This is a genomic window from Cryobacterium sp. AP27, from assembly GCF_056680495.1.
In genome coordinates this window covers 1198887-1654241 of the sequence record NZ_CM155285.1, presented here as the reverse complement: position 1 = coordinate 1654241, position 455355 = coordinate 1198887, and the positions used below count along the sequence as shown (strand labels likewise).

Genomic DNA, 455355 nt, shown 5'->3' with positions numbered 1-455355 from the left:
AGCGGTTCGGGCCCCGCGTTGTCGGTGTTGACCGGCGAACCGCCCGAGCATGGGACAATAGACGAACTATGTCACCGAGAGCCCTTCACGCGCTGGAACCGGCCGCCACAGCCCCCGAGTTCATCCGTAACTTCTGCATCATTGCCCACATTGACCACGGCAAATCCACGCTGGCCGACCGCATGCTGCAGATCACGGGAGTGGTCGAGGAACGAGCCATGCGTGCGCAGTACCTGGACCGCATGGATATTGAGCGTGAGCGCGGCATCACCATCAAGAGCCAGGCCGTGCGCATGCCCTGGGAAGTCGACGGTGTCACCTACGCGCTGAACATGATCGACACGCCAGGTCACGTGGACTTCACCTACGAGGTCTCGCGCAGCCTTGCCGCGTGTGAGGGGGCGATCCTCCTCGTGGACGCGGCGCAGGGCATCGAAGCCCAGACCCTGGCGAACCTGTACCTCGCGCTGGAAAACGACCTCACGATCATCCCCGTGCTGAACAAGATCGACCTTCCCGCGGCCGACCCCGACAAGTACGCCCGCGAACTCGCGAGCCTCATCGGCGGCAAGCCGGAGGACGTGCTGCGCGTTTCCGGTAAAACCGGCATGGGTGTCTCTGAGCTCCTCGACCTCGCGGCGCGGTCCATTCCCGCTCCGATGGGCGACCCGGACGCTCCCACCCGCGCGATGATTTTCGACTCGGTCTACGACAGCTACCGCGGCGTTGTCACCTACGTGCGCATGATCGACGGCAATCTCGGCCCGCGCGAGAAGATCCAGATGATGTCCACGCGGGCCACGCACGAGATCCTCGAGATCGGCGTGATCTCCCCGGAGCCGACGGTCAGCAAGAAGGGCCTTGGTGTCGGCGAGGTCGGCTACCTGATCACCGGTGTGAAAGACGTGCGCCAGTCCAAGGTCGGCGACACGGTCACGACCGCGCTGCGGCCGGCCACGGAGGCGCTCCCCGGCTACACGGAACCTCAGCCCATGGTGTTCTCCGGGCTGTACCCGATCGACGGCAGCGACTACCCGGCGCTGCGCGAGGCGCTCGACAAGCTCAAACTGTCGGATGCCTCCCTCGGCTACGAACCCGAGACATCCGTCGCCCTCGGCTTCGGCTTTCGCTGCGGCTTTCTCGGCCTGCTGCACCTCGAGATCATCACGGAGCGCATCGACCGAGAATTCGGCATCGACCTGATCACGACCGCGCCGAGCGTGCCGTACGAGGTCACCACCGACGACAAGAAGACCGTCACGGTCACCAACCCGAGCGAGTTCCCCAACGGCAAGATCGCGTCGGTGATGGAACCCATCGTGAAGGCGGCCGTTCTCGCGCCGAAGGACTATGTCGGTGTGATCATGGAACTCTGCCAGAGCCGCCGCGGCACCCTGCTCGGAATGGATTACCTCGGCGAAGACCGGGTCGAGATCCGCTACACGATGCCCCTCGGCGAGATTGTCTTCGACTTCTTCGACAACCTGAAGAGCCGCACCGCCGGCTACGGCTCGCTGGACTACGAGCCCACCGGTTCGCAGGAAGCCGACCTGGTCAAGGTCGACATTCTGCTGCAGGGCGAGCAGGTCGATGCGTTCAGCGCCATCGTGCACCGCGACAAGGCGTACGAGTACGGGGTGCTGATGACCGGCCGGCTGCGCAAGCTCATCCCGCGCCAGCAGTTCGATGTGCCGATCCAGGCCGCGATCGGCGCCCGAATCATCGCCCGTGAATCGATCAGCGCCATCCGCAAGGACGTGCTCGCCAAGTGCTACGGCGGTGACATCTCCCGTAAACGTAAACTGCTCGAGAAGCAGAAAGAGGGCAAGAAGCGCATGAAGATGGTCGGTCGCGTTGAGGTTCCGCAGGAAGCCTTCATCGCGGCGCTGTCCGGCGACGAGCCCCCCAAGAAAGAAAAGAAGTAGCCGGATGCGTCGATCCACGTTCACTGATGCTGCCGTGACCTATGGGGCCATCGGCGGCACGCTTGCCCCCGACCTGATGCAGTACCCGCCGAAGGGCCACCGGCCGCTGGAACGCAGCGTACGTCTCGGCAGCGGCGACGAGCGTTTCGACGTCGCGTCGAAGCTGCTCATGACCTGGGGTGTGCAACGGGGCAGTGGGATGAGCGTCACCGACCTGGAAAACGGCACCGGGGTGCAGTACACGCCGGTGGAGTTCGAGCCGGACGGCACGCCGATTCCCGCCCGCCAGGCGCCGGACGGGGAGGCCACCTTCGCTGAAGACGGTACGCCGTACATCATGAACGGGATGACCGCGCAACTGGAGATCCACGTCGGCCCGATGCGGGTCAAGGCACCGGTGCGCGTCGTGTACGTCATCGCCGAGAAGACTCGTGTCGGCTTCGCGTACGGCACCATGAAGGGGCATCCCGAAAGCGGTGAGGAGTCGTTCATCGTTGAGAAGCGGGACGACGACTCCGTCTGGTTCACGCTGCGCGCGTTCTCCCGCCCGAGCACCTGGTACTACCGTCTCGCGTCCCCGCTTCTGCGCATTCAGCAGGAACGCTTCACCCGTCGGTACCTGAAGGCGCTTCACCCGGTTGGGGCGCTGTAGGTCCGTGGCTGGTGCACTTCCCCTCGGCGACCCGGCCCCGGCCGATGGCCTGATTCCGGCGTCGGCATCCGTCGGCGCGTCGGAACGCGACTTCGGCGTCTACCTGCACGTACCGTTCTGCCGCGTGCGGTGCGGTTACTGCGACTTCAACACATACACGGCGACCGAACTCCGCGGCGTCAAGCAGAGCGACTACGCGAGCCAGGCCGTGCTCGAGGTCGAGGCCGCCGGTCGCATTCTGACCGAATCGGGCCTTCCGCAACGGCACGTGTCCACCGTGTTCTTCGGCGGCGGAACACCGACGCTGCTTCCGGTGACCGACCTGGTGAAGATGCTCCAGGCCGTGCGCACCCAGTGGGGGATCGAGCCGGGGGCCGAGGTCACGACCGAGGCCAACCCCGACTCCGTCGACGCCGCGTACCTGCAATCGCTGGCCGACGCCGGTTTCACCCGGGTGTCCTTCGGCATGCAGTCGGCCGTTCCGAGCGTTCTGGCCACTCTGGAACGCACCCACGACCCGGACCGGGTTCCCCTCGTCGTGCGCTGGGCGCGCCAGGCGGGGCTGGACGTGAGCCTCGATCTCATCTACGGCACCCCGGGGGAGACGATCGCGAACTGGCGCGCAAGTCTGGAACAGGCCATCGGCCAGGCGCCGGATCACCTGAGTGCGTACTCGCTCATCGTCGAGGAGGGCACCAAGCTGGCCCGGCAGATCCGTCGGGGCGACGTCGTACCCATCAACGACGACCAGCAGGCGGAATTCTACGAGCTGGCCGACGAGCTCCTGGCCGAGGCCGGATATCACTGGTACGAGGTGAGCAACTGGGCAACGGATGCGGCGCACGAGTCGCGGCACAACCTCTCGTACTGGCGCAGCCACGATTGGTGGGGCGTTGGTCCCGGAGCGCACAGCCACGTGGGCGGGGTGCGCTGGTGGAACGTGAAGCACCCGGCGGCCTACGCCGAGCGGGTGCTGTCCGGTGTGTCACCGGCCGTCGGACGGGAAGCGCTCGATGAGCCGACCCGGGAGCTCGAACGGGTGCTGCTGCTCAGCCGGATTCGCACCGGGATCCCGATCGCATCGCTGGCCGAAGCCGGGCGGCACGAGGTCGCCGGTTTGATCGCCGACGAACTCATCAATGCCAGAGCGGCCCTGACCGGGTCCATCGAGTTGACCCTGAAGGGGCGACTTCTGGCGGATGCGGTCGTGCGACGCATCACCCCATAGGGTCGCCCGGCGGGTCAGCTGACGAACTTGAACGAGAGCGGGTATGTGTATCCCTCGCCGCGGTTCGCGGCGAGGCCCGCCAGAATGCTGAACACGATGACCAGCGCCCAAATGGCGAATCCGAGCAGGTAGCCGACGAAGATGGCGGTGAGTACGGCCGACACGGCGTAGCCGATGGCCGCGGTGATCTGAAAATTCAACGCCGTCGCGCTGTGCGCGCGGATGAACGGTCCGCGCTCCTTTAACAGCAGGTAGCCGAGCAGCGCCGGCACAAACGAAAAGAAGATGCCGGCCACATGGATGAGCGTGGCCCAGAGTTTCTCGTCTGCGGGGCTCAGCGGCGCGGCGGGCGAGGAGCGGTACGGATCGCTGGGCGGGGTGGCATCAGACATTCGGTCTCCTGTATCAACGACCGGCATTCTGGCGCTCTGCCACCGGCCCTCCCAGCGTACCCGGGCTACTTGATGAAGCGCACGGACACCGGATACCGGTACGTGCCGCCGTCTTTCACCGCCAGGAAGCCCATGATCGAGAACACCACGGTCATGATCCACACGACCAAACCGAGGAAGTTGAACAGGAGTCCGATCCCGAGCGTGATCAGGGCAAGGAACGTTCCGATGAAGAACACCGCGAACCAGGCGATGGTGACCGTGATCTGAAAGTTCAGTGCCTCTTTGGCCTCGATGTTGGTGCGCCGACCGCGGTCCTTGAATACGAGCCAAATGATGAGGGAGGGAAGAATCCAGAGGATCCCGCCCAGATGGGCCAGGGAGGCCCATTGTTGATCTTCGGCCGCCGTGAGCGGCGCCGCGGCGGCCGCGGACGGGTACGAGGACTGTGGCTGGTTCTGGCCGGGGTCGGGGTCGCGGGGAGCCTGCGCGTTTGGATCGCTCATGATCATGCCTTTCACAATGAATGTGTATGAGACCGCGTATATGCATAAGTTACTGCGACCCCCCTGCGGGAGCAATGGGCGATATTGTCCCTGGCGCGATATGATTGGCACTCAGGCAATGTGAGTGCCAGTGTTGTGGTGCGTACGACAGGTAGGGAGGCGTGACGATGGTTTCTGATCGTGGTCTCGACGTCTTACGCGTCATCGTGCAGGATTACGTGGCATCTCGCGAACCGGTCGGGTCCAAATCCATCGTCGACCGGCACTCCTTCGGAGTCTCGGCTGCGACCATTCGCAATGACATGGCCCTCCTCGAGGAGGAAGACCTGATCGCAGCGCCGCACACGTCGTCGGGGAGAATCCCCACCGACAAGGGCTACCGGGTCTTCGTCGATCACCTCGCGGACCTGCGGCCTCTAACGCCGGCTCAACGACAGGCCATCGAGACGTTCCTCGGCCAGTCGGCGGATCTCGACGAGGTTCTCGTGCGCAGCGTGCGTCTACTCTCTCAACTCACCCATCAGGTCGCACTGGTGCAGTACCCGTCGCTGTCCCGCGCCAAGGTGCGGCACATTGAACTTGTCTCGCTCACCCAGACCCGGGTGCTCTCCGTGCTCATCACGGATTCCGGCGCCGTCGAGCAGCGTGTCATCGACCTGCCGCTTCCCGTCGACGAGCCGACGCTCGCTCAGGTGCGTTCGCACCTCACCGCCGCGATTGTCGGACTGACCATGACGGATGCTGCGGCGGCGTTGACGGGCGCGCCGTTGCTTGTTGCCCCGGGAAACCGAGACGTCGATGCCGTGACCGAGCTGATCACGTCGACGCTCCGGGAGCAGGTCGGCGCCAACGGCCAGACCAAACTGGTGATGGCCGGAACCGCCAATCTGGTTCGAACGGAAGAAGATTTTTCCGGCAGCATCTACCCGGTGCTCGAGGCGATCGAGGAGCAGGTCGTTCTCCTGCGCCTGTTCGGCGAGATGGCCACTGACCAGCACGGGGTCTCGGTCAGCATCGGCCGCGAGAACGCGCCGTTTGAACTGGCCGAAACCTCGGTTTTGACGAGCGGATACAGCTCAAACGGCAACCTGGCCCGCCTTGGCGTACTCGGCCCCACCCGCATGGATTACTCCAACAACATGGCGGCCGTCCGCGCCGTCGCACGCTACCTTTCCACCCTCCTGGGCGAGAGCTGATCCATAGCGCACCTGACCCAGACAGCACCGACAATCACCTACTTCCGTAACAACAGAGCAACGAGGAGAGCCACCTTTGGCTGACCACTATGAAGTTCTCGGCGTGAGCCGCGACGCAACCACCGACGAAATAAAGAAGGCGTATCGACGCCTGGCCCGCCAGCTGCACCCGGACGTCAACCCCGGCGCAGAAGCGTCCGAAACATTCAAAAGCGTCACTCACGCCTACGACGTGCTGAGCGATTCCGCGCAGCGGCAGAAATACGATCAGGGCGGGCAGAACGGCGGCGGATTCGACGGCCAAAACTTCGGCAACTTCGGCGACATTTTCGAGACGTTCTTCGGTGGTGGCGGCGGATCAACGCGCGGTCCGCGCTCCCGGCGGGAACGCGGCCAGGACGCGCTCATTCGCGTGGAACTGGACCTTGCCGAGGTCATCTTCGGAACACACCGCGACCTCGAGGTCGATACGGCTGTGCTCTGCGGCACCTGCAAGGGATCGTGCTGCCAGCCCGGAACCGCACCCGTCACCTGCGACATCTGCCACGGCAGCGGCAGCATCCAGCGCGCCGTGCGCTCCCTGCTGGGCAACGTCATGACGAGCAGCCCGTGTGGTTCCTGCCGCGGCTTCGGCACCATCATCGCGACGCCGTGCACCACCTGCTCCGGCCAGGGACGCGTTCGCGCCCGCCGCACCGTGCCCGTGGACGTTCCCGCGGGCGTGGACACCGGCCTGCGACTGCAGATGCCCGGAAGCGGCGAGGTCGGCTCGGCCGGCGGCCCGAACGGCGACCTCTACCTCGAGATGAAGGTGCGTCACCACGACGTCTTCAGCAGAGACGGCGATGACCTCATGTGCGCCCTGGAAGTTCCGATGACGTCCGCGATTCTCGGGACCACGGTCAAGCTCAAGGCGCTCGACGGCGACATCGAAGTGGAACTACGCGCCGGTGTGCAGAGTTCTGAGATTCTCACGATCAAGGACCGTGGCATCACGAAGCTGCGCGGCAATGGCCGCGGAGACCTGAAGATCGGCATCCAGGTCATCACGCCCATGAAGCTCGACCACAAGGAGCGTGACCTCATCGAGCAGTTCGCTGCGCGGCACTCCGCGCCCGCGCCCGCGCTCAGCCACTACCAGCAGGGTCTGTTCGCCAGGCTGCGCGACCGCTTCCTCAGTTAGCGGACAACGACCGTGGCCAATTTCTACCTGGCGCCCGAGCTGCGGGCGGAGGACTCCGCGAGCGGTTCCGTCGTGAGCGTGACGGGTTCGGAGGCCCGGCACGCCGTGACGGTCAGCCGCATTCGCGCGGGCGAACGGTTGCTGATCGGCAACGGTGCGGGACTCGTGTTGTCGGGCACCGTCGTCACGGCGGGCCCGGCGGAGTTCACCCTGCTCGTCGACTCGGCGACGGAGACGGCGGCTCCCACGCCGCGCATCCGTCTCGTTCAGGCCCTCGCAAAAGGTGACCGCGACGAAATGGCTGTGCAGGCCGCGACTGAGCTCGGGATCGACGGTGTCATCCCCTGGGCCGCGGCGCGCTCCATCTCCCGCTGGGAGGGGCCGAAAATTGCGAAGGGTGAGGAACGGTGGTCGAGCATTGTGCGCGAGGCCACCAAGCAGTCGATTCGGCCCTGGCTGCCCACGATCGGCGCGCTGGCCGGCACCAGGCAGCTCGCGGTTCTTGCCACGACGACGCGAATGCTGCTGCTGGAACCCACCGCCTCGGTGCGGCTGACGGCCGTGGCCGCGCCGAACGATGACCGCGACATCGTGCTCGTCGTCGGACCGGAAGGCGGAATCTCACCGGGGGAGCTGAGCCTGCTCGAACAGGCCGGCGCCACCCCGGTGCGCCTCGGCGACACGGTGCTGCGCACGTCAACGGCCGGTCCCGCCGCTCTCGCAATCCTGAATGCGACCCTCGGCCGCTGGTAGTCGCGCTTAAGATAGAGACATGTCTTCTCCCGGCGCAGAACCGTCCATTTTCAGCCGCATCATCGCCCGCGAAATCCCGGCGACCATCGTGGCGGAGACCGACCGCATCATTGCCTTCGAGGACATCGCCCCGCAGGCCCCCGTGCACATCGTCATCACCACGAAGGCGACGCGGTACCGCAACGTCGTCGAGCTCGCGGCGGGGGACCCGGCGCTCCTGGCCGAACTCGTGCACGTGGCTGCCGGCATCGCGGACGACCACACGCGCGGCGAGTTCCGGCTCGTATTCAACACCGGCGCCGCCGCCGGCCAGACCGTCTTCCACGTGCACGCGCACGTGATGGGCGCCGGCGACCCGTCGCAGCCGCTCGGTGAGGGGTCCCTTGGCTCCCTCTGATCCGAAGGATACGCCGCGGCGGGAACTTCGGCTCCGCGTCGATGGGATCGCCATGGTGCGGTTGCTCGGTCCCGAAGACCGCTACCTCTCCACCATCGAGCGGCAATACCCCGATGTGAGCGTGCACGTCCGCGGCAACGACATCACCCTGATCGGGCGCGGGGATGACGTCGAATCCGTGCGGCGTCTCATTGAGGAACTGCAGCTCATGCTGCGGGACGGACAAGACCTCGGAGAGGCCCAGGTGGCAGCGTCGGCACGCATGCTCGACGCTGACGCCGTCACGAGCCCGTCCCAGCTGCTCGGCGCCCCCATCCTCACCGCGCGCGGCAAGAGCGTGCGCGCCAAGTCTGTCGGGCAGAAGGAATACATCGACGCGATTGACGCCAACACCATCGTCTTCGGCATCGGACCGGCCGGCACGGGCAAGACCTATCTGGCCATGGCGAAGGCCGTGCGCGCACTGCAGAACAAAGAGGTCGAACGCATCATCCTCACCCGCCCGGCGGTGGAAGCGGGGGAGCGCCTCGGATTTCTCCCGGGAACCCTCACCGACAAGATCGACCCGTACCTGCGCCCGCTGTACGACGCCCTCGGGGAAATGCTCGATCCGGAGTTGATTCCCAAGCTTCTCGCGGCTGGAACAATCGAAGTCGCGCCGCTCGCCTACATGCGCGGACGCACCCTCAACTCCTCGTTCGTCGTGCTCGACGAGGCGCAGAACACCACCCCGGAACAGATGAAGATGTTCCTCACCCGCCTCGGGTTCGGATCGAAGATGGTCGTCACCGGCGACGTCACCCAGATTGACCTTCCCGTGGGCACCAGCGGGCTGAAGCTCGTGACGCGGGTTTTGGACGGAATCGACGACATCCACTTCTCCTACTTCACGAGCAAGGATGTGGTGCGTCACACCCTGGTCGGCCGCATCGTGGACGCGTACACCGCATACGATGCGCAGCGGCAAGCGCTGCGCCAGGAGACAGCCGAGGCCCGTGATTTCGCGGCCAGAGGCCCCCAACGTTCCGGCGGCCCGCAGGGCCGCCTCCCGAAACGGAGTCAAAGTTGAGCATTGAAATAAACAACGAGTCGGCCATCGAAGTCGACGAAGCAGCCATCCTGCGACTGTCGGCCTTTGCACTGGACACGATGCACGTGCACGCCGACGCCGACCTGGCGATTGTGCTCGTCGACGAGGGTGCGATGGAACAACTCCACGTGCAGTGGATGGACGAGCCGGGACCCACCGACGTGTTGAGCTTTCCGATGGACGAGCTGCGGCCGGGTACGGAAGAGGTGGAAACCCCGCCGGGACTGCTCGGCGACATCGTCCTGTGCCCGCAGGTGGCCCAGGCGCAGGCGGAAACGGCCGGGCACCCGACCCTGGACGAGCTCCTGCTCCTCACCACCCACGGCATCCTGCACCTGCTCGGCTTCGACCACGCCGAGCCCGAGGAAGAAAAAGAGATGTTCGGTATCCAGCGCGATATCCTGCTCGGCTTCACCATGCAGGAACGACACCGCGGTTGATGGTGTGGTTTCTCGCGGCGGCGATTCTCCTGATCGCCTTCGCCGGTTTGATGGCTGCCGTCGACGCCGCCATCACCGCGCAGTCGCGGGCAGACATCGCGGGCCTGGTGCAGACGGCGCGGGCCAAGCGCTCCCTGCGGGCGATCGCGGCCGACACGGGGGCCCACCTCAACGCCATCAACTTCATGCGCATCATCGCGGAAACGACGGCCGCGGTGCTCGTGACCCTGGTCTTTGCCACCAGCATCCAACGGCTCTGGCTGGCCCTGCTCCTGTCCGCGTTCATCATGACCGCGGTGTCTTTCGTGCTGGTCGGTGCCAGTCCGCGCAGCGTGGGCCGGGCGCACCCGGTCAACCTGCTGCGTTCCAGCGCGCTGCTCGTGCACTTCGTGCGGGTGCTGCTCGGCCCGGTGGCCAATGCCCTCGTGGCGCTCGGCAACCGCGTGACACCGGGCCGCAGCCGCCTCGCCACCTTCACCTCGGAGGATCAGCTGCTGAGCATGGTCGACGAAGCCACCGAGCTGGAGGTCATCGAAGAGGCGCATCGGGACCTGATCCACTCCATCTTCGAATTCAACGAAACCGTGGTGCGTGAGGTGATGATTCCCCGTACGGACATGATCACCATCGACGCGGCGGCCAGCATCGACGCGGCCATGGGCCTGTTCCTCAGCACGGGAACATCGCGGGTCCCCGTTCTGGACGGCGAGGTCGACGACGTCACCGGCATCCTCTACCTGCGCGACGTCGCGCGTGTGGTGTACGAACGCGCCGTGAACGCCGAGTCGCTCACTGTCGCGGAACTCGCCCGCCCCGCCGTCTATGTGCCCGAATCCAAGAAGGCCGACGCGACCCTGCGGCAGATGCAGGCCGAATCCAACCACCTGGCCATGGTCATCGACGAGTACGGCGGCATTGCCGGCCTGGTCACGCTCGAGGACCTGATCGAAGAGCTCGTCGGTGACATTTCCGATGAGTACGATCGAGAGTCGATCGAGGTTGAAGACCTCGGAGACGGACATTTCCGTGTCAGTGCACGACTCCCGGTCGATGAACTGGGAGAATTGTTTGACCTTGAACTGGACGACGACGACGTGGACTCGGTCGGTGGTCTCCTCGCAAAGGCCCTGGGCCGGCTTCCGATCGCCGGATCTGTTGCCGGGGTCAGCGGCTTGATCCTCACCGCCGAACGAACAGAGGGTCGGCGAAAGCGCATCAGCACCGTGCTGGTGGAACGAGACGAAGCATTGATTGATGCGCAAACGGCATTCCTTGGAACGTCGGACGATGAAGGAGCAAACCATGACCAGAACAAATGAAAACTCGGCCGGTGCGTACCGTGCCGGATTCGTCTCGTTCGTGGGGCGTCCCAACGTGGGCAAGTCCACCCTCACCAATGCGTTGGTCGGTGAGAAAGTCGCCATCACCTCGTCGAAACCGCAAACCACCCGCCGGGCCATCCGCGGAATCGTGCACCAGAAGAACGGGCAGCTGATTCTGGTGGACACCCCCGGCATTCACAAACCCCGCACCCTGCTCGGTGAACGTCTCAACAGCCTGGTGACCGCCACCCTCGCCGGCGTCGACGTCATCGGGCTCTGCATCCCGGCCAACGAGCCCATCGGCCCCGGCGACAAGTTCATCAACGAACAACTGGATGCGTTCCCTCGCGCCCGCAAGGTCGCCATCGTCACGAAAATCGACGCGTCGTCGAAAACCAACGTGGCCAATCAGCTTCTCGCCGTGTCGCAGCTGCGGGACTGGGAGGCGATTGTGCCGATCTCCTCGACCAGCCGCATTCAGCTGGACACGCTGTCTGTCGAGCTGCTGCGCCTGCTCCCTACGTCCGAACAGCCGCTGTACCCGGCCGATACCGTCACCGACGAGACACTCGAATCACGTATTTCCGAGTACATTCGCGAGGCCGCGCTGGAGGGCGTGACCGACGAACTGCCGCACTCCATCGCCGTGACAATCGACGACATCATCGAACGCGACGACCAGGACCTCGTGGAAATTTACGCCAACCTCTTCGTCGAGCGTGACAGCCAGAAGGGCATCATCATCGGTAAGTCAGGAAGCCGCCTGAAGGATGTCGGCATGCGGGCACGCAAGGAGATCGAACCGCTCGTGGGCAAGCGCGTGTTCCTGTCCCTGCGGGTCAAGATCGCCAAGGAATGGCAGCGCGACCCCAAGCAGCTGGGACGCCTGGGCTTCTAGTCCGCGGGTTCCCTTTTGGGTGAGCCATCCGCGCGAAACGGTGCTAGCCTAAAATCGTGTTGTTCGGTGAGCTCCTCCTTAGCTGCCGCGACGAGTCCTAATCTAAGGCCTCCCTCGTCGCGGCGTTTGTCGTTGGCTGCTGACACTCGTAGAGGGATCACAGATCATGAAGAATAATCAGACCGCGTCCAACCTCCCGGTTCACCGCTACCGCCCGTATCACGAGCAGTTCGGCGTGAACCTCACGGACCGCACCTGGCCGTCCAAGCACATCGAGGTGGCTCCGCGATGGTGCGCCGTTGACCTCCGGGACGGCAACCAGGCGCTCATCGACCCGATGAGCCCCGAACGCAAGCGCATCATGTTCGACCTGCTTGTGCGCATCGGGTACAAGGAGATCGAGGTGGGCTTCCCGTCCGCCAGCCAGACGGACTTCGACTTCGTGCGCAGCCTGATCGACGAGAACGCCATCCCCGACGACGTCACCATCCAGGTGCTGACCCAGGCGCGGGAACCGCTGATCAAGCGCACCTATGAGTCCATCAAGGGCGCCAGGCAGGCCATCGTGCACCTGTACAACTCCACGAGCGTGCTGCAACGCGACGTTGTCTTCCGTCAGGGAAAGCAGGGCATCATCGACCTCGCGCTCCAGGGGGCGCGCATCTGCCGCGAGCAGGAAGCATCCGTGCCCGGCACGACGGTCTACTACGAGTACTCCCCGGAGAGCTTCACCGGCACCGAGCTCGAATTCGCCGTTGACATCTCCAACCAGGTCATCGAAATCTTCGAACCGACCCCGGAGCGCAAGGTCATCATCAACCTGCCCGCGACCGTCGAAATGGCAACGCCCAACGTCTATGCCGACTCCATCGAGTGGATGTCGCGCCACCTGGCCCACCGCGAGAACGTGATCCTGTCCCTGCACCCGCACAACGACCGGGGGACCGCGATCGCGGCCGCCGAGCTCGGCTACCTGGCCGGCGCCGACCGCATCGAGGGCTGCCTGTTCGGCAACGGAGAGCGCACCGGCAACGTCGACCTCGTCGCACTCGGCGTGAACATGTTCACGCAGGGCATCGACCCGCAGATCGATTTCAGCAACATTGACGAGATCAAGCGCACGGCGGAGTACTGCAACCAACTGCCCGTTCCCGAGCGGAGCCCCTGGGCCGGCGACCTGGTTTTCACCGCGTTCAGCGGCTCCCACCAGGACGCCATCAAGAAGGGCTTCGAGGCGATGGACGCCGATGCGGCCGCACAGGAGTGCACGACCGACGACCTCGTCTGGGCCGTTCCGTACCTGCCCGTTGACCCCAAGGACCTGGGCCGCAGCTACGAGGCGGTCATTCGCGTGAATTCCCAGTCGGGCAAGGGTGGGGTCGCGTACCTGCTCAAGACCGATCACTCGCTCGACCTGCCCCGCAAGCTGCAGATCGAATTCTCCGGCGTGGTGCAGGCGAAGACCGACAGCGAGGGCGGCGAGGTCACGAGCGCCCAGATCTGGGACATTTTCAACGACGAGTACCTGCCGGCGAGCATGAAGGCACCCGACGCCAAGTGGGGCAGGTTCGAGCTCTTCTCCACGCGCACGTCCAGCGACCTGGCCGGGCATGTCGACCTCGCGGTCGATCTGCGCGACGGGGAGGATGTGGCCAACGTGACGGGCCAGGGCAACGGCCCGATCAACGCGTTCCTCACGGTGATGGCCGCGCGGGACATCCAGATCACCCTGTATGACTACGTGGAGCATGCCCTGTCCGCCGGCGGCGACGCACTCGCCGCCGCCTACGTGGAGCTCGACGTCAACGGCAAACGGTACTGGGGCGTCGGCATCGACGAGGACATCTCCACGGCCTCGCTCAAGGCCGTCGTCTCCGCCGTCAACCGGGGCGTGCGCCTCGAGGTCAGCGACCTCGAACTCAGCGCGGTCTAAACTCAGCGCGGTCTAACCCCGCGCAACGCCGCACGGAGCACGGCCCGCCACAATGGCGGGCCGTGCTCCGAATCGGCTACCGTACCCGGCGCGATGCGACCGCGAAGGCTTCGGCGGCCACGCTGGCATCCGAGATCCCCGTCGACAGCGGATCCGGAACCAGCACCGCGCGGCAGTCCGCTATCGCCCCCGCCAGCACGTCATGGAGCCGGGCGTCCGGGTCGGGCGAGCAGGCCTCGGCGATGCCCTGAACGGACACCCGCAGGATCGAATCCGCCGTGCGTGGCGTGAACTTGGAGTGCGACCACGACCGCACGGACACGATGAAGTCCCGCGCCCACTTCTCGGCGTCGGGCGCCTGCCGGAGCGCCCCATGAATGCGTTCCGACGTCTCTGGGGTGTCGATGCCGAGCCGCTTGAGATTTCGTTCGCACGACAGGATCCCCACGGCCAGCGCGCGTTGCCGGTCGACACTCACCACCGGCAGCGCCGCGGCAGCCGCACGCAGCGAAACCAGAGTTTCGATCTGCGGCCGGTCTCCGCGCAGACCGATGACCGACGGAATCAACACGGCCAGTCGTGAGCGGCCGTCATCACTCGTGCAATCGTTGACCATGCGTGCCAGCGAGGCAAGCACCGGATGCGTGCACGCCGGGTGGTCACTCCACGATTCGCCCGCCAGATACGAAGCAAATTCCATGAAGCAGCCGCCGCTGCGCGGGTTGCGGTGCTTACCCCGAGACAAGACGGGCATTCCGTCTGGCAAAGCTATCTGAACCGGTTTCATAGTGACCTCCACGCCACGAGAGAGTTTCCCTTTCAGTCTCCCCCCGCCGCGCGCGAATTACCAGTGCCAGAAGTGGGAGAATCAGGTGTGCCTGTCTACCGAGATGAAGCCGTCGTGCTGCGAACCCACAAGTTGGGCGAAGCGGACCGCATCGTCACCCTGCTCACCCGAGCCCACGGCAAGGTGCGGGCCGTCGCCAAGGGCGTGCGGCGCACGGGGTCCAAATTCGGGGCACGGCTCGAGCCCTTCATGGTCGCCGACGTGCAGCTGTACGAGGGGCGGAGCCTCGACATTGTCACCCAGGCCGAATCGCTCGGCTCCTACGGTGCGCTGATCACCGCGGACTACGACAGCTACACCGCCGCCAGCGTCATGGTGGAAACGGCCGACAAGCTCACCGAATCCGAGGGGTCCCTGCAGCAATACCTGCTCCTGGTGGGCGCGCTGCGATCCCTCTCGCGCCGGGAACACGGCTCGCGCCTCACCCTGGACTCCTATCTCCTGCGCGCGGTCTCCATGGCCGGCTGGGCACCCAGCTTTCAGGACTGCGCCCGCTGCGCCGCCGTCGGGGAGCACTCGTCGATCGTGGTTCAACTGGGCGGGGTCGTCTGCGATGACTGCGCGCCACCCGGGTCCCCGCGCCTCGAGCGCACAACCATTGTTCTCCTGAGCGCCCTGCTCACCGGCGATTGGGACCACGCCGCGTCCACCAGCGAGCGCACGCAGAGCCAGGCGGGTGGCATCGTCGCGGCGTACACGCAGTGGCACCTCGGACGCGGACTACGATCTCTGGAACACGTGAATCGATGACATCCCCCGAACAAACCCGGCGCGGATTCCTGCGCAAACCCCGCGCGGACACGCCCCGTACCCACAAAGACGCCATGCCGTTCAAGGCGCTCGACTGGACCGGGCTGTACCCGCCGGTCATCGACCCGAAGGCCGTTCCCGAGCACGTCGCCGTCGTGATGGACGGGAACGGCCGCTGGGCGAACGCGCGGGGACTCAGCCGAATCGAGGGGCACAAAATGGGTGAGGCCGCGCTCCTCGACGTTGTCGCCGGCGCCATCCAGCTCGGCGTCAAACACCTCAGCGTCTACGCCTTCTCCACGGAGAACTGGAAGCGTTCGCCCGAAGAGGTGCGCTTTCTCATGGGGTTCAACCGCGACGTGCTGCACCGTCGCCGCGACCAACTGAACGACTGGGGGGTACGCGTTCGGTGGGCCGGTCGCAAGCCGCGGCTGTGGGCATCCGTCATCAACGAACTGCAGTTCGCCGAGAAACTCACCGCCGGCAACGACGTGCTCACCCTGACCATGTGCGTGAACTACGGTGGCCGCACCGAGATCACCGATGCCGTGCGGCAGCTGGCCGAAGACGTCGCGGCCGGCCGGCTGAAGCCGTCCGGGATCACCGAGAAGGCCATTCAGCGGCACCTGTACACAAGCGACCTCCCCGACGTCGACCTGTTCCTACGCAGCTCGGGGGAGCAACGCACGAGTAATTTTCTGCTGTGGCAGAGCGCCTACGCGGAGATGGTCTTTCTCGACACGCTCTGGCCCGACTTCACGCGCGTTGATCTCTGGCACGCCGTGGAGCTCTATGCCGCGCGCAATCGCCGCTACGGCGGGGCCGTCGACGCCCCCACCGCATAGCTACGGTGTCATTAGAATCAGATTCTCGTGACTGGAACGTGTTTCTGATCTACCGCCGGGGAATATTGCGGGCGGCTGCGGCCGTTGCGTCAGAGTGACCGATACAACGAGTGTGAACGCAACGACAACCACGGCCGACACCATCAAGGTGGACATCTGGTCGGATGTCCAATGTCCCTGGTGCTACATCGGCAAACGAAAATTCGAGGCGGGGACGGCCCTGTACGGCGGGCCGGTTGCGGTGGAATACCACAGCTACGAGCTCTCGCCCGATACCCCGGTCGACTACGCGGGAACGCCGACTCAGTACCTCAGTGAGAAGAAGGGCCTGCCCATCGCTGAGGTCGAGCAGATGCTTGAGCGCGTGACGGGCATTGCGGAGAGCGTCGGACTGCACTACGACTACGACGCCATCCACCAGACCAACACGGTCATCTCGCACGAACTGCTTCACTACGCCAAGGCCAAGGGACGCCAGCTCGACATGAAGGAGCGCCTGCTGAAGGCGTACTTCGTGGAGGGCGGTCACGTGGGGCGCATCGAAGACCTCGCTGACCTCGCGGCCGAAATCGGTCTGGACCGGGCCGATGTGGTTCGGGTGCTGACCGAGCACGTATATCTCGCCGATGTGAAGGCAGATGTCGCCCAGGCCGTCGAGTACGGCATTCAGGGAGTTCCGTTCTTCGTCATCGACGGGAAATACGGAGTGTCCGGGGCGCAGGACCCTGATACGTTTGCCCAAGTCTTGAACCAGGTACGAACCGAGAAATCTGAGGAGAACATCGCATGAGCGACGCAACCACCACGAGCACCCCCGCCGACGCCACGCCGCGCCCGACGATCCAGCTCCTCGAGCAGCCGGGTGAAGAAGCCGGATCGTGCGGCTGCGGTTCCTGCGGCTGCGGGGCCTGAGGCTCAGCCTACGAATCCCTCTTGTCGTGCGACCGGTGTGGTGCCCTTCGGGGGTGCCACACCCGTTGTATTTCGGGGCGGATTGTTCTGGAAGAATTGACCTACACATGACTCTCACACACGCGTCTCCCGCACCACTCAAGATCGGGCCCCTCACGCTCGACGTACCCGTCGTTCTCGCGCCCATGGCCGGAATCACGAACACCGCCTTTCGACGCCTCTGCCGCGAATTCGGTGCGGGCCTCTACGTCAGCGAAATGATCACGTCCCGCGCCCTGATCGAGCGCACGCGCGAGTCGATGCGGCTGATCACCCACCATCCCAGCGAGACCACCCGGTCCATTCAGCTCTACGGCGTCGACCCCAAGACCGTGTCTGAAGCCGTGACCATGCTCGTGGCCGAGGACCGTGCCGACCACATTGACCTGAACTTCGGCTGCCCGGTGCCCAAGGTCACCCGCAAGGGCGGGGGAGCGGCGTTGCCGTGGAAACTCGGTCTCTTCCGCCAGATCGTCGAGGCTGCGGTGAACGCGGCCGGTGATGTGCCCGTTACCGTGAAGATGCGCAAGGGCATCGACTCGGATCACCTCACGTACCTCGAAGCCGGTCGCGCCGCGGCGGGCGCCGGTGTCGCCTCGATCGCCCTGCACGCACGCACGGCAGCGGAGTTCTACTCCGGTCAGGCCGACTGGGCGGCCATCGAAAAGCTCAAGAACACCATCACGGACACGCCGATCCTCGGCAACGGGGACATCTGGTCGGCCGGTGATGCCCTGCGAATGGTCGCCGAGACCGGATGCGACGGCGTCGTCGTCGGGCGTGGCTGCCTGGGCCGCCCGTGGCTGTTCGGCGACCTCGCTGCGGCGTTCCGCGGGGAGACCGTGAAGGCGGAACCCACCCTGGGGCGGGTGAGCGCGACGTTCCGTCGGCACGCGGAACTCTTGACGGAGTTCTTCGAGAGCGAGGAACGCGCCTGCCGCGACATTCGCAAACACGTCGCGTGGTACTTCAAGGGTTATCCGGTGGGCGGTGACCTGCGCGCCCGACTGGCCTCCGTGGAGTCCCTGGCCATGCTCGACGACCTGCTCGGAACCCTCGACGGGGACCAGCCGTACCCCGGTGAGGGTGCCGAGGGACCCCGCGGGCGGGCCGGAACGCCCAAGAAGCCGTCCCTGCCGGAGCGGTGGCTGGACTCGCAGGAGCTCGCCGGGGTCGAGCGACAGCACCTGACCGAGGGAGAAGGAGACACAAGCGGTGGCTGACTCAACGGAACACGGCACGCCCCCGTATAGCGAACACGACGAGGAACGCTGGTTTCCGGAGGAGCACTACTCACGGCGCAGCGACTTCGCCCGGGACCGCGCCCGGTTGCTGCATTCCAGCGCTCTGCGGCGCCTCGCCGCCAAGACCCAGGTGCTCAGCCCGACCGCCGGCCTCGATTTTGCGCGCAATCGGCTCACGCACTCGCTCGAGGTGGCCCAGGTGGGCCGCGAACTCGCGAATCGGCTCAATGCGAACCCGGACATCGTCGACACGGCCTGCCTCGCGCACGACATCGGACACCCGCCGTTCGGCCACAACGGCGAGAAAGCCCTCAACACCTGGTCGCTGGACATCGGCGGCTTCGAAGGAAATGCCCAGACGCTCCGGCTCGTCACCCGCCTGGAGCCGAAGATCTTCGGCCCCAACGGGGAAAGTTACGGACTCAACCTCACTCGAGCCAGCCTTGACGCGAGCTGCAAGTACCCGTGGCCGGAAAGCTCGTCCGTGCGCGATCCCAGCGGACGCGCCAAGTTCGGGTTCTACGACGCCGACATCGCCGCCTTCAAATGGCTGCGCCGCGGTGCCCCCGACCGGCAGCTGTGCATCGAGGCAGAGATCATGGACCTCTCCGACGACATCGCCTACTCCGTGCACGACTTCGAGGATGCCGTCGTGAACGGGTACGTGGACGTGGCGCTGCTCGGCCGCCGCACCAACCACGACGACCTCCTCGCCACCATGTCGGAATGGATCGGCAACGAACTCTCCGAGGAAGACCTCTCCCGGGCGTTCAACCGTTTGGACTCCCTCGACTACTGGATGTCCGAATGGTCCGGCGGACGCCGCGACCAGGGCCGGCTCAAGAATCTCAGCAGCCAGCTCATCGGACGCTTCAGCGGCTCCGCGGTGCGCGCCACGCGGCTGGCCTACCCGGGCCAGAATTTCACCCGATTCGCCGCGCACGTCGTCGTGCCCCGGGAAACGCAGGCCGAGATCGCCGTGCTCAAGGGCATCGTCGCGGCATTCGTGATGACCCGCAACACGCGCAAACCGATTTACGTGCAGCAGCGGCAGGTGCTGACGCTGCTCGCCGACACGCTCCTGGCGAGCGGTGACGAGCATCTGGATCCGGGTTTCACCGAAGACTGGGCGGCCGCCCGCGACGACGCGGCCCGCAAGCGCGTGGTCGTCGACCAGGTCGCGAGCCTCACCGACCAATCCGCATTGGCCTGGTACGAACGACTCGTGCAGGGTTAGTGCGCCGGCGTGACAGGTAGAATTCAGTCATGGCAGGACTGATTCGACAAGGCGACATCGAAGAGGTCAAGGCCCGCACCAACATCGCCGACATCGTCGGCGACTATGTGCAGCTGAAATCGGCCGGGGTCGGTTCGATGAAAGGACTGTGCCCGTTCCACGACGAGCGCACCCCGAGCTTCCACGTGCGCCCGCAGGTGGGGTTCTACCACTGCTTCGGCTGCGGCGAGAGCGGCGACGTGTACTCCTTCCTGCAGAAGATGGACCACGTCACCTTCAGCGAAGCCGTCGAGCGCCTCGCCGGACGGGCCGGTCTGGAACTGCACTATGAGGACGGCGGGGGAGCCGCCCCCGATCACGGCAACCGCGCCCGACTGCTCGCCGCCAACCAGGCGGCGGCCGACTTCTTCGTCGACCGCCTCGGCAGCGCCGACGCGCAGATCGGCCGCGACTTCCTCGGCGGACGGGGCTTCGACGCGCAGGCCGCGGCGCACTTCGGTGTTGGGTTCGCCCCGAAGAGTTGGGACGAACTCACCAAGCACCTGCGGGCGAAGGGCTTCACAACCGAGGAGCTGACTCTCTCGGGCCTCGTGTCCGCCGGAGACCGCGGCGTCTACGACCGCTTCCGCGGCCGGCTGGTGTGGCCCATCCGCGACATTACCGGGCAGACCATCGGCTTCGGGGCCCGCAAACTTCTCGACGACGACAAGGGGCCCAAATACCTCAACACCCCCGAAACACCTGTGTACCACAAGGCACAGGTGCTCTACGGGCTCGATCTGGCCAAGCGCGATATCTCCCGCAATCATCAGGTCGTCGTCGTCGAGGGGTACACCGACGTCATGGCCTGCCACCTCGCGGGCGTGACGACCGCCGTCGCAACGTGCGGCACGTCCTTCGGCGTCGATCACATCAAGGTGCTGCGCCGGGTTATGGGGGACGACAGCGGGGTCGGCGAGGTCGTGTTCACGTTCGACCCGGATGCTGCCGGGCAGAAAGCCGCCATGCGCGCCTTCAGCGAGGAACAGCGTTTCAGCGCCCAGACCTTCGTCGCGGTGGCGCCGGAGGGCTTCGACCCCTGCGACCTGCGGCTGCACCGCGGGGACGACGCCGTTCGTCGCCTCGTCGATTCGAAGAAGCCCATGTTCGAGTTCATGATTCGCCAGCTTCTCGCCCAGTACAACCTGGAAACCGTCGAAGGCCGCATCGGTGCCCTTCGCGCGGCTGCGCCCATCGTCGGGGACATTCGCGACCCGGCGCTGCGCCCCGGCTACACCCGTGAACTGGCGCGCATGCTCGGTGTCGATCTCGGCGAGGTGCGCAAGGCCGTCTCTGCGGCCCAGGGCCGCTCGCGCACGCCGGAAGCGCCCGGTCGCCACCCGGTCAACGGCGCGGTCGAGGCACCGCCCGAACGTCCCTTCTCACTGCTGGAGTTACCAACCGACCCGGTCACCCGGATGGAACGTGACGGCCTCATGGCCATGCTGCAGCATCCAACGCTCGTGGGCCCCGACATCATGGCGCGAGCCGTGCAGACGAGTTTCTCCAACTCGAGCCTCGCGATTGCCCGCGACGCGATTGCGGCGAGCCTGCACCATGCCGGCAACGCGGATTGGCTCGAAAACGTGCTCGCGGCCGTGCCGGACACCCTCGCCAACCTGGTTCAGCAGCTCGCCATGGCGCCCCTGCCGGAACGGCCCGGCCGGGAAATCACCGGCTACGTGCGCGACGTCAGCATCGCGCTGATCGAGAAAGACCTGCTGCGCCAGAACGCGGAACTGCGCGGCCGCCTGCAGCGAACCGACCCGGCCAACCGTGACGTGTACGTCACCCTGCAGCGAGAAATCATGCGCGTCGAGGCCGAACGACGCAGCCTCCGCGACGAATAACAGTCGGCAATGTTGCAGCTCTGTAAAGAAGCTGCGGCAGGCTAGGGCAAGCTGCGAATTCTGTGCTAACTCTGTTCCTATAGTTAAACCGTTCCGACGCACCATCGCGTGCCGGCGTACCGGTTCTCCCAACAGGAAGAGGTTTACGGATATGACATCCGCACACACCCACGGCAAGCGGACTCTCGCTGCCGCAGCAGGACTGTCCATAGCGGCGCTCGTGCTGGCCGGCTGCTCGGCCGGAGGTTCCTCCGACGGCGACGCCGCCTCGGGCGGGCCGATCACAATCGGCACGACCGACAAAATCACCACTCTTGATCCCGCCGGCTCCTACGACAACGGTTCATTCAGCGTTCAGACGCAGGTGTTCCCGTTCCTCATGAACAGCGAATACGGCAGCTCGGACGTTGTGCCCGACATCGCCAGCAAGGCCGAGTTCACCTCGCCGACGGAATACACGGTCACCCTCAAGCCCGACCTTAAATGGGCCAACGGCAACGACCTCACCGCCTCCGACGTGAAGTTCAGCTTCGACCGCCAGCTCTCCATTGCCGCCGACAACGGTCCTTCCTCGTTGCTGTACAACCTGGACAGCACCGAGGCCGTCGACGACACGACCGTCGTCTTCACGCTCAAGCAGGCCGATGACCAGATTTTCCCGCAGATCCTGTCGAGCCCGGCCGGCCCGATCGTCGACGAAGAGGTCTTCTCGGCCGACGCCATCACGCCGGACAGCGACATCGTCGACGGCAAGGCGTTTGCAGGTCAGTACGAGCTCGCCAGTTACGACTTCAACAACCTGCTCTCCTACAAGGCCTACCAGGGCTACCAGGGTCTCCTGGGGCCGGCGAAAACCGATGTCATCAACGTGAAGTACTACGCTGACGCGTCCAACCTCAAGCTCGACGTGCAAGAGGGCAATATCGACGTGGCGTGGCGCAGCCTGTCGGCGACCGACATCGACGACTTGCGCGGCAACGACAACGTCAAGGTTGTTGACGGCCCCGGTGGAGAGATCCGCTACATCGTCTTCAACTTCAACACGCAGCCCTTCGGCGCGACGACTCCCGAGGCCGACCCGGCCAAGGCCCTCGCCGTTCGCGCGGCAACCGCCGACGTCGTGAACCGCTCCGAACTGGCCGACCAGGTCTACAAGGGCACCTACACGCCGCTGTACTCCTACGTTCCGGACGGTTTGACCGGTGCCACCGAATCCCTCAAGGGGCTTTACGGCGACGGATCCGGAGGACCGGATGTCGACAAGGCCAAGGCCACGCTCGATGCCGCCGGAGTGGCAACGCCCGTTGCCCTCAGCCTGCAGTACAACACGGATCACTACGGCCCCGGTTCCTCTGCCGAATACGCGTTGATCAAGGACCAGCTGGAAGCGTCCGGACTGTTCACGGTCGACCTGCAGTCGACCGAATACGTGCAGTACGTGAAGGATCGCACGGCGGACGTGTACCCGCTCTACCAGCTCGGCTGGTTCCCGGACTACTCCGATGCGGACAACTACCTGACGCCCTTCTTCCTCACGGAGAACTTCATCAAGAATCACTACAGTGACCCCGAGGTCAACGACATGATCCTGCAGCAGGCCGTCACGCCTGATGCGGGAGAGCGTACGGCGTTGATCGAAGACATTCAGGACAAGGTCGCGGCCCAGCTGCCGACCCTGCCCCTGCTCCAGGGAGCCCAGGTCGCCATCACCGGAACAACCATCGATGGCACGAGCGACACGCTCGACGCCTCGTTCAAGTTCCGATATGGCGCACTCACCAAGGGTTAAGCAGTTCAACGGCTAGAGTTCTCTCTAGCTTGATCGCGGGGGCATCCAGCACAGCTGGATGCCCCCCTCATTTTGGAATCGTTAGGTGAGTATGTCCACTGTGGCAATGAAGCCGCCAACCCCGGCCACCCGGTCGACTCGGCGCAAGAGAACAAGTGCCGGCGGGGGGATAGGTCGCTATCTTCTGACCCGCTTCCTGCTCATCATCCCGACCATTTTCATCCTGGTGTCGATGGTCTTTTGGTTGATGCGCACCACCGGCGACCCCATCACCGCAGCGCTCGGCGGCCGGCTCAGCGCCTCCCAGCTCGCGGAAAGAATCAGCGCGGCCGGCTACGACCGGCCCATCTTCGTTCAATACATCGAATACCTCGGGCAGGTGTTCACCGGCAACTTCGGCACCACGATCAGCACGAATCGCCCGGTGTCCGAGGTGCTCACCACCTATGGTCTGGCTACGGGCGAGCTCGTGTTCTACTCGCTCGTCGTTGCATTCATCGTGGGGATCCCGCTAGGGATGGTCGCCGCCTACTGGCGCGACAAGGCCCCGGATGCCTTCCTGCGCGTCTTCGCCATCCTCTGCTACGCCACGCCGGTCTTCTTTGCCGGTTTGTTGCTCAAACTGGTATTTGCCGTTTGGCTTCAGGCCCTGCCGGTGAACGGCCGTGCCACCATCGGTTCCGAGTTGCAGATGCAGCTGCTGCCGAATAAGACTGGCATTTACACCATCGATGCGATTCAAACCGGCAGTCCTGCCGTGCTCGGCGATGTGCTTTCCCACGCTGTGCTCCCGGCCCTCGCCCTCGGCCTCCTCACCGCGGGCGTCTTCCTGCGCCTCGTGCGCACGAACGTCATCGGCACGCTCGGCACCGACTATGTGGACGCCGCCCGGTCCCGCGGTGTCAACGAATTCCGTCTGGTGCGCATGCACGCCTACCGTCCCGCTCTCATCCCGATCATCACCGTCATCGGGTTGCAGGTTGCGCTTCTACTCGGCGGGGCGGTGCTCACGGAGACAACCTTCGAGTGGAAGGGACTCGGTTTCATGCTCATCCAGTTCATCCAGGCTCGTGACTTTGTCGCCGTTCAGGGGATCGTGGCCCTGCTCGCCGTGATCGTGGCTCTGTCCAACTTCATCGTGGACATCATCGCCGCCGTGATCGACCCGAGAGTGAGGTATTGAGATGAGTTCCGTCACCTCGACCGCCGCCCCCAAGGCCCCCTTGTGGACCAGACTGCCCGTCGTGCGCCAGCTCCGACAGAGCGTCGGCCTGCAGCGCGGCATGTTGGTCGCCGGGCTGATCATCACCGGCACCTTCATCCTCACCGCTTTCTTCGCGCCTCTGCTGGCGCCATACGGCTTCAGTGAGCTGCGCGACGCGAGTGGCCCCTTTGGTGCGCAGCAGCCGCCGAGCGCGGAACACTGGCTCGGAACGACGGTCGGTGGCTACGACGTGTTCTCGCGCGTGATCTGGGGTTCACAGACAGCCCTGGTCGTGATGATTGTCGCCGTGTTGCTGTCGATATTTGCGGGAGTAGCGCTCGGCCTCGTCTCGGGCTATTTCGGTGGCTGGCTCGACCGCGTGCTGGTCGTCATCGGCGACGCAGTTTACGCCTTCCCGTCGCTCTTGCTCGCGATCGTGATGGCCATTGTCATCTCGGGCGGACGATCCGACCTGATCGGCGGCATCCTCGCAGCGGCAATCTCGATTACCGTCGTGTTCATTCCGCAATATTTCCGGGTGATCCGGGCCGAAACCGTGCGAATTAAGGCCGAGGCGTATGTGGAGTCCGCGCGGGTGCTCGGTGCGAGCAACTTCCGCATCATGTTCCGTCACGTTCTGCGAAACGCCACTCGTACGCTGCCGCTGATTTTTACCCTCAACGCGTCAGAGGCAGTCCTCACGCTCGCCGGATTGGGCTTCATCGGATTCGGGATCGAGCCCTCGGCGGCCGCCGAGTGGGGTTATGACCTCAACAAGTCCCTGTCGGACGTGACCAGTGGTATCTGGTGGACCAGCCTCTTCCCCGGTCTCGCCATCGTGCTCGTCGTTCTCGGAATCACGCTCGTTGGGGAAAGCCTCAACGACCTCGCCGACCCTCGCCTGCGCAGTCGGCGCAGCCCTGGCGCGTCCGACGGTACGGCTGCGCAGACATCCATCGTGCCCGGCGGCACTCTCGACGCCGGTCCCGGCGGCCTCGGCAATCTCGAGCGCCCCGCATCATCACCCATCGACGGAATCGAGGCTCGAGAATGAGCGCCCAACCCGTGAAGAACGTCGTCACGATCTCCAACCTCGACGTGGTTTTCGCCACCGATGCGGGCGACGTCAAGGCCGTCGACGGTGTGAGCCTCACGGTGGCTCCCGGCGAAGTTCTCGCCATTGTGGGCGAGAGCGGGAGCGGCAAAACCGTGACGGCGAAGACCATTCTGGGCCTCCTGCCCGAGACGGCGACCGCTCGCGGGGCCGTCATCCTGAGCAGCAAGGACGGTGCGCATTCCAACGATGTGCTGTCCGTGAGCAAGCAGAAACTGCGGCAGCTGCGCGGCACGGATGTGGCGATGGTTTTCCAGGAGCCGTCAACGGCGCTGAATCCGGTGTATACCGTGGGGTGGCAGATTGCGGAGGGCATCCGTGCCCATGGCCAACACAGCAGGGCCGAGGCGCGCGTCAAGGCGATTGAGATTCTGGGCAAGGTCGGCATCCCCGATCCGCAGACTCGCGTGAACTACTATCCCCACCAGTTTTCCGGTGGGCAGAAGCAGCGCGTCGTCATCGCCATGGCGCTGGTCCTCGACCCGGGGCTGATCGTTGCCGACGAACCCACGACTGCGCTCGACGTCACCGTCCAGGCCGAGATCCTCGACCTTCTCAGACAGTGCCGCGACGAATTCGGCACGGCAATCGTGCTCATCACGCACAACATGGGCCTTGTAGCAGACCTCGCCGACCGAGTTGCCGTGATGTTCGAGGGCAAGGTCGTGGAAGAGGCCGGAGCCCGTGAGCTCTTCAGCGCTCCCCAACACGAGTACACGAAGAAACTGCTCGGCGCGGTGCCCCACGTGGGCCAGGGAATCGTTCGTGCCGAGGAGCGCGCTGCCGCGCGCGAACCGAGCTGGCTGCTCGAAGCGCCCGTCGTTGTCGCCGAGAACCTCAAGATCAAGTATCCGGGGCGTCTGGGCAAACCGGGCTTCACCGCAGTAGACGGGGTGAGTTTCGTCATTCGCCCCGGTGAAGTACTGGGGCTGGTGGGGGAAAGTGGATCGGGCAAGACCACTATCGGTCGCGCCATCGCGGGTCTCACCCGTGTCACGGACGGTTCGCTCACGGTTCTGGGGCACGAGATGCGCGGTTTCAAGGAGCGTCGCTTCAAACCCCTGCGCAGCGACATCGGATTCGTGTTTCAGGACCCCGCGTCGAGTTTCAACCCACTACTGACGATCGCGGAGTGCGTGGCAGAGCCGCTCGTGGTGCACGGACGCGCCGACAATCCGCAGGCGGCGCGCCAGCGCGTGAACGAACTGCTCGAGGCCGTGCAGTTGCCTCGCAACTACGGGGACAGGTACCCTCACGAACTCAGCGGCGGCCAGCGACAGCGGGCCAGCCTCGCCCGAGCACTCGCCTTGAAACCGACGCTGCTCATCGCCGATGAGCCGACCAGCGCGCTGGACGTGTCGGTCCAGGCGCGGGTGCTCGAACTTTTCGCGGAACTTCAGCGTGAATTCGGGTTTGCCGCCCTGTTCATCAGTCATGACCTCGCTGTCGTCGATATCCTCGCCGACAGGATCGCCGTGCTGTACAAGGGCAAACTGGTCGAGGAAGGCACGGGCGCCGAGGTGCTCGGGGCACCCAAAGACCCGTATACGCAGCGACTCTTGGCGTCGCTGCCCGTGCCGGATCCGGTGGAACAGGCCGAGCGTCGGGAGCGCTTGCGTCAATTGCGTGCGGCAGGATAGGAGACATGACTTCTGGCGCGGCATCCGTTCCCCCGATCGTGACGAGCGACCTGACCATCGAGTACGCGCCGCACGGGGCCAGTCCCGCCTTCGTGGCGGTGCACGGTCTCAACCTGCGCATCGAGGCCGGGGAGGTCATCGGACTCTTGGGGGAGAGTGGCTCGGGAAAGAGCACCCTTGCCCGAGTGCTGTCGGGAACCACAGCCACCACGGACAGAAACGGTGTGCGACCACAGATCACCGGTGGAGAAGCGACCGTCCTCGGTATTCCCCTGCGCCGGATCAGCCGGCGGAAGCAACGCCGGCTGACGTTCGGCGTGGGAATGCTGACGCAGGAGGCCGCTGAGACCCTGCCGTCCACTCTGACCGTTTCAGAGATTGTGGCCGCACCCGTCATCGAGCGCGACCCGCGCTACAACCACCGCGCCCTGGACGCCACGGTGGCGACGATGGTGGATGCGGTGCGTCTGCCGCTCGCCGTGCTCGGCAAGTACCCGTACGAGCTTTCCAGCGGCCAAAGGCAACGCGTGGCGCTTGCTCGCGCCCTCGTCTTCGGGCCGAGCCTGCTCATCGCGGATGAGCCAACGGCCGGCGTTGACGTCATGGTGCGAAACGCCGTGACCGACCTGATCGGGGAGCTGCAGCGGGAGCGCGCCTTTTCGGCCCTCGTGATCAGCCACGACCTCGCGGTGCTGCGCCGGGTCGCCAACCGGATCGGTGTCATGCACCAGGGTGTGCTCGTGGCCCTCGGCACCATCGATGAGGTGTTCGACGATCCGTGGCATCCCTATGTTGCGGGGCTGGCCGCGGCGCTGTCGGCTGACGAGCCCGCCGGCGACCGTGACCGCGTGACGACGGATGGTCCGGGATAGGCGCCGGACACTGCGGGCGACACGCCCGAGCTGACTCTCGAGCCGGGACCGGTCGACGCTTCGAAGCCGCGTCTTTTCGGGCCACCCGGGGTATTCGGGGGGTCGCCGGTTCCCGAGTGGATTTGCGGAGGTGCCGTGACTTGGTAGAGTAATAAAGTTGCGCCGGTTAGCAAAGCGCAGGTATTCCCCGATAGCTCAATTGGCAGAGCAGCGCACTGTTAATGCGCAGGTTCTTGGTTCGAGTCCAAGTCGGGGAGCGAAAGGTCACTCAGGGCTCCACCCCGGGTGGCCTTTTTTGTTTAACGGTTTCTGGAGAGCGGAAAGCATGACGTCCAGCGGTGACTCAGACGACGACAACGTCGAACGTCGAAACCAGCGACTCGCGGTGCGCAGCGGAATAGCCGTGGGACTGGCCACTGCCGCCTACGGGATCTCGTTCGGCGCTCTCTCGGTCGCGGCCGGCTTGTCCATCGCGCAGACATGCTTCATGAGCCTCGTCATGTTCTCTGGTGGATCCCAATTCGCGTTGGTCGGCGTGCTCGCCACGGGCGGCGTGGCGTCCGGGCCTGCCGCGATCGCCGGCGCCACACTGCTGGGGGTGCGCAACGGAATCTACGGAATCAGGACGTCACCGTTCATCGGGCGCGGATGGTGGAAACGAACCGCAGCGGCGTGGGTGACGATTGACGAGTCCACCGCGGTGGGTTTGGCCCAGCCGACACAGCGCAGCCGCCGTACCGGCTTCTGGGTGACGGGCCTCGCCGTCTTCATCGGGTGGAACCTCACCACCCTCCTCGGTGCAGTGATCGGAGACTCCATCGGCGACACGCGCGCCTACGGCCTCGATGCGGCGGCCGCGGCGGCCTTTGTCGGACTGTTGTGGCCGAGGCTGAAGCACCTGCAGCCGATCGTGGTCGCGGTGCTGGCCGCCGTCGTGGCGGCGTCCGTCACGCCCGTGCTCATGCCCGGGCTTCCGGTGCTGGTGGCCGCCCTCGTGGCGGTGCTGGTGGGATGGTTCAACTGGTTCGGCCGCGCGGCCGACGTTGCGCCCGAGGCGGAGCCGAGCTCGTGACGGTCTGGCAGATCGTCATTGCCGGGTCGATAGCCGTGCTCGCCATCAAATTCGCCGGCTACCTCGTTCCCATCTCCGTGCTGAGCCGGCAGGCACCGGCGCGCATCGCCGATCTGCTCACGGTCGCGCTCCTCGCCGCTCTCATCGCGGTGCAGACTCTCGGCGACGGGCAGTCCGTTGTCCTCGACGCGCGGGTGCCCGCCGTTCTCGTCGCCGCAGTGCTGTTCTGGCTCAAGGTGCCGTTCATCGTGGTTGTGCTGGCAGCGGCCGTCGTGGCCGCCGGCATCCGCGCGCTCTCGTAGCGGCTCGGTTACCCCTCGAGGTTGTCGACTCCGGGAACCCAGCTGCGTCCCGGCTGACCCCAGCCGCGCTTGCGGCTGACCTTGCGCGCCATTTTGGAGTAGATGTGTTCCAAACGGTCGACATACAGTGTTCCGTCCAGGTGGTCGAATTCGTGCTGGAGAATGCGGGCCAACCACCCGTGCGCACGAATCTCGAACGGCTTGTTGTCGAGGTCCACGGCCCGCAGAATCGCAGACTCGGCCCGGCGCAGCGGGAAGCGCTCCCCGGGGAACGACAGGCAGCCTTCCTCATCGTCGAGGTCCTCTTCATCGTCACCGTCGGGCTCGACGATGCCGGCGGGGACAGGGGTGATCCACAGCTCGGGGTTGATGGCGACGCCGCGCCAGCCGACGCCGTCATCGTCGTGAAAACTGTAGGTGAAGACCCGCAATCCCACTCCCACCTGGGGGGCCGCGAGGCCGACGCCGGGCGCCGCATCCATTGTTTCGAACATGTCCTGCACCAGAATGCGCAGATCATCGTCGAATTCGACAACGGGAACGGCGGGGGAGTGCAGAACGGGGTCACCTGAAATTACTATTGCGCGTACGGCCATTCACCAAGAATATCCGCATGGATCTCGGTACAGTCGTCAGGTGACCACTGACCTGACAGATCTGGCAGCGGAGATCACCATTGACCCGCGGCAGGCCATCGGGATTCCGCTGGCCCTGATCGGTGCGATCTTTCTCTCTCTGGGGGCGCAGTTCCAACACCGGGGCGTCAACAAGATCGAGGCCGCCGCGGGCGTGTCGAGCGGGCTGAACCCTCGGCAGCTTTTGCTGCTGCTCGGCCGGCCCTCCTGGGTGTTCGGCACGCTCATGCTCGGACTGGCCATCGTATTTCAATTGACGAGTCTCGGATTCGCGCCCATCATCGTCGTGCAGCCGCTCGGCGCCGTCGCGCTCGTGCTCACCGCGATTCTGAACGCGCGGGTCAGCAAAGTGCCGATCAATGATGCGTCGAAGGTGGCGATTGCCATGTGCGTCGGCGGAGTGGGGCTCTTCGTCACGGTCGCCGCGTTCACCGCCGTTGACAAGCCGGTGACCGACATTGACCTGATTACCATCCTCATCGTGCTCGGTGTCGTTTTGGCCCTGTTCGGATCGGCGTTTGTGCTGCTGCGCTCTAATTTCCAGGCCATTTTCTACATCCTCGGCGCCGGAGTGCTCTACGGCTTCGTGGCCACCCTCGCGAAAGTCGTCATCACGCGCACGAAGTATGGCGACTTTGATTGGTTGACGCTTGTCTGTGTCGTTGGTCTCGTGGCGGCGGCCATTCTCGGCGGATATTTCGTGCAGAACGCGTATTCGTCCGGCCCCCCAGACCTGGTGATTGCCGGACTCACCGTGATCGACCCGCTGGTCGCCGTTGGAATCGGCATCGTCGTTCTGGGCGAGACCTCGCAGGCCCCCGCGTGGGCAGGCGTGGCCTTCGTGATCGCCGGAGCTGTCGCAATCTGGGGGGTATTCCTGCTTGCCCGGTATCACCCGCAGTTGGACCGTTGACGCGGGCAAATCCGGGGCGCGCCTGCGATCCGGGATTTGAAGCGCAAGGTGCGGTTTAGAATGGAGTGCTAAGACACCTCGTCTCCACCCGACAGATACCAGTTTTCTAGCCGGACGAAGCTCCCCGGCACACCAACGTAGGGACCTCGCCTCTTGTCAGATTCGCCCGACGTGCAGAGAAACTCGGCACCGGAAGTTGCGCCCCAGGCGGCCAAGAAGCCGATTCGCGTGCTGATCGCGGCCGACACATTTGCGCCAGACGTGAATGGCGCGGCTAAATTCGCCGAACGCCTCGCAGCCGGCCTGGTGTCCCGCGGGCACGAGGTTCAGATAATGGCGCCGTCGACGTCGCGAAAGTTCGGCACGTGGACAGAGATGCATGAGGGACAGCCGATGGTTGTTCATCGGCTCCACAGCTGGCGCTGGTACCCGCACGATTGGCTCCGGTTCGCTCTCCCGTGGATCGTCCGCCGTGAAAGTCGGCGCATCCTTGACAGTTTTCGCCCGGATGTTGTGCATTTTCAGTCGCACATCAACGTAGGCCGCGGTGTCACCATCGAGGCCGAGAAGCGCGGACTGCGCATCGTCGGCACGAATCACTTCATGCCGGAAAACATGGTCAAGTTTTCTCTCGTCCCGGTCGGGCTGCAGGACCGGGTGATCAAGGCGGCCTGGCGTGCCGCCCGCCGAACGTTCGGCCGGGCCGAGGCCGTGACGACGCCGACGCGTCGCGCCGCGCAGTTCCTGGAGAAGTACACGGGACTCACGGGAGTGCATGCCATTTCCTGTGGCATCGACGCAGAGAACTATTCACCCAACTTTGAACCGCGCACCGAGAACCGAATTCTTTTCGTCGGTCGGGTAACCGGAGAAAAGCAGATCGATGTCCTTCTGCAGGCCGCGTCCCGTCTCGATCCGGCCCTGGATGCGCACATCGAGATCGTCGGTGGCGGTGACCAGAAGCGCAACCTGGAGCACCTCGCCGACTCGCTCGGCATCAAGGCCAAGGTGACCTTCGCCGGGTATGTGACCGACGAGGAGCTGCGGGCCTCGTATTCGCGGGCCACCGTGTTCGCCATGCCGTCAATCGCGGAGCTGCAGAGCATTGCGACGATGGAAGCGATGGCATCGGGGCTCCCAGTCGTCGCCGCCGATGCCATGGCGCTGCCGCATCTCGTGCACGACAACCAAAACGGCTATCTGTTCCGTCCGGGCGACGCACAGGACCTGGCGGACAAGATCACCCAGGTGCTGAACCTCCCCGTCGCTGAGCTGGAGGCGTTCAAGCGCGAGTCGCTCAGGTTGATCGGTGCACACGACATCCGGCGCACCTTGAATACCTTCGAATGCCTGTATCGTGGAGAGCCGGTGACCGATACGGTCGCCAACGGCGCTTCGACCCGCGCCTCAGACTGAACACTGCGGGGTAGTCGAAACGTTCGGGGCGGTAGCTCAGCTGGTTAGAGCACCGGGCTCATAACCCGTCGGTCCTGGGTTCAAGTCCCAGTCGCCCTACTGTAAATGTGGTTTAGTCAGGTTTTCTTCCTTTCACCGAAGGGGCGAGACTTGATGTATTGGACGTTTATTAGACGTTTATTGAAAAATATCCGCCAATAATCAGCGTCTAAAGACTAGGTGCACGACCCGGTTCGAGTGGTTTGGAATGGCCTCGAACACCTATGGGTTATGGACATGCAACGACTCTCAGGGCTCGGTCTCGAGCCCGTATTAACGACACGCGAACTCGCTGAGTACCTCGGCGTGAACGTGCAGGCCATTTACGATCTGCGCACCGATGGCCGCGGCCCTTCCGGGATTCGAGTTGGCCGGGAGATCCGCTACCGCGTCTCTGATGTTCTTCGGTGGCTGGATGGTCTCCACGAGCCGGCGAAGGCGATGAGGGAGCGCGGGGGTGAGCGGTGATGGCCGGGCGGCCACGCTTGCCGATCAGCACCTTCGGCACCATCACGACGCTGAAAGTGGGTCCCGGGATTTTCCGATCAATCACTCGCTTCCGGGACTGGGATGGTCAGACGAGAAAGGTCACCGCGACCGGCTCGAGCCGGAACGACGCTGAGGCGACCCTCAAGGCCGATCTGGCCGCGCGGTTGCGTTCCGGTGGCGCCGGCGACCTGCTGAATGCTGGCTCGCCGTTCCCTCTGCTCGCCCAGGCGTGGTTGGACGACGTGATGCTCGACGTCGACCGTACCCAAGGCACGAAGGACACGTACCAGCGCGAGGTGCGCGGACTTGTGCTCCCTTTCTTTGAGAACTTCACCATTCGCGAGGTGACCGTCGGGCGCATTGAACGATTCTTGAAGTTGCAGCGGGAGAAGTCGTACACACGGGCGAAGCACTCGCGTGCTGTCCTCGGCATGATCATGACGTTTGCCGTACGCCGGGAGATCATTCCGCGTAATCCCGTGAAGGAGACCTCGCGGATGAAGGCGCCCCCGCATACCCCGAAGGCGCTCACGCCGGAGCAGATAGCGGCGATCCGGCTCGCGGCCCGTGAATGGCGCACGGGGGAGGGAACGATGGGTCCGCGATCTGACGGGCAGGTGCGGGACATCATCGAGGTGATGCTCGGCACGGCCACACGAATCGGCGAGGTTCTGGCGATTCGGCAGTGCGACGTCGACCTGGACGCCGATCCGCCGCAAGTGAACATCACGGGGACGATCGTCGTGCATAACGGCACCGGTGTTATCCGTCAGGCGCATCCGAAGACGCACGAGTCGAACCGGGTCATCGGCGTGCCGCAGTTCGCGGCCGACGTGATTCGTCAACGGTTAAAGCTGATCGATCCGGAGGACACGGAGCACCTGCTGTTCTTCTCCCGGAAGGGCACTCCGCTGACGCCGTATAACGTGAGGCGAACGTTCCGCGGGATAGTCCAAAGCGCCGGCCTGGAGGGCCTGAACATCACGCCGCACTCCTTCCGTCGAACGGGTGCGACGCTGCTGGCCAACGAGCTGGGAATGCAGGCCGCGGCCGACGTACTCGGGCACACGTCCACGTCCACGACGAAGGCCCACTACGCCGAGCCCGACCGCACGGTGAAGCCCGGCCCTGCGGCTGTGCTGCAGAAGCTCGCGCCGCCCAAGTGAGGGTTTCTGAGGGGAACGGCCAGCGGACATCAGGAACGTGAGCCGCAAGTGAAATGGACAGTCATTCCTCAGTGCGCATCGGCTCGTAGCCGCATATCCAGGGTCGGTGGGGCGCGCCATGATCGGCCAGTTCCTGTTTACGTATATGGTTCGACGGGGGGCTAGACGCGGCGATCTGTTGCGGTGGTTCCACACCGCGAAATTCCAAGGGCGCTTCGACGTCGAACGAAACTGGGGACCGAAACGTCATGAGATTTTTCAAAGCAAGGGTTCTGCTGTGGCCGCTCCTGCTGATCACCGTACTGGTTGTCGCGGGAACGGGAACCGCTTTCGTATTCGGTGGACTCAACGCTCTCGCTCTCAGTTCGCTGTTCACTAGCAGCTCGAGCGAACGCGATTCGCAGGTGGTTCAGTCCGTCACGCGTGTGCAAGAGGTCGCCTTGCTCAGCCTTCACATTGAGGGTGTCGCGAGGAACGAAAGCAATGGAGAGATCTTCGGCGTGGCCGTACCCGCGAGCGAGAGAACGACGCTGATCCAGTACAAGTTCGACGCAAAATTAGGCATCGATGGGTCACAGGTGGCGATCGAACCCACCGGCCCAGAGTCGTTTCGGGTGACTATCCCCGATTTTATCGGCATCGGTTTTGACGATCCCGTGTTCGAGGACCCCCTGGAAACCAACCACGCGCTTGGCTGGCTGGCACCGCCAGCCGTTCAAACTCGCATGATCAACAACATTCTCAGCGACGAGAGCAAGCAGGAGTACATCAGCCAAAACGCGGCAGCGCTGAAAGAGCAGGCCAAGGTGTTCTACTCCGGAATCATCGCAAGCGTCGATCCCGAAATCACCCTCGACTTTGAGTTTGCCGGGTAGGTGCTCGCAGCACTCAGCCCTCGCCGCATCGATCGGCTCCCCGTTCCGGCAGTGAGCTGGGGCGTCGTCGCCAACGCCTGCTGGCAGGCTGTTGCCGTCATCCCGGTGTAACGCCGGGTGGCGGCGCTCCTGGGAGCGCCGCCACGTCGGCGCCCGACCGGGTGCCCAGAGCTCCGGGCCTAACCGGTTTTCGTGAACGGCGCGCAGCGCGAGGTCTTGATCAGGCCGTCGGAGGCCTGCACGGTAACTACGGCCGGGCCCGAACCGATGTAGTTGTCGATGGTGTCGTCACCCGCGGCGTTCATCCTCGACCAGTAGCAGCTCTCGCCGCCCTCGGAACGATACTGGCCGGGCTGAACATCCGTCCCCACCATGAACGTGCCATCGCCGGCGAACGTGTTGGCGGCGACGACATCCTCGGCACCCTTGACGGCCGCCTCGCGGGCGTCAAGCTCCGTCGCCCGCGTGGATTGCGCGGTTTCCGCCGCGGCCAGGGCCGACTCGCGCTTTTCTGAGGTCTTCACCGTGGATCGCAGGGTGCTGACTTCGCTGCCGAGGTCCTGCCACGCGGACTTCATCGAGTCATAGTTGCTCGATTTCGTGGCCAGTTCGTCGGCCAGAACGTCGGCGCGCTCTGTCGCGGTGCCCAGGGCGCCCGCCAGGGTCGCCGCGAGAATGGTCGCGGCGACCCCCGTGAGGAGCAAAGCGGACACGGGAATGCGCGCGGCCAAACCTGACCGCAGTCCCGTCAGAACACGTGAGCCCAGCAGTTTCCGTGGAACAGACGGCGGATTCGACATCATCATTCTCCTCTTCGCATTCTCTGCCGGGTCGCCTACTCGGCGACCATGGTCCAGTTGCCGTCAGCGCTGATGACGATGGCAGACGGGCCCGAGCTGAGCGGCACCGTCCCCGAGTAGGTGCCGATATCGTTCACGAGGAGTCCCATGCTGAAGGCCTTGTTGGTCTCCTCGACAATCGCGAAGTTGCTCGAGCCGTCGTGGGTGGCCGTGAGTTTTCCGGCGCTGCCCTCGTACAGGAACACTCCGTCACCGGCACCGGATGCTGCGAGCCCGGGTGCGGCAGAGATGGGAGCTATGGTCAGGCTCCAGTTTCCGTCGGCCGTGATCTGCAGGGTTGATCCAGAGTCGCCCATCGAGTTGAAACCGTATTCGGTGGTGCCGGTGTAGGCGCCGATGGTGTTCACGAGCAGCTGGCCGGTGGAGGCATTGGCCGCGTCGAGCACGGAGATGGAGAAGTTGCTCGAGCCGTCGTGTGTGGCGGTGACAATGCCTGCGGTGGCACCGGCCGGGAGGGTGACGAGGTTGTCGCCGGCTCCGGTCTGGCTGACGGGCGCGAAGGTTCCGAACGCGTCATCGGCCCAGGACTGAACCGTGTCGGTCTCAACCGGAGGTTCCTCGACTACGGGAGCTTCCTCGGCAACCGCGGCGTCGTCCACCGCGCCGGCCGGCGCATCCACTGCCGGGGCGACGGCGGACGTGGTGTCGGGGGAGTTGCCGCCGCTCGAGATGCCCCCTACGAGCATGCTCAGCGCGGTGACCGCGAGAGTGACGATGATGGCGACCTTCTTGTGCTGCCGGTAGCCGGCGAGCTTTCTGCCCCGCTTGTCGTGCTGCGCGCCGCCGAGGGTGAGCACGATGTCGACGAGCCACCAGATGCCGAAACCGGAGAACGTGACCAGCTTGAGCAGTCCCGTGCCGATCTTGCCCAGGTAGAAGCGGTCCACAGCGAAGAAGCCAAGCAGCCAGGCGAAGAGCCAGGTGACCACGAACGACTTCTCGGAGACGGGCACAGGCTCGTCCACCGTGTTCTGCGATACCCACGGGTGTGAGGCGAGGAACTGCTCGTGCTGCTCGGCGGGAACGCCGGTGGGAATGGGGCGCTGGTTGGTGTCGGTCATGATGTGTCCTGTTCTGCTGGTGGTGGAAATGAGTGGAAGGAAGTTCTACTGGTTGGAAAGTTCGATCACGATGTCGAGACCGTTGTCGGGGTGGTAACCCCAGGAGGCGGAGAGCTCGTTCCAGTCGGCTGACTGGCGTCCGTCGAGTGCCCGGGTGCTACTCATGCGGGTCAGCACGCTGTCGGGCACATCGAGCTCGCTCAGCACGCAGACGACATCGGCCACATCAGCGCCGGCCGACTCTTCACCCTCGGTCTGCATCGACAGGCTCTGGCCTTCGTCACCGAGTTCGATGAACGGGTCGGCCTCCACCTCGCAGGCCTGGGTGGCATCGGCCATGGCCGATGAGGGCATCAGTGAGCCGATGCCTCCGGCGGCGGATGCAACGAGCAGCGAGCCGACGATGCCGACGACGAGACCCAGCCCGCCGCACACGCCACCGATGGTGAGTTCTCGCTTGCTGAACGCCGGTGTCGGTGCAGCGGGTGCCGGCTGGTTGTCGGCGGTGGTGGTGGTCTCGTCGGTCATGTCCTGATCTCCTTGTCGTGTGCTGTGGGCAGGTGGGGCGCGGCCATTCCCCCCATCACAACGGCCGATCCCCACCTGCAGGTGGCCGGCGCATTCAGCAACCGGGCACAACGTCAAGGTAGGGCGATGGAGGTAAGTCATGCAGGTTGGCACTTGATAAGAGGGGTTATCAGGCATTGGCCACGACACTCGTCGAGAAGCCATAGCCTGTACTCATACACGAGAAGGGAATGCGCATGACCACCACCGAGCCCGGCCTGCTGATGACTATGTCCGACATCGCCGCCCTGGCCCGTGTGCAGCGCCCGGTCGTCTCCATGTGGCGCAGCCGGTCCGCACTCACCGACGCACCCTTCCCGGCGCCCATCCTTCGCCAGCGCGGGGTCGACCTCTTCGACGCCCATCAGGTGGGCAGTTGGCTCCGCGACACCGGCCGCGGCAACAACCCGGAGGCCACCGCGGATGCCGCAGCCCACGCCGTGCTCGACGCCCCGAACAAGTCGGACGAGAGCGCCTTCCGGGGCGTCACCGCCCTGATCGCCCTCCGCGCAGCAACCGACCAGTCATTGGGCGGCCTTACCGCGGCCGGACTGATCGACGCCGCCGACGAGCACGACCCCGACGACGACATGTTCTTCCGCGAGATCGACGCCCTCGGCCAGAGTCTGCTCGCCGTCGCCGGCTACGTCGACGCCCTGATTGAGGCTGCCTTCGGCGCGGCCCCCGCCTTCGAGCGGATGCTCGCCGACCGCGCCAAGCGCGACCTCGCCGACGAGGGCGACCCGGTGCTCAGTCGCCCGGCCCTGGATCTGATGGCCGAAACTGTGATGGCGCTGCGCCTCACCCAGCCCGCCGAATCGGCGCTCGTGGATCCCACGGGCAGCGCGAGTGACGTGCTTCTGGGCATTCACGCAGGGCTGGCGGGCGAGCTGTGGGTCACCACCGCGAACGATCACCGCCCTGCCGCCCGGCTGCAACGCCGCCGACTACTGGTGCACGGCATCCTGCGCACCAGCCTTGACGTACAGCCCTCCGGCGCCTTCGCCGTGTCGGGGCCGGCCGTTCACGTGGCCCAGTACCCGTCGGCGACAGACCCCGCCATGACTCCGGTCGATATGCTCTCGTCCATCGAGCAGATCGAGCTGCAGATGACGGACGAACAGCTTGCCGTGGTGATGGCGCCGAGCGCCGTGCTCAGCGACGCCGGGCTCAGCCGAGAAGCCGAGCAGCTGCGCTCCTCTCTTCTGCGCTCCGGCCGGGTGCGCGCGATCGTGCGTCTGCCCGCCGGGTTGCTCACCCGCAAGCCCCAGCAACTGCAGGCCCTCTGGGTGCTCGGCCCCGCCCACGCCCAGATTCCCCTCGCCGACCGCTGGATAATGGTCGCCGATCTCTCCGCCACTCCCCTCGATGCGGCGGCGATCGACGACCTCGTGGGCGACCTCGCCGCCTCACTCGGCGACCGCGGCACCGTGCGCGCCCACGCCTTCCGCTTCGCCCGACTCGTGCTCACCCGCAGCCTGCTCGCCACCCGAAAGTGGCTCGTAGCGGGAGCGCACACCGTGACGCCGACCGCCGCTCTGCCCGCGGCGGCAATCGCCGTGGACATCGACCGGCTCGCTGCCGTGCTCAACGCCGACACGATCGACACCCTCGACCTGTCCGTGCAGCCGGCCGCCGGCGACGAGGCCGACTCCTCGACGGTGGAGCAGCTGCTCATGACCGGGTACCTGCGCTATATTCCGGGCAATCGCATCGACGACGCCGACGTGATCGAGGGGGCAACGGATGCCGCGGGCATCCGCCTGATCGGCCCCGCCGAAGTCTCGGGAGAAAGCGGGCTCGGCCGCCGACGCATCGACCGTCTGCAATTTGCGGCCGCCTACAACGCGGGGCGGGTGACCGAGCCGGGCGACGTGGTGTTCTGCACCTCCCCGCGACCGGCCGCCCTGGTGGACACCCAGGGCACCTCGGTCGTGGAGTTCCCGGCCCGAATCCTGCGCATCAACCCCGCAGACCCGAACGGCCTGCTCGGCGAGGTGCTCGCCGCCGACATCGCGGCGCTCCCGCCCGGGCACCGCCGTTGGCGGGCCTGGCCCGTGCGCCAGGTGGGCCGCTCGCAGCGCACCGCACTCGCGCACGCTCTGACCTCGATACGGTTAGAGCAGAAGCGTGCGCGCGACCGCCTGGCTCATCTCGATGAACTCAGCTCTCTGCTCATGGCCGGCGTCACCGCCGGCACCCTCACGCTCGCTTCCGAAACACCCGCTCCCGAAAGAGGAACACGCTAATGGCACCGAAAGTCACAGTCGCGGCACTCCCGTCGACGATGAAAGAGCTCAAAGACACCCTGTGGAAGGCCGCCGACAAGCTGCGCGGCTCGATGGATGCCTCCCAGTACAAAGACGTGATCCTCGGCCTGGTGTTTCTCAAGTACGTGTCGGATGCCTTCGACGAGCGTCGCGAGCAGATCCGCACCGAGCTCACCGCGGACGGCCTCGACGAGGACAAGATCGCCCAGTTCCTCGACGACGTGGACGAGTACACCGGCCGCCGCGTATTCTGGGTGCCGGCGCGGGCCCGCTGGCCCTACATCGCCGAGAACGCGAAGGGTGTGCAGGCCGCGGCGGGGGAGCCGGCCAAGCAGGTGGGCCAGCTGATTGACGAGGCCATGGACCTGATCATGGGCGCCAACCCCACCCTCGCGGCCACCCTGCCGCGCATCTACAACCGCGACGGCGTCGACCAGCGCCGCCTCGGCGAACTGCTCGACCTGTTCAACTCCGCCCGGTTCACCGGCGAGGGATCCACCAAGGCCCGCGACCTGCTCGGCGAGGTGTATGAGTACTTCCTCGAGAAGTTCGCCAAGGCCGAAGGCAAGCGCGGCGGCGAGTTCTACACGCCCGCCGGCGTGGTGCGCGTGCTCGTGGAGATGCTCGAGCCCACCCGCGGCCGTGTCTACGACCCGTGCTGCGGTTCGGGCGGCATGTTCGTACAGGCCGAAAAGTTTCTCGAGAACCACCACAGGGAGGGCTCGGAGCTGTCGGTGTTCGGGCAGGAGCTCAACGAGCGCACCTGGCGCATGGCCAAGATGAACCTCGCTATTCACGGACTCAACGGCAATCTGGCCAGCCGCTGGGGCGACACTTTCGCCCGCGACCAGCACCCCGACATGCAGGCCGACTACATTCTGGCCAACCCGCCCTTCAACATCAAGGACTGGGCACGCAACGAGCAAGACCCGCGCTGGCGCTACGGCCTTCCGCCCGCCGGCAACGCGAACTACGCCTGGATCCAGCACATCATCTCCAAGCTCGCCCCCGGAGGCACCGCCGGCGTGGTGATGGCCAACGGCTCCATGTCGTCGAACTCCGGCGGCGAGGGCGAGATTCGTGCCCAGCTCGTGGAGGCCGACCTCGTCACCTGCATGGTAGCCCTGCCCACGCAGCTGTTCCGCAGCACGCCTATTCCAGTCTGCACCTGGTTCTTCGCCAAAGACAAGACCGCCGGCGAGAAGGACAGCATCGACCGAACCGGCCAGGTGCTCTTCATCGACGCCCGCAACCTCGGCACCATGATCGACCGCGCCGAGCGCGCCCTCTCCGACGAAGACATCGCCAAGATCACCGGCACCTACCACGCATGGCGTGGCAGCAGGGCCTCCGCAGTGGATGCTGAACTGAAGTACGCCGACGAGCCCGGCTTCGCCTACTCCGCGACCCTCGCCGAGATCAAAGCCGCGGACTACGCGCTGACCCCGGGGCGTTACGTCGGAGCCGCCGAGGTGGAAGAGGATGCCGAGCCGATCGAGGAAAAGATCGCCCGTCTGAGCGCCCAGCTCTTTGCCCATTTCGACGAGTCCGAGCGCCTCTCGGCGGTCGTGCGTGAGCAGCTGGGGCGAGTCGATGTTTGACTCACGGCATGAGTGGGAATACAGGATGGTCGGGGAAATCGCCCGAGTCACGCGAGGGGCGTCCCCGAGGCCAATTCAGGAGTGGATTGCCCCGGCTGGCACCCCCTGGGTCAAGATTGCCGACGCTACTTCTACCCCGTCGCGCGTGATCACATCCACCCGCGAGTTCATCCGTGACGAGGGCCGGGGAAAGAGCGTGATAGTCCGCCCGGGCGACCTGATCCTGTCGAATAGCGCAACGCCAGGCATTCCGAAGTTCATGGGAATCGACGCTTGTATCCACGATGGATGGCTGCTGCTGCGAGACCTGCGGGATGTCGATCCACTTTTTCTGTACTACACGTTCTTGAATGACCGACCATATCTGGCCGGGAAAGGGAACGGATCCATCTTTACAAATCTGAAGACGGACATTGTCAAGCGTCACCGGATACTTCTGCCTCCGATGATGGCACAAAAGGCGATCGCGGAGGTGCTGGGGGCGCTCGACGACAAGATCGCCGCCAACACACACCTCGCAAAGACAGCCGATTCGCTTATCCGCGCGCAATTCGCCGCCCTCGGCGCCCAGAGTCTGATCTCAGTGGGGGATCTCTATGAATTACGGCGAGAACCGGCCGACCCGACAACTACCACCCGAGACACTATTTATGTGGGACTTGAGCACATCCCGCGCAGGAGCATTTGGCTCGATGCTTTTGGAACAGCTGCGACTGTTACCAGCGGCAAGAGCTTCTTCAGCGATGCGGACGTACTCTTTGGAAAACTGCGACCCTACTTTCACAAGGTCGTGAGCGCCGGGTTCAATGGTATTTGCTCCACTGATGTGATGGTTCTGCGACCCATGCAGGACGCCGTCTCCGGATTCGCTCTTGCCGCAGTATCGAGTGAAGCAGTGGTGGATGCCGTGACGGCCGCAAGCGAGGGCACGCGAATGCCGAGAACTAGTTGGAAGGACCTGGCAGCTGTTAAGATTCCCTGGCCAGGTGCGAAACTGGCAAGAGAATTCAGCGCTGACGTTCGTGCTTTGGAAATGGCCGTCAAACCCCTGATCTTCCAGAACCGAACCCTCGCTGCGACGCGCGACGCCCTGCTCCCGCAGCTCATGTCGGGCAAGCTGCGCGTCAAAGATACTGAGAAGTCGCTTGCGGGCGTCCTGTGATGCGCGCAGTGCCTCTGCGCAACGGCCCGTTGCCGTATTCGTGCAGCACTCTGCACAACTAGCTTTCACCAGCGTCAATGTATTGAGGGGATAGGCAATGACGATAACGACATCGGCTCCAGCACTCGGGCTGTCCGAGGCGGCCTGGGAGATATTCGCGCTCGACCAGCTGGGGGAGCCGCTCGGCTGGAAGCCGGTGGCGGGAGCGAGCATCGCTCCGGGTACGGGGGAGCGTGAGTCGTGGAGCGAGCTGCTCATCCGTCCGCGCTTGCTGGAGGCGCTGCGCACGCTGAACCCGACCGTTCCGGTGGAGTACCTGCGGCAAGCCCTCGCCGAGCTCACGTCGCCGAAGTCGATGGACGCGATCACCGAGAACGAGCGCATCCACAACTTCCTCGTGCGCGGGTTCCCGTTCAGCTACCTCGATGCGAACGGGGCAGAGGCGAATCCCAGCATCCGTTTGATCAGCACCGAACCCGATCAGAACGACTGGTTGGCGGTGAACCAGGTCACGCTCGTTCAGGGCGACGTGACGCGGCGCTTCGACCTCGTGCTGTACTGCAATGGCATGCCGGTGAGCGTCATCGAGCTGAAGAAGGCCGGCAGCGAACGGGCCACCGTCGCTTCCGCGTACGCGCAGCTGCAGACGTACCTGCGCGAGTTTCCGATGGCGTTTCGGTTCTGCGTATTCACCCTCGCCTCCGACGGGCAGTCCGCCGCGTACGGCACGCCGTTCACCCCGCTGAACCACTTCTCGCCGTGGAATGTGGATGACGACGGCAAGCCGGTTCCTCCCGGCGCGACCACGGTCGACGGCGATGCGGTCACCGGGCTCGACACCGCGCTGGCCGGCCTCTACAACCAGGAACGGTTTCTGCAGCTACTCACGTCGTTCACCGCGTTCGACGAGGGCGACGACGGCCTCACCAAGCGCATCGCCAAACCGCACCAGTATTTCGCCGTGAGCAAGGCGGTCGGCAGCACGGTGCAGGCCGTGGCGAGCAACGGCAAGGCCGGCGTGGTGTGGCACACGCAGGGCTCGGGCAAGTCCATGGAGATGGAGCTGTACACCAACCTGGTGGCGCGGAATCCGAAGCTGAAGAACCCGACCGTGGTGGTGATCACCGACCGCAACGAGCTCGACGGTCAGCTGTTCAGCTCCTTCGACCGCAGCCTGCTGCTGCCGAGCAAGCCGCAGCAGATCAAGCGCCGCTCCGAACTCCGCTCGGAGCTGAGCGACCGCACCACGGGCGGCATCTACTTCACCACCCTGCAGAAGTTCGGAATCAGCAAGGCCGAGAAGGATGCCGGGGCGGAGCATCCGCTTCTCTCCGACCGCCGCAACATCATCGTGATCGTGGATGAGGCGCACCGCAGTCACTACGACGACCTCGACGGGTACGCCCGCCACCTGCGCGACGCCCTGCCGCACGCGACGCTGATCGCGTTCACCGGCACGCCCATCTCGTTCGACGACCGCAACACGCAAGACGTGTTCGGCGACTACATCGACGTGTACGACCTCACACGTGCGGTCGACGACGGCGCCACGGTTCCGGTGTACTTCGAGCCGCGGCTGATCAAGGTGGCCCTCGCAGCGGATGTGACCGAGGAGATACTCGACCAGTCCGCCGACGAAGCCACCAAGGGGCTCGACGAAACCGAACGCGCCCGGATCGAGCAGAGCGTCGCCGTGGTGAACGCGGTCTACGGCGCGCCCGAGCGCATCGACGCCCTCGCGGCGGATCTGGTGGCGCACTGGGAGAACCGGCGCAGCCGCATGACCAAGTTCATCGAAGCGCCGGGCAAGGCCATGATCGTGGGCGGCACGCGGGAGATCTGCGCGAACCTGTATGCGGCGATCGTGGCGTTACGGCCGGACTGGCATTCGGATGCACTCGATAAGGGCGTCATCAAGGTGGTCTATTCCGGCGACGCGACCGACCAGCCGCCGGTGAGCACGCACGTGCGGCGCACCTCGCAGAACGATGCGATCAAGGCCCGGCTGAAGAACGTGGACGACGAGCTCGAACTGGTGATCGTGAAAGACATGATGCTCACCGGCTATGACTCGCCGCCGCTGCACACCCTGTATCTGGACCGGCCACTCAAGGGCGCGCTGCTGATGCAGACGCTTGCGCGGGTGAACCGAACCTTCCGCGGCAAGGAAGACGGCTTGCTGGTGGCGTATGCGCCGCTGGCCGAGAACCTGTCGAAGGCGCTGGCGGAGTACACGGACTCTGACCAGAAGGGCAAGCCGCTGGGCCGTGGGATCGACGAAGTGATCGCCCTCACGACCACTCTCGTCGACACCCTGCGCGGGCTCGTCGCCGGGTACGACTGGAAGGTCGTTCTGAACAAGGGCGGGCCGAAGGCATACCTGAACGCGGTCACCGGCGCCACGAACTACCTGCGGGCACCGACGACGCCCGGCAACCACGTGATCGACGGTGAGGAGACACTCGCGTCGAAGTACCGCCGGTACTCCGGGCAGCTGTCGCGGGCGTGGGCGCTCTGCTCGGGGTCTCAGAACCTGGCTGAGCTGAGGCCGGAGGTGCAGATCTACGAGGAGATCCGGGTCTGGATGGCGAAGTGGGACGCCAACGATCGCAAAGGCCGCGGAGAGCCGATCCCGGAGGAGATCCAGCGACTGCTGGGGGAGCTGATCGCCTCGGCGACGTCGTCCGGCGACGTACTCGACATCTACGAGGCGGCCGGCATGCCAAAGCCCTCGCTGAGCGATCTCACGCCGGAGTTCGTCGCGAAGACGCAGCAGGCGCGCAACCCACACCTGGCCATTGAGGCGCTTCGCAAGTTGCTGACCGAGGAGGCGACGGCATCCACTCGCAACAACATGGTTCGGCAGCGGGCGTTCTCCGAGCGCATCACGGAGCTGATGAACAAGTACACGAACCAGCAGCTGACCTCGGCCGAAGTGATTGCCGAGTTGGTGGAGATGGCGCGGGAGGTGGCCGAGGAAGCCAACCGAGGGTCGAAGTTCACGCCGGCGCTGACCAGTGACGAGCTCGCGTTCTACGACGCGGTGTCGCAGAACGAGTCCGCGGTCGACCTGCAGGGCACCGGCGTGCTGGCAGACATCGCGCGCGGGCTTGTCGAGGTGATGCGGAAGGACGTGCGCACCGACTGGACCGTGCGCGACGATGTGCGGGCGAAGCTGCGCTCCTCGATCAAACGCTTGCTCGTGCTGAACGGCTACCCGCCCGACAAGCAGCCCGAGGCGATCAAACTCGTTATGGAGCAGATGGAGTCGATGGCCCCGCGCTTCGCGGAGGCGCGGCCCTAGCTGAGCTGGAGTCGGCGCGAGCAAAGAACTCGGCTTCGGCATGTCGCCGGTTGGCGACGTCGTCACCGACGAACTGCGCGAAATCCCTGTCACGATTGCTGATCGGGAGATCCTCCACGACGTCGGGGGGTTGTTCTCCCGGCCAAGCCGTCTGGCGTGTGGGTCGGTCTCGGTCGAGGCGCGTTCCCGAGGTGGCGACCCAGTCGTGGAGGCGTTGGCGAGCGTCGGCGAAATCGCGGTGCCATCCGAAGGGGGCAGATCCGTGCTGATCGGGGTCGTAGGCGCAGAGCCAGTGCAGGTGCAGCGCTGAGAGCTCCCAGACCAGTTCGGGGTGACGGTGCCAGAACGGGGGCACGACGGACGCTGGGAGCCCATACGTGCGTCGTAGCCAGTTCACCCATCGGTTGAGTTCGATCCATTCGGTTTCGGCCTCATCGGCGGTGAGGAGGTTCCAATTGATCGGATGCGGCGGCTCTGCAACGAGTGGCCCGTCGAGGTCGTCTGATTCCTCGCCGGGATGGGCATCGTCACCGCCGGGCGGCCACTCAATCGGAAGTTCTACCATCGCCGCACTCAGATCCCGAGTACGGCGGAGCCGGTGCTAACGGGTGATGTCTCTTGGGAAACGACCTGCTGGACGGCCGACAAATCCGTCTCGATAGCCGCGGCTGCGCGGCGGGCTCGGTCGACGTCGTAGTTGGTACGGGCGAGGTCGTGGCCGATCTTTTTCGCGACGAACTCCTCGCGTTGGATAATTTCGCCCGCGCGCTCGAACTCGAAATTGCGCACGTAGCCTTCGGCGACGAAGCTGTCGCCCTTGACGAACCGAGTGAGCGCCCGTTCGGCTGTGGCGCGGTAGGCGACGAGGTCGTGAAAGCTCGGCTCGAGAACGGTGAAGCTCCCATTGTCTTCGCGACGGAAGTGCGGTTGGCCGACGCGGACGTAGAAGCGGGTTTCGCCGTTCTCGGTGACCGATTGCTGCGGCTCTGAGGTGATGAAACCTGACAGCGATTGCTGTGTGTGAAGGGGCATGGGACTCAACCTCCTGCATGGGCGGACCGCCTTGATCCGCGTTCACTACGAGGTGCGCCACGTGCTCCACAGATTGCGACCAGACACGGTGGAAGGGAAATACGCGTCATTCCGTTTGGCTGACCGGCCGCTCCGCCAGGTTTTCGTGACCGGGCTTGCGCATCAGTCCTTCGATTTCCTCGCGGTTCGTACGAAGGGCCTTGGCGTCGGGGCGTGCGGTCCACATGCGCAGACTCGCGATGATGGGTGGGGCCGCGCGGAGCATGATCAGGCCGGTACCGAACGGGAGGGTGCGGATGGTGTCTGGCGGCAGGATCGGGACGCGCCGGATGGAGCGCTGGGCCGAGCGTGAACCCCGGTCGCCGATGGTTGTGGAGTCGGTGGGTTCGTCGCGGTCGCCGATCAGGGTGGAGAGGTCGTGGAGGTCTTTTGAGTTGGATCCTCCGCCGAGCACGATTTTGACGATCGAGGAGTCCCAGATTGCGCCGGCCGCGTTGTCGCTCCACGTCGTTCGTGCCTGCGACAGTGACTGAAGCACGGGCATGGTCGTGATGCCGGTGCCGCCGCCCTCGGCCATGAGGTTGGGCAGCGACGGAAGGGGCGCGAGGTTGCCGATTTCGTCGAGGGCGAGCAGGAGTGGCGGGTCGAGTCGTGCACCTGCGCTTCGTGCGGCGATGCGCCTTGCGGTCTCGACGAGGTCCTCGACGAAGGCGGACACGAGGGCCGCAGAGTTGTTCGACCCGGCGCCGGTTGCGAGCAGGTACAGCGTGCCGTTGCTGCGCAAGAACGCTTCGGGGTCGAACCCCTCGCCAGTGCCGGGTGAGACGGCATCCAATACTCGGGGATCAGCAAGCGCACCCAACGACAGGGAGACGCCCTGCCAGATGGAGTCTCGCGTGCGCGGGTCGGCCTCGAGCATCGCCTGCAGGGAGTCGCCCCAGCCGGTCGCCGCAGCCGGGGTGCTCATCAGGATGGAGACCGCGTCATGGGCGGCGGCAGGGTCGAGGGTCCAGCGAAACAGCTCGGCAGGTCGGCAGCCATCGAGCGCCGCGGCGTGCAGCAGGCACTGCAGGGCGGTGCGGGTCTTGGCTTCCCAGAACCCGCCCCCATCGACGCCGCCTGCAGCCAGTCCCGTTCCGGCGGCGAGCCCCGACGCGCGGATCATCGCCGTGAGCGGGTCTTCACAACCGCGGATCGGCGACCACCGCAGTCCCACAGGTACGCCCGCTGCAAGGCGCTGCGGATCGAAGACCGCAACGGGGCCCATCCGCTGCCGTGCCCGAAGGGTGGTGGTGAGATTATCGGGGCGGGTGGAGGTGGTCACGACCGGGCCGGGGGCATCGAGGATGGCATTGATCACGATGTGCGCCCCCTTACCGGAGCGCGGCGGACCGATGACCAGTATGGAGTCCTCGACGCTCGCCCAGACCGTGGTGTGGCGGGATCGGCCAATTCGATAGCCGACGTCGCTGGGGCCGGCGTTCGTGAGGGACGGCCGAAGGTGCGCCGCGCGCTTCATCAGAGCCGAGTGCGAGGCGGCTCGCGATACCTCGTCGCTGGTCGCGATGCCGAGGATGCGGTGTGGGTCGACCTTGGCTGCGCGGCCCAGGCCTCTGAACATCCGCCACAACCAGAGGGCCGCCGCCACGGCCAGAACGAGCAGTAGAGTCGTCGTCAACCAATACGCGACCGGGTTCAGACCAGGTGCCTGCAAGGCCGCCGACGGATGCCCCGGGTCCAGGAGCACGGCGAGCCCGGTCGCAGGGCCGCCTGCAGGTTGCCTGATGCCGGTCGCCCACGTGGCGACAGCACCCGCGGCGCGGAGCAGAAGGGCCAACACCGTCGTGCTGATCAGCAGTGCGATGCCGAGGTTCGAAAGCTCGTCGCCGAGCCCAGCGTGCGGTCGCGGAGTGTTCATCGGTACGGTCTCCGTTCGGCGCGAATCGTTAGAACGTGAGGTGAGGACCAGTTCGGGTGAACCGTCTCGTGGGGGAGTAGGCGAATGTTCGGTCTCCGGAGAAGCCTGCCGTGGAGTCCAGCAGGTCCGTCACATCCTGGGCGTCGACGACGAGGCTCCCGATCCCCTCCTGGATCAGCCGATGGCACCCGGCGCTCGCCGGGCTCGTGACCGGGCCGGGAACGGCGCCTACCGGTCTCCCGAGGGCATGGGCCTGTGCGGCGACGTTCAGGGAGCCAGATCGGTGCCCTGCCTCGACGATGACTGTCGCGCCTGACAGGGCCGCGAGGATTCGGTTGCGTTGGAGGAACCGCCACCGGGTGGGGGCGGAGCCGGGCGGGAGTTCGCTGACGAGCAGGCCGCCGCTGTGCTCTATGCGCTCGAAGAGTTGCTCGTGCCCGGTGGGGTAGAGCCGGTCGAGGCCGCTGGCGAGCACGGCGATCGTCGAACCCGGGTAAGACACGGTGGCTGCGCGATGCGCTGATTCGTCGATGCCGTAGGCACCGCCGGACAGGATCGAGCGGCCCTGCGAGGCGAGATCGGAGGCAAGTTCGGTGGCCACTTGGCTGCCATAGGCCGTTGCGGCGTGGGCGCCCACGATGGTGACCCGGGCGGGCAGTGGAGCCGACAGTTGACTTGGGTCACCCTTCAGCCAGAGTGCGATCGGTGCGCTGGTGTTGAGCTGTTGCAGTTCGCCGGGCCAGTCGATGTCCTCGGGTGTCAGCAGTCGCAGGCTGTGGCGTTCCATGTCGGAGCGGATGCGGTCAATCTGGCCGGGGTTGATGCGCGGGGCAAGTCGGCGTCGCCACAGCTCGCCCTCGGCCGGGTCGATGCCGTTCGGAAGGCGAACGCCTGAAGTGATCAGCTGCACGGTCTCGGCCGCGCCGAACCGGGCAATCAAGCTTCCGGTGATGGTGTCGCCGGGCTCGGACAGCGCCGCGAGCATCATCCTCGCCTCGCGCTCGTCGCTGAACATATTCTCGGGCATCGCACTCCCTCCTCACTCTGAATGACAGGTGCGCTCCAGATCCCGCATCGCGCCTACTGGCCTGACGTCATCCGGGCCGTCGTGTCGAAGGCCGCGAGCTCATCGGGATGCAGCTGGTGTTGCACTACGAAACTGCGATCCTTCACCCGCCAGAGCCCCTGGCCGGTGCCAAGTGCGGGGAGCAGTTTCTGCTCGGTGCGACTGAGGCCGAGCGCGGTCGCGGTCGACCCGAGCTGGTCCGGTTCCTGCCGGTAGACGATGCGCGTCTCGGCGTTGGCCAGCAGCGACGACGCGAGAGCGCGCATCGCGGAGCCGGAGTCGCCGACGTTGTCGAGGTCGCTGAGCTTGTGGAAGACGAGCATGTTCGCTATCCCGAAGTGCCGGGCCAGGCGCCACTGGGCATCCATCCGGCGAAGCAGCGCCGGATAGGCCATGAGCCGCCAGGCCTCGTCGTAAATGACCCAGCGCTGGCCGCCATCCGGATCGGCGAGCGCGGACTCCATCCATGCCGATGAGCACGTCATCAGCACCGAGATGAGCGTGGAGTTCTCGGCCACCCGTGACAGGTCGAGGGAGAACATCGGCAGGGAGGGGTCGAAGCGCACGGTCGACGGTCCGTCGAAGAGGCCGGCGAGGTCGCCGGCCACCAGGCGGCGCAGGGCATGGCCGACGAGGCGACCGTCTTGCGCGAGGCGGCCCTCGTCGTCCTCGGGGTTCGGGGAGAGGATGCGGTCAACGACCATGGGCAGGATCGGCACCGGTGAGCTCCGGACGGCATCCGCCAGTGCGAGGTCGATGGCCGTGTGCTCGAGCGGGCTGAGGGGGCGGTCGAGCACGGTCTCGGCGAGGGCGCCGATCAGGTCGCGGCGTCGCGCCGTCAGTTGTGCCGACCATTCGGCATTCGAGGTGGCGGCTGCCCGGTGTCCTTCGTCGAGTGGGTTGAGTCGGTTGCGGAGTCCGTGGCCGAGGATAATCGCCTTGCCACCGACGGCCTCGGCCACGGCCGTGTGCTCGCCCTTCGGATCTCCGGGTACGTAGACGCGGCGGCCGAAGGGGAGGGAGCGTGTGTAGAGCGATTTCGCCAGTGAGGATTTGCCGGAGCCGACAATACCGGCGAGCACGATGTTCGGTGCGGTGATGATGCCGCGTTGGTAGAGCACCCAGGGGTCGTAGACGAATGAGCCGCCCGAGTAGAGGTCCTGTCCAACGAAGACGCCGGCCGAGCCGAGTCCGGCCTCGGCCAGAAACGGGTAGTGACCGGAGAGCGTTGCCGAGGTGTCCTGGTGTTTGGGGAGCCGGAGCGGGCCGGGCATCCGCAATTGGGCGGGACCAGGTTCCCCGCCTGGGGCCAGGTACGCCGCTGATCGTGACTCGTCTCGTTCGGTGCGCCAGCGAGTGCGGGCTTCGAGATGCTTGGCCTGGCGGGCATCCGCTTCGATCTTCGCGGCGGCGTGCCGTCTGTCGCGGCGGTCGCGGCGGTGCTCGCCGTGTGGTTCGACCAGCGCGGCCGTGTGTAGCCGCTCGTTCACGTCAGCGATTCTCACAGCGAGACCGTGTGCCCTGACATGGGAGACCGGTCTCGGGTGGGCGCCCAGATCTCGGCGCCGCGACGCGTGCGAATCGTGGGCTCGGTCGGCAGGGGCTCCCATTCAGCGGCGACCGTATACCGCCGCAGGAGCGAGACGTACCGGAACTGGGTGCTGTAGGTCACTGCGTACGGCGAGGCGTCCACCAAGGTTCGGTCGGTCGATCCGGCCGGAATGTGGTCGTAGACGTATCCGTTCGTGAGCGCGGCGTCGGTGGTCTCCACGCCGTGGTCCCACTGCCGGAGGTACTGACTTGCCGCGGTGGCTCCGCTGCGGTCGATCATGCCGAGCACTGCGTCGGCTTCCTTGCCCTGTAGGAAGATGACGCTGATCCATCGGCATTCTGGTGTTGTCTGGCGTTCGGTGAACATGTCGGCTCCAATCGGGTTGCTCTGCACAACAGGAGCGCAGCAGTCACACGCTGCGGCAAAGGGGGAGCGCGGCTGCGGTGAAGGCCTGCGCTTGCTGGCCCACGAGCCGGCGGGTTTCGCAGGATGCCTGGATTGCGGCCTGCTCGATGGAGGCCACGGCGGCGTCGAGGTCGTCGAGGGTGGGCGCGCTCACGCACACCAGACCGGTCGTGCGCAGTACGCCATGGCCGGCGGTGAGGTCGGCCTCCTGGTGCAGGAGGTCGTCGTATTCGGCGGTGGCGCCGGCATCCGCTATCTGGCCGATGCGGGTGCGTTGGTGGGCGTCGCTGATCAGCTCGGTCTTCTTCTTGCGCAGGTCCCGCGCCGCCTGATCCGAGCGGACGGGCACGTAGTGCAGCGCCACGGTGCGGAGGATGCCGTTGGTGAATACCAGGGGAGAGAGGAAACCGGGGAAGACCTGCGCCCTCGGCCATTCGCTGATCCACAGCACCGCGTGGAAGCCGCTGTCGGTGCGGAGGTGATCCCAGCTCTCGGCCACGGCGACGGGGCCGGCCGTTTCAAGCGAGCGCCCAACGTCAGGGTGTCGTTCCAGGTCGACGCCGACCTCGGGGTCGTACGCCGTGCGGAGTATTCTCGCGAGCTCGTCAGCGGCGAGCCAACCACCCACGGTGAGGTCCGCGGCGCGCAGGGCCGCGGTGAGGGCGGTCATTTCCTGGCGCAGCACGGCCGCCGCGCCGCGCATGCCGCCGCCCTGCGTGCGAACTTGGCGGGAGGCCGCCGTGAGGTCGAGGGAGAGGCTGATCGTGGTCGCATGGCGTTCGTTGGTGGGGCCGGCCCGGGCGATAAGTTCGCGGTAGGTGGCGGCGGCCCAACTGTCGTCGTTGGTGCCGTGACGCTCCCACCATTCGGCCAGTCCGGTGCCGGAATCGGGCAGCGTGCGCTCCGACACTTGCAGGCGGGCGATGCGCCCCGAGCGGCATGCACCGGCGAGTACTCGCCCCCACCCGACGACGCGGCGGTGCTGTTCCCCAGGGTCGAGCAGGGCGAATGCCGGGTGTGACACGGCCACGATCGCGGTGAGGGTGCGCGCGTGCGGGTCGTGGATCATGACCGCGCCCGATTCCGGGTCGTTCCATTCGCGTAGAGCGGAGGCGTCACCCGGCAGCGATAGTGTGCCGACCGGGCGTGGGCGCACGATGCGGCGCCGGTAGGTGAGCTGCTCCGTGCCTGCCCGCAGTATCCACCGGCTGACAATCGGCACCCACTCGACGATCTTGCGGCCGCCGAGGGGGATGCAGGCGATCAGTGCGGCGGTACCCCACAGCGGTGTCGTCCACGGGATGCCGGAGGCGCCCGTCGTATAGAGCACGGTGACGATGGTGAGCGTGCCGATTGACAGGGCGATCAATTGCGGCAGCGACAGGCCGAGCATGATGCCTCGTTTGGTGAGGCGCGAGAACTGCACAGGTGGCAGTGAGTAATCGGTGTGGTTCTTGTCCATGACTAGACGTCCTTGCCTGGTCGTCCGCCTGGCGGGGAGGCAGAGTCTGGTGGAGATTTGGGAGCGCTGGGTTGGGAGGGTCCGGGTGACGGCGGAGTTGTGGTGGGTGCGGCTCCGCCCGAGGACTGGGTGTGGGCATCCGCTGTCTGACCGACCGTGCTGCCCATCTTCGGGCCGGCCTGGGCGGCAGCTTTGATCACTGCTGCGCCGACGGCGACGCCCGCGGTGGCCGCGCCCGCTGCTGCACTTGCGCCGGCCGTGGCCGCCTTGGCCGATGCGCTCTTGCCGGCGGCACTGGATGCACCCGGTCCGCCGCCCGACGATGTGGGACCAGGTCCGCCGCTGCCCGATGGGGACGTCGGTGCGGGGCCGCCTTGCGGTGCCTTCCCGTTCCCGCCATCGCCGCCCGGCTCCAGGATCTTCTTCGGGTCGTCGACCATCGGTGCTTTCGGCACGGGAACGGGCCGGTTCATCGCCGACTTCGCCTCCTGCTCGCTGGACATCGCGTGGTACATGTCGACCCCCAGGAAGTTGAGGAATTTGTACGTGATGTACGGGGCGAAGGCCGCGATGAACATCAAAACGATTCCGGCGATCGGATCGCTGATGGAGGCAAGATCCGCATCGATCGGGGCGGAGACTTGCGCGACCGCCACGAGAAAGATCACAACGAGAACGAGCTTCGACAGGATCAAGGCCATCACAAACGCGACCCATTTCGTGAACCATCCTTTGGCGGCATCCCAGGTCGCGCCCGCGAGCGCGATCGGTCCGAAGACGATCGCCACCAGCAGCAGTGTCTTGCGGATGAGGAGCGAGAACCAGACGATCGCAGCCGCGGTGATCGCGAGGGAGGACAGGAAGATGGTCACGATCGCGCCCACGCCGGGGGAGGCGAAGGTCACGCCCGTGAGGCCAGTGGCGAGGAGCGCGATCCGGTCGCCCATCCCCTTCATGGTGTTGCCGCTTGCTTCGACCACCCCGATGGTCAGCTGATCGGTGATCTCGAGCAGCAGGCCGGTGATAGTGATGATGACAAAGGATCCGAGCACCGACTTGGCAACGCCGATCGCCGCTCGGGACAGCGCCGTCGGGTCGCGATGCACGAGGCCGGTGAGAAGTTGCAGGCAGAACAAAATCAGCGTGACGAAGACGGCGACACCGAAGAGCACGTTGTAGACGTCGACGTACGCCGGATCGGTGAGGTCAACGAACGTGGTCGAGTCGAAGACAGCCCAGACAGACTCGAAGAGCCACGCGGCAGCGGAGCCCATCGCTTGCGCGAGCCAATCGAACGGCGCCGCCACCAACGACGCCGCGCCTTCCCCGACGGTGCCGCATACGTCGGCGATCACCGGCACGTGGCACACGCTCATCTGAGCCCCGTTCACGTGGGAATCGGGCTCAGACGGCTTGGCCGACGGTCCAGAAGAAGTTGACCAGGGTGACGGCTGAGCCGCAGATGATGGCTGCGCCGCAGGCCACAAGTACGCCCACCTTGCCCCGCGAGGCGAGGTGTGGGTTGGACGAGTTGGCCCCGAAGCCCCAGACGATCGCCGCGATGATCAGCGCGAGCACGCTCAGGATCAGCCCCACGGTCATCACCGCACCGACGATGACGCGCAGTTGCTCGATGCCAGGAAGGCCCGTCCCGTTCGGAACAATGTCAACCACAATCAGCTCCCTCAGTCGGATGATGCGTACGAGAGGGAGGTGCGCGGGTGCTCCCGTGTTTATGGAGGTGGATGCCGGGCACTCCCGATCTCCTGGCAACAGACGAAGGACAGGATCGCTAAGAAGTAGCCCGCACGGCTACGTAGAAAGAGGGCCCAACCGGGAAAGACCAATGCGTTTCACCCGCCCGGTGAAGTCGATCGGTGGACACCGCGCGGCAAAAGCCCGGAGGGTCGTCAGGGCGTGTCGAGGTGATCGGTGGCATCCAGTCGGCCCTCACCTGGCCTGCGTAACGTTGATGGGGCGGAACCGGCCTCGACGATATGATGCCGGGCGGCCGCCTCGATGTTTCCCTTGTCGCGCTCGCCTGGCCCAGAGGCAATCTCTGGGTGCCTGTAGTGGCTCGAGCCGAGCCAGGAGGCAGGAGGTAGCAGATCGATGGGCTGAGATCTGGCGGAGTTGGCGAACACGGATCGTCACCTGTTAGGACGGAACAGACGTTTCAACCCCGTCATGGACCACCGTGTCAAACCACCTTTGAGCTCGCTACGGGCCTGGCCTATCCTGACTGGGACGACTGGGGTTAGACGCTACGGCGTAGCGTCTGCATCCTGAATGAATGACTCCGGCAGCTGTCAGAGTCACCGCAGAACTCAACCGCACACGCGAACGAGTCGCTCGTGGATCAGTCAGACAAGCGCTCGGCGCTTCGCCGTAAACCGAGTGCTGTGGCTCCGTGGTCGTGCGCCTTCTGACACGCCAACTAGGCGCCATGCGCAACCCGGTGCCCGGAACACGCCCCCAGGGCTTGGCTGCCGAGCGTGGTTCAGTATCGCTGGCCACTTGGGCGGACCTACTGTAGCGTTCAAGTGGTCGTGAGCCGCTACTTGGCTAGACCGTCTGAACCAAAGTAGGCCGAGAGGATCTCATTGATATCGCTTGGGCTGTCAGTCGTCTGCGATCTAGGTGGTTTTCGTGCTTTCTTGGGCTTTTGAGGAGGCATGGGCGCTCTAGGACCATAGGGATCTTCAATAGTCCCGTCCATGTGAGCGAGGATAGGGTACAGGGAAGAAGGCGTGTCCGCTCTCGGTGGAAGCTCCCATTTGCAGTGCCGCATGACAATTTCGTTCAAGCGGAACGGCTGGATGCGCGGAAATATAGCGTTGAGTTGGACAGCAAGAGCCGCGAGGACCCTGTCCTCATCCGGAGCAACAAAGGTCCACGCTGTCCCCTCAGGGAAATCGTCCAGGCCATCAATGATTCGTAGGGCACCGTCGGGGATGCTCCCGTTCCCGGAAGACTCGCCATAGAGAACGACGCGCGCGCCATGTGCCGTCATACTTGTCCCCCATTCATAGGGTTGATGGCTTGCCTTGTGATCGAGCACGGCACGAAACCGACGCGCCTCCTGCAGCAGCGGGATGCTTATCTCAGGAAGCAGCGCGTGTGTATCGAGCCAAGTCAGGAACTTCTGATTTGACCCGTGCGGCACATCGCCCAGCTCAACTCTGAACCTTGTCAAGACGCTGACGAACGACGAGAGCGTGGCGTAGAAGTTCAAGTAGAAATCTTGTGTGGTCTCATAGAGCGAGACCTGTACCTCGTCTCGGGGTTCTGCATCTGTATCGAGACTAGACGCCGGCGCAAACGCCCGTCGCGCAGTCTCAACGTCGTTTCGCTTCCCAATGAGTCGTCGAAGGGCCTCATCAAGATCAGCCAAAGCTCGCTGTTCTTTGTCTGACACCGTCCAATGTTGCGGTTCGTGCATCCAATAGTCGATGTATCCCAGCCCAATACGAAAGAGGCCCTGCTTCTCGGTCATAGTGCGAGTATGACGCATGCCTCAGACGCCCCCGGCCGGACTGGGGCCGGCTATTGGTGCAATGCTGCAGGTAGCGACCATTTGCCTCCCTCGAGAGCGCCAAATTCTTTAGCGTCGCAATCCTTCGGTCCTGCGATTCTCGTAACTCCGTGCTCAAATAGAAGCTCGCGGTGAGACACATAAATTGATGAAGTAGTCCTCGGATTCGCGTGTACAGCCTTGAAATTAGCCGATTATAGGTTCGCGCCGACGCCGAGCAGGAAGTTAACCCAGGCGACGCCGGCGCCCGCGAGGGCTGCTGCGCCGCAGGCGACCCACAGTCCAACGCGGGCCCGGGAAGCGGTCTGGACGTTGCCGTTCGCGGCGGCGAGCGCCCAGGTGACCCCGCTGATGATCATCATGAGCACGGAGATGATCAGGACGAAGGTCAGCATCGCGCCGACGATGTTCTGGAGTTCTGCTGCGGCGCCGACGGCGCCAAAGTCGGGGAACACGTCCACGTCAGTGCGCCGTTCCGCATCCGGCCGCCGCGATCCCCGCGCCGCCCATGCCCGCGGCGCCGTGCTGAATGAGCCAATCCACGGCATTGACGGCAGGCTGGCTCGCGCCCCCGGGGTGGATCTCGAGGTGCAGGTGTGGGCCGGTGGACTTGCCGGCGGATCCGACATCGCCGATGTGTTGGCCGGCGGCCACGGTGTCACCGGTGGCGACGTGGATGCCGTAGTCGTAGAGGTGGGCGTAGTACGAGGTAACGCGCTGGCCGCCGACCGTGTGCTCGATGGTGATCAGCCCGCCGTAGGTGCCGCGTCGTCCGGCGAAATTGACCACCCCGTCGGCGACCGCAAGGATCGGAGTGCCCAGCGGTGCTGCGAGGTCGCTGCCCGCGTGGAACCTTCGGGTACCGCTGTACGGGTCGATGCGCCACCCGAAGCTATCCGTGTTTGTGTACGTGCCCTCAGGTAGCGGGAACACCACGCGCGCGGTCTCCGCAATGGTCAATCCGGAGCCGGCCGCGCTCGCCGAGGGCGATTGGGTCAGCGCGGCGAGGATCGCGTCCGCCACGGGTTGGTAGTTTTCGTACCGATCGGGATAGGCGCTGACCTCGACGGTCTGCGCGACGGCTCCCGGGTCGAGCGCCTGCCAGCCTGCTATGTCGAGCAGCCCGCGTGGCGAGCCGGCGTTGGGGCCCGATGGTCCGCCGAAGAATGCCTGCGCCTGGTACTCCGGGCTCATGAGTTCGGCAACGGTTCCCCAGCCCGAAACGGGGCGCATTTGGAAAAGGCCCAGGGAGTCGTGATCAGAGCCGATACCGTCGTTCGGGAACGCCGCGGACTCCGGATATGCGCTGGGGTTGGCGAGCATGCGAAGCGTCGATTCCGTGAGGGCGGCCATCAACGCGATGAGCACCCCCGGCCGGCCCACGTCGGCGTGGCGCGTGCCGACCGTCATGATCGTTGCGGCATGGGTTAGCTGGGCCCGATTCAGGGTGATCGATCGGCCGTCTCGGGTTCGGGCGGTCAGTGACTCGGGGATGCTGCCGACGACGAGAGATCCCGATCCGCAGGAGGCCGCGGCAGGATTGGTGAGTGCGGCCACGCCCACCAGACCGACCAGCGGACCAACGAGCACAAGCACGGACACGAGACCGATGAGCTTCTTCATCGTTGAGGTCTCACTCCAGGGGGCGGTCCGGCTGGGACAGCCGCAAGAGCCTGCACGTCTCCTCGGCCGGGCACACGACGAAGACCGTGAACGTCACGCTGCGCTCCGTCCGGAGGGCATCCGTATTCCAGGTGCCGGCTCGATGACGGGTTCCCACCACTGTGAGTGCCGTGGAGTCCTGTGGTATCTGCCCCGGCGCTGCCTGTTCGAGCGCGGTCGCCCATGCCGCGGGCACAGTCACAGACTCGATTTCGATCCATTGCCGAGTGCCGTACGTACTGAGTTGCTGCCACATCGCAGCAGCCGGGAAGTAGTCCCGAACATCGGAGGCCACCGCGGGTGCTTCATCCGTGTCGGCGACGTCGACCACCACCTGCGCCCAGTCGGAGAGGCCCGCTCGGTCCCGCGTGTCCCAATTGAACAGGGCACGGGCGACGCTGCGTGCGAACAGGTCGGGGTCTGTCGTCGCCAGAACAGGCGGCGGCTCGTCGAGGTTGGAGGTGGTCGTCGGTGAAGCGGATGCTGCAGGCGTCGGCCGCGCTTCCTGGCCCGCCTTGTCAGGGCCACGGAGAAGTCCGAACACGCCGATACCGATGAGTACGATCAAGGCGACGCCGCTGCTGACGATCGCGATAACGAGGCGGCGCCGGTGGGCGAAATGCATGGTGATCTCCTCACGGTCAGGGCAGCAGGGTGCCTCATCGGGAAAGTGAGCGTGCCGGCACCAGAGCGACCCGGGGGGAGTCGTCACGCAGGGAGCGCATCCGCTCAGCGAAGGCGATGGTGCCGGTGAGCGTCTCTTCAAACTGCTCCCATTGCTCATCGGTGAGTTCGGCAACGATCTTGGCGTAGTCGTAGTGGAGCCACCATTCGTGCAGGTCGTTCCAGAGGAAGACGAACGAACGCACGGGCAGCTTGGAGTCGTTGGGGACAGCCGCCCTGGTGCGCTTTGCCTTCGTCGCGGTCTTGGCGCGGGAGAGCGCTTCTCTGGCCAGTTGTTCGAGCTCGATCTCGGATCGTGTGTTCTCGACGGCATGCACCCGTGAAACTCCCGCCGACGCCTCTTGGCGGATGCCCGCGGGCTTCTCGGCAGCCGCTGCGAGCTGTTCGAGTTCGGCGAAAGCAAGCTGCGTCTTGATGCGACGGTGCGCAGATGCGACCGAGCCTCCGTTGCCAATGAGGTCGAGCTCAGTCGACGCGAGACGGCGGAGTGCCTCGTCGAGACTTTTATCGGCGACGATGCCCTGCAGGTAGCTGACGCGTTCGAGAGTCGTATATGAGCGTCGCCCGGTCACGAGGAGAGCGGCCTGCGCCCGGGCGTAGCCATTGAGCGACGTCACCGGTGCTGCCACGGTGGCAGCACCGTCTGATCTGGGATTTCCATGCTCGGAACCGAATCGTGAGGCTACTTGACGACGCCGTGCGTCTTCGGCCATGAGCATCTTCACCTCGCGATACAGGGTGGCGGCTTCGGTCGGGCTCAGCGACTTGTGGAGCGCGTTGTCGTCCTGCTCCGCGAGCAGCTGGGCAAGTTGGTCCGAGATGCCGGAGCGCACCCAGACGTTGAGCTTTCGTACCCCGAGCTGCCGAAGAGCGGCCAGGCGACGGACACCGCAAACGAGGGTTCCGTCGGGCGTGACCGTGATCGGCTGGAGGAGGCCCTGCTGTTCGATCGAGGCCGCGAGGGCTTCGATGTCTCCGAGGTCGGTGCGATGGCGCGAACCGATCCGGATGGAGTCGATCGATCGCTCCAGCTCGATGTGACCCGGAGTGCTGGTCATACGAGCACTCGCGGGGCGTTGACGGCAATGTCTGACACGAGGTCGTCGTCGCGGAGGAGCACGCGAAGTGGCTCGCCGATGAGCAAACGCAGCAGGATGCCGCGACCTGCCGCCGTGTGTGCCTGCAGCGGATTGTTGCATCCCAACAGGGTTCGGAGCATGGCCGTCCAGGCGCGCTGTGGAAGATCGAGGAGCGCACGGGCGGCGTAGTCTCGGCGCAGGGACTCGTAGGCGGAGGCGCGCGACGGGGCATCCGCGAGCCGGGCGCAGATGTACTCGACGCCGCATCGGGCGCGATCGGCGGGCCAGTCGAGCAGGGTGAACATCATGATCGCGTCCTCGACCGCCGCCTGCACATCGACCCGTGGTGCTTCCGCGGTCGGCACGGCAGTGGTGCTGAACGCGGGGTGATAGTCCGTCAGGGCGTGCTCCCGATCGCTGAAGCGTTCGGCGTCGTGGAATGCGGAGACCCTGGGCCGGCGCGCCTGATGTACCGAGCACAGGAGCCCTTGGGCGCGTTCCTCCGCGATGCAGGTCACTTGCACTGCTCGCGTCACCATCGCCCACGGGTCATCCGCGCGAAGGGTCGACGGCGCCCGCATTGCATCGTAAGCAGCTGCGGCGGCCTCCCAGGGATCGAGACGGTGTTTTCGCGCCAGCCCGGCGTAGCGCCGGGCCGTGAACTGCATGAGTTCGGACGCCTCGGGGTCCGTGCGCCACCGGGCGCCGCCATCCGCTTGAAGTCTCGCCAGCAGAGTTCGCAGGCCCTCGGAATCGCGGAACGACTTCGAAGCTCTTGGCCCCTGAGCGTGCCAGTCCATCGGCGTACCTCCCGTCAAATAGGTGCGTGTTGCCGTCCTCAACAGGATGCTCATGGTCAGCTCCGCCCGAGCCCGTGCCGCGACATCGGTGGACGCGCGCTCGACTGTCCGAACTCGGAGAGGGGAGGGAGTCGGTCGGCGCGTTCGCGCATCGTCCGCCGGATGGCGGACGGCGCTCGCCGTAGCCGTCGAGCGAGCTCGGTCTGAAAATCGATGCCACGACCAGCGACACGACCGCCGCCGATGCTGAGCAAGTCCGAGGTCCGGACCCATTCAAGGCCGGGTCGGGTGCCGCGCCTCTCGGGCATCGCTACCCGCGGGCGACGTGGATCGGCGATGTCCCCGTGGGCCAATGCCCTGTGAGGCGAGGCCTCCCCATCAAAGTCGATGCTCGGTGCGCGGCGTGACTGCTCGAAGTCGTCTTCGTCCATTTCTATCGCTCTCCCTCACGTTGGTTGTCTGAACAGCAGGAGCGACGACGCTTACCAGCGTCGACACCAGCCCGCCGCATGCTGAGCGGATGGTTCGTCACGCCAGGCATGGTCCGTCGCCTCGTCGGCGTCCTGGGGTTTGGTCGCGCCATTGCTCTCCTGAATGACCGGGGTGCCCTTCGGCAGTACGTCGGTTCGCGGACCTGATCGTGGCGGTGATCTCCATCTCCGGGAGGCCGGCGCTCGCCGCGGCCGGCGCGAGCGCTGCCTCGACGGCTGCGGATGCGAAGCCGGCCTCGGTGAGTCGGCAGGCGGCCCAGAACAGTCCGCTGTTGCGTTCACCTTCCTGCAGCTTGCCCACCCACTGCGCCAGCCGCGTCGGTTCGGGGACGCCTGATGTCCCCGGCCGCCCTGCGGCTCGAGGCGCGTGCGGGTCGATGAGATCACGCAGGGCCACGGCATCCACTGGCTTCGCGCCGGCAGCGGAGAGCATGACGAGGCGATAGCCAATCCGGCCGTTGCTCCTGAGGACGGTCGAGGGAGGCACGATCACATAGCCGCCGGTGCCACGAAAATCGATGTGCGCGGCCGCAGCCTGCCAGCAGCGTTGCGGTCGGGCGGCGGATGCGGGGAAGTAGACGTGCATGCCTCCGGATGGAGTGCGCACCCGGGCAAGATCCCCGTCGACGAGCCCGGCCGTGCTGGCACGCTCGAAAGCGTCGAAGCCAGAAATGGCCTGTGCCACGTCGATGTCGACGACGTCGACACCCGACACGCTTCCGGTGGGCATGCCGACGTTCGCGCCAGGCCAGCGAGCCCACCACGCGGCGACCTGGTCGACGTCGCCGCTGGCGTCGTTGAATCCGGCAGGGGTGAGCGGGCGTTTGCCGCCGCGTACACACGGGAAGATCGGGATGCCGGAACGGGCGAACACGAGGGCGGCGTCCCGTGTTGTGAGTCGGTTCGTGTTCATGAGCACCTCGGCGATATCCATCAGAAGCTCCTGACTGCGAGCCGAGCCGCAGATATCTCGGGTGCAGCCATCCTGGGAGCGGGGAGATCTTGGCCGGGCTTCGCGCGCTCGATCATCAGCGGAGCGTCGGCCCCGATCTGATCGGTCGGCAGCTGGTCGAGGATCGCCACGGCCACCCGACGCACCCGCTCGCCCGTTTCCTGGGCGACCTGAGTTGCGGTCTTGCCCGGCACTGAACTCGCCCACGCGGACACGTACGGGATCGTGTAGTCGCGGGTATCCATGCCGTGGGCGGCGCCGATCATCAGGGCGACCGACTCTGCTTCGACCTCACCGATACCGCGATGCAACACAGGGCCGGCGTCGGGCTTGTGCATCCGAATGTGTGCCAGCTCGTGCGCGAGAGTCTTCGCCTGGGCGGCGGCATCCATGTCAGCGCGCACCGATACCGTTCTGCTTCCGAAGTCGGTGCGTCCGTTTGCTCCGTCGAGTGACGCGGCATCCGCTTTCAGCTGCAGAGTGAAGCCATCGTCGCGTGCCAGCGCTGAGAGCCCATCCCAGAGACCACTGGGCGCCTCGCCTGTGAGCAGCCTCGGGGCGGGGCGTTCCTGGAACGGCTGCCCGGCGGTCTGCGAAACGTCCCAGACGTAAGCCGGCCGGGAACCGACCATCTGCTGGCGCACAACCTCACCGGCGCGAGGTCGCTCATTTCGGTCGAGCCTCCGCCACGACCTCACGTCAGTGGGGGAGAAGGTGGCAAAGCGGGCGGTGACAGGCGCGAAGATCATGTAGCCCTTCCGACCGGCGACCACGTGCCGCCCGAGGGCATTCCACTGCCGGAACCCGGCGACGTAGCTGGGGAGCGCGCTCGCCACCATCCGATTTTCGTGCGCCGCAGAATGCTGCGCCCAGATCAAGAGGGTGTTATTGAAAGACCGAGTGCGAAATCGGGCGGCGAACTCGAGCGCCTGCTTCCACTCATTGCCGGCAACCAGAGCTTCGACAGACGCAACCAGGCGTTCGTGAAGTTCGGCGAGCTTCGTATCTCGCTCGTGCTGCGAGTGCGGTTCCGTAGACATAGTGATCACCTTCCCGAGTGGATGCCACGCGCTCGTGGCTGACAGACAGGTGCGCTCGCCGTGCCGGTGCGCTCGGCGAGGGAAACAGCGTTTGAGCATGCTCAATTTGTGATTCAATCTTGTTTTACCACCGGATTTGAGCATGCGCAACCCTTGCGTTGGTCATGCTCAACGAGTAGATTGGGCACTCTCAACAACCCGCATCCGTTCATCGCCAAGTGGGTGAAAGGTTTCGCATATGACCGAAGTCGAGAACACGACAGCCGCGGAGGATCTCGCGAAGCGCCTCCGCCTGCTGCTCGACGTCGCGGAAGTCGAGACGGGCAGCGAGCCGACGTTCACGCAGATCGCGGCGTTCCTGGAGGAGCGAGGCACGAACCTCTCAAGGTCGAGATGGACATACATGGTGAACGGCCACCGGTACGTACAAGACCCCGCAATTTTCGATGGCCTCGCCACATTCTTCGACGTTGACCCGGCGTTCCTCGCCGGTTCGGCGGCCGCGAAGACCCCGGCCAAGGTAACCGCACAACTCGACTTGGTGCGGGCAATGCGTGCAGCGCGCGTGAAGACATATGCGGCCCGCACTCTCGGGGACATTTCCCCCAACGCGCTTCAGGCGATCAGCAGATTCCTGGATGCGGAGATGTCACAGGACTTACCGGTAGCGCACGAGCCCAGCGACGCAGATAGCGCCACACAGAGGTCCGGAGGGAAGTGACAAGGCAGTGAACAACGAAGTGACCGTGCTGGAGGCCGTCGATCGACTCGCTTTGGGCGAGACCTTTACCTTCGACCAGCTCGTCGGAGCAGTGCAACGCAGCCGGCAGCGCGGATTGCGAATCGTCGAACTCGCGGACCTCGCCGATCACGACGGTTTGTGCGCCGTGTGGCTCATGACGGATAACGAGGATCTGATCCTCCACGCGCGCAGCGATTCCCCACTGCATCGGCAGCAGTTCGTGCTGCACGAGCTAGCCCACATGATCCTCGGCCACGATATCGACGACGATCCCGAGGGTCCAGACTGTCTGCTGCCGGACATCCCGCCGCAGACTCGACGACGGCTGCTCAGGCGCCAAGATCTGGACACCCGCGAGGAAGTCCTCGCGGAGACGCTCGCCGACAATCTTGCCGCGGCGATTCGAGGATCGACCATGCGTTCGTCGCGGTATCTTGAGATCTTCGGATGATCACCGCCCTCGTCTCCGCCCTCATGTGGCTGCTCGTCGCGAGCTTGCTGATCTTGCGGCGGGGTCGAGCCGAGCGCAACATCACCTATGCGGCCCTGACGATCGCGATCGCCATGACCCTGAATGCCGATGCGCCGTATCAGGTGCTCGACAGTCTTGCCGGCGGTACAAATCTGGTGACGCTTGCTGCGGACGGTGCGTTGATGATCGGTGTCTTCTTCCTGGGACGCGGAGTGCTGAAAGCGTCCGAGCATCAACCACGGTCCGTCCGGCTTGCTCTGAGCCGTTCCGCGCTCGTGGCCGCACTGGTCGGTGTGGTCGTCGCGTTCTTCTTCATTGATCGTGGCGCCACCACGACCACCTTCATGCTCGACCTCGGTGAGCAACCTGCCGCGGCCGCCTACTCGATCATCCAATTCGCATATTACGGGCTCGTCCTCTCCGCGATGGGCGTACTCGCTGCGCGGCAGCTCCGGAGCAGCACGGGCGCCCAGCGGTTGCCACCGGCATCCTTGTGCCTCGGAAGCATCTTCGGGGTTCTGCTGAGCGTTGTCGTCATCAGCATGGATGTCGCCCATGTGGTCGGAAATCTTCACCTCATGGCGACAGCCGCTGTCGCATATGAACCGCTACTCCTGTTGACGTTCTTGCTCCTCGTCCTCGGGTTCGCCGGCCAGCCCGCCGCCCGCACCGTCCGGGCGCGATCTCGCGCACGGAAGACCCGGACGCTCGTCGATGAACTCAACCCAATCTGGGCTGAAGCGACCAAGGCGCGACCGGGAATCAGCCAGAACGAGATGATTTCGTTCCATACGGATGATCCAGAGACGCTGCTCCATCGCCAAGTCGTCGAGATTCGAGACGCGATGATCGACACGCGGGTGTCCTTCGAGGTGACTGAAGAGAACAGGGAACTCGTCGAGCGAGCCGAGCGACATCTGCTCGGACCCGGGCCGAGCGACACGGTACCCGTCGTGTCTCGGGCGGCCACCCGGCAGCGGCAATGAGAGCCGATTGGGTGGCAGCCGGAGCGGTGGCCGCCGCTGGCGCGGCGCTCGGGGGACTCGGCTTGGTGATCGCAAGACGCCTGACTGCGCCAGTAAGTCGGCGAAGGTACGACCTCCTGATTCGAGGCGTGGACAACTCAGGGGAGCGACCCGTCGTCATTCTTGATCGGACGCAGCACACCGCCGCACCCGGCGACTACTGCATCATCCTCGAGAACGGCGAGTTGGTTCGGCTGTCCCGCGACGTCGAGAACCGCGGGCCGCGTCTCGTTGGCCGCGAGGTCGTGGGGGAGTCCTGGCAAGGCCTAAGCGCTGGTCAACGAGCATCCTGGAGCGGCATCTACTTCTCGAGCCCAGCGGATGCCGGACTTCAGTCAACCGATGTTGTCGTGCCAACGGCTGTCGGCCCGGCTCCCGCATGGCTCATCGCTCCTCGCGGCGAACCGTCGACCACGTGGGCCATCCACATTCATGGTCTCGGAAGCACGCGCGCTGGAACACTTCGGGGCGCTCAAGTCGCCTCGGAAGCCGGTTTGACGTCACTCGTCGTGACGTATCGGAACGACGGTGAAGGCCCCAAGGTCGGAACCGGACGATCTGAGCTCGGTGCCGCCGAGGCCCACGACGTGCGCGCGGCCGTGGCCTACGCCCGCGAGCACGGCGCACGCAACGTCATCCTCTTCGGCTGGTCGATGGGCGCGGCCATCGCACTGCAGCTCGCCGCAGAGCCCGAGCTTCACGGCATTGTCACCGGCCTCGTGCTCGATTCACCCATCCTCGACTGGGTCGCGACAATCAAGGCGAACTGCGCGAGGTCGGGCCTACCTCCCCGGACCGGCGCGCTCGCCCTGCCCTGGCTCGACATCCGGCCGCTGGCGCGACTGACCGGTCTCGCCAACCGCGTCGGTCTGCGCCGCTTCGATTGGATCGCTCACGCACGTGAGCTGATCATGCCGACACTCATCCTTCACGGCACTCTTGACACATCATCGCCGTTCGTGCTCTCTACCGGCCTACGAGCGCTGCGCCCGAACATCGTGACCCTCAAAGCATTCGCGGCAGATCACACGATGAGCTGGAACTCGGATCCCGAGCGCTGGCGGGCAGTCGTCTCGGCGCAGCTGGCATTCCTCGCAGCGAAACGGTGAGGCCGGTCCGCATACGGAGTGCTGTAATCCGGCCCGGAGCGGACTGTTCAAACTAAGCCGCGTTGCGCTCGTCTCGGTAGATCGCGCGGCCAATGATGGCGATGATCCTGGTGAGCTTGTCGTCGCTCGTGAGAGCCTCGGCAACCACGGACATGAAGTTGGTGCCCGACGAAGCGATTGCGTTTGTCACCGGGCTTCCCCGCATATGAAGCAGTTCCGGCGACTCGGCGTGGTTCTGTGTCATCCGGCGGTGCGGCGGTGCGGCGGTGCCCCGGTCGACCAACTCCGAATTGGCGCCTACGATCTGAGCATGGGCGGTAACTCAACGATCGACGTAGCACTGGCCCGAAGGCCGTGGTCAGAAGTGAGTGGGCCGACACTACTGCGCGCAGTAGGAGCTCTTCAAGTAATTTCGCAAAATCAGTCTTTCGCCTTGAAGTTGCACGCCCTGGCTTCTGTCGCCGTCAACCTCCCAGAGCGACAGAACGGGCGACCGATAACAGCTTCAATGTTGAGGGGCATGCTCAAGGATCCTCTGCTGCAGGATCCGGATGGCAACGGGCGGTTCCTTCTGACTGATCTCTTTTGCAGCGAAGTCGAACTTGCAAGGATGCCGTATCGAGTCATCGCAGGATCTGCAGACTCTTCACACGCCAAAGCGCAAGCGCTCGTCCAAGCAGTCATAACGAAGACGGGATCGACGCTTCCTGCCGAGTTCGCCCGCCACGCCTACAGGCTAGCTATGACTATTTTTGGCATTAGCGAAGAAATGTGTCGGCGTGCTGGTGTCGAACGAACACGTCCACCACTTCCGTCCCCGCCTGAGCGAGTGGAAGTGCCGGCAACGTCACGCATCCGCGACCTCGAGCATTGCGTGCAGTTTCGTATCACTGAACTTCCAAGCGGTACCCTTGAGCTCATTCGGCCAATGTGCACGACCGCGGATGAACGAGTGGATATCTATCCAAGCGAGACTTGGGAGACTCTCGCCGTGAAGCCGTTCCATCTATCCGATGAATATCTGACCATTTCTTGCCCAGGTGAGCTAGCTGGGGCTTTGATGTGCGAGCTGCAACGACTCGCCGTCGAATCAGATTGTCTTGAGGAACTGGGACGAGTTCACCAACGCTACCTTGCCCTTCATCTCGGGCGTACCGCCGGATTGAGCGATCTGGAGGTCGAAGCACCTGTCGAGCTCGTAGACGCGGCGGTGTCCCTTGTGACAGCACGAATCCAAGGACAAAGAATTGTCTTCGCAGTGGTGGCCGACACCTACAAGGATTATTCCGTCCATGATCCTTTCGGAATGTGGCTGTCGACGGATGGTCTCGAGGCGATCGAAGCGGCGCTCCAAGGTGATGGCGAAGATGTCCCCGTTGTAGTTCTGACCGCTGGCACGACTACCCGCGGTTACATGGGGCTCTTGCCCGCCGCCGACGGCGCTCACTGGCTGATGCTCGACCCTCACAATTTGGCCATGCTGCTTAAGCTTGTCTGGAATAACGACCCCTGGGAGCTCGTACGCTTCGCTCGAGCGTCGACTGCTCTCGCCAGAACTTCCAGGGTGATTTCCGAGAGCACCCTTGGCGAGTATGGCCTCTACAGAGACAATTCAGACAGCTTCTATCTTGGCGACGAGGTCCTTCCCTCCGCGATCATGGTGGCCGGCGATTACGACCTGTCCATGAGATCAGAGTTGAGGGTGCGACTCGACGAGCACCTAGTCCCGACCGCACAAGGAACTCTTACGTCAATCTCCCTTTCAGGCACGGATTACGCCCCCGTCTATGTGCTCCTGGGCGACAGCGTGCGGTCCTTGTCTGTAGAGCTTCCGAACATCTTCATACGGATACGCGCCGGGCAGATGCAGGGGAATCACTCCCATGCCTTTTTAGAGGGGGTGGCGTATTGGCTTTGGCAGGTTTTTGCCGAGGCGGCCGTTGAAGTTCCCGGGGGTCGGGAACTACGGGTGCTACTTGACATCGAAGACGGAACGGGAAGTGCAATCACCGTGGTCAGACAGGGGGTCGTCCAGTTTGGGATCACTATCCGACCCGATGTTGCCTTTGCGTCGTTACCCGACAGCAACACTTTTGACCGCATCGTCGTGGATGCAATCCTGCGCTCGATTGTGAAGCCCCTCTCGGGTCACGATATTCACTGCGATCGGTTGCTGGAGGAGATTGCACCCTTGGGGAACAAGAAGATGTTCCTGGTCGGGTCGGCTTCGATCTCGCAACTTTACGATCCAAAGTTGGCCAGGCACTCGAGACTGATCGCGAAGTCGGTTTTCTCAGCCGTTCTCGATGATTTGGGAATGAGGCTTTTCGGAGCCCTTGCGTTCGAGGTGGGAGAAATCCCTGACGAGCGGACTGGCGAGGTGCTGAACAAGTCGGTCGCTCTCATGTTCGAGCGCCTCGCCGGCCTCTGCAGCAGTTTCAATGGGGGCGCTATGTTGACACGGCTCATCGCCCAATCGGAAGGTTTGGAGGTGGCTGGTCGACTCGATGGAATCCGTCGGATGACGCGAATCGCATGTTATGGGGAGCAGCATTACCCGGCTACTTTGCTTCGCGAGGAGCAGAGTCGGCGAGTCGAGACCTCCATAGCCGTGCGTTTCCTGATCGAGTATGTGAGCGCCATAGAGGCGAACGGGAACAAGGTCCCGTCTGATGATGATCATGACACGATGTGTGCTTTGGCCGTCGAGATAACGACCATGGGCATGCTTTCGGACGCTCGTCACTACGGGCTTTCGGCCGTGAAAGTTAGCAAGCTCGGTTCCGGACGGCTTGGCACATCGCGAGACGATCGTTTCGCAACTGGTTTGATCTCCCACAGTGAGCTTGAGATCTCACGCGAATTGAGAGGTGAACCCGACGCAAGTGATGCAGATGACGACTGGAACTTCACAAGAATGGAAGACGCAGCATTCACTGCTGAGTATGGCTTCACGGTTCAAGAAATTCAGATCGGCCTCGTGGCGCTCTACGAGGAGCTATCCGCTGACAAAGTGTCTGGTGTGGTGGAGATCACAAGGCAGATCGCTCACCAGCTTGTTGCACGCCGTACAGGCTGGCCGATCAGTCGCGCGGTGGAGCTCGTGGAGCTGTTCTCGCTCGGGCCGTCGACATCGTTTGTGCTCGGTCCTGACACGGCACCTTGGCGGTTTGGGCGCTCGCGCTCGTATCTTCGGAGGCCGATCGTGGTGACAGGTTCGGGCGCTTCAGCAGTCCTGAGATGGGGTCAGGGGCGCTTGTTGGCGGCCTTAATGGACTTGGTTTCGCTTTACCGAACTGGGCGTCTGAAGGCGTCGTCAAAAGAGATGGCGGCGCTTCTCGGCTCCGTTCGTCAAGAGAAGAACAACGCATTCGAAAAGAAGGTGGCCGCGCGTTTCCGCGCTCAAGGATTCGACGATGTGCGAGAGCGAGTTCGGGAACTGGGCGGGAGAAAATTGGTGAGTGCAAAGGGTGACGACCTTGGCGATATAGACGTTCTCGTTGTCGATGCGGCGCGCCGAAAAGTGTTGGTGGTCGAGGCAAAGGACTTTGAGACTGCCCGCACGCCCATAGAAATGAGCCGGGAGATGACCAAGCTGCGGGATGACGCCGTACGTAAAAACCATCGTCGGGCCGAATGGGTGAGGGAGAATATCGAAACTCTATTTCCCCGCGGGCTCAATTCGAGACAGCCTTGGGTCGTCAAGGAGGTCGTTGTGACCAGTCGCCGGTCAATGGCAATGGCCACGGGCAATGGACACGAGGCTGTTCTGTCCGTCCACGATCTTTAGAGGCTATTCTGACCTAGGCTCAAGGCACTCGTGACGGGCTAGGAGAGCCAGGATGGCTGGGCCGTGCCAGCAGAGACATCCATTCCTCGAGCGTCGGCCTGTTCCGTAGGCAGGACACAGGGTCGAACGCGAACGTCACGCGCGCGGTCACTTGGGCCGGCTGCCCGCGGCAGGCGGCCCACATTGAACTCAGTCCCACGCCTCTTGCAGATCGAGGCCGAAGATGACGAATCGCGTTGGATGCGATCTCGTCATTGTTGTTGGCTGACTTGCTAGGTGCGTTCTTCCGCGGAATCACGGACTCCGAAAAGCGCGTCGAGTGGGGGCGTCGGTGCCTGGTCTGGGGTCGCTTTGTGTCTTCGGTTGCTGATGGCTGTTAGCGGCCATGCCAGTTCGGATTGGCCATTGACACGCCCAGGTGCGGCCGCGTCCCGAGAGGTTGACGGCGCTCAGCGAAATTCCCCAGTCTTGCTCGTCGAAGTTCCCCGGGTCGCGGGGTTAGATTAGCGGAAGTTTGTGCCGGTTGTCACGCGGCGCAGCTCGTCGGATGCGGCGGCGTGGTTGCGGAGCCGGTAGGAGGCTCCGTCGAGGGTGACGACGACGGATCGGTGCAGGAGCCGGTCGAGCATCGCGGCGGCGACGGTGGTGTCGCCGAGGATCTCGCCCCAGGCGCCGACGGGCCGGTTCGTGGTGATCACGATCGACGTTTTCAGGTAGCGCTGGTTGATGACCTGAAACAGCGCGGACGCGGCCTCGGCAGGCAGCGGAAGATAGCCCAGCTCGTCGATCACGAGCAGGGTCGGGACGGCGAAGAACCGCATCATCGTGCCCCACTTCCCCTCGATCGCGGCGCGGTGGCAGCGGGCGGCGAGGTCGGCGGCGGAGGTGAAGTAGGTGCGGTAGCCGGCCGTCACGGCCGCATGGCCAAGACTCGTCGCGATGTGGGTTTTCCCGACCCCGGGCGGTCCGATCAGCAGCACGTTGGTCGCGGTCTCGAGGTCACGGCAGGTGCCCAGCTCGGCGAGTAGGTTGCGGTCGATGCCTGCGGCGGCGTCGAGGTCGAAGTCCTCCAGGGTGGCGCCGGTAGGCAGGTTCGCGAAGCGGAACCGCCCCGAGAGGCGGCGGGCGTCGGTCGCGGTGACCTCGATGGAGAGCAGGCGCTCGAGGGCGTGGGTGAGGCTCCATCCCTCGGCTTGGGCCTGGTCCAGGACGCTCGGCAGGGCGTCGGCGGCATCGGCGAGCTTGAGCTCGGTGAGGTGGCCGCGCAGCTGCTGATAGACGCTCGCCGGCGTCGACGCGGTCACGGACGTCGCGGGCGTGACGGTGAGTGGTGTGTTCATCGGAGGGTGTTCCTGTTCTTCGCAGCCTGCTCGTAGGCGGCCAGGCTGATCACGGTGGTGGGTTCGGTGGCGCCGGTCAGAGCCATCACGGCGCGGCGGGCCGCGGTGGATGCGTTCCTTCTTCCGGTGCGGTCGGCCAGGAGCCGCGGCGGCCATCGCGATGGTCTCGAGTGCGGTGACGTGTCCGCTGTCGCGGATCGTGACCCCGAGGCCCGCTTCAGCGACGGTGCGCCGGGCGATGACCACCCCGGAAACGGTCGCAATGTCGATGGTCGTCGCGCCCAGGCGTTGGTGAACGATCACGCGCGCCGCGGCCGGTTCCGGCGGGACCGAGTAGCGATTCCCGCGCCAATCGATCAACGCCTGCCGGGTCGCGGTGCGCTGCTCGGTCACGACCACCGGGAACAGTGTCGGCGGCAACGGTCGGAGCCGTTCCGCGCTGAACATGACCGCGGCCGTCGTCGACCCGTCTCGCCCCCTCGCGACGCCGGTCTTCCTAGCTCCTCGCGAACGCGGTGAGGCGTTGCTGGGCCTGCACGAGGGTGACGTCGTCGGGAAGGTTGCGCCACCAGCGTTGCGCTGCGGTGTGGTTGTTCTTCTCGACGACGCCCTTGCGGTTGCCCGACCGGGGCCGGCAAGCGACGACGCTCACGGCGTGGTGCTTGGAGAACGCGGCGAACATCGGCGTCAGATCACCGGTTCCGGCCTTCAGCACCGTGCTCATCCGGTCGAACCGCCAGGTCTTCGTCACCCCGCCCAGCAGCCCAAGCAGGACCGTCATCGCCGCGAGCAGATGCGGCAGATCCATCGACGGGGAGATCACCGCCCGACACACCCCCGAGTGCGCCAGCGACCCGACGAGAACATAGGCGCGTTTGGTGGGGAACGCCCAGTCGCCGGGTGCGTCGGGCAGCTCGACCCAGTCGAACTGAGTCTCCTCGCCCGGCGGGTGCTCGATGATCGCGTTGAGCCGCTTCGTCACGTGCGCGCAGGCCGTGCAGGCCAGCCGCAACCGGCGGTCCCGGATCTGGCGGGTCAAGGTCTGATACGACCCCGTGAAGCCCAGCGGGACGAGCTCGTCCAGCACCGTCGCCGCCCAGAGATGCGGGTCCTCGGTGAGCCTGGCCGTGACGTAGTCGATGAACGCGTCGAACGGGTCCGGGGCAGCTCGTTGACGCACTCCCGGTGTGCGCTGCCCGGCCAGATAAGCCCGGATTGTCTTGCGGTCGTGATCGGTGCGGCGGGCGATCTCACTGATCGTCATCCCTTGCCGTTTGAGCGCGTGGATGTCCACGTCGTCCTCCTCTGAAAGCATAGGAGTAGGGCCTTTCTTGGAGCTGGAGTGTGGTCGCAAACCACCAGCATCGAGAAAGGCCCGCTTCTATGCGCGGAAGCGACCCGGAGTGGGGAATTTCAGTGAGCAGAACTGGGGAATTTCAGTGAGCGCCGTCAAGGTCACCGGTACGGTGGTTATCGCCCGCTGCAGCCTGCCGAGTCCGTACCCGAGCGGGTCGTCCGGCCGCAGGAAAAGTTCGACGATGTGGTTGAGATCCGCCGGACCAACCCGCAGATTCTCTATCGCGGGCGGATCTTTAAAGGTGCCAACGAATCTGGTGGGCACGTATCAGCTGGTGACCAGCGAGGCCGAATTCACGCTCGACATGACCGACGGGACGGTTCAGTCTCCCTTCTTTCCGCTACCCGTGCGCGCGTGGCCTCCAGCAAGCGATTGTTGCCAGACGTGACCCAGTTCCCGCTGATGATCGACCTGCTCAGCGCCCCGCCACGCCGCCCTCGCCTGGTTCCATCCCACCATCCGTCGTCGCTGACCTACTTACCCTGCCCGCGAGCGACCGCCGCATCGTCGATAAGTGCCTTGGTTTTACTGCGACCGCCCCACCCAGTGAGGGCCCTCCGCCTCATCGACGAGTCCGAGAACACAGACATCAAAGCCTTGAGGCCCAAGGAACGGCGGCAACTGACCTCCACGTGTGGCTGGCCGACCGGCTCATACGGGACCTAGTCTTGGCCCGCGACGGTTCCGTCGCGAATGAGCATCAGCCGCAAAGTGCGGGCCGTCTCCATGTGCGAGCGCGCGATCCTGCGCGCGTCCTCCACCTGGCGATCGGCGATCGCCTTAACCAGGGTGGCGTGCTCGTCCAACGCCTCGGACCATCGCCCCGCAACCGACAGCGTGGAATGCGGGGAGTGAATGAGATGCGTCGACAGGCGATCAAGCAGATCTTCCAGCACCGCGTTATGTGTGGCAGCCCACACCGCCGCATGAAAGGTGAGGTTTGCCCTCGTGCGCAGCTGGTCATCGGGCTCCACAAGCGATCGGTCCCGCTCTACGAGGGCTTCCAGCCTAATCACATCGGCGGAACTCCGACCTGCGGCCGCCTGACCGGCGGCCTCCTCCTCAAGCATCACTCTCAAATCGTAAATCTGGATGACCTCCTGCGGGTCAACGCGTGGCACCTGCAGCCCCCGGACACCGCGCTCCAAGAGCCTCTCCTGCTGCAGTCGGGTCAGGGCCTCCCGAACCGGCGTGCGTGAGACCCCGAAGCGGGAGGCGAGGACCGTCTCCCGCATTGCGGTGCCGGGCGCGTGCACGCCTTCAAGAATTTCCGATCTCAGCACACGAAAGATTTCATCGCCGTCGACACGTCGACCTTCATGCACGACTTGTTGCATTGTGATTCTCCTGGCTTTAGACGAGAGACCGCTGCGGGCACAGGAGCGCGGCGGGGCCGACCCGGCCCTCCCCACTCTAGATCGCGCCCGCTATGCCAGCGACCCGGCCCGACGACCAAACACCATCCCCGCGGCAAGTCCGGAGCCCCCCGGATAGTTTTCGCTAAAGAGGCCACCCAGCATTTCTCCACAGACGTAGAGGCCTGGCAGGTGCTCGCCTGCAGTGTCTAGAACCCGTCCGTGGGGGTCGGATTTCAGCCCACCAAACGTGAAGGTTATTCCGCAGGTCACGGCGAAAGCATAGAACGGGCCTTGTTCCAAGGGAGCCGCCCAGTTGCTCTTAGGCGGTGTCACGTTCGCCCGGCGTCCGTCCTTTACGGTGGGGTCCCACAAAATGCTCTGGTCGATGGACGCGTTGAAGACATGCACCGTTTCTACGAGGCTGTCAACATCGACGCCGATCTTTTCGCCGAGTTCCTCCATCGTCTCAGCACTCTGCACCGAGATGCCGGGCATGTCATACTCTTCGGCCCGCAGCAGCGCCCGGTGCTCGGCGTCAAAGACCTGGTATGCAATGGAACCGGACTGCTTCAAGATCTCCTTGCCGTACTTGGCATAGGTGTAGTTGCGGTAGTCCGCTCCCTCATCCAGGAACCGCTCGCCCTCCCGGTTGACGATTATCCCCAGTGGGTACCCGCCCCGCGTCAGCCTGTTGGTCAGTTCACGATTGCTCTCATTCTGGTCCGTGAAGGCATCCCACTGCACGCTGTGGCAGGTGCTCCAGTCCCCACCCGGAATCGCCCCGAGGTTCAGAGCCGCTTCGAGCACAGCGCCGTCGTTGTATGGGGTGCCGCGCACTTTGGCATGCTCCCAACCGGGGCCGAGGTATTTGCCCCGCAGCTCGGCGTTCGTCTCGAATCCCCCGGCGGCGAGCACGACGGACGCGCTGTTAATCTCCCCCGTGCTCGCGTCCGTATCGCTGTAAGTCACGCCGGTGATTGCGCCGTCTGAGGACAAGAGTCCGGTCACGGTGACCCCGTACCGTACGTCAACACCAAGCCTGGCAGCAACGGCAGTGTGGTCGGCCATCAATCCTTCGCCGCCGCCGACATTGCCCACATGCAGCCCTCCCCAGAACAGGAAGGACCCGTCCGGACGCTCATACGCCTGACGCTCATACATGAGCCGGTATTTCAACCCGAGCTGGCTCAACCATCGCAATGTCGGCCCGCTCTCCTGCGTGAGAACGCGGGTCAAATCGGGGTCGTTCTTGCCGTTCGTCACTTTTACCAGGTCGGCCGTGTACTCCTCTGGCGAATAGGCGGGGACCTCCGTCACGCCGTGGCGGGCATCCGCCTCGATGAAGTCGGCGATGTCGTCGAACCCGCCGTGGCTGATCCGGGTGGCGCCAGCGGTGTAGAAGCTGTTCCCGCCGGACATGTCAGGGGTGCCGCGTTCCAAAAGGAGAACGGACCTGCCGCGCAAGGCCGCCGCGTGGGCGGCAGAGAAGCCCGCGTTGCCCCCGCCGACGACGATGACGTCGACGTGTGAGGGCAGGGCCGGACTCGGTGCGATGTCGTGAGCTGTTGACGCGTTCATATGACTCCCAGTTGTTTTATGTATCCCATTGTATACAGTGGGATACATGGAGGGCAAGAGGCGCACGATCCCGTAGCGTCACCGACGCCCACCACCATGACCATGGAGCCGCTATGACACGCCATAACTCATCCGACCCAGCACCTATAGCCATCGCCGTCATACCTGGCGACGGTATTGGTCCTGAACTCATCGACAGCGCCGTCACCGTCATGCAGAACGCAGCGACGCTGCTCAGCATCCCGTTCACCGTCGTTGAAGAGTTCGCCGGCGCCGGGACCTTCGAGAGCACAGGTGCCGCGCTGCTACCAGGCGCTCTGCCGCGACTCCGAACCGTCGACGGCGTACTCAAGGGGCCCGTCGGGCTGCCCCACGTGCGTAATCCCGATGGCACAGAGGCCGGCCTGCTCGGCGGTCTGTTGCGTATCGGGCTCGACACTTTTGCCAACATTCGACCGATTCGTCTGCTCAAGGGTGTTACGTCCGTAACGCGTTTCGAGCCCGGCTCAATCGACTACGTGATCGTGCGCGAGAATACCGAAGGCCTCTATCTGTCCCGTGGCGCTGGCGTGCGCAACCACCACGCCGCGGTCGACCAGCTGATGATTACCCGAATGGGCACAGAGCGCATCGTTCGCTTCGCTTTCGAAGCCGCGCTGCAGCGTGAGGGGGCCCCCAGCGACGGAGTGCGGCGTGTGACTTGTGTCGATAAGAGCAATGTGCTGCGCAGCTATGCTCTGTTTCGCGAGGTCTTCGACGAAATTGCCCAGGATTATCCCGACATCGTTGCGGACCACATGTACGCCGACGCGGCGGGCCACGCGCTGGTCATGCACCCGGACCGCTTCGACGTGCTCGTCATGGAGAACTTTCTCGGCGACATTCTCAGCGACGTCGGCGCCGCAACCGTCGGCGGTCTGGGCATGTGCCCGTCGGGAAATATCGGTGCGGATGCCGCGTACTTCGAACCTATTCACGGCAGCGCGCCGCTCCTCGCGGGAAAGAACCTGGCCAATCCCACCTCACAGATCCTGAGTGCCGCGATGCTGCTGCGCAATTGTGGCCGTGACGCTTGCGCCCAGTTGATCGAGAACGCGGTGGGCCGCGCCTTCGCAGAAGGCGCCGTATCCATCCTGCCGAGCGGCGAGCCTGCCGGCGGCACTCAAGCCGTTACTGCCGCCATCGTGCACCGCCTGGACGCCTAGCTCGCTGCCGGATCCCGAGGCTTCCCGCCGCGCCAGCGGCTGGCCCAGCGTATGAGTAGCGGCAGAGTCCAGAGGCTGACCAGAAGTCGCACGACGTGAATGCCGGCAACGAGTGCACTGTCGGCGCCGACACCGGATGCCGCGGACATCATCTCCCCAACGCCGCCGGGAATCAGGCCGAGTAAGGCCTCGGGCGCATCCAGAAACCCGAGGAGGCCAAGGATCGTAGCGAAGCTCAGACCTGCGCCCACCAGGGTGAGCACCACCACGAGCACCGGCGCCAGCATGTGACGCACCTGCTTCGCGAAGCCCGGCAGGACGGTGGATCCGACTGCCGTGCCCACGAGCACCTGCGCCACGAAACTCAATTCGACAGGAACATCGGTGGAGCTCTGCAGAACTATGTTCACGACCGATGACCCCACGAGGGCGCCGGTGATCGGCCACATCGGCAGGCGCAGCAGATAGCCGGCGATCGCTCCGAGCCCACCGCTGGCCAGCAGAGCGATGAGTTCAAGCATCCCGACGCTCACCACGTGCGCAGGACCAGAAGCACGAGTGGTAAGACCAGAAGCACCACGAGCAGCACCCGGAACAGGTGGAATGCGAGCACGACATGCATCACCGCCCCCTTGAGCTGCGCGGTCACGGCCAACTCGCTAAGGCCGCCAGGGGCTGCGGCCATGACGGCGGTCACGGGGTCGACCCCGTGCCGCAGGAAAAGGTATCTAGCGAGGGTGAGCGTGAGACCGAGCAGCATGATGACGGCTGCGATAATCGGCAGAATGGATCCCGCCAGCAGCGCGAGAGTCTGCGCGTCCAGTCGTGCCCCGGCCACCACGCCCAGCAGCACCTGGCCGACGATGCGAACCAGGGCCGGCAGCCGCCAGCTACTACCCTCGGACACAGGGCCGGCAAGGGCGGGTGATATGGGCCTGAGCTCAGCCGCGGGGGGATGCGTCGGTGGCCTTTTGTGAGACCGCCAGACGTCGGTCATCTTGTTGACCGACATGCTGCCGAGCACGGCACCGATCAATGCCCCCGCCGGCACGTGCATGACGGTGAGCATGGTCGCGCCCCCGAAGCCGCTCGCCAGCAGGAGGAAGGCGCCCATGAACACGGGCGGGCGGTTCGGTGACCCACCCGTCGTTCGAGAGCGCCGCATCATGACTGCGCGAAACCGCGGCCGCCTGCCTCAGTCACCGAGCCCGCCGAACTGCGCGCCCGAGGGCTGCACGTGCGCATCGAGCAACTGACGGCACGGAAGCCTTCCGGCAAGATATGCCTCAAGCTGCCCAGCTGCTGTGTCGGCGAATTCCGCAAAAACCTCTTCGACGGTCCATCCGATGTGCGGCGTGAGGATCACGTTCGGCAATGACCGCAGCGGCGACGATGCCGGAAGGGGTTCTTCCGTGAACACGTCCAGGCCGGCAGCTGCGATCGGGCCCGACTGCAGGACTCTCGCCAGCGCATCCTCGTCGATGATCGCCCCGCGCGCCGTGTTGATGAGCACTGACCCCGGCTTCATACTGCGCAACCTGGCTTCGGTGAGAAGCCCACGCGAATCGTCACTGAGCTGAAGGTGCACGGTCACGATGTCGCTTACGGCGAGCAGCGCGTCGAGCGACAGTCGCTCCGGCCACGCATCGCCCACAGCGCCCATCGAGGGACGACCCCTGTCCCACACCACCACGTGCATGCCGTAGGCCTCAGCGATTCGCGCCACGTTGCTACCGTGCCGCCCCAGCCCGAGGATGCCGAGGGTGCGACCGCTGAGGTTGCGCCCCAGAAAGGGCCGCCATTCCCTGGCCATTACCGCGAGATGAGCTGCGGGAATCATGCGCATCGCGGACACGGCCAGGGCGAACGTCAGCTCCGGAACCGCGGCCCGGGCGGCCATTCCGCCACGCCCCAGCGCAACCGGCAGGCCGCGGCGTGCGGCACAGTCCCCATCCACGTGGTAGGCGTGGCCGCCTGATTGGAGCAGCAGCTCCAGGGCGGGCAACGTCGCCAAGGTTGCGGCATCGAAGCGCGTGCGCTCCCGCACAGCCATGAGCATGTTCACTCGCTCACGGTCGGCGGAGCTCAACTGGTCGAGCGACCCGGTGAGTACGCGCACGTCCGCGAACGCCCGCATCCGCTCGACGCCCGACGATCGGGCAAGCAGACCCTCCCAATCGTCGAGCACGACCACCAAGGGGAGTGCCTGGTTCACGATCGGATTCACCGGAGCGCCCTTCCTATCTGTCTCGCCGCGGTGGCCTTACAGCGTCACGTCGTACTGCGCGGCGAGCATGTCGAGCGTGTACTTGCGCACGGCCGGCGGGATGCTGAATGCCTCGGCGAGCGCGTCAGCGGCCACGTCCCCGGGCAGCAACGGGTAGCCGCCGAGAATATCCTCACTCGAGGCGATGAAGTCGGCATCCGTGGCGATGGCACTAGCGGCAGTCCGGTAGGCGTCTACGATTGCATCTGGCGTTCCTTCGTTTGCCCAGATTCCCTTCTGGTACACATAACCCGGAACCAGGAACGCCTTGTACGCGGCATACGAGTCACCGGAGGGCTGCTCGCCCTTCACGGCTTCGTAGGCTTCCTCCAAAGTCGGCAGGTCGGGCAGCGCCGGGTCACGCACGATCTTCCCATCTTCGAGCACGCCGAAGGAGAACAGCGGCACGACAGTGCCGGCATCCACGGCGGGCTGAACCTGGCTGAGGAATGCGGACGTCGTCTGGTAGTCCAGCGTGGTCTCTCCACGCTCAAGCGCGAGCCGGGCAGGTCCTCGCCCCTCGAACCCGAACGTTGCATCGATATCGATGCCGAGCACATCGAAGGCCTGCAGCATCGTGAGGTCGAGGCCGGTGGCACTGATGCCGCCATAAGCCAGGGTCTCGTCGTAGTTCACGAGATCCTCAACACCGGTGATGCCCGTAGCCGCCGAAACGTAGACGACACCGCCGGTGCCGTTCAGCATGAGCGGTTGCATTTTGGCAAAGTCGAACTGGACCTCTGAGCGCCCGAGCAGTGCCTGGATGTACGTCGTTCCCGAGGTAACCAAGACGGTTGTCCCGTCGCTACCGCCGCTGTTCACGAAATGATTAGACCCGGTGATGGATTCGCCGCCGGGAACATTTTGGACGAGTACGGTCGGTTCGCCGTCCATATTGGTCGAGAGGTACGGCGCTATGAAACGGGCCCAGGTGTCCGTTCCTCCGCCGGGCGAGTAGGGAACCGACAGCGTGATGGCGTCCGGTAGTCCGACGTCCGCGCTGGCTACACTTTGAGTTGGTGTGGCGCAGGCGGCGAGTGCCATGATCGAGACCGATCCAATGGCGGCGAGGGTAGCGCGCTTAGCGCGTGAACGGACAGTAGTTCTAGTGGTCATGGCGTCATTGCCTTCGTGTGAATGGTGCTGTTGGTTGGTTGGGTGGTTTGGTTTGGTTTGGGTGGTTTAGGTGAGGGCCGTTTTTTCGTCAGACCGCAAGATGCTGGTCGGGTACGAGAACGTGCCCTTCCATGAGCCGGCGCGACGTGCGGAAGCCGGAGACGCTCTTCACCAGCCAGCCGGAGACATCCACATCTATGTCGGCGAGCATCGGCAGCAGACCGGCGGGATGGCCAATCATGAAGGCGTCGTCGGCGTCGGTCGCTACATCGTGCACCAGCGTACCGGGAATGTTGGCGGCGACAGTCGTGGCGATGGCCCCTGAGAGCGGATAAGAATTATGCATCCGGCCCATCGACATCATGGCCGCGCGCAGGTTCGTCGACGGTCCGGCTATGTCGTCACCGTTCGAGGCGCGATAGTCGCGGGGAGCCCCGACGAGTGCGAGCTTCGGCACGGAGGGGCTGTGGCTGGTGGCACCGTCGATATCGTCGGCGATGCCGGCCAGCACCGAGGCGTGCGCGCGAATCGCTTCCAAGCGGCGCAGCAGAGTCTCATCCGCGTCCACACCGGCCGGCAATTCGAGGCCGCGCAGGCCCAAGTCTTCCCACCGCACGAAGACGAGCGGATTCGCCGCGTCGACGATCGATATGGGAATTGTTCCGAGGCCGGGCACGGTGAGATCGTCGACCACGTTGCCGGTCGGCAGCAGCTTGCCGGTGACGGCCCCGGACGGGTTCAGGAAATCCAGTTGGATGCTCGACCCGGTGCCGGGTACTCCCGGCAGAATCGTGCCGCCGACAGGGTCGAATTTTCCGCCACGGGTGGGGACATGGGCCACGATCACTTTGTTCGTGTTCAAGTTGAGGAAGGTCACAAGGGTGATGGGGTCGGTCGCTGCAACCAGACCCTCGTCAACGGCGAACGGTCCAACAGCGGAGGAGATGTTTCCGCAGTTGCCGCGCCTGTCGACGAGAGGCAGATCGATGCCGACCTGGCCGAATTCATACGTGACATCAACGCCGTACGGCGCTCCGTCGCCAATGATCGCTATCTTGCTCGTGGTCGAGACCGCGCCGCCGAGGCCGTCGACCTGGCGACGGAAGGGATCGGGGCTGCCCATTGAGGCGAGAATGAATTCATCCCGCAGCTCCGGGTTTTCGGGAAGATCCCGTTCGTGATAGAAGATCCCTTTACTGGTTCCGCCGCGCATCACGACTGCTGGGATTCGCATACTGACTCAATTCACATTTGGTAATCGGCTCTGATTCGGCAACTCGTCAAGTTTGTGTCAGACGAAAAACTTAAGCAATACCGCACTACTTCAGTCCTAGTGAAGTTATGCTTCACTCATGTCGAAAATTTCTACTGAACGCATCCTGCTGCTCGGTGATGTCGCGCGGTGTGGCACCATGACCCTTGCCGCGGAATCACTGGGCTATTCCGTTTCGGCGATCTCGCAGCAACTCCGCAAGCTTGAGCGAGAGGCTGGTCAATCGCTCATTGAACGCCATAGTCGGGGGATCGTTCTGACGGACGCCGGGCAGAAGGTTGTCGAGCATGCCGAGCAGATACGAGGCCGCCTGAAGTCGCTTGAGTACTCCCTTGACGACATCGCCGGCGTGCGGGCCGGCTCTCTGCGTATGGGCACCTTTCCCACGGCAGGTTCATCGCTATTACCCCTGGCCATCAGTCGTTTCCGGGTCGCGCATCCGAAAATTGTGTTGTCCGTCAATAGCGTGCGCTTGGATGCCCTGCTGCGCATGGTGAATAACCGCGAGGTTTCCATGACCCTGTTGTGGGACTACCCGTGGTCAGTGCTCGACAACGACGACATGCACTTTCTGCACCTCATGGACGACCCCACCGACCTCATTGTGTCGGTGACGCACCCGCTCGCCGGACGAGACAGCATCCGCATGACGGAGCTCCTCGACGAACTCTGGGTGGTGCGGGACGATGATCACCCCATGATTGAGGTGCTGCGACGGGCAGCGAACAGCGGGGGATTTCAACCACACGTGGCCTACGTGGCCAACGACTATCAGGAGGCGCAAGCCATGGTCGCTGTGGGAGTCGGAATCGCCCTCGTCCCGAGGCTGGCCCTCACCGTGTTGCGTGACGACGTCCGGGTAATTCCGGTGTCGGGCACGGCGACCCGGCGGCGCATCCTCCTGGGGCGCATGAGGAACAGCATCGCGAGCCCCGCGGAAGTCTCCATGACCGCCATGCTCGTCGACGCTGCCCGACTTCTGAAATGAATCAGATCCCGAAGTACAGGTACCCGATCGGCATCACGATCTGGGCGAATTCCTGCAGGGCGAGCATGAACCCGAGCACGACGATCGGGTAGATGATGATGGTGCGCAGGCGAGCCTTGGCCACGAGCCAGAGGAAGACAGGAACATACACGGCGGTGCCGATGATCATGCCGAAGACGTAGACGCAGACGACGTAGCCGAGAATCCACAGCAACGACGACACCACCGTGCGCACGAGTGCGTGCCAGGCGACCAGGTCGGGCTCGATGCGCGCGCGCTTGGCGGCGCGGTATTTCCTAACGTCAACGAAGAGGGCCACGAGGCTGATCGCGATACCGAAACCGGTCGCAAGGCGTGGGAACAGACCGCCGGCGTCGGAGAAGGACTGGGCGAGAACAAAGCCCCCGATGAACAGGGCCAGGAAGCTCGCTGTCATGACGATGCCCCATGATTTCGGGGCGATGTCGTCCGATACGCTACTTTCACCGAGCACCGGTTCCTGAACGCCGCGGTGGCGCAGCCGCCTGACGAGTGCCAGGACCAGCGGAAGAACCAGGATGCCCATCATCACAAGCACGGCCGGGCGCGTGATCCAATCACCGAGTTCATAGAGGTTGGACGTCAGGAAATAGTACCGTTCGAGGGGAACCGCAAGCACGAAACCAATCAGGAACGGAGCGCGGGGCACGTTGAAGGTCTTCATGAGCCAGCCGAGAATGCCCAGGATGATCATCACCGAGAATACCTGCAGCTCGAGCGGATCCTGAAAGCCGCTCATGAAGAGAACAGGGATGATCGCCGCAGCGAGAAGGGGAAAGCGGATGAAGCTGAGCTTTGCCAGCGGTTTGGCGAGGACGAAGCAGAACGCGGCACCGAGCACGCTGGCGATGGCGAAGCTCCACACGATGACGTAGACGGTGTCGAGGTGATCGGTGAGGATTCTGGGGCCGGGCTCGATGCCGAAGATGAGCAAAGCGCCGAGGAGCAGCGCGAACGGCGCTGCACCCGGGATGCCGAACAACAGAGTCGGAATGAGCGCGCCGGCTTCGACGGAGTTGCCCGCGGCCGACGGAGCGATCACGCCGCGGGGGTCGCCGCGGCCGAATGACTTCTTGCTGTCACCGCGGGCCGTGGCCTGAGCCTGCCCGTAGGCCATCCAGGAGCCGGCGGTGGCGCCAACGCCGGGCAGGATGCCCATGAGAACACCGACGGCGGAGCCGCGGATGACGTGGGTCCAGTTCCGCAGCACGTCTTTAGCACCTTCGATCCAGCCAGAGCCGAGGCCGGCAACGCTCTGGGCGATCGCCTGCTTGCGGGCGACGAGCGCGATGATCTCGGCTACGCCGAAGATTCCGAGGGCGACGGCCACGAGGCCCAAGCCTTCATTGAGGTAAAGGGAGCCGAAGGTGTACCGGTATTCGGGGGACGTGGGTGCGCCGCCGATTTGGGCGAGAAAGATGCCAAAGACGCCAGCCATGAGGCCTTTGATGATGTTGCCTTTGCTGAGCAGGGCGGTGAGCGATACGCCGAGGACGGTCAGCATGAAAATTTCGGGCGACCCGAGCATAAGCACGAGCGGCCGGGCCACGGGTATGGCAAAGGTCAGGGCGACGACGCCTATGAGGCCGCCGATCATTGACGCTAGGAAGGACGCGGACAGTGCGCGGGCGCCTTGCCCCTTCTTGGCCATTTCATGGCCATCGAGGAGCAGGACGGATGCCGAAGCGGAGCCCGGGATGCCGATCAGGATGCTCGTGACGGCGTCAGAGGTATGCACCACGGCGACGGCGCCGATAATCATTGCCATGGCCTGGGCTGGCTCGAGAATGAAGACGAAAGGCAGCAGGACGGCGACGGCGCCGGTGCCGCCGAGCCCCGGTATGACCCCTATTACGAGACCGGCGATGACGCCGATTAACAGGAAGATCAGCATGCTCGGGTCCAAAAAGGTGCCCAGGGCAGCGAATGCGGCATCCCACATGGGTGGCCTTCTTTCAGCTTGGGGTGACTGGCGTTACGACGACGATGGTTGTGCGGCTCCGCCGTGGGCGCGTGCGCTCCAGCGGGTCGCGTCGGCAGTCAGGATGGGAAATTCAGTTGTGCCAGTGCCGATCCCGGGTGGCGGGAAAGGCTGCCGAGACAACCTCCGGAAAAGCAGCCATTCCGAAATGGGTCTTCACCATAACGGTGTGGGTTTCATAAGTCCCGCTGAAGGGGCTCCCTGCGTGATCTTCAGCTGATTGGCGACTTGCATAACGCTAGCCGCGTTCGGCGGCGTCCACCACGTTAAGCGTTGCCGAGTTTCTGAAATGCGAGTGAAGTACGGCTTCAAGTGCACGTCGCCCCGGCCCTGCCCGTTAGCAGGCGCGCTGCGCGCTTCGTGGACTTGCCCAGCTGCTGGCTTCGCGGCTCGCCGCGGCGTCGGCCGCGGAAGCCGGGTAGCAGCGACATCCGCTGGGTCTCGCCCGGGCCGCCGGTCGGGGACGGTCGCTGGGATTCGCGCTGAGCAGGAGGCGTATTCGCTGCCGGCAGGCGATTGACCGGGCTAGGCGGAAGCGCTCGGCCCGCGGGCCAGGAGTCTCTTCACGGCCGCCGCCAGTGCAGGCACTTCGCTGGACGCCGTGGCGCGCACGATCGAATGCGCGGTATCGAAATTCCGGTGGGTGAGCTGGGCGCGCATACGTGCGATGTCGGCCCAAGGGATGCTGGACTCACCCGCAAAAACCGACGGGTCGACGTCTTCGACCGCTTCCCCGATCTCAATCAACCTAACTCGGTTTGCGTCGAAAGCGATGTCTCCGCGACATCGATGCGCGATGTACGAGGTAATCGCCTCGCACGCCGCCTCGATGTCCAGAAGCCGGTCGGAGTCGGAACGGCTCAGCCCCGCTTGGACCTCCCGTCCAAGCAGGAGCGGCCCGTCACGCTCCTCACCCAGCGGGAGCACATTCAGCCGATCCGCCGCATCCACGACGGCGACGGCATGGAGCTGACAGACCGGGTGCTCGCGCTGCCCGTCCCGATCTACGCCCTGCCCCTCGTGCGCATCCAGCAGCTCACCGTCGCCGACATCGTCACCGGCGACGACGGGCGACTGCTCATCCGGCTCGGCGACCCGCCCACGCCCGTCCCGGCCCCGTTCGACCAGATCATCCGCCAGCACGTCGCAGAGCGGAGGAAGGAGATGAGGGCCGCGAACATGACGATCCCCTGGCTGTTCCCCGGCCGCGCCTCGGGACAGCCGATGCACACGACTTCGCTGCGGATGCGCCTCCATAACCTCGGCATCCCGAACCTGGCCAACCGGAGCCGAGGGATCCGCGAGATACTCTGTCAGGCACCCGCGATCATCATCGCGGGCATGCTCAGCTACAGCTCCGCCGGCGCGGAGAAGATCGCCGCCGAATACAGCGCCCCCTGGCAGCACTACGCCAGCCCCGCCGCCCGCCCCGGCTCACCGAATAGGGAACTCGTCACTCCAGTTCACGTCAGAGCACCAGTTGCGCACCTTCGTGACGAAAGCGGAGGTGCGCGCGATGACGGTGTCGATGCGGGTCATGAGTGCCGGCGACGGGTACAAGTACCTGCTGCGAACGGTCGCCGCGGGTGACGGTATCCGCTCGCTGTCGACGCCGCTGACTCGCTACTACAGTGCGCACGGCACGCCTCCAGGCCGGTGGATGGGCGGTGGCCTTCCGGGTCTCGGCAGGGGAGTCGTTGTCGTCGGCGACGTGGTTACGGAGGATCAGTTGCAGCTGCTCATCGGATCGGGCCGTGACCCCGTCACGGGCGAGGCCCTCGGGCGGGGCTACCCGGTCTATCGGACCGTCGCCGACCGAGACGCCGTTGCTGGACGTGAGGACGATGTCGAGCCGGACCCCAGCGGGGGAGCATCCGCTGCCGCGCCATCCGCTGAGGCGGAGCCCGCCGGAAGACGGCGTCGCGCCGTTGCCGGGTATGACTTCACGTTCTCGATTCCGAAGTCAGCGAGCGTGCTCTGGGGCATTGCCGACGCACCCACGCAGGTGCGCATCGCGGAGGCCCACCACGCGGCGGTTGCGGAGGTGGTCGCGTTCGTGGAGCGCGAGGTCGCGGCGACCCGCACCGGCGCGACGGCGCAGGGCGGTGCCGTTGCGCAGGTCGATGTGACCGGCCTGATCGCGACCGCGTTTGACCACTTCGACAGTCGAGCCGGCGACCCCCATTTGCACACGCACGTCGTGATCAGCAACAAGGTGCAGACCGTGCTCGACGGCAAGTGGCGCTCGCTCGATGGCCGGCCGATGCACGAGGCCGTGGTGGCGCTCTCCGAACTGCACGAAACCCTGTTCGCCGACGCACTCACCCGATCGCTCGGCGTGCAGTGGGAGAAGCGGGAGCGGGGGCGCGATCGCCATCCCGCGTGGGCGATCAGCGTTGTTCCCGAAGCGCTCGTCGCGGAATTTTCGTCGCGGTCCCGGCACATCGATGTGGAGACCGACCGGTTGATCGAGGCGTACGTGGCGAGCCACGGTCGGCGTCCGAATCCGGTGACCATCATGAAGCTGCGCGCCCAGGCCACGCTCTCCACTCGGCCGGCAAAGCACGTGCACTCGCTGGCTGAGCTCACGGCGGCATGGCGAAAAAGCGCCCACCTCGTGCTCGGGCGCGACGTGTCGGTGTTGGTGAGCGCGGCATCCGCTCACCCATCGGCGCCGGTGCTGCGCGCAGAGGACGTGCCGCGCGAGGTGATCGTTGCGTTGGCGTTGAGCGTGATGACGGCCGTCAGTCAGAAGCGAGCAATCTGGCGGCACTGGAACCTCACGGCCGAGGCCGCACGCCAAACCATGAAGTACCGCTTCGCATCCGCGTCGGATCGAGAGGCTGTCGTCGGGCTCATAACGGATGCCGCCGAGCGCGCATCCTTACGCATCACGCCACCCGAGCTCGCCGTGAGCCCCACCGCCTTTCAACGTGATGACGGCACGTCAGTCTTCCGCCCGAAGCACTCCGTCGTGTTCACCTCGACCGAGTTGATCGCCGCGGAGTCGCGGCTGCTCGAGCGCGCCGCCAATCAGACCGGGCCGCGAGTCGCGGCGACTACGCTGCGTTCGGCCGCGCGCACGAAACTGCCAGGCGGGGGAGTGCTCGCCGACGACCAGCTCGCGGCACTTGCATCGATCGTCGACTCGGGCCGCATCGTTGATGTTCTGGTGGGGCCGGCCGGCGCCGGAAAGACAACAGCGATGAGCGTGCTTCGGCACGCCTGGGAGGAAGCGCACGGTGCGGGCTCCGTCGTCGGACTCGCACCCTCGGCGGCCGCCGCGACCGTACTGGCGACGGACCTCGGAATCACAACCGAGAACCTGGCGAAATGGTGGCAGACCCATCTCGACCACGGAACCACGTTTCGGGCCGGACAGCTCGTGATCATCGATGAGGCCTCGTTGGCCGGCACTCTGCCCCTGGATCGGATCACTGCGTTGGCCGCGAATGCCGGCGCGAAAGTTCTGCTGGTGGGCGACCACGCCCAGCTTCAAGCCATCGATGCCGGCGGCGCGTTTTCGATGCTGGTGCATGATCGAGTCGATGCCCCCGAACTCATTGACGTACACCGCTTCGTGCACGAGTGGGAGAAGACGGCATCCCTCGGATTGCGCCAAGGCAACCCCGACGTAATCGACCTGTACGGCGCGCACGACCGCCTGCGCGACGGCACCACCGATGCGATGGCCGATGCCGCCTACGAGGCCTGGCGCGCAGATATTCAAGCGGGCAAGGAGACCGTGTTGATCAGCGACTCGAACGAGGCGGTCGCATCGCTGAACGTGCGTGCGCGCACGGAACTGATCCTGGAGGGTCAGGTCGATGCGCTGCGCGAAGTCGCCCTGCACGACGGAACTCGCGCCGCCGTCGGCGACACGGTCATCACCCGCCGGAACGATCGCCGCCTCTACGCCTCCCGAACCTGGGTGCACAACGGCGACCGGTGGGCCGTTATCGACGTGCACCGGAACGGCTCGGTCGAGGTGCGACGGCACGGTCGACGGTGGGGGAGCACGGTGTTGCTGCCCGCTTCGTACGTCGCTCAGCACGTCGAGCTGGGCTACGCGGTCACCTCGCACCGGGCGCAGGGAATCACGACCGACACCGCGCACGTTGTCGTCGCGCCGAGCATGCCGCGAGAGAACCTCTACGTCGCGATGACGCGGGGTCGTGAGGCGAACACCGCCTACGTCGCTGTCGACCGGCCCGATGTGGCCCACGTCGGGCCGCGCCCCGGTGACGATGGAGACGTGACGGCGCGCAGCATCCTCTTCGGCATTCTGCAGCACGTCGGCGCCGAGCTATCCGCACACGAGACGATCGCGGCGGAGCATGACGCATGGGGATCTGTGGCGCAACTCGCGGCGGAGTACGAGACCCTTGCGGCGGCCGCGCAGCACGACCGGTGGGTGGCGGTGGTGCGCGCGTGCGGCCTCTCGCCCGGCCAGGCCGACGCGGCTATCAACTCGGATGCCTTCGGTCCGTTCACCGCCGAACTGCGGCGGGCTGAGGCTCACCACTTCGACATTCCTGGTGTGCTTTCACACGTGGTGGCGGCTCGCGGGTTCGAGGATGCGCAGGACATCGCGGCCGTGCTGCGGTCCAGGGTGGCCTCGGTTGTTTCTCGGGACGGGGGAGCGGGTCGCTCGCGCAGCGCTCCGCGTCTCGTCGCCGGGCTCATCCCGAGGGCGCTCGGGACGATGGATGCCGAGATGCGCCGCGCTCTCGTCGAGCGCAGCGAGCTGATCGAATCGCGGGCGAGCGCCGTGCTCGACGAAGCCGTGCTGGCGGGGGAGCCCTGGACTCGAGCACTCGGGGTTGCCCCGCGAGGGTCGGCATCCGCTGTGTGGCGACGGCACGCGTGCACCGTCGCGGCCTACCGGGACCGATACTCCATCGTCGGCGCACGATCGCTCGGGGTGGCACCGGAATTTACGGCACAGAAGCTCGATGCTACACGCGCGCGAGCCGCCCTCGAAGCGGCGCAGCGGCTCGCGGAGGGACGCCACACCTACGATGCACCCCGACCTACCGCCAGGACGGGGCTTCCGCCCGCGGGCATCCGGTTCTGACGTGTTATTACGCAACCTCATAAATACCCGGTCGGTGGCAGCGTTCGCTCGCGGACAGATGCCGTGAGCCGGAACTTCGGTTAGGTCGCGACGACGTCTGGCCTGGTCCGCTTGAGAAGACCCGATATTCCGTAAATGATCCCGACGATGATCAGACCAAGGATGAGGCCGAAGACAGCCGACATCGTTGTGTCGGTAACCCAGACGAGGACAGGTCCGGCAGATTCGACCACCTGAGTCACGGCGTGCAGCACGTCGTAGGGGGCGTTCCAGAACGTCTCGGCCAGGTTCAGGATCACCAGGTGGCCGCCCACCCACAACATGGCGACCGTGCCGATGATGCCGATCACTCGGAAGACGGTGGGCATCGAACGCACGATATGTGCGCCGGTGCGTCGGACCCGTCGTTCTGAGTTCTTCATCAGCGACAGCCCGATGTCATCAATCTTGACCAGCAGGGCGACGGCGCCGTAGACGAGTACCGTCATGCCGAGGCCGATGACCACTAACGCGCCGAGCGTGTTCCAGAGGCCAAAATCGGGGTCGAGACTTGCCAGCGCGATCAGCATGATCTCTGTGCTGAGGATGAGGTCGGTGCGAATAGCGCCGAAGATGAGCTTGCCCTCATCCCGCGATTCAGTCTCGTCCGTGCCGTGATGCGCGCCGAACCATTCGGTGACTTTTTCCGCGCCTTCGAAGCACAGGTAGGTGCCGCCGAGGATGAGCAACCACGGCAACACCCACGGTGCGAACGCGGATAGGAGTAGTGCGAGCGGGATGATGATGACGAACTTGTTGAACAGACTGCCCAGGGCGATCCGCCAGACGACGTGGAGCTCGCGCGCCGGCGATAGCCCCTGGACATACTGCGGGGTGACGGCCGCGTCGTCGATGACGACGCCTGCGGTTTTAGCACTCGCCTTGAGGGCGGCGGTGAGTATGTCATCGACTACGGCGAGCAAACCGACCGACATCTGGTTCTCCTCGGATGGGGCGTCGTCCTCGTGAACGGCAACGGCAGTGGTGTCAACCGTACCGCGGGGCAGCTGACCGCGAGCCGTGGCAACAGGGCAGGCGGGAGCATCCGCTCGAGAGGGGCGGAGGTCTCTGTGGGGTTCCGTCCGCGGGCATCCGGTTCTAAACTGTTATCAGGCGACCTCTATACGCGCCATCGCTTGTCGCGATGGTATGACTCCCGTTCAACGGCGGTCCTTTCAGGTTCTTGTTGCTGAACTTCTGGAAGGCTGCATCATGTTCGGACTCATCTTGGGTGCCACCGTCCGCATTCACTACGCGCTGCGCGGGTTGATGCCGACCAACATCCTGCTCGACGCGATCTACACTCGCCGCGGTCTCAAGTGGGGCGTGCCGGCGATGCTTCTCGCGGTCCCGTACGCACTCGCCGCCGTGTTCTGCAGCGGGCAGGCCGAAGCCGGTGGCTCCGGATGGTTCCACTTGCTCGCACTGATCTTCGCGTGGAACGCCCTGAAGTTCCTCGTCGCCGGACCCGTGACTTTGGCGCGGCTGCTGTGGATGCTTGGTCGCGAGACCAACGTGCGGCGCCAGGCGTCGCGGGCGATTCTCAGAGACGGCAATGGCCCGGAACGCCTTGCGGAGCCGGAGCTTGCCTCGCGGCGCGGCTGAGTCGCCACCGTTGCGTGCACAGCCGGAAACTCGGTGAGGTTCGCGGCCAGTCACCGTCGGCGTACCTACTGTTCGCGGCAAGATGGGCTCACACACGTCCGCCGGTAGGAGGCTTCACCATGACAATCCCGCAAGAACAGTTCGACGACCTGCTCAGTCGCGCCGCGCTCGCCGCGCTCTTCTACTATCCGGAGATCGCGGTCGACGACGACGAGTACAGCCTCCAGAATGACATCGCGTACTGCCTGGAGCCCGTCTCTGCGATCGGCGACGAGGATGCCGAACGGCTCCGCACCGTCATCGGGCGCGTGATCACGAATCCGACGGCGCATCGCTCCGAACTCCTCGCGCTCGTCATCGAGCTGGCGCGACCACCCGCGTAGCAGCGATCATGAACGGCCTCCCCGATGAGAATGCCGCGGCGCACCAGGCGCTGGGGAATCCGCCGTCTCTCCACGACGATGATGCCAAGTACAAGGCGAGTCGAGGGAGTCACCCTGATCGCAACCCGGACACCCGCCACCGGTGGGTGGCGGCGAACCGCGACCGGGTTCGCGAGATGAATCGGCGCTGGCGTGCGGAGCACCTCGAGCGATCACGGCAGCTCAATCGCGACTCGATGCGCCGCGTCGCGGACCGCAAGCGGCACGAGGAAGACGTGCGGGCGCAGGGGAGGGAGCGTGCCAAACGCTGGCGGGAAGCGCACCCCGATCGCAGGCGCGAGTACCAGCGAGAGTGGGTGGAGGCGAACCGCGAGAAGATCAGGGAGTACTACAACCGCTACTACGAAGCCCATCGCGACGAGGTGAGCGCCCGGGCGGCGGCCAGACGCGACCAGAATCCCGAGCGTACCAAGCAGGCCAGCAAACAGTGGGCAGAGCGCAACAAGGAGCGCCGTGCCGAGTCGCAGCGCAACCGGCGCAGCGACCCGGAGACCTACCAGTCGGAACTGGAGGCCAACGCCGCCGCGAGACGCCTCAAGCGCACGCTCACCAGGGCCGGTCTCCCGCCGAAGCTCCTCCACCCCGCTACGGCCGCAGAACGCCGTGCACACGAGCGCGAAGCCGACACCTATTTCAAAGATCCAGCTCTGCCCGAGCATCTGCGGCAGTTCACCGTGTTCGCCGAGTCCCTGACGGAGCACATGCTCAAGAGCGGCGCCCGCATGCGTGAGTTCGCCGAGGCCTACGTGGCGACCAGAGCACACATGGGGCTCCCGCCGGTTCCGGTGGAGAACATCGTCTACGCCCGAGCCGCCGAGATCGTCACAGAACGGATGCGCCGATTCGATCTGCTGACCAGCCACGACGTCGCTGCGGCAGTGCGGGGCACACAAGCCGAGGTCCGACGCGAGGAGCGCCGGCGGCAGTTCGATCAGCTTGTGAAAACTGTCGTGATGCAAGTGAACCGCAATAGTGCGCGTTATGCCGTCGACGCGGAGATGGAGAACCAGGCACGGGCGCACAGAGGGAAACCCCGTGCATCCGTCGAGTCACTCGTCGTGCAGCTCGCGATCCAGGAGGCCATGGAGGGCATGCCAACAAACACGCTGGTGGTCGAGGATGTTCGAAATGCTGCCCGCGTCGCGAAGCTGCGAATTGGGGTGCATTTTCGCGGTCGCCCGGACAACGCGGGGGAGCCTACGCACCGCCGGTCGATCGGATAGCTGACCGGCGGTTTGTCGCGTCTCGCATGGTGGAAGACTGTGTCCCACGCACCCTGACACTCATCTGAACTACCTCGCTCAACCGCGTGTCACTAACCTTGTGGCTCCGGCCTTGCCCCCGTTGAATGGACACCTCACTTATGACAGTCCCGAAATCACCCACAACACCAACGTAAGGAATGTGATTTCATGTTGGGGTCAACCTGTCTATCGGCCATCGCCACGCTGGTGGAGCGACCCGCTTCACGATGTTGGTCCATTTGCCCGGCGACCATAGCGCCATCACCGTGCGCGATGGCCTGTTAGTTTCCATCAAAACTCTGCCCGAGCGTCTGGCTGAGACGTCGACTGGGATCAAGCTGGCCGTCTCGACGAACGCGACGCTCATTGGAAGCCCATGGCGTCGGAGCGTCTGGAATTGCCGCCGCAGCACTCCGGCCTGAGCGACACGATTCGGGTCCGTGACCGTCAACGCTCGGGCCCATTCCCGATCGTGTGTGGTGACATTCACGCCATTGTGGGTGACGCTCACCGTGTCGAGGCTCGCCGTCACATCCACGAGTCGGCCAATCATCGCCGGAGCGACGGAGTAGTCGTTGGAGGGCACCCTCACGTAGTAGTCCCGCGGTAGCCGCACTGTGTTTCGAAAGAGCACGTCCGGAGCCACCGGCGATAGCGGGCGCATGGCCGCGCGGTCCTGCTCGATCAGATCGACCGGTCGCGCCCGCCGTGAGCGGGAATGATGCGCGTTGGCCAGCGGCAGCCACTGTTCCATCTGCTCGTTGAAGTCCTGCGGTGACACGAAATGCCGCCCCGGCATGAAGGACGGGCGGAAGAACCGGTTGCGGCGCTCGACCATGCCTTTCGACTCCGGGTCACGGGCCTTGAGCAGTTTGATCTCCGTGCCCAGCGTCTCGGCGAAGGCGGCGGTGCGCTCAGTCAGTTGGCCCTTGCCGATGCCGGTCTCGTTGTCCCAAATCAAACGCGGCGGGACGGCGCCGGCGGCCTGAAGCAGCGACCACATTCCGCCGAGCAGATCCGGTGTTGACCGGGACGGCAACATGATCGCTTGGAAGAATCCTGAGAACGTCGACGTCATCATCAATACCGGCGGCATGCCCTCCTGCCCGTGACCCAAAGGCCGGGGCTCGCGCGGGAACCACAGATCACACTGCACTTGCTTGCCCGGTTCATGCACCACGCGATCCGCCGGGTCCGGCGGCACATACTCCGGCCGGATTCCGGCGACCTTGTCCCGGAACACCGACGCTGACCCCGACCACCCAACACGCTCCGCCAACGTGGACGCCGCCATCCTCGGCGTCGCGGCCAACAACACCCGAACCTGCGCCGCATACGCGTCAAGGCTCGAACCAGTGGCCGCCCGCTGGTACTTCGGCAGCCGATCCGTTTCTAACGCCCGCTCGACCGTTCCTCGCGAGACGCCGACAAGTCGTGCGATCTTCCATTTCGAGTGCTGGCCCGTTGAAAAACAGCTGGCGTATCTTCGCCCAATCATCCAAATTGATCACCCTCCATATTGGTTGGTGGCCCTGTTTTGAGCGGCGATACTGGCCCTCTTTTCAGTCGGCGTTAACACGCAAAGAAGCACCCGCGTCGTGCTTGCCGTGCAGTCCGGTTCCATTGAACTCAGATAGCGGTCCTCATCCCTGTCGCCAAGCGTCGATCTCTTGATCGATACTTCGCGTCCACCGTCAGGATTATCTTGCTGACAGAGACGCCTCCGGCAGCCAGGTGCGCGTGGGACGAGCTGGGAACCCGCTCAAGTGCACTTCGATAGGCTCAAGAAACAGCCCCCAATTTGATCGAGTGTTCCGACGTTGGGTAGAAACTGCCCACTTTTGATTGGCCATTGACACTGCTTCAGGGGTGTCGGGTTAGCAATCCCACTCTAAAGAACCGGCGGGCGAGTGCTCAGACACAGCTTCTGTGGCTCCCTCAGCGAATCGCGATTCCTAGCCAGCGTTCAGCGCGGCTCGCTGGGCACTACGATCGTTGTCAACAGTGGCTTCCCTCTGTGACATGTGCCCGAGCTGTTCCTTGCGCCACTTGTAGTCGAAGTTGAACCCTTCAGGGAAGTTCACTTCAGGATCTTGCAGACGATCGAGGCCTTCACTCAGGTCGAATCCGAGCGACGATCCGAATCTGATGTGACGATTGTGCGGATGTTTGGTCGGCCGCCAGTCCACGCCAACGATCTCCAAGGTGGAGATATGCCCCGATCCGGGGCGCCAATAACGCGAGATCATGGTGGCGACATTTGAGGCAGTTGTTGGAACATCGTCCTGCCCTAGCCCTCCGTAGATGACGACCCGAGCACCAAGGGGAGCGATCTCGTCGAGCTTCTGGAGGAACCAGATCAGGTGTTCGGCGCGGGCGCGCTGCCCAGATCTTGCGTCACGCCTCGCCAATTCGTGGAATACGTACCGATCAAGAATAGTCACTCGTTTTGACCGACTCCCGAGAGTTGCGAAGAGGTCAGACCAGATCTCTTCTCTCGAAGTGCCTCGAGCGTACATTTCACGGTCGGCGAGAGCCCGGAGGCGGCCCATGACGTCGGTCTCAGAGGCTGATTCCGCGGTTGCCAACGCAGTATCACGATCGAGCGTTTCGGTGCCTTGGGTGTTGCCAGGGCAGAGCCGCGCGAAGGCATCGCTTCCTAGAACGGCGAGGAGCGGCAATGTGCTTCGCAACGCTGACACGCCGTCGACGGCCACGATCTCATCGATGCTTGAGCCGAGGCCCGGATCTGCGATGCGAACCCGATCTTCCCGCTTCAGGCGCTCAAGCATCTCCCGCCACCGTTTCTTTTCGTCAGGGGAGAGCTGAACGTCAGCGAGCACTTCGCGTAGGAGTTCGAAGTCATCACGGCAGGCAAAGACGAGTGAACCGTGCGCCTGAACGGATTCCAACAGGGCTCGTGCGAGAGCCTTAGACCGAAAGCCTTGCTTCGCGGCGGAAATATCTAGGAAGGCAAACGGAGACAGGCCGAGCTCCAAGATCACGCGAAATCGCCAAACAATTCTTCGAAGCGCTCGACGAAGAATCCGTGCGGCCAATCATCTAGGAACTCTCCGTCGGCATCGATTCGGAGGTTACGGATGATGGCGGACCCTTCCGGGTCCTGATCTACGTATAGGATGCACACGGTGTCGGCGTCGATCACTCCTTCACGGATTCGTCGCTGGACGCGCAGGATGAGGTTTTCACTGTGGGTCTCGGCAATGACTTGGTTGGCGCGACCCGACTCATCCACTGATTCAATTAGCAGATCGCCCAGGTCGGCTTGCATTGCTGGGTGCAGGTGGATCTCGGGCTGCTCTATCACAATGACGGAATCCGTACGCGCTGAGAGCTCGACGACGATAGGCAGCACCTGCGAGACTCCGAAGCCCACATCGGCCGTGCTGAGCTGCACACCTGACCTGCTATCAGTCAAGATTATCGCCGCAAAGTCGCCGAAGACGTGTGTTCTCTCGCTATTGCCGAGCCTGATTGCATCGAGAGCGTATGGCATCCCGAGATGTCTGAGATGGTCTGATACCAGTTCGCGTTCCGAAGTGTTGTCGAGGAGGAAATATGGGATATCGATTCCGCTTTTCGCAGACGCCCGGCGGCTGAATCTCTTCGGGGGTTCCCGCAGCGGTCCAAGGTAGACGAGGCCTTCTAGCAGTTTGCGGGCTTCATCGGATACCCCTTCGACTAGCGCGCTGGCAGTTCGCAAGGCGCCTTCGGCTAGACCCTTTCGATTTGTGCCCGACGTCAGATGTGAGATTTCGGTCAGGATGTCGGAGGTGACGCGACCTGGGAACAGCCGGTCGGCAGCAAAGGGGATGAGTTCGATTTGGCACTTGTCTAGGACTCTCTCGACAGTCTGGCCTTGCCGGCCCGACGAGGGGCGCCTCGGCGGGAATGTCGAGTCGGTTGTGTAGGCGTGAGTGATCAATCGCCTGATGTCCGGGACTTCGAGTGTGTAGAGTTCGCCTTCCTCGGCCGTCGTTCGCATGAATTCGAAGGATATGTCACCAAAGGCCGTCCGAGCCATTTTCGGGATGCCTTCGCCGGTCGATTGCGACATCCCGAAGTGGATATCAATGGAACGGAGACCGCTGGGGTTGGGGACCGAAGCGGCGGAATCGAGTGTTGGAGACGAAGCGAATGACACGCCGATGTGAATATCCTTGTCCACTTCGTGGCGGTTGACGAGGCTCGAGTAGCTGCCTACATCTACCAACGGTCCGGCGGTTTCGAGGTGAGGTGACGTAACGCTTTGCTTTAGTAGGAGAAGCGACTGCAGCAGCGACGACTTGCCAGCCGAGTTCTTGCCGAAAATGAGAGTCAGGGGCTTGAGAGGGATTTCGATGAGATCGTCGATGCTCTTAACATTCTTGATGCGCAACTCGGTCAGGAGTCTGCCGGGCGCTGCCGGACGCGGCTCGAGGATCTCGGGTGCCGGGGGAAGGTGCCGCGAAGGGTTGGCATCTCCGCTCTCGATCAACGTGTGGGTGTCGACCAACTTCGCCCGCCACGGTTCCACATTGGACAGCATGCTTCGCTCTCTCCATCCCCCGCAGATCTCCCTAACCGAATGCCAGACGTCCGACGAGGTAGCTCCCGAGGGGGTCGTGGATACCGCGCAGTTGACGAACAGGACGTGTCCGTTTTTGCGTGGATCATCGCTTCCGCGCAGGACCCACAGACATGTCCCGATCATCGATCCCAGCGCCGAACCGCCAGGTAAAGCGATGATTGCCTCGACACGACCCGAACGAAGAAGGTCGTTTCGGATTTGTTTCTCAGTCCCCGATCGAAAAGTGCTACCAACTGGGAGGAGCACGGTCGCTTTTCCGTCATGCCGCAGGGCGCTGGCGGCAGCGGTGAGCCAGACCATGTCTGTTGTTGGGGTCTTGGGGCCCAGTCTGCATTCACGAGACGAACTCCGAAGGGGGGTTCAAGGACGATGGCGTCCCATTCAGGATTCGGGCGCTCACGAAGCCAGTCGTGGCTCTCGATTGAGATGTTTTTGATTCCCGCCAGCTCCAAGCGCATCCGGGCCAGTTGTGTAGTACTTTGCGAAATATCGACGCCATGCACGACGCTGCGTGGTGAGATCTGCGACGCGGTCAGCAGACTCCCTCCCATTCCGCAGGCGGGGTCCAGTAACCGGGGGCCGTCACCCACGAGCGCTGCCATGAGATCAGCAATGTTGGCCGCGGTCGCTCGACCGACGCCGGCTCGCCCTAGTTTTTCATTTCGGATTCGCAGTAACGCCTCGAACAGGTCGTGGTGGCGCTCTCGGCTGGCACTTTCTGGAAGATACGTGTGAAAAGAATCTGCAAGGTCATTCGCTGAACTCTTGGAAATTGTTCGGAGATCTTTGGAGGATCGAACATCGTCATCAACTTGCAAGAAGGGAACGGTATCTGCGATGTGATTTGGGCCGAACCTCCAGCGTGAATACGTGAACAGGCAGGCTGCCTCGATGGCTGCTTCCAACGGTTCACCGCGAATCACGTTGAGGAGCGATAGAGCGAGGGTTGAGTACTCATTGTCTGACTGCTTTTCCGGGATCACGTCCGCAGTCTATTGACCAACGTGGGCGCCGGACGCCATATCCGGAAGCTGAGTCGGCCAGTTGGCTACTAGTGGCGGCAGATAAAGTCAGTTCAAGCTGCCTCGTTATGAATCACTCACGGACGAGTGATGAGACCTAGGAAGATAACCCGTGCCCCCATTACCTTGCTCGTATCCTCGGATTGTGAATATCTGAGGGTGTTGGCCCGTCGGGTCCGGCATGATTGTTGCCCCCAGCCGTTCATGATCCGGGGGTGTTGTCACCGGACTCGGTTGGTGTCGGGTGATCGCTGATAGGGGCTCGACTGGGCCCAAAGCCGAGGTCGTTCGTAACGTGGATGCCGAGACTTGACGCCGTAGACCAGGCCACTAAAACGAGTGGACGGGAGCAGTCATGATCGAAAGCTACGACAGCGTCGACGTATTCGTCGGTGTCGACGTCGGCAAAGGCGAACACCACGCCGTCGCCTTGAACACGGCCGGCAACGTCCTCTTCGACAAGGAGCTGCCGAACGGCGAAGCCAAGATGCGGGCGGTGCTGCAGAAGCTGAAACAGTCCGGCACCGTGCTCGTCGTCGTCGATCAGCCGGCAACGATCGGCGCCCTACCGATCATCGTCGCCCAGGCGGAGAACGTCCTCGTCGGCTACCTCCCCGGCCTGGCAATGCGCCGCATCGCTGACCTGCACGCTGGAGAGGCGAAGACCAATGCCCGCGACGCGGCCATCATCGCGAAAGCCGCCAGGATGCTGCCGCGCGCATTGCGGTCGATTCAGCTCGCGGACGAATCTGTTGCAGAGTTGTCGATGCTCTGTGGTTTCGACGATCATTCGGGCGATATTTTAGAATTTTGGCCATGCTCAATCTCGAAAAGGCGCCAGGCTGTGGTGGCCGTTCGTGCGGAGATTTGATGCGCGCACGTTTATTCAACGTTTATTGCCTCGAAATAGGCCGAAATCAGCCCAGATGTTCCGAGAGAACGGAGGTGGCAAGACCAAAGAACTCCTCGTCAGGTCGAAATTACTCGAGGTTTTGACGCATCCTCCGCCAGCTCAAAAAAGAATCCGGCGCAAACCGTCGGTCCTCAGTTTAAGTCTGAGTCGCCCCACAATAAAATATCGTTTGATCAGGGATTTTCTTCTCTAAAAATCGCCGAGATTTGATACTTTTCGGGGGTGTTTTGGGGTCGATTCTTTGGTGTTGCCCAAAAAAAATGCCCTGATCGGCACTTCTTCTATCGCGATCTCCACGTAAATTCGATGATTTCGGTTCAGTTATGGGTTCAAGTCCGCACTCCGTCACTGATATCGAACTTGATCAGGTATTTTACATAAATCTACGTGCCTCAGATTTCGTGCAGTTGACGTTTATTCAACGTTTATTCACCAAAATGGCCGAATCTCAGTCTTTTCTTCACAGAGTGCAAAATCGCGCTCGGTTGGTCTGGGTCCGCCTTGAGGAGCTTCGGGTCGTTGAGGCTCGGTGGCTCTTGCGTTCGGTGGTGAGCTCGGTAGGCGGCGATTCAGCTCGGCACGCAAGTCCAGGTTCAGGCAAGAACGGAGCGGAGATCATCCTCCATTTGCGCAGGATAGCTGCGGGATGGGTCCGCACTCGAATGGCAGAGGAATCGCGGGGGAGAGGACGACGGCAGGTCTACTGGACCTGCTCCGGCGACGCCGCTCAGTGTTCTGAGTGGTGCGTGCGGCGCGTCTGCGCGAGCCGCTCGCGGTCCAACGTTGCGGAGAGATATTGGGTGTCCAAGGTCTCTCTGGCCTGAAATGGTTGTTGCGTATGAGCCAGGTCAGCGGGAATCTCTTACGTGCAGGGCAAACGGGACTCTACTGTCTGCGCGGGCCGTATAGCCCAGTCTCCGTGGGATCATTCCCGTTTGAGGTCCGGCTTGCGGGCCGAGGATTGGTCCGTTACGAGAATGCTGACGGATAGCGTGGGAAAAATTACGCTTACATCGATTACAATGTTTACATGAAGACTAAAGCGCCACTTGGGCGACCCATCTCCGTGCGGCTTCCCGAAGATCTGCGCGAGCGTGTCGAAGCGCTCGCCATAGCGACCCGGCGAAGCCAGGGTGATGTTGTGCGCGAAGTGCTAGAGCGAGACCTGTCGGAGTTGGAATGGGAGCACCGCATCATCGCCCGCGCTGCGGACCTTCGCTCGAGTCGGGTGCAGGCCGTGCCGCTCGCTGTTGTTGAGCGCGAGCTGGGGCTGAGCGATGCCTCGGTCGATGCCAGCATCCTGGATGAGATCGAGTGAGTTGGGACGTTGAGCTATCACCCGACGTCGTGAAGTGGTTTCGGAAAGCTGATCCACAAACCGCCCGACGTGTCCGTGACGCACTCCGAGCAATCACGACACTCGACACCCCCCGGGACCGAGGCAAAGCCCTCACCGGAGGCCTCTCAGGTCTGTGGCGATATCGCGTCGGAGATTATCGCGTTGTTTGCGACCTTCAAGACGCACGCCTGATCGTTTTGGTGATTGACATTGATCACCGCAGCAGCATCTATGGATGATCGAAGGATCACTGGCTTGCGGCAGTCCACGGAGTCCAACTGCGTCAGCTGGGCGCGATGCCTGACGTCGGCACATCCAATACCAGCCCGCCCCGCAGAGGGTCCGGCTTGCGGGCGGCGTTCGGCGCAGCACTCCGGGCTGCGACGTTACTCGGGGCGATTGAGCACGTCGCCATCCCACGTCAGGTCGGCGTCGGTTCGGATCGGGAGGACCTCGAGACCGGGAGTCTGCACGAGCTCACGGATGAGCGCCGTCGTCCCGGCAACGAGCGTCGAGTCAAAGTCGATTTCGGTGGCGAGCACCCAGGACTGATCGTCAGGCCACAGGATGCTTGGCGATTGTGCCCACATCACGCCGTCCACCCAAGGCGCACGACCGGGCCACGCAGCATCCGCGAAGGTGTTAGCGCCGGCCTCGAATAGAACGTAGTGCCGTCCCGTGCCTCCGTGGAGGTCGAAACGTGGCCCGGCTGCTGCTTCACGAGTGAGCACGCCTGAGCCTGGTTCCGGCTCTGGGCGGGCACGGTCAGGAAGAGCGTCGATGACGGAACGCGCCCCGGCGATCCCCTGCCGGGCGGCCGTGAAAAGTCGCTCCCGAAGCGTCGGATCAGCGATGTGCGCTGCATCCTCTTCGGTGTAGCGGGTGGACGCTTCGCCGGTTGATTCGGGCCCGAAGTGTGCGATCCCCGCCGAGCTCACGAGACCGCCCCACCCCTCCCAGATCGCGGCGATACCCGCATCCGGAGTCGTGGTGTGACGGGAAAGAACCGTGGATGCCGTCGTCAACGAGGCCGCATCAAAACACCCCTCAAACGTGCTTCCGTAGCGCCAACCGTCGGCCCCGATCGCGCCGTCGGCATTGCCATAGTCGCGCCGCACCAGCCGCGCGTACTGTGCCTCGGCGTGCATGGTTGTGCGGAACGATGCCGCAGCCTGTGCCCACGTGCTGCGCTCCCTCTCAAGCGACGCCTCGATGTCATCGACAGCCTCGAAGTGCGTCGCGGCATCGACACTCTGCCACGTCTTCGTATCGCGCGGGCGATCGCGATCGACAGGATGAAACACGCGCGCGTACGCCTCGAAACCGCGAGGAACAATTGACAGGAGGCTGCCAAACGGCTCAGCTTCCAGAGGGCGAAGCCACTCACCCCGCCCGATGTCGGGCACCCACTCGAATTCTTCCGGCATACACCCATTCTCCCCGGACGAAACAGCCCGGCTTCCTCGCTCGATGCCTTGAACTGAGTTGGTCAGCGTTCCCCTCGCGCGTCCCTGTCCCCAGACCGCCGATGGTTGTAGGCCCTCGGGTCAGTCGCGTGGGTTCTCGCGGTTGATCGTCATCCTCGATCGAATTAGCTGAATGCCCAAGAACAGCACGGCTGCTACCGCGAGGACGCCGAGACCGCCCAGCACATAGCCGACCGAGGCGACGTTTCCGCTTATTTCCGCTTGCAGCACTGTGGGTATGAGCATGGCATCCACGCTAGCTACCGGCGCGGCGAGAAACAAACAAAAGACCGACCACACTGTTCGGAATTGGAGTGAACGCCTGGTCCGGGGTCATAGCCGCAGTTCGCGCAGAGGGTTCCCCCTCGACACAGCTGGCGTCGATCCTGATCCATCGTGCCTCCGCACGGAAATGTCACAGTGGCCGTCCGGTTTGCGGGCACCAGCTAAGGTCACGGCACATAGGAATATCGATGCGCGCTTCACGGGCTTCTTCGAACAGATGCGAGAATGAGGCCTTCACGCTCGGTAAAAGGGGGACGCCAGGTCATGACCAATACGACTTCGGGCAAGTTTGCGCCCGGTCTGTGGTTCGATCAGATATGAGCCGTAGTTTTCAAGTTGGTCTGGCCGTGATCCTCATCTCCGTCGCCTTGCTGTGTGGTGTTCCCGTCGCCGCTGCCGCCTATGAGGCACGAGCTCCTGGGTATCAGTGTGCGGTCTCCCAACCGGTACCGGCCGAGGCCCTACTTGAGCGAGGGGCCACGGGGACCTTTTCAATCTGGCCTGTCGGACTTGAGTGCCGCTATCTAAGCGCGAGTGACACCGAGCTGATCGTGTCACCCGGTTGGTTCCTCTCTGGACTCGCCATTGGAAGCCTGACGGCGTTGTTGGGGTTGTTCGTCCTGACTGCCCTGTCGATGGTTCAATCAGCTCAATTGCACAGGCGCACGGTCGACTCCTAGCACCGGTCCGAATCGTCCCGTGGCGGGTTCCCAAGTGACGAGGAGCGCGGCCCTGCCCCTGCTCGGCATGAGCCCCACCCTGCAACGCTCCCGGTCTCCGTTTCGCTCGCAGCACAGCCGGCCAGAATGTTGTTGCCACTGTGAATCCTGCAACTGGACGGAATTCGTCCCGGGCCGCCGGAATTGGAGCGGCGGTCCCTGTGAACAAATCATTGACAAGCACAAAAACGTTAATGTAGCATCGGTCCATCGCAACAAAAACGTTTTTGGAGATGGTTCGATGGGGAACATTCGTGTGGGCATCAAAGATGTCGCTGCGGCGGCGGGCGTATCTGTCACGACCGTGTCTCATTCGCTCAGTGGCGGCGGAGTGCTCCCTGAAGCAACGCGCAAACGTGTACAGCTCATCGCCCGTGAGCTCGGGTACGCTCCGAACCGGTTGGCGAGCGGCTTGCGCAATCAGCGCTCACAGACCATCGGCTTCGTGAGCGACGAAATCTCCACGACCCCTTTCGCTGGTGCCGTTGTCCTCGGCGCCCAGGACGCGGCTGCCGAACACGACTGGGTTCTGATGGTCGTCAATTCCAATATGGACACCGATCTGGAGAGCCGCGAGATTCGGGCGCTCCTCCAACATCAGGTGGACGGCATCGTGTACGCCAGGATGTATCACCAGAAGGTTGTCGTTCCGAGCACGCTCGGGAGCATCCCCACTGTTCTCCTGGACGCGGAAAGTAATGACGACCGATTCGCATCGGTTGTTCCCGACGAGGCAGGGGCGGCTGTGACGGCCATGGAATACCTGTTGCGGGCCGGTCATACCCGGATCGGCTACCTTGCGAACGAGGATGACATCCCGGCCGCGGGCAGCCGTTTGGCCGGTTATCGCGACAGCCTTCGCTCCCACGGGCTAGTCGTGGACGAGTCGCTCATCTCGACCACGTCGCCGTCGGCGACGGGCGGCCGGACCGCGGCCCTGGCATTGCTCGGTCGCGCCGAGCGTCCCACCGCGTTGTTCTGCTTCAATGACCAGATGGCCATGGGCGCCTACCAGGCGGCTGCTTTGAAGGGTCTGTCAGTTCCAGAAGATCTCTCAATCATCGGAATCGATAACCTCGAGCTCATCGCGGGATCGCTGTTCCCCGGCCTCACGACCGTCGCGTTGCCACACTACGAGATGGGACGCTGGGCCATCGAACGCCTGCACGCGGAGATCAACGGCGACACGGCGAATGACCCGCGGCATCTTCAGCTCCACTGCCCGCTCGTAGAAAGGGCATCGGTTGCCCCGCCCCCGCAATACGCGGAGACGAGACAACCGCACTAACGTCGCAGTCGCTCTAACGACTGCGTTGATCGGCACGCCGATTACTCACCCAATAAAATCCCTCGCAAGCAACCACCCACAGAAGGAATCACGAATGAGACACGCAAAGACGCGCCTTTTCACCGCCAGTTTAGCCGTAGCGGCGCTCACACTTGGTCTCGCGGCCTGTTCGACGACGAGCGGCGGTGGCACGGACGGCACGGATGGCAAGCTCACGCTCTGGACCCACAACGCCGGCAACAAGACCGAATTGGACGCCATCGAGGCGATCGTCAAGGACTATAACGCGAGTCAGAGCAAGAACACGGTGAAGGTCCAGGCTTTCCCTCAGGCGTCCTACAACGATTCGGTGGTCGCCGCTGCTGCCGCGGGGAAATTGCCCTGCATCGTGGACATCGATGGCCCGAATGTGCCGAACTGGGCGTGGGCGAAATACCTGACGCCGCTCGACCTGAGTGTGGACCTGAGCGAGAACCTGCCCAGCACCTTGGGTGTCTGGAACGATGAGACATACTCCTTCGGCTACTACGACGTCGCTCTGGCGATGTTCGCCAAGAAGTCTGTGCTAGCCGATGCTGGCATCCGTGTCGCGACAACGGATGCACCTTGGACGAAGGCGGAACTCGACAGCGCGCTCAAGACGCTCAAGGCCGAGGGCAAATGGGACAACCCGCTCGACCTCGGGACGGCTGGCACGGGGGAGTGGATTCCCTACGCGTACTCGCCGTTCCTGCAGTCCTTTGGCGGCGACCTCGTCGACCGCTCGAATTTCCAGAGCGCCGACGGCGTCCTCAACGGGGACAAGGCGGTGGAATGGGGCGAGTGGTTCCAGGGACTCATTAAGGACGGATACGTCGCCGCAAAGAGCGGGAAGGACTCGACGCTCGATTTCCAAAATGGGAAGAGCGCGATCCTGTACACGGGAAGCTGGGCGGCGGACAGTACTCGCCAGGTGCTTGGTGATGACCTCGCTGTCATGCCGACCGTTGACCTCGGAACCGGCCCGAAGATCGGCGGCGGATCCTGGCAGTGGGGCGTGACCACCGGCTGCGCGAACCCGGAAGCAGCCATGGACTACCTCTCCTTCTCGCTCCAGCCGAAATATGTCGCAGCAGTTGCGAAAGCCACCGGGACGATCCCGGCAACCGCGGCGGCGGCGGCCCTCATCCCCGGCTACGAGGAGGGCGGTGAACTCGCCGCATTCCGCGACTACTCCGAGAAGTTCGCGGTGCTCCGCCCGGAGACGCCCGCGTACCCGTTCATCTCATCGGTCTTCGCCAAGGCGACGCAGGACATCATCAGCGGCGGAGACGTGCAGAAGACCCTTGACGACGCCACCAAGTCGATCGACGCCAACATTAAATCCAACGGCGGATACACGCAGAAGTAGCTGACCGCGGGTGGGGTGCATCCTGAAACAGGACGCACCCCACCCCCAGCCAACGGAGGAATCATGACGTCCACGCAATCTCCCTACCTCGCGCCCCCAGAGGGCGTAATCACCGCCGGTAGACGGGTCAAACCGGCCCGTCGCCCCCGCAATATCTCCCAGCGCCGGGAAGAATTCGCGGGCGTGACAATGCTCGCACCCGCAGCCGCATTGCTCGTGCTTTTCATCTTCGTGCCGGCCCTGCTGGCCTTCGGGCTCGCCTTCACGAACGCCCGCCTCATCTCGCCCTACCCGGCATCTTTCGTCGGGCTGGACAACTTCTTCCGATTGTTCGCCGATGAAACCTTTTACCGGGCGCTGCTCAACGTGGCCTATTTCGCGGTTGTCGTTGTTCCCCTTCAGGCAGGCCTCGCTCTGGTCATGGCGATTTTGATCAACACCCGGGTCCGGGGAACGACTTTTTTCCGCACGGTCTACTTCCTCCCCGTCGTCACGTCGATGGTCGTCGTTTCCCTGTTGTGGCTGTTCATGTATCGCCAGGACGGCCTGATCAATGTGATCCTCGATCGCGTCACGTTCGGGCTGGTCACCGGACCGGACTGGCTGAACGACCCGGCCACGTCGATGCCCGCGATCATCCTCATGTCGGTATGGCAGGGCGTCGGGTTCCACATGATCATCTGGCTCTCCGGCCTGCAGACGATCTCGGCCGAACTCTACGAAGCCGCCGACATCGACGGCGTATCCAAATGGCAACGATTTCGCTACATCACGTGGCCGGGCCTGCGAGCCACTCGCAGCCTCATCCTGGTGACCATCACCATCGGCGCACTCAGCCTGTTCACCCAGGTGAGCGTCATGACCCAGGGCGGACCGCTCGACTCGACGACGACCGTGGTCTACGAAGCCGTCCGATCGGGGTTCCAGCAACAGGAGACGTCCTACGCCTCCGCCATTTCGCTCGTATTCTTTGCCATTGTGCTCGTAATCGCAGCGATCCAGCGCTTCCTAACCAGAGAGAAGGCCTGACATGGCCATCGAAATCCAGGCCCCTCCCGCCGCCATTGTCACTCGATCGTCCGCGCGTCGCCGGGGTCGCCGGGGATCCCGAGTCGGCGCCCTCGGCTGGATCGCCCGAATCGCTCTGGCGGTGCTCTTCTCCTTCCCGATTCTGTTCATGTTCGTCTCCTCACTGAAACCAGATCAGCAGATCTTCGGCGACCTTTCATCCATTGCCGCGTTCCTGCCCATCGGTAATATTTCGATGGACAACTACGCAGCAGTCTTCGACCGAGTGCCGGCGGCACGGTTCCTCATCAACTCCATCGGCATCTCCGTCATCACCGTCGGTCTCGGTGTCATCGTCAACAGCCTGGCCGCATTCGCCCTATCCCGGATGCAGATTCGCGGCAAAGGAATCATCCTCACTCTCATCATCGCGACCCTCATCGTCCCCTTTGAAACGCTCGCACTTCCCCTCGTGTGGTGGGTCAACCAGCTTCCCTCCTTCGTCGTCGATGGGTTCAACATCACCTTCACGAAGGGATGGCTGGACACGTATCAAGTGCAGATCATCCCGTTCATCGCCAACGCGTTCTCGATCTACCTGTTCCACCAGTACTTCGAATCAATACCAAAGGAGCTCGACGAAGCGGCCCGGATGGACGGTGCTGGCTGGTTCCGGATCTACCGCAAGATCATCATGCCGCTGTCCGGTCCAGCCATCGCAACGGTGGCGATCCTCACGTTCCTGCCAGCGTGGAACTCCTACCTGTGGCCCCTAATGGTGGTGCAGACGGAAGAGCTCCGGCCCGTGATGGTTGGCGTGCAGTACTTCTTCCAACTCAACGTCTCCTGGGGTCAGGTGATGGCATACGCCTCATTGATCACACTTCCCGTGGTCGGCCTGTTCATCGCGTTCCAGCGTTCCTTCATCAGCAGCATCGCCTCGAGCGGCGTGAAGGGATGATCGGGGAACGTGCGCTGACGGAACCGGATCAGGAGAGATTCCGGCCAGCGATCCACTACACCGCAGACCGGAATTGGCTGAACGACCCCAATGGACTGCTCTTCTACAGGGGCCTCTACCATCTCTTCTACCAATACAATCCGAGCGGCAACGTCTGGGGCAACATGTCCTGGGGCCATGCGTCATCCCCGGACCTGACAACCTGGACCGAACAACCCGTGGCCATTACCGGGGACTTGAACGAGGACATTTTCTCGGGAAGCATCGTCGTAGACGCGGACAACACCAGCGGATTCGGGTCCGTCACTACACCCCCACTCGTGGCCATCTACACGAGCGCCTTCACCGGCCGGTCGTCTTATGCCGGGTTGCAGGCGCAGTCCCTCGCGTTCAGCCTCGACGAGGGCCGAACGTGGACGAAACACCAAGGCAACCCCGTTCTCAACCGACACTCACCCGACTTCCGGGACCCCAAAGTCTTCCGATATTCCGCGGGTGGCGAGGACTATTGGGTGATGGTCGCCGTCGAGGCGCTCGAGCACAAGGTCGTAATATATCGCTCAGCGGATCTCAAGGACTGGACATATCTCAGCAGCTTCGGTCCTGCTAACGCGATCGGGGGCGTTTGGGAATGCCCTGATCTGTTCCCTCTCGCAGTGGACGGCGACGTCGATAACCTGAAATGGGTACTCATTGTCAACCTCAACCCAGGCGGTGTCGCCGGAGGATCGGGTGGACAGTACTTCCTCGGCGACTTCGATGGCACCAGCTTCACCTCAGAGACCACCGTTCCCGAGGACGGTCACGATGAGGCAATTAGGCTCCGTAGCTACAGCTGGCTGGACTGGGGGCGCGACTACTACGCAGCAGTGTCATTCAGCGGGGTTCCGGGCGGCAGACGGATCATGATCGCGTGGATGAATAACTGGGACTACGGGAACGACATCCCCACCAGCCCGTGGAAGAGCGCGATGTCTCTTCCCCGCGAAATTCGGCTCGAAACCATGGATGACGAACTCCATCTCGTCCAGACCGCCATCGACGACCGGCCTCCTGCCCCTGCGGCCTTCTCAGTGGTTGACCAGGAGATCAGTGAGGGCGCTGTGCTGCTCCCGGAAGCAGCGTGGGGCTCGGTGCTCCGAATCGACGCGACCATTACTCCCGGAACGGCGGGCGAGATCGGCCTCATCATTCGCGGCGGGTCGAACGAAGGAACATCCATCGGATACAACGCTTCGACCGGCTGTCTGAACGTAAACCGCAAGCGCTCCGGGGAGGTCGACTTTCACTCGGCCTTCGCGTCGACGGAATCAGCACCCGTCACTCTGATTGGAGGCAAAGTCAGGCTCCGCATCTACGTCGATCGTTCTTCAGTGGAAGTCTTCGCTCAGGACGGCATCGTCACCATCACGGATCAAATATTCCCGAAGACGGCCAGCCGGGAGATCTCGCTGTATGCGACACACGGCGGGGGCCACCTTGATTCGCTGGCGATCCATGATCTTCAGCGCTAACGACGTCACCAACCCGGCGGCGCGCACCGACCCGAACTTGCCGATCGTCGGCAGTCCCATGGTCGGTCGGCTCACGCCCGATTCCGCGGCCAAGAGATGGTTGACGGCTAGCGTGGGACACGACAGAGCATCGACGCCCCACGCTCCCGGCGGATCTCTACAGTCGAAGTGAGACTGCTGGCAAGGCTCCGGGCGAGAGTGCGGCGGATGCAGCGGGTGAAAACAGCGAGCGGGGGGCGTTCATCGTGCACCGATGCGGCGACGAGGTGCGTCTCGCGTGCGCTCACTCACCCGCCCCGCACCGCGGCAGCCCTGGCGAGTCCTTTACCCACTTCTGCTGATTGCCCAACGCATCGCGCGTAGACGCTACCTGCGCTCACTTCGCTGAGCCGCAGGCCACCTGACGGCAATAAGGCCCTCGCTCCAGTTGACGGTGATAAAGCCGTCAGGTAGCCTGAAGGGAATAACACCGTCGCAAGGGGAGGGCCATGGCAGCACGTGGAGAAGTGAAAGGCCCTGAGGGCTTGGGGCGCATGCTGCAGCAAGGGCGCCTGGTGAGCGGGCTCACGCAGCGGGAGCTCGCCGAGAAGCTGGAGACGGACCAGAAATACATTTGGGGGTTGGAGTCCGGCAAGAACACGATTGTGCTCGAGCGCATTTTTGCGATCATGCGCGAGACCGGCATTCGCATGTATATGGAGGTCAACGACCGGGAGGATGAGCCCCGTCCGGGCGGTGAGGACGAACGCCGTGGGTGACCTGCGCGTGGAGCTCTACGGCCAACTCGTGGGTCACCTGGTCGGCACGGAACGCCGCACCTTCGACTTTGTCACCGCGAAGAATGCCATCAACACGTTTGGGCTCGGCAGCACGATCCTCTCGGAGTCGGTGCCGTTCGACCTGATCAGCAACCGCAGCAGGGCGGCGCGTCGACGAAATTTCTTCGCCGAACTCCTGCCCGAGGGCACCGCGCTGGACACGCTCGCGGCCGAAATCAGGGTGTCCAGTGACGACGTCATCGCCCTATTGGCCCAGTTCGGCCGGGATGTTGCCGGTGCCGTTCAGATTTTCGACCCGGAGGCGCCGGGGGAGCCTCGCACTCCTGCCCTCGCCCCCGTTGAGGCGGCCGAGGTCGGTCGGATGCTCACCAACACGCAGGCCGCGCCGCTGGGAAACCGGCCCAAGTCCGGCCGCACGTCCCTGGCGGGCGTGCAAGACAAGATCGTGCTCGCACGACAGGACAATCAGTGGTTCCAGGTTCTCGAAGGGTATCCGTCGACGCACATCGTTAAGCCGCCGTCGGCGCGCTTCCCGACAATCACCTTTGACGAGGAGGACGGCTTTCGTGCGGCCAAAGCTGCGGGCCTGACCACGCTCGACGCGTGGATCGAAGACTTCGCCCGCATCCCCGGTCTCGTCATCGAGCGGTATGACCGATCGCCGGAGGCACCGCAGGGGCGCATCCACCAGGAAGACATGAACCAAGCCCTGGGCGCATCGAAGAACGAGAAGTATCAGGAGTTCGGCGGGAAAGTGTCGCTCAAACGAATAGCGGATGTCCTCGGTCGCGACGGCGACCGGGCCTCCGTTGAGCAGCTCCTCCGACTCCTGACCGTCTCGCAGGCCGTGGGCAACCTCGATATGCACGGCAAGAACATCAGCATGCTCCACCTCCCCGACGGCAACACCAGAATCACCCCGGCCTACGACGTTGTCCCGCAAACTCACCACGATAGCGACGGCAAAATGGCTCTCGCCATCAACCGAAAATATGCCCACGCCGCCATGACCATCGACGATCTCATCGCCGAAGGCGAGTCGTGGAACGTGCACACACCGCGCGCGATCATCACGTCAGCGCTTGATGCTGTGGACCAGTTCGTCCGCTCCGAGACTCCCGTCGAGCAGGCGTATGCCGGGCTTCAGGAGGACATTGCCCGGTTCACGAGAAATCTTCTGAATGGACGTCCGACGGGCGCCATCCACTAGCAGGAACTCCGCCCCGGGCTGTAATCGAGTGGCCCCGCGAGTTGCACCCTTGACGACATTCGTGCCATATTTTAGAACTTTGGCCATGCTCAATCTCGGGAGGGTGACTGGCTGCGGTTGCCGCGGTCTGGAGATTTGATGCGCGCACGTTTATTCAACGTTTATTGCCTCGAAACAGGCCGAACCCAGTCCAGACATTTCGAGAAATTGGAGGCGGATAGAACAAGGAACTCCTCGTCAGGTCAAAACTACTCGAGGTTTTGACGCATCCTCTGCCGGCTCGAGAAAGAGTCCCGCGCAAGCCGTCGGTCCTGGGTTCAAGTCCCAGTCGCCCTACTGTAAATATGGTTTGATCAGGGTTTCTTGTTTTGTCCTCGGGGGCAAGACTTGATGGAGTTAACGTTTATTCAACGTTCATTCAGAATAAACGGCGTGTTTCGAGCCTTCGAAGAGTAGGTGCACGACCCGGTTCGAGTGGTCTGGAATGACCTTGAACACCTATGAGTTATGGACACTCAGCACCTCATCGGGCTCGGTGTTGAGCCGGTATTAACGACAAGCGAACTCGCCGAGTATCTCGGCGTGAACGTGCAGGCCATCTACGATTTGCGCAACGACGGGCGTGGCCCGTCCGGCTTTCGGGTTGGCCGGGAGATCCGCTACCGCGTCTCCGATGTTCTCGGCTGGCTCGATGGTCTCCACGAGCCAGCACAGTCTCTGCGTGAACGCGGGGGTGGGCGCTGATGGCTGGACGACCACGACTGCCAATCAGCACCTTCGGTTCCATCACGACGACCAAGGTCGGCCCAGAACGATTTCGGGCGACGACGGTCTTCCGGGACTCTGATGGTCAGGTGCGGCAAGTGGGCGCGACGCGTCCGTGCCGCAACGCGGCGGTGGCAGCGCTGAAGGAGGAGCTGGCGACTCGCTGAATGCGGGCTCTCCGTTCCGGCTGCTCGCCGAGGCGTGGATGGAGGATGTGCTTCTCGACGTGGATCGTGCCCAAGGGACAAAGGACGTCTACGAGAGTGAGCTGCGCCGGCTCGTGCTGCCATATTTTGAGAACTTCACTATTCGTGAAGTGACTGTCGGTCGTATCGAACTGTTTCTCAGGATGCAGCGTGCGAAGACGTACACGCGCGCGAAGCATTCCCGCAATGTCCTGGGCATGGTGCTGGCTGCGAAGGGAGATCATTCTGCGCAATCCCGTCAAGGAGACGTCGCGGGGGAAAAAGCCCCCTCACACGCCAAAGGCGCTCACGCCCGACCAGATAGTGGCCATCAGACTGGCGGCCCGCGAATGGCACACAAAGGAGGGCCGGATGGGGCGCCGGTCCGACGGTCAGGTGCGGGACGTCATCGAGGTGATGCTCGGCACGGCAACGCGTATTGGCGAGGTCCTTGCGATTCGGCAGTGCGATATCGACTTGGACGCCGATCCGCCTCGGGTGACCGTGTGCGGAACGATCGTCGTGAATAGGGGAGCCGGTGTGGTCCGCCAGGAGCATCCGAAGACGCACGAGTCGAACCGGGTCATTGGCGTGCCGCAGTTCGCGGCCGATGTGATTCGTGAGCGCTTAAAGCTGATCGACCCGGAGGACTCCGAGCATCTGCTGTTCTTCTCGCGGACGGGTACGCCGCTGACGCCGTATAACGTGAGGCGAACATTCCGCAGGATACTGCGAGCCGCCGGTCTCGAGGGTCTGAACATCTCCCCACACTCCTTCCGCCGAACCGGTGCAACACTCCTCGCCAACGAGCTCGGCATGCAGGCTGCGGCGGACGTTCTCGGACACACCTCGACGTCCACGACGAAGGCCCACTACGCCGAGCCCGACCGCACGGTCAAGCCGGGGCCCGCCGCGGTGCTACAGAAGCTCGCACCGCCCAAGTGAGGTGTCGCAGTGGGGAACCTCAAATGGCACGACAAGGAAAACGTTTCCGCTTCTCGTTGCCTTTGTGACGCAATACAGTCAGGTTGGGCGCACGACCGCCCCTACGGCAGACGGCGATATTGACAATCTTCCCGGCTGGTTGACGACGGTTTCTACCCGATTGTGTTTGGACCGGCTGCGCGCCCGCGTCCCGGTCGGTCAGCGGACGCTCGCGCCCGCTACCCCCATTGACACCCGCCTCAAGCAGGAGGAAGCTTCAATACAGGCAATAAGCCTCGCCGGTCGGAGCCTTGAGGAAGCATCACCCATGACGATTCGCATTCGTCCCGGATTCAAGTCCATAACCGCGATATTGCTGCTGGCGGTGGCGGTGTTGGCACCTAGCTCCGCCGCGTACGCGGCAAAGCCGACGCGGGCGACGATAGTTCCCGAGGCCATGTTCCTCCCCGCCGGCCAAGGCTGCGCGTTCGCCTTCACAGAATCCCCGAACGCGGATGCTCGGGTCACGGTCACCGAGTTCTCCGACGGTCGGGTTGTGACCAAGGGGCGCGCGTACCCGACCCTCACGAACCCCGAAACGGGCCTGTCGGTCGTACACCACACGGTCGGGAACATCACGGAGTATCCCGAAGTGGACGGCCAGATCGAGGTGAAGATCAGCGGTCAGTTGTGGATCACGTTCTGGCCCGGGGACCAGGGCCCATTCGGGTTGGTGGAGTACCCGGGGCTGTCGCTCGCCGTTAACGGCCATTCGCGAGCCACAATCGACACCTCAAATGGGCTATACACGTCCTTCGCGCTGAACGGGACAGCCGAGGACCTCTGCGCTCCTCTGGCGCACGAATAGCCAATTCAGCCGTCCGATGATCCGGGCGTGCACGCAAGGGTCGTTGAGCGGGCGGTTGACGCCGACATTGTGGGTGAGTGGCCAGGATGCCGGCCCTTACCTGGGCCGGATCGCTGGTGCATGGAAGTAGCGCTAAGCGGCTTCAGAGTGCCGAGCGCCTTCGGCGGGGGAAACGATCGGAGCGGTGAATCCGCGCGCTAATTCCCCTCTGCCAGCACGGCACAGACGTCTGCCAAGACTTTGCCGTCGAGGGAATAGGCGGTAATCGCATCGGTATCGACGTCGTACGTGAAGGTCTGGTGTCCGGCGACGCTGTACGTCTGAGTCTCGGTCACCGGGCCTGCTAGCCCGATGTCGCCGGCGTAGAACCCGATCAAGTATCGGCCATCGATCGTGACGTTAAAGTCGTTGGTCGCTTCGTCGTAAGTCGCGACGGACGCGTAACGGGACCGTTGTGTGAACGTTTGGCCAGTTTCGGCATTCGTCCATACGCCGGTGCCAACATTGTGTTCCCAGAATCGGTCCCCAGGGAGAGTTTTTTCCGAGCCTTTTACCGTGATGTCCCCCAACACGGCGAACCCTGGGCAGAAGTCGCCCGCCGGGGACTCGACCTCAAATTCCTCAGCATTGGCGCTCGAAACGGGTCCGAACCCCACCGACAGGATTGATGCCGCAACCAGGGCGCGGCGTAGCTGCATGGGCATCGTGGCCTCCAAGGGTTAACTCTGTGATGCGGACGCTACGCGCCATTGTCGGCGACCGCAACGGTATGCCGCGCCCGCAGCAGCGCACTTGCCGCCGCGGCGCTCACCAACTCAACCACCGCTCGATGATCCCCATGCCGCCACTCGGCCATCGATGGCGCGGCTCGTAAACCGGTGGGTGGAGCGGGCTTACGTCGAATAGTCGGGCGCCGATATGCGTCGATGCGGAGACCCCGGCAGCGAGTTGAGCGTGAGAAGCGGGTCACGTCCCGCCGGGTGGTGTAATTCATCGTCACCGTGCGGGTCAGTTGTTTTAGTTTAGGCGGCAGCGAGTTCTGGGAGGATCACCGCCTCGTCGATGACCTCGGTTGGGTTGTTCATTGTGGCCAGCTCGAGCATCGAGGCTTCGGAGAAGTAGCGTCGTTCGCCGGCTTCCCACTCGTCGTGTTGCTCGATCAGGACTGCGCCCGCGAGGCGGAGGAGGGCGGCGGAGTTAGGGAAGACGCCGACGACATCGGTGCGGCGTTTGATCTCCTTGTTGACCCGTTCCAACGGGTTTGTCGACCAGATCTGTCGCCAGTGACGCCGCGGGAACGCGGCGAAAGCGAGCAGGTCGGGTTGGGCATCGGTGAGCATCGCCGCGACCTTCGGGTGGGACCGGCTGAGCATCGTGGTGACCTCACGGAATTGCTTCTCGATGTGCTCGCGGTCGGGCTGGGCGAAGATGGTGCGGATGATCGACGCGACCATCTCCTGGGATCCTTTCGGGACCACGGCGAGGACGTTTCGCATGAAGTGCACTCGGCATCTCTGCCAGCCGGCGCCTTGGAAGACCGTGCCGATGGCCTTCTTCAGCCCGGTGTGGGCGTCAGACATGACCAGCTTCACCCCGTCGAGACCGCGGGTCTTCAACGACCGTAAGAAGCTGGTCCAGAAGCCTTCGTTCTCGCTGTCGCCCACGTCGAACCCCAGGACTTCCCGCCGTCCGTCGGCGGCGACGCCGATCGCGACGACGACGGCCTGGGACACGATGCGGTGCCCGACGCGCGCTTTGCAGTACGTGGCGTCGAGGAACACGTACGGGAAGTCCTGAGCGGCCAGGGTCCGGTCCCGGAACTCGGCCACTTCCGTGTCGAGGCCGGCGCAGATCCTGGACACTTCCGACTTGGATATCCCGGTATCAGCGCCGAGCGCCTTGACGAGGTCGTCGACCTTTCGGGTCGAGACGCCGTGGACATAGGCCTCCATCACGACGGCGAACAGGGCTTGGTCGACGCGGCGGCGGCGCTCGAGCAGGGCGGGGAAGAACGACCCGGCGCGCAGCTTCGGGATCTTCAGATCAAGGTCCCCGGCGGTCGTGCTCAAAGTCCGTGGCCGGGTGCCGTTGCGGTACGTGGTGCGGTCGCCGGAGCGTTCAAACGGGGCGGCGCCGATGAACGCGCTCGCTTCCGCATCGATGAGTTCTTGATACAGAGTTTCGGTCGCGACGCGGATGCGGTCGGTGACATCGGTGAGTTTGAGTTCTCCCAGCAGGTTGAGCAGGGCAGACTGGTCTAGAGCCATCGTGTGGTGTCCTTCGTGAGTTGCTTTAGTCGGTACTCACTGACCATCGCACGATGGCTCCTTGCGTTGACGAAGCAACGCTCAAAGCGGGGAAACCACACCACTCAATGGGACATGACCGAGAAGCGCGAACGATTGTGACCCTGGTGATTGCGGAGAGATGAGGCGCAGGGGGCTGATACACAGGCAGGTTGGTATGACGACGGAACGGGGACGATGAGGTGGTGCGACGGTGAGAACTGGACCGACTCGGTGCAGCCTGCCGCGCCGAAAGCGCCTGGCATCGACAGAATGATCAGCCGAGCCCAAGCCGATGCTGTTGCCGGCGCGCCACCACGTCCTGCACCGTCCGGCTGGAGCTATGTGGTTCTGCAGGTCGTCCTCAAGGAAAAGTTCTTCGGCAATGGTTCAGGGAACCTCACGGGGCTGGAGAAGGTGATCAACAAGCAAGCCGCGCTCGGGTTCCGGTTGCACACCATCAGCACGGCGGCCGCAGGCAGCAGTGGGTTCGGCGGGGGTGACCGCATCCAGGCGACGATGGTTTTCGAGCGCATCTCCTGACCCAGTCCTTCCGACCTCCTCGATCAGGCTTGCCGCTGCGTGGCAGACCGTCCGCACCCGCGAATTGCGATTTGTCGGACGGCAGGGGTCACGCTAGAAGACGGGCAGTCTCGATACTCTCGCGAACGGTGCCGTTCACCGCCTGACTCAGACTGACGCTTCATCTGTTCCTGTGCCATCCCAGAACTCGCGCAAATCCTTTTCTGTTGCAGACTTGATTTCGGTCAGGCTGGTCAGCAGAACCTGCTCTTGAACGGTTACAGGGGGCCGACTTCATCTTGGACATCAATTCGCAATGCCCTTTGACAGAACTTCTCTGCAGGTAGTCGCTGCCTCGTCGAATCCATCACGGTACATCTCTTCGTCATGTTTGTTGACGACCGTATCTCTGATCTCTCGTAGTCCCTCGCGGGCAATCCGAGCGATATTGGTCCAAATTGACATGTTGCTCCGCGTGCGCGTCGTGGTCGATACTGCCTTGTCCGGGGTGCCGTCGGGTGCGGGTTGCGGAACGTCTCGTAACTCATGGGGTTTGAGGCACTTCGGTTTTGCGACACATTCGGATTCGCGCGGCGGAATTGCAAGGCGGTCCATTGATACGAACCTCGGAGTGGGGATGCTAACGCTCCCCGTTAGCGACCTCCTCGATCCAGTCCGCTTCTTCATCGGTCAAATGAGTTACATCTGAGACTTTTCGGCCGGACCATGAAGCGTTCGGCCCGACCTCACCGCTCGCGGCTTCGAGCGTGGCGATGATGTCAGCAGAAAGCGCATCGCCGTTGTTGGCGATCAACCAGCTTTGTGTCGCCGCGTCCAGCAGGGACCACCACTTTTCGATGGGCATGTCTACCGGAACTTCCTGCGGTAGGCATTGATTGCCAGGGCGTAGGCCGCGACGGAGATGCCGACGAGCCACGCGAGGGCAATCCAGGAGTCGCTACCGACGGGTTGTTGAGTGAAGAGCGCTCGGATGACGTTGACGATTGACGTGACGGGTTGATTGTCGGCGAACCAGGCAACCGGGCCGGGCATCGTGTCCGTGGGCACAAATGCGGAGCTGATGAACGGAAGGAAGATCAGCGGGTAGCTGAAGGCGCTGGCACCGTCGACACTCTTAGCCGATAGGCCGGCGATGACGGCGACCCAGGTGAGTGCGAGGGTGAACAGGATCACAATGCCGGCGGTGGCGAGCCAAGAGGTCGCAGGTGCAGCTGTGCGGAAACCCATGATGAACGCGACACTGATGACGACTGCGACCGACACCAGGTTTGCCGCGAGGGAGGTCAGGACGTGTGCCCAGAGCATGCTTGATCTCGCGATCGGCATGGATTGGAAGCGCTCGAAGATGCCGCTCTGTAGGTCTAGGAACAGCCGGTAGGCCGTATATGCGATACCCGACGCGACTGTGATGAGGAGAATTCCCGGGAGCATGTAGCTGAGATACGAGTCGGTGGAGCCTGTGCGGATGGCACCTCCGAGGACATAAACGAACAGCAGCATCAGCGCGACAGGGGTGACCACCGTCGTAATAATCGTGTCTGGGCTCCGCACGATATGGCGAAGCGACCGGCCGGTGAGGATGCCAGTGTCGCTGAGGATGTTGGTGCTCATCAGGATTCCTTTCTCGGTTCGTCACCGATGAGGGCAAGGAAGACGTCCTCGAGTGAGGGTTGTTTCTGGACGTATTCCATCGTTGCCTCGGGGAGGAGTTGTCGGAGTTCTGCGAGGGTTCCGTTTTGGATGATCGTGCCCTCATGAAGGATCGCGATGCGGTCGGCGAGGTATTCGGCTTCATCGAGGTACTGCGTGGTGAGCAGGACTGTGGTGCCGCCTTTCGCGAGTTGCTTGACCGTTTGCCATACCTCCACGCGCGACTGAGGGTCGAGCCCCGTCGTCGGTTCGTCTAGGAAGATGATGGGAGGGTTGCCGATGAGGCTCATGGCGATGTCGAGTCGGCGTCGCATGCCACCTGAGTAGGTTGATGATGCTCGATTGCCCGCGTCGGTCAGAGCGAAGCGGGCAAGTAGCTCGTCAGTGATGGCCCCTGGGCTTTTCAGGCGACGCAGCTTTGCCACGAGCACCAGGTTCTCTCTTCCAGAGAGCACCTCGTCGACCGCAGCGAATTGACCGGTGAGGCTGATTGACTCGCGTACGTTACTGCCCTGCGTAGCAACGTCGAACTGATTCACCGTCGCCGAGCCCGCATCGGCTTTGAGAAGCGTCGACAGGATGCGCACCAGCGTGGTCTTACCAGCTCCGTTGGAGCCCAACAGCGCGAGGATGCTTCCCGCTTTGACGTCTAAGTCGACCCCGCGGAGCACGTGCACGTTTTTGAACGACTTTTCTACGCCGCGAACGCTGATAGCTGGGGTCTCGAGTACGGGGATCATTATTTGGCTTGCTCATCGATCGCGCGGTCAATCGAGTCCGCCAGGCGGGCGCGCTCTTTGCGGATCCAGCTGCCACCGGCGTAATTATCGAGGAACGTTTCCGCGAACTCCGCAGGGTCGTCTCCGACCAGCAAGCGAATCGGCGTAGCATCGGCCGCGCTCTGTTCAAGCAGATCGGCTAGATCACCAAGCATGGTGACGAGGGCTTTACCGTCGTCGCTTGGGCCCATGTACATCAGATACCGCTCGAGGGCCTTCGCCGCCTCCCGGTATCCCGCGGGAAGCTTCTTCACCCGGGCCTTGTACTCCAGATAACTCTTCTTATCGCCGAGATCTCCGACGAGCTTGTCGATCCACATGGTCACTTACCTTCCTGGCGGAGCCGTTCCAGTCGTTCTGTGAGGAAGCTCCAAGTCCTCCAGAAGTCGTCGAGGTAGTCGACGCCGGATGTGTTGAGCGAATAGACCTTGCGGGGCGGACCCTTTTCCGACGGCACTTTCGACACGTCGACGAAACCGCGCTGTTCGATCCGAACAAGCAGCGCATAAACGGTGCCTTCAGCGATTTCGGTGAAGCCCTGGTCGCGCAGTCGCGCTGTGATCTCGTAGCCGTAGGTGGGCTGCGCTCCCAGCAGAGCGAGCACGATGCCTTCCAGGGTGCCTTTGAGCATCTCTGTCATCTGTTTCGCCATGAAGCCCCTATTTGCTACTCGGTGGTGCTGACTACCACTAGATAGTAACACCGAATAGCGCATGTGCAAGAAGCAAAACCGCCGATCGGACCCAGTCGCAGGAGCAGGCGATCAGTGAGGTTCACGACATAGCAACGACGAAGCGATCAAGGGCCGCTCATCGGCGCATGGCTGCGGGACGAGTCGCGTCCGATCGAACACGAGGAGCCGCGAACCGAGGCCGCGCCGTCGCAAAACCCTATGGAAACGAGACGTCGCACCCTCCTTCTGCCGCGATTGTGTTGATGTCATTTTCCGTTCACGTCTGCACAGGATGCCGCATGTTTCCGGGGTTGTGCAGGCGAGTGTTGAGCGATGGCTTTTCAATACTCCTCTGCCCTAAAATCGTTTTTGCTTAGTACTCCTCTGCACAACAGGGAGGTAACGGGGTGGACGCAAGACGTGAGCGCATTGGAGTGTTTGGCGCGGTGACGATGCCGGATGCGCTGTGCATCTTCGCTCCGTGGGGATCTGGCAAGACGCCGCTTCTGCGAGCGATACCCAGAGTTTCAAGGAGTTCGGTCGCGGGCTGCACCTCCGGGTCGAGGACCCCTGCCCCGCGTGCGGCCTGGTGTGCCGTCAGGAGGTCTGTCTCTACCGCGCTGCCGCCGGCGACCGCATCGCCTCCGGAGAGCTCACCGGTGCCTCGAGAGTGGAGGCGCGTCAGGATTTCCGTGCCGAGTCACCACGCAGGACCAATGTCTGGCAGGTGGCCCAGGACGGCGGCTATGCCCTCATCGCGCTGCAGCCAGTACTCGGTGGACCTACGACCGCCGATGGGGGCTCGCGGCGGGCCAGCCTGCGCTTCGCCCAGCAGACGCTCCACTCCGAGCGGCGAATCCGCCCACGAAACGCGCTCATCGCAATGGGCGAGGTTCTCCAAGGGGCCACTGGTGTCGCGGGATGAGCTCAGCAAGGCCTCGTGGGACGTCGGCGATCAGCTGTCGGCCGGCGCCTTCCTCCTGTCGGACGCAGGTCAGGCCAGCCTGGCCGCGGCCCGATGAAGAAGGCAAAGACCGTCAGTGAGGTGGAGGACCGTGCCGGTGGATGATCCTCCGTCGGGCCAGGGACAACCGCAGAACCCCACGCGACCGACGACCCCTCGGGCGGACCCTCCGTCGAGCGCCGCGGGAGCGCCGCCTCGCGCGATCGCTTCCCCACGTCGCCAATTTGGTGACGACCATCGTCGACGGGCGTGGGCGGGACGAGTACTCCGATGGCTGCGCGTTCTTTCCAAGAGTTCGGTGCGGTGGGCGATCGCGGCCGTCAGCATCGTGACGTTGGCCTTGGTGGGCTGGAACCTCGGCACGGCCGCGACCGACCGCCCGCACACGCCGCTAGGTAATGAACGCGACGGCATCTACGCCTGGGTGACGGATCCAGAGTCTGACCTGAGCAGCCTGTGCGGGCGAGCTCAGCTGCGAGGGACTCCCTACGCACAGTGGTCGGACGAGGCTGCGGGAGAGCGGGTCTCGCACGCACCGTCTATGGTTGTGGGCACACCCACATTGAGCGCGTACTTCGACGATAAGGCCTACCACGAGCCGCGTAGCGCGATCATCACGACGACTCTGTACGGTGGAGATACAGAAGTGCTTGAGTCTCAATTCCCCACTGTCATAAGGCCCGGGTTGGGATCCAAGGGGGACGTCAGCAACGAGGAGGACGGGTCGGGGTATGCCGTCGGACCGTCCGTGACCTGGCGCACCAACTGGTCAGCCGAGGAAATGCGGTCACGGAATCATCGCTTCCCTAATGTCACCCACACCTCCGCCACGGCGCGCTGGTCTGATGCAGCGGCAATGGCACAGGCACAGCAGTGGCTGCTGCTGTCCGGCGTCTTCCTCGGCATCGTGGGTTCCGTTGTCGTCGAGGGGCTCTTCTCATGGGCGGCGCGTCGGTCGCAACCCGAGCGCCCTGGTCCCGCAGTCGCGCCTCCTCGCGACGGCGTCTACGAGTAGCCGCACCGTGACCCACCGAGCAGGTCACTCCAAGGCTTAGGTGTTCTCCCCGCTGACGTTGTGAACGCGGTCGATGGGTGATTTGCCGCCGATGCCGGTATGGGGCGTGTGGTGATTGTTGCTATGAATCCAGTCTTGGTAAGTTGCACCCACCCGTCCTCGACGACAAGTGCGACGAGTTCGCGGCGCCCCGCCCGGGTACTTTCCGAAGTTGCGTCTGTCGCCGAGTTGGATGGGAGCGACATCGAGGCCAGGATTTTGGCGCTCCTCGACGTGCCTTCGGGCGTATTTGAGGAACTAGCCCCGCCTTCCGTGGTCGTTGCCGATGGAAACGTGGGTGTGGCGATGGGGAACACACCGCGTAACTGTGTTCTCGTTGCCCGTGTCGATGGCGTCGTGTCACGGGTGATGCCGGCGCCCGTGCGGCTTGAGCCCGGAGAACTCGGCTGCCGGCCCGAAACCGCACTCATGGATCCGGAGTATTTGGGATCACCGCATTGATCTGCCCCCGCAGCCGACAGGATGCAAGGGCCGGTGCAGCCACTCGCTGCATAGCTCCGGCCCGGAGAACGTTCCCATCTGACGCACAATCGGCGAACTCTGTCGTCGGGAGGATTAGGCCCATATCTGTCGCGCTGGCCGTCCGGCTTGCGGGCGGGACCAGAACGAGGCGCAGGGTTCTGGGCCGACCGCGCCCGCCTTCGAGAAGTAGTGTGGAACGCATGATGCCTGCGTTGCCGATCCTCATCTCCGCGACATCGCCCACCTCCACTGAAGCCACGGATGTGTCGTTTCGGTACTACGAGGACATTGTGGGTCGGTACCACGGACGTCCCGCGTCCCGGCAGGAGATTCTGGCTGCCCAGGACGGGTACCCCAGTGATGACCTCCTCGAACCATTGGGGATCCTCCTACTCGCCCGCCAGGGACCCGCGGTTCTCGGGTGCGCGGGAATGCGGGTTCGCCCCGGTGAGATCGGCGAGGTGACCAGGGTCTTCGTGGAACCGGCGGCACGGGGCAAGGGCGTGGGACGGCTTCTCATGGAGGAGCTTGAACGCATATCCCGCGAACTGGGAGTCGATGCGTTGCGTCTGGACACGCGAACCGACCTCATCGAGGCACGGAGCCTGTACGCGTCCTTGGGCTTCATCGAGGGGCAAGCGCACAACACGGACCCCTACGCGAACCACTGGTTCCGAAAGGAAATACGGTGAACTCATGACGGCCAGAGACAGCACGCCGAGTCCCGGCCTGGTCCCGGAACTCCTTGTCACCTCTCTCGCGGAGAGCCTGGATTTCTGGTGCCGTCTCTGCGGGTTTGACGTGCTCTACGAGCGCCCCGACGAGGGTTTTGCGTACATCACCAGTGGCACGGCGCACATCATGCTCGAACAAACGGGCGTGGGACGAAACTGGATGCCTGCGGCGTTGGAGCCGCCTTTGGGCCGCGGCATCAATTTCCAGGTCTCGGTGGCGTCGATTGACCCGCTCGTCTGTGCTCTCCGCGGTGCCAGCCGGACGCTGTTCATGGAGCCGGAAACGAAGTGGTACCGGACAGGCACGACCGAGGCTGGCGTGGTTCAGTTTCTCGTACAAGACCCTGATGGGTACTTGATCCGATTCCAGGCGTCGCTGGGCCGAAGGCCTGTCAACCACGTCGCATAACGGGTTGGGCTCGCGGGCGAAGCAGTGGGACCTTTCAGTTGCCTGAACTGCCCGCGTCGGGCAATCGTCGCTGGCTCGCAGCTTGACGTTGCCCGAGCATCCAGCCGGCACCGAATGCGAGCACAGCCAGACCGACAATGAACAGCCCGATCCCGATCTGACTCCGTGGCGAGAGTTGTAGGCCTATTGGCGAGAACGTCGTGTTGCTGAGCGGCGCGTAGGCGAACCAGCCGAAGCTTGCTTGGTCACTCGGCACGAGAAGGAGCACGAGTCCGATGACGGCAGCCGCGGCGCCGAGGACGACTATGGAAACGCTCACCGGGCGTGAGGGGTCTGAGTTGAAAACTCCGCCTTGGCCAGCTTGTGTCTCGCCCATGTGGCCAATGCTAGATGACCCACCGGTTCCAGGATATGACAAAGCCCACAGAGGGTTGGTTGTTGAGACCCTATACGGGTATCTCTGTAGGGTGTGGTCATGGTGCAACGCTGCACGTACCTTGCTTGTCGTCCCTGCCGATTTGGTTGACACGCTCAAAGGGTGGAAGCCTCTCTGGCACAACCAGAGCGCGCTGCGTGATGAGTACGTCTCCTTTGTTGGCGCCTCTCCTGGGGCTGCGCTGGACCGCGACGGGGGTGCCGAGCACGTTACTGCGAGCTGTTTCGTCTTCACCCCCAATCTCGAGCAGGTTCTGCTGTGCTTCCACAAGAAGGGTCAGTTCTGGGTTCAGCTCGGCGGCCACGTCGAGGCAACGGACATATCAGTTGCCTCGGCGGCCCTCCGCGAGGCCCGTGAGGAAGGCGGCATCAACGACATCAGCCCGGTCGGCGCCATCCTCGATGTCGACCGACACGCCCTGGGTGGTGGCTTCACTCATTGCAGGGTTCATTGGGACATCGGCTTCGGCGCGATCGCGAGGACAGACCCGGCCCCGTCGACCAGCGCGGAGAGCGAGGATGTTGCGTGGTGGCCAGTTACAGAATTGCCCGATAACGTGCCTGCGAACTTTGGGCACCGCATACGAAGGATTCTTGACGAAATCAGACATCAAAGTGATGTCGCATAGCCGACGTTCGCGGCAACTACTGCTTTCGCTGGACTTCATGATGCGCGGGCTCGTGCACAGACCCTACCCGCGAATGTCACCCACTAGCTGATCGCAAAACTGCCGCGACGCACCGAAGGAAAGATCCAGAGCCAGAAGCTCCTCGTCCCGCTGATGGTTCCCCTGTGACACCGCAGGTCGGCCCGCCGCTTCCTCCACTACTCGTTCTCGATCTGCGTCGCTCAACGTCCGGCCTGTGGGACGGCAGATTTCACGACTGAGAGCACTGGCTCCGTGCAGGCCTTCGTCGATCAGAATTCGTAGATCGTGACGAGTTCATCCGACAGCAGCACGGTGTGCGGAAGATCGCGCAGTGCCTCGGCGTCAACCGAGATTCCCCTCAGCTGCGCGGCCTCCGCATATGCTTCCCACGGAAATGAATCGGGTTTCGCAGCGTCATCGCCACGCACCAGGTTGAGAACTTCTGCGATCACGTCGGCTGCGGAGCGTTTCCAGGAGACAGGCCGGACGTTCCCATGCTTGGACGAGGCCACTCCACGATCCATGTCGAGACGAATCATCGATTCGTCGGATAGGCGCAAATACTGGGTCATCGTCATCGTCATGGTCATGGTTGGCCTGACGTTTTCCGGAACCGGATCACCGAGTTCGCAGATGATGACCAGACCGGTCACTGACAGGCTGGAAATGTCGAGCGGCAGACGCTGAGCGCGCTCAATACCCACCGATCCTCGTTGCATCGGTACGCATCGACCCCGCTCATCGCTATCCGTCATGCTGGCAGCCTAGGTCCTTCGCTGTTCCCGGGCGACGCAACTGGCGAGCCACCCTGCGACCCGTCAATGCGACGTTGACCTGTTCCGCTCACCGTTTGTCACCCGAGCGAATGCTGGCGAACGACCGAGTTGGCCCCGAGGAACATCAGCAAAGCGACGCCGATGATCAGGGCAACGAGCCCTCCAGCGATGAGTCCGAGCATCGCCGGGGTCGAGTACCCCATCAGGCTCAGAGCGATGAATGCTGACGCTACGAGCACGACGAACGCGAGCAGGAAGCCGACGATCGCTCGTAACCATCCATAGGAGGACGAGCCGAATCCGTGGTCGCGCACCAAGACGACCAGTCGCAGGCCGATGACGGCAACAGCCTGCCAGCAGGCAATGGCGACGACGCCCCAAATGACGGCCGGAACGGCGAGCCGAGCGACCTCCGGGAATACCGCTACCACGCCCACTACCGCAGACGGGAGAACCCACACCTGCACAAACAAGCACGCGAGCAGCACAACGACGAGGACCGCCGTCAGCGCGAATGACATTCCGCGTCGCATCTGAAACCTCCCACCTCGGTTCAGGTTGATAAGAAAGTACCCGACCTCCATCACACTATCGACATCGGCATGGACCCTGAAAGACGTCATATCTATCGGCACGGACCACCGGACTCTCGCGCTTTCCGACCACGAACGCCGGACGACCTTGCCGGAGGGATCACTGTCCGACCCACCTGCGGCTCACGTTTATGTGTCCGCTGACCATTGAATTCGCGTTCCCTCGGCGGACACTTCGTTAAGCGGGAATGGGTATCCAATCACCGGGCTGCGGCGACGTGGTAGTCGAGGTTTCGTGCCGTGCGCACCGGCGTGCCACGCCACCTTTCACGTGGCCGTCGCGGGCCTCCCGGCGGTCGCGCTAGGCTCGGGTCATGTTCTCCGCTCGTGATTGATGTGGTCGCGCCTTTTCTCGGCAGCTTGACCCGTCTTTCACTGCGCCCGTTTGCGCCTTTCAGCTTGGAGCTTTCCCATGCCTTCCGCCCGGAATGCACGTTATGTCGACGTGCTCAAATTGCCTCATGTTCCGCGGACTTTCCTGGGCGCACTGGTCGGACGCTCGGCGTATGCCCTCGTGATCCTGCCTCTCCTCTTCGCTGTACAAGCCACTACCGGATCCATCGCAACCGCGGGGATCGCCGTCGCCGCGTACGGCGTCACTGCCTCATTTCTGGCGCCCTTGCGCGCGCAACTCATCGATCGGCACGGACGCCGACCGGTACTGCTCCTCCTTTCGGTGGCCTTCGGCGGGGTTCTCATGGCACTGGCGGTGGGTGCTTTCGCTGCGTGGTCGGGCGTCACGATGGTGGTCTTGGCCGGGCTCGCGGGTTCCGTGGCTCCGCCGTTGGGGCCGGCGATGCGCGTCGCGTGGTCCGAGCTGGCCCGGGAGCCTGCCCTGCTGCGGAAGGCGCTCAGCTTCGACTCCGTCGTGGAGGAGGTCCTCTATCTGGTGGGCCCGGCTGCCGCGGGTCTTGCGCTCGTGGTCATCGAGCCCGGCCTGGTCTTGCTGGTCCCTGCGGTGCTGGTCGTCCTCGGCACGGGACTGTTTGTGTCATCCCCGGCCATCCGGAATACACCGCATCGTCAGAATGCAGCCGAATCGACGTCTGCGCCCTCCGCCGTTCACGGCCGCGCGTTGCTCGGGAACACGCATTTCCTCGGGCTTCTGCTGCCGGCTCTGGTTGCGGGACTGGTGTCGGGCAACCTGACTATTGCGATTCCTGCCGCTTTTCCGGGCACCGAGGGTGCCGGCGCAGCCGGGATCGTGCTCGGTCTGTTCGCCGGTGGGAGTGCCGTGGGTGGGCTGATTTTTGGTGCGCTGCGGGTACCGGGGCGCGCACGCTTTCAGGTCATCGTCATCGCCGTTATCCTCGTGGTCCTACAGTCGGCTGTCGGCCTGACAGGCAACGCCGTGTGGATGGCCTTGACGGTCGTGGCCGCTGGCGCGTTCTTTTCACCGGTGATGATCGTGGCGTATTTCGCCGCCAATGATTTCGGCGGTGAGGACCGCAAAACTGAATCGACAACGTGGGTCAATACCAGCCACAACATTGGCGCCGCGGCGGGAAGTGCACTGGCCGGAATGGTGATTCAGGTAGCCGGGGTGAACGCATCGTTCCTAGCCATCGGCGGGATCGCAGTGCTTCTTCTCGTGGCGGCATTCGTTCTGGGCTCCCGCCGGATCGAAGAACTATCGCCGCGCCTGCACAACTGATTCACGACTGGCCCAGTGACACTCAAACGTCCCTGGGCTGGTCGATTCCGGCCCGCTCAGGGTTCATCAAGGAAGCTCACTATCGCGAGGGCTGGCCGGTGACGGGCGTGCACCCGTTGGCATCAGTCGCCTTCGCGATTCTTCGTCGAGATTGGGAAACGGGCGAGACCACAAACTTCGTTTGTCGCTCGACGTTGATCCACAAGTCCCGGCCATACTGGACCTCCCACACCGGTGCCGACGTGCACACTTCGCGAGCCCACGCCCAATGAACCATGTTTGAAGGTTGTTCACACTGACGCGGGACGACCCAGAACAGCCGCGGCCCGGGAAGGGTACCGCTTTGAGATGCCGCCGACTGCCGGAGATTTCCTGAGGGTAAACGAGGTCAAAATGATGCACACGAGATGACGCCCCTCGGGTGCCCGCACTATTGGCGTCTTTCGACATTTCTTCTTGTCTGGGAGAGTAGACGAGAAGTCCTGCTGGTCATACGGCAGGGCGCAATAGCTGTTGAGCCCTGCCGGATGACCGCTACTCCGGCCGTTCACGAAAACGTTAGGTCCAGAGTCGTCATGAAGAAGACAAACCTCAGAGCTTCAGGTCTTGGAGCTGCGGCGGTGACACTCGTCCTGTTCGCCTTGGCAGGTTGCTCGGCGGCGCCGGAGCCGATGGCGGGCGGAAGCACGCCAGCCACCAGTACATCCACCCCGGCCAGCACCCCGCGTCCTGGTGAGGCCGCTATCAGCACGGATCACGTATGCGGACAAGTGTCGACCCTGGCCACTTTAGAATCAAACACGGTCCACGGCTTCGCAGCAGAGGCCGTCAGCGCAGATGAATACGTCGCTCAAATGAACATGGTCGCCACCGGCTACGAGCACGTGCTGGTCAATGACTCCGACGTCGGGGACCGCGTGGCAGACGCCGTAGCGTTCCTGAAGTCGGCTGCACCATCTGCTGACGGTGCGCGCTTAGATCATGACTCGGCCGGGTGGCAAAACGCCGTTTCTGCACTAGGACTGGCGTGTAACAGCGCCGGTTCCTCCATCGCGGTCCTTGCAGATTTCGGCGGATAGGCGAGAAGCGAAGTCCGCCGACTGCCGAATCCCGTCCAGTCGCGAGGATGGTGGGGGACATGCGCGCTGGATCAACAATTGGAATGGCACCATATGGTCGACCTGGTCCCGGGGCTGTCCAACAGTTATGGGTGAGGCAGACCGCACTCTATGTCATTAGCCGCATCGCTTCTACGTGACATCATTGAAACGTCAGACGAGACTTCTACCGTATCCACCATCGGCGCGGCGTCTTTGGCTGCCACGTACAGCGCCTCGCAAAGTTCATGTGCCTCTTGTGAAGTGCTCGCACTCAGGCTGATAACCGAAAGAGTGGCGTCCGCCACGGTCACTTTCTCCAAATCATCGTAGAACAGTGACCCTTGCGGTCCTGCCTTCAGACTGTCAATGATTTCTTGGGAACCTGGGCCGTTCAGAGCCACCTGCGGTGCACCCGGACCCGCTCGCCCTGGGCCGGGGTCCGAGACGCGAACGGTATCCCCGAGGACCTCACCATGAACCGTGTTGTGACTGTTTGCACGGCTGACTATGCGGCTGACGAACTAACAAACATCACCACTAGCGGGTGTGGGCGATGATCGCTTCGGCGATAGCCACCGTGTCGCTATTCGACTGGACCTGGTAGGCCGACTGTCCGAGTGAGAAGATCACGATGCAGAACGGTGTGTGGTCGGCGCAGCTCTGCACGGCATGCTCGCCCTCGACCGCGCCCTTCAGCGCAACCGTCTGCAGGGCCCGGCTGTCTGGCGTGGAGACCATCGTGTCGACGAGTCCGGCCAGGTCATTGCCGACCGTGACCGACGTACCTAGAAGCCCAGCGGCGATCAAGTCGACCGGGACGCCCTCGGGCTGCACGGCGCAGCTGAATACCCCGGACCGTTGCGCCACGTAGTTCTCGAAATACGTGGAGCCGACGGTCGATTGGGACCGGACTTCGTATTCGAAAGAGTCGACGCCGAGGGCCGTGGCGATGCCCTGCGACCCGAGCGCGCCGGTGCAGTCCGGTTCGCGTTCGACCAGCTCGACCGCTGGCCAAACCAACTGGCCGGGCTCAGCATCCGTCAGAGCCGTGAAAACGGATGCCGCGAGCGGCTCCATCTGCGTCAGGATCGCGTCGGGCGTCAGCCCGGAATAATATCCACCGTCCAGGGTATTCCAGCGCGTGCTCAGCACGATTTCGACCCAGTCATCGCCGACCGGTGCGCTGATGAAGCAGCCAGATTCGGTGCCGCACCCGGTCGCCGCTTCAATGCCCACGATGGTCATCGGGGTGCCGGAGGGGCCGTCGCCGAGCGCGAAGCCGTCGCCCACCACGTAAGGTGCCCAGGAGTCTGCGCCGCCGGGAACGACCTTGACGCTGACGTACGCCCAGTCGGAATCGACGGAGTCTTTCATCGGGTCGGTCACCGCGGGGCCGACCCGCCAAGAGCAGGACAGACCACCCAGAGCAGGTACGGTGTACTCGTCAAGGGACAAGGCTGGCTGGATCGCGGCTACCGGGGTCGGCGCCGTTCCGTCGGCGGTGACGAAAACGGGGGCAACGTCATCAAGGGCGACAACGTCGTTGCACGTGTAGACGCTCGCTGCCGCTGGTGTCGGTGCGAATGACGGCGACGGTTCTATCGGGGGCCCCGCAGTGCATCCGCTGAGGACCACGATGGCGAGCAAAACGGTTGGCGTGATCAGGCTGCGGCGTAACATGCGCTCAGCCTAGCAGTGGGCATTTTGCCCTTTTGACCGGCGCTTTCCTCGGCAACAGCACAGGCGAGTACGACCTTTTCCGCTGCCACGGGACACTATGGGAGACTGATGTGTGACCGAAGTCGATGGCCGAGCCGAACTCTCGGAGGATCGAACGTATCGTTATCGTCGCTCCAGAGTTTGGTCTGACGGACCGCGCGCGACGTGCGTGATGCTGAACCCGTCTACCGCAGATGAGTACTCGGATGATCCGACGCTTCGCCGGTGTATCGGATTCGCGCGGCACTGGGGCCTCGGCGGGCTCAACGTCGTGAACCTTTACGCGTTCCGGGCACCGAAGCCGGCCGACTTGTGGACGGCAACGGATCCCGTCGGTCCCGAGAACAACCGCTACCTGGAAGACGCTGCCGCGAGCGATGAGGTACTTGTCGCCGCATGGGGCGCGCACGCGAAGCAAGAGCGCGTCCAAGAGGTGCTTTCGATTCCCGGATTTGACAGGCTCACCTGCTTGCGGACGACGGAGCGAGGGTATCCGAGTCATCCGCTCTACCTGCCAAAAGAACTCTCACCGGCGCCCTGGCCCGCCTGACGGCAAGGTCTGCAGCGGCCCGTGACGCAGGCATAGGGCCAGCGATCTGAGTGCGCCTCCTCGGACTCCAGTCGGGTCACGATGACGAGAAGCATGCTGAGCCGGTAGCTGACGTCGTCAGCTCTGGCTTTCGTCTATTCCGGGGCGGAGGGGAGAACGCCGACGACGGTGCCACCGAGGTTGGCCTCGCCCATGTGGCACTCGTGGCCGTCCACGGTGACGATGCCACTGCGGGTCACCAGCTGGTCCGAGCCCTTCATTCTCGATGGGTTTGTCGGCTGGTTTGTTGATCCATGCCGTCGTCGGAATAGACAGGATCTGCCGTGCCTGGGTCGTACTGAATCGTGCAGGGAAGCGTGCGCGTGCCACGGTCTGCGTCCGTGCCACGGTTTTCGCCTCTGCGAGGCCGTAGTGGACGTCCTCCGGCGTGTTGAGGCCGATCCCCAAAAAACGATGCTCGTGGTTGTAGCCGTCGCAGTAGGCGCCGGGGGAGCCGCGCACTCCTGCCCTCGCCCCGTCAACGTGACCGAGGTCGGTCGGATGCTCACCAATAAGCAGGCCGCCCGGCCGAAGTCCCGCCGCACGTTTCTCGCCGGGGTGCATGATCGCGGATGTGCTCGGGCGCGACGGTGACCGGGCCTCCGTTAAGCAGCTCCTCACGCCTGAAGGTCTCGTAGGCCGTGGGCAACCTCGATATGCACGGCAAGAACATCAGCGTGCTCCGCCTTCCCCGGCGGCACGACGAGAATCACCCCGGCGTACGATGTCGTCCCGCAAACGCACCACGATAGCGACGGTAAAATGGCCGTGGCAATAAATCGAAAATATGCCCACGCTGCCATTCCCATCGACGACCTCATCGCCGAAGGCGAGTCGTGGAACGTAGGCACACCTCGCACGATCATCACGTCAGCGCGTGATGCTCCGTGCACTTCGGCCCCCTGTTCCTCGTCTACGTCGGGGTTCTGGGACTTGTCTTTTACAGCATGATCGTTTTGGTGGCCAGGGGACGGCATCGCTCTGCATGCCCGCGCGGCGCACCACGCCTGTTCGCGGCATGGGTGCTGATCGGAACCGGCGCGATTTTTGCCCTGCTGTGGATGAGCGAATTAATTCCAGCGACCGTTACCGGTCAGGCGCCGCCTAGTCTTGTGGCAGCCGGGCTGATCGTAAACCCCATCCATGTCATCGACCTTTCCGTGGTTCTGCCAGGCATGATAGTGATCGGTGTGCTCGCTTTGCGGGAGAATTGGGTCGGACTGGTGCTGATGGTGCCTGCGCTGGTCTTTTCTGCGTTGATGGGATCGAGCATCATCGCTGCAATGGTGCTGATCTTCGCGACCGGGGACGCCAGCGGACTGGTCCCGATGGTGATGATCGCTCTTATTGTCGGGGCCAGCCTCACAGCCGCCATCGCATACGCGCGCCCGATGCGGGACGCATAAGCCGTGAAATCCCAGCTCCCCGCGATGCTGTCCACGGGAACCGGTGCGATAGTCAATGTCGCCTCCGAAGCAGGGCCGCGTGGCAATGCCTCCGGCAACGCCTACACGGTGTCCCAGCACGCCGTCATCGGCCTGACCCGCAGCGCTGCGTTTATGTACGGACCACAGGGAATCCGCGTCAACGCGGTAGCCCCCGGCGGCGTCGCCACCGGCATCGCATGAGTAGTCTGCATATTTCGACATTCTGTGGCTCCGCAGTTCGGCCGTAGGGACGTTGTTACTGCGCTGCCTTTTCAGGACGAGCGCAGGGTGCTAGCGGTGGCGACGCTCGGACACGAGCCCGCGCACCGGATCGGCCGTGACCGGAATCGGGTCGCTGAGTGTGCCGACGAACTCGCCATCGACGACATTGATGAAGCCGAGCAGTACCCAGCAACCGTCGGTATCCCGCAGCAGCCGGGCGGCGTAGAGCTCGGTGCGCTCGAACAGCACCGAGCCGGTGAAGTCCACCTGCTCGAGCCGGGCGTCCACAGGCACGCTGTAGACCCCGCCCCGTTCGCCGGCCCCCTGGCGTTCCGGTGATAGCTCGGCGACGCCGCAGCAGAACAGCAGGATCGGCACGCCGTCGACGATCTCGAACTGGAATACCTCGAGCTGGCCGAAACCCTGGCCTGGTTGGCTGAGCGGCGACTGCACTGTCCAGTCGCGCAGGTTTTCGCTGGTGGCGTGACCGAGTACTCCGCGCACCCGCGGGTCGCCGGATGCGGCGCGGGCGGTGATCAGCATCTGCCAGGTGCTCTCGCCGGGAAACCTGAACACCCAGGGGTCGCGCCAGGCCTGGTCGTGCCAGAGCGACGGGTCGAGAGTCTCGTAGAAGGCCGGGTCCGCCTCCACGAGCGGCTCGGTGGACACCTTGGCCCAGGTGAGCAGGTCGGGGGAGGTTGCCGCACCGACCCGTTGCACGAGGGTGTCTTCGGCGCGGGACGTGCCGGTGTAAAACATCCACCAGAGTCCGTCGTCGGCCCGCACCACCGAGCCGGTCCAGGTGGTTCCGTCGTCGAACGCGGGGGAATCCGAGATGATCAGGGCGTCTTGCACGACGGTCCAGTTCGTGAGGTCGGTGCTGACGGCGTGGCCCACGATCGGATGCCGGTGCCGGCGTTCGGGATCGCCCAGGGCCTTGCTGGCGTGCAGGTAGAAGGCGTGCGTGACGCCGTCAACCTGCACATACCAGGAGTCCCAGATCCACTTATCGGGCAGTTGGAGCGACATAGAACCGGCCTAACCTTTCACACCGCTGGACGCGATGCTGTTGACGAATGAGCGTTGCATCGGGCAGCCTCGGTAGCTCATCGAATCAGTCCATGCCGCTGAAGCCGAACCACACGGTGGCCTCGCCCGGGAGGGTCCCTGCTTCCAGCGTGTGGCTGGCGAGCAGGACGTCGTCGCGGTCGACCGGGTACGGCTCAGTGCCGAAGTTGGTCACGACCTCCCAGCCGTTGGGGCGCCGGTAGCGAAGCACGTCGGCGCGGCCCGAGGGAATCCACTCCAGATGTTCCCCGGTCTGCAGGGTGCGTCGCAATGCGAGGCCACTCCGGTACAGCTCGAGGGATGAGTTGGCATCGACGCTCTGGCTCGCCACCGCGTAGTCCGCGAACCACGCTGGCTGTGGCAGGTGTGTGCCTCCGGTTCCGAAGCCGAACGCTGAGCCCGCGTCGCTTCCAGGTTCCCACGGCAGCGGGACGCGGCATCCGTCTCGGCCGAGATCGGTGCCTTCGCTGCGGAAGAATGTCGGGTCCTGCCGTTCGGCGGCCGGAATTTCGGCGACCTCGTGCAGGCCGAGCTCCTCGCCTTGGTAGAGGTAGCTCGAGCCCGGAAGGCCCAGCATGAAGAGGGTCGCGGCCCTCGCGCGCCGCTCACCGGCCGCCCGGTCAAGTGCCGGCGAGACTCCGCCGGAGAGCACCCAGTCGACGCCGTGTTTGCGTGTCGGATTCCCGTCTTCGTCTCGGGCCGGCTGGGGAAGTCCGTAGCGGGTGGCGTGCCGGACGACGTCGTGGTTCGAGAGCACCCAGGTGCTTGACGATCCTGAGGCTTCCGCGAGCGTGAGGTTGTCCCGCACCACGGCCTCGAACTGCCCCGCGTCGAAGTCGGCTTCGAGCAGGTCGAAGTTGAAGGCCTGGCCGAGGCTGTCAGAGCTGGCGTAGAGAGGCACTCGCGCCTTGTCCACCCAGGCCTCAGCCACTGCAGTGCGCGCGGGGTCGTAAGAGTTGAAGACCTGGCGCCACTCGGCGTAGACCTCATGCACGTCGTCTCGATCGACCAGCGGGTGACTGCCGTCCCGGGGGAGTGCGTCCAGCTCCGCTTGCGAGGGGAGCGGGTCGGTGAGGTCCTTGGTGAGCATGTGGGCCACGTCGATGCGGAACCCGTCCACGCCGCGGTCCGACCAGAAACGGAGCGTGGTCACGAAGTCGGCGCGCACCTCGGGGCTGGCCCAGTTGAGGTCCGGTTGCTCAACGGCGAAGCTGTGCAAGTACCACTGGCCGTTGGAGACCGGTTCCCAGGCCGAGCCGCCGAAAGCGGAGACCCAGTCGGTGGGCGGAAGCGCGCCATCCGGTCCGCTTCCTTCCCGGAATATGTAGCGTTCGCGTGCGGCTGACCCGCGACCGGAGGCGAGCGCTTCCTGGAACCAGGCGTGCTGGTCAGAGGTGTGATTGGGTACGATGTCGACCACGACCCGGATGCCGCGCGAGTGCAGGGCGTCGAGCATGGCATCGAAGTCGGACAGGGTTCCGAGCCGCGGATCGACGTCACGGTAGTCGGCGACGTCGTATCCGCCGTCGGCCAGCGCCGAGGGGTAGAACGGGCTCAGCCATACCGCGTCGATGCCCAGCCCTTGGAGGTACCCGGCCTTCGAGGTGATGCCGGGGATGTCGCCCAGACCGTCGCCGTTTGCGTCGGCGAAGCTGCGGGGGTAGATCTGGTAGACCGTTGCCTGGCGCCACCAGGGTGCTGGCTCGATCACCGGGCTCTGGTCGGGGGCTTTTGTGACGTCGACGATGCTCACTGGGTTGATTCTCCTTGGGGTAGAGGTGGTGGTGATCGGGGTTAGGTCTGTGGGAGTCAGCCCTTCACCGCACCTTGGGTGACGCCATCCATCACCCAGCGCTGGGTGAACAGAAAGACGATGATTGCGGGCGCCATTGCCATCAGGTACGAGGCGAAGGACACGTTGTAGTTATTGCTGAACTGGGTCTGGAAGATGCTCTGCACGACCGGCAGGGTCTGCAGCGCCGGGTTGGAGGTGATCAGCGACGGCATCATGAAGTCGTTCCAGGAGGCGAGGAAGGCGAAGATGCCGACCGTGGCGCTCATCGGCGCCAGCAGGGGAAAAATCAGCCGCCAGAAGGTCTGCCAGGTGGAGGCGCCGTCAATGCGGGCGCTCTCCTCGAGCTCCTTCGGAATCGAGCGCAGAAACGCGGTGAAAAGCAGGATGCTGAAGCTCAGCTGAAACATGATGTGCAAAATCGTCACGCCGAGCGGGTTATCGAGGCCGAGCAGCCCGGTCAGCTGGATCTGCGGCAGCGCGACCACAGGGAAGGGGATGAACATGGCCGCGAGCAGGTATAAGAACGAGTAGCGGAACAGCTTGCGCTCCCAGTTGCGGGAGATCGCGAACGAAGCGAGGGCGCCGAGCAGCACGGTTCCGACGACGGTTCCGGCCGTGATGAGCACCGAGACGGTGAAGGCGGCCGGAAAATTCGTTAGGTTCCAGGCCGTGACGAAGCCCTCGATGCTGAACGGTGCCGGCAGCGAGAAAGCGTTGCCGTCGACCGCCTGCGACTGGGTCTTGAACGCCATCGAGATCGTCACGTAGAGCGGAACGATCACGGTGATGGCGCACAGGACCAGCACGAGTGTTGTGGTCCAACTCGACCTGTCGCGACGGATGCGTCCGGCGCGGGCGGGCCGGCTGGCCCGGCGGACAGTGTCGCTCTGGCGTGTCACGGTGGCTTCGATGCCCTCGTTTGCGAGGGTGGGCTGCATTGACATCAGACTGCGTTCCTTCCACGCGAGATGCGGAGTTGAATCAGTGAGATGACCACGACGATGACGAAAAACATTGTTGCGTTGGCCATCTGGTAGGCGTAGTCGCCTCCGGTGAAGCCCGTGACGATGGTCATCGGGATGCTGCGGGTGGCGGTGCCCGGACCGCCGTCGGTGAGGCCGACGATCACGTCGTAGGCGTTGAGGAAGTTCTTGAAGCCGAGCAGTACGTTGATCACGACATAACCCGCAACGAGCGGCAGGGTGATGCGCAGCAGTTGTTGCCGCTTGCTCGCCCCATCGAGGCCGGCCGCCTCGTAGACCTCGCCCGGCACCGCGAGCAGTCCCGCGATGTAGATGAGCAGCGTGCCTGGGATGGCCTGCCACGCGGTGACGATCACGATGCCGACCCAGGCGAGGTCGGGATTGGCGAGGATGCTCTCACTCAGCCAGCCGATTCCGGTCGTCTGGCCGAACCCGGGGAGCGAGTTGGAGAAGAGAAAATTGAAGACGAACGCGATGATGATGCCTGACACGACCATCGGAATCACGAACACCGTGCGAAGGGCGGTCTTTAGCTTAATCTGGGCCGTCAGCCCCACCGCGAGCAAAAGCGCGATCACGTTCACGAGCACCACCGTGACGGTGGCGAAGCCGAACGTGAAGAGGTAGCTCGAGAGGATCGCGGGGTCGGAGAACATGGCGACGTAGTTGATCAGGCCGATGAACTCCCAGTCGCCGAAACCGATCGAGTTCGTGAAGCTGAAGAAGATGCCGATGATGGCTGGCACCGTGATCGCGAGGGTGAAGAGAACGAGGCTCGGCACCAGGAAGGCGTAGTAGATGCCCTCGACCTTGCGCCTCGGGCGCCGGCGGGCGGTCGCGGTCGCTTCGGTCTGAGTCGGCGCCGTAGGCGCAGTCGTCATTGTCATGGACTGTTCCTTTCGTGACATTGGTCGGCCCGCCTAGCGGCGGAGCGCGAGCCGCGCCCAGTCGGCATCGAGGGTTGCGAGGGTGCTCTGCACGCTGCTGCCGAGCGCGAGGCCCTGCAGGTAGTTGTCGACCGGAATGGTCTGCGGAATGGCCTTCGACGCGCCCTGGTAGAAGTCGGCACTGGCGTAGTACTCGTTCATCCCGACGATGCGCGGGTCGGTCACCGGGGCCGAGTCGGCTGTGGTGCCGTAGCCGAGCTGGGCCGCGTTGTAGGCATCCATTACGTCCTGCTGAAACAGGAAGGTGAGAAAGTCGCGCGCCCCCTCCTTGCTGTTCGAGGCCTCCGGGATCCAGGCCGCGAGGTCGATGTTCACCCGTACTTCGAGGTCGTCGGGATCGTCGGTCATGGGCAGCGGAAAAGTGCCGAGCTCGAGGTCGGGCGAGGTCTTCGCGATCTCGCCGAGTGCCCACGGGCCCTGCAGGTACATGGCGGCTTTACCCTGGGCGAAGGCTAGGTTGCCGTCGCCGTATCCCTTGCTCGCGGCATCCGCGTTCGCGTAGCTGTCAATGAGAACCTTCATGCGGTCGACCGGTTCGGCCATCGTCTTCTCGAACGAGACCGGCGAATTGGGGCCGACCTCGGTGCCGAGTTCGTTCATCTGGTCATAGAATGCCGCCACGTCGACCTCGCCACCGACGGTGTAGTCGAACCAGCCCTGCGCGACCGTCCACGGATCTTTGAAGGTGCCGTAGAACGGGGTGATGCCCGCGGCCTTCAGCTGTTCGCAGACGGCGATGAGCTCGTCGTAGGTCTCGGGAACGTCGAGCCCCTGCTCGTCGAACATCGCCTTGTTGTAGATGACGGATGCCGCCATCACCGAATACGGCAGCACGCTGGTGCGGCCCGGGTAGGCGGCGTACTGGCCGACGAGGTCCTGCACCTCTGGGAGTACCCGGTCCGCCTCAGGCATGTCGGAGAGATCGCTCAGCGCGCCGCGTTCCATGAAGCGGGCCATCTCCATGTTGTAGTTGAGCAGTCCGAGGTCGGGCGGGTTGCCGCGCAGAAAGCTGGCCTGCAGATTCGACGACGAATCGAGGACGACTTCTACGTCGTCCTGCGTGGAGTTGTACTCCGTGATGAGATCACGGAAGTATGGAATGGCCTCGGGTTTGGTGAGGTAGAAGCGCACGGTTTCGGGAGCTTTCCCGGCGGTACAGCCAGTGAGCGTCATGCCAACCATCAGGAGCCCCAGGGTGACAGCCAGCACCCGGGGTGTGCGGCGAGTGTGTCCATGCACGTCATCGTCCTTTCAAAAACCGTCATTGGTATTCGTCTGATTAGTTTGACTATTAGATTTAGATAGCAAATCAACAGGTCTGCGACAATAATGCAACAAGAAGAATCAAGAGTCAAGAGGTGCGCAGACCATGTTGAACGCAGTTGCTCCCGAGTCACGCGCCAGCGTGCACGCGATGCTCGACTTCGCGTGGAACGCCGGCGCCTTCGTCAGCACCGATGCGATGGAGTCGACCGGCTTGACCCGGTCGACAGCCATCGACGCGCTCGATGAACTCATCGACGTCGGCCTGCTGCGCGAATTGCCGAACGCCCGAGCCGTTGGACAGTACAGCAAGGGCAGGCCTGCTCGTCGCTTCGAGCTATGCTCCGACGCGGCCGTCGTCATCGGCATGGATGCCGGCCACTCGCACCTCACCACGACAGCGGCCGACCTCCGCGGTGAACCGCTCGCGCAGCAGACTATTGAGCTCGACGCCGGGCACCAAGGCGGGGCGGAACGGCGCGCAGCTGTGCTTGGAGCGATCGACTCCATTCTGCGGGCGGCGGGTCGTTCCCGAGCAGAGGTGCTCGCCGCCTGCATCGGAGTGCCCGCGCCGGTGAACTCCCACGGCAGTTCGCCGAAGCAGCGCGACGGCTTCTGGCGGAGGATGAATCCCGACCTGCGCGAGCTGCTGGAGGAATGGGTGCCGATCGTACGGATTGAGAACGACGCCTCCCTTGCCGCTGTGGCCGAAGGCACCGTCGGCGCGGCCGTCGGCCTGCGGAATTTCGTGGTTCTCCTAGCCGGCGACCGTTTAGGCGCCGGAGTCGTCGTCGATGGGCACCTGCTCAGGGGTGCCCATGGAGGCGTTGGCGAGATGAAGGCATTCGACTACGTATTCGGGGTCGAGTCGGCCGCGGGCATAGGGCTGAAACTCACTGATTGGGTATTGCAGGCAGCCGAAGCCGGGCACATACCGTCAGATCACCCCCTCGCCGGGCTGCCCGCCGACCGGCTCACCGGTCGCGCTGTCCTCGAATTGGCACGGTCGGGTGACGCGTGGTCGAGAAGCCTTGTTGATCGAGCGGGCGCTTTGTTGGCACGCATCACCGCCGTGTTCGGCAGCCTCTACGATCCCGAGCGAGTGATTGTGGCGGGGGCGGTAGCGGACGGACTCGCCGAGGTACTTGACGTGGCTCGCACTCGCTTGCCGACGGAGCTGGACCTGCCCGCTCCCGATTTGACGCTCTCCGCGCTCGGCGCAAGCTCAGTCGCGACCGGAGCGATATCGGCCGCGATCGAGGCGGCTCGAGCGGATGTGCTTCGCCTCGGCACTGGCGCACTGCGTTGGCGTCGCGACGCCAGCTAGATGATTGTCGCGGTGTGAGCACGGGGGAGGAGGAGTGGCCGGCCATTCGCGATCGCGCTGGCGAATTTCGGTGCTTTTTTCTTGGTTAGTTCCGTCCGACGGAGAGTCGGCCGCTGACGGTGATCTCGAACGCGTTGAGGGCACCGTACCTTGTCTGGGTCCAGCGGGCTCTGCCTTGTCCGGTGGGGTCCAGGCTCCATGACCGCGAGGTACACGCATTTGAGGGCGGACTGCTCGTTGGGAAGTGGCCTCGAGCGCGGACGGCCTTGCGGGCGCATGTTCGACGTCTCACCGTTCGCCATAGCCGGAGCCCTCCTCCTCATCCTCGTGGCGATCCTCGCCCTGGTAACGTTCGTGCACAATCGGCGCTGGCCACAGCCGGCCGTGAACCTCGACACGTCCGAACTCCGAGCCGGCACAAAGGTCGTACCACTCGCGCACATCGACAGCGCCTCGCTCGGAGTCACCCCCTTGAAGAGGACCCGCGTCGTGATCCGGCGGATCACGGCCGGAAAAGAGGCACGAGCCGAGTTGGTCCTGCGCGACCGAAAAGACAGAACACCCGGCACCACCACAACCCGGCTCCTGGCAGAAGCACTGCGACGCACGACCGCTTTGCGCCAGCTGCAGCACACCGTCACTCGCAGTGGGTCCGATGGGCGGTCCCTCTCCCCGCTAACGGCCCCGCAAGCGGTCCGGCTTACGGGACGCACAGTAGACGCACGGCCCTCCGTCCGGCGCAGACGCTCATCGCATGAGCCACGTGCACCTGAGTGGGCAACTCGTCTGCCTCGATCAGGATCAGGCGTCCGTCGTCGCTGAGCATCTCTGATCACGCGGTTCGAACGCGTGCGGAGCATGGATGCCTCTCGTTCAGCGTAGTGTCGACCGACGATGGTGTGGCAGGTCGACGAGCGTTTCCAGGACAGTTCTGCGCTCAAAGCACTTCAGGACCGCGTTGCGGAAAGCGCTTGAGGACGGGCCACAGCCGGGATCGCACGTCGCTACGCGATCGACGGGCTTTGGTCGCTTCGTCTTGTCCGGCCTTTTACTTGGCCACGCTGACCGGTGAATCGAGGCTAAGTGAGATCAAGGCATGGCACGGAGAGCACAGCCAGGGCGGCCAGCGCTTCGGCGTACATGCGCGAAATCACCGGGCCAGCGGGGCTGCGCTGCGCACGGAGGCGACGACGTCGAGAACCGAACGGGTGGTGACCTTGGCGTACTGCTCGTCAAAGATCAGGCCCGCGTGGCTGGCGCCGTCGACGACGCGGTGTGAGCTCTCGGTCGACAACGTGACCAGCTTGGTCTGCGCCGCGTCGTGGGTGGCGTCGGTCTCGGCGCCGGCGGTAAGGACGACCAACGGCTTATCACCCAAGTCGGTGAGCATGGCGGCTTCCGCCCCCGAGGCGTTGGCCTGGACGAACTCGTCGATCCAGCCGGACGCGTAGTTGGCGGTGGCGGTGCCGGCGCGGACCTCGTCACGCGACTGTGCGGGCAGGTCGCCGTAGCTAAAGCTCCCGATCAAGCGCACCAACCCGACTCGGGAAGCCGCCGCGCCGAGAGCTGCAACCCGGTCCGTGACGGCGTCATAGGAGCCGCCGTCGTACGCCGCAGCTTTCCCTGGGTCCGCCTCGGTGGCCGGGTTGGTGGAGTCGACCAGCACCATCCCGGCGACCTCGTCGGGGTAACGGTCGACGTAGGTGAGGACGTAGAGGCCGCCGAAGGAGTGGCCGGCCAGCACGTAAGGCCCGGGCACGTTCCCGCGTTGCAGCAACGTGTGGAGATCGGTCGCTATCTGGGTGGCGTCCTGGGGGCTCTCGGCGGGCTCGCTCCAACCGCGACCCGCGCGGTCGTAGACGCAGACCCGGGTCTCGCTGGCGACGGCTGGCGCTATCCTCGCCATGGCCGAGGAGAAGTCACCTGCTCCGGGTTGGAGGACGACCGTCGGACTGCCGGCGCCGGTACAGTGCAGATGAAGGCGGTGTCCGCCGACGTCGATCAGCTGACCCGGCATCGGGTACGCGTTGGCGTCCACTGCTTCCTGCACGGTCTGGTAGCCGCCGCCGACCGCTGCCAGCAGCAGCACCGCGAACACCGGGTACAGCAGCCAGTGTCTGCTTCGGCTCCGCAGCTGACGGTGGGCTTGGACGGTCATCCAGGCCACCAGCGCCAGGAGGGCGACTGGCCATAGCCAGTTCAGCACCCCACGGATCGTCTCGCCGAACCCAATGAGAAGCAGACCACCCACTCCCATGAACACGGCAGGAACTGCTGCCCATGGCTGGGGTTGGTTGGTGAACCGCATCGAGAGCAGCGTCAACGTCGCCCAACCCAGGGCGAACCCGCACAGAACTGCGCCGGTGACGTCGTTCTCTTCCGGGCTGATGAACGGGGCGGCAGCGAGGAGGAGAGCTGCGAGCAGTCCGACGGCCAACGAGCTGGCCACGACCCAGCCGATGTGGCCGCGCGACACCGAACTCGCGGGGACCGGATCCGGGCCCTTGTCCGGGGAAGTGGGGGGAGGAATCGGAGTAGGGGTGGTGGTCACGATCGGCTCGATTCTAAGCGCCGCTAGCGTCGCGCGAGTACAGTGATCTGCACTTGTTACACGTGCCGTCGCTGTGACAGTACCCGCCGAAAGCCTGCAGCGATAGGTCCTAATCGGACCGGGACCTTGATGTCGGGGACGCCGCGGCGTCCACTCCGACAGTGCGCGTAGGCGCCCGGGTGGAGTCTCCTCACACGAGTCGAAGATTCGTTCGGCGAGGATGCGGACCAGATCATAAAAAACGGATTCAATCGTCAGGGCGGCGCTCGCGTCGTCGCATGATGCCGAGGCACCAGTTAGACATTCGCTCCATAGCCTCCACAAAGACATCTCTTCGGACCTCTTGAGAGCGGCGCTCGATCACTATCCCGAGGATGCTCCCAAGATCGTTTTCCAGGTCAACGCACCAGTCACCGCACTGCGATTAAACCCGTTCAACTTGCCTCCCCCAACTACATTGACCGGTATCTCACCGGGGGACGAGTGGATGCAGATTGATCGCGAGTATTTCGTTCAATCCCCAAGACGTCCGACACCGCATTCCTCACGCTGGATGCCCTGATGCGAACCATCTCCCGCTGAGGGTTCCGCTGACGGACATCGGGCGTTGTCCTGTCGGTGCCGGGTGGCATGATCGCTCCTGTGACAGGAGCTTAACTTCTGGCCGCGATAGAAGGGGACGAAAGATGAGCCTCCCTGCAGAGCGCCAAAGTCTCATGCAGCTCCAGGAGTCTCCTGGGTCACGTCCCGCCGGGTGGTGTAATTCATCGTCACCGTGCGGGTCAGTTGTTTTAGTTTAGGCGGCAGCGAGTTCTGGGAGGATCACCGCCTCGTCGATGACCTCGGTTGGGTTGTTCATTGTGGCCAGCTCGAGCATCGAGGCTTCGGAGAAGTAGCGTCGTTCGCCGGCTTCCCACTCGTCGTGTTGCTCGATCAGGACTGCGCCCGCGAGGCGGAGGAGGGCGGCGGAGTTAGGGAAGACGCCGACGACATCGGTGCGGCGTTTGATCTCCTTGTTGACCCGTTCCAACGGGTTTGTCGACCAGATCTGTCGCCAGTGACGCCGCGGGAACGCGGCGAAAGCGAGCAGGTCGGGTTGGGCATCGGTGAGCATCGCCGCGACCTTCGGGTGGGACCGGCTGAGCATCGTGGTGACCTCACGGAATTGCTTCTCGATGTGCTCGCGGTCGGGCTGGGCGAAGATGGTGCGGATGATCGACGCGACCATCTCCTGGGATCCTTTCGGGACCACGGCGAGGACGTTTCGCATGAAGTGCACTCGGCATCTCTGCCAGCCGGCGCCTTGGAAGACCGTGCCGATGGCCTTCTTCAGCCCGGTGTGGGCGTCAGACATGACCAGCTTCACCCCGTCGAGACCGCGGGTCTTCAACGACCGTAAGAAGCTGGTCCAGAAGCCTTCGTTCTCGCTGTCGCCCACGTCGAACCCCAGGACTTCCCGCCGTCCGTCGGCGGCGACGCCGATCGCGACGACGACGGCCTGGGACACGATGCGGTGCCCGACGCGCGCTTTGCAGTACGTGGCGTCGAGGAACACGTACGGGAAGTCCTGAGCGGCCAGCGTCCGGTCCCGGAACTCGGCCACTTCCGTGTCGAGGCCGGCGCAGATCCTGGACACTTCCGACTTGGATATCCCGGTATCAGCGCCGAGCGCCTTGACGAGGTCGTCGACCTTTCGGGTCGAGACGCCGTGGACATAGGCCTCCATCACGACGGCGAACAGGGCTTGGTCGACGCGGCGGCGGCGCTCGAGCAGGGCGGGGAAGAACGACCCGGCGCGCAGCTTCGGGATCTTCAGATCAAGGTCCCCGGCGGTCGTGCTCAAAGTCCGTGGCCGGGTGCCGTTGCGGTACGTGGTGCGGTCGCCGGAGCGTTCAAACGGGGCGGCGCCGATGAACGCGCTCGCTTCCGCATCGATGAGTTCTTGATACAGAGTTTCGGTCGCGACGCGGATGCGGTCGGTGACATCGGTGAGTTTGAGTTCTCCCAGCAGGTTGAGCAGGGCAGACTGGTCTAGAGCCATCGTGTGGTGTCCTTCGTGAGTTGCTTTAGTCGGTACTCACTGACCATCGCACGATGGCTCCTTGCGTTGACGAAGCAACGCTCAAAGCGGGGAAACCACACCACTCAATGGGACATGACCGTCTCCTGTTCCGTAAGAACTCACGACTGACAGAACCCCGAGAAGAGTCGTCTAGTCGATGGGCTCCACCCATTCGGCCCGCCATCCGGGTGCCTCCGACTTTTGCGTGTAATAGCGTGTATCGCGGATGATCGACCCGTCCGCTCCGAACTCCAGGATGACCACCACGTGCCACACGTCCCCGGCATAGTCATTCATCCCCTCGACGATCCAGATTTTCCCTGACCCCACGACTCGGCGCAGGGTGATCGAGGGGGCACAGGAAAAGCCTCCTGCGTTGCCCGCATTGCCCGCATGGCCTCACGTCCAGGGATGCGCTCCCCAGACTGAGGCATCTCTATCACGTAGCTTTCGTCACGAAGCCGAAACTCAGCGTCAGGTGAGAGCCCCTCCCCTGTGAGGCCGAACAAGCGCTGGAGGCCCTCGCGCATGGCCACCGGATCGTTGTCCGTAATTGCCTGCAGAAATAATTCGCGCACATCAAGGTCGCTCATTTATCCTCCTGGTCGACGTTAAAACTCGATTACGCACATTCTGCTCCTCCGCACGATGGAAGTGTCAGTGCCAGCGGACTACTTTCAACCCGCGTCGTCAGGCGCGCCACTTGGTAGTGTCTGGCGGGTGGGACAACTCAGAGTTCGTTCGATGATCACGTGCAGCGTGTCCGCTCAGGCATTGGCGCCGCACGGAGTCTTGGGTGCAGTTACGCGCGAACGGAACAGAGATGCTCTGGAGTTCGAGTGTTCCCGGGCCCGCCAGGCGCCGCTCCGGGGACGATGGATGGATGACGCGGCTTCTCAGTCAAGACAAGCGCGAACGCAGCGCGCGACTGCCGGACGGATCTCGGCGTCCGGATCGACGGTCAGTCTGTGGAACAGGAGCCCGTTGCCGCACGCTAGCAGTGTTCGCGCCGCCTCGTCGGCATCCTGGGCACCGGCTTGCCGAAGAAGCGCCGCTGTCCACTCGACCATGACGGCGCGCTGGCGCAGCAGTGGCGCGAGGATATCTGCGTCGTGCGCAGCCTCAAGGGAGAGCGCGAGGCGCACTCGAGTGCGAGCTGCTTGAGCACCGGAAGCGGTCTCAATCAGCGAGCAGACGAGGTCGACGACGTCCCGCTCAGTCGTCGTGTCCCCGGTCGGCGCGATCGGCGCATCCGCCCGCTCGGCGTCGGCGATGTGCTCGACCAGCCCGGCGAGGAGTGCGGCGCGAGTGCGAAACCAGTTCGACGTCGATCCCTTGGGGAGCCCGGCGCGGGCGTCGACGCGGGCGTGTGTGAGGGCTCGGATACCGTGGTCGCCGACTTCGTCAACCGCTGCGCGAAGGGCGCGTTCTCTCCTGGTGATCACACTAAGAATTTACACTACTGACGTAGTGACAGTGCACTATGAACGTAGTAAAATGTCTCCATGGTGATGGAATATGTGGTCCTCGCCGCGTGGCTGATACAAGCGGCTGTGGGAGTCTCGCTCTTCGTGAGCTGGTGGCGCGGCGGGCGCACGCGCGCACCGACCGTCGTGACCCATGCCGCGGCAGGAGTCCTCGGACTCGCACTGTGGGCGGCCTTCCTGCTGACCGGCAACGTGGTGTGGGCGTGGCTCGCGTTCGTGGTAATCACGGTGGGAAATGGCTTCGGCGACGCGATGCTACTCGGGCGATCGCGGGGCTTGCACGGCGTGACGACGTTCTGGAAGGGGTATGTGGGCGCCGTTGGCGACACCTTCCGAGGCCGGATGCCTCCACGCGTCACCTTCCACGCGTTGTTCTCTGGCCTGGTCTATTTCACGTGCCTCGGCGTGTGCATCGGAGCTACTGTCGCGGGCGCGGCGTGATGCGGGGAACTGGCCGAGTCTGTGCAGTCTTGCGACTACTTGCGCTCCGCAGAGGGTTCCCAAGTGACACGGCATCAGCGCACTCGGCCGCCGGGTGGTTTTGCCTCAGATCTGTCGCGTTGGGCGTCCCCCCTTGCGGACAGGTGACGGCCGGGCCAGGGCGTCACGGTCGTCGGTGCCGTGGTCGTCCGCGCTCCGCGTCTGCTTGGCGACCAGCGCTCGTGGCCCCTGTTCGGCACGTTGGCACGTGTCCGAACCAGGGCCAACTTCCCAAACAGGTGCCACGAAGGCGTGGCGGCGAAGAACACTCGCTGACGTCGCGCGCGAAGGTTCCGGTTGCGGAACACCGCCGAGAGCCGGACTCGCTGTGCAGGCGACTGTTGACATTTGTGCAGGCGACTTCAGGAAATGACTTCGGGCGTGGGCGCCCGCGCGCGCCAGGTGCTGATGCCGAACAGGGCCCAGCCGATGCCTGTCCCGAGGTGAGCGAAGGCCCCGTAGATTCTGTAGCCGCCGATGGGGTCGGTGAGCGGGTTCGGCAGCAGTGCCCACGCAAAGGCGATTGCGAGGAGAACTCCGATGCACAGCAGCAGTAGGCGGCTCGGCCCGCTCACCCGCGGGTGGAGCCGGGTTCCCCACAAGAGCAGGGCCAGCCCGATCGCGGCGAAGGGGAGAAAGAAAGGCGCCCCCAGTGCCTGGATGCTCAGATCGATGAGCGCTGGAACGATTAGGCCGATCAGTAGCAGCACGTAGCCGACCCGCGCCATCCGGCCGGTTGCCAGCGGCAGGCGCGATTGGAGAATGACCAGCCCCGCCGCGATCAGCAGATTCGGAATACCACCGAGCAGCATGCCCCAGAACAGCATCGAGCCGCCCAGAACGGCGCGGTCCTCGTTGAATGACGTCGGGCCGTGCACCGTCGTAAAGATCAGCCAGAGCCCGGCCATGAGCAGGCCGCCCATCACCATGAAGACGCTCGCCCAGCGAACTCGAGCGGCGGCATCCGTGTTCATGTCGCCAACAATAGACCCGGAGGTCACCTTCACAATCGTGGGACGCGCCCGTAGAGGGTTTCCAAATGACACGGCATCGGTGTGCTCGGCCGCCGGGTGGGTTGGGCCTGTCTCTGTCGCGTTGGTCGTCCGACTTAAAGGAGATCGCGAGCAGGTGCACTGCAGGCTCAGCAGGCTGTCTCGGTATCATGCGGACTATGCCAATCAAGCTGGAAAATGTAGGGATTGCCGTCCGCGACATCGACGCCACTATCGCGTTCTTCACCGACCTCGGGCTCGAGGTCATCGGTCGTGACACCATCAGTGGCGACTGGGCCGACACCGCCGTCGGCCTCGACGGCAACCACGCCAAGATCGCGGTGCTCACAACGCCGGACGGTCATGGTCAGATCGAGCTCTTCGAATACCTTCACCCCGACGCGATCGAGACCGAACCCACTCTCCCCAACGAGATCGGCATGCACCGCGTCGCGTTCTCCGTCGACGACATCGAGACAGCGCTTGAAATTGCTGCGCGGCACGGCTGCTACCCGCTTCGCGGCGTGGCGACCTATCAGGATCTCTACCAGCTCACATATCTACGCGGGCCGAGCGGAATCCTCGTGATGCTCGCCCAGGACCTGAAGAAGGGCTAGCGGCCGTTCGCTCCAATTGGGCTGCGTCACTGAACTCGATCTTGGCGCGTTCGCGACCGTCGGTGTGCTCTCTGTGTCCAGCGGAAGTTCCCCTGCGACACGGCCGGCGTCGGTCCTAGACCATCGCACTGGCGCGCTGAAAATGTCGCACTGGCTGTCCGGCTTGCGGGCGTCAGAGCGCGTGGATGATCACGACCGACGCAGAGTTCGTACCGAAGACAGCTGCACCTCATGGGTGCGTTGCTTCCTTCCCTCCGCCCGGTCAGTGTAGCGGCGATGTCGAACCGCTGATAGAGATGGTGTTGCCCTCGCGCTCGCCCCTGAATCGGTACTCGCCCCAGCGGATCGTTTGCGACTGCTCGTGCTCGACCGCGGCCCAATCCCACCCGGTCATAGCAGGGGAGTCGGCGCCGCATTGGGGCGGGTAGGACTCCATGATCGTCGTGCAGAACACCGGTCCGTCTCCGTCATCGAGCACCATGCCGGCGAACGATTCCTCGGCGGGGCCGCTCAACGCGATCAGCAGCGCGAGGATCGCGAGCGCGAGGGCGACCGGTGTCATCGCATACCGCTCCGGTTTGGACCGGGAGATCGCATTCATCACCACGCCGAGGGTGAGGTATCCAAAGACCACCCAGATCCCCACTTGCGAGAACGCGTTCGGAAACACGTCAGCGACACCCGCCCGGTCGAGGGCGAGCAGGGCGATGAACCCGTAGATCAGGATGGAGACGCCGGAGGCGATCCGATACCCGAGCGGCAGCACGCCGGGATGCTGCCCGCCCCACGCGAATCGTCCCCACGGCGCGCCGGAGGCGAGGGAAAGCTGGAAGAGAACCAGCAGGCCAATCAGAGTGACGAAGGCGATGGCGGCGATCACGGATGCAAGCATACGGGGCGGGCAGGTAAACCCACCCTTGCCGGCAGGGAGCACCTCTGCCGCGCTGTGCTAGCCGAGATCGATCAGCTAACTTATGCCAACTTACTAATGCGTGGCGAGAAGAGGGCACCCGGTCTATGGCGGTGCGATTGAGCACTACGCCGACGCGATCACTGTCCCACAGTGGTCACCAGCGTTCGTCCCGGTGAGGGTTCCCTTGTGAAAACGCCGATCGAGCCCGGCCCAGGCTCCGCGAACTGTCGCAACCTGTGTCGCTCAGGGTCCCTCTGACGGTCATCGGGCCGCAAATCTTGTTGTGGACATGTGCGGAACGTGAGCTGTGCCTCTTGGATGGCCTCGACGGGCTCGCGACCGGGGCATCCATCCTTGCGGTCGGCTCGTACATGCTCATCGGCTTCTGGCAGTTCAACCAGTCCTGCTTCAGCCCACCATCAACCCGGGTCAACGCTCGTTGAAAAGTAGGCCGTTACTACATCGACCGCTTGAAACTGTCAGCGCTACTGGTCTATTTTTCGAAGAGCGCTGACAAACCCGGACGATTTGGACAAATGCTAGACAACGAACGATCCGTTAGCGCTTGCGATCGTCGCAGCGGCGATCTGTGGTGCTCTCGTCTTATTCCTGTGGTGGAACACCAGTCCAGCCAAGATCATCACGGGCGACAGCGACACCGCCTCCCTGGGTCGGTGGATCACTTTCCGCCCTTGCCATCGAGACCCGCACCGAACTGCTCCTCATTCTGATCCGCGGTAGTGGGCCCGCGGCTCTTCAGTCCACTGGTCTTGCAACTACTAGTGCATTGGAATGCACTGAAGGTGCATATACTGATCTGCGATGAGCCGAAAAGTCTAGCCAGGGCGACGTGTTTGGCGAAGCCATATCCGTCGGCAACCCCGCGGTGAATACCGGCCGATAGACGTTGCCCGCCCCCTCAGCTTCAAGAAGAACGAGAGGAACACCCATGCACGCGGATACAGTTACTCTCGCCTCGACGATCGGCGCGCGAATCCGCCGGGAGCGGCTGGCGCGTGAGTGGACACTTGATCACCTCGCGGAGACAGCCGGCGTCAGCCGCCGCCAACTGGTGAATATTGAGCAAGGCGAAGCGAACCCCAGCATTGGCACGCTGCTGAGCATGAGCGACGCTCTCGGAATCGCCCTGTCCGAGCTCGTTGAGCCACCATCGGCACGCTTAGTGAATATCACTCGCGCGGGAGACGGCGCAGAACTGTGGACCGGAGAACACGGTGGCCGCGGCGTACTGCTCGTGAGCACGCCGTTTCCCGATGTGGTGGAGCTGTGGGACTGGCGGATGAATCCCGGCGAGCGTCACGAAAGCAAACCGCACCACCTGGGTGCCCGCGAGCTGTTACGAGTCACCATCGGTGTGGTGACAGTTGAAGTCGGGGGCGATCGCAACGAGCTCGAGGCAGGTGACGCGATCATGTTCTCCGGCGATGTGCCGCACGCGTACGGCAATCAGGGCACCGAGCCCGCGCAGTTCGCATTGACCGTCTACGACCCGGCCGACTCTCGCGCCTCGGGCCGGAAGCTGCCTCACAACGCGGCGGACGCCGCGCCAACATCATCCACCATGACCCCGTCTCCGAGACAGGGCTAGCCTGAGAAGGAGAACGCTGTGTATACCCCGCGACACAATCTCATCAAGGACGAGGCCACCATCCGCGACATGGTCGCCGCAGTCCGCACCGCATGGTTCGTCACCGCCGACTCGGACGGAATCCCGCAAGCGACGTTCCTGCCGATCATCTGGCGGGAAAACTCCGTGATCATGCACGTGGCGCGCGCCAACCGGCACTGGCGGGCACTGACGCCCGCCAGCGCGGCACTGCTGATCGTAACCGGCCCCGACGCCTACATCTCCCCGAGCTGGTACGAGCAGAAGCACATCGACGGTCGTGTCGTGCCGACCTGGGACTACACAGCCGTCCACCTCATCGGCACCGCCACTGTCCATGAGGACCCCGAATGGCTGCGCACCGCGGTCACCGAACTCACCGACGCGCACGAAGCCAGGCGGGAGCATCCCTGGGCGGTCTCCGACGCGCCAGCAGACCACATCGACTTCGAGCTCAGCGGCATCGTCGGCATCGAAGTCACCGTCACCCGAATCGAGGGCAAGGCGAAACTCAACCAGAACTACTCCGAGGCCGACCGACGCGGCGCCGTGAGCGGCCTTGCCCGCGAGCCATTCGCCGACGCGACGGCCGTCGCCCAGGAGATCGCGGCCACGCTTCAAGACTGAGGATCGACGCGCCTGGCCTGCAGCCCACTGATAGTTGCGTCGGTTGTTGAGGTCGTGGGGAACGCGTGCCGGGGCTGCGGCCGAGGTCACTCGCGGCATGCAGGGGCGTATGGTCGAGTCCCCAAGAGCTCCGCCCACTCCTTCTCGGTGAGTGCTCGTCCCGCGATCCGACAGGCGCGTTCCTGCCACACCTCCGGCTCGGCGACGACCTCCTGCCAACGCCCGTCGGACTGCTCGAGCATGACGGTGCGCTCGTTGGGTTCGGCCGACGCCTGGTCCCGTAGGCGCAGATCGCTGGGAAAGCGCGCCGACCAGTCTCCGAAGTCCCACGTGATGATCGCGCCGTCATCTCCGGCCGTCACCAGCTCACCGGTCGGTCGGAACTCGACGGCGGTGACCCCGCCGTCAAGATCCCGGAGCGTCTCCGCGATCTTGCCGGTTGAGGTGCTGGCCACTACGACGCCGGTGCCGGCGGCGATGGCTAGCTGATGGCCGTCTGGGCTGAAGTCGGCCACCGTTGGAAAGGACGACAGCGAGACCGTGATGGGCGCTGTTTGCCCGGAGGGGTCGACGATCCGCACCGCGAGCGAGCCATCTCGGACGGCGATCCGGCGGCCATCCGGACTGACGGCGAGAATCCCGGTGCCGGGGACCCGATGGAGCTCCCTGCCCGATGCCGTATCGAGTACGACGGTCGGTCCGAACCCGCTGGCGTATATGCGCGAACCGTCCGGTGAGAACTTCACCGCACTGTATTGCCATGCCGGACCGGGCAAGGCCTGACCGGGCTGGGAAGTCGGATCGGCACTGATCACGCCGAGCTCCACGAGTATCGGGCCGGTCCCGTCTCCTGCGCTGCCTCGCCACAGGGCGACGCTCGCGGATGACTCAGGCTGCTGCGTCGCCGCGAGCGCTGCGAACAGGGATCCGTCGGCCGAGAACTCGACGTCTATTGCCGTCCCGCCCATCCCCTCGTAGGTTGTCACGCCAGAGCGACCCTGCTGTGCGAGATCGAGCGTCCCCGTCCGCCGGGCAGGGCAGTGGACGTCGTTACAGGGGTCGGATGTCTCGCTGAATGCGACGGCGCCGGAGACGGGATCGACGGCCGATGTCAGCATCATCCTCCCGAACGGGGAGTACTCGCCGAGCTGCGATCGGGCGTCCAGATCGAACAGGCGCACGTCGTGGTCGCTGTCGATCACCGATGCCCGGGTCCCGTCCTCTGCAAGCGACATGCCCACGGCGGCTACTCCGTCTTCCGGGATCCGGATCACGCTCGTGAGACGGGGTGCGCGCGAGATGACGCGTACGAGGTTGACACGAGTCTCGGAATCGTCCCAGATGTGGATGGCCTCCACAGCGAGTAGCAGCGCACGGTCGAAATCCGACTCCTCCAGCGCCAGCCCAGCGACCCGTCGGGCCTCTGCGACCGTCGCGCGCTCGCCTGCGAGGTTCGCCTGGAAACCGGCAACGAGGCTCGCCGTCACCGCAAAGATCGCAAGAGCGGCCGCGCCCACAGTCACCCAGGAGAGCCGCCGCACCATGCGGCGCTCCTTGCGAAGCTGGTTCTGCGCGGCAGCGAGTCCCGCGGTCGCATTCGCCGAAGAGGCCTCGAGAAACTCGCTTTCGACCCCCGTGAGCGCGGGACCGACCGCATCGCGCCACTGCTGAGCCGCCGTCAGTCGGCCGCCGCGATAGAGCTCGCTCTCGGGTCGTGCCATCGCATCCCAGGCGACCGCGGCGGAACCGAGGTGTCGCATGATCCGCTGGCCCTCGACATCATCGGCGAGCCATTCCTTGAGCCGTGGCCACTCCCGTGCGAGCGCTTCATGCGAGACCTGCACCGATTCCTCATCGGTCGTCAGTAGCCGCGCATCGACAAGCCGACCGACGATCTGCGCATGGGCGTCGTCGATCGCGATCCGCGTCCGCTCCACCCGACGAGCTATCACCGCCCCGTCCGCGGAAGCCTCGACCAGACGAAGGAGGATGTCGCGCAGCAGCCGCTCCCCATCGGGGGAGAGCGTCGCGTAGACCTCTTCGGCGGTCTTCGCGACGGCACCGGAGATTTCACCGGATGCCCGATACCCGTCGACGGTCAGAACGCGGCCCTCACGACGTAACCACACCTGACGCAGGGCATGAGACAGCAGTGGAAGTGCCCGCCCATCGGCGTCGCGAACCAAGATCTCCACGAGGCCCGGCTCGAGGATGAGCCCGGCCTGTTCTGCAGGCTTCTCGATCACGGTTCGAACTCCGTCGGGGCCGAGCGCGGTGAGCATCAGCATGTGCGACTGGATGATCTGGGCGAATCCTTCGTGATGGGCCAGGTCTCCGAGGCGGTCGGCGCGGATCGCGACGACGAGCATGCCGCGGTAGACCATTCGCGACAAGGCGTCGAAGAACTCCTCGACCTGGGCGGGGTCGTCTGCGGCGAAGGCTTGCTCGCATTGATCGACGATCAGCAGCGATTCTCCGACTGGAAGAACGACATCCCGAAGGGAAGCTGCCGGATGCTCGCCCACCGTCACGATGGCGACCTTGGTGCCACGCGCGAGGAGCTGGGCACCGATCCCGGCCCTCACGAAGGAGGACTTGCCCACACCCGATGAGCCCGCGACGAGGAGCACACCGTGCTTCTCGAGTGCCCGCAGTGCCCCCGACAGCTCCTGCTCGCGACCGAAGTAGCGCTCGGCATCCACCACGCCCGCGGAAGGCAGGCCGAAGTACGGACACTCCGTGCTCTCGGCCCGGAACACCCGGTCGGACAGCAGAGCGGGATCCTGGCGCAGGATCGCCTGCTCCAGCTCGGCAAGCTCCGTACACGGGTCCAGTCCGAGCTCGGCAGCGAGCAGCCCACGCGCCCTGCGCACCGTGGCGAGCGCGTCCGCTTGCCGACCCTGCCGGTACTGCGCCACGCTCAGCACGACCCAGCGCCGCTCGCGCAACGGTGCCTCGGCGACGCGGGCCCGCGCCACCGCGGTCACCTCCTGAACCTCTCCCGACTGGAGCTGTGCGTCCAGAAGCAGCTCCTCGACCCCGAGACGCATCTCCTCCAGATGTCCGGACGCGAGCCGAGCCGGCTCCCAGTCGAGGAGTTCGACGTAGGGCTCCCCCCGCCACAGGGCGAGCGCCTCCGAGAACGTGTGCGCAGCCCGCTCGGGCTCGCCAAACTCCAGCTGCTGCGTACCCCGCGTGACGAGTCGTTCGAACCGCTCGGCGTCGACCTCGAAATGCACCGGTATCAGTCGGTACCCGAGCGGTGTGGTCTCGATCTGCGCCGGCGCGATGAGCCGGCGCAACCGCATGACGCATCCCGGAATGATCTTCGACCACGAGGCGGGCGGATTGTCGCCCCAGAGCGCCGCCGCGAGGGATTCGACCGACAACGATGCGCCCAGCCGGACTGTGAGCGCACCCATCACCGCTCGATCCCGCCGAGCCAAAGGGACCCGGCCGTCGTCAAGCGTCAGCGCTCCCAGTACGCGCACCTCCATGACGCCACTGTGACCCCGACCCCGACATCCGTCAAGACCATTGATATCGCACCGATACCGAATCGGCGGGTGCCGATACCCTGCTGATACCGGCGTGTCCTTCACTGATCAAACAGCCATCGCGCTGCCCGGGCCGAACGAAAGGACCAGACATGTGGACTTCAATGCGGCGCTCCCGCGCCGCCCACGCGACACGCTCATGGCGGGTGGGTGTTGCCGTTGCTTTACTGGCGTGCGTCGGCCTCGCCGCGTGCACCGCGACCGATCCGCCGTCCCCCGCATCGACCGCGCAGGCTGACACGATCGCACCGTTCCCGAAGCGCGGCGTCATCGACGCCGGCACATACCTCGTCACCGGCTACCCGGTGCCCTTTGAGATCACCGTCCCAGACGGCTGGGTGACCTACTTCGGGGATAGCCTGGGCAAGGACGACCCGGATCTCCCGAATGAATGGAATGCCACCGTGACTTTTTGGCCGCCCACCTCTGTCCCGACGGACGCATGCGCCTGGATGGGTGCGCTCGTCCAGATCGATCCAACGGCTGAGGCGTTCATCGATGCGATGACGGCGCAGGCGTCATCGGTAAGCACCCCTCCCGTCAAGGTCGTGGCGGGCGACTACTCCGGCTTCGAGTTCGACCACGCCGTCGCGAGCGACGTCGACATCCCCGCCTGCGACGACGGCGAGTTCTGCGTCTACTCGGATTCGACGCTGGACTGCACCGGACGCATGTACTCAAATGTAGGCGAGCGCGAAACCTTCCTGGTGGTCGGCCTGAACGGCGAGCGCGCTGTGATCTCGGTGGGCCAATCCCACGAATCGATCGATCCGGAGCTGATAAGGGAGGCCCGCGCCATCTTCGACTCGATCGAGTTCGTCAGATCCGACGAATGACGGACGGCCACGTCCTCGCCGTCAGCGTGAGTAAGAACGAGCAACAATCGGCGTTGAGAACCCGCACGCGCGGAAAGGCGATTGTTTGAGACCGGATACAGCCGGGGTGACCTCTCCCGCGGAAAGGCGAGTGCTCGGCAGGTCACGCTCACGCGAAGCGGAACACCAGCGGAAAGATCATGATCACGACAAGGGCCCAAACCCCGTAGGCCGGTAGGAACCTTGTCTGCCAGCGTTCGAGCGAGGTGAACCGGCGCCGACCACGAAGGAACCCGATCGTGAGCCAGGCTGCGCGCACCAAGTGCACCAGCAACAGCAGGTTGAGCCCGAGCGCGGCAATCTTGTTGGGGCTGAAACCGAACTCGGTGATTCGCGCCAGCATGGCAGTCAACATGACTGCGTCGACCGCGATCGCCACCACAACCAACACCAACTGGATAGCGTCGAACAGCCCGGGGCGGGCGAGAGAGTCCCGGGCCGATAGCGAGTAGAGCAAGAGGCACTGCACGAGCACCAGGATGGCGTCCATCAGGATGAGCAGGTCCCGGTCGACGGCCTTCAGGCCGCCGGCGGTGGCTACCACAGCGAGCACGGCTAATAGCATGATGATCGTCAGCGGGGTGAATACGCGGGTGAGCACCGGGGCGATATTCTCGACCACGTTCTGCTTGGCCTCCACCAGCCAAGCAGCCACGACGAGGGCGCCGGGCACGGCGATGGGCAGTATCCAGCCAGCCAGCACCGGTTCGGGGTCAACGCCTACGGCGGTCAGCACCGCGACGGTGAGGCCGACGAGCACGGCGCCGCCGAGGGCTAGCAGCGTGTAGTAAATCGCAAGCTCGCCGGTGAACCGCACGAAGTCCATCCGTCTGGCGTCGGAGCGCCAGCGGCCGCCGATGTAGGCCACGCCAACCAGAATCCAGAGCATGACCGGGGCGTGCAGCGCGGCGAGCAGGGCCGTGGAGCCGTCGACGGCGAACGGGTAGACGTTGAGCAGTACCGCCAGCGCGGCGAACGAAACGAGGAGCGCTGCCGCGACCGGCGCGGTGAGCCTGCGCTTCCAACCGAAGTAGGCGGCGAGGAATGGAAAGACGAGGAGGCCGAGGTTGCGGATCAGGCCACCGCTACCCTCGAGCAAGGTCAGGCCTGCCTTGACGGCCAGGCCCGTACCGAGGGCGAGGCCGAGCACCATGGCGAGTTCACGCCAAGCCGGCGTGCGGGTATCGTCGCCGTCATCCCGCACTATCACGAGCTGCTTCCAGAGCCGATCGGAGTGCTCCTCGGCGAATTCCCGGGAGACGGCGTCGAGGTTGCCCAGGCGCTTGATCGCAACGAGGAAAGCTTCGTCGTGGTCGAGTCCCGTGACCAATAGATCGTCGACCTGATCGCGCAGGTGGTCTTCCAGCTCCTCCGCATCGATGGTGGCGATCGCCTGGCGCCGCAGCACGTAGCCGCGCCACAGGTCGATCTGGGTCTCGAGGTCGCTGTCGAACGCCATCAGGCCCACGCTGCCGCCGCCGCGGGCGGTCGCGGATCGGCCTGCCACACCTGGCGGAGGGCCTCCACAACCACGGTCCACTGTTCCTGCCGCTCGGCGAGCTGCTCCCTGCCCAGGTCTGTGATCGTGTAGTGCTTCCGGCGACGTCCTGCCTCCGAGGTGCTCCACAGCGCGGTCACGTAGCCGAGCCGTTCCAGCCGGTGCAGCAATGGGTAGAGCATCCCGTCGGTCCACTGCATGCTGCCGCCAGAGAGCTCGCCGACTCGCTTGAGGATCGCGTAGCCGTACAGATCGCCGTCCATCAGAATCCCCAACACGAGGGGGGTGGCCGTGGCGGCGACCAGGTCTTTCTCGATGCGCATGGCGCCTCACTTCTATACCTAGAACTGCAATGTCTTGAACCCTAGCACCTCTAGGTATAGCGGCAGGCCAGCCAGGTGGGGCGCGCGTTGAGCGCATTCTCCCCGACTCTCGAAGCCGTGCGATGCGGCAAACGCGCACTGGCACCAGCGCTGGCGGTGACAAGATCAACGCCTGACACCGGGCAGTAGACGAAAGCAACAAGGCAAACGTCTGCCAGTCGCCGTGATAAACGTGACCAGACGTGGGTCAGGGTCGGAGGGGCCGAGTGGGCTCCTCCGATGGCAACACTCGTGATCCGGATAAGTCAAGTTGTGGCTAACTTTCCCCGGAGGCAAGCTCTGCAAGGGCAAGCCTCACCGGAACAGACAGGGCCGTCGGCCTAGCGCTCTCCCCGAACTGATGCTGATGGCAATGTCGCCGGGGTGCGCGGAGCGAGCCAGCCAACATGCGGAAAATGGTGCGCTCGTGGTCGAGTCTGCGGCGATGCCCAGTAGGTCCGCGTCGGGCGTTGAGCAGACGCCCATCCAGAGTCACCACTCGTTACTCGGGGCCGAGTCCGTGGATGCGGGCCCGCGGGGCGCTAGTCCATCGGGGGCGGCGGGAGCTCCTCGGTGTACATGCCGTAGGTCGTTGTACCGAGGATGTCACGCGATCCACAGTGGATGCGCTGGCCGACTGGACCATTGCCGCCGACAAGCTGCTCGTCTTCTAGCCCACGCAGCCACTTGTCACCGTTGGCTGTATAGTCAGTGCATGCTGACTATTGCTTCGCGTCTCGATGTCATGAACCGGCTCGGCCGGGCGATGGCCGACCCCACCCGATCGAGGATCCTGCTCAAGCTGCTCGCGCAGCCCGGCTACCCCGCCCAGCTGGCGCGCGACCTCGACCTCACCCGCTCGAACGTGTCGAACCATTTGAGTTGCCTGCGCGGCTGCGGCATTGTTGTCGCTGTTGCCGAGGGCAGGCAGACACGGTACGAAATTGCCGACCGGCACCTCACCCGAGCGCTGACGTTGCTCTTCGACGTTGTACTCGCCGTTGATGACGGCGTCGACTGCTCCGACGGGCACTGCGACATTCTGTTCTGCTGCGGGACCGGAGCATGACCGCCACAACGAATGGAGTTGCGCGCGTCGTCGACCCCGTCCGGAAACTGATCCTGCAACGCCGGATCCGGATCATCGTCACCATCACCATCACCTACAACGTGATCGAGGCGATCATCGCCCTGGCCGCCGGCACCATGGCATCCTCCGCCGCCCTGATCGGCTTCGGTCTCGACTCCATCGTCGAAGTCCTCTCCGCCGCCGCGATCGCCTGGCAATTCGCCGCCCCGGCCCCGGAGAAGCGCGAGAAAGTCGCGCTGCGCGTCGTGGCGTACTCCTTCTTCAGCCTGGCCGCCTACGTGATCGTCGACGCGGGCCTGTCGGTCTTTGGTCTTCGCGAACCGGAACACAGCCCGGTCGGGATCGCGCTGGCCGCCGTCAGCCTCGCCATCATGCCGGTTCTGAGCTGGTTCGAACGTCGCACCGGCCGTGAGCTGGGTTCGGCGTCGGCCGTAGCGGACTCGAAACAGACCCTCATCTGCAGCTACCTGTCTGCCGCGCTCCTCGGCGGGCTCTTGCTCAACTCACTTCTGGGGTGGGCGTGGGCGGATTCGATCGCCGCTCTCGTGATTGCCGGGTTCGCCATCCGGGAGGGCATGGAAGCATGGAAGGGCGACACCTGCGCCGTGCCGGTCAGCGCGCTCACGGGCGAACGAACCCTCGACGCAGACACCTGCTGCTAACTATCAGCTGGCCCGCTCATCGCACTACGCCGACAAGGAAAACCATGGTCACCACCAGCAGAAAAATCAGTCGCAACACACCGAGGCTTAGGGTGGCTATGTTCACGGCAGTTGCAGTGGCGACCGCCCTCACCGGCTGCTCCGTCCCGACTGAGGGCGGGCAGGAACACGCGGCCGAGAGCGGTGACGCGTTCGGCCACGTCCATGGAATCGGCATCAACCCGGCCACCGGCGCCGCCTTCGCCGCGACCCATGCTGGGGTCTTCGAACTCCCCACCCTGGATGCTGACACGGTTCGCGCCGACGACCTCGAGGGCCCCATCGCCGGCCGAGCGCAGGACACGATGGGTTTCACGATGAGCGGGGACATCATGTTCGGGTCCGGGCATCCGGACCCGGCCGAAGAACCGGATCTAAGCCCACCAAATCTCGGACTGATCACCAGCACTGACAACGCCTCCACCTGGGAATCGATCTCTTTGCGCGGTCGAACCGACTTCCACGACCTTTCCGTGACCCAGGACGGCAACAAAACCCGCATCTATGGGTACGGCGAGTCAGCCGGCATCGTCTCGATCAGCCAGGACGGCGGAAGCACATGGGCCGCCGGCGCCAGCCTTGCCCTGCGAGATCTAAGCGTCGACCCATCGACGCCGAGCACCGTCTACGCCACCACCGCTGACGGGCTGATGGTCAGCACCGACAGCGCGCACACGTTCACCCTTGTCTCGGACGCGCCACCCCTCTATCTGCTGGATTCGCTCAACGACAAGACCGGCGGGCTGATCGGCGTAGCCGTTGACGGACGCGTTTGGGTCCAATCGGGGATCGAGCCGTGGACATCCACCGGAAACGTGGAGGGCGAGACCGAGGCTCTCACTTACGCAGCAACGCCGACGTCTCGACTCGTTGTGGCCACCGGTCGAGGGATCATGGCCAGCGATGACCTCGGCACAACGTGGCGCGACGTGGTGCTGAACGGATGATGCAGATGAGGGTGGAGATCCTCCATATCGAGGACTGCGCGAACTGAAAGGAAGCCGCCCTCCGCGTGCGTACCGCGCTGGCAGTCACCGGGCACGAAGATGCCACGATCATCACCACGACGCTTCGAGCCCTTCACGCCGTCAGGCTTGGCCGGTCTCCCCACGGTCGGTCAATTGATGGGAGCCATTGGACATCGTTTCCCGCCGCCCCGTGACGGCCGGGCCGCGCAGGTCACGGGGCGGCGGCTGGATCAGTACTTCCGGTGCCGCTGTCACGGGCTCTCCGGCCACGGTCAGGGTCGCCAACGAGGCGCGTCCGGCTCGAAGGTATCGGCGGAGCCTCGCGGGCCAGCATCGTCGGGGCTGGGTCGTCATTATTTGAGGCACGGATCGGTCGCGCCACGATTGACTGTCTCACGCGCCGTCAGTGTTCTTAGACACATCAAGAAGGCCTACCGGCCATGGGACATGACCCTCGATAGTTACGTCCCAGTGTTGGTGTCTTTATCCAGGCTGTGCGCGCGTCACCGAAGGACCACGATAGCAGCCTGATGAAGATATCCGCCCCCCACGAAGCAGAAGCTCGGGGCCTTCGCTCCTACCGTGACCTCGCGCCCGCGCCTACCCTGACAGCAAACGACACGAGAGGACGACCATGTCGAACCCCAGCGCTCCCACCGCCACGCCCGTCCCCGCAGCCCCAGACCAAGGCCGCCGGTCTCTGCGCCGGGCGTGGATATCCGTGGCCGTCATACCCGTGGCCTTCGTCGCGGCCATGTTCATCGGTGAGGGGCTCCTGTCCATGCAGGGATACGAGTCTTATGGTGCGGAGCTGCCGCCGATTGGGGTTGTCATGCTGGCAAGTCTCCCGGCCATGTTGGTCATGATCGCTCCGGACCTCTTTTCCATCTGGTTCGGTTTCCAGGCCAGACGGCACGGAACCAGGAACGGCCTCTTTCCGGCCGCGATCGGGATTATTCTTGCGACCTTTGCGGTCCTCACAAACATCCTCCCCCTCCTGCTCAGGGTCTGAGCGACTCATCGGTCCCTCTGGCCCGCACGTCGCCGCGCTGGTGAAGCCTGCAACGTCCACCGATCTCACCGCACGGCGCCGAACCACTGACTAAGCCAGGGCAACTGTGCGCGTCAGCAACACCGTCGCGCTAGAGGTTCCCTTGTGAAAACGCCGATCGAGCCCGGCCCTGACTCTGCGATTTGTCCCATATCAGTGTCGCTCAAGGCCCGGCTTGCGGGCGCGAGGTCACCCCTTTGCGTGGCGTGGCACTGATCGTTGCGTGGCGCCTATCCGGCTTGACCATTACCGTGACCCCACCGCGTATTCAGTGATTGTCGACACGCGCTGTAGGTGCGTGGCTAGTGTAAGCACATGAGCAGCAGAACGGATCGAGCAAGTCTCCTCATTCACGCCGACAGGGACCACGTGTTTGCCGCCCTCACAAGTCCCAAGGCGCTCGTGCAGTGGTTACAGCCGAAGGGTATGCGCGGCCGTTTCGAGCGGTTCGATATGCGCGATGGCGGCTCCTACCGCCTCGTACTCACCCATGACAATGCATCTGGCGCGCCTGGCAAGACCTCAACCGACTCCGATGCGTCCGAGGTGCGAATCGCGCGAATCGTTCCGGGAGAATGTGTCCTGCAGGAGGTCAATTTCGAGTCGGACGATACTGAATTCAAGGGGACGATGCGAATGGGGTGGAGCCTGCGCAGCGAGAGTGACGGGACAGCGGTCGAGTTCGAGGCGCGAGACGTTCCGGAGGGGATTCGGGTACGCGACCATGCCGAGGGTCTCACTTCCTCGTTGTCGAACCTAGCCGCCTACCTCGAAGCGTAGGTTGCGGGTCCGCCATACGGGCGGCCGACCAGCAACGCTGTCGCGTCCGGGAGCTCTTCGGCGGTGGCGGTCTTGAAGCCGGTGAAGCCGTCCAACCGTGACCACGTCCACGGCGATGGTCCGGTCTGAGTCGTTGGCCGGTGACGGCCCGGCCGAGCTCATCGAGCCGGCAGAACCTGGTCAGGTCAGGACAGGCAATGGTAGCGTCAGACAAGTCGAGGCCTGCGAATCTGGAAGACCTCGACTTCCATCCCGGGGCAGCGATGCACAAACGCAGCCGGAGGCCCCGCCTCGTGTCACAGTCGCAGTGGACTGCGAGCGTACCCACTCAGATTGGTCAAATGCGCACCCGATAGCACAGGTGAAGCACCCGGTTACCCTGAACAAGTACGTCGGGGTCCTCCAACAGGTGCTGCGCGTCGACCGACCCGAAGTAGCGCTTCCCGGACCCAAACACCACGGGTGCGACGTCCATGCGCACCTCGTTGACCAGGCCTGCAGCAAGCGCCTGTCCACCGACGTCGCCGGCGGCGAACTCGACGATGCGGTCGCCCGCGAGCTCCTGTGCCGTGGTTACGGCTGCTTCGATGCTGTCGACGAAGTGGAACGGCGCCTCGGGGTCCCAGCCCTCGGGCGCCGGTCGGTGTGTCACGACGACGACGTGGTCGATCCCGCTCGGCGGCGCCCCGTCCCAGCCGTCCGTGATATCGAAGGCGTGGCGGCCCGCGATTGTCACCCCGACCTGGTCCCAGTAGGGCCGGATGTGGTCGTAGGACGCCTGCGACACCTTCAGTACGCCGCTGTCGTCCAACGGCACATCACCGCTGACCAACCACTCGAACAGCGGACCGGGATCGTCGTTCTCAGCGGCAATGAAACCATCCACGGAGACCGACGCATTTATGACCACTTTTCCCATGGATTCCTCCTCTGTTTGAGTCCCAAGTATTGCGTATCCTGCGTGGTCGCTCTTGTAAGAAATCATTCGGCTGGCAGTGGCCACCCGTCCAATACGTGACCGGGATGCTCGCGCAGGAATCGCCGCCGGACTTCGACATACCGGGTCGGCGTGAGCCCGGTGAACTCCCGGAACTCGTGGACGAAGTGGGCCTGGTCCAAGTAGCCCGCGCGGGCGGCAACCGCGGCCCAGTCGATCGGTGCAGCGACGTCAGTCGGGAGCACGGCGGCGCACCCTCCAGGTAGTAAAGATCGTCGATCAGCCCGTCGAGCGGCACCCTGGGCACATACTCCATGCTGACATCATCGCAGACGGCCCATCTGGCATCACGCGCCCGCGCAAGCATCGAGCCGGCGCCGATCCCTGACGGGTGCCCAGGCGCCGAACGAGTCGGCTAGAGGCAGAAGCCGCCGTCTATCTGCGCTCACTTCGCTGAGCCGCAGGCCCACTGACGGTAATAAGGCCCTCGCTCCAGTTGACGGTGATAAAGCCGTCAGGTACCCTGAAGGTGATAACACCGTCGCAAAGGGGAGTGTCGTGGCAGCACGTGGAGAAGTGAAAGGCCCTGAGGGCTTGGGGCGCATGCTGCAGCAAGGGCGCTTGGTGAGCGGGCTGACGCAGCGGGAACTCGCTGAGAGGCTGGAGACGGACCAGAAGTACATTTGGGGGTTGGAGTCCGGCAAGAACGCCATCGTGCTCGAGCGTATTTTTGCGATCATGCGCGAGACCGGCATTCGCATGTATATGGAGGTTGACGACCGCGCGGATGAGTCCCTGCCCGACAGTGGGGAGGCTCCCCGTGGCTGACCTGCACGTGGAACTCTACGGCCAACTGGTGGGTCATCTCGTCGGCACGGATCGCCGCACCTTCGACTTTGTCACGGCGAAGAATGCCATCGACACGTTTGGGCTCGGCAGCACGATCCTCTCGGAGTCGGTGCCGTTCGACCTGATCAGCAACCGCAGCAGGTCGGCGCGTCGACGAAATTTCTTCGCCGAGCTTCTGCCCGAGGGCACCGCGCTGCACACGCTCGCGGCCGAGATCAGGGTGTCCAGTGAGGACGTGATCGCGCTGTTGGCTCAGTTCGCCCGGGATGTCGCTGGTGCCGTTCAGATTTTTGACCCGGAGGCGCCGGGGGAGCCTCGCACTCCTGCCCTCGCCCCGGTTGACGCGGCCGCGGTCGGTCGGATGCTCACCAACACACAGGCCGCCCCGCTCGGAAACCGGCCGAAGTCCGGCCGCACGTCCCTGGCGGGCGTGCAAGACAAGATCGTGCTCGCACGACAGGATGATCAGTGGTTCCAGGTTCTTGAAGGGTATCCGTCGACGCACATCGTCAAGCCGCCGTCGGTGCGCTTCCCGTCGATCACCTTCGACGAGGAGTACGGCTTTCGTGCGGCCAAGGCAGCCGGACTGACCACGCTCGACGCGTGGATCGAAGACTTCGGCGGAATCCCCGGTCTCGTCATCGAGCGGTATGACCGATCGCCGGACGCACCGCAGGGCCGCATCCACCAGGAGGACATGAACCAGGCCCTGGGCGCATCGAAGAACGAGAAGTATCAGGAGTTCGGCGGCAAAGTGTCACTCAAACGCATCGCGGATGTCCTCGGTCGCGACGGCGACCGGGCCTCCGTTGAGCAGCTCCTCCGACTCCTGACCGTCTCGCAGGCCATGGGCAACCTCGATATGCACGGCAAGAACATCAGCATGATCCACCTCCCCGACGGCAACACGAGAATCACCCCGGCTTACGATGTTGTCCCGCAAACTCACCACGATAGCGACGGCAAAATGGCGCTGGCCGTCAATCGAAAATATGCCCACGCCGCCATCACCATCGATGACCTCATCGCCGAAGGCGAGTTGTGGAACGTGCGCATGCCTCGCACGATCGTCACGTCAGCGCTTGATGCTGTGGACCAGTTCGTGCGTTCCGAGAGTCCCGTCGAGCAGGCGTATGCCGGACTTCAGGACGACATTGCACGGTTCACGAGAAATCTTCTGGATGGACGCCCGACGGGCGCCGTCCACTACGTCGGGTAACGGTCAATAGTCGGGGCGGGATCAGTCCTGAACCCGTGACGAGATTCGTGCCACCTTTTACGATTTTGCTCATGCTCAATCTAGGGGTGGCGCAGAATGACGTCTGACGTCGCCTGGAGATTTGATGCACGCACGTTTATTCAACGTTTATTGCCTCGAACAGGCCGAAGCTGGTCCATATGTTTCGAGAGATTGGAGACGGATAGACCAAAGAACTCCTCGTCAGGTCGAGATTCCTCGAGGTTTTGACGCATCCTCTGCCGGCTCGAAAAAGAGTCCGGCGCAAACCGTTGGTCCTGGGTTCAAGTCCCAGTCGCCCTACTGTAAATATGGTTTGATCAGGGTTTCTTGTCTTGTCCGGTCATGTCCCATTGAGTGGTGTGGTTTCCCCGCTTTGAGCGTTGCTTCGTCAACGCAAGGAGCCATCGTGCGATGGTCAGTGAGTACCGACTAAAGCAACTCACGAAGGACACCACACGATGGCTCTAGACCAGTCTGCCCTGCTCAACCTGCTGGGAGAACTCAAACTCACCGATGTCACCGACCGCATCCGCGTCGCGACCGAAACTCTGTATCAAGAACTCATCGATGCGGAAGCGAGCGCGTTCATCGGCGCCGCCCCGTTTGAACGCTCCGGCGACCGCACCACGTACCGCAACGGCACCCGGCCACGGACTTTGAGCACGACCGCCGGGGACCTTGATCTGAAGATCCCGAAGCTGCGCGCCGGGTCGTTCTTCCCCGCCCTGCTCGAGCGCCGCCGCCGCGTCGACCAAGCCCTGTTCGCCGTCGTGATGGAGGCCTATGTCCACGGCGTCTCGACCCGAAAGGTCGACGACCTCGTCAAGGCGCTCGGCGCTGATACCGGGATATCCAAGTCGGAAGTGTCCAGGATCTGCGCCGGCCTCGACACGGAAGTGGCCGAGTTCCGGGACCGGACCCTGGCCGCTCAGGACTTCCCGTACGTGTTCCTCGACGCCACGTACTGCAAAGCGCGCGTCGGGCACCGCATCGTGTCCCAGGCCGTCGTCGTCGCGATCGGCGTCGCCGCCGACGGACGGCGGGAAGTCCTGGGGTTCGACGTGGGCGACAGCGAGAACGAAGGCTTCTGGACCAGCTTCTTACGGTCGTTGAAGACCCGCGGTCTCGACGGGGTGAAGCTGGTCATGTCTGACGCCCACACCGGGCTGAAGAAGGCCATCGGCACGGTCTTCCAAGGCGCCGGCTGGCAGAGATGCCGAGTGCACTTCATGCGAAACGTCCTCGCCGTGGTCCCGAAAGGATCCCAGGAGATGGTCGCGTCGATCATCCGCACCATCTTCGCCCAGCCCGACCGCGAGCACATCGAGAAGCAATTCCGTGAGGTCACCACGATGCTCAGCCGGTCCCACCCGAAGGTCGCGGCGATGCTCACCGATGCCCAACCCGACCTGCTCGCTTTCGCCGCGTTCCCGCGGCGTCACTGGCGACAGATCTGGTCGACAAACCCGTTGGAACGGGTCAACAAGGAGATCAAACGCCGCACCGATGTCGTCGGCGTCTTCCCTAACTCCGCCGCCCTCCTCCGCCTCGCGGGCGCAGTCCTGATCGAGCAACACGACGAGTGGGAAGCCGGCGAACGACGCTACTTCTCCGAAGCCTCGATGCTCGAGCTGGCCACAATGAACAACCCAACCGAGGTCATCGACGAGGCGGTGATCCTCCCAGAACTCGCTGCCGCCTAAACTAAAACAACTGACCCGCACGGTGACGATGAATTACACCACCCGGCGGGACGTGACCGCTTGTCCTCGGGGGCAAGACTTGATGTATCCATTGTTTATACATTGTTTATTGCAAAATAGTCGCTTGTTACGGGTGCTCATAGTGAAGGTGCACGACCCGGTTCGAGTGGTCTGGAATGACCTTGAACACCTATGAGTTATGGACACTCAGCACCTCATCGGGCTCGGTGTTGAGCCGGTATTAACGACAAGCGAACTCGCCGAGTATCTCGGCGTGAACGTGCAGGCCATCTACGATTTGCGCAACGACGGGCGTGGCCCGTCCGGCTTTCGGGTTGGCCGGGAGATCCGCTACCGCGTCTCCGATGTTCTCGGCTGGCTCGATGGTCTCCACGAGCCAGCACAGTCGCTGCGTGAACGCGGGGGAAAAAGCCCCCTCACACGCCAAAGGCGCTCACGCCCGACCAGATAGTGGCCATCAGACTGGCGGCCCGCGAATGGCACACAAAGGAGGGCCGGATGGGGCGCCGGTCCGACGGTCAGGTGCGGGACGTCATCGAGGTGATGCTCGGCACGGCAACGCGTATTGGCGAGGTCCTTGCGATTCGGCAGTGCGATATCGACTTGGACGCCGATCCGCCTCGGGTGACCGTGTGCGGAACGATCGTCGTGAATAGGGGAGCCGGTGTGGTCCGCCAGGAGCATCCGAAGACGCACGAGTCGAACCGGGTCATTGGTGTGCGGCAGCCCGACCGCACGGTCAAGCCGGGGCCCGCCGCGGTGCTACAGAAGCTCGCACCGCCCAAGTGAGGTGTCGCAGTGGGGAACCCTTTACGGGAAGCGCCGAGGAACAGGTAGCGTCAGGTTCAGCGTCGGCACCAGGCCGTCGAAGGGGGAAATGCTTTCTGGCTTGAGTGGTCCGCATGTACTGGTCATCCTCGGGGTGTTCGCCATCATCGCACTCGTCGTGATCGCCATCATCGTTGTCGCGATTCGACTCTCACGAAAAAGCGATATCCGTCCACTGCCTTCATCACCTGATCCTGTCGAACAGATTCAAAGACTTGCCAAGCTGCGTGACGATGGCTTGCTTTCGCAAGCAGAATTTGAAACGAAACGGGCGGAACTTCTGGGCCGAATCTGACCTAGGACCGCCGTCGCAGTGCGGTTCCAAGAACTTCCACGCAGTCCCGAAAGTCGGACGGCCACTGCGACACTTCAGCGTGGAAGTTCGATGGACCGGTTTAGCTGACTCCTGTGGAGATTCGTCTTCGCTGGAAAGATGTCATCATACCCAAGCCCTACCCACCCGAATTCCGACGCGATGTTGTCGCGGTCGCCCGGAAGCACGAAGCCCCGCTTAACCAAATCGCGAAGGACTTCGGCATCTCCTGTCTGGCGATCTGGCTCAAGAAAGCCGACGTCGAAGAAGGCGTCAAGCCGGGCGTGACGAAAAAGGAATCCGCCGAGCTCCGCGGAGCGAAGAAGCGCATCCTTGAAGCCGACCGAGCTGGACCGGGCTACCATGTCGCTGGAGGGCTCATGGACGCAGACGATGTGGTGCGCGAGTTCGGCACCGAGCTCGCGAGGGATGCCGTCTCTGCGGCGTCGCCCGGAGAGTTGGAGCTGTTCGATGAGGTCGCCGACGAATACTGGGCCGACCCAGTGGCCGCAGTCGCAACGGATCGGCGCGACGAGCGTCTCGGATTCGGCATCGACCTCGCACTACTGGCGCCCTACGCCATCGCCATCGCGGTGTCCGTCGGCCAATACCTTTTGGGAATCCTCACCGACGCATTCGCCGGCGAAGCGAAGTCCATCGTCGCATCCAAGCTCGGCACATTGCTCCGGAGAAAAACGGGGCCAGGGGCCCCGCAGCTGACGTCGGTACAGTTCGCGCAGGTGCGGTCCGTCGCTCTCGACGCGGCAGTTCGTCTGGGGCTCCCGACAAACACCGCGCGACTGCTGACGGACGCGATCGTCGGCGGGCTGGTGCAGATGCCGGGTACCCCGGGCGGGGGATCCACCGATGGACGTGCCGCTCCCTGAGCCGGACGCCGGCGAGCTTCCCGCTACGCGCGGCCTCGCTCTCCGCCCGAATGTAGCTGTCTTCGCCGCCTCAACCTATGCCGCCTTCCTCGCCCTCGTCCTCGCCGAGGTCGCCGTAGGGGCGTTCCTCGGCAACTGGCTGTTCAACGAGATCCTCGGCGGAACGTGGGCGCGTGTGCTTGCCGCATGCCTGCAATCCACTCAGAATGATCCGCAGACCACCTTCGCCTGCTATTCGGGCATCGAGCGGACTCGCGGCGTGTGGTCGGTCGCGGGCGCAGGTGTCGTCGGGGGACTCGGCCTCATCGCCATGGCGTACGCGCCGCGCTGGATCAGGCGGCGACGTGCACTCCGTCCGCTCGGTGAAGCGCATCAGGCGCTCCAGGTCCGCTTCGCGGCGGCGAGCGCGGCGATCGGGCTCCGAACGCCGCCGAAGCTCTTGCTCGGTCCGCTGCGGCAGCGCGACGCGTTCTCGTTCGGTGCATACGGTCGCTACGCCATCGCGATCCCTCGTGCACTCGCCTGCCGGGGGAACTCGGCGGCTTTTGATGGCGTGATCCGGCACGAGCTCGCTCACGTCCGCAACCGCGATGTCGGGTTCTCCTGGCTGGCGAGGTCGATCTGGTACATCGTGGGTCCGCTACTCGTGGTTCCCGTCGTCTGGGGCGTGATTACGCTCGAGCCGTCCCTGCTCCCGGGCTACATCCCACGTGCCCTGGTCATAGCCGTGGTCGTGTGGGCCGCGGCGCGCAACCTGATCCGCGTGCGCGAGTGGGAGGCCGATCTCACGGCCGCGCGCGGAGGGCCGGACGAGCTCGCGCTGGCCGAACGCACGGTCAGATTGGCGACCGCCACCGCCACGCACCCCCTTCGTCGATCCTTGGCAGCACATCCGTCGGTCGCATCGCGGCTGGCCGCGCTCCGCTCGCCCGAACGGGTGACCATTGTCAGGTTCGGGGATACTGCGGTCGTGGGCCTCCTCGTCGCCTTCGCGGTGCCGATGATCGAGCAGGCCTCGCAGTCGAGTCTCTCGGGAGGAGAGACGCTCTGGTCGATCACCTTCTCGGCGCTCGTCGCCGGTGCGATCCTCGGGTCATCCGTCGGCCTTGGCATCTGGCGCAACGTCCACGCCGAAACCGCGGCGAGCCTCGCGGACCCGGCGGCGCGCAGATCGCATTCGCGGCTCGCCGCCGCAGCTGGGCTCGCCGTGGGCATGCTCGTCGGAGAGGTGCTCTCTCTCCGGCACGTCGGCATCCCGATAGGGGATTGGCTAACCCTCACCGGCCTCATCCCCGCCCTCGCAATGGGGTCAACCGTGGCGGTCTCGGCGTCGCTCGCGTCGGCGTATATCCTCGGCGTCGGACGGCGAGGGCCTCGCATCGTCGGCCTATTCGTAAACATCGCGCTCTTTGGCCTGGCGTGGTGGCTTTCGCGCTCCATGCAGACAGCCTGGGACCTCATGGGATGGGATCTGTTCGCTCCTAGTGCCGCCCTCTTGTTGGGGGCGAACGGAGGCTGGTTGGCGGCGGCGGTCATCGCGACAGTCGGCGCGGCCGGCATGATCGGACTCGCGATCCGCCGGGCGACCGTGCCGCAATGGTGGTTCGAAGGCGCTCCCGCCTCGCCCCCGCCGGCAGCGCCGGCCTCTCGGTCGATGCTCGCGCTCGCCGTCATCGGAGGAGTGGCGGTCGGCCTGGGCTGTGCGGTCATCGCGCTCCTCCGGTGGCCGACGGACGAATCGGTCAGGGCCGCCGGACCCGGAGCTATCGAAACGGTCATCCTGATCGCTGCGGTGGGGGCCGCATGCTGGAGCCTCGGGGCAACGCTCGCGTTACGCGCGGACGGACCAACGGTTGGCCTCGTCGGCGGACTGATCGCTGCGGCCATAGGCTCGGCGGGCGGCGCGGCAGTCGTGGGCATCTCGTCGGGAGTGGTGAATCCGGCATCGCTATGGACCCTCGTGGTGGAGACGGCGCTGACCTGCGCGCTTCCGCTCGGCGCGCTCGGCATCGTGATCGGGGCCGCGCCCGGTGTGCTCACTCCGGCCAATCCGATCGCTCGCCCGCGGTGGCGTATCGCCGCACCCGCCGTTGCGGCGGTTGTGGGACTGATCCTGGCCGGAATGCTGATTCCGGCGCCTGCGGATGCGACCGCGGGCCCGGCCACCGTAGTCGAGGCCGCACTGTCATCGGCAATGGAGGAGGCGGCAGGTAAGTGTGAAACGGGGGTCACGAGGGGGTCGTGAGCAGTCGAGCGCGAGCTCGGGGTTGGCCGGCCAGACGGCGGATGGCCACCGCATCGGTAAGACTAGCGACAGGGATCCGGTCGTCACCAGTGCGCCTGCGCGCCGCGTTCACCACGCCGACCCGCCCTGACGAGAAGCAGTTGGGCGCCTCGAATCGTCCGTTAGGCTGCACCTAGCGGATCGGGGGAGAATATGGCGACTGCGCTCGAAGAAGGCGCCGACATTCTGCGTCGCGCATTTGGTCGGTCCCTCTCCGGGCCGCAATGGCTCCTCGGGTTCGCTGTGGCGAGTTACGCGGTCGCGCTGATGCTGCATCGATCCGGCGAGTTCAACCCGCTCGTGGACGGCGGGTTGCGACTGATCACAGTGTGGCTTCCCACCGCCGTGTGCGCGCTGGCCGCCTATCGCACGCGGTTCCGGCGCCCCGAGGTTCTCCTGGCAACGGCTGCCGTTGCCGCCTTCGCGATCGGCGACACCTACGCCGTGCTGACGACCGCGGCGGGTATGGAGCTGCCGCACCCCTCTCTTGCCGACATCGGATACCTGGCCTTTTACCCGCTGATGGAGGCGTCCCTGATCGTGCTCCTGGGTCGTGCGACGCAGGCAATGACGTGGGCACTGGTTCTGGATGGCGTCCTGGCTTCGTTGGGCGCGCTCGCGGTGCTGGCGGTGTTCTTGGATCCACTTCTCAAGGGGGCGGCAGAGGGGCCGGCGTCCTGGACTACAGGAGTCGCCATCTCCTATCCGCTCCTCAATCTCGCCCTTGTGGGTGCGTGCGTCGGCGTTCTGGCGGCGCAGGGCCGCAATGTTGGCCGCCGGTGGGGGCTGCTTGTGGTCGGATTGATGCTCTTTACGGCCACGGACCTCATCGACGCTTCGCTGGACTTGAACGGCGCCGATTCCGTGGGAATTCCCCTCGCTGCGGGCTCGGTGGCCGGGATCTCGCTGGCGACCCTGTGGGTCCACGCAGCTCTATTCCCTTCGGCACCGCGGAACGCATCACCGTGGTCCATTCCGGCGACGACCGTGCCCGTTCTTGCCACCGCAGCGTCGCTCGGAGTCTTGATCTTCGCCAGTCGGGTGCCGGTCTCGGCCTTGGCCCTGGTCCTCGCGAGCCTTACTCTCGTCCTGGCCGGGCTGCCGCTCGTGTTCCGCCAGCGGATCCGGCTCGCCGAAATGCGCGTCCAGGCGATGACCGATGAACTCACCGGCCTGCCGAACCGGCGGGCTCTCTACGCCGACGTTCCGCCGCGCCTGACCGCGAGCGCGCGGCGCCGCAGCGCCCTGCTTCTGCTCGACCTCGACAGATTCAAGGAAGTCAACGACAGCCTCGGCCACGACGTCGGCGACCTTCTCCTCGTGGAGGTCGCCAAACGCCTCTCCGGAGAACTCCGCGACACCGACATGCTCGCCCGCCTCGGCGGCGACGAATTCGCCATCCACCTTGCCGACTCCGATTCGCACCAGGCCGAGGCCGTGGCCGCCAAACTCCGCAACGCGATGTCCGAATCGTTCATCCTCAACCGCATCCGAGTGCAGTCCAGCGCCAGCATCGGCATCGCCGTCTACCCGGAACAGGGTGAGAACCTCACCGTGCTCCTGCGCAAAGCCGACATGGCTATGTACAAAGCGAAGACGACCCACTCCGGGCACCACGTCTACACCGCCGCCGACGGCGACGGACACGGCGAAGATCGCCTCCGCACGCTCCAAGAACTCCGCCTCGCGCTGAGGGAAGACCAGCTGGTGGTGTACTACCAACCCCAGATCAACTTCACCACCGGCGAGGTGAGTGGCGTGGAGGCCCTGGTGCGCTGGAATCACCCCACCCGGGGCCTGCTCAACCCCGACGCCTTCCTCGCCCTGGTCGAAGAAGCAGGGCTGATGTACCAGATGACACAGATCGTGCTCGAGAAGGCCCTCGACCAGGCCGCGGTCTGGAAAGCCAACGGCCGACCCCTGTCCGTTTCCGTCAACCTCTCCGCCAGCTCACTCGTGGACGCCGAGCTCCCGGAAACGGTCGGCAGGCTGCTTGCCTCCCGCGGGCTGTCTCCCTCCCTGCTCGTGCTCGAAGTCACCGAGGACTTCCTGATGGCAGACCGTGATCGTGCCCGGGACATCCTGACGCGGCTTCGGTCCACGGGCATTGGGATCTCCGTGGACGACTTCGGTACGGGATACAGTTCGCTCGCCTACCTGCGCGACCTGCCCATCGACGAGCTCAAACTGGACAAGTCCTTTGTGCTGCCGATGTCCTGCGACCCCCGCGCGGCTGCGCTCGTCGCTTCCATTATTGACCTCGCGCACAGCCTCGGCCTGCGCATGGTCGCCGAGGGCGTCGAGGACGACATCGCCTACTGGGATCTGGCCCACCTCGGTTGCGACATCGGTCAGGGGTTCCTCATGTCACGCCCGATCCCCGCCGCTGAGTTCGACGAGTGGCTGGCCAATCACGATCCCGTGCGAGTCACTGCCGAGTTCAAAGCGATGTGAACTACACGCTCCTGCCGGAAGTGCCTGGCGAGCGGAAGAACCTTCGGCGGGCAGTATCTGGGTATGTGCCAGCGGCCGGAGGCCCGTCTCGCACCTCGTTGTACGGAGCCATCACGTTGGGGGGGCACGCGGTTGAGCGGGGTCGTTCCGATGCCCGCATGGATACGTTAATGCCGTAGTAGTTGCGCCAAGGATCAAGGGCCCGGGTCGGCTCCGTCGTGCTGGTGCTTGCTTGGCGGTAGATCCATTCGGCTTTGAGAGTGCGGTTGAAGCGTTCGGCCTTCCCAAATTGACACAGCATCGGCACTCTCGGCCGCCGGTGGATTGGCCGCAGATCTGTCGCGCTGGTCGTCCCACTTGCGGGCCCGCAAAAATTGCGTCGCGGGTCAGATCGACAGGTACTTGTGTGAATCAGAACGTCTTGTGGCTGCTGTTTCGCAACGATCAATGACGCATCCGCGAGTTGCGGTTGATCGTCCCTTTTCTCTCGGGTGCCATGTCCGTGAGGCGCCGGCCGTCGTCGAGGTTGGCCTGCGGACTCGTGCCGTGTGGCCGTGGCCGTTGGACTGTGAGTGCGACGAGGCTGTCGACGATGAGACGCACTCCGGCTCAACTGAGGGGTGCGAGTTGCTCGCCAACGATGGCAACCGCCAGGAGCGCCGAGACGGCGGGGCCGAACAGTGTGAGTACGATGGCGGTGCAGGCCCAGGCCGAAGAGAACGTAGCCGGCGAACATGGGGACGAGGGCCATGTAGATCCCTACGGATTCGTTAGCCCATGAAGTCAGTAGTGTCGAGCCCCTCACCAGCACGACGGGCATGAGCGCTAGCCCGGCAGCCCCAAGAATGGTGCCCATCGCCGCTCGAGCTGGCACGCCGGTCGCGATGACCCGGTGTGGGCAGACGGATGCGGCACAGGGCGTTGACGAGAGCGAGAGCGAGTTGTTTGGCGACTACGAGTTTCCGGCGCTCACCCGCGAGACCGGCCAGAGCCATCGACCCTTCCAGAAGGAACGAGAGGTGAAGCGCCACAGCGTCGACACGCTCAACGTCGACGAGCCCAACCAGAAGCGAGCGAAGGATCCCCTCGACCTCGTCTTTGTGACGTCCAACAAGAGCCCGGCCGGGATGCCCCGCGGGGAGTTCGGCAGCGGCGTTGAGGAGGCCGCATCCGCGAAACCCGTTCTCGTACGCCAATTCGGCATGGTCCAGATAGGCATCGAAGACGGCGCCGATGAGAACCCTACTGTCCGATGCTGTTCTGGCGCGATCGGCATAGAGTCCCAACCACTCGTCGTGGCGGGCTTGGAGGTAAGCCTCCACCAGGTCCGCCTTGGAATCGAAAGTTGTTGTAGAGACTCATCTTGGCCACACCCGCATCCGCGGTGATGGTGTCGATCCCGGTCGCAGAGATCCCGTCCGCGTAAAAGCGGCGCGCAGCCCCGTCCAACAGGTGCCCGCGCGCCGAGCCCCGCCGCCGCCGACGCGCGCACACATGACCACCTCACGAATTGATCATGGTGTCCGTAGACGACCGTCCATGAGACGGCACGGAGGGTAGGTCTCAAGTCCGGCGTGTTCTGTCTCATATTCCGTGTCCATTCAGGTGCAACCGCGGTGTTCACCAATCTGGATTGGGATAGTCCTACGTTTATCAGATCACGCACTTGCGACCCTAAACCGCCCGGTGAGGGTTCCCCTGTGAAACCTGCAGCGAGCCCGGCGCTTGCTTCTGCAGCTCGCCCCAAATCCGTGTCGCTCAAGGTTCCTGCGGGACAGCCATGGCCCGTCGCTGATAGCCTCTCGCCATGACCTGGCCGGTGCTTCACATCTCACAAACCGTCGATGTCGACCTTGAGACGGTCGTCGCGTTGGCGGGCGAGCCCCGAAATCTTCCGCTGTGGGCTGCAGGGCTGAGTGACGGTATCCGGAATGAAGCCGGTCGGTGGGTCTCAGATTCGCCGATGGGATCCGTCGAAGTCCGATTCGTTGGTCCCACCGAGTCGGGCATCCTGGATCATGACGTGACCTTGCCCGACGGCACCGTGGTTCACAACCCGTTTCGCGTGCTCCGGAATGACCAGGGCAGCGAGATCGTGTTTTCGCTCTTCAAACGGCCGGGTGTGACCGACGACGAGTTCGAGGGGGACGCTCGACTCATTCGGGAAGACCTTGCTCATCTAAAGCTCCTCCTGGATCAGGGCTGAGATTCGGTCAGAGTTGGGCATGCTGGGTGAATGGGCGGCGCGGCGATCTATGTTGAGATCGAGATCAAGGGAGATGTCGACCGTGTCTGGCGACTGACTCAGGAGCCGGATCAGCACTCACGGTGGGATCTGCGTTTCAGCAGCATCACCCCGGTCGCGACGCTCCCGACTGGCGGCAGCCGATTCACCTACCAGCGCCGGATGCTGGTGCACACGATCACGGGGTCCGGCACCTCCCTTGGAGAGAAGCAGCGTCCCGATGGAACGCGCACGTCGTCGCTGCGTTTCACCACGGATGACCGCCTTTCGCCTATCCGATCCCGGCGCGGGTACTGGCGGTACATTCCCACGCCGCACGGGACGACGTTCATCACCGCGAGTGGCCCTCAACCGAACACCAACACGCCCGTGCAGCGCACGCCTGTGTCGGAGGTGGATGGAACACTGGGAGCAAAACTCAAAGGAGTCCGATATGAACAATCGTCCACTGCCGGTTGACCCCCCGAACCTCTTCCGGAGCACTGCATTCGCTCAGGGCATGATTGCTCCCGCCGGCCGAACTCTCTACGTCGGCGGTCAGAATGGCGTGGATAGCTCCGGCACCCTCTTGGAGGGCCTCGGGGCACAGACTGAACAGGCTCTTCGTAATGTGCTCGCCGTCCTAAACGCCGCTGGCACTGACGCGGAGCACGTTGCGAAGTTGACGATCTATCTGTCGGCCGGTATCGACCCGACCGACGCCTACTCCGCCACGCGCTCCGTCTGGGGCGATCGTCGAACAGCGGTCACAGTGCTCGCCGTTGACCCGGCAAAACGGGGTGCGCTCGTTGAGATCGACGCGATTGCGGCGCTTCCGGAAGTCTGATTCGAGCACGATGGCCGTTCTCTTGCGACACAGCATCGGCGCTTGGCAATCGGGCCGGCTGGCCACGGAACTGTCGCGCTGACGGTCCCGTTTGCGGGCAGACAGGTGTTCCAAGAACCCATTGTGTGCACTCTCTCCCGCGCTAGCTTGTCGGTGCTATGCGGCAGGGAGCAGTGTGAAACTGTCGGGCACAGTTGGGGCAGTCCCGACCCCGCCTGGTCCTGCCAAATTATGGAAGTGTCCTGGGACAGAGTGCTCATGACACCGATCCTTTCAGGGACCCGACGCGATCGCCGTCAACCTAAGGGAGGCCGCCCGCAAACGGTTCGGGGCGTTCAATCAAAGAGACGCCGGAACACGTTCGTGTCGGCCAAGTCGATCAACTCGTCACCACCGCCGGACATGATCGTGCGGATCGCATAGAGCGTGAAACCTTTCGCTTGCTGTGCCGTGACGGTGGGCGGAATGGCAAGTTCTTGACGCGACGTCACCACATCGACGAGGGCGGGGCCGTCATGATCGAATGCGGCGCGGAGTGCCCCCTCGAGGTCGTCGGGCTTCTCGACGCGCTGAGCGTGGATGCCCATTGCGGTTGCGACGTCGGCGAAGTTCGGGTTGTCAAGTTCGGTGCCGAAGTTCACGATGCCCGCCGCTTTCATTTCCAACTCGACGAAATTGAGGGACGAGTTGTTGAACACCACGATCTTCACCGGCAGTTTGTTCTGCCTGATCGTCATGAGCTCGCCAAAAAGCATGCTCAGGCCGCCGTCGCCGGAAAGGGCGATGACTTGCCGGGACGGGAACGCCGATTGCGCACCGATGGCATGCGGCACGGCGTTGGCCATTGTGCCGTGGCTAAACGATCCGATCAGTCTGCGTGAGCCGTTCATTTTCAGATAGCGAGCCGCCCACACGACCGGGGAGCCCACGTCGGGGATGAACACAGCGTCGTCTGTTGCCAATTCGCTCACCAGCCGCGCGACGTACTGCGGATGGATGGGTTCCCGGTTGTGATCGTTATCGGCCAGATTTTCGAGCTCTAAGCGTGCTTTGGCATAGTGGGCGAGTGCCGAGTCGAGGTGGCGGTGGCTGGACTTGGCTTCGAGCAGCGGCAGCAGAGAGTCGATCGTGTCCCCGACGTCGCCGACAAGTCCAAGGTCGATCGGTGTGCGAGCGCCGAGCCGTTCGCCCCGAATATCGACCTGAACGATTTTCGCTTTCGATGGATAGAACTGCGGGTACGGGAAGTCGGTGCCCAACATCAGGAGCGCGTCACAGTCCTCCATGGCACGGTAACCCGATGAGAACCCGAGAAGGCCGGTCATCCCGACGTCATACGGGTTGTCGTATTCGAGGAATTCCTTCCCGCGGAGGGCGTGCACGATCGGCGCTTGGAGTTTTTCGGCGACCGCCAGCAGTCGGGCATGCGCGCCCTCCGTTCCGGCGCCGCCGAGGATCGTCACTCTCTTCGCACCGTTCAAAATGGCTGCCGCCCGTGCCAATTCGGACGCACCGGGCCGAATTACGCTCGTCGTGGCCAGGATGGGAGCGGATTTCTTACGACCTACGTTCTCCTGGAGGAAAATTTCGCCCGGGATAACCACCACGGCGACACCGCGACGTTCGACCGCTGCGCGCATCGCGATCTCCAGTACCCGTGGCAACTGCTCCGGCACGCTCACAAGCTCGGTGTAGACACTGCATTCACGGAACAACTCTCGCGGATGTGTCTCCTGAAAATAGGTACTGCCGATCTCGGCTGCAGGGATATGGGCCGCGATAGCCAGCACCGGCACACGGCTGCGATTCGCATCATAAAGCCCGTTGATCAAATGCAGATTTCCTGGCCCGCAACTGCCTGCGCAGACGGCCAACTCGCCCGTCAGACTCGCCTCCGCGGCCGCCGCGAGCGCGGCAGCTTCCTCATGTCGGACGTGCTCCCAAGTGAGACCGTCAGACTTCCGGATTGCGTCTGTGAATCCGTTGAGCGAGTCTCCCGGCAGCCCATAGATCCGCTTAATGCCTGCATCCCTGATGATCTCGACCATGGTTTCAGCAACAGTGTTCAAGATATCTGTCCTTCCCGAGGCGCGACGCTTTCAGAGTTCCTCATGTCGTGTCCGTTGAGCCGGCAAGTACTAACCCGACCATGGCAGCACTATTAGGTGTCGCCATAATGCTCGCGGGATTGCTTGAAAGAACAATGGATCGATTGATCAACCCGGCAATAGTTCACCATAAGATGCGCAGTCCCACCAGATGCTGGTGCAGCGGCCCGGTGCGGACCTTTCCGCGGCGCTTGCTGGTCGACTTGTTGGCGAGCTGGCTGCGACGTGGTGCCGGCTTGACGCAGCTTCGGAACGGCCATTCACATCGCGAAGTCCATTCGCGCTCAGGGTTCCTCCTGCGGGCCTCTCTGTTTGTTCGGACCGCAGCCCAAGGTCACGGCGCAGGTTGAAGAGCCTGCATCAGGGCCGCGGCCCACGCACAGACTCCGCACACGACCGCAACTGTCGTATTGTCTAACGACCTTGGGCAGTGCGAAACTCAATCTGAAACAGTGGGTCGTCAAGGCGCAGCTCGACGACATCATCTCAACACGGAGTAGCCGATAAGCACCAAGGGGACTCTATGAAACGTGTGACATTTGCGAAACGTGCGACATTTGTACTGGCCGCAGCGACGGGGGCGGCTGTTGCCTTGTCAGGCTGCCAAGCACAGCAACCGGTCGCACCTGATTCATCATCGTCTGCTACCTCGACTCCCGCCCAGACGAATGAAACCACTGCGCAGGAGTCTGCTCAGGCGTGGGCGGATGAGACGTTCGGGTCGTTCGAGGCTTTCACCGTCACTGGTAGCGGCGCTGATGAGATTGTCCTTCCCGAAGACGCTAAATCTGGCTTTTACACAATCATGTGGGCACCCGGCCATTGGGCCAATGAGGACTCCTATGCGCAGGTTTATGGCGAGGACAGCACCTTCCATGAAGCCGGAACAGCGGATTACCAGGGCGATTCCGCCAGCGTGGCCTATGGCTTGGACGCCACCGTTGGCCCGGCGGGCTGGATAGGCATTGAGGCCGGCGCGGGTGACTGGTCCATTACTGTGTCGCCGATTTCGGCGCTTCCCGCGCTGCCGGAGACCGGCGGCTACGATTCCTATCTGTATGCGGGCACTGAGCAGCCGGTCGTCTTCTCGTCCACGAACTCGGGGCGGGTCAACGTTCGACAGTTCAATGGCGTCGATCCGACCGACAGCATTCTCCCTCAGCAAGACTTCACGGCAGTTGGCACTCTCCTCGCCGGTCCCAGCGTTGTCAACGTCCAGCTGGAAAGCGTGAGCCCCTGGACGCGATCCACGAACTAGGCAAGTCAACCCGAACTGATCAGCGGCCGGTTCCGTCTATGGGGCCGCGAATCAGGCGCGACAGAGGGTATTCAGCTATCCAGTGAATGGTGTCCCGCAGAGGGTTCGCTAACTGGGCGAGCAGCTGTATCTCAGTCAGGGCCTGGCTCGTATCCGATAAGCCAATGAAGACCAAAATGATCGACAACCTGGCCATCCGAAGCGCCCCAAGGCTTGGGGGCAAGGTAGTCAACGACCCTGCCGCCGACGGTGAGCTTGTCGAACCACTCATGAAGAACACCCGGCTCCGCGGTCCCCAGCAACGAAAGCCTGACACCTTCGGACCGGACGCTTTTCTCGCCCGCTGCGGCATCGGATCCCATCAATGCAACTGCGCCCTCGAGCACCCCGTGAGCTATGGCATGTGGCGGGCCGTCGGTGCGACCGAAATCCTCGTAGGTGTGCAGGGAAAGCTCTCCACCGAAAACAGCCGCATAGAAGCCGAGCGCTTCGCGCGCTGTACCGGGGAAGGTGACATAGATCTGCGGCGCCATCATGTGCAGATCATACAGAGAAATCAACTACGGATCGTATGAACGCTGTATGGGTTCCCGTGTGAAACGAGGAGCGAGGCCACCCGACTCGGTGATTGGGCCCTTCGACGAGGAACCACTGGATCATGTCAGCGGCCTCCCAGATCTGAAACCTCAGGAGTGGCCTGTCGATCTCCTGCGGCCAGTTCGATATCCACGGGATCCGAAAATTCCGGTACTTCGACCCGTGCGGTCAAGAATTCGGGCGGACGTCGGCGTCAGCATCGTCAGGTTGCCAGACCAGACGTCTCGACGACGTGCGGGACCGTAGGCGGGGAGGCGGGCTCGCTCAACCAACGCTGCAGTCCTTTGTAAGTCTCGTCACCGGGAAGACCTCGAACGGTTCCCCTTGTGAAGAGCCCGGCCGAGACGATGCATGACACGTGCGCATGACCGTCAGGCGACACACTGGGCGGCGTCTCAGGGCGCTGATAACCTACCGCCATGACTTCCTCGCTCGATTCGCTGCCAAAGGTTGGAGCACCCGCAGCGCGGGCACTTCAAGCCGCCGGCTACATCGGGCTACGGCAAGTGTCCGCTGAGCGTTCCCGTTGCATTATGGACGACATCACGCTCGTGGTGCGTGAGCGGTTGAACGTCGTCGTCGGCTGATCCGCAAGGGTGCTCTATCGGGATTCGTAGACCTTGCGACGACGGGGCCGGCGATCCCGCGCACGCTATGGGATTATGCAGTCATGAGGATATCTGGGGCCGCTCGAGTGTTGACTGTGGTCGCGATTGCGTTGACCGTGAGCGGGTGTCAGGCGGTGCTTGAGCCTCGTTCGACGATGGGGGTTGATGATGTGGTGGAAGCTTTCACAGCGCAGCCGACCTTCCCGTGACGAATCCACGCGACATTACCGCCGATGCCTGTGCCGCAAACGACGCCTGCTTAGCGGCGGTGCGGTCGAAGGAAGTCTCCATTTATCGTTTTGACTCGCCAGACGAAGCAGAGAAATTCGCAGAAACCCTTGGGGAGAACGGCTATCAGTCCGGCTGGGTTGTCTTGGAGTATCCAGGAGCCAATTTCGACACCGATCCCACGAAATCGTCGTATGCCGGCATTATCGATTCCATGTGGAAGAGCGATTGATGACCCCGGCGAGTTGACCATCATCATTTAGCGAGTCCCGGTCGCGGTTCAATAACCGCGACGGTTACAGGGTGAGTGAGAGGCGCATCTGTGGGAAGCAAGACTGACCGGCTCGACGTGGGACCCGATCAGGTTAATTGAGTTTCTCGACCGAACACTCGTGCCGGCACCTTCGGGAAATGACATCGGACCGTATACAGGCGACCGGTCACGGTGCACAATGCACTTCATGGGCACACAAGGGGAGACGCTTCAGATCGAGCTTGAGGACGTCGGGGGGACGTCGTGGTGGGCAGGCGTGCTCTCCACTCTGTCATCGCAGTACGGCAGCATGACCCTCCGATTCGTCGGCCGGATCGACGGCGAAGTGCGGTACAAGAGTGACTCGTTCGCGTCGCCCCGTGCGGTCACCCCGATGGCTCCGGAGGAGGCTCTTTCACCCGGGATGACCGAAAGCTTGATGAAACTCCGGCGTGAGATCGAAAAAAATGGCCGGGTGGAGACCGGCCGAGGACCTGAGTCGTGGGCGTTCAACTTTGCGCGGTCGGCGAAATGACCACGGAACAGTAACCGGCCTGTCATCCAAACTCGTGTGGGCGAGCTCCGGGGACGTTCCCCTCTGAAACACTAAGGGCACCCAGTTTTGGCTCTGTCATGTGGCCGTCCCTGTGTCACTTAACAGCCGGCTGCCACACGAGGACTCAGCAGTCGAGTTGTGGAACCACGTAGTCGCTGTGCCACGCTTGCCCAGGATTTGCAAGAAGACTGGCACGGCGGCAGCCGGGGGCAGAAGAAGTGCCCCCTCCGTTAGGGTAAACGCATGAGTAAGACAAGCATCCTCAGCCACCAGGAATCCATCATCGTCGAGGCGTCGGCCGCGTTTCTCTACGATCTGCTCTCCGACATCACCCGCACCGGCGAGTGGAGCCCGGTCTGTACGTCATGCTGGTGGGATGACGAGGCCGACGCCGGTCGGGTCGGTGCCTGGTTCACCGGGCACAACGAGCTCCCGCATCGGACCTGGGAGACCCGGTCTGAGGTCGTGACGGCAGAGCACGGTCGTGAGTTTGCCTGGGTGGTGGGCGGTAGCTTCGTCCGCTGGGGCTTCAGCTTCACCGCCGCGGAGACCGGGACGATACTCACCGAGTCTTGGGAATTCCTGCCCGACGGGATCGCCATGTTCGAGGACAAGTTCGGCGAAGACGCCCAGGCTCAAATCACCGACCGCACCCAGCAAGCCCTCGATGGAATCTCGAAAACCCTCGCCGCGATCAAACGGATCGCCGAGGTCTCCACCGACGCACGGGCACAGACCCAGTCATGACCGGGCCGCTCGGGGAGGGCCGTCTCTGCAACGGTCTTTCCAGAATTTCGACGAGCCACCTAAACTCCCACTGGCCTCATCGACCTTGACAAGTTTCTTCTCGGCACCGCCGGGAACCCAATAGACGACGATGATTCGTCGGTGTCCCGGTCGCCGTCCGGCCATACGCGGCACTGGTGGCTCCTGGCGGGCTGACGGCGCGAACGAGGCCGAGAGTCCGTTCGAGACCGTTGCAAGGTAACCTCTCCGCGTAGTGGGGACAACATGGATCGGTTCGAGGCGGAAGCACTGACGCACATGCTGGTCGTGGCCGATGCTGCAGCCAGTCGTGACTGGTATGTCGATGTCCTGGGTGCCTCGGTGTTCGGAGAGTATGGCGGCACATGGGTAGTGCTGGATCTCATGGGGACCTGGCTGCTGCTCGTCACCGGTGGCGAGCCGACGCCGGACAAGCCGAACGTAACCCTGGCGGCGCCCGACGATCCCGATCGGGTCAGCGCTGAGATTATCTTCCGGGTGGGCGACTGTCAGCGCGCCTTCGAGTTCCTCAGCAAGCGAGGAGCCGAGTTTCTGACCACGCCACTCGATCGCGGTGGTGAGATCCGGGCTTTCTTTCGAGACCTCGACGGTCATCTGTTCGAGATCTCCGAGCTGACCTGAACCGCGAGCCGCCACCGCGCCTCGGTTGATGCCCGCTGGCCTCGTGCGACCCTTGAGTGACGGCAGCCCGGACGGCCGGGGCGACCTTCGGCCTCGAGGGGATGTAGAACTTTCGGGTGACGTCGGGGGACTTGTGTCCGAGGATGACGGGTGACAGGTCCCCTTCCGAGCGCGCAAAAATTGCGTCGCGGGTGAGATCGACAGGTACTTGTATGAATCAGAACGATTTTTTGGCTGCTTTTTCGCCACGACAAGTGACGCATCCGCGGGCAGCTCGGCAGGGGTGTTGAGGAGGCCGCATCCGCGAAACCCGTTCTCGTCGGCAAGTTCGGCATGGTCCAGATAGGCATCGAAGACGGCGCCGATGAGGGCCCTAGTGTCCGATGTTGTTCTGGCGCGATCGGCATAGAGTCCCAACCACTCGTCGTGGCGGACCTGAAGGTAAGCCTCCACCAGGTCCGCCTTGGAATCGAAGTTGTTGTAGAGACGCATCTTGGCCACCCCCGCACCTGCGGTGATGGTGTCGATCCCGGTCGCAGAGATCCCGTCCGCGTAAAAGCGGCGGGCGGCCGCGTCTACGTTTATCAGATTACGCACTTGCGCCCCGAAAACGCCCGGTGAGGGTTCGGATTACGGGCGGATCACTCAGAACATCAACCAAAGTAAATGCCAGCACGAGTCGCGTCTAGACCATCTTGTTTGCGTCGGGGGACATCCTCGCTATTCGTGCTCTGGGATCTAGGAATGTCTGACGATTCTGACGAAAACCACAAGTGCCCAACGAGAAGCGCAAATGCCGCCAATCAGAACAGCCACACCGTGGGCGCGCGCGGTCAGGGCGTGGGGCGCCGGCTCATGCAGGAAGTGGAACGAAAATCCCACGAACTGGGACTCGATGCGATGCGATTTGACACACGAACCGACCTCGTCGAGGCGCGAAGCCTGTACTCGTCGCTCGGTTTCATCGAGGGCGAAGCGCGCAATACGGACCCACACGCGAACCACTGGTTCCGCAAAGAACTGCGGTGAAGTTGTGACAGGTGCGGACAGCATGGCGGGCCCCGGTCTGGTCCCGGAGCTCTTGGTCACGTCTCTCGAGGCGAGTCTGGATTTCCGTTGCCCACGGTGTCCCGCGGCAGCTGATCAGCGACAACTCGCGGCCCCGGCACCCGCAGGCGTGCGGGAGGCTCGAACGATATCACCGCACTTGCAAAGAGTTCTGTGCCCACCACGGTCCCGCCTCAACGGTCGAAGAAGTGCATGAGCTGTGTGAAGGTGCGGTGGCTCATAAGTGGACTACTTTGCAACGGGCGCGGATCGCTGAATAGCCCCGAGGTTGGCGCCGAGAACGCGGCACTCGTTCGCCAACAGGCCCGATTTGCAACCGCATATTCGTGCCGATAACTTAGTGACGCGCCCCGTACGGGGGTGGAACGACCGTTTGGGGCCTCCGTCAAAACTCTGCGAACACTCATCGACCGGGCCAAGGGCGACGATGCGCGACTGGGCTTCCAGCCGGGCATATTAGACGCCCCGGCCGCCGCCGGGATGGCCGTCGGCGCCATCACCCTCCTCGGCGGTGGCACCGTTCTTCTCCACGCCCTCATGATCGAGCCGTCACCAGAGGGAACGGGTTACCAGATCGTCGCCGCGGTGGGCATGCTCCTGGGGGTTCTCTTGATCGTCGGGCGCGCGCGCGTCAGCCGACCCGTCCGGCATGGGGCACTGGTCATGGCGGGTGCGCTCATACTTGCCTGTATCGCCCTCGCGGTCGACGCACCGACCGCGCTCGTCTTCGCTCAGTGCGGCAGTATGCTCGTCATCGCTGCGTACGCGCTCGTGCCCGTGCAACAGTCGGTCTGGTACCTGCCAATGACCATTTGCGCCGTATTTCTCGTCCTTGCCACGACCCAGTCCGACCTGGCGCCGCCGGTGCTGATCGTCTCGCTCGTGATTACCGTAGTCTCCGCCACTCTGCTGCATTGGCTGGCCCTGGGTGCGCTGAAGTCCGAAACGGATCCCCTTACCGCAATCGGAAATCACAGCGGCTTCCGGCGCCGCCTCACCGCGCATCTCAGACACTCATCGCAGACCGTCACCACCGTGGTGTTCCTGGACCTCGACCACTTCGCGCTCACGAACGACCGCTGCCCGATCGACGGCGATCAGGTCCTCATCGATTTCGCCATTCGGGTGAGCCGTGACCTGGGCTCCGAAGCGGCCGTTTGCCGCACCGGCGGTGACGAGTTCGCGCTCATGCTGCCGGGCACCACAGCCGCTGAGGCGGTCTCGTTAGTGGAGCAACTCCGACCGGACGTTCATGCGTTCTCCGCGGGGATCGTCGTGAGCGAGGCGGGGGCATCCGTTTCGGAAATGATGACCCATGCTGCTGATGCGCTGTCGGCCGCCAAGCGTGGCGGTCGCGGAGTGAGTCGTCAGCACAGCGGGCACTATGCCGGGGTCGCGGCGATCCGCCGGGCCATTGACGACGGCGAGTTCTTTCTCGAGTATCAGCCCATCGTCGACCTGCACACGCGCGGCATCATCGGAGCGGAAGCGCTTGTGCGCTGGCAGCACCCCACCCGAGGGCGCATCGCTCCCGACGAGTTCATCGGGCACTGTGAGGCCAGCGGGAGCATCGTCTTACTCGGCGAATGGGTGATGGGCGAGGCCCTGCGCACGGCGGCGAGCTGGAACATTCCCACGGTGACCGGCTACCCGCCGTTCGTCATGTCGGTGAATGTCTCCGGCGTGGAGTTCGCCGATCCGTCCTACGTTGCCCGCGCTCTCGCGGTCGCCTCCGCCGCCGGACTGTCGGCGGGCGCCTTCGCCCTCGAGCTCACGGAGACCGCCTACGGAATAGAAGCGGATGTCGTCGCGCGCAACATGGCGCTGCTGCACGAGGGCGGAATCCGCGTGGCCATCGACGACTTCGGAACCGGCTTCTCCAACCTCGAGCGGCTCAGTACACTGAGCACAAGTGTTCTCAAGATCGACCGCCGGTTCGTCTCCGAGATCGAGTCGGCAGCGGATGCCGCCCCGCTCGTACAGACAATCCTGAGCCTCGCCCAGGCCATCTCCAACGGGGTGGTCGCCGAGGGCGTGGAGACCGAGGTTCAGGCAGTGTGGCTACTGGAGCACGGCTGCCATGTGGCTCAGGGGTACCTGTTCTCACGGCCGGTACGCGCTGACGCTTTCGAGGCGCTCTGCCGGTAGGCGCGAGGTGCGCCCGCAGGCGAACGATGCGCGCGGGAAGCCACCCCTATGGCTAGATCTTCTTGTCCTCATGCCTTCTTGAGGTTGGAAGGCGCGGTCGCCGGACACGCTACGCGTAACGGCCGTCGTCCCTGTTGTGATACGGGGATTATTCCACCATCTTTACGCCGGCGTCGAGGCTAACCGGGCGTCACTCACTGGTGATTCAGCGAGTGGGCAGATCGGGGTAATCGCAACGCTGGGGTGTTGGCCTGTCAGGCCCGGCATGATTGTTGCCCCCAGTCGCCCAGGATCGGGGGTGTCTCGGCAACGGTGTTTCCGGCTTTCATTAGGAGGATTCTGCGTTCGGCCAGCGGTCACGGAAGGCAATGGCGAACGCGTTCAGAGCTGGCTTCCACATCATCGTCCATCGCATTCGGCCGACCCCGGTGGGTCGAGACTGCGAGTGACCAGACAAAGGACTTAGAGCCGCCTGCTCGATGGGGAAGTTCCGTTGAGCAACATTCGATTCAGCTCGTGGTTAATTCCGGCCCTGCGTTCTCGGGGTGTGCCCGCAGCATCGCGGCCACGGCGATCGCGTCGCCCTCCGGTTGGTGCGAGGCGCTGTGCGGCTTGGCGATGAACAGGTAGAGCAGCCCGCTGCCCATCACAATGATGAGACCGATCAGCACGATCCAGTCGTCGAGGAACACGCCGGTCGTGCCCGGCCTCGCCAGCAGCACCATCGCGAAGATCCCGTAGGTGAGTGCGATCACGTTGATTGCGAAGCCGAAGCGGCCCAGGTTGAACGGCCCGGCGGGTCGCCAGCCCTTGATCCGCTGCCGGAGCGCGGCGAGCACGACGGACTGGAACGCCACGTAGATGCCGATCACCGCGAAGGCCGTGATCCTCGCCAGAAGCGTACTGCCGCCCACGTAGATCAGTAGGCACAGCAGCAGGGGAACCGTGCAGGCCACGATGAGGGCGTTCACAGGCACCGCGGTGCGGTGCGAGACCCGGGCGAGCCAAGTGTGGCCGGGGATCATTCCGTCCCGCGCGAAGGAGAACAGCAGTCGGCTGGCGGCCGCCTGCAGGCTCAGCACGCAGGAGAGGAATGCCGTCAGGGCGACCACGAGGAAGATCTTCGCGCCGACCGTACCGAGCGACGCGTCGAGGATCGCGGGAATCGGGTCGATGTCCGTGCCCTGGACAATGGCCTGGAGGTCAGGGGCCGCCAGGACGTAACCTCCGAAGGAGAAGAGGGCCGAGACCCCGCCGACGAGAATGGTCAGGATCATGGCGCGCGGGATTCCCCTGGCTGGGTTCTCGACCTCCTCGGCCACGTCTCCGCAGGCCTCGAAACCGTAGAACAGGAATAGTCCGGCGAGGGCCGCGCCGAGGAACGCCGCCACGTAGCTGCCGTTCCCCTGCACGCCCATGGAGTCGAAGAAGACGCTGAACTCCTGCTTGCGCTGGAAGATCAACAGGTAGAGGCCGAGGCCGACGACGCCGACGAGCTCGGCGGCGAGACCGATCCTGGCCACCCGGCTGAGCGTCTTCGTGCCGGAGAAGTTCAGCCCGAAGGCCACCACGAGGAAAAGCACGGACAGGCCGAGGGTGACCTCGTTGGTGACCGGCGCATTGATCAGGCTGGTCAAAAAGCCAGAGCCGAATTCGGCGACGGCCGTGATGGTGACGATCATCGCGCAGATATACACCCAGGCCGCCATCCAGGCGTAGCGCTTGCCCCACAGCCTGCGGGTCCACGGGTAGATCCCGCCGGCGATCGGATACTGCGAGACGACCTCGCCGAAGACGAGGGCCACGAGCAACTGCCCGGTGCCAACGATGATCAGCCAAAAGATCGAGGGTGGACCGCCCGTGCTGAGCGCGAGCGCGAACAGCGAATACACGCCCACCAACGGGGACAGGTAGGTGAAGCCGAGGGCGAAATTACCCCAGAGACCCATGGAGCGGTGGAAGGAGTCGTCGTATCCGAGGGCCTGGAGGTGCTCGCTGTCGCCGAGCCCTTTCCGCGGGGACGCATTGTCGTTCATGTTGTAACCTTTCCGATCAAGCCGGAGGAACGCGCGGCCACCCACCCGGCCGTGAACACATCATTGTGTGTGCTCAACCTAGTGGACCGGAAACCGTGAGCGGTAAAGAACCGAAAGATTCCCTCTTGGGCGTGTTGCCGCCATCCTGAAGGTCATGTGCGGTTCGTGACCCGGTGACGGCCGGTGTTCCGGTCGCTCGGTGTCGTTGTCTTGTCGTTCTAGCTGTCGGTGTCAACCTGGCCGGGCCTCAACCCACGAGACCGGGACTAACAGAGCCTCCATATAACCCGGGGGCTTGACACTTTCCGCGGCCTGATGTCGTTTCTGTCTCCTTAGGAGACAGTTCGTCTCTGTCCTTGAGCGGTTCCCGTGGACAGGTGACGGCTTTCCAAACGCAACTCGAGTTCGCCGATCACGAGCGCGGCCAGGTCGTTCAGTGTTGCCATTTGCGCCGGCGTCGCTGCGCGCGGCACGTAGTCCAACACGCACAACATGCCAAGGTTGTGTCCGGACGTGGTTCGCAGCGGTATACCGGCATAGAACTGCACGCCCAGCTCACCGACAACGAGGGGGTTGGCCAGTGCGCGTGGATCGATTCGTGCGTCCTCAACGACCCACGGTTTGTCGTGCAGAATCGCCGAGGCGCACAGTCCGGCGTCGCGGCCAACCTCGACGACGTCAAGTCCAGGGTGGGACTTGAACCAGATCCGATCGTAATCCACGATGCTGACAATGGCGATCGGCACCTCGAAGGCACGCGCAGCCAGCGCGGTGATCCGATCAAAAGCACCGTCGGGTGGCGTGTCGAGGATCCGGTAGCGCCGCACCTCGGCCAAGCGGTCCGTTTCGTTGGGAGCCATGATCGAGCTCTCGAGCAGACGGTGACGCGGCGCATCCGATCGGGCCTCATCGCGAAGAGTCAACACAATATCGCGGACAAGAGGTCGATCTGCCGGGTTTTCAGCCGTCATCGATGACAGGAGATGACGCCAGACGGGGGGCACATGGCTGGGGATCTCGGGTTCGCGGCCGAGCCGGGCGAGCGCCGCGGCAAAGGACTGTCCCGGGAATTCAAGGTGGCCGGAGAAGCACTCCAGGAGCACCAATCCAAGCGAATAGATGTCGCTGGCCGCACCGACCTCATCTCCGCGAATTTGCTCCGGGCTGAGGTACGGCGCGGTGCCACGCGTCGAGGTTTCCAATGCTTCCTGAGCGCTCGCCCGCGCCGATGCCACACCGAAGTCCGAGAGTTTCGCTCGCGGGCGGCGACCGCTGCCCGGGTAGACCACCATCAAGATATTGGAAGGCTTCACATCGCGATGCACTACGCCCTGCTCGTGGACATATTCAAGCGCCTCGGCCAGATCGGACCCGATCTCGGCCGCCTCCCGCGGGGTTATTTTGCCTGCATGCAGTTTGGCGCGCAACGTGTCACCGGTGAGGAGCTCCATGACCAGGTACATCCGGGACTGCGCAGGGTCAACGAACCGTTCCACGCCCGCATCGAAGAGTGCCACCAGATTGGGATGGTTGAGGCTGGCAAGGATTCGCAGTTCGTTGCTCTGGCGATCGGCAGTCGCCTCGCCATCGAATGCCGGGAACAACTTCACGGCGACGTCGCGGTGAAGCAACTCATCCCTCGCGCGGTACACGGAAGCCATACCGCCCCGGGCAATGAAATCCGTGATCCGGTAGCGGCCCTGCAGGATCGAATACTCCAACGTGTCCGACGGGACCGATCGCCGCGCCCCGTCGTCCACCTGGGTTTCAGCCGCATCGTCCTCCCGCTCGGCCTTGTCGGTCATACGAGTCAGCGGCTGCGTCCCGACATGCTGCGGACAGCCCATGCGATGACTGCGATGATCAGGAGGACGGCGCCCACCCAGAGCAGGAACTGCAAGGCCTGAACGAAACCACCGACGAGCAGCAGGATAACGGCGACGATGGCGACGATGACGAAAATATTCATTTATTGCTCCCTTGGCGTGATGAGTGACAGCGGCGCTACCGGGGTCCGGGGCAACAAAAGCTTCGATTGAATTTATTCAGAGAACGATGCGAAAGTCAAAATGCCCTAGCGTCAGACCGCCGCAACTAGTCATCTATCGCCACAGTTGCGGGGCTTTCAAGCCGGGAGAGAAGGGCTGCGAGCGCCCGGGCGATATCCATGGCGATGGCGGTCGCGGCGCCCATCGACGTCGCCGGAGCGGAGTCCTTCCTGTCGTCCAGCTCGGCCATGAGGGACGCAAGCGAATCCGCGGCAGCGGAGTGCGCCGCCAGATCCGTATTTCCGGAATCCCAATCACGCAGCGCCGTAGCGAACGCGTCCAGGGCCAGGCTCACCGACGGGCGCAACTCCTCTCTCAGTGGCACCTCGATCGGGGTGCCCCACACGGCCCCGGCGAGTACTTCCGTGAGATCCCTCACGTGAAAGGCGATGGTTTCGAGGGCAGCCAGGTCCTCGTAGTCGGCGCTCAGGTCTCGGCGGTGGATTCGAGCCCGCGGATTGACCTTTCGGCTTTCGTCGGCCGCTTGCAGCGCAGTTCGCAGCTCGCCGGACAGGCCGATGAGCGAGTCTTTACGCGATGCCCAGCCGTCCCGCTCCGGCGGCCAGTTCTCGGCAAGGGCTTCGGCGATCTCGGACAGGTGATCGGCCAGCGCCGAGCGGTAGTTCGAGAGCTTCTGGTCGACGCCCTTGAGGTTCAGCGCGGGGAAGACCAGCATGTTGATCAGGAGCCCGATGACGATGCCGAGGCTGATTTGCACGACATAGCCGATGGAGTAAGAGTCGGCGTCGGGGCCGCCCACGATGAGCACGAACAAGACCGTGACGGGGATGTATTCGCGGTTGTTTCCGAACCACCCGGTTGCGGCGATCAGAGCGCCGACGCCGACGGCGACCGAAATCGTCACCACGTTGGGCTGGCTGAAAACGAGCACTGCAGCGGCGAGCACAATTCCGACTGCGAGACTACCGAGGGTCTGCAGGGCATTCCGAACCGAACCCATGAGCGTGGGATACATGCTCACGAGGGCGCCGAGCGGCGCGTAGTAGGGGTAGTTGTCGGCGACGCCGGGCAAATACGGAGCGATCGACCATGAAATGCCGACGGCTACAGCGGCTTTGCCGGCCTGCAACATGCGCGCCCTGGTTATGTGCGATTTCAGCTGCCGCGCCGTGTGTATAACTGGTGCCAGCGTGGTGCCTGTCATTATTGTTCCATTCGACTATGGTGCCCACCGGGCGTTCGTTGCTTCGTTACCGTACTGACCGAACCGGGGAATTCCCCGGCAGTGCACTCCGTTTGAGTTGCCCCGTCGTCGGTGCACGTCGGTCGACAACAAATATCTGCGAAGTTTCGAACCGCGCCGCTCAGCGTCGCCCCCGAATGCACGGGAGAATGAGTCCGTGACCCCACAGATAAAGACGGCCCCAGCAGCTCTCGGCATCCGTCGGAACCTCCTCCGGCCCAACGATTCCGAGCGCGCACACAACGTCGCTTACATTGAGCTGTTCTTCGACCTGATCTTCATTCTCGCGCTCACTCAGCTCTCCCGGCACCTCTTCGACAACCAGTCGCTGAGCGGGGCGCTCGAATCCGCCGTGCTTGTGCTGGCCTTCTGGTGGATCTGGATCTACACGACGTGGGCGACCAACTGGCTCGACCCCGTGCGATTGCCCGTGCGTGGCGCAATCATCGGCCTCGCACTCATCGGCCTCGTGATGAGCACGTCTATCTACGAGTCGTTCGGCGACCGGGGGCTGGTCTTCGCCGTCTCGTATGTGACCCTGCAGCTCGGACGCACCGGGTTCGTGCTGCTGGCGGTCGCCCGGCACGACCGTGCGCTGCACCGCACGCACCTGAGAATTTTCGTCTGGCTCACGGTGGCCGGGACCGTGTGGATTCTCGGCGCCGTGCTCCCGCTCGAATGGCGACTTCCGCTCTGGGGCATCGCGCTGGCCATCGAATACCTCTCCGCCGGCCTTGGCTTCCGCATGCCTCGTCTGGGGAAGTCCACGGCGGACGACTGGGACCTCTCCGGCCCCCACATCGCCGAGCGCAGCGCTCTATTCGTAATCCTCGCCATCGGCGAGTCCTTTCTCGTGACCGGGTTCGCGTTCGTCGACCAGGACATTTCAGTTGACGGCGCCCTTGGCCTGCTCGTGGCCTTCGTCATCGCCGTGACGATGTGGTGGCTCTACTTCGATCACGGGGAACGCGTCGGGAGCAAGGCCATCACGTCGGCATCGAACCCCGGCCGGCTGGCCCGCCTCGCCTACACGTATGTGCACGCGCTCATCATCGCGGGGATCGTGCTGAGCTCCGCTGCCGATAAGGAGGTGCTGAAGCATCCGGATGCCGCGGTGAGCGTCTGGACCGCTGCCGCTCTCCTCGGTGGGCCGGCACTCTATCTCGTGGGGCTCATACTCTTCCGCTGGGTCGTCGCCCGGGAACTGCTTATCTCCCATCTGGTCGGCGTCGCCGTATTCTTGCTGCTCTTCGGGCCGGCATTCCTGCTCTCACCCCTCGCGCTCGCAGCCATGACCGCGGCGGGGCTTGTGGGTGTCGCCGTGTGGGAAACGATCCTCCGCGTGCACACCGGCACCGACGAGCCGGAGGCCGGCTGACGTGCTCGCTCGGCCACAGGATGCGCCGGGTCAAGCGGCACGGCCAGCCCGGTCGCCGGTACGCGCAGATGGCACCGCCGCACGTGGCCGGCGTATCCCGGCAGCCCACGCACCTGAACACTTCCACGCTGTGCGCGGAGCGTCCACAGCTTGGTGGCCGCGGGGGTGCGGTCGCCGGACTCGCGGGTTCTACTGGAGGGCGGATACCCAACCGATTAACCGGGCAGTCGTAGTGACAAGCCGGCGCCCCGTCTTCCTGTGGGACTCCCAGCCGGTCGCGGGCTGGATTCTGATTGCCGCCAACCTTGTTGTCGGTGTCGGATGGATCATCGCGCATGCCCGCTATCTCCGGGGACTGGATGAGCTGCAACGGAAGATCATGTTGGATGCGATCGCCGTCGCACTGGGGGCGGGACTGGTGGGCGGATTCGCCTATGCGGCCGCGAACAGCATTGGCCTCGTCATCTTCGACGCCAATGTCGCCTTCCTCTGTGTCCTGATGGCCGTGGTCGATCCTGTCGCCATGGTTGTTGGAAGCCTGAGATACCGGTGAAGAACCATATGAAGGCCCTTCGAGCCGAGCACGCCTGGACCCAGGCGGATCTGGCGGAGCGCGTGAATGTGTCACGACAAACGATCAACGCGATCGAGAAGGAGAAGTTCGACCCGAGCCTCCCGGTCGCCTTCCGCATCGCCAAGGTCTTCGACAGAACGGTTGAGGAGATTTTTCTCGACGAACAATGACCGGTGCGATGGGGGAGAAGGCGATCTATGTTGAGCATGAGATCAAGGCTGATGTCGAGCGTGTGTGTCAATTAACGCAAAATCCGGCCCTGTATCCGCGGCGGAACCTCCGGTTTAGTGCCATTGCCCTCGTCGGGGAACTCCCGACGGGCGGAAACCGATTCACGTACCAACGGCGGATGCCTTTTCACACGATCACCGGAACCGGAACCTCGCTCGGAGAACGACAGAGGCCTGATGGAACACGTAGCTCGGACGCGTGGAAGTAGGTGCCGCATGACCAGTCCCGAACGTCGTTAATAGCCGGTGAGCGACCGTGGATATCGTCGCTCGGAAGTGTCGGCCGTCTTAGGCCGCGGTGACGCCGTGTGGGAGCGCGCCGCCCGGGACGTGCTTCGGTGGCGGGTGAAAACTGCGAGCGGGTTTAGCGTCGACTCCACGGCATCCGGCGTATTCTCGAACGTGTTACCGAGGAGGATTTCTCATGCGCAAGGTGACCTATTCAATGGGCATCTCACTTGACGGCTACATCGTCGGGCCAGACGGCAGCTTCGACTGGGCCGAGCCCAACGAAGAGGTCTTTCGATTCTGGATCGACGACATTCGAGAGGTGGGCGTGCACCTATTGGGACGGCGACTGTACGAGACGATGTTGTACTGGGAGACCGCTGATCAGGATCGATCTCTCGACGACGCCGAGCTCGAGTGGGTCGCGCTCTGGAACCCGCTCCCGAAGGTGGTGTTCTCAACCACGCTGTCCGCGGTGCAGGGCAACGCCCGCCTGGCCTCCGGCGACATCGCGGAGGAGGTCAAGCGTTTGCGAGCCGAGCCGGGGGAGGGCGACATTGCCATTGGCGGAGCGACTCTCGCGGCCGAGGCCGCCGAAAAGGGTCTGATCGACGAGTACCAAGCCATTGTGTACCCGGTGCTGGTCGGCGGCGGTGTACCGTTCTTCCCCCAACGCGAGCGCCGGGTAGATCTCGAACTCGTCGAAAGCCGCACCTTCGCTTCGGGAGTCATCTACCTCCGGCACCGCGTCGTCCGATAACCGGACTTCTCCGCATAGAGTGCGTGGTCTCTGCAGCGTTGTCATGATCCGTTGCGGTGGGATGCTGGTTGTGTGGAGTTGATCGGGAGCACCGCCAGGCCGTCGGTTGTCATTCGTCCGTATGGTCGCGCGGACGCCGCCGACACCCTGGCGATCTTTCTCGCTGCAGTCACCGAGACCGCTGCCGCCGACTACTCGCCGGAGCAGATTCAGGCGTGGGCTCAGCCAGAAGCGCGCGGGCTGCCGGCCTGGCATGCGGCGATGCGGGCGCGGAACAGTTATGTCGCCGTCGTGGATGGTGCGGTGGCAGGCTTCTCTGACGTGGACGCTGAGGGGCATATCGACATGATGTTCGTCACCCCTCGCTTCCAGCGACGCGGAATAGCGCGGAAACTGATCGGTCATGTTGAGGCTCACGCGCGTCAGGAGCAGCTGACAGAGCTGACAGCCGATGTCAGCATCACGGCCCGACCCTTCTTCGAGCGGTACGGATTCGCCGTCGAGGCCGAGCAGCACCCGGTGCAGGCGGGCGTCCAGCTCACCAACTACCGGATGAAGAAGCGGCTGGTGGCGCTTCGCTCCAACGGCTGACGGACGGCCCCTTTCTCTGCCCGAACGGCAGGACACGGCCTCAGCTGATCGTGCGCCGATAGATGGTGATCGCGACGGCCTAGGCGACGACGAGGATGCCGTTCCGGCGTGTTCATGCCTCGTTGGCGACGGCCTTGGCGATGGCATCGACCAGGTTCTTGCGCTCCCTGTTGATCCACTGGCCGTCCGCGTAATTCTGAACAAAGGTGTCTGCGAAGTCCACGGGGTCGTCTCCGAAAACGGTGCGCAGGGGGCTGCCGTCGACAGCGGCGCGCTCGATCAGGTCGGCGAGGTCTTCGAGCATCTGCATAAAGACATCGCCCTTGACGACGGCGCCGGAATACATGAGGTAGCGTTCAAGCCCGTCGATCGCGGTCCGGTAGCTTGCGGGGAAGTCTTCCTTGCGGGCCTTGTACCGCCGCCAGCGCTTCTTGTCTTCGAACGATCCCGTGATCTGCTCGATCCATCCTGCGGCCATTGTTACTCTCCTTCTCTCAGTGGAGTTCTACGTGGTCGCGGAGCTGCGTGATGCGTGCGTCGAGAAAACTCCACGCCTTCCAGAACTCGTCGAGGTACCTGCTGCCCAGCGGGTTCAGCGTGTACACCTTGCGCGGCGGTCCCTGCTCCGACGAAACCTTCGCAACGTCGACGAGCCCACGCTGCTCAACTCTGACCAGCAGGGCGTATACGGTGCCCTCGACAATGTCGTCGAAACCCTGCTCCCGTAGCCGCGCTGTGATTTCGTAGCCGTATGCCGGGTGTACGGCCAGAGTCGCGAGCACGATTCCCTCGAGAGTGCCCTTGAGCATCTCGGTCATTTGCTTACCCATGGAGCCGCTCCCTCCCGCTACTCAGCGCGGTTTACTACCGCTAGATAGTAGCACTAGATAGCGATCGCACAAGAGTGCCCACAGCGAAAACTTCCGCTGTGGGCAGGGGGACTGAGCAAATGGACGAGTGGACTATGCGAGAGTCGGCTGCAACAGTCCCTCGAGGCGCCGGTAGCTCGTTTCCATTCCGTCCGTCATTCCGGTGGCCAGAACAGCGTCACGCTGCTCGGCATTCGCATACGTGATGACGAGGGAGAGCAGGGTTCCCCCCTCGACCCCGGTGAGGGTCAGCTCGTTGAGCGTTGCCGGGAAGTCCATCCCGATCATCGCCTCGGTCGTGACCGCGCGGTAGGGCGCTTCCGACTCGAGTAGCTCGCCGGTGAAACCGAATCGCTCCTCGCCGCCATCCCGCTGCCACTCGTAGCGGTAGCTGTCGCCGACGGCGGTCGCGACCTCACAGACGGGCATCGACCAGCCGTCCGGTCCGAGCAGCCACCGCTGCATGAGCCCGGCATCGGTGTGTGCACGCCACACCTGGTGCACGGTGCCGCGGATGACCCGGGCCACCCGCACCTGCGTGTCGCTGAGGACCTGCGCTTCTGCCGCGCGTTCGGCGGCAAATGACGCCAGATCAGCCAACACCGTGTCGATCTGGGCCATGGCTTGGCGAGTGCCCTCCAGCATGCCCATATCAAGGAGCTGCTGCATGTGCTCGAGGGAGTCGAAGTACGAGGTCGTCCTCAGACGGCTGCCTTCCTTCGTCTCCTCGAAGGCGAAATCCATGCGTGTGGTCGGGAGGTCGGGGTTCGGCACCCCCTCTGCATCCGAAAACCTGTCGAGTACTTCGAACGCGCAGGGAGCATCGGCCGAAGTCCAGTCCCAGCAGCCGTAGACCACGTCGCCCTCCGGGCCGGTCATCGAGTACACGCTGCGTCCGCCGGCCACGGCGTCGTGCCGTACGAACTTTGCCGGATAGGTGGGTGGCCCCCAGAACCGTTCGATCTGGCGGGGATCGGTGTACGCATCCCAGAGCCGGCGGAGGGGCGCCGCGAAGTCGGCGACGATCGTGATGGTGAGCTGGTCGAGGTCCTTCTCGACGGAGGTGACGGGCATGATGTTCCTTTCGGTTTAGGTGTCTGGTCGTGCTGCGGGATCGTCTTCAGTGAACAGGATGTCGAGGCGGTCGATGCGCGAACGCCAGACCTCCTCGAAGTGATCGAGGAGGTGCTGCGCCTGGCGGATGCGATCAAGGTTTCCCCGCACCATCCGCTCACGGCCTCGAGGTTCTTTGGTCACAAGCCTCGCCTCCTCCAAAACGGCAACGTGCTTCTGGACCGCCGCGAAGGACATCAGGTAGGAGTCCGCCAGCTGGGACACCGAAACATCAGCGATGAGCGTGCGGCGCATGATGTCGCGCCGCGTCGTGTCTGCGAGGGCGCGGAAGATGCGGTTCACATCCTGATCTGAAAGCTCTGATACAACCATTTGATTGTATGTTAGTCGGTGTGGACGACTCTCGCAATCGTTGTGCAGAAGATCTGCGGACGGGGTGTGAGCTCTGGTCAGGCGGGCAGGCCGTGTGACATGCTGCTCGCATGGATCTCGGATCGAAGCTCTGCCGCGGATGGCTGTTCGCGATCAAGCACAGCCTGAACCGGCTGACCGGCTGACCGGCTGACCGGCTGACCGGCCGCATGGCCCGCCGGGGCAGCGAACACTTCTCGATTGTGCGAACGGTGGGCCGCAAGAGCGGCAAGACGTTCGAGACACCGATCATTGTGCAGCCGATCGAGGGCGGCTTCGTGTGCGAGCTCACGTACGGGCCCGAGGTCAATTGGTATCGGAATCTGATCGCCGCCAACGGCGGTGAGATAGTGCGCCACGGCGTGACGACGAAGATCGTCGGGCTCGAGCCCGCGACGACCGCCGAGGGCATTGCCGCGTTCACGCCGCTTCAGCAGCGTGCGCTCAAGGCGCTCAAACGCACCCATATCGTGAAGCTGATTGCCGCACAACAGCCTGACGCGTGAGCGTCGCGGGGCCGGCCGCACCGGGGGTGCCGTCGGCTGTCACCCGATCAGTTCTCGTCCAGCAACGCGGCCGCGTACATCGGCCGGGCCGCGTCGGCGCTCGGGGGGTGGAAGAGACTGGCCGTGGCATCCCGGAGCAGCCGGCTGAGCTCGTGTCCGTTGCCGAATCCGGTGCCGCCGGCGCATATCAGTGCCGTCTCGGTCGCGTGCCGCGCAACGTTCGATGCGTTGATGCGTGCGCTGACCAGCCGCAACGGCCATCCGTTTCCGTGATCGACGAGGTCGTCGACATCGCGACTGTAGGCGTCTAGTTGCGCCGGCACGGCCATGTACTCCATGTGTGCGTCGGCCAGGCGTGCTCGGAACTCCGGCACCTCGGCATACGTCGTGCCACTCCTGGCCGATGTCCGACTCTGCAGACCCTGCGCGGCCAGATCGAGCGCACGGCGCGCAACCCCGGCGTAGACCGACCCGATCAGCAGCTGAAAATGGCTCGCGATCGCGAAGGTCAACAGGTCGGGCTGTCGCCCCGTCGGGATCATTCGGGCAACCTTCTCTGGCCGCATTCGCACGTTTGTCAGGATAGTCGCGCGGCTCTGAGACGCGCGCATGCCGAGCACATCCCACTGGTCCGACACCTCGATGCCGGCGGCCGAGCGCTCGAGGAAGCCGTATACGAGCGTCGGGTTCGCGGGGTCCGTGCTGTCCAACCCGTGGGTAATCAGGCGTGTCCACACCGGTGACAACGACGTGAAGATCTTCACCCCGGTCAGCAGATATCCACCGTCTTCCTGCGGCTGCGCGACCGTGTTCGAGTCCTGCAGCACCCAGTCATTCGCGGGTTCGCTCACCCCGAACGCGAAGATCTCGCCGGTCATCGCTTCGGCAAACACGTACGTCAGCGATCGGTCGCCGCGCTCGACCATCGCTCGCACAACGCCGGTACACATGAGATGCATATTCACCGCGAGGGCCGTCGCCGGAGCCGCCGTCGCCAGGCGCTGCTGTAGCCGGGAGACTTCGTTCAGGGTCAGCCCCGCGCCTCCGAATTCTGTCGGAACGAACATGGTGAAATACTGGCGCTCGCTGAGCTCGGCAAAGTCCTCGTCGAAGAAGCGGTTTTCCCTGTCGTACACGCCCGCGCGCTCGCGGAACCGCTCCAACAGGCCGTCGGGAAGATATGTCTCGGCCAACTCCGCGTGTCGGGCTTCCCGATCCGGCATCTTCGCTCCTTCGTCGTTCATTCCTGTGTGAAATCACCATGGCACCGGTGCGTCCGCCGAATCCGAGGAGACCGGTCGGCCGCTCCGGAACGTCAAGCCGCACTGCGGGCGCGAGCGGCTGCCCACTTCTCGGCTCCTTGCGTGTTGATCTCGAGGATAGCCTTCAGCGATCAGGTGGATGCATCCTGTCCGTCTGGAGCGCCCTCCACCCGTCGTGTTGCTCGGCGTCGTTCGTCGCGTGGGGCCGCTGGGAGGTCTGAGGCCCCGGGCGTGGAAGATAAGGCATCCGCCCGATGCCCGTGGGCCACCTTAGGGAGGAATCTCAATGCTGTGCACGAACGCACGAACGCACGAACGCACGAAAAGAGGCAGCATGCTCATCTCCGAGGATTCGTTCTACCGGCTCTACCAGCAACGTGAAAGGGAACTCACCCGCGAACTCGAATATCGCCGCATCGCAGCGGCGAGGGCACTCGATGCACCGCCGCGGGTGCGGCTGACGATGGCGCAGCGGCTTGCTCGTCGGATGCGCGGAGTTTGGCAACATTCGCCGCTGGGCGTGGTGTCGCCGAAACGACCGCATCCATCACCGTGAGCGGCACGGCCGTCGAAGCGGATCCGCCCCGGGGAGCTCGACCGTTGGAGCCCCAGGAGTGGCACCATAGAGAGGTGCAGACCACGACGTGCCCGTCACTGATCGGCCGCGAGAGCGACCTCGAAACGCTGCGCAACGCCTTCCGCACGGGCATCGCGGGCACGACCAACACCGTTGTGCTCGGCGGCGAGGCCGGGATCGGCAAGACCCGGCTCGTCGAGGAATTCGTCTCCGGCCTTGCCGCCGACGCGATCGTGCTGCGCGGGCAGTCCGTCGATCTCGATCGGGATGCGCCGCCGCACGCCCCGATCATCGCCGCGCTCCGAGCCCTTGCGCGTGAGGTCGGGGAACGGACGTTGCTTGAGGCGTCGGGCCCGGCCCGCGACGCGTTGCTCGTGCTGCTTCCGGAACTCGGCGATCAAACCGAAGCAGGCGATCCCGCGGGGCGAGGGGGCGCCGACCGACTCTACGACGCGGTCGCCGGCACTCTTGAAAACGTGGCACGCACGCACCCCCTCGTGATCATCATCGAAGACCTGCACTGGGCCGACCACGGCACCCTCGCCCTGCTCCGTTTCCTTGTGCGGGTGATCGAGCGGGCCCGCATGCTCTTCGTCTTCACCTTTCGAAGCGACGAGCTCAGTCGTGGCAGCGACCTCCGCGCCTGGCTGCCCGAACTCGACCGAAACCGCCGCGTCGAGCGGCGCGAGCTGTCACGGTTGAACCGCAGGCAAGTCAAGCAGATGGCTACCGTGCTCCTCGGTACGACACCCAGCGAACGCGAGCTTGGCGTCGTCTACGAGCGCACGGACGGCGTTCCGTTCTTCATCGAGGAACTCGTCGGCTGCGAACGCTATGCGGGCGTCGACAGCGTCCCCGAGACGCTGCGCGGCCTGCTCCTCGCCCGGTATGAGCAACTGAGCGACCCGACCCAATGCATCCTGCGGCTCCTCGCTGCCGGCGGCGTGCGGGTGGAACATGAACTCCTTGCCCTCGTCACCGATGCGACCGCCGACGAGATCGACGACGCGGCGCGGGAGGCCGTTTCCTTAAGCGTGCTCGTCGTCGACGACACCGCCTACGCCTTCCGTCACGCCTTGGTACGCGAGGCGATTCACGAGCAACTGCTGCCCGGCGAGCGGGTGCGGTACCACACGCGGTACGCACAGGCCCTTGACGCTCGGCAGGGCGATCTAAAGGCCGATGCGACCGCGATCTCGTACCACTGGATGGCCGCGCACAGCGTGACGAATGCCTTCTCGGCGTCGATCGCTGCAATGATCCAGGCGCGCCAGTCCTACGCCTTCTCCTCTGCTGCCCGCATGGGGGAGCGCGCGATCGAGTTGTGGGAGCAGGTTCCGGATGCCGAGAACCTCGCCGGCCGTAGCCGCGTCGAACTGCTCGCCGAGACCTCTTACATTCTGCGCAATGCGGGCGAGAGCGACCGTGCCATCGCACTGATCGACGAGGCCATCGCCGCGTCCGGCCCGGCCGACACCGAACTGTACGCCCGCATGCTCCGCGACAAGGCTTCCTACCTTGCGAACGTCGGCCAGGTCGGTTCGATCGCCCTGCTCAGACAGGCACTCCTCGTGCTGAGTGACGCGTCCCGGAGCGTGCTCCGGGCGAATATTCTGGGCGAGCTCGCCGCCCGGCTGATGCTCGAGGCACGCTTCGACGAGGCCGTGGATATGGCCGACGCCGCCTACGCCGAGGCTCTGGACGTGGGCTCCCGGCCGCGGATGTCCGTTGCCGCGAACATCCGTGGGTTTTCCCGCCTGTCCGGCGGCGAGATCGACGCGGGCCTGGTCGACCTCGCCCTCGCGGGTGAGCTCGCCGACGGCAACGATTCGGCACGACTGCGGTACTGGGTTAATCAGTCCGACGCCATGTATCTGCTGGGCCGTTACGACGACGCGATCCGCATCGCCGAAGAGGGCGCCGAGCGTGCCCGCTCCCGAGGTGTCGAGCGCACCTCGGGCGTGATGCTGATGTCCAACGTGATCGGCCCGCTGCTGGCCCTCGGTCAGAGCAGCCGCGCCGACGACCTGCTCGACCGTGCGCTTGAACTCGACCCTCCGATCGGATTCAGCACCCACCTCCAACGACTCAAGTTGCAGTCGGTGCTGTGGTCCGGCGACGCGCGCCGTGCGGAGCGGATGCTGCGCGGCTGGCGTGGTGGGCTCAACCTTCAGCTTCGGATAGACGCACAACTGCGCCTCTCCCTCGCCGCGACCGCCGGCGAGATTGCGCTCGCCCGGGGTGACGTCCCCGGCGCGTGGCGGGAAGTGAGCATCGTGATCGAGCCCGAGCACCGATCCTTTCCCGCGTACGACCTGCCCCTGCTCGTGATCGCCGCGCGCATCGCCACGACCGCGCGGGCGACCGGAGTGGCTCTGGCCGTCCCCGGGTGCAGCGCAGCCGAGGCCGACGCTGACGCCGACGGCATCGAGGGGCGACTGCGTGCCGCCCTGGCAGCGTGTTCTGCGTGGCCGACCGCCCCGGCCCACCTGGCAATCTTCAACGCGGAGTTCGGCGGATCACGCCGGACCGGTAGCGATCCGCACCTGTGGATGCTCGCGGTGACAGCAGCCGCCGACGCGTCGGCACCGGCACAGCTTGCACCCTACGCCGCCCTCCGCCTGGCCGAGGCCCACGCGGCCGGTGGCGACCGGGCAGCGGCGCGTCTATGGGCGGAAACGGCGCGGCAAGACTCTGAGCGGATCGCAATGGGCCTCGTCGCCCTGCGGGTCATCGAACTCGAACGCCGGGTCGGCGGTGTGAAGGCGGGATCCGGTGATGTCGACTCGCGGCACTCCGGCGCCGCATCGCTGGAGGCGGTGCTGACCACGCGCGAGATTCAGGTTCTGGACCTGATCGCCCAGGGCCTCAGCAACCGAATGATCGCCGAGCGGCTCTTCATCAGCGTCAAGACGGCGAGCGTGCACGTGTCCAATATCCTGCGCAAAACCGGAGCGGCGACGCGTACCGAGGCGGCCTACGTCGCCCGCAGCTTCGCGGCGCCCCCGGCCGAGCCGCAGTCGGCCGGGGGCGCGCTGCTGCCTTAGGCGGGCCCGGCCCTCAAGCCCACAGATAGGGCATTGGCCGGATGCGACACGCCCCTCTTAGAGAGAAATCTCGGTTCTACCGAAACCACTTCTCACGACAGGCGGCACTGATGTTCATTCTCCTCATCGTCCTCGGCGCGATCGCCCTCGCAGCGATCGGATCGACCCTTGTCCAGGTCGTCCGCGACGGCTACGGGCGCATCGCCGACCGACCCGAACTTTTCCGCCCGAGGGAGCGAGACTATTTCCTCGAGCGGGGACTCGCGCGCGACCCGGGGCGCTAACCAGTTGCGGGTGGCGTCGACCGCGGCCGTGATCGCGATTGGCGCGGCTCACGCCAGAAGGGTTCTCCCGCCGGTCACCGTCTTGTCGCCCCGGCACGACGTCAGTCCTCTCGGATCTCGGCAAACAGCTTTTTGGTGGACGAATACCACTCCATTGATTGCTTGGGGTGTTTCCAGCGCGACTTCATCTCCGTCAGGGCTTGCGCGTGGGTGCTGTCTCCGGCCTTCACCGCGTCGCGGAGATGACGATCCTGAGCCTTGATCACGTCATCGGCGGTGGTGCCGCGCAAGAGTTCTTCGCACGCGCCGCCCAGCTGGCGGCAGGTCATTGTTTTCATCGACTCGAATCCTCACTGTGATCGAGCGGCCTCTGTCTGAGGTCCGCTACAGGTATGACGGTCGGGCGCCAACGATTGTGACCGTGGACGTGCTCGGTACGGCAGGTCAACTCCGGCGCTCGCCAGCGTCACGGCGGATGATGTGTTCCAAGGTTGCCGGGTCGGCGCGGAAATCGATCCGAAACACGACACTGTCGACGATCGTGAAATCGAACGCAACCCGTGGCGAGCCACGGTGAAACCACGCGGCACCCGCACGGCCGTCGATGAACACGGGCAACGCGGCCTTCGCAGCGCCGTTGAACATAGCCGCGACCGCGCTCCGTCCTTCTATCCGGGTCGCAGTGCCCACCGCAATCGCCGCCTCATCACCGGCGACCACCACACCCGGTGCCAGCAGCTCCAATAACTGCTCAAAATTGCCCTGCCGTGCGGCGGCAAGGAACGCATCAACAACTTGCCAGTCTGCTCTCCGATGAGCGACATCAAGCGGGCGGATCTTGCTGCGCGCACGCGAGGCGAGCTTACGCGCCGCGGCAGGAGTGGTGCCGAGGATCATTGCCAGAGTGGGAAAGTCAACGCTGAAGCTGTCGTGCAGCACAAAGGCGACACGCTCGTTCGGTGTGAGGCGATCCAAGACCACCTGGAGCGCAATCCCGACCGTGTCGGCCAATGCGAGTTCGTCGGCCGGGTCCGTGGCTCCCGACGGGAAGGCCATGTCGTCAACGAGAATCGGCTTCTCCACCCGCAGCCGGTCCAGGCAGAGGCGCGTCGTGACGGTGGTCAACCACCCGGGTAGGTTGTCGATGACGGCTTCCGTGCCGTGAAGCCGGAGCCAGGCCTGCTGGACCATGTCTTCGGCCTCTCCGTTATCCCGCAGCAACCGCCCCGCGATACGCAGCAGTCGTGGACGCTCCCGCTCGAAAACGGCCGTCTGGTCCATAAGCGTCACGTCCCCATTCCGGATTTCATACTAAGGATGACGTATCGACGGCGCCCCGTGTGACGGGGATGTCGATCAGGTTCCCTGACGTCACCGCGTGGTGTCGCCGGGCTCCACCCTGCACCGGGAAGAGAACACCCGTCCTCGAACCCTTGCAGCCACAGCGACGGCGGGTCACACTAGTCGGGACAAACGACGAGGGGAAGCACCCATGCCGCACGGAGACATCACCCACATCGACATTCCCGTGAGCGACCTCGCCAAAGGCGCGAAGTTCTACTCGGGACTGTTCGGCTGGCAGATCGCCGAAATGCCGGGGTTCGAGGGCTACCCGATGTGGCAGGCGCCGAACAAAGTCAGCGGCGGGGGACTGGCGCCACGAAGCGAGGATTTCACTCAGCCTCGGTCCTATGTCGAAGTCGACTCGATCGACGACACGCTCGTTGCCGCTGTCGCCGCGGGCGGCTCGGTCGCAATGGAAAAGGAAGCGATCTCAGACACCAGCTGGTGGGCGATCATTCGCGACCCGGATGGCAACGTGATCGGGCTCTACGAGGGATTCACGGACACGGAGGCACAGTGACACCACGCCACCCCTCGACGGCGTGAGCATCTAATCGATCGGCTTGAGTCGGAATCCGAGCTTCAGGTGGGCCTGGAAATGATCGATGCTGCCATCCACGAGATGGCCCCTGACCTGAACGACTTCGAACCAATCAAGGTTTTCCATGGTCTCGCTGGCCCGACGGATCGCGTTGGCGATGGCCTCGTCCGTGCCAATGGGCGACGTTCCAACGACGTCGATGACTCGATAGGTATGTTCAGACATGGTGTGCTCCTGAGGGCTCGTCAGTGAACGGATTTGAGGAATGCTACCGCATGCATCGGCCAGGCCACCAGAGCAAGCAGAAGTCTCATCCTGCAAATGACCTGATCCTCGGTATATTCCACTGCTCTTGCCATGATTGTGTTCGCAAGGCCTTGCCTTTGCCGGCGCGTGGGCGTTAGATACTTGGGTGAATACGTCTGTTCCCCTCCGGCAGGGCGTGCGGTCCCTCGTGCGCAAGTCCCTCGCGGTGATCGGCGTGGCCGTTCTTGCCTCCGCGTTGTCGGCCTGCACGGCCGCGTCACCGGCGATTCCCGCCTCTGCTACCCCGGTCCCGTCCGAGTCGTCGTCGGCCTCCGAACCCATGAGCATCCTGATCGGGGCGGAGACGACGGACATTCTCGACCAGAACGGCGCCGTCCTTGTCTCACTCCGGTACTCCGAGGACGGAGACGCCGCGGTCGCCGCCGCGATCGCCGTACTCGGACAACCGCAGGACACCCGTCACCAGGACCGGTCGAATCACTACCCGGAAGTGGATGGGAGTTCCTGGGGCGGTTTCGACATCGTGGTGAACCGGTACGCAGATGAGGCCCTGCTCACGGGCGATGCGGCCCGGTATCAACCCGCATTCAGTGTGCAGGCTACCGCTGCCGCCACACCCGCAAACATCACCATCGCCGCGGCCGACCACACGCGGGTCGGCGACGATCTCGACGCGGTCGCCGCAGGCCGGCCCGCGAACCGCGTTCACCTCCTCGACGCGCTCGGTATACGCTCTGTGACGCTCGAGCTCCCCGCATCTTTTTCCGGAGTCATCACTGACGCCGGGGTGGACATGACCTACGGAGTTATCGCCCATGCCGATCCGGGCTCCAGCACCATCACCGACATCGCCGCACCGACCTATCTCTTCTCGCTCTCCTAGGTCCCGCCGCACGTTGGACCACGCCGAGTGACCACAAAGCCTCGCGCTTGACGCGAAAGCGGGTGCACTATGGGCGCATGAGCAGCTACGTGTTTGACTTCGCCAGCGGCAATATGAGCCAGAAAGACCTCCTCGGCGGCAAGGGAGCCAACCTGGCCGAGATGACCAACCTGGGACTGCCCGTGCCGCCGGGTTTCACCATCACCACCGTGGCCTGCAAGGCCTATCTGGAGCACGGCACCCATCTCCCGGGCCTCACCGAAGAGGTGGCGGTCCATATGGCGGGGGTTGAGAAAACTGTGGGACGACGGTTGGGCGACGCGGAGGACCCCCTCCTGGTCTCGGTGCGTTCGGGCGCGAAGTTCTCCATGCCCGGGATGATGGAAACGGTGCTCAACGTCGGCCTCAACGACGACTCCGTGAAGGGTCTGGCGCGGCAGTCCGGCGACGAACGCTTCGCCCTCGACTCCTACCGGCGCCTGCTACAAATGTTCGGCGACACCGTGCTGGGCATTGAACGTGATGTGTTTTCCGAGGCCCTGGACCAGTTGAAAGACCGGGTCGGGGCCACTCGGCCTGGGAATCGCGGAATTGGGTGAATTGGTGGCAACGTTCCAGCGGCTCATCCGCCAACACGCGGGGCGGGAATTTCCCCAAGACCCGAATGAGCAGCTTGAACTCGCGGTGCGGGCCGTTTTCGACTCGTGGAACACCGAACGAGCGGTGCTGTACCGTCGCCAGGAACAGATTCCCGACGATCTGGGAACCGCCGTCAACGTACAGGCGATGGTGTTCGGCAACCTCGGTCCCGAGTCCGGTTCCGGGGTCGCGTTCACGCGAGACCCGGCCAGTGGTTCGCAGGGAGAGTATGGCGACTACCTGCAGAACGCGCAGGGCGAGGACGTCGTCGCCGGCATCCGCAACACGGTGTCCCTGGCGGACCTCGGCGAGCTGGACCAGACATCGCACGACGAGCTGCTCGCCATCATGCGCACCCTCGAAGATCATTATCACGACATGTGCGACATCGAATTCACCATCGAGCGGGGCAAACTGTGGATGCTGCAGACGCGCGTGGGGAAGCGCACGCCTGAGGCGGCCTTCCGGATCGCCGTGCACATGGCCGACGAAGGACTGATCGACCTCGATGAGGCGTTGCGCCGGGTGACCGGCGCCCAGCTGGCTCAACTGATGTTCCCTCGGTTCGACGTGGACGCGAAACGCGAGTTGATTGCCACGGGAATGAACGCGTCCCCCGGGGCGGCGGTCGGCAAGGTGGTCTTCGACTCCGACACCGCCGTGGAGTGGGCCGAGGAGGGCCTGGACGTCATCCTGGTACGCAAGGAGACCACCCCCGACGACCTGCACGGAATGGTCGCCGCCCGCGGCGTTCTCACCAGCCGGGGCGGCAAGACCTCCCACGCTGCCGTGGTCGCTCGCGGAATGGGGCGCACCTGCGTCTGCGGTGCCGAGTCCCTCGACGTTGACATCCCCGCGCGGGAGTTTCGACTGCGAGATGGGCGCGTTGTTCGCGAGGGTGACCTGATCTCCATCGACGGCACCACGGGGGAGGTCTTCGCCGGTGCTGTCCCCGTCGCGCCGTCATTCGTGGTGCGCCACTTCGAAGGAGAGACGGTCGAGGAAGACCTGGTCTACGCGGTCGCCCGGCTCATGGACCACGCCGACAACACTCGGCGCCTTCAGGTGCGGGCCAACGCGGACACTCCGGAAGACGCGAACCGCGCCCGCCGGTTCGGCGCCCAGGGGATCGGTCTGTGCCGCACCGAGCATATGTTCCTCGGAGATCGGCGGCAGCTCGTTGAGAACCTGATCGTGGCAGAAGACGAGGCGGCCACCCAGGCCGCCCTCGACGAACTCCTGCCATTGCAGCGCCAGGACTTCACCGAAATTCTGGAGGCCATGGACGGACTTCCTGTCACGATCCGGCTCATCGACCCGCCGCTGCACGAATTCCTGCCGAACTACACCGAGCTGTCGGTCCGGGTGGCACTGGACGAGTTGCGCGGCAAAACGAAGAAGCGTCGAATCCGGCTCCTGGAAGCCGTCAAACGCCTGAACGAGCACAACCCGATGCTGGGCCTGCGCGGTGTGCGCCTCGGCATTGTGATCCCTGGCCTGTTCACCATGCAGGCCCGCGCGATCCTGGAGGCCGCCGCCGACCGGAACGCCGCAGGCGGGGACGCCCGGCCGGAAATCATGATCCCGCTGGTCGCCTCCGTGCGCGAGCTCGACCTGGTGCGGGCAGAGATCCTCGCGGTGGCCGAGCAGGTGGAGGCTGAGAGAGGCGTCGACATCCACTTCGAAATCGGTACGATGATCGAGCTGCCCCGCGCCGCGATCACCGCGGACAAAATTGCCCGATCGGCGGAGTTCTTCTCGTTCGGCACCAACGATCTCACCCAGATGACGTGGGGCTTCTCCCGCGACGATGTGGAGGCGGCGTTCTTCTCGACCTACCTCGAACACGGCGTCTTCGCGGTGTCTCCGTTTGAATCCCTCGATACCGAGGGGGTCGGAGAGTTGGTACGCACCGCCGTCGAACGCGGGCGCAGCACTCGGCCGGACCTGCACCTGGGAGTCTGCGGCGAGCACGGCGGTGACCCCGCATCGATCCACTTCTTCGACGACGTCGGCCTCGATTACGTCTCCTGCTCACCGTTCCGGGTGCCGGTGGCCCGGCTCGAGGCCGGCCGGTCGGCGCTCGGCGCCGCCTGAGACTCACAGGTGTCATCTGCCGGCTTCACCGCCCTGAAGCGGGGGAGCACGGGGTCGAGGTCCGGCACGAGTGTGGCCCGCGCCCATAGCCAACGGGCATCGTCGAGGCTACATTGTCATCACGTCCCTCGATGTCGAAAGGCGGCAGCCGTGATCTTCCTGAACAGGAGTGAAGCAGGACGGCTGCTGGCCGAACGCCTGGCCGAGCTGGATCTGTTTGAACCGATCGTCTACGCCCTGCCGCGCGGAGGCGTCCCCGTGGCCGCCGAGGTGGCCCGAATGCTCAAGGCTCCTCTCGACCTGCTGATCGTACGCAAGATCGGAGCCCCCGGATTTCCCGAACTGGCGCTCGGCGCCGTTGTCGGCGGAGCGGCGCCTCAGCTCATCATCAATGACGACGTGTACGCCGCCACCGGGTCGGATGCCGCCAACCTCGAACGCACCAAGCGAAGCGAGCTCGACGAAATCGCCCGCCGTCGCAAACAGTATCTCGGGGATCGCCCCGTACAAGACCCCGCCGGCCGGGTGGCCATCGTCGTCGATGACGGGATCGCCACCGGAGCAACGGCCAGGGCGGCGCTCGCGGCGCTTCGGGCTCTGGGAGCGAAAATGACGGTTCTTGCGGCACCGGTCGCGCCGGCGCATGCCCTGGAAGAGCTCAAGTCAGAGGCGGACATCATTGCCGTGTTGCATGCACCCAACGAATTCTGGGCGATCGGCCAGTTCTATCGCGACTTCCACCAGCTGAGCGACGCAGAGACCATCAGCTATCTGCGATCAACCTGGGATACCGAGTGAAACGATCGGGTATCAGACAAGGGCAGAATTGACGTGTGTATGAAGTGGTCAGTCAATCCGGTACGGATGACTTTGTCATCGTTTCCTGCGACCGGTCGGGTCTCCAAACCGCGCCCTCCAGGTCGCTGTCAACGAGCGAGTTCCTGGCGTATGTCTCGCGCGTGGAACCCGGGGCGCCGCGATGGGTGTGGGCGGACACCTCCGCTGTGTATCCGCTGCTGCTCGAGCGCGGAGTTCGTGTGCACCGATGCCACGATTTGCGCCTGTGTCACGTCATTCTCCGCAATTCCGCGCTGAGCGTCGACAGCGACCTGGCCCGCCGCGCACCGGACGCATGGGACGGCGCACAGCCGCGTGACACCGAGCGGATCGACCTCGGGGCGACCCTGTTCGATTTCGACGAAACGGTCCCACCAGGCGACTCGATCGAGAAGCGCTCCCTTGACGAACTTCGCAGCCAGCTGGCCGCCGTGGCCGAGTCGCGCGACCCGGGACGCCTTCGCCTGCTGCTCGCCGCCGAGTCAGCGGGTGCCCTGATCGCTGCGGAGATGACGCGGGCCGGGCTGCCGTGGCGAACAGACCTGCACGAGCGGCTGCTGACATCCGAGCTTGGACCGCGGGTCGCCTACGGTGTGCGCCCGGACCGCCTCGAAGAGCTGGCCGGAGTGATCCGCATCCATCTCAACGATGCGCAACTCAACCCGGACTCGCCGACCGACATGCTCAAGGCGCTGCAGCGCGGGGGACTGCCCGTCACCTCAACCCGAGCCTGGGCGCTGCAGGAGCTGGAGCACCCCGTGATCGAACCGCTCCTGCGGTACAAGAAGCTCTACCGACTCCTGAGCGCCAACGGCTGGACCTGGATGGACACCTGGATCGTCAACGGGCGATTCCATCCGGAGTACGTACCCGGAGGTGTCGTCACCGGGCGATGGGCCGCGCGTGGCGGGGGCGCCCTCCAGCTGCCCAAACAGATTCGCGGCGCGGTGGTCGCGGACGAGGGCTGGACCTTCGTCGTGGCCGATGCCGCCCAGCTGGAACCGAGGATTCTCGCGGCGCTGTCCGGGGATCTCGCCATGGCGGATGCGGGCCGGGACACCGACCTGTATGCCGGCATCGTCGCCAGCGGCGTCGTCGACTCCCGCGATCACGCCAAGGTGGCCATGCTCGGCGCCATGTACGGGGCGACAACAGGAGAGAGCGGGCGCCTGCTCCCGAGCCTCGCCAGAGCGTACCCTCGCGCGATCGGCCTCACCGAATCCGCGGCCCGAGCGGGGGAGCGGGGCGAAATCGTCACGACGCGCCTCGGTCGCTCCTCACCCATACCGGCGCAGTCCTGGCACGACGCCCAGGCGCAGGCCTACGATCCGGGCGCCACGAGTTCGGATGAGCGACGAGCCAGGGCCCAGGCGCGGGACTGGGGCCGATTCACCCGCAACTTTGTGGTGCAGGGAAGCGCCGCGGAGTGGGCGTTGTGCTGGATGGCCGAGGTGCGCAAGCAACTGTGGCTGCTGCACGATACCGACGCCGGGTTCGACCGCGCGCCTCACCTGGTGTTCTTCCTGCATGACGAGATCATCGTGCACACACCACGCGCCCTCGCCGAACAGGTCGCCGCGGTGGTTCAGGAGGCCGCAGCAACGGCGGGGCGTCTCCTCTTCGGCACCTTCCCCGTTGACTTCATGCTCACGGTCGCGACGGTCGACACGTACGCCGATGCGAAGTAGCGGCAGGACGCCGCCGCAACAGTGCACGATGAGCCGGGATGGTCTGCTCCACGGACCCGGGCGCGGTCTTGTGGTTTGTCGGATCGGTGGGGCATAATTCAGCTAACGGCAGCAGTGTCGTGCAGTTCCGTTCAGAGGTCGTTGGGGAAGACGCCCCTCACACGAACGGAGAGAAAAGATGACTGCTACACAAACCCGTCGGGCTCCGACCGCGCGGGGTGTGCTTTACGTGCACTCCTCACCGCGCGCGCTGTGCCCACACGTTGAATGGGCCGCAGGTCGGGCCCTCGGAGAGGCTGTGAACTTTGACTGGGCCGACCAGCCCGTGCTCAAGGGTGCCCAGCGCGCCGAATATTATTGGGAGGGCGACCGGGGCACCGGGGCAGCGCTCGCATCTGCGCTGCGCGGGTGGGAGCACCTTCGATTCGAGGTCACCGAAGACGCCGGTCTCGGGACCGACGGCGGTCGCTGGCTGAACACGCCTGACTTGGGCATCTTCTATGCCCAGACCGACACCGTCGGCAACCTGGTCATCTCCGAGGACCGACTCCGATACGCGATGGAGGTGGCTGGATCAAATGTGCTAGAACTGCATCGGGAACTGCGCCTGGCCCTGGGGCAGGCGTGGGACGACGAACTGGAGCCGTTCCGTCACGCCAGCGACACGAATTCCGTCGTCTGGCTGCACAAGGTCGGCTGATCGGAGGAGGGCGCGGCCTGCGCGGTTCGAGCGCGCCGGTCCGGCTACCCTTGATACATGACTGCAGAAGAAGTGCCCGCTCTGACCGATGACGCCCTCGCGTTCGCCGAGACCGTCTTCGATCTGGCCCGCGACGGCCACACCGACCGACTCACCGCGCTGATTGAGCAGGGAGTCCCCGTCGACCTGACGAACGCTCGGGGCGACAGCCTGCTGATCCTGGCGGCGTACCACCAGCATGGCGACACGCTGACGGCGTTGCTGCGGCTCGGAGCCGATACCGCCCGGGTGAACGACAACGGCCAGACCGCTCTCGTCGCGGCCGTCTTTCGCAACAACGCTCCTATCGCCCTGGCTTTGCTGACGGCGGGCGCCGACCCGGAACTGGGCGCGCATCCGGCCCGTGCCGTAGCGCGCCAGTTCCGGCTGGCGGAGATGGAGCAACTGCTCAATTCCGCGTCGACAGCCTAAACGGACCGGAAGGCCACGACGGCGTTGTGGCCACCGAAACCGAAGGAGTTGCTCAGGGCGAGCAGGTCCCCGGCCGGCAACGTGCGCGGCGTGGTCACGACGTCAAGCGGAATCTCCGGGTCCTGATCCACGAGGTTGATCGTGGGGGGAGCCGTGCGCTCTGCCAGAGCCTGAACGGTGAAGAACGCTTCCAGCGCCCCGGCACCGCCCAGAAGATGTCCGGTGGACGCCTTCGTGGCGGAGACGGGAATGCCGTCGAGCAGGTCGCCGAAGACACGACGAAGCGCCTTGTACTCGGCGATGTCGCCGACGGGGGTGCTGGTGGCGTGGGCATTGATGTGGGATACATCCGACAGCTGCGCTCCGGCCCGCTCGACCGTTGTGGTCATGGCGCGAGCGGCGGCGGATCCTTCCGGGTCCGGAGCGGTGATGTGGTACGCATCGCTGTTCACCGCACCGCCGACGAGCTCGGCGTAGATGTGTGCGCCGCGCGCCTTGGCGTGCTCCTCGGTTTCGACGATCAGGGCCGCGGCGCCCTCTCCCAGCACGAAACCGTCGCGGGACAGGTCGTAGGGGCGGCTTGCGGTGGCCGGGGCGTCGTTGCGGGTGGAGAGCGCGTGCATCGCGGCAAAGGCCGCGATCGGCAACGGGTGAATGGCCGCTTCCGAGCCGCCGGCAATGACGACGTCGGCCAGTCCGGCCTGGAGCCGGTTGTAGGCGTTGACGAGAGCCTCGGTGCTCGACGCGCACGCGGAGACCACGGTTGTGATGCCGGCTCGGGCATGGAGATCCATGCCGATGGCGGCTCCGGGGCCGTTCGGCATGAGCATCGGGACGGTCATGGGCAGGACGCGCCGCGGGCCACGTTCACGCAGGGTGTCCCACGCGTCGAGCAGGGTCCAGACGCCGCCGATCCCGGTCGCCCAATCCACAGCGACACGGTCGGGCTCAACCTCGGGGGAGCCGGCGTCTGCCCAGGCCTCGCGGCCGGTGATCAACGCGAACTGGCTCGACGGGTCCAGGCGTTTGACTTCAAAGCGCTCAAGAACCGTGCTTGGGTGCACTCTTGCCTGAGCGGCGAAGGTGACGGGGATCTTGGTGTCGGCGACCCAGCCGTGATCGAGGGGGGTGGCGCCCGATTCTCCGGCCAGCAGTGCCGTCCAGGTATCTGACGCGTTGCCGCCGAGCGGCGTGGTTGCACCGATGCCGGTGATAACGATTTTCTTGGTCATAAGTCAACTCTCCATGAACGACAAACTTGAGGGCCGGAGGTGATTCACGGGTGCGGGAAAGCGATCGATCGCGATGCGCACCATGTCACAACCCGGTGAGCAGGCCGGTCGACGAGTGTCGGCCGGCCTGTTCGCAGGCTGGTGTTCTAGTCCTGTGCCTTCACAATGAAGTCGACAGCGTCGCCGACAGACTTGAGGTTCTTGACCTCTTCGTCGGGGATCTTCACATCGAATTTTTCTTCTGCGTTGACGACGATGGTCATCATCGAGATGGAATCGATGTCCAGGTCATCGGTGAACGACTTGCCGAGCTCAACCGTGTCGGTTGCGATTCCGGTCTCGTCGTTGATGAGCTCGGCCAGGCCGGCCAGAACTTCTTCGGTAGACAATGCCATAATGTTTTCTCCTTGGGGGGTTGACTCGGTTGACCGAGACCTAGTTTAGAGGGGTAGCGAGCGGGAGCCGCGCAGCGGCGGCCGGGCGGCGTGGCCTACGGCAGCACGACGACCTGGGCGCCGAAGACGAGACCGGCGCCGAAACCGATCTGTAGGGCGAGGCCACCGCTGAGTTCCGGGTGTTCTTCCAGCAGCCGGTGCGTGGCCAGTGGGATCGATGCCGACGAGGTGTTTCCCGTGGTGGCCACGTCGCGAGCGATCACAACGGACGCCGGCAACTTGAGCTGCTTGGCGAACTCGTCGATGATGCGCATGTTTGCCTGATGCGGGATGAAGGCGTCGAGCTGGTCGCTGGTGATGCCGGCAACCTTGAGGGCCTTCTTCGCGACCTTCGCCATGTCCCACACGGCCCAGCGGAAGACGGTCTGACCTTCCTGACGGAGCGTCGGCCATTCCGCCTCACCACGACGGTATTCCTGGAGCGTGGCGTTGGTGGAAATCGTGTCGGCCTTGGACCCGTCGGATCCCCACACCGTGGTGGAGATCCCCGCGAAGTCGCTCGGGCCGATGACGACGGCGCCGGCACCGTCGCCGAGAAGGAAGGAGATGCTCCGGTCCGTGGGATCGACGAGGTCCGAGAGCTTTTCCGCACCGATGACGAGGGCATACTGCGCCGCTCCGGCGCGGATCAGTGCGTCGGCCTGGGCAATTGCATACGCATAGCCGGCGCACGCCGCGTTGACGTCGTAGGCGGCGGCGGGGTTGGCGCCGACCCGGTCCGCGACAATGGCCGACACGGACGGGGTCTGACGCCCGTTGCTGATCGTCGCCACGATGACAGCGTCGATCAGGGCAGGGTCGATGCCGCTGCGCTCGATCGCTTCGCGGGCGGCATCCGTGGCCAGGTCAACCGTGTCGATGTTCTGGCTGGCTCGAGTGCGCGTGATGATTCCGGTGCGCTGCTGAATCCACTCGTCAGACGAATCGATGGCCTCAACGAGTTCATCGTTGGCGACGACGCGATCGCCGCGCGCGGCACCGACGGAGAGGATGCGGGTGTACTTCGGTCCGTGGGACTGCTGAAGCGTTGGCTTACTCATTCATCTCTCTCTAACTCGCGGCTGCATGCAGCGCGGTTCATGACTGCTGATCGATAAGGTCGAATGCGGCGGGGAGGTCGTCCGGTGTCTTGATGGCGACGCTGGGAACCCCCTTGAGCCCGCGTTTTGCGAGCCCGGTCAGGGCTCCGGCCGGTGCGAGCTCAATGATGCCGGTGACGCCGGCGGCGGCGAAGGACTCCATGCACCGATCCCACCGCACGGGCGAGGACACCTGGCCCACGAGCAACTCCACAAACCTGGCACCGTCGGTGACCCGGCCCCCGTCATTATTGGACCAGACGGGGATCGTCGGCGCGTTCGTGGACAGCGTCTGGGCGACGTCGGCGAGATGGTTGCGTGCCGGACCCATGTAGCGGGTGTGGAAGGCGCCGGCGACCTGCAACGGTATGACCCGGGCCCGGGTCGGCGGAGCGTCCGACAGCGTGGCGAGTGCGGGGAGTGCCCCCGCCACCACGATTTGCCCACCTCCGTTGAAGTTTGCCGGTTCGAGGTCCAGCGTGGCGAGAAGAGCAAGCAGCTCATCCTCGTTGGCGCCGATGACGGCGCTCATCCCGGTCGGTTCGAGTGCCGCCGCTGACGCCATGGCGAGCCCTCGTTCGCGAACGAAGCGGAGCGCATCGGTGGAGCTGAGGATGCCGGCCCCTGCGGCGGCGGTGATTTCACCGACCGAGTGCCCGGCGATGCCCGAGATGCGGTCGCGCCGACCGTCGGCCAGAAGTGCCTTCAGCGTGAGCAGTCCCGCCGCGACGATGAGCGGCTGGGCGACGGCGGTGTCGCGAATCACATCCGCCGTGCTGGTCGTGCCGTGCTCGAGCAGGTCGAGGCCCACCGCGGCCGACATCGCCTCCAGATCGGCCTCGAAACCGGGAAGGGACAGCCACGGCGTGAGGAAACCGGGGGTTTGGGAGCCCTGACCTGGGCAGACGACAACAATCACCTATTTAGTCTTCCAATCTCGAGTCGACGACGAGCGTGCATATCGTATGAAGAATTCAAGAAACCTTTGTGTGATACCGCAAAACGTGCAGATTAGCGGCGGCGAGAGGAGCCGTCGTGGTCGCTGATGGATCCCAGAATGAGCGCCGCCTGCAATATCAGGGCTTCGCGGGCCCCGGTCGCATCGTACCCGATGACCTCCGACACCCGCTTGAGGCGGTATCGCACCGTATTCGGGTGTACGAAGAGTTCGCGGGCGGTCGCCTCCAGGGAACGGCCGTTGTCGAGGTAGCACCACAGGGTGGTCAGAAGCTCGGTGGAGTGAGCCTGGAGGGGACGATAAATGCGATGGATGAGCGTCGCCCTGGCCAGGGGATCCCCGGCCAAGGACCGCTCGGGGAGCAGATCGTCGGCTCGCACCGGACGCGGAGCGTTGCGCCACGATCGGGCGACGGCGAACCCGGCCAGGGCGGCCTTGGCACTCTTGGACGCGTCGACCAGATTGGGAACCTCGTGGCCGAGCACGAGGTGACCCGAACCGAAACTCGGCTCCAGCTGCACGGCGATCTCCATGAAGGTCAGCGCAGCCGCGGTGCCGACGGGCTCATCCTGCTCCACCGGGGTGGGGCGGGCCCGACCGATGACCAGGACGAGACGGTTCCCCTGCACGCCGATGAGGACGTCGGCGGCCATGTGCCGCGCTGACCGGCGCAACTGATCGACGTCGAGCATCTTCGGCGTGGTGCCGACCAGAACGCAGACTTCACCGTGCCCGTGCCAGCCGAGTGCCGCGATCCGGCTCGGCAACTCGTCGTCGTATTCCCCGCTGAGAATAGAGTCAACGACCAGGGCTTCCAGACGCGCATCCCACAAGCCTCTGGCCTCCGCCGCCCTGGCGTAGACATCCGCGGACCCGAAGGCGATTTCACGCGAGTACAGCAGGATCGCTTCGCGGAGCAGCTCCCCGCCATCCTTGACGCGTTCTTCAACAACTTCCACGGTCACCCGGATCAGCTGCAGCGTCTGCTGCAGGCTGACCGAGCGAAGAAGCTCCCGTGGGGCGGCGCCAAAAACGTCGGCCGCGATCCACGGAGTGGAGCGCGGGTCCTCAAACCAGGAGATGAAGGATGTGATCCCGGCCTGGGCGACGAGGCCCACGGCCGACCGCCGCCCTGGTGGCATATCGCCATACCAGGGCAGCGTGTCCTCGAGACGCTTGAGCGTCGCCGTGGACAATTCACCCGAAATCGTTCGAAGCCAGTTGAGGGTCTGCTCTTTTGTTTTGGGCGCCGGTGCCACGGTTGTTTAGCTCTCGCCCCCGGCAGAGCCGGTGGTTCCGGCCGTCACATCGTGCAGCTGATATTTCTCGATAGCCTGGCCGACCACGCTCCGGTCGATCTCACCACGGCGAGCCAGCAGCTCGAGGGCGCGCACCACCATCGACGGGCTGTCGATCTTGAAGAAGCGTCGCGCGGCCGGTCGAGTGTCCGAGAAGCCGAAGCTGTCGGCTCCGAGCGTCGCGAAGTCGCCCGGGACGAACTGCCGGATCTGGTCGGGAACGGCGTGCATGAAGTCGGACACCGCAATGAACGGTCCGCCGGCTTCGGCGAGCTTCGACGTGACGTATGGCGTGCGCTGTTCGGCATCCGGGTTGAGGAAGTTGTGTTCCTCCACGGCCAGGCCGTCGCGGCGCAATTCGTTCCACGACGTGACAGACCAGACATCGGCCGAAACGCCCCAGTCATCGGCGAGGAGCTGTTGTGCCTCGAGTGCCCACGGCACGGCGACTCCCGATGCGAGCAGCTGGGCCTTCGGGCCGGTCGTCGAAGATTCGCTGACACGGTGGATTCCGCGCAGAATGCCCTCGACGTCCACGCCTTCCGGCTCGACCGGCTGCACGGCCGGCTCGTTGTACACCGTGATGTAGTACATGACGTTCGGGTCGGTGTGCTCGCCGCCGTACATGCGCTCGAGGCCGTCGCGAACGATGTGCCCGATCTCGTAGCCGTACGCGGGATCGTAGGACACGACCGCCGGGTTCGTGGAGGCGAGCAGGGGGGAGTGGCCGTCAGCGTGCTGCAGGCCTTCGCCGGTGAGCGTTGTGCGTCCAGCGGTGGCGCCGATGATGAAGCCGCGGGCCATCATGTCGCCGGCGGCCCAGAAAGCGTCCCCGGTGCGCTGGAAGCCGAACATGGAGTAGAAGACGTAGACCGGGATGAGGGGCTCGCCTTGGGTGGAATACGACGTTCCCACGTTGGTGAATGCGGCGGCCGCTCCGGCCTCGTTGATCCCGACGTGAAGGATCTGGCCCTGCGGGCTCTCCTTGTAGGCGAGCAGCTGGGCGTGGTCAACGGACGTGTAGTGCTGGCCGTTGGGGTTGTAGATCTTGGCGTTCGGGAAGAACGCGTCGATGCCGAACGTGCGGGCCTCGTCGGGAATGATCGGAACGATGCGGTTTCCGAAGTCGGGCGACCGCAGCAGTTCCTTGAGCAGGCGCACGAACGACATGGTCGTTGCGATTTCCTGGGTTCCGGAACCCTTCTTGGCGATGGCATACGTCTTATCGTTCGGGAGATTGAGCTTGGTGTGCTTCGTGCGGCGTTCGGGCAGGTAGCCGCCGAGCGCGCGCCGGCGCTCGTGCATGTACTGGATGGCCTCGTCATTCTCGCCGGGCGAGTAGTACGGCGGCAGGTACGGGTTTTCCTCAAGCTGAGCGTCCGTGATCGGCACATGCATGCTGTCGCGGAACGTCTTCAGGTTCTCGAGGGTCATCTTCTTCATCTGGTGGGTCGCGTTGCGGCCCTCGAAGCTCGGACCGAGGCCGTAGCCCTTGATCGTCTTCGCCAGGATGACGGTGGGCTGGCCCTTGTGCTCTGACGCCGCCTTGAACGCGGCGTAGACCTTGCGGTAGTCGTGGCCACCGCGCTTGAGGTTCCAGACCTCGTCATCGGTGTACCCCTCGACCAGCTTCAGGGCTCGCGGGTCGCGGCCGAAGAAGTGCTCGCGCACGTAGGCGCCGCTCTCGGCCTTGTACGTCTGGTAATCGCCGTCGGCGGTGATGTTCATCAGGTTGAGCAGGGCGCCCTCGGTGTCGCGCTTGAGCAGGTCGTCCCACTCGCGGCCCCAGACAACCTTGATGACGTTCCATCCGGCGCCGCGGAAGAAGCTCTCCAGCTCCTGGATGATCTTGCCGTTGCCTCGAACAGGGCCGTCGAGGCGCTGGAGGTTGCAGTTCACGATGAAGTTCAGGTTGTCGAGGCCCTCGTTCGCGGCGACCTGCAGCTGGCCGCGGCTTTCGACCTCGTCCATCTCGCCGTCACCGAGGAACGCCCAGACCTGCTGGTCGCTGGCATCCTTGATGCCACGGTTCGTGAGGTAGCGGTTCGTCTGCGCCTGGTAGATGGCGTTGATCGGGCCGAGGCCCATCGATACGGTCGGGAACTGCCAGAAGTCAGGCATCAACCGGGGGTGCGGGTACGAGGAGATGCCGTTCGGCCCGTGAGACTTCTCCTGCCGGAATCCGTCGAGCTGGTCCGTGCTCAGGCGGCCCTCAAGGTACGCGCGGGCATAGGTGCCGGGGGAGGCGTGGCCCTGGATGAAGATCTGGTCTCCGCCACCCGGGTGGTCCTGGCCGCGGAAGAAGTGGTTGAAGCCGATCTCGTACAGTGCGGCGGACGACGCGTAGGTCGAGATGTGGCCGCCGACGGCGATTCCGGGGCGCTGGGCGCGGTGCACGAGGACCGCAGCGTTCCAGCGGATCCAGGCCCGGTAGCGACGCTCAATGTCTTCGTCGCCCGGAAAATCCGGTTCGTTCTCCGGGGCGATGGTGTTCATGTAGTCGGTTGTGGGGACCATCGGAACGTTGAGGTGAAGTTCTTTCGAGCGCTTCAGCAGGCTGAGCATGATTTCACGGGCGCGCTCGTGGCCATGCGCGGCAACAAGTGAATCCAGCGATTCAGACCACTCCATCGTTTCATCCGGATCGGAATCGGCGTTGTTCGTCGAGTACGGGTCCTGGTCGTTGACCGTCACAGTCGACCTCTCTCTGTTCTTCACACGGCACCGACTACACAGCGCGAATTCGGCCGGGCTGTCGGCAGGTCGTGTCTAATTAGGCGTGCCAGCAGAGGACGGGTCAGATTATGACCATCGGCACCCCGCAAGCCTACAGATTCTCTCCGCGCTCTGTGTGCGAGACACTCGCGGGGTTAGGCTGATGGACTGTTGTAACGCGAACCCTCGCGGCGGAAAGGAAGCGCACTATGGCTCTGGAGAATGACACCCAGGCACCGGACTTCGAATTGGTCAATCAATTCGGTCAGCACGTGCAGCTGAGCCAGTTCCGTGGTTCGAAATCTGTGGCCCTGGTCTTCTTTCCGCTCGCCTTCTCCGGCATTTGCAGCGGCGAGCTTTGCGAACTGCGGGACAACCTCGCGCTCTTCTCCGACAGCGCCGTCGAACTCATCGGAATATCCGTCGATTCGAAGCACGCCCTGCGCGTCTGGGGTGAGCAGGAGGGGTACTCGTTCAATCTGTTGGCCGACTTCTGGCCTCATGGCGGCGTGGCCAAGGAATATGGAGTCTTTCTCGAGGCCAAGGGCTTCGCCAACCGGGCGACCTTCCTTATCGATCAGAGCGGAATCATCCGCGCCAGCTTCATCACGGCGCCCGGGGAAGCGCGTTCCCTGGACGCATACCGGGCTGCCCTCGGCGAGGTTCAGCCCGCCTAGCGGCAAACACGGCGTCCCGGAGCAGGTAGAGTAGAAACATCCTGCTCGTGGGTAACACGCGCCGCAGGGGCCTTTAGCTCAGTTGGTAGAGCGCCACGTTTACACCGTGGATGTCATCGGTTCGAGCCCGGTAGGGCCCACACTATAAATCCCGATCAACGCGGTCGGCCACGTCGGCGAGGCGGGAAGCAGCGCACGGCTCGGCGACGAGCGCGACGAGCGTACGCATCCGCTGCTCGCGCTCCGTGTCGGTCACAGCAGTCATACCGGGGCATGTCCGGCAGGGCGCGGGAATTTCACGACCCAGGCGGCGTGGCGCAACGAATGCGTGGGCCTCGACTAGAGTTACCTGCGGTCCGAATGTAATACCACAACACACCCGGCAGGTAGCGCCGGCAACGTCATGAAATCGTGAGGCGCGATGCCCAGCAGGCACCATGGCGAGTAGGCAGGCGTTCGGACAGGCCGTCGCGGAACTCACCGAGGCCCACGAACGGAAGACCAGTCTGTGTGCGCCGTTCCTGAGCGTCATCTCCGCCGACTGTGCCGTCGTCTCGACGTTCGGCTCTGCATTCGGATCCGAGACCGTGTGCGCGAGCGACCCGCGGGCCGCCCGCTTTGACGAGATGCAGTTCGATCTCGGCGAGGGACCGGGGTGGGCCTCCCTCCGCCTGAGAGCCCCCGTCTCGGTGCATGATCTGCAGTCCCCGGCGGTTGCGGTGTGGCCGGCACTCCTCAAAGCCATGGACACCGACGGCGTGCGCGGCGTCAGCGCGTTCCCGCTCATGCTGGGCACTCTGATGATCGGCGCGGTCGGGTTGTATACGTGGATTCCGGGCACCCTGACCGAGCCCGAGAAGATCGACGCGGGGATGCTCGCAAGTATCGTTGCCCGACAGGTGTTGCGCCGCGCATTGACTGCACAGACACTTAAGGCGGGCGCAGGGGATAATGAGAGCTACTCTCGACGCGTCGTGCACCAGGCGACGGGGATGGTTCTCGCTCAGCTCAACCTGTCAGCGGCGGATGCGCTGCTGATTATTCACGGTCACGCCTTTTCGAACGGTCGTACGGTTCGCGAAGTCGCCGCCGATGTTGTGGCACGGCGGCTGGACCTCTCGTCGATGCTGGATTCGTAAGATTGGAATATCGTGCCTCAGACGCGTGAAGGTCAGCTCCTGGATACCTTCGTCACCCTCGCTGACACCCTGGTTGCCGACTACGACGTCGTCGACCTGTTGTGTACCCTCGTGGACAAGTGCGCTTCGCTGCTCGACGCCGCGGCCGCCGGAATCATCCTCTCGGCCGGAAACGGTGAACTGGAGGTCGTCGCCTCCACGAATGAACGCAGCCGCCTGGTGGAGATTCTGCAGCTCCGGGCCGGCAGCGGTCCCTGTGTGGAGAGTTTCACCACGGGACGTGCCGTCGCCGTGCCGGACATCGACGCGGTCGGCACGAAATGGCCGCAGTTTCGTGCGGGCGCGCTGCAGCAGGGTTTCACCTCGATGCACGCCGTCCCGCTGCGACTGCGCGCCACGACCATTGGCTCGCTCAACCTGTTCTGGGGCCGTACCGGGGGCCTCAGCGAGGCCGACACACAAACCGTGCAGGCCCTCGCGGACGTCGCAACCATCGGTATCCTGCAGGAACGAGCCATTCGGGAGAGCGACGTGGTGCGCCGGCAGCTGCAGCATGCCCTGAATAGCCGGATCCTGGTCGAGCAGGCGAAGGGCGTGCTCGCGTACACGCACAACATCCACATGGGGGATGCTTTTGCCCTGCTCAGAGAGCATGCGAGGAACCACTCCATACCTCTTGCGGATGTCGCCGAACAAATTGTGCAGCGCAAACTGGCGTTGTAGTCCCGCGTGCGCCGCGAAGGCACGACTGCCAATTCTGACAACTCTCTAGGCGGACTTTCGACCGTAGGCGTAGACTGGCACTGCAACCCCAGACCCCGGTAGCGCATCTATTTGTGAGCCAGCTAGGGGACACGATGAAGCAGATCTATTATCCAGGCGGTTCGGTGGTCACGGGGAGCCAGCTGGCGGATGCGCTCATGCTGTACGCCGAGGCCCTCTGCAATCGCCGTCAGGTCGACGTTGTGGATATTCCGGTGCTCGGCTCGCGTGGAGAACTCCTTCGCGCACAGTTTCTGATCGGCGCGGCCACTCAACTTGTGAGCGTCGGCGCCGAACCTCTCTCTCCCGAACTCGTAGAACCGGAAACGCTGGACTTCCTGCACCGCAAGGCCCAACCCGGTGCCATGATTCCCGCCTCCTGGACGAGGGAGGACGTTCCCGCGGCACAGTTCGACGATTTCGACTACTAATCGCGCGGGACGCTCGGGTCGGAGGATTGTTCGGGTGCGTGCGACCGAGCCGCGAACGTTCCGCCACGGTAGGCTGGCGCTGTGCCTTTTTCGCTCGCCGATGTCAATCGAGTCGCCCACGAACTGTGGCCGCTCTCTGGAGCCGAAGCATGGGACGCCCCTGGTCTGGTCACCGGGGATCTGTCCCAGGACATCAGGTCCATCCATCTCGCCGTCGATGCCGTCGCGGACAGCGTCGATGAAGCCATCGCCGCCGGCGCCGACCTGCTTCTCGTTCACCACCCGCTGCTGCTGCGCGGCGTGGTGTCTATCGCTGAGGACCGCTACAAGGGTGCGCTGCTGAGTCGCCTGATCCGTGCGAAGTGCGCGCTGTTGGCCGCTCACACGAACGCCGACATCGTCACCGACGGAGTCTCCGACACATTGGCGACCAAGCTCGGCCTGCGCAACGCTCGGCCCATCGTCCCGGGAGCCACCCCGGAAGTCGGGCTCGGGCGCGTGGGGGAACTGAGCGACCCGGTCAGCCTCGGCCACCTGGCCCGCCGTCTCGGGGATCTTCTCCCGGCAACGGCATCCGGAATTCGAGTGGCCGGCGACTACGGCACCATGGTCACACGCGTGTCGCTGTGCGGGGGAGCGGGAGATTCTCTCCTGCGCGAGTCGGCCGTGCTTGGCTCCGACGTGTACATCACCTCAGACCTCCGTCACCACCCCGCGTCCGAGTCCCGCGAACAGTCACGTCTAACCGGCGACAGGCCGGCCCTCATCGACGTGTCGCACTGGGCGAGCGAATGGCTGTGGCTCGACGGTGCCGCCGAACAGCTGCGCACGGCGCTGCCGGGCACGCAGGTCACGGTGAGTGACGTGCGCACGGACCCCTGGGATTTCGTCATCATGCAGTGATGGTCACCGCACCCGCTATTCTTTTCACCCCACTAACTCCACAGAAGCAAAGGTCAGACACGTGAAGGCAACTCCCCTCCAGCAGAAGGAGCTTCTCCGGCTCCAGGCCCTCGACACGAAGGTGCTCCAGGTCACCCATCAGACGACGGCGCTGCCTCAGCACGCCGAAGTGCGCGGCCTCAAAAGCGAAGCGGATGCCGTCCGGGCGAGGCTGACCACGGAAGGCGGCGCCCTCGACGACGTGCGCACCGAACTCGGTCGGATCGAGTCGGATGTCGCGGTGGTGGAAAAGCGGATCGCGCGCGACACGGACCGCGTGCAGCATACCTCGTCGGTCAAGGATGTGCAGGCGCTCGAAACGGAGTTGACCGCACTACGCAAGCGTCTCTTCGACCTCGAAGAGATCGAGATCGCCGTGATGGAACGCCTCGAGGAACATGAGGCGGCTGTGGCCGTGGTGGTCGCAGAGCGCGACGCCGTGGCCGAGCGCACGGCCGCGGCGGAGGCATCGCGCGACGAACTCCTCGTCGACCTGGAGCGTCAGCTCGGCGAACTCCGTCGTGACCGTCTGACGGTGGCGGGAACGATTGAGGAGGAGCTGGTCGCGCTCTATGAGAAGCGTCGCGTCAGCGGGCGGGGCAACGCAGCGGCGCTGCTGCGGGCGCGCACGTGCAGCGGCTGCACGATGACCCTCACCGGCAGCGACCTGGCCGAGGTTCGGTCCGCCGCCCCCGACGAGGTGATCTTCTGCCCCGATTGCGGTGCGATTCTGGTGCGCACCGAAGAGTCCGGCATCTAGGAGCCCGATAGGGCTGTAGGCTTGGTCTCCGGAATGGGTCGGCAAGACGGTCGCGTCGTTCGTGGGTTTTGGGACGTGTCCCAGAGCCCCTGAACGCCGAGGAACGTCCGGGCTCCAGAGAGCAGGACGGTGGGTAACACCCACCCGGGGCAACCCGCGAGACAGTGCCACAGAAAGTAAACCGCCACCGGGCCCGGCCTTCGGGCTGGACCGGGGGGTAAGGGTGAAACGGTGGTGTAAGAGACCACCAGAGGCCAGGGCGACTTGGTCGGCTAGGTAAACCTCGTCCGGAGCAAGGTCAGACAGAAAGCGCTAAGGCGGCTCGCCGAGCTTTCGGGTAGACCGCTAGAGGGCTGCGGCAACGTAGTCCCAAGATAGATGGCCGTCCACGGTGCTTCGGCGCCGAGACAGAACCCGGCGTAATAGCCGACCCATTCCACACCCCGCCATTGCGCACGGCGCGGCAGCCCCCGGGCGCTCCGGCCCAGGCTGCCTCACCCGGGGGTCAGCGAGGCTGCACGAGATCGGCCCCGATGGTCAACGTCTGCACCCGCGGCGGATGCTCCGGCGTGAGCCGAATCTCCACACGCAAGCGACCCGCACGCCCGGGCACGTGCCACACAAGGTGGGCCGGTGACGTCGACAGTTCGCCGGCGCCGAGACCGGGACCGGAGCCATCTGCCGTCGCCGGTGCGAGGCCCCCGATACGCCCCACGGCCTGCCCCAACGCGGCACGTCTGCGATCCCACGCGTCGTCGAGGGCCACGTTGGGGGAGAATATGTCGGGCGAGGGTTCGTCGGGCCAATCCCTGATCAGCTCGTTCACGCTGCGCTGCGCGGCCCGGGTGGCCGGCAGTACCGTCGTCGGCCTCGCGGCGACACCCGCGTTGAGGCGATCGAAGGCCTGCGTCGTAGCCACGGCCAAACGCGAGTGGGTCGCGTTGCCGAACGCGACGATGCCGTGCCCGCGGGAGACGGACCACCGCATGTGCGCGGAAAAACCGGGATAGCCGCCCGAGTGCGACACGACCGTCCCCGTGTGGGGATACTCCTCAACGAACAGCCCGAAGCCGTAGCCGGTCGGATGCTTCGGGAGGGCGGGAACGAAACGGTACGCCTGCTGCATCTCGCGTCTGCTCGCCCGGGACAGCGGGGCCCCCGGTTCAGCGACACCGTCGGTGTCGTGAGCAGCCGCGAGCCAGGCGGCCCACCGGCTGAGATCGGTGACCGTGCTGAAGAGACCGCCGATGGGGGAGAAGGTGCCCGGCGGGGAGAACGGCAGCGCGTGCCAGTCATCGTCGAGCCAGCGGTTGCCGACAGCGACCCCGCCGGATGCCGGAACGGACGCGTCCCATCCCGTTCCCGTCAGCCCGAGGGGCTCCAGGAGGAGCTCGGTGACCACATCACGGTAGCCGCGGCCGCTCGCCTCTTCGATGACCTGCCCCAGCAGAGCGAATCCGAGGTTGGAGTAGGCAAAGCGTGTCCCCGGGACCGACTCGAAGGTGAGGCCACGTCGAAGCAGCGAATCGAACGCCCCGGCGCTCAGGCCCTCCTGCCGGTCCGCCCACGGATCGTCGGTGGGCAATCCCCCCGACATGGTGAGCAGCATCCGCACGGTCGGCACGGGGGCGTCGCGGCCCGGCAGCGTCACGGCGGCGAATGCCGGCACGAAACGCGTCACCGGCTCGTCAAGGTTCAGCCGCCCGGCGTCACGGAGCGCGAGCACCGCCGCAGCGGTGAAGCTTTTGGTGCAGGACGCGATGCGGTACGCGGTGTCGGCGCCGGGGCGGACTCCGTGCTGGTCACAGCCGACCGCCCCGGTGCGCACAAGCCCGCGTCGATCAAACGTTCCCCAGACCAGGCTGGGTGCGGAACCCCGCGCGTGGTGCTCGGCGAAGACCTCGTCGACCTCGTCGTGCGCCACGGGACCGCCTAGTCCTGGTGCTTCACCGCGAGTGCGGCGGCCCCGAGGATGCCGGCGTTGTTGCGGTGCACGGCCGGGATGATCCGGGTCTTGAGCTGCAACAGCGGCAGGAAGTGTTCGTGGTGCTTGGAGACGCCGCCGCCGACGATGAAAAGATCGGGGGAGAAGAGCATCTCAAGCGTCGAGTAGTACTTCTGCAGTCGTGAAGCCCACTTCTCCCAGCTGAGATCTTCACGTTCCTTCGCGGAGTACGCGGCCTTCGTCTCGTAGTCTTTGCCGTCGATTTGAAGGTGCCCGAGTTCGGTGTTGGGCACGAGCAGACCGTCGTTGAGCAGCGCGGTACCGATCCCGGTGCCGAGGGTGGTGAGCAGAACAACGCCGGGTACGTTGCGGGCCGCGCCGAACTGAGATTCGGCGTAACCGGCAGCATCCGCGTCATTGACGAAATGAATCGGAAGCATGAGCGCCTTTTCAAAGAGCGCCTCGGCGGCCAACCCAATCCACTTGTCGGACACGTTCGCCGCCGACATCGTGTGACCATTCTTGATCACCGCCGGAAAGCACACCCCGACCGGCAGGTCGTCAGTGCCTGTCGACAGTTTTGCCAGCAGGTGCTTCGCGGTGTCGATGATGTCCTGGGGGCGCCCGCCCTTGGGCGTGGGCAGTTTGACCCGGTCGGACAGCAGGGCACCGGTCGTCAGATCGACAATCGCTCCCTTGATGCCGGTTCCGCCGATGTCGATGCCGATGGCCGTCGTTGCGCTCATTGTTAAAACCTACCGGTTAGGGGAGCGTGAGAATCTCGGCGCCGCGCTCGGTCACCACGAGCGTGTGCTCGAACTGAGCCGTGATGCTGCGGTCCCTGGTGAGAACGGTCCAATCGTCACTCCACATGTCCCAATCGGCGGATCCGCCGAGGGTCAGCATCGGTTCGATCGTGAAGACCATCCCCACTTCCATCACGGTGTCGTACTGCGCGGCATCGTAGTGGGGGATGATCAGCCCGGAGTGGAACGCCGTTCCAACGCCGTGGCCGGTGTAATCACGAACGACGCCGTAGTTGAAGCGCTTGGCATAGGACTCGATGGCGCGGCCGATGACGTTCACCCGGCGTCCGGGTGCAACCGCCTTGATTCCCCGATTGAGGGCTTCGCGGGTGCGCTCAACCAGCAGGGTCACATCCTCGCTCGCTTCACCGACAACGAACGTGACGTTGGTGTCGCCGTGTACGCCGTTCTTGAACGCGGTGATATCGATGTTGACGATGTCACCGTTCTCGAGCACCGTGTCGTCAGGGATGCCATGGCAGATGACCTCGTTGACCGAGCTGCACAGGGACTTGGGGTAGCCGCGGTATCCGAGGGTCGAGGGATAAGCGTCGTGCTTGATGATGTACTCGTGCCCGATGACGTCGAGCTCTTCGGTGGTGACCCCGGGGCGGATGGCGTTTCCCACGGCTTCGATGGCGCGGGCCGCGATAAGTCCTGATTCGCGGATGAGCGCGATCTGCTCCGCCTTGTAGACATCCGATCCCGTGAACGGGGTCGGAGCCTTCTTTCCCACGTATTCGGGGCGCGCAATGTGGGAGGGGACGGAGCGCATCGACGACACGTTTCCAGGGACGAGGTGACCGGTTGAATCCTTAGGCATAGGATCAACCTTATGGCCGAAGACACCGAAAACCAGTACTGGTACAACATGCGCACCGGGGCCGTCGAGAAGGGCTTCCAATCAGCCTCCCTCGATCGGGTCGGACCGTTTGCCACCCACGACGAGGCGACACACGCCCTCGAGAAGCTGCGAGCGAACAGCGCGAAGTGGTCAGAGGACGACGCGCGCGACGCCCGCTGACCACGTCGTGGCCGACGGTAGCGGCCCGCGACTGAGGTGGGCCGCTACTCGTAGTTGTGCTCAGGCGCCGGGTAAGCGCCCGAGTTCACGTCGTCGCGAAAGTTGTGCACGGCATCCGTGAGGACCTGCCGCACGTTCGCGTACTGCCGTACGAAGCGGGGCACCCGGCCCTCGGTCATGCCGGCGAAGTCCGTCCAGACGAGCAGCTGGCCGTCCACCGACGGCCCGGCGCCCACGCCGATCGTCGGGATCTCGAGCGCCGCCGTCACCTGGGCCGCCACGGAGCCCGGCACCATTTCCAGGACGACGGCGAACGCGCCGGCGTCCTGCACCGCGAGGGCATCGGCGATCAGGTTTTGCGCGGCCTCGCCACGCCCCTGGATGATGTGGCCGCCGAGGCCGTGTTCGCTCTGCGGTGTAAAACCCACGTGACCCATCACCGGGATGCCGGCGGAAACGATCCGTTTAATCTGCTTGTGACTGCGCGTGCCGCCCTCAAGCTTCACTGCGTGTGCCTGCGCCTCCTTCATGAAGCGCACGGCCGTGGACAGCGCCTGGTCGGCGCCGCTCTCATAGGACCCGAACGGCATGTCTGCGACGACAAGCGCTCGGGTAACGGCCCTGGCCACGGCACGCGTGAGCGGAATGAGCTCGTCCACCGTCACCGGGAGCGTGGTTTCGTAGCCGAACACGTTGTTGCCCGCCGAATCGCCCACGAGCAGAAAATCGATGCCGGCCTGGTCGAAAATCTGGGCGGTGAGCATGTCGTAGCTCGTGAGCCCGGTGATCGGGATGCCTTGACGCTTGGCGTTGTTGAAGTGGCGGGTGCGCACCCTCTTCGGGCCGTCGGGGGCATGGCCGTAGGGGTGCTGTTCGGGGGCGGGCGGTGACGAGTCTGGCGCAGTTGACTTCGGCGCGGTCGATTCTGACATGCCACAAGTGTAGTCAAGCCATCAATCGGGCCGATGAGACAGTACCCTAGTAAGGAACCAGAAGGGGCTGAATGGACAAGCAGCGCGATTTCGTTCTCCGTACCATCGAAGAGCGAGGAATCAAGTTCGTTCGACTGTGGTTTACCGACGTCGTAGGAACCCTGAAATCGGTGGCGATTGCACCCGCCGAGGTTGAGGGCGCCTTCAACGAGGGCCTGGGCTTTGACGGCTCCGCGATCGAAGGCCTCACCCGATCGTTCGAAGCCGATGTCCTCGCGCACCCGGACCCCACCACGTTCCAGATCCTCCCGTGGCGCGGCGAGGTCGACCCCACCGCACGCATGTTCTGCGACATCACGACGCCCGACGGCCAGCCGGCCGTCGCCGATCCGCGCAACGTCCTCAAGCGCACGCTCGCCAAGGCGGCCGATCGCGGCTTCACGTTCTATACGCACCCCGAGATTGAGTTCTACCTGCTCAAGTCCTCGAAGTACGGCAAGAACGGGCCTGTGCCAGCCGATTCCGCCGGATACTTTGACAACGTTCCCGGCGGTACGGCACACGACTTCCGCCGCCGGTCCGTGCGCATGCTCGAAGACCTCGGCATTTCCGTGGAGTTCAGCCACCACGAGGCCGGTCCCGGCCAGAACGAGATCGACCTGCGGTACGCCGACGCGCTGACCACCGCCGACAACATCATGACCTTCCGCACGGTGGTGAAGGAGGTGGCGATCGAGCAGGGCGTCTATGCGACGTTCATGCCCAAGCCCATGTCCGAGCACCCGGGTTCCGGCATGCACACCCACATGTCACTCTTCGAGGGTGACACGAACGCGTTCTACGAGCCCGGCGCCCAGTACCAGCTCTCGAAGATCGGTCGCCAGTTCATCGCCGGGCTGCTCAAGCATGCCCCGGAAATCACGGCCGTCACGAACCAGTTCGTGAACTCGTACAAGCGGTTGTGGGGCGGTGACGAGGCCCCGAGCTTCGTTTGCTGGGGTCACAACAACCGGTCGGCGCTCATCCGCGTTCCGCTCTACAAGCCCAACAAGGGCCAGAGTGCTCGGGTCGAGTACCGCGCGATCGACTCCGCGGCGAACCCCTACCTCGCCTACTCGCTAATGCTCGCTGCCGGGCTCAAGGGCATCGAAGAGGGCTACGAGCTGCCCGCGGAGGCCGAAGACAACGTGTGGAGCCTGAGCGACACCGAGCGTCGCGCGCTCGGCTACACGCAGTTGCCCGCGAGCCTCGACCACGCCATCCAGTTCATGGAAGAGTCCGAACTGGTCGCGGAAACTCTCGGCGAGCAGGTCTTCAACTTCGTTCTGCTCAACAAGCGGAAGGAATGGAAGGACTACCGCTCCCAGGTCACCCCGTTTGAGCTGCGCAAAAACCTCGAAATGCTCTAGGAACCGGGGAACCGGGCGATGACGCGCGAATCGCTGACTCTGACCGAGTTGGCCAGGCTGGGCTTCGTCGACCTCGGTGAGGTGCGACTGCGCCTCACCGAGGTGACCGAGCTCGGCGGCCCGGACGGCCGTGAGCTGCTTCCGCTGCTCTCCCGCGCCGCGGATCCCGATGCGGCCCTCGGCGCGCTCGTCGACCTGCTCCGGCAACGCTCCGCGGAGATCTTCGCCATCCTGTCGGACACGGATGCCGCCCAGCGTCTCATCCGGGTGCTGGGAGCATCCAGCGGCCTCGCCGAATTCTTCCTGCGGCACCCCGACGAGCTCCCGGTACTCGCTGCGCCGTTGATGGCGTTGCCCTCGGTCGACGAGTTGAGTCAGGACCTGTTGGACTCTGTCGGCGCCGTCGACGGTTTTTCGGCCCTCGTCGACGATGCCGCCTGGGCGGCACTGCGAGTGCGCTACCGCCGACGGCTGGCCGCGGTCGCGGCCTTCGATCTCGAGCAGGCGGACCCGGTCGCCGGCGTCGACGGCATCGCCGACGCACTGGCCGACCTGGCGACCGCTGCTCTCGAGGCGGCGCTGGCGGTTGCGCGCAGCATGTCCAGCGGTGAGGTGGCGGGCCGGGGCGTCTTCCCGCGCGAGCAGGTGAGCGCCACGCGGCTTGCCGTGATCGGCATGGGCAAGGCCGGTGCGCGTGAGCTCAACTACGTGAGCGACGTCGACGTCATCTTCGTGGCCGACGGCGATCCGGAGGCCGGCCTCGAATCGACGCGCGCCGTCGAGATCGCCATTCGACTGGCCATCCTCATGATGCGAGGAATGAACGAGACCGCGGTCGAGCCCGAACTGTGGGAGGTCGATCCCAACCTGCGCCCCGAGGGGAAGAGCGGTGCGCTCGTGCGATCGATTGAGTCCCACCTCGCCTACTACGACCGGTGGGCGAAAAGCTGGGAGTTCCAGGCCTTGCTCAAGGCCCGCACCCTGGCCGGTGACCTTGAGTTGGGCGCTCGGTACATCGACGCGGTTTCCCCCAAGGTGTGGAGCAGCGCCAGCCGGGAGAACTTCGTTGACTCCGTGCAGCGGATGCGGGAACGGGTCACCGACAACATTCCCGACGGGGAAGTCGATTTCCAGCTCAAGCTGGGACCGGGCGGCCTCCGCGATATTGAATTCACCGTGCAGCTGCTGCAGCTGGTGCACGGCCAATCCGATCCCGCCGTGCGGCAGAGTGGAACGCTGCCGGCGCTGGCCGCCCTCGCGCACGGGGGGTATGTCGGTCGAGCGGAAGCCGCCGAATTCGCTCAGGACTACCGCACGCTTCGCCTGATGGAGCATCGTCTGCAGTTGGAGAAGCTGCGCCGCACCCATCTGATGCCCCGGGATGAAGCGAACCTCCGCGTGCTTGCTCGGGCGACCGGGCTTGCCACGAGCGCCGCCGGCCTTTCGAGTCTCTGGGGCGACACGAAACAGCGGGTGCGCGGACTGCACGAGCGGCTGTTCTACCGGCCCCTGCTGAGCGCCGTCGCGGCGCTGCCCGCCGAGGGCCTCAACCTCACGAACGCCCAGGCGCAAGCCCGCCTCGCCGCGATCGGCTTTCTCAATCCGCAGGGCGCGCTGGGTCATATTGCGGCGCTGTCCGGTGGCGTGTCGCGTCGCGCGACGATCCAGCGCCACCTGCTCCCCGTGATGCTGCAGTGGTTCTCGCAGGGCGCCGATCCCGACTACGGGCTACTGGCCTTTCGCCGGCTGAGCGACAACCTGGGCTCGACGTACTGGTTCCTGCGTATGCTCCGCGATTCCTCGGGGGCCGCAGAACGCCTCACCCGGGTGCTGTCCGGCTCTCGGTACGTGGGGGAGCTGCTGGAGAAGATCCCGGAAGCGGTCGCGTGGCTGGAGAACGAGGAAGACCTGCGACCTCGGCCGCTGACGGCGCTGCTCGACGAGACGAGAGCGGTACTGGCTCGGCACGAGAGTCCGGATGCCGCCGCCTCCATCCTGCGCACGGCACGACGCCGGGAACTGCTGCGCCTGGCCTTCGGCTCCATGCTGGGCCAGATCTCCATCGACGAACTCGCCGTCGGGCTCACCGACATCACGGCCAATTTCATTCGCGGCGTGATCGCCGCCATCCGCGGTCGAGAACTCAACGAACCCGGCGTCGGCGTGCCCGCCGGGCCGCAGACTCCGGACGGCATCGAGTTCGCCGTGATCGCGATGGGACGTTTCGGCGGCTCCGAACTCGGCTTCGGCTCCGACGCCGACGTGATGTACGTCTTCCGCAACGGCGCGCTCGAGGGCGAACCGGCCCACGAGCGCGCGCGCTTCATCGTCAAAGAACTGAACCGCCTCACCGACGATGACCGTCTGCCCCTGGACCTCGATACCGGCCTGCGTCCGGAAGGCAGCAACGGCGCCATTGTGCGGTCCCTCGACTCCTACGCGGCCTACTACGGCCGCTGGTCGCTCACCTGGGAAGCGCAGGCGCTGCTGCGAGGCCGCGGAGTGGCCGGCGACCTCACGCTGCAGAGCGACTTTGAACGACTCGCGGACTCCGTGCGCTATCCGGCCGCGATCGCCGACAAGGAGGTTCGCGAGATCAAACGGATCAAGGCCCGCGTCGAAAACGAGCGTCTGCCCCAGGCCGCCGACCCGAAACGGCACCTCAAACTGGGTCGCGGTTCCCTGAGCGATGTGGAGTGGTTCGTGCAGCTCCTCCAGCTGGAGAATGCGGCCACGGTCCCGGGGCTGCGGACCACGTCGACCCTCGTCGCACTGACGGCGGCGGTCGACGCGGGCCTGGTGAGCAGAGCGGACGCCGAGACGTTGCGAATCGCGTGGCTCTTCGCCTCGCGTGCCCGATCGGCGATCACGCTGTGGACAAACAAGACCGCCGATGTGCTTCCGGTCGACCGTGCCCAGCTCGAGGGCATCGCGCGAATTCTGGAATATCCCCCAGGTTCGGCAACGGAGTTGGAAGATGACTACCTGTCGGTGACCAGACGCTCCCGGTCCGTCTTTGAACGGCTCTTCTACGGCCCTGCGGAGCGCTCAGGCGCCAACGACGGCTGAGGCCTCTGCGCCCCGCGGGATCTTTAGGGAACCCGCCCGTGGGCATTGGGCACGAAAGAAGGACCGCACCCGTTGGGTGCGGTCCTTCGTGTCAGCCGAGGGGCTTAGACGCCGTAGTACAGTTCGAACTCGAACGGGTGCGGGCGCTGGGCGAGCGGCTTGATCTCGTTCTCACGCTTGTACTCGATCCAGGTCTCAATGAGCTCCGGCGTGAACACGTTTCCGGCCAATAGGAAGTCGTGGTCGGCTTCGAGGGCCTGCAGGGCGTGCTCGAGGGACGCGGGAACCTGAGGAATGTTCTTGGCTTCCTCAGGGGGCAGCTCGTAGAGGTCCTTGTCGACGGGCTCGTGCGGCTCGATGCGGTTCTTGATTCCGTCCAGGCCGGCCATGAGCTGCGCGGCGAAGGCGAGGTACGGGTTGCCGGAGGCGTCCGGTGCACGGAACTCCAGGCGCTTCGCCTTCGGGTTGGTGCCCGTGATCGGGATACGGATGGATGCCGAGCGGTTACCGGCGGAGTAAACCAGGTTGACCGGAGCTTCAAAACCCGGAACCAGGCGGTGATAGGAGTTCACGGTGGGGTTGGTGAAGGCGAGCACGGCGGGGGCGTGCTTGAGCAGGCCTCCGATGTACCAGCGAGCCACATCGGAGAGCCCGCCGTAGCCGGCCTCGTCGTAGAAAAGCGGCTTGCCTTCGGCCCAGAGGGACTGGTGCGTGTGCATGCCGGAGCCATTGTCGCCGAAGAGCGGCTTGGGCATGAACGTGGCCGTCTTGCCCCAGTCGTGTGCCGTGTTCTTGACGATGTACTTGAACTTCAACAGATCGTCGGCGGCGTGCACCATCGTGTCGAACTTGTAGTTGATCTCACCCTGACCGCCGGTGCCGACCTCGTGGTGGCTGCGTTCCAGGATGAGGCCCGCGTCCATGAGCTTGAGGCAGATATCGTCACGCATGTCGGCGTGCTGGTCGACGGGGCTGACCGGGAAGTAGCCTCCCTTGAACGGAGTCTTGTTGGCGAGGTTTCCGCCCTCTTCCTTCTTGCCCGAGTTCCAGGCGCCTTCGCTTGAATCCACGGAGTAATAGCTCGTGTGCTGGTTCACTTCGTAGCGCACGTCATCGAAGATGTAGAACTCGGCTTCGGAGCCGAAGAAGGCGGTGTCGCCGATGCCGGTCGAGGCGAGGTACTTCTCGGCCTTCTTGGCAACCTGGCGCGGGTCCTTGGAGTAGATTTCCCCGTTGCGCGGGTTGTAGATGTCGAACAGCATGATGAGCGTGCGCTCGGTACGGAAGGCGTCGATGTATGCGGTGGAGACATCGGGGATGAGCTGCATGTCGGACTCGTGGATCGACGCGAAACCGCGGATCGACGAACCATCAAACATTTGGCCGACGGTGAAGAAGTCTTCATCAACGGTCGAGGCCGGGATGTTGAAGTGCTGCTGCACACCGGGCAGGTCGGTGAAACGGATGTCAAGGAACTTGACGTCGGTGTCCTTGATGTACTTGAGCACTTCTGACGAATCGCGGAACATACGGGTTTACTCCAAACGAAGTGGGCGTGGATCACACAGTGCTGCACACTGCGATTCCCTTGAGATTAGCGTCGGGGCGTTACCTGAGGGTGACGCTTATGTTTCACACATGTTACAGGCGGGCACGCTCGATAGACTCATCGAGTGCCCGCATCTGACTCGCAAACCCGACCCTCCGGCCCTCCCGCCCCGAGCATGTGGCCCGGCGAACGCCTGGGTCTGCCTCGCACCGGTCGCGGCTCGATTGCTCGACCCGGCAGGCGACTGGCGGGCGTTGCCATCGACTGGTCGATCGCCGTTGGGGTTTCACTGATCTTCTTCGACTACAACGCCGTTGCCAATTCGGTGATTTTCGTTCTTCTGCAACTGATCTTCATTCCCACGATCGGCGGCAGCATCGGCCACCGCCTCGTCGGGATGCGCGTGGTTCCGGTGCAGGGCGGATGGATCGGCCCCTGGCGCGGAATCGTGCGCGCTGTCCTTCTGGGAATTGTGTTCCCCGCCCTGGTCTGGGACTCAGACCAACGAGGCTTCCACGACAAGGTGGCCGGAACGGTACTGATCCGCGCGTAGCGCACACGGCGTGCCAGAACGAGAAAAGGAACGGGCACCTGATTGCATCAGGTGCCCGTTCCTTTTCTCGTTCTGGCGTGAGCCTAGCCGCGCTGGGGCCGAGCCTTCATGGGGTCGACGCCCTTGGGGATGGGGAGCTTCGTGGTCATCGACGACAGGCGGTTGTTGACCGCGAGCACTTCAGCCTTGGTGAGTGTCGGCTTAATGCGGGTGAGGCGACGCGCGAGCTTGTGCAGCGGCACGGCATCGGCGTCAGGGCCGACAGCGATGACTGTGACCGTGACGTTGCCGCCGACCTTCGCGACGCGGCGACGCTCGTCGTCGACCATGCGCTGGGTGCGCGTCTTGGGTCCCTCGCTGATGAGCACGACCCCTCCGCGTCCCACCGCACGATAAACGGCATCCTGCGTCTTGCCGTTGACCGCGACAGGCATTTCGCTTCCGACCCAGCCACGTTTGAGCGAACTTCGGAGGACAGCGCCAACGGCACCGGGCTGCCCCTCGATCTGGGAGTACGCCGCCTTTTCGGCGCGACGCCCCAGAACGACGAGCATCACCAGCACTCCCGCGAGCACCCCGGAGACGGCCCAGAGAATGATTGTCAGCACGTTACCGGGCGACAGGATCAGCGCCAGGGCGACGCTGATCAGAACCGGAACCAGGAAGCCCAGAATCATGATCCAGACAATATTGGAGTCGTAACGCCGAGTCATCTGGAACACTTGCCACATTTGTTTGATGCGGCCGGTCTTCTTGGGGGGTTTTGGAGTCTTGTCCTTGCTGCGTGCCATGAACCAAGACTACCCAGTCACCAGAATGTTTCGTGACCGATCTTGGAGCTAAACGGCCTGGGCGAAACCGAGCTGGGCATCCGCGAGCGCGCGCAGTTCCTCGGGGACCTCACGCCCGGTCGCTTGCATCGACTGTGCCCACAGGCGTCCGGCGCGGTAGGAGGAACGCACCAGGGGGCCGGACAGCACGCCGATGAACCCGATCGCCTCCGCTTCCTGCCTCAGCTCCACGAATTCCTCGGGGCGAACCCAGCGTGCCACCGGCAGGTGGCGGGCACTCGGCCGCAGGTACTGGGTGATGGTGATGATGTCCGTTCCGGCGTCGTAGAGGTCCTGCAGGGCTTGCGTGACCTCGGCGCGTTCCTCGCCCATGCCCAGAATGAGGTTCGATTTGGTGATCATTCCGGCGGCCCTGCCCTGCGTGAGTACGTCGAGGGACCGGTCATACCGGAAGGCCGGACGGATGCGTTTGAAAATGCGCGGGACGGTCTCGACATTGTGTGCGAAAACCTCGGGTTTGGCGTCAAAGACCTGGCCGAGATGGTCTGGATTGCCGGAGAAGTCGGGCACGAGTATCTCGACGCCGGTGCCCGGGCTCTGCTCATGAATCTGCCGAATGGTCTCGGCGTAGAGCCAGGCTCCCTCGTCGGGCAGATCGTCACGCGCGACCCCGGTGACCGTGGCGTAGCGCAGGTTCATCGTCACCACGGATTCGCCGACGCGACGCGGTTCGTCCGTGTCGTAGTCGGCGGGCTTGCCCGTATCGATCTGGCAAAAGTCGCATCGGCGGGTGCACTGTGAACCGCCGATGAGGAAGGTGGCTTCGCGATCCTCCCAGCATTCGAAGATGTTCGGGCAGCCGGCCTCCTGGCACACCGTGTGCAGCCCCTCACTCTTGACGAGGTTCTGCAGTTTGCGATACTCGGGGCCCATCTTCGCGACTGTTTTGATCCACTCGGGCTTGCGCTCAATGGGGGTCTCGGCGTTGCGAATTTCGAGTCGAAGGAGCTTGCGCCCCTCGGGTGTGGCGCTCATGCTGAAACCTTCACTGTGTTGGGGAGCCCGGAATACTGCAGGCCGGACTGGAGAAAATTGGCGGTAACGGAAGCGATGACGTCTTTCGGTTCGACGGCACGCCCCAGCACGACGGACATGGTCGTGACGCCGGCGTCCTTGATGCCGCACGCGATGATGTGTGTGTAGGGTTCGAGGGAATTGCTGCAGTTCAGGGCGAAACCGTGCATGGTGACCCCGTTGGAGACGCGGATGCCGATGGCTGCGATCTTCTCCTCCCGGCCGGGAGGACCGACCCAGACCCCGGAGCGACCGTCGACCCGTACTCCGGTGATCTCGAAGTCGGCGAGAACGCCGATCAGGATCTCTTCGAGCTGCCGCACGTAGCCGACGACGTCGACAGGTTCCGCGAGGGTGAGAATCGGGTAACCGACCAGTTGGCCGGGGCCGTGCCAGGTGATCTTGCCGCCGCGATCGACGTCGATGACCGGCGTATCGTCCACCGGCCGTTCTTCGGGCAAGGTGCGTTTACCCGCCGTGTACACGGCGGGGTGCTCAAGGAGCAGGACGGTGTCCGTTTTCTCTCCGGAAGCGACGGAACGGTGGACTGCGCGTTGGAGCTCAAGGCCCTCAACATACGGCACGGAGTTGGCGCTTAGCCCCGCGACGACAAAGTCGAGCATGGGAGGAAGTCTAACCCAGCGTGCGAGGGCGCGATCCCTCCACAGCCCGTCGCGGCGTGTGGTGCGCACCCTGCGGTGGCGCATCGGTGCGAGTGAGCGGATGAGGGGGGAATCTGGTGTGGTGGAACACCGAAGGAGGAGGGCTGCCGTGATGAGAGCGCGAGGTCGATCGCGGCGAACGGCCGCTGCTTCTGCCGCGGAAGGGTCGCGCCTGGTGCCGTCGGTTCCAATGCACGATGACGCGGATCTTGCCGGCTACCGGGTTGTTCGCCGACTCGCCGCGGGGGACCATTCCGATGTCTATCTCGGATACTCCGCGACACCGGGAATGGTGCCCGTCGCCCTCAAAGTATTCAGACCCGACGCCGACGCCGACTCCATAGAGCATCAGATTCGGGTGCTCTGCCAGAGTCCGGAGAACCACATGGTCAGGCTCATCGACGTGGCGACGTTGTCGGACGAACGCGTCTGCCTGGTGCAGGAGCGGCTCGACGGGCGCACGCTCGCCCGACTGCTGACGGACCGCGGAACCATCGCAACCGGCGAAGCCGTGACGCTACTCGCCCCGGTTGTTGCGGCCCTGGCCGCCCTGCATGATTCGGGCCTGCGCCACGGGGCAATCGGACCGGCCGCGATCCTCCTGCACCCGTCCGGGCGTCCCGTGCTCGGCGGGCTGAGCGCTGTGCGTGACCTGCCCGACGTCCCCACCGCGCGGCTCCGCGTTCTCCGCGACGACTACGCCGGGGTCGCCGGCCTGCTGCGGGACGTGTTCGCTCATCTGGACGCCGGTGCGGAGGCGGGCGGCAGCACGCGGGAGGCCGGGCTACTCGTCGACAGGTTCGAAGCCCGAATCGCCCTCACTCCCTTCCGACCCGGCCTGGCCGAGCTCGAACGGGACCTGTTTGGTTGGGCAACAGCGACCCCCGTGCGGCTCGGCGCTCCCGAAGCCGCCGACGCTCCACGCGCCACGGTCACGCCGGCCCGCGTACCGGTTGTCGTCGGGGGCGTGCCCGGCACCCACCGAACGGGGCGACATCGGGTCACCGCACCGGAACGTGTACGGGCCAACCTCAGGCAGCGCCATCGGGCGGGCGGCGGTGCAACCGACGCTTACACCTCCGGCGAGCTGTTCCCGGACGGTGCCGGGTCTGCCGGGCGGGAGGCATTCCTCGGCCTGCCGAGGGATGCGATCGCGCTCGTTCGTGGCCTGAGCGGTTCGGCCTGGAAGTTGCTGGACGGCCATCCGGTTGAGCGGCTGCGGGCGCGCATAAGTGCCGCCCTTCGCGTGCGGCGGCGTCCGGTGCTCGTCGCGGTTCTCGTGGGCCTGTCGGCGGTGGTACTGGCGCTGACCCTGCTTCCGCCCGGCGGCCTGTCCAGTCGGGGGCAGGAGGACCCGATCCCCGGTGCCCCCGCGATGGCTTCGCCACCGGCCACGGCGGCTTCGGGCGCCCCGACAGGGGCCGCAAACCCGGCAGCATCGGACGACACGACGAACGGGGAGTCGGCCGAACGCACGGGAGACGACCCGGTGCTCGCCCTTCCCGCGTTACTGCAGGCCAGGGCGGACTGCCTCGCCCAGGCTTCCGTCATTTGCTTGGATGCCGTCGACCAGTCCGGTTCTGCGGCGATGGCCGCCGACAGCTACGCGGTGCGGATGCGCCAGGAGGGCGGGGCGCCCACGATCGAACCCGACTACACGGCGCTGACGGCGTCACTCGTGGAGCGCACCGGCGATGTGGCCCTCCTGGAGCTTACGGGAAACAGCAAACCGGCCTCGGTCCTTGTGGTCAAGGGCGAGGCCGGTTGGCTGTTACGCGAGATATTTACGTACTAGGCGGTGTCGAACCCAGGCCGTGTCGAACTCACATGCCGAGGTTGCCCTCAAACGCGCCGGCTTCAAGACGGGCCTTCATCGTGGTGAGGAAGAGCGCCGCATTGGCGCCGTCAATGATGCGGTGGTCGTAGGACAGTGCAAGGTACACACTCGAGCGGATCGCAATGGAATCCAGTCCGTCGTTGGTGACAACGAGCGGCTTCTTGTAGACGATTCCGGTGCCGAGGATGGCGCTCTGCGGCATGAAGACGACCGGGGTGTCGAAGAGGGCGCCACGTGAACCGGTGTTGGTCAACGTGAACGTTCCACCGGACAGCTCGTCGGGCTTGAGCTTGTTGTCGCGGGTACGCGTCGCGAGGTCGGCGATCTGAGCGGCGAAGCCGGCCAGATCGAGGTCTCCCGCGTTGCGTACGACGGGCGTCAGCAGCCCACGTTCCGTGTCAACGGCAATGCTCATGTTCTCCTGCGCCGGGTACACGATGGTGTCCCCGTCGATCGTCGCGTTGACGATCGGTACGGCCTGGAGGGCCTCGGCCGCGGCCAGGGCGAAGAACGGCAGGAACGACAGCTTGTTGCCGGTCTTGGCGTGGAAATCGACCTTGACACGGTCACGAAGCATGGCGACGCGAGTCACGTCCACCTCGATCACGGTCGTGAGCTGAGCGGACGTCTGCATCGAGACGACGGCGCGCTCGGCAATGACCTTGCGCAGTCGCGACATCGGCTGCGTGGTTCCGCGCAGCGGGGACACCTCGACGACGGGAGCGGCCGAGGACGAAGCGACGGCCGAGGAGGCCGCGGCGATGTCCTGCTTGCGGATGCGTCCGCCGACACCGGTGCCACTGATCGTGGACAGGTCAACGCCGGCCTCGTTCGCGAGCTTGCGCACGATCGGAGTGACGTATCCGCTGGTTCCGGCGTGCGAGCCACGAGCCGTGGGAGCGGCAACGGGCGGCGCCACGGCAGCCGGTGCTGCAGCGGGTGCTGCTGCGGGTGCGGGTGCTGCTGCGGGTGCAGGTGCCGCGGCGGGTGCTGCTGCTGCTGCGGGTGCTGCTGCGGCAGGTGCCGCTTCTGGCTCGGGTGCGGCTTCGGGCTCGGGTGCTGTTTCGGGCTCCGGTGCCGCTTCGGGCTCGGGTGCGGCTTCTGGCTCCGGTGCTGCTTCGGGCTCCGGCTCGGCAGCGGCCGGCTCGGGGGCAGCTTCAGCAACCGGGGCTTCCTCGGCCGGTGCCGCCGCGGATCCGTCGCCGATCTTGACGAGCGCGGTGCCCACCTCGACGGTTTCGTCTTCCTGAACCAGAATTTCTTCGATCACGCCGGCAATGGGCGACGGAATTTCCGTGTCCACTTTGTCGGTCGATACCTCGAGCAGTGGCTCGTCGACCTCCACGCGGTCGCCCACGTTCTTGAGCCAGCGGGTGACCGTTCCCTCTGTAACACTCTCACCGAGTGCCGGGAGGCTGACGGATTCGCTCATGCGCATGTCTCCTTCAAAACCATTTGATTATTCATAAGATACTGAGTTTCTAACTAGTAGCCGGGATGCCGGCTACATGGCGTGCAGGGGCTTGCCGGCGAGAGCCAGGAAGGCCTCCCCGAGTGCCTCGTTTTGGGTGGGGTGCGCGTGCAGTAGAGGAGCGATGTCCTCGGGGTACGCCTCCCAGTTGACAATGAGCTGGCCTTCGCCGATGAGCTCACCGACGCGAGCGCCGATCATGTGCACACCGACGACGGGGCCGTCTTTGACCCGAACGATCTTGACGGAACCGGCCGTGCCGAGGATCGAGCTCTTGCCGTTGCCACCGAGGTTGTACTCGTAGGTGGCGATGTCGTCCTTACCGAACTTCTCCGCGGCCTTCGCCTCTGAGTAGCCGACGGAGGCAATCTCCGGGTCGCAGTACGTGACCTTGGGGATGTTGATATCCTCGACGATGATCGGGTTTAAACCGGCGATTTCTTCCGCAACGAAGATTCCCTGCTGGAAGCCACGGTGCGCGAGCTGGAGTCCGGGGACGATGTCACCCACGGCGTAGACGCCGGGAATGTTGGTCGCGAGGCGCTCGTCGGTGATGACGAAGCCGCGGTCGACGGTGACGCCGACCTCTTCGAAGCCGAGACCGGCCGTCGCGGCGCCGCGACCCACGGCCACGAGGAGAATGTCAGCTTCGATCGTGGTTCCGTTTTCGAGGGTGACGACAACACCGCTGTCGTTCTGCGTGACGCTCTGGAAGCGCACGCCGAGGGAGTACTCGATTCCGCGCTTGCGGAATGCGCGCTCGAGCTGCTTGGAGATGGATTCTTCCTCCATCGGAGCGAGGTGGGGGAGAGCCTCGATGATGGTGACGTCGGAGCCGAAGGACTTCCAGACGCTGGCGAATTCGACACCGATGACGCCGCCTCCGAGGACGGCGACCTTCTTCGGGACGTAATCCAACTCGAGCGCCTGCTCGCTCGTGATGACGCGTCCGCCGAGTTCGAGGCCGGGGAGCGAGCGGGAGTAGGAGCCGGTGGCCAGAATGACGTTCTTACCGACGATCGTGTCGTCGCCGACCTGAACGGTGTTGGGGGAGACCAGCCGGCCCTCACCCTGAATGACCGTGATGCCGCGAGCCTTGATCAGGCCCTGGAGTCCCTTGTACTTGCTGGTGACGATTCCTTCGCGGAACGCCGTGACGGCCGCGATATCGATGCCGTCGAACGTGGACTTGACTCCGTACTTGGCACCCTCACGGCTGACGTCGGCGACCTCCGCCGAGTGCAGGAGAGCCTTCGTGGGAATGCACCCCACGTGAAGGCAGGTGCCCCCGAGCTTGTTCTTTTCGATCAGACCGACGGTGAACCCCAGCTGAACGGCGCGCAGCGCTGCTGCGTAACCGCCGCTTCCGCCACCGAGAACAACAATGTCAAAGTTTTGTTCGGACACTCAACGACTCCCTCGCGCACGACACCCTGCAGCCGCTGTCACGCGCTTGGCGCGTCAGCAGGCAACAATGGCAAGCTTTTCTTGCCCCTACGACTGTACTACGGGCGTGAAAAGTCCTCAGCCAGTCTGATCAGGGCCCGAACGGATACTCCGGTGGGTCCGACGCCGGTGAATCCCCAGGGACTGCCGGAGTTTTGGGACGGTCCGGCGATATCCACGTGGGCCCACGGAATGTTCGGCGCCACGAATTCCTTGAGGAAGACGCCGGCCAGGAGCATGCCCCCTGCCGTGCTCCCTATCTTGGCATTCGCGATGTCAGCGACATCGGAGTTCAGGGTGGCGCGCAACTCTGCGGGGAACGGCATGGGCCAGGCCGGCTCGCCCACACTCGTGCTGGCGCTGATCACCTGGGCAACGAGCTCGTCATCGCCCATGGCGGCGTAGTAGCGGTTTCCGAGGGCGACGATCGCCGCACCCGTCAGGGTCGCCACGTCCACGATCGCATCCGGTGCTTCCTCGCCCGCCGCGACAAGGCCGTCGGCGAGCACGAGCCGGCCCTCGGCATCCGTGTTCAACACCTCGACCGTGCGCCCGCCCCGAATACGCAGAACGTCGTTGGGACGAATGGCCGATCCCGACGGCATGTTCTCGGCAATGCACATCCAGGCGGTGAGGCGCACGGGCAGGTTCAGTCGAGCTGCGGCTGCTATCACGGCGAGAACTGTGGCCGCGCCCGTCATGTCGTACTTCATACCCACCATGGATGCCGGCGGCTTGAGGGAGAGTCCGCCGGTATCAAAGGTGATTCCCTTTCCCACGAGGGCGAGGTGCTTCGTCGCGGTTTCGGGAGCGTAGCTCAGTTTCACCAGCCGCGGAGGCCGCGTGGAACCCTGACCCACCCCGGCAATGCCACCAAACCCGTCGGCGACGAGCTGCTCTTCGTCCCACACCGTGACGTCGATGGGCAGCCCGTCCACGGCCTCAACGGCCTGCGCGGCCAGCGAGGCCGGATACAGGTCGATCGGCGGCATATTGACAAGATCCTTGACCAGCCCGATCGCTTCCGCGATCGCCTCCGCACGGCTGACCGCGTCCGGCGCCACCACGTCGGTGTGCACGGTCAGCTGACCGGCCGGCACCTTCGTGGCGGCGAGCGAGCTGTGCCGGTATTCCGTGTACGAGTACCCGCCGAGAGCCGCACCCTCCACGATGGCTTCGACCTCGAGGGCGGTCTGCACGGGGATCGCGAACGAGACGGCGGTCACGCCGGTGAGCTGGCGCACGGCCGACCCGGCCGCGTGGCGGAGGGAATCCGTCGTGACCTCCCGCCCGAGTCCCACGATCGCGACGGTGCGCATGGTCCCGACGCGGGCCGCGACGCGCACAATTTCGTCGGCGGCTCCGGTCACGGCGAGTGCGGCGAGCTGGTCGGAGATGAATCCGAGAGACGGATCTGCGAGCAGGGTGGGAGCGTCATCCGTTTGCACGGCGCCCACCACGAGAATGTCGGAGCTTGAGTCGAGAACGGGCTGGTTGGACACGAAAAGGCGGGGAACAGTCATGAACCGATCGTACGTCCCGGCGCCCTGTTCGCTGTCGGCACCACGCATGTGTACAGGAATCGAGCCCATGTGACAAGGGGCGGAATAGAGTTAACACATGCGGGATCCTTCTGAACTGTACAAGCTGACCGCGGACGCCGACGGCGTACCCGACGGTTTGAACCTCGTTGCCGGTCTGACCGGCTTCGCAGACGCCGGTGGCGCCGTTGCGCAATTCAACGAGTATCTATTGGGCACGCTTGAGCACACGGTGATTGCCGAATTCGACGCCGATGAGCTGTTGGACTATCGCGCTCGTCGCCCCATCATCTACTTCGACAAGGACCACCTCACGGACTACCAGCCGCCGTCACTGCGGTTGTACCTCACCCATGATGAGATCGGTCAGCCATTCCTGCTGTTGGCCGGCTTCGAACCCGACTTTCGGTGGGAACACTTCACGGCAGCCGTGCTGGAACTCACCCGACGTTTCGCGGTGACGTCCACAACCTGGGTGCATGCGATTCCCATGCCGGTGCCACACACGCGTCGCATCGGTGTGACGGTAAGCGGCAATCGATCCGATCTCATCGGCAGCATGTCGGTGTGGCGCCCACACACTCAGGTCTCCGCCAACGTGCTCCACCTGGTGGAATTCCGACTTCAAGAAATGGGGGCTTCAACGGTGGGGTACGTGCTGCTGATTCCGCACTACCTCGCGGATACGGAATTCCCGTCGGCTGCCCTGGCCGCGCTGGAGAGCACGAGCGCCTCGACAGGACTGATCTTTCCGACCGATCGGCTGCGGGAAGCGAATCGCGAATTCGTGGCGCGGATCGATGATCAGGTGCGCGACAACCCGGAGCTGGCCAAGCTCGTCGGCACGTTGGAAGAGCGGTACGACGCGTATATGGAGGGCAGCCCCCTGCGTTCCCCGCTCACGGATGAGGATGGCGAGCTCCCCACGGCCGATGAAATCGCCGCTGAACTGGAAAATTTCCTGGCCATCCGCCGAAGTAAGGATGATGGCGGCCTGAGCTGATCGCGGGGGAGCCGGGTTCGCCCCGGGCAACCGGCCGCAGGTAGATTGGGCAAGTGAACTCCCGTCGATCCTGGTTAGTCTTTTACATCGGCTCGTTCGCGTACCTTTCCGCGGTGCTGCAACGCACGTCCCTGGGTATTGCGGGCGTGTCAGCGGCGGAACGATTCGGCGGTTCGGCCGCCGTGCTGTCGAGTCTCGCCGTGATCCAGCTGGTCGTCTATGCCGCCATGCAGATTCCCGTGGGCGTCATGGTCGATCGTTTCGGTCCGCGGATGCTCATGGTCACCGGTACGGCGCTCATGGCGGTCGGCCAGCTCACACTCGCCTTCGCGCCCAACATCACGATCGCCGTCATTGGACGCATTCTCGTCGGCGCAGGCGACGCGGCGATTTTCGTCTCCATGATTCGTTTGATCAGCTTGTGGTTCTCTGGCCGGATCGTTCCGCTCCTGTCGCAGTGGATGGGAAACATCGGCCAGCTGGGTCAGGTGATGTCCGCTGTTCCGCTCGCCTGGCTGCTGCACATCTGGGGTTGGACGCCCGCGTTCGTGTCTGCGGCCTCCGTCGCCGTCGTTGCGCTGATCGTTCTGCTCGTGTTCGTGCAGGACCGACCCGTCGGCGCCATCGAACACGTGCGCGCGAACAGCTGGCGCGAAGCCCTGGTGCAGTTGCGGCACAGCTTCAAACGGCCCGGAACTCAGTTGGGGTTCTGGTCCCACTACGTCACCCAGTCGTCCGGTACCGTTTTCAGTCTGCTGTGGGGCTTCCCCTTCATGGTCTACGGGCTGGGCTACGACCCGGCCCGCGCCGCGGCAATGCTCACGATCGTGGTCGGCGCCGGGATGGTGTTCGGTCCGGTGCTCGGCCTGTTGACGGCGCGGCATCCCCTGCGTCGCAGCAACATCGTGCTGGGCATCGTCACGTCGATCGGCATCGCGTGGGCCGTTGTTCTGCTCTGGCCGGGCACACCGCCCGTCGGGGTGATCGTCGGACTCCTCATTGTGCTCGGCATCGGTGGCCCCGGCTCGCTGATCGGGTTCGATTTCGCCCGCACGTTCAATCCGCAGCGCAACCTCGGCTCGGCCAACGGCGTCGTCAACGTCGGCGGTTTCACCGCCAGCTTCACGACCATGTTCCTGATCGGGGTGCTCCTCGACCTGCAGGACAAGGTGCGCGTGGCCGGGGGAGCAGCCAGTGACCTCTATTCTCTGGAGTCCTTCAAGGTGGCGTTCGCGGTGCAGTACCTGGTCATCGGCACCGGGGTGTTCTTCCTCGTTCGCGCGAGGTCACGCACGCGCACGCAGATGTCCCGCGATGAAGGAATAACCGTGGCCCCGGTATGGGTTGCACTAGCCAGAGCGTGGAAGCGGCGTAAGGGGAGAGGGTAGTCGACACAATGGCTTGCCGTCCAGACAAACCGTGCAATAATTAACAACAGGACCCGTTCTGGTCTTGGGAGTGTCGGCGAAACGCCGGCACGGTTATCCCGGGACTTGACATGGGTCCTAGTACTGCCCGAAATCCCCGGAACTGTGGGGAGGTGGCACGTGCGAATAACTCGGCATGAGAGGTGTTCGAATGGCAACCCCCGTAAAGACTGAGGTGACCGGAGAGGTCACAACGGCGGACACTGCGGCTTCTGCGGCTGTGGAGAGTACGCCAGCGAAGGTCGTCAAGCCAAAGACGGCGACGGCGAAGACCGCCGCGGCGAAGACCGCCGCAGCCAAGACGGCTGCGGCGAAGACAGCCGCCGCGAAGCTCGCCGCAGGCACGGGCCCGGCCGCGGAAAAGGCCCCGCCCCGCAAGCGCGCCGCCGCGAAGAAGGTTGGCGTCAAAGTTGAAGACGTCCCCGATTCGGTCCCCGCCGAAGACGACGACGAAGAGTCGAAGCGCACCGCGCCGACCGAGCCGCTGCCCAAGGGCGCACTCGTACTGTCCCTCGTGGACGACGAGGATGAAGTACCCGTCTATTCCAGCGCCATCACCGGTGCCACCGCCGACCCGGTCAAGGACTACCTCAAGCAGATCGGTAAGGTCGCCCTGCTCAACGCGGCCGAAGAGGTTGAGTTGGCGATGCGCATCGAAGCGGGCCTCTTCGCCGAAGACAAGCTCTCGGAGATGTCGGACGTGGAGCGCAAGACGGCCCTCGGCCGCGAACTCCAGTGGGTGGCCAAAGACGGTGCCCGCGCGAAGAGTCACCTCCTGGGCGCGAACCTTCGCCTGGTCGTGTCCCTCGCCAAGCGCTACACGGGGCGCGGGATGCAGTTCCTCGACCTGATCCAGGAGGGAAACCTGGGCCTGATTCGTGCGGTCGAGAAGTTCGACTACACGAAGGGCTTCAAGTTCTCCACCTACGCCACCTGGTGGATTCGTCAGGCCATCACTCGTGCCATGGCCGACCAGGCCCGAACGATTCGTATCCCCGTTCACATGGTCGAGGTCATCAACAAGCTCGCGCGTGTTCAGCGTCAGATGCTGCAGGACCTCGGTCGCGAACCGACTCCTGAAGAGCTCAGCCGCGAACTGGACATGACGCCCGAGAAGGTCGTCGAGGTACAGAAGTACGGACGCGAACCCATCTCGCTGCACACCCCGCTGGGTGAAGACGGCGACAGCGAATTCGGTGACCTCATCGAGGACACCGAGGCCGTTGTCCCGGCGGATGCCGTGGGCTTCACCATGCTGCAGAAGCAGTTGGAAAGCCTGCTCGACTCCCTCTCCGAGCGTGAGGCCGGAGTCATCCGGATGCGTTTCGGGCTTGGTGACGGCATGCCCAAGACCCTCGACCAGATCGGTGACACCTTCGGCGTGACCCGTGAGCGGATCCGTCAGATCGAGTCGAAGACGATGGCCAAGCTGCGTCACCCCTCCCGGTCGCAGTCACTACGCGACTACCTCGAGTAGACGTGCCGGTGCGTTATGTCCCGGCGGTCCTCGTTGGCAGGATCGTCCGGACGCTCGCGCGTTGGCGCAAGCCGGGCGGAGGTTCGGCGATACCCGGACTCATTGTCAATCGGGTTGCCCCGGGCTTTCTGACGACGACCCTCAACGGGTTCCCCCAGGGGCTCGTTGTCGTGACCGGTTCGAGCGGCAAGTCCACGACCACGAAGATGCTCGTGGCTATTCTGCGCGCCCATGGCACGAGCGTGTTCACGAACTCGTCCACCGCGAACATCAGCCAGGGTCTGACGTCAGCGCTGCTCGAGCAGGTCAGCCTGACCGGACGCATGAGCGACGACATCGGCGTCCTCGAAATGGATGAGGGGCACGGCGCCCTGATCTCCGGTGGGTTGACACCCCGGGTGGTGGCACTGACGAATGTGATGGTCGATCAAATCGACCGTTTCCACGACTCCGACATGGTCGCGGCGCTGCTGGCCAAGATTGCCGCGCGCGCCACGGAAACCGTCGTGCTCAACGCCGACGACCAATTTCTCGTAGAGCTGGGCGCCGGGCTCGCGGCGACGGTGTCCGTCGCGCCGTACGGGGTCAGCGCCGAGGTGCTGGCTGCCAACCCGCGCGGTCTCGGCTATGCCCGAACCGCCCGCGAACGCCTGACACCGGGTACCGGCACCCTCATCACCCGGTGCGCCGGTCGGGTCGCGGATGTTTCGATGCCGCGTGCCTCTTCTGGTCCGGTCGAGCCGACAGACTCGACTCCGGCCCTGACGATCGAGCTTCCGGCGCGTGGCACGCACTACGCCGTTGACGCTGCCGCCGCGTTGGCGACGGCGCGTGCGGCACTCGGCGACCGCTTCGACTCGACGGTTGCGGCCGCAGCGCTCTCCACGATCCCCGCCGTCTTCGGTCGCGGCGAGATCGTGACGGTGCGCGGTCAGCAGGTCGAATTCGTCCTCGTGCAGAACCCGGCCAGCTTCCAGCTCAACGTGGACGCTCTCGAGCCGCACACCGAACAGATTCTGATCGCCATCGGTTCGGATGTGCGGGATCCCTCGTACTTCTGGCCCGTTGACACATCGGGCCTGGAACACGTGCTCATCGCGTCGGGCTCGAAGGCGCACCAGATTGCGCTGCAGCTGGCCTACGACGATGTTCGGGTCGACCGGATCGAACCGGACGTGCCGACGGCCCTCGACGCCTTCCTCGCCCTTCCCGCCCCCGAGCACGGGCTCAAGACAATCATCTTCTCGGCCGACGGGATGCGTCGGACCCGCGCCCACCTCGGGCTGGCCACAAATGACGAGGAGCAGTCATGACGCCGAACCTCACCATCATCTCGGTGCTCCCCGACCTGCTGAACACGAACGGGGACGCAGCGAATGCCCGAGTCCTCGCTCAGCGGGCGCGCTGGAGCGGTCATGAGGCATCCATCGTCGAGGTGCGGTCCAGGGCCGACGTTCCCGAAACCGTTGATGCGATTGTGATCGGTTCCGGCTCAGACGCCGAGCTCGTCCAGGCGCGTGACGTCTTGCTGACCATGCTCGACGAACTTCGCGACTGGACGACCGCCGGTGTGCCGTTGCTCGCCGTCGGAACCGGTTGGGAACTGCTGAGCTGGGGGATTGAGCTACAGGACGGCACCGTCGTCGAGGGCCTCGGGCTTGTCGCCGGCCGGGCCGTTCCCCGCGCCACGAGGGCCACTGACGATATCGTCGTCACCAGCAAGCACGGTCGTCTCGTCGGATTTGAAAACCACGCGCGCGACTATGTCGGTGCGGAAGCCTCGCCCCTCGGCCGCGTCGCCTCGGGAACCGGCAACGGAAACGGCAGCGAAGGCCTGGTCATGGGCGATGTGATCGGAACGCATCTGCACGGCCCCGTGCTGGCACGCAACCCGGGCCTGGCCGACCAGATGCTCCGCGCCGCGTTCGGCCGTGTCGGCGAGTCTTACGAGCCGGGGGAGCGATCCGTGGCTGTCGACGCGATGGCTCACGCCGTCCGCGATCAGATTTCGACGGGCCTGTCGCTCTCCGCAGAATAGGCACGCGGAACAGGCACGCCGGCTGGCAACGACAAACGGCCCGGGAATTCGTCTAAGACGATTTCCCGGGCCGTGCTGCGACGGCGTACGTCGTTGTTACGAACGCTGGTCTTCGAGCAGTCGGCTCGACTCGTCGTGCCAGCTCTCGGCGATTGCCGATAGCTTCTCCTGATGCTTGCGACCGTGGTGGGCACAGAACAGCAGTTCGCTGGTGTTCACGACGACGCGAATGTAGGCCTGGGCGCCACAAGCGTCGCAGCGGTCCGCCGCGGTCAGCTGGTGGGGGGTGCCCTGCTGCTCTGCTGCACCAGTTTCGGTGGCGATCTTGGACATATGTTCCTCCTCCAGACAAAAAACCTTATTGCCTCTTGCTCAATGTTTACACGCCTTGGCCCGGTTATCGAGCACAATACGGGCTGTTTCGCTGGAGGCGTACCGCACCGCGGCGGGTGTCGATTGCCGGGGGCGCCCCTCGGGCCGGTAATCTAGGGCAGTGAGTTCTGATTATTCTGCGCGCCATCTGTCCGTCCTCGAGGGGCTCGAGGCGGTGCGCAAGCGGCCGGGAATGTATATCGGGTCGACGGATTCCCGCGGCCTCATGCATTGCCTCTGGGAAATCATCGACAACGCCGTCGATGAGGCCCTCGGTGGGCACGGCAGCAGCATCCACATTGAGCTTCATCCCGATGAGAGCGTGGAGGTGCGTGACACGGCTCGCGGCATTCCCGTCGACATAGAGCCCAAGACCGGTCTTACCGGTGTGGAAGTGGTTTTCACCAAGCTTCACGCCGGGGGAAAATTCGGCAGTGGCTCGTATGCCGCATCGGGCGGACTTCACGGCGTCGGCGCATCCGTCGTCAACGCGCTGTCCGAACGACTCGACGTTGAAGTCGACCGAGGCGGCAAGACATGGGCGATGTCGTTCCACCGCGGTGAACCCGGGGTGTTCGCCGACACCGGCGACAAGAGCCCTGACGCACCCTTCACGCCGTTCGAAGACCAGAGCGTGTTGCGCGTTGTCGGTAAGGTCGCCAAGGGCGTCACCGGCACCCGTGTGCGCTATTGGGCCGACCGCCAGATCTTCACCAAGGGCGCCGCCTTCCAGGTGGACGACGTGCTCAACCGGGCACGTCAGACGGCATTCCTGGTACCGGGGCTGGCCATCGAAGTCGCCGATCGGCGCACTTCCGACGAGGTCGTGAGTGCGTTCCAGTTCGACGGCGGAATTTCCGAATTCGTCGACCACCTCGCTACCGACACCCCCATCACGGATACCTGGCGGCTGACCGGAAACGGAACCTTCAAGGAGACGGTGCCCGTTCTCACCGAGAAGGGCGCCATGGTGCCCACGGAACTGGAACGTACCTGCGAGGTGGACATCGCCCTGCGATGGGGAACCGGCTACGACACCATCGTGCAGAGCTTTGTGAACATCATCGCCACACCGAAGGGCGGAACACACCAGGCCGGCTTTGACACCGCGCTGCTGAAGTTTCTCCGCGGCCAGGTGGAGCAGAACGCGCGCCGTCTGAAGGCAGGGTCGGACAAGCTCGACAAGGACGACGTCATGGCCGGTTTGACGGCCGTGCTCACCGTTCGCCTCCCCGAGCCGCAGTTCGAGGGTCAGACGAAAGAGGTGCTCGGGACGCCCGCCGTTCGCGCGATCGTAGCCGCCGTCGTTGCTCGCGCGATGAACGAGCGTTTCGTCTCGCCGAAGCGCGACGACAAGGCACAGGCCGCCGTGGTGCTCGACAAGATCGTCGCCGAAATGAAGTCACGTATTTCCGCGCGGGCACACAAGGAGACCCAGCGCCGCAAGAACGCCCTGGAGAGTTCGTCGCTTCCGGCCAAGCTCGTGGATTGCCGCAGCAATGACGTATCCACGAGTGAGCTGTTCATCGTGGAGGGTGATTCGGCACTCGGCACCGCGAAGCTCGCGCGCGACAGCGAACACCAGGCCCTCCTGCCGATCCGCGGAAAAATTCTCAACGTGCAGAAGGCCTCCGTTTCCGACATGCTCTCCAACACCGAGTGCGCCTCGATCATTCAGGTGATCGGCGCGGGCTCCGGACGCAGTTTCGACCTCTCGGCCGCGCGCTACGGCAAGGTCATCATCATGAGCGACGCCGACGTGGACGGCGCCCACATTCGCACGCTCCTGCTCACGCTGTTCTTCCGCTACATGCGCCCGATGATCGCCGAGGGTCGCGTGTTCGCCGCCGTGCCGCCGCTGCACCGAGTCGTGGTGATGAACCCGGGAAGCAAACCCAACGAGACGATCTACACCTACTCCGAGGTAGAGCTCCACGGCGTGCTCAGCGCGCTCGAGAAGAAGGGCCGCCGCTACCAGGACCCCATCCAACGCTACAAGGGACTCGGCGAAATGGATGCCGATCAGCTTGCGACGACCACGATGGAACGCGCCCACCGAACGCTGCGTCGCGTGCGCGTGAACGACGCGGACGCCGCCGCGAAGGTTTTTGAGCTGCTGATGGGCAACGAAGTGGCCCCGCGCAAGGAATTCATCGTCGACAGCTCGGACAAGCTCAGTCGGGAACGCATCGACGTCTAACGCGTCCGGGTTCCTTTCACCGGCCGCCGGCGCGACGACGACGGGTACCATGCCAGCGCGGCGGTGACGAGGTCTTCGCGGTGTGAACGTGTCGCTTCAGGCGTTCAGGCGTTCAGGCGTTCAGACGTTCAGACGTTCAGACGTTCAGACGGAATGGTGACCGTGGCTTCAGCGCTGACGTGCCGGCCAGCCAAATGGTCGTGCGGGTGGGGTCGGCGGCCAACGGTGGGATCAGCCAATACTCGGTGCCGGTGCCGATGCGGGTGATCTCCCAGCCGTCGTTGTGCAGGCGCAGATGGTCGCGGGCGCAGAGTAGGATGCCGTCGTCGAGGTTGGTGAGTCCGCCGCCGTCCGCCCAGCCGTGCAGATGATGCGCTTCGCAGTGGCTAGGCGGGCGGTGACAGTCGGGCCAGAGACACCCGCCGTCGCGAAGCGCGAGTGCCGCGCGCTGTGCCTGCGAAAAGAGGCGCTGTTCCCGGCCTACATCCAGCACGGTGCCGTCCCGCCTGAACAACACCGGTATGAAACCGGCGGTGCAGATCGACCGGTCGATGGTGGTCGTCGGGACAGCGTCCGGGGTTCCTTCAATGAATCCGTCTGTCAGAACCAGTTCGCTCGAGGTACCCCGCGAGGGTGTCGGTGCTGGAGTGCCTGTCGCAGTGACGACGAGCTTCACCGACGGGCGAATTCGGCCGAAGAGGGTGCCGGGGTCGGCGGCCGCGGCGACCTTGATCACCTCGATCAGTGCCTCGGCGGCGATCTGGTCCGTGGATCGCGGGTCGTCGATGATGCGCTGCGCGCGTTCCTTCTCGCCCTTTTCCACAAACCGAGGTCCGCCGGTGCGGGGGCCGGTGATCTGCAGCAGGAAGTCCTTGAAGTAGGCACCGTTTTCCGGGTCCAGCTCAAAGTTGCCGTGCAACATGCCGTCCGGCTTGTCCCACACCCGCAGGTACTGCCGGGCGCGCATCGCGTCGGCCCGGGAGGCGACCCCGGCGGCGTCGATGGAGTCCCGGCACTGCCGGGCCGCCTTCGCCGCCTGGTCCGCATTACCGGAGCGGCACGTCTCGATGAGGCCGACGACGGCGTCGGTGAGCATCGCCTCCGTCACCCCGATCGCCGGTTCGCCGAGGCCCCGCCGGATGGCCGTCGCGGATTCCGTGCTGAGGGTCCCGTCCTTGACGGCCGCGCCCAACGGCGCGAACCAGGGCACGTGCACGCCAACCGTTGGCCGCTCCGGGAATTCCCGGGCCAACCGGTCGGCCTGCTGCTGGCGGTCAAGGGCTGCTTCGGCCTCGGTGGCCATGGTGCCGGCCTCGATCAGGCGGCGGGTGTCGGCCTTCGTACCGCCGCCTCCTCCGCCCAGCGATTGCACATAGTCCTCAGCGCTGGGATAGCCCTTTTTGCGGGCGAGGCCTTCGCGGCCGAGCGTCCAGTCGGAGCGGGCGGCGACGTTCGCCGCCGACAGGGCGAGGTACGTGGCGACCTCACGCATGTGTCGGGCAATGGCCCGGTGGGTGTTCTCCGACTGATCGTCGGAGAGCTCCGCGAACGACGCCGCGGATATACCCGACCGGGCCAAAGCCACGGTCAGATCAACGAAAACACCGTCAATGGTGGTTGTCATGAGATAAGTGTGACAGCGACCACTGACACTGACACTGTGGCGGTGGCGCCCTGGGCGCCTGTCATCAGACCTTCAGGGGCAGACGTCCGCCCGGATGGTCTCTTCCGGACGGCGCGTGGGCGGCGAGGGGACTACGGCGACGTGGCGGAGTACCGCTAGATCTCGCTTCCGATGACGCCGATGATCGCGTCGAGCATGACACCGGACGCGTCCCGACGCGAGCCGGACTCCGGAAGCGGCCGAGGCACACCCTCCGCAGAGGTGGCACGGGCGGGAGCATGCCCCACCCAGGCGACGGCGATGGCGTCTTCGCCCTTGAGGAAGCGCTGGCACCGCACTCCACCGGTGGCGCGGCCTTTCGCGGGATATTCCGTGAACTCGGAGACCTTGGCACTGCCGGGATCGGTGCCCGGCAGCGACTGGCTGCCGACGGCGACGGTCGCCACGACCGCGTTCGCGGCGTCTGTCGCAGCGAGGCTGGTGAAGAACACCACGGTGGCGCCGGGGGAGAGCTTGATGCCGGCCATGCCCCCGGCAGCGCGGCCCTGCGGCCGAACACCGGCGGCCGGGAACCTCAAGAGCTGCGAATCTGAGGCGATGAAGACGAGTTCGTCATCTTCGCCGCCCTGCGCCACACCGACGACCTCGTCCTTCGGTTTGAGGGCGATGACCTCAAAGTCGGGCTTGTTGGCCCAGTCGCCCGGCGTGAGCCGCTTCACCACGCCCTGCCGGGTGCCGAGCGCAATCGCGCGATCGGAGTCCAGCGAGACCAGGGCGAGCACGCGCTCTCCCCGGCTGGACAGCACGAGGTAATCGTTGATGCGAACGCCGGCGGCGAGCTGAATAGACGTCGCCGGCATGACGGGCAGGTCGACGGGGGAGAAGCGGATGAGTCGACCATGGCTCGTCACCGCGCCGATCTCCGTGCGACTCGTCGTTTCGAGCGACGACAGGATGGCGTCGTGTTTGCTGCGGCGTTGCGGGGGAGTGATGCGCGCGGTACCGGAGTCATCGGCCGCCGAAAGATCGACGCGCGCGATGCGGCCCGTGGCGCTGAGGAAGATGCGGGTGGGGATGTCCTGCACCTCGAGGATCGCCGCCTGACGTTTCGCCGCTGCGGCGGACATCCCGGCGATGCTCGGCTTGGCCTCGGTCAGCACGGTGCGGCGCGGGGTGCCGAATTTCTCGGCGACGGCGGCGAGCTCGGTGGAGACGAGCGTACGAATGGCCGCCTTGCTGGAGAGGAGAGCCTCCAACTGGGCGATTTCGGCCAGGAGCTGGTCGCGCTCGGCCTCCAGCTCGATTCTCGAGAACCGGGTGAGGCGACGCAGGCGCAGTTCCAGAATGTATTCGGCCTGCACCTGGCTGAGGTCGAAAACGTCGATGAGCCGGGTCCTGGCCATGTCCGTGTCGTCGCTGGCGCGGATGACCTGAATCACCTCATCGATGTCGACGATGGCCACGAGAAGTCCTTCCACGAGGTGGAGGCGTTCCTTGCGTCGCGCAAGCCGGTAGGCGGAACGGCGGGTCACCACCTCGATGCGGTGGTTCACGTAAACAAGCAGGAGCTCGCGCAGCCCCAGGGTCTGAGGTGCGCCCTCCACGAGGGCGACGGCGTTGATGTTGAACGAGTCTTCCAGCGGGGTGTAGCGGTACAGCTGCTCGAGTACGGCATCCGGGCTGAAACCGGTCTTGATACCGATCACGAGGCGCAGGCCCTTGGTGCGGTCGGTGAGGTCTGTGACGTCGGAGATGCCGCTCAGCTTCTTGGAATTGACGCCGTCCTTGATCTTCTCGATCACCTTCTCCGGTCCCACGAGGTAGGGCAGTTCCGTCACGACCAGGCCGGTCTTTCGTGCGCTGATCGACTCCACGGCAACGCGAGCGCGCGTCTTGAAGCTGCCGCGCCCCGACATGTACGCGTCCTTGATGCCGGAGAGCCCCACGATCGTGCCGCCGGTGGGCAGATCGGGCCCGGGAACGAACTCCATCAGGTGCTCCAGGGAGGCCTCGGGGTACGAGAGAAGGTGCCGCGCGGCCCCGACAACCTCGATGAGGTTGTGCGGTGCCATGTTCGTGGCCATTCCCACGGCGATGCCGCTGGCGCCGTTGACCAGGAGGTTCGGGTAGGCGGCCGGGAGCACGTCGGGCTGGGTGAGCTGGTTGTCGTAGTTGGGCACGAAATTGACGACGTCTTCGTCGAGGTGCTCGGTCATGGCGAGGGCCGGGGGCGCGAGCCGGGCCTCTGTGTAGCGCGGGGCGGCCGGGCCGTCATCGAGCGAGCCGAAGTTTCCGTGACCGTCAATCAGGGGAACGCGCAGGGAGAACGACTGGGCCATGCGCACGAGCGCGTCATAGATCGCCGTGTCGCCGTGCGGGTGCAGCTTGCCCATGACCTCGCCGACCACGCGGGCCGACTTGACGTGGCCACGGTCGGGTCGCAGGCCCATCTCATTCATCTGGTACAGGATGCGACGTTGCACGGGCTTCAGCCCGTCCCGGGCGTCGGGAAGCGCCCGTGAGTAGATGACCGAGTAGGCGTACTCGAGGAACGACCCCTGCATCTCGGTCGATACGTCGACGTCTTCGATTCTCTCGGTGTCGATCGCGGTGCGGGCGGCGGGTGGGGTGCTGTCTGCGCGGCTCATTCGTGAATTCTGATTCAGTCGTGTCGGCCCCGAACGTCAATTCGGTCGGGGAGGCACTGGTTTCACGCACTCTCGGGAGTGCGCTGGAAAGTTCGGGCGCGGCCTATGTCAGACTTAGCCCGATGTCAACCATGCTACCGGCCCGTCAATTCAGCTCTCCGCGCCTTGCCGATGTTCTGACAAGTTCACTCCTCGCCGTGCGGAACGAGCCGAACCGACTCGGCCTCCCGGCCGTCTCGAAGGCCGTCGTCGTTCTGGCCGACGGCCTCGGCGTCAGTGCGCTGCGAGCGCGAGCGGGCCACGCCCGTTTCCTCGCCGGCCGGCTGACCAAGGCCGATGTCATCGACGGCGTCTTTCCGGCCACCACGGCCGCGGGGATCGCCACCCTCACCACCGGTGTCGAACCCGGGGAGCATGGTCTGGTCGGGTATCAGGTGCTTGACGCGGACCGCGACCGGATGATCAACCAGCTCACCGGCTGGGATGAGGGAATGGACCCCGCCACATGGCAACGTGCCCGCACGGTCTTCGACCAGGCGGCGGATGCCGGCGTGCCGAGTTTCGCTATCGGACCCAAGCGTTTCGTCGACTCCGGCTTCACCCGGGCCGTGCTGCGGGGTGCACGCTACGTGCCCGCCGAAAGCATTGCGGACCGGTTTGAGGCGGCACGGGACATCCTGGCCTCCGAGCCGACCGCGCTCGTCTACCTGTATGTCGCCGAACTCGACGTGGCGGCGCACGCCCACGGCTGGGAATCCGGGCGGTGGCTGGCGCAGCTGGAAACCCTCGACGCCGAGATGGCCCGGTTCGCGGGCGGCCTGGCCGCCGATGAGGGACTGCTTCTGACCGCAGACCACGGCGTCATCGACGTGCCACAGACCAAGCATGTGCTCTTTGACACCGCACCGGCCCTCGTGGACGGCGTACGTCACATCGGGGGAGACCCGCGGTGCCTCCAGCTGTACATCGACCCCGCACGCCCCGACGTGACAAGCGCATCCCTTGCTGCGGCCTGGCAGGAGGTGGAGGGCCAGCGCGCCTGGGTGTACACCCGCGCGGAGGCCGTTGCCGCCCGGCTGTTCGGGGACATCGCCGCAGAGGTGCTTCCTCGTATCGGCGACGTCATCGTCGCGGCGAGGAAAGGCATCGCGTACTACGACTCGCGGCCGTCGAACCAGAACGCACGCTCAATGATCGGCCAGCACGGCTCCCTCACCGATGAGGAAGTCCGCGTACCGCTCATCCGGGCCGGGGCGTTCTCGCGCTGACCCGAATGAACGATCGACCCGGACGTTAGACCGGGTATTGTCCGCGCTTGACCTGAGGCTTCGGCAGACGCATCGGGCGAAGCTGGAGCGCACGCATGGCGACGTACCAGCGCACCCGCTCAACCTTGTCCGCACCGAACTTCGTCTCCATCTTCTTGATGACGATGAAGCCGAGGACGACGCAGTCCACAATCGCCACGATGAAAAACGCCCAGAGGGCGATGATTCCGTAGGTGGCGATTGACGGGATCGTCGAGAGCAGAATGACGAGGAACATCACCGGGATCATCAGCTCACCGACATTGAACCGAGCGTCAACGAAGTCGCGGGCGTAACGCTTCTGAGGCCCACGCTCACGAAGCGGGAGATACTTGTCCTCACCGTTCGCCATGCCGACTCGGGCTCGATCGCGGGACACCCGCGACTTGGCACGGGCCTGCTGCGCTGCGAGCTTGCGGTCGTTGGGAACGAGGGGCCTCTTATTCGCTGCTTCCTGCGTTCGGCGCGTCGGAGTCGGCTGCCCTTTTCCGGCTGGAGTGCCGTTCAGGCGAGCGGCCGTCTCGGCTGCGCTTTCGGTCGACGGCTCTGCGTCGGGGTTCACTGGTTGTTTAGCCACATCAAGTCCTTGCAATTGGGTGCCTTAAGATTACCCGTATGACAGATATCCCACTGACAATTGCCGACGAAAGCACAGTCGACGACGCATCCGTGCGTACGGCGGTCGAACTCGGACTGCCCACCACCATCGCCGAACTGTGCGCGCTGGTGCGCATTCCCTCGGTCGCGTGGTCTGCTTTCGACCGAGCGACCGTGCTGCGCAGCGCCGAGGCCGTGGCGACGATGGCCCGGGACCTGCACGTGTTCGACACGGTGGAAATCAAGCAGGCCGGCATCCCCGGCAGCAGCGAACTCGGCCAGCCCGCCGTGCTGGCGACCCGGGCCGCCCGGAACGGACGCCCAACAGTGCTGCTGTACGCCCATCACGACGTGCAGCCTCCCGGCAAAGACGAGGACTGGGACTCGGCAGCCTTCGAGCCGACCGTGCGCGGCGACCGCCTCTACGGTCGCGGTGCGGCCGATGACAAGGCCGGGGTGATGGCACACATTGCCTCCATTCGTGCGCTTGTCGACGCCGCGGGCCCCGACTTCGATCTCGGCCTGGCGCTCTTCATCGAGGGTGAGGAGGAATTCGGCAGCCGCTCCTTTGCCACGTTCCTCGACGAAAACATCGACGCCCTGCGAGCGGACGTGATCGTCGTCGCCGACTCCAACAACTGGGATGTCTCGACGCCGGCGCTGACGACCGGGCTTCGCGGCAACGTCACGCTGCGACTCGGCGTACGAACGCTTGACCACGCCTCACACTCCGGCATGTTCGGGGGAGCCGTTCCGGACGCCATGATGGCGACGATTGCGCTGCTCGCGACGCTCTACAACGCCGATGGCTCCGTCGCCGTCGAGGGGCTGACGAGCGACGCCGGCGACACCCCCGACTATTCGGAAGCCCAGCTGCGCGACGAGACGGGCCTGCTCGACGGAGTCACTCCCATCGGGCACGGATCCATCCTCAGCCGGATCTGGTCGCAGCCCGCCATCACCGTCACCGGCATCGACGCGCCGAGCGTCGACAACGCCTCAAACACCCTGTCGCCCTCAATCACCGTGCGGGTGAGTTGTCGCATCGCACCGGGCCAGCGGGCTGTCGACGCGGCCGTAGCGCTCGAGGAGCACCTGCGAGCGAACGCACCGTTTGGTGCCCACATCGAGATATCCGAAGTGGACTGCGGTGAACCCTTCCTCGTGGACACGAGCGGCTGGGCCGTCACCGAGGCACGTCGCGCCATGACGGATGCCTGGGGAACGCCGCCGGTCGACATCGGCGTCGGCGGTTCAATCCCGTTCATCGCCGACCTGGTTCGAGTGTTCCCCGAGGCGCAGATCCTCGTCACCGGCGTCGAGGACCCTGACTCGCGGGCGCACAGCCCCAACGAGTCCCTGCACCTCGGCGTCTTCAAACGTGCCGTGCTCACCGAGGCGCTTCTCTTGTCCCGACTGAACCACCGCAGCGGGCAATAGCCGGCGGCGGGCATCCTCCGCCGTTTCTCGTCCTCGGGAATGAATCAGGCCGACCCACGGTTAGACGGGGTAGAATTACCGTGACTTCCGAGCTGTCAGCTGACCGCTCGACACGACCACTTGATCCGGCCGCGCCTTGCGACCACCAAGGAGAAACATGACTGACGCCCTGATTGACACAACCAGCACCGCAGCTCACGGCGTTGGCCTCAGCGATGCCGCCGCCGACAAGGTTCGAAGCCTCCTCGCCCAGGAAGGACGCGAAGATCTTCGCCTGCGCGTCGCGGTACAGCCCGGCGGGTGTTCCGGCCTGATCTACCAGCTCTACTTCGACGAGCGAGTCCTGGAGGGCGACGCGGTCGTCGATTTCGACGGCGTCGGCGTCGTAGTGGACAAGATGAGCGTTCCCTACCTTGATGGTGCGAACATCAACTTCGAGGACACGATCGAGAAGCAGGGCTTCACGATCGACAACCCGAATGCCGGCAGCAGCTGCGCCTGCGGAGATTCCTTCAGCTAGGCAAAAACCCCGCTGAAACGCGAATTTCAGGAGATCATCCCCCGGGGATGATCTCCTTTCGCAGTTAATTTCCCGGTTCCGCCGGTGTCATGCGCGGTTCGGAAGCAACTTGGCCGTCTGAGTGCACGGAAGACGGTCGAGCTCGGAGTAGGCTAGGAATCGGTCACAGCACTTCCTGAGAAGTGTCCTCGAATCCCCCGAAAGGTCCCCGGTGCGCATTAACCACCGTCTCCGATGGGCTGCATTTCCGCTTGCAGCGACACTTGTAATAATTCTGGCCGGCTGCACGCAGGCCGAGTTACACGGCTATCTCCCCGGCTTTGTAGAAGGTCAACCGGCGGTGACGAACCAGACCGACCGAATTGCCGGTCTATGGACCACCTCGTGGATCGTTCTCCTCATCGTGGGAATCCTCACGTGGGGCCTCACGATCTGGGCTGTCGTCGTCTACCGTCGCCGCAAGGGCCAGACCGGCCTCCCGGTGCAGCTGCGCTACAACATGCCGATCGAGATCTTCTACACAATCGTCCCGCTCATTCTGGTCATCGGCTTCTTCGCCTTCACCGTTCGCGACCAGGTCGCGCTCGAAAGTCGCTTCGACGCCCCGGACGTCATCGTCGAGGTGCAGGCCAAGCAGTGGGCGTGGGACTTCAATTACGTCAACGAGGATGTCTACTCGGCCGGTGTTCAGGCACAGCCCGACCTTGAAGGCGCTCCCGGCGCCATCATCGACTCCGAGCTTCCGGTGCTCGTGCTGCCGGTCGACCAGAAGGTTGAATTCAAACTCGAGTCCCGCGACGTGATCCACTCGTTCTGGATCATCGACTTCCTCTACAAGAAGGACGTCATCCCCGGCAAGACCAACTACATGTCGGTCATCCCGGAACGGATCGGAACGTACTCGGGCAAGTGCGCCGAGCTGTGCGGTGAGTATCACTCCCTCATGCTCTTCAACACGGAGGTCGTTTCACAGGCGGACTACGACGCCTACATCGCGTCGCTGCGTGCCGCCGGCAACACCGGCCAGCTCGATAATAACTACGATCGCAATCAGACTCAGCCGGGTACGGACGCCCCGACGGCTCAGGAGGGTAACTAAGCCATGAGCACGACCATCACCCCCCAGGCACCGCGCAGCGCGACTCCGGTCTCACCGACCGCCGAACGCAAGGGCAACGTCCTCGTCAAGTGGATCACCTCCACCGACCACAAGGTGATCGGGTACATGTACCTCATCACCTCATTCATCTACTTCTGCCTCGGCGGGGTCATGGCGCTCATCATCCGCGCCCAGCTCTTCGCACCCGGTTTGGAAATCGTCCAGACCAAGGAGCAGTACAACCAGCTGTTCACGATGCACGGCACGATCATGCTGCTCATGTTCGCCACCCCCCTGTTCTTCGGGTTCGCGAACTTCCTCGTCCCGCTGCAGATCGGTGCCCCCGACGTCGCGTTCCCCCGCCTCAACGCGCTGGCGTACTGGTTCTTCAACTTCGGCAGCCTCATCGCCGTGGCCGGCTTCCTCACCCCTCAGGGCGCCGCGTCGTTCGGCTGGTTCGCCTACCAGCCGCTTGCCAGCACGACCTTCTCGCCGGGAGTCGGCGGAAACCTGTGGATGGTGGGCCTCGGCCTGTCCGGGTTCGGTACCATCCTCGGCTCCGTGAACTTCATCACCACGATCATCACGATGCGAGCCCCCGGCATGACGATGTGGCGTATGCCCATTTTCACCTGGAACTCACTCATCACCGCCTTGCTGGCCCTGATGGTGTTCCCCGTCCTGGCCGCCGCCATGCTGGCTGCCGCGTCAGACCGCATCTTCGGTTCGCACATCTACGACCCTGCCAACGGCGGTGCCATACTCTGGCAGCATTTGTTCTGGTTCTTCGGACACCCCGAGGTTTACATCATCGCGCTGCCGTTCTTCGGGATCGTGTCGGAAGTGTTCCCCGTCTTCAGCCGCAAGCCGATGTTCGGGTACAAGACGCTGGTCTACGCGACCATTTCGATCGCGGCCCTGTCCGTGTCGGTCTGGGCGCACCACATGTACGTCACCGGCTCGGTTCTCCTGCCCTTCTTCTCGCTCATGACCATGCTCATCGCGGTCCCCACCGGGGTGAAGATCTTCAACTGGATCGGCACAATGTGGCGGGGTTCCGTCACCTTCGAGACGCCGATGCTGTGGGCCATCGGGTTCCTCATCACCTTCACGTTCGGTGGGCTGACCGGAGTAATTCTCGCCTCGCCGCCGCTTGACTTCCACGTGTCGGACACCTACTTCGTGGTGGCGCACTTCCACTACGTCGTCTTCGGTACCGTCGTCTTCGCCATGTTCAGCGGATTCTACTTCTGGTGGCCGAAGTTCACCGGCAAGATGCTGAACGAGAGCCTCGGCAAGTGGCACTTCTGGTTGCTCTTCATCGGTTTCCACACCACGTTCCTCATCCAGCACTGGCTGGGAGTCGTGGGGATGCCCCGCCGTTACGCGACGTACTCACCCGCCGACAATTTCACCTGGATGAACCAGGTGTCCACTATCGGTGCGATGGTTCTGGCAACGTCGATGATTCCGTTCTTCCTGAATGTGTACATCACGGCCCGCAAGGCGCCGCTCGTCACGGTCAACGACCCCTGGGGCTACGGTTCGTCGCTGGAGTGGGCCACGTCGTGCCCGCCGCCGCGCCACAACTTCACGTCCATCCCGAGAATCCGTTCTGAGCGTCCCGCGTTCGACCTGAATCACCCGGAAGCGGGTCTCCCGGTTGGCATCGGTCCCATGAAGGACGCACCGGATGCCCCCACCTACGACGCATCATCGAACAAGGTGAAGTAAATGAGAACCAACGCCCGTCTGTTCTGGGGCCTGGCGGCCTTCTTCGGTGTCATGACTGTTGTGTACGTTGTGTGGAGCCTGCTGGATCCCACCCAGGGAAGCGTGGAGTGGGCAGGAACGTTCTGCCTCGGCCTCAGTGCTCTGCTCGCCGCGTTCATCGCCTTCTACCTGGGCAAGGTCTACACCGCCCAGGGCGGCGAAGCTCCCGAAGATCGACTCGATGCCAACATCGATGACGGTGACCCCGAGGCAGGCTTCTTCAGCCCGTGGAGCTGGTGGCCCATCGTGCTGGCGGCAGCCGCTGCGCTCGTCTTTCTGGGCCTCGCTATCGGACCGTGGATCGCCTTCATTGGGCTCGGGTTCGGTGTCATCGGGCTCGTGGGCTGGGTGTACGAATATTACCGGGGACTTTTCGCCCGCTAACCCTGTGCAGCGCCACCGGCCGGTCTCCCTTGCGGAGGCCGGCACGGTTGTTTAACCGCCAGTGAATTCGCCTCCACGCCCAAGTATGTGCATTTCTGCACTCCCCACCTGTGCGAATCGACATTGACAGGCATTAAGTCAGCACACATGCTGAGACAAGCCAAACGACCTGCTCGGCGGTTCCGACCACGTCCTGGCCGCCGATCACGTTGTGTCAAGGAAGACACCAGGGGGAATCCCATGAGCACAAGTTCCAGCACCCGAAGCGGTGTGCAAGAATCCGGATTGAAAAAGGTCGTCGCGGCCTCCATGGCCGGCACCGTCGTCGAATGGTACGAGTTCTTTCTCTACGCCTCCGCGGCAACTCTCGTCTTCGGTACCCTGTTCTTTCCGAATATCGGCACCGAACTCGAGGGCATCATCGCAGCCTTTGCCACCTACGCCGTCGGCTTTCTGGCCCGCCCCGTCGGTGGCATCGTCTTCGGACATTTCGGTGACAAGTTCGGGCGCAAACGCCTGCTCCAGTTCAGCCTCGTGCTCGTCGGCATCAGCACCTTCCTCATGGGTTGCCTGCCCACGTTCGATCAGATCGGCTACCTCGCACCGGTCCTGCTCGTTCTCCTGCGTTTCGTTCAGGGCTTCGCCGTCGGCGGCGAATGGGGAGGCGCCGTATTGCTCGTCGCCGAGCACAGCCCCGCGACGTCGCGCGGATTCTGGGCCAGCTGGCCGCAGGCCGCCGTTCCCGCGGGAAACCTGCTTGCCACGGCTGTGCTCTTCGTACTCGCCTCCACCCTCTCCGACGCCGCGTTCCTCAGCTGGGGATGGCGTGTTGCCTTCTGGCTATCCGCCATCATCGTGCTCGTAGGGTACTACATTCGTACCAAGGTCAGCGATGCCCCCATCTTCCTCAAGGCACAGAAGGAGGTCGTCGCCGGCGAGAAGAACTTCGGTATCGTCGAGGTCTTCCGTCGCTACCCCCGTGGCGTGTTCACCGCAATGGGCCTGCGCTTCGCCGAGAATATCCTGTACTACCTCGTCGTCGTCTTCTCGATCACGTACCTGAAGATCATTGTCGAGATGGATACGTCCCGTGTTCTGCTGCTCCTGCTGGTCGCCCACGCCATCCACTTCATTGTGATCCCGATTGTCGGTCACCTCTCCGACCGGATCGGCCGCCGCCCGCTGTATCTCACCGGTGCCCTTCTGGCCGGCACGTGGGGCTTCTTCGCGTTCCCCATGATGGACACCGCGAACGACATCGTCATCATCATCGCCATCATGATGGGGCTGCTTTTCCACGCCCTCATGTACGCCGGTCAGCCGGCGATCATGGCCGAAATGTTCCCCACCCGCATGCGCTACTCCGGTGTTTCGCTCGGCTACCAGGTCACGTCGGTGATCGCCGGCTCGATCGCCCCGATCATCGCCGTGAGCCTGCTGTCCACCTTCAACTCGTCGGTGGCGGTGGCCATCTACCTCGCGTCCGCCTGCCTCCTGACCGCCATCGTCGTGCTTACGCTCAAGGAAACCCGCGGCGTCTCGCTGCACGACATTGACGCAGCGGACGCCGCCGAGTCCGCCGACCGCGCCGAGTCCGCCTCAGAGCTGGCAGACACGACGAGTCGCTAACCCCCCGGAAACCGACGGCGGCCCGATCACACCGATCGGGCCGCCGTCGCTGTGTCTGCACAGCGCCGTGTCTTTGCCTTGCTCTCCTGTGCTCCGCGACAGTGTGCGACCACACCACGCTCAATCGGCGAATGCCCCCGGTCGGTACGAGATCTCGAGGGCTATGGCGTCGATCGCGGCGCGCACAACAGGTGATCTCAACGATTCGGATCGCACGACGGCCCAGATCGGCAGCTGCCGCTGAAAATCGTCCGGAAGCACCGGAACGAACTCCGGCCGGTCGTGTACGAGAAAATTGGGCAACAGTCCGATTCCGGCGCCGGCCTGCACCGCCTCGAGCTGCGCGAACAGGCTCGTGGATTGAAAGGTCGTGGCGGGTTCTGGCAACTGCGATGACCGGAAACCCAGGTCGGTCACCAGCAGGGCACTTTCGACATACGACACGAAGCCGTGGGACTGAATGTCGTCGATCGACGAGGGCGCGCCGCGACGGTGCAGATAGTCGCGGCTCGCGTAGAGGCGCAAGAAGTAGTTGGTGAGAAACATCGCCTGGGCGTTGTTGACGTCGTTGCGCCCGGCCACGATCTCCAGATCGACACCCGACCGGTTTTGACTCACCTTGCGGGTCGCACTGAACATTTCGATATTGATGAGCGGGTGTTCGCGCTGCAAATTCACGAGTGCCGGCGTGACGATCTCGGCTCCGAATCCGTCGATGGTACTGATGCGCAGCAGCCCCGAGAGTGGGTCCGTGCGACTGATCGCCGTCGTGAGGGCGCCGAGGCGGTCCTCGATCGCCTCGGCCGCGCTGACGGCGTGCCGGCCCAGTTCGGTGAGTTCCCAACCATGCGGGCTGCGCTCGAGAGTGCGCCCGCCCAGCTCCTGGTCGAGAGAGAGGATTCGTCGCGAAATGGTCGTGTGGGTGGTGCCGAGGGCCTCGGCGACCGCGTTGAAGCGGCCCAACCGGGCCACGGTGAGCAGCACGAGTAGGTCATTCGGGCTGGGGAGCTGGTGTGACGTCACGTCCGGTCCTCTCGGGGTTGTGCATCCATGCACATACCCTCTGTGAAATATTGGCTTGATTGCACTCTATCGGGCTGCGACGCTGGGGGGAGCGCACAAGCAAAGGAGCTTCGATATGTCAGTAGTCGCATGGATCGGGTTGGGCAACATGGGTGGACCCATGTCAGCGAATATGGTGGCCGCCGGCCACGAGGTTCGAGGATTCGATCTGAATCCGGATGCCCTCGCCACGGCCGCCCAAACCGGCGTCGCCGCCGCCGGGAGCATTGCAGAAGCCGTGGCCGGCGCCGACGTCGTCTTCACCATGCTGCCCAAGGGCGAGCATGCCCGGGCCGTGTACTTCGGTGATGACGGCGTCCTGGCCGGCGCAGATACATCGACCCTGCTCGTAGATTCGTCCACGATCGACATGGAGACGGCGCAGACCCTGCACGACGCTGCCGCGGCAGCGGGCTTCCGTTTCGTCGACGCGCCCGTCTCGGGCGGCATCAGCGGGGCAACCGCCGGAACGCTCACCTTCATGATCGGGGGCGAGGCCGGGGCGGTCACGGATGCCTCGGCATTCATTGAGCCGATGGCCGCGAACATCATTCCGACCGGCGGAGCCACGACGGGTCAAGCCGCGAAGATCTGCAACAACCTCATGCTGTTCATCAACCTCGCCGCGGCCGCCGAGGGGGCCGTGCTCGCCGACAGGCTGGGACTGGACAAGCAGGTGTTCTGGAATATCGCATCCGTGTCATCCGGCGACAGCTGGGCGCTGCGCACCTGGTACCCGATCAAAGACGTGGTCGAAACTGCCGCGGCCAACCGGGACTTCGCCCCGACGTTCACGACCTCGCTCGCGAGCAAGGACATCGGCCTCGCCATCGCCGCGGCCAAGGCCACCAACACCCCGCTTGAAATCGGCGAGCATGTCGCCGAACTTTTCCAACGTCTCATCGACGAGGGCGAGGGCGGTAAAGACTGTTCGATGATCGTCAAACTCGTCGACGGCACCCTGCAGCCTCACGTCTGAACCCCGTTACCCGGTAGAAAGAGCACTCTTATGCAAACAGTTCCCCACTTCATCAACGGCCGGCGCGCCGAGTCGGCCGAACGATTCGGCCCCGTCTTCAATCCCGCCACGGGTGTGCAGGAGAAGCAGGTCGTGCTGGCATCCCGTGCGGTCGTGATCGACGCCATCGAATCAGCCAAGACCGCACTGCCCGCGTGGCGGGCCAGCAGCCTGGCCACGCGCACGGCCATCTTCTTCAAGGTGCGCGAGCTGCTCGCCGAGCGTACGAACGAGCTCGCCGCGATCCTCACGAGCGAGCACGGCAAGGTGCTTTCCGACGCGGCGGGCGAGATCACCCGCGGTCTGGAGAACATTGAATTCGCCACCGGCCTGGCCCAGATGCTGAAGGGTGACTTTTCGCAGCAGGTTTCCAACGGAATCGACGTGCACTCCGTTCGCCAGAGCGTCGGCGTCGTCTCCTGCGTCACCCCCTTCAACTTCCCTGCCATGGTTCCGCTATGGATGATCGGCAGCGCAATCGCCTGCGGCAACACCGTGCTGCTCAAGCCGAGCGAAAAGGATCCGTCGTCGGCCATTTTCATCGCCGAGATCTTCGCGGAGGCCGGTCTGCCGGCCGGCGTGCTCAACGTCGTGCAGGGTGACAAGGAAGCCGTCGACGAGCTGCTCGACAACCCCGACGTGAAGGCGATCAGCTTTGTCGGTTCCACTCCGATCGCAAAGTCCATCTACAGCCGCGCGGCCGCGAACGGCAAGCGGGTACAGGCACTGGGTGGGGCCAAGAACCACATGGTAGTGCTGCCCGACGCAGACCTGGATATGGCCGCGGACGCCGCGATCAATGCGGCGTACGGTTCCGCCGGGGAGCGCTGCATGGCGGTGAGCGTGCTCGTTGCCGTCGGCGGGATCGCCGACGACCTGGTTGCCGCGATCCAGAAGCGCATGAAAACGCTCCGTGTCGGCCCCGGCACCGATCCGACATCGCAGATGGGCCCACTCATCACCGGCGAGCACCGCGATCGAGTCGCGGCTTACCTGGCCGGCGCGGAGGCCGCCGGCGCCACCATGGTCGTCGACGGGCGCGAGCAGAACTTCGACAACGACGGCTTCTTCCTCGGAGTGAGCCTGATTGACCACGTGGCTCCCGGGATGAAGGTCTACGACGACGAAATCTTCGGTCCGGTGCTCTCTGTCGTACGCGTGGACACCTTCGACGAAGCCGTCAAGCTCGTCAATGATCACGAGTTCGGCAACGGTGTCGCGCTGTTCACCCGCGACGGCGGCGCGGCGCGGCAGTTCGAGTTCGACGTCGAGGTCGGCATGGTGGGCATCAACGTGCCGATACCGGTGCCGGTCGGGTCGTTCTCCTTCGGGGGATGGAAGAACTCGCTCTTCGGCGATGCACACATGTACGGACCCGACAGCATCCGCTTCTATACCCGCGGCAAGGTCGTCACCACCCGCTGGCCGGACCCGGCCACGTCCGAGATCGACCTCGGCTTTCCCCAGATGGCCTAGGCTGCCACGAAAGCGGGTTCCCGAGAATCGGGAACCCGCTTTCGTCGTTAGGGCAGCGCGGTCCCTTCGGGTTCCCGCATCACCGCTGGTTGGTCAGCCGCGGCGTCGGCGGAAGCTGAACAGGTCGAAGGCGGCCGTCACGGTCCGCTCCGAGCCGCCGGCCGAGTCGGGCACGCCCCGGCCCATGTGGTGAGCCGACGGCCCCATGCCGATCAGCGCAGCGATATCCGTGGGGGAGAGGGTGAGTTCCATGGAGATGGCGCCTTGCGATTCGAGCTCGAAATGGTCGGCGAGCCCCGCGGCCAGGTGGGTTGCCTTGTCCGGCTGCAATTCCAACGCGAGTCCGTCTGCGCGCAGCTCTCGGAGGTGGCTGCCGTGCGGCACCACGACAAGCAGGAGTCCCCGGTGAGCAAGTACCCGGTGGAACTCCGCCGCATTGCGCGGGGCGAAGACATTGAGAATCACCTGAGCCGACGCGTCTCGGATCGGCAGGGGAGACCAGACATCCGCCACCAGGCCGTCGATGCGGTCGTGCACTCGCACCGTGCGCGTTACGGCGACGGGGGAGAGGTCCATCCCAAGCGCCCGCACGGCGGGCAGGCTGGCAACAGTCGCTCGGAGATAGTACCCGGTGCCGCAGCCGACGTCAAGCACGCGCTGCGGGCGCTCCGCCTGGATCGTCTCGGAGATCGCCTGCCGGAGGGGCTCATACCATCCTGCCGCCTGAAACCGGTCCCGAGCGTCGAGCATGCCCGCGCTGTCGCCGATGAACTTGCGGGGACCGGCCAGCATGGTGGCATACCCGCGCTTGTTAACGTCGAAGGCATGTCCGCTCGAACAGCCGAGAGCGAGGGTGCCGCGAGGTTCGAGTGGGAGAAAGCAGTTCGGGCACCGAAGCCACTCCGATAGCGTCTGGAGTGACATCGATGCCCGTTCTGTTGTGGTGACGATTACTTCTCGGTGATCTCCGCCTGGTGTCCGTCATGAGCGTGGTGGAGTTCGCTCTGGCTGACCGGAGTGACCCTGTCTTCGAAGAACCAACGGGACAGTCCGGCGCGGAGTTTCTCTGCGGCGGTGATCTTGCCCCGTGAGTTGGGCCGGGTCATGAGCGGCTTGAAGTCGTTGTAGCTGACCAGCTTCCAGCGCTCATACTCGTCAACGGGCTGGTGGACTTCCACGTACTCGCCACCGGGCAGTCGCACAATCCGACCAGACTCATAGCCGTGCAGCACGATCTCGCGGTCCTTCTTCATGAGTGCGAGGCAGACTCGCTTCGTGATGAAGTAGGCCAGGACCGGTCCCAGGATGGTGATTGCCTGAAGGGCGTGGATGACTCCCTCCATGGTGAGGTGGAAGTGCGTCGCAATGATATCCGAGGACGCTGCGGCCCACAGCCCGGCGTAGAACGTGACACCGGCGGCGCCGATGGCGGTGCGGGTCGGAGCGTTCCGTGGGCGATCGAGCACATGGTGCTCGCGCTTGTCACCGGTGATCCAGGCTTCAATGAACGGGTACACCATCACGAGAACGATGAAGATACCGATCACGATCAGCGGTGCCAGAATGTTGAAGGAGTACGTGTGGTTCAGGAACACGAACTCCCACCCCGGTGGAACCAGTCGAAGGGCGCCATCGGCAAAACCGATATACCAGTCGGGTTGGGTACCGGCGGACACCGGTGATGGGTCGTACGGGCCGTAGTTCCAGATCGGGTTGATGGTGAACAGCGACGCGATCAGCATCACGACACCGAAGACGATGAAGAAGAACCCGCCGGCCTTGGCCGCGTAGACCGGGAGAACGGGGTAGCCGACAACGTTCTGGTTGGTGTGACCGGCCGACGGGTACTGCGTGTGCTTGTGCACAACGACGAACAACAGGTGCATTGCGATGAGCGCCACGATGATGGCCGGCAGCAGCAGAATGTGCAGCGAGTACAGACGCCCGACGATGTCGACGCCGGGGAATTCCCCACCGAAGAGCAGGAAGGAGATCCACGTTCCGGCCACCGGGATGCCCTTGATGATCCCGTCGATGATCCGCAGGCCGTTACCGGACAGCAGGTCGTCGGGGAGGGAGTAACCGGTGAATCCCTCGGCCATGGCGAGGATGAAGAGGATGAAGCCAATGACCCAGTTCAGCTCGCGGGGCTTGCGGAAGGCGCCCGTGAAGTAGATGCGGAGCATGTGCAGGCCGATGGCGGCCACGAACAGCAGGGCCGCCCAGTGGTGCACTTGGCGCATAAGGAGTCCGCCACGCAGGTCGAAGGAAATATCGAGAGTGGAAGCCATGGCGGCCGACATCTCGATGCCCTTCAACGGTGCATAGGAACCCTCATAGTCCACCGGCGCCATCGATGCCTGGAAGAAGAAGGTGAGGAACGATCCGGACAGCAGGATGATGACGAAGCTGTAGAGCGCCACCTCGCCGAGCAGGAAGGACCAGTGGTCCGGGAAGATCTTACGACCGAGCTCCTTGACCGCACCGGAAATGCTGGTGCGCTCGTCTATGTAGTTCGCGGCTGATGCCGTGAATCCGCCGGACTTTTTTACTTCAGCGGTTTTGCGGGTGTCTAACGAGGTCATTTGCGCTCCCAGAAGCTCGGACCGACCGGTTCAGTGAAATCGCTCTGCGCGATGAGATAACCTTCGGCGTCCACCGTGATGGGCAACTGCGGGAGCGGCCTCTTGGCCGGTCCGAAAATGACCTCGCAGTGATTCGTGACGTCGAATTGTGATTGATGGCACGGGCACAGCAGGTGGTGCGTCTGCTGCTCGTACAGAGCAACAGGGCACCCGACGTGCGTGCAAATTTTGGAATATGCCACGATGCCCTGGTACGACCAGCCCTCGCGCTCCGGAGTCTCTACGAGTTGTTCCGGCTTCAGACGCATGACGAGAACCGCTGCCTTCGCCTTCTCCTCCAGCCGACCGTGGCCCATTTCGGCCAGGCCTTCCGGAATCACGTGGAATGAGGAACCAAGCGTGAGGTCGGATGCCTTAATCGGCGTTCCGGAGGGGTCAAGAGCCAAACGCGTGCCCTTTTTCCACAGGGTCTCCCGCAGCAGCTCAACCGGGTCCTGGTCCTGCGGGCCGAGGCCGCGGAAGAGAACGACAGCCGGGAGCGGGAACGCAATGAGCGCACCGATGAGGCTGTTGCGAATGAGGGTGCGTCGACCGAAGCCGGACTCGTCATTAGCCTGCTGGAAGATCTCCACCGCGCGGGCGCGTACCTCGTCGGTACCGCGAACGGGATGACGCTCGTCGATTCCCTCGTGGTCGGACATGAGGGCCTTGCCCCAGTGCACAGCCCCGATGCCGATCGCGAAAAGCGCGAGGGACAGGCCGAGGCCGATGAAGAGATTGTTAAGCCGAACCGAACCCGGATCTTCCGCAGAGATCGGGAACGCCATGTAGGCGGCGATAGCGAACACACTGCCGACGATGGACACGTAGAACAGGGTGTACACGGTGCGTTCCGCCCTGCGCTCCTCTTTCGGATCCAGATCCGTGATGCGAGGGCGGTGCGGCGGGAAGCCGGGATTCTCGAGCGAATTGCGCGCGACGACGGCGGTACCTGCAGGGGTACCTGCGCGTACAACGCTCGACGAGTCGGCGGCGGGGACATGCTCCGCGCCGTTATCGTCCTTGGCCATTGTTCTCCTTCTTACCAGCTGTCAATGTATTGCTGTGTCGCACGGGTAATCGATCAGTTCGATTTGGCAGTGATCCACACGGTCAGGGCCACGATGGCGCCTAGGCCGAAGATCCAAATGAACAGGCCCTCTGCAACGGGTCCCAGGGATCCGAGGGCAAGTCCGCCGGGTGACGGATTGTTTTCGATGTACTTGAGGTACGTGATGATGTCGCGCTTGCCTTCGGCCGACACGTTCATGTCATTGAAAACGGGCATGTTCTGCGGGCCGGTAATCATGGCCTCATAGATGTGAGCCGCGGACACGTCCTTGATCGCGGGGGCGAACTTGCCCTCCGTGAGTGCTCCACCGGCGCCGGCCACGTTGTGGCACATGGCACAGTTGATGCGGAACAATTCGGCACCCGTTGCGGCGTCCCCGCTTGCATCGAGGACTTCGCCCTCGGGAATCGCGGGGCCGGGAGCCTTCGACGCCACATAGGCGGCCAGGGCCGCGGTCTGGGCTTCGGTGAACTGGACGGGCTTCTTCTGCGCCTGAGGTCCCTGCATCTGCATCGGCATGCGGCCAGTGCCGACCTGGAAGTCAACGGATGCCGCTCCCACGCCGAGCAGGCTCGGGGCGACGTCCGAGCCGTCCAGGGCGAGGCCGTGGCACGTGGCGCAGTTCGCGGCGAACAGTTTTTCGCCCTCGTCGATGGTCTGCTGCGAGGACGCGTCGGTTGTCGCCGAGGCCGTGCTGGTGCTCAGCGCGGCATAGGCGGCCCCGGTGAAAAGCAGGCCGATGGCGATGAGGGCAACGCTGGCCAGGGGGTGGCGACGACCGGTCTTACGGGGCGTCCCACGCCTGCGCGGCGTCGAGGCTGAGGGGGTTTTATTCGTGGTCATGCTGAAGGTGTCCGCTCCTGAATCTTATTTAAGAACGTAGACGACCAGGAAAAGCCCGATCCAGACGACGTCGACGAAGTGCCAGTAGTAAGAGACCACGATGGCGCTGGTGGCTTCCTTGTGACCGAAGTTCTTGACCGCAAAGCCGCGACCAATGATGAGAAGGAATGCGATGAGGCCGGCCGTCACGTGGATGCCGTGGAAACCGGTCGTGATGTAGAACGCCGAGCCGTAGGCGTTGGAGCTGAGCGAAATTCCCTCAGACACCAGGGTCGCGTACTCGAAGACCTGACCGATCACGAAGATCGCGCCGAGAGCGTAAGTGAGGAAGAACCACTCGACCATGCCCCACTGGCTGAGCTTCCAGCCCGTTGAACGAGCCTGCAGCCTCTCCGCGGCGAATACGCCGAATTGGCACGTCACCGAGGAGGACACCAGGATGAGCGTATTGATCAACGCAAAGGTGAAATTGTGTTTGTCTGACTCGAAAAGCCAGAGCTCCGGGGACGTGGATCGTAGCGTGAAGTAGATGGCGAAGAGTCCCGCGAAGAACATCACCTCGCTACCCAGCCACACGATGGTGCCCACAGCCACGCTGTTAGGCCTGTTCACAACGGGTGCTGTCGCCGTCTGAGTAATTGAGGTGCTGGTCACCCCTCCATTATGGCCGATAACCGCACAGCTTTTTCTCAATCAGGCGTGCAAGTCGCCGTTTGGTGGCGGTATGCGTACCCCTTTTCCGGGCTGGATCCCTTGCGGATACGGGGAAACAGGGCCATCTCAGTAGAATTACGGTCATGCTTGAATCCCAGTCATGGCCAAATATTCTTACTGCTCTTCTTGACGGCGAAGATCTGAGCGTGGCTGACGCCGCCTGGTGCATGGAACAGGTTATGTTGGGTACCGTGACGCCGGCCCAGCTGGGCGCGTTTCTCGTTGCGCTGCGGGCCAAGGGCGAAACTGTCGATGAGATCGTGGGGTTCCGCGACGCGGTCCTGGACCACGCGGTGCCGCTCGACGTTGACTCCATGGGTCTTGACATCGTGGGTACCGGGGGCGACCGTTTTGGAACGGTGAACATTTCAACCATGGCCTCGATCGTGTGTGCCGCGGCGGGCGTACCGGTCGTCAAGCACGGCAACCGCGCGGCGAGTTCGGCGTCCGGCTCCTCCGACGTGCTGTCGGCGCTCGGGATCGATCTGACCCTGTCGCCGGAGCAGGTTGCCGCGGTGCTCGGCCGAACGGGCATCACCTTCGCCTACGCGGCAGCGTTCCACCCGGGATTCGGCAACGCGGCCAGCACACGCCGGGAGCTGGGAATTCCCACGGTCTTCAACTATCTCGGTCCGCTCTGCAACCCGGCCCGGCCGGAGGCCTCCGCCGTGGGGGTGGCGAGCCTTGATCGAGTGCCGCTGTTCGTCGGGGTATTCCAGACTCGAGGGGCGACCGCACTGGTCTTCCGTGGTGATGACGGCCTGGATGAGCTGACAACGACCGGCCACAGCCATGTGTGGGAGGTGTCCCGAGGCCTCGTGACGGAACACGACATTGATCCGCGGGACCTGGGCATCAAACGGGCCCAGATCAGTGAGCTGGTAGGCGGGGACGCCGAGCACAACGCCGCCGTCGTGCACGCCGTGCTGTCGGGCGAATCAGGCCCGATTCGGGACATCGTACTGCTCAACGCCGCTGCCGGCCTGGTGGCATTCGATCTGGCCAACAACCCGGCCCAGGTGCAGGTTGCCATACTCGACCGGTTCAGGGACAAGATGGTCGTTGCCGCTACGGCGATCGATTCCGGGGCCGCCGCGGCCAAACTTGCCCAGTGGGTCGCCGCGACGCGGATGTGATTCTGTGTCGATGGCGCGTATGTTGAACGTGTCAGAGCCGACAAAGCCGGCTGCGCCGGAATCGATCGAGTGAATGGATGACCGTGAAGAAACTCATCAATGATCCAAGCAATGTTGTTGCGGAGGCCGTGGCGGGGTTTGGGGTGGCGCACGCCGACCTCGTACGGATATCGAACGACCCTCTGTTCATCGTGCGCAAAGACGCTCCCGTGCGAGGCAAGGTGGGAATCGTCAGCGGTGGCGGTAGCGGTCATGAGCCGCTGCACGGCGGGTTCGTCGGAGCGGGAATGCTGGACGCCGCGGTCCCCGGCCCGGTGTTCACCTCGCCCACGCCCGATCCGATCCTTGCCGCGACCCAGGCCGTCGACGGGGGAGCGGGGGTTCTGCACATTGTGAAGAACTACACCGGTGACGTGCTCAATTTTGAGACGGCGGCTGACCTGGCCCTGATGGAAGACATCGAGGTGCGCTCCGTGATCATCAACGATGACGTCGCGGTGAAGGATTCGCTGTACACGGCCGGCCGCCGGGGTGTGGCAGGTACCGTACTGGTGGAAAAAATCGCGGGCGCGGCCGCCGAGCGCCTGGACGACCTCGCCACGGTTGCGCGGATTGCGGAAAAGGTCAATGGGGGGGTCCGGTCAATGGGGGTCGCGCTCACACCGTGTGTCGTGCCCCACGCCGGCGAGCCAAGCTTCGTGCTTGCCGACGATGAGGTCGAGATCGGTATCGGCATCCACGGTGAGCCGGGCCGGGAACGCATCAAACTGGAACCGGCCGATGCCATCGTCGACCGTCTGCTGGCCCCGATCCTGGACGATCTGCCCTTCGCACGCGGCGACGAGGTGCTCCTGTTCGTGAACGGCATGGGCGGTACCCCGCAGATCGAACTGTACATTCTCTTTCGTCGGGCGGTAGAGGTGCTTGCGGAACGGGGGATCACCGTGACGCGTTCCCTCGTAGGCAACTTCACCACGAGCCTGGACATGCAGGGCGCGTCGATTTCAGTGCTTAGGCTGGATGCCGAGCTGACGGATTTGTGGGACGCCCCGGTGCAGACATCTGCCCTGCGTTGGGGACGGTAGACACGGGATGAATCTGAGCACAGCATGGGCGCTTGCCTGGGTGCGCCTCTCGGCGCAGGTCATCGCGGAGCACCGCAGCGAACTCAATACGCTCGACCGGGAGATCGGAGACGGCGACCACGGTGAGAACATGGACCGCGGATTCAGCGCTGTGGTGAACAAGCTCAACGACGCCCCTGACGCACGCGAACCGTCGGTAGTGCTCAAACTGGTGGCGGGCACCCTCATCTCCACGGTCGGCGGCGCGGCAGGGCCGTTGTACGGCACCGCCTACCTGAAAGCGGCGGTCGCCGTGGCCGGGGCCGCCGACCTCGATGCCGCAGCAACCGTCGCGCTGATCACGGCCGCGCGAGATGGCATCGTGTTGCGAGGAAAGGCCGAGAGCGGGGACAAGACCATGGTCGATGCCTGGACGCCGGCCGTCGACGCGGCAGTCGCACGACTGGCGGCCGGCGGTACCCCGCTCGACGTCCTGGCCGCGGCCGCCGACGCCGCGGACCTCGGCGCGATTGCCACCGAGCCGCTCGTCGCGCGGAAGGGCCGTGCGAGCTACCTGGGGGAGCGCGCCCGGGGCCACCGCGACCCCGGTGCAGAGTCCACCCGGTTGCTTTTGCGGGCGGCCGTGGACGCCGCGGGAGCTTGATGGGGGACAGTGCGGAGGGAGCCGGCCGGCAGGTCGGCCTCGTCTTCGTGTCACACAGCGCGCTGATCGCCGAGGGATTGGTGGAGCTGGCGCGACAAATGGCGCCACATGCCGTACTCCTGCCGGCAGGGGGAACCGACGAGGGTGGAATCGGCACGAGTTTCCTGAAGGTCTCCGAGGCGATGCTCGCTGCAGTCGGCACGGGCGGAGCCGTCGTCTTCTGCGACCTCGGTTCGGCGATACTTACCGCGGAGACGGCACTCGAGTTCCTGGACGATGACGTGCGCGCGCGCATCCGTATCGTGGATGCGCCACTCGTGGAGGGTGGCGTGGCTGCGGCCGTCGCCGCCGAAATCGGGGGAGACCTCGGCAGTGTCGTCTCCGCGGCGCTGACCGCTGCGGGTGCGAGCAGCACAGAGGCCGTGCCGACCAGTGAGCCGAACGGCTCGGTGACCCGATCGGTGACGCTCATCAACCGAGACGGGTTGCATGCCCGGCCCGCCGCGGATTTCGTCACCCTCGCGAGCACCTTCGATGCCCGTGTCACCGTGAATGGCGTCGACGCCACGAGCCTTCTGGGGATCATGGCGCTGGGCCTGTCCCGGGGGATGACGGCAGAGCTCTCGTCATCGGGGCCCGAGGCCATCGAGGCGGTCGATGCGCTCTCGTCTCTGCTCGAGTCCGGATTCGGAGAGAAGGACGAGTAGCACTTAGCACGTTCTGTATTTCTTGTCGAATCGCGCGTACTCTGTACGCATGTCTGTAGACGGCACTTCCGAAGAGAAAGACGCTCAGCATTCTCCCGCCTGCCCCGTGTGTGGGCACGCCATGCGTGAGCACTTCATCGATCACTCAACGAACAACCCGATACTGAATTGTCCGGTTCCGCACCCGGGCGTCTGGGACCGGGATGCCTATGAGCCGGTCAACGAACTCGGAATGGTGATCCACACCGATCCCCGACCGAAGTCTTCCTCGCGTTAGCCCGGCTCTCACCGGGTCCACGGCGCTATTAATCACGGAAAAGCTATTGATATTTGCCATGCGGCTAAGTAGATTAGCCGTATGAACAATCCTCACCACGCACCGCTTCCGACGACGCGCTACCTCGTACGGCCGCAGGGAAGGATCGCCTACGACATCCAGGGGGCCGGGCCGCTCGTTCTCCTCGTGCCCGGCATGGGCGACCTCCGATCCACCTACCGGTTTGTCGCTCCCAAGCTCACCGACGCCGGGTACACCGTCGCCACCGCCGACCTTCGCGGCCACGGGGACAGCGACACCTCATTCTCCAGCTACGGGGACGCCGATACCGCCAGTGACGTGGCGGCGCTTCTGGTCGAGCTGGGCAGACCCGCTGTTGTTGTCGGAAACTCGATGGCCGCCGGTGCGGCCGTGATCGTCGCGACGGGCCGCCCCGAATTGGTCAGCGGTCTTGTCCTCGTGGGCCCTTTCGTGCGTGAGCCGGCATCCAGCCACCTGGTCAGCCGCGTGTTGTTCCGCCTCCTCATGGCGCGGCCGTGGGCCGTGGCGGTCTGGAAGGCGTACCTGCCCAGGCTGTATGCGGGAACGCCGCCAACCGACCTTGCCGGCTACAGAGCGGACGTCATCGCGAGCATCCGACGCCCGGGGTACACACGTGCGTTCATCCGCACCACGCGGACGAACCACAGGCAGGCGGGGGCGAGGCTCAAGCACGTCACGACGCCCGCTCTTGTCATTATGGGCGAGAAGGATCCCGATTTTCCGAGCCCGCGGGCGGAAGCCGACTGGATCGCCCGCGCGCTCGGGGGAACCGCCGTGATGGTTGCCGACGCCGGTCACTACCCGCAGTCGCAACAGCCGAAAGCCACCACGACCGCTATCGTTCGGTTCCTTGGGACGCTGAAGAGCGATGAGTAGGACACCACTGAGCACGGTCACCGTCGTTGATCGTGCGGCCGTGATGCTCGACGAAAGTGGCCCGGCCGGGCTGAATCTGGCTTCCCTGGCCGAGGCCCTGAATGTGCGGGTACCGTCGCTCTACAAGCACATTGATGGCATGCCCGGCCTCCGCCGGGGCATCATGATCCACGCCAAAACGAGCCTTGCCTACGCCCTCGGGGGCGCGGCCGTCGGACGTTCCCGGGACGACGCCATCAAGCGGATGTCTGTCGCCTACCGCCGCTGGGCGCTCGAACACCCCGGGCAGTACCCGATGACGATGCACGCGCCGATTCCCGGAGACGACGAAGATCTGACCGTGTCGTCATCGATCACCGAGGTCGTCTACAACGTGCTCTCCGGCTACGATCTGCGCGACGACGACGCCGTCGACGCCACCCGGTTTCTACGGTCCGCGTTGCACGGCTTTGTCGCACTGGAAACAAGCGGCGGCTTCGAGCTGCCGGTCGACCTGGAACGCAGCTATCTGAGGCTCGTCGCGAGCGTCGTGACCGCCTTGGCCGACTGGTCGCGGGAATGACCAGCGTACGACAGCGCACCGGGCAGGCACGCGACGGCGCACAGCATCAGCGCCGGATCGGCGGGAGAGTCGCCTCAAGCGCGTCCACATCCTCCGGGCGGCACAGGTCGGTAGCCGGCGTCTGAGCGGCGGCGCTACCGGCGGCTACGGCGTAGCGGAATGCCGCGTCTGTATCGCCGCCCGCTGAGAGCCGCAGCACGAACGCGCCGAGAAAACTGTCGCCGGCGCCGACCGTGCTCAGCACCTGGATTGTCGGCACCGCCAGACGCACGGCTCCCGCGGCGGAGGCGAGCACGGCCCCTTCCGCGCCTCGCGTCAGAGCGACCAGTTCTGCCGAACCTGCCGCGATCAGATCGGATGCGGCGGTGACCTGGCTCTGTTCCGTGTCAAGCGTCGCACCGACGAGCTCGCCGAGCTCCCGACGGCTCGGCTTGACCAGGTACACCCCCTCGGCCAGGGCTTCCCGAAGGGGAACGCCGGACGTATCCAGCACACAGCGCGCCCCACTGTCACGAGCCAGCCGCGCGACCCGGGCGTAGAAGTCCTCGGGCACTCCCGGCGGCAGGCTGCCGCTGGCAACCAGGTATCCAGCGTGTGGGGCTGTCTGCCGCACGGCAGCGAGACAGGCCTTCCACTCGGTCTCGCTGAGTTCGGGCCCTTGCAACACAAAGCGAAATTGTCTGCCCGTGCCTGATTCATCCACGGTGAAACTCTGGCGGGTGGTGCCTGAGATCGGCACGGCACGACTCGACACACCCTCGACGTCGAGCATGTGGCGCAGGGCCGCGCCGGTCAGTCCGCCGACCGCGTAGATGGCCAACGATTCCCCGCCGAGCAGATGAACGACCCGCGAGACGTTGATGCCGCCGCCGCCCGGATCCAGGCGAGTCGTCCCGCAGCGTAACTTGTGATCGCTCACCACCCGATCGGTCGATGTGCTGAGGTCGAGCGCGGGGTTCATGGTCAGGGTCACAATCGAACCCCTGGCGTGCCCCACGCTTTCGCGGGCGCTAATGGTGGTGCTCCTGCGGTCCGCCGGTCACCCGGTGTAGCCACTGGCCAATCGTGTCGATCATCTCAGCGTCGCGCTCCATCATGAGCTTCCCTCTCGCTCGGATCCCCATCCTGCACCAGGTCGAGGGCCGTGGATAGGGACGACGACCTGTCAGGGCGTACCCCGGCCCTGTGCACGATGTCGGTGTGCTACCCGGTGTTGAGCGGCTGGCGCGCGATTGCGATCATGTCCTGTGCCAGTACTTCGGACGGCTGTCGACCGCTGGCCCACACCGCTGTGAGCGTTCTCGTGAGAGTGATCCCGGTGACGTCCACGGCGACCAGGCGGCCGAGAGCGAGGTCATCGGCGACCGCCATCGAGCTGAGAACGCCAGGCGCCACTCCGGACCTGATCGCCGTACGAACGGCAGCGGTGCTGGAATATTCCAGGCGTGGAGCGGCCAGAGTTCCAGTGACGCCGGGGACCCATCCGAGCAGATGATCGAGAGCTTTGCGGGTTCCCGAGCCCTCCTCGCGGGTGATCAGCGGGGTATCGGCCAATTCCTGCGCGGACACAGGCCTGCGGCGCCGGGCCCAGACATGACCGGGGGAGACAACGACTATCAGCCGGTCCAGACCGATAGTCGTGGTGCGCAGGTCGCTCGGGATCTCGGGAGTCTCGATGAATCCGAGGGGTACCGTGCCGGCACGCACGAGAGCGATCACCGCTTCGCTGTTCGCCGCGGTGAGTCCGACGTTGGTCGCCACCTGGCCGGCGGACTCCTGCCGGCCACGCAGGGTGCCCAGCCAGCGCGGCAGGAGGTACTCAGCGATGGTCAGACTCGCCGCCACGTCGAGTCGGTGCAGGGCTTGCGAGCGTATCTCCTCGATCCCGGCTTCCATTCGTTCGGCGGCGGCGAGCACCTCGACGGCCCAACCGGTGACCAGGACCCCGGTCGCGGTCAACGTCGATCCTCGCGCCGACCGCACGATGAGGGAGGCCCCGATCTGGCCCTCCAACGCACGAACCCGTGATGACACGGCCTGCTGGGAGACGCCGAGACGCGCGGCGACGCGACTGAGGCTGCCCAATTCGCCCACGGACATCAGCATCTGGAGCCCCCCGAGGTCGGGCATATGTGGACCGAGCACGACACACCTCCCACAAGCCTCACTTGTGCCCCGCCAACGATACGCCCTCTACCGGCCCGTGTCCGCCGGGACGAGACTGGGTTCTGTGAGTTCAACAGAAATGCCTCCCGCCCGTCCCGGGCGCCTGCCCGCGGAGTCAACGCCCGCCCCTCGGCATTCCGATCGTGAGCGGGCATGGCTGGGCGGGTCCCGGAGGTGGATGCCCGGGGTCACGGTCGCGGGCGCGGCGGCGCTGAGCGCGTGGGGCATCCATTCATCGGTGCCGGCGATCCCGTTGCTCACCGTCGCTGTGGTTCTCGGAATCCTGGTCGCACAGATACCGGTCGCCCGCCCGGCTTTGTCGGGCATTCTCGCTCCCGGCCTCAGAGTCGCCGCCAAGGCATTCATGCATCTGGGCATCGTGCTGCTCGGCCTCAAACTGAGTCTGGTCGACATCGCACACCTCGGCTGGAAATCGATCGTCACCGTCCTCGCGGTGCTGGCGGTCACGTTCGTCGTGACATTGTGGCTGGGCCGCCTCTTCAAACTGCCCGGTCAACAGCCTTTGCTGATCGCGACCGGCTTCTCAATCTGTGGCGCATCCGCGATCGGCGCAATGAGCCATGCTGTCCATGCGAAGGAAGAGGACTCTGCCGTACCGGTCGCACTCGTCACCCTGTGCGGGACCCTGGCCATCGTCGTGCTGCCGCTCCTCTGGCATCCACTCGGCTTCAGCGCACTGCAGTTCGGGCACTGGGTCGGAGCGAGCGTGCATGATGTCGGTCAGGTCGTCGCGACCGCGCAGGTGGCCGGCCCTGCGGCGCTGGCCGTCGCCGTTGTGGTGAAGCTCACCCGCGTGTTGATGCTCGCCCCGATGGTGGCCATCACATCGCTGGTCGTGCGACGGAGACGCGGCACCAGGGAGTTCGGGCCGAAACACCCGCCGATCGTGCCACTGTTCGTCGCCGGTTTCATCTGCGCCGTGCTGGTGCGCACATTCGCGCCGCTGCCGGTCGCGGTCACGGGCGGCGCCGACACCGTACAGACGGCGTTCCTGGCGATGGCTCTCTTCGGGCTGGGAACGAGGGTCCGGCTCGGCCGGCTCGTGCGCACCGGATGGCGCGCTCTTCTGGTCGCCATGCTGTCCTGGGCGCTGATCGCTGCCCTCGCCTGGGTTGTCGTGCAACACGGGTGAGGGCCGCGTTCGGCGCATGGTCCGAGGCCGGTGTCGCCCGCGCCCATTGATGCGTCTAGTGCGAGAGGGGCTCCAGCGGGACGAGGACGCTATCGTCCCCGTCGGTCGCCCCGGTCCCGGCGATGCGTGCCGTGCGTCCGCGGCGCGGCCACTCCACAACGACCATGGCGGCAATCATGAACGCACCGCCGATGACGGTCTTGACCGCAAGTACTTCCTGGCCGACTCCCACAGCGATGAGCGCGGCAAAGACGACCTCGAGGGTGAGGATGATGGCAACACGGGACGCCTCTACGCGTGCCTGCGCCCACGTCTGCACGAAGTATCCGAATACCGTTGCGAACACGGCCGTGAACAGAACGGCCACCCAGACGTTCCCGCTGGGGGGCGCCTGATAGCCGTCGGGCACAGCGCCGATCCAGCAGACGACGGCGACGGCACACAATTGCACGAACGTGAGCGCGTACGCGTCGAGGCCCCTACTGAAGCGACTCAGGCCGACAATATGAAGCGCAAAGAATGCGGCGCACACGACGCCCCAGATCTGACCCACTTCAACGGTCATGCCCGTGATCGAGATGAGGCCCAAACCGACCAGGGCCAGCAGGGCGCCGATGGCCAGCTTGCCACCGATTCGGTGCCGGAACAGGAGCCAGCCGAGGACCGGTGTGAGCACCACGTAGGTTCCGGTGAGGAAGCCGGTAATTGCCGCGGTCGTCATCTCCAGCGCGATCGTCTGGGTGATGTAGCCCAGGCCCAGCAGGATGCCGAGCGAAGCGCCGACGACCCACATACGGGAGCCGAGTGCCCGCACCATCGTCGGCCGTGCCACGAGCATGATCAGGGCCGCGATCGTGAAGCGAGTCGCCAGGAAGTCGAAGAAGGGCTGCTGTTCGATGGCGGGCTTCATGATGACGAAAGCGCCACCCCATGTCGCCGCGACGAGTACCAGGGACCACACCGCCAGACGGGACTTCTTCACCTGACCAGCGTAGTCGAGGGGCGCCGTCACGCTCTCGTCCGGTGCCGTGAGCGACTCAGGTGCTGTCGCCTCCGTCGCGCCGGCTCAGCGCCGCCAAATTGTCGTTGTAGGCGCGCAGGTCTGCGTCGTCGGTGAGATCGGCCCGGCGATCGAGACGCCGCGCCACGCGTTCGTCTGATGCGAGCCATTGGCGCATGAGAACGAGGGCGGCGAGCACGGTGGGAAATTCACCGGCGCCCCACGCCACTCCGCCGCCGATGCGCTGATCGGCCAGCAGGGCTACGTCGTCCGTGAATTGCAGGGCGTGCCACCAGTCGATCGCCAGCACCTCGGTGCCGCTCATGATGCTCAGCCCGAAGAAGGCGTGGAAGGCCAGCGTGGATATCAGAAGGATGAGGCGCAGCGGATGACTCGGACGCGTCGGTCCCGGATCGATTCCGATCAGCACCCAGAAGAACACGTATCCGCTGGCCAGGAAGTGAACGCACATCAGAACGTGGCCGGTGTGTGTACGCAGGGAGAACTCAAACCAGCCCGTGTAGTAGAACGCCACCAGGCTGCCGGCGAAGAGCACGCCGGCGACCGCCGGGTGCGACAGCAGGCGCAGGTAGCGCGAGTGCACGATGATGAGTATCCACTCGCGGGGCCCGCGGCTGTGGTCCCGCCTCTTCGGCAAGACCCGCAGGGCGAGAAGCACGGGGCCCCCGAGCACCAGCAGGGGAGGAATGAACATCATGAGGCCCATGTGCTGGAGCATGTGGGTGCTGAAGCTCGCGGCGCCGTAAACTCCCGGCCCGCCGCTGGTGAAGTAGATCAGGGCGACGCATCCGGCGATCCAGGCCACGGTGCGGTTCACGGGCCAGGCATCACCGCGGCGGCGGAGTCGCACGACACCGGTGATGTAGAAGCCGGCCATGAGCACGCCCATCGCGAAGAAGAGCAAGTCCACGTGCACGGAGGTCAGGATCCGTCCGAGGGTCAGGGGCTCCGGAAACGGAAAGCCGATCAGGGCGCGGCGCACATCGAGCTCGGCCACCGACTGCTGGGATACGGGCGGGGCGCTGCGGGAAAGGCCGACGGACAGCCCGATCGCGGTCGACATGAGAACGACCTCGACGACCGCGAGGCGGGCGAAGGCTCTGGTGTCGGCGGGCGCGCGTACGAGCAGCGGAATGATCCGTCGGCGATGCCGGTAGCCGGCAAGTCCCAGCAACACCAGGATGACGCTTTTCGCCAGGAGCAGGAGCCCGTATCCGGACAGCAGGTCGGCGGGGGAGGAGATGCGCAGCCCGGCGTTGACGGCGCCGGACACAACCACCCCGAGGAATGCCCAACCGGCGAAGACCGAATACCGGGCCACGACGACCGGCAGGGCGGCACCGAGGCGCTTGCGCATGAGAATCAGGGCGACGAGTCCTCCGACCCAGACCGTGACGCCGACGAGGTGGATCGCCATGCTGTTGACCGCGTTGCCGTGCTCGTCTGATCCGGCCGCGTGACCAGACAGTGCCAGTGGCAGGAGAGCGAGAATGCTGAGCACGGTCGCCGTCGCAATCCATGACACCCGCGTTGTGACCAGCACGATCACGAGCAGGGTGACAACGCAGCCGATCGAGAGCAGGAGCGTTCTGCCGAGGTCCAACTGGGTGGCGAAGCACACGAACTGCGTCGCGAACAGACGGCTCGTCACGGGCACCCCGATCGTGCTGGCTGCCGTGAACACGAGGACAGCGATTCCGGCGGCCGCCCAGACGCTGGCCGCCCAGACGGCCCACCGGGAGGCACGCCACTGGCTGTAGCTGGCGCGCCCGGGGACGATGGACTGGCCCGGAAGGGCGAAGGTCGCGAGAACCAGGAGTCCGATCGTGACGGCGGCGGCGCCGTCGTGCAGGACGCGAGCGATGGGCAGGCCGCGGGTCACCAGATCTCCGGGGTCAATGAGCACGAGGCCGGAAAAGGCATCCGTCATGATCATGGCGAGGATTGTGAGCGTCACGGCGAGAGGCACACAGAGTGCCAGCACGACCGGGACCAGGGTCGGGGCGCGCACCGTGAGGATGCGCGACTCGAACCGGGTTGTGTCGTTGGTTTCGCGAGGGGAGTGCACGATGGAGCTTCCCGTCTCCGAGGCCGCGAACAGTCGCGACGACGAGGGGTCGGTACCGAGTCGGAGCAGCCGGCGTCGGGTGTGGGGAGGTGAAGAATGTGGCGGAGGTGATGGCCGCAGGCGGCAGCGTGTGCCGCGTGCGCCGACTGTCGCGGCACGGTCGTGGAACGAAGCGCCTGGAGGGCGACCACGTACGCGGGGGTGCGGGGGCTAGTGCGCGAAAAGGGCGGCAGGCGGACCGCGGTGTCTCATCGGTGACAGCAGAACATCCAGATCCGTGGCGATGAACCGGTGAGCGAGCAGGGCCATGACGTGCGCGCGGTAACGGGGCAGGGTCACGATGATTCCCACGTTGCGCGCAATGGCGACCAGGGCCAGCCGCGCGAAGTCGAGGAGCGACCAGAATGTCTGCTCACCGCGACGGAGGGCGAGGATCGTGATGAGCGCAGCCACGCCGTGGGCGATCCACATCCAACCCATGCCATGTACACCGGCCGTCGCCGCAGCGGAGGCCGTGTCGGAGGCGACGATGACGACGGCTGCGGAGCCGTGGTGGCTGCTTGCGGTCATGGTGGCCGCGCTCGTTCCGTCGAGTCCGAACAGGGCGTGGAACGAAACCTGACTCAGGACGACCGAGACAGCGAGTTTGGCGAGGGAGAGGTTCTTGCCGGCCAAGACGACGCAGAGCATTCCCGAGAAGGCGACCGCAAGCGACAGACTGATCGGTCCGGGGGAGGCGCCCCCACCCGCAACGTGCGACAGCGCGGCGACCAGAACGGCGACGGATGCGGTGAGCCAGCCGCGCACAAATCTCGCCCACCTGGTTGCCATGTCACGCCTCAATTCCTCTCATCAGGCTACCCGACACGCCCGCCGACTACGTTCACGCGTTCCACCTCAACAGGCACGGGGCATCATATTCAGTCGGGTGACAAAATCAAGCGCCCGACGTGATTTACAGAAAAGTTCCGCGCTTGTGTGACTATTTACGCATGAGCGCGACCAGTGGATTCGAGTTACGACCGGTGATTCTTCCGTCTGGCGCGACCTCCACGGGGACCGACGTGCCCTACCTGACCCGGCTGGCGGAATCGGCCCACAACGTCGACGGGGACGCCGCCCGAGCCGTGGATTTCGCCCGGACCATCGGTGGCCAGGTCGCGCGCCCCGGTGACGGCCAGACGCGGCGGCTGTTCGAGACCATGGCCACGCTCGCGGCGGCCGACCTCACCGCCGCACGGGTCGTCGAAGCACATGCGGACGCCCTGTCCATCCTCACCCAGCATTCCCGCCTGGGGGACGACACGTCGCACGCGCCCGCGTCGAACGAGCAGACCTGGGGCGTTTTCGCCGCGGAGGGCCCCGGGATGAGACTGAGCGCAACGGAGTCTGAGACGGGATGGACGCTCAGCGGCACCAAGCCGTGGTGTTCCCTGGCGGGCGTGCTGTCCCATGCGCTCGTGACGGCGCACACCTCGACATCGACCCGACGACTCTTCACCGTCGCACTCCGCCAGCCCGGTATCCGCGTGCGGGACGTGGACTGGGTGGCGCGCGGACTTGCCGCCGTTCCGAGCGTCCCGGTCGACTTCCGTGACGTGCCCGCCGGCCCGATTGGAGAAAACGGTTGGTATCTGGACCGGCCGGGGTTCGCTTGGGGCGGCATCGGCGTGGCGGCATGTTGGTGGGGTGGCGCGATCGGCCTGGCACGCCAGGTCTGGGCAACCGGTCGCGACCGGGAACCGGACCAATTGGCGCTGGCACATCTGGGGGCGCTCGACGTGGCGCTGACGGCTGCCGGCGTCGCCCTGGCGGGCGCCGCGGCCGCAATCGATGCCGGCCTGGCAAACGGGCCCGCCGGCACGCTCCTCGCCGCACGGATCAGGGGCATCGTGGCGCGCACCGTGGACGAGGTGATCCTGCGCACGGGCCATGCCCTCGGCCCGGCGCCGTTGGCACTCGATGAACGCCACGCACGCCGCGTCGCCGACCTGCAGTTGTACGTGCGACAACACCACGCTGAAAGAGACGACGCGTCGCTGGGGAGCCTCTTGGCGAGCGGTGACGGTGCGCCGTGGTGACCTTCAACCACGCCGCCGTCGGTACGCCGCCGAGCGCCTGGGACGAGTCGGGTTGGCGGGAATCCGTGCGGGTGCTCTCGTGGGAAAACGTCACGCGAGTGGTGGTCGTTGCCGCGCACCCCGACGACGAAACGCTCGGGGCGGGCGGCCTGATTGCCCGTTCGGCCGAGCTGGGGCTCGCGGTGTCCGTGGTGGTCGCGAGCAACGGTGAGGCCTCGCATCCGGAGTCGACGACCCATCCGCCCGCGCGCCTCGCGGCAATCCGCCGTCAGGAAATGGTGCAGGCCGTCGAAGAGCTGGCCCCCGCCGCGCCGGTGCGCTTTCTTGGGCTTCCCGACGGGGGATTGGCCGAGCATGAGGAGGAGTTGGCCGCAATCCTCGCCGCTGCGGTCGGTGAGGATGCGGCGTCCACATGGATCGTCGCCCCCTGGCGGTCAGATGGGCATCCCGACCATGTGGCGGTGGGTCGGGCCTCCGCCACGGCGGCGCTGAGCACCGGCGCAATCCTGTGGGAGTACCCCATCTGGGCGTGGCACTGGTCCACGCCGACCCACGAGATCTGGGACCCGAAACGCCTGCGCATTCTCGAGCTGTCATCGTCAACCCGGTCCGCCAAATCCCGCGCGATGTCGGCGCACAGCAGCCAAATGAACGCGCTGTCCGACAAGCCGGGCGACGAGGCGATCATTCAGCCGCAGTTCGGTGCGTATTTCGAACGCTTGTTTGAACTTTTTGTGGGGCCGCCAGCAGCGCCGGCGAGCGGCGCGGTCGGTGGGAACAGCCTGGCCGTCGCCTTCTTCGACCAGTTCTATTCGGGTGCCGTCGACCCTTGGGGATTTGAAACGCGCTGGTACGAACGGCGCAAACGTGCCTTGACGCTTGCAGCCCTGCCGCGGGAAAGGTATGCGTCGGCGCTTGAGCTCGGCTGCTCGATCGGTGTTCTCACGGAGCAACTGTCACTGCGCTGTGACACCGTGCTGGCGACGGACATCAGCGAACGCCCCCTCGAAACGGCACGGGAACGCCTGTCGGGCCGCGTGGGCGTCACGTTTCGGCAGCTCGCCTTTCCTGGGGAGTGGCCCGACGGAGAGTTCGACCTGGTCGTACTCTCCGAAGTCGGGTACTATTGTTCCGACGCTGACCTGACCCGGCTGGTGGAACGCTGCCGATCCGCGCTGGCGCCGGACGGCGTGCTGGTCGCCTGCCATTGGCGGCATCCGGTTGCCCAATATCCCGGTTCGGGGGATTCCGTGCACGCTGCCCTGGCCGGCGCCGCCGGCCTGGTGCGCACGGTGCAACACCGTGAGCGGGACTTTCTGCTTGAGGTCTTCGAGCCGGTTCCGGCTTTTTCGGTGGCCCAACGCGAGGGGCTCGCTCCATGACGAGACATGGTGGGATTCAGACGATAGCGGTCGTGGTCCCCGTTCGTAATGAGGAGGAGTGCCTCCCGCGTGCACTCGCGGCACTCACGGACGCCATTGACTTCCTGGGCACCTCGCTCGGGGCCGACGCCCCCGCCGTGCGCGTCGTGGTCGTGCTCGATCGGTGTACGGACGACTCGGCTGCTCTCACGGCCCGGTATGCGGATTTCAGCACCATCGTCATCGATGCCGGGGCCGTCGGCGCCGCCCGGCGGGCGGGGGTGCGTTTTCTGCTCGGCGGGGCCGCGCACGCGCCGGAGAATGTCTGGGTGGCGACGACGGATGCGGACTCGACCGTGCCGTTGACCTGGCTCACGACCCAGTTGGCCTGTGCTCACGCCGGTGTCGGTCTTGTACTCGGAACCGTGCTTCCTGACCTTCCTGAGGAGCACCCGCAGCACCGTCGGTGGGCGAGTGAGCACCGAATCGTGGAGGGACACCCCTACGTGCACGGGGCGAACATGGGTGTCCGTGCGGACTGCTACCTTGCGGCGGGGGAGTTCCCCCCAATCGTCACGGACGAGGACGTTCTTCTGGTGTTGGCGTTGCGGGCGCTCAAGGTGCGAGAGCGCCGCATCGCGACCATTCCGGTCTTGACGTCGGGTCGGTTCGTCGGTCGCGCGCCGGCTGGGTTCGCCGAGTATTTGGGGCGGATGGACGCGTCGCCGGTGAGCCTGCAGGCCTCCGTGGCCACAAGAGTGGGGTGACCGGCATCCTTGCTCCGCCGGGGTGGTCAGGCTAACGTGTGGCATCGACTACCGAAGGGCGTGTATGACGGCCCAGCCCAAACCCTTTGAGGCCCACGAATCGGGGGCCCTGTTTCACGGCACGAAGGCGCACCTGACGGTGGGGGACCTCCTGATGCCGGGACGCGCATCCAATTTCGAAGAGGCACGCACGGCGACGCATGTTTATGTGACGGGCACCTTGGACGCCGCGACGTGGGGAGCCGAATTGGCCACGGGGGACGGTCGCGGGCGGATCTACATCGTGCGACCGACCGGGACCGTCGAGGATGACCCCAACGTGACGGACAAGAAGTTTCCGGGCAATCCGACCCGGTCGTACCGCACCCGCGAGCCGGTGGAGATCATCGGCGAACTGGTGGGTTGGGTAGGTCACTCACCCGATCAGGTGCGGGCCATGCGTGACGGGCTCGCCGACCTGAAGCGTCGCGGCCTCGCAATCATCGACGATGACTAGCCTCCCGGGAGCCAACGACAGCCGGGGCGGAAGACGCGGATGGTGGTCCTCTGCGGAGTGCGTCCATCCGCTTGTTGACATAATGTGCATTATCGGTCACCCGGGTGGTCCGCTCGCACAACCGCGTCGGCGCGCTATTCGGCGAGGAATCCGGTGATGTCTCCGACGTAGCGCGTGTGGTCTTCCGGCACGCTGTTCTGAGGCACGGGCTCCACGGCGGCCTGGACGATCTCGGCGGCGAACTCGCTCACGTTGTACAGGCGTCCGGCAGCCTCCTTGCGCGCGCCGAGTGCGCCAGGGTTCGAGCGTTCGAGCAACGTTGCGGTGATTGTTCCCTCAATCATGTCGCCGGAGACAACGACGAAGTCGACACCGGCGGCGTCAAGCTCCGGGATCATGGACCGCAGGGCGTCTTCACCGGCACGCTTGCTGAGGGCGACCGGTTCGTACTCGGGCATCGTGGGCGTCGTCGCGACGAAGTGCGCCTGGTGGCTGGTCACAAAGACCACCCGCGAGTCTGCTCCCAGCAAAGGCAACGCGCTGGTCAGCAGGTTCACCTGGGCATCGCGGTTGAGCACCATGGCGTAGTCGGCGGCCATTCCGCTCTCCATGCCACCGGAGGCGTTCATGACGAGGATGTCGAGGCCGCCGTACTCCGCGCGGATGGTCTCAAACATGGCCGTGACCGATTCCGGATCGGTCAGATCGGCGCCGACGGTGATGGCCGTTCCGCCGGCGGCACGGATCGAGTCGGCGAGCTTCCTGGCACGCGCCTCCTTGTTCCGGAAGTTGATCACAACCGACGCGCCCGCTTCGGCAAAATAGCCGACGGTGTCCGCGCCGATCCCCCGCGATGAACCGGTGACCAGAACACGCTGGCCCTTGAGTGATCCTGCTGCAAGTGGATTGTTCACGCGAGCTCCTCATAAGGTCGTCGGGTCGAAATTCGCACGACCACAAGCTTAGAGACTACCAACATCCCCGTAAAACAGGCCTCCACCTGCTAGTTTTGAAGCAGAAACCCGTTGGAAAGAGGGGACGCAATGGACGCTTTCATCGCCGATTACGCGTGGATTGTCTGGCTTGTGATCATTCTGCTGTTCGTCACCATCGAGATGATGACCCTCGAACTCACCTTCCTGATGCTGGCCGTCGGAAGCGTGGGCGGCCTGGTATCCGGTCTTCTCGGTGCACAGTGGTGGCTGCAGCTCGTTCTCGCGGCGGTACTCGCCGTCACCCTGCTCCTCGGGATCAAGCCGCCGCTGCTCCGCCGCCTCAAACGCGGCGGAGACCCGACCAGATCAAACGTCGACGCCCTGCTCGGGGTGGAGGGCCACATCGTCAAGTCCCTGGAGTCCCCCGGCGGCCTCGTGCGGTTGGCCAACGGCGAGACCTGGACCGCCCGACTCTCCCCCGCCGCTTTGTCGAGACGCCTCGACCCGGGCGATCGCATTATTGTCACCGAGATAGACGGTGCGACTGCCGTGGTCATCCCTGCTGCCGAAAGGACAACGTCATGAACGATTCCGGAACGATTCTCACCCAGATCATTGTGATCGTGGTGCTGCTCGCCCTGATCATCGCGGTCATCGTCACCCTCTCTAAGGCCATCCGGATCATTCCCCAGGCGAGCAACGGCGTCGTCGAGCGACTCGGGCGGTACCACAAGACTCTCACTCCGGGACTGAATATCCTGATTCCGTTCATCGACCGCCTCCGCCCGCTCATCGACATGCGGGAACAGGTGGTCTCGTTCCCGCCGCAGCCCGTCATCACTGAAGACAACCTCGTCGTGTCCATCGACACGGTCGTCTATTTCCAGGTGACGGATGCCCGCGCGGCGACGTATGAGATCAACAACTACCTCGGGGCGGTCGAACAACTCACCACAACCACGCTGCGTAACGTCGTCGGCGGGCTGAACCTTGAGGAGGCCCTCACGAGCCGCGACAACATCAACGGCCAGCTGCGCATCGTGCTGGACGAAGCAACCGGCAAGTGGGGCATCCGGGTCGGCCGCGTCGAACTGAAGGCGATCGACCCGCCCATCTCGATCCAGGACTCCATGGAGAAACAGATGCGAGCCGAGCGTGACCGCCGGGCCCTCATCCTGACGGCCGAGGGAACAAAGCAGTCGGCGATCCTCACCGCCGAGGGCGCCAGGCAGGCCTCCATCCTCGAGGCCGAAGGCTACGCGAAGGCAGCCGTACTGCGCGCACAGGGCGAGGCGGAAGCCATCACGACCGTGTTCCAGGCCATTCACGAAGGAGATCCCGATCCGAAGCTCCTCGCGTACCAGTACCTGCTGACCCTGCCGAAACTGGCCGAGGGCAGCGCCAATAAGCTGTGGATTGTTCCGAGTGAACTGACCGAGGCCATGAAGGGCATCGGTAAGGCCTTCGGTCCGCACGGAGCCGGCCCCGAGGCCGACTCCCCCGCGGCCACTCGCCCGGCACCGCGGGCCTAGACGGTGTCAGAGCCGTCCCGCTCCGTGTTCCTGGAGAGCCCCGGAATACGCGTCTTCGCCCACCGCGGATTGGCCGGCGAGGCGCCGGAGAACACGCTTCTGGCGTTTCTCACCGCCCTGTCGGCCGGGGCGACGCATCTCGAAACCGATGTTCACGCGAGCCTCGACGCGGTGGCCGTGATCAGTCACGACCCCGATCTGGCCCGGGTGGGGCGTGACGTTCGCGTGAATCAGCTGACGATGGCCGAGCTCAAGCGCATCAACCTGGGTAACGGGCAGTTCGTGCCCTCCCTGTCGGAGGCCCTCGATGCCTTCCCGGAGGCACTGTTCAATATCGACGTGAAGTGCGACGAGGCGATCGTTCCCACGGCGCAGGCGATTCTTGCCGCACGCGCGACCGAACGCGTGCTCATCACCTCCTTTTCGGAAGAACGCCGCCGCCGGGCCTGCGATCTTCTTCCCGGCGTGGCCACATCCGCGTCGTCGCAAGGGGTTGTCAAGGCCCTCCTTGCCGCCTCCCTCGGACCACCCGAGGTGCTTCAACGCGTGCTGCGCAGTATCACAGCCGTGCAGGTTCCGGAACGGGTGGGTCCCCTGCGTATCGTCACGCCCCGTTTTGTGCGCCGGATGCATGCGGTCGGCGTCGAAGTGCACGTGTGGACGGTCAATGACGTGTTGGCCATGCGCCGCCTGCTCGACATCGGCGTGGACGGACTCGTGACCGATCGCACCGAGGTCGCCGTGGCCCTTATCGCCGAGCGAACCTGAGAATTTGCCCCCAAAACAGGGGTTGCGGAAGGGTAACGCACAGGTTAATGGTTTACAACTGTGTATGCATCGCGAGAACTGTGATTGCATCGCGAGAGGAGACCACACGATGGCTGACCGCAGTTTGCGTGGCATGAGATTGGGCGCACAAAGCCTTCAGAGCGAAGAGGGCGTGACCTTTTCCGCACGAGTAACCCACACCTACCGGTGTGCGACGTGCAGCAAAGAGACCGTCATGATTTTTTCGGCCGAGGCCGAAGCCCCCGACGAATGGGAGTGCAAGTACTGCTCCCGCGTTGCAACGCGTCTTGAAGACTCGACCCCGGTGATCGTTGATCACTCCGGAGAGAAAATCGCTCGAAGCCACTGGGATATGTTGCTTGAGCGTCGCACGCGTGCAGAACTGGAGGAACTCCTTCAGGAGCGCCTCACCGTTCTGCGTGAGCGTCGCGGACAGCAGAAGGTCGGCGCCTGAATCAATAGGTGCATGAACCAATAGGTGCCTGAGCCACGGCTCAGAACACGATCGGACGGTCCCGAGCCCTGGTGGCTCCGGGACCGCTGCTCGTTAAGGCCGACGAAGCCGAGTGTTGCGCCGAATCGTCCTCGTGCGCACGAGGCAAAGCACGAAGCCGAACACCCCCAGCCCGGACGCGAGCCATTCGATCTGCCGCCCCGCGAGCATGGCGGGCGTCATCGTTGAGCTGAGGGGCACGGTCTGCACCATGGCGCCCGGCTCCCACGTCGGCAGACGATCGATGGTTTCGCCGTTCGGCGTGATGATCGCGCTCGTGCCCACGGTGGAGATATTCACGACGGTCCGCCCGGTCTCGACGGCTCGCAGCCGGGCAATGGCCAGCTGCTGCACGCTCTCGTCGGTATGGCCGAAGTCGGCGTTGTTGGTTTGGCCGAGGATGATTTGCGCGCGGTCGTCGATCATGTTGTGAATGAGCTGATCGTCGGCGATGTCGAAGCAGATCGCAATTCCGGCGATCACGCCGTTGATGTCGAAGACGTTGTCGCGCGTGCCGATGCCGTAGTCCCGACCGATCAGGTCGATGAGATCCGGCGCGAAGGGGCGCCAAAAGGCCCGGTCGGGCATGTACTCGGCAAACGGAACGGGGTGCACCTTGTCGTAGACATCGACCGCGCCCCGACCCGCCTCCCACAGCAGGGAGCTGTTGAAGTATGTTCCGTCGTTGAGGGTGATCGTGCCTGCCAGAAGCGGGGCGTTCATCTCCCGGCTGATGTAGTCGAGAGTCTGCGCCGAACGCGGGTTCTGCAGCGGGTCGATGTCGCTGGCGTTCTCCGGCCACACCACGAAGTCGACATCCTCGCCGATCAGCGGCAGAGTGGCCGACACGTGATCATCGAGAATCTGCCCCGGCGCGTATTGGGCGAACAACCCGGCATCGGATGCGCCCTGCACCGCGGCCAGTCGGGTGCTGCCGCTGAGCACGACCGGGAACGCCGGCACCAGCAGGAGCAGCACAACAACGGTGACCACGATCGACGCGCGCTGAAGAAGCCCGAACCGCACATCGCGCAGCAGCTGCAGGGTGAGTGCGCTCAGCCATACGACCAGGAAGCTGAGGCCCGACACACCCACCCAGGCGACGAGAGAGCTGAACGGTCCCTCCGACTGGCTGAGCGCGACGCGACCCCAGGCGAAACCGCCGTAGGGCCACACGGCCGAGATGGCCTCGCGTGCGGTCCACAACCCGGCGACAATCACCGGGATTAGCCCCAGGCGGCCCAGACGACTGGGCCACAGGCGCGGGCCCACCCGCAGCACAACCGCGGTGAGGGCCAGGCCGACGGCGAAGAAGATGCTCTGCAGACCGCCCAGGGCAATCCATGGCACGGGCCCGAGATACAGGGTGATCCAGTAGATGTGTGTAAGCCAGAAGGACAATCCGGCCGCGAACCCGACCGCGAGGCCGGTCCACGGCCCCCGGCCGAGCAGGGATACGAACATGAGCAGGGCGCCGACCGGCGCGAGAACCCACCAACCCCGATCGGGAAACCCGGCGTCGAGCAGCACGCCGGCCAGGCCGGCCAGCACCAGGGCGGCCCAGACGGGCAGACCACGCGCACGCTCGATGACAGGATCGCGCGCCGCGCGTGGGCTCCGGGTGCGGGGGCTCTCGGTGCGTCGGCTCCCCATGCTCATCGTCGACATTCAGGAGACCGAGGAATAGGCGACGATTCCTCGGCGTACGTCATCCATCGCCTGTCGTGCCGCGCGTCCGACGGGACCGTCGGCGACAACGGACAGCTGATCGAGCAGGTCTATGGTCTGTTTGGTCCAGCGTACGAAGTCCCCCGCCGCCATTTCCGCCTCGAGGAGCACATCGCCTAGCGACGCACCACGCGCCCATTGCCACATGGCCAGGCTCAGGCCCACCGAGAGCGGCTTACTGCCGGGCAGCTTGTGTTCTCGCTCCAGATCGTCGATACGACTCCAGAGATCCTGGGTCTCGTCCAGGGCGCCGCGGAACGCACCGCGCGGCAGGTAGCGGGCGTCCAGCAGCCCCTCCTCCCGCCTCGGTTCAAAGACCAGGGCACACGCCATGGCTGCGAGGCTTGCGGGGTCGAGGTCGTTCCACAGCCCACGACGCAGGGACTCGGCAACGAGCAGGTCGCGTTCGGCGTAGATGCGACGAAGGATGCGACCGCTGTCACTGAGTTCGACGCGGCCGTGCTCGTTCTGCGTGAGGTAACCGTAGCCGAGGAGCACATCGCTCACCCGGTCGAAGACCCGCGCAATCGCACCGGTGCGGGCGCTGATCTGTTGACTGAGCTCCTCGGTCTGACGCGACAGCTTCCACCAGCGCTCCGCCCAGCGGGCATGCTGCTCGCGCTCCGGGCAGTGATGGCACGCGTGCGCCCGCATCGTTTTGCGCAGGTGCGTGATCTGCCGCTGACGTTTGTCCCGTTCTCCGCGCCGCGAGTTGTCGCTCTTGGACCCGGCGCGTTCGCACTCCGTGAGCTCGCGCCGAATTCTGGTGTACTCGGCGAAGTCACCAAGATGGCACGTCATGGCCTCAGCGAAGCCGGCGAGGGACTCCTCCTGCTGCCGCACGGTGCGCGCCAGTTCCACGACGGACCGGTCGGCCTGAAACTGGGCGAAAGAAGATTCGAGCACGGCCCTCGTGCGTTCTCGACCGAACTGGTCGATGAGGTTCACGGCCATGTTGTAGGTCGGCTTGAAGCTGGAGTTGAGCGGATACGTGCGGCGGGATGCAAGCGACGCCACCGCGTGCGGGTCGAGGCCCTGCTGCCATTGGATCACCGAGTGACCGAGGGTGTCGATGCCGCGGCGTCCGGCGCGTCCGGTCAGTTGGGTGTACTCCCCCGGCGTGATCGGAACCCGCGCCTCACCATTGAACTTCTCTAGCTTGTCGAGAACAACGGTGCGCGCGGGCATGTTGATTCCGAGGGCCAGCGTCTCGGTCGCGAAGACCGCCTTGACCAGCTTTTTCTGGAAAAGTTCCTCGACCACCTCTTTGAAGGCCGGAAGCAGCCCGGCATGATGCGCGGCAACGCCACGCTCGAGGCCGTCGAGCCACTCAAAATACCCCAGCACGCCGAGGTCCTCGTCGAGCAGCGTCCGGCAGCGGTCGTCGACGATTTCACGGATTTCACGGCGCTCGTTCTCGTCGGTGAGGCGCACACCCGCCCGCAGCACCTGCCGAACGGCCTGGTCGCAACCGACCCTGCTGAAGATGAAGAATATCGCGGGGAGCAGGTGTTTGCCCTGAAGCATGCGCACGATCCCGGCACGGTCCATGCGGGCGGTTTCGGTACGTTGCGGCACGAAATCCGGGCGCTTGTTGTTGCGCCCGCGGTAGTCGGTTCTGCGGTCATCCCCGCTGCGGCCGCCCCGCCCGCCGGAGCGTGCTCCCGCCTGAGACAGCCGAACGAGTTCCGGATTGACGCGGTGGGTTCCGACCAGGCCCGCCGCATCGAAGAGGTCGAGCATATTGTTCTTCACCAGCACGTGCTGCTCGAGCGGCACCGGGCGTTCCTCGGAGACGATGACCTCGGTCTCGCCGCGCACCGCCTGAAGCCAATCGCCGAACTCCTCGGCATTGGACACGGTGGCGCTGAGGGACACCATGCGCACGCGCTGGGGCAGGTGGATGATCACCTCTTCCCAGACCGCGCCCCGGAATCTATCGGCGAGGTAGTGCACCTCATCCATGACCACGAAGGCCAGGTTTGTCAGCAGATCCGAGTCGGCGTAGAGCATGTTCCGCAGTACCTCGGTGGTCATCACCACAATCCGAGCCTTCGCGTTGATGTTCGTGTCGCCCGTGAGCAGTCCCACCTCGTCGGCACCGTATTCGGTGACGAACTCCTGAAACTTCTGATTGCTGAGCGCCTTCATGGGCGCGGTGTAGAAGACCTTCTTCGTGGGGTCCTGCATCGCCAGGTATATGGCAAACTCGGCCACGATAGTCTTACCCGCCCCGGTGGGCGCCGCAACGAGCACGCTGTTTCCGGATTCGATCGAGGCACAGGCCTCGATCTGGAACGGATCCAGATCGAAGGGTCTCGCCGCCTGGAACTGCTGGAGAACCGGATGCGCGACGGTGCTGCGTGATGCGGCGTAGCGCTCGGCCGGAGATTGGATGTGAGTCACGTGATCCTAAAGCGCCAGGTCTGTTTCCCGGGCGCGAGCGCGTTTGGCTGCTCGTCGGTCGTGCAGGAAGGCGATGCCGTAGGCGGCGAAGTACAACACCACCATGGGGATCGCGAGAAGGAACATCGAGACAACGTCGGCCGCGGGAGTGGCGATAGCAGTGAACAGGGTGATGACGAGTACGGCGATGCGCCAGGACTTGATGATCGAGGAGGCGCTGATCACCCCGGCGAAGTTGAGCAGCACGATGAAGACGGGGAGCACAAAAGCGATGCCGATTGCCAGGACGAGTTTGAGCACGAAGTCGAAGTAGCTCTGCGCATTGATCAGAGCCGCATCCTCGGCCGGGGCAAAACTCGTCAACAGTTCGACCACGTTGGGCAACACAAACCATCCAGCCGCACAGCCGGCAAGAAAGAGCGGAATGGCCGAAAGGAAGAATCCGAAAGTGTATGCCTTCTCTTTGCGCGTCAGTCCCGGCACGAGGAAAGCGAAGATCTGGTAGAGCCAGACCGGACTCGAAATGATGAGTCCGACATAGAAGGAGATCCTCAGCTTGAGATCGAACGCGGAGGTCATGTCCGGGTAGTTGATCTGGGCGTTTCGCGACTGCGCTTCCATGATCTGCGTGATGGGTGCCCGGAGCTGATCCAGCACGAAATCAGCCTGGAACCATCCGACGACGGCTCCGACCAGGATGCCGGCCGCGGCCAGGAACAGACGTTTCCGCAGCTCGATCAGGTGCTGACCGAGCGACATTTTGCCTTCTGCCGTCGTACCGCGTCGGCTGCGCACCGCCATCTATCTAGGGCTTGTTCGCTGGGTCGACCGGACCGTCGGACGTCGGGCTTTCTGCGGTCGGCTCATCGCCCTTGTCGCCCTTGATCTCGGTCTTGAAGATCTTCATCGACTGGCCGAGGCTTCGAGCCAGGCCGGGCAGTTTCGGTGCCCCGAAGAGGAGAAGGATGATGAACAGGATGATCACGAGGTGCCATCCGCTGAATGCGTTACCGAACATGAGGTGTGGTCCTCTGAATTGTTTGAGCGTGTCGCAACAGTTTACCGCGCGTGATCAGCGGATCGCGACGTCGCCGCGCTCGGTCCGATGGGGACTTCAGGGCTCCGGGTACTGCTCGGCGCCCGCGGCCGCCCAATCGGCGACCGCCTGACGCGCCTGTGGCGGTCCGATCACGGTGACGAGTCCCGCGAGACCGGACACGAGCCGGATGAGCGAGTTGTAGTGGGCGACGCGCAGCGTGACGCGCACCATCGACGCATCACTCGGTGTGGCCCTCCCGATACGTTCCGGCAGGTAGTCGGCCACCAGGGCAATGGCGGCTTCCGGCATCTCCAGAACGACGGTGAAATCGTCGATCGACGGCTCGAAGAGCGCATCCGGCACCGTCAGATCGGCGGCATGCGGAACGGTCGGCCGCGTGGTCACCGCGACGTCACTCATCCGGTCCAGACGAAACGTGCGAACGGCACGTCGGAGGTGACACCACCCGCGCAGGTACCAGTCTCGATCAACGGATTCGACGCGCAGCGGGTCGACGTGCCGCAGCACTCGTTCCCCGCGAGCATTCAGGTAGTTGAATTCGATCTGCACATGTTCCCGCACGGCGGTTTGCATCAGGGTGATGATCTCCGGGGAGTCTCGGTTGGCGACGACCACCTGGCTCGGGGCGGCTGACGCTCCGCGGGTCAGCTTGGCCATCAGCGACGCGATCGCGCCACGGTCTGCGTTCTCGGGCAGGGCCGACAGATACTGGAGCCCGGCGATCAGCGCCGCTGCTTCCCTGGCCGAGAAGCGCGGAGAATCGTCGATGGCCACCCGGTGGGTGAGCACGATCCGGTCGTTGTCCTCGAATTCATCCCACAGAATGTCGAACAGGTCTCCATGCAGGTATTGACGGGTCTCCCCCGGTACTCCGGAGACCGCAATGAGTCGCACTGCGGAGCGCACACGCTCGGCCGGGACGCCGAAACGCCCGGCGACATCCGCGACGCTCACGTCGTCATGATCGATCAGGTACGGCACGAGCGACAACAGGAAGGTCAGCTTGTCGGCGGCGACCGGGGCGGGCGATTCACTCATTCTCTTCTCCGTGCACCTCGGCGACGTCGAGCAGGCGGGCACGAACCGCGGACAGCAGCAGTGGCGGCGTCAGCACCCGAATCTCCGGGCCGTAGCCGGCGAGCTCGTCGGCGAGGATGTTCAGGTCGGTGTAGTGCAGGGAGATGGTCGTGCGTCCGGTGCGTGACGGGGGTTCGGCGCCGATGTCGCGTTTGCCGAGACGAACGGCCGCATCACTGTCGGCCAGGACCGAGAGCGTCGCGGTCTGCGCAGTCCAAAGCGCCTCAAGCTCGTCGAGCGCATCCTGGCCCGGGTTCCTCCCGGGCCTCACCTCGGCCGGAGCGCCCGGTGCGCCGCGCACCGGCAACACCGGCCCGACAATGCGGGACAGCAGAAACGTACGCGCCGCACCGCGGGCCTGGTCGGTTGCGAACAGGTGCCAGCGGCCGTCGTGCAGCACGATGGCGTGCGGGGTGACCCGACGCTGCTGCGGGGCCCGTTCCCCCGGCTTCAGGTAAGGAAACGAGACGACCTGGTTCCTGTCCATGGCCTTGCTCAACGGTTCGAAGGAGGCCTCCCTCGCCCGGAGCGACGGCGCGTAGCCGAGAACGGGGTCGCGGGAGTCGATGCCGAGTGAATTGAGCTTGGTCAGCGCGCGACGCGACTCCGCTGACAGCGACCCCTCCCGCCACACGGTCGACGCGAGCTTGAGCAGCATCAATTCGTCGGGAGAAAACGTGACATCGGCCGGAAGATCGTACAGTCCCTTGGGAATGCGATACCGCAGGTGGTGGTTGCTGCCGGGGTCATCGGGCGGTTCGATGACCTCGAGGGGAATGCCCAGCTCCCGGATGTCGTCTTTGTCCCGTTCAAACTGCCGTTCGAGGCTCGCGTTGCTCTCGCTCGCGGAATACCGCTGCCGGTAGCCCTGAACGGTGGCGAGGATCTCGGCCTTCGTCAGACCGATCTCCGTCGCCAGGAGAGCAAGCACCAGGCTGAAGAGGCGTTCCTCAACAGTCACGGGTCGTGGGGGCACTGGTGCTGCGGGGGGCTGATCAGAAAGAGGCGGCACCGTGCGATTCTATCGCGCGGCGCCGCCTCGGTTGACCTGGCCGAAGGCTAGCCGATTCCGAGGATGTCCACGACGAAGACGAGAGTTGACCCTGCCGGAATGCCCTGCACAGCCTGATCGCCGTAGCCCTGGTCGGGCGGAATGACGGCGAGAACCTGGGATCCGACCGGCTGCCCGATCATTGCCTCGGCGAAGCCGGGAATGACACCGCCCTGAACCTTGGAGCCGTCGGCCGCGATCAGCGATGCGGGTGCGCCGTTCGTCCACGAGGAGTCGAAGACCTCCTTGCTGGCCCAGGCGACGCCGGTGTATGCCACGGTCACCGGGTCACCCTCCTTCACGGTGGCACCGTCGCCCTTCTTGAGCACGGCAACCTTCAGGTCGGTCGGAGCTGCGCCGGAGGGGATGGTGATGCCGGGGGCACCGTTCTCGGCCAAAACGACTCCGGGCATCCCGTTGACGCTCGGCTGGTCGGCTCCGTCGGCACGGGTCAGGTAGGACTTGACGACGTCGATCACGAAAACGAGCGTATCGGTGGCGGCGATTCCCAAGTCGGCGTTTCCACCCTGGGGGCCGAAGGCGTCTTCCGGCGCCACGGTCACGGCGAGGCGCGAGCCGACCTGAGCGCACAGCAGAGATTCGGAGAGTCCCTTGATGGTTTGGTCGTTGACGACGAGGCTGGCCTGCGACGTGCCGTCATAGGGCGATTCCTGTACAACCGCACCCGTGGTGCCGTTGTACACGCTCAGGTCGACCGTGACCTTCTGGCCCTCGGCGACCGGTGTGCCCTCGCCGGGAACAACCACGTTGAGCTGCGTCGTCGCGGTTTTGATCGGGGTCGGAAAGTCGACAACGGGCTTGGCGCCGAAGGCACCGGTGACGCTGAGGAGCTCCGACGCGGGGCCGGAGGTCACCGGCGGCGTGCAGTCATCGGCGGTGACGCCAGGGGTGCTGCAGGCTGTCAGGGACGCCACGAGTAGTCCGGCGGTAACGATCAGCGCGGATGCTTTGCGCACAAGTCCTCTTTCTGAAAAACGGGGTGCCGCGTATGCGACGGAAACCGGCCGGGTCGGCGACCGAAAGTCAGTCTATCTGGGGTTCTACCGGCGACTCGAGGTCACGGGCCTTGGACAGCTCTGCACTGGTGCTGGCCGCGCGAACACGTTTTCGCATGCTCTTCGAGCTGACGTTGCGTTCGCCGAGCGCGCCCGGGGTCCATGCTTCCACATCGGCGTCGTCGAAATCGGTCTTCGATGGTCGACGTTTGAGCTCGGGCAGTACAGCGCCCGGCGCGAGTCGGCGGGCCGTGATCAGAAAACCGGTGTGCCCGATCATGCGGTGGTCCGGGCGAACGGCGAGGCCTTCCACATGCCAACCGCGAATCATTGTCTCGTTCGAGTCGGGATTGGTATACATCCCCGTGCCGCGAATGGCCTCGGCCACGCGAGAAAGCTGGGTTACCGTGGCCACGTAGCACAGCAGCACACCGCCGGGCTTGAGGGCCTCCGAAACGACCTCGAGGCATTCCCACGGTGCCAGCATGTCCAGCACCACCCGGTCGACGGTGTGCGGTGCCGCAATCTCCGGGAGGGTCTCGGCCAGGTCGCCGAGCGTGATCGTCCAGTTGTGCGGGTCCGACCCGAGGAATGTTGCCACATTGTCGCGGGCGACATCGGCGAACTCGGCACGGCGTTCGAAGGAGGCGAGCCGGCCGGCCGGCCCGATGGCCCGCAGCAGCCAGAGCGACAGGGCGCCGGAGCCGACGCCGGCCTCGACCACCGTGGCGCCCGGAAAGATGTCGGCCTGCCCGATGATCTGCGCGGCGTCCTTGGGATAGATGATCGCGGCGCCTCGGGGCATCGACATGACAAAGTCGCTCAGCAGCGGACGCAGCGCGAGGTGCTCGACGCCCACATTGTTGGTGACCACGGAGCCATCGGGCTGACCGATGATGTCATCGTGCGACAGGATGCCGCGGTGGGTGTGAAAACCCTGGCCGGGGATCAACGCGATCGTGTTCATGCGACCCTTGGGCCCGGTGAGCTGCACCCGGTCGCCGGCGCGGAACGGTCCACTGTTCTGTACGACCTGGCTGCTCGTGTCTGTTGCACTGGTGTTCATGTGACTACTGGATCCTCATAGTTGGTGGGCTCGACGGCATTAGGACTGCAGCGTACGAGTCGGCGTCAAGTCTAGGTCGATCTCGGCGAGGCGAGCGCGGAACAGCGCCGCCACATCCTCCACGGTGCGCCCCTCGAGCGTGGACCAGCGCGTGTAGGCAGCGCTCTCCGGCAGCGGAATTTGATGCGGGACGGCAATGGTGATCGTGCCGGCCGCGACGGCGCTCGTGACGCCGGGAACAGAGTCCTCGATGGCGACGCAGTGTGCCGGATCGACGCCGAGGGCGGCGGCCGCCGTCAGGTACGGCTCGGGATGCGGCTTGCTGTTGCTGACCGTGTCGCCGGCGATGATGAGGTCGAAGGCGGCGAAGTCGATCAGTCCCGCGATCTGATGCGCCATGCGTTTCACGGACATCGTGACCAGAGCGGTGGGGATCCCCGCGGTCTTCAGCTCGGCGAGGAGTTCACGGGACCCGGGACGCCACGGGATCCCGTGCTCGGCGAGTTGTTCCTGCACGCGATCGGTCAACCACTGCACGATCGCGTCGGCGTCCATGTCGACGCCACGCGCCTGCAGAACGCCGGCGGAGTCCCACAACCCGGAACCCACCACGAGCATGCAGTCGTCATGGGTCCAGACCCCACCGTACGATGCAACGAGCTCGGTCTCGGCACGCATCCAGTACGGCTCGGTGTCGACGAGGGTCCCATCCATGTCCCAGAGAACGGCGGCGGGCAGGGGGGAAACTTTCGGGAACGCAGTCACGGAGTCCAAGTGTAGAGGGCACGGCCTATCCTTGACTGATGGTGCACGACACGGGCACACGAAATCGAGGTTTTACACGGTGACAGACGGAACAGAGTTTCTGGGCGGACGGCTTCTGGTCGTGGCGTTCGAGGGTTGGAATGACGCGGGCGAGGCGGCCACGGGCGCTGTGCGGGCGCTGAAGGAGCTGCTCGACGTCCGCGAGATCATGACTGTGGACCCGGAACTGTACTTCGACTTTCAGTTCAACCGGCCGACGGTGTCGACGAATGACGAGGGCCAGCGTGTCATCGAGTGGCCGAGCGCCACACTTCACGCCCCCGTTTCTCCCGGAACCGGAGGCGTTCCCCTCGCCGAGGACGCCGAATTGCACGTGAGCGGCACCAACGCCGGCAACATCTATCTTCTGCTCGGCACCGAACCGTCCCGCAGCTGGAAGAGCTTTGCGTCAGAGATCATCGACGCGGCCCTGGCGGCCGACGTGGCGGGCGTTGTGTTCCTCGGGGCCATGCTCGCTGACGTTCCGCACACTCGCCCCATCTCCATCTTCGTGACCAGCGACAACGCCGATGTTCGCGGAGAGTTGCAGATCGAACGCAGCAGCTATGAGGGTCCGGTCGGGATACTGAGCATTCTCTCCGATGCAGCGGAAGCGGTGGGCATTCCCACACTTTCGATCTGGGCCTCCGTGCCGCACTACGTGCACAATGCGCCGTCACCCAAGGCGATGCTGGCCCTCATCGACAAGCTCGAGGAGGTCATCGACGTGTCGATACCCCGCGGAAATCTCGTGACCGAAGCGGCCGAGTGGGAGGCGGGCATCGACACCCTCGCCGCCGAAGACGAGGAAATGGCGGCTTACATCGCTCAACTTGAGCAGGCACGCGACACCGTGGACTCTCCCGAGGCCAGCGGCGAGGCCATTGCGCAGGAATTCGAGAAGTATCTCCGCAAGCGCAGCGACGGCCGGGACGGTCACGCGGACGGACGCTCAGGTCCCGACGGGCCCCGGCAGTAGCCTCAGCAGTGCAGTAGCCTCAGCTGTCGCGCAGGTTGACGCCGAGCAGGGCGTCAACGGCGTCGGCGAGCAGTTCGGGGTCGTCGACACCGCTGACGGCGGCATCGAGCGCGAGCAGCGCGGCGGGCGTATTCAGGTCTGCCCGGAGGCTCTCCCGCATCTTCTCAATCACGTTCGCGCTCGACGTCGGCCGGGCGATCGGAGACACCGACGCGGAAGCGAAGGCCGCCCGGTAGCGGGCGAGCCGGTGCTCCGCCGCGCTCAACAGCTCGTCCGTCCACGCCCAATTCGTGCGGTAGTGCTGGGCCAGCAACGCCAGCCGAATGGCTCGGGGGTCGACGCCCTGCGTGCGCAAACCGGACACCAGAACCAGGTTGCCGAGCGACTTGCTCATCTTCTCACCCTCGTACGCGACCATGCCCGTGTGGCTGTACACGCCGGCAAGCGGATGTCCGGATAGCGCGGACGCGTGCCCGGCGCTCATGTCGTGGTGGGGGAAGACGAGGTCCGAACCGCCGCCCTGCACGGTGAAGTCGGTGCCGAGTTCCTTGAGCGCGATAACGGAACACTCGATGTGCCACCCGGGACGGCCCGCACCGACGCTGGAGGGCCACTGCGGTTCTCCGTCGCGCGCCGCGCGCCACAGCATCGGATCGAGGGCGTCCCTCTTGCCCGGCCGGTCGGGGTCTCCACCGCGCTCGGCGAACAGGGCGAGCATCGTGTCACGGTTCAGGTTGCTCTCGTCTCCGAGACGCCAGTCGGTGCGCGCCTCGGCCGCCGCGATGTCGAAGTACAGGTCGGAACCGGTGATGCCGTCTGCCCCGGCGACGGCGTCAGCGGTCTCGACCTCGTAGGCGAGACCGGCCGCGCGCAGCTGAGCGACGGCATCGGCGACCTCGTCGATGACCTCCGTCACAGCCACGTAATCGTTGGGCGGAATGATGCCGAGCGCCTCCATGTCGGTGCGGAAGAGTTCCACCTGGGACTGCGCGAGTTCCCGCCAATCCACGCCGGTCTCCGCCGCTCGTTCGAGGAGGGGGTCATCGATGTCCGTCACGTTCTGTGCGTAGTGCACCTGGAAGCCCGCGTCGAGCCAGACCCGCTGAAGCGTGTCGAAGGCCAGATAGGTTGCCGCATGCCCGAGATGTGTGGCGTCATAGGGCGTGATTCCGCACACGTACAGACGCGCGACATTGATGGGGCGCGCCTCCACGAGTGCGGCCGTCGCGGTGTCGTGCAGCCAGGGCGCGTCTGACGCACCGGGGACAGACGGAATTTCTGGTCGCTTCCAAGCATGCATGCAGCAAGCCTAACTAGGCCGTGATGGTGTTCGTTGCCAGAAGTATGAAGACGGTGACACCGAGCAGGACCCGGTAGATGACGAACGGCAGAAAACTGCGTTTGGAGATGTAGTTCATGAAGAAGCCGATCACGAACAGTGCGACGACGAACGCGACGCTGGTTGCGACAAGTGTCTCCAGCGGGCCGAAGATCTCCGGCTTGCACCCCACGGCGCCATCGATACACGGCTTCGCGATCGATTTGTAGACCTGGTAGAAGCCGCTGCCGAGAACGGCGGGGATGGCCAGCAGAAAGGCGTATCGCGCCGCGGCACGGCGCTCGTAACCCATGAACAGTCCCAGCGTGATGGTTCCACCCGAGCGGGAGACGCCGGGGATGAGCGCGAGCGACTGGGCGAAACCGTAGATGACGCCGTCTCGAACCGTGAGGTCTTTGAGCTTGCGGTTCTTGGCACCCACATAGTCGGCGATGCCCAGGAGTATGCCGAAGGCAATGAGCATGGTCGCGGTGATCCACAGGTTTCGCAGCACGGTTTCGATCTGGTCCTGGAACAGCAGACCGAGAATCACGATGGGCAGCGACCCGATGATGATGAGCCAGCCCATGCGGGCGTCCGGGTCGTTGCGAGGCACCCGGCCCGAGAGCGACCTGCCCCATTGACCGATGATGCGCACAATGTCGTGCCAGAAGAAGATCACCACGGCCAGTTCCGTGCCGATCTGGGTAATCGCCGTGAATTGTGCTCCCGGGTCCGCCCCGGTGCCCAGGAACTGGCCGACGATCGCGATGTGGGCACTGGACGAGACCGGGAGAAACTCGGTCAGTCCCTGTACCAGGCCCAGAATGATCGCATTAATGAAGTCCACGTGCGTCGCTTCCGCTTGGTGTGTGTCGAGCGCTGATTAGTAGCTCGAGAGCAGGTCCGTCAGAACCCGCCTGCCAAACACTAATGCGTCAAGCGGAACGCGTTCATCCACGCCGTGGAACATGGCGGGGAAATCCAGGTCCGCCGGGAGCTTGAGCGGGGCGAAGCCGTAGCCCTTGATCCCGAGGGTGCTCAGCGCCTTGTTGTCGGTCCCGGCCGACAACAGATACGGCAGCACGGGTGCGCCGGGGTCGTGTCGCCCGAGGGTGTCCACGACGGCTTCCACGAGCGGGCCGCCGAATTCGGTTTCCATGCCGATGTCACGGTGCATCGTGACGATCTGGATGTCCGGTCCCACGATCTCCGCGATCTCGGCGAGCACGGCGTCCTCCTCACCGGGGAGCGACCGAATGTCGATGAGCGCCTCCGCCGTGTCGGGAATCACGTTGTGCTTGTACCCGGCGGTGAGGCCCGTGGGGTTGGTCGTGGTGCGCAGGCTCGCCTGGATGAAGCCGGAGGCCGTGCCGGTGGCCAGGGCGAGTTCGTCGGGGCCCACCTGCTGCGGGTCGACGTCGAGAATACGCGCCACCTCTACCAGAAGCTGCGTCGTCGTCTCGGTGAGCCGAATCGGCCACGTGTGTCGGCCGACCTTCGCGACGGCCTCGGCGAGGCGGGTGATGGCGTTGTCGTGGTGCACGCGGGAGCCGTGGCCGGCACTGCCCGTTGCGACGAGCTTGACCCAGATGAGTGCCTTCTCCCCTGTCTGCAGCAGGTACGCGCGTTTTCCGGCGAGGGTGATCGAATAACCGCCGACTTCGCTGATGGCCTCCGTGGCGCCTGTGAAGAGCTCGGGGCGCGTCCTGGCGAGGTATCCGGAGCCCAGCACTCCCCCGGCCTCTTCGTCGGCGAAGAAGGCAATCACGAGGTCTCGCTCCGGGACGCCGCCCGAGCCGATGATGTCGGTGAGGGACGCGAGGATCATCGCATCCATGTTCTTCATGTCGACGGCGCCGCGACCCCAGAGCAACCCGTCCTTGATGACACCGCCGAACGGGTCCACGGACCAGTTCGCCGCATCGGCGGGAACCACATCGAGGTGACCGTGAACCACGAGTGCGCTTCGGCTGCTGTCCCGGCCGCGGACGCGAGCGACAACGCTCGTGCGTCCCGGTTCGGAATCAAAGAGTTGCGGCGTGAGGCCGAGGCCGGTCAGATGGGCCGCCACGTACTCGGCGGCCTCCGTTTCGCCGTTGGATCGACCCTCGCCATAGTTCGTCGTGTCGAAGCGAATCAGGTCGCGCGCAAGGCGTGCTGTGAGGTCAAGGTCGCTGTCGGTGGGGTGGTCTGGAACAGTGGGGGCCATGCCCTCACGCTACCGGCATCGCCACAATAGCGGCGCGCGTGAAACACGCTCCATAATCCGTGCTAAGTTATTACCTCGGCAGCCGGTTTTACACGGAGGCCGGATCACCCAGTCCGGGTGGCGGAATTGGTAGACGCGCTGGCTTGAGGTGCCAGTGCCCGTTAAGGGCGTGTGGGTTCAAGTCCCATCTCGGACACATTGATTGCTCCTGAAGCGATCAACGAGGACTGGTTGAGACAGTTCATAAGGCCGGATCTTAGGATCCGGCCTTATCTCGTTAACCGTCGCGGAGCGCCTTGGAATAGGTGGTCAACGGAACCGGCTATTTTTGGTCCTGATTCGGAAAGATGACTTTCTGGATGATGATGATGGCCGAGGCGGCGAGTGGAATCGCCACCAACGCGCCCAGTACGCCGCCAATGGTGCCGCCGGCGACCGCGCCGATGACGACGATCGATCCCGGAACCGCGACGGCGCGATTCATGATGCGTGGACTCAGCACATATGCCTCGACCTGCATGTAGGTGAGGTAGTAGAGCGCCGCCACCAGTCCCGTGAGCGGCGATGCGAGCAGGCACGCGAGGACGATGATGAACGACCCCGTCAACGTGCCCACCAACGGAATCAACGACAGTAGGAAAGCGATGAACGCGAGCAGTCGCGGGAGCGGAGCGCCGATGATGCTGAGAAAGATGAGGCTCAGCACGCCGTTGACCGCCGCGAGCGACACTTGTCCGACGACATAGCGCCCGACGGCGTGCACGATCTGCTCGGAAATCTCAATGAACGTGTCCCGTCTGCTCTTCGGAACGAAACGGTAGACGAGCCCCTTGATGGAAGACAGGGACGCGAGAAAATACAGGGTGAGGATCAGCACGATCACTCCGCCGGTGAGACCGCTGGCGATGCCGGCACCGACCGCGAGCAGTCCGCCTCCGAGCGTGGCCAGATTCTCGGCGTTCAGCAGGTCTTGGGCGCTTTGCACCAACTCATCGATATTGACGAATTCGCCGAACTGCCGGTCGAAGGTGTCGACCCAGTCCGCCTGCGAGAGGTTCGCGACGGTCTCCGGCAAATGCGTGATGAAGGCTGTGGCCTGCGCGACCACGACGGGCACGATCGTGACGAGCAGCCCGGCGAAGACCAACAGGACGGCACCGAACACAATGGCGATGGCGAGTCCGCGCTTCATATGCTTCGAGATCCAGGAGACGAGCGGATCCAGCCCGAGCGCGAGGAAGAGGGCGATGCCGATGTAGATCAGAACGGTGCCGAGCTGGGCGACGACTCCCCCGAGCACCAGGGCGAGGAGCACCCCTATGCCACCGACGAACCCGATCTTGAACGCATGGATGCGGGCATAGCGCACGGGGCCCTGTTGGGTCAGCTGAACGTCCGGACTCGCGGTGACGGGGGCGGTGGCTCGACTCGTCGAGCCGTTGTCATCACGTCGGCGTCGTCTCCTGGAAATCACGGCGTACATCCCCTTCTCGGTGCCACGGAACGAGCCCGGTCTCCGCTGCGGAGAGCATAGTGGATTTCCTGCGCACGGGGCGAGAACACGTCGGATCCCCCGCGGCGGGCGCGCAAAAGGGCCGCCGGAAGAACTTCTGGCGGCCCTGTGCGTACGGTCGGCTCCGCGGCGAGTCAGATCCGGGGTGGATCAGTTCCGCGGCGAATCAGGTTGGATCAGACGGCGACGACGGCTTCCTCCTCGGCGGGGGCAGCGACCTCGGCGGGTCCGACCGTGAGGATCTCCTGGAGCAGCAGATCGCTCGCCTCCTGGTCGGTCAGGCCCTGCGCGAGGGCGAGCTCCGAGACAAGGATCTGGCGGGCCTTTTCGAGCATGCGCTTCTCGCCGGCGGAGACGCCCTTGTCCTGATCGCGGCGCCACAGGTCGCGAACGACCTCGCTCACGCGGTACACGCTGCCGCTGGCCATCTTCTCCTGGTTGGACTTGTAGCGACGAGACCAGTTGCCGGGCTCTTCCGTGAACGGGTTCTGCAGCACGGCGTACACGGCCTGCACGCCCTCGGCGTCAATCACGTCGCGCACTCCGACGAGTTCGACGTTGTCGACCGGCAGCTGGATTGTGAGCGCGCTCGTGTGCACGTTGAGGGTCATGAACTGCTTCTCTTCGCCCTTCACGGTGCGCGAGGTGAGTGCCGTGATCGTGACCGCACCATGGTGCGGGTAAACGAGTGTTTCGCCGATTTCAATGTTCATAGGGAATACGCCTTGTCTTCAATTGGATTGAGCATTCTGCAGAGGTCAATGTGTCTGGAGTTCACGGGGTGGGGAGTCGATCAGCCATTCGGGCAGGAGGGTCACGAGTTGGTCGACGAGCTCGTCGTCTGACACGTCAATATGACCCCGCATCCAGGCGCTGATCAGTGTGAGGGCCCCGCCGGCCACATAGGTCGTCACGAGCTCCGCGTCTACCTGGGGCGGCACAACCTCGCCCTCGAAGACCGACTGGAGCATGCGGCTGGCGTACGCGTCGACGATCTGGTCAAAGGCGCTGCGCGTCAGCGGCAGTTCGGCCACGCTGGAGTACAGGGGAAAATTCTCGAGCATGTGCCCGACGAGCCTGGCGTAACCGAGTCGCGCCGCGCTTCGCCCCTCGGACGGGTCGTCTCCGCGCAGGTTCAGTCCGGCGGCGCTGATCTGAGCGAACTGCACGCGCAGCAACTCCGCGGCCAGGATGTCGAGGCTCGCGAAGTGGGCATAGAACGAGCTGCGGCTGATTCCGGCCGTTCGAACGATATCCGCCACGGAAACGGATGCCGTCGGGTCGGCCATCAGCGATCGCGTCGCGGTGAAAATAAGCTGACGCGTACGTTCGGCGCGAGGATCATGCGTTGACCAGCGAGTTTCCGGCTCCTGTACCTCGGAACCATTCGCTACCGTCATTCGACTATCATACCACTTCTCGGACACGTGTCGGAGAACACCTGTGAGCTCGAGATCCGGATCGGCTCGCCCGCGCACCTGCTCGACAACGCCGGAAAATGCGCGAGACTGGAATCTTCACTCACGACGAGGACACGACATGATCACGCTTCAGCAGGACACCGACGGTTTCATCCGCATGAACAGGCACTTTCCGGCGGGCGCGAGCATCACCGTCACCTTTACCTCCGGCGTGCCCGAGGAGTTCACCGGTGCCGCGCTCAACGCGATCTTTGACAGGGCCGTCGCCGACTACCGCGCCCGGAATCGACTCGACGCCAAGGGCTTTTCACGCGGCCCGGCCGTGACCGTGCAGCGAATGAAGGGTATCCAGTTCGTGGCCGTCCACCCAGGAATGACGAGGTAAGTCCCGCGGTCCCGATCAGGAGAGGATGTCCTTGGTCGTGAACCGACCGTAGGCCAGTGCCCCGAAGACGAGCACGTACCCGCCCTGCAGCAGCGCATTCGAGGCGAACGACGACAGGTCGAGGGGTTGGCGCAACAGATCGCCGAAACCCAGCCAATAGTGGCTGAACAGCCACGGGTGCAGCCACGCCAGCTGCGGGAGCACGTCGAGAATCTGCGCGACCACGGACACGACGACCGTCGCTGCCATTGCTCCCACTGGCACGTCGGTCAGCGTGGAGATGAACAGTCCGATCGCGGCCAGCCCCAGCAGGGAAACCGTCACGTAGGCCGCGATCAGCGCCGACCGCAGCAGCGACTCCGGCACCGAGATCGTGTCGCCGGACAGCAGGGTGACGGGTCCCACCGGGAAGAGCACCGCACCGATCAGCGCCCCGGTCACGGTGAGCGTCAGGGTGGCGACGAGGCAGAAGGCCGCGGCGCCGAGGTACTTCACCAGCAGTAGCCGCACCCGGCCGGCGGGGGCGACGAGCAGATAGCGGAGCGTGCCAAGGCCGGCCTCGCCCGCGATCGTGTCGCCGGCGACGACGCCGACGGTCAGCGGCAGAAATAGCGGAATCGCCACGACCATGGCCGTGAACCCGACGAACAACCCGTTCTGCGTGACCCGGTCAAGAAAGGGCGGGCCTTCCCCGGGTGAGAGATCGTTGGAGGACAGCCGGACGGCAACCGCGAGCAGTATCGGGATCAACGCGACCGCGACGAGCATGGCCCAGGTTCGACGTCGGCGGAACAACACGGACAGCTCGGAGCCGAGCAGGTCCCACCCGGCCGACGCCCGCCGAGGGGCGGGGCTCTCTGTCACAGGGCCGGCGGGTTCCGGGCTATTGGACGACATCGAAGCCTTCTCCGGTCAGCGCGACAAACCGCTCTTCGAGGCTGGGTTCCTCAAGCACGAATCCGCGAATGCGAACGCCTGCCGCCACCAGCGCCGTCACGATGGCTTCCGCGGGCGGCTGATCGGCGGGACATGCCGCCGTGACCGAGGCATCCCCCCGTGCTGCGTCCCGACTGCTCAGGGGCTCGGGCAGGAGACCCAGCTCGGCGAGCACGCGGACGGCAGAGTCGACGTCGGGTGTGGTGATCCGGACCCGGGGTTCGCTCCCCCGGCCGAGGTCGGCGAGCGTGCCCTGCGCCACCAGGGTCCCTGCGCTCATCACGGCCGCGTGGGTGCACATCTGCTCGACTTCGGCGAGCAGATGGCTCGACACGAAGACGGTGGTTCCTTCCGCGGCGAGCGAACGGATCAGACTGCGCACCTCCCGGGTTCCCTGTGGGTCAAGCCCGTTGGTGGGTTCGTCGAGCACGAGCAATTCTCGGGGCCGCAGGAGCGCATTGGCGATGCCGAGCCGCTGCTTCATTCCGAGCGAATACGCGTGCACCTTCTTATCGGCCGCGTGGCCGAGACCCACCCGTTCGAGCGCCAGGGCCACCCGGCCGGCTCGGGTAGCGGCCGCCGCATTCCGGTCCGCGGTGTCGAGTCGGTGGAGGTTGGCCGTGCCCGACAGAAACGGGTAGAAGGCGGGGCCTTCCACGAGAGCTCCGACCCGCGGAAGCACCCCTCGCAGGTGCCCGGGCATCGGCTCGCCGAGCACGGTCATCTCGCCACTCGTCGCGGCGGTCAGGCCCAGCAGCATACGGATGCTCGTGGTTTTTCCCGAACCGTTGGGGCCGAGAAAGCCGAACACGGCCCCGCGCGGCACCGTGAGGTCGATGCCGTTGACCGCCGTCTGACGCCCGAAGCGTTTTGTGAGGCCGCGGGTGGCGATCGCCGGATCGGAGGCGGACGCGTCGTCGGTACTCGCCGGAGCCGTGCCCTGGGCTGACCCGACGTTCGTCACGGAGCGGTTGCGACGGCCTGCAGCCGCTCGAGTGACACGGAGCCCGCCAGCATCCGACCGTCGGTGGTCACCAGCACGTTGAGAAGCGATGTGGAGAGCGCCCGACCTCCCGCCACGCGTGTGGTGAACTGGGTGAACAGCGGCGAGGCGGTGAGTTCCTCCGGAACAGATGCCGGGTTCAGTTCCACGACCGCGTCCCACCCGCTGCCCGTGACGACGGGACCTTCGCCGGGCGACGACGCCGGGCCGTCCCCCGCGGTCATGCGACCGGAGTGCCCGGCGACCGGAAGGCTCTGTTCGGTCACCGTGGCGTTGGCCGGCGGCGTGAAGGTGAAGAGGTCGGCGGACGGGGCGCTGAAATCGACCGTCGTGAAGCCCACCTCGAACGCGGGATCGGTCTGCCCCGTGGCTCGCACCGTGACCCGCAACGGCACACCGGTTTCGGCGTCGACGGCAATCGAAATCGACTGCACGAGGGTCTCGGTGGATGCGGGCGTGAGGATCAGGTCGTACACGCTGCGCCCGGCGACTGTGCCGTCGCTGCCGACGGAGACGGTCGTGCTCGGGTCTACGGCGCTCAGGAAGCGATCCGCGACCTCGGCCGGACTGCTCAGGCCCCCGGGGGCGAACCGCTTCAGGGCCGCCGCCTTGTCTCGGGCCGTGGCATCGTCCGGCGTGGGAATGGCGACGTGGGTGACGGCGTTCGTCTGGGACTCGTAGTACCAGGCGTCGGTGCCGTTGCTGATCAGATTTCGCTCCGCGAACCGGTCCAGAACCTGCACGCGCACGTTGCCCGGGCCGTGCGCGTACACCCGCGCCGTGTGTGACCCGGTCAACAGCTCGAGCGCGGCGGTGACGGCCTGCGCCGAGGGATCTGTCGCGGGCCCGGCGGGAGCCTCGGATGAGGAGGACATCGTTGCGCCGAGGTCCACGTCGGGCAGGCCGATGTCGGACGACTGCTCAATCGTGCCGGAGAACGACCTCACGGTGCTGTCGCTCACCATGAGCAACACCTGCTTCGGTGTCTTGTCGGGGAGGTCGACGGCGGCACCGGCCTGCAGCGGCACCGTGATCACCCCCACCGCAATCACGGCGGGCACCACCACGGCCGGCAGCCATTTGAGCGCTTTGTTCGGCATGATCATCGACCCATCTCACGAGGACTCATGACCGTGATCTTACGCCGACAGGCTGGGAATTGTCCCGGTCGTACCGTCAAAGTCTCGGAACGCGCGGGCCTAGGAGCCGTTCGGCGCGGCGTCTGAGATGCCGATGAACTGACTGCCGATCCCGTCGCACTCCGTGCGTCCCAGTCCGGCCGCCGGTTCCGGAATCTCATCAAAGCCGTGGTGTGCGCAACTGATATACGTGAACACGGGCCACCATTTCTTCGGGCGAACGGCCTCGGTGAACCCACACACGTCGCAGGTGAGCTGCACCCAGACCGGCTTCTTCCCGGTGCGGTTGGCCCGTGACTGCAGCAGCCAGGCGGGAGGGTCTTCTTCGAGCCTGGCCAGTTGCGCTTCGCCCATGCGCGTGGGGATGCCGTGACGCACCGCCATTTCCAGCGGGATGTCCAGGCGCAGGGCGACTTCTCGTCTCGTAATCATCAGGTCAAGAATACGCGGTGCACGCGCGCCCGGCATCCCCGCACGCCCTCGCGGCGATGTGCGGGTCATGGAATACTGAACCATGCCAAATTCTTCCTCACCGCTCGGACTGTTGCTCGATGTCGACGGCCCTATCGCCAGCCCGGTCACGCGAACCATAGCGACCCCGAGCATCCTGACCGATTTGATCGCCCTCGCCGCCGCCAACGTGCCGATCGCGTTCATCACCGGCCGTTCCGCCGCCTTCATTCGGGAACAGGTCGTCGCCCCGCTGCTCGAGGAGGGCCTGCCGACGAGGTTTCGAATGTACGGCGTCTGCGAGAAGGGCGCCGTCTGGTTCCCCATCGGCGGTGACGGCATGGGCGACGTTGTTGTCGACGCGAGCGTGGCGCTGCCCGTCGCGGTGGTCGATGAGCTGCGGCAATTGGTGCATGACGACTTTGCGGACACGATGTTCTTCGATGAGACCAAGCAGGCGATGGTGTCCGTGGAACAGCGAACGGATGTCGACGGCTCGGCGTTCAAGGCCCGGCAGCCGGCCTTCAACGAGGCGGCCTTCTCCGTTTTGGTGCGGCACGGACTCGGCGTGTCCTTCGACGACCGGGTCTCCGTCGATGCCTCGGGCGCGGCGCCGTACCGGCTCGATGCGACGATCATCTCCACGGACATCGAGTCCGTGAAACTTGACAAGAACCATGCGGCGAAACGGGCGCTGGCGTTCTTCGCAGAAGGCGGACCTCTCCCCCACCTGTGGCGCTCGGTCGGCGATTCTCGAAGCGACTACCTGATGGCCGACCATCTGCACGAAGAGGGCTACGACGTGGCGCATGTGGACGTTCGCCCCCTCGACGGCATGCTCGAACGCCCCTATCCGATCATCGTGATGGGCGAGCAGATCCACGACGAGGCGGGCGCGAGCTTCCTGGACTACTGGGTCGCCAGGCTCGGCCTGCGCTAACCCCCTGGGCGGGTGCGACGCCTTAGGTCGTCACGAAGCGGATCCCGTTCTGCAGGGTGCTGCGAAGCTCGAACACCTTCTCAAAGCTTCCGCGGTCCATGCCGGGAAACCCATCGCGGAGCAGCCCGTTGAGGCGCGAGCGTGGGATGACGATCACCATGGGGTGACGTCCGCGCTTCGGGACGGTCAGCGGGGCGTCGAGTGCGTTGTCGGGGAGCACGACGATCAGGCCGGTGAATCGCACCCGCACCTGCCGGGTGAACGCCTTCGCATTGACCTGCAGGCTGCGCAGCGGGTCGTCGCCGACGGTGATCTCGTCGCCGGCGAGCTCACCGCGACGCAACTGCACCGCGCCGCCCCAGTCCTCAGACAACACGGCGAACAGACCGGCCGGGCCCAGCACAACGTGATCGAGCTTGCCGCTCCCGTTGCCGACATCGACGTCATGCCAGGCGGTGAAACCGATTCCGAGGCCGGAAACCAGTTGCGCCGTCGCTTCCTCGGCCAGCGCCTTCGCCAGCGTGTGCCGGATGCCTCGGGGAGCGGATCGCACGAGCGACGGCGCGTACGGATCGTCGATGACCGTTCCCCGACCGGCCCACTCCCGAATGAGGTTCAGATACTGCTGGCGCACGCGTCCGCCCGGGTGCCCGTGCATGCGTGTCTTGAGACCGGTATTCGAGGCGCGGCTCGACGCCGATGAACCCGGTGTCGCGGACGTTCGGAACGGATCGGCCGGCATCGCAGGCTCCGGATCGCCGATACGCGTGCGGTCATACGCGGCGCGGCTCTCGGGACTGCCGATGCGTTCCCACGCGGCCTGCACCGCGTGGAACTGCGCGGCGCTGCCACCGACGTCCGGGTGAGTCCTCCGCAGCTGCAATCGGTATGCGCGGCGCAGGGCGTCATCGGTCGCCGAGGGAGCGACTCCCAGGACTTCGTACGGGGTGGACGCGGCGGGGCTCTCGTGCATCCGGGGATGTACCTTTCCTGCGATCAGACAATCTGTGGGTCAATTGGACAACATACCGCGATTGGCTGGAATACCGCCGAACACGCAGCCTCCGCGCCGGAATGTGCGACGATCAGCGAGTGAAGAATCCGGCTATTGTGCGTCCGCTGCACCGCTCCAGCACCCGGCTGGTCGTGATGGGCGTCGTCGGCGCTCTCGCTGCCCTTGTTCCGGCCGTTCAGGGAGCATGGGCCGTGGCACTCATTGCGGGCTGGGCAGCCGCGTGCGTGACGTATATCGGGTGGGTTTGGCTCGCAGTCGGGCGGCTCGACGCCAGCGGAACGGCCGCTCATGCCACCCGGGAAGACCCGTCTCGACGGGCATCCGAGTTGCTCGTACTGCTGGCGAGCGTCGTGAGCCTGGGCTCCATCGTCTTTCTCCTCTCGGCCGCCGAGAGCACCTCATCGGGCGCACGGGGTGCCCTGGCCGCGACCACCGTCGCGAGCGTTGCGCTGTCCTGGGTGCTCATCCACACGCTCTTCACGTTGCGCTATGCGTCGCTTTACTACCGGGGCGATGACGGCGGCGTCGATTTCAACCAGACCGAACCGCCCACGTACGGTGACTTCGCGTATCTTGCGTTCACCATCGGCATGACCTACCAGGTGTCAGACACGAGCATCCGCAGCCATCGCATTCGGATGGCCGCTCTGCGTCACGCGCTGCTGGCCTTCCCCTTCGGGGCGGGAATTCTCGCCGCCCTGATCAATCTGGTGGCCGGGCTGTTGCCCTAGGCCCCAGCGGGACGTCAGTTGCGCAGCAAGTGGAACGGGATGGCGAGAGACAGCGAAATCGCGAGGATTCCGGCAATGAAAATCGCGCCCTGGAAGACCGTGACCGAGAAGGCGAGGCCGAAAAGGAACATGCCCAGGATGAAAATCGCAAACGCGATGATAAAGGGGACGATGTTCATGGTGTGATCCTCTCGACGTGGCGCCCGCGCAAAATCTCCGGACGCCTCCCTTGAGCGTACCGGCCCCGATGGATTAAGCTTAACCAAACGCGGCCGGGAGAGCAGAATACCGCCCCGGATGGCCGCGACCTAGACCGAATCACCCCTGACAGGCTCGATGAGTTCGGGCCCGTTCCCCACCAGGGGTGCGACCTCGTAGAAGCGCAGCGTTTCGGCGAGGTCACGAGACGCGGCAACGGCGGCGTCCACGAAACCCTGGTCGCCCCGGGTGTGCGGATCCAGCCACTGGTCCCAGGCCTCGTCGGGAAGCGCCACGGGTATCCGGTCATGGATCGCGGCGAGCGGCCCCTGCGCGTCGGCCGTGAGAATGGTCGCCGAGAGCACCCACCGCGCCGGGTCGTCTTCGGCCAGCGCGGGGTTGCGCCACCACGAGTAGAGTCCGGCGAACGCCAGCGGGAGTCCGTCATCGGACTGCACGAAATACGGGGTCTTCCTGCTGCCTTCGGTGTGCCATTCGTAGTATCCCGTCGCCGGGATGAGCGCACGACGCGCCTCGACGGATTTCTTGAACGTCGGCTTCTCGGCCGCTGACTCCGAGCGTGCATTGAAGGTGGGAAACGTGGATTTGGGGTCGGTCGCGAAGGACGGGATCAACGACCAGCGCGCCGACTCGAGGCGGCGCACCGCGGGTTCTTGTTTTGCGGACTCCAGCACGATCGGAATCTGGTCCGTCGGCTTGATGTTCCACGAGGGCTCCGGCAGATTCGCCCCCTCGTGCTCCACGTCGAACATGGCGGCGAGATCCGCTGCCGTATCGGTAATGATGTATCGACCACACATACACACCAGATTACTCCCCTGCACCGTCGTGGCGTCCGGGACCCCACGACGCGGGTGAGCTAGCGTCAATCCTATGGACGACCGATACAGCGCAGACGTACTCTCCCCCGGCTGGCAGAAAGCCGGCCGCATCATCATCCCTACCCAGGAAGCCACCAGAGACCTCGTCATCGAAGAGGTCGCGACCGGGTTCTGCGGGGCGGTCATCCGCGTGGAGAAAAGGATCGTCACGCTCGAAGACCGGCACGGCAAGCTCCGCCTGTTTCCGCTCGGCAGCGGGTTTCTGCTCGAAGGCAAGCCCGTGGTGCTCGTGCCCCCCACCATGACGTCCGCGGTCGGCCGTGCCCGAACGGCATCGGGTTCGATGGCCGTGGCCGATGCGCCCGCGCGCGTCGCCCGGGCCAGCCGCATCTTCGTTGAGGGCCGCAACGATGCGGAGCTTGTGGAAAAGGTGTGGGGCGCTGACCTGCGCATCGAAGGCGTTGTCGTGGAATACCTCGAAGGCATCGATCACCTCGAGGAGATTCTGGCGGAGTTCGGCCCCGGCCCGACACGCAGGGTGGGGGTGCTGGTTGATCACCTGGTCCCCCGGTCGAAGGAAAGCCGCATCGCGGAGGCGGTCGCCCGCGGTCCGCACGCCGAGTCCGTTCTCGTGGTCGGGCATCCGTACATCGATGTGTGGCAGGCCGTGAAGCCCGCACGGGTGGGCCTGGCCGAATGGCCCCAGGTGCCACGCAGCATCGAATGGAAGCACGGTATCTGCGCCGCTCTCGGCTGGCCGCACGAGGAACAGGCCGACATCGCGAGGGCCTGGCAGCGCATCCTCGGGCAGGTGCGCACCTACGCCGACCTCGAACCAGATCTTCTGGGTCGTGTCGAGCACCTGATTGATTTCGTCACCGCGGATTGACCGCGCGGGTGGGCATCCGGGCGAACCCTCATGTCGAGAAGACCACGAGTTTTGTGGCAAAAGGCGGCAGGATTTAGCGTCACCGCCACATGTGGGCTAGTGTGGGTTCTGAAGTTGTAGTGCTTGCACGTCTTAAACGTATCGACCTCGGTTGATGCGCCACATTCCTTTCGGAAGCGGACGACGAATACCGCGACGAACGGCCCCGACAGTCGGGGTCGGTCTAACACTCCTGGAGGAGTTTTACAAATGGCAACAGGTACCGTAAAATGGTTCAACGCTGAAAAGGGCTTCGGCTTTATCGCACCCGACGACGGAAGCGCCGATGTTTTCGCGCACTACTCCGCGATCGCGTCGAATGGCTACAAGTCCCTCGATGAGAACCAGAAGGTCGAGTTCGAGGTAACCCAGGGCCCCAAGGGTCCCCAGGCCGAGAACATTCGCGCCCTCTAAATAGAGCTCAGTAACGCCCTCGCCCTTGTGGCGGGGGCGTTACTTCGTTAACGGGTCGGTTGCCGGTGCGGTCGCCTGCCCGGAGTGGCTCCCGGCCACAAATCGTTCCAGGCGCCGGTCCGGTACCAGCCAGATGAGCGCGACAACGCTGAACGTGGCCACGCCCAGCAGCGGGTCCACGATTGCCAGCGCGATGCCGACGACGTAGATGAACGGCGATCCCCTGCCCTTCCAGTCTCGTCCCAGAGCCCGGGCGAGCGGCCCGTCCCTCCCCTGATTGCGCCTGATCGAAAGCTGCAGCATGTAGAAGGCCAGCGACGCCAGGAGCAGGTTGATGCCGTAGACCATGACCGGCACCTGCGAGAGATGCGACTCGTCTGACCAGCGCGTGGTGAACGGAATCAGCGACAGCCAGAACAGCAGGTGCAGGTTGGCCCACAGGATTGCGCCGTTCACGGTCGCCGCGAGCTGGATCAGGTGATGGTGGTTGTTCCAGTAGATACCGACGTAGAGAAAGCTCAGCAGGTAGCTCAGCAGGGTGGGAACCACCGAGAGCAGCCCCCGCCAGCTCGGGTCTTCCGGCATTCGGAGTTCCAGAACCATGATCGTGATGATGATGGCGAGCACGCCGTCGCTGAACGCTTCCAGTCTGGTGGTGCTCATGCGATGCCCCTTTCTCAGAGCATCGTAGAACTACTTGACCAGGTCCTGCCAGCCGTCGCCGTCGACGTACTCAAAGATGAGGTTGGTCTCTGTGTGCGCCACGGCCGGATGTTCGGCGAGGTGTTCCAGCACGAAGTCACGCAGGTCGGACGCATCCGCCGCCGCGACGTGCAGCAGGTAGTCGTCTGCTCCCGCGGTGTGGAAGAGCCCAATGACACCGGGCCAGTGCGGCGCTGCGTCGCGGAAGTCATCGATCTGGACGCGGGCGTGCTTGGCCAGCCGTACGGAGATGAGCGCCTGCAGGGATGCGCCAAGCGCCGCGAGGTCGATGTTCGCCCGGTAGCCGCGGATGTGCCCGAGCTGTTGCAGCCGTCGCAGCCTGAGCGACACCGTGGATTCGGCGACGCCGATCTCGGCGGCCAGCGCGGCTCCGGATGCTCGCGCGTTCACCGATAGCGCACGCAGCAGTGCACGGTCGACGCGGTCAAGTTCTGGCTTCTTCGATTCCATCGGCGTGCTCCCTCGTTGCCGAGCAGCTTATGCGATATTCGCGCCAAATTGTGACAGAGTCTGCACGGCCACTTGCGAGTGCGGGCAGAATCTGCTTCTGTCGAATTATGCTGCCATCGTCGTCACACATCGAAACCCGTGCGGTCCACTCCGGCATGAGTGGAGTCGCCGACAGCGGATCCCACGTGCCCGCCATCGATCTCTCCACCACGAATGCCCTGTTCGGCGTCGAATCCGGGGGCGATTCCTACGAGAACCTGGCGACGGGAGGCACTCTCCGCCCCGGGGACTCGGCGGTCTACCAGCGACTGTGGCAGCCCGGCGTCGCCCGCTTCGAGGAGGCCCTTTCCTCACTGGAGGGGTCGGAGGCCACGGTCGCGTTTGCCACCGGGATGGCTGCCCTCACGGCCACCCTCATCGCCACGGTCACCGCCGGCAAGCCGCACATCGTGGCGCTGCGCCCGATCTACGGAGGAACGGACCATGTGCTCGCGACCGGACTGCTGGGGACCGAAATCACCTGGACCGACCAGGACGGTGTGGCCGCCGCCATACGCCCCAACACCGGACTGGTCATCCTGGAGTCCCCGGCCAACCCCACTCTGCAGCTGACCGACATCCGCGCGGTCGTCGACGCGGCCGGGACGGTACCGGTGCTCGTGGACAACACCTTCGCCACGCCGGTGCTGCAGCGGCCACTCGAATCGGGCGCGACCCTCGTGCTGCACAGTGCCACAAAGTACCTCGGCGGACACGGCGACGCCATGGGGGGAACCGTTTCGGGCCCGGAGGACTGGATGGTGCGGCTCCGGCAGGTGCGAGCCCTCACCGGAGGACTGCTGCATCCGCTGAGCGCCTACCTCCTGCACCGCGGGCTGCGCACCCTCCCGGTGCGCGTGCGCGCCCAGCAGGAGACTGCCGGTCTGATCGCCGGCCGACTCGTCGGCCACCCCGCGCTGAGCCGGGTGCTCTACCCCGGGCTTCCGGGGCAGGATCCGCAGTCGCTGATCGGGCGTCAGTGCGACGGTGCGGGTTCGCTCATTGCCTTGGACTTCGGCGACTACGACGCCGCGGCGCGGTTCGCCGAGGCACTCCAGCTCATCACGCACGCCGTGTCGCTCGGCGGGGTCGACTCGCTCGTGCAGCACCCGGCGTCGCTCACGCACCGTCCGGTCGAGGCGACTGCACGCCCTTCCGCCGGCGTTGTGCGCATCTCGGTGGGGCTGGAACACGTCGATGACCTTATGGCCGACATCCTCGGCGCGTTCGAGACCGGCGGTGAGTCGGACGCCGTGCCGGCGGACGTTCTCCTCGGCGCCTGACGACCGCACGAATCAGCACGAACCGCCTCGGCCGCCGCGCTAGCTGCGGCCGAGGCGGCGGCGCAGCAGGTCGATGCGCATCTGCAACTGGGTGACGCTGGCCTGGGCGACCGCGGGTCCACCGCAGAGTCGACGCAGTTCCGCGTGGATCATGCCGTGAGGTTCTTCGGCGAGTTTCGACCACATGCCCACGAGGCTCGCGAGCAGGGTCCGTTGCTCCTTCAGCGTGCGATACAGCGGCGGGGGGTCCTCCGGGGCAACCTCACCCGTTACCGGGTCCTTGCGGCGGTCTGTGGAGCGTTTGGCCTGCCTGGACTGGTGGTGCCGCAGCAGTTCGGAGACCTGTTCCGGTTCGAGCAGGCCCGGGATACCGATGAAGTCGAACTCCTCATCGGTGCCCGGTTCGGCGAGTTCGCCGAACTCGTCCCCGTTGAACATGACCATGTCGAACGTGGCCTGGGAGTCCAGTGCCTGCCAGGTGAAGTCGTCTTCGCCGAGCTCGTCCGAGGCCTTATCTTCCTTGTTGGCGGCGGCGACCATGGCGTCTTCGGGGTTGAACATGCCGTCGTCGCCGTCGTCACGGTTGCTGCGGTCGAGGGCGTGGTCGCGTTCGAGCTCCATGGCGTTGGCGAGGCTGAGCAGTCCCGCGACGTTCGGCAGGAAGATCGATGCGGTCTCGCCACGGCGGCGGGCGCGCACGAAGCGGCCGATCGCCTGGGCGAAGTACAGCGGGGTCGCGGCGCTCGTGGCATAGACGCCCACCGCGAGGCGCGGTACGTCGACGCCTTCGGACACCATGCGCACGGCGACCATCCACCGCCGGGTGTTCTTGGAGAATTCGTCGATCCGGTCGCTGGATTCCTTCTCGTCCGACAAGACGATCGTCACCGGCTCCCCGCAGATCTCCTCGAGGATCACGGCATAGGCCCGCGCCGTCGTCTGGTCGGTCGCGATCACGAGGCCGCCGGCATCCGGGATGCCCTGACGCACGGCGGTGAGGCGCTGGTCCGCCGATCGCAACACGGCCGGAATCCACTGCCCGGTCGGCTCGAGCGCGGTGCGCCACGCCTGGCTGGTGATGTCCTTGGTGTTGCCTTCGCCGAGCTTGGCTTCCATCTCGTCGCCGGCGCGCGTGCGCCACTTCATGTGTCCGGCGTAGACCATGAACATCACCGGTCGCACCACGCCGTCCGCCAGCGCGCGGCCGTAGCCGTAGGCGTAGTCGCTCTGCGACATGCGGATGCCGTGCTTGTCGGGCAGGTAGCTCACGAACGGGATCGGCGAGGTGTCCGAGCGAAACGGGGTTCCGGTGAGGGACAGTCGGCGTGTCGCGGGGCCGAATGCCTCACGGATGGCGTCGCCCCAGCTCAGGGCGTCGCCGCCGTGGTGGATCTCGTCCAGGATCACCAGGGTTCGGCTCGACTCGGTGAGTCGCTTGTGCAGCGCCGCCCGGGCGGCGACCTGCGCGTAGGTGACCACGACGCCGTGATAGTGGCTGCCGTAGATGCCGTCGGCGTTCTTGAACATCGGGTCGAGACGGATCCCGGCGCGCGCCGCGGCATCCGCCCACTGGTTCTTCAGGTGCTCGGTCGGGGCGACGACCGTGATGCGGTCGATGGTGCGGCGGGAGCGCAGTTCGGCGGCGAGGCGCAACGCGAACGTGGTCTTGCCGGCCCCCGGCGTGGCCGCGGCGAGGAAATCCCGCGGTTCGTGCCGGAAATAGGCTTCGAGGGCCTCGGCCTGCCAGGCCCGCAGCTTGCTCGCGGTGCCCCACGCGGCCCTCTCCGGGAAAGACGGGGACAAGTGTTCGGCTGCACTTGTTCCCTGCGCGGGACCGAAGGCAGATGGAGTATTCACTTCTCCCCAAGATATCAAGTTGTGCGGCCGCGTGTATGTCACGGCACAATGACAGCATGACGACTCCGCAACATCCGTGGTCCCGCTACGTCGCCGTGGGCGATTCCTTCACCGAGGGAATCGGTGACCCCGAGCCGTCTGCCCCGGGCGGGAACCGGGGATGGGCCGACCGTCTGGCGGACGTGCTCAGCACGGGGACCGAGGATTTTGCCTACGCGAACCTGGCGGTACGGGGCAAACTCATTCGGCAGATCAGCCACGAGCAGATTGAATCGGCGCTCGCCCTGCGACCGGACCTCATCACGTTCTCGGCCGGCGGCAACGACGTGATCAGGCCGGGCACCGACCCGGACGAGATCGCGTCGCGCTGCGAGGAAGCGGTGGGACAGCTCCGCCGCGACGGGGCGACCGTCGTGCTGTTCACCGGCGCCGACGTGGGCTTCTCCCCCGTCTTTCGCGGTATCCGCGGCAAGGTCGCGATTTACAACGAGAATCTGCGCGCCGTCGCCGCCAGGCACGACTGCATCGTGGCCGACATGTGGTCGCTGCGGGAAATTCAGGATTCGCGAATGTGGGCCCCCGACCGGCTGCACCTGAATGCGCTGGGTCATCACACGGTGGCTCGGATGGTGCTCTCGGCGCTCAACGTGGAGAACGCCCTGCAGCCGCAGATTCCGGAACCGATGCGCGAGATCACCTGGCGCCAGGCCCGCACGGAGGATCTCGCCTGGGCCAGGGAGTACCTGGTGCCGTGGGTGCTGCGCCGGGTGCGGCACCAGTCGTCCGGGGACAACGTGCTGCCCAAACGCCCGGCTGCCGGACCCTTCCTGCTGCGGGAGTAGTCAGGGCCGCCGCGAAGAGGTCGTGGCGGGCGAAGGCCGCGGCAGGTTCCGGTGCCGTCTCCTGGTAGCCGGCGACGGCTTCGGCGACGATCCTCCAGGGCCCGCTATCCCGCCGCGAGCTCGCCCGGGTGGCTGAACCGCCAGCCGGCGCCCGGGTCGGTGAGGGGTTCGCCGAGGACCAGTGGCACGCTGACCGACCGGTCCCCCACCGTGAATTCCACGTCGCCGACCTCGTCGCCGGCGTTGCCGAGCGTGACGCTCCGTGCCGTGGCCGCGCCGGTGATCGGGGTGTCCGACCAGACGAGAACGGAGGCGTCCTCCCCCGCCACAGCCTCGGCCGTCTGCCCCCACGCGGTCGTGTACGAGCCGAAGGAATCGCCCTTCACGGCGAGGTCCACGTTCTGGAAACCGGGCTTGACGCTCGCGATCAGCGCGGCGATGGCATCGTTGAGTTCACCATGCGTGTTGCCGCCGAGCACGACGCCCACGAGGGTGACGGTCTCACCGTCCACGGTGAGGTCCGTCGAGAACAGCAGGCACGCGCCGGCCGCATCGGTCGTGCCGGTCTTGATCCCGTCGACGCCCGCGGTGCCGAGGAGCTTGTTGGTGTTCGTGACCGCACCGACCGTGGGGAGCACTGCGCTGGGCATGGCCACGATCTCGGTCAGTGCCGCGTTGCCGGCAACAAGTTTGGCGAGCTCCACGAGGTTCGCCGTGCTGCTCACACTGTTGGACGAGATGCCGCTCGTGTCGGCCACGACGGTGTCGGTGAGGCCCTTCTCCGCCAGCCAGGAGTTGGCGGCCTCGAGGTACGCGCTCTCGCTGCCATACGCCCACACGGCCAGGGACGCCGCGTAGTTGTTGGCGGACGGCAGCAGCATGGCCTCGAAGGCCTCGCGTTCGCTCAGCACGAGGCCGGAGACGACCGGGGCGACGGAGCCGTTCTCGGCAAGTGACTTGTAGTACAGCTCAATATCAGCATCGGTGAACGTGATGTCAGGCCCGGACTCGCCGGCACCGAGCGGCTTGGCGTCCAACACCACGAGCGCCGTGACCATCTTCGTGATGCTCGCGATCGGAACGGATGCCTGTTCCCCGTGGGCCGCGAGGGCGCCGCTGAATCCGACGGCTCCGATCGCCCCCTGACCGTAGCTGGGCCAGGCCGGTTCCGTGGGCGGCTGCGTCAGATCCGTGGGCGTGCCGATCTCGGCGGCAGACGCCGGCACCGGGGCGAGCCCTGTCGCTCCGAGGTATCCGATGCCCAGCAGGACAACGAGCAGGGTTCCGAAGACGGCGAGGCGCCTCCGACGAAGGGTCACGCGTCGGCTCTGTGGCATCCGTCAATCGTACCGGGCCGATCCGGAGCCCGGCCCGAGCGGCACCCGTGTGTTGCTGTGCGCCGGCGGCGCCCGGAGGCTCAGACGCGCAGGGCGTAGAGCGCGACGGCGCTCGCCGAAGCTACGTTGAGCGAATCGACGCCGTGCAGCATGGGAATGGTCACCACGGTGTCCGCTGCCGCGAGGGCGTGGGTGCTGAGACCGTCGCCCTCGGCGCCGAGCACGAGGGCCACCCGTTCCGGCGCGTCGGCGGCGAAGCGATCGAGCGAGACGGCCTCGTCGCTCAGCGCCAGGGCGGCAAGGTGGAAGCCGGCCTCCTGCAGCAGCGGAGTCGCCTCGCTCCATTCGGGGAGTCGCGTCCACGGCACCTGCAACACGGTGCCCATGCTCACGCGCACGCTGCGCCGGTAGAGCGGGTCAGCGCAGCGCGGCGTGATGAGCACGGCGTCGGCGCCGAGGCCGGCCACCGACCGGAAGATCGCGCCGACGTTCGTGTGGTCGACGATGTCTTCGAGAATCACGATGCGGCGCGCCCCGGCGATGAGCTCCGACACCGACGGGAGCGCGGGGCGATGAATCGCGGCCAGGGCGCCGCGGTGCAGGTTGTAGCCGGTGAGCTTCTCCAGCACCCGAGACTCCCCCACGTACACGGGAACATCGGGCCAGTCCTGCAGCAGCCGCTCCGCGTCGGGCAGCCACTGCTCCTGCACCAGGAGGGACCGCGGCCGATGGCCTGCCGCAAGAGCCCGCGCGATCACCTTGGGAGATTCCGCGATGTAGAGGCCGCCGGCGGGTTCGGAGACCCGGCGCAACGCAACGTCGGTGAGGCGGGAGTAGTCGCTCAGGTCGGGCAGATCGAGGTCGGTGATGGGAATGATCTGCACGAGACGAGCACCTTTCGAGGGAGAAGAACGTTCATCCTGACAGGTCTGCATTCATTACTGAAAACAGACGAGTTTAGAATCGACGTGTGGCCGATTGCGCGCCTGCGGTTTCCCCGGTCCGGGTGGAACCCTTCAGATCGAGACGGGAGCCTCAATGACAGCCGATCTGTTCCCGCCTGCCGGCACACTGATCGACGCCGGGGTGCCCGATCAGGCTCCGGGAGACCCGGCCGACGAATCGGCGGCACGGGCCCAGCTCGACGCCCTCGCCGACCTCCTGCGCGGGCGGCGGACCGTCGTTTTGACCGGCGCCGGGCTCAGCACCGACTCCGGCATTCCCGATTATCGGGGCGAAGGCGCCCCGCAGCGCACGCCCATGACCTTTCAGACGTTCGTGAGCAACGAGCGCGCCCGCAAGCGCTACTGGGCGGGCAGCCACCTCGGGTGGCGGCATTTTCGCGCGGCCCAGCCGAACGTCGGTCACGCCTCATTGGTGCGGCTGGAGTCCGCCGGAGCCATTTCCGGCGTCGTCACGCAGAACGTCGACGGGTTGCACACGCGCGCCGGCTCGCGTCACGTCGTGGAACTGCACGGCTCGATGGATCGGGTCATCTGCCTCGTCTGTGGACAGGCGTTCGGCCGGGACAGCGTTGCGGAACGGCTGGAATCGGCCAACCCCGCGCTCCGAACCCCGGAGGCCGTGCGCATCGCCCCGGATGGCGACGCCGACGTGGACGACATCGACAAGTTCAGCGTTCCGGCCTGCACGGTCTGTGACGGGATGCTCAAACCCAATGTGGTGTTCTTCGGCGAGCTGGTGCCCACCGAACGGTTCACGGCGGCGCAGTCGCTCGTTCAGGCCGCCGAGGCGCTCGTCATCGCGGGATCCTCGCTCGCGGTGAACTCCGGCATCCGGCTGCTGGAGCAGGCGCGTCGTCGCAAGCTTCCCATCGTGGTTATCAACCGCGGCGCCACGAAGGGCGACGGACGGGCGGTTCTCAAGCTCGAGGCCGGCGCCTCCGAGACCCTCGCCGGATTGGCGGACCGGCTGTGCTGAACCCTGCGGACCTGGGCGGTGCGGATTCCGCGCCCACGACTCGCCTGTCCATCGTGCGACACGGCCAGACCGATTGGAACCTGCACCAGCGCATCCAGGGGAGCACGGACATCCCGCTGAATTCCACCGGCCGGGCGCAGGCCGCCGAGTCGGGCGTGCGCCTGCGCGAACGCCAGTGGGACGTGGTCGTCAGCAGTCCGCTGCAGCGCGCCGAGGAGACCGCCCGGATCATCGCCGGCGAGCTGGGACTCACCCGCCCCGAACTCCATGACGACATGACCGAACGCCACCACGGCCTGATGGAGGGGCTCACCTTCGCGCAGCGGCAGCAGCGCTTTCCCGACGGGGTACCCGTCCCGGGCCTCGAAACCCGCCAGCACGTCCTGGGCCGGGTGCTGCCCGCACTGGAGCGTCTGGCCAGTGTCCACGAGGGCCAGTCCGTGCTGATCGTGAGCCACGGCGGCATCATCGGCACGCTGCTGCGTCACTTCACCGACGGGGAACGCCCACGCCACGACGAAATCATTGCCAACGGTTCGGTACACGATTTCGTTTGGCAGCACGGCCGCATTGAACTCGTGCACTTCGATGCGACGCTCCGCACCGTCAACGAGTCGTTCGACGTGCTTCGCTGAGTGCGGGGCGGAACTGCCGCTGACGCGAGGCGAGCGGTGGCTCAGTCCCTCGCGCCTTGCTGAACCTGTTCGGTGAGTGCCGCGAGCAGCTTGACCGCAGACGCGCGCCAGGTGAAGCGGGACGCCGCGACAACCGACCGATCGGATCGGGCCGCCCACTCGCCCGGCTCGGCCAGCGCGTTCACGGCCGCGACAAGCGCCGCCGGGTTGCCGGGCTCGAAATACCGCGCGGCGTCGGCGCCGATTTCCCGAAAAATGGGGATATCGCTCACCACGACCGGTATGCCGAGGCTCATCGCCTCCACGAGCGGAATGCCGAAGCCCTCATCCAATGACGCAGTCACGAGCGCCGTCGCCGAGCGGAGCACGGCGGTGTACTCCGCGTCGCTCGCCCCGTTGTGGAAGACGAGTCGAGCCTGTGGAGCAAGACTCGTGAGCCGGGCACGCTCGGCGTCGGACACGCGGCTCATCAGGTGCAGTTCGTGCTCGGGCAGCTCGGCGACAGCGCGCACGAGCGTGTCCACGTCCTTGTACGGCATGAAGGAGCCCATGTAGACCAGTCGGCCGGTTTCCGGTGCGAGGCGGGCCGCGCGTCGCCCGCTCTCGGTGGGCGCCGTCGCGGCGTTCGGGACCACGCGCACCGGTCGCAGGGTGAGCCGGTGCGCGGCGATGAGGGAACTGGTCGTCTCGGAGACCGTGACGACGGCGTCGGCACGGTTCAACAGCATCCGTTGGGGCCACCAGGAGAGGTGGTACAGGCGCCACAACAACCGAATCGGCAGGGAAAACTCCCGCGGGGGCGTGCGATTGCGGTAGTAGATGAGATCGTGCACCGTCAGCAGCAAACGATAGTGGCGCCCCCAGGAGCCCATCGTCTGCATGGGGCTGAACACGACGTCGGGGTGCAGCCGATTCACCTGACGCGCCACCAACGGTTCACGGATGCTGGTGGGTGCGCTCACGAGCTGCCACGGCACGTTCGGGAGCATCGCCAGCTGGCGGTGGTCGCTGATGAGCATGGTGAGCGGATGCAGCGCGGCGAGTTCGGTGACGAGCCCCGCCGTGTAGCGGCTGATGCCGTCGTGACGATCGGTGCGGGTGTATCGGCAGTCGAAGACGATCTTCACGGCGTTCCAGCCAGGTCGAGGAAGGCGCGCACCTGCGAGGCGGCGGGTGCCGGCATTTCGTAGTGGATGAGATGGCCCACGTCGTGGATCACCGCGAGCGACGCATCCGCGAACAGGGTTTGCAGCCGGTACTGGGCCGCGAGGGGGGTGATGTCATCATTTTCGGCGGCGATGAGCATCGTGCGCTGGGGAATACGGGTCGCGAACTCGCTGACGTCGTGTCCGACCGAGGCGCGGAACGCGTCGAGGACGACACGGCGGTCGGAGAACGCCGAAAAGTATCGGTCATGCTGGTTGTGGATCCACCGGCGCAGTGCCCGGTCGCGCGTCTTCGTCATCGTGACGCTCATGATGCGTACGATGGCCCCGTTGCGCAGCAGCGCGAAGCCCAGCCTTTCCGGAAGGGTGGCCGCCGCCCAGTAGTAGAAAACGGCGAGTCGGGCGAGAACCCCGCGCGGCCCGGACAACGCGGGTGCGGCGATCGGGTTCACGAGAACAACATCGTCGGCGGGCATGCCCCCGGCCAGCGCCGCGGCGACGACAATCGACCCGAACGAGTGCCCGAGAATGACGACGCGACCGGTCGGAGCCAGAGCTTCGAGGAAGGCCGCCAACCAGAACGAGTAACCGTCCAGGTCGTGACGTCGGCCGGCGAGCGGTTCGGAGTCTCCGAAGCCGGGCAGGTCCGGTGAGACGATCCGCACGCCCGGGAGGTACGCCACGACCGGTTCCAGCCCGTGGTGATCACCTCGAAAGCCGTGCACCATCACAATGGTCGTGGCCGATTCCGGGTCGCCGTACTCCCAGAACGCACTCAGGCTGCCGCATATCGGGAGGGTGCGCGCCGTCACCGGAATCGCCTCGAGCAGGTCGGCGTAGGGAGAAGGAACGATCATTGGGGAAAGTTTATCCGCCAGACTTGCCTTCCTCTGGACCGACATAGCCCGGGTCGCCCTAGACTCGGGTCTAATCTGGCATTCACATCGACTATTTGCTGACCAGCGCCCTGTTGGGCCGGGAGGATCGCCGTGAGTTTTACCGCACCCATTCAGCTGCCCGGGTTGAGTCTGGACCCGCTCTGGTACCGTCGCTCGGTTTTCTACGAGGTGATGATTCGCTCCTTCGTCGACAGCAATGCCGACGGGTCCGGAGACCTCGCGGGACTCGTCTCCAAGTTGGACTATCTGCAGTGGCTCGGCATCGATGCTCTCTGGCTCCCACCGTTCTTCACGTCGCCGCTCCGGGACGGTGGGTACGACGTCTCGGATTTTCGCACGATCCTGCCCGAATTCGGCACGCTGGAGGAGTTCAAGGACCTGGTGACGAAGGCGCATGAACGCAACATGCGCATCATCATCGACCTCCCTTTGAACCACACCTCCGACCAGCACGAATGGTTCCAGCAGTCCAGGGAAGACCCGGAGGGGCCCTTCGGCGATTTCTACGTCTGGAATGACACCGACGACAAATACCCCAACATCCGCGTCATTTTCATCGATACCGAGGAATCGAACTGGTCGTTCGATCCCGTGCGTCGTCAGTTCTTTTTTCACCGCTTCTTCTCCCACCAGCCGGACCTCAACTTCGAGAATCCGGCCGTGCATGAGGCCATATTCGACGTCATCCGTTTCTGGCTCGACCTCGGCGTCGACGGGTTTCGACTGGACGCGATCCCCTACCTGTACGAGTCGGATGACGGCAACGGTGAGGGCGAGCCGCCCACGCACGAGTTCACCCGGCGGCTGCGGGCCATGGTCGATCGGGACTACCCCGGTCGGGTGATGATCGCCGAGGCCAACCAGTGGCCGCGCGAGGTCGCCGCGTTCTTCGGCACGGAAGACGAACCCGAATGCCACATGGCCTTCGATTTTCCGGTGATGCCCCGAATCTTCTACTCGCTGCGCTCGCAGCAGGCCAACGAACTGGTGCGGGTGCTGTCCGAGACGACTGACATTCCCGACGGAGCCGGCTGGGGCGTGTTCTTGCGCAACCACGACGAGTTGACGCTGGAAATGGTCAGTGAGGAATACCGCCAGGCGATGTACGGCTGGTACGCCTACGACCCGAGGATGCGCGCGAACATCGGCATCCGTCGGCGGCTGGCACCCCTGCTCGACAACTCCCGCTCCGAGCTCGAGCTCGCGCATGCCCTGCTGTTTGCCCTCCCGGGAAGCCCTTTTCTCTACTACGGCGACGAGATCGGTATGGGCGACAATATCTGGCTTCCCGACCGGGATAGTTCGCGCACGCCCATGCAGTGGACGCCCGACCGCAACGCCGGCTTTTCCTCCGCAGACCCCGGAAAATTGTTCCTGCCGGTCGTGCAGTCCCTCGTGTACAACTACACACAGACAAACGTGGAAACGCACCTCGCCCAGTCGGGGTCGCTCCTGCACTGGATCCGCAACGTGATCCACGTGCGCAAAGCGCATCCCACGTTCGGTCTCGGCGCGATCACGGTGCTCACCACGAACCACGACTCGGTTCTCGCATTCACGCGCACCTACGCCGGCACCGGAAAAATGTTCGGTGACCAGCCGGAGACGGTCCTGTGCGTTTTCAGCTTCTCGCACCACCCGGTCGCGTTTCAGATCACCGCCCCGGAGTTGGCAGGTACGCGACTCTACGATCTGTTCGGTGGAGCCGTTTTTCCGAGCTTCGACGCCGAGGGAACGCTCACCCTGACGTTGGGGGCCCAGAGCTTCTTCTGGCTGCACTGCGGTTAGCGCGAGGGCCGGACTGTCTGCCGGGCAGTGTCGGTGGTCGCCCGTAGGGTGGGGGTATGAGCAACTGGAGCGATCGACTCGCCGTCTTTGATTTGGAAACCACCGGAATCGACGTGGAGTCGTGCCGCATCGTCTCTGCCACGGTGGCGGTGCTCGACGAGGGCGGTGAGGTGGAACAGCGCATTGACTGGCTATTGGACCCGGGAGTCGACATTCCGGCCGGGGCCACGAACGTGCACGGCATCACGACCGAATACGCCGTCGTGAACGGGCAGAACGCGGCCGAGGGCATTGCGGAGATCGTGGCGGCACTTCGTGCGCACCTCGCCGACGGGCTGCCGGTGGTGGCCTACAACGCCCCCTACGACCTCACGCTGCTCAATCGCGAGGCCATGCGATACGGGATCGCCCCGTTGCTGTCCCCCTACCCGGTGATCGATCCGCTCGTCATCGACAAGGGCGTCGACAAGTACCGCAGGGGCAAGCGAACCCTCGAGGTCACGTCGGCCTTCTACGGGGTGACTCTCGCCGACGCGCACGATGCGGGAGCGGACGCCATCGCCGCGGGTCGGGTGGCGCAGGCCATTCACCGGGCGCATGTGAAGGCCCTGCCGAGCACTCTCCCTGAGCTGCACGCCGCGCAGGTCGCCTGGTACCGCCAACAGGCGGAAAGCTTTCAGGATTACATGCGTCGGGGCAGGGACCCGGAGTTCGTGGCCGACGTGCTGTGGCCGGAGCGCTGAACCGCCGGCTCGGCGGCCGTTCAGTTCGGGACTGAGGTGCCCTGCGCACGAAAAGGCGACCAGCAGAAGCTGGTCGCCTTTTCTGTGTGGCAGCTGCGGACTCGGAGAACTGCTGCGAGGAGGCGGTGCCGATCGAGCGGGGTGTGGCTGTTACTTGCCGAAGCCCTTGTAACGCGAGTTGAACTTCTCGACGCGTCCGGCGGAGTCCATGATGCGCTGCTTGCCCGTGTAGAACGGGTGCGACTCGGACGAGATTTCGACGTCGATGACCGGGTAGGTCGTTCCGTCTTCCCACTCGATGGTCTTCTTGCTGGAGACCGTGGAGCGGGTGAGGAAGGTCGCGCCCGATGCGAGGTCGCGGAAAACGACGGCGTTGTACACGGGGTGGATGTCAGACTTCATGAAGAGTTCCTTATCGCACTTCAGGTGAACAGATTTTTAACTGGTCACAGTGCTGTCTAGTGGTGCAAAACTATGCGGCCAAATGGCCACCGTCTACGTTAGCAGAAAGCCGACTCCGAGTGAGCAGGCACAGGTGAATTCAGAGTGACCGCGCGGCGTAGCGACCGTCGGTTTCGATGAGCTCGATGTTCAGGCCGAAGGTCTCACTCAGCGCCTCGGCCGTCAGCGCTTCCGAGATCGGCCCCGAGGCAACGATGCCGCCGTTCTTGATGAGGAGAACATGCGTGAAACCGAGCGGGATTTCTTCCACGTGATGCGTGACCATGATGATGGCCGGGGAGTTCGGTTCTTTGGCGTAACCGCTCAACAGCTGCAGGAGCGCCTCGCGTGCACCGAGATCGAGGCTCGCGGCCGGTTCGTCGAGCAGCAGCATCTCCGGATCGGTCATCACGGCCCTGGCGATTTGGACGCGCTTCTGCTCGCCGTCGCTCAGGGTGCCGAACTTGCGCTGAGCCAGGTGATCGAGCTTCCATTCGCTGAGCACGCGCTGGGCGCGCCGCTCGTCGATCGCTTCGTATTCTTCGTTCCAGCGGCCGGTCACGGAGTACGCGGCCGTCATGACGGCGTCGAGGACCTTCTCGTCGGCCGGAACTCGACGAGCCATGGCGGTCGACGCGAACCCGATGCGCGGACGAAGCTCGAACAGGTCTGTTCCGCCGAGCGGTTCCTCGAGCACCTCGGCCGTGCCGCTCGACGGGTGCGTGATCGCGGCGGCGATCTGCAGGAGCGTCGTCTTGCCTGCGCCATTGGGACCGAGAATCACCCAGCGCTGATCATCGTCGACGCTCCAGTTCACTGAGTCGAGGATGGGTGTGCCGGCCCGGACGACGGATACGTCGGTGAATTGAAGAACGTTGACCATGAGGCCATGTTATCGGGCGTCGCCCGGTCGCCGTGTACAGCTCGACCGGGCGATTGCCGATCTACAGCAGGGAAGCGTAAATCTCGCGGGTACGCGTCGCAATTTGCGCCCACCCGAATTCCTTCTCGGCACGGATGCGCCCCTGTCGTCCCATCTCGGCGGCGCGCAACGGATCGGCCACAACGTCGGTGAGAACGCGGGCCAAATCGGCGACGAACCGGTCGGGGTCAAGCGGGGTTCCCGTGCCGTCCGTCATCTGGTCGATGGGAACGAGGCGCCCCGTCTCACCGTCCGCGACGACCTCCGGGATGCCGCCCGTGGCGGTTCCCACGACCGCAAGACCGCAGGCCATGGCTTCCAGATTCACGATGCCGAGCGGCTCGTAGATGGACGGGCACACGAAGACGGTCCCCTGGGTCAGGACCGCGGAGAGCTCGTGCTGGGCGAGCAACCGGTTGATCCACACGACCCCGGAGCGTTCCTTCTGCAGCGCCTCGACCCCGGCGGTGACCTCGGCAAGAATGCCGGGAGTGTCCGGCGCACCGGCGCACAACACGAGCTGAACATCTGCTGGCAATTCCGCCGCGGCCCGCAGCAGGTACGGCAGGCCCTTCTGGCGGGTGATGCGCCCGACGAAGACGACCGACGGACGGTCGGGGTCGATTCCGAGCGATCGAACGAAGTCGAGGTCCGTGGTCGGCTTCCAGCGGTCGAGGTCGATGCCGTTGTACACGACGTGCACGCGGTTCTCGTCGAGGGACGGATAGCTGCGCAGGATGTCGCGGCGCATGCCGCCGCTCACGGCGATGACCGCATCCGCTGCCTCGAAGGCCGTCTTCTCGATCCAGCTGGACACACGATAACCGCCGCCGAGCTGCTCCGCCTTCCACGGCCTCAGCGGTTCGAGGCTGTGCGCCGTCACCACGTGCGGCACGCCGTGCAGGAGCTTGGCGACGTGCCCCGCCCCGTTCGCGTACCAGGTGTGGGAATGCACCACGTCCGCTCCACCCACGTCCTGAGCCATCTGCAGGTCCACCCCCAGGGTGGCGAGCGTCGGGTTGGCGTCCGCCAGCGTGGGCGGTACGTCATATGCATAGGTGTCCGCATCCGTGCGCGGCGGGCCGAAGCACCGCACCGTCACATCGATGTCTTCACGCAGCGCCTTGACAAGCTCCGTCACGTGCACTCCGGCACCGCCGTAGATCTCCGGCGGGTATTCCTTGGTCAGTATGTCCACTCGCATGGAGCAAAACTAGCGCAGGGTGGCGCGCAACACAGACACTATTGGTGCAGAAACCCCCCGATTGCCCCTACTCTTTACACATGAAGGCCAAGAAGATCTTTGGAATAGTTCTCGCTGGTGGTGAGGGAAAGCGGCTGATGCCGCTCACCGAAGACCGCGCAAAGCCCGCCGTTCCGTTCGGCGGGCACTACCGTTTGGTGGACTTTGCGCTCTCCAACCTCATCAATTCGGGGTTGACGCAGGTCGTCGTCCTCACCCAGTACAAGTCCCACAGTCTCGACCGTCACGTGTCGCAGACCTGGCATGTGTCTGGAGGACTGTCGAATTCGTACATCGCATCCGTACCGGCGCAGCAGCGACTCGGTAAACGCTGGTTCAGCGGCTCTGCCGACGCCATCCTGCAGAGCCTCAACCTCATCCATGACGAGAAACCCGACATCGTTGTCGTGGTCGGTGCCGACCACGTTTATCGCATGGACTTCAGCCAGATGATCCAGGCCCACATCGACTCCGGCGCGCAGGCCACCGTCGCCGCCATCCGGCAGCCGATCGGTCTCGCCGACCAGTTCGGCGTGATCGAGGTCGACGCCGCCACTCCCGACCGGATCAAGGACTTCCGCGAGAAGCCCAAGGATGCCGTCGGCCTCGCCGACGCGCCGCACGAGGTATTCGCTTCCATGGGCAACTACGTCTTCAACACCGACGCGTTGATCGAAGCCGTTCTGCGCGACGGAGAAAAGACCGACTCCAGCCATGACATGGGTGGCGACATCATCCCCGACTTCGTCGAGCGCGGCGAGGCCGGCGTCTATGACCTCAAGCGCAACGACGTGCCCGGCTCCACCGACCGTGACCGCTACTACTGGCGCGATGTGGGGACGATTGACTCGTTCTTCGAAGCGCATCAGGACCTGATCTCCGCCTTGCCTGTTTTCAACCTGTACAACCAGGAATGGCCGATCTTCAGCCAGCAGCAGAACTCGCCACCGGCCAAGTTCGTTCGGGACGCGCACGGTGCCCTCGGCACCATGATCGACTCCATCGTGTCGCTGGGTTGCGTCATTTCGGGAGCCCATATCGAGCGCAGCGTGCTGGCGCCGTGGACGGTCATCGGTTCTGCCGCGGAGGTTGTCGACTCGATCGTCTTCGACCGCGTGCAGATCCTGGCTGGTGCCGTGGTGCACCGGGCGATCCTGGACAAGGAGGTCGTCGTTGAGGCGGGCGCGTCGGTCGGTGTCGACCGCGGCCGGGACCTGGCTCGTGGCTTCAGCGTGACGGATTCCGGGATCACCGTCGTCGGCAAGGGCGTGCGCGTCCACCCGTGACCCCTGCAACTCGCTTTCTCGTCGTTCTCGACGTGGACTCCACACTTATCCAGGACGAGGTCATCGAGCTGCTGGCGGATGCCGCCGGCTCTCGTGAACTCGTCGCCGAGGTCACCGAGCGCGCGATGCTCGGTGACCTCGACTTCGCCGAAAGTCTCCGGGCGCGCGTCGCCACGCTCGAAGGGCTTCCAGAGAGCGTCTTCGCGGAGGTGGGGCGGAGCATCCGTCTCACGGAGGGCGTACCGGAGCTGATCACCGGCCTGCACGCCAACGGGTGCCGCGTCGGCGTCGTGTCCGGAGGGTTCCACGAGTTGTTGGATCCGCTCGCGGCAGAGCTCTCCATCGACCATTGGCGTGCCAACCGGCTCGAGGTCGTCGGAGGCCACCTCACCGGGCGGGTCCAGGGACCGATAATCGACGCCGCAGCCAAGGCGTCGGCCCTGCGCGAGTGGACGCTCGTCGAGGCGGTGCCGCTCCCCCGCACCGTTGCGGTCGGCGACGGGGCCAACGACCTGGACATGATGCATGCCGCGGGTCTCTCGATCGCATTCAACGCGAAGCCCCGGGTGAAGGCCGCCGCCGATCTTGCCATCGACGTGCGCGACCTCAGCCAGATTCTTCCGCTGCTCGGGCTGCGCGGCTGAGCCGCGGGGCTTAGTGCCCCATCCCCAGGCCGCCGTCGACCGGGATGACCGCGCCGGAAATGTACCCGGCATCGTCGCCGGCGAGCCAGCTGACGACCCGGGCCACTTCGGTCGGGGTGGCGAATCGACCGGCGGGGATGGACTTCTTGTAGTCGGCCTGCGTCGCCTCGGGCAGTGCCGCCGTCATATCCGTCTCAATGAAGCCCGGCGCGACGACGTTCGCCGTGATGCCACGTGCGCCGAGTTCGCGCGTGATCGATCGCGCGAGCCCGACCAGCCCGCTCTTCGACGCGGAATAGTTCACCTGGCCGGCGGACCCGTAGAGGCCGACAACGCTGGAGATCAGCACGATCCGACCGAAACGAGCCTTGAGCATGCCCTTCGACGCGCGCTTGACCACGCGGAAGGCGCCGCTGAGATTGGTGTCGACAACGGAAGTGAAATCGTCGTCGGACATACGCATGAGCAGCATGTCCCTGGTGACTCCCGCGTTGGCAACGACGACGTCGACGGGGCCGTAGGCCGCTTCGATTTCGGTGAACGCGGCGTCGATGCTTGCCGCATCGGTCACGTCGGCGCGCACGGTGAGGCTGCCGTCCGGCCCGTGGCCGGACCGCGACGTCACGGCGACGCGATGTCCGCCGGCCAGAAACTCCTCCGCAATCGCGTAGCCGATGCCTCGGTTGCCTCCGGTAACAAGAACGGTTCGTATCGTTGTCATGCACATTCCTTCAGTCGTGGCGCGGCAAAACTTTCGCCCGTCCATTCTCAGCTTAAGGCGTCTTCGGTATGTCGCCGTGAGACGTAAACTGGACGCAGCGGACAGTTACCCGCCGTAGTGGAGCGCATTCCGACATGAAGCAGCAGCAGTCGATCACCTCGCTTCCTCTCTCCCCCGAGGAGGAACGACGCAGTCGCATGATCAAGTACACGGTTGCCATGGGCATTCGCGTGGTGTGCATTGTGCTGATGCTGTTTGTGCACGGTTGGTGGCTTCTCGTCTGCGCGATCGGTGCGATCGCCCTTCCCTACTTCGCGGTGGTCATGGCCAATGTGCATTCCGATCCACGCGGAGGCCAGGTTCTGCGCCCCGGCAGCATCGAGCCGTATCGCGGCTCTGCACCGCCCACGGATGCTCCGGCTCCCGGCAGCGCCGGTCAGGACGAGCAGTGATAGGTCTGGGCGCGCCGCTCGACTCGGCTACCTGTTCCAGGGCCGACTGTCGCGACGCCGCAGTTTGGCGCCTGGATTGGCGCAATCCCAGAATCCACACCGAGGACCGGGTGAAGACCTGGCTCGCCTGCGACGATCACGTCGAGTACCTCCGCGAGTTCCTGTCTGCGCGTGACTTTCCCCTGCGGGTCTCGCCACTCACGGCAACGGATGAGTCGTCGTGAGCGCGTGGAAGTTCGCGTTCACGCGTCGCTGGGCCGGTTATCTGGCTCTGACGATCGTGTTCGCCGCCGTGTGCTCCGGCCTGGGAGCCTGGCAGCTGGCCCGCCGCACGGAAGCGCTCGTCGAAGTGTCCAAGATTGACGCGAACTACGACGCGTCGCCGGTGCCGCTCGCCGAGGCGCTGCCCACCCTGGACTCATTCTCCGAGTCTCAGAAATGGCTTCCCGTCACCATGACCGGTACGTACCTCGCGGACGATGAGCTGCTGGTGCGAAACCGCCCGCTCAACGTCCGTCCCGGTTTCGAGGTGCTGACCCCGCTTCGACTCAATGACGGGACGGTCTTCGTCGTCAATCGCGGCTGGTTGCCCACGGGAGACCGTCAGGATGCCCCGGATGTCGTTCCGGCACCGCCTGCCGGTCAGGTCACCGTGGTGGCGCGGCTGAAGGCCGCCGAGCCCACGTTCAACAACCGCACGGCCACCGGGAACCAGATCGCCACAATCAATTTGACGGACGTTGCCGGGCGCCTCGAACAGCCCACGTACACCGGGGCCTACGGATTGCTGGATTCTGAGAACCCCGCGCCGACCGAGTCCCGCCCGACCGCTGTGCTGAAACCAATCAGGGACGAAGGCCCTCATCTGTCCTACGCGCTGCAGTGGTTTGTGTTCGGGCTGATCGCCTTCTTCGGTCTGTCCTGGTCGCTCAGGGAAGAGTACCGCAGCGTGAACGCGGCGGACCCGGCGGAACGTGAGCGTGCGGACGTCCGTGATCGCAAGCGCGCCGCGAAGCCCCGGGATGATGCCGAGATCGAAGACGAACTCCTCGACCGGCAGGGCCGCTAGCACGGGGAACAACCGGCCGAACCGGCCACGCGATCGCGTGGGTCCGATTCGACCCTGTGCGCTTGCCGTTCGACGGTCTAGGAGAGCTCGATCAGGTCGAGGTAATCCTTGTTCCAGTGGTCCTCGGTACCCTCGGGCATGATCAGCACGCGTTCCGGGTTCAGGGCCTGCACCGCTCCCTCATCGTGGCTGACCAGAACCACAGCACCGGCATAGTGAGCCAGGGCGTCGAGGATCTCTTCACGGCTCGCCGGGTCCAGGTTGTTGGTGGGCTCATCGAGCAGCAGAACGTTGGCGCCGGAAACGACGATCATCGCAAGGGCCAGACGCGTCTTCTCTCCTCCGGAGAGGACACCCGCCGGCTTCTTCGAGTCATCGCCCGTGAACAGGAACGAGCCGAGCACGCGTCGAGCTTCCATTTCAGTGATGCTCGGCGAGCTGGAGACCATGTTCTCCAGCACCGAGCGCTGCACGTCGATCGTCTCGTGTTCCTGAGCGTAGTAGCCGATACGCAGGCCGTGCCCGGGCTCGATGCGTCCGGTGTCCGGCTCGTCGACTCCGGCGAGCATCCGCAACAGCGTGGTCTTGCCCGCACCGTTGAGGCCGAGAATGACGACCTTGGAGCCACGATCGATCGCGAGGTCCACGGCGGTGAAGATTTCGAGTGAGCCGTAGCTCTTCGACAGGTCGGTCGCCATGAGCGGCGTGCGTCCGCACGGCGAAGGCTCGGGGAAACGCAACTTGGCCACACGTTCGACCGCGCGCACCGCGTCGAGGCCGGACAGCAGCTTCTCGGCACGGGCCACCATCTGGTGGGCCGCCGCTGCCTTACTCGCCTTGGCTCCGAACTTGGCGGCCTGCAGCTGCAGCGTCGACGCCTTCTTCTCGGCGTTGGAGCGCTCCTTCTTGCGGCGCTCGGCGTCGGCCGTGCGCTGCAGGAGGTAGTTCTTCCAATTCATGTTGTAAATGTCGATCATCATGCGGTTGGCGTCCAGGTAAAAGACCCGGTTCACCGTCTCGCCGACCAGCTCGATGTCGTGGCTGATGATGATACATCCGCCGCGATAATTCTTCACAAACTCACGCAACCACGCAACCGAATCGGCGTCGAGGTGGTTGGTCGGCTCGTCGAGGATCATCATTTCGGCGGCGGAGAAAAGGATGCGGGCCAGTTCGATGCGGCGACGCTGACCGCCCGACAGGGTGCTGAGCGGCTGATCGAGAATGTGATCGGGCAGCTTGAGGTTGCTCGCGATCGATGCGGCCTCCGCTTCCGCCGAGTAACCGCCGAGCCCGTTGAACTCATCCGTCAGGCGCCCGTACTTCTTCATGGCCGAGGCGGCGATCTTCGGGTCGGAGCTCGCCATTTCGAGGCTGGACTCCTGCATGCCGAGCGCGATCGTTCCGAGCCCGCGGGCGTCGAGGATGCGGGTGCGAGCCAGCATGGACGGGTCTCCGGCACGGGGATCCTGGGGCAGGTAGCCGATTTCGCCCGAGTGGCTGATCGAGCCCTTGGTGGGGTTGGTCTCGCCCGCGAGCGTCTTGGTCAGCGTCGTCTTGCCGGCGCCGTTGCGTCCGACCAGGCCGATCTTGTCGCCGTGTGCGACACGGAAGTTCACGCCCTCCATGAGCACGCGAGCTCCAACGCGAATTTCGAGATCTTGCACGTTGAGCACAGCAATAGTCCGTTCAGGGGGGTGGTGGGAGTGTATGGATCAAGTGGTCCAACTAATCAGTATATTTGTCTTCCGAGCGTGGTGGCGCACACTGACCTATTGAAGCGCCCCGTGGAGGCTCTTTTCGAGCCATTCCCGGTACGCGTCGACGGACCAGCCGACCTCCAGGACGAGCGTGCGGTACACCTGCGGATGCCCGATGGCCCAGATCGCGGCGGCCCCTTCGTGATCGCTCAGGCCCGTGCGCAGGCCCCGCTTCATCCGCAGCACCGTGGCGACGTCGCCGTACCCCCGGAGTCTGGTCACATCCTGTCGGCGGGCGAAGTCGCCGACGTCGGGATCGATCACGGCGGCCTCGGTGACAACACGCAGAATGCCGGCGGTGCGCTCGTTCACGACCGTGCACCAGGCCGCGAGGATTCGAATGATCTCCGAGGGGTTTCGCGCGTCGTCGATCTTCTGGCGCATCGACGCCGAAACAATGTCGGGGGCATCCGCCTGCTCGGCGACGCGGTCCAGAATGGCGGCGAGGATCTCGGCCTTCGACCCCACGGAGTTGTAAATCGTCTGCACGGCCACATTGGCCTCGGTGGCGATGTCACCGATCGACACCGCGACGTAGCCCCGGCGCATCATGAGACGTCCGGCGGAGGAAACAATGTCTTCGCGTGTGGCGAGGGTCTGCCGCGCTCGTCGGGACAGGCCGGTAGCGGTTGTCATAAACTTAGAATACCCTTCCACTCAATGGAATGGCAATACAGCTCAGGGATGTGACCGATCAGCTGGGTTAACCGCCGCTACCCCGGTTGCCTGGGCAACCGGGGTAGCGGCGTAGATCGTGCTGGCGTTGACCAGGCCTACATCGAGAAGCCGAGCGCGCGCATCATGTCGCGACCGTCATGGGTGATTTTCTCCGGCCCCCACGGCGGCATCCACACCCAGTTGATGCGGAACTGGTTGACGACCCCGTCAAGCGCCTCGGCGGTCTGCTCCTCGAGAACGTCCGTCAAGGGGCAGCCCGCGGACGTCAGCGTCATGTGGACGACCAGCGCGTCGTTTTCGTCATCCCAGCCGAGGTCGTAGATCAATCCGAGATCAACGACGTTGATGCCGAGCTCTGGGTCCATGACGTCTTTGAGCGCCTCTTCGATCTCGTCGTAGCGCGTGGGGCTGAGTGTCGAAACCATGCCTCTAGCCTACGTTCGAAGGCGTCAGAAAGCGATCGTAGCCTTCATCTTCCAGACGATCGGCCAGCTCCGGTCCACCCTGCTCGGCAATGCGGCCGTTCACGAACACGTGAACGTAGTCCGGGGTGATGTAGCGGAGGATTCGCGTGTAGTGGGTGATCAGGAGCAGGCCGAGACCGGTGTTCTCCTTCGCCCGGTTGACGCCCTCCGAAACGACCTTGAGCGCGTCCACGTCGAGTCCGGAGTCGGTCTCGTCGAGAACGGCGAACTTGGGCTTCAAAAGCTCAAGCTGCAGGATTTCGTTGCGCTTCTTCTCTCCACCGGAGAAGCCCTCGTTGACGTTGCGCTCGGCAAAGGTCTTGTCCATGCGCAGCGCGGCCATGGACTCACGGACATCCTTGATCCACTTGCGGATGGGGGGCGCTTCGCCCTCGATCGCGGTCTTCGCGGTGCGGAGGAAGTTCGTGACGGTGACGCCGGGTATTTCCACCGGGTACTGCATGGCCAGGAACAGACCGGCGCGGGCGCGCTGGTCCACGGTCATGGCGAGCACATCGGCGCCGTCGAGGGTGATGGATCCGCTCTCGACCGTGTACTTCGGGTGGCCCGCGATTGTGTAAGCGAGCGTGGACTTGCCTGACCCGTTCGGGCCCATGATGGCGTGGATCTCGCCCTCGTTGATGGTGAGGTCGACGCCGCGCAGGATCTGCGTGACGCCCTGCTCGGTCTGGACGCTGACGTGCAGGTCTTTGATCTCAAGAACTGACATGAATGTTATTCGCTTTCTGAAGTGACTTTAGCTGTGACGGCGCCGCGGGTGAGGGCAGCGCCAGCTGACAGATGGGGAAAACTGTTAGACGGCCACGATGACTGAGGGATCGATGTAGATGTCGCCACCGATGATTTCAACCTGGTAGACGGGCACCGGCTCGTAGGCCGGCAGCGTGAGCGGCTTACCGGTCGTGAGGGAGAACATGGACCCGTGGGCCCAGCATTCCAGGGTCTCGCCTTCGACGAACCCCTCGGAGAGGGAGATGTCGCCGTGCGTGCAGGTATCGCCGATGGCGAAGACCCCACCGCTGGAATCGCGCACGAGCGCGATCGCCACACCGTCGATGTCGACCTTGACGGCCTGATTGGGTTCAAGCTCGTCGAACGCACAGATCTTCGTGGCTGCCATGATTACTTCCCGTCCGTGGTGAGAAGCTCAGCTTCGATGGCGAGCAGGAGGCGAGCCTCGAGCTCGGGTGAACCAATTTTCTGCACAATCTCCGTGAGGAATCCGCGAACGACGAGCCGGCGCGCTTCCTCCTCTGAGATTCCGCGGGACTGCAGGTAGAACAGCTGCTCGTCGTCGAAACGTCCCGTGGCACTCGCGTGACCGGCACCGACGATATCGCCGGTTTCGATCTCGAGGTTGGGAACGGAATCGGCGCGCGTGCCCTCGCTGAGCACGAGGTTGCGGTTCTGCTCGTAGCTGTCGGTGCCGGCGCCCTTGCTTCCGATCAGGACATCGCCGATCCAGACGGTGTGAGCGGCCGTCCCCTGCAGGGCGCCCTTGTAGTTGACGCGGCTGCGGCTCCGCGGTGCGTCGTGGTGCACGTACACCTGCTGTTCGAGGTGCTGGCCCGCGTCGGCGAAGTAGAGTCCGAGCAGGTCGGTGTCCGCTCCGCTTCCGGCCAGGCGCACCGACGGGCTCACCCGTACGATGCGACCGCCCAGCGATACGACGACATGCTTGAGCCGAGCGTCGCGACCAACGGATGCGAAGTGGTTGCTGAGGTGTACCGCCTCGTCGTCCCACTCCTGCACGGTCACCACGGTGAGGTTGGCCGACTCGCCGAGGATGATTTCAACGTTCTCGGTGAGGCGAGCCTCACCGGAGTTCTGCAGGATGACCGTCGCCTGGCTGAAGGGCTTGGCTTCGATGATCGTGTGTGCGGCCCGAGCGCCGGAGCCGAGCGCAGCACGCGACACGGTGATCTCCTTGGCTTCTTCACCGCTGACGGTGACGGCCAGTGCCTTCTCGAAGCCGGTCCAGGCGTTCGCGGAGGCCCGCTCTTCCGGAGCCCCGGCGAGGCCGATGCGACGGTCGGAGCGTTCGACCCATTCCACGCTGACGTCGGCGTTGTCGGTCGACTCGATCTTGTACGGGGAACCGTCAAGGTCGCCCGACAGGAGATCGGTGAACTTCGCGACCGGGAGGTATTTCCATACCGCCTCGCGACCGGTGACGGTCTCGAAGTCGGCGACGTTGGTGCTCTTGAATCGGCCCGAACGGGTCTGTACGGGTATGTAGGCGAACCGTCCGTCGGCGTGTTTGCTCGTTTTGACACTTGTGGCAGGTTCGATGGTGGCTGCCGTGGGCATGGTTGTTGAAGCGCCCTGGGTTGGCGCGGTGGCTGCGGACATTTAGCCGACAGATCCTTCCATGCCCATTTCAATGAGCTTGTTGAGTTCGAGGGCGTACTCCATTGGGAGCTCCCGGGCAATGGGTTCGATGAAGCCGCGCACGATCATGGCCATGGCCTCGTCTTCGGGCATACCGCGGCTCATCAGGTAGAACAACTGTTCTTCGCTGACGCGGGAGACGGTGGCCTCGTGGCCGAGCTGCACGTCGTCGACACGGATGTCAATGGACGGGTACGTGTCTGAGCGGGACTGGGTATCGACCAGGAGTGCATCACAGCGCACGGTGTTGGCCGAGTGGTGCGCGGTGGCATCCATGCGGACCTCACCACGGTAACCGCTGCGGCCGCCGCCGCGGGCGATGGACTTGGACACGATAGACGACTGCGTGTTCGGAGCCATGTGAATCATCTTGGCGCCGGCATCCTGGTGCTGCCCGGGACCGGCGAAGGCCACGGAGAGCGTCTCGCCCTTGGCGTGCTCGCCCATCAGGTAGATGGACGGGTACTTCATGGTGACCTTGGAGCCGATGTTGCCGTCGATCCATTCCATCGTGGCGCCCTCGCCGGCCGTGGCCCGCTTGGTCACGAGGTTGTAGACGTTGTTGGACCAGTTCTGGATGGTCGTGTAGCGAACGCGGGCGTTCTTCTTCACGACGATCTCCACCACGGCGGAGTGCAGCGAGTCGGACTTGTAGATCGGGGCGGTGCAGCCCTCGATGTAGTGAACGTAGCTGCCCTCGTCGGCGATGATCAGTGTGCGCTCGAACTGACCCATGTTTTCCGTGTTGATGCGGAAGTAGGCCTGCAGCGGGATCTCGACGTGCACGCCGGGCGGCACGTACACGAACGATCCACCGGACCACACCGCGGTGTTGAGCGCGGCGAACTTGTTGTCGCCGGACGGAATGATCGTGCCGAAGTACTCTTCAAAGAACTCCGGGTGCTCCTTGAGCGCCGTGTCGGTGTCCATGAAGATGACGCCCTGCGCTTCGAGTTCCTCGTTAATCGTGTGGTACACGACTTCGGACTCGTACTGGGCCGCGACTCCGGAAACGAGGCGCTGACGCTCCGCCTCGGGGATGCCCAACTTTTCGTACGTGTTCTTGATGTCGTCCGGCAGGTCTTCCCAGGTCTGGGCCTGCCGTTCCGTGGAGCGCACGAAATACTTGATGTTGTCAAAGTCGATCTCGGAGAGATCAGCGCCCCAAGTGGGCATGGGCTTGCGCTCAAACAGCTGCAGGGCCTTCAGGCGTCGCTGCAGCATCCATTCCGGTTCGGACTTCAAGTTCGAAATATCCGTGACAACCTCGGGCGAAATCCCGCGGCGGGCGGATGCCCCGGCCTTGTCCGAGTCGGCCCACCCGAATTCGTACGTGCCCAACCCCTCAAGATCGGGGCGGTCTAGCAGAACATCCGACATACTTACCTCTTCCCTACCCACAACAACCCGGATATCAGTCCGGTCATTCCCGAATTGTTCCCCGTCTACTGATTGGACTGGGGAACAACACGCAAATGGATTGCGTGGACAGCTACATTGCGAACCTAGAATATTCACGGACCACGCTTTCGTAAGCGCGGCCAACCGGCGTGCACTCATGAATTTCCGTGGAACCACGATTCTACAGGCTGTTCGCAGCGATTGTCGTGCTTGCCGGGGTATTCACATGCGCGCCGTTCGCGGAACGCAGAAACAGAAAGCTGAAACCGTGAAACGTATGTCGTCCTGGTTACCCGCCACGATCAACGCCCGCACGCGGGTGATCGCCTGGACCTACCTTGTGGCGCAGATCCTGCTCGTGGGTACGGGCGGCCTCGTCCGGTTGACGAGTTCCGGACTCGGCTGCCCCACGTGGCCGAGCTGCACGGCGCAATCGCTCGTGAACACCCCGGAGATGGGCATCCACGGGGTCATAGAATTCGGGAATCGCCTGCTGGGTGTGGCGCTCGGCCTGTTGGCCATCGTCGCCTTCCTCGCCGTGATTCGGCTCCGACGCGAACGCCGGGACCTGTTTCGGTTGACGCTTCTGGCCGGTCTCGGGATTCCGGCTCAGGCAGTCATTGGCGGCATCAGCGTGCTGACGCAGCTGAACCCGTATGTGGTGGGCATCCACTTCGTCATTTCGGTGCTACTCGTCGCGCTGTGCACCGCATTCGTGTACCGGGTGATCACCGGCAACGGACCCCGCTCCGTCGCCGTGCCCCGCCGGGTACTGATCACCGCCCACGTGACGAGCCTCGTTGTGTTGGTGACCATCGCGGTGGGAATTCTCACCACGGGTTCCGGCCCGCACGCCGGCGATGCCGATGCGCCGCGGAACGGGTTGGACTCGGAGCTTCTACAGCACATTCACAGCTGGCCCGCCTACCTGACCTTGGCCCTCACCGTGACGCTCCTCGCCTTCGCGTTCGGCGCACGCGTGCCCATGCGGCGCTGGGTGTTGCTCCTGCTCGGCGTCGAACTGTTGCAGATCGCCGGCGGCCTCGCGCAGGCCAACCTGGGCCTGCCGCCGTTCCTCGTCGGCATCCACATGGTGCTCGCCTGCGTGCTGGCGGCCTCGATGACGGCGGTCATCCTGCACCTCAAGCAGCCGGAGGCCGTGACGGCGGTCCCCGCCGACACAATCGGCAGCGGCGCATCCGCCCACAGGTAGGCTGCAAGAATTCGCCCACATCGGGCCGAGAACTCGGACACTCAAGACCGGTCCCGGTGTATTCTCCATGCATGCATCTCGTAGAGAGAGCCGTGTGGGAACCGCCGGACGATGAGGCCCGTCTGGTGGAATTCGGGCCGCCCATTTTCGGATTCGTGCCTCAACCGCGACTTCAGGAGCGCGGGTGGGACTGGGTCACGTCCCACGGCGTCACGCTGGAGGCGGAAGCGCACTACTGGCTTGCCGATCGGACAGGCAACTTCTGGTTCGACGATTCACCGCTCGGACCGGTCGGGCTCGCCGAACTGCGCGGATTCGTTTTCACCGACCGACCCGGGTCAACCAACCGCGGCGGCGATCCGATCCGGGATGCGCTCAACCAGCACCTCCAGTACGTGGTCATGAACCACACCAGGAACCCGCACGAGTTCGGGTCCAAGGAATGGGCGGACCTGCACACGAGCCAACAGCACCAGGTGGAGCAGTCCCTGGCTCGCACGGCGGAGCTGCAGGTCGACCACAAGCTCTACCCGGCCATGGCCGTCACGGTGGCGCAGTTCCGAGCCACCACGGCGGCGATCAGCGGGCGAATCGTCACGGTCGTGCTGCACGAGGCCGACTTCGACAAGATCGAAGCCGTGCTCACTCGTCGTCTGTAGGGCGCGTCGTCTGTAGGGCGCGTCGTCTGTGGGGCGCGTCGTCTGTGGGGCGCGTCGTCTGTAGGGTGGCCAGCGCCGCTAAGCGGGATCGGTGACGAACCCCTCGGACTGCATCCACTCGAACGCCACGTCCGCGGGTTCTGCTCCGTCCACATCCACCTGGCGGTTGAGGGAGCGCAGAACCTCATCCGTGAGGCTCGGCGATATCTGCGCGAAGACGTCCATCAGAGCGGGGTACTCCTTCAGAGTCTCGGTGAAGAACACCGGGGCGACGTTATAGGCCGGGAAGAACCCGAGGTCGTCCTCCAACACGGCGAGGTCGAGGGCATCGATACGTCCGTCGGTTGTGAAGACCTCGCCGAAGTTGCAGGCGCCGGTGTCCGTTGCACTGTAGATCGCACCGGTGTCGTAGATTCCGATGTTGCCGTCCGGTACCCCGTCCGCGGTCCCCCGCGACAGCCCGTACTGCTCGAGCATCGGGTTCAGCCCATCGGGCCGGGAGTTGAACTCCGACTCGACACAAAAGGTGCGCTCTTCGACCGGCAGAGCGGCGAGTTCGGACATCGTGGTGATTCCTCCGAGCTCGGGGACCGCTTCGCTGCGCACACCCAGCGCATAGGTGTTGTTCATGGGCGCCCGAGCGCCCCACGTCACACCATTGTCGAGGTCGAGGTCGTGCACGGCCTGCCATTGCTCCTGCTGGTCCGGAATGGCCGTGGTCTGTCCCAGGTATGTGAGCCAGGCCGTTCCCGTGTACTCCCACATGAGGTCGGCCTGCCCCGACAAGACAAGTTCACGAGCGGGCTGGCTGCCGGGAACGTTGCTCAGGTCGGTCACCGTGAATCCCGCAGCGGATGCGGCAAGCACGGCGATTTTTCCCAGGATGAGCTGCTCGGTGTAATTCTTCGATGTGACGGTCAGGGCCGCGCCGTCCACACCCGATATCGGCGTGATCGAGCCCGGCCCGAGTGCCGGAACGTAGGCGGTCGCCGGTTGCAGGCCACAGCCGGTCAGCGCCAATCCGGCCACGGTGAGAACACCGGCCACGAGCGAGAGGCGACGGAACTTCGAAGACATCAGATTCCCTTCGGGCGGGCGACGTGTTCCACGACGCGCCCCACCCAGTCGATCAACAAGGCGAGCAGGGCGACCAGTACGGCACCGGTGATGAGAACCGCGGTCAGATTGAGGTTGACGCCGGTGATGATGAGGATTCCGAGCCCGCCGCCGTTGATGAACGTCGCCAGTGCCGCCGTGCCGACAAGCAGAACCAGGGCCGTGCGAATGCCGGACAGCATCACGGGCACGGCCAGGGGAAGCTCGACCTTGAAGAGAACGGCGCTTGCCGTCATCCCCATGCCGCGCCCCGCTTCCACCAGACGGGCATCCACCTGCTGCAGGCCCACCATGGTGTTGCGGAGCACCGGGAGCGCCGCGTACAGCACCAGGCCAACGGTGGCGGCCCAAAATCCGAAACCGAGCCAGAAGGCCAGGAGCACGACAACGCCGACCGCCGGCGCGGCCTGCCCGATGTTCGCGAGGGCGAGAATCGGTCCGGTGAAACGGCGCAGGGGTCGGCGAGTCAGCAGGATGCCCAGGGGGATGGCGATGGCCAACACGATGACGGCGGACATCAGGGTGAGCTGCAGGTGCTCGACGGTGTAGCCCCACAGCGCAGCGGGTGCCAGCGTATTGAGCTCCACCGGTGTGAGATCGGCGGTGAGCAGCCAGATGACGAGGGCCAGAAAGGCGAGGGCGATTCCGGCGAGCTGGAGGACGAGGGCCCGCCACGCCAACCAGCGCCGGCGCGCGATCGTCGGGACACCGGTCAGACGTGCTGCCACCGACGGATCATTCACCACGGTGCTCACGGCCGGGCCGGCTCAGTCGCGGCGGCGGCCTGAAACACGCCGGTGTTAAGGCCGACGGGCGCATTCGCCGACTGGACGGCGGCGTCGCCCTGCGCCTTCGTAATCGCGTCCATGATCGTCTTAACGTTGATGACGCCCTTGAACACGTCGCGCCGCCCGATCACGAGGGCAGCCCCGGCGCTCGATACCAGCATCGTGTCGAGCGCGTCATTCAACGTCGCCCGACTGCCGACCACGGGGAGCTTGGGGTCTGGCACGTTCGTAATGGTGTCCAGACGGTCAAGCTGTCGAAGGGACAGCCACTGGATCGGACGCTCGCGTTCGTCCACGATGACGGCGTGGCCGTGGCCCGCCGTCTTCGCCCGACTGAGCACGTCTGCGGCCCGCTCCCCCGGTTTACCCACGACGGCCTCCGCCAGACCGACATCGGCCACGCGTGTGAGGGTGAGCTGCTTGAGCCCGGCGCCGGCGCCGATGAAGTTCTCGACGAATTCGTTGGCGGGCTCCGCCAGGATACGCTCCGGCGTGTCGTACTGCACGAGCTGGGCGCCCTCGTTGAAGATGGCGATCCAATCGCCCAGCTTCACCGCCTCATCGAAGTCGTGCGTGACACAGACGATGGTCTTCTGCAGCTCCTCCTGAATACTGAGCAGTTCGTCCTGCAGGCGCAGCCGGGTGATCGGGTCGACGGCGCCGAAGGGCTCGTCCATGAGCAGCACGGGCGGGTCTGCGGCCAGGGCACGCGCCACACCCACGCGCTGCTGCTGTCCGCCGGACAGTTCGTTGGGGTACCGGTCGCGGTAGGCGGCGGGGTCAAGCGTCACGAGTTCGAGCAGCGCGTCGACGCGGGCCGCAATGCGTGCCTTGTCCCAGCCCAGCATCTTGGGGACCATGCCGATGTTGGTGGCGACGGTCATATGCGGGAAGAGTCCGCCGGCCTGGATGACGTAGCCGATGCCGCGTCGGAGCTCGTCACCGTTCATCTTGGTCACGTCATCCCCGTCGACGACGATCTTGCCCTCGGAGGGTTCAATCAAACGGTTGATCATCTTGAGCGTCGTGGTTTTGCCGCAGCCGGAGGGCCCGACCAGCATGACGATCTTGCCCGCCGGGATTTCCATGGTGAGGCCGTCGACGGCCGGTTTAGCCTGCCCGGGGAATCGCTTCGTCACCGTGTCAAGCAGAATGCTTGCGCCGGTGACCTGTGCGGTGGGGGTGGGTTCTTGGAGTGATTCAGACACGGATACCTCGCGGAGTTGTCAGTCGGCCGACGCCGACGAGAAGAAGATCAAGAAGGAGGGCAAGCACGATGACACCGATGACACCGGTCAACACCGATTCCAGGGAATTAGCGCCGCCGAGACGGGACAGCCCGGAGAAGATGAATCCGCCCAGTCCCGGACCGAGGGAATACGCGCTGATCGCCGCGATGCCCATGACCATCTGGGCCGAAACCCGCACTCCGGTCAGAATGACGGGCCACGCGATGGGGAGCTCAACCTGCAGCAAGGTACGGAACCGGCTCATCCCGATCCCACGGGCCGATTCGACGATGGCGGGGGCAACGCCGGAGAGGCCGACGACCGCATTGCGCAGGATGGGGAGGGTGGCGAAGAAGGACACCACGATCACGGCCGGTAAAACACCGAACCCGAACGGGGCGATGAGGAGCCCGATGAAGGCGAAGGACGGAATCGTCAGTCCAATGGCCGAGACAGAGTTCGCAACCGCGCTGAGCGCCTTGCTCCGGTACACGAGCGCGGCGAGGATGATGGCGAGCACACTGGCCAGCAGAAGGCACTGCACCACCAGACTGAAGTGCTGCCAGCCCGAGAACAGGATTTGATTCAGCCTGTCCCCTACGAAATCCAACACATTCAAACCCACTTCGCGTCGTTGACCCTGGGTCACCGACGCCGACACGGGCGATGAAAGAATCGCCGCGCCGAGCTATGCGCAGATACGGGCTCCGGTCCTTGGGCGAAGGTGTGATCTCAGTGTAGGCGTTCGCCCACGTTTAGGGGGGTTGACAAACTCGCCCAGGCCGGAGATAGCACCCGCGCCGGTGACTAGAACGGCAGGAGCGGGTCGACGCCGACGGCGACGAAGAGCAGGGTGAGATACGCGATGGACCCGTGGAAGACTCGCATGGGTGAGACGTGCTCGTGACGGATGGCGAGGTTGTAGAGACGGTGCGTCTCGTAAATAAACCAGCCTCCCGTGACAATCGCGACGAAGCTGTACGTGAGCCCCATGCCGGCGACCGGAATGAGCAGCATCGAGCAGGCGACGGTTGCCCAGGCGTACAAGATGACCTGGAGACCGACCTGGGCGCGGCCGCGCACGACCGCGAGCATCGGAACGCCGGCGGCCTGGTAATCCGCACGGTACTTCATGGACAGCGGCCAGTAGTGCGGCGGCGTCCAGAGGAAAATGATCATGAACAGGATCATCGGCGGCCAGGAGAGGTCCCCGGTGACGGCCGCCCAACCGATGAGCACCGGCATGCAGCCGGCCACGCCGCCCCAGACGATATTCTGCGCCGTGCGACGTTTGAGAATGATCGTGTAGAACACGACGTACAACAGGATCGCGCCGAAAGACAACGCCGCGGCAAGCCAGTTCGTGAAAATCCAGAGCCAGGCGATCGAGGCGACGCCGAGCGCGTACGCGAAAATCAACGCCTCCCGGTCGCTGAGTTCCCCGGTGACGAGCGGACGGTTCTGTGTACGGTGCATCAGACGGTCGATGTCGCGGTCGATGTAGCAGTTGAACGCACCGGCCGAACCGGCGCTGAGCGCGCCGCCGATCAGCGTCGCGAGCACGAGCCACAGGCTCGGAATCCCACGCTCCGCGAGAAGCATGGTGGGAGCCGTCACGACCAGGAGCAGTTCCACAACCCGCGGTTTGGTCAACGACAGGTATGCCTTCAGCGTGCGCTTGATCGTACGCGGAGTTCTCTCGATGGTCTGAAGGGCGACGTCCATTAATCCTCGAATGCTAGGCAGTTCTACCAATTGTAGATCACGGCATGACGCTTCCCTGCAAATGACATGTCACGTCATTTAGAGCGACCCCGGTCATTCGTCCCTATACTGGGTACTGCTCCCCACAGTGAAACAGTAGTTCGGCGAGCCCCCGGGTGGGAGATGGCCGCATCAGCAGGCCAACTCGCTGGGGGTGACATTCCACATGCGGTCCCGCGTCAATACGCGGCACCGCGGTGCAGGGATGTTTGCCGACAATTGCACAACTATTCCAGGATGGGTTGAGCTCAACCCGCCCTCGCTTGAACGAAGGGTTACGTAACGTGGCAGCTTTCCAATGGGACTCCATTGACGATCAGGCGGTTAATACCGCACGAATTCTCGCGGCAGATGCCGTCGAAAAGGTGGGCAATGGGCACCCGGGAACGGCGATGAGCCTCGCCCCCGCCGCCTACCTACTCTTTCAGAAGGTCATGCGCCGTGACCCGGCCGACAACGACTGGCTCGGACGGGATCGTTTCATCCTGTCCGTGGGACACAGCTCCCTCACGCAGTACGTGCAGTTGTACCTGGGCGGCTACGGCCTGGAACTCGACGATCTGAAGGCGCTGCGCACCTGGGGTTCCAAGACCCCCGGCCACCCCGAATTCGGCCACACCGCCGGTGTGGAGATCACCACCGGCCCGCTCGGCCAGGGCCTCGCGTCAGCCGTCGGCTTCGCGTACGCCTCCCGCTTCGAGCGCGGGCTGTTCGACCCGGACGCATCCGTCGGCTCGAGCCCCTTCGACCACTTCGTGTACGTCGTCGCCGGCGACGGCGACCTGCAGGAGGGCATCACCTCCGAGGCCTCCTCAATCGCGGGACACCAGCAGCTGGGCAATTTGATTGCCATCTACGACAGCAACCAGATCTCGATCGAAGACGACACGAACATCGCCTTCACCGAAGACGTCGCCGCTCGCTACGAGGCGTACCACTGGCACGTACAGACCGTGGACTGGAAGAAGACGGGCGAGTACGTCGAGGACGTCGCCGCCCTGAACGACGCCATTCTGGCCGCCCAGGGCGTGACCGACAAGCCGTCGCTCATCATTCTCAAGACCATCATCGGGTGGCCGAGCCCGAAGAAGCAGAACACCGGCAAGATCCACGGATCCGCCCTCGGTGCCGAGGAACTCGCGGGAGTGAAGACCGTTCTCGGCTTCGACCCCGAGAAGACGTTCGACGTCGCCGACGACGTCATCTCCCACACCCGTGAGGCCCTCGTGCGCGGTGCGCAGGAGCACGCCGACTGGAATGTTCGATTCGACGCCTGGGCTGCAGCGAACCCCGAGCGCAAGATTCTGCTTGATCGCGTTCTCAGCGGCGACCTACCCGACGGCGTCGAGGAAGCCCTCCCGGTTTTCCCGGCCGGCACCGCGGTGTCGACGCGTGCGGCCTCCGGCAAGGTCCTGAATGCCCTGGGCCCCGTCATCCCCGAGCTGTGGGGGGGCTCGGCCGACCTCGCCGAGTCGAACAACACCACCATCGCCGGCGCGGCATCGTTCGTCCCGAGTGAGCACTCCACCGCAGCGTGGACCGGAAACACCTACGGTCGCGTTCTGCACTTCGGAATCCGTGAGCACGCGATGGCCGCCATCCTCAACGGCATCGTGCTGCACGGGAACACGCGCGCCTTCGGCGGCACGTTCCTTATCTTCAGCGACTACATGCGCCCCGCGGTGCGTCTAGCCGCACTCATGAAGGTGCCCTCTATCTTCGTCTGGACCCACGACTCCGTGGCCCTCGGCGAGGACGGCCCCACCCACCAGCCGATCGAGCAGCTCGCCACACTGCGCGCCATCCCCGGCCTCGACGTGGTGCGCCCCGGCGACGCCGCCGAGACGGCATGGGCGTGGAAAACGATCCTCGAACGCCGAAGCGGCCCCGCCGGCATCGCCCTGACGCGGCAGAACATTCCCGTGTTCGAACGCGGTGACGGCGACGCCTCCGGCGACACCTTCGCGTCCGCGTCACACGTCGCCCGCGGCGCCTACGTGCTTGCGGAGGCGGCCGGCGGAAGTCCCGACGTCCTGCTGATCGCCACCGGCTCAGAGGTGCAGCTCGCCGTTGAGGCGCGTGCGCAGCTCGCAACGGAGGGCGTCAACGCCCGCGTGATCTCGGCCCCGTGCCTCGAGTGGTTCGACGAGCAGAGCGCCGAGTACCGTGAGTCCGTTCTTCCGGCCGGTGTCACGGCCCGGGTATCGATTGAGGCCGGGATCGCGTTGACCTGGGATAAGTACGTCGGTGACCGTGGTCGGAGCATCTCCATCGAGCACTTCGGTGCGTCGGCGGACTACCAGACCTTGTTCCGTGAATTCGGCATCACCACTGAGGCCGTTGTGGCCGCCGCCAGGGACTCCATCGCCAATTAGCGGGCACCGGGCACGACCGAACGACCGTGAGATCGCAGAGCAGTGAAAACAGCACCGATATCGCAAGCAGAAACGCCTACAGAGGAGATTTACGACTATGACTGAAACCACCACCCCCCTCGCCCAGCTCTCGGCGGCCGGAGTCAGCATCTGGCTCGACGACCTGTCCCGGGACCGGATCGTCTCCGGCGGGCTTCAGCAGCTCATCGACAACAGCAACGTCGTCGGCGTGACGACGAACCCCACGATCTTCGCGGGCGCGCTCGCCAAGGGCGAGGCGTACACGGAGCAGGTCGCCGCATTGGCTGCCGCCGGGACCAGCGTGAGCGACGCCGTCTTCGAGATCACGACGGATGATGTCACCGCGGCGAGCGACATCTTCCGCCCGGTCTACGACCGCACGAACGGCGTCGACGGCCGCGTCTCGATCGAGGTCGAGCCGGGACTGGCCAGGGACACGGCCGGCACGGTCGCGCAGGCCCGTCAGCTCTGGGCCAAGGTCGACCGCCCCAACGCGATGATCAAGATCCCCGCGACCGTCGAAGGCCTCGACGCCATCACCGCCACGATCGCGGCCGGCATCAGCGTCAACGTGACGCTGATCTTCAGCCTCGAGCGTCACCGTCAGGTCATCAACGCCTACCTGACCGGTCTTGAGCAGGCGAAGGCTGCCGGGATCAATCTGTCCACCATCCACTCCGTGGCGTCCTTCTTCGTCTCCCGCGTCGACACCGAGATCGACAAGCGTCTCGTCGCCCTCGGAACGGACGAGGCAATCTCGCTGAAAAGCAAGGCCGGCGTCGCCAACGCACAGCTCGCCTACGAGGTCTTCGAGCAGGCGTTCGCCTCGGAGCGCGCCCTCGGGCTGCTCAACGCCGGTGCCAACAAGCAGCGTCCGCTGTGGGCGTCCACCGGAGTCAAGGACCCGAGCCTGCCCGACACCCTGTATGTGACCGAGCTGGTCGCGCCCGAGGTGGTCAACACGATGCCGGAGAAGACCATGCAGGCCGCGGCGGACCACGCGGTCGTACCGGCCGACTCGATCACCGGATCGTATGCCGCGGCCAACGCTGTCCTCGATGCCCTCGCCGCCCAGGGAATCTCCTACGACGACGTCACCCGCGTGCTGGAAGAAGAAGGCGTGTCCAAGTTCGTCGTGTCCTGGGACGAGCTGCGGCAGACGGTCTCCGCTGCCCTCGCCGCAGCCGAGACCTCGGTAGTGCGATGAGCTTCCGCATCGGCGTCAGCGGCTCGGCCGCTGACGCCGTACGCCGCGTCGTCCCCACCCTCGTCGAGGATTTGGTGGCATCGAGCATCACCTCGCTCGACCCGTCGCTCTGGGGCCCTGACGCCGAGGCGGAAGCGGCCAAACGTCTCGGCTGGACCGAGTCGGTAGCCATTTCCCGGCCCCTCGTCGCCGAGATCAACGCACTGCGTGACTCGCTGCGCAATGCCGGAGTGACCCGGATCGCGCTCGCGGGAATGGGCGGCTCTTCGCTCGCCCCGGAGGTCATCACGAACACCGCCGGCGTCAACCTCACCGTTCTCGATGCCACCGACCCCGGACAGGTGCTCGCGGCATTGTCCGACCACCTCGACTCGACCGCGCTTGTCGTGTCGTCGAAGTCCGGGTCCACCGTCGAAACGGACAGCCAGCGTCGCGTCTTCGAGCGCGCTTTTGTTGACGCCGGCATCGACCCGGCCGAGCGCATCATCGTGGTGACCGACCCCGGCTCGCCCCTTGAGGCATCCGCTCGCGCCGCCGGTTACCGTGTGTTCAACGCCGACCCCAATGTCGGCGGACGCTACTCGGCGCTGACCGCGTTCGGCCTCGTGCCGTCCGGGCTCGCCGGCGTCGATATCGGGGAACTGCTCGACGAGGCCGAATCGGTGCTCTTGTCGCTTGCCGTTGATTCGCTCGACAACCCCGGTCTCATTCTCGGTGCGGCCATGGCCGCGGCGCAGCCGCGCCGCGACAAGCTCGCCATCGTCGCCGACGGAACGCATATCGTCGGCTTCGCCGATTGGGTTGAGCAGCTGATCGCCGAGTCGACCGGCAAACTCGGTACCGGCATCCTTCCCGTCGTCCTCGACTTGGACGCCCCGGAACTGACGGCGAACCTGCCCGACGTTCAAGTTGTGCGGGTCGTCGCGGATGCCGGCGTCAACGTTTTCGCCGATCAGGACGGACGCGATGAGATTCGCGTCAGCGGCACGCTCGGTGCCCAGTTCCTGGTGTGGGAATACGCGACCGTGGTCGCCGGACGACTCCTGGGGATCAATCCCTTCGACCAGCCGGATGTCGAATCAGCGAAGATCGCGACCCGCGGCCTGCTGGATTCCCGCCCGGCTCCCGAGCCGGCCGCGTTCATCGCGGACGGCATTGAGGTGCGCGGAACCCCGCACGTCATTGGCGCCGCGAGTGACCTCGCGTCGGCTATCGACGCCCTGCTTGAAGAACTCGGTCCTGACGGGTACGTCGCCGTGCAGGCGTACGTCGACCGCCTTGCACTCCCCCAGCTGGCTGACGTTCGCTCGAAACTCGCGACGCTGGCCAAGCGTCCCGTCACCTTCGGCTGGGGACCTCGGTTCCTGCACTCCACAGGCCAGTTCCACAAGGGCGGCACCGCGACGGGCGTGTTCCTGCAGATTCTCGCCACACCGGCGGAGGACCTCTCCATCCCGGATCGTCCGTTCACGTTCGGTGAGCTCATCCAGGCGCAGGCCAGCGGTGATGCGAGCGTCCTGGCCGAACACGGTCGCCCCGTCCTCACCCTGACCCTCACCACACCCGCAGAAAATCTCGGTACGCTCTTCGAGGCGCTGGGCTAGCCCGGCACCCGAGCGTTCTTCCGCTTCCCGCTTTCGTCCCTTAGGAGCTGCATGTCCCCGGTGGAAATCACCCCGGAGTCCAATCCGCTGCGTTCACCCTCCGACTACCGTCTGAATCGCATTGCCGGGCCTTCCAGCCTCGTGATTTTCGGCGTGACCGGAGACCTGTCGCGGAAGAAACTCATGCCCGCCGTTTACGACCTGGCTAATCGTGGCCTCCTCCCGCCGGGCTTTGCGCTCGTCGGCTTTGCACGCCGCGACTGGGACCACGAGGATTTCATGCAGGTCGTGCATGACTCGGTGAAGAAGTATGCGCGCACCGAGTTCCACGAGGATGTGTGGGCGCAGCTCGCCGAGGGCATCCGGTTTGTTCCGGGTACCTTCGACGACGACGCCGCGTTTGAGCAGCTCAAGGAGACGATCGCCCAGCTCGACCGGGAACGTGGAACCATGGGCAATCACGCCTTCTACCTCGCGATCCCCCCGAAGGCCTTTCCGCTCGTCACCGAGCAGTTGCGGCGTTCGGGGCTCGCGGAGCAGAAGGACGGCCAGTGGAGGCGTGTCGTCATTGAGAAACCGTTCGGAAGCGACCTCAAGACCGCGCGTGAGCTCAACGACGTGGTCGAATCCGTGTTCCCGCCCGATTCGGTCTTCCGGATCGACCATTATCTCGGCAAGGAAACCGTCCAGAACATCCTGGCGTTGCGTTTCGCGAACCAGATGTTCGAACCGCTGTGGAACGCCAATCAGGTGGACCACGTGCAGATCACCATGGCCGAGGATATCGGCGTCGGCGGACGGGCCGGGTACTACGACGGCATCGGCGCGGCTCGCGACGTCATTCAGAACCACCTTTTGCAGCTGCTCGCCCTGACGGCGATGGAGGAACCGATTTCCTTCGCCGCGGCGGACCTCCGCGCTGAGAAGGAAAAGGTTCTGGCATCGGTGCACCTTCCCGAAGATCTGGGTCTGGGCACCGCGCGAGGGCAGTACACCGGAGGCTGGCAGGGCGGCGAGAAGGTCGTCGGCTTCCTCGATGAGGACGGCATGGACTCCGAGTCGATCACCGAGACCTACGCGGCCCTGCGCCTCACCATCGACAATCGTCGCTGGTCGGGCGTACCGTTCTACCTGCGCGCCGGCAAGCGTCTGGGCCGACGGGTCACCGAAATCGCCGTGGTCTTCAAGCGTGCGCCGCAGTACCTGTTCGCGGAGAGCCAAACCGCCGAACTCGGCCACAATGCACTCGTCATTCGCGTGCAGCCCGACGAGGGTGTCACCATTCGTTTCGGTTCCAAGGTTCCGGGCGCCGGCATGCAGGTGCGGGACGTGACCATGGACTTCGGATACGGGCATGCCTTCACCGAGGCGAGTCCGGAAGCGTACGAGCGGCTCATCCTCGATGTGTTGCTGGGAGACCCGCCGCTCTTCCCCCGCCACGAAGAGGTCGAGTTGTCCTGGAAGATTCTCGACCCGATCGAGGAGTATTGGGCCACACAGGGTCAGCCGGAACAGTACCGTCCCGGCACGTGGGGCCCGTCGTCCGCTGATGAATTGCTGGCCCGTGATGGCCGTACCTGGAGACGCCCATGATCGTCGATCTGCCTGACACCACGACCGCCAAGATTTCGAAGGCGCTCGTGCGGATTCGTGAGGAGGGCGGGGCCGTCGCCCTCGGACGCGTGCTCACCCTCATCATCTCGTCCACGCTCGGTCAGGAGGAGGAGGCCATCACGGCGGCCAACGACGCCTCTCGTGAGCATCCGATGCGGGTCATCGTGGTGTCGACCGAGCGTGTTGACGTGCCGAACTCCGCGGGGCCTCCCCGCGTTGACGCGGAGATTCGTGTCGGCGGCGACGCGGGCGCGAGTGAGGTCATCGTGCTGCGGGTGTACGGGGAGGCCGCGAGCGACCCGGAGAGCCTTGTCACGGGGCTTCTCCTGCCCGACGCGCCCGTGGTGGCCTGGTGGCCCGGCGCAGCCCCCGCCGTGCCCGCCGACTCGCCCCTGGGCCGGATCGCCTACCGACGGATAACGGACGCCTCGGCGCAACCGGACCCTCAGGGCGCGCTTCAACGCCTGCGGTCCAGCTACCGTCCGGGTGACACTGACTTCGCGTGGACTCGCCTGACCCTGTGGCGCACGCAGCTCGCTGCGGTGCTCGACCAGCCGCCCTTCGAGCCGGTCACCGGCATCCAGGTCACCGGCGCGGCGGATTCCCCCTCCACGACGCTTCTGGCGGCGTGGCTGCACCTGCAACTGGAGGTACCGGTGACGTGCGACCTGACCAGCGGCCCGCATGCGAACGGCATGTACGGGGTCAAGCTCACCCGCGCGGCCGGTGTGATTTCCCTCGAACGTGAGCACGCCGGTGTGGCCACTCTGGTCCAGCCCGGTCAGCCCGTGCAGGATCTGGCCCTCCGTCGACGCAGCCTGCGCGACTGCCTCGCCGATGAGCTCCGCCGCCTTGATCCGGATGACCTGTATGGTGAGGTCATCACGCGCGGCCTCCCGCTCTTGGAGGGCGCGGTGAATTCACAGACCGGAGTACCAGCGTGACGAATGAACGACGAGTTTTGGTCCACCAGAACAAGCAGGCGTTGGCCGGCTCTGTTGCCGCCAGGTTCATCACCAAGATGGTCGACATTCTGCACGAGGAGGGCGAGGCGAATGTGGTCCTCACGGGCGGTTCGGTAGGCATCGCCGTTCTGGAAGCGATCAACGAGTCGGCGGCCAGGGACACAATCGAGTGGCCCCGTGTCAGCTTCTGGTGGGGCGATGAGCGCTGGGTGGCGCGCGCGGATGCCGACCGAAACGAACGCCAGGCCCGCGAGGCCCTTCTCGACCACATCGCGGTGCCGGAGGCGAACATACACCCGTTCGCCGCAGCCGACGATGACATCAGCCTCGACGACGCCGCGCACAGGTACGCTGCCGAACTGGAGGAGCTGGCGCCCTATGGGGCCTCACTCCCCCGGTTCGACATCACCTTCCTCGGCGTCGGCCCCGACGGACACGTAGCGTCGCTGTTTCCGCACGGCAGCGGAATCCGGGAGAATGCGGCCAGTGTCATACCGGTGCGCAACTCGCCCAAGCCCCCCGCGGAGCGACTGTCCCTCACCCGGCCCGTGCTGAATTCGTCGGACCGGGTCTGGATGGTGCTGGCCGGGTCGGACAAGGCGTCAGCGCTCGGATTGGCTCTGGCAGGCGCGAGCCGGGACGAGGTTCCCGCTGCCGGCATCAAGGGGCGCAAACGCACGGTCTTCTTCGTGGACGATGAGGCGGCCGCCGAAGTGCCGGCGAGTCTCATCGCCCCGTCCTACTAGGGCTCCTGGTCCCAAACGAAGAAGGGCTCAACCACCGCGGTGGTTGAGCCCTTCTTCGATACGCGGCTACTTCGTCGGGCTCAATTTTCCGCGGCGAACCCGCAGCTGAGTGAGCGCCTCTTCCAGAAGAGACTCTGCCTCTTCCTCGCTGCGGCGCTCCTTGACATAGGCGAGATGCGTCTTGTACGGCTCCAGTTTGACGACGGAGGGAGGATTCTCCTTGTCGCGGCCGGCCGGTAGTCCGGAGGACGGGCAATCGATGGTGGCGGGAATCTCCTCATCCGGCAGGGTCGCCGCGAAATACCGCACGGTCTCGTTTCCGAGGGCGTCCCAGTAGGACACCTTGATCCGATCAGCGTGGAAACCGCGGTCCTGCTCGCCCATGGGGCCAGCTCCAACACGTGATCCCCGAATTGCACTACCACCAGATGCCATTTTATTCCTCCCATTGAAAAGCAACTCAGCGTGGCGCACACACCGCGTGCGCCGACTCTTACTACAACGTACGCCTGTGGATGCTAGGCGCCCGTATCAAACTTGGTGATCAACCCGAGCACCACGATGCATGTGATCCACAGTAGGCCCAATATGACCGTTATGCGGTTGAGGTTGCGTTCCGCAACACCCGACGCGCCCAGGTTCGATGTGACTCCACCGCCGAACATGTCGGATAGCCCCCCGCCCCGACCCTTGTGCAACAGAATGAGCATGGTGAGCAGAAGACTCGTAATTCCTACGAGGACCTGCAACACAACCTGGAGAATCTCCACACGAAACCTTTCACAAATGCGGTGGGCGCAGTTATCCCCACCAAGACCTTGCCAATTATAGCCCGAAGGGACGCCGCCCAGTGGGTGCCCACGCGGGCACCCACTGAAGGGCTACTGACCGACGTGCTTCTGGAACCGTACGATGCTCGAGAACTCGGCGATGTCCAGGCTGGCACCGCCGACGAGAGCCCCATCCACGTTGGGCTCGCGCATGTAGGCCGCGATGTTCCCGCTCTTCACGGAACCGCCGTACAGGATGCGCGTCTTGTCGGCGACATCCTGTCCGAGACTCTCCTGCAGCACCGACCGCAGCTGGGCGGCAACCTGCTCTGCCTGCTCCGGTGTGGCGGCCTTGCCGGAGCCGATGGCCCAGACCGGCTCGTAGGCCACGACGATGTCGGCCGCGTTGCTGACGCCGGCAAGCGCGGCGCGCAACTGGGCGACGGGAACGGCGCTCGGGCCGTGCTCTTCGAGGTCCGCGGCGGTTTCGCCGACGCAGATGATCGGAACGAGGTTGTGCTTCAGCGCCGCGCCGATCTTGGCGGACACCTCGGCATCGGTTTCGTTGTGCAGCGTGCGCCGCTCGGAGTGACCGATGATCACGTACTGGCACTCCAGCTGGGACAGGAACGCTCCGGAAATTTCGCCGGTGTATGCGCCCGACTCGTGTGCCGACACGTCTTGCGCTCCAAAGCCCAGCTCGAGCTTGTCGGCGGAGATCAGGGTCTGGACCGACCGGAGGTCGGTGAAGGGCGGGAAGACAGCGGCTTCAACGGCCGTGAAGTCGTGACCGGCGTCCTTCAGGTTCCACGCCAGTTTCTGCACGAAAGCGATGGCCTGAAGGTGATCCAGGTTCATCTTCCAGTTGCCGGCGATGAGCGGTGTGCGCCGAACTGTTGGGTTTACTACCATCCGAGGACCTCCAGTCCTGGCAGACGCTTGCCCTCGAGAAACTCGAGGCTCGCGCCGCCACCGGTCGAAATGTGACCGAATTGGTCATCTGTGAATCCGAGGATGCGTACGGCAGCGGCTGAATCTCCGCCGCCGACCACGCTGAGGCCGGATACCTCGGTCAGTGCCGAAGCAACCGTGCGGGTGCCCTCGGCGAAGGCGGCGATCTCGAACACGCCCATCGGACCGTTCCAGAAGACGGTCTGCGACTCGCGTATGACCGCCGCAAATGCCTCGGCCGTCTCCGGGCCGATGTCGAGGCCAAGGCCCGCGGCACCGAACGGAGTCTGCTCGATCGCGTCGGCGGCGGTGACCACGTGTTCAGCGTCGGCCCCGAATTTGGAGGCCACAACGATGTCGGTGGGCAGCACGATCTTGACGCCGAGGCGCTCGGCTTCGGCGAGGTATCCTCGCACCGTCTCGAGCTGGTCCGTCTCGAGCAGGCTTGCACCGACCGCATGTCCCTGCGCGGCGAGGAACGTGAAGAGCATGCCGCCACCGATGAGCAGCGAGTCGACTCGTGGGAGCAGATGTCCGATGACTCCGAGCTTGTCGGAGACCTTCGAACCACCGAGAACCACCGTGTAGGGCGCCTCAGGCTTCTCCGTGAGTCGATCCAACACCTCAAGCTCGGTGGCGATCAACAGGCCAGCCGCGCTCGGGAGGATCGCGGCGAGGTCGTAGACACTCGCCTGCTTGCGGTGTACGACGCCAAAACCGTCGGAGACGAAGGCATCGCCCAGGGCGGCGAGTTCGGCGGCGAAGGACGCGCGCTCGGCGTCGACCTTGCTGGTCTCCCCCGGGTTGAACCGAAGGTTTTCCAGTACGACGATGTCGCCGTCAACCAGGCCGGCCACGGCATCCGTGGCGGAGTTTCCGACGGTGTCGGTCGCGAAGGCCACGGGCCGGCCGACAAGCTCGCTCAGTCGAACGGCCACCGGGGCCAGGCTGTACTTGGCGTCAAAGGCCCCGTCGGGGCGCCCGAGGTGAGAAACAATCACCACACGGGCGCCCTGCGCCAGAAGCGCGTTGAGAGTGGGCAGCGACGCCCGCACGCGGCCGTCGTCGGTGATCTGTCCGTCTTTCAACGGCACATTCAGATCGAAGCGGACGATGACCCGCTTGCCCCGGAGCGCGCCCAGGGATTCGATCGTGCGAAGTGTCACTGCGCGGCCCGTTAGAGGCGCTCGGCGACGAACTCGGTCAGGTCGACCAGGCGGTTCGAGTAGCCCCACTCGTTGTCGTACCAGGATGCAACCTTGACCTGGTCGCCGATGACCTTCGTGAGGCCGGCGTCGAAGATCGAGGAATGCGGGTCGCCGACAATGTCGCTGGACACGATCGGGTCTTCGGTGTAGCTCAGGATGCCCTTGAGGGGACCCTCCGCTGCGGCCTTGTACGCGGCGTTGACCTCGGCGACGGTCACGGGACGAGAAACGGTGACCGTGAGGTCGGTGATCGACCCGGTCGGGACCGGAACGCGCAGCGCGTAACCGTCGAGCTTGCCGACGAGCTCGGGGATGACGAGGCCGAGGGCCTTGGCGGCACCCGTCGACGTGGGGATGATGTTCGCAGCGGCGGCGCGGGCGCGACGAAGGTCGCTGTGCGGGCCGTCCTGCAGGTTCTGGTCCGCCGTGTACGCGTGCACCGTGGTCATCAGGCCACGCTCGATGCCGAAGTTGTCCAGCAGCACCTTGGAGAGGGGAGCAAGGCAGTTCGTGGTGCAGGAGGCGTTCGAGATGATGTTGTGCAGGGCGGGGTCGTACGTGTTCTCGTTGACACCGAGAACGAGCGTGGCGACGTCCGCGCCAGTGGCGGGAGCGGAAACGAGAACCTTCTGGGCCCCGGCTTCGATGTGCTTCTGCGCGTCGACGGACTTGGTGAAACGACCGGTGGACTCGATGACGATTTCGACGCCCAGCTCGCCCCAGGGCAGGTTCGCCGGGTCGCGCTCGGCGAGTACCTTGATGGGCTTGCCGTCGACGATGATGAGGTCGCCGTCCACTTCGACCGTGGCGTTCAGGCGGCCGCCGACAGAGTCGTACTTGAGCAGGTGAGCGAGCGAGGCGGGGTCGGTGAGGTCGTTGACAGCGACGATTTCAATGTCGCTGCCCTTCGCCAGTGCTGCGCGGAAATAGTTACGGCCGATACGGCCGAATCCGTTGATACCGATCTTTACGGTCACGAAAAACTCCTGAGATACTGAGGGCGCGGTGCGCCGGGTGGGGAAATGCGGGTGAGAAGAGTACCGGTGAGCGGTGGCGCCTCCGCTTTCGAAGGCGCCGGCTCACGAGGTGGCCAGCACGCTACGAGAGTAGCAGCAGGCCGTTCGTCTTCTCGCGGGCGACCGTGAAACGGTCCTGGACGTTGGCCCAGTTCGCGATGTTCCAGAACGCCTTGACGTAGTCCGCGCGCACGTTGCGGTAGTCGAGGTAGTACGCGTGCTCCCAAACATCCAGCATGAGCACCGGCACGATGCCGGCGGCGAAGTTGGACTGCTGGTCGAAGAACTGCTGAATGATCAGCTGCTCTCCAATGGAGTCCCAGGCCAGGACGGCCCAACCTGACCCCTGCACGCCGAGCGCGGCAGCCGTGAAATGAGCCTGGAACTTCTCGAACGAGCCGAAGAAGTCGTCGATCGCCGACGCCAACTCGCCGACCGGCTTGTCGCCGCCGTTGGGCGACAGGTTGGTCCAGAAGATGGAGTGGTTCACGTGCCCACCGAGGTTGAAGGCGAGGTCTTTCTGCAGCTTGTTGACGTTGGTGAGGCTGCCCGAGTCGCGTGCTTCGGCCAGCTGCGCGAGTGCGGTGTTCGCACCCGTCACGTAGGCCTGGTGGTGCTTGCTGTGGTGCAGCTCCATGATCGTCGCGCTGATGCTGGGCTCAAGCGCCGAGTAGTCATAGTCGAGCTGGGGAAGGGTATATTCGGCCATTGCTTATCTCCTCTGAGTGGTGTCGGGGGACGATTGCGCCCCTCGACGTTGTAAGCGACTTTTTCAGTCTAGTCAGCTGGTTTGAAGGGGCACTGAATACGTCATCAGACGTCATCCGGGTGCGCGGGAAACGGAACGTCCGTTCCCGGAATCCCGAGGTCGACGGCCTTTTTATCGGCCATCGCGAGCAGTCGACGGATTCGACCGGCGACGGCATCCTTCGTCATCGGCGGATCGGCGTGGTGGCCGAGTTCGTCGAGGCTGGAATCACGGAAGTTGAGACGAAGCTCGCCGGCGTAGCGCAGGTGCTCCGGGATCTCCGTGCCGAGGATGTCCATGGCACGCTGAACGCGAGCGCAGGCCGCGACCGCCGCTTCGGCGGAGCGACGCAGGTTGGCGTCGTCGAAGTTGACGAGTCGATTGGCCGTGGCACGCACTTCGCGGCGCTGGCGCAGTTCTTCCCAGTTCAGAACCGTGGTCTCGGCGCCCATGTGCACGAGCATGGCACCGATCGCGTCACCGTCGCGGATGATCACCCGGTGAACGCCGCGAACTTCGCGGGCCTTCGCGGCGACTCCGAGCCGACCAGCGGCCCCCACGAGCGCCATGGCGGACTCGTTGCCGGGGCAGACAACCTCAAGGGCGGCGGACCGGCCGGGATCGGTGAGCGAGCCGCTCGCGAGGAACGCGCCACGCCACACCGCGGCAATCTCGTCGCGGGAACCGGTGGTGAGTCGGTTCGGCAGGCCGCGGATCGGACGCCGGCGGGCGTCCAGCAATCCCGTCTGGCGGGCCAGGGTCTCGCCGCCCTCGATCACTCGAACGAGGTAGTGGTTGGTGCGGCGCAGCCCGGAGGCGGCGATGACCTGCACGTCACTGCGCACACCGTAGAGCTCGGCAAGGTCTTTGCGCACGCGCCGTGCGAGGATGGCGGTGTCGAGTTCCGACTCGATGGCGATGCGGCTGCTGATGAGGTGAAGTCCTCCGGAGAACCGGAGAATTGTTGCCAACTCTGCCGCGCGCACTGTGGTCTTCGAGACCTCAACGCGGGAGAGTTCGTCTTTAACGTCGGCGGTGAGTGCCAATCGTATTTCCATTCTGTTATTCGGGCGTGCGATTGGGATGGGCCGCCTGACAGCGGCCGGCGGAGCGTGTGCGCCTGGGTTATTCGCGTCCGAGGTCGCGGTGTTTGATGTTCACCACAACGCCGGGAAGTTCTTCGAGTCGGGAGGCGAGCTCCGTGGCCATGGCGACGGAACGGTGCTTTCCGCCCGTGCAGCCAATACCAATCGTCGCATGCCGTTTGTTTTCGCGCTGGTAGCCGGCGAAGACGGGTGCCAGCGCGGCGGCGTAACCGTGAATGAATTCCGTCGCCCCCTCCTGGGCGAGCACGAAGTCGCGCACCTCGGAATCCTGCCCGGTGTGGCCGCGGAGCTCCGGGATCCAAAACGGGTTCGGGAGGAACCGCGCGTCGGCGACCATGTCGACATCCGTCGGCAGACCGTACTTGAAGCCGAAACTCATCAACGTCACCTGAACGCCCGCCGTTCCCTCGGCGGCGAACAGGTCGGTGGCCGTCGTGGCGAGGTTGTGCACGTTCAGGTCAGAGGTGTCGATGACGATGTCGCTCGACTCGCGAACGCTGAGGAGCCGGGCCCGCTCAGCGGCGATACCGTCCAGAAGCGTTCCCTCTCCCTGCAGCGGATGGGGTCGCCGTACGGATTCGAACCGGCGCACGAGCACGTCGTCCCGCGCCTCCAGGAACACCACCCGCACCTCGATGCCGTGCTGAAGGGACTGCACGGTCTCCCGGAAATCGCCGAACAGGTCCCGGCCGCGGATGTCGACGACGGCAGCGATTTTCGGCAGTGTCGTGCCGGCACGTTCGACGAGTTCCACGAGCGGGCGCAACATCTGCGGCGGCAGGTTGTCGACGACGTACCAGTCGAGGTCTTCAAGCGCGTTCGCGACCGTCGATCGGCCCGCCCCGGACATTCCCGTGACGATCAGCAATTCTTGCTTGTCGGGATCCGTTGTCATTCTAAAATGCGCCTTCTGTCGGTGTTGATCAGACATCAAGCCTACCGACCCGCGGACGCCTTCAGGCCCGCAGGTGCCGATATATCGTGCCGGCGAGCTGGGGACCGATACCGCGAACCTCGGAAATAGCCTCCTCCGGTGCCGACTTCAACCGCGCGACGGAACCGAAGTGCTGCAGGAGCACCTTCACCCGCGCCGGGCCGAGTCCGGGGATTTCGCCCAGGACGCTGGAAATGTCACGCTTGCGCCTGGCTCTCTGATGCGTGATCGCAAAGCGGTGCGCCTCGTCACGTATGCGTTGGATGAGAAAGAGCGCGTCGCTGTTGCGTGGGAGGATCACGGGGTAGTCCGAGTCGGGAAGCCAGATCTCTTCCAGCCGTTTCGCGATCCCGCACAGCTGGATGCCCGTCACGCCGGAGTCCGCGAGAGCCCGGGCGGCCGCCGCCACCTGGGGCTGGCCGCCGTCGACAATGAGCAGATTCGGCGAGTACCGGAACTTCCTGCGTTTCTGCTCGATCTCCTCGGATGGCGCCCCGCCCGACGGCACCTCCCCCAGGACCGACGCCTCCGGTGTCGACGTCGACACGTCGGCGGCCGGTGCCAGATAGGTCAGCCGTCGCATGAGCGTTCGGTAGATCGAATCGGTGTCGTCGGTGGATTCGGGGATGCTGAACCGGCGGTAGTCGTCTTTCCGGGGAAGACCGTCTTCGAACACCACCATTGATGCCACGATGTTCGTGCCACCGAGGTGCGACACGTCGTAGCATTCCATCCGCAGTGGCGCTGACGCCATGCCGAGGGCCTCCTGAATGTCTTCGAGCGCCTTGGATCGTGCCACGAAGTCGGAGCTGCGCCGAGTCTTATACAGCAGGAGCGCCTGTTTCGCGTTCTGCGTGGCCGTCGCCAGGAGCGCGGCCTTTTCACCGCGGTGCGCGGTCACGAGCCGCACCTTGCGGTTCGCGATCTCGGCCAGCCACAGTTCAAGAGCCTCGGCGTCGTCGGGCAGTTCAGGGACGATGATCTCGCGCGGGGGAACCGAGCTTCCCGTGTACGCGGTCTGCATGATGGAGTCGATGAGGTCGCCGGTGGACACGTCCAGTTCCTTGTCCAGCATCCATCCGCGCACGCCGCGGATGCGTCCGCCACGCACATGGAACAGCTGAACCGCGGCAGCGAGTTCGTCCTGCTCGAGGGCGAACAGGTCGATGTCCACGGTGTCGCGAAGCACAACGGCGCTTTTCTCGAGGATGGCCGTGAGCGCCATGACCTGGTCGCGCCGCTTCCCGGCGAGTTCGTATTTCTGCTCGGCCGCCGCCTCCTTCATCTCGGCGGTCAGCGTGTTGATGAGCTTGCGATCCTGGCTGCCCATGAAGCTCACGAACTGTTCCACGCGTGCCCGATGATCCTCGATCGAGACGTTCTGGGAGCAGGGTCCGAAGCAACGCCCGATCTGACTGGCGAAGCAGGGCTTGCCGCTTGTCATGGCGCGTTTGTAGTTTGCGTTGTTGCACGTACGGATCGGAAAGGCCTTGAGCATCAGCTCGATGGTCTCGTAGACGGCCCACACCTTCGGATACGGTCCGAAGTATCGGGCGCCCTTGATGCCCTCGGTACGGGTCACGAGCGCCCGCGGTGCCTCGTCGGCGAGCGTCACCGCGAGGTACGGGTACGACTTATCGTCCTTGAACTGCACGTTGAACGGCGGATCGTATTCGTTGATCCACGTCCACTCGAGCTGCAGGGCCTCCACCTCGGTGCCGACGACCGTCCACTCGACGGACGTCGCGGTGGTGACCATACGCCGGGTGCGTTCGTGCAGGCTCGGAAGCGGGGCAAAATAGTTGGCGAGGCGCGCGCGCAGGTTCTTCGCCTTGCCTACATACAGCACGCGACCGGTGTCATCGAGAAAACGATAGACACCGGGGGTCGTCGGAATCTCACCCGACTTGGGGCGATAGGTCAGGGCGTCAGACACGATGTGATCCGTTGGGGTCGTCGCGGAACCGGTTCTCGGTCCGGCGGGAGTCAGCCCGCGGCAAGGACTTCCTTGAGGAACCTTCCGGTGTGGCTCTTCTTGACCCCGGCCAGCTGCTCCGGGGTGCCCGTCGCGAGGATCTTGCCGCCGCCGGAGCCGCCCTCCGGTCCGATGTCGATGACCCAATCGGAGGACTTGATCACATCCAGGTTGTGCTCGATCACGATGACGGTATTGCCCTTGTCGACGAGGCTGTTGAGCACCAGCAGAAGTTTGCGCACGTCTTCAAAATGCAGCCCGGTCGTCGGCTCGTCGAGGACGTACACGCTGCGGCCGTTGGAACGCCGCTGCAGCTCGGTCGCGAGCTTGACCCGCTGCGCCTCACCGCCCGAGAGCGTTGTGGCGCTCTGTCCGAGGCGAACATAGCCGAGGCCGACCTCGACCAGGGTCTTGAGGAAGCGGTAGATGGAGGAGATGGGTTCGAAGAACTCGGCGGCTTCGCTGATGGGCATGTCGAGCACTTCGGCAATGTTCTTACCCTTGTAGTGCACCGTGAGGGTGTCGCGGTTGTAGCGCTGGCCCCCGCACACTTCGCAGGCAACGTACACGTCGGGCAGGAAGTTCATCTCGATCTTGATCGTTCCGTCGCCGGCGCATGCCTCACAGCGTCCTCCCTTGACGTTGAAGCTGAAGCGTCCCGGCAGGTAGCCGCGCGCCTTCGCTTCGATGGTTTCCGAGAAGAGGTTGCGAATCTTGTCGAACACGCCGGTGTATGTCGCCGGGTTCGAGCGCGGAGTGCGGCCGATCGGGGCCTGGTCCACGTGAATGACCTTGTCGAGGTGGTCGAGCCCGGTCACCCGGGTGTGTTTGCCCGGCAGCTTCCGTGCCCCGTTCAGCCGGTTGGCCAGCACGCGGTAGAGGATGTCGTTGACGAGAGAGGACTTGCCCGAGCCGCTCACACCCGTGACCGCCGTGAAGGTGCCCAGCGGGAACGTGGCGGACACCTTCTGCAGGTTGTTTGCGGCCGCTCCCGTGACGGTGATCACCCGCTCCGGGTCGATCGGTCGGCGTGTGGTGGGCGTCTCGATCGATTTGCGGCCGGCGAGATAGTCTCCGGTGAGCGACGTCGTGTTGGCGAGCAGGTCCTCGTAAGAGCCGGAGTGCACGACGTTGCCGCCGTTGATGCCCGCGCCGGGTCCGATGTCCACGACCCAGTCAGCGGTTCTGATCGTGTCCTCGTCATGTTCGACAACGATGAGGGTGTTGCCGAGGTCTCTCAGGGCGATGAGGGTCTCGATCAGACGACGGTTGTCACGCTGATGCAGTCCGATGCTCGGCTCGTCGAGCACATAGAGCACGCCGGTGAGCCCCGATCCGATTTGGGTCGCCAGACGGATGCGCTGCGCCTCGCCACCCGACAGGGTCGCGGCCGCGCGGGCGAGGTTGAGATAGTTGAGTCCGACCCGGATCAGGAAGTCGAGACGGGACCGGATCTCGCGCAGCACCTGCGCCGCGATGGCCGCCTCGCGATCGGTGAGGGTGAGCTCATCCATGAACGTGCGAGCCTCGCTCAGGCTCAGCGCGCAGACCTCGGCGATGCTGGAACCGTGCACGGTGACCGCGAGGACCTCCGGCTTGAGCCGGGTGCCGTTGCAGACATGGCAGTCCACCTCCCGCAGGTACTCGGCCCAGCGCTGTCGCTGGGTGTCGCTCTCCGCCTGCAGGTACTGTCGCTCGATGTAGGGAACGACGCCCTCGAACCCGGACGTGTAGCTCATTTCGCGCCCGTAACGGTTCTTCCACTTGACCCGCACCTCGAAATTGTCGCCGCGCATGACCGCGTTCTGCACGTCGGAGGTGAGCCCGGACCACGGGGTGTCCAGCGAGAAGTCCAGGTCGCGGGCGAGGCCGTCGAGCAGCTTCTCGTAGTACTGGAACAGGCCCTTGCCCTGGGTTGTCCACGGCAGCACGACGCCCTCGGCGATGCTGAGATCGGGATCGCCCAGGAGCAGGTCTTCATCGACGGACATCCGTGTGCCGAGGCCCGAGCATTCGGGGCACGCGCCAAACGGTGCGTTGAATGAGAACGTGCGCGGCTCGATTTCGGTCAGCTGCACGGGGTGGTTGTTGGGGCAGGACAGCTTTTCGGAGTAGCTCTGCCACGCCGCGTCGCCCTCGTTGTCGATGAAGTTGATCCGCACCAGACCGTCGGTGAGTTTGAGCGCGGTTTCGAGGGAGTCGGTGAGCCGACTGAGCAGCTCCGGACCGGCAACGAGGCGGTCGACGACGACGGAGATGTCGTGTTTCTGCTGCTTCTTCAGAGTCGGCGGTTCGCTCAGCTGGATCTGCACACCGTCGACGATGGCTCGTGAGTACCCGCTGCCGGCGAGTTCCTGGAAAAGGTCGACGAACTCGCCCTTCTTCTGCGAGATCACCGGGCTGACCACCTGGTAGCGGATGCCGGCGTCGAGTTCCATCAACTGGTCCGCGATCTGCTGCACCGTCTGGGACTGAATGATTTCACCGCACACCGCGCAGTGCGGGACGCCTATGCGTGCCCAGAGCAGGCGCATGTAGTCGTAGATCTCGGTGATCGTGCCCACGGTGGAGCGGGGGTTGCGGTTGGTGGATTTCTGGTCGATCGACACCGCCGGGCTCAGTCCCTCGATGAAGTCCACGTCGGGACGGTCGACCTGGCCGAGGAACTGTCGGGCGTAGGCCGAGAGCGACTCGACATAGCGGCGCTGGCCCTCGGCGAAGATCGTGTCGAACGCGAGCGACGACTTTCCGGAACCTGAGAGGCCGGTGAACACCACGAGGGAGTCTCGCGGGATCTCCAGATCCACGTTGTGGAGGTTGTGCACGCGGGCACCGCGAACGCTGAGTTTTGGACCGGACGTAACCTTCGTAATCGACACCTACCGAGTCTACGCAACGCCACCGACACCGACGTGCGGCCGCGGCCGCGGCCGCCCACAGCGAACAGGCACCCGAACAGATACCGTTTCAGGGTATGCATATACTCGGTAGTTATTAGCCGCTTGAGTTGCCGGAGGTCGTATGTCCGTTCGCCAGAGTCTGCTTGCCATCCTGAACCAGGGGCCCTGCTACGGCTACCAGCTGCGGGCCGAGTTCGACCGGCGCACCGGGTCGACCTGGCCGCTCAATGTCGGCCAGATCTACAACACCCTCGATCGCCTCGAACGCGACGGGATGGTGCAGAAGGCCGACATCGACGCCGACGGGCAGAACTATGTGGAGATCACCGAGGCCGGGCGCGGCGAGGTCGCCGACTGGCTCGGCACGCCGGTGGTGCGCACGATGGCCACCCGCGACGAACTCGCCATCAAGCTCGCCATTGCCGTGACGCTGCCGGGCGTGGACATCGCCCAGGTGATCCAGGTGCAGCGCTCCGCGACGATGCGCACCCTGCAGGAGCTGACCCGCACGAAGAACGCGACCGCCGACCCGGAATCGTCCACGCAGCTGGCCTGGCTGCTGGTGATCGACTCGCTCATCTTCGCCGCCGAAGCCGAGGCCCGCTGGCTCGACCATTCGGAGAGCACGCTGGCCCGTGCCCGTGCGGCCGGCGTCGCCGCTCCCCTGCCGCTCAACACCGATGTTCCCAAGCGCGGCCGCCCGGCCAGGACGGTGCCGGCAGGCGTCTGACCGACTCCGATGTTCTGCTGCGGCTCGACGGGGTCTCCATGCAATACGGCCGCGGCCCGGGCATCCGCCCTCGCGGCACTCGTTTGCCAGCGTGGCACTCGTTTGGACGAGTGCCAGGTGGCCAAAGGAGTGCGGCGAGGGTGCTACTGCAGGTGCCCGGCCTTCTCCATTTGACGCAGTTCGCGCTTGAGCTCGGAGAGCTCGTCCCTCAACCGCGCCGCGAGTTCGAATTTGAGTTCGCCGGCCGCCTCGAGCATCTGCGAGTTGAGGTCGGTGATGATCGATTCGAGGTCGTTGGCACCGTTGGCGGCCAGCCCCACCCTGCGTGTGGGCGTGGTGCCCTTGCGGCGCGCGTCGCGGCCGGCGAGCAGCTCGGCCGTGTCGGCCTCCTCACGGGCGAGGACGTCGGTGATGTCCGCGATGCGCTTGCGCAGCGGCGTCGGGTCGATGCCGTGCAGGGTGTTGTACGCCACCTGCTTCTCCCGCCGGCGGTCCGTTTCGTCGATCGCCTTCTCCATCGACGCGGTGAGTCGGTCCGCGTACATGTGCACCTCGCCCGAGACGTTGCGGGCGGCGCGGCCGATAGTCTGGATCAGCGACGTCGACGAACGGAGGAAGCCCTCCTTGTCGGCGTCGAGGATGGCCACGAGCGACACCTCGGGCAGGTCGAGGCCCTCCCGGAGCAGGTTGATGCCGACAAGCACGTCGTAGATTCCGGCGCGCAGTTCGGTGAGCAGTTCCACGCGGCGAAGCGTGTCGACGTCGGAGTGCAGGTAGCGCACCCTCACCCCGGCTTCGGTGAGGAAGTCGGTGAGCTCCTCCGCCATCTTCTTGGTGAGCGTCGTCACCAGAATCCGCTCATCGCGTTCGGTACGCAGCTTGATTTGTTCGAGGAGGTCGTCGATCTGGCCGGCGCTGGGCTTCACGACGATGTGCGGGTCGATGAGACCCGTCGGTCGAATGATCTGCTCGACGATGCCGTCGGCGATGCCCATCTCGTACTTGCCGGGCGTGGCCGAGAGGTAGACGGTTTGCCCGACCCGGTTTTTGAACTCGTTGAATTTGAGCGGGCGGTTGTCGAGCGCGCTCGGCAGTCGGAAGCCATGCTCCACGAGTGTGCGCTTGCGCGAGGAATCCCCCTCGTACATCGCGCCGATTTGCGGCACCGTCACGTGCGACTCGTCAATCACCATCAGGAAATCGTCCGGGAAATAGTCCAGCAGGCAGTGCGGCGCCTCCCCCGCCTGCCGCGCGTCAATGTGCCGCGAGTAGTTCTCGATACCGGAGCAGAACCCGATCTGCTCCATCATCTCGAGGTCGAAATTCGTGCGCATGCGCAGCCGCTGCGCCTCAAGAAGTTTGCCTTCCCGCTCGAGCTGCTCGAGGCGCTCGGCGAGTTCCTCCTGGATCGTACCGATGGCGCGCTGCATCACATCGTTGCTCGCGACGTAGTGCGAGCCCGGGAAGACCGCGACCGAGTCGAGTTTGCGCACGATGTCGCCGGTGAGCGGGTGCAGGCTGTGCAGCGCTTCGATCTCGTCGCCGAACATTTCGATTCGAATGGCAAGCTCTTCGTACATCGGGATGATCTCAATGGTGTCGCCGCGCACCCGAAAGTTGCCGCGCGAGAAGTCCACGTCATTGCGCTGGTACTGCATGGACACGAACTTGCGCACCAGCCAGTCACGGCTGACCTTCTGGCCCACCTGAAGGGCCACCATCGCCTCCATATACCCCTCCGGGGTGCCGAGGCCGTAAATGCAGGAGACCGTGGACACGACGATGACGTCGCGACGGCTGAGCAGGGCATTGGTCGTGGAGTGACGCAGCCGCTCGACCTCCTCATTGATGGACGAGTCCTTCTCGATGAAGGTGTCCGTCTGCGGGACGTAGGCCTCGGGCTGGTAGTAGTCGTAATAGGAGACGAAATATTCGACCGAGTTGTTGGGCATGAGCTCGCGGAACTCGTTGACCAGTTGCGCGGCCAGGGTCTTGTTATGGGCCAGCACCAGGGTGGGACGCTGCACCTGTTCGATCAGCCAGGCCGTCGTGGCGGACTTACCGGTTCCTGTCGCACCGAGCAGCACGATGTCGGTCTCGCCGGCGTTGATGCGCCCCGCAAGATCGGCGATCGCCGTCGGCTGGTCTCCACTCGGCGTGTACTCACTGACGACCTGAAACGGGTTGACCGAGCGGGTAGGTTCCATGCGTCAATTCTACGGACGTGCACCGGCATCCGCTCGCGCGGTGGCCTTACGGCGTGCACGCGGCGGCGCTGGCGGTCTGCCACAACCGGTCGACCTGGGCGAGCGTGGCCTCGACGGCGCCGGTGTTGTCGATGACCGTGTCCGCGATGGCGAGCCGTTCGGCGTCCCCGGCCTGGGAGTTCAGCCGCTGCGTGGCCTCCGTGCGAGTAAGGCCGCGCCGGGTCATCATGCGTGCGATCCGGGTGGCGGTATCCGCGTGCACGACGACGATGAGATCAAACGTCATCCGGCGGGCCTTGACCGCTTCGACCAGCAACGGGACGTCGTAGACCACGACCGCGTGCGGATCGCGGGCATCCGCTTCGGCGATGAGCTCGCGGGTGCGCTGCCACACGAGCGGATGCGTCAGCTCGTTGAGCCGGGTGCGCCGCTCGGCGTCGGCGAAGATGATGTCGCCCAGGGCGGCCCGGTCGAGGGACCCGTCGGCGCGGAGTACCCCCGACCCGAATTCCTCGGCGATGGCCGCCAGTCCCGGGGTGCCGGGGGCGACCACCTCACGGGCCAGCGCGTCGGCGTCGATGTGCACGGCGCCGAGCTCGGCGAGCCGCGCCGCGACCGTGCTCTTGCCCGAGGCGATTCCGCCCGTCAGTCCAATGAGGTACATCCGAGCAATCGTACTCGGCCCCGCCCCGGCGCCCGCAAAACCGGTTGACGTCGCGACACGCCGTTTTCGGTGGCCGCGCGATCCGGCGTGTCTCAGAAACACCGGTTTTGCGGGCGGGTGCGCAAAAAAACAGGCCGCACCCCGGAGGGTGCGACCTGCTCTAATTCGTGCGTGTGGTGCTAGTTGCCGCCGGAGAGCTTCTCGCGGAGAGCCGCGAGTGCCTCGTCGTCAGCAAGCGTGCCGGCGCCAGCCGTCTCGCTCGAGAAGGCAGAGCCGGCCGGAGCGACCTCGCTGGGAGCAGCGATTTCGTCGTTCGCGGTCGAGACCTGCTTCTTGTGGGCTTCCCAGCGCGCCTGGGCAGCAGCGTAGTCCTGCTCCCACTTTTCGCGCTGCTCGTCGAAGCCTTCGCGCCACTCGTTGGTCTCGGAGTCGAAGCCTTCGGGGTACTTGTACTGACCCTTGTCGTCGTACTCGGTGAGCATTCCGTAGAGTGCCGGGTCGAACTCGGTGCCGTCGGGGTCGACACCATCGTTGGCCTGCTTGAGGCTCAACGAAATGCGACGACGCTCGAGGTCGATGTCGATGACCTTCACGAAGACCTCATCGCCAACGGAGACAACCTGCTCGGCGAGCTCAACGTGCTTGCCGGAGAGCTCACTGATGTGAACCAGGCCCTCGATGCCCTCGGCGACGCGAACGAACGCACCGAACGGAACGAGCTTGGTGACCTTACCCGGTGCAACCTGGCCGATGGCGTGGGTGCGAGCGAATACCTGCCACGGGTCTTCCTGCGTTGCCTTGAGCGACAGCGAGACACGCTCGCGGTCCAGGTCAACCTCGAGGATCTCGACGGTGACTTCCTGGCCGACTTCGACGACCTCGCTGGCGTGCTCAATGTGCTTCCAGCTGAGCTCGGAAACGTGAACCAGACCATCAACGCCACCCAGGTCGACGAACGCACCGAAGTTGACGATCGACGAGACGATGCCCTTGCGGACCTGTCCCTTCTGGAGGTTGTTGAGGAACGTGGTGCGGCTCTCGGACTGAGTCTGCTCGAGCAGGGCGCGACGCGACAGCACAACGTTGTTGCGGTTCTTGTCGAGTTCGAGGATCTTGGCCTCGATCTCCTGGCCCAGGTACGGGGTCAGGTCGCGAACACGGCGAAGCTCGATGAGCGAAGCAGGAAGGAAGCCACGGAGACCGATGTCAACGATGAGTCCACCCTTGACGACCTCGATGACCGAACCGGTGACAACACCGTCGGCCTCCTTGATCATCTCGACGTCGCCCCATGCACGCTCGTACTGAGCGCGCTTCTTCGACAGGATGAGACGGCCTTCTTTGTCTTCCTTCTGAAGGACGAGAGCCTCAACCAAGTCGCCGACCTTGACAACCTCGGAAGGGTCAACGTCGTGCTTGATGGAAAGTTCGCGGGAGGGGATTACACCCTCGGTCTTGTAGCCCACGTCGAGGAGAACCTCGTCGCGGTCGATCTTCACGACGGTGCCTTCGATGAGGTCGCCGTCGTTGAAGAATTTCAGAGTCTTTTCGACCGCGGCCAGAAAATCTTCAGCAGATCCAATGTCGTTGATGGCGACCTGCTTGGGTGCCCGTTCGGTCGTTGCGATTGTCATGTAGTAGTTGCTCCAGGATGGACATTCATTGGGCCGTACGCGACCTGAGTCCGGAGTGAACCGGCTCTGACTGCTCCGCGCACAGCAGCGGATACTTCGCCACAAACGTGACACTCTATGCTAGCTGCTCCCCCGGGGCTGCGCCAACTTGGCTGAGTGCGAGATGACAGCGAGCTGTCAGGACGGGAGGAGCGCGGAACGCAGGGTGTCCAGGCCGACCCCGCCCAGGTCGAGCGCGTCACGGTGGAAGTCCTTGATCGAGAAGTCGACGCCGTCACGCGCCGCGGCGGAATCACGCAACTCCTCCCAGATGCGTTGACCGACCTTGTACGACGGCGCCTGTCCGGGCCAGCCGAGGTAGCGATTCACCTCGAACTTCACGAAGCCCTCGTTCATGTTCACGTTGCGGCCGAGGAATTCCAGCGCGTACTCGGCCGTCCAGATGCCGTTGCCGTCCGGTCGCTTCTTGCCCAGGTGCACGCCGATGTCGAGGGCCACGCGGGCCGCACGCATCCGCTGGCCGTCGAGCATGCCGAAGCGGTCGGCGGGGTCGTCGAGGTAGCCGAGCTGTTCCATGAGGCGTTCCGCGTAGAGCGCCCAGCCTTCAGCATGTCCCGAGGTGCCGGCCAGCTGACGGCGCCACGTGTTGAGCGTGCCGCGGTTGTACACAGCCTGGCCGATCTGCAGATGGTGGCCGGGGACGCCCTCGTGGTACACGGTGGTGAGTTCGCGCCAGGTGTCGAATTCCGTGACCCCCACCGGCACGGACCACCACATGCGACCGGGCCGCGAGAAATCGTCGGTGGGACCGGTGTAGTAGATTCCACCTTCCTGAGTGGGAGCGATCATGCATTCGATCGTCTTGATCTCATCGGGGATATCGAACTGGGACTTCGACAGTGCGATGACGGCGTTGTCGCTGGTCTTCTGCATCCATTCCTGCAGGGCCTTCGTGCCGTGCAGTTTGCGGCTCGCATCGGTGTCGAGGAATGCGATGGCTTCCAGCACGCTCGCGCCGGGCTTGATCTGCTGCGCGATGCTTTCCTGTTCCTCGGTCATGCGCGCGAGTTCTTCGAGGCCCCACTCGTAGGTCTCATCCAGGTCGATCGTGGCCCCCAGAAAACCGCGGGAGGCCAGCGAGTAGAGGTCGCGGCCGATGGCGTCCTGTTCGGTGGCGGCGCCCTCGAGTTCGTGGCCGAGAAAGTCGCCGAGCTTGCGGTACGCGGCGGCGGAGGCGCGAGCACCGGCGCCCAGGTCTTTCGCCAGCGAGGCCGGCAGTGTGCCGTCCTCGAGCGCCGCGTCGGCCGCGAAATGCGCGAAGAAGCCGTCATTGGCCTGATGCCGGCGAGTTTGCGCGAGAACCTCGCGTACCTGCCTCCTGGCGGGAGTGACGCCCTTCTCGATGCCCAGCCGGAGCGTCTCGATGTACCCGTCGACCGCGGCCGGCACGCTGCCGAGCCGGGAGGAGATGTTCGACCAGTCCTCCACGGTGGACGTGGGCATGAGGTCGAAGATTTCCCGGATGCCCTGGGCCGGCGAGGCGATCACGTTGAGGTCACGCAGGTGCAGGTGCTGCTCCGAGCTCTCCAGCTGCAGGGCGAGAGTGCTTCTCAGGTCGGTGCGGGTGACGGTGTCCACCGCGTCGACGTCGCTCGCCGCGTCAAGACGGGCGATGACGGCGGCGGCTTCGGCAACGAAGCGCTCCTGTCCGGCCGGCGAGAAATCCCCGAATCGACCGTCCCCCTCGGTGCGGCCGATGTAGGTGCCCACGGTGGGATCCAGCTCGACGAGGGTGTCAACCCAGTCCTCGGCTATCCGATCGATTGCCGTGACTGGTCGCTGCGTTTCGTGTGTCATGGCCCGAGCTTAGGACACCGGAACAGCTCCGGTGGACTAGTGGGCGGCGTCGTCCCAGTTCGCGCCGCGACCCACCTGAACGTCGAGGGGCACGAGCAATTCCACGGCGGAACTCATCCGATCGGTGACCACGTCGCGCAGGGTGTCCCACTCGCCGGGAGCGACGTCAAAGATCAGTTCGTCATGCACCTGCAGGAGCATGCGAGAGTCCATGCCGCGCGTGCCGAGATCGCTCGCGATCCCGTTCATGGCGATCTTCATGATGTCCGCCGCCGATCCCTGGATGGGCGCGTTCAGGGCCGCGCGCTCGGCGTTCTCACGCAGGGCGCGGTGCGGGCTCTGCAAATCCGGGAACGGACGTCGACGCCCGAAGATCGTTTCGGTGTATCCGTCGACCTTGGCCTGCTCGACGACGTGTCGCAGGTAGTCGCGGACGGCACCGAACCGCTCGAAGTAGTCGGTCATCAGCTGCTTGGCCTCCTTCGTCTCGATGCGCAGCTGCCGGGACAGACCGAACGCGCTCAGGCCGTAGGCCAGACCGTAGGACATGGCCTTGACCTTGCTGCGCATCTCGTTGGAAACATCTTCCGGCGACACCCCGAAAATTCGGGAACCGACGAACCGGTGCAGGTCCTCCCCGGCGGCGAACGCCTCGATGAGCCCGGCATCCTCCGACAGGTGCGCCATGATGCGCATCTCGATCTGCGAGTAGTCGGCCGTCAGCAGGCACTCGCTGCCCTCGCCCGCGTGGAACGCGGCCCGGATCCTGCGGCCCTCCTCGGTGCGCACCGGAATGTTCTGCAGGTTCGGGTCGGTCGACGAGATCCTGCCGGTCGCCGTGCCGATTTGCACGTAGTTCGTGTGGATGCGGCCGGTGTCGTCGATGGCCCGGTCCAGCGTTTCCACGATCTGACGCAGCTTCGTCGCGTCGCGGTGCTTGAGGAGAAGATCGAGGAACGGATGCGGGTTGCTGGCCTGCAGGTCCGCAAGAGCACCGGCATCCGTGGAGAAGCCGGTCTTGTTGGCGCGGGTCTTGGGCATCTCCAGCTGCGTGAAGAGTACGTCCTGCAGCTGTTTGGGAGACCCCAGGTTCACCTCGCGGCCGATCTCGGCGTAGGCGCTGGCGGCCAGCGCCGCCGTCTTCTCCCCGAGCTTGGTCGACAGCGCGGAGAGTTCGGCGTGCGACACGGCGACGCCAGCGAGCTCCATGTCGACGAGCGTCATCAACGTGGGTATTTCGATGTCGGACAGCACCCCGCGGGAGCCCTCGTCGAGGGCCTCCGTGACGGCGGTGGCGAGGCGCATCGTGTACCAGGCCTGCATGGGCACACCGCCTCCCGCCGAATCGTCGGGGACCAGCTGGTTGGGATCGGTGACCGGGAGTTCTTCCTGCAAGTATCGGCTGACCAGGTCGGACAGGGTCTTGTCCGGTCCGCCGGGCCGCACGAGCCAGCCGGCCACGAGGGTATCGATGGACAAGCCGTTGAACGCGACTCCGCTGCGCCGCAGCGCCTTGATCTGCAGTTTGGCGTCGTGCATCAGCTTGGGAGCATCGCTCGCGAGCCACTCCTCGACTGGCGCGTAGTCGGCGCGCCCCGGCTGCCATGGCAGGTTCACGGTCTCGGTCAGGCTCGACAGGCCGAAGCCGATGGCCCGCCCTTCCTGAACCTCAACGGTGAACCCGAGTCCCTGCGGTGACCGCGCCATGGACCGTGCGATCCACGCGGCGAGTTCCTCGTCGAGCAGGTCCTGGGCCTGTGGGGCAACGGGCGCGGCCGGGATCTCTTCGGCGGGCGCTGCGGCAGTCGTCGCGCCGGCGCCCTCCGCCGTGCCCTCGAGCTTCAGCACGCGGTCGAGCAGGCTCTTGAACTCCAGCCGCGAGAACACGTCCCGGACGGCATCCGCGTTCATCGGTGCCCGGCCGAGATCCGCCGGGCCGAAGGGCAGCTCGACCGTGGTGACAAGCCGGTTCAACCGGCGGTTGCGGACGGCATTCTCTTTCTGCTCGCGCAGGTTGTTGCCCACAACACCCTTGATCTCGTCGGCGTGCTCGAGGATGCCGTCGAGGCTGCCGTAGAGCCCGAGCCACTTCACCGCGGTCTTTTCGCCGACCTTGGAGATTCCGATCAGGTTGTCGCTCGTCTCGCCGACGAGGGCGGCCACGTCGGGGTACTGCTCGGGTTCGATGCCGTAGCGTTCGCGCACCCGCGCCGGGTCGTACCGGGTCAGGGCCGAGACGCCCTGGCTCGCGGGGTACAGCAGCGTCACCTTGTCGTTGACGAGTTGGATGGCATCGCGGTCGCCGGAAACGACGAGCACATCGAAGCCGGCCTCGGAGCCCTGCACCGAGAGGGTCGCGAGAATGTCGTCCGCCTCGAAGTCTTCCTTCGTGATGGTGATGATGTTCATGGCCGCCAGGGCCTCCTGCAGGAGTGGGATCTGGCCGAGGAATTCACTGGGCGTCGCGTTGCGGGTGCCCTTGTATTCCGGGTACTCCCGGGTGCGGAACGAGGCGCGCGAGATGTCGAAAGCCACGGCGATGTGCGTGGGCTTCTCGTTGCGCAGCAGACTGAGCAGCATGGACAGGAAGCCGTGAATGGCATTCGTGTGCTGCCCGTCGTGGGTCTGGAAGCTGTCCACGGGCAGGGCGTAGAACGCCCGGAATGCCAGGGAGTGGCCGTCGATGATCATGAGGGTAGGCTTTTCTGAATCCAACACGCTCCCAGCCTACAAGCGTCATCCGGGCTGAAGCTGGCACAACGACCAAAGGTGATCATGTTCAATACGACCGAAGACGCACTCGCCTGGGTTCAGGAGCGTGGCTGCGGGGACCTGGCCGAGAAGATGGGTATCGAGTTCACGGAGTTCACGATCGATCGGGCCGTGGCACGGATGCCGGTCGAGGGGAACACCCAGCCGGCCATGCTGATGCACGGTGGGGCTTACGTCGTGCTCGGGGAATCCCTGGGTTCCATGGCGGCCAACCTGCACGCCGGCAGTGACAAGCTCGCGGTCGGCATCGAGATCAACGCGTCGCACAACCGTTCGGCGACATCCGGTTACGTCACGGGCGTCTGCACCCCGATTCACCTCGGCCGCACGCTCACCACCCATGAAATCGTCGTCACGGATGACCAGGGTCGCCGGTGTTCCACGATTCGGATCACCAACCTTATTAAGGACATGCCGCCGACCCGATAACGGCACGATCCGCGTCGCAAAAAAACGGAGCCGGCGGGCAGGCCCAGGGGCTGCCCGCCGGCTCCGTTCGCGGCGATGCGTGTTGGCGCTACTTCTTGGCGCTGAGCTGCTCGATGATCGCCTGCGAGACGTCGTGCATGGTGAGACGGCGGTCCATGGACGCCTTCTGGATCCAGCGGAACGCTTCCGGTTCGGTCAGGCCCATCTTCTCGTTGAGCAGGCCCTTGGCCCGGTCGACGAGCTTGCGGGTCTCGAAGCGCTCGACCAGGTCGGCGACCTCGGCCTCCAGCGTGATGATCTGGCTGTAGCGCGAGAGGGCGATCTCGATCGCGGGCAGCAGGTCGTTGGGAGTGAAGGGCTTGACGACGTAGGCGAGCGCTCCGGCCTCGGTGGCCCGCTCGACGAGCTCCTTCTGGCTGAACGCCGTCAGGAGGACGACGGGAGCAATGTGCTCTTTGGACAGTCGCTCTGCGGCGCTGATGCCGTCGAGCTGTGGCATCTTCACGTCCATGATGACGAGGTCTGGGCGAAGTTCTCGAGCAAGCGCCACCGCAGTCTCACCGTCCCCGGCTTCACCGACGACTTCGAAGCCGTTGTCACGGAGAATTTCGACGATATCGAGGCGAATAAGGGACTCATCCTCCGCGACGACGACGCGGCGGGGAGGGGCGGGGGTGCTGGCTTGGTCGGTCACGCCCAAAAGCCTACGGTATTCTTGACGAGTAGATGTGAGCCGGTGTGGCGGAATGGCAGACGCGGAGCACTCAAAATGCTTTGTTCGAAAGGACGTGTGGGTTCGAGTCCCACCACCGGTACCAAGGAAACAACGGGAAAACCCCTGCTCAGGCAGGGGTTTTCGCGTTTCGGTATCCACTCCCGCCGTCTCGTCGGGACGGGCCTCAAGCTCGACTGTCGGCCCAAATTCTCTGCGCGGATCGACTACACCGTGCCGGTGAGCTGGCCCGAGAATGTGGCGAGAACGGCCTGCACGACCTCCTCCCTGGGGCATTCGGGATCGAAAACCAGCCATTCGAGCCCCACGAGCAGTGTTGCGCCGAAAACGCCGCTGGCCATGAGGCCGGAACGGCCGGGTCGGGCATCGGGCGGGAGAGCCTCGTCGATCGCGCACGCGAATTCCGCCAGCGCGGCATGCCGAAACTCAAAGGACGATTCCTGCCAGGTGCGGTCCGTCCGAAAAATCTCCCCCGCAATCACCCTGGCGAGGGCGGTGTTGCCGGCGATTCGTTCCAGGAGGGTCTCCACGAGGGCCTGAATGGCCGCCCAGCCGACCTTCCCCGATCGCGCGGCCCTGAGCGCCTCGGTGAGCGCCGACATGCCCTCCAGCAGCAGACCCTCGAAGATCTTGTCCTTCGAGGCGAAGTTGTAGTAGAGCGTTCCCTTGGCCACTCCGGCGCGCTGCGCCACGTCATCCATGGACGTTCCGCTGATTCCCTGCTCGGCGGCAAGATCGAGAGCCGCGTCGAGAATCGCTCGTTTGGATCCGGTTTCGCGTGCCATTGGTGTCCATCCCTCGGTGCTTCTGTTGCTCTTGTACTGACCAGTCAGTATAGTTTATGGAACGCCCTGCAGCGACGCACGTGTCCACTTCCGGACAGGCCCTAGTCCGCGCACCCACCGAACACGAACCAGTCGAGGGCACACCGATGCACGTCACGCTCAGCGCCGTCAGCAAGGGACCCAACGATTCCTCGCTGCCGCCGACCTCCGTCGAATTCTCCAGCGGAACCGCAACCCTGACTCGCGCGGAAACGGAGCGCCGACCCACGGTGCTCGGCCTGATCGCGAGCGGACGCATGCGCGCCGACGCGGGACTGGTCACGATCGACGGGGCGACGGACTATTCCGCGCTGCGTCGCCGCATCGCCCTCATCGACGCGCCGGGGGTGTGCGAACCGGCCGACGACGTCACGGTGGCGCAGGTCGTTGCCGAAGAGCTGATGTTCGCCGGCCGTGTCGGGACGCGCCGCAGCGTGCTGCAGGTGCTCACGCGCCTGGGGCTCCGCGGCGACGAGAAGTCCGCCATGGCCAACCTCGGACCCGATGCGCGCATCCGCCTGTTGACGGAACTGGCCGTGCTTCGTGAGGGAGTTGACGGCCTCGTGCTGTGCTCCCCCGATCGACATGGCGGGAACCCGCGAGGCTGGTGGGCCATCGCCCAGGGCCTCGCGGAACGCGGCTATGCCGTGCTCGCCATCGCCGGAGATGCGTCCGCCCATGCCATCACCGCCCACACGTTCGACCTTGAGGGACTGCCCCGATGAATATCTTCGCCATGGTGCGCGCCGAACTGGCCCGTCTCACGTCCACGGCCATGTCCCGGATCGCCCTGATCGCGCTTCTCCTCGTGCCCGTGTTGTACGGGGGCCTCTACCTCTGGGCCAACCAGGATCCCTACGCCGGACTCGACCGGGTTCCGGTCGCGCTCGTCGTCGCCGACACGGGGGCGGATATGAAGGGCACGGCAGAGAACTACGGCGACGAGGTGGCCACGCAGCTCGTCGCCCATGCGGACTTCGACTGGCACCGCGTCTCCGCGGCAGAGGCGCACTCCGGGGTCACAGACTCGGTCTATGACTTCAGCGTCACGATCCCCGCCGACTTCTCGACGGCGATCGTCTCCGCCTCGGGCGACTCCCCGCACCGGGCGACCATCACCCTCGCCACGAACGACACCACGGGGTATCTCGCGTCCACGATCGGCACCCAGGCCGCCAAGTCCATTCGCGCCGCCATCGTGACCAAGGTCAACAAGGAGGCCGCTGACGGCTTCCTCGTCGGCCTCTCCGATGTCCGCTCCAGCCTGGTCACGGCCACCGACGGAGCCGGGGAGGTGACCGAAGGCGCCGCATCCGCTGGCGCCGGCGCTGATGCCCTCGTCGCGGGAACGGGACAGCTCGCCAGCGGCGCGCGGGAGCTGTCTGCGGGCCTCGGCACCCTCGATGAGGCCACCGGAACGCTCGCCGACGGTGCCGGTCAGGTCGATTCCGGTGCCACGCGGGTGGCACAGGGCACCGGGCAGGTCGCCGATGCCACCGCCTCCGTGAGCGAGGGCGCCGGCCGGCTCGCAACAGGAACGGGACAGGTCGCGGACGGAGCGGAGGCGCTGGCGGCCGCGCAGTCGGAACTCGCCGACGCGACTTCCGGTGCCGGCGACAGCACCGCGGGAGCGGCCTCCGCGCTCGACGCCGCACGACGCAGCATCTCCGATCAGCTGACGTCGGCCGGGCTCACCCCGGCGCAAATCGGCTCGGTCCTGGCGACCCTCGACGCTCCGACGGCACGAATCGACACGGCCGGCACCATCCTGCAGTCCGCGGGCACCCGGATCGATGGTCTCGTGGATGCGGGCGACCGGGTGGCCGTCGGAGCTCGCGCCAGCGCCACCGGCGCGGCGACGCTCGCGGACGTAGCCGCCCAGACCAGGGACGGCGCGGCCTCGGCAGCCGAAGGCGCGACCCAGACCGCGGCCGGCGCCCACAGCCTCGCCACCGGCGCGACCGACCTGCACGCCGGCACGGCCGGCGCGGCCGAGGGAGGCGTGACGCTCGAGGGAGGGGCCTCTGCCCTGAACACGGGAGCGGAGGACCTGCGCACGGGACTGACCCAGCTCGAAACCGGAGCGGCCACGTTGCGGGACGGGCTGCAGAGCGGCGTCGACGAGATCCCCGCCTCGGATGCGGAGAGCCGTGCCCTGCAGGGCACCACGATCGCCGACCCCGTCGACCTCAATACGGCCGCGGTGACCAGTGCCGGCACCTATGGGGCGGGTCTCGCCCCGTTCTTCATCAGTCTGGCCGGGTGGATCGGCATCTACGCACTGTTCCTCATCGTCAAGCCCGTGTCCCGCCGGGCCATCACCGCACTGCACGCCCCCATCAAGATCACCCTCGCCGGCTGGCTGACCCCCGGACTGTTCGGCATGGTGCAGATGGCCGCCCTGTTCGCCATCGTCGCCGGCGCTCTCGGTTTCACGGTGCATAATCCGGTGGGCACCTACGCGATGATGGGCCTCGCCGCCCTCACCTTCGCGGCCATCATCCTCGCCCTCAACGTCTGGCTCGGCAGCGTCGGACAATTCATCGGGCTCGTGCTGATGGTCGTGCAACTCGTGACGGCCGGCGGCACGTTCCCGTGGCAGACCCTGCCGTTCCCCCTCGACTGGCTGCACCACATTGTGCCGATGAGTTACGCCGTCGACGGCATCCGCCAACTGATGTACGGCGGAATCCCCGCGACCGCCTGGGCGGATGCGGGTGTGCTTGTGCTCTGGCTGGTGGGCGCGCTTGTCCTGACGCTCATCGGGGTGACCCGCATGACGCATTTCCGTACCCTGCGCGATCTGCGTCCGAGCCTGATCGGATAGCGACGCCGGAAGCGACGAAAGCCCCGCCCCACGTCGACTCGACGCGGGGCGGGGCATTCCTGTATGCAGAACTACTGCTTGACGTAGGCGGGTGCAACCTCGTTGTGAGCGTCGCCCACGCGGTACACGCGAATGTCGTTCGTGGATCCCACGATTCCGGGAGGGGAACCGGAGATGACGACGACCTTGTCGCCGACCTCCGCGAGGCCCTCGCCCAGAAGAATGTCGTCAACCTGACCGAACATGGCGTCGGTGTGCGTCACCGGGTCGACCATGTACGTCTGCACGCCCCAGGTCAACGCAAGACGACGACGGATGCCGGCCTCGGGCGTGAAGGCGAGCATCGGGATGTTCGACCGCAGGCGCGACATGCGCCGTGCCGAGTCGCCCGACTGGGTGAAGATGCACAGGTACTTCGCCTCGACGAATTCCGCGACCTCGATCGCGGCGAGGGTGATCGCCCCGCCCTGGGTACGCGGACGGTTCGTGAGCTTGCCGATGCGTTCGAGACCGTGAGTTTCGGTGGATTCGACAATGCGGGCCATGGTCTGCACCGTGACGACGGGGTACTCCCCCACGCTTGTTTCACCACTGAGCATCACGGCGTCGGCGCCGTCGAGCACGGCGTTGGCGACGTCGGAGGTCTCGGCGCGGGTCGGAACAGGGCTCTGGATCATCGACTCGAGCATCTGCGTCGCGACGATGACCGGCTTCGCCATGCGTCGAGCGATCTCGACGGCGCGCTTCTGCACGATCGGAACGGCCTCGAGCGGAAGCTCCACACCCAGGTCTCCACGGGCGACCATGATCGCGTCGAACGCGTCAACGATGCCCTCGAGGTGTTCGACCGCCTGCGGCTTCTCGATCTTGGCGATGACCGGAACGCGACGTCCCTCTTCCGCCATGATCTCGTGTACGCGGGTGATGTCGTCGGCGTTGCGCACGAAGGACAGCGCGATCAGGTCGGTGCCGAGGCGGAGTCCCCACCGCAGGTCGGCCTCGTCCTTGTCGGACAGCGCGGGCACGTTGACCGCGACACCGGGCAGGTTGATGCCCTTGTTGTGGGACACGGGACCGGCGACGATGACCTTGGTCGTGACGACGACGCCATCCGTTTCGACGACCTCAACCTTGACCTTGCCATCGTCGATCAGCAGGAAGTCGCCGGGCTTCACGTCGTTGGGCAGGCCCTTGAACGTGGTTCCCGACAGTTCCTTGGTGCCGAGAACGTCTTCGGTCGTGATCTTGAAGATGTCGCCGACCGCGAGGTCGTACGGGCCGCCCTCGAACTTGCCGAGGCGAATCTTCGGGCCCTGCAGGTCGACCATGACAGCCACGGCGCGGCCGGAGTCGTTGGCGGCCTTGCGGACGTTGGCGTACACGCCCTCGTGCACCTGGTAGGTGCCGTGGCTGAGGTTCATGCGACAGACGTCAACGCCCGCGTCGATGAGCGCCCTGATCTGCTCGTAGCTGGCAGCTGCCGGCCCGAGTGTGGCGACAATTTTGGCGCGTCTCATGCTGGAGGATCTCCGGTTTCCGCGCCTTGCGGCGCATTGTGACTCTGTTCTGACGAACGGGTAGGGAGGAAAGTTAGAGGGCGAAGGCGCCGTCGGTGGGTTTGACCGGTGCCGGGAGGTGCGTTTCCCCTTCCAGGAAGGTGTCAACTGCGGCGGCGGCCGCGCGGCCCTCGGCGATGGCCCATACGATGAGGGACTGTCCGCGACCGGCATCTCCGGCGACGAAAACGCCTTCGTGACTGGTCTGGTAATCAGTGCCGCGTTCGACATTACCCCGGTCAGTGAACGGAAGCGTCAACTGGTGCTCGAGATCGTTCGCCTCCGGGCCGGTGAAGCCGAGGGCGAGAAGCACGAGATCGGCGGGAATTTCGCGTTCCGTGCCCGCCTTCGGCACGCGGCGTCCGTCCATGTACTCGGTCTCGGCAATTCGGATCGCGCGTACCTCACCGACATCGTTGGAGAGGAATTCGACGGTCGACGCGAGGTATTCGCGAGTTCCGCCCTCCTCGTGGGCGCTGGACACCTCGAAGAGGGTCGGAGCCATCGGCCACGGCTGGTGCTCGGGGCGTGCCGTCCCCGGCTGCTTTCCGATCGCGAGGTTTGTGACGGATGCGGCGAGCTGACGGTGTGCCGTTCCGATGCAGTCCGCCCCGGTGTCGCCACCGCCCAGAATGACAACGTGCTTGCCCTCGGCGGTGATCTGGTCGGCGATCGTTCCGCCGGCACCCACCTTGTTCTGCTGCACGAGGTATTCCATCGCGAAGTGCACACCGGGCAGGTCACGCCCGGGGACCGGCAGATCCCGCGGCACCATCGCGCCCGTGGCCACCACAACGGCGTCGTAGCGGGCACGCAGGTCGTCCCAGGTGATGTCGACGCCGATGTTGACTCCGGCACGGAACCGCGTGCCCTCGGCGGTCATCTGGGCGAGCCGGAGCTCCAGGTGCTTCTTCTCCATCTTGAAGTCGGGAATCCCGTAGCGCAGCAGGCCGCCGATGCGGTCATCCCGCTCGAACACGGCAACCGTGTGGCCGGCGCGGGTGAGCTGCTGAGCGGCGGCGAGGCCCGCCGGGCCGGAGCCGACAACGGCCACGGTCTTACCGGTCAGGCGCCCGGGAGGCTGCGGCTGCACCCAGCCCTTGGCGAAGGCCTGGTCGATGATCGACACCTCGACCTGTTTGATCGTGACGGCCGGCTGGTTGATACTCAGCACACACGACGACTCGCACGGAGCAGGGCACAGACGCCCGGTGAACTCCGGAAAATTGTTGGTCGCGTGCAGACGTTCGATGGCTTGTCGGCCCTCGTCGCGCCACACCAGGTCGTTCCATTCCGGGATCAGGTTGCCCAGCGGGCAGCCCTGGTTGCAGAACGGCACACCACAATCCATGCACCGCCCGGCCTGACGCTTGAGCACGGCGGAGTCGCCCTGCTCGTAGACCTCTTTCCAGTCCATCAGACGAACCGAGACCGGCCGACGGACCGGCAACTCGCGTTCGGTTGTCTTGAGGAATCCCTTCGGATCAGCCATTGGTTACCTCCAAAATTCGGTTCCAGACAACGTCACCGTCGGGATCGAGTCCCTCATCGACGGCGGACTGCCTGGTCGCCAGCACGGCCGCGTAGTCACGCGGCAGTACCTTGACGAATGTGCTCATGGTTTCTTCCAGGTTCGTCAGCATGCGCGCCGCCAGGGTGGAACCCGTCTGGTCACGGTGCTGCTCGAGCAGGTCACGCACGATCTCCTGGTCGGCGCTTCCCAGTGCCGAGAGCGTGAGCTCTCCGGATTCGAGGGCGTTGTAGTTGACGAGTTGCGCGTCGAGCCCGTACACGTATGCGGTACCGCCGGACATGCCGGCGCCGAGGTTACGCCCGGTGCTCCCGAGGATGACGGCGAGGCCGCCGGTCATGTATTCCAACGCGTGGTCCCCCACGCCCTCCACAACCGCGGTCGCTCCGGAGTTGCGCACGAGGAATCGTTCACCGACCATGCCCCGGATGAACATGCTGCCCTGTGTGGCACCATACCCGATCACGTTTCCGGCGATGACGTTGTCTTCGGCGGGGAAGGTGCTGCTGCGGTCGGGGAGCACGACGATCTGGCCGCCGGAGAGTCCCTTGCCCACATAGTCGTTGGAATCCCCCTCCAGTTTCAGGGTGATGCCGCTCGGCAGGAACGCGCCGAAGGATTGGCCGGCGGAGCCGGTGAGGGTGACCTCGATGGAACCGTTCGGCAGGCCGTGCTGGCCGTGGCGCAGCGTGACCTCGTGTCCGAGCATGGTTCCCACGGCACGTTCCGTGTTGCGGATCGGCAGGTCGATTTTCACCTGCCCGCCGTGGTCGAGCACGCTCGCGCTGCGCCGGATCAGTTCGTTGTCGAAATGCAGGTCCAGCTCGTGCTCCTGGCCACGGCGGTGCTGGCGCGGTTCCGACTCCGAGAAGTCGGGGCCGACCAGAATCGGCGAGAGGTCCAGTCCGGAGGCCTTCCAGTGTTTCATGGCCCGGTTCACGTCGAGCAGTTCGCGGTGCCCGATCACCTCGTCGAGGCTGCGGTAGCCCAGTTCTGCGAGGTACTCGCGTACCTCTTGGGCGATGAACTCGAAGAAGTTGATGACGTACTCCGCCTTGCCCGTGAACCGCTTGCGCAGCTCAGGGTTTTGGGTGGCGACACCAACGGGGCAGGTGTCGAGGTGGCAGACCCGCATCATGATGCAGCCCTCCACCACGAGCGGCGCCGTGGCGAACCCGAATTCCTCGGCGCCGAGCAGGGCCCCGATGATGACGTCGCGGCCGGTCTTCAGCTGGCCGTCCACCTGCACGACAACGCGGTCGCGCATCCCGTTGAGCATCAGGGTCTGCTGGGTTTCGGCGAGGCCGAGTTCCCACGGCGTCCCGGCATGCTTGAGGGAGTTGAGCGGGCTCGCACCCGTTCCACCATCGTGGCCGCTGATCAGAATGACGTCGGAGAGCGCCTTCGCGACACCCGCCGCGACCGCTCCGATGCCGGACTGGCTGACGAGCTTCGTGTGGATGCGGGCCTTGGGGTTCGCGCGTTTGAGGTCGAAGATCAACTGCTTGAGGTCTTCGATCGAGTAGATGTCGTGGTGCGGCGGCGGGGAGATGAGCCCGACGCCCGCGGTCGCGTTGCGCGTGCGGGCAATCCAGGGGTACACCTTCGTCGGCGGCAGCTGGCCGCCCTCGCCGGGCTTGGCCCCCTGTGCGAGCTTGATCTGGATGTCGTCCGCGTGGGTCAAGTACATGCTCGTGACCCCGAAGCGTCCGGAGGCGACCTGTTTGACGGAGCTGCGACGTTCGGGGTCGAGCAGTCGCTCGAGGTCCTCGCCGCCCTCACCGGTGTTGGAGCGTCCTCCGAGCTTGTTCATCGCGATGGCGAGCGTCTCGTGCGCCTCCTGGGAGATCGACCCGTAGCTCATCGCGCCGGTGGAGAAGCGCTTGACGATGGACGCCACGGATTCCACCTCGTCGAGCGGCACCGCCCGGCGCGCACCCATGTTGAAGCCGAACATGCCGCGGAGGGTCATCAGCGTTTCGGACTGGTCGTCGACGAGTTTTGTGTACTCGCGGAAGATGTCGTAACGACGCGTGCGAGTGGAGTGCTGCAGGCGGAAGATCGTCTCCGGGTTGAACAGGTGAGGGGCGCCGTCGCGGCGCCACTGGTATTCGCCGCCGGTGAGCAGGCGCTCGTGGGCGGTGACGGCGGCATCCATCGGATACGCCACCATGTGGCGTTGCAGCGTCTCGGCCGCGATGACGTCGATGCCGATGCCGCCGAGCTTCGTGGTCGTTCCGGTGAAGTACTGGTCGACGAATTCCTGACCGAGTCCGACGGCTTCGAAGGCCTGGGCGCCCGCATACGACGACACGGTCGAGATGCCCATCTTGGACATGATTTTGAGCACGCCCTTGCCGAGCGCCTTGATCACGTTGTTCACGGCCTTTTCGGCCGTGACGTTGGTGATCATGCCGCTGCGTACCAGGTCCTCGCAGGTTTCCATGGCGAGGTAGGGGTTGACCGCTGAGGCTCCGTAGCCGATCAGGGTGGCAACATGGTGCACCTCGCGCACATCGCCGGCCTCGACGATCAGGCCGACCTTCATACGGTTTTCGGTGCGGATGAGGTGGTGGTGCACCGCCGCGATCATCAGCAGCGACGGGATCGGCGCGAGGTCCTTGTTCGAGTCACGGTCGGAGAGCACGATGAACAGCGCCCCGTCTTCGATGGCCTCGTCGACCTCGAGGCAGAGCGCATCGAGGCGGCTGGACAGCGCGTCGGCGCCGTCCTCAAACCGGTAGAGCCCGCGAATGGTCGTGGTCGTGCGACTGCCGATGGCCGGGTCGATGTGCTGGATTTTGGCCAGCTCATCGTTGTTGATCACGGGGAAATCGAGGACAACCTGGCGGGCGTGTTCCGGGCCGGCGAGCAGGAGGTTGCGCTCCGGGCCGAGTCCCAGCTTGAGCGAGGTGACCACTTCTTCGCGGATGGAGTCGAGCGGCGGGTTCGTGACCTGCGCGAACTGCTGCGCGAAGTAATCGAACATGAGGCGGGGTCGATCGCTCAGTACCGCGATCGGGGTGTCGGATCCCATCGCGCCGAGGGGTTCGGCGCCCGTGCGTGCCATCGGGGCGAGCAGGATGCGCACTTCCTCTTCGGTGTAGCCGAAGGTGCGCTGGCGACGCACCACGGATGCCGGCGGGTGCACGATGTGCTCGCGCTCCGGGAGGTCCTTGAGGTTGATGCGTCCGGCATCGAGCCAGTCGCCCCAGGGTTTGCTTGCGGACAGATCGTCCTTGATCTCGTCGTCTTCGATGATCCGGCCGGCGACCGTGTCCACGAGGAACATCTTGCCGGGACGCAGTCGCCCCTTGCGCACCACGCGGCTCGGGTCGATGTCGAGGACACCGATCTCGCTCGCCAGAACGACAAGCCCGTCATCGGTGATGAGGTATCGGCCGGGGCGGAGCCCGTTGCGGTCGAGCGTGGCGCCGACGAGTCCTCCGTCGGTGAAGACGATGGCGGCCGGTCCGTCCCACGGCTCCATGAGCATCGAGTGGTACTCGTAGAAGTCGCGGCGTTGCGCGTCGAGGTCCGGCTGGTTCTCCCAGGCTTCGGGCATCATCATCATGACCGCGTGCGGCAGGGAACGACCGGACAGGCTCAGCAGCTCGACCACCTCGTCGAAGGACGCGGAGTCGCTGCCTCCGGGCGTGACGATCGGAAGGAGCGGGGCGAGATCGCCGAGTTCGACCGATTCAAGCTGTGATTGGCGCGCACTCATCCAGTTGCGGTTGCCCTGCACCGTGTTGATCTCGCCGTTGTGCGCAATCATCCGGAACGGCTGCGCGAGCGGCCAGGAGGGGAACGTGTTGGTCGAGTAACGGGAGTGCACGAGCGCCAGGGTTGAGGCGAAGCGATCGTCGGAGAGGTCGGGGTAGAACGGTTCGAGCTGGAGCGACGTCACCATGCCCTTGTAGACCAGGGTGCGGCAGGACAGGGAGGGGAAGTACAGCTCCAGCTCGCGCTCGGCACGCTTGCGCAAACGGAGCGCCTGGCGGTCGAGCGCGATGCCGCCGACGGTGTCGCCGTCATCGTCCGTGAGGCGGCTCTGCACGAACAACTGCTGGATCGCGGGCATGGCAGCGCGCGCCAGGTTGCCGAGCTCGTCGGGGCGCACCGGCACCTCGCGCCAGCCGAGCACGTCGAGGTTTTCCTCCTCGGCCTTGCGGTTGAGGGCGCGTTTGATGCTCGTGCGGGCAGTCGGGTCGGTCGGCAGGAACACGTTGCCCACGGCGTAGCGCCCCATGGGCGGCAGCTCGAAGTCCGTGACCTCGCGGAGGAAGGCGTCGGGTACCTGCGTGACGATTCCGGCGCCGTCGCCGGTGCCGGCGTCGGAGCCCACGGCGCCACGATGCTCGAGGTTGCGGAGGGCATCCAGGGCCAGCGCGATGATGTCGTGTCCCGGCGTTCCCCGAAGGGTGGCGACCATCGCCAGACCACAGGCGTCACGCTCGGCCGCAGGGTCGTAGAGACCCTGTTTGGCCGGCACCGTGCTGAATTTGGAGTAGAGAGAGTTCTGCGTCATGGAGACCGTCCTCACGAAATGACTGGCAGGGAGGGACGACGCTGGCCCGCTGGAAAAGAAGAAACACGGCAACCCGGGGCGCTACGCGCAGGTGGACCGGGTGCAGGGGTTGGCCTGGCCGGAGTTACGTGGGTGAAGAGGCGCTACCCGCGGGTGCTTGTGGCGGTGGGAGCGTGGTGTGCATCGGACCCTTCGGCATCAGCGCCGTCGTCCTCGAGGTCCGAATCAGTGTCTTGTGATTCTACATCAGGATCGGGAGCGATCCACTCGCGGCCGGGAACGCAGGCGCTCGGCTCGAGCCCCGGGTGCCCCCGACGTTGCACCAGGAAGATGATGATGCCCAGCAGGATGGCGCCGAAGGCCGCCCATACGTTGGTGCGAATGCCCAGGTAGATCTCACTCGGGTCGATGCGGATGCTCTCGAAGAAGCTGCGTCCGACGCCGTACCAGATGAGGTAGACGGCGATGGCCTTGCCCCATCGCAGGTTGATGCGTCGTTCCAGCATCAGGATGACGATGACCCCGACGACGTTCCAGATCATCTCGTACAGGAATGTGGGGTGGAACAGCGTCTCCGGGGGAAGGCCCACCGGGTACGCCGCGTTGGTGGATTCAATTTCCAGTCCCCAGGGAAGAGTGGTGGGGACGCCGAAGAGCTCGTGGTTGAACCAGTTGCCGAGGCGCCCGGTAGCCTGTGCGATGAGCATGGCCGGAGCCACGGCATCCGCGAAGGACCAGAAGCGAACCCCGGTCTGACGGCACCCGATGTAGGCGCCGATGGCGCCTCCGATCAGGGAGCCGAAGATGGCGTTGCCGCCCTCCCAGATCTTCACCGTGTCCCAGAGATCCGCGCCGTCATAGAAGTAGTCACCGGGGTGCGTGAGCACGTGGTAGACGCGTGCGCCGACGATGCCGAGCGGAACGGCCCAGAGAATGATGTCGAGAACGACTCCCGGCTCGGCGCCTCGTTTGCTCAGGCGACGCGACGTGATCATCGTGGCCAGGATGATTCCGGCCAGGATGCAGAGGGCGTACGCGTGGATGGTGAGCGGACCCACGCTGAAGGAACTCCATTCGGGGCCGGGACTCGGGATGCTCAGGGGCAGAGACAAATCAGTGTTACCTTCCGGAGATTGCGGGACGCTCGAAACCGCAGAGACGGTGCGTACCGCGGTCGATCAGTCGAATTTATTCTAGAGCGTGCGGATGTCGCGTGTGCCCTCGGAGAGGGCGAGGGCGAGCGCGGCCACGGCCGGAACGCCGCCGTCGGCGAGGGCTTTCACGAGAGCGGATCCCACGATGGCGCCGTCGGCGTAGCCGAGGATTTCGCGTACCTGTTCCGGCGTGGAGATTCCCAGGCCGACGCAGGCGCTTGTGGATCCGGCGGCGCGCAGGCGCTCGATCAGGATTCGAGCGGCCGAGTCCACTCCGGCACGCGCGCCGGTGGTGCCCATGGTGGATACCGCGTACACGAATCCGCGGCTTGCCGCGATGGCCTGGTCGAGGCGCGCGTCCGAGGAGGACGGCGCCGCGAGGAAGACCCGGTCGAGGCCGGTTCGTTCGCTCGCGGCCATCCAATCGCCGGCCTCGTCGGGAATCAGGTCGGGCGTGATGAGGCCCGCGCCGCCCGCAGCGAGCAGGTCGTCGGCGAACCGGTCGACGCCGTACTGCACGACCGGGTTCCAGTAGGTCATGACGAGTACCGGGGCGCTCACCTGAGCGGTGATGGCCGCGACGGCCTCGAAGCCGTGGCGCAGGCGGAACCCGCCGGCCAAAGCCTTCTGGGTGGCGACCTGGATGACCGGGCCGTCCATGACCGGGTCGGAATACGGCAGTCCGAGCTCGATGATGTCGACGCCGTTGGCGGCCAGGGCCACCGCCGCGTCGATGCTCTCGGTCAGGGTCGGGAAGCCGACCGGAAGGTAGCCGATGAGGGCGCCGCTTCCGGCTTCACGCCGCAGCGCGATCGTCGTCTCCACAGAGCTGACAACGGTGTCACCGGTCGCCGCGTGATTGGGGGTGTTGCTCATGACTGTTCTGCACCTTCGTCGACGAGCTCAAAATACCGGGCGGCGGTGGCCATGTCCTTGTCACCGCGGCCGCTCAGGTTCACCAGGATCGTCGCGTCCGGGCCGAGCTTCCGCCCCAGTTCCAGGGTTCCGGCGAGGGCATGCGCCGATTCGATGGCGGGGATGATTCCCTCGGTCTGGCTGAGCAGGCGCAGGGCAGACATCGCCGCGGCGTCTGTGACGGGCAGGTAGTCGGCCCGGCCGATGCTGGAGAGCCACGCGTGCTCCGGCCCGACACCGGGATAGTCCAGGCCGGCCGAGATCGAGTACGACTCGATCGTCTGGCCGTCTTCGTCCTGCAGCAGGAAGCTGCGGGCTCCGTGGAGCACTCCGGGACGACCCTTGGTCAGGGTCGCGGCGTGACGGGGTGTTTCGGCGCCGTCGCCGGCGGCCTCGTACCCGTAGAGGGCGACATCCGGGTCGTCGAGGAACGCGTGAAAGATGCCCATCGCGTTCGAACCGCCGCCGACGCACGCGGTGACGGCGTCCGGAAGCTTGCCCGTGAGGTCGAGAACCTGCTGGCGGGCCTCGTCGCCGATGATCTTCTGGAAGTCACGCACCATGGTGGGGAACGGGTGCGGTCCGGCGACGGTTCCGAAGATGTAGTTGGTGGTCTCAACGTTGGTCACCCAGTCACGCATGGCGTCGTTGATCGCGTCTTTGAGCGTGCGGGACCCGGTCTTCACCGGAATCACCTCGGCGCCCAGCAGGCGCATGCGGGCAACGTTCAACGCCTGACGCTCTGTGTCCACCTCACCCATGTAGACGACGCATTCGAGCCCGAAGAGCGCGGCGACCGTCGCCGTGGCGACGCCGTGCTGGCCCGCACCGGTCTCGGCGATGACGCGGGTCTTGCCGATGCGCTTGGTGAGCAGCGCCTGGCCGAGGGCGTTGTTGATCTTGTGCGACCCGGTGTGGTTCAGGTCTTCTCGTTTGAGGATGATGCGTGCGCCGCCGGCGTGCTCGGCGAAGCGGGGAACCTCGGTGATGATCGACGGCCGACCGGTGTAGCTGCGGTGGAGCTCCATGAGCTCGGCCGCGAACTCCGGGTCCTTCTTCGCGAGGTCGTACTCCTCCGTGAGTTCGTCCAGGGCGGCCACGAGGGACTCCGGGACGAAGCGTCCCCCGAAGTCACCGAAGTACGGGCCGGCGTGTTCGCTCAGGGGCTGGTCGCTTGCGGGCTGGGAATCCACGGGCATGTCTTATACCGCCAAAAATTCGGAGAGGGTGCGGATGGGGTCGCTCGTGACGAGCGCTTCGCCGACGAGCACCACGTCGGCCCCGGCGGAGCGGTAGTGGGCGACATCGGCGGCCGTCTTGACGGCGGACTCGGCGACGCGCACCACACCGGACGGAATCCGGTCAGCCAGGGAACCGAACAGGTCCTGGTCGAGGGTGAACGTGGACAGGTTGCGTGCGTTGACGCCCACCAGGCTGGCGCCGATGTCGAGCGCGCGGTTCACCTCGTCGCCGCTGTGGGTTTCAACGAGCGCGGTCATGCCCAGGTCCCGAATCAGGTCGTGCAGGAACAACAGGGTGGCCTGATCCAGCGCGGCAACAATGAGCAGAACGAGGTCGGCGCCGGCTGCACGTGCTTCGAGCACCTGGTAGGGCGTTCCGATGAAGTCCTTGCGGAGCACGGGGATCGTCGCCGCTGCCCGTACCTGTTCGAGGTCGGCGAGCGTTCCGCGGAAGCGGCGCCCTTCGGTGAGGACGCTGATGGCGCTCGCTCCCCCGGCCTCGTACGAGGCCGCGAGTGCTGCAGGGTCGACGATGTCGGCGAGTTCCCCGCGGGAAGGGCTGGCGCGCTTGATCTCGGCGATGATTTTGACGTGATCGGCGGGCGAAAGCGCCGCCAGGGCGTCGAGGGCGGCGGGGCGGTCGTGTGCCGCGCTTTCGACGTCGGCGAAGGGACGGTGGACGCGGCGTTCTTCGGCGTCGGCGATTGCGCCGGCCAGTAGCTCGGAGAGCACTCGGCTAGTGACCGTGCGGTGCTGCGGTCACGTCACCCACGCCGTAGCCGGCCTTGCCCATGACCCAGCCGACGATGGCGCCGACGATCAAGAGGCCGAAGGAGGCCCATACGAGCCACGGGATCACGAAGAAAAAGGCAGTGGTGCCGATCGTGAAGGCCAGCAGCATGATGATGACTGCCGTCCAGGCGGCCGGCGAGTGGCCGTGACCCGGGTCTGACGCGTCGATGCTCATGAATCTCCTTTTGTGCGTTGACGAACGTTTATATTGTAGCGGGCGGGCGGACCGGTCTACGCGGTGGGGTCCTCGCCGCGGCTGAGGTCGTCCCAGTCGACGACGGCGTCCGGCTCGGCGCGCGCGGCCGGGGTGCCGTCAGCCGGCACGAGGCGGGTGGCCTGGTAGCGCGTGGTCGGTCCGGGCCATCGCGACGCGGTGGCGATGATGCCGACGCCGGTCACGAGCATGAGCACGGATGCCGCCAGGGCCACGGCGGGCCACGGGGACACGGAGGCGGACGAAACCGCGGCGAGGATGGACTCGGTTCCGGCGATTCCCGTGGCCTGGGTGACGGCAGGCGCGCTCGCGAGGGCGGGATTGTCCAGCACCAGGTAGGCGGAGAGAAAGACCGACACCGCCAGCAGTATTTCAAGCGCGCCGAGAACAACGCGAATGCCGCGGCCGGCGATGGTCAGTGCCCCTCCGAGGGCGAATCCGGCAAGGGCCAGCGCCGTGACTGCCGGTGCGGCATCCGCCCCGTCCACGGCGAGGGTGAGCGCATCCGCATCGGTGGCGGAAACGACGGCATACACCCACACCTGCGTCCATGCGAGGAGGGCGAGGATGCCAGCGACCAGCACGAGCAGGATGAAGACGAGCTTCAACCGCCGCGGCGAGGTGCGGGACAGTATGGCGGCCATGACCTAGTCGACCCGACGCATCGCGTTGGCGACCGCGACCGCGCGCAGCGGCGCGGCCGCTTTGTTCTGCGATTCCTGATACTCCGACTCGGGGTCGGAGTCCAGCACCAATCCTCCGCCGGCCTGCACCCGGGCGACACCGTCCTTGATGGTGGCCGTGCGGATCGCGATGGCGAGGTCGGCGTCGCCGGCGAAACCGAAGTAGCCCACGACTCCCCCGTAGACACCCCGCTGCGCCGGTTCGAGCGAGTCGATGATTTCGAGCGCCCGGGGTTTCGGCGCGCCGGACAGCGTGCCGGCGGGGAACGCGGCCCGGAAGACATCGATGGCCGTTTTGTCGGGGAGCAGGTTTCCCTCGACCGAGGAGACGAGATGCATGATGTGGCTGAACCGCTCGATGCGTTTGAACTCGGTGACTTCGACGGACCCGGCCGCACAGACCTTGAGGAGGTCGTTGCGGGCGAGGTCGACGAGCATCAGGTGTTCGGCACCCTCCTTCGCGTCGTCGGCGAGTTCATCGGCGAAGTCGGCGTCGGCCTCCGGCGTGCTTCCACGCGGCTTGGATCCGGCGATCGGGTGGGTGAAGACGCGGCCTTTCTGCACCTTGACGAGGGCCTCCGGCGACGACCCCACAATCCAATAGGGCTCGCCGGAGGGTGATTCCAGGCTCAGCAGGTACATGTACGGGCTCGGGTTGAGACTGCGGAGCACCCGGTACACATCGATCGGGTGCGCGGTGCACTCAAGGTCGAATCGTTGTGAGATGACGACCTGGAAGACGTCCCCCGCCACGATGTGTTCCTTCGCCTTCGCGACGGAGGCAAGAAAATCGTCCCGCTCCGTGCGGTTGCTGGGGTACGCCGGGGTCGTGAGGTCGACCTCGGCCAGCCACGTTTCGCTCGGAACGGCGAGGCGCGCCTGCAGGGAGTCGAGCCGGGACTGGGCGGCGGCCCAGAGTTCGTCCGGCGTGTCGGTGCCGTCGTTGAGCACGTTGGCGATGAGCTGCACCGTGCCGTACTTGTGGTCGAGCGCCACCAGATCCGCGACGAAGCTGAAGGACTGGCCGGGCACGTCGTAGTCGGCCGGCGGCTGGTGCGGGAGTCTTTCGATCTGACGGATGGCCTCCCATCCGATGAAGCCGACGAGGCCGCCGGTCAGCGGAGGGTGCTCGACGAGCCGCGGCGTCTGCCAGCGTTCGAAGAGGTAGTTGAGGGCGGCGAGCGGCCCCAGGGTGACGGCGTCGCCGAGCGCACGTTCCGCGGAGATGCCGTAATCGATCCACCGGGTCTCGTCGCCGTCCTGGGTGAGCACGCCGAAGGAGGACACCCCGACGAACGAGAAGCGCGACCAGATGCCGCCCTGCTCGGCGGATTCGAGCAGAAAGCTGCCGGGCTTCTGGCCGGCCAGCTTGCGGTAGATGCCCATCGGCGTTTCGCCGTCGGCGAAGAGTTCGCGCATCACCGGGATGACGCGGTGTTCACCGAGAAGAGCGGCGAACTGCTCGCTCGTGGTGGTTCCGGCGCTCATTCTGCGGGCCGTTCCATGGTGACGACGTCCAGTTCTCGACCGTCGAAGCAGGTGCGCGTTCCGGTGTGGCAGGCCACTCCGACCTGATCGACCTGAACCAGGAGGGTGTCGTCGTCGCAGTCCAGCGCGGCAGAGCGCACGTACTGCGCGTGGCCGGAGGTGTCACCCTTGCGCCAGTACTCCTGGCGGCTGCGTGACCAGAACGTCACACGTCCCTCGGTGGTCGTGCGCCGCAGTGCCTCGCGGTCCATCCACCCGAGCATCAGCACCTCGCCGGTGTCCCATTGTTGGATCACGGCCGGGAGCAGCCCGTCGGAGTTGAAGACCGCCGCGTCGAGCCGAGTGTCGTTCGTCATCAGCGCACCTGCATTCCGGCATCCGCCAGCTCTCGCTTGACGTCACCAATCGTAAGAATCTCGCCGTGAAAAACGGATGCCGCGAGAACAGCGTCGGCGCCCGCCCTGATGGCGGGTGGAAAATCTTCGACCCGCCCGGCGCCGCCGGACGCGATCACGGGCACACGGCTGATGCCCCGCATCAGGGCGATCAGTTCGGTGTCGAATCCGGCCTTCGTGCCGTCGGCGTCGATGGAGTTGACGAGAAGCTCGCCCGCTCCCAGCTCGATGGCCTGCGTCGCCCACACGACGGCATCGATGTCGGTCTCCGTGCGCCCGCCGTGCGTGGTGACGATGAAGCCGGACTCGGTGCGGTCGCTGCGCTTCACGTCGAGGGAGAGCACGATGACCTGCGCGCCGAACCGATCGGCGATCTCGGTGATCAGCGCCGGCCGGGCGATCGCGGCGCTGTTGAGACCGACCTTGTCTGCCCCGCTGGCCTGCAGCCGAGAGACGTCTTCGACGCTTCGAATGCCTCCGCCCACCGTGAGCGGGATGAAGACCTGCTCGGCGGTTGCCCGGACGACATCGTAGGTCGTGGCGCGGTTATCGACGGTGGCGGTGACGTCGAGGAACGTGAGTTCGTCGGCGCCCTGCTCGTAGTACATCCGGGCGAGTTCGACGGGATCGCCGGCGTCGCGAAGGTTCTTGAAGTTGACTCCCTTCACGACGCGCCCGTTGGCCACGTCGAGGCAGGGAATGACTCGGACCGAGAGGCTCATGTCGGGCTCCCCGGGTTAGAGACGGGCGTTGTGGATGGTGGTGACGAGGATCGCCCGGGCGCCGATGGCGTAGAGCGAGTCCATCACGTTGTTCATGTCGAGGCGCGCAATCATCACGCGAACGGCAACCCACTCCGGGTCGTGCAAGGACGAGACCGTCGGGGACTCGATGCCGGTGGCGATGTCGCAGGCGTCGTCGAGCAGTGCGGACGGGATGTCATAGTCCAGCAGCACGTACTGTCGGGCGACGAGCACGCCCTGCAGTCGCCGCAGCAGCGTGGCGATGCCCGGCTTGTCGTTTTCGGAGCTGATGAGCACCGCCGTCGACTCCAAAATGACCGGGCCGAAGATTTCGAGGCCGGCCTTGCGCAGAGTCGTGCCGGTGGACACGACGTCGGCGACGGCATCCGCGACGCCCAACTGCACGGCCGATTCGACGGCACCGTCGAGGGGAACGAGGGTGACCTTCACGTCGTAGCCGGCGAGGAACTTCTCCACGAGGACGGGGTAGCTCGTGGCCACGCGCAGGCCGGTGAGGTCGGACAGTTCGCGGAAGCGTCCGGCCGGTCCGGCGAAGCGGAACGTGGAGTCGCCGAAGTCGAGACTGGCGATCTCCGGCGCCGTCGACCCTGAGTCGAGCAGCAGGTCACGGCCGGTGATTCCCACGTCGAGGGCACCGGAGCCCACGTAGGTGGCGATGTCGCGTGGACGCAGGTAGAAGAACTCCACGTCGTTGCGGGGGTCGGCGGCGACGAGGTCGCGCGGGTCGCGGCGGCCCCGGTACCCGGCCTCTGACAGCATTTGGGCGGCGGTTTCGGACAACGAGCCCTTGTTGGGCACGGCAATTCTTAGCATGGGGACACTCTCTGGTGATGTGGATTCGGGTTCTGAGTGGCGCGGTTGCCGCGTCGCAGTTCTCGGATCAGAGATGTCGGTACACGTCGGCGGGCGACAAGCCCTTCGCGATCAGCAGAACCTGAAGGTGGTACAGCAACTGAGAAATCTCGGCCGCCGTCTCTTCATCGCTCTGGAACTCCGCGGCCATCCATACCTCGGCGGCCTCTTCGACAATTTTCTTGCCGATGGCGTGCACTCCGGCGTCCAGTTCGCGAACGGTACCGGACCCTTCCGGGCGGTTCAGGGCCTTGTCGCTCAGCTCAGCAAAAAGGTCATCAAAAGTCTTCACCTGTCTAGGTTACTCGTGCCCGTGGCGGTGGCGGGCCGCGGTGGCGCGCAGCAGGGCGATCCGTGCCGCCGGATCGTCGGCGCCGAACACACTCGAACCGGCCACGAACGTGTCGGCGCCGGCTTCGGCGGCGATCCCGATGGTCTGCTCTGTGATGCCGCCGTCGACCTGCAACCAGACATCGAGTCCACTTGATTTCACGGCCGCGGAGAGAAGCTCGAGCTTGGGCATCGTCGACTCCATGAAGCTTTGGCCGCCAAACCCCGGCTCGACGGTCATCACGAGCACTTGGTCGAATTCCGGCAGCAGCTCGAGGTACTGCTCCACCGGGGTGCCGGGCTTCAGGGCCAGGCCCGCGCGCGCGCCGATCTGGCGCAGCCGGCGGGCCAGGGCCACGGCGTCCGTTGCCGCTTCGGCGTGAAAGGTGACTGAGTAGGCGCCGACCTCGGCGTAGCCTGGGGCCCATTTGTCGGGGTCGTCGATCATGAGGTGCACGTCGAGGGGCAGCGGAGAGACCTGCTGCAAGCGGTCGACCATAGCGAGCCCGAACGTGAGATTGGGCACGAAATGGTTGTCCATGATGTCGACGTGCACGAGGTCCGCGGTGCGAATGCGCCCGAGCTCACGTTCGAAATTGGCGAAATCGGCGGCCAGGATGCTCGGGTTGATGCGTATGGGCATGCCGAAAGCCTAGACGAACGGATGCCGCGGGGAGTCTAACCCTGGGGGACCCCGCGTCGGCGGAAGGCTGCGAAGCCGATCGCCATGAGTGCCACGGCGATGGCGGTCATCATCGTGAGTGCGCCGATCTGGATCGCGCCGACCGGGGGGTTGCCCACATGACTGGTCGGCGAGATGTCGAGCACCCACTGGTTAAATTTCAGGCCGGGACCGAGGAACGCGATGAACGTCATCACGGCATAGCCGGCCCAGGCGATCGCGAACAGCCGAGGACGGAGACCGTAGACCGCCAGCGCAAGTCCCGCGAGCACCAACTCGGCCGGAAGGTAGGCCAGGCCGGACGTCAGAGTGGGGCCGAACTCTGCCATGTCGCCGACCGACAGCGCGGTCGCGAAGCCCAGAACCAGCGACGAGCCGAGCACGATCGTGACAAGCCCGCCCAACACCACCAGTGTGTGCGAGGCAAGCCAGCGGGCCCGGGACAACGTGCCGGAAAGCCGAGTCTCCAGCCGACCGTCGGTTTCCTCGGCCCGCAGCGTACCGATGGCTTGGACGACGTACCCGGCCGCGACGATGGCCAGGTAGAGCTGGGTGACCGCGACGAACCCGTCCAGAGGCCGACCGTTGGCGATGCCCATGGCCGCGGCAAGCGCCGGGTTGCCGGCCACCGCATCGAGGAGCTGCTGGGAGAGGGCTCCCATCATCCCGGCCAGCAGGGCGCCCCCGGATAGCCAACCGAGGGCGGCGGGCCGGTGAATCCATGCCGCAAGTCCGATCGGGCTGCACAGCTGTCGGGCGGCGCGCTCGGGGCCGGCGCCGCCGCGGATAAGCGCGCTCCCCAGGTCGCGCCGGGCGGCCAGCCGCAGCGCCGCACCCCCCAGGGCGATGCCGACCGTGAGCGGGATGGCCAGCGCCCACCACCGTTGGTCCCCGAACGGCGCGGTCTTCTCAGCCCAGCCGAGCGGCGAGAGCCAGGTCACCCAGGTCTCCGTCACGTCACCGATGCCTCGCAGGACGTACGATGCCCCGAGCACGATGAGACTCCAGGTGTAAACCGCCCGGGCGTGCAGGGTGAGCTGCGCCAGCATCGCCGCGAGCCCGGCGAAGACGAAGGCCAGTGCGCAGAGTGAGAGCGCGTAAAGGACCGACCCGGCGAGCGGTACGCCGGAGGCGACCAACCCGACGGCGAACAGCACCCCGGTGGCGGCGATCGTAGCGGTGGCCACGAGGAGTGCGGCCAACGTGGGTTCGTGGCGGGCGATGCGGCCGCCGAGGAGCAGCTCCAGCCGGCCGGACTCCTCCTCGCGGCGCGTCGCCCGCGCCACCAGGCTGATGCCCAGCAGCGGCAGCAGGAAGGCGGCCATGAACCCGAACTCGTCCTGGATCACACCGCCGAGCGAGTCGATGCCCTCCACCTTGCCATTTATGGCGACGAGGGCATTCCCCGAGGTGACGGCCTCGGCGTAGGTATGGATTTTGGCGGGAGTGTCGTAAAGCGCGGCGATGCTGGCGGCGATGCCGATCATGGTCGCGCCCAGCACGAATGCCCAGATCAGAGCGCTGCGCCGCTGAATGCGACCGACGATGCGCAGCATGATGCCCAGACCGTTCGGGCGATCCGAGGCTTCATGACGTCGAGGAGTCATGGGGAGGTCTCCGCGGGATGCTCGTTTGCGGCCGCTTCGTCCGGGTCCCGGGTCTGTCCGTAGTTTCGCAGGAACAGCGCGTCAAGACTGGGTGGCGTGACCGTGAGCGTGTGGATGCCCGCAGTGTGGAGCCGCCCGATGGCAGCATCGAGGTGGTCGGGGTCGATGGTGAATCGGGAGTCCACGTGTCCGTCGAGCCGCTCGTGGTGGTGGTCGGCGACCCCGTCGGCGTCGGCCAGTCCCTCGGGCTTGCGCGCGGTGACGGCGTGGACGGCGCTCCGGGTGTGCCGGCGCAGGTCGGCCAGGGTGCCACTGATGACCGTGCGGCCCCCACGGATGATGCTCACCCGGTCGGCCAGCGCTTCCACCTCACCCATGATGTGACTGGACAGCAGCACGGTCACGCCGTCCGCGCGCCGGTCGCGGACGCACTGCTGGAAGGCCTGTTCCATGAGCGGGTCGAGTCCCGAGGTCGGCTCGTCGAGCACCAACAGGTCCGCATCAGCGGCCAGCGCGGCAATCAGGGCCACCTTCTGCCGGTTGCCTTTGGAGTAGTCGCGAACGCGCTTGGTGGGGTCGAGGTCGAAACGTTCGACGAGGTCCGCTCGTCGCCGCTTGTCGACCCCGCCCTGGGTGGCGCCCAGGACGTCGAGGCATTGACCCCCGGTCAGCGCCGGCCAGAGGGCGACGTCACCGGCGACGTAGGCCAGTCGGCGGTGCAGGCGGGGCGCGTCGTGCCAGGGATCGCCGCCGAACAGTTCGGCGTGGCCCGAGGTGGCCTTCATCAGCCCGAGCAGAACCCGGATCGTCGTGGACTTGCCGGAGCCGTTGGGACCGAGGAAGCCGTGCACCTCGCCGCGGCGCACGGTGAGGTCAAGGCCGTCGAGGGCCCGGACGTTGCCGAAGACCTTGGTGAGTCCTTCGGTGCGGATCACCGGGTGGTTGTCCGTCATGACAGCGACTCCTTCGCCGGGGACGAAAACACGCCCCCGGTGTATACGGTGGCTACCTGGTCGCGCACCAGGATCACGGTCTGGCCGTTGACCAGCAGAAACGCCGCTGGAACGACCGGGTCCTGGGCGAGGAACAGGTTGAATTCATACTCCAGATACTAAACGCCGGGCCGCACGGTGCGAGGGGCGGCCCGACCAGAATGCGGACCTGGGAGAGTGAGAAGAGGTCCCCGGCGCGATGATTCGTTCTCCGACCCGCGTCCGGCACCGAAAGGAACGTCCTTCCAGTGACTGGAATCGTCTTCTAACCGTGACGATTCAGCTGACCGGTGCCCGACTCAGGGGCAAAGGCACGCCGCCGCATCCACCGCAGTGCCCGGTCGCAAGACGAGCCCGTCACCACCGGGGTCGGTCATGTCGCGAGCGCTTCAGCGTGCGCCCGCGTTACTCCGGCGTGGGCGCCGTCGCGGAATGGATCCATTTGGCGTGGTCTCGCAGACCGAAGCGGACACCGAGTCTGATGATCCAGAAGAGGGCGAACGCAAACAACACGAACATGAGAATGTAGATGAGTATCCCGATCGCGTTGAACATGGGCCCACGGTATCAGGCGCCAGGGAGTCGTCGCATCGGTGGGGGGACGTGCCTCCTAAGCGAGGTCGGTACGGTGCACGCGCAGCACGGCGTCGGTCAGGGTGACCGTTGTGCCGTCAGGGCCGACCGCCTCGCGATCGACGAGCCCCTTCGTGACGACGGTCCAGTGGCCCGCCTCAAGCTCAAGGTCCGCGAGAACGTCGTCGGGAGTCGGAAGTGGCTCGGCGTGGGCGCTGTGCCCGGACCACGGCGGGAACGCGGCGTGCCCCACCACGAGCAGATGCCCGCCCGGTGCGACCGCGCACGCCGCCCGGCGCAGAATCTCGTCCCGCGGCAACGCGACCGGTGACTGCAGGAACACGGCCGACACGAGGTCGAAGGTCGTTCCGGGCTGCCAGGTCGCGAGATCGGCCTGGACCCAGCGGATGCGGTCACCGAGCCCGAGGGCATCCGCGCGGGTCTCTCCGCGGGCCAGAGCGGTCGTGGAGATGTCCACGGCCGTGACCTGCCAGCCGCTGCGTGCCAGCCACAGGGCGTCGCCGCCCTCCCCGCTGCCGAGGTCGAGCGCGGTTCCGGGCCGAAGTCCGGTGGCCTCATCTTCAAGGGCGGCATTGGCATGACCGCTCCACATCTGCCCGCCGTCGCCACCGCGCTCGACGTAGCGGCGCTCCCAAAACGCGGTGGGGTCTTCGGACGAATCGATGTCGTGGCCGTGCGCCCCGGTGGGGCCTGGGCTCGTGGATTCCGGGTTCATGTTTACACCCTGAACCCGGCCTAGGATTGGAGCAAGTTTTGATGCCGAATTGGCAAGAAGGGCGCCGGACATGGCAGACAGCTCGCTCGATCTCATCGGGTCCCGCCTGAAGAGCTGGCGACAGAAGCGGGGCATGACATTGGGCGAGCTGTCCGCCGCCACCGACATTTCCGCGAGCACCATTTCTCGGCTTGAGTCGGGCAAACGAGCACCGAACCTCGAACTGGTGGTGCCACTCGCCCGCGCTCTGCGACTGGAGCTCGACGATCTCGTTCCCCGCTCCGTGCCGGATCCCCGCGTTTCCCGGATCACGAGGCAGGCCGGTGAGGTGACCTACGTCTCTCTGTCGCCGGATTCCTCGCCCGTGCAGACCTACAAGATCACCCTTCCACCCACCCCTGCCGGCACGTTTTCCGCGCCCGCGCTGAAAGTCCACGACGGGTACGAGTGGCTCTACGTCCTCGACGGGCGACTGCGACTCGTGCTCGGTGAGCACGACGTGGTGCTCGGGCCCGGCGAGGCCGCGGAGTTCGACACCCGCACTCCCCACTCGTTGATGGCGTCCGGGAGCGGGCCCGTGGAACTCCTGACGATTTTCAGCAAGGAAGGCAAGCGCATCCACTTGCGTGCCCGCCCGGCAGAGGCCGAGTAGCCGCCGAACGCCGCCGGCATCAGGGCGCTTTCCGCCTGCTGGTCCCTCCCCCGTTGTGTGTGGCCGCGAGTTGTTCAGGGGTGGGTGAGGTTTCGTCAGGATTGTCGGTGGGTGGTGGCAGCATGAGGGTATGGAAAGCCTCCGGGAAGCCGTCGATGGTCTCGATGAGCAGTTGCGTGCGGCCGCCGCGGCGGTCGCGGCGTACGGCTCTTCGAGTGCGGATTTCGCGGGGTTGTCCGACGAGCGGGTGTTGGAGGCGCGGGGGCCGATCGCTGACCTTCGCCGGCTGAGCGACACGTACTCGGCGTTTCTGTCCGGCACGATCAGCGCCCGGTCGAGACGCGAGTTCGGTGGCAACGGCCTGTCGGCGCGGCAGGGGTTCGTCACGCCGGAGGCGATGGTGCAGCACGCCACCGGCACCACGCGGGGTGACGCGGCCAAGCTCGTCGCCGCCGGAACCCTGATGGCCGACACCGCCACGGCCGAGAACGCCGCGCACGAGGCCGGGCGGCACCCGGACGCGCACCTGCCGGTCGTCCCGGTTCCGTGGCAGGCGCCCCTCGTGCACGCGGTCACCGCCGGCGTCCTGTCGGTCGATGCCGCGGATGCCGTCCGTCGCGGCCTCGGAGACACCGACGCGTCCGTCACGGCCGAGAAGCTCGCCACGGCCCTCACCCGGGTGTTGACGGAGGCGCCGAGCCTGACGACGGATCAACTGTTCAAGCGGGCCCGTCGGCTGCGCGACGAACTCGACGAGGCCGGCATCGCCGCCCACGAGAAGCAGGCTCGGGACGACACGAGATTCACGGTGTTCCGCCGCGCCGACGGCATGGTCGCCGTCAACGCGCTGCTGGCGCCGGAGCAGGGCGAATGGTGGATGTCCACCTTCGACTGCGTGACCAGCCCCCGGCGCGGCGGGGTGCGGTTCGTCGACCCGGAGAAGGCGGCGTGGGCCGCCCGGATCCGCACCGACCCGCGCACCCTGCACCAGATCGCCGCCGACGCGTTCACCGACCTGCTGCACCAGGCCGCCGAGGTCGACCCGGGCCGGGTGTTCGGCGGACGCCGCCCCGCCGTGCGGGTGATCGTGACGCAGAAGGCGCTCACCGAGCAGACCGGACACGCCCTCCTCGAAGGCAACCCCGCCCCGGTGTCCTGGCAAACCGTGCAACGCGAACTCTGCGACGCCGGCTGGGTCGACGTGACCGTCGACACCACCGGACGAGCCCTCGACGTCGGACGCACCCACCGATTCTTCACCCCGAAGCAACGCATCGCCCTCGGGGTGCGTGACGGCGGCTGCCTCTGGCCCGGCTGCGACCAACCCCCCTCATTCACCGAGGTGCATCACCTGAACGAATGGACCACCGACCACGGTGACACCGACATCGACCTCGGCTGCCTGCTCTGCCGACGCGACCACCTCCGCCTGCACAACGACGGCTGGCGCATCCGGCACGACAACGGCCGCTACTGGCTCAGACCACCACCCAGCGTGGACCCGGAACAGGCCCTCATCCCCCTGCCCAGCAAGAACCCGCTCATGCTCGCCCTCCACCACACCAACCCCGCCTAGCCCGAAACCCGGAGGGCGCGGGAGCGCGGCGAGACTGCGCTGATGAGGGAACGCGTCATCCGGGACGGCAGAGAATGTCGTGTTCTCCATCGGCCCACGATGTCGCTATTCCGGAAGACGCTCGAGCAGAGTGATGAACATGGCGTCGGTGCCGTGGCGGTGCGGCCAGAGCTGCACGCTCGACGGGTCGCCGGCCAGGTCGAGTTCGGAGTTGCTCAGCGACTGCACGACCGCGGCCGTGTCGAGGGCACTGACCTTGCCCGACCATTTCTTGAGCGCGGTCGCCACGATGCCGCGCGTCTCCGCGGTATGCGGGGAACAGGTGACGTAGGCGAGGAGCCCGCCGGGCTTGAGCGCGCCGAGGGCCGCCTCGATCAGGCCGGACTGCAGCCCGGCGAGCTCGGCGACGTCCTTCGGCTGCTTGCGCCAACGGGCCTCCGGGCGGCGACGCAAGGCGCCCAGGCCCGTGCACGGGGCGTCGAGCAGAATCCGGTCGAACTCGCCGGGGTGCAGCTCGGCGATGCGGGTACCGTCAAGCTCCCACACCTCGACGTTCTCCGGGATCGCCGCGAGCGCGTTGCGCACGAGCGTCGCCCGGCTGTGCACGAGCTCATTGGCGACGAGTTCGGCGCCGTGGGCCCTGGCTTCGGCGGCCAGCAGCGCGGCCTTGCCGCCGGGGCCGGCACAGAGGTCGAGCCAGCGTTCGCCGGTCTCGATCGGGCGGGCCCGGGACAGTGCGAGCGCCGCGAGCTGCGAGCCCTCGTCCTGCACGCGAATGCGCCCCTTCGCCTTCGTCATGAGGTGGTACGGGTCTCCCCCGGCCAGGACATGCCCGGTGGGCGCGTAGGCGTCCGGCGTGCCCAGCAGGGCCTCATCCTCGGCCGTCGCGATACCGGGAAGCGCCACCATGTTCACCTTCGCGGGCACGTTGTTGGCCGCGAGCAGACCCTCGATCTCATCTTCGCGCCCCTCGGCCTTGAGGGCCTGCCGGAACGCACGCACGACCCAGGACGGATGCGAGTGCTCGGCCGCGAGACGGTCGTCGACGCCGGCGGCTCCCTCGAGCACCCGTTCACGCCATTCCTCGGCGCTGGAACGCGAAATGGTGCGCAGCACGCCGTTCGTGAATCCGGTCGCGGATCGGGAGCCGACCTGCTTCGCGATGGAGACCGATTCGTTGACGGCGGCATGGGTGGCGACTCGCGTGGCGAGGAGCTGATGCGTGCCGAGGCGGAGAACGTCGAGGATGGCCGGATCGATCGCGTCGACGGAGCGGTTCGCGGCCAGGGCGATGACCCGGTCGTAGAACCCCTGCATGCGCAGGGTGCCGTAGGTCAGCTCGGTGGCGAGGGCCGCATCCGCGGTGTTCAGCGCGGCACGCTGGATGCGGGTGGGCAGCAGCAGGTTCGCGTACGCGTCGGATTCACGAACGGCCGCAATGACCTCGTAGGCCACGCGCCGGGCCGGTTGTACGAATTCGGTGGTCGCCGCACGGGATTTCGGAAGTTGGACGCGGTCATTCATGAAGCGACCACCTCGTCTGCTGCCACTCCGCGCCACCAGTCGTTTGCTGTCATTGCTGTCTTTCCGGCCGGTTGTACACGTCGAAGCTCTAGCGGCGTCGTCCGTGTGCCAATCAGCACCGTTCTTTCTCGTTGCAGGATATGCCCTGCGGGAATGGGTGGGTCTGCGGCGTCGTCGCGGTCTGCGCTCGGCACGACGGGGGCCACGTCAAGAATCTTAAGGCGTGCGCCGGTCACGGTGGTGAAGGCACCCGGCTCCGGGGTCACGCCGCGGACCTGGTTGTAGACCGCCGCGGCAGACTGGTCCCAGTCGATGTGTGCGTCATCGATGGTGAGTTTGGGTGCCAGCGTCACCTCGCCGCGTTGCTCCATGGCCGTGACGCTGCCGCGGCCGAGGTCGTCGACCACGCGGAGCAGCAGCTCGGCGCCGCTGTGGCTGAGCGAGTCGAGCAGCATGCCCGAGGTGGCATGAGCGTCCAACGGCTGGCTGAAGCTGTCGAACACGGCGCCCGCGTCGAGTTCGCGCACGAGCTGGAAGACCGCGGCGCCGATCTCGGCGTCGCCCGCGATGACGGCGCGTTGCACCGGTGAGGCTCCGCGCCACCGGGGAAGCAGGGAGAAGTGCAGGTTGATCCAACCGAGGCGAGGAACGGACAGGAGGGGTTCGCGCACGATGCCGCCGTAGGCGACGATGACGCCGAGATCGGGTTGCAGAGCCGCGATGGATTCGGTCGCGTCCGCGCCGAGGCGGTTGGTTTTGAGCACGGTCAGGCCCAGGTTTTCGGCGGCCGCGGCGACCGGCGACGGGGTGAGCACGCGCTTGCGCCCGAGCGGCGCGTCGGCGCGGGTGATCACGGCCTCGATTGAGTGCTCTGTCGCGGCGAGGGACGAGAGGCTCGGAACGGCGACGTCGGGCGTTCCGGCGAAGATGAGTTTCATTACAGGAGCTCCGGGTCGTCGAATCGAACTCTAAGTGTAGGCGTCGGCTGGAACGATCCCGACTTCGTGGGCCGACGGCGCGTGGCCGCGTTGCGTACGACGGATGCCTTGAGCGCGTGAGAGACCTCGTCGCCCTTCGCGTACGCGAACCGCACGATCGCCCGCACGAGGGGTGCCTCTGTGCCGACCGGGCCCAGAACGTCGACGCCCGCGCTCTCACCCAGAGCGGCCAGGGCGGAGTCCACATCGGCGGCCGTTCCGGTGACCGATGCCACGCGCACGGCGGGTGGGAATCGCAGCTGGCGTCGGTCGGCGAGTTCCGCACTCGCGAACGCCTCCGCCTGCCAGGCGTTGAGTGCCCGGGCGAGGGCGCCGCCCACACCAACCAGGACGACCGGCGCGCCCGGTGCGGCCAGGGCGGCCGCGTTCGACCACCAGCGCAGGCAGTCCTCGCCGACGCGCAGGGATTCGCGGGCGAGCATCCGTTCCCCGTCGAGGATGAGGATGGCGCGGTAGCCGCCCGCGGGTATCGGTTCGGCGCCGCGGGTGGCGATCACGAGCGCGGGCTCGGCGCCGAGCGACTGGATCGAGTGCTCGCCGTCCGCGATGATGATGCGGGCTCCGGGGAAGGCGCGTCCGAGCTCTTCCGCGGTGCGGCCGGTTCCCATGGTGACGACCCGGAGTTTGTGGCCCTCGCAGTGGATGCAGGTCCACGCGGCAGCGATCGCCCCGCACCAGCGGCAGGCGGGCACGGCACGGGCCGAGCTGAGGCCGAGGGGCCCCTGGCAGGTGGTGCAGCGCGCCGCCTTCTTGCAGGTCTGGCAGGCGAGCATGGGCGCGTACCCGGGGCTGGCGACCTGCACGAGCACGGGGCCGTGGTGCAGGGCCTCCCGGGCGGCGTTCCATGCCGCCGTCGGAATGCGGGCCGCCCGGGCCTGCTGGTCGGACTCGGCCTGGAAATCGGTGGGGATCACGCGTGGGTGCCGGTTGACGGCGGGGTGCACCTCGCCCAGCCACCCGAGTTCGACGAGACGCTGTGTTTCCACGCTGCGGGAGTGGCTGATCAGCACAAGACTGCAGTCGGCTTCCTCGCGGCGGATGAGGGCGGCGTCGCGCGCGTGCACGTACGGGCTCAGCGGCTCCGCGTACAGGGGATCACCGTCGTCCCACAGCGCGATGAGGCCGAGGGACGCCGCAGGGGCGTACACCGCCGACCGGTTTCCGAGGATGATGCGCGGCTCGGGGCCGAGGCAGGCCAGGAATGCCCGGTAGCGGTCGGGGTTGCTTTGCCGGGCGTCGACCCGGCTGACCGATCCGGCCGGCGCCAATTGGTCGAGGGCGGCCTGCACCTGATCCTGGTCACGGTAGTCGGGCACGCAGAGCACGGCGGTCTTGCCGGTCGCGAGCGTGGCGACACCGAGCTCGGCGAGGGTCTGGGCCCAGTGACCGATGGTGGTGCCGTCGTCGAGGTGCACGAGGTCCGGGATGGCGGCCACGGCCACGCGCTGGCGGTCCATGATGGCGGTGACGAGGCGTCCCGTGGGGTAGCCGACGAAGGCCGGTGCCGCCAGCGCCTGGACCGAACCGGCCGCGATTCCGGCGGCCTGGACCGTCGGGGCAGGCTGGGCCAGTGAGGTGGGGTCGGCGGGCGAGCTCAGATCGGCCCGCGAGGTCTCGACAGGCTCGACCGGCGGAGACGGCTGGGCCGACGAGTCGGGCTCGGCCGCAGAGGGCGGCGCGGCCGGGGCGGTCGGGGCGGTCGGCGGGGCCTGGGCGATGAGCCAGGCCTTTTCGACGCGCACCTGGCGCGGCGGCACGGCCAGCCTGATGATGTCGCTCGCGTTGCCGGCCGCCCGGTCGGCCGCTCGACGGGCGAGCCGCCACACCGCGGGGGTGAGCACCCGGGCCGCGGACACCACGGCGTCGAGCGGGCTCAACGTGCCGGAGAACTGCTCTTTCGGAGCCGTCGCCGGATCGATCACCTCGATCAGGTAACCGTCGATGATGCGCCCGCCGGAACGGAACGGCACCCGCACCCGCACCCCGGGGCGCGCCACGTCGGCGAGCTCCTCGGGGATGCGGTAATCAAACAGGTGGTCCAGCTGCGGGAGAGGCGAGTCGATGAGCACCCGGGCCACGAGTCCGGAACGAGTCACGCTGCCCCTCTCCCCGCCGCCGTCAATATCGATGTGCCTTCTCTACAGCCCCGCGGAGCTTCGGAGGTCGTCGACGCGATCGAGGCGCTCCCACGTGAAATCGGCCAGTTCCCGGCCGAAGTGCCCGTACGTCGCCGTCTGCTGGTAGATCGGGCGCAGCAGGTCGAGGGAATTGATGATCGCCGCGGGTCGGAGGTCGAAGACGTCGCGGATGGCCGCGGTGATCTCGTTGTCCGGGAGTACGCCGGTCCCGAACGTCTCCACGTAGAGACCGACCGGCGCGGCCTTGCCGATCGCGTAGGCGACCTGCACCTCCAGGCGTTCAGCGAGCCCCGCGGCGACGGCGTTCTTCGCCACCCACCGCATGGCGTACGCGGCCGAACGGTCGACCTTGGACGGGTCCTTGCCGCTGAACGCGCCGCCACCGTGCCGACTGGATCCGCCGTAGGTGTCGATGATGATCTTGCGCCCGGTGAGCCCGGCGTCGCCCTGCGGGCCACCGATCTCAAAGCGTCCCGTGGGGTTGATCAGCGTGGCCAGGTGCGAGGAATCGAGGTCGATGCCGTCCAGTACGGGGCGGATGACAAGTTCGTTGACCTCGGCCCGGAGTCGCTCCGTCGTGACGGACGGCGCGTGCTGCGTTGAGACGACGACGGTCTCCACCGTGCGCGGAACGATTCCGTCGTAGCCGATGGTGACCTGGGTTTTACCGTCGGGGCGCAGGTAGTCGAGTTCGCCCGACTTGCGCACGTAGGCGAGACGCTCCGCGAGCCGGTGGGCGATCCAAATCGGGATCGGCATCAGCTCGGGCGTCTCCCGGGTGGCGTAGCCGAACATGATTCCCTGGTCGCCGGCGCCCTGACGGTCGTAGTCGTCGAGGCTCGACTGTTCCCGGGCCTCGAACGCGTTGTCGACGCCCTGGGCGATATCGGGAGACTGCCCGCCGATGGAGATTTCCACGCCGCAGGACCGGCCGTCAAACCATACGTCGGAGGAGTCGTATCCGATGTCGGTGATGCACTTGCGCACGATCGACGGGATCTCGACGTACGCCTCGGTGGTGACCTCGCCCGCGACGTGAACGAGACCGGTGGTCACGAGAGTTTCGACGGCCACTCGACTGTGCGGGTCTTCGGTGAGAAGGGCATCGAGGATGCTGTCGGAGATCTGGTCACAGATCTTGTCGGGGTGGCCCTCGGTGACCGATTCGGAGGTGAAGAGGCGAAGATCGCTCATCTGGCCCGTCTCTATAGGTGCGTCTGAATGAAAAGACTATGCGAATGAATGACTGTGCAAATGAAAACTGTGCGTGGCAAAAGCTGTGCATCGGCCAGACCGCGAAACGGCCCGGCAAGCGGGTCTAGACGACCACGTCAAGTATGCGGTGGGCGACCGACATCTTGCTGCCGGAGGCCTCTTGTACTATATCTCCGCGCCGGTCGAGCAGCAGAACCGTGTTACCGTCCGTGCCGAAACCTTCAGCCCACCCGACCCGGTTGACCACGAGGTAGTCGCATCCCTTGCGGGTGATCTTGTCGCGTCCGAGGGCCAGGAGGCGATCCTCGTCCGGCTCGGTTTCGGCGGCGAAGCCCACGATCACCTGACCGGGTCGCCGCATGGCGGAGAGGTCGGCGAGGATGTCGGGGTTTTTCACGAGTTCAAGCGTGAGCGTATCCCCCGTGTCTTCCTTCTTGATCTTGTCACCACGCACGTCTGCGGGTCGATAGTCGGCCACCGCGGCCGCCATCACGATCACGTCGGCTGTGGCGGCCGATGCGCGCAACGCGTCGTGCAGGTCGCGGGCGCTGCCGGCTTGCACCACATGCACCCCGTCAGGTGTGGGCACCTCGAGGTTGCAGGCCACGAGGGTGACGTTTGCCCCGCGGGCTCGTGCGGCTTCCGCGAGGGCGACGCCCTGCTTGCCGCTCGACCGGTTGCCCAGGAAGCGCACCGGGTCCAATGGCTCCCGGGTGCCGCCGGCGCTGATCAGTATTCGCCGGTTCAGCAGATCCTGCTCGGGGGCGTCGGAGCCCGGAGCCCCGCCGAGCGCCGCGAGGGCGGCCGAAACGATCGTGTCCGGCTCCTCCATCCGGCCGGCGCCCACATCCTGACCGGTCAGCCGGCCGACGCCGGGGCCCACGACGGTGACGCCCCGGCTGCGGAGGGTGGCGATATTCGCGACGGTCGCCGCGTGATTCCACATTTCGGTGTGCATCGCCGGGGCGATCACGAGCGGTGCCGTGCTGGCGAGGATGGTGTTGCCGAGCAGGTCGTCCGCGAGGCCCGCCGCGAGTTTGGCGATGGTGTTCGCGGTGGCCGGGGCGACGACGATCAGGTCGGCGGACTGGCCGATGGCCACGTGGCGAACCTCGGCGACGCCCTCATAGAGCTCCGAATACACCGGATGCCGGGAAATGGCCTCGAGGGTGGGCTTGCCGATGAAACGCAGGGCCGCCGGTGTGGCCACGACGTGCACCTCGTCGCCGTTCAACACAAAAGCGCGCACGATGTTGACGGCCTTGTAGGCAGCGATGCCTCCGGTGATACCGACGACAATCGTGCGGGCTGTCTTCATCGTGCGCGCTTGGGCGAGCCGAGTTACTCGACGATGGGACGCGAGGTGAGCTTGTCCTCGTTGATTTCGCGCAGCGCCACCGACAGGGGCTTGTCTTCCACGTTCGAGTCGACGAGCGGGCCCACGTTGTCGAAGAGGCTGCCTTCGTGCAGGTCAGCGTAGTAGTCGTTGATCTGGCGTGCGCGCTTGGAGGCGAAGATCACGAGTGCGTACTTGGAATCGACCTTGGAGAGCAGGTCGTCGATGGGCGGGTCAATGATGCCAGTGGGCTTGTTGGCCATTGGTGTCACACTCCTTTAGAGCAGTTCGAGAACAGGGCTGTTCGAAATAAAACAGTGCGTCTGGGTCAGCACGGTCGCGTCATAGGACGCGTGAAGAATCTTCAGCGGGCGCTACGACGTTTCCGCCGCAGGGCGTACCTGCATCAAGTCTACGACCTCCCGGGCGGCTTCGGATGCGTCGGCGTTGACTATTCGGTAGTCGAACTCGCCCTGAGCGGCCAATTCGAGCTTCGCGGTCTCCAATCGGCGGGCCTGCTCCGCGGAATCCTCGGTGCCGCGACCGACGAGCCGACGCACAAGTTCTTCCCAGGTGGGCGGCAGCAGAAAGACGAGTTTCGCCTCCGGCATGGCCCGGCGTACCGCCCTGGCCCCCTGGATGTCGATTTCCAGCAGCACGCTGTTGCCGGCCGCGATGGCCGCCTCGACCGGTCCGCGCGGCGTTCCGTAGCGGTACGCGTTGTGCACGGTCGCCCATTCGAGCAGTTCGCCCGATTCGGTCATGCTGTCGAAGGCCTCGTTGCTGACGAAGAAGTAGCTGACCCCCTCCACCTCGCCGGGACGCGGGGCACGGGTCGTGGCGGAGACGGACAGGTGCACGTCGGGGTAGTGCGTGCGAATGTGGTTCGCGACGGTACCCTTGCCCACGGCGGTAGGGCCCGCGAGCACGATGAGTCGTGAGTCGGGCGCGCCGTGGCGCAGCGTCGGCCGCTCGGAGAGGAAGTCTCGCAGCCGCTCACGCTGATGCCGTCCGAGGCCGCCGAGACGCTTCGACGGGGAGATTTCGAGGCGGTGGATGATGCGCTGCATCTTGGTCACGCCGATGGAGGGAATGCTCACGAGCATCTCGGTGACCCGGAGTCGGCCTTCCACCCCCAGGGGATCTTTCAGCGCCGCGCCGAGAACTTCGAGGGGCGTGCGCTCGCCGGAGGCGATCTGCGCCTTGACCCTGGCTCTGGCGCGGCGCGCGGCAACGGCAGCGCGCGAGGCGGCGACCCGGTCGACTTCGGGTGGGGTGGGACGGTTTTCAGCCACGGACGGCTCCTACTTCACTAGCGCGGCGCTCGATCGCTGCCGCAAGCCGATCGGGGCCTTGGGAGAGAACACTACGCGACTCACTTACGATAACCCCTTCGGCGTATTCACCATATATCGAGATCAGATCCATAATATTCCCTCCCTGGTGTCCGAAGCCGGGTGCGAGAACAGGAGTTCGGCGAGTTTTCGGCGCCGCGGCCACGTCAATGCCGAACTCGGCCAGGTCGAGGGTGGCCCCGAGCACGACTCCGAGCGACCCGAACGGGGGCGTGGCCACCGACACCGTTTCGGCGTTGCGGCGGCCGATGTCGTCGAGCACGGCCCGGGCAACGGTGAGACCGGCGTTCGGTCCCCCGGCGACGAGCGCCTGTTGCACGGCGGCGGCCTCGGGGTTGGAGGTCGCCGCGAGCAGGAAGAGTCCCTTGCCGTGCTCCAGGGCGATTTCGATGGGACGTTGGAGGGAACCGACGCCCATGAACGGCGTCACGGTGATGGCGTCCACTTCGAGGGGCGATCCGGGCGTCAGCCAGGCGTCGGCATAGGCCTCAACGCTCGTTCCGAGATCACCGCGCTTCACGTCACCGATCACGAGCAGTCCCGCGTCGCGGGCATCCGCCAGCACTCGTTCCAGGGCCACATAGCCGGCCGATCCGAAGCGTTCGAAGAACGCGACCTGGGGCTTGATGATCCCGGCGCGACCGGCGGCCGCGGCGACGACGGTGCGGCCGAAGGACTCCGCGCCGGCCGCCGAATCGGCCAGGCCCCAGTCCCCCAGCAGCCAGCTGTGCGGGTCGATGCCCACGCAGAGCTGGCCACGCTCCACGAACGCCTCACCGAGGCGGTCGCCGAACGTGGTCACCGTCGTCGCCCCCTGGCTCACAGCAGCGCCGTCCGCGCGATCGAATACTCCTGAAGCGAGGTCACCTCGAAACCGCCGCGAATCGCGTCAATGGAGGCTACCGCCGCGCTGAGTTCCGCGATGGTGGTGAACAGGGGCAGGTCCCCGGCCACGGCGGCCGCACGAATCTCGTAGCCGTCGGCGCGGGCCGTGCGCCCACCGGGCGTGTTGATGACGATCTGCACCTCTTCGCGGCGAATCAATTCCACGATCGACACGTCTTCGTCCCCGGTTTTCTCACTGAACTTCGTGACGATCCGGGCCTGGATGCCGTTGCGCTGCAGCACCTCGGCGGTGCCCTCGGTGGCGGCGATCGCGTAGCCCAACTGCTGCAGGCGGAGCATCGGCAGGATGATGGCTCGCTTGTCCCGGTCGGAGACCGAAACGAAGACCGTTCCGCTGAGCGGGATTCCGCCGTAGGCGGCGAGCTGGCTCTTGGCGAACGCGCGCGGGAAGTCCCGGTCGATGCCCATGACCTCGCCGGTGGATCGCATCTCCGGGCCGAGGATGGAGTCGACGACGTTGCCTTCCGGCGTGCGGAAACGGTTGAACGGCAGAACCGCTTCCTTCACGGCGACGGGAGCCTCCATCGGTACCCGCGAACCGTCGATCTCCGGCAGCTGGCCGGAGGCCTTGAGCTCCGCGATGGTCGTGCCCACCATGATGAGCGCCGCGGCCTTGGCGAGGGTGATGCCGAGGGCCTTCGCGACGAACGGCACCGTGCGCGAGGCACGCGGGTTCGCTTCGAGCACGTAGAGCACGCCGGCTCCGATGGCGAACTGCACGTTGAGCAGTCCGCGCACCCCGATTCCCTTCGCGATTCCGAGGGTCGCCTCCCGCACCCGGTCGATTTCGGCGCGCCCCAGGGTGACGGGCGGCAGCGTGCAGCTGGAATCCCCCGAGTGGATGCCGGCCTCCTCGATGTGCTCCATCACGCCGCCGATGTACAGCTCGTGTCCGTCGTAGATGGCGTCGACGTCGATCTCGATCGCGTCGTCGAGGAATCGGTCGACGAGCAGCGGGTGCGACGGACCGATGATGCCCTGTCCCTCCATGCGCGCGAAGTAGTCCGAAAGGGACGCGGAGTCGTAGACGATCTCCATGCCGCGCCCGCCGAGCACGTAGCTCGGGCGCACGAGCACCGGGTAGCCGATCCCTTCGGCGGCGACCACGGCACCGGCGTAGTCGATGGCCACGGCGTTGCGCGGTGCGAGCAAGCCGGCGGCGTCGAGGATGCCGGAGAACAGTCCGCGTTCCTCGGCGAGGTCGATGGCGTCCGGGCTGGTGCCGAGAATCGGGATCCCCGCGGCCTCGAGTCCCTTCGCCAGGCCGAGAGCGGTCTGACCGCCGAGCTGCACAACCACGCCGACGAGTTCGCCGCTGAGGCTCTCCGCGTGGATGACCTCGAGCACGTCCTCGAGGGTGAGCGGTTCGAAGTAGAGCCGATCGGAGGTGTCATAGTCGGTCGAGACCGTCTCCGGGTTGCAGTTGATCATGATCGTCTCGTACCCGGCGTCGGACAGCGCGAAGGACGCGTGCACGCAGGAGTAGTCGAATTCGACGCCCTGGCCGATACGGTTCGGGCCCGAACCGAGGATGACAACCTTCTTCCGGTCGCTCGGGACGACCTCGGTCTCCTGGTCGTAGCTGGAGTAGTGGTACGGCGTGAGGGCGGGGAACTCCCCCGCGCAGGTGTCCACCGTCTTGAAAACGGGGCGCAAGCCGAGGATGTGACGCACCTTGCGCACATCCGCTTCGCCGAAGCCGCGGAGCTCGCCGATCTGCGCATCGGAGAAGCCGTGGTCTTTGGCGTGCAGCAGCACGTCACGGTCGAGGCGTTCGGCGCGGGCGACGGCCTCGGCGACCTCGTTGATCAGCACGATCTGGTCGATGAACCACGGGTCGATCTTGGTCGCTTCGAAGACCTGCACGATGGTGGCGCCCTTGCGGAGCGCCTGCTGCACGGTGACGATGCGGCCGTCGGTGGGGATTTCCGCTTCGATCAGGAGCTCATCGACCGTGCGGTCCTCCGCGCCCCAGTGGAAGGAGGAGCCGCGCTTCTCGAGCGAGCGGAGGGCCTTCTGCAGCGCGGAGGCGTAGTTGCGTCCGATGGCCATGGCCTCGCCCACCGACTTCATGGTGGTGGTGAGCCGGGGGTCGGCTGCCGGGAACTTCTCGAACGCGAAGCGTGGCACCTTGACGACGACGTAGTCCAGCGTGGGTTCGAAGCTCGCCGGGGTCACGCCGGTGATGTCGTTGGGGATCTCGTCGAGACGGTACCCGAGCGCCAGTTTGGCGGCGATCTTGGCAATCGGGAACCCCGTCGCCTTGCTCGCGAGGGCCGAGGAACGGGATACCCGCGGGTTCATCTCAATCACGATGATGCGGCCGTCGGCCGGGTTGATCGCGAACTGGATGTTGCAGCCACCGGTGTCGACGCCGACGGCGCGAATGATGTCGATGCTGATGTCGCGCAGGTTCTGGTACTCGCGGTCGGTCAGCGTGAGGGCGGGGGCAACGGTGATGGAGTCTCCGGTGTGCACGCCGACGGGGTCCACGTTTTCGATGGAGCAGACGACGACCGTGTTGTCGGCCGTGTCCCGCATCATCTCGAGCTCGAATTCCTTCCAGCCGAGGATGGATTCTTCGAGGAGCACCTCGGTGGTGGGGCTGTGGTGCAGGCCGTCGCCGACGATGCGGCGCAGCTCCTGCTCGGTGTACGCGAAGCCGCTGCCGAGACCGCCCATGGTGAAGGAGGGACGAACCACGAGCGGGTAGCCGAGGTCCTCGGCGAAGCCGACGGCCTCGTCGACGGTGTGCGCGATGTGCGAGCGGGCCACGTCGGCGCCGGCGTCGAGAACCAGCTGCTTGAAGATCTGGCGGTCTTCGCCCTTGTTGATGGCGTCGAAGCTGGCGCCGATGAGTTCCACGTCGTACTTCTCGAGGATTCCGCGGTCGTGCAGCGCGATGGCCGCGTTCAGCGCGGTCTGGCCGCCGAGGGTGGGCAGGATCGCGTCGGGGCGTTCCTTCGCAATGATCGTTTCGAGGATCTCCGGGGTGATCGGCTCGATGTAGGTGGCGTCAGCGAAGTCCGGGTCGGTCATGATCGTGGCCGGGTTGGAGTTGACCAGGATGACGCGCACGCCTTCGGCGCGCAGCACGCGGCACGCCTGCGTTCCTGAGTAGTCGAACTCACACGCCTGGCCGATGACAATCGGGCCGGATCCAATGACAAGGACGCTGTTGATATCGTCGCGCTTGGGCATTACTTGCCGTCTCCTGCTCCGGCGGCCGCGTTTCGTTCGACCACCACATCCCTGAACCGATCAAAAAGGTAGTTTGCGTCGTGCGGGCCGGCTGCGGCCTCCGGGTGGTACTGCACCGAGAACGCTTCGAGGTCGAGGCAGCGAATGCCTTCGACGACCTGGTCGTTGAGGCTGTAGTGGCTGACTTCCACCCGGCCGAAGCCGGTGCGGGATTCGTGCACGCCCTCGATGGGCATGTCGACCGCGAAGCCGTGGTTCTGCGAGGTGATCTCTACCCGGCCGGTTGCCTTGTCGAGCACGGGCTGGTTGATGCCGCGGTGCCCGAAGGGCAGTTTGTAGGTGGGGAACCCGAGGGCGCGACCGAGCAGTTGGTTCCCGAAGCAGATCCCGAAGTACGGCACCCCGGCGCGCAGGATTTCCTGCAGCAGTGTGATGTGCGCGGTGGACGCGGCCGGGTCACCGGGGCCGTTGGAGAAGAACACCGCGGACGGACCCAGCGACAAGACGTGCTCGGCGGTGACCGACTGCGGCAGCACGAGAACCTCGAAGCCTCGCTCGGCGAGGTGATTCAGGGTCGACTGCTTCACCCCGAGGTCGAGCACGGCCACGGATCCGATCCGGTCTCCGACGGGAGGGAGCGAGAACGGTTCGACGGTCGAGACAGTATCGGAGAGGTTACGGCCGGCCATGGCCGGTCCGGTGCGCACGCGGTCCAGTTGTTCGCCGTCGGAGAGTTCCAGCAGGTCCCCGGAGAAGATCCCGGAGCGCATGGCACCCTTGTCGCGGATGTGGCGGGTGATGGCGCGCGTGTCGACACCGCAGATGCCCACGATGCCGCCCTCTTCGAGGTCGTGGTCGAGCGTGCGTGTGGCCCGGTGGTTCGAGGAGATGCGTGCGGGGTCGCGCACCACGAAACCGGCGACCCAGATCTTGCGTGATTCCATGTCGTCGTCATTGGCACCGGTGTTGCCGATGTGGGGCGCGGTCATGAGCACGATCTGCCCGGCGTAGGAGGGGTCCGTGAGGGTCTCCTGGTAGCCGGTCATCCCGGTGGCGAAGACGATCTCGCCGAGGGTTTGCCCCTCGCTGCCGTAGGCACGGCCTTCAAAGCGTTTGCCGTCTTCGAGTATGAGAACGGCCGGGGCCGTTCGATTGATTGCCTTGTAGTCGGCGACTGAGAACACCAAGCTACACCTCACTTTCGTTGCGGTCAGCGGGCCCGGTGGCCTCGGCTGCAATGGAACGGATCGCGTCGACGAGTCGGGCACGATCGCTGGGGTCAATGATGCGGAAGTAGCTGTCGACCGAACGGCCGGGTTCTGTCGCATGGTCGGTGCCGGGCGTCGGGGCGAGTCGCCAACCGAGCAGCACGAGGCCGTCCGTTTCGACGACGCGGTCGATGGCCCACGTGGCCGGGGTCAGACGTTCGATGGCGTCGGCCGGAACGAAGACCGGTCGTGTCCCGGTGAGGTCGAGGGTCACCCCGGCATCCGTCGCCGTGATTTCGGCCCTGGCCCGAAATGCAAGACCGGGAATGAACAGCCGTTCGAGCGGCGTGTCGCGGGGGGTGGTCGCCACGTAGTAGCCGCGGGCATGGGCCAGCGCCGTTTCCGTTCCGACGGGCGCCGGGTAGCCGGCGACAACGCCCGCGTCGCGGGTGCTGCGTCTGCGCCAGCTGCGGAACATGAGGGTGAATACGCCGAGGAGGACCACGGCGATGATGAGGGTGGGAACGGCCCTATCCATGGTGCTCCTGCACGTTGTGCGCGCGGGCGGCCGCGGCGACCTCGGCGGGATCCCGCAGCATGCCGTCAAGCAGGGTGGGGTAGCCGCGATGGAAGGTGGCCTGCACGACGCCCGGGAGCGTCATGGACAGGTACGGGGAGTTCACACTGGTTCCGGACAGGTCGGATCGGGTGAAGACCCGGCTGGCCGAGGCGTCGTAGAGGGTGAGTTCGGCCGGGCCGCCCTCGGTGATCGGTTGGCCCTGGCCGGCGATGCGGCCGATTCGGGCCGGTGTGGCGGACAGCACCCGGGCGATGTCGTTCCAGCCGAGGAGCCCGGTGGAGACGACGGCGGCGTGCACGACGGAGAGCGCTGACTCGAGGCCCACCATGCCGTTCGCCGCGGCATCCCATTCGCAGTCCTTCGACTCGATCGGGTGCGGGGCGTGGTCGGTGGCGACGATGTCGATGGTGCCGTCGGCGAGCCCGGCGCGCAGCGCCTCGACGTCTTCGCGGCGGCGGAGCGGCGGGTTCACCTTGAACCGCGCGTCGTACCCGGCGACGAGGTCTTCGGTGAGCAGCAGGTGGTGCGGGGTGACTTCGGCGGTGACGTTGATGCCACGCGCCTTGGCCCAGCGGATGACGTCGACCGAACCGGCCGTGGAGACGTGGCAGACGTGAAGGCGAGACCCCACGTGCTCGGCGAGCAGAACGTCGCGGGCGATGATGGATTCCTCGGCGACGGCGGGCCAGCCGACGAGACCGAGCTCGCCGGACAGCGCGCCCTCGTTCATCTGCGCCTTTTCGGTCAGTCGCGGCTCCTGGGAGTGCTGGGCGATGACGCCGTCGAAGGCCTTCACGTATTCGAGCGCGCGGCGCATCAGCAGCGGGTCGGACACGCAGAACCCGTCGTCGGAGAACACCCGGACCCGGGCCCGGCTGGTGGCCATTGCCCCGATCTCGGCGAGCTGCTGGCCTTTCAGGCCCACCGTCACGGCACCAATCGGCTGCACGTCCACGTAGCCGGAACGTTCGCCGAGGGCGAGCACCTGCTCGACCACGCCGGCCGTGTCCTGGGCCGGGGAGGTGTTGGCCATGGCGAACACGCTCGTGAAGCCGCCGCGGGCGGCGGCCTGGCTCCCGGTCAGAACGGTCTCGCTCTGTTCGGAGCCCGGTTCGCGCAGGTGGGCGTGCAGGTCAACCAGGCCGGGCAGGGCCATCAGCCCGTCGGCGTCCACCACGGTGGCGCCCGGGTGCGACAGGCTCGCCCCGAGCTCGCGGACCCGTCCGTTCTCCAGCACAATGTCGGTGCGCGCACCGTCGGGAAGGGTCGCTCCCCGAATCAGGTAGGTCTGGCTCTTGCGGGGCTCAGCGGGCATCATGCATCCTCTCGGTCACCGGACAGCAGCAGGTATAGGGCGGCCATCCGCACGGAAACGCCGTTCGCGACCTGCTCAAGCACGGTCGACTTGACCGAATCGGCCGCCGCGGACGATATTTCCAGCCCGCGATTCATCGGGCCAGGGTGCATGACAATGCTATCCGTGCCGAGCCGATTAAATCGCGCGTTGTCAAGCCCCCAGGCGCGGGAATACTCCCGACTGGTGGGAAAAAAGGCCGCACTCATGCGTTCGGCCTGGATTCGCAGCATCATGACCACGTCGGGGCGGGCGTCGATGGCCGTGTCGAGGTCGAAGCCGAACGTGGCCGGCCATCCGCTGGTGTCGGCGGGCAGCAGGGTGGGCGGAGCCACGAACGTGACCTCGGCGCCGAGCGTGGGCAGCAGCCACAGGTTGGAACGAGCCACTCGCGAATGCAGCACGTCGCCCACGATGGTGACCCGCACCCCGTCGAGGCCCTTGCCCCGGCTGACGGCACCGTGGATGCGTCGCCGGATGGTGAACGCGTCCAGGAGCGCCTGGGTGGGGTGCTCGTGGGTTCCGTCGCCGGCGTTGATGATTCCGGCGTCGATCCATCCGCTCTGCGCGAGCACGTGGGGCGCGCCCGACGCGGGGTGTCGGATCACGACCCCGTCGGCGCCGATGGCGGCCAGCGTTTGCGCGGTGTCCTTGAGACTTTCGCCCTTGGACACGCTCGAACCCTTCGCGCTGAAGTTGATCACATCAGCGCTCAGGCGTTTCGCGGCGGCTTCGAAGGAGATGCGGGTGCGGGTGGAGTCTTCGAAGAAGAGGTTGACGACGGTTTTGCCGCGCAGCGTGGGGAGCTTTTTCACCTCGCGCTGGGAGACATCCGCCATGTCTTCGGCAATATCGAGCAGCGCGATGGCTCGGTCACGACCGAGGTCGCGGGTGGACAGCAGGTGCCTCACTGGACTCGTCCTCCTTCGATCGACACGAACTCGTCGCCGTCGGTCTCTTCGAGGTGCACGTTGATGCGTTCCTCGGTGGAACTGGGCAGGTTGCGGCCCACGAAGTCCGCCCGGATGGGCAGCTCCCGGTGACCGCGGTCGACGAGCACCGCGAGGCGCACACTGTTGGGCCGACCGTGGTCGCCGAGCGCGTCGAGCGCCGCGCGGATGGTGCGACCGGAGTACAGCACGTCGTCGACGAGCACGACGGTGGCGCCGTCAATGCTTCCGGGAACCTCGGTGCGTGAGGGCGTTCGGGTGCGGGTATGCGCGAGGTCGTCCCGGTACAGGGTCACGTCGAGGGAACCGGCCCGCACCCGGGTGGCGGTGGGTTCAATGCGGGCGATCGTCTCCGCGATCCGTCGGGCGAGGACCACGCCGCGGGTGGGGATCCCGAGGATGACGAGGTTGTCCGGACCCCGATTGGACTCCAGGATCTCGTGGGAGATTCGAGTCAACGCGCGGGTGATGTCAGCCTGAGTGAGCACAATGTGTTCCAACAGCCGACCTCCTTCCCCGTCTCACAGGACGGCTGTTAAAGGATGTCAATTTGGGAATGTCTACACGGTCCAGCGTAGCGGATGCCGGTGGGGCGTCGTGACTCAGCGGGTGAAGGCGCCCGTGACGAACTGGGCGAACTCCACCGGGTCGGTGAGGCTGCCCTGGTACACGGCGCCGTCCACGAGAACGGTGGGCGTGCCGGAAATCGCCGGGATTTCCGCGCCGTCGATGGGTCCGGTAACCGCCGCGTCCGTGTTGGCCTGCGACCAGGCGGCGTAGGAACCGCTTGCCACGCACGCCGCAATGCTCACGCCTCCGGGCGCGAGGTCAACGAGCTCGTCATCGGAGAGTCCCGCGCTGCCTTCCTCCGGCTGGTTGGCGAACAGGACGGCGAGGTAGTCGACGGTCAGGTCCGGGTTGAGGGTGGCCTGGCAGGTGAGCGCGGATGACGCCCGGGTGGAGTAGTTCGATCCCAGGGACAAACGGTCGAGGAACGTCATCGGGTGAAGCCGGAGGGTGATGACGTCATTCGTGGCGGCGAGGGCGAGGCTGCCGCCGTTCGTGCGCTCGAATTGTTGGCAATACGGGCACATCAGGTCGAAGTACACGTCAACGGCGACCGGGCCGGTGCCGACCACGAGGTACCCGGCGTCGAAGTCGGCGGCACCGAGTCGGCCGGAGGGTTCGGCGGAGCCGTCCGGCACGTTCGTCGGATCCGGCGTGGGTGTGGCGGTCGTCGGCCCGGACTGGTGCGTCTCGCTCGCGACGGAGAAGAACATGACGCCCATCGTCGCCGCGGCGATGATCATGAACACCACGGCGAGGGCGGTGAACACGGTCGCGGTCGAGCCAATGATGATTCCGGCGACGGCGAGCCCGCGCCCCGCCTCGCCGCGCGCCCGGATCTGAGCGAGGGCGATGAAGCCGGTGACGATGGCCACAACGCCGATGAAGAACGCCGAGACGAACGACACGATGGCCAGAGTGTTCGTAGCCGGCGCCTGCGGGAAGGGCGGGGTTCTAGGCGCCGCAGCAGTCTGCGCGGCCGGAGGCCCGGGCCGCTCGGGGTGCTCCGGGTTCTCGGGCTGATCCGGTCCGGTGCTGGTCATCAGATCCCTGAACTGCTTGAGGGACGTCTTTAGGCGGTGGGGGCCGTCTGTGCGATCTTACCGAGAAGTCCGTTCACGAACCCGGCCGAGTCGTCCGTGGACAGGATTTTCGCCGCCTCAACGGCTTCGTCAATGGCCACGGCGTGCGGTACGGCGTCGTTGTAGAGGATTTCCCAGATTCCGATGCGCAGGATGGCCCGATCGATGTTGGGCAGGCGAGCGAGCGACCAGCCCTGCGAATAGGTTTCGATGAGTTCGTCGATCTCTTCACGGTGGTCGACGACGCCGTCCACGAGTTCGCGGGCGTACAGCCACGACGCCAGGCGCGCCGGTTCGCTCGCCGCGCGCTGCGCTTCGGTGGCCAGCGACTCGGTGATGGTGATTTGACGCACGTCGGCGGCGTACAGAATGTCGATGGCGCGCTTGCGGGCCTTGGTGCGGGCGCTCACTAGTTGACGCGGCCCAGGTAGTCGCCGGTGCGGGTGTCGACCTTGACCTTGGTGCCCTGTTCGAGGAAGAGGGGAACCTGAATCTGGTACCCGGTCTCCACGGTCGCCGGCTTGGTGCCGCCGGTTGAACGGTCACCCTGCAGGCCCGGCTCCGTGTAGGTGATTTCGAGCACGACGGATGCCGGGAGCTCGACGTACAGCGGGTCGCCGTTGTGCAGGGCCACGGTCACGGCCTGGCTCTCGAGCATGAAGTTGCTTGCCTCGCCCACGACGGCGGCGGGGACGTACAACTGGTCAAAGTCGGCCACGTCCATGAACACGTAGGACTCGCCATCGGCGTACAGGTACTGGAAGTCGCGACGGTCGACATTCTCGGTTTCGATCTTGGCGCCGGCGTTGAATGTACGGTCGACGGTCTTGCCGGAGATGACGTTTTTGAGCTTGGTACGAACGAACGCACCGCCCTTGCCGGGCTTGACGTGCTGGAATTCGATGACGGCCCAGAGGTTACCGTCGATCTTGAGCACGACGCCGTTCTTGATGTCAGCGGTAGAAGCCATGGGGGTGTGATCCGTTCAATTGTTAAAGTGCGCGGTCGATTCGACCTCATAGGAGTCTACGTGACCGATCGACAAGCGCCAAAGAGGGTCGGGGACCGGCGTCCCGGTTCGGCGCCCGCCGCAGCGTCAGCGCTCGCGGGTGACGAAGTCGAGCGCCAGGCGGTATGAGTCGAAACCGAGGCCGGCGATGACGCCGGTGGCTATCGCGCTGACGACGCTCGTGTGCCGGAAAGTTTCCCGCGCGTGCGGGTTCGAAATGTGCACCTCGATGAGTTCGAGGCCGGCCTTGGTCACGAGTGCGGCCGCGTCGCGGAGCGCGTAGCTGTAGTGCGTGAACGCGGCCGGATTGATGATGACCGGGAGGCCGTTGTCCACGGCTTCGTACAGCCAGTGGATGAGTTCGGCCTCGTCGTCGGTTTGCCGCAGGTCGATGCTGATCCCGGCGCGGGCGGCCGCGGTGAGCAGGGTGCGGAGGTCGTCGAGGTCGGCGGAACCGTAGACATCCGGTTCGCGGCTGCCGAGTCGACCGAGGTTGGGTCCGTTCAAAACCAAAACAGTGCTCATGTCCACAGCCTAAAGGCGTGGGTGACCGGTGGCGGCACCGAGGTCCCCGGCGTCAGCGGGGAAACGGGCGCGCCGGGGCCGCTCAGGGACGGGACTCGGCCTCGACCACGGCGGCCTCGAAGGCCACCCACGGCAGCATCGCGCATTTGACCCGCGCCGGGTAACGCGAGACGCCGCTGAAGGCCGCGGCGTCGCCGAGCACGTCCTCGTCGGCTTCGATCTTTCCACGGGAACGCAACATGTCGCGGAATGTTTCCAGCAGCGCGCGGGCCTCCGCGACGGTGAGGCCGCGCAACGTGTCGTTGAGCACGGAGGCGGAGGCGATGGAAATGGAGCAGCCCTCGCCGTGCCAGACGAGGTCCTCCACGGTGCTCTCGGCGCCGGCCGGGCTGAGCGTGACACGCATGGTGACCTCATCGCCGCACGACGTGTTCAGCTGGTGGGATTCGGCCACCCGCTGCGTGCTCGTCTGGTCGATCGCGGCGAGGGGTTCCGCGGAGGCACCATGCCTGGCCTTGTAGTGGTCGAGGATGATGGTCTGGTACAGCTGCTGCAGGTCGCTCACGCGGTGACTCCAAAGAACGGTGCGACCTCACGCAGGGTGGCCAGGAACCGGTCCACCTCGTCGGTCGTCGTGTACAGGTAGGTGCTCGCGCGGGTGGAGGCGGTCACTCCGAGACGGCGGTGCAGCGGCTGCGCGCAGTGGTGTCCCACCCGCACGGCGATGCCCGCGTCATCGAGGTATTGGCCCACGTCGTGCGCGTGCACGCCGGCCACCTCGAAGCTCGCCAGTCCGAGGCGTTCCACCCCGAGTCCCGGGCCCAGCAGCCGAACGCCGGGCATCTCGGTGAGTCCGGCGACGAGCCGCTGCCCCAGTTCGGCCTCCCAGCCACCGATGCGGGCCATGCCGGTCTCACGCAGGTAGTCCACGGCCGCGGCGAGGGCGATGGCCTGCGAGATGCGTTGCGTGCCCGCCTCGAAACGCTGCGGCGGCGCCAGGAATTCGGCCTCGTGCATACTGACCGTGGTGATCATGGATCCGCCGGTGAGGAACGGCGGCATGCCGGCGAGCAGGTGCGCCTTGCCGTAGAGCGCGCCTATCCCGGTGGGCCCGAGCATCTTGTGACCGGAGAAGACCGCGAAGTCCACGTCGAGGTTGACGACATCCACCGGCAGGTGCGGAACGGACTGGCACGCGTCCAGAACGACGAGCGCACCGACGCGCCGCGCGAGCCGCACCAGCTCGGCGACCGGGTTGATCACGCCGGTGACATTGGAAGCGTGAGTGAACGCCAGCACGCGGGTGTGCGTCCCGACGATTTCGGCGGCCGCGACCAGGTCGAGGGTGCCGTCGTCATGAACGGGAATGAAGCGCAGCGTCGCACCGGTGCGCAGTGCGAGCTGCTGCCAGGGAATGAGGTTCGCGTGGTGCTCCATCTCGGTGACCACGATCTCGTCACCCGCGGCGAGTGCGAAGCGTTCGGCGGCCTCTCCCCCGAACCCGAGCGAGGCGTTCGAGAAGGAGTAGGCCACGAGGTTGATCGCCTCGGTCGCGTTGGAGGTCCACACGAGTTCGGAGCTCTCTGCCCCGATGAAGGAAGCGACCGTGTCGCGGGCGGCTTCGAAGGCGTCGGTCGCTTCAACGGCGAGGGTGTGCGCCCCACGGTGCACGGCGGCGTTGCGCTGCTCGTAGTATTCCTGTTCGGCTTCCATCACGCTGATCGGGTTCTGTGACGTTGCCCCGGAATCCAGATAGTTCAGCGGATGCCCGTTCACGGTCTGGGCCAGCACGGGAAAGTCATTGCGGATGCGTTCAACCTCGACGTCGGTCAGGGTCGGCGCCGTCGTGGTCGGTGGAACGAGAGAGTTCATACGACAAGGATATTCCCTCTGCCGATGTGCGTTTCCGCCTCGTCTCGCGGTCTCGCGCGAGGGCCCGGAAAGATTGCGGTGGGAATCGACCCGGGGTCGTGTCAGGCTTAGAGGGTGACTGTGACCGACCCGCTCCTCGACGTGCGCCCTGACACCGTGCTGGATCGACCGTGGGTGACCGTGGTCTGGAATGACCCGGTCAATCTGATGTCCTACGTGTCGTACGTGTTCCGCAGCTACTTCGGTGTCACCCCCGAAGAGGCCGAACGGCTCATGCTGCAGGTGCACCACACCGGCAAGGCCGTCGTCGCCACGGGCAACCGGGAGGCCATGGAACGTCACGTCGAGGCCATGCACGGCTACGGTCTGTGGGCGACGCTCGCGAAGGCCGACTCGTGAACCGCTTCGGACTCGCGGCCTCCGGCAACCTTCTCGGTCGGTTCAAGCCGATCGAGGCCGACCTGTTGCAGCTGGCGATCGTCCAGCTGGTCGAACTCCTCGACGCAGCCGGGGAGGACGTGGTTGCCGCATCCTCCGACCCGGTGTTGCGCCGGATGCTGCCGGACGCCTACCCCGACGACGAGGAGGCGACCGCGGAGTTTCGCCGGTTCACGGGCAAGGACCTGCTCGCGGCCAAGGTTTTCAATGCGCGGGTGGTGCTGGCGACGCTGCGAGCGGCCCTCGCCGATACGCCGGTGACTCCGGCAGACAACTCGCCGGGCGCGGCCGCCAGGCGCGCCCGCGCGCCGATCGCGGAACCCCGCGAACCCGTCACCCTCGACCTCGACCCGGAGGCCGTGCAGTCCTGGCTGCGCACGCTCAACGACCTGCGCCTCAGCCTGGCCGAGCGCCTGCTGATCTCCTCCGACGGCGCCTTGCATCTGGAGGGTGACGAGGCACCGTTTCTGAATGAACTCTACGAGTGGGTCGGCATGGTGCAGGAGTCGCTCATCTATGCCATTGACATCTAGCCTCCTGCAGCCGCAACGCTGACCCGACGTCGGCGCTACTCCGGGGATCGTGCCGCGAGCCTCGCGAGGCGAAGAAGTGCGATTTCCCGCAGTTCGTTGGCGACGTTGCTGAGTTCGTCGGCCTCGTCGAGTTGAAGTCGGCGGTTGAGTTCATTCAGAATTTCGGTGCGGGATCTCCCGGCGGCGCGAATCAGAAAAATGCGCCCAAACCGTTCATCATATGCGCGATTTCCCTCCGCGATGGCCTCCGAGAGCGCCTGATCATGGGCGTCGTCGGACTGCTGCTCCCCGCGGGAGAACCGGCTGGCCTGCGAGTCTCCGGCAGCCACCTCCCCGATCCGCGGATGCCCGGACAACGCCTGGTCGATCTCGGCCTGGGTGAGCGGGGTCGCCTCCTCCCTCGCCGCGAGCAGCAGGTCGGCCGGCGTACTGAAGGGCCCGCGGGCCAGCACCCCGTCAACCCACCGCGGAACGGCCAGGCACGATTCCAGCCAGCCGCGCAATTCCTCTGTGCTTACAGTTTTCATTCGGCTCCCCAGAGATCGACACGGGTGTTGTGCTCGATCAGCCTAGGGCCTGCCGAGCGCACACGCACGGTCTCCCGGGCGCGTCTCCGGCCCCTACCACGGGACGTCGAGCTCGGCCAGGTCTTCGTACACGCTCGTGATCGCCGCTATTCTCGTGCGGCTTTCCCGCACATTCGCCCCCATGACTCCGGTGACGAGGAGGTTGATCAGGCTCATCGCGGTCGCGTAGCTGTCAAAGGCCGAGACGGAGTCGATGGGGCACTCCAGCCAGTGAGTGGCGACGTCGGCGTGGCGACGAGCCGAAGAGTCGGCGATGAGAACCAGCGGAATCCCCCGACGGTGAATGGCGGCCACGAGCTCCCCGAATCCGGCGGAGCGGCGGCGGAAGCCGAGCAGCACGACGACGTCGCCCGCCCCGAGCCCGGCGAGGTCCTCGGCGAGTGATTGTCCGGGAAGCGGGGCGAGGCGCACGTGATCGCGAACCTGCACCAACTGTTCCCGCAACTGCAGAGCCAGCGGGTAACTGTTGCGCATGCCGATCACCAGGACGCTACCAGCGGTGACGATGAGCCGGCTCGCCGCGTCCAAACGCCCGTCGTCGAGACTGTCGAGCAGGCGACGCAGGTTGTCGTTTTCGGCCTCCGCGTGCGCCGCAAGGCGAGACGGAGTCCCGGCGGAAGCCCCGGGACCGCCGATCGGGGAACCGTTGCTGCGCAGGGTACGCGCGTGATCGCGCACCTCGGCCGAGTCGTGGAACCCGAGGTGCCGGAACAGGCGCGACACGGTCGCCTTGGAGACACCGCTCAGTCGAGCGAGCTCCGAGGCGTTGTAGACGGCGAGGTCGCTGAGGTGGTCGAGGATGAAGTCCGCGGCCCGCTGCTCCTGCGGGGAGAGCTCTCCGTAGCGACCGTCGATGCGCTGGCCGATGTTGAGTGCCGCGCGGGAGGGCGGATGGGTCGGCAGGTCGGACACGTCGGCACTCCCTCGGTTCGCGGGCTCACGCACCTGATGGATCAGTCCCGATTGACTCAGGTGTTTCAGAAATCGAGCTTAGGCAACAGACGTTTCAGTCATGTTTCGACCAGCAGACGATTTGCGAAGCCCCGCGCAGGAGCCGGTGATCAGATGCTGAGCACCCGCTGGGCGACGGATTCCAGCGCCCCGGGCACGAGCCTGTAATACGCCCAGGTCCCGCGCTTGTCCCGGGAGAGGATGCCCGCCTCGACCAGAATTTTCAGGTGATGAGAGACGGTGGGTTGGCCCAGGTCGAGTGGTTCCGTCAGATCGCACACGCACGCCTCTGCCGTGTCGTGCGCGGCGACCATCGAGATCAGTCGCAGTCGGGTCGGGTCCGCGACCGCCTTCAACAGCCGCGCGAGGTCCACGGCGCTGTCGGCGCTCAGCGCGGGCGTCGTCGCGGGCGGGCGGGCGCTCACGTCGGTCAGTGGGAGCAGTTTGGATAACGGCATGTGAACACTCTCTCCCTAGATTGACAAGTATCGATGTATTCGTCACACTTCAAAGATCGAAGCACTTCGATCTTATCCTGGAGGCGACCGCGCCCAATGACTTCCCCCGCACCGGTTTCCACGGCGGCGCTGTCGCACCAGCCGCCTCGGCTGGGGCGCACAGACCGCTACCTGCCCGTCTGGATCATCGCGGCCATGGGGGTCGGCCTGCTCCTGGCGGCGTTCCTGCCCGCGGTCGGTGACGTGCTGCATGCCTTCTCGATCGGCTCGGTGAGCGTTCCGATCGCCGTCGGGCTGCTCGTGATGATGTACCCCGTGCTGGCAAAGGTGCGCTATTCGGATACCCGCCGGATTGCGGGCGACCGGCGTTTACTCGTCTCATCCCTGCTGCTGAACTGGATGCTCGGCCCCGCGCTCATGTTCGCGCTCGCCTGGCTGTTTCTGCCCGACCTGCCCGAGTACCGTACCGGCCTCATCATCGTGGGCCTCGCCCGGTGCATCGCGATGGTGCTCATCTGGAACGACCTGGCCTGCGGCGACCGGGAGGCCGCCGCTTTCCTCGTGGCGGTCAATTCCGTGTTCCAGGTCGTCGCGTTCGGCGCCCTCGGCTGGTTCTACCTGCAGGTTCTTCCCGGCTGGCTCGGCCTGCCCACCACGAGTGCAGACTTCTCTTTCTGGGCCATCACCGCCAGTGTGCTCGTGTTCCTCGGCGTCCCGCTGCTGGCCGGTTACCTCTCCCGCCGTATCGGGGAAGCACGCCGCGGCCGCACCTGGTATGAGGCAACATTCCTGCCCCGGGTCGGACCGTTTGCGCTCTACGGACTGCTCTTCACGATCGTGATGCTTTTCGCCCTGCAGGGACGACAGGTGATCGACGCCCCGTTCGACGTCGCGCGCATCGCCCTGCCGATGCTGCTCTATTTCGCGGTGATGTTCCTGCTCGGGTTCATGGTCGGCAAGATCGCGGGCCTGGCCTACGAGCGCTCGACGACGCTGGCCTTCACCGCCGCCGGCAACAATTTCGAACTGGCGATCGCCGTGGCGATCGGCACGTTCGGCGCCACAAGCGGCCAGGCCCTGGCAGGGATCGTCGGTCCGTTGATCGAGGTTCCGGCCCTGGTGGCCCTCGTCTACGTGGCCCTCTGGCTGCGCCCCCGGCTCTTCCCCGTCGGCCCCGCACCCACCTCGACGCCGACACTGCACAGGACACCATCATGACCATCCCATCACCCACCGTGCTCTTCGTCTGCATCCACAACGCGGGCCGATCGCAGATGGCCGCCGGCTATATGACGACCCTCTCCGAGGGTGCCGTCCAGGTGCTGTCCGGGGGTTCCGAACCCGGCAGCCAGATCAACCCGATCGCGATCCAGGCCATGCAGGAGGAGGGCATCGACATCACCGGCAACGTGCCCCGGCTGCTCTCCACCGAGCAGGTCCAGGCCTCAGACGCGGTCATCACCATGGGGTGCGGCGACGTGTGCCCCATCTTCCCCGGCAAACGCTACGAGGATTGGGAATTGACCGACCCGGCCGGCAAGAGCCTCGACGAGGTGCGTCCCATCCGCGACGACATCAAGCGGCGCGTACAGGCGTTGCTCGCCGAGATCCTCCCGGACGCGGGCTGAACCATGACGACTTCCGCACTGGGCGTGCCGACACTCCCCCCGTCACGCGCGCTGGCGGCACTGCCCGTCGCCATCATCGGCGCCGGGCCCGTCGGCCTGGCAGCGGCCGCGCAGCTGCTCGAGCGCGGCGTCGAGTGCGTGGTCTTCGAGCAGGGGGACACGGCCGGGGCCCACGTCACCGCCTGGGGCCACACCCGCCTGTTCTCACCCTGGGCATACGTCGTCGACGAGGCCGCCGTTCGCCTTCTCGATGCCGCCGGATGGGACGCTCCGCCGAGCGCAACTCTCCCCCTTGGCCACGACCTCGTCACGCGTTACCTGCTCCCCCTGTCGGCGACGCCCCAGCTGGCGCCCCGCATCCGCTACGGCAGGAGGGTCACCGATGTCACCCGTCAGGGCATGGACCGCACCCGCTCGACCGGCCGTGGGCGCACCCCGTTCCTGTTGCGCGTGCGGGAGGGAGGAACCGTCACCGAGCATCTCGCCCGCGCCGTCATCGACGCCTCCGGCACCTATGCCACCCCTAATGGCCTCACGTCGAGCGGGTTGCCGCCCACGGGGACGCGGGCGACCCCCGACCGGATCGGCGGGGCTCTTCCGGACGTGCTCGGGGCTGACCGCGCGCGGTTCGCGGGCCGGCACACCCTGGTCGTCGGCGCCGGTCACTCCGCCGCCAACACCCTGCTCGCACTCGCCGCGCTCGCGCGAGACGAACCCGGCACGTCGATGAGCTGGGCCGTGCGGGGCGGCAACCCGGTGCGCGCCTACGGATCGGCCGACGACGAGCTCACGGCACGAGGCGCGCTCGGCACATCCACCCACGACCTCGTGCGGTCGGGCGCCGTCGCGTTGCTCGACGGGTTCGAGATCGACGATGTGCTCCTCACCGACGACCGCCTCCGCGTGCAGGGACGCCGACACGGCGTACTCACCGTCGTCGAAGCCGACCGGGTGGTGAATGCCACCGGTTTTCGGCCAGACCTCCAGCTGCTGCGGGAGATCCGGCTCTCCCTCGATGACATCGTCGAGGCACCCCGAGCGCTGGCGGGCCTGATCGACCCCAACCTGCACAGCTGCGGCACGGTCAGCCCGCACGGGGTCGTCGAGCTGACACACCCGGAGCCCAACTTCTATATCGTGGGCATGAAGAGCTACGGCCGCGCGCCCACGTTCCTGCTGCTCACCGGGTACGAGCAGGTGCGCTCCATCGCCGACGAGCTGGCGGGAAACCCGTCCGCCGCCCGGGAAGTGCGCCTCGTGCTTCCGGAGACCGGGGTGTGCTCCACGGACGTCGACGAGTCCGGCGGCTGCTGCACCTGAGCCGTGCCCGTGAACCGGACGTGGTGCCCGGCTCCGCCGGTGAGGCCGCGCCGGCCAGTAGGCGGCGGCGAGAGTCAGTGCACCGCCACGGAGGACAGCCGGATCGTGGCGCCGGCCGGATCCGCAATCTGGGCGATCCGACCGAACGGTGTGTCTTCGGCCGCCTGCACGACGCTTCCACCGAGTTCGAGGACCGTGGCGATCGTCGCATCCACATCGTTCGCGCCGATGTAGATCTCCCAGGTGGCGGGTGCGTCCGCCGGACGGTAGGCGCTCGCGTCCATGATTCCGGCGTAATCCACGTCACCGCTCTTGAGCAACGTGTATCGGAAGGTGTCGGTGTCGCTCATCACCTCGGTGTGCCAGCCGAAGGCCTTCTCGTAGAAGACGATCTCCTTGGCGTACTCGGCGGTCTGCAGCTCGTGCCACACGGCCGTCGATGCCTCGTCGGCCAGGCCGTAACCGCTCATCGTGCCCGGCTCCCACAGGCCCACCATCGCGCCGGTCGGGTCGAGCGCGATGGCCATCCGCCCGAGACCCATGACGTCCGACGGTTCGAAGAGCACCGTTCCGCCGGCCTCCCAGACGGTGGCGGCGGTGGCCGCGGCGTCGGCCGTTTTCAGGTACGTGATCCAGCTGTCGGGCGCTCCGCCCGGGTTCTGCATCATCCCGGCGATCCGGGCGCCGTCCTTACGGAAATTCACGTAGTTACCGTAGTCGGGTCCCATCTCCTCGGCCGTCCACCCGAAAACCCCGGCGTAGAACGCTTTCGCCGCCGTGGGGTCGGTACTCGACAGATCGAACCAGACGGGAGCACCGATCGGTGCGGTGTCGGCAGCGGGCATGATGTCTCCTTTGACCGGGGACGACACCCTTTCGAGGTGACGACCTGCAGCGAGTGTAGGCCGCCCGGGTGGAGTCGACAAGAGTCCGCCCATGACGTGGCGACACGTGGAGGCCCGGAATTCGCGCCGCTCAGCCCACGCGAACGGCCGTCAGCGCCTCGAACGCGCGCCGGGGGCCTGCACCGCCGGAGAGAGACACCCCCAGCCGATCCAGCCGACCGCGGGGTTCCCCCGCGAGGTTCAGGAGCCGCCCGGCGGCCGCCCGGATCTCGCCGGTCGAGGCAGAGTTCGGATCGAGGGATTCCCCGAAACCGGCCGACTCGAGGGCGGCGGCCCCCGCAAACTGGTCGGTGGAAAAGGGCAGGAGAAGGAGGGGAACTCCGGCCGTCATGGCCTCGGTGACGCTGTTGTTTCCCCCGTGGCTCACGGCCAGCACGGCTTCCTCGAGCAGGCGCACCTGCGGAAGAAACCCGCGCACGAGCCAGTCGGGGGGCACGGGACCGAGCGCGGCGGGGTCGGTGGAGCCGGTCGCGATCGCAACCCGTACGGGCAGGTCGCGGAGCGCCGCGACCACCCGTTCGAGCACGTCGGCGCGCACGGACAGGAAACTTCCGAAGCTCACGTACGCCACGGGTTCGGTGCCGGTGCGCAGCCAATCGTCGACCTCGGCATCGTGCGCCTCCGATCGCACCGCCGAGCCGAGGAAGGCATGGTCCGGCAGCAGCACGCTGCGCGCCGCCGAGTGCAGCTCGGCGGGGTAGTTCAGCAGCAGCACATCGCCCGTCTCCCGGAACGCGTCGACGCTCGGCTCGGCGAGCGGGTCAAGCTCGCGCAGAGCCGCATTCCACTGCGCGGTGAACGAGTCCCGCACCGTCTCGCAGAGAAGCCGCAGCGCGGCAAGCTCGTCGACGTCCGGCCGGAAGGCGCGGGGCCACTCCGGTGGGTAGCCGTAGACCTCACCGAGCACGGGCAGCGCGGACGGATGCCCGAGCACGACGTCGGCGTGCCGTACCCCGGCCGTGACCAGGCCCAACCGCGCGGCAAACGCGAGGTGGTCGACAATCACCTGGTCAGGTCGGATCCGCTCCACGAGCCGCTGCACCTCGCGGGCAATCTGCACCGGGTTCCACAGGAGGTCGTTGCTGCGGGCCTCCGCCTGGAACCGAAGAGTCTCCACCATTCCGCTCCGGGTGGCCGCGAAGAAGCCGCGCAGGGCGTCGTCTTCGCCGCGCGGCTGCGCCTCCGCCCGGATCACCCCCGGGTTGGATCCCCGGCCGAGTTGCAGATTCTCGCGCTCGAAGCCGAACGCGCGCACGATGTCGGCCGTCGCGGGGCCGCTGGCCACGACGACACGCTCCCCCGCCTGCTGCCATGCCGTGCCGAGGGTCGCCAACGGGAACAGATGGGAGGCGTAGTCGGGACTGATGATCAGGAGAGTCATCGCGCATTCACCTCCCAGGCGACGTCTCCGCCGGCGTTCGCAACATCCCGGTACACCGCGGTGAGCGCCCGGGCCATCGACTGAATGGTGAAGGACCGGGCCACCATCGCGCTGCCGCGTTCGGCGTACTCCGACCCGAACGGTCCGACGGCCAGGTCGAGAGCCGCACGGATCGCGCCGGCGAGGGCGGCCGGGTGGGTCGTGTCCACCAGGAAGCCGGTGACGCCGTCCTCCACGTACGTGGCCGGACCACCGGCATCGGGTGCGACGACTGTCAGGCCGGTCGCCAGTGCTTCCAGCAACGCCAGCCCGAATTCCTCCTTCACGCTCGCGCACACATAGGCACCGTGCGGCGCGGCCCAGCCGGGCCGGCCGACACGAGCCGCCACGAGCCAGCGGGCCACGGTGTCGTTGGCTCGATGCCCCGCAAGCAGCAGGCCCTGTTCCGCGGCGCTCTCGAGCGGAACCAGCGCGCCGATCCGGCCCAGCTGTTCCTGTTCGTCGGGTGACGGATGCTCCAGGTCACCGCCGACAATCAGCAGGTTGCTGCCCGCGCGCAAAACGGGGTCGTCCGCCCACGCCTGCACGAGAGTCGCCATGCCCTTCACCCGGTGCAGCCGGCCGACGGAGATGAGCACCGGCAGGCCGCGGCGGTGCTGCGGCAGGCCGCGCAGCAGGGCATCCAGCTCGGCGAGCGGCGGCGGCACCGGCGCGCCCCGGCGGGCCGCGCGGGCATCGGCGAGGGAGCGCTCGATCACGGTGAGGTCGATGCCCTCCGCGGCGACCGTGTGTCGCTCCGGGTGGGCGGTGATGTCGATGCCGACGAGAGCCTGCATGTCTCGATGCAGATCCGGGCGGGGAAAGAACACCGTGTGGGCGGCATCCGCCGCCAGCCGCTGCACGAGACGCGCTCGAAACCAGAAGTGCTCGGCCGCGTCGACGGTGCCGAAGTTCTCCCGGGTGAGTGTCCCGGAACGTTCGAGGGAGTCGATGACCGCGTGGGGGTCGGGCGCCACGGTGAAGACCACGGGAATGTCGAGTTCCCGGGCGACCGTGGCGGCCGCGAGGCTGCCGACGTCCGCCATGCGCAGGTGAAGCGCGTCGACGGTTCCGGCGGCCCGCAGGACTCGGCGGATGCCTCGTTCCGCCGCGATTCGCCGTGGCCAGGCGTCCGCCGCCGATGTCACGTCTCCGACGAAGGGTACCGCCGCGAAGGCATGACCCGACAGGGTGGAGGCGGCCCCGGACAGGCCCCCCAGCGCTGCCTCGTGCGTGCCGCGGGACAGGGTGAGCACCCGCTCGACCTGCTCCGTGGCGGTGAGCTCCGAGCGACTCGTGATGTGCGCCCCGGACGCCCGGTGCCCGGCCACGAGCGCATCGCCGAGGCGCACGAGCAGTGTCGCGATACCGCCGTTGTCGCCCGACCCCACCCGCGACAGCTCGCCGTCGATATCGGCGTGCAGGAAGAGTTGGGCGACGGTGGTTCCGTGGCTCCACGGCGGACGCGGATGGCTCGCCGCCGTGAGGTCGAACAGCGCCAGCCGAGCCACGTCGGCGAGTTCGCCGTCCCCGAACGCGAGTGTGGTCGCGATGCGGATGCGCCCGTCGTTCGCGCCGCGGTCCCCGAGCGCAGCGACGGCTGCGGCCCGCGTGGCAACCGCCTCATCCACATCAACCGCCACGGTTCGCAGCATCCGTTCGGGGATACGACCGGGAACCAGCCCGATGGTTTCGACCAGACGCGAGCGCGCGCCGGGCTCCCGTACCCCGAGCAGCGCGGATTCAAGCGACAGCGCGACCGAGCCCGCGGCGGACGCCGACCACTGTTCGAGCGTGCGCTGGGCGATCATGCCGGAGAACCCGCCGTCGCGGACCATGCACACAAGACCGGCGAGGCCGTCGGGCCGCGGCAGGCGGATTCCGACGGCCCAGGCGGCGTGTTCGCGGAGGAAGCTCGACCCGTGCGAGAGGAGCGGCACCAGCACGTCGTCGGCCGAGTCGTCGAAGATTCGGGCCAACGCGTGCACGGCGGCGATCGCCGTGAGCTGGTCGCCCGGGTCACCGGCCGCGGCTGCCAGCAGACGCACGGCGCGGGATCCCCCGTCGCGGCTGGCCGCGACGGTCAGCTCGTCGGCGCACCGCATTCCGGCGAGGATGGATCCGGACTGACGCATGGCATCGAGAGCGGTATGCGGTCCCACGGTGGTTCTCCCGTCACGAGGTCCGGATCTGGTCAGGTTCGGCCGCCGGCGAAATAATTGGTTCGTCGATGAATCCTGACATGGAGTGGGGTTCTCGTTCGCGCCGGCCGACGGCTCACAGCAAGCCGTCAGCTGGCGGGGCGCGGCCGGACGCGGCTGAACGCGGTCAGCCGAACAAGGCCGCCACCTTGATCAGGGTTTGGGTGACGCCGTAGACCAGCGGGACGCCGACCAGGATCCAGCCGAGGACGATTCGTGCGTTCTTCATGTCAGGCCTCCATCGCGGGTACGCGAGCGCCGGGTGGCGTCGCGGCGGGTTCGTGGTGCTTCGCATCGACGGACTTCACCAGCAGGTTCGCGACAAAGCCGATCACCAGGATCCCGACCATCGTCAACAGCGCAGGCTGATAGTCCGCGGCGGTGAGCTGCCCCGGATCACCCTGCGCGTCCAGAATCGAATTGACGATCAGCGGACCGGCGATGCCGGCCGCCGACCACGCGGTGAGCAGCCGGCCGTGGATGGCTCCCACCTGGAAGGTTCCGAAGAGATCACGCAGATAGGCCGGTGCCGTGGCGAAGCCGCCGCCGTAGAACGAGATGATCACGAAGGCGAGGATCACATACAGGGTGGTCGTCGTTGATCCGACGAGCGCCAGCACCAGGTAGAGCACCGTTCCGATGCCGAGGTACATCATGTAGATGCTCTTGCGTCCCGTGAAATCCGATGTGGCGGACCACACGAATCGGCCGCCCATGTTGGCGATCGACAGCAGTCCCACGAAACCGCCGGCGACCGCGACGGTCACCAGCGACGTGCCATCGGGCTGCCGGAAGAAGTCCTGGATCATTGGAGCGGCCTGCTCGAGGATGCCGATGCCCGCGGTGACGTTGCAGAAGAGCACGATCCAGACGAGCCAGAACTGGCGGGTCTTGATCGCGTTCTTTGCGGACACGTGATTGCTCGTGACGAGCCGCCTGGTCGCGACGGTGGACGCATCAAAGCCGGCCGGGGTCCAGCCGGGGGCGGGAACCTTGATCGTGAACGCGCCGAACATCATGTACGCCAGGTAGACCACGGCGAAGGTGAGAAACAGTTTGCCGACCGCGTCGCCGCTGGCAACCCACCCGGTCGCGCCGGAGTTCGGGTCGTAGGCCGTGAGCAGTGCGGTCGACAGGGGACTCGCGATCAGGGCGCCACCGCCGAATCCCATGATCGCCATGCCGGTCGCGAGTCCCGGCCGGTCCGGGAACCATTTGATCAGCGTGGATACCGGTGAGATGTAGCCGATTCCCAGCCCGATGCCGCCGATGAACCCGTAGCCGAGGTATACGAGCCACAGCTGGTTGCTGAAAATCCCGAGGGAACCGATCAGGAAACCGCCCGACCAGAAGAGCGCCGAGACGAACATGGCCTTGCGCGGGCCGTTGGTGTCGACCCAGGTCCCCAATGCCGCGGCCGATAGGCCCAGCATCACGATGGCAATTGAGAAGATCACTCCGATCTGGGTGAGGCTGGCATCGAAATGCGATACCAGAGCCGTCTTGTACACGCTCGAGGCATACGCCTGTCCGATGCTCAGGTGCACGGCGAGGGCCGCCGGCGGTATCAGCCAACGGTTGAATCCGGGTGGGGCAATAGTTCGATCGCGGTCTAACCAGCTCATATCGGGTGAATTCCTCGCTGCCCTGGGGCGTAGCTTCATTGCTGTCGAATTCGACGGTGGAAAAGTGCCTGCCCGAGAGACTATACGAACGCATCGGCGAACATTTCTCCCCCTACTGCGCCGAAATCCCCGTTCCGAGGCAAATCCACGCCATCATGGAGCTATGAAACGTGGAGCACCGGTCGAAGACATCAACGAGAACAACCTGGTCGTCAAGAAGCCCCAGACGCACGCCGCCGGTCTCGAAGCGGTCGCTGTCGCCCTGGACCGCGGCATTGCGCAGGCCGGAGTCTCCCGCACCGCCAGGTCGCTCCTACGGCTGAACCAGCGCGACGGCACCGACTGCCCCGGATGCGCCTGGCCGGAATCGCAGGGGCACCGCAAGACCGCCGAATTCTGTGAGAACGGCGCCAAGGCCGTTGCCGAGGAAAGCACGCTGCGCACCGTGACCCCCGAATTCTGGGCCGAGCATTCCCTTGCGGAGCTCGAGACCAAGACCGAGTACTGGCTCGGCAACCAGGGCCGCATTACGCATCCTGTCGTCATTCGCCCCGGTGACACGCACTATTCGCAGATCAGCTGGGACGACGCGTTCGAGCTCATCGGCGAGAAGATTCGGGCGTCGATACCCGAACGCACCGTGTTCTATACCTCGGGCCGCACCGCCAACGAGTCGGCGTTCATGTACCAGCTGTTCGCACGGTCGATCGGCACGAACAACCTGCCGGACTGCTCGAACATGTGCCACGAGTCGTCGGGGTCGGCGCTCAACCCCACCATCGGCATCGGCAAAGGCACGGTGTCTCTTGAGGACATCCACCGGGCGGAGCTGATCTTCGTGATCGGTCAGAACCCGGGCACGAATCACCCGCGGATGCTCTCCGCCCTCGCGGAGTGCAAGGAGAACGGCGGCAAGATTGTGGCGGTGAATCCGCTGCCGGAGGCCGGCCTCTTCAACTTCCGGGACCCGCAGACGCCCACCGGCCTCGTCGGCAAGGGCGTCGACCTCGCCGACGAGTTCCTGCAGATCAAGGTGGGCGCCGACCTGGCCCTGTTCCAGGCCCTCGGGCACCTGCTCTTGGAAGAGGAAGAACGCGTGCCCGGCTCCGTCGTCGATCAGGACTTCGTGGCGGAAAACACCGACGGCATCGCGGCCTACCGCGCGGCCCGCAAGAGCATCGACTGGGAGGAGACCGAGACGGCGACCGGCCTGTCCCGCCTACAGATCGCCACGGTCGCCCAGATGATGGTGGACTCGAAGGCGACGATCATCTGCTGGGCCCTCGGACTCACCCAGCAGCCGCACTCGGTGAACACCCTGAAGGAGATCATCAACCTGCTCCTGCTGCAGGGCAACTTCGGCAAGCCCGGCGCCGGCGCGTGCCCCGTGCGCGGCCACTCCAACGTGCAGGGCGACCGCACGATGGGCGTCTGGGAGAAGCCGCAGGAGTGGATGCTCTCCGCCCTCGACCAGGAATTCTCCATCGACTCTCCCCGGGCGCACGGACTCGACTCCGTGGACACCGTCGAGGCCTTCGAGAACGATGACGTCGACGTGTTCGTGTCCATGGGCGGAAACTTCGCTCTCGCCTGCTCCGACACCGTGGCGCTCGAGGCCGCCATGCAGCGCGTCGGCCTCACCGTGAGCATCTCGACGAAACCGAACCGCTCACACGTGATGCATGGGCAGACCTCGCTCATCCTGCCGACCCTGGGACGTACCGACACGGACGACAAACATCCCGGCGGACGTCAGGTACTGTCGGTCGAAGACTCCATGTCCGTGGTGCGCACGACGCAGGGACGTCTCGACCCGGTCTCGGAGCACATGCTCGCCGAACCCGTGATCGTCGCGCGGATGGCGCGGGCGACGCTCGGAGACGACCACCCCGTGGACTGGAAGGCGATGTCCGAAGACTATGACGTCATCCGCGACCACATTTCGAGGGTCCTGCCCGGATTCCACGACTTCAACGCACGACTGAAAACGAAAAACGGTTTCGTGCTGCCCAACCCGCCTCGGGACACCCGCAGCTTCAAGACGGACATCGGCCTGGCCCGGTTCACGGTGAGCCCGCTCGAATACCTCACCCCGCCGGCGGGACATCTGATCCTGCAGACCATGCGCAGCCACGATCAGTACAACACGACCTTCTACGGCCTCGACGACCGCTACCGCGGCATCTCCAACGGGCGCCGGGTGATCCTGATCAACGCGGATGACGCGCGACAGATGGGTTTCGCGGACCGTGAGCTCGTCGACGTGATCAGCACGTTCCAGGGCGAGGAACGCCGCGCCGACAACTTCCGCCTCGTCGTCTACCCGACGCCGCGCGGCTGCGCCGCAGCGTACTTCCCGGAAGCGAACGCACTCATGCACCGTGAACTGGTGGCACGCGAGTCGAACACCCCCGGGTACAAAGCGATGGCCGTACGTTTCGTCGCCCGCGCAGAGGAGGACAGGCAGCTGAGCTGAGCCCCGGCTCCCGCACCCGAACCGGTCGCGTCGGGGCCGACCCACACCACCGAGGAGCCCGTATGACACCGCATCACACCTGGACCGGTCACGTCTTCATCGCGACGAGCGTCGACGGCTATATCGCCCGCCCTGACGGCCGGCTCGACTGGCTCGTGGACGGGCCGGCACCCACCGGCGACGGCGGCTACAGCGAGTTCACGGCCACCATCGACCACATGGTGATGGGCCGCGGGACGTACGAGGCGGTGGCCGAATACGACCCCTGGCCGTACACGCAACTGAAGGTCCTCGTGCTCAGCAGCACCCTCGCCGCGTCCGACGATCGCGTCACCGTGGTGCGCAGCCTCGATGACGCCGTCGACGCCCTCACCGTGGCCGGTGCCGAGCGGGTGTACGTCGACGGCGGCCGGGTCGTCTCCTCGTTCCTTGCCGCAGGCCTCATCGACGACCTCGTGATCACCCGGGTCCCCGTGCTGCTCGGCGCCGGCCGGCCGCTGTTCGGGGCGCTCCCGGCGGACGTGCGGCTCGAGTCGCGGGGGTCAGCCCCGATCGGCGGCGGAATGGTGCAGGAACGCTACACCGTCGTCCGCTGAACCCCGGCCCGCGCGGCCGCCCCGGGCGCCACCGGTGCGGCGTCCGACGCTGACTCGTCCTCGGCCTCGACGATGCGCTGGTCGCCGGCGTAAATGACCATCGCGGAACCGCGGAGAAAACCCACGAGGGTCATCCCGACCTCCGCCGCGAACTCCGCGGCGAGCGAGGAGGGCGCCGATACGGCCGCGAGCACCGGGATCCCGGCCATCAGCGCCTTCTGCGCCAGTTCGAAGCTCGCTCGGCTGGAGACCATGAGCACGGTGCCGGTGAGCGGCAGCCGCTCCTCCTTGACCGCCCACCCGATCACCTTGTCGACGGCGTTATGGCGCCCCACGTCCTCACGCAGTACGAGTAGTTCGCCGGTGCTGCCGTCGAACAAAGCCGCCGCGTGCAGGCCACCGGTCTTGCGGAACACGTTCTGGCCGGCTCGGAGCGCGTCGGGGAACGTGGTGAGCAGCTCGGCGTCGACGCGGAGGGCATCCGAGGCGACGTCGTAGCTCGACCGGGTGCGCACGCTGTCGATGCTCGCCTGACCGCAGAGGCCGCAGGCGCTGGTCGTGAGAAACGAACGTTCACGGCTCGGGTCCGGCGGCGCCACCCCGGCGGCGAGCGTGACGTCCATCACGTTGTAGGTGTTCTCCCCGTCGACCGTCGCACCGGCGCAGTAGCGTGCACTGCTGAAGTGGGCACCATGGGTGATGATCCCCTCCGACACCAGAAACCCGGCCGCCAGGTCGAAGTCGTTGCCGGGCGTGCGCATGGTCACCATGAGCGCTGTGCCGTTCACCCGCACCTCCAGCGGCTCCTCGACCGCGAGGATGTCCTCACCTGCCAGTCGACGCTCCCCCACCGTCAAACGAATGATCTTGCGTCGCGCCGTGATCCTGCCCATTATTTACCCGCCAATGTATGACATTTCTATTTTCTTCTTACCCGATGCCCGCAGTTCGCGGGTTTTGGAGCTGCGCAGCTCGGAGTACCGGTCCGTGCGTTCACGCCAGATGTGCGCCATCACGGTGGAGAGCTGCTCGTCGGTGCACCCCCCGCGCATGAGCGCGCGCAGGTCGTGGCCGTCGGTGGCGAACAGGCACGTGAACAGCTTGCCGTCGGTGGAGACCCTCGCCCGCGAGCAGGAGTGGCAGAACGACTGGGTGACGCTCGAGATCACGCCGATCTCGCCACCGCCGTCGCGGTAACGCCACCGCCTGCTGGTTTCGCCGTCATAGTTCGGGGCGACCTCCTCGAGCGGAAGCTCGGCGTTAATGCGGGCGACAACCTCGGCGGAGGGCACCACGGCGCCCATCTCCCAGCCGTTGCTCGTGCCCACGTCCATGAACTCGATGAAACGCAGAATATGCGGTGTGCCCTTGAAATGACGGGCCATGGCCACGATGTCCTGGTCGTTTTTGCCGCGCTGCATGACCATGTTGATCTTGACCGGGCCGAGCCCCACCGCGTGGGCAACGTCGATGCCGTTCAGCACCTTGGCGACCGGAAACCTGACGTCGTTCATGGCCTGGAAGGTGGCGTCGTCGAGCGAGTCGAGCGACACAGTGACCCGCTTCAGCCCGGCATCTTTGAGCGCCTGCGCCTTGACGGCCAGGACCGAGCCGTTCGTGGTCAGGGCGATGTCGATCTCGCGGCCGTCGGGGGTTCGGAGGGCCGCGAGCATGCCCACGAGTTCTTCGAGGCCGCGGCGCAGCAGCGGTTCGCCGCCGGTGAGACGAATCTTTTCCACCCCATGCGCGACGGCGATGCGGGCCAGCCGCGTCATCTCCTCAAACGTCATGAGTTCGTCACGCTCCATGAACGCGAAGTCTTTGCCGAAGATCTCCTTCGGCATGCAGTACACGCAGCGGAAATTGCACCGGTCGGTCACCGAGAGGCGCAGGTCGTGGAGGGGGCGATCGCGGTGATCG

The 455355-nt window shown here is 65.1% G+C and carries 425 protein-coding genes, 5 tRNA genes, 1 other RNA gene and 15 pseudogenes (1 of these 446 cut by a window edge); 209 read left to right on the top strand and 237 right to left on the bottom strand.

The features are described 5' to 3' along the window. Positions 1–68: 68 nt before the first annotated feature. Genes lepA through hemW form a run of 3 tightly spaced genes read left to right on the top strand, consistent with a single transcriptional unit; the run spans position 69 to position 3805 of the window. Positions 69–1925 carry a translation elongation factor 4 gene (gene lepA, locus AC1MB9_RS07870; RefSeq protein WP_479964453.1) on the top strand — a complete coding sequence of 619 codons (1857 nt, stop codon included), beginning with the start codon at positions 69–71 and terminating at the stop codon, positions 1923–1925. A gap of 4 nt (positions 1926–1929) precedes the next feature. Further along, the gene (locus tag AC1MB9_RS07865) at positions 1930–2577 is read left to right on the top strand and encodes a DUF1990 family protein (RefSeq protein ID WP_479964452.1); all 648 of its coding nucleotides are present in this window, start codon (positions 1930–1932) and stop codon (positions 2575–2577) included. A 4-nt stretch (positions 2578–2581) separates the two neighbouring features. Then, positions 2582–3805 carry a radical SAM family heme chaperone HemW gene (hemW, locus tag AC1MB9_RS07860; RefSeq protein ID WP_479964451.1) on the top strand — a complete coding sequence of 408 codons (1224 nt, stop codon included), beginning with the start codon at positions 2582–2584 and terminating at the stop codon, positions 3803–3805. A gap of 14 nt (positions 3806–3819) precedes the next feature. On the opposite strand, the gene AC1MB9_RS07855 is transcribed toward hemW, so the two are convergent. Both AC1MB9_RS07855 and AC1MB9_RS07850 read right to left on the bottom strand, forming a co-directional pair. Beyond that, the gene (locus AC1MB9_RS07855) at positions 3820–4197 is read right to left on the bottom strand and encodes a DUF4870 domain-containing protein (RefSeq protein ID WP_479964450.1); all 378 of its coding nucleotides are present in this window, start codon (positions 4195–4197) and stop codon (positions 3820–3822) included. A 65-nt stretch (positions 4198–4262) separates the two neighbouring features. Further along, complete coding sequence (locus tag AC1MB9_RS07850; protein WP_479964449.1) at positions 4263–4703, bottom strand: DUF4870 domain-containing protein; 441 nt, start codon at positions 4701–4703, stop codon at positions 4263–4265. Between the two features lie 167 nt (positions 4704–4870). Here AC1MB9_RS07850 and hrcA point away from each other — a divergent pair, with 167 nt between their 5' ends. The 9 genes from hrcA (at position 4871) to leuA (ending at position 13915) form a co-directional block, all read left to right on the top strand. Then, positions 4871–5899 carry a heat-inducible transcriptional repressor HrcA gene (gene hrcA / locus AC1MB9_RS07845; protein ID WP_479964448.1) on the top strand — a complete coding sequence of 343 codons (1029 nt, stop codon included), beginning with the start codon at positions 4871–4873 and terminating at the stop codon, positions 5897–5899. Positions 5900–5975: 76 nt separating this feature from the next. Beyond that, positions 5976–7082 (top strand): molecular chaperone DnaJ, encoded by a 1107-nt coding sequence (gene dnaJ, locus AC1MB9_RS07840; protein ID WP_479964447.1) that lies wholly within the window; start codon positions 5976–5978, stop codon positions 7080–7082. A gap of 12 nt (positions 7083–7094) precedes the next feature. Further along, on the top strand, positions 7095–7835 hold the full coding sequence (locus AC1MB9_RS07835) for a 16S rRNA (uracil(1498)-N(3))-methyltransferase (RefSeq protein WP_479964446.1): 741 nt from the start codon (positions 7095–7097) through the stop codon (positions 7833–7835). Positions 7836–7854: 19 nt separating this feature from the next. After that, positions 7855–8232 (top strand): HIT domain-containing protein, encoded by a 378-nt coding sequence (locus AC1MB9_RS07830; RefSeq protein ID WP_479964445.1) that lies wholly within the window; start codon positions 7855–7857, stop codon positions 8230–8232. Continuing rightward, complete coding sequence (locus AC1MB9_RS07825) at positions 8219–9301, top strand: PhoH family protein (protein ID WP_479964444.1); 1083 nt, start codon at positions 8219–8221, stop codon at positions 9299–9301. The genes AC1MB9_RS07830 and AC1MB9_RS07825 overlap by 14 nt, the downstream gene beginning before the upstream one ends. Continuing rightward, a complete protein-coding gene (ybeY, locus tag AC1MB9_RS07820) occupies positions 9298–9762 on the top strand; it encodes an rRNA maturation RNase YbeY (RefSeq protein ID WP_479964443.1) in 465 nt (154 codons plus the stop codon). The genes AC1MB9_RS07825 and ybeY overlap by 4 nt, the downstream gene beginning before the upstream one ends. Beyond that, complete coding sequence (locus tag AC1MB9_RS07815; RefSeq protein WP_479964442.1) at positions 9762–11081, top strand: hemolysin family protein; 1320 nt, start codon at positions 9762–9764, stop codon at positions 11079–11081. Before ybeY ends, AC1MB9_RS07815 begins: the two co-directional genes overlap by 1 nt. Further along, positions 11065–11982: a GTPase Era gene (gene era / locus AC1MB9_RS07810; RefSeq protein ID WP_479964441.1), complete on the top strand. Its 918-nt coding sequence runs from the start codon at positions 11065–11067 to the stop codon at positions 11980–11982. The genes AC1MB9_RS07815 and era overlap by 17 nt, the downstream gene beginning before the upstream one ends. A 166-nt stretch (positions 11983–12148) precedes the next feature. Next, positions 12149–13915 (top strand): 2-isopropylmalate synthase, encoded by a 1767-nt coding sequence (gene leuA, locus AC1MB9_RS07805; protein WP_479964440.1) that lies wholly within the window; start codon positions 12149–12151, stop codon positions 13913–13915. Between the two features lie 76 nt (positions 13916–13991). Here the strand turns inward: leuA and AC1MB9_RS07800 are convergent, their stop codons facing one another. Continuing rightward, a complete protein-coding gene (locus tag AC1MB9_RS07800) occupies positions 13992–14615 on the bottom strand; it encodes a hypothetical protein (protein ID WP_479964439.1) in 624 nt (207 codons plus the stop codon). A gap of 174 nt (positions 14616–14789) precedes the next feature. Between AC1MB9_RS07800 and recO the strand changes: the two genes are divergently transcribed. From recO to AC1MB9_RS07725, 15 genes are all read left to right on the top strand, one after another. After that, positions 14790–15512 (top strand): DNA repair protein RecO, encoded by a 723-nt coding sequence (gene recO / locus AC1MB9_RS07795; protein WP_479964438.1) that lies wholly within the window; start codon positions 14790–14792, stop codon positions 15510–15512. Continuing rightward, positions 15509–16357, top strand: a complete 849-nt coding sequence (locus AC1MB9_RS07790) for an isoprenyl transferase (RefSeq protein WP_479964437.1) — start codon at positions 15509–15511, stop codon at positions 16355–16357. Before recO ends, AC1MB9_RS07790 begins: the two co-directional genes overlap by 4 nt. A gap of 112 nt (positions 16358–16469) precedes the next feature. Further along, positions 16470–17147 carry a DsbA family oxidoreductase gene (locus tag AC1MB9_RS07785; RefSeq protein ID WP_479964436.1) on the top strand — a complete coding sequence of 226 codons (678 nt, stop codon included), beginning with the start codon at positions 16470–16472 and terminating at the stop codon, positions 17145–17147. Further along, positions 17144–17269 (top strand): hypothetical protein, encoded by a 126-nt coding sequence (locus tag AC1MB9_RS07780; protein ID WP_479964435.1) that lies wholly within the window; start codon positions 17144–17146, stop codon positions 17267–17269. Before AC1MB9_RS07785 ends, AC1MB9_RS07780 begins: the two co-directional genes overlap by 4 nt. 107 nt (positions 17270–17376) lie before the next feature. Beyond that, entirely contained in the window at positions 17377–18531 is a 1155-nt protein-coding gene (gene dusB / locus AC1MB9_RS07775; protein ID WP_479964434.1) for a tRNA dihydrouridine synthase DusB, read from the top strand. Then, positions 18524–19789 carry a deoxyguanosinetriphosphate triphosphohydrolase gene (locus tag AC1MB9_RS07770; RefSeq protein ID WP_479964433.1) on the top strand — a complete coding sequence of 422 codons (1266 nt, stop codon included), beginning with the start codon at positions 18524–18526 and terminating at the stop codon, positions 19787–19789. The genes dusB and AC1MB9_RS07770 overlap by 8 nt, the downstream gene beginning before the upstream one ends. A 29-nt stretch (positions 19790–19818) precedes the next feature. Further along, positions 19819–21678, top strand: a complete 1860-nt coding sequence (gene dnaG / locus AC1MB9_RS07765) for a DNA primase (protein ID WP_479964432.1) — start codon at positions 19819–19821, stop codon at positions 21676–21678. A 151-nt stretch (positions 21679–21829) separates the two neighbouring features. After that, on the top strand, positions 21830–23467 hold the full coding sequence (locus tag AC1MB9_RS07760) for an ABC transporter substrate-binding protein (protein ID WP_479964431.1): 1638 nt from the start codon (positions 21830–21832) through the stop codon (positions 23465–23467). A 106-nt stretch (positions 23468–23573) separates the two neighbouring features. After that, positions 23574–24650, top strand: a complete 1077-nt coding sequence (locus AC1MB9_RS07755; protein ID WP_479964430.1) for an ABC transporter permease — start codon at positions 23574–23576, stop codon at positions 24648–24650. Between the two features lies 1 nt (position 24651). After that, the gene (locus AC1MB9_RS07750; protein ID WP_479964429.1) at positions 24652–25725 is read left to right on the top strand and encodes an ABC transporter permease; all 1074 of its coding nucleotides are present in this window, start codon (positions 24652–24654) and stop codon (positions 25723–25725) included. Then, on the top strand, positions 25722–27425 hold the full coding sequence (locus AC1MB9_RS07745; RefSeq protein ID WP_479964428.1) for an ABC transporter ATP-binding protein: 1704 nt from the start codon (positions 25722–25724) through the stop codon (positions 27423–27425). Before AC1MB9_RS07750 ends, AC1MB9_RS07745 begins: the two co-directional genes overlap by 4 nt. 5 nt (positions 27426–27430) lie before the next feature. Next, positions 27431–28297, top strand: coding sequence for an ATP-binding cassette domain-containing protein (locus AC1MB9_RS07740; RefSeq protein ID WP_479964427.1), 867 nt, complete (start codon positions 27431–27433; stop codon positions 28295–28297). A 184-nt stretch (positions 28298–28481) separates the two neighbouring features. Then, positions 28482–28554 (top strand) — tRNA-Asn (locus tag AC1MB9_RS07735). A 68-nt stretch (positions 28555–28622) separates the two neighbouring features. Further along, positions 28623–29369, top strand: coding sequence for an AzlC family ABC transporter permease (locus AC1MB9_RS07730; protein WP_479964426.1), 747 nt, complete (start codon positions 28623–28625; stop codon positions 29367–29369). Then, complete coding sequence (locus tag AC1MB9_RS07725; RefSeq protein ID WP_479964425.1) at positions 29366–29671, top strand: AzlD domain-containing protein; 306 nt, start codon at positions 29366–29368, stop codon at positions 29669–29671. The genes AC1MB9_RS07730 and AC1MB9_RS07725 overlap by 4 nt, the downstream gene beginning before the upstream one ends. A gap of 8 nt (positions 29672–29679) precedes the next feature. On the opposite strand, the gene def is transcribed toward AC1MB9_RS07725, so the two are convergent. Further along, positions 29680–30267 carry a peptide deformylase gene (def, locus tag AC1MB9_RS07720; protein WP_479964424.1) on the bottom strand — a complete coding sequence of 196 codons (588 nt, stop codon included), beginning with the start codon at positions 30265–30267 and terminating at the stop codon, positions 29680–29682. A gap of 40 nt (positions 30268–30307) precedes the next feature. Between def and AC1MB9_RS07715 the strand changes: the two genes are divergently transcribed. The 6 genes from AC1MB9_RS07715 to AC1MB9_RS07690 all read left to right on the top strand — a co-directional run bounded on the left by AC1MB9_RS07715 (position 30308) and on the right by AC1MB9_RS07690 (position 35204). After that, a complete protein-coding gene (locus AC1MB9_RS07715; protein ID WP_479964423.1) occupies positions 30308–31219 on the top strand; it encodes a DMT family transporter in 912 nt (303 codons plus the stop codon). Positions 31220–31390: 171 nt separating this feature from the next. Then, positions 31391–32635 carry a glycosyltransferase gene (locus tag AC1MB9_RS07710; RefSeq protein ID WP_479964602.1) on the top strand — a complete coding sequence of 415 codons (1245 nt, stop codon included), beginning with the start codon at positions 31391–31393 and terminating at the stop codon, positions 32633–32635. A 25-nt stretch (positions 32636–32660) separates the two neighbouring features. Beyond that, a tRNA-Ile gene (locus AC1MB9_RS07705) sits at positions 32661–32734 on the top strand. 177 nt (positions 32735–32911) lie between these two features. Beyond that, the gene (locus AC1MB9_RS07700; protein ID WP_479964422.1) at positions 32912–33142 is read left to right on the top strand and encodes a helix-turn-helix transcriptional regulator; all 231 of its coding nucleotides are present in this window, start codon (positions 32912–32914) and stop codon (positions 33140–33142) included. A gap of 17 nt (positions 33143–33159) precedes the next feature. After that, on the top strand, positions 33160–34329 hold the full coding sequence (locus tag AC1MB9_RS07695) for a tyrosine-type recombinase/integrase (RefSeq protein ID WP_479964421.1): 1170 nt from the start codon (positions 33160–33162) through the stop codon (positions 34327–34329). A gap of 404 nt (positions 34330–34733) precedes the next feature. After that, entirely contained in the window at positions 34734–35204 is a 471-nt protein-coding gene (locus AC1MB9_RS07690) for a hypothetical protein (RefSeq protein ID WP_479964420.1), read from the top strand. A gap of 179 nt (positions 35205–35383) precedes the next feature. Here the strand turns inward: AC1MB9_RS07690 and AC1MB9_RS07685 are convergent, their stop codons facing one another. From AC1MB9_RS07685 to AC1MB9_RS07675, 3 genes are all read right to left on the bottom strand, one after another. After that, complete coding sequence (locus tag AC1MB9_RS07685) at positions 35384–35917, bottom strand: hypothetical protein (RefSeq protein ID WP_479964419.1); 534 nt, start codon at positions 35915–35917, stop codon at positions 35384–35386. A gap of 122 nt (positions 35918–36039) precedes the next feature. Next, positions 36040–37125, bottom strand: coding sequence for a TM2 domain-containing protein (locus tag AC1MB9_RS07680; protein ID WP_479964418.1), 1086 nt, complete (start codon positions 37123–37125; stop codon positions 36040–36042). Between the two features lie 45 nt (positions 37126–37170). After that, positions 37171–37653: a hypothetical protein gene (locus AC1MB9_RS07675; protein WP_479964417.1), complete on the bottom strand. Its 483-nt coding sequence runs from the start codon at positions 37651–37653 to the stop codon at positions 37171–37173. A gap of 236 nt (positions 37654–37889) precedes the next feature. Between AC1MB9_RS07675 and AC1MB9_RS07670 the strand changes: the two genes are divergently transcribed. The 4 genes from AC1MB9_RS07670 (at position 37890) to AC1MB9_RS07655 (ending at position 46029) form a co-directional block, all read left to right on the top strand. Then, positions 37890–39941 (top strand): hypothetical protein, encoded by a 2052-nt coding sequence (locus tag AC1MB9_RS07670; RefSeq protein WP_479964416.1) that lies wholly within the window; start codon positions 37890–37892, stop codon positions 39939–39941. Continuing rightward, complete coding sequence (locus AC1MB9_RS07665) at positions 39941–41563, top strand: class I SAM-dependent DNA methyltransferase (protein ID WP_479964415.1); 1623 nt, start codon at positions 39941–39943, stop codon at positions 41561–41563. The genes AC1MB9_RS07670 and AC1MB9_RS07665 overlap by 1 nt, the downstream gene beginning before the upstream one ends. Beyond that, positions 41556–42725, top strand: coding sequence for a restriction endonuclease subunit S (locus AC1MB9_RS07660; protein WP_479964414.1), 1170 nt, complete (start codon positions 41556–41558; stop codon positions 42723–42725). Before AC1MB9_RS07665 ends, AC1MB9_RS07660 begins: the two co-directional genes overlap by 8 nt. A 97-nt stretch (positions 42726–42822) precedes the next feature. Then, the gene (locus AC1MB9_RS07655) at positions 42823–46029 is read left to right on the top strand and encodes a type I restriction endonuclease subunit R (protein WP_479964413.1); all 3207 of its coding nucleotides are present in this window, start codon (positions 42823–42825) and stop codon (positions 46027–46029) included. On the opposite strand, the gene AC1MB9_RS07650 is transcribed toward AC1MB9_RS07655, so the two are convergent. The 17 genes from AC1MB9_RS07650 to AC1MB9_RS07570 form a co-directional block, all read right to left on the bottom strand. Next, positions 45977–46594: a hypothetical protein gene (locus AC1MB9_RS07650; protein WP_479964412.1), complete on the bottom strand. Its 618-nt coding sequence runs from the start codon at positions 46592–46594 to the stop codon at positions 45977–45979. The genes AC1MB9_RS07655 and AC1MB9_RS07650 overlap by 53 nt on opposite strands. An 8-nt stretch (positions 46595–46602) precedes the next feature. Beyond that, a complete protein-coding gene (locus tag AC1MB9_RS07645; protein WP_479964411.1) occupies positions 46603–47061 on the bottom strand; it encodes a single-stranded DNA-binding protein in 459 nt (152 codons plus the stop codon). Positions 47062–47167: 106 nt separating this feature from the next. Further along, positions 47168–48979, bottom strand: a complete 1812-nt coding sequence (locus tag AC1MB9_RS07640; protein WP_479964410.1) for a type IV secretory system conjugative DNA transfer family protein — start codon at positions 48977–48979, stop codon at positions 47168–47170. A gap of 28 nt (positions 48980–49007) precedes the next feature. Further along, positions 49008–50006 (bottom strand): DNA-processing protein DprA, encoded by a 999-nt coding sequence (gene dprA, locus AC1MB9_RS07635; RefSeq protein ID WP_479964409.1) that lies wholly within the window; start codon positions 50004–50006, stop codon positions 49008–49010. A gap of 53 nt (positions 50007–50059) precedes the next feature. Then, a complete protein-coding gene (locus tag AC1MB9_RS07630; protein WP_479964601.1) occupies positions 50060–51544 on the bottom strand; it encodes an ATP-binding protein in 1485 nt (494 codons plus the stop codon). A gap of 2 nt (positions 51545–51546) precedes the next feature. Further along, the gene (locus AC1MB9_RS07625) at positions 51547–51963 is read right to left on the bottom strand and encodes a hypothetical protein (protein WP_479964408.1); all 417 of its coding nucleotides are present in this window, start codon (positions 51961–51963) and stop codon (positions 51547–51549) included. A gap of 43 nt (positions 51964–52006) precedes the next feature. Beyond that, positions 52007–53464 (bottom strand): SCO6880 family protein, encoded by a 1458-nt coding sequence (locus AC1MB9_RS07620; RefSeq protein ID WP_479964407.1) that lies wholly within the window; start codon positions 53462–53464, stop codon positions 52007–52009. 2 nt (positions 53465–53466) lie between these two features. After that, positions 53467–54840 (bottom strand): TrbL/VirB6 family protein, encoded by a 1374-nt coding sequence (locus AC1MB9_RS07615; RefSeq protein ID WP_479964406.1) that lies wholly within the window; start codon positions 54838–54840, stop codon positions 53467–53469. Between the two features lie 28 nt (positions 54841–54868). Next, positions 54869–55138, bottom strand: coding sequence for a DUF6112 family protein (locus tag AC1MB9_RS07610; protein ID WP_134503624.1), 270 nt, complete (start codon positions 55136–55138; stop codon positions 54869–54871). Between the two features lie 883 nt (positions 55139–56021). Continuing rightward, complete coding sequence (locus AC1MB9_RS07605) at positions 56022–56960, bottom strand: hypothetical protein (RefSeq protein ID WP_479964405.1); 939 nt, start codon at positions 56958–56960, stop codon at positions 56022–56024. Positions 56961–57193: 233 nt separating this feature from the next. Beyond that, positions 57194–57460 (bottom strand): DUF6112 family protein, encoded by a 267-nt coding sequence (locus tag AC1MB9_RS07600; RefSeq protein WP_479964404.1) that lies wholly within the window; start codon positions 57458–57460, stop codon positions 57194–57196. Position 57461: 1 nt separating this feature from the next. Further along, a complete protein-coding gene (locus AC1MB9_RS07595; protein ID WP_479964403.1) occupies positions 57462–58622 on the bottom strand; it encodes a M23 family metallopeptidase in 1161 nt (386 codons plus the stop codon). A 10-nt stretch (positions 58623–58632) separates the two neighbouring features. Continuing rightward, entirely contained in the window at positions 58633–59286 is a 654-nt protein-coding gene (locus AC1MB9_RS07590) for a hypothetical protein (RefSeq protein WP_479964402.1), read from the bottom strand. 34 nt (positions 59287–59320) lie between these two features. Then, positions 59321–60403 (bottom strand): ParB N-terminal domain-containing protein, encoded by a 1083-nt coding sequence (locus AC1MB9_RS07585; RefSeq protein WP_479964401.1) that lies wholly within the window; start codon positions 60401–60403, stop codon positions 59321–59323. Then, positions 60400–61224: a hypothetical protein gene (locus tag AC1MB9_RS07580; RefSeq protein ID WP_479964600.1), complete on the bottom strand. Its 825-nt coding sequence runs from the start codon at positions 61222–61224 to the stop codon at positions 60400–60402. The genes AC1MB9_RS07585 and AC1MB9_RS07580 overlap by 4 nt, the downstream gene beginning before the upstream one ends. Before the next feature lie 528 nt (positions 61225–61752). Continuing rightward, positions 61753–62649 (bottom strand): bifunctional DNA primase/polymerase, encoded by an 897-nt coding sequence (locus tag AC1MB9_RS07575; RefSeq protein WP_479964400.1) that lies wholly within the window; start codon positions 62647–62649, stop codon positions 61753–61755. Further along, positions 62649–63707, bottom strand: a complete 1059-nt coding sequence (locus tag AC1MB9_RS07570; RefSeq protein WP_479964399.1) for an ArdC-like ssDNA-binding domain-containing protein — start codon at positions 63705–63707, stop codon at positions 62649–62651. Before AC1MB9_RS07570 ends, AC1MB9_RS07575 begins: the two co-directional genes overlap by 1 nt. Before the next feature lie 238 nt (positions 63708–63945). Here AC1MB9_RS07570 and AC1MB9_RS07565 point away from each other — a divergent pair, with 238 nt between their 5' ends. From AC1MB9_RS07565 to AC1MB9_RS07550, 4 genes are all read left to right on the top strand, one after another. Then, entirely contained in the window at positions 63946–64428 is a 483-nt protein-coding gene (locus AC1MB9_RS07565; protein WP_479964398.1) for a hypothetical protein, read from the top strand. Between the two features lie 7 nt (positions 64429–64435). Beyond that, the gene (locus AC1MB9_RS07560) at positions 64436–64900 is read left to right on the top strand and encodes a hypothetical protein (RefSeq protein WP_479964397.1); all 465 of its coding nucleotides are present in this window, start codon (positions 64436–64438) and stop codon (positions 64898–64900) included. Further along, positions 64897–65907 (top strand): DUF6545 domain-containing protein, encoded by a 1011-nt coding sequence (locus tag AC1MB9_RS07555; protein WP_479964396.1) that lies wholly within the window; start codon positions 64897–64899, stop codon positions 65905–65907. The genes AC1MB9_RS07560 and AC1MB9_RS07555 overlap by 4 nt, the downstream gene beginning before the upstream one ends. A gap of 128 nt (positions 65908–66035) precedes the next feature. Then, a complete protein-coding gene (locus AC1MB9_RS07550) occupies positions 66036–67055 on the top strand; it encodes an alpha/beta hydrolase family protein (RefSeq protein ID WP_479964395.1) in 1020 nt (339 codons plus the stop codon). Between the two features lie 52 nt (positions 67056–67107). Here the strand turns inward: AC1MB9_RS07550 and AC1MB9_RS07545 are convergent, their stop codons facing one another. After that, positions 67108–67245, bottom strand: coding sequence for a hypothetical protein (locus AC1MB9_RS07545; RefSeq protein ID WP_479964394.1), 138 nt, complete (start codon positions 67243–67245; stop codon positions 67108–67110). Between the two features lie 330 nt (positions 67246–67575). Here AC1MB9_RS07545 and AC1MB9_RS07540 point away from each other — a divergent pair, with 330 nt between their 5' ends. Then, positions 67576–70845, top strand: coding sequence for a hypothetical protein (locus AC1MB9_RS07540; RefSeq protein ID WP_479964393.1), 3270 nt, complete (start codon positions 67576–67578; stop codon positions 70843–70845). Between the two features lie 503 nt (positions 70846–71348). Here AC1MB9_RS07540 and istB read toward each other — a convergent pair. From istB to AC1MB9_RS07525, 3 genes and pseudogenes are all read right to left on the bottom strand, one after another. Further along, a complete protein-coding gene (gene istB, locus AC1MB9_RS07535; RefSeq protein ID WP_479964599.1) occupies positions 71349–72185 on the bottom strand; it encodes an IS21-like element helper ATPase IstB in 837 nt (278 codons plus the stop codon). Positions 72186–72473: 288 nt separating this feature from the next. Further along, a pseudogene (locus AC1MB9_RS07530) lies at positions 72474–72632 on the bottom strand (Mu transposase domain-containing protein); the annotation flags it as partial. Positions 72633–72681: 49 nt separating this feature from the next. Further along, complete coding sequence (locus AC1MB9_RS07525; RefSeq protein WP_479964392.1) at positions 72682–73500, bottom strand: transposase; 819 nt, start codon at positions 73498–73500, stop codon at positions 72682–72684. Positions 73501–73719: 219 nt separating this feature from the next. Here AC1MB9_RS07525 and AC1MB9_RS07520 point away from each other — a divergent pair. Further along, positions 73720–73894 (top strand): annotated as a pseudogene (locus AC1MB9_RS07520) (IS481-like element ISAar22 family transposase); the annotation flags it as partial. Beyond that, positions 73855–74057: pseudogene (locus AC1MB9_RS07515) on the top strand (IS1634 family transposase); the annotation flags it as partial. The pseudogenes AC1MB9_RS07520 and AC1MB9_RS07515, both read left to right, overlap by 40 nt. A 147-nt stretch (positions 74058–74204) precedes the next feature. On the opposite strand, the gene AC1MB9_RS07510 reads toward AC1MB9_RS07515, so the two are convergent. Beyond that, a complete protein-coding gene (locus tag AC1MB9_RS07510) occupies positions 74205–74879 on the bottom strand; it encodes a GntR family transcriptional regulator (protein WP_479964391.1) in 675 nt (224 codons plus the stop codon). 90 nt (positions 74880–74969) lie between these two features. Beyond that, positions 74970–76478 (bottom strand): FAD-dependent tricarballylate dehydrogenase TcuA, encoded by a 1509-nt coding sequence (gene tcuA, locus AC1MB9_RS07505; protein WP_479964390.1) that lies wholly within the window; start codon positions 76476–76478, stop codon positions 74970–74972. Between the two features lie 113 nt (positions 76479–76591). On the opposite strand from tcuA, the gene AC1MB9_RS07500 reads away from it, so the two are divergent. Further along, positions 76592–77683 carry an isocitrate/isopropylmalate dehydrogenase family protein gene (locus AC1MB9_RS07500; RefSeq protein WP_479964389.1) on the top strand — a complete coding sequence of 364 codons (1092 nt, stop codon included), beginning with the start codon at positions 76592–76594 and terminating at the stop codon, positions 77681–77683. Here AC1MB9_RS07500 and AC1MB9_RS07495 read toward each other — a convergent pair. The 5 genes from AC1MB9_RS07495 to AC1MB9_RS07475 all read right to left on the bottom strand — a co-directional run bounded on the left by AC1MB9_RS07495 (position 77680) and on the right by AC1MB9_RS07475 (position 82299). After that, on the bottom strand, positions 77680–78204 hold the full coding sequence (locus AC1MB9_RS07495) for an AbrB family transcriptional regulator (RefSeq protein ID WP_479964388.1): 525 nt from the start codon (positions 78202–78204) through the stop codon (positions 77680–77682). The two genes, AC1MB9_RS07500 and AC1MB9_RS07495, sit on opposite strands and share 4 nt — an antisense overlap. A gap of 8 nt (positions 78205–78212) precedes the next feature. Next, complete coding sequence (locus AC1MB9_RS07490; protein WP_479964387.1) at positions 78213–78797, bottom strand: AbrB family transcriptional regulator; 585 nt, start codon at positions 78795–78797, stop codon at positions 78213–78215. Between the two features lie 81 nt (positions 78798–78878). Continuing rightward, entirely contained in the window at positions 78879–79910 is a 1032-nt protein-coding gene (locus AC1MB9_RS07485) for an NAD(P)-dependent oxidoreductase (RefSeq protein WP_479964386.1), read from the bottom strand. Positions 79911–79946: 36 nt separating this feature from the next. Then, positions 79947–81065, bottom strand: coding sequence for a Bug family tripartite tricarboxylate transporter substrate binding protein (locus AC1MB9_RS07480; RefSeq protein ID WP_479964385.1), 1119 nt, complete (start codon positions 81063–81065; stop codon positions 79947–79949). Between the two features lie 88 nt (positions 81066–81153). After that, entirely contained in the window at positions 81154–82299 is a 1146-nt protein-coding gene (locus tag AC1MB9_RS07475; protein ID WP_479964384.1) for a PrpF domain-containing protein, read from the bottom strand. 118 nt (positions 82300–82417) lie between these two features. Here AC1MB9_RS07475 and AC1MB9_RS07470 point away from each other — a divergent pair, with 118 nt between their 5' ends. Beyond that, entirely contained in the window at positions 82418–83326 is a 909-nt protein-coding gene (locus AC1MB9_RS07470; RefSeq protein ID WP_479964383.1) for a LysR family transcriptional regulator, read from the top strand. 1 nt (position 83327) lies between these two features. Here the strand turns inward: AC1MB9_RS07470 and AC1MB9_RS07465 are convergent, their stop codons facing one another. Continuing rightward, positions 83328–85307 carry a tripartite tricarboxylate transporter permease gene (locus tag AC1MB9_RS07465; RefSeq protein WP_479964382.1) on the bottom strand — a complete coding sequence of 660 codons (1980 nt, stop codon included), beginning with the start codon at positions 85305–85307 and terminating at the stop codon, positions 83328–83330. Between the two features lie 564 nt (positions 85308–85871). Beyond that, a complete protein-coding gene (locus tag AC1MB9_RS07460) occupies positions 85872–86120 on the bottom strand; it encodes a HepT-like ribonuclease domain-containing protein (RefSeq protein ID WP_479964598.1) in 249 nt (82 codons plus the stop codon). A gap of 15 nt (positions 86121–86135) precedes the next feature. Between AC1MB9_RS07460 and AC1MB9_RS07455 the strand changes: the two genes are divergently transcribed. After that, a complete protein-coding gene (locus tag AC1MB9_RS07455; RefSeq protein WP_479964682.1) occupies positions 86136–86936 on the top strand; it encodes a hypothetical protein in 801 nt (266 codons plus the stop codon). Then, positions 86863–90423 (top strand): MobF family relaxase, encoded by a 3561-nt coding sequence (gene mobF, locus AC1MB9_RS07450; protein WP_479964381.1) that lies wholly within the window; start codon positions 86863–86865, stop codon positions 90421–90423. Before AC1MB9_RS07455 ends, mobF begins: the two co-directional genes overlap by 74 nt. 80 nt (positions 90424–90503) lie before the next feature. Here the strand turns inward: mobF and AC1MB9_RS07445 are convergent, their stop codons facing one another. Next, positions 90504–91397, bottom strand: a complete 894-nt coding sequence (locus tag AC1MB9_RS07445) for a DUF808 domain-containing protein (protein ID WP_479964380.1) — start codon at positions 91395–91397, stop codon at positions 90504–90506. A 277-nt stretch (positions 91398–91674) separates the two neighbouring features. On the opposite strand from AC1MB9_RS07445, the gene AC1MB9_RS07440 reads away from it, so the two are divergent. The 3 genes from AC1MB9_RS07440 (at position 91675) to AC1MB9_RS07430 (ending at position 93733) form a co-directional block, all read left to right on the top strand. After that, a complete protein-coding gene (locus AC1MB9_RS07440) occupies positions 91675–92067 on the top strand; it encodes a sulfate permease (RefSeq protein WP_479964379.1) in 393 nt (130 codons plus the stop codon). 119 nt (positions 92068–92186) lie between these two features. Further along, positions 92187–92450: a hypothetical protein gene (locus AC1MB9_RS07435; protein WP_479964378.1), complete on the top strand. Its 264-nt coding sequence runs from the start codon at positions 92187–92189 to the stop codon at positions 92448–92450. An 8-nt stretch (positions 92451–92458) separates the two neighbouring features. Continuing rightward, the gene (locus AC1MB9_RS07430; protein WP_479964377.1) at positions 92459–93733 is read left to right on the top strand and encodes a hypothetical protein; all 1275 of its coding nucleotides are present in this window, start codon (positions 92459–92461) and stop codon (positions 93731–93733) included. A 187-nt stretch (positions 93734–93920) separates the two neighbouring features. On the opposite strand, the gene istA is transcribed toward AC1MB9_RS07430, so the two are convergent. The 5 genes and pseudogenes from istA to AC1MB9_RS07405 all read right to left on the bottom strand — a co-directional run. Then, on the bottom strand, positions 93921–95252 hold the full coding sequence (istA, locus tag AC1MB9_RS07425; RefSeq protein WP_479964376.1) for an IS21 family transposase: 1332 nt from the start codon (positions 95250–95252) through the stop codon (positions 93921–93923). Between the two features lie 457 nt (positions 95253–95709). Then, on the bottom strand, positions 95710–96759 hold the full coding sequence (locus AC1MB9_RS07420; protein ID WP_479964375.1) for a hypothetical protein: 1050 nt from the start codon (positions 96757–96759) through the stop codon (positions 95710–95712). Next, positions 96756–98303 carry an AAA family ATPase gene (locus AC1MB9_RS07415; RefSeq protein ID WP_479964597.1) on the bottom strand — a complete coding sequence of 516 codons (1548 nt, stop codon included), beginning with the start codon at positions 98301–98303 and terminating at the stop codon, positions 96756–96758. Before AC1MB9_RS07415 ends, AC1MB9_RS07420 begins: the two co-directional genes overlap by 4 nt. A gap of 144 nt (positions 98304–98447) precedes the next feature. Beyond that, a pseudogene (locus AC1MB9_RS07410) lies at positions 98448–98645 on the bottom strand (N-6 DNA methylase); the annotation flags it as partial. Positions 98646–98692: 47 nt separating this feature from the next. Continuing rightward, positions 98693–99268: pseudogene (locus AC1MB9_RS07405) on the bottom strand (N-6 DNA methylase); the annotation flags it as partial. Positions 99269–99722: 454 nt separating this feature from the next. On the opposite strand from AC1MB9_RS07405, the pseudogene AC1MB9_RS07400 reads away from it, so the two are divergent. From AC1MB9_RS07400 to AC1MB9_RS07390, 3 genes and pseudogenes are all read left to right on the top strand, one after another. Further along, positions 99723–100154 (top strand): annotated as a pseudogene (locus AC1MB9_RS07400) (IS110 family transposase); the annotation flags it as partial. Positions 100155–101310: 1156 nt separating this feature from the next. Next, positions 101311–101598 carry a type II toxin-antitoxin system RelB family antitoxin gene (gene relB, locus AC1MB9_RS07395; RefSeq protein WP_479964374.1) on the top strand — a complete coding sequence of 96 codons (288 nt, stop codon included), beginning with the start codon at positions 101311–101313 and terminating at the stop codon, positions 101596–101598. After that, a complete protein-coding gene (locus AC1MB9_RS07390; protein WP_479964373.1) occupies positions 101595–101858 on the top strand; it encodes a type II toxin-antitoxin system RelE family toxin in 264 nt (87 codons plus the stop codon). The genes relB and AC1MB9_RS07390 overlap by 4 nt, the downstream gene beginning before the upstream one ends. Positions 101859–102005: 147 nt before the next feature. Here the strand turns inward: AC1MB9_RS07390 and AC1MB9_RS07385 are convergent, their stop codons facing one another. Together AC1MB9_RS07385 and AC1MB9_RS07380 are read right to left on the bottom strand one after the other, a co-directional pair. Beyond that, positions 102006–103046: a hypothetical protein gene (locus tag AC1MB9_RS07385; RefSeq protein ID WP_479964372.1), complete on the bottom strand. Its 1041-nt coding sequence runs from the start codon at positions 103044–103046 to the stop codon at positions 102006–102008. A 120-nt stretch (positions 103047–103166) separates the two neighbouring features. Continuing rightward, positions 103167–103331, bottom strand: a complete 165-nt coding sequence (locus AC1MB9_RS07380; protein WP_479964371.1) for a hypothetical protein — start codon at positions 103329–103331, stop codon at positions 103167–103169. 999 nt (positions 103332–104330) lie between these two features. On the opposite strand from AC1MB9_RS07380, the gene AC1MB9_RS07375 reads away from it, so the two are divergent. From AC1MB9_RS07375 to AC1MB9_RS07330, 10 genes are all read left to right on the top strand, one after another. Then, on the top strand, positions 104331–105377 hold the full coding sequence (locus AC1MB9_RS07375) for a LacI family DNA-binding transcriptional regulator (protein ID WP_479964370.1): 1047 nt from the start codon (positions 104331–104333) through the stop codon (positions 105375–105377). A gap of 94 nt (positions 105378–105471) precedes the next feature. Beyond that, positions 105472–106767, top strand: a complete 1296-nt coding sequence (locus AC1MB9_RS07370) for a sugar ABC transporter substrate-binding protein (RefSeq protein WP_479964369.1) — start codon at positions 105472–105474, stop codon at positions 106765–106767. Between the two features lie 63 nt (positions 106768–106830). Further along, a complete protein-coding gene (locus AC1MB9_RS07365) occupies positions 106831–107796 on the top strand; it encodes a carbohydrate ABC transporter permease (RefSeq protein ID WP_479964368.1) in 966 nt (321 codons plus the stop codon). 148 nt (positions 107797–107944) lie between these two features. Next, complete coding sequence (locus AC1MB9_RS07360) at positions 107945–108736, top strand: carbohydrate ABC transporter permease (protein WP_479964596.1); 792 nt, start codon at positions 107945–107947, stop codon at positions 108734–108736. Then, on the top strand, positions 108733–110250 hold the full coding sequence (locus AC1MB9_RS07355) for a glycoside hydrolase family 32 protein (protein ID WP_479964367.1): 1518 nt from the start codon (positions 108733–108735) through the stop codon (positions 110248–110250). Before AC1MB9_RS07360 ends, AC1MB9_RS07355 begins: the two co-directional genes overlap by 4 nt. A gap of 488 nt (positions 110251–110738) precedes the next feature. Further along, on the top strand, positions 110739–111008 hold the full coding sequence (locus AC1MB9_RS07350) for a helix-turn-helix domain-containing protein (RefSeq protein ID WP_479964366.1): 270 nt from the start codon (positions 110739–110741) through the stop codon (positions 111006–111008). Next, positions 111001–112239, top strand: coding sequence for a type II toxin-antitoxin system HipA family toxin (locus tag AC1MB9_RS07345; protein ID WP_479964365.1), 1239 nt, complete (start codon positions 111001–111003; stop codon positions 112237–112239). Before AC1MB9_RS07350 ends, AC1MB9_RS07345 begins: the two co-directional genes overlap by 8 nt. A 507-nt stretch (positions 112240–112746) precedes the next feature. Next, complete coding sequence (locus tag AC1MB9_RS07340) at positions 112747–112983, top strand: helix-turn-helix transcriptional regulator (protein WP_479964364.1); 237 nt, start codon at positions 112747–112749, stop codon at positions 112981–112983. A gap of 578 nt (positions 112984–113561) precedes the next feature. After that, positions 113562–114134: a tyrosine-type recombinase/integrase gene (locus tag AC1MB9_RS07335; protein WP_479964363.1), complete on the top strand. Its 573-nt coding sequence runs from the start codon at positions 113562–113564 to the stop codon at positions 114132–114134. 307 nt (positions 114135–114441) lie between these two features. After that, entirely contained in the window at positions 114442–114981 is a 540-nt protein-coding gene (locus AC1MB9_RS07330) for a hypothetical protein (RefSeq protein ID WP_479964362.1), read from the top strand. Between the two features lie 197 nt (positions 114982–115178). Here the strand turns inward: AC1MB9_RS07330 and AC1MB9_RS07325 are convergent, their stop codons facing one another. Together AC1MB9_RS07325 and AC1MB9_RS07320 are read right to left on the bottom strand one after the other, a co-directional pair. After that, a complete protein-coding gene (locus AC1MB9_RS07325) occupies positions 115179–115697 on the bottom strand; it encodes a hypothetical protein (protein ID WP_479964361.1) in 519 nt (172 codons plus the stop codon). Between the two features lie 306 nt (positions 115698–116003). Beyond that, positions 116004–117248, bottom strand: coding sequence for an IS256 family transposase (locus AC1MB9_RS07320; protein WP_479963004.1), 1245 nt, complete (start codon positions 117246–117248; stop codon positions 116004–116006). A gap of 150 nt (positions 117249–117398) precedes the next feature. On the opposite strand from AC1MB9_RS07320, the gene AC1MB9_RS07315 reads away from it, so the two are divergent. Continuing rightward, entirely contained in the window at positions 117399–117809 is a 411-nt protein-coding gene (locus tag AC1MB9_RS07315; RefSeq protein WP_479964360.1) for a DUF2510 domain-containing protein, read from the top strand. Positions 117810–118428: 619 nt separating this feature from the next. Here the strand turns inward: AC1MB9_RS07315 and AC1MB9_RS07310 are convergent. Genes AC1MB9_RS07310 through AC1MB9_RS07290 form a run of 5 tightly spaced genes read right to left on the bottom strand, consistent with a single transcriptional unit; the run spans position 118429 to position 120890 of the window. Further along, positions 118429–118653 carry a hypothetical protein gene (locus AC1MB9_RS07310; RefSeq protein WP_479964359.1) on the bottom strand — a complete coding sequence of 75 codons (225 nt, stop codon included), beginning with the start codon at positions 118651–118653 and terminating at the stop codon, positions 118429–118431. Between the two features lie 2 nt (positions 118654–118655). Beyond that, positions 118656–119420: an ABC transporter permease gene (locus tag AC1MB9_RS07305; protein WP_479964358.1), complete on the bottom strand. Its 765-nt coding sequence runs from the start codon at positions 119418–119420 to the stop codon at positions 118656–118658. Next, positions 119420–120199 (bottom strand): ABC transporter ATP-binding protein, encoded by a 780-nt coding sequence (locus AC1MB9_RS07300; protein ID WP_479964357.1) that lies wholly within the window; start codon positions 120197–120199, stop codon positions 119420–119422. Before AC1MB9_RS07300 ends, AC1MB9_RS07305 begins: the two co-directional genes overlap by 1 nt. Next, positions 120199–120558, bottom strand: a complete 360-nt coding sequence (locus AC1MB9_RS07295; protein ID WP_479964595.1) for a DUF1048 domain-containing protein — start codon at positions 120556–120558, stop codon at positions 120199–120201. Before AC1MB9_RS07295 ends, AC1MB9_RS07300 begins: the two co-directional genes overlap by 1 nt. A 2-nt stretch (positions 120559–120560) precedes the next feature. After that, positions 120561–120890, bottom strand: a complete 330-nt coding sequence (locus tag AC1MB9_RS07290; protein ID WP_479964356.1) for a PadR family transcriptional regulator — start codon at positions 120888–120890, stop codon at positions 120561–120563. A gap of 487 nt (positions 120891–121377) precedes the next feature. On the opposite strand from AC1MB9_RS07290, the gene AC1MB9_RS07285 reads away from it, so the two are divergent. Further along, the gene (locus tag AC1MB9_RS07285) at positions 121378–121836 is read left to right on the top strand and encodes a hypothetical protein (protein ID WP_479964355.1); all 459 of its coding nucleotides are present in this window, start codon (positions 121378–121380) and stop codon (positions 121834–121836) included. A gap of 895 nt (positions 121837–122731) precedes the next feature. After that, positions 122732–122890 carry a hypothetical protein gene (locus tag AC1MB9_RS07280; RefSeq protein WP_479964354.1) on the top strand — a complete coding sequence of 53 codons (159 nt, stop codon included), beginning with the start codon at positions 122732–122734 and terminating at the stop codon, positions 122888–122890. Between the two features lie 36 nt (positions 122891–122926). On the opposite strand, the pseudogene AC1MB9_RS07275 reads toward AC1MB9_RS07280, so the two are convergent. After that, a pseudogene (locus AC1MB9_RS07275) lies at positions 122927–123037 on the bottom strand (IS481 family transposase); the annotation flags it as partial. A gap of 575 nt (positions 123038–123612) precedes the next feature. Between AC1MB9_RS07275 and AC1MB9_RS07270 the strand changes: the two are divergent. Further along, the gene (locus AC1MB9_RS07270) at positions 123613–124104 is read left to right on the top strand and encodes a GNAT family N-acetyltransferase (RefSeq protein ID WP_479964353.1); all 492 of its coding nucleotides are present in this window, start codon (positions 123613–123615) and stop codon (positions 124102–124104) included. Between the two features lie 4 nt (positions 124105–124108). Next, positions 124109–124555: a bleomycin resistance protein gene (locus tag AC1MB9_RS07265; protein WP_479964352.1), complete on the top strand. Its 447-nt coding sequence runs from the start codon at positions 124109–124111 to the stop codon at positions 124553–124555. Positions 124556–124589: 34 nt separating this feature from the next. Here AC1MB9_RS07265 and AC1MB9_RS07260 read toward each other — a convergent pair whose 3' ends face one another. Then, the gene (locus AC1MB9_RS07260; protein WP_479964351.1) at positions 124590–124874 is read right to left on the bottom strand and encodes a hypothetical protein; all 285 of its coding nucleotides are present in this window, start codon (positions 124872–124874) and stop codon (positions 124590–124592) included. 199 nt (positions 124875–125073) lie between these two features. Here AC1MB9_RS07260 and AC1MB9_RS07255 point away from each other — a divergent pair, with 199 nt between their 5' ends. Then, a complete protein-coding gene (locus AC1MB9_RS07255) occupies positions 125074–125619 on the top strand; it encodes an NUDIX hydrolase (protein ID WP_479964350.1) in 546 nt (181 codons plus the stop codon). A 290-nt stretch (positions 125620–125909) separates the two neighbouring features. Here AC1MB9_RS07255 and AC1MB9_RS07250 read toward each other — a convergent pair whose 3' ends face one another. Together AC1MB9_RS07250 and AC1MB9_RS07245 are read right to left on the bottom strand one after the other, a co-directional pair. After that, on the bottom strand, positions 125910–126395 hold the full coding sequence (locus tag AC1MB9_RS07250) for a hypothetical protein (protein WP_479964349.1): 486 nt from the start codon (positions 126393–126395) through the stop codon (positions 125910–125912). Between the two features lie 98 nt (positions 126396–126493). Then, positions 126494–126949: a DUF2975 domain-containing protein gene (locus AC1MB9_RS07245; RefSeq protein WP_479964348.1), complete on the bottom strand. Its 456-nt coding sequence runs from the start codon at positions 126947–126949 to the stop codon at positions 126494–126496. A 472-nt stretch (positions 126950–127421) separates the two neighbouring features. Between AC1MB9_RS07245 and AC1MB9_RS07240 the strand changes: the two genes are divergently transcribed. The 3 genes and pseudogenes from AC1MB9_RS07240 (at position 127422) to AC1MB9_RS07230 (ending at position 129742) form a co-directional block, all read left to right on the top strand. After that, positions 127422–128663, top strand: a complete 1242-nt coding sequence (locus AC1MB9_RS07240; protein WP_479964347.1) for an MFS transporter — start codon at positions 127422–127424, stop codon at positions 128661–128663. Positions 128664–128716: 53 nt separating this feature from the next. Continuing rightward, positions 128717–128836, top strand: a pseudogene (locus AC1MB9_RS07235) (GNAT family N-acetyltransferase); the annotation flags it as partial. Positions 128837–129238: 402 nt separating this feature from the next. Continuing rightward, positions 129239–129742, top strand: coding sequence for a hypothetical protein (locus tag AC1MB9_RS07230; protein ID WP_479964346.1), 504 nt, complete (start codon positions 129239–129241; stop codon positions 129740–129742). Between the two features lie 558 nt (positions 129743–130300). Here AC1MB9_RS07230 and AC1MB9_RS07225 read toward each other — a convergent pair. After that, positions 130301–131443: a hypothetical protein gene (locus AC1MB9_RS07225; RefSeq protein ID WP_479964345.1), complete on the bottom strand. Its 1143-nt coding sequence runs from the start codon at positions 131441–131443 to the stop codon at positions 130301–130303. Between the two features lie 112 nt (positions 131444–131555). On the opposite strand from AC1MB9_RS07225, the gene AC1MB9_RS07220 reads away from it, so the two are divergent. Continuing rightward, on the top strand, positions 131556–132032 hold the full coding sequence (locus tag AC1MB9_RS07220) for a DUF1643 domain-containing protein (RefSeq protein WP_479964344.1): 477 nt from the start codon (positions 131556–131558) through the stop codon (positions 132030–132032). Between the two features lie 134 nt (positions 132033–132166). Here the strand turns inward: AC1MB9_RS07220 and AC1MB9_RS07215 are convergent, their stop codons facing one another. Continuing rightward, positions 132167–132292 carry a hypothetical protein gene (locus AC1MB9_RS07215; protein ID WP_479964343.1) on the bottom strand — a complete coding sequence of 42 codons (126 nt, stop codon included), beginning with the start codon at positions 132290–132292 and terminating at the stop codon, positions 132167–132169. A gap of 666 nt (positions 132293–132958) precedes the next feature. Here AC1MB9_RS07215 and AC1MB9_RS07210 point away from each other — a divergent pair. Further along, the gene (locus AC1MB9_RS07210) at positions 132959–133477 is read left to right on the top strand and encodes a hypothetical protein (RefSeq protein ID WP_479964342.1); all 519 of its coding nucleotides are present in this window, start codon (positions 132959–132961) and stop codon (positions 133475–133477) included. A 15-nt stretch (positions 133478–133492) separates the two neighbouring features. Then, positions 133493–133693, top strand: a pseudogene (locus AC1MB9_RS07205) (SDR family NAD(P)-dependent oxidoreductase); the annotation flags it as partial. A gap of 96 nt (positions 133694–133789) precedes the next feature. Here the strand turns inward: AC1MB9_RS07205 and AC1MB9_RS07200 are convergent. The 5 genes from AC1MB9_RS07200 to AC1MB9_RS07180 form a co-directional block, all read right to left on the bottom strand. After that, entirely contained in the window at positions 133790–134749 is a 960-nt protein-coding gene (locus AC1MB9_RS07200; RefSeq protein WP_479964341.1) for a glycosyl hydrolase family 32, read from the bottom strand. 85 nt (positions 134750–134834) lie between these two features. After that, entirely contained in the window at positions 134835–136541 is a 1707-nt protein-coding gene (locus AC1MB9_RS07195; RefSeq protein ID WP_479964340.1) for a glycoside hydrolase family 13 protein, read from the bottom strand. 56 nt (positions 136542–136597) lie between these two features. Continuing rightward, positions 136598–137527 (bottom strand): carbohydrate ABC transporter permease, encoded by a 930-nt coding sequence (locus tag AC1MB9_RS07190; protein WP_479964339.1) that lies wholly within the window; start codon positions 137525–137527, stop codon positions 136598–136600. Next, on the bottom strand, positions 137527–138453 hold the full coding sequence (locus AC1MB9_RS07185) for a carbohydrate ABC transporter permease (RefSeq protein WP_479964338.1): 927 nt from the start codon (positions 138451–138453) through the stop codon (positions 137527–137529). The genes AC1MB9_RS07190 and AC1MB9_RS07185 overlap by 1 nt, the downstream gene beginning before the upstream one ends. A 33-nt stretch (positions 138454–138486) precedes the next feature. Next, entirely contained in the window at positions 138487–139752 is a 1266-nt protein-coding gene (locus AC1MB9_RS07180) for an ABC transporter substrate-binding protein (protein ID WP_479964337.1), read from the bottom strand. 130 nt (positions 139753–139882) lie between these two features. Here AC1MB9_RS07180 and AC1MB9_RS07175 point away from each other — a divergent pair, with 130 nt between their 5' ends. Continuing rightward, positions 139883–141103 (top strand): ROK family protein, encoded by a 1221-nt coding sequence (locus AC1MB9_RS07175; RefSeq protein WP_479964336.1) that lies wholly within the window; start codon positions 139883–139885, stop codon positions 141101–141103. An 85-nt stretch (positions 141104–141188) separates the two neighbouring features. Here the strand turns inward: AC1MB9_RS07175 and AC1MB9_RS07170 are convergent. The 5 genes and pseudogenes from AC1MB9_RS07170 to AC1MB9_RS07150 all read right to left on the bottom strand — a co-directional run. Beyond that, positions 141189–141374, bottom strand: a pseudogene (locus AC1MB9_RS07170) (IS256 family transposase); the annotation flags it as partial. A gap of 879 nt (positions 141375–142253) precedes the next feature. After that, entirely contained in the window at positions 142254–143654 is a 1401-nt protein-coding gene (locus AC1MB9_RS07165; protein WP_479964335.1) for an alpha/beta fold hydrolase, read from the bottom strand. Between the two features lie 796 nt (positions 143655–144450). Continuing rightward, positions 144451–145695, bottom strand: coding sequence for an IS256 family transposase (locus AC1MB9_RS07160; RefSeq protein WP_479963004.1), 1245 nt, complete (start codon positions 145693–145695; stop codon positions 144451–144453). 171 nt (positions 145696–145866) lie between these two features. After that, the gene (locus AC1MB9_RS07155) at positions 145867–146013 is read right to left on the bottom strand and encodes a hypothetical protein (RefSeq protein WP_479964334.1); all 147 of its coding nucleotides are present in this window, start codon (positions 146011–146013) and stop codon (positions 145867–145869) included. Positions 146014–146612: 599 nt separating this feature from the next. Next, positions 146613–147161 carry a TetR/AcrR family transcriptional regulator gene (locus AC1MB9_RS07150; protein ID WP_479964333.1) on the bottom strand — a complete coding sequence of 183 codons (549 nt, stop codon included), beginning with the start codon at positions 147159–147161 and terminating at the stop codon, positions 146613–146615. Between the two features lie 60 nt (positions 147162–147221). On the opposite strand from AC1MB9_RS07150, the gene AC1MB9_RS07145 reads away from it, so the two are divergent. Then, positions 147222–147644, top strand: coding sequence for a hypothetical protein (locus tag AC1MB9_RS07145; RefSeq protein WP_479964332.1), 423 nt, complete (start codon positions 147222–147224; stop codon positions 147642–147644). Positions 147645–148045: 401 nt separating this feature from the next. Here the strand turns inward: AC1MB9_RS07145 and AC1MB9_RS07140 are convergent, their stop codons facing one another. Further along, entirely contained in the window at positions 148046–148657 is a 612-nt protein-coding gene (locus AC1MB9_RS07140; RefSeq protein ID WP_479964331.1) for a hypothetical protein, read from the bottom strand. Between the two features lie 197 nt (positions 148658–148854). Here AC1MB9_RS07140 and AC1MB9_RS07135 point away from each other — a divergent pair, with 197 nt between their 5' ends. Further along, positions 148855–149292: a VOC family protein gene (locus AC1MB9_RS07135; protein WP_479964330.1), complete on the top strand. Its 438-nt coding sequence runs from the start codon at positions 148855–148857 to the stop codon at positions 149290–149292. A gap of 262 nt (positions 149293–149554) precedes the next feature. Here AC1MB9_RS07135 and AC1MB9_RS07130 read toward each other — a convergent pair whose 3' ends face one another. Continuing rightward, complete coding sequence (locus tag AC1MB9_RS07130; RefSeq protein WP_479964329.1) at positions 149555–150172, bottom strand: hypothetical protein; 618 nt, start codon at positions 150170–150172, stop codon at positions 149555–149557. Positions 150173–150519: 347 nt separating this feature from the next. Between AC1MB9_RS07130 and AC1MB9_RS07125 the strand changes: the two genes are divergently transcribed. From AC1MB9_RS07125 to AC1MB9_RS07110, 4 genes and pseudogenes are all read left to right on the top strand, one after another. After that, positions 150520–150648 (top strand): hypothetical protein, encoded by a 129-nt coding sequence (locus AC1MB9_RS07125; RefSeq protein WP_479964328.1) that lies wholly within the window; start codon positions 150520–150522, stop codon positions 150646–150648. Positions 150649–150760: 112 nt separating this feature from the next. Further along, positions 150761–150944 (top strand): annotated as a pseudogene (locus AC1MB9_RS07120) (phospho-N-acetylmuramoyl-pentapeptide-transferase); the annotation flags it as partial. A gap of 210 nt (positions 150945–151154) precedes the next feature. Further along, the gene (locus tag AC1MB9_RS07115; protein WP_479964327.1) at positions 151155–151814 is read left to right on the top strand and encodes a helix-turn-helix domain-containing protein; all 660 of its coding nucleotides are present in this window, start codon (positions 151155–151157) and stop codon (positions 151812–151814) included. Between the two features lie 18 nt (positions 151815–151832). Continuing rightward, a complete protein-coding gene (locus tag AC1MB9_RS07110; RefSeq protein ID WP_479964326.1) occupies positions 151833–152459 on the top strand; it encodes an FMN-binding negative transcriptional regulator in 627 nt (208 codons plus the stop codon). Positions 152460–152545: 86 nt separating this feature from the next. On the opposite strand, the gene AC1MB9_RS07105 is transcribed toward AC1MB9_RS07110, so the two are convergent. Further along, positions 152546–155956: an nSTAND1 domain-containing NTPase gene (locus AC1MB9_RS07105; RefSeq protein WP_479964325.1), complete on the bottom strand. Its 3411-nt coding sequence runs from the start codon at positions 155954–155956 to the stop codon at positions 152546–152548. A 164-nt stretch (positions 155957–156120) separates the two neighbouring features. On the opposite strand from AC1MB9_RS07105, the gene AC1MB9_RS07100 reads away from it, so the two are divergent. Continuing rightward, positions 156121–156852 (top strand): hypothetical protein, encoded by a 732-nt coding sequence (locus tag AC1MB9_RS07100; protein WP_479964324.1) that lies wholly within the window; start codon positions 156121–156123, stop codon positions 156850–156852. A 148-nt stretch (positions 156853–157000) separates the two neighbouring features. Here AC1MB9_RS07100 and AC1MB9_RS07095 read toward each other — a convergent pair whose 3' ends face one another. Continuing rightward, the gene (locus AC1MB9_RS07095; protein ID WP_479964323.1) at positions 157001–158398 is read right to left on the bottom strand and encodes a permease prefix domain 1-containing protein; all 1398 of its coding nucleotides are present in this window, start codon (positions 158396–158398) and stop codon (positions 157001–157003) included. Continuing rightward, positions 158350–158712: a PadR family transcriptional regulator gene (locus tag AC1MB9_RS07090; protein WP_479964322.1), complete on the bottom strand. Its 363-nt coding sequence runs from the start codon at positions 158710–158712 to the stop codon at positions 158350–158352. Before AC1MB9_RS07090 ends, AC1MB9_RS07095 begins: the two co-directional genes overlap by 49 nt. 754 nt (positions 158713–159466) lie before the next feature. On the opposite strand from AC1MB9_RS07090, the gene cmtR reads away from it, so the two are divergent. The 5 genes from cmtR (at position 159467) to AC1MB9_RS07065 (ending at position 163341) form a co-directional block, all read left to right on the top strand. Next, positions 159467–159820 carry a Cd(II)/Pb(II)-sensing metalloregulatory transcriptional regulator CmtR gene (gene cmtR, locus AC1MB9_RS07085; protein ID WP_479964321.1) on the top strand — a complete coding sequence of 118 codons (354 nt, stop codon included), beginning with the start codon at positions 159467–159469 and terminating at the stop codon, positions 159818–159820. Continuing rightward, positions 159817–160503 carry a cation efflux transmembrane domain-containing protein gene (locus AC1MB9_RS07080; RefSeq protein WP_479964320.1) on the top strand — a complete coding sequence of 229 codons (687 nt, stop codon included), beginning with the start codon at positions 159817–159819 and terminating at the stop codon, positions 160501–160503. Before cmtR ends, AC1MB9_RS07080 begins: the two co-directional genes overlap by 4 nt. Before the next feature lie 98 nt (positions 160504–160601). Then, on the top strand, positions 160602–161489 hold the full coding sequence (locus AC1MB9_RS07075; protein ID WP_479964319.1) for a F510_1955 family glycosylhydrolase: 888 nt from the start codon (positions 160602–160604) through the stop codon (positions 161487–161489). A 655-nt stretch (positions 161490–162144) separates the two neighbouring features. Further along, positions 162145–162522: a hypothetical protein gene (locus AC1MB9_RS07070; RefSeq protein WP_479964318.1), complete on the top strand. Its 378-nt coding sequence runs from the start codon at positions 162145–162147 to the stop codon at positions 162520–162522. 354 nt (positions 162523–162876) lie between these two features. Continuing rightward, positions 162877–163341 carry an SRPBCC domain-containing protein gene (locus AC1MB9_RS07065; protein ID WP_479964317.1) on the top strand — a complete coding sequence of 155 codons (465 nt, stop codon included), beginning with the start codon at positions 162877–162879 and terminating at the stop codon, positions 163339–163341. 337 nt (positions 163342–163678) lie between these two features. Here the strand turns inward: AC1MB9_RS07065 and AC1MB9_RS07060 are convergent, their stop codons facing one another. Continuing rightward, on the bottom strand, positions 163679–164260 hold the full coding sequence (locus AC1MB9_RS07060) for a dihydrofolate reductase family protein (protein WP_479964316.1): 582 nt from the start codon (positions 164258–164260) through the stop codon (positions 163679–163681). 62 nt (positions 164261–164322) lie between these two features. Continuing rightward, a complete protein-coding gene (locus AC1MB9_RS07055; RefSeq protein ID WP_479964315.1) occupies positions 164323–164523 on the bottom strand; it encodes an AraC family transcriptional regulator in 201 nt (66 codons plus the stop codon). 313 nt (positions 164524–164836) lie between these two features. Between AC1MB9_RS07055 and AC1MB9_RS07050 the strand changes: the two genes are divergently transcribed. From AC1MB9_RS07050 to AC1MB9_RS07005, 10 genes are all read left to right on the top strand, one after another. Then, positions 164837–165106, top strand: coding sequence for a helix-turn-helix domain-containing protein (locus AC1MB9_RS07050; protein WP_479964314.1), 270 nt, complete (start codon positions 164837–164839; stop codon positions 165104–165106). Then, positions 165099–166346, top strand: coding sequence for a type II toxin-antitoxin system HipA family toxin (locus AC1MB9_RS07045; protein ID WP_479964313.1), 1248 nt, complete (start codon positions 165099–165101; stop codon positions 166344–166346). The genes AC1MB9_RS07050 and AC1MB9_RS07045 overlap by 8 nt, the downstream gene beginning before the upstream one ends. A 479-nt stretch (positions 166347–166825) precedes the next feature. Continuing rightward, positions 166826–168070: an IS256 family transposase gene (locus tag AC1MB9_RS07040; RefSeq protein ID WP_479963004.1), complete on the top strand. Its 1245-nt coding sequence runs from the start codon at positions 166826–166828 to the stop codon at positions 168068–168070. A 199-nt stretch (positions 168071–168269) separates the two neighbouring features. After that, positions 168270–168542: a helix-turn-helix domain-containing protein gene (locus AC1MB9_RS07035; RefSeq protein ID WP_479964312.1), complete on the top strand. Its 273-nt coding sequence runs from the start codon at positions 168270–168272 to the stop codon at positions 168540–168542. A gap of 47 nt (positions 168543–168589) precedes the next feature. Further along, complete coding sequence (locus AC1MB9_RS07030; protein WP_479964311.1) at positions 168590–168880, top strand: site-specific integrase; 291 nt, start codon at positions 168590–168592, stop codon at positions 168878–168880. 88 nt (positions 168881–168968) lie between these two features. After that, complete coding sequence (locus tag AC1MB9_RS07025; protein WP_479964310.1) at positions 168969–169214, top strand: SHOCT domain-containing protein; 246 nt, start codon at positions 168969–168971, stop codon at positions 169212–169214. Positions 169215–169327: 113 nt separating this feature from the next. Further along, complete coding sequence (locus AC1MB9_RS07020; protein WP_479964309.1) at positions 169328–170119, top strand: transposase; 792 nt, start codon at positions 169328–169330, stop codon at positions 170117–170119. Then, the gene (locus AC1MB9_RS07015) at positions 170100–172364 is read left to right on the top strand and encodes a M48 family metalloprotease (RefSeq protein WP_479964308.1); all 2265 of its coding nucleotides are present in this window, start codon (positions 170100–170102) and stop codon (positions 172362–172364) included. Before AC1MB9_RS07020 ends, AC1MB9_RS07015 begins: the two co-directional genes overlap by 20 nt. A 192-nt stretch (positions 172365–172556) precedes the next feature. Further along, positions 172557–174857 (top strand): putative bifunctional diguanylate cyclase/phosphodiesterase, encoded by a 2301-nt coding sequence (locus AC1MB9_RS07010; RefSeq protein ID WP_479964307.1) that lies wholly within the window; start codon positions 172557–172559, stop codon positions 174855–174857. An 845-nt stretch (positions 174858–175702) separates the two neighbouring features. Beyond that, the gene (locus AC1MB9_RS07005; protein WP_479964681.1) at positions 175703–176245 is read left to right on the top strand and encodes a hypothetical protein; all 543 of its coding nucleotides are present in this window, start codon (positions 175703–175705) and stop codon (positions 176243–176245) included. Positions 176246–176249: 4 nt separating this feature from the next. Here the strand turns inward: AC1MB9_RS07005 and AC1MB9_RS07000 are convergent. After that, positions 176250–176351 (bottom strand): annotated as a pseudogene (locus tag AC1MB9_RS07000) (TetR/AcrR family transcriptional regulator); the annotation flags it as partial. A 313-nt stretch (positions 176352–176664) separates the two neighbouring features. Between AC1MB9_RS07000 and AC1MB9_RS06995 the strand changes: the two are divergent. Genes AC1MB9_RS06995 through AC1MB9_RS06985 form a run of 3 tightly spaced genes read left to right on the top strand, consistent with a single transcriptional unit; the run spans position 176665 to position 177928 of the window. Further along, a complete protein-coding gene (locus AC1MB9_RS06995) occupies positions 176665–177063 on the top strand; it encodes an SRPBCC family protein (RefSeq protein WP_479964306.1) in 399 nt (132 codons plus the stop codon). 30 nt (positions 177064–177093) lie between these two features. After that, positions 177094–177561: an SRPBCC family protein gene (locus AC1MB9_RS06990; protein WP_479964305.1), complete on the top strand. Its 468-nt coding sequence runs from the start codon at positions 177094–177096 to the stop codon at positions 177559–177561. Beyond that, positions 177536–177928: a RidA family protein gene (locus tag AC1MB9_RS06985; RefSeq protein ID WP_479964304.1), complete on the top strand. Its 393-nt coding sequence runs from the start codon at positions 177536–177538 to the stop codon at positions 177926–177928. Before AC1MB9_RS06990 ends, AC1MB9_RS06985 begins: the two co-directional genes overlap by 26 nt. A gap of 335 nt (positions 177929–178263) precedes the next feature. Here the strand turns inward: AC1MB9_RS06985 and poxB are convergent, their stop codons facing one another. After that, complete coding sequence (gene poxB, locus AC1MB9_RS06980; protein WP_479964303.1) at positions 178264–179997, bottom strand: ubiquinone-dependent pyruvate dehydrogenase; 1734 nt, start codon at positions 179995–179997, stop codon at positions 178264–178266. Between the two features lie 562 nt (positions 179998–180559). On the opposite strand from poxB, the gene AC1MB9_RS06975 reads away from it, so the two are divergent. Continuing rightward, entirely contained in the window at positions 180560–181294 is a 735-nt protein-coding gene (locus AC1MB9_RS06975; protein WP_479964302.1) for a hypothetical protein, read from the top strand. 131 nt (positions 181295–181425) lie between these two features. Here the strand turns inward: AC1MB9_RS06975 and AC1MB9_RS06970 are convergent, their stop codons facing one another. Continuing rightward, entirely contained in the window at positions 181426–181830 is a 405-nt protein-coding gene (locus AC1MB9_RS06970) for a VOC family protein (RefSeq protein ID WP_479964301.1), read from the bottom strand. A 480-nt stretch (positions 181831–182310) separates the two neighbouring features. On the opposite strand from AC1MB9_RS06970, the gene AC1MB9_RS06965 reads away from it, so the two are divergent. From AC1MB9_RS06965 to AC1MB9_RS06950, 4 genes are all read left to right on the top strand, one after another. After that, positions 182311–182478, top strand: a complete 168-nt coding sequence (locus AC1MB9_RS06965; RefSeq protein ID WP_479964300.1) for a hypothetical protein — start codon at positions 182311–182313, stop codon at positions 182476–182478. A gap of 226 nt (positions 182479–182704) precedes the next feature. After that, positions 182705–182959, top strand: coding sequence for a hypothetical protein (locus AC1MB9_RS06960; protein ID WP_479964299.1), 255 nt, complete (start codon positions 182705–182707; stop codon positions 182957–182959). 820 nt (positions 182960–183779) lie between these two features. Continuing rightward, positions 183780–184283: an SRPBCC family protein gene (locus AC1MB9_RS06955; RefSeq protein WP_479964298.1), complete on the top strand. Its 504-nt coding sequence runs from the start codon at positions 183780–183782 to the stop codon at positions 184281–184283. A gap of 264 nt (positions 184284–184547) precedes the next feature. Further along, positions 184548–184943 carry a VOC family protein gene (locus tag AC1MB9_RS06950; RefSeq protein WP_479964297.1) on the top strand — a complete coding sequence of 132 codons (396 nt, stop codon included), beginning with the start codon at positions 184548–184550 and terminating at the stop codon, positions 184941–184943. 456 nt (positions 184944–185399) lie between these two features. On the opposite strand, the pseudogene AC1MB9_RS06945 reads toward AC1MB9_RS06950, so the two are convergent. Further along, positions 185400–185540, bottom strand: a pseudogene (locus AC1MB9_RS06945) (TetR family transcriptional regulator); the annotation flags it as partial. 147 nt (positions 185541–185687) lie between these two features. Here AC1MB9_RS06945 and AC1MB9_RS06940 point away from each other — a divergent pair. Both AC1MB9_RS06940 and AC1MB9_RS06935 read left to right on the top strand, forming a co-directional pair. Then, entirely contained in the window at positions 185688–185972 is a 285-nt protein-coding gene (locus AC1MB9_RS06940) for a GNAT family N-acetyltransferase (RefSeq protein WP_479964296.1), read from the top strand. A gap of 399 nt (positions 185973–186371) precedes the next feature. Then, the gene (locus AC1MB9_RS06935) at positions 186372–188159 is read left to right on the top strand and encodes a putative bifunctional diguanylate cyclase/phosphodiesterase (RefSeq protein WP_479964295.1); all 1788 of its coding nucleotides are present in this window, start codon (positions 186372–186374) and stop codon (positions 188157–188159) included. Positions 188160–188487: 328 nt separating this feature from the next. On the opposite strand, the pseudogene AC1MB9_RS06930 reads toward AC1MB9_RS06935, so the two are convergent. The 5 genes and pseudogenes from AC1MB9_RS06930 to AC1MB9_RS06910 all read right to left on the bottom strand — a co-directional run. Next, positions 188488–188658 (bottom strand): annotated as a pseudogene (locus AC1MB9_RS06930) (IS256 family transposase); the annotation flags it as partial. A 10-nt stretch (positions 188659–188668) separates the two neighbouring features. Then, a complete protein-coding gene (locus AC1MB9_RS06925; RefSeq protein ID WP_479964294.1) occupies positions 188669–190195 on the bottom strand; it encodes an APC family permease in 1527 nt (508 codons plus the stop codon). Positions 190196–190527: 332 nt separating this feature from the next. Continuing rightward, positions 190528–192000: a protein kinase domain-containing protein gene (locus tag AC1MB9_RS06920; RefSeq protein ID WP_479964293.1), complete on the bottom strand. Its 1473-nt coding sequence runs from the start codon at positions 191998–192000 to the stop codon at positions 190528–190530. 5 nt (positions 192001–192005) lie between these two features. Continuing rightward, positions 192006–192164: a hypothetical protein gene (locus AC1MB9_RS06915; RefSeq protein WP_479964292.1), complete on the bottom strand. Its 159-nt coding sequence runs from the start codon at positions 192162–192164 to the stop codon at positions 192006–192008. Between the two features lie 125 nt (positions 192165–192289). Beyond that, a complete protein-coding gene (locus tag AC1MB9_RS06910; RefSeq protein ID WP_479964291.1) occupies positions 192290–193336 on the bottom strand; it encodes an FUSC family protein in 1047 nt (348 codons plus the stop codon). A 268-nt stretch (positions 193337–193604) separates the two neighbouring features. Between AC1MB9_RS06910 and AC1MB9_RS06905 the strand changes: the two genes are divergently transcribed. From AC1MB9_RS06905 to AC1MB9_RS06880, 6 genes are all read left to right on the top strand, one after another. After that, positions 193605–194825 carry a low temperature requirement protein A gene (locus AC1MB9_RS06905; RefSeq protein ID WP_479964290.1) on the top strand — a complete coding sequence of 407 codons (1221 nt, stop codon included), beginning with the start codon at positions 193605–193607 and terminating at the stop codon, positions 194823–194825. Between the two features lie 232 nt (positions 194826–195057). Beyond that, positions 195058–195378, top strand: a complete 321-nt coding sequence (locus AC1MB9_RS06900) for a hypothetical protein (RefSeq protein ID WP_479964289.1) — start codon at positions 195058–195060, stop codon at positions 195376–195378. Positions 195379–195386: 8 nt separating this feature from the next. Further along, the gene (locus tag AC1MB9_RS06895; protein WP_479964288.1) at positions 195387–195569 is read left to right on the top strand and encodes a helix-turn-helix transcriptional regulator; all 183 of its coding nucleotides are present in this window, start codon (positions 195387–195389) and stop codon (positions 195567–195569) included. Between the two features lie 306 nt (positions 195570–195875). After that, complete coding sequence (locus AC1MB9_RS06890; protein WP_479964287.1) at positions 195876–196091, top strand: DUF1990 family protein; 216 nt, start codon at positions 195876–195878, stop codon at positions 196089–196091. Next, a complete protein-coding gene (locus AC1MB9_RS06885) occupies positions 196054–196617 on the top strand; it encodes a dihydrofolate reductase family protein (RefSeq protein ID WP_479964286.1) in 564 nt (187 codons plus the stop codon). Before AC1MB9_RS06890 ends, AC1MB9_RS06885 begins: the two co-directional genes overlap by 38 nt. A gap of 72 nt (positions 196618–196689) precedes the next feature. Beyond that, the gene (locus AC1MB9_RS06880) at positions 196690–197208 is read left to right on the top strand and encodes a GNAT family N-acetyltransferase (protein WP_479964285.1); all 519 of its coding nucleotides are present in this window, start codon (positions 196690–196692) and stop codon (positions 197206–197208) included. 112 nt (positions 197209–197320) lie between these two features. On the opposite strand, the gene AC1MB9_RS06875 is transcribed toward AC1MB9_RS06880, so the two are convergent. From AC1MB9_RS06875 to AC1MB9_RS06860, 4 genes are all read right to left on the bottom strand, one after another. Beyond that, complete coding sequence (locus tag AC1MB9_RS06875; RefSeq protein ID WP_479964284.1) at positions 197321–197686, bottom strand: DUF1048 domain-containing protein; 366 nt, start codon at positions 197684–197686, stop codon at positions 197321–197323. Positions 197687–197702: 16 nt separating this feature from the next. After that, positions 197703–198038, bottom strand: coding sequence for a PadR family transcriptional regulator (locus tag AC1MB9_RS06870; RefSeq protein WP_479964283.1), 336 nt, complete (start codon positions 198036–198038; stop codon positions 197703–197705). Positions 198039–198170: 132 nt separating this feature from the next. Continuing rightward, on the bottom strand, positions 198171–199151 hold the full coding sequence (locus AC1MB9_RS06865) for an SRPBCC family protein (RefSeq protein ID WP_479964282.1): 981 nt from the start codon (positions 199149–199151) through the stop codon (positions 198171–198173). Between the two features lie 15 nt (positions 199152–199166). Further along, entirely contained in the window at positions 199167–199523 is a 357-nt protein-coding gene (locus tag AC1MB9_RS06860) for an ArsR/SmtB family transcription factor (protein ID WP_479964281.1), read from the bottom strand. A 209-nt stretch (positions 199524–199732) separates the two neighbouring features. On the opposite strand from AC1MB9_RS06860, the gene AC1MB9_RS06855 reads away from it, so the two are divergent. Next, positions 199733–200068 carry a PNPOx family protein gene (locus AC1MB9_RS06855; RefSeq protein WP_479964280.1) on the top strand — a complete coding sequence of 112 codons (336 nt, stop codon included), beginning with the start codon at positions 199733–199735 and terminating at the stop codon, positions 200066–200068. Positions 200069–200115: 47 nt separating this feature from the next. Here the strand turns inward: AC1MB9_RS06855 and AC1MB9_RS06850 are convergent, their stop codons facing one another. Further along, on the bottom strand, positions 200116–201291 hold the full coding sequence (locus AC1MB9_RS06850) for an acyl-CoA dehydrogenase family protein (protein WP_479964594.1): 1176 nt from the start codon (positions 201289–201291) through the stop codon (positions 200116–200118). A gap of 373 nt (positions 201292–201664) precedes the next feature. Between AC1MB9_RS06850 and AC1MB9_RS06845 the strand changes: the two genes are divergently transcribed. The 3 genes from AC1MB9_RS06845 to AC1MB9_RS06835 all read left to right on the top strand — a co-directional run bounded on the left by AC1MB9_RS06845 (position 201665) and on the right by AC1MB9_RS06835 (position 205238). Next, positions 201665–201886 carry a hypothetical protein gene (locus AC1MB9_RS06845; protein ID WP_479964279.1) on the top strand — a complete coding sequence of 74 codons (222 nt, stop codon included), beginning with the start codon at positions 201665–201667 and terminating at the stop codon, positions 201884–201886. 74 nt (positions 201887–201960) lie between these two features. Beyond that, complete coding sequence (locus AC1MB9_RS06840) at positions 201961–204954, top strand: helix-turn-helix transcriptional regulator (protein WP_479964278.1); 2994 nt, start codon at positions 201961–201963, stop codon at positions 204952–204954. A 110-nt stretch (positions 204955–205064) separates the two neighbouring features. Then, a complete protein-coding gene (locus AC1MB9_RS06835) occupies positions 205065–205238 on the top strand; it encodes a hypothetical protein (protein ID WP_479964277.1) in 174 nt (57 codons plus the stop codon). Positions 205239–205339: 101 nt separating this feature from the next. Here AC1MB9_RS06835 and AC1MB9_RS06830 read toward each other — a convergent pair whose 3' ends face one another. Together AC1MB9_RS06830 and AC1MB9_RS06825 are read right to left on the bottom strand one after the other, a co-directional pair. Continuing rightward, positions 205340–205576, bottom strand: a complete 237-nt coding sequence (locus AC1MB9_RS06830; RefSeq protein ID WP_479964276.1) for a hypothetical protein — start codon at positions 205574–205576, stop codon at positions 205340–205342. A gap of 106 nt (positions 205577–205682) precedes the next feature. Next, complete coding sequence (locus tag AC1MB9_RS06825) at positions 205683–206519, bottom strand: sigma factor (protein WP_479964275.1); 837 nt, start codon at positions 206517–206519, stop codon at positions 205683–205685. A gap of 211 nt (positions 206520–206730) precedes the next feature. On the opposite strand from AC1MB9_RS06825, the gene AC1MB9_RS06820 reads away from it, so the two are divergent. Continuing rightward, on the top strand, positions 206731–207102 hold the full coding sequence (locus AC1MB9_RS06820; RefSeq protein WP_479964274.1) for a VOC family protein: 372 nt from the start codon (positions 206731–206733) through the stop codon (positions 207100–207102). 30 nt (positions 207103–207132) lie between these two features. Here AC1MB9_RS06820 and AC1MB9_RS06815 read toward each other — a convergent pair whose 3' ends face one another. Continuing rightward, positions 207133–207348: a dodecin gene (locus AC1MB9_RS06815; RefSeq protein ID WP_479964273.1), complete on the bottom strand. Its 216-nt coding sequence runs from the start codon at positions 207346–207348 to the stop codon at positions 207133–207135. Positions 207349–207535: 187 nt separating this feature from the next. Between AC1MB9_RS06815 and AC1MB9_RS06810 the strand changes: the two genes are divergently transcribed. The 6 genes and pseudogenes from AC1MB9_RS06810 (at position 207536) to AC1MB9_RS06785 (ending at position 214705) form a co-directional block, all read left to right on the top strand. Then, a complete protein-coding gene (locus AC1MB9_RS06810; protein ID WP_479964272.1) occupies positions 207536–208273 on the top strand; it encodes a hypothetical protein in 738 nt (245 codons plus the stop codon). 77 nt (positions 208274–208350) lie between these two features. Continuing rightward, positions 208351–211009 (top strand): annotated as a pseudogene (gene ppdK / locus AC1MB9_RS06805) (pyruvate, phosphate dikinase). A gap of 150 nt (positions 211010–211159) precedes the next feature. Continuing rightward, on the top strand, positions 211160–211807 hold the full coding sequence (locus AC1MB9_RS06800; protein ID WP_479964271.1) for a phosphoribosyltransferase: 648 nt from the start codon (positions 211160–211162) through the stop codon (positions 211805–211807). 35 nt (positions 211808–211842) lie between these two features. Next, positions 211843–213534 (top strand): bifunctional 3'-5' exonuclease/DNA polymerase, encoded by a 1692-nt coding sequence (locus tag AC1MB9_RS06795; RefSeq protein ID WP_479964270.1) that lies wholly within the window; start codon positions 211843–211845, stop codon positions 213532–213534. A 178-nt stretch (positions 213535–213712) separates the two neighbouring features. Continuing rightward, positions 213713–214234 carry a DUF3145 domain-containing protein gene (locus tag AC1MB9_RS06790; protein WP_479964269.1) on the top strand — a complete coding sequence of 174 codons (522 nt, stop codon included), beginning with the start codon at positions 213713–213715 and terminating at the stop codon, positions 214232–214234. Between the two features lie 57 nt (positions 214235–214291). Next, positions 214292–214705 carry an ankyrin repeat domain-containing protein gene (locus AC1MB9_RS06785; protein WP_479964268.1) on the top strand — a complete coding sequence of 138 codons (414 nt, stop codon included), beginning with the start codon at positions 214292–214294 and terminating at the stop codon, positions 214703–214705. On the opposite strand, the gene AC1MB9_RS06780 is transcribed toward AC1MB9_RS06785, so the two are convergent. From AC1MB9_RS06780 to aceE, 6 genes are all read right to left on the bottom strand, one after another. Further along, complete coding sequence (locus AC1MB9_RS06780; RefSeq protein WP_479964267.1) at positions 214702–215937, bottom strand: beta-ketoacyl-[acyl-carrier-protein] synthase family protein; 1236 nt, start codon at positions 215935–215937, stop codon at positions 214702–214704. The two genes, AC1MB9_RS06785 and AC1MB9_RS06780, sit on opposite strands and share 4 nt — an antisense overlap. A 146-nt stretch (positions 215938–216083) precedes the next feature. Then, a complete protein-coding gene (locus AC1MB9_RS06775; protein WP_134171507.1) occupies positions 216084–216332 on the bottom strand; it encodes an acyl carrier protein in 249 nt (82 codons plus the stop codon). A 95-nt stretch (positions 216333–216427) separates the two neighbouring features. Continuing rightward, complete coding sequence (locus AC1MB9_RS06770) at positions 216428–217432, bottom strand: beta-ketoacyl-ACP synthase III (RefSeq protein ID WP_479964266.1); 1005 nt, start codon at positions 217430–217432, stop codon at positions 216428–216430. 37 nt (positions 217433–217469) lie between these two features. Further along, positions 217470–218390: an ACP S-malonyltransferase gene (locus tag AC1MB9_RS06765; protein ID WP_479964265.1), complete on the bottom strand. Its 921-nt coding sequence runs from the start codon at positions 218388–218390 to the stop codon at positions 217470–217472. Positions 218391–218482: 92 nt separating this feature from the next. Continuing rightward, on the bottom strand, positions 218483–219688 hold the full coding sequence (locus AC1MB9_RS06760; RefSeq protein ID WP_479964264.1) for a PucR family transcriptional regulator: 1206 nt from the start codon (positions 219686–219688) through the stop codon (positions 218483–218485). Between the two features lie 6 nt (positions 219689–219694). Continuing rightward, positions 219695–222421, bottom strand: a complete 2727-nt coding sequence (aceE, locus tag AC1MB9_RS06755) for a pyruvate dehydrogenase (acetyl-transferring), homodimeric type (protein ID WP_479964263.1) — start codon at positions 222419–222421, stop codon at positions 219695–219697. A gap of 230 nt (positions 222422–222651) precedes the next feature. On the opposite strand from aceE, the gene AC1MB9_RS06750 reads away from it, so the two are divergent. Both AC1MB9_RS06750 and AC1MB9_RS06745 read left to right on the top strand, forming a co-directional pair. Beyond that, entirely contained in the window at positions 222652–223119 is a 468-nt protein-coding gene (locus AC1MB9_RS06750) for a peroxiredoxin (RefSeq protein ID WP_479964262.1), read from the top strand. Positions 223120–223186: 67 nt separating this feature from the next. Further along, positions 223187–223259: transfer RNA gene (locus tag AC1MB9_RS06745), tRNA-Val, on the top strand. Between the two features lie 2 nt (positions 223260–223261). Here AC1MB9_RS06745 and AC1MB9_RS06740 read toward each other — a convergent pair. Next, positions 223262–223384 (bottom strand): hypothetical protein, encoded by a 123-nt coding sequence (locus AC1MB9_RS06740; RefSeq protein WP_479964261.1) that lies wholly within the window; start codon positions 223382–223384, stop codon positions 223262–223264. A 172-nt stretch (positions 223385–223556) separates the two neighbouring features. Here AC1MB9_RS06740 and AC1MB9_RS06735 point away from each other — a divergent pair, with 172 nt between their 5' ends. The 6 genes from AC1MB9_RS06735 to rnpB all read left to right on the top strand — a co-directional run bounded on the left by AC1MB9_RS06735 (position 223557) and on the right by rnpB (position 227591). Beyond that, positions 223557–224258 (top strand): ANTAR domain-containing protein, encoded by a 702-nt coding sequence (locus tag AC1MB9_RS06735; protein ID WP_479964260.1) that lies wholly within the window; start codon positions 223557–223559, stop codon positions 224256–224258. A gap of 12 nt (positions 224259–224270) precedes the next feature. Then, positions 224271–224981: a GAF and ANTAR domain-containing protein gene (locus tag AC1MB9_RS06730; RefSeq protein WP_479964259.1), complete on the top strand. Its 711-nt coding sequence runs from the start codon at positions 224271–224273 to the stop codon at positions 224979–224981. Positions 224982–225115: 134 nt separating this feature from the next. Continuing rightward, positions 225116–225451 (top strand): hypothetical protein, encoded by a 336-nt coding sequence (locus AC1MB9_RS06725; protein WP_479964258.1) that lies wholly within the window; start codon positions 225116–225118, stop codon positions 225449–225451. A gap of 81 nt (positions 225452–225532) precedes the next feature. Then, complete coding sequence (locus tag AC1MB9_RS06720; protein WP_479964257.1) at positions 225533–226354, top strand: Nif3-like dinuclear metal center hexameric protein; 822 nt, start codon at positions 225533–225535, stop codon at positions 226352–226354. 61 nt (positions 226355–226415) lie between these two features. Then, complete coding sequence (locus AC1MB9_RS06715; RefSeq protein WP_479964256.1) at positions 226416–227153, top strand: zinc ribbon domain-containing protein; 738 nt, start codon at positions 226416–226418, stop codon at positions 227151–227153. Between the two features lie 34 nt (positions 227154–227187). After that, positions 227188–227591, top strand: an RNA gene (gene rnpB, locus AC1MB9_RS06710) — RNase P RNA component class A. Between the two features lie 67 nt (positions 227592–227658). On the opposite strand, the gene AC1MB9_RS06705 is transcribed toward rnpB, so the two are convergent. The 3 genes from AC1MB9_RS06705 to map are packed head-to-tail and all read right to left on the bottom strand — an operon-like array spanning position 227659 to position 230727. Next, entirely contained in the window at positions 227659–229077 is a 1419-nt protein-coding gene (locus AC1MB9_RS06705) for a serine hydrolase domain-containing protein (RefSeq protein ID WP_479964255.1), read from the bottom strand. An 8-nt stretch (positions 229078–229085) separates the two neighbouring features. Further along, positions 229086–229844, bottom strand: a complete 759-nt coding sequence (ppgK, locus tag AC1MB9_RS06700; protein ID WP_479964254.1) for a polyphosphate--glucose phosphotransferase — start codon at positions 229842–229844, stop codon at positions 229086–229088. Positions 229845–229860: 16 nt separating this feature from the next. Further along, complete coding sequence (gene map / locus AC1MB9_RS06695) at positions 229861–230727, bottom strand: type I methionyl aminopeptidase (RefSeq protein ID WP_479964253.1); 867 nt, start codon at positions 230725–230727, stop codon at positions 229861–229863. Between the two features lie 12 nt (positions 230728–230739). Here map and AC1MB9_RS06690 point away from each other — a divergent pair, with 12 nt between their 5' ends. Continuing rightward, positions 230740–230928, top strand: coding sequence for an SPOR domain-containing protein (locus tag AC1MB9_RS06690; protein ID WP_479964252.1), 189 nt, complete (start codon positions 230740–230742; stop codon positions 230926–230928). Between the two features lie 44 nt (positions 230929–230972). Here the strand turns inward: AC1MB9_RS06690 and panB are convergent, their stop codons facing one another. Further along, entirely contained in the window at positions 230973–231860 is an 888-nt protein-coding gene (gene panB / locus AC1MB9_RS06685; RefSeq protein ID WP_479964251.1) for a 3-methyl-2-oxobutanoate hydroxymethyltransferase, read from the bottom strand. Positions 231861–231931: 71 nt separating this feature from the next. On the opposite strand from panB, the gene AC1MB9_RS06680 reads away from it, so the two are divergent. Both AC1MB9_RS06680 and AC1MB9_RS06675 read left to right on the top strand, forming a co-directional pair. Beyond that, positions 231932–233269 (top strand): glutamine synthetase family protein, encoded by a 1338-nt coding sequence (locus AC1MB9_RS06680; RefSeq protein ID WP_479964250.1) that lies wholly within the window; start codon positions 231932–231934, stop codon positions 233267–233269. Between the two features lie 18 nt (positions 233270–233287). Next, complete coding sequence (locus AC1MB9_RS06675) at positions 233288–236338, top strand: bifunctional [glutamine synthetase] adenylyltransferase/[glutamine synthetase]-adenylyl-L-tyrosine phosphorylase (RefSeq protein ID WP_479964249.1); 3051 nt, start codon at positions 233288–233290, stop codon at positions 236336–236338. Between the two features lie 104 nt (positions 236339–236442). Here AC1MB9_RS06675 and glnA read toward each other — a convergent pair whose 3' ends face one another. Further along, on the bottom strand, positions 236443–237867 hold the full coding sequence (gene glnA / locus AC1MB9_RS06670) for a type I glutamate--ammonia ligase (RefSeq protein WP_479964248.1): 1425 nt from the start codon (positions 237865–237867) through the stop codon (positions 236443–236445). Positions 237868–238062: 195 nt separating this feature from the next. Here glnA and AC1MB9_RS06665 point away from each other — a divergent pair, with 195 nt between their 5' ends. Beyond that, positions 238063–238440: an RDD family protein gene (locus AC1MB9_RS06665; protein ID WP_479964593.1), complete on the top strand. Its 378-nt coding sequence runs from the start codon at positions 238063–238065 to the stop codon at positions 238438–238440. An 83-nt stretch (positions 238441–238523) separates the two neighbouring features. On the opposite strand, the gene AC1MB9_RS06660 is transcribed toward AC1MB9_RS06665, so the two are convergent. Genes AC1MB9_RS06660 through lipB form a run of 3 tightly spaced genes read right to left on the bottom strand, consistent with a single transcriptional unit; the run spans position 238524 to position 240928 of the window. Beyond that, positions 238524–239231, bottom strand: a complete 708-nt coding sequence (locus tag AC1MB9_RS06660; RefSeq protein ID WP_479964247.1) for a DUF4191 domain-containing protein — start codon at positions 239229–239231, stop codon at positions 238524–238526. A gap of 48 nt (positions 239232–239279) precedes the next feature. Beyond that, the gene (gene lipA, locus AC1MB9_RS06655) at positions 239280–240266 is read right to left on the bottom strand and encodes a lipoyl synthase (protein ID WP_479964246.1); all 987 of its coding nucleotides are present in this window, start codon (positions 240264–240266) and stop codon (positions 239280–239282) included. Beyond that, a complete protein-coding gene (gene lipB / locus AC1MB9_RS06650; protein WP_479964245.1) occupies positions 240263–240928 on the bottom strand; it encodes a lipoyl(octanoyl) transferase LipB in 666 nt (221 codons plus the stop codon). The genes lipA and lipB overlap by 4 nt, the downstream gene beginning before the upstream one ends. A gap of 214 nt (positions 240929–241142) precedes the next feature. On the opposite strand from lipB, the gene AC1MB9_RS06645 reads away from it, so the two are divergent. Further along, positions 241143–242762 carry a protein kinase domain-containing protein gene (locus AC1MB9_RS06645; protein WP_479964244.1) on the top strand — a complete coding sequence of 540 codons (1620 nt, stop codon included), beginning with the start codon at positions 241143–241145 and terminating at the stop codon, positions 242760–242762. A 28-nt stretch (positions 242763–242790) separates the two neighbouring features. Here AC1MB9_RS06645 and sucB read toward each other — a convergent pair whose 3' ends face one another. The 3 genes from sucB to AC1MB9_RS06630 form a co-directional block, all read right to left on the bottom strand. Then, a complete protein-coding gene (gene sucB / locus AC1MB9_RS06640) occupies positions 242791–244236 on the bottom strand; it encodes a 2-oxoglutarate dehydrogenase, E2 component, dihydrolipoamide succinyltransferase (protein WP_479964243.1) in 1446 nt (481 codons plus the stop codon). Positions 244237–244308: 72 nt separating this feature from the next. Further along, on the bottom strand, positions 244309–245682 hold the full coding sequence (lpdA, locus tag AC1MB9_RS06635) for a dihydrolipoyl dehydrogenase (RefSeq protein WP_479964242.1): 1374 nt from the start codon (positions 245680–245682) through the stop codon (positions 244309–244311). A gap of 98 nt (positions 245683–245780) precedes the next feature. Beyond that, positions 245781–247244 (bottom strand): leucyl aminopeptidase, encoded by a 1464-nt coding sequence (locus tag AC1MB9_RS06630; RefSeq protein ID WP_479964241.1) that lies wholly within the window; start codon positions 247242–247244, stop codon positions 245781–245783. A 97-nt stretch (positions 247245–247341) separates the two neighbouring features. Here AC1MB9_RS06630 and AC1MB9_RS06625 point away from each other — a divergent pair, with 97 nt between their 5' ends. From AC1MB9_RS06625 to AC1MB9_RS06605, 5 genes are all read left to right on the top strand, one after another. Then, the gene (locus AC1MB9_RS06625; RefSeq protein ID WP_479964240.1) at positions 247342–248265 is read left to right on the top strand and encodes a proteasome assembly chaperone family protein; all 924 of its coding nucleotides are present in this window, start codon (positions 247342–247344) and stop codon (positions 248263–248265) included. A gap of 53 nt (positions 248266–248318) precedes the next feature. After that, positions 248319–249653 carry an MFS transporter gene (locus AC1MB9_RS06620; RefSeq protein WP_479964239.1) on the top strand — a complete coding sequence of 445 codons (1335 nt, stop codon included), beginning with the start codon at positions 248319–248321 and terminating at the stop codon, positions 249651–249653. Positions 249654–249843: 190 nt separating this feature from the next. Further along, positions 249844–251169 carry an RNA polymerase sigma factor gene (locus tag AC1MB9_RS06615; protein WP_479964238.1) on the top strand — a complete coding sequence of 442 codons (1326 nt, stop codon included), beginning with the start codon at positions 249844–249846 and terminating at the stop codon, positions 251167–251169. 170 nt (positions 251170–251339) lie between these two features. Next, positions 251340–252482 carry a MurT ligase domain-containing protein gene (locus AC1MB9_RS06610; RefSeq protein ID WP_479964237.1) on the top strand — a complete coding sequence of 381 codons (1143 nt, stop codon included), beginning with the start codon at positions 251340–251342 and terminating at the stop codon, positions 252480–252482. Next, positions 252479–253207 carry a type 1 glutamine amidotransferase gene (locus AC1MB9_RS06605; protein WP_479964236.1) on the top strand — a complete coding sequence of 243 codons (729 nt, stop codon included), beginning with the start codon at positions 252479–252481 and terminating at the stop codon, positions 253205–253207. The genes AC1MB9_RS06610 and AC1MB9_RS06605 overlap by 4 nt, the downstream gene beginning before the upstream one ends. A 96-nt stretch (positions 253208–253303) precedes the next feature. Here AC1MB9_RS06605 and AC1MB9_RS06600 read toward each other — a convergent pair whose 3' ends face one another. Further along, complete coding sequence (locus AC1MB9_RS06600; RefSeq protein WP_479964235.1) at positions 253304–253540, bottom strand: DUF7455 domain-containing protein; 237 nt, start codon at positions 253538–253540, stop codon at positions 253304–253306. Positions 253541–253700: 160 nt separating this feature from the next. Here AC1MB9_RS06600 and AC1MB9_RS06595 point away from each other — a divergent pair, with 160 nt between their 5' ends. Next, on the top strand, positions 253701–255779 hold the full coding sequence (locus tag AC1MB9_RS06595; RefSeq protein WP_479964234.1) for a DNA gyrase/topoisomerase IV subunit B: 2079 nt from the start codon (positions 253701–253703) through the stop codon (positions 255777–255779). 136 nt (positions 255780–255915) lie between these two features. Here the strand turns inward: AC1MB9_RS06595 and AC1MB9_RS06590 are convergent, their stop codons facing one another. Together AC1MB9_RS06590 and AC1MB9_RS06585 are read right to left on the bottom strand one after the other, a co-directional pair. After that, positions 255916–257403: an HNH endonuclease signature motif containing protein gene (locus tag AC1MB9_RS06590; protein WP_479964233.1), complete on the bottom strand. Its 1488-nt coding sequence runs from the start codon at positions 257401–257403 to the stop codon at positions 255916–255918. 155 nt (positions 257404–257558) lie between these two features. Next, entirely contained in the window at positions 257559–260051 is a 2493-nt protein-coding gene (locus AC1MB9_RS06585) for a DNA gyrase/topoisomerase IV subunit A (RefSeq protein ID WP_479964232.1), read from the bottom strand. A gap of 122 nt (positions 260052–260173) precedes the next feature. Between AC1MB9_RS06585 and AC1MB9_RS06580 the strand changes: the two genes are divergently transcribed. Then, positions 260174–261319, top strand: a complete 1146-nt coding sequence (locus tag AC1MB9_RS06580) for an alkaline phosphatase family protein (protein ID WP_479964231.1) — start codon at positions 260174–260176, stop codon at positions 261317–261319. A gap of 25 nt (positions 261320–261344) precedes the next feature. Here the strand turns inward: AC1MB9_RS06580 and AC1MB9_RS06575 are convergent, their stop codons facing one another. Then, on the bottom strand, positions 261345–261935 hold the full coding sequence (locus AC1MB9_RS06575) for a DUF3043 domain-containing protein (RefSeq protein ID WP_479964230.1): 591 nt from the start codon (positions 261933–261935) through the stop codon (positions 261345–261347). Between the two features lie 38 nt (positions 261936–261973). Here AC1MB9_RS06575 and AC1MB9_RS06570 point away from each other — a divergent pair, with 38 nt between their 5' ends. The 6 genes from AC1MB9_RS06570 (at position 261974) to AC1MB9_RS06545 (ending at position 268800) form a co-directional block, all read left to right on the top strand. Next, positions 261974–263395 carry a M20/M25/M40 family metallo-hydrolase gene (locus AC1MB9_RS06570; protein ID WP_479964229.1) on the top strand — a complete coding sequence of 474 codons (1422 nt, stop codon included), beginning with the start codon at positions 261974–261976 and terminating at the stop codon, positions 263393–263395. 157 nt (positions 263396–263552) lie between these two features. After that, positions 263553–263915, top strand: coding sequence for an iron-sulfur cluster insertion protein ErpA (gene erpA, locus AC1MB9_RS06565; protein WP_479964228.1), 363 nt, complete (start codon positions 263553–263555; stop codon positions 263913–263915). A 211-nt stretch (positions 263916–264126) separates the two neighbouring features. Beyond that, positions 264127–265014 (top strand): aa3-type cytochrome oxidase subunit II, encoded by an 888-nt coding sequence (ctaC, locus tag AC1MB9_RS06560; RefSeq protein ID WP_479964227.1) that lies wholly within the window; start codon positions 264127–264129, stop codon positions 265012–265014. Positions 265015–265017: 3 nt separating this feature from the next. Next, entirely contained in the window at positions 265018–266748 is a 1731-nt protein-coding gene (gene ctaD, locus AC1MB9_RS06555; RefSeq protein ID WP_479964226.1) for an aa3-type cytochrome oxidase subunit I, read from the top strand. Further along, positions 266749–267171 (top strand): cytochrome c oxidase subunit 4, encoded by a 423-nt coding sequence (locus AC1MB9_RS06550; RefSeq protein ID WP_479964225.1) that lies wholly within the window; start codon positions 266749–266751, stop codon positions 267169–267171. Between the two features lie 240 nt (positions 267172–267411). After that, positions 267412–268800, top strand: a complete 1389-nt coding sequence (locus AC1MB9_RS06545; protein ID WP_479964224.1) for an MFS transporter — start codon at positions 267412–267414, stop codon at positions 268798–268800. Between the two features lie 120 nt (positions 268801–268920). On the opposite strand, the gene AC1MB9_RS06540 is transcribed toward AC1MB9_RS06545, so the two are convergent. Next, positions 268921–269823: a LysR family transcriptional regulator gene (locus tag AC1MB9_RS06540; RefSeq protein WP_479964223.1), complete on the bottom strand. Its 903-nt coding sequence runs from the start codon at positions 269821–269823 to the stop codon at positions 268921–268923. 115 nt (positions 269824–269938) lie between these two features. On the opposite strand from AC1MB9_RS06540, the gene mmsB reads away from it, so the two are divergent. After that, positions 269939–270841: a 3-hydroxyisobutyrate dehydrogenase gene (mmsB, locus tag AC1MB9_RS06535; protein WP_479964222.1), complete on the top strand. Its 903-nt coding sequence runs from the start codon at positions 269939–269941 to the stop codon at positions 270839–270841. A gap of 30 nt (positions 270842–270871) precedes the next feature. Then, positions 270872–272356, top strand: coding sequence for a CoA-acylating methylmalonate-semialdehyde dehydrogenase (locus AC1MB9_RS06530; RefSeq protein ID WP_479964221.1), 1485 nt, complete (start codon positions 270872–270874; stop codon positions 272354–272356). 93 nt (positions 272357–272449) lie between these two features. Here the strand turns inward: AC1MB9_RS06530 and AC1MB9_RS06525 are convergent, their stop codons facing one another. Genes AC1MB9_RS06525 through ctaE form a run of 5 tightly spaced genes read right to left on the bottom strand, consistent with a single transcriptional unit; the run spans position 272450 to position 277549 of the window. After that, complete coding sequence (locus AC1MB9_RS06525) at positions 272450–273280, bottom strand: methyltransferase domain-containing protein (protein ID WP_479964220.1); 831 nt, start codon at positions 273278–273280, stop codon at positions 272450–272452. 26 nt (positions 273281–273306) lie between these two features. Further along, positions 273307–274941, bottom strand: coding sequence for a cytochrome bc1 complex cytochrome b subunit (gene qcrB, locus AC1MB9_RS06520; protein WP_479964219.1), 1635 nt, complete (start codon positions 274939–274941; stop codon positions 273307–273309). Next, the gene (gene qcrA, locus AC1MB9_RS06515) at positions 274938–276011 is read right to left on the bottom strand and encodes a cytochrome bc1 complex Rieske iron-sulfur subunit (RefSeq protein WP_479964218.1); all 1074 of its coding nucleotides are present in this window, start codon (positions 276009–276011) and stop codon (positions 274938–274940) included. Before qcrA ends, qcrB begins: the two co-directional genes overlap by 4 nt. Before the next feature lie 53 nt (positions 276012–276064). Continuing rightward, positions 276065–276895 carry a cytochrome bc1 complex diheme cytochrome c subunit gene (qcrC, locus tag AC1MB9_RS06510; protein ID WP_479964217.1) on the bottom strand — a complete coding sequence of 277 codons (831 nt, stop codon included), beginning with the start codon at positions 276893–276895 and terminating at the stop codon, positions 276065–276067. A 24-nt stretch (positions 276896–276919) separates the two neighbouring features. Continuing rightward, positions 276920–277549: an aa3-type cytochrome oxidase subunit III gene (gene ctaE, locus AC1MB9_RS06505; RefSeq protein ID WP_479964216.1), complete on the bottom strand. Its 630-nt coding sequence runs from the start codon at positions 277547–277549 to the stop codon at positions 276920–276922. A gap of 143 nt (positions 277550–277692) precedes the next feature. On the opposite strand from ctaE, the gene trpD reads away from it, so the two are divergent. From trpD to AC1MB9_RS06475, 6 genes are all read left to right on the top strand, one after another. Further along, positions 277693–278745, top strand: a complete 1053-nt coding sequence (gene trpD / locus AC1MB9_RS06500) for an anthranilate phosphoribosyltransferase (protein ID WP_479964215.1) — start codon at positions 277693–277695, stop codon at positions 278743–278745. An 83-nt stretch (positions 278746–278828) separates the two neighbouring features. Beyond that, on the top strand, positions 278829–279830 hold the full coding sequence (gene dhaK, locus AC1MB9_RS06495; RefSeq protein WP_479964592.1) for a dihydroxyacetone kinase subunit DhaK: 1002 nt from the start codon (positions 278829–278831) through the stop codon (positions 279828–279830). Between the two features lie 7 nt (positions 279831–279837). Further along, positions 279838–280473 carry a dihydroxyacetone kinase subunit DhaL gene (gene dhaL / locus AC1MB9_RS06490; protein ID WP_479964214.1) on the top strand — a complete coding sequence of 212 codons (636 nt, stop codon included), beginning with the start codon at positions 279838–279840 and terminating at the stop codon, positions 280471–280473. After that, on the top strand, positions 280473–281180 hold the full coding sequence (gene dhaM, locus AC1MB9_RS06485) for a dihydroxyacetone kinase phosphoryl donor subunit DhaM (RefSeq protein ID WP_479964213.1): 708 nt from the start codon (positions 280473–280475) through the stop codon (positions 281178–281180). The genes dhaL and dhaM overlap by 1 nt, the downstream gene beginning before the upstream one ends. A gap of 358 nt (positions 281181–281538) precedes the next feature. Next, positions 281539–282375 (top strand): alpha/beta fold hydrolase, encoded by an 837-nt coding sequence (locus AC1MB9_RS06480; RefSeq protein WP_479964212.1) that lies wholly within the window; start codon positions 281539–281541, stop codon positions 282373–282375. Continuing rightward, positions 282368–282937 (top strand): TetR/AcrR family transcriptional regulator, encoded by a 570-nt coding sequence (locus AC1MB9_RS06475; protein ID WP_479964211.1) that lies wholly within the window; start codon positions 282368–282370, stop codon positions 282935–282937. The genes AC1MB9_RS06480 and AC1MB9_RS06475 overlap by 8 nt, the downstream gene beginning before the upstream one ends. A gap of 46 nt (positions 282938–282983) precedes the next feature. Here the strand turns inward: AC1MB9_RS06475 and AC1MB9_RS06470 are convergent, their stop codons facing one another. Both AC1MB9_RS06470 and AC1MB9_RS06465 read right to left on the bottom strand, forming a co-directional pair. Further along, positions 282984–283910, bottom strand: coding sequence for a 1-phosphofructokinase family hexose kinase (locus tag AC1MB9_RS06470; protein WP_479964210.1), 927 nt, complete (start codon positions 283908–283910; stop codon positions 282984–282986). Between the two features lie 230 nt (positions 283911–284140). Continuing rightward, positions 284141–285082: a LysR family transcriptional regulator gene (locus tag AC1MB9_RS06465; RefSeq protein ID WP_479964209.1), complete on the bottom strand. Its 942-nt coding sequence runs from the start codon at positions 285080–285082 to the stop codon at positions 284141–284143. Between the two features lie 199 nt (positions 285083–285281). Here AC1MB9_RS06465 and AC1MB9_RS06460 point away from each other — a divergent pair, with 199 nt between their 5' ends. Beyond that, positions 285282–286256, top strand: a complete 975-nt coding sequence (locus AC1MB9_RS06460) for a YeiH family protein (protein WP_479964591.1) — start codon at positions 285282–285284, stop codon at positions 286254–286256. 55 nt (positions 286257–286311) lie between these two features. Here the strand turns inward: AC1MB9_RS06460 and AC1MB9_RS06455 are convergent, their stop codons facing one another. The 3 genes from AC1MB9_RS06455 to AC1MB9_RS06445 form a co-directional block, all read right to left on the bottom strand. Beyond that, positions 286312–287238 carry a DMT family transporter gene (locus AC1MB9_RS06455; RefSeq protein ID WP_479964208.1) on the bottom strand — a complete coding sequence of 309 codons (927 nt, stop codon included), beginning with the start codon at positions 287236–287238 and terminating at the stop codon, positions 286312–286314. A gap of 55 nt (positions 287239–287293) precedes the next feature. Beyond that, positions 287294–289345 (bottom strand): bifunctional copper resistance protein CopD/cytochrome c oxidase assembly protein, encoded by a 2052-nt coding sequence (locus tag AC1MB9_RS06450; RefSeq protein ID WP_479964207.1) that lies wholly within the window; start codon positions 289343–289345, stop codon positions 287294–287296. A gap of 210 nt (positions 289346–289555) precedes the next feature. Further along, positions 289556–290176, bottom strand: coding sequence for a hypothetical protein (locus tag AC1MB9_RS06445; protein ID WP_479964206.1), 621 nt, complete (start codon positions 290174–290176; stop codon positions 289556–289558). A gap of 161 nt (positions 290177–290337) precedes the next feature. Here AC1MB9_RS06445 and AC1MB9_RS06440 point away from each other — a divergent pair, with 161 nt between their 5' ends. From AC1MB9_RS06440 to arr, 4 genes are all read left to right on the top strand, one after another. Further along, positions 290338–291426, top strand: a complete 1089-nt coding sequence (locus tag AC1MB9_RS06440) for an acyl-CoA dehydrogenase family protein (RefSeq protein ID WP_479964205.1) — start codon at positions 290338–290340, stop codon at positions 291424–291426. After that, positions 291423–292808 (top strand): PIG-L family deacetylase, encoded by a 1386-nt coding sequence (locus AC1MB9_RS06435; protein WP_479964204.1) that lies wholly within the window; start codon positions 291423–291425, stop codon positions 292806–292808. Before AC1MB9_RS06440 ends, AC1MB9_RS06435 begins: the two co-directional genes overlap by 4 nt. Next, entirely contained in the window at positions 292805–293554 is a 750-nt protein-coding gene (locus tag AC1MB9_RS06430; protein ID WP_479964203.1) for a glycosyltransferase family 2 protein, read from the top strand. The genes AC1MB9_RS06435 and AC1MB9_RS06430 overlap by 4 nt, the downstream gene beginning before the upstream one ends. Before the next feature lie 64 nt (positions 293555–293618). After that, a complete protein-coding gene (arr, locus tag AC1MB9_RS06425) occupies positions 293619–294050 on the top strand; it encodes an NAD(+)--rifampin ADP-ribosyltransferase (protein ID WP_479964202.1) in 432 nt (143 codons plus the stop codon). A gap of 134 nt (positions 294051–294184) precedes the next feature. On the opposite strand, the gene AC1MB9_RS06420 is transcribed toward arr, so the two are convergent. Further along, the gene (locus AC1MB9_RS06420) at positions 294185–294964 is read right to left on the bottom strand and encodes an SDR family oxidoreductase (protein WP_479964201.1); all 780 of its coding nucleotides are present in this window, start codon (positions 294962–294964) and stop codon (positions 294185–294187) included. 129 nt (positions 294965–295093) lie between these two features. Here AC1MB9_RS06420 and AC1MB9_RS06415 point away from each other — a divergent pair, with 129 nt between their 5' ends. The 4 genes from AC1MB9_RS06415 to AC1MB9_RS06400 all read left to right on the top strand — a co-directional run bounded on the left by AC1MB9_RS06415 (position 295094) and on the right by AC1MB9_RS06400 (position 297760). Then, a complete protein-coding gene (locus AC1MB9_RS06415) occupies positions 295094–295570 on the top strand; it encodes an NfeD family protein (RefSeq protein WP_479964200.1) in 477 nt (158 codons plus the stop codon). Continuing rightward, the gene (locus AC1MB9_RS06410; RefSeq protein WP_479964199.1) at positions 295567–296517 is read left to right on the top strand and encodes an SPFH domain-containing protein; all 951 of its coding nucleotides are present in this window, start codon (positions 295567–295569) and stop codon (positions 296515–296517) included. Before AC1MB9_RS06415 ends, AC1MB9_RS06410 begins: the two co-directional genes overlap by 4 nt. 3 nt (positions 296518–296520) lie before the next feature. Further along, positions 296521–297285 carry a glycerophosphodiester phosphodiesterase family protein gene (locus tag AC1MB9_RS06405; protein WP_479964198.1) on the top strand — a complete coding sequence of 255 codons (765 nt, stop codon included), beginning with the start codon at positions 296521–296523 and terminating at the stop codon, positions 297283–297285. Positions 297286–297394: 109 nt separating this feature from the next. Then, on the top strand, positions 297395–297760 hold the full coding sequence (locus AC1MB9_RS06400; RefSeq protein ID WP_479964197.1) for an RNA polymerase-binding protein RbpA: 366 nt from the start codon (positions 297395–297397) through the stop codon (positions 297758–297760). Positions 297761–297853: 93 nt separating this feature from the next. Here the strand turns inward: AC1MB9_RS06400 and lnt are convergent, their stop codons facing one another. The 9 genes from lnt to AC1MB9_RS06355 all read right to left on the bottom strand — a co-directional run bounded on the left by lnt (position 297854) and on the right by AC1MB9_RS06355 (position 307968). Further along, positions 297854–299458 (bottom strand): apolipoprotein N-acyltransferase, encoded by a 1605-nt coding sequence (gene lnt, locus AC1MB9_RS06395; protein WP_479964196.1) that lies wholly within the window; start codon positions 299456–299458, stop codon positions 297854–297856. A gap of 9 nt (positions 299459–299467) precedes the next feature. Continuing rightward, on the bottom strand, positions 299468–301933 hold the full coding sequence (locus tag AC1MB9_RS06390; RefSeq protein WP_479964195.1) for a DEAD/DEAH box helicase: 2466 nt from the start codon (positions 301931–301933) through the stop codon (positions 299468–299470). 6 nt (positions 301934–301939) lie between these two features. Continuing rightward, positions 301940–302692 (bottom strand): twin-arginine translocase subunit TatC, encoded by a 753-nt coding sequence (gene tatC / locus AC1MB9_RS06385; protein ID WP_479964194.1) that lies wholly within the window; start codon positions 302690–302692, stop codon positions 301940–301942. 46 nt (positions 302693–302738) lie between these two features. Next, positions 302739–302951 (bottom strand): twin-arginine translocase TatA/TatE family subunit, encoded by a 213-nt coding sequence (tatA, locus tag AC1MB9_RS06380; protein ID WP_479964193.1) that lies wholly within the window; start codon positions 302949–302951, stop codon positions 302739–302741. A 96-nt stretch (positions 302952–303047) separates the two neighbouring features. Further along, entirely contained in the window at positions 303048–304031 is a 984-nt protein-coding gene (locus AC1MB9_RS06375) for a helix-turn-helix transcriptional regulator (protein ID WP_479964192.1), read from the bottom strand. Continuing rightward, positions 304024–305031 carry a helix-turn-helix transcriptional regulator gene (locus tag AC1MB9_RS06370; protein ID WP_479964191.1) on the bottom strand — a complete coding sequence of 336 codons (1008 nt, stop codon included), beginning with the start codon at positions 305029–305031 and terminating at the stop codon, positions 304024–304026. The genes AC1MB9_RS06375 and AC1MB9_RS06370 overlap by 8 nt, the downstream gene beginning before the upstream one ends. Before the next feature lie 98 nt (positions 305032–305129). Beyond that, positions 305130–306098, bottom strand: coding sequence for an FKBP-type peptidyl-prolyl cis-trans isomerase (locus AC1MB9_RS06365; RefSeq protein WP_479964190.1), 969 nt, complete (start codon positions 306096–306098; stop codon positions 305130–305132). A 67-nt stretch (positions 306099–306165) separates the two neighbouring features. After that, positions 306166–307203: a tRNA (adenine-N1)-methyltransferase gene (locus AC1MB9_RS06360; protein WP_479964189.1), complete on the bottom strand. Its 1038-nt coding sequence runs from the start codon at positions 307201–307203 to the stop codon at positions 306166–306168. A 39-nt stretch (positions 307204–307242) separates the two neighbouring features. Then, the gene (locus AC1MB9_RS06355) at positions 307243–307968 is read right to left on the bottom strand and encodes an HAD family hydrolase (protein ID WP_479964188.1); all 726 of its coding nucleotides are present in this window, start codon (positions 307966–307968) and stop codon (positions 307243–307245) included. A 79-nt stretch (positions 307969–308047) separates the two neighbouring features. Between AC1MB9_RS06355 and AC1MB9_RS06350 the strand changes: the two genes are divergently transcribed. After that, positions 308048–308986, top strand: coding sequence for a proteasome assembly chaperone family protein (locus tag AC1MB9_RS06350; RefSeq protein ID WP_479964187.1), 939 nt, complete (start codon positions 308048–308050; stop codon positions 308984–308986). A gap of 19 nt (positions 308987–309005) precedes the next feature. Here the strand turns inward: AC1MB9_RS06350 and mshC are convergent, their stop codons facing one another. The 3 genes from mshC to AC1MB9_RS06335 are packed head-to-tail and all read right to left on the bottom strand — an operon-like array spanning position 309006 to position 312516. Beyond that, positions 309006–310286 (bottom strand): cysteine--1-D-myo-inosityl 2-amino-2-deoxy-alpha-D-glucopyranoside ligase, encoded by a 1281-nt coding sequence (gene mshC, locus AC1MB9_RS06345; RefSeq protein ID WP_479964186.1) that lies wholly within the window; start codon positions 310284–310286, stop codon positions 309006–309008. Between the two features lie 13 nt (positions 310287–310299). Next, a complete protein-coding gene (locus AC1MB9_RS06340) occupies positions 310300–311154 on the bottom strand; it encodes an undecaprenyl-diphosphate phosphatase (RefSeq protein WP_479964185.1) in 855 nt (284 codons plus the stop codon). A gap of 36 nt (positions 311155–311190) precedes the next feature. Next, a complete protein-coding gene (locus AC1MB9_RS06335; RefSeq protein WP_479964184.1) occupies positions 311191–312516 on the bottom strand; it encodes a M20/M25/M40 family metallo-hydrolase in 1326 nt (441 codons plus the stop codon). Between the two features lie 111 nt (positions 312517–312627). Here AC1MB9_RS06335 and AC1MB9_RS06330 point away from each other — a divergent pair. Then, positions 312628–312712, top strand: a tRNA-Leu gene (locus tag AC1MB9_RS06330). Positions 312713–312838: 126 nt separating this feature from the next. Here AC1MB9_RS06330 and AC1MB9_RS06325 read toward each other — a convergent pair. The 3 genes from AC1MB9_RS06325 to AC1MB9_RS06315 form a co-directional block, all read right to left on the bottom strand. Continuing rightward, positions 312839–313990 (bottom strand): AI-2E family transporter, encoded by a 1152-nt coding sequence (locus AC1MB9_RS06325; protein ID WP_479964183.1) that lies wholly within the window; start codon positions 313988–313990, stop codon positions 312839–312841. A gap of 215 nt (positions 313991–314205) precedes the next feature. Beyond that, entirely contained in the window at positions 314206–314742 is a 537-nt protein-coding gene (locus AC1MB9_RS06320) for a CarD family transcriptional regulator (RefSeq protein WP_479964182.1), read from the bottom strand. A 45-nt stretch (positions 314743–314787) separates the two neighbouring features. Continuing rightward, on the bottom strand, positions 314788–315429 hold the full coding sequence (locus AC1MB9_RS06315) for a TetR/AcrR family transcriptional regulator (RefSeq protein WP_479964181.1): 642 nt from the start codon (positions 315427–315429) through the stop codon (positions 314788–314790). 139 nt (positions 315430–315568) lie between these two features. Between AC1MB9_RS06315 and AC1MB9_RS06310 the strand changes: the two genes are divergently transcribed. After that, entirely contained in the window at positions 315569–315835 is a 267-nt protein-coding gene (locus AC1MB9_RS06310) for a hypothetical protein (protein ID WP_479964180.1), read from the top strand. 15 nt (positions 315836–315850) lie between these two features. Here the strand turns inward: AC1MB9_RS06310 and AC1MB9_RS06305 are convergent, their stop codons facing one another. The 4 genes from AC1MB9_RS06305 to AC1MB9_RS06290 form a co-directional block, all read right to left on the bottom strand. Then, the gene (locus AC1MB9_RS06305; protein WP_479964179.1) at positions 315851–316732 is read right to left on the bottom strand and encodes an ABC transporter permease; all 882 of its coding nucleotides are present in this window, start codon (positions 316730–316732) and stop codon (positions 315851–315853) included. After that, positions 316719–317663 (bottom strand): ABC transporter ATP-binding protein, encoded by a 945-nt coding sequence (locus AC1MB9_RS06300; protein WP_479964590.1) that lies wholly within the window; start codon positions 317661–317663, stop codon positions 316719–316721. The genes AC1MB9_RS06305 and AC1MB9_RS06300 overlap by 14 nt, the downstream gene beginning before the upstream one ends. Before the next feature lie 68 nt (positions 317664–317731). Continuing rightward, positions 317732–318874, bottom strand: coding sequence for a LolA family protein (locus AC1MB9_RS06295; RefSeq protein WP_479964178.1), 1143 nt, complete (start codon positions 318872–318874; stop codon positions 317732–317734). Between the two features lie 99 nt (positions 318875–318973). After that, positions 318974–319345: a hypothetical protein gene (locus tag AC1MB9_RS06290; RefSeq protein ID WP_479964177.1), complete on the bottom strand. Its 372-nt coding sequence runs from the start codon at positions 319343–319345 to the stop codon at positions 318974–318976. Positions 319346–319427: 82 nt separating this feature from the next. Between AC1MB9_RS06290 and AC1MB9_RS06285 the strand changes: the two genes are divergently transcribed. Beyond that, positions 319428–320303: a hypothetical protein gene (locus AC1MB9_RS06285; RefSeq protein WP_479964176.1), complete on the top strand. Its 876-nt coding sequence runs from the start codon at positions 319428–319430 to the stop codon at positions 320301–320303. 22 nt (positions 320304–320325) lie between these two features. Here AC1MB9_RS06285 and AC1MB9_RS06280 read toward each other — a convergent pair whose 3' ends face one another. Continuing rightward, a complete protein-coding gene (locus AC1MB9_RS06280) occupies positions 320326–321276 on the bottom strand; it encodes a J domain-containing protein (protein WP_479964175.1) in 951 nt (316 codons plus the stop codon). Between the two features lie 119 nt (positions 321277–321395). Here AC1MB9_RS06280 and AC1MB9_RS06275 point away from each other — a divergent pair, with 119 nt between their 5' ends. Then, positions 321396–322049 (top strand): DUF1345 domain-containing protein, encoded by a 654-nt coding sequence (locus tag AC1MB9_RS06275; protein ID WP_479964174.1) that lies wholly within the window; start codon positions 321396–321398, stop codon positions 322047–322049. Between the two features lie 14 nt (positions 322050–322063). Here the strand turns inward: AC1MB9_RS06275 and AC1MB9_RS06270 are convergent, their stop codons facing one another. Together AC1MB9_RS06270 and AC1MB9_RS06265 are read right to left on the bottom strand one after the other, a co-directional pair. Then, on the bottom strand, positions 322064–322228 hold the full coding sequence (locus AC1MB9_RS06270; RefSeq protein ID WP_479964173.1) for a hypothetical protein: 165 nt from the start codon (positions 322226–322228) through the stop codon (positions 322064–322066). A 129-nt stretch (positions 322229–322357) separates the two neighbouring features. Next, positions 322358–323068, bottom strand: a complete 711-nt coding sequence (locus tag AC1MB9_RS06265) for an SOS response-associated peptidase (protein WP_479964172.1) — start codon at positions 323066–323068, stop codon at positions 322358–322360. A gap of 73 nt (positions 323069–323141) precedes the next feature. Here AC1MB9_RS06265 and AC1MB9_RS06260 point away from each other — a divergent pair, with 73 nt between their 5' ends. Then, positions 323142–323978 carry a DUF3097 domain-containing protein gene (locus AC1MB9_RS06260; protein WP_479964171.1) on the top strand — a complete coding sequence of 279 codons (837 nt, stop codon included), beginning with the start codon at positions 323142–323144 and terminating at the stop codon, positions 323976–323978. Positions 323979–324227: 249 nt separating this feature from the next. Beyond that, positions 324228–324431, top strand: a complete 204-nt coding sequence (gene cspE, locus AC1MB9_RS06255; protein WP_035840308.1) for a transcription antiterminator/RNA stability regulator CspE — start codon at positions 324228–324230, stop codon at positions 324429–324431. Between the two features lie 39 nt (positions 324432–324470). On the opposite strand, the gene AC1MB9_RS06250 is transcribed toward cspE, so the two are convergent. Further along, positions 324471–325094: a TMEM175 family protein gene (locus AC1MB9_RS06250; protein WP_479964170.1), complete on the bottom strand. Its 624-nt coding sequence runs from the start codon at positions 325092–325094 to the stop codon at positions 324471–324473. Positions 325095–325124: 30 nt separating this feature from the next. After that, positions 325125–325604 (bottom strand): Lrp/AsnC family transcriptional regulator, encoded by a 480-nt coding sequence (locus tag AC1MB9_RS06245; RefSeq protein WP_035840307.1) that lies wholly within the window; start codon positions 325602–325604, stop codon positions 325125–325127. Between the two features lie 107 nt (positions 325605–325711). Here AC1MB9_RS06245 and AC1MB9_RS06240 point away from each other — a divergent pair, with 107 nt between their 5' ends. Continuing rightward, positions 325712–326926, top strand: a complete 1215-nt coding sequence (locus AC1MB9_RS06240; RefSeq protein ID WP_479964169.1) for a trans-sulfuration enzyme family protein — start codon at positions 325712–325714, stop codon at positions 326924–326926. A gap of 39 nt (positions 326927–326965) precedes the next feature. Here AC1MB9_RS06240 and AC1MB9_RS06235 read toward each other — a convergent pair whose 3' ends face one another. Next, a complete protein-coding gene (locus tag AC1MB9_RS06235) occupies positions 326966–328783 on the bottom strand; it encodes a DEAD/DEAH box helicase (protein ID WP_479964168.1) in 1818 nt (605 codons plus the stop codon). 56 nt (positions 328784–328839) lie between these two features. On the opposite strand from AC1MB9_RS06235, the gene AC1MB9_RS06230 reads away from it, so the two are divergent. Beyond that, complete coding sequence (locus AC1MB9_RS06230; RefSeq protein WP_479964167.1) at positions 328840–329625, top strand: SGNH/GDSL hydrolase family protein; 786 nt, start codon at positions 328840–328842, stop codon at positions 329623–329625. A 104-nt stretch (positions 329626–329729) separates the two neighbouring features. On the opposite strand, the gene AC1MB9_RS06225 is transcribed toward AC1MB9_RS06230, so the two are convergent. Together AC1MB9_RS06225 and AC1MB9_RS06220 are read right to left on the bottom strand one after the other, a co-directional pair. Further along, positions 329730–330962, bottom strand: coding sequence for a D-alanyl-D-alanine carboxypeptidase family protein (locus tag AC1MB9_RS06225; protein WP_479964166.1), 1233 nt, complete (start codon positions 330960–330962; stop codon positions 329730–329732). A gap of 80 nt (positions 330963–331042) precedes the next feature. Next, the gene (locus AC1MB9_RS06220) at positions 331043–331846 is read right to left on the bottom strand and encodes a TrmH family RNA methyltransferase (protein WP_479964165.1); all 804 of its coding nucleotides are present in this window, start codon (positions 331844–331846) and stop codon (positions 331043–331045) included. A gap of 154 nt (positions 331847–332000) precedes the next feature. On the opposite strand from AC1MB9_RS06220, the gene AC1MB9_RS06215 reads away from it, so the two are divergent. Then, entirely contained in the window at positions 332001–332903 is a 903-nt protein-coding gene (locus AC1MB9_RS06215; protein WP_479964164.1) for an NAD-dependent protein deacetylase, read from the top strand. Continuing rightward, positions 332897–333538, top strand: a complete 642-nt coding sequence (locus tag AC1MB9_RS06210; RefSeq protein ID WP_479964163.1) for a histidine phosphatase family protein — start codon at positions 332897–332899, stop codon at positions 333536–333538. Before AC1MB9_RS06215 ends, AC1MB9_RS06210 begins: the two co-directional genes overlap by 7 nt. Before the next feature lie 41 nt (positions 333539–333579). Here AC1MB9_RS06210 and AC1MB9_RS06205 read toward each other — a convergent pair whose 3' ends face one another. Beyond that, entirely contained in the window at positions 333580–334665 is a 1086-nt protein-coding gene (locus tag AC1MB9_RS06205; protein WP_479964162.1) for a glycosyltransferase family 4 protein, read from the bottom strand. After that, positions 334662–335561, bottom strand: a complete 900-nt coding sequence (locus tag AC1MB9_RS06200) for an alpha/beta hydrolase (RefSeq protein WP_479964161.1) — start codon at positions 335559–335561, stop codon at positions 334662–334664. Before AC1MB9_RS06200 ends, AC1MB9_RS06205 begins: the two co-directional genes overlap by 4 nt. A 132-nt stretch (positions 335562–335693) precedes the next feature. Here AC1MB9_RS06200 and treS point away from each other — a divergent pair, with 132 nt between their 5' ends. Further along, on the top strand, positions 335694–337391 hold the full coding sequence (gene treS, locus AC1MB9_RS06195) for a maltose alpha-D-glucosyltransferase (protein ID WP_479964160.1): 1698 nt from the start codon (positions 335694–335696) through the stop codon (positions 337389–337391). 56 nt (positions 337392–337447) lie between these two features. Beyond that, positions 337448–338134, top strand: a complete 687-nt coding sequence (locus tag AC1MB9_RS06190; RefSeq protein WP_479964159.1) for an exonuclease domain-containing protein — start codon at positions 337448–337450, stop codon at positions 338132–338134. A 150-nt stretch (positions 338135–338284) separates the two neighbouring features. Here the strand turns inward: AC1MB9_RS06190 and AC1MB9_RS06185 are convergent, their stop codons facing one another. The 3 genes from AC1MB9_RS06185 to glgA form a co-directional block, all read right to left on the bottom strand. Further along, complete coding sequence (locus AC1MB9_RS06185) at positions 338285–338536, bottom strand: type B 50S ribosomal protein L31 (RefSeq protein ID WP_479964158.1); 252 nt, start codon at positions 338534–338536, stop codon at positions 338285–338287. A gap of 139 nt (positions 338537–338675) precedes the next feature. Further along, positions 338676–339458: an ABC transporter ATP-binding protein gene (locus AC1MB9_RS06180; protein WP_479964157.1), complete on the bottom strand. Its 783-nt coding sequence runs from the start codon at positions 339456–339458 to the stop codon at positions 338676–338678. Between the two features lie 61 nt (positions 339459–339519). After that, complete coding sequence (gene glgA, locus AC1MB9_RS06175; RefSeq protein ID WP_479964156.1) at positions 339520–340701, bottom strand: glycogen synthase; 1182 nt, start codon at positions 340699–340701, stop codon at positions 339520–339522. Positions 340702–340781: 80 nt separating this feature from the next. On the opposite strand from glgA, the gene glgC reads away from it, so the two are divergent. Both glgC and serB read left to right on the top strand, forming a co-directional pair. Next, on the top strand, positions 340782–342026 hold the full coding sequence (glgC, locus tag AC1MB9_RS06170; protein WP_479964155.1) for a glucose-1-phosphate adenylyltransferase: 1245 nt from the start codon (positions 340782–340784) through the stop codon (positions 342024–342026). Then, entirely contained in the window at positions 342023–342670 is a 648-nt protein-coding gene (gene serB, locus AC1MB9_RS06165; protein WP_479964154.1) for a phosphoserine phosphatase SerB, read from the top strand. The genes glgC and serB overlap by 4 nt, the downstream gene beginning before the upstream one ends. A gap of 10 nt (positions 342671–342680) precedes the next feature. On the opposite strand, the gene fabG is transcribed toward serB, so the two are convergent. Next, positions 342681–343391, bottom strand: coding sequence for a 3-oxoacyl-ACP reductase FabG (gene fabG / locus AC1MB9_RS06160; RefSeq protein ID WP_479964153.1), 711 nt, complete (start codon positions 343389–343391; stop codon positions 342681–342683). Between the two features lie 134 nt (positions 343392–343525). Between fabG and AC1MB9_RS06155 the strand changes: the two genes are divergently transcribed. Genes AC1MB9_RS06155 through AC1MB9_RS06145 form a run of 3 tightly spaced genes read left to right on the top strand, consistent with a single transcriptional unit; the run spans position 343526 to position 344912 of the window. Beyond that, on the top strand, positions 343526–343843 hold the full coding sequence (locus AC1MB9_RS06155; protein ID WP_479964152.1) for a DUF3099 domain-containing protein: 318 nt from the start codon (positions 343526–343528) through the stop codon (positions 343841–343843). Further along, positions 343840–344067 carry a hypothetical protein gene (locus AC1MB9_RS06150; RefSeq protein WP_479964151.1) on the top strand — a complete coding sequence of 76 codons (228 nt, stop codon included), beginning with the start codon at positions 343840–343842 and terminating at the stop codon, positions 344065–344067. Before AC1MB9_RS06155 ends, AC1MB9_RS06150 begins: the two co-directional genes overlap by 4 nt. Then, positions 344064–344912, top strand: a complete 849-nt coding sequence (locus AC1MB9_RS06145; RefSeq protein WP_479964150.1) for an SURF1 family cytochrome oxidase biogenesis protein — start codon at positions 344064–344066, stop codon at positions 344910–344912. Before AC1MB9_RS06150 ends, AC1MB9_RS06145 begins: the two co-directional genes overlap by 4 nt. Before the next feature lie 77 nt (positions 344913–344989). Here the strand turns inward: AC1MB9_RS06145 and AC1MB9_RS06140 are convergent, their stop codons facing one another. The 7 genes from AC1MB9_RS06140 to sufB form a co-directional block, all read right to left on the bottom strand. After that, positions 344990–346588 (bottom strand): ABC-F family ATP-binding cassette domain-containing protein, encoded by a 1599-nt coding sequence (locus AC1MB9_RS06140; RefSeq protein ID WP_479964149.1) that lies wholly within the window; start codon positions 346586–346588, stop codon positions 344990–344992. Between the two features lie 96 nt (positions 346589–346684). Further along, positions 346685–347308 (bottom strand): TetR/AcrR family transcriptional regulator, encoded by a 624-nt coding sequence (locus tag AC1MB9_RS06135; RefSeq protein ID WP_479964148.1) that lies wholly within the window; start codon positions 347306–347308, stop codon positions 346685–346687. Positions 347309–347445: 137 nt separating this feature from the next. Next, on the bottom strand, positions 347446–347775 hold the full coding sequence (locus AC1MB9_RS06130; RefSeq protein WP_479964147.1) for a metal-sulfur cluster assembly factor: 330 nt from the start codon (positions 347773–347775) through the stop codon (positions 347446–347448). A 4-nt stretch (positions 347776–347779) separates the two neighbouring features. Beyond that, complete coding sequence (gene sufC, locus AC1MB9_RS06125; protein ID WP_479964146.1) at positions 347780–348544, bottom strand: Fe-S cluster assembly ATPase SufC; 765 nt, start codon at positions 348542–348544, stop codon at positions 347780–347782. An 84-nt stretch (positions 348545–348628) separates the two neighbouring features. Beyond that, on the bottom strand, positions 348629–348955 hold the full coding sequence (locus tag AC1MB9_RS06120; protein ID WP_479964145.1) for a non-heme iron oxygenase ferredoxin subunit: 327 nt from the start codon (positions 348953–348955) through the stop codon (positions 348629–348631). A gap of 2 nt (positions 348956–348957) precedes the next feature. Beyond that, entirely contained in the window at positions 348958–350187 is a 1230-nt protein-coding gene (gene sufD, locus AC1MB9_RS06115) for a Fe-S cluster assembly protein SufD (RefSeq protein WP_479964144.1), read from the bottom strand. Next, complete coding sequence (sufB, locus tag AC1MB9_RS06110) at positions 350188–351606, bottom strand: Fe-S cluster assembly protein SufB (protein WP_479964143.1); 1419 nt, start codon at positions 351604–351606, stop codon at positions 350188–350190. Positions 351607–351895: 289 nt separating this feature from the next. Between sufB and AC1MB9_RS06105 the strand changes: the two genes are divergently transcribed. Together AC1MB9_RS06105 and AC1MB9_RS06100 are read left to right on the top strand one after the other, a co-directional pair. Continuing rightward, entirely contained in the window at positions 351896–352840 is a 945-nt protein-coding gene (locus AC1MB9_RS06105) for a COX15/CtaA family protein (RefSeq protein WP_479964142.1), read from the top strand. Positions 352841–352911: 71 nt separating this feature from the next. Continuing rightward, positions 352912–353499 (top strand): hypothetical protein, encoded by a 588-nt coding sequence (locus AC1MB9_RS06100; protein ID WP_479964141.1) that lies wholly within the window; start codon positions 352912–352914, stop codon positions 353497–353499. Between the two features lie 78 nt (positions 353500–353577). Here the strand turns inward: AC1MB9_RS06100 and AC1MB9_RS06095 are convergent, their stop codons facing one another. From AC1MB9_RS06095 to AC1MB9_RS06075, 5 genes are all read right to left on the bottom strand, one after another. Beyond that, on the bottom strand, positions 353578–354576 hold the full coding sequence (locus AC1MB9_RS06095) for a glycine betaine ABC transporter substrate-binding protein (protein WP_479964140.1): 999 nt from the start codon (positions 354574–354576) through the stop codon (positions 353578–353580). Beyond that, on the bottom strand, positions 354576–355343 hold the full coding sequence (locus AC1MB9_RS06090; RefSeq protein ID WP_479964139.1) for an ABC transporter permease: 768 nt from the start codon (positions 355341–355343) through the stop codon (positions 354576–354578). The genes AC1MB9_RS06095 and AC1MB9_RS06090 overlap by 1 nt, the downstream gene beginning before the upstream one ends. A 23-nt stretch (positions 355344–355366) precedes the next feature. Continuing rightward, complete coding sequence (locus AC1MB9_RS06085; protein ID WP_479964138.1) at positions 355367–356611, bottom strand: ATP-binding cassette domain-containing protein; 1245 nt, start codon at positions 356609–356611, stop codon at positions 355367–355369. Next, positions 356604–357245, bottom strand: coding sequence for an ABC transporter permease (locus tag AC1MB9_RS06080; RefSeq protein ID WP_479964137.1), 642 nt, complete (start codon positions 357243–357245; stop codon positions 356604–356606). Before AC1MB9_RS06080 ends, AC1MB9_RS06085 begins: the two co-directional genes overlap by 8 nt. A gap of 194 nt (positions 357246–357439) precedes the next feature. Continuing rightward, on the bottom strand, positions 357440–358357 hold the full coding sequence (locus tag AC1MB9_RS06075) for a heme o synthase (RefSeq protein WP_479964136.1): 918 nt from the start codon (positions 358355–358357) through the stop codon (positions 357440–357442). Positions 358358–358680: 323 nt separating this feature from the next. Here AC1MB9_RS06075 and tkt point away from each other — a divergent pair, with 323 nt between their 5' ends. The 6 genes from tkt (at position 358681) to pgl (ending at position 366928) form a co-directional block, all read left to right on the top strand. Continuing rightward, positions 358681–360771: a transketolase gene (gene tkt / locus AC1MB9_RS06070; RefSeq protein WP_479964135.1), complete on the top strand. Its 2091-nt coding sequence runs from the start codon at positions 358681–358683 to the stop codon at positions 360769–360771. Positions 360772–360868: 97 nt separating this feature from the next. After that, the gene (gene tal, locus AC1MB9_RS06065) at positions 360869–361999 is read left to right on the top strand and encodes a transaldolase (RefSeq protein ID WP_479964134.1); all 1131 of its coding nucleotides are present in this window, start codon (positions 360869–360871) and stop codon (positions 361997–361999) included. Next, entirely contained in the window at positions 361996–363603 is a 1608-nt protein-coding gene (locus AC1MB9_RS06060; RefSeq protein WP_479964133.1) for a glucose-6-phosphate isomerase, read from the top strand. The genes tal and AC1MB9_RS06060 overlap by 4 nt, the downstream gene beginning before the upstream one ends. A gap of 51 nt (positions 363604–363654) precedes the next feature. Continuing rightward, positions 363655–365196, top strand: coding sequence for a glucose-6-phosphate dehydrogenase (gene zwf / locus AC1MB9_RS06055; protein ID WP_479964132.1), 1542 nt, complete (start codon positions 363655–363657; stop codon positions 365194–365196). Then, the gene (locus AC1MB9_RS06050) at positions 365193–366161 is read left to right on the top strand and encodes a glucose-6-phosphate dehydrogenase assembly protein OpcA (protein WP_479964131.1); all 969 of its coding nucleotides are present in this window, start codon (positions 365193–365195) and stop codon (positions 366159–366161) included. The genes zwf and AC1MB9_RS06050 overlap by 4 nt, the downstream gene beginning before the upstream one ends. Continuing rightward, positions 366158–366928: a 6-phosphogluconolactonase gene (gene pgl, locus AC1MB9_RS06045; protein WP_479964130.1), complete on the top strand. Its 771-nt coding sequence runs from the start codon at positions 366158–366160 to the stop codon at positions 366926–366928. The genes AC1MB9_RS06050 and pgl overlap by 4 nt, the downstream gene beginning before the upstream one ends. 66 nt (positions 366929–366994) lie before the next feature. Here pgl and AC1MB9_RS06040 read toward each other — a convergent pair whose 3' ends face one another. The 10 genes from AC1MB9_RS06040 to uvrA all read right to left on the bottom strand — a co-directional run bounded on the left by AC1MB9_RS06040 (position 366995) and on the right by uvrA (position 378515). Continuing rightward, positions 366995–367363 carry an RNA polymerase-binding protein RbpA gene (locus AC1MB9_RS06040; protein ID WP_479964129.1) on the bottom strand — a complete coding sequence of 123 codons (369 nt, stop codon included), beginning with the start codon at positions 367361–367363 and terminating at the stop codon, positions 366995–366997. An 83-nt stretch (positions 367364–367446) separates the two neighbouring features. After that, positions 367447–367698 carry a preprotein translocase subunit SecG gene (gene secG / locus AC1MB9_RS06035; protein ID WP_035835950.1) on the bottom strand — a complete coding sequence of 84 codons (252 nt, stop codon included), beginning with the start codon at positions 367696–367698 and terminating at the stop codon, positions 367447–367449. Between the two features lie 111 nt (positions 367699–367809). Beyond that, positions 367810–368610: a triose-phosphate isomerase gene (tpiA, locus tag AC1MB9_RS06030; RefSeq protein ID WP_479964128.1), complete on the bottom strand. Its 801-nt coding sequence runs from the start codon at positions 368608–368610 to the stop codon at positions 367810–367812. Continuing rightward, positions 368604–369815 carry a phosphoglycerate kinase gene (locus AC1MB9_RS06025; RefSeq protein WP_479964127.1) on the bottom strand — a complete coding sequence of 404 codons (1212 nt, stop codon included), beginning with the start codon at positions 369813–369815 and terminating at the stop codon, positions 368604–368606. Before AC1MB9_RS06025 ends, tpiA begins: the two co-directional genes overlap by 7 nt. Positions 369816–369826: 11 nt before the next feature. Then, on the bottom strand, positions 369827–370834 hold the full coding sequence (gene gap / locus AC1MB9_RS06020; protein ID WP_479964126.1) for a type I glyceraldehyde-3-phosphate dehydrogenase: 1008 nt from the start codon (positions 370832–370834) through the stop codon (positions 369827–369829). 121 nt (positions 370835–370955) lie between these two features. Further along, the gene (locus tag AC1MB9_RS06015; protein WP_479964125.1) at positions 370956–371582 is read right to left on the bottom strand and encodes a superoxide dismutase; all 627 of its coding nucleotides are present in this window, start codon (positions 371580–371582) and stop codon (positions 370956–370958) included. A gap of 104 nt (positions 371583–371686) precedes the next feature. Next, complete coding sequence (whiA, locus tag AC1MB9_RS06010; RefSeq protein WP_479964589.1) at positions 371687–372667, bottom strand: DNA-binding protein WhiA; 981 nt, start codon at positions 372665–372667, stop codon at positions 371687–371689. A 79-nt stretch (positions 372668–372746) separates the two neighbouring features. Continuing rightward, the gene (gene rapZ / locus AC1MB9_RS06005; protein WP_479964124.1) at positions 372747–373622 is read right to left on the bottom strand and encodes an RNase adapter RapZ; all 876 of its coding nucleotides are present in this window, start codon (positions 373620–373622) and stop codon (positions 372747–372749) included. A 61-nt stretch (positions 373623–373683) separates the two neighbouring features. Further along, on the bottom strand, positions 373684–375597 hold the full coding sequence (gene uvrC, locus AC1MB9_RS06000) for an excinuclease ABC subunit UvrC (protein WP_479964123.1): 1914 nt from the start codon (positions 375595–375597) through the stop codon (positions 373684–373686). Between the two features lie 50 nt (positions 375598–375647). After that, positions 375648–378515: an excinuclease ABC subunit UvrA gene (uvrA, locus tag AC1MB9_RS05995; RefSeq protein ID WP_479964122.1), complete on the bottom strand. Its 2868-nt coding sequence runs from the start codon at positions 378513–378515 to the stop codon at positions 375648–375650. 142 nt (positions 378516–378657) lie between these two features. On the opposite strand from uvrA, the gene AC1MB9_RS05990 reads away from it, so the two are divergent. After that, positions 378658–379266 (top strand): PadR family transcriptional regulator, encoded by a 609-nt coding sequence (locus tag AC1MB9_RS05990; RefSeq protein WP_479964121.1) that lies wholly within the window; start codon positions 378658–378660, stop codon positions 379264–379266. A gap of 143 nt (positions 379267–379409) precedes the next feature. On the opposite strand, the gene uvrB is transcribed toward AC1MB9_RS05990, so the two are convergent. From uvrB to polA, 5 genes are all read right to left on the bottom strand, one after another. Continuing rightward, positions 379410–381473, bottom strand: coding sequence for an excinuclease ABC subunit UvrB (gene uvrB, locus AC1MB9_RS05985; protein WP_479964120.1), 2064 nt, complete (start codon positions 381471–381473; stop codon positions 379410–379412). 46 nt (positions 381474–381519) lie between these two features. Next, a complete protein-coding gene (gene coaE / locus AC1MB9_RS05980) occupies positions 381520–382137 on the bottom strand; it encodes a dephospho-CoA kinase (protein WP_479964119.1) in 618 nt (205 codons plus the stop codon). A gap of 179 nt (positions 382138–382316) precedes the next feature. Continuing rightward, positions 382317–383771 (bottom strand): 30S ribosomal protein S1, encoded by a 1455-nt coding sequence (gene rpsA, locus AC1MB9_RS05975; RefSeq protein WP_479964118.1) that lies wholly within the window; start codon positions 383769–383771, stop codon positions 382317–382319. A 177-nt stretch (positions 383772–383948) separates the two neighbouring features. Then, positions 383949–385628 (bottom strand): DUF885 domain-containing protein, encoded by a 1680-nt coding sequence (locus tag AC1MB9_RS05970; RefSeq protein WP_479964117.1) that lies wholly within the window; start codon positions 385626–385628, stop codon positions 383949–383951. 36 nt (positions 385629–385664) lie between these two features. Then, the gene (gene polA, locus AC1MB9_RS05965) at positions 385665–388346 is read right to left on the bottom strand and encodes a DNA polymerase I (RefSeq protein WP_479964116.1); all 2682 of its coding nucleotides are present in this window, start codon (positions 388344–388346) and stop codon (positions 385665–385667) included. 57 nt (positions 388347–388403) lie between these two features. Here polA and AC1MB9_RS05960 point away from each other — a divergent pair, with 57 nt between their 5' ends. Further along, positions 388404–388829, top strand: coding sequence for a hotdog fold thioesterase (locus AC1MB9_RS05960; RefSeq protein WP_479964115.1), 426 nt, complete (start codon positions 388404–388406; stop codon positions 388827–388829). An 88-nt stretch (positions 388830–388917) separates the two neighbouring features. On the opposite strand, the gene AC1MB9_RS05955 is transcribed toward AC1MB9_RS05960, so the two are convergent. After that, entirely contained in the window at positions 388918–389523 is a 606-nt protein-coding gene (locus AC1MB9_RS05955; RefSeq protein WP_479964114.1) for an ANTAR domain-containing response regulator, read from the bottom strand. 38 nt (positions 389524–389561) lie between these two features. Here AC1MB9_RS05955 and AC1MB9_RS05950 point away from each other — a divergent pair. Beyond that, positions 389562–389647 (top strand) — tRNA-Leu (locus tag AC1MB9_RS05950). 121 nt (positions 389648–389768) lie between these two features. On the opposite strand, the gene AC1MB9_RS05945 is transcribed toward AC1MB9_RS05950, so the two are convergent. Continuing rightward, on the bottom strand, positions 389769–390347 hold the full coding sequence (locus AC1MB9_RS05945; protein WP_479964113.1) for a TetR/AcrR family transcriptional regulator: 579 nt from the start codon (positions 390345–390347) through the stop codon (positions 389769–389771). 146 nt (positions 390348–390493) lie between these two features. Between AC1MB9_RS05945 and AC1MB9_RS05940 the strand changes: the two genes are divergently transcribed. Together AC1MB9_RS05940 and AC1MB9_RS05935 are read left to right on the top strand one after the other, a co-directional pair. Continuing rightward, a complete protein-coding gene (locus AC1MB9_RS05940; protein ID WP_479964112.1) occupies positions 390494–391111 on the top strand; it encodes a hypothetical protein in 618 nt (205 codons plus the stop codon). Beyond that, a complete protein-coding gene (locus tag AC1MB9_RS05935) occupies positions 391108–393213 on the top strand; it encodes a YhgE/Pip family protein (RefSeq protein ID WP_479964111.1) in 2106 nt (701 codons plus the stop codon). Before AC1MB9_RS05940 ends, AC1MB9_RS05935 begins: the two co-directional genes overlap by 4 nt. 71 nt (positions 393214–393284) lie before the next feature. On the opposite strand, the gene pyk is transcribed toward AC1MB9_RS05935, so the two are convergent. The 19 genes from pyk to AC1MB9_RS05840 all read right to left on the bottom strand — a co-directional run bounded on the left by pyk (position 393285) and on the right by AC1MB9_RS05840 (position 414249). After that, entirely contained in the window at positions 393285–394730 is a 1446-nt protein-coding gene (pyk, locus tag AC1MB9_RS05930; RefSeq protein ID WP_479964110.1) for a pyruvate kinase, read from the bottom strand. 73 nt (positions 394731–394803) lie between these two features. Further along, positions 394804–396261, bottom strand: coding sequence for a glutamate synthase subunit beta (locus AC1MB9_RS05925; protein WP_479964109.1), 1458 nt, complete (start codon positions 396259–396261; stop codon positions 394804–394806). Beyond that, positions 396254–400831, bottom strand: a complete 4578-nt coding sequence (gene gltB, locus AC1MB9_RS05920) for a glutamate synthase large subunit (RefSeq protein ID WP_479964108.1) — start codon at positions 400829–400831, stop codon at positions 396254–396256. The genes AC1MB9_RS05925 and gltB overlap by 8 nt, the downstream gene beginning before the upstream one ends. Before the next feature lie 143 nt (positions 400832–400974). Then, positions 400975–401943 (bottom strand): prolipoprotein diacylglyceryl transferase, encoded by a 969-nt coding sequence (gene lgt / locus AC1MB9_RS05915; protein ID WP_479964107.1) that lies wholly within the window; start codon positions 401941–401943, stop codon positions 400975–400977. A gap of 81 nt (positions 401944–402024) precedes the next feature. After that, positions 402025–402861, bottom strand: coding sequence for a tryptophan synthase subunit alpha (gene trpA, locus AC1MB9_RS05910; RefSeq protein ID WP_479964106.1), 837 nt, complete (start codon positions 402859–402861; stop codon positions 402025–402027). Continuing rightward, positions 402858–404099 (bottom strand): tryptophan synthase subunit beta, encoded by a 1242-nt coding sequence (gene trpB / locus AC1MB9_RS05905; RefSeq protein WP_479964105.1) that lies wholly within the window; start codon positions 404097–404099, stop codon positions 402858–402860. The genes trpA and trpB overlap by 4 nt, the downstream gene beginning before the upstream one ends. 3 nt (positions 404100–404102) lie before the next feature. Further along, entirely contained in the window at positions 404103–404873 is a 771-nt protein-coding gene (trpC, locus tag AC1MB9_RS05900) for an indole-3-glycerol phosphate synthase TrpC (RefSeq protein ID WP_479964104.1), read from the bottom strand. Positions 404874–404877: 4 nt separating this feature from the next. Next, positions 404878–405108 carry a DUF6704 family protein gene (locus tag AC1MB9_RS05895; protein WP_479964103.1) on the bottom strand — a complete coding sequence of 77 codons (231 nt, stop codon included), beginning with the start codon at positions 405106–405108 and terminating at the stop codon, positions 404878–404880. Between the two features lie 56 nt (positions 405109–405164). Continuing rightward, the gene (locus tag AC1MB9_RS05890) at positions 405165–405791 is read right to left on the bottom strand and encodes a Trp biosynthesis-associated membrane protein (RefSeq protein WP_479964102.1); all 627 of its coding nucleotides are present in this window, start codon (positions 405789–405791) and stop codon (positions 405165–405167) included. A 3-nt stretch (positions 405792–405794) separates the two neighbouring features. Continuing rightward, on the bottom strand, positions 405795–407318 hold the full coding sequence (locus AC1MB9_RS05885) for an anthranilate synthase component I (protein WP_479964101.1): 1524 nt from the start codon (positions 407316–407318) through the stop codon (positions 405795–405797). Then, positions 407315–407674: a phosphoribosyl-AMP cyclohydrolase gene (gene hisI / locus AC1MB9_RS05880; RefSeq protein WP_479964100.1), complete on the bottom strand. Its 360-nt coding sequence runs from the start codon at positions 407672–407674 to the stop codon at positions 407315–407317. Before hisI ends, AC1MB9_RS05885 begins: the two co-directional genes overlap by 4 nt. Continuing rightward, a complete protein-coding gene (gene hisF / locus AC1MB9_RS05875) occupies positions 407674–408435 on the bottom strand; it encodes an imidazole glycerol phosphate synthase subunit HisF (RefSeq protein ID WP_479964099.1) in 762 nt (253 codons plus the stop codon). The genes hisI and hisF overlap by 1 nt, the downstream gene beginning before the upstream one ends. A 15-nt stretch (positions 408436–408450) precedes the next feature. Beyond that, the gene (gene hisG / locus AC1MB9_RS05870; RefSeq protein ID WP_479964098.1) at positions 408451–409290 is read right to left on the bottom strand and encodes an ATP phosphoribosyltransferase; all 840 of its coding nucleotides are present in this window, start codon (positions 409288–409290) and stop codon (positions 408451–408453) included. A 67-nt stretch (positions 409291–409357) separates the two neighbouring features. Beyond that, complete coding sequence (locus tag AC1MB9_RS05865; protein WP_134171662.1) at positions 409358–409621, bottom strand: phosphoribosyl-ATP diphosphatase; 264 nt, start codon at positions 409619–409621, stop codon at positions 409358–409360. A gap of 9 nt (positions 409622–409630) precedes the next feature. After that, the gene (gene rpe / locus AC1MB9_RS05860; RefSeq protein WP_479964097.1) at positions 409631–410302 is read right to left on the bottom strand and encodes a ribulose-phosphate 3-epimerase; all 672 of its coding nucleotides are present in this window, start codon (positions 410300–410302) and stop codon (positions 409631–409633) included. Between the two features lie 35 nt (positions 410303–410337). After that, positions 410338–411948 carry an ABC transporter permease gene (locus AC1MB9_RS05855; protein WP_479964096.1) on the bottom strand — a complete coding sequence of 537 codons (1611 nt, stop codon included), beginning with the start codon at positions 411946–411948 and terminating at the stop codon, positions 410338–410340. Continuing rightward, positions 411945–412901 carry an ABC transporter ATP-binding protein gene (locus tag AC1MB9_RS05850; RefSeq protein WP_479964095.1) on the bottom strand — a complete coding sequence of 319 codons (957 nt, stop codon included), beginning with the start codon at positions 412899–412901 and terminating at the stop codon, positions 411945–411947. Before AC1MB9_RS05850 ends, AC1MB9_RS05855 begins: the two co-directional genes overlap by 4 nt. Before the next feature lie 444 nt (positions 412902–413345). Continuing rightward, complete coding sequence (locus AC1MB9_RS05845) at positions 413346–413495, bottom strand: hypothetical protein (RefSeq protein ID WP_479964094.1); 150 nt, start codon at positions 413493–413495, stop codon at positions 413346–413348. 55 nt (positions 413496–413550) lie between these two features. Continuing rightward, positions 413551–414249: an SAM-dependent methyltransferase gene (locus AC1MB9_RS05840; RefSeq protein ID WP_479964093.1), complete on the bottom strand. Its 699-nt coding sequence runs from the start codon at positions 414247–414249 to the stop codon at positions 413551–413553. 70 nt (positions 414250–414319) lie between these two features. Between AC1MB9_RS05840 and AC1MB9_RS05835 the strand changes: the two genes are divergently transcribed. Further along, positions 414320–414901 (top strand): helix-turn-helix domain-containing protein, encoded by a 582-nt coding sequence (locus AC1MB9_RS05835; RefSeq protein ID WP_479964092.1) that lies wholly within the window; start codon positions 414320–414322, stop codon positions 414899–414901. 130 nt (positions 414902–415031) lie between these two features. Next, positions 415032–416477 (top strand): HNH endonuclease signature motif containing protein, encoded by a 1446-nt coding sequence (locus AC1MB9_RS05830; protein ID WP_479964091.1) that lies wholly within the window; start codon positions 415032–415034, stop codon positions 416475–416477. 105 nt (positions 416478–416582) lie between these two features. On the opposite strand, the gene AC1MB9_RS05825 is transcribed toward AC1MB9_RS05830, so the two are convergent. The 20 genes from AC1MB9_RS05825 to AC1MB9_RS05730 all read right to left on the bottom strand — a co-directional run bounded on the left by AC1MB9_RS05825 (position 416583) and on the right by AC1MB9_RS05730 (position 438297). After that, positions 416583–418001, bottom strand: a complete 1419-nt coding sequence (locus AC1MB9_RS05825; protein WP_479964090.1) for an RsmB/NOP family class I SAM-dependent RNA methyltransferase — start codon at positions 417999–418001, stop codon at positions 416583–416585. Beyond that, positions 417998–418939 carry a methionyl-tRNA formyltransferase gene (gene fmt, locus AC1MB9_RS05820; RefSeq protein WP_479964089.1) on the bottom strand — a complete coding sequence of 314 codons (942 nt, stop codon included), beginning with the start codon at positions 418937–418939 and terminating at the stop codon, positions 417998–418000. Before fmt ends, AC1MB9_RS05825 begins: the two co-directional genes overlap by 4 nt. After that, positions 418939–421095, bottom strand: a complete 2157-nt coding sequence (locus AC1MB9_RS05815; protein ID WP_479964088.1) for a primosomal protein N' family DNA-binding protein — start codon at positions 421093–421095, stop codon at positions 418939–418941. Before AC1MB9_RS05815 ends, fmt begins: the two co-directional genes overlap by 1 nt. A gap of 42 nt (positions 421096–421137) precedes the next feature. Then, positions 421138–422331: a methionine adenosyltransferase gene (metK, locus tag AC1MB9_RS05810; RefSeq protein ID WP_479964087.1), complete on the bottom strand. Its 1194-nt coding sequence runs from the start codon at positions 422329–422331 to the stop codon at positions 421138–421140. Between the two features lie 124 nt (positions 422332–422455). Then, on the bottom strand, positions 422456–423670 hold the full coding sequence (gene coaBC, locus AC1MB9_RS05805; protein ID WP_479964086.1) for a bifunctional phosphopantothenoylcysteine decarboxylase/phosphopantothenate--cysteine ligase CoaBC: 1215 nt from the start codon (positions 423668–423670) through the stop codon (positions 422456–422458). 23 nt (positions 423671–423693) lie between these two features. Continuing rightward, positions 423694–423951, bottom strand: a complete 258-nt coding sequence (gene rpoZ, locus AC1MB9_RS05800) for a DNA-directed RNA polymerase subunit omega (RefSeq protein WP_479964085.1) — start codon at positions 423949–423951, stop codon at positions 423694–423696. A gap of 111 nt (positions 423952–424062) precedes the next feature. Next, complete coding sequence (gene gmk / locus AC1MB9_RS05795; protein ID WP_479964084.1) at positions 424063–424983, bottom strand: guanylate kinase; 921 nt, start codon at positions 424981–424983, stop codon at positions 424063–424065. Continuing rightward, positions 424976–425866 carry an orotidine-5'-phosphate decarboxylase gene (pyrF, locus tag AC1MB9_RS05790; RefSeq protein ID WP_479964083.1) on the bottom strand — a complete coding sequence of 297 codons (891 nt, stop codon included), beginning with the start codon at positions 425864–425866 and terminating at the stop codon, positions 424976–424978. The genes gmk and pyrF overlap by 8 nt, the downstream gene beginning before the upstream one ends. Next, positions 425863–429150, bottom strand: coding sequence for a carbamoyl-phosphate synthase large subunit (carB, locus tag AC1MB9_RS05785; protein WP_479964082.1), 3288 nt, complete (start codon positions 429148–429150; stop codon positions 425863–425865). Before carB ends, pyrF begins: the two co-directional genes overlap by 4 nt. Then, complete coding sequence (carA, locus tag AC1MB9_RS05780; protein WP_479964081.1) at positions 429150–430334, bottom strand: glutamine-hydrolyzing carbamoyl-phosphate synthase small subunit; 1185 nt, start codon at positions 430332–430334, stop codon at positions 429150–429152. Before carA ends, carB begins: the two co-directional genes overlap by 1 nt. A 4-nt stretch (positions 430335–430338) precedes the next feature. Continuing rightward, on the bottom strand, positions 430339–430896 hold the full coding sequence (locus AC1MB9_RS05775) for a PH-like domain-containing protein (protein WP_479964080.1): 558 nt from the start codon (positions 430894–430896) through the stop codon (positions 430339–430341). After that, positions 430889–432256 (bottom strand): dihydroorotase, encoded by a 1368-nt coding sequence (locus tag AC1MB9_RS05770; RefSeq protein WP_479964079.1) that lies wholly within the window; start codon positions 432254–432256, stop codon positions 430889–430891. Before AC1MB9_RS05770 ends, AC1MB9_RS05775 begins: the two co-directional genes overlap by 8 nt. Continuing rightward, positions 432253–433203, bottom strand: a complete 951-nt coding sequence (locus AC1MB9_RS05765) for an aspartate carbamoyltransferase catalytic subunit (RefSeq protein ID WP_479964078.1) — start codon at positions 433201–433203, stop codon at positions 432253–432255. The genes AC1MB9_RS05770 and AC1MB9_RS05765 overlap by 4 nt, the downstream gene beginning before the upstream one ends. Continuing rightward, positions 433200–433745, bottom strand: a complete 546-nt coding sequence (pyrR, locus tag AC1MB9_RS05760) for a bifunctional pyr operon transcriptional regulator/uracil phosphoribosyltransferase PyrR (RefSeq protein ID WP_479964588.1) — start codon at positions 433743–433745, stop codon at positions 433200–433202. The genes AC1MB9_RS05765 and pyrR overlap by 4 nt, the downstream gene beginning before the upstream one ends. A 99-nt stretch (positions 433746–433844) precedes the next feature. Continuing rightward, a complete protein-coding gene (locus tag AC1MB9_RS05755; protein ID WP_479964077.1) occupies positions 433845–434852 on the bottom strand; it encodes a DUF4190 domain-containing protein in 1008 nt (335 codons plus the stop codon). A 29-nt stretch (positions 434853–434881) separates the two neighbouring features. Further along, complete coding sequence (gene nusB, locus AC1MB9_RS05750; protein ID WP_479964076.1) at positions 434882–435301, bottom strand: transcription antitermination factor NusB; 420 nt, start codon at positions 435299–435301, stop codon at positions 434882–434884. Then, a complete protein-coding gene (efp, locus tag AC1MB9_RS05745) occupies positions 435301–435861 on the bottom strand; it encodes an elongation factor P (protein WP_479964075.1) in 561 nt (186 codons plus the stop codon). Before efp ends, nusB begins: the two co-directional genes overlap by 1 nt. A 126-nt stretch (positions 435862–435987) precedes the next feature. Then, positions 435988–436425, bottom strand: coding sequence for a type II 3-dehydroquinate dehydratase (locus AC1MB9_RS05740; RefSeq protein ID WP_479964074.1), 438 nt, complete (start codon positions 436423–436425; stop codon positions 435988–435990). Positions 436426–436507: 82 nt separating this feature from the next. After that, a complete protein-coding gene (gene sufU / locus AC1MB9_RS05735) occupies positions 436508–436990 on the bottom strand; it encodes a Fe-S cluster assembly sulfur transfer protein SufU (RefSeq protein WP_479964073.1) in 483 nt (160 codons plus the stop codon). Beyond that, positions 436987–438297: a SufS family cysteine desulfurase gene (locus tag AC1MB9_RS05730; protein WP_479964072.1), complete on the bottom strand. Its 1311-nt coding sequence runs from the start codon at positions 438295–438297 to the stop codon at positions 436987–436989. The genes sufU and AC1MB9_RS05730 overlap by 4 nt, the downstream gene beginning before the upstream one ends. Positions 438298–438417: 120 nt before the next feature. Here AC1MB9_RS05730 and clpS point away from each other — a divergent pair, with 120 nt between their 5' ends. Continuing rightward, positions 438418–438696: an ATP-dependent Clp protease adapter ClpS gene (gene clpS / locus AC1MB9_RS05725; RefSeq protein WP_479964587.1), complete on the top strand. Its 279-nt coding sequence runs from the start codon at positions 438418–438420 to the stop codon at positions 438694–438696. Continuing rightward, positions 438693–439268 carry a DUF2017 family protein gene (locus AC1MB9_RS05720; RefSeq protein WP_479964071.1) on the top strand — a complete coding sequence of 192 codons (576 nt, stop codon included), beginning with the start codon at positions 438693–438695 and terminating at the stop codon, positions 439266–439268. Before clpS ends, AC1MB9_RS05720 begins: the two co-directional genes overlap by 4 nt. Before the next feature lie 35 nt (positions 439269–439303). Here the strand turns inward: AC1MB9_RS05720 and uraD are convergent, their stop codons facing one another. The 3 genes from uraD to AC1MB9_RS05705 all read right to left on the bottom strand — a co-directional run bounded on the left by uraD (position 439304) and on the right by AC1MB9_RS05705 (position 441264). Next, a complete protein-coding gene (gene uraD, locus AC1MB9_RS05715) occupies positions 439304–439795 on the bottom strand; it encodes a 2-oxo-4-hydroxy-4-carboxy-5-ureidoimidazoline decarboxylase (RefSeq protein WP_479964070.1) in 492 nt (163 codons plus the stop codon). 93 nt (positions 439796–439888) lie between these two features. Beyond that, positions 439889–440767, bottom strand: coding sequence for a MurR/RpiR family transcriptional regulator (locus AC1MB9_RS05710; protein ID WP_479964069.1), 879 nt, complete (start codon positions 440765–440767; stop codon positions 439889–439891). 149 nt (positions 440768–440916) lie between these two features. Beyond that, the gene (locus AC1MB9_RS05705) at positions 440917–441264 is read right to left on the bottom strand and encodes an ArsR/SmtB family transcription factor (protein WP_479964068.1); all 348 of its coding nucleotides are present in this window, start codon (positions 441262–441264) and stop codon (positions 440917–440919) included. A gap of 96 nt (positions 441265–441360) precedes the next feature. Here AC1MB9_RS05705 and arsB point away from each other — a divergent pair, with 96 nt between their 5' ends. From arsB to AC1MB9_RS05690, 3 genes are read left to right on the top strand one after another with little or no spacing between them, the layout of a single operon-like run. Continuing rightward, a complete protein-coding gene (arsB, locus tag AC1MB9_RS05700) occupies positions 441361–442482 on the top strand; it encodes an ACR3 family arsenite efflux transporter (RefSeq protein WP_479964067.1) in 1122 nt (373 codons plus the stop codon). Then, positions 442479–442892, top strand: coding sequence for an arsenate reductase ArsC (locus tag AC1MB9_RS05695; protein WP_479964066.1), 414 nt, complete (start codon positions 442479–442481; stop codon positions 442890–442892). Before arsB ends, AC1MB9_RS05695 begins: the two co-directional genes overlap by 4 nt. A 3-nt stretch (positions 442893–442895) precedes the next feature. Then, positions 442896–444212 carry an FAD-dependent oxidoreductase gene (locus AC1MB9_RS05690; RefSeq protein WP_479964065.1) on the top strand — a complete coding sequence of 439 codons (1317 nt, stop codon included), beginning with the start codon at positions 442896–442898 and terminating at the stop codon, positions 444210–444212. Positions 444213–444286: 74 nt separating this feature from the next. On the opposite strand, the gene AC1MB9_RS05685 is transcribed toward AC1MB9_RS05690, so the two are convergent. The 5 genes from AC1MB9_RS05685 to AC1MB9_RS05665 form a co-directional block, all read right to left on the bottom strand. Continuing rightward, positions 444287–445057, bottom strand: coding sequence for a VOC family protein (locus AC1MB9_RS05685; RefSeq protein ID WP_479964064.1), 771 nt, complete (start codon positions 445055–445057; stop codon positions 444287–444289). 130 nt (positions 445058–445187) lie between these two features. Next, the gene (locus AC1MB9_RS05680; protein ID WP_479964063.1) at positions 445188–446498 is read right to left on the bottom strand and encodes a nucleotide disphospho-sugar-binding domain-containing protein; all 1311 of its coding nucleotides are present in this window, start codon (positions 446496–446498) and stop codon (positions 445188–445190) included. Next, positions 446495–448699: a glycosyltransferase gene (locus tag AC1MB9_RS05675; protein ID WP_479964062.1), complete on the bottom strand. Its 2205-nt coding sequence runs from the start codon at positions 448697–448699 to the stop codon at positions 446495–446497. Before AC1MB9_RS05675 ends, AC1MB9_RS05680 begins: the two co-directional genes overlap by 4 nt. A gap of 166 nt (positions 448700–448865) precedes the next feature. Continuing rightward, on the bottom strand, positions 448866–448967 hold the full coding sequence (locus tag AC1MB9_RS05670; protein WP_479964061.1) for an MFS transporter small subunit: 102 nt from the start codon (positions 448965–448967) through the stop codon (positions 448866–448868). Between the two features lies 1 nt (position 448968). After that, positions 448969–450363, bottom strand: a complete 1395-nt coding sequence (locus tag AC1MB9_RS05665) for an OFA family MFS transporter (protein ID WP_479964060.1) — start codon at positions 450361–450363, stop codon at positions 448969–448971. Positions 450364–450526: 163 nt separating this feature from the next. Between AC1MB9_RS05665 and AC1MB9_RS05660 the strand changes: the two genes are divergently transcribed. After that, on the top strand, positions 450527–452839 hold the full coding sequence (locus AC1MB9_RS05660; protein ID WP_479964059.1) for an FdhF/YdeP family oxidoreductase: 2313 nt from the start codon (positions 450527–450529) through the stop codon (positions 452837–452839). A gap of 62 nt (positions 452840–452901) precedes the next feature. After that, a complete protein-coding gene (locus tag AC1MB9_RS05655; RefSeq protein ID WP_479964058.1) occupies positions 452902–453435 on the top strand; it encodes a dihydrofolate reductase family protein in 534 nt (177 codons plus the stop codon). Here the strand turns inward: AC1MB9_RS05655 and fdhD are convergent. Both fdhD and moaA read right to left on the bottom strand, forming a co-directional pair. Beyond that, positions 453417–454328: a formate dehydrogenase accessory sulfurtransferase FdhD gene (gene fdhD / locus AC1MB9_RS05650; protein ID WP_479964057.1), complete on the bottom strand. Its 912-nt coding sequence runs from the start codon at positions 454326–454328 to the stop codon at positions 453417–453419. The genes AC1MB9_RS05655 and fdhD overlap by 19 nt on opposite strands. 3 nt (positions 454329–454331) lie before the next feature. After that, positions 454332–455355: the 3' portion of a GTP 3',8-cyclase MoaA gene (gene moaA / locus AC1MB9_RS05645; RefSeq protein WP_479964056.1), read on the bottom strand. 95 nt of this gene lie beyond the right edge of the window; only the last 1024 of its 1119 coding nucleotides appear in the window; the start codon falls outside the window, past its right edge; the stop codon is at positions 454332–454334.

What these genes read in the sequence shown, in the direction of transcription:
- AC1MB9_RS05835 (WP_479964092.1), top strand. Translation starts at nt 414,320, where the DNA reads ATGGCAGACAGCTCGCTCGATCTCATCGGGTCCCGCCTGAAGAGCTGG.
- AC1MB9_RS07430 (WP_479964377.1), top strand. Translation starts at nt 92,459, where the DNA reads ATGAACGGCCTCCCCGATGAGAATGCCGCGGCGCACCAGGCGCTGGGG.
- istA (WP_479964376.1), bottom strand. Translation starts at nt 95,252, where the DNA reads ATGATTGGGCGAAGATACGCCAGCTGTTTTTCAACGGGCCAGCACTCG.
- AC1MB9_RS05680 (WP_479964063.1), bottom strand. Translation starts at nt 446,498, where the DNA reads ATGACTCTCCTGATCATCAGTCCCGACTACGCCTCCCATCTGTTCCCG.
- AC1MB9_RS06915 (WP_479964292.1), bottom strand. Translation starts at nt 192,164, where the DNA reads ATGAATATTTTCGTCATCGTCGCCATCGTCGCCGTTATCCTGCTGCTC.
- AC1MB9_RS07105 (WP_479964325.1), bottom strand. Translation starts at nt 155,956, where the DNA reads ATGGAGGTGCGCGTACTGGGAGCGCTGACGCTTGACGACGGCCGGGTC.
- AC1MB9_RS06265 (WP_479964172.1), bottom strand. Translation starts at nt 323,068, where the DNA reads ATGTGTGGTCGATACATCATTACCGATACGGCAGCGGATCTCGCCGCC.
- AC1MB9_RS07615 (WP_479964406.1), bottom strand. Translation starts at nt 54,840, where the DNA reads ATGAGCGTGTGCCACGTGCCGGTGATCGCCGACGTATGCGGCACCGTC.
- AC1MB9_RS07245 (WP_479964348.1), bottom strand. Translation starts at nt 126,949, where the DNA reads ATGCGACGCGGAATGTCATTCGCGCTGACGGCGGTCCTCGTCGTTGTG.
- zwf (WP_479964132.1), top strand. Translation starts at nt 363,655, where the DNA reads ATGTCCCCGGTGGAAATCACCCCGGAGTCCAATCCGCTGCGTTCACCC.
- AC1MB9_RS07465 (WP_479964382.1), bottom strand. Translation starts at nt 85,307, where the DNA reads ATGTGGGATGCCGCATTCGCTGCCCTGGGCACCTTTTTGGACCCGAGC.
- fmt (WP_479964089.1), bottom strand. Translation starts at nt 418,939, where the DNA reads ATGAAACTCATCTTCGCCGGAACGCCCGACGTCGCCGTTCCGAGCCTC.
- AC1MB9_RS07250 (WP_479964349.1), bottom strand. Translation starts at nt 126,395, where the DNA reads ATGACGGATAGCGATGAGCGGGGTCGATGCGTACCGATGCAACGAGGA.
- AC1MB9_RS06815 (WP_479964273.1), bottom strand. Translation starts at nt 207,348, where the DNA reads ATGTCTGAACATACCTATCGAGTCATCGACGTCGTTGGAACGTCGCCC.
- AC1MB9_RS05940 (WP_479964112.1), top strand. Translation starts at nt 390,494, where the DNA reads ATGCACGTCACGCTCAGCGCCGTCAGCAAGGGACCCAACGATTCCTCG.
- AC1MB9_RS06830 (WP_479964276.1), bottom strand. Translation starts at nt 205,576, where the DNA reads ATGAAAACAATGACCTGCCGCCAGCTGGGCGGCGCGTGCGAAGAACTC.
- AC1MB9_RS07040 (WP_479963004.1), top strand. Translation starts at nt 166,826, where the DNA reads ATGGCTCTAGACCAGTCTGCCCTGCTCAACCTGCTGGGAGAACTCAAA.
- cspE (WP_035840308.1), top strand. Translation starts at nt 324,228, where the DNA reads ATGGCAACAGGTACCGTAAAATGGTTCAACGCTGAAAAGGGCTTCGGC.
- AC1MB9_RS06415 (WP_479964200.1), top strand. Translation starts at nt 295,094, where the DNA reads ATGGACGCTTTCATCGCCGATTACGCGTGGATTGTCTGGCTTGTGATC.
- AC1MB9_RS07270 (WP_479964353.1), top strand. Translation starts at nt 123,613, where the DNA reads ATGATGCCTGCGTTGCCGATCCTCATCTCCGCGACATCGCCCACCTCC.
- glgC (WP_479964155.1), top strand. Translation starts at nt 340,782, where the DNA reads ATGAAGGCCAAGAAGATCTTTGGAATAGTTCTCGCTGGTGGTGAGGGA.
- rpsA (WP_479964118.1), bottom strand. Translation starts at nt 383,771, where the DNA reads ATGACAATCGCAACGACCGAACGGGCACCCAAGCAGGTCGCCATCAAC.
- mshC (WP_479964186.1), bottom strand. Translation starts at nt 310,286, where the DNA reads ATGCATGCTTGGAAGCGACCAGAAATTCCGTCTGTCCCCGGTGCGTCA.
- lipA (WP_479964246.1), bottom strand. Translation starts at nt 240,266, where the DNA reads ATGAGCGCCACACCCGAGGGGCGCAAGCTCCTTCGACTCGAAATTCGC.
- AC1MB9_RS07455 (WP_479964682.1), top strand. Translation starts at nt 86,136, where the DNA reads ATGCGCGATGTACGAGGTAATCGCCTCGCACGCCGCCTCGATGTCCAG.
- AC1MB9_RS06820 (WP_479964274.1), top strand. Translation starts at nt 206,731, where the DNA reads ATGCCGCACGGAGACATCACCCACATCGACATTCCCGTGAGCGACCTC.
- AC1MB9_RS06740 (WP_479964261.1), bottom strand. Translation starts at nt 223,384, where the DNA reads ATGACTGCTGTGACCGACACGGAGCGCGAGCAGCGGATGCGTACGCTC.
- metK (WP_479964087.1), bottom strand. Translation starts at nt 422,331, where the DNA reads ATGAGCGATCTTCGCCTCTTCACCTCCGAATCGGTCACCGAGGGCCAC.
- AC1MB9_RS07060 (WP_479964316.1), bottom strand. Translation starts at nt 164,260, where the DNA reads ATGGGAAAAGTGGTCATAAATGCGTCGGTCTCCGTGGATGGTTTCATT.
- AC1MB9_RS05730 (WP_479964072.1), bottom strand. Translation starts at nt 438,297, where the DNA reads ATGAACTCTCTCGTTCCACCGACCACGACGGCGCCGACCCTGACCGAC.
- panB (WP_479964251.1), bottom strand. Translation starts at nt 231,860, where the DNA reads ATGTCAGAATCGACCGCGCCGAAGTCAACTGCGCCAGACTCGTCACCG.
- AC1MB9_RS07365 (WP_479964368.1), top strand. Translation starts at nt 106,831, where the DNA reads ATGACGTCCACGCAATCTCCCTACCTCGCGCCCCCAGAGGGCGTAATC.
- AC1MB9_RS07850 (WP_479964449.1), bottom strand. Translation starts at nt 4,703, where the DNA reads ATGAGCGATCCAAACGCGCAGGCTCCCCGCGACCCCGACCCCGGCCAG.
- AC1MB9_RS07660 (WP_479964414.1), top strand. Translation starts at nt 41,556, where the DNA reads ATGTTTGACTCACGGCATGAGTGGGAATACAGGATGGTCGGGGAAATC.
- AC1MB9_RS07070 (WP_479964318.1), top strand. Translation starts at nt 162,145, where the DNA reads ATGTCGAACCCCAGCGCTCCCACCGCCACGCCCGTCCCCGCAGCCCCA.
- arr (WP_479964202.1), top strand. Translation starts at nt 293,619, where the DNA reads ATGACGGCCCAGCCCAAACCCTTTGAGGCCCACGAATCGGGGGCCCTG.
- AC1MB9_RS06955 (WP_479964298.1), top strand. Translation starts at nt 183,780, where the DNA reads ATGAGTAAGACAAGCATCCTCAGCCACCAGGAATCCATCATCGTCGAG.
- sucB (WP_479964243.1), bottom strand. Translation starts at nt 244,236, where the DNA reads ATGAGCGAATCCGTCAGCCTCCCGGCACTCGGTGAGAGTGTTACAGAG.
- AC1MB9_RS05755 (WP_479964077.1), bottom strand. Translation starts at nt 434,852, where the DNA reads ATGACCAGCACCGGACCGGATCAGCCCGAGAACCCGGAGCACCCCGAG.
- AC1MB9_RS05695 (WP_479964066.1), top strand. Translation starts at nt 442,479, where the DNA reads ATGACCATCCCATCACCCACCGTGCTCTTCGTCTGCATCCACAACGCG.
- AC1MB9_RS06270 (WP_479964173.1), bottom strand. Translation starts at nt 322,228, where the DNA reads ATGAACATCGTCCCCTTTATCATCGCGTTTGCGATTTTCATCCTGGGC.
- AC1MB9_RS06280 (WP_479964175.1), bottom strand. Translation starts at nt 321,276, where the DNA reads ATGCACGAGAGCCCCGCCGCGTCCACCCCGTACGAAGTCCTGGGAGTC.
- AC1MB9_RS06570 (WP_479964229.1), top strand. Translation starts at nt 261,974, where the DNA reads ATGACAGATATCCCACTGACAATTGCCGACGAAAGCACAGTCGACGAC.
- AC1MB9_RS06775 (WP_134171507.1), bottom strand. Translation starts at nt 216,332, where the DNA reads ATGGCATTGTCTACCGAAGAAGTTCTGGCCGGCCTGGCCGAGCTCATC.
- AC1MB9_RS06920 (WP_479964293.1), bottom strand. Translation starts at nt 192,000, where the DNA reads ATGACCGACAAGGCCGAGCGGGAGGACGATGCGGCTGAAACCCAGGTG.
- AC1MB9_RS06855 (WP_479964280.1), top strand. Translation starts at nt 199,733, where the DNA reads ATGGCCCGCCGGGGCAGCGAACACTTCTCGATTGTGCGAACGGTGGGC.
- AC1MB9_RS07590 (WP_479964402.1), bottom strand. Translation starts at nt 59,286, where the DNA reads ATGCATTTCGCCCACCGGCGCCGCCTCGTTATCGCGATCGTCAGCAGC.
- AC1MB9_RS06860 (WP_479964281.1), bottom strand. Translation starts at nt 199,523, where the DNA reads ATGGTTGTATCAGAGCTTTCAGATCAGGATGTGAACCGCATCTTCCGC.
- AC1MB9_RS05825 (WP_479964090.1), bottom strand. Translation starts at nt 418,001, where the DNA reads ATGAATGACCGCGTCCAACTTCCGAAATCCCGTGCGGCGACCACCGAA.
- qcrC (WP_479964217.1), bottom strand. Translation starts at nt 276,895, where the DNA reads ATGACCACGAATAAAACCCCCTCAGCCTCGACGCCGCGCAGGCGTGGG.
- hisF (WP_479964099.1), bottom strand. Translation starts at nt 408,435, where the DNA reads ATGAGCCTCTCGGTCCGAGTCATTCCCTGCCTCGACGTGGCCAACGGG.
- AC1MB9_RS07265 (WP_479964352.1), top strand. Translation starts at nt 124,109, where the DNA reads ATGACGGCCAGAGACAGCACGCCGAGTCCCGGCCTGGTCCCGGAACTC.
- AC1MB9_RS07570 (WP_479964399.1), bottom strand. Translation starts at nt 63,707, where the DNA reads ATGTCTACGGAACCGCACTCGCAGCACGAGCGAGATACGAAGCTCGCC.
- AC1MB9_RS07565 (WP_479964398.1), top strand. Translation starts at nt 63,946, where the DNA reads ATGACCGAAGTCGAGAACACGACAGCCGCGGAGGATCTCGCGAAGCGC.
- AC1MB9_RS07115 (WP_479964327.1), top strand. Translation starts at nt 151,155, where the DNA reads ATGCACGCGGATACAGTTACTCTCGCCTCGACGATCGGCGCGCGAATC.
- tcuA (WP_479964390.1), bottom strand. Translation starts at nt 76,478, where the DNA reads ATGAACGCGTCAACAGCTCACGACATCGCACCGAGTCCGGCCCTGCCC.
- ctaD (WP_479964226.1), top strand. Translation starts at nt 265,018, where the DNA reads ATGAGCACGACCATCACCCCCCAGGCACCGCGCAGCGCGACTCCGGTC.
- AC1MB9_RS06310 (WP_479964180.1), top strand. Translation starts at nt 315,569, where the DNA reads ATGATCACGCTTCAGCAGGACACCGACGGTTTCATCCGCATGAACAGG.
- AC1MB9_RS07830 (WP_479964445.1), top strand. Translation starts at nt 7,855, where the DNA reads ATGTCTTCTCCCGGCGCAGAACCGTCCATTTTCAGCCGCATCATCGCC.
- AC1MB9_RS06180 (WP_479964157.1), bottom strand. Translation starts at nt 339,458, where the DNA reads ATGGTCAACGTTCTTCAATTCACCGACGTATCCGTCGTCCGGGCCGGC.
- AC1MB9_RS06260 (WP_479964171.1), top strand. Translation starts at nt 323,142, where the DNA reads ATGGACGACCGATACAGCGCAGACGTACTCTCCCCCGGCTGGCAGAAA.
- AC1MB9_RS07640 (WP_479964410.1), bottom strand. Translation starts at nt 48,979, where the DNA reads ATGAACACTCCGCGACCGCACGCTGGGCTCGGCGACGAGCTTTCGAAC.
- AC1MB9_RS05925 (WP_479964109.1), bottom strand. Translation starts at nt 396,261, where the DNA reads ATGGCTGATCCGAAGGGATTCCTCAAGACAACCGAACGCGAGTTGCCG.
- AC1MB9_RS06375 (WP_479964192.1), bottom strand. Translation starts at nt 304,031, where the DNA reads ATGAGTGAATCGCCCGCCCCGGTCGCCGCCGACAAGCTGACCTTCCTG.
- AC1MB9_RS07155 (WP_479964334.1), bottom strand. Translation starts at nt 146,013, where the DNA reads ATGAATGACTATGCCGGGGACGTGTGGCACGTGGTGGTCATCCTGGAG.
- AC1MB9_RS07815 (WP_479964442.1), top strand. Translation starts at nt 9,762, where the DNA reads ATGGTGTGGTTTCTCGCGGCGGCGATTCTCCTGATCGCCTTCGCCGGT.
- AC1MB9_RS06910 (WP_479964291.1), bottom strand. Translation starts at nt 193,336, where the DNA reads ATGTTGCAGGCCGGCAAAGCCGCTGTAGCCGTCGGCATTTCATGGTCG.
- AC1MB9_RS06590 (WP_479964233.1), bottom strand. Translation starts at nt 257,403, where the DNA reads ATGACAACCACCATTGACGGTGTTTTCGTTGATCTGACCGTGGCTTTG.
- AC1MB9_RS06785 (WP_479964268.1), top strand. Translation starts at nt 214,292, where the DNA reads ATGACTGCAGAAGAAGTGCCCGCTCTGACCGATGACGCCCTCGCGTTC.
- AC1MB9_RS06305 (WP_479964179.1), bottom strand. Translation starts at nt 316,732, where the DNA reads ATGTCGTCCAATAGCCCGGAACCCGCCGGCCCTGTGACAGAGAGCCCC.
- AC1MB9_RS05740 (WP_479964074.1), bottom strand. Translation starts at nt 436,425, where the DNA reads ATGAGCACTGTTTTGGTTTTGAACGGACCCAACCTCGGTCGACTCGGC.
- carB (WP_479964082.1), bottom strand. Translation starts at nt 429,150, where the DNA reads ATGCCCAAGCGCGACGATATCAACAGCGTCCTTGTCATTGGATCCGGC.
- AC1MB9_RS06735 (WP_479964260.1), top strand. Translation starts at nt 223,557, where the DNA reads ATGGCGAGTAGGCAGGCGTTCGGACAGGCCGTCGCGGAACTCACCGAG.
- AC1MB9_RS06290 (WP_479964177.1), bottom strand. Translation starts at nt 319,345, where the DNA reads ATGATTACGAGACGAGAAGTCGCCCTGCGCCTGGACATCCCGCTGGAA.
- AC1MB9_RS06100 (WP_479964141.1), top strand. Translation starts at nt 352,912, where the DNA reads ATGCATCTCGTAGAGAGAGCCGTGTGGGAACCGCCGGACGATGAGGCC.
- dusB (WP_479964434.1), top strand. Translation starts at nt 17,377, where the DNA reads ATGACTCTCACACACGCGTCTCCCGCACCACTCAAGATCGGGCCCCTC.
- sufD (WP_479964144.1), bottom strand. Translation starts at nt 350,187, where the DNA reads ATGTCCGCAGCCACCGCGCCAACCCAGGGCGCTTCAACAACCATGCCC.
- AC1MB9_RS07480 (WP_479964385.1), bottom strand. Translation starts at nt 81,065, where the DNA reads ATGACCACTAGAACTACTGTCCGTTCACGCGCTAAGCGCGCTACCCTC.
- AC1MB9_RS06400 (WP_479964197.1), top strand. Translation starts at nt 297,395, where the DNA reads ATGGCTGACCGCAGTTTGCGTGGCATGAGATTGGGCGCACAAAGCCTT.
- tatC (WP_479964194.1), bottom strand. Translation starts at nt 302,692, where the DNA reads ATGTCGCTCGGTCAGCACCTGATCGAGCTGCGGAAACGTCTGTTCCTG.
- AC1MB9_RS05690 (WP_479964065.1), top strand. Translation starts at nt 442,896, where the DNA reads ATGACGACTTCCGCACTGGGCGTGCCGACACTCCCCCCGTCACGCGCG.
- trpA (WP_479964106.1), bottom strand. Translation starts at nt 402,861, where the DNA reads ATGAGCAACACCCCCAATCACGCGGCGACCGGTGACACCGTTGTCAGC.
- AC1MB9_RS06940 (WP_479964296.1), top strand. Translation starts at nt 185,688, where the DNA reads ATGTCTGACGATTCTGACGAAAACCACAAGTGCCCAACGAGAAGCGCA.
- AC1MB9_RS07035 (WP_479964312.1), top strand. Translation starts at nt 168,270, where the DNA reads ATGGACACTCAGCACCTCATCGGGCTCGGTGTTGAGCCGGTATTAACG.
- AC1MB9_RS07495 (WP_479964388.1), bottom strand. Translation starts at nt 78,204, where the DNA reads ATGCTTGAACTCATCGCTCTGCTGGCCAGCGGTGGGCTCGGAGCGATC.
- AC1MB9_RS06660 (WP_479964247.1), bottom strand. Translation starts at nt 239,231, where the DNA reads ATGGCACGCAGCAAGGACAAGACTCCAAAACCCCCCAAGAAGACCGGC.
- AC1MB9_RS07500 (WP_479964389.1), top strand. Translation starts at nt 76,592, where the DNA reads ATGACACGCCATAACTCATCCGACCCAGCACCTATAGCCATCGCCGTC.
- AC1MB9_RS05945 (WP_479964113.1), bottom strand. Translation starts at nt 390,347, where the DNA reads ATGGCACGCGAAACCGGATCCAAACGAGCGATTCTCGACGCGGCTCTC.
- AC1MB9_RS06120 (WP_479964145.1), bottom strand. Translation starts at nt 348,955, where the DNA reads ATGGCAGCCACGAAGATCTGTGCGTTCGACGAGCTTGAACCCAATCAG.
- hisG (WP_479964098.1), bottom strand. Translation starts at nt 409,290, where the DNA reads ATGCTAAGAATTGCCGTGCCCAACAAGGGCTCGTTGTCCGAAACCGCC.
- lnt (WP_479964196.1), bottom strand. Translation starts at nt 299,458, where the DNA reads ATGAGCATGGGGAGCCGACGCACCGAGAGCCCCCGCACCCGGAGCCCA.
- AC1MB9_RS07385 (WP_479964372.1), bottom strand. Translation starts at nt 103,046, where the DNA reads ATGCCGGAAGAATTCGAGTGGGTGCCCGACATCGGGCGGGGTGAGTGG.
- AC1MB9_RS07290 (WP_479964356.1), bottom strand. Translation starts at nt 120,890, where the DNA reads ATGGCGAAACAGATGACAGAGATGCTCAAAGGCACCCTGGAAGGCATC.
- AC1MB9_RS06445 (WP_479964206.1), bottom strand. Translation starts at nt 290,176, where the DNA reads ATGGCAACCAGGTGGGCGAGATTTGTGCGCGGCTGGCTCACCGCATCC.
- AC1MB9_RS07380 (WP_479964371.1), bottom strand. Translation starts at nt 103,331, where the DNA reads ATGCTCATACCCACAGTGCTGCAAGCGGAAATAAGCGGAAACGTCGCC.
- AC1MB9_RS06975 (WP_479964302.1), top strand. Translation starts at nt 180,560, where the DNA reads ATGAAACGTGTGACATTTGCGAAACGTGCGACATTTGTACTGGCCGCA.
- AC1MB9_RS06925 (WP_479964294.1), bottom strand. Translation starts at nt 190,195, where the DNA reads ATGAACGACAATGCGTCCCCGCGGAAAGGGCTCGGCGACAGCGAGCAC.
- arsB (WP_479964067.1), top strand. Translation starts at nt 441,361, where the DNA reads ATGACTTCCCCCGCACCGGTTTCCACGGCGGCGCTGTCGCACCAGCCG.
- ppgK (WP_479964254.1), bottom strand. Translation starts at nt 229,844, where the DNA reads ATGAGCGCAACGACGGCCATCGGCATCGACATCGGCGGAACCGGCATC.
- AC1MB9_RS05685 (WP_479964064.1), bottom strand. Translation starts at nt 445,057, where the DNA reads ATGCCCGCTGCCGACACCGCACCGATCGGTGCTCCCGTCTGGTTCGAT.
- AC1MB9_RS07755 (WP_479964430.1), top strand. Translation starts at nt 23,574, where the DNA reads ATGAAGCCGCCAACCCCGGCCACCCGGTCGACTCGGCGCAAGAGAACA.
- AC1MB9_RS07340 (WP_479964364.1), top strand. Translation starts at nt 112,747, where the DNA reads ATGGACACTCAGCACCTCATCGGGCTCGGTGTTGAGCCGGTATTAACG.
- AC1MB9_RS07310 (WP_479964359.1), bottom strand. Translation starts at nt 118,653, where the DNA reads ATGCCCATCGAAAAGTGGTGGTCCCTGCTGGACGCGGCGACACAAAGC.
- AC1MB9_RS07620 (WP_479964407.1), bottom strand. Translation starts at nt 53,464, where the DNA reads ATGGACAAGAACCACACCGATTACTCACTGCCACCTGTGCAGTTCTCG.
- AC1MB9_RS07330 (WP_479964362.1), top strand. Translation starts at nt 114,442, where the DNA reads ATGACGATTCGCATTCGTCCCGGATTCAAGTCCATAACCGCGATATTG.
- AC1MB9_RS07745 (WP_479964428.1), top strand. Translation starts at nt 25,722, where the DNA reads ATGAGCGCCCAACCCGTGAAGAACGTCGTCACGATCTCCAACCTCGAC.
- def (WP_479964424.1), bottom strand. Translation starts at nt 30,267, where the DNA reads ATGGCCGTACGCGCAATAGTAATTTCAGGTGACCCCGTTCTGCACTCC.
- leuA (WP_479964440.1), top strand. Translation starts at nt 12,149, where the DNA reads ATGAAGAATAATCAGACCGCGTCCAACCTCCCGGTTCACCGCTACCGC.
- AC1MB9_RS06675 (WP_479964249.1), top strand. Translation starts at nt 233,288, where the DNA reads ATGACGCGCGAATCGCTGACTCTGACCGAGTTGGCCAGGCTGGGCTTC.
- AC1MB9_RS06130 (WP_479964147.1), bottom strand. Translation starts at nt 347,775, where the DNA reads ATGGTTTCGACACTCAGCCCCACGCGCTACGACGAGATCGAAGAGGCG.
- AC1MB9_RS07445 (WP_479964380.1), bottom strand. Translation starts at nt 91,397, where the DNA reads ATGTCGGTCGGTTTGCTCGCCGTAGTCGATGACATACTCACCGCCGCC.
- AC1MB9_RS06690 (WP_479964252.1), top strand. Translation starts at nt 230,740, where the DNA reads ATGGCCGAAGACACCGAAAACCAGTACTGGTACAACATGCGCACCGGG.
- AC1MB9_RS06875 (WP_479964284.1), bottom strand. Translation starts at nt 197,686, where the DNA reads ATGGCCGCAGGATGGATCGAGCAGATCACGGGATCGTTCGAAGACAAG.
- AC1MB9_RS07475 (WP_479964384.1), bottom strand. Translation starts at nt 82,299, where the DNA reads ATGCGAATCCCAGCAGTCGTGATGCGCGGCGGAACCAGTAAAGGGATC.
- AC1MB9_RS07790 (WP_479964437.1), top strand. Translation starts at nt 15,509, where the DNA reads ATGACATCCCCCGAACAAACCCGGCGCGGATTCCTGCGCAAACCCCGC.
- AC1MB9_RS06750 (WP_479964262.1), top strand. Translation starts at nt 222,652, where the DNA reads ATGGCTCTGGAGAATGACACCCAGGCACCGGACTTCGAATTGGTCAAT.
- pyk (WP_479964110.1), bottom strand. Translation starts at nt 394,730, where the DNA reads ATGAGACGCGCCAAAATTGTCGCCACACTCGGGCCGGCAGCTGCCAGC.
- dhaL (WP_479964214.1), top strand. Translation starts at nt 279,838, where the DNA reads ATGAATCTGAGCACAGCATGGGCGCTTGCCTGGGTGCGCCTCTCGGCG.
- hrcA (WP_479964448.1), top strand. Translation starts at nt 4,871, where the DNA reads ATGGTTTCTGATCGTGGTCTCGACGTCTTACGCGTCATCGTGCAGGAT.
- AC1MB9_RS06990 (WP_479964305.1), top strand. Translation starts at nt 177,094, where the DNA reads ATGGGCGGCGCGGCGATCTATGTTGAGATCGAGATCAAGGGAGATGTC.
- AC1MB9_RS07225 (WP_479964345.1), bottom strand. Translation starts at nt 131,443, where the DNA reads ATGTTACGCCGCAGCCTGATCACGCCAACCGTTTTGCTCGCCATCGTG.
- AC1MB9_RS06545 (WP_479964224.1), top strand. Translation starts at nt 267,412, where the DNA reads ATGAGCACAAGTTCCAGCACCCGAAGCGGTGTGCAAGAATCCGGATTG.
- AC1MB9_RS05855 (WP_479964096.1), bottom strand. Translation starts at nt 411,948, where the DNA reads ATGACTCCTCGACGTCATGAAGCCTCGGATCGCCCGAACGGTCTGGGC.
- AC1MB9_RS07680 (WP_479964418.1), bottom strand. Translation starts at nt 37,125, where the DNA reads ATGACCGACACCAACCAGCGCCCCATTCCCACCGGCGTTCCCGCCGAG.
- AC1MB9_RS06240 (WP_479964169.1), top strand. Translation starts at nt 325,712, where the DNA reads ATGCTGCCATCGTCGTCACACATCGAAACCCGTGCGGTCCACTCCGGC.
- AC1MB9_RS06725 (WP_479964258.1), top strand. Translation starts at nt 225,116, where the DNA reads ATGAAGCAGATCTATTATCCAGGCGGTTCGGTGGTCACGGGGAGCCAG.
- trpB (WP_479964105.1), bottom strand. Translation starts at nt 404,099, where the DNA reads ATGCCCGTGGATTCCCAGCCCGCAAGCGACCAGCCCCTGAGCGAACAC.
- cmtR (WP_479964321.1), top strand. Translation starts at nt 159,467, where the DNA reads ATGCTGACTATTGCTTCGCGTCTCGATGTCATGAACCGGCTCGGCCGG.
- AC1MB9_RS07005 (WP_479964681.1), top strand. Translation starts at nt 175,703, where the DNA reads ATGGTGCCCATCGCCGCTCGAGCTGGCACGCCGGTCGCGATGACCCGG.
- AC1MB9_RS07370 (WP_479964369.1), top strand. Translation starts at nt 105,472, where the DNA reads ATGAGACACGCAAAGACGCGCCTTTTCACCGCCAGTTTAGCCGTAGCG.
- AC1MB9_RS07865 (WP_479964452.1), top strand. Translation starts at nt 1,930, where the DNA reads ATGCGTCGATCCACGTTCACTGATGCTGCCGTGACCTATGGGGCCATC.
- rapZ (WP_479964124.1), bottom strand. Translation starts at nt 373,622, where the DNA reads ATGACAACGGATCCCGACAAGCAAGAATTGCTGATCGTCACGGGAATG.
- AC1MB9_RS07585 (WP_479964401.1), bottom strand. Translation starts at nt 60,403, where the DNA reads ATGACCAGCACTCCGGGTCACATCGAGCTGGAGCGATCGATCGACTCC.
- AC1MB9_RS06475 (WP_479964211.1), top strand. Translation starts at nt 282,368, where the DNA reads ATGAGTAGGACACCACTGAGCACGGTCACCGTCGTTGATCGTGCGGCC.
- AC1MB9_RS06215 (WP_479964164.1), top strand. Translation starts at nt 332,001, where the DNA reads ATGACAGCCGATCTGTTCCCGCCTGCCGGCACACTGATCGACGCCGGG.
- AC1MB9_RS06850 (WP_479964594.1), bottom strand. Translation starts at nt 201,291, where the DNA reads ATGCCGGATCGGGAAGCCCGACACGCGGAGTTGGCCGAGACATATCTT.
- AC1MB9_RS07750 (WP_479964429.1), top strand. Translation starts at nt 24,652, where the DNA reads ATGAGTTCCGTCACCTCGACCGCCGCCCCCAAGGCCCCCTTGTGGACC.
- AC1MB9_RS07440 (WP_479964379.1), top strand. Translation starts at nt 91,675, where the DNA reads ATGTTCGGACTCATCTTGGGTGCCACCGTCCGCATTCACTACGCGCTG.
- hisI (WP_479964100.1), bottom strand. Translation starts at nt 407,674, where the DNA reads ATGACGAACGACACTCGGCTCGACGCGGCGGTCTTCAACTCCGACGGG.
- uraD (WP_479964070.1), bottom strand. Translation starts at nt 439,795, where the DNA reads ATGAAAACTGTAAGCACAGAGGAATTGCGCGGCTGGCTGGAATCGTGC.
- AC1MB9_RS06970 (WP_479964301.1), bottom strand. Translation starts at nt 181,830, where the DNA reads ATGATGGCGCCGCAGATCTATGTCACCTTCCCCGGTACAGCGCGCGAA.
- glgA (WP_479964156.1), bottom strand. Translation starts at nt 340,701, where the DNA reads ATGCGAGTGGACATACTGACCAAGGAATACCCGCCGGAGATCTACGGC.
- tatA (WP_479964193.1), bottom strand. Translation starts at nt 302,951, where the DNA reads ATGTTCGGTAACGCATTCAGCGGATGGCACCTCGTGATCATCCTGTTC.
- AC1MB9_RS07490 (WP_479964387.1), bottom strand. Translation starts at nt 78,797, where the DNA reads ATGGGCGCCTTCCTCCTGCTGGCGAGCGGCTTCGGGGGCGCGACCATG.
- AC1MB9_RS05990 (WP_479964121.1), top strand. Translation starts at nt 378,658, where the DNA reads ATGTCCGTTCGCCAGAGTCTGCTTGCCATCCTGAACCAGGGGCCCTGC.
- AC1MB9_RS06950 (WP_479964297.1), top strand. Translation starts at nt 184,548, where the DNA reads ATGGATCGGTTCGAGGCGGAAGCACTGACGCACATGCTGGTCGTGGCC.
- AC1MB9_RS07305 (WP_479964358.1), bottom strand. Translation starts at nt 119,420, where the DNA reads ATGAGCACCAACATCCTCAGCGACACTGGCATCCTCACCGGCCGGTCG.
- mmsB (WP_479964222.1), top strand. Translation starts at nt 269,939, where the DNA reads ATGTCAGTAGTCGCATGGATCGGGTTGGGCAACATGGGTGGACCCATG.
- AC1MB9_RS06600 (WP_479964235.1), bottom strand. Translation starts at nt 253,540, where the DNA reads ATGTCCAAGATCGCCACCGAAACTGGTGCAGCAGAGCAGCAGGGCACC.
- AC1MB9_RS06625 (WP_479964240.1), top strand. Translation starts at nt 247,342, where the DNA reads ATGCGGGATCCTTCTGAACTGTACAAGCTGACCGCGGACGCCGACGGC.
- dhaM (WP_479964213.1), top strand. Translation starts at nt 280,473, where the DNA reads ATGGGGGACAGTGCGGAGGGAGCCGGCCGGCAGGTCGGCCTCGTCTTC.
- AC1MB9_RS07010 (WP_479964307.1), top strand. Translation starts at nt 172,557, where the DNA reads ATGGCGACTGCGCTCGAAGAAGGCGCCGACATTCTGCGTCGCGCATTT.
- AC1MB9_RS07190 (WP_479964339.1), bottom strand. Translation starts at nt 137,527, where the DNA reads ATGTCAATGCAGCCCACCCTCGCAAACGAGGGCATCGAAGCCACCGTG.
- coaBC (WP_479964086.1), bottom strand. Translation starts at nt 423,670, where the DNA reads ATGAAGACAGCCCGCACGATTGTCGTCGGTATCACCGGAGGCATCGCT.
- AC1MB9_RS06060 (WP_479964133.1), top strand. Translation starts at nt 361,996, where the DNA reads ATGAGCTTCCGCATCGGCGTCAGCGGCTCGGCCGCTGACGCCGTACGC.
- AC1MB9_RS07135 (WP_479964330.1), top strand. Translation starts at nt 148,855, where the DNA reads ATGCCAATCAAGCTGGAAAATGTAGGGATTGCCGTCCGCGACATCGAC.
- fdhD (WP_479964057.1), bottom strand. Translation starts at nt 454,328, where the DNA reads ATGGGCAGGATCACGGCGCGACGCAAGATCATTCGTTTGACGGTGGGG.
- AC1MB9_RS07435 (WP_479964378.1), top strand. Translation starts at nt 92,187, where the DNA reads ATGACAATCCCGCAAGAACAGTTCGACGACCTGCTCAGTCGCGCCGCG.
- AC1MB9_RS06790 (WP_479964269.1), top strand. Translation starts at nt 213,713, where the DNA reads ATGACTGCTACACAAACCCGTCGGGCTCCGACCGCGCGGGGTGTGCTT.
- AC1MB9_RS07080 (WP_479964320.1), top strand. Translation starts at nt 159,817, where the DNA reads ATGACCGCCACAACGAATGGAGTTGCGCGCGTCGTCGACCCCGTCCGG.
- AC1MB9_RS07175 (WP_479964336.1), top strand. Translation starts at nt 139,883, where the DNA reads ATGTTGAACGCAGTTGCTCCCGAGTCACGCGCCAGCGTGCACGCGATG.
- AC1MB9_RS05845 (WP_479964094.1), bottom strand. Translation starts at nt 413,495, where the DNA reads ATGTTCAACGCGATCGGGATACTCATCTACATTCTCATGTTCGTGTTG.
- AC1MB9_RS06480 (WP_479964212.1), top strand. Translation starts at nt 281,539, where the DNA reads ATGAACAATCCTCACCACGCACCGCTTCCGACGACGCGCTACCTCGTA.
- AC1MB9_RS06440 (WP_479964205.1), top strand. Translation starts at nt 290,338, where the DNA reads ATGAGCGCGACCAGTGGATTCGAGTTACGACCGGTGATTCTTCCGTCT.
- AC1MB9_RS07665 (WP_479964415.1), top strand. Translation starts at nt 39,941, where the DNA reads ATGGCACCGAAAGTCACAGTCGCGGCACTCCCGTCGACGATGAAAGAG.
- AC1MB9_RS05775 (WP_479964080.1), bottom strand. Translation starts at nt 430,896, where the DNA reads ATGGATAGGGCCGTTCCCACCCTCATCATCGCCGTGGTCCTCCTCGGC.
- AC1MB9_RS06965 (WP_479964300.1), top strand. Translation starts at nt 182,311, where the DNA reads ATGACTTCCTCGCTCGATTCGCTGCCAAAGGTTGGAGCACCCGCAGCG.
- AC1MB9_RS07855 (WP_479964450.1), bottom strand. Translation starts at nt 4,197, where the DNA reads ATGTCTGATGCCACCCCGCCCAGCGATCCGTACCGCTCCTCGCCCGCC.
- AC1MB9_RS06315 (WP_479964181.1), bottom strand. Translation starts at nt 315,429, where the DNA reads ATGACGGTAGCGAATGGTTCCGAGGTACAGGAGCCGGAAACTCGCTGG.
- AC1MB9_RS06895 (WP_479964288.1), top strand. Translation starts at nt 195,387, where the DNA reads ATGAAGGCCCTTCGAGCCGAGCACGCCTGGACCCAGGCGGATCTGGCG.
- AC1MB9_RS07025 (WP_479964310.1), top strand. Translation starts at nt 168,969, where the DNA reads ATGCTTTCTGGCTTGAGTGGTCCGCATGTACTGGTCATCCTCGGGGTG.
- AC1MB9_RS07090 (WP_479964322.1), bottom strand. Translation starts at nt 158,712, where the DNA reads ATGCGCATCGAGAAAGACCTGGTCGCCGCCACGGCCACCCCCCTCGTG.
- AC1MB9_RS06630 (WP_479964241.1), bottom strand. Translation starts at nt 247,244, where the DNA reads ATGACTGTTCCCCGCCTTTTCGTGTCCAACCAGCCCGTTCTCGACTCA.
- AC1MB9_RS07100 (WP_479964324.1), top strand. Translation starts at nt 156,121, where the DNA reads ATGCGGCGCTCCCGCGCCGCCCACGCGACACGCTCATGGCGGGTGGGT.
- AC1MB9_RS07240 (WP_479964347.1), top strand. Translation starts at nt 127,422, where the DNA reads ATGCCTTCCGCCCGGAATGCACGTTATGTCGACGTGCTCAAATTGCCT.
- AC1MB9_RS06200 (WP_479964161.1), bottom strand. Translation starts at nt 335,561, where the DNA reads ATGATCGTTCCTTCTCCCTACGCCGACCTGCTCGAGGCGATTCCGGTG.
- AC1MB9_RS06295 (WP_479964178.1), bottom strand. Translation starts at nt 318,874, where the DNA reads ATGCCGAACAAAGCGCTCAAATGGCTGCCGGCCGTGGTGGTGCCCGCC.
- AC1MB9_RS06770 (WP_479964266.1), bottom strand. Translation starts at nt 217,432, where the DNA reads ATGAGTAAGCCAACGCTTCAGCAGTCCCACGGACCGAAGTACACCCGC.
- AC1MB9_RS05885 (WP_479964101.1), bottom strand. Translation starts at nt 407,318, where the DNA reads ATGAGCGCCGGAACCACCACGAGCGAGCAGTTCGCCGCTCTTCTCGGT.
- rpoZ (WP_479964085.1), bottom strand. Translation starts at nt 423,951, where the DNA reads ATGGCCAACAAGCCCACTGGCATCATTGACCCGCCCATCGACGACCTG.
- AC1MB9_RS05970 (WP_479964117.1), bottom strand. Translation starts at nt 385,628, where the DNA reads ATGACACACGAAACGCAGCGACCAGTCACGGCAATCGATCGGATAGCC.
- AC1MB9_RS05935 (WP_479964111.1), top strand. Translation starts at nt 391,108, where the DNA reads ATGAATATCTTCGCCATGGTGCGCGCCGAACTGGCCCGTCTCACGTCC.
- AC1MB9_RS06155 (WP_479964152.1), top strand. Translation starts at nt 343,526, where the DNA reads ATGAAGCAGCAGCAGTCGATCACCTCGCTTCCTCTCTCCCCCGAGGAG.
- AC1MB9_RS06665 (WP_479964593.1), top strand. Translation starts at nt 238,063, where the DNA reads ATGTGGCCCGGCGAACGCCTGGGTCTGCCTCGCACCGGTCGCGGCTCG.
- AC1MB9_RS07670 (WP_479964416.1), top strand. Translation starts at nt 37,890, where the DNA reads ATGACCACCACCGAGCCCGGCCTGCTGATGACTATGTCCGACATCGCC.
- lipB (WP_479964245.1), bottom strand. Translation starts at nt 240,928, where the DNA reads ATGCTCGACTTTGTCGTCGCGGGGCTAAGCGCCAACTCCGTGCCGTAT.
- relB (WP_479964374.1), top strand. Translation starts at nt 101,311, where the DNA reads ATGAAGACTAAAGCGCCACTTGGGCGACCCATCTCCGTGCGGCTTCCC.
- AC1MB9_RS07650 (WP_479964412.1), bottom strand. Translation starts at nt 46,594, where the DNA reads ATGGTAGAACTTCCGATTGAGTGGCCGCCCGGCGGTGACGATGCCCAT.
- AC1MB9_RS06410 (WP_479964199.1), top strand. Translation starts at nt 295,567, where the DNA reads ATGAACGATTCCGGAACGATTCTCACCCAGATCATTGTGATCGTGGTG.
- AC1MB9_RS05840 (WP_479964093.1), bottom strand. Translation starts at nt 414,249, where the DNA reads ATGAACCCGGAATCCACGAGCCCAGGCCCCACCGGGGCGCACGGCCAC.
- AC1MB9_RS07140 (WP_479964331.1), bottom strand. Translation starts at nt 148,657, where the DNA reads ATGAACACGGATGCCGCCGCTCGAGTTCGCTGGGCGAGCGTCTTCATG.
- fabG (WP_479964153.1), bottom strand. Translation starts at nt 343,391, where the DNA reads ATGACAACGATACGAACCGTTCTTGTTACCGGAGGCAACCGAGGCATC.
- AC1MB9_RS07580 (WP_479964600.1), bottom strand. Translation starts at nt 61,224, where the DNA reads ATGGACTGGCACGCTCAGGGGCCAAGAGCTTCGAAGTCGTTCCGCGAT.
- map (WP_479964253.1), bottom strand. Translation starts at nt 230,727, where the DNA reads ATGCCTAAGGATTCAACCGGTCACCTCGTCCCTGGAAACGTGTCGTCG.
- AC1MB9_RS06250 (WP_479964170.1), bottom strand. Translation starts at nt 325,094, where the DNA reads ATGAGCACCACCAGACTGGAAGCGTTCAGCGACGGCGTGCTCGCCATC.
- AC1MB9_RS06580 (WP_479964231.1), top strand. Translation starts at nt 260,174, where the DNA reads ATGTCAACCATGCTACCGGCCCGTCAATTCAGCTCTCCGCGCCTTGCC.
- efp (WP_479964075.1), bottom strand. Translation starts at nt 435,861, where the DNA reads ATGGCTTCTACCGCTGACATCAAGAACGGCGTCGTGCTCAAGATCGAC.
- AC1MB9_RS07295 (WP_479964595.1), bottom strand. Translation starts at nt 120,558, where the DNA reads ATGTGGATCGACAAGCTCGTCGGAGATCTCGGCGATAAGAAGAGTTAT.
- AC1MB9_RS07700 (WP_479964422.1), top strand. Translation starts at nt 32,912, where the DNA reads ATGCAACGACTCTCAGGGCTCGGTCTCGAGCCCGTATTAACGACACGC.
- AC1MB9_RS05850 (WP_479964095.1), bottom strand. Translation starts at nt 412,901, where the DNA reads ATGACGGACAACCACCCGGTGATCCGCACCGAAGGACTCACCAAGGTC.
- AC1MB9_RS06335 (WP_479964184.1), bottom strand. Translation starts at nt 312,516, where the DNA reads ATGGCCCCCACTGTTCCAGACCACCCCACCGACAGCGACCTTGACCTC.
- era (WP_479964441.1), top strand. Translation starts at nt 11,065, where the DNA reads ATGACCAGAACAAATGAAAACTCGGCCGGTGCGTACCGTGCCGGATTC.
- AC1MB9_RS07605 (WP_479964405.1), bottom strand. Translation starts at nt 56,960, where the DNA reads ATGACCGAGAAGCAGGGCCTCTTTCGTATTGGGCTGGGATACATCGAC.
- AC1MB9_RS06185 (WP_479964158.1), bottom strand. Translation starts at nt 338,536, where the DNA reads ATGAAGTCTGACATCCACCCCGTGTACAACGCCGTCGTTTTCCGCGAC.
- dnaG (WP_479964432.1), top strand. Translation starts at nt 19,819, where the DNA reads ATGGCAGGACTGATTCGACAAGGCGACATCGAAGAGGTCAAGGCCCGC.
- AC1MB9_RS07230 (WP_479964346.1), top strand. Translation starts at nt 129,239, where the DNA reads ATGAAGAAGACAAACCTCAGAGCTTCAGGTCTTGGAGCTGCGGCGGTG.
- AC1MB9_RS06245 (WP_035840307.1), bottom strand. Translation starts at nt 325,604, where the DNA reads ATGGAATCGAAGAAGCCAGAACTTGACCGCGTCGACCGTGCACTGCTG.
- AC1MB9_RS06095 (WP_479964140.1), bottom strand. Translation starts at nt 354,576, where the DNA reads ATGTCTTCGAAGTTCCGTCGCCTCTCGCTCGTGGCCGGTGTTCTCACC.
- AC1MB9_RS06835 (WP_479964277.1), top strand. Translation starts at nt 205,065, where the DNA reads ATGTTCATTCTCCTCATCGTCCTCGGCGCGATCGCCCTCGCAGCGATC.
- qcrB (WP_479964219.1), bottom strand. Translation starts at nt 274,941, where the DNA reads ATGACCTCGTTAGACACCCGCAAAACCGCTGAAGTAAAAAAGTCCGGC.
- AC1MB9_RS07525 (WP_479964392.1), bottom strand. Translation starts at nt 73,500, where the DNA reads ATGCTTTCAGAGGAGGACGACGTGGACATCCACGCGCTCAAACGGCAA.
- AC1MB9_RS06780 (WP_479964267.1), bottom strand. Translation starts at nt 215,937, where the DNA reads ATGACCAAGAAAATCGTTATCACCGGCATCGGTGCAACCACGCCGCTC.
- AC1MB9_RS05830 (WP_479964091.1), top strand. Translation starts at nt 415,032, where the DNA reads ATGGAAAGCCTCCGGGAAGCCGTCGATGGTCTCGATGAGCAGTTGCGT.
- AC1MB9_RS05890 (WP_479964102.1), bottom strand. Translation starts at nt 405,791, where the DNA reads ATGGCCGCCATACTGTCCCGCACCTCGCCGCGGCGGTTGAAGCTCGTC.
- AC1MB9_RS07625 (WP_479964408.1), bottom strand. Translation starts at nt 51,963, where the DNA reads ATGTTCACCGAACGCCAGACAACACCAGAATGCCGATGGATCAGCGTC.
- AC1MB9_RS05670 (WP_479964061.1), bottom strand. Translation starts at nt 448,967, where the DNA reads ATGAAGAACGCACGAATCGTCCTCGGCTGGATCCTGGTCGGCGTCCCG.
- AC1MB9_RS07540 (WP_479964393.1), top strand. Translation starts at nt 67,576, where the DNA reads ATGCTCAAGGATCCTCTGCTGCAGGATCCGGATGGCAACGGGCGGTTC.
- AC1MB9_RS06430 (WP_479964203.1), top strand. Translation starts at nt 292,805, where the DNA reads ATGACGAGACATGGTGGGATTCAGACGATAGCGGTCGTGGTCCCCGTT.
- AC1MB9_RS05665 (WP_479964060.1), bottom strand. Translation starts at nt 450,363, where the DNA reads ATGAGCTGGTTAGACCGCGATCGAACTATTGCCCCACCCGGATTCAAC.
- AC1MB9_RS07320 (WP_479963004.1), bottom strand. Translation starts at nt 117,248, where the DNA reads ATGGCTCTAGACCAGTCTGCCCTGCTCAACCTGCTGGGAGAACTCAAA.
- AC1MB9_RS06985 (WP_479964304.1), top strand. Translation starts at nt 177,536, where the DNA reads ATGAACAATCGTCCACTGCCGGTTGACCCCCCGAACCTCTTCCGGAGC.
- AC1MB9_RS05770 (WP_479964079.1), bottom strand. Translation starts at nt 432,256, where the DNA reads ATGATGCCCGCTGAGCCCCGCAAGAGCCAGACCTACCTGATTCGGGGA.
- AC1MB9_RS05895 (WP_479964103.1), bottom strand. Translation starts at nt 405,108, where the DNA reads ATGAGCATCGACGCGTCAGACCCGGGTCACGGCCACTCGCCGGCCGCC.
- AC1MB9_RS07655 (WP_479964413.1), top strand. Translation starts at nt 42,823, where the DNA reads ATGACGATAACGACATCGGCTCCAGCACTCGGGCTGTCCGAGGCGGCC.
- dprA (WP_479964409.1), bottom strand. Translation starts at nt 50,006, where the DNA reads ATGCCCGAGAATATGTTCAGCGACGAGCGCGAGGCGAGGATGATGCTC.
- AC1MB9_RS07280 (WP_479964354.1), top strand. Translation starts at nt 122,732, where the DNA reads ATGGCACAGGCACAGCAGTGGCTGCTGCTGTCCGGCGTCTTCCTCGGC.
- tal (WP_479964134.1), top strand. Translation starts at nt 360,869, where the DNA reads ATGACTGAAACCACCACCCCCCTCGCCCAGCTCTCGGCGGCCGGAGTC.
- AC1MB9_RS05960 (WP_479964115.1), top strand. Translation starts at nt 388,404, where the DNA reads ATGTTCAATACGACCGAAGACGCACTCGCCTGGGTTCAGGAGCGTGGC.
- AC1MB9_RS07645 (WP_479964411.1), bottom strand. Translation starts at nt 47,061, where the DNA reads ATGCCCCTTCACACACAGCAATCGCTGTCAGGTTTCATCACCTCAGAG.
- AC1MB9_RS05655 (WP_479964058.1), top strand. Translation starts at nt 452,902, where the DNA reads ATGACACCGCATCACACCTGGACCGGTCACGTCTTCATCGCGACGAGC.
- uvrB (WP_479964120.1), bottom strand. Translation starts at nt 381,473, where the DNA reads ATGGAACCTACCCGCTCGGTCAACCCGTTTCAGGTCGTCAGTGAGTAC.
- gltB (WP_479964108.1), bottom strand. Translation starts at nt 400,831, where the DNA reads ATGACGCAGAACTCTCTCTACTCCAAATTCAGCACGGTGCCGGCCAAA.
- AC1MB9_RS07355 (WP_479964367.1), top strand. Translation starts at nt 108,733, where the DNA reads ATGATCGGGGAACGTGCGCTGACGGAACCGGATCAGGAGAGATTCCGG.
- AC1MB9_RS07015 (WP_479964308.1), top strand. Translation starts at nt 170,100, where the DNA reads ATGGACGTGCCGCTCCCTGAGCCGGACGCCGGCGAGCTTCCCGCTACG.
- AC1MB9_RS05660 (WP_479964059.1), top strand. Translation starts at nt 450,527, where the DNA reads ATGAAACGTGGAGCACCGGTCGAAGACATCAACGAGAACAACCTGGTC.
- AC1MB9_RS06135 (WP_479964148.1), bottom strand. Translation starts at nt 347,308, where the DNA reads ATGACAACCGCTACCGGCCTGTCCCGACGAGCGCGGCAGACCCTCGCC.
- AC1MB9_RS06825 (WP_479964275.1), bottom strand. Translation starts at nt 206,519, where the DNA reads ATGGACCAGACGGCCGTTTTCGAGCGGGAGCGTCCACGACTGCTGCGT.
- AC1MB9_RS07160 (WP_479963004.1), bottom strand. Translation starts at nt 145,695, where the DNA reads ATGGCTCTAGACCAGTCTGCCCTGCTCAACCTGCTGGGAGAACTCAAA.
- AC1MB9_RS06050 (WP_479964131.1), top strand. Translation starts at nt 365,193, where the DNA reads ATGATCGTCGATCTGCCTGACACCACGACCGCCAAGATTTCGAAGGCG.
- AC1MB9_RS06680 (WP_479964250.1), top strand. Translation starts at nt 231,932, where the DNA reads ATGGACAAGCAGCGCGATTTCGTTCTCCGTACCATCGAAGAGCGAGGA.
- AC1MB9_RS07030 (WP_479964311.1), top strand. Translation starts at nt 168,590, where the DNA reads ATGGGGCGCCGGTCCGACGGTCAGGTGCGGGACGTCATCGAGGTGATG.
- mobF (WP_479964381.1), top strand. Translation starts at nt 86,863, where the DNA reads ATGACGGTGTCGATGCGGGTCATGAGTGCCGGCGACGGGTACAAGTAC.
- AC1MB9_RS07470 (WP_479964383.1), top strand. Translation starts at nt 82,418, where the DNA reads ATGTCGAAAATTTCTACTGAACGCATCCTGCTGCTCGGTGATGTCGCG.
- AC1MB9_RS06320 (WP_479964182.1), bottom strand. Translation starts at nt 314,742, where the DNA reads ATGAACATTGAAATCGGCGAAACACTCGTTTACCCGCACCATGGTGCG.
- tpiA (WP_479964128.1), bottom strand. Translation starts at nt 368,610, where the DNA reads ATGGTAGTAAACCCAACAGTTCGGCGCACACCGCTCATCGCCGGCAAC.
- AC1MB9_RS06075 (WP_479964136.1), bottom strand. Translation starts at nt 358,357, where the DNA reads ATGGACGTCGCCCTTCAGACCATCGAGAGAACTCCGCGTACGATCAAG.
- AC1MB9_RS06530 (WP_479964221.1), top strand. Translation starts at nt 270,872, where the DNA reads ATGCAAACAGTTCCCCACTTCATCAACGGCCGGCGCGCCGAGTCGGCC.
- AC1MB9_RS06190 (WP_479964159.1), top strand. Translation starts at nt 337,448, where the DNA reads ATGAGCAACTGGAGCGATCGACTCGCCGTCTTTGATTTGGAAACCACC.
- sufC (WP_479964146.1), bottom strand. Translation starts at nt 348,544, where the DNA reads ATGTCAGTTCTTGAGATCAAAGACCTGCACGTCAGCGTCCAGACCGAG.
- AC1MB9_RS07415 (WP_479964597.1), bottom strand. Translation starts at nt 98,303, where the DNA reads ATGCTGTCCAATGTGGAACCGTGGCGGGCGAAGTTGGTCGACACCCAC.
- AC1MB9_RS07200 (WP_479964341.1), bottom strand. Translation starts at nt 134,749, where the DNA reads ATGTCGCTCCAACTGCCCGATAAGTGGATCTGGGACTCCTGGTATGTG.
- AC1MB9_RS07075 (WP_479964319.1), top strand. Translation starts at nt 160,602, where the DNA reads ATGTTCACGGCAGTTGCAGTGGCGACCGCCCTCACCGGCTGCTCCGTC.
- lepA (WP_479964453.1), top strand. Translation starts at nt 69, where the DNA reads ATGTCACCGAGAGCCCTTCACGCGCTGGAACCGGCCGCCACAGCCCCC.
- AC1MB9_RS06040 (WP_479964129.1), bottom strand. Translation starts at nt 367,363, where the DNA reads ATGGCATCTGGTGGTAGTGCAATTCGGGGATCACGTGTTGGAGCTGGC.
- AC1MB9_RS07555 (WP_479964396.1), top strand. Translation starts at nt 64,897, where the DNA reads ATGATCACCGCCCTCGTCTCCGCCCTCATGTGGCTGCTCGTCGCGAGC.
- AC1MB9_RS06285 (WP_479964176.1), top strand. Translation starts at nt 319,428, where the DNA reads ATGCCAAATTCTTCCTCACCGCTCGGACTGTTGCTCGATGTCGACGGC.
- erpA (WP_479964228.1), top strand. Translation starts at nt 263,553, where the DNA reads ATGACTGACGCCCTGATTGACACAACCAGCACCGCAGCTCACGGCGTT.
- AC1MB9_RS06360 (WP_479964189.1), bottom strand. Translation starts at nt 307,203, where the DNA reads ATGAACACCAGTGCAACAGACACGAGCAGCCAGGTCGTACAGAACAGT.
- AC1MB9_RS07145 (WP_479964332.1), top strand. Translation starts at nt 147,222, where the DNA reads ATGGTGATGGAATATGTGGTCCTCGCCGCGTGGCTGATACAAGCGGCT.
- AC1MB9_RS07185 (WP_479964338.1), bottom strand. Translation starts at nt 138,453, where the DNA reads ATGACAATGACGACTGCGCCTACGGCGCCGACTCAGACCGAAGCGACC.
- AC1MB9_RS07595 (WP_479964403.1), bottom strand. Translation starts at nt 58,622, where the DNA reads ATGAAGAAGCTCATCGGTCTCGTGTCCGTGCTTGTGCTCGTTGGTCCG.
- rpe (WP_479964097.1), bottom strand. Translation starts at nt 410,302, where the DNA reads ATGCCCATACGCATCAACCCGAGCATCCTGGCCGCCGATTTCGCCAAT.
- istB (WP_479964599.1), bottom strand. Translation starts at nt 72,185, where the DNA reads ATGAACACACCACTCACCGTCACGCCCGCGACGTCCGTGACCGCGTCG.
- AC1MB9_RS07740 (WP_479964427.1), top strand. Translation starts at nt 27,431, where the DNA reads ATGACTTCTGGCGCGGCATCCGTTCCCCCGATCGTGACGAGCGACCTG.
- AC1MB9_RS07575 (WP_479964400.1), bottom strand. Translation starts at nt 62,649, where the DNA reads ATGGATATCGCCGAGGTGCTCATGAACACGAACCGACTCACAACACGG.
- AC1MB9_RS06015 (WP_479964125.1), bottom strand. Translation starts at nt 371,582, where the DNA reads ATGGCCGAATATACCCTTCCCCAGCTCGACTATGACTACTCGGCGCTT.
- qcrA (WP_479964218.1), bottom strand. Translation starts at nt 276,011, where the DNA reads ATGGCCAAGGACGATAACGGCGCGGAGCATGTCCCCGCCGCCGACTCG.
- AC1MB9_RS07730 (WP_479964426.1), top strand. Translation starts at nt 28,623, where the DNA reads ATGACGTCCAGCGGTGACTCAGACGACGACAACGTCGAACGTCGAAAC.
- AC1MB9_RS07675 (WP_479964417.1), bottom strand. Translation starts at nt 37,653, where the DNA reads ATGACCGACGAGACCACCACCACCGCCGACAACCAGCCGGCACCCGCT.
- AC1MB9_RS07780 (WP_479964435.1), top strand. Translation starts at nt 17,144, where the DNA reads ATGAGCGACGCAACCACCACGAGCACCCCCGCCGACGCCACGCCGCGC.
- AC1MB9_RS06225 (WP_479964166.1), bottom strand. Translation starts at nt 330,962, where the DNA reads ATGCCACAGAGCCGACGCGTGACCCTTCGTCGGAGGCGCCTCGCCGTC.
- AC1MB9_RS06230 (WP_479964167.1), top strand. Translation starts at nt 328,840, where the DNA reads ATGACGACTCCGCAACATCCGTGGTCCCGCTACGTCGCCGTGGGCGAT.
- AC1MB9_RS06525 (WP_479964220.1), bottom strand. Translation starts at nt 273,280, where the DNA reads ATGTCACTCCAGACGCTATCGGAGTGGCTTCGGTGCCCGAACTGCTTT.
- AC1MB9_RS06605 (WP_479964236.1), top strand. Translation starts at nt 252,479, where the DNA reads ATGACGCCGAACCTCACCATCATCTCGGTGCTCCCCGACCTGCTGAAC.
- AC1MB9_RS07065 (WP_479964317.1), top strand. Translation starts at nt 162,877, where the DNA reads ATGAGCAGCAGAACGGATCGAGCAAGTCTCCTCATTCACGCCGACAGG.
- AC1MB9_RS07335 (WP_479964363.1), top strand. Translation starts at nt 113,562, where the DNA reads ATGGGGCGCCGGTCCGACGGTCAGGTGCGGGACGTCATCGAGGTGATG.
- AC1MB9_RS07800 (WP_479964439.1), bottom strand. Translation starts at nt 14,615, where the DNA reads ATGGAATTTGCTTCGTATCTGGCGGGCGAATCGTGGAGTGACCACCCG.
- AC1MB9_RS06865 (WP_479964282.1), bottom strand. Translation starts at nt 199,151, where the DNA reads ATGCCCGTCACCTCCGTCGAGAAGGACCTCGACCAGCTCACCATCACG.
- AC1MB9_RS06460 (WP_479964591.1), top strand. Translation starts at nt 285,282, where the DNA reads ATGCCCGGGGTCACGGTCGCGGGCGCGGCGGCGCTGAGCGCGTGGGGC.
- AC1MB9_RS07360 (WP_479964596.1), top strand. Translation starts at nt 107,945, where the DNA reads ATGTTCGTCTCCTCACTGAAACCAGATCAGCAGATCTTCGGCGACCTT.
- sufB (WP_479964143.1), bottom strand. Translation starts at nt 351,606, where the DNA reads ATGTCGGATGTTCTGCTAGACCGCCCCGATCTTGAGGGGTTGGGCACG.
- AC1MB9_RS06885 (WP_479964286.1), top strand. Translation starts at nt 196,054, where the DNA reads ATGCGCAAGGTGACCTATTCAATGGGCATCTCACTTGACGGCTACATC.
- AC1MB9_RS06550 (WP_479964225.1), top strand. Translation starts at nt 266,749, where the DNA reads ATGAGAACCAACGCCCGTCTGTTCTGGGGCCTGGCGGCCTTCTTCGGT.
- AC1MB9_RS07510 (WP_479964391.1), bottom strand. Translation starts at nt 74,879, where the DNA reads ATGCAACAAGTCGTGCATGAAGGTCGACGTGTCGACGGCGATGAAATC.
- glnA (WP_479964248.1), bottom strand. Translation starts at nt 237,867, where the DNA reads ATGTTCCGCGATTCGTCAGAAGTGCTCAAGTACATCAAGGACACCGAC.
- coaE (WP_479964119.1), bottom strand. Translation starts at nt 382,137, where the DNA reads ATGTACCTCATTGGACTGACGGGCGGAATCGCCTCGGGCAAGAGCACG.
- AC1MB9_RS06845 (WP_479964279.1), top strand. Translation starts at nt 201,665, where the DNA reads ATGCTCATCTCCGAGGATTCGTTCTACCGGCTCTACCAGCAACGTGAA.
- trpD (WP_479964215.1), top strand. Translation starts at nt 277,693, where the DNA reads ATGCTTGAATCCCAGTCATGGCCAAATATTCTTACTGCTCTTCTTGAC.
- AC1MB9_RS06995 (WP_479964306.1), top strand. Translation starts at nt 176,665, where the DNA reads ATGACCTGGCCGGTGCTTCACATCTCACAAACCGTCGATGTCGACCTT.
- AC1MB9_RS07760 (WP_479964431.1), top strand. Translation starts at nt 21,830, where the DNA reads ATGACATCCGCACACACCCACGGCAAGCGGACTCTCGCTGCCGCAGCA.
- AC1MB9_RS06615 (WP_479964238.1), top strand. Translation starts at nt 249,844, where the DNA reads ATGGCAACCCCCGTAAAGACTGAGGTGACCGGAGAGGTCACAACGGCG.
- AC1MB9_RS05705 (WP_479964068.1), bottom strand. Translation starts at nt 441,264, where the DNA reads ATGCCGTTATCCAAACTGCTCCCACTGACCGACGTGAGCGCCCGCCCG.
- AC1MB9_RS06585 (WP_479964232.1), bottom strand. Translation starts at nt 260,051, where the DNA reads ATGAGCCGCGCAGACAGCACCCCACCCGCCGCCCGCACCGCGATCGAC.
- AC1MB9_RS06870 (WP_479964283.1), bottom strand. Translation starts at nt 198,038, where the DNA reads ATGGGTAAGCAAATGACCGAGATGCTCAAGGGCACTCTCGAGGGAATC.
- AC1MB9_RS07350 (WP_479964366.1), top strand. Translation starts at nt 110,739, where the DNA reads ATGGCAGCACGTGGAGAAGTGAAAGGCCCTGAGGGCTTGGGGCGCATG.
- AC1MB9_RS07300 (WP_479964357.1), bottom strand. Translation starts at nt 120,199, where the DNA reads ATGATCCCCGTACTCGAGACCCCAGCTATCAGCGTTCGCGGCGTAGAA.
- AC1MB9_RS07375 (WP_479964370.1), top strand. Translation starts at nt 104,331, where the DNA reads ATGGGGAACATTCGTGTGGGCATCAAAGATGTCGCTGCGGCGGCGGGC.
- AC1MB9_RS07215 (WP_479964343.1), bottom strand. Translation starts at nt 132,292, where the DNA reads ATGAAGGGCTCGGACCAGCTGGTGACCCGCAGTGGCATCGTCACCGTG.